The 357,027-nt window shown below is 53.9% G+C and carries 342 protein-coding genes, 1 tRNA gene and 2 pseudogenes (1 of these 345 only partly in view); 135 read left to right on the top strand and 210 right to left on the bottom strand.

The window, feature by feature from the left end; all coding sequences use genetic code 11:
• Together Q3Y66_RS18075 and Q3Y66_RS18080 are read right to left on the bottom strand one after the other, a co-directional pair.
• Positions 1 to 580 carry the 5' end (the start) of a sigma-54-dependent transcriptional regulator gene (locus Q3Y66_RS18075; protein WP_008957183.1) on the bottom strand. The gene continues 983 nt to the left of window position 1, outside the view, so 580 of the gene's 1,563 nt are visible here — the first part of the coding sequence; the start codon lies at positions 578 to 580; its stop codon lies beyond the left edge, outside the window.
• 33 nt (positions 581 to 613) lie between these two features.
• Positions 614 to 1,090, bottom strand: a complete 477-nt coding sequence (locus Q3Y66_RS18080; protein WP_008957182.1) for an Lrp/AsnC family transcriptional regulator — start codon at positions 1,088 to 1,090, stop codon at positions 614 to 616.
• Positions 1,091 to 1,218: 128 nt separating this feature from the next.
• Here Q3Y66_RS18080 and hppD point away from each other — a divergent pair, with 128 nt between their 5' ends.
• Both hppD and Q3Y66_RS18090 read left to right on the top strand, forming a co-directional pair.
• The gene (gene hppD, locus Q3Y66_RS18085; protein ID WP_008957181.1) at positions 1,219 to 2,325 is read left to right on the top strand and encodes a 4-hydroxyphenylpyruvate dioxygenase; all 1,107 of its coding nucleotides are present in this window, start codon (positions 1,219 to 1,221) and stop codon (positions 2,323 to 2,325) included.
• Positions 2,326 to 2,373: 48 nt separating this feature from the next.
• A complete protein-coding gene (locus Q3Y66_RS18090) occupies positions 2,374 to 2,751 on the top strand; it encodes a Rieske 2Fe-2S domain-containing protein (RefSeq protein ID WP_008957180.1) in 378 nt (125 codons plus the stop codon).
• A gap of 272 nt (positions 2,752 to 3,023) precedes the next feature.
• Here the strand turns inward: Q3Y66_RS18090 and Q3Y66_RS18095 are convergent, their stop codons facing one another.
• The gene (locus Q3Y66_RS18095; RefSeq protein ID WP_008957179.1) at positions 3,024 to 4,082 is read right to left on the bottom strand and encodes a TRAP transporter substrate-binding protein; all 1,059 of its coding nucleotides are present in this window, start codon (positions 4,080 to 4,082) and stop codon (positions 3,024 to 3,026) included.
• Between the two features lie 88 nt (positions 4,083 to 4,170).
• Positions 4,171 to 6,510, bottom strand: a complete 2,340-nt coding sequence (locus Q3Y66_RS18100) for a cytochrome P450/oxidoreductase (RefSeq protein ID WP_008957178.1) — start codon at positions 6,508 to 6,510, stop codon at positions 4,171 to 4,173.
• A 144-nt stretch (positions 6,511 to 6,654) separates the two neighbouring features.
• Between Q3Y66_RS18100 and Q3Y66_RS18105 the strand changes: the two genes are divergently transcribed.
• Complete coding sequence (locus tag Q3Y66_RS18105; RefSeq protein WP_008957177.1) at positions 6,655 to 7,332, top strand: IclR family transcriptional regulator; 678 nt, start codon at positions 6,655 to 6,657, stop codon at positions 7,330 to 7,332.
• A 441-nt stretch (positions 7,333 to 7,773) separates the two neighbouring features.
• Positions 7,774 to 8,688 carry a transcriptional regulator FeaR gene (gene feaR / locus Q3Y66_RS18110; protein ID WP_035586499.1) on the top strand — a complete coding sequence of 305 codons (915 nt, stop codon included), beginning with the start codon at positions 7,774 to 7,776 and terminating at the stop codon, positions 8,686 to 8,688.
• Positions 8,689 to 8,746: 58 nt separating this feature from the next.
• On the opposite strand, the gene Q3Y66_RS18115 is transcribed toward feaR, so the two are convergent.
• The 3 genes from Q3Y66_RS18115 to Q3Y66_RS18125 form a co-directional block, all read right to left on the bottom strand.
• Positions 8,747 to 10,156, bottom strand: coding sequence for an aldehyde dehydrogenase family protein (locus Q3Y66_RS18115; protein WP_008957175.1), 1,410 nt, complete (start codon positions 10,154 to 10,156; stop codon positions 8,747 to 8,749).
• Positions 10,157 to 10,261: 105 nt separating this feature from the next.
• Positions 10,262 to 11,617, bottom strand: coding sequence for a hypothetical protein (locus tag Q3Y66_RS18120; protein ID WP_008957174.1), 1,356 nt, complete (start codon positions 11,615 to 11,617; stop codon positions 10,262 to 10,264).
• A 69-nt stretch (positions 11,618 to 11,686) separates the two neighbouring features.
• Positions 11,687 to 13,963 (bottom strand): stalk domain-containing protein, encoded by a 2,277-nt coding sequence (locus tag Q3Y66_RS18125; RefSeq protein ID WP_008957173.1) that lies wholly within the window; start codon positions 13,961 to 13,963, stop codon positions 11,687 to 11,689.
• A gap of 570 nt (positions 13,964 to 14,533) precedes the next feature.
• On the opposite strand from Q3Y66_RS18125, the gene Q3Y66_RS18130 reads away from it, so the two are divergent.
• Complete coding sequence (locus Q3Y66_RS18130) at positions 14,534 to 15,808, top strand: O-acetylhomoserine aminocarboxypropyltransferase/cysteine synthase family protein (RefSeq protein WP_008957172.1); 1,275 nt, start codon at positions 14,534 to 14,536, stop codon at positions 15,806 to 15,808.
• Positions 15,809 to 15,912: 104 nt separating this feature from the next.
• On the opposite strand, the gene Q3Y66_RS18135 is transcribed toward Q3Y66_RS18130, so the two are convergent.
• Complete coding sequence (locus tag Q3Y66_RS18135) at positions 15,913 to 16,977, bottom strand: GlxA family transcriptional regulator (RefSeq protein WP_008957171.1); 1,065 nt, start codon at positions 16,975 to 16,977, stop codon at positions 15,913 to 15,915.
• Positions 16,978 to 17,016: 39 nt separating this feature from the next.
• Here Q3Y66_RS18135 and Q3Y66_RS18140 point away from each other — a divergent pair, with 39 nt between their 5' ends.
• From Q3Y66_RS18140 to Q3Y66_RS18180, 9 genes are all read left to right on the top strand, one after another.
• A complete protein-coding gene (locus tag Q3Y66_RS18140; RefSeq protein ID WP_008957170.1) occupies positions 17,017 to 18,135 on the top strand; it encodes a TauD/TfdA family dioxygenase in 1,119 nt (372 codons plus the stop codon).
• Entirely contained in the window at positions 18,132 to 18,719 is a 588-nt protein-coding gene (locus tag Q3Y66_RS18145; protein ID WP_008957169.1) for an HD domain-containing protein, read from the top strand. Before Q3Y66_RS18140 ends, Q3Y66_RS18145 begins: the two co-directional genes overlap by 4 nt.
• Entirely contained in the window at positions 18,716 to 20,314 is a 1,599-nt protein-coding gene (locus tag Q3Y66_RS18150; protein ID WP_008957168.1) for a 5-guanidino-2-oxopentanoate decarboxylase, read from the top strand. Before Q3Y66_RS18145 ends, Q3Y66_RS18150 begins: the two co-directional genes overlap by 4 nt.
• Before the next feature lie 43 nt (positions 20,315 to 20,357).
• A complete protein-coding gene (locus Q3Y66_RS18155; protein WP_008957167.1) occupies positions 20,358 to 21,296 on the top strand; it encodes an ABC transporter substrate-binding protein in 939 nt (312 codons plus the stop codon).
• On the top strand, positions 21,293 to 22,027 hold the full coding sequence (locus Q3Y66_RS18160; protein ID WP_008957166.1) for a class II aldolase/adducin family protein: 735 nt from the start codon (positions 21,293 to 21,295) through the stop codon (positions 22,025 to 22,027). Before Q3Y66_RS18155 ends, Q3Y66_RS18160 begins: the two co-directional genes overlap by 4 nt.
• Positions 22,028 to 22,121: 94 nt before the next feature.
• Positions 22,122 to 23,582, top strand: a complete 1,461-nt coding sequence (locus tag Q3Y66_RS18165) for an aldehyde dehydrogenase family protein (RefSeq protein WP_008957165.1) — start codon at positions 22,122 to 22,124, stop codon at positions 23,580 to 23,582.
• A 269-nt stretch (positions 23,583 to 23,851) separates the two neighbouring features.
• Positions 23,852 to 24,820 (top strand): GlxA family transcriptional regulator, encoded by a 969-nt coding sequence (locus Q3Y66_RS18170; RefSeq protein ID WP_035586492.1) that lies wholly within the window; start codon positions 23,852 to 23,854, stop codon positions 24,818 to 24,820.
• 79 nt (positions 24,821 to 24,899) lie between these two features.
• Positions 24,900 to 26,132: a TauD/TfdA family dioxygenase gene (locus Q3Y66_RS18175; protein ID WP_008957163.1), complete on the top strand. Its 1,233-nt coding sequence runs from the start codon at positions 24,900 to 24,902 to the stop codon at positions 26,130 to 26,132.
• A 486-nt stretch (positions 26,133 to 26,618) separates the two neighbouring features.
• Positions 26,619 to 27,995: an NCS2 family permease gene (locus Q3Y66_RS18180; RefSeq protein ID WP_008957161.1), complete on the top strand. Its 1,377-nt coding sequence runs from the start codon at positions 26,619 to 26,621 to the stop codon at positions 27,993 to 27,995.
• A 718-nt stretch (positions 27,996 to 28,713) separates the two neighbouring features.
• On the opposite strand, the gene Q3Y66_RS18185 is transcribed toward Q3Y66_RS18180, so the two are convergent.
• Both Q3Y66_RS18185 and Q3Y66_RS18190 read right to left on the bottom strand, forming a co-directional pair.
• Positions 28,714 to 30,024, bottom strand: a complete 1,311-nt coding sequence (locus tag Q3Y66_RS18185; protein WP_008957159.1) for an FAD-binding oxidoreductase — start codon at positions 30,022 to 30,024, stop codon at positions 28,714 to 28,716.
• A 48-nt stretch (positions 30,025 to 30,072) separates the two neighbouring features.
• The gene (locus Q3Y66_RS18190) at positions 30,073 to 30,690 is read right to left on the bottom strand and encodes a cupin domain-containing protein (protein WP_139041525.1); all 618 of its coding nucleotides are present in this window, start codon (positions 30,688 to 30,690) and stop codon (positions 30,073 to 30,075) included.
• 220 nt (positions 30,691 to 30,910) lie between these two features.
• Between Q3Y66_RS18190 and Q3Y66_RS18195 the strand changes: the two genes are divergently transcribed.
• The 6 genes from Q3Y66_RS18195 to Q3Y66_RS18220 all read left to right on the top strand — a co-directional run bounded on the left by Q3Y66_RS18195 (position 30,911) and on the right by Q3Y66_RS18220 (position 38,779).
• Positions 30,911 to 32,569, top strand: a complete 1,659-nt coding sequence (locus Q3Y66_RS18195; protein WP_008957157.1) for an ABC transporter ATP-binding protein — start codon at positions 30,911 to 30,913, stop codon at positions 32,567 to 32,569.
• A gap of 32 nt (positions 32,570 to 32,601) precedes the next feature.
• Complete coding sequence (locus Q3Y66_RS18200; RefSeq protein WP_008957156.1) at positions 32,602 to 34,254, top strand: peptide ABC transporter substrate-binding protein; 1,653 nt, start codon at positions 32,602 to 32,604, stop codon at positions 34,252 to 34,254.
• A 75-nt stretch (positions 34,255 to 34,329) separates the two neighbouring features.
• Positions 34,330 to 35,280, top strand: a complete 951-nt coding sequence (locus Q3Y66_RS18205; RefSeq protein ID WP_008957155.1) for an ABC transporter permease — start codon at positions 34,330 to 34,332, stop codon at positions 35,278 to 35,280.
• A 28-nt stretch (positions 35,281 to 35,308) separates the two neighbouring features.
• Positions 35,309 to 36,187, top strand: a complete 879-nt coding sequence (locus Q3Y66_RS18210) for an ABC transporter permease (protein WP_008957154.1) — start codon at positions 35,309 to 35,311, stop codon at positions 36,185 to 36,187.
• 27 nt (positions 36,188 to 36,214) lie between these two features.
• On the top strand, positions 36,215 to 37,144 hold the full coding sequence (locus Q3Y66_RS18215) for a glyoxylate/hydroxypyruvate reductase A (RefSeq protein ID WP_008957152.1): 930 nt from the start codon (positions 36,215 to 36,217) through the stop codon (positions 37,142 to 37,144).
• A gap of 207 nt (positions 37,145 to 37,351) precedes the next feature.
• Positions 37,352 to 38,779 carry an FAD-binding oxidoreductase gene (locus tag Q3Y66_RS18220; protein ID WP_008957151.1) on the top strand — a complete coding sequence of 476 codons (1,428 nt, stop codon included), beginning with the start codon at positions 37,352 to 37,354 and terminating at the stop codon, positions 38,777 to 38,779.
• Between the two features lie 121 nt (positions 38,780 to 38,900).
• On the opposite strand, the gene Q3Y66_RS18225 is transcribed toward Q3Y66_RS18220, so the two are convergent.
• From Q3Y66_RS18225 to Q3Y66_RS18250, 6 genes are all read right to left on the bottom strand, one after another.
• Positions 38,901 to 40,334, bottom strand: a complete 1,434-nt coding sequence (locus Q3Y66_RS18225; RefSeq protein ID WP_008957150.1) for an NAD-dependent succinate-semialdehyde dehydrogenase — start codon at positions 40,332 to 40,334, stop codon at positions 38,901 to 38,903.
• Between the two features lie 220 nt (positions 40,335 to 40,554).
• The gene (locus Q3Y66_RS18230; protein ID WP_008957149.1) at positions 40,555 to 41,280 is read right to left on the bottom strand and encodes an ABC transporter ATP-binding protein; all 726 of its coding nucleotides are present in this window, start codon (positions 41,278 to 41,280) and stop codon (positions 40,555 to 40,557) included.
• Positions 41,280 to 41,996: an ABC transporter ATP-binding protein gene (locus tag Q3Y66_RS18235; RefSeq protein WP_008957148.1), complete on the bottom strand. Its 717-nt coding sequence runs from the start codon at positions 41,994 to 41,996 to the stop codon at positions 41,280 to 41,282. Before Q3Y66_RS18235 ends, Q3Y66_RS18230 begins: the two co-directional genes overlap by 1 nt.
• Complete coding sequence (locus Q3Y66_RS18240; protein ID WP_008957147.1) at positions 41,974 to 42,927, bottom strand: branched-chain amino acid ABC transporter permease; 954 nt, start codon at positions 42,925 to 42,927, stop codon at positions 41,974 to 41,976. The genes Q3Y66_RS18235 and Q3Y66_RS18240 overlap by 23 nt, the downstream gene beginning before the upstream one ends.
• The gene (locus Q3Y66_RS18245) at positions 42,924 to 43,811 is read right to left on the bottom strand and encodes a branched-chain amino acid ABC transporter permease (RefSeq protein ID WP_139041524.1); all 888 of its coding nucleotides are present in this window, start codon (positions 43,809 to 43,811) and stop codon (positions 42,924 to 42,926) included. The genes Q3Y66_RS18240 and Q3Y66_RS18245 overlap by 4 nt, the downstream gene beginning before the upstream one ends.
• 33 nt (positions 43,812 to 43,844) lie before the next feature.
• Positions 43,845 to 45,029, bottom strand: coding sequence for an ABC transporter substrate-binding protein (locus tag Q3Y66_RS18250; protein WP_008957145.1), 1,185 nt, complete (start codon positions 45,027 to 45,029; stop codon positions 43,845 to 43,847).
• A 186-nt stretch (positions 45,030 to 45,215) separates the two neighbouring features.
• Between Q3Y66_RS18250 and Q3Y66_RS18255 the strand changes: the two genes are divergently transcribed.
• A complete protein-coding gene (locus Q3Y66_RS18255) occupies positions 45,216 to 46,631 on the top strand; it encodes an amidase (RefSeq protein WP_008957144.1) in 1,416 nt (471 codons plus the stop codon).
• A 114-nt stretch (positions 46,632 to 46,745) separates the two neighbouring features.
• Here the strand turns inward: Q3Y66_RS18255 and otnC are convergent, their stop codons facing one another.
• The 6 genes from otnC to Q3Y66_RS18285 form a co-directional block, all read right to left on the bottom strand.
• On the bottom strand, positions 46,746 to 47,393 hold the full coding sequence (gene otnC, locus Q3Y66_RS18260) for a 3-oxo-tetronate 4-phosphate decarboxylase (protein ID WP_008957143.1): 648 nt from the start codon (positions 47,391 to 47,393) through the stop codon (positions 46,746 to 46,748).
• A 4-nt stretch (positions 47,394 to 47,397) separates the two neighbouring features.
• Complete coding sequence (gene otnK, locus Q3Y66_RS18265; RefSeq protein WP_008957142.1) at positions 47,398 to 48,696, bottom strand: 3-oxo-tetronate kinase; 1,299 nt, start codon at positions 48,694 to 48,696, stop codon at positions 47,398 to 47,400.
• A 19-nt stretch (positions 48,697 to 48,715) separates the two neighbouring features.
• Positions 48,716 to 50,206: a tripartite tricarboxylate transporter permease gene (locus Q3Y66_RS18270; protein ID WP_008957141.1), complete on the bottom strand. Its 1,491-nt coding sequence runs from the start codon at positions 50,204 to 50,206 to the stop codon at positions 48,716 to 48,718.
• Between the two features lie 14 nt (positions 50,207 to 50,220).
• Positions 50,221 to 50,706: a tripartite tricarboxylate transporter TctB family protein gene (locus Q3Y66_RS18275; RefSeq protein WP_008957140.1), complete on the bottom strand. Its 486-nt coding sequence runs from the start codon at positions 50,704 to 50,706 to the stop codon at positions 50,221 to 50,223.
• 109 nt (positions 50,707 to 50,815) lie between these two features.
• Positions 50,816 to 51,784: a tripartite tricarboxylate transporter substrate binding protein gene (locus Q3Y66_RS18280; RefSeq protein WP_008957139.1), complete on the bottom strand. Its 969-nt coding sequence runs from the start codon at positions 51,782 to 51,784 to the stop codon at positions 50,816 to 50,818.
• Between the two features lie 103 nt (positions 51,785 to 51,887).
• Entirely contained in the window at positions 51,888 to 53,189 is a 1,302-nt protein-coding gene (locus Q3Y66_RS18285) for a flagellar biosynthesis protein FlgA (RefSeq protein ID WP_238528477.1), read from the bottom strand.
• A gap of 377 nt (positions 53,190 to 53,566) precedes the next feature.
• Between Q3Y66_RS18285 and Q3Y66_RS18290 the strand changes: the two genes are divergently transcribed.
• Complete coding sequence (locus Q3Y66_RS18290; RefSeq protein WP_008957137.1) at positions 53,567 to 54,265, top strand: GntR family transcriptional regulator; 699 nt, start codon at positions 53,567 to 53,569, stop codon at positions 54,263 to 54,265.
• Positions 54,266 to 54,639: 374 nt separating this feature from the next.
• On the opposite strand, the gene Q3Y66_RS18295 is transcribed toward Q3Y66_RS18290, so the two are convergent.
• Positions 54,640 to 54,840 carry a hypothetical protein gene (locus tag Q3Y66_RS18295; protein ID WP_008957136.1) on the bottom strand — a complete coding sequence of 67 codons (201 nt, stop codon included), beginning with the start codon at positions 54,838 to 54,840 and terminating at the stop codon, positions 54,640 to 54,642.
• A 278-nt stretch (positions 54,841 to 55,118) separates the two neighbouring features.
• Between Q3Y66_RS18295 and Q3Y66_RS18300 the strand changes: the two genes are divergently transcribed.
• Positions 55,119 to 56,133, top strand: a protein-coding gene (locus tag Q3Y66_RS18300; RefSeq protein ID WP_303319487.1) for an IS630 family transposase whose coding sequence is annotated in 2 segments (ribosomal slippage) — positions 55,119 to 55,514 and positions 55,516 to 56,133 — 1,014 coding nt in all. Because the reading frame shifts where the segments join, the coding sequence is not laid out codon by codon here.
• Between the two features lie 52 nt (positions 56,134 to 56,185).
• On the opposite strand, the gene Q3Y66_RS18305 is transcribed toward Q3Y66_RS18300, so the two are convergent.
• The 9 genes from Q3Y66_RS18305 to Q3Y66_RS18345 are packed head-to-tail and all read right to left on the bottom strand — an operon-like array spanning position 56,186 to position 65,701.
• Positions 56,186 to 57,409 (bottom strand): M20/M25/M40 family metallo-hydrolase, encoded by a 1,224-nt coding sequence (locus tag Q3Y66_RS18305; RefSeq protein WP_008956826.1) that lies wholly within the window; start codon positions 57,407 to 57,409, stop codon positions 56,186 to 56,188.
• 11 nt (positions 57,410 to 57,420) lie between these two features.
• Positions 57,421 to 58,863 carry an amidohydrolase family protein gene (locus Q3Y66_RS18310; protein ID WP_008956827.1) on the bottom strand — a complete coding sequence of 481 codons (1,443 nt, stop codon included), beginning with the start codon at positions 58,861 to 58,863 and terminating at the stop codon, positions 57,421 to 57,423.
• 60 nt (positions 58,864 to 58,923) lie between these two features.
• Complete coding sequence (locus tag Q3Y66_RS18315) at positions 58,924 to 59,940, bottom strand: ABC transporter substrate-binding protein (RefSeq protein WP_008956828.1); 1,017 nt, start codon at positions 59,938 to 59,940, stop codon at positions 58,924 to 58,926.
• Positions 59,941 to 59,962: 22 nt separating this feature from the next.
• Positions 59,963 to 60,742, bottom strand: coding sequence for an ABC transporter permease (locus Q3Y66_RS18320; protein WP_008956829.1), 780 nt, complete (start codon positions 60,740 to 60,742; stop codon positions 59,963 to 59,965).
• A 10-nt stretch (positions 60,743 to 60,752) separates the two neighbouring features.
• Positions 60,753 to 61,616 (bottom strand): ABC transporter ATP-binding protein, encoded by an 864-nt coding sequence (locus Q3Y66_RS18325; RefSeq protein WP_008956830.1) that lies wholly within the window; start codon positions 61,614 to 61,616, stop codon positions 60,753 to 60,755.
• Positions 61,613 to 63,061 carry an allantoinase AllB gene (allB, locus tag Q3Y66_RS18330; RefSeq protein WP_008956831.1) on the bottom strand — a complete coding sequence of 483 codons (1,449 nt, stop codon included), beginning with the start codon at positions 63,059 to 63,061 and terminating at the stop codon, positions 61,613 to 61,615. Before allB ends, Q3Y66_RS18325 begins: the two co-directional genes overlap by 4 nt.
• Positions 63,062 to 63,071: 10 nt before the next feature.
• Positions 63,072 to 63,866: an SDR family NAD(P)-dependent oxidoreductase gene (locus tag Q3Y66_RS18335; protein ID WP_008956832.1), complete on the bottom strand. Its 795-nt coding sequence runs from the start codon at positions 63,864 to 63,866 to the stop codon at positions 63,072 to 63,074.
• A 10-nt stretch (positions 63,867 to 63,876) separates the two neighbouring features.
• The gene (locus Q3Y66_RS18340; RefSeq protein ID WP_008956833.1) at positions 63,877 to 64,926 is read right to left on the bottom strand and encodes an ABC transporter substrate-binding protein; all 1,050 of its coding nucleotides are present in this window, start codon (positions 64,924 to 64,926) and stop codon (positions 63,877 to 63,879) included.
• Between the two features lie 40 nt (positions 64,927 to 64,966).
• Complete coding sequence (locus tag Q3Y66_RS18345) at positions 64,967 to 65,701, bottom strand: cysteine hydrolase family protein (protein ID WP_008956834.1); 735 nt, start codon at positions 65,699 to 65,701, stop codon at positions 64,967 to 64,969.
• Positions 65,702 to 65,808: 107 nt separating this feature from the next.
• Between Q3Y66_RS18345 and Q3Y66_RS18350 the strand changes: the two genes are divergently transcribed.
• On the top strand, positions 65,809 to 66,717 hold the full coding sequence (locus Q3Y66_RS18350; protein WP_008956835.1) for a LysR family transcriptional regulator: 909 nt from the start codon (positions 65,809 to 65,811) through the stop codon (positions 66,715 to 66,717).
• A gap of 3 nt (positions 66,718 to 66,720) precedes the next feature.
• Here Q3Y66_RS18350 and Q3Y66_RS18355 read toward each other — a convergent pair whose 3' ends face one another.
• Positions 66,721 to 67,305, bottom strand: coding sequence for a TIGR00730 family Rossman fold protein (locus Q3Y66_RS18355; protein WP_008956836.1), 585 nt, complete (start codon positions 67,303 to 67,305; stop codon positions 66,721 to 66,723).
• Positions 67,306 to 67,460: 155 nt separating this feature from the next.
• Positions 67,461 to 67,814 (bottom strand): histone-like nucleoid-structuring protein, MvaT/MvaU family, encoded by a 354-nt coding sequence (locus tag Q3Y66_RS18360; protein WP_303319510.1) that lies wholly within the window; start codon positions 67,812 to 67,814, stop codon positions 67,461 to 67,463.
• Positions 67,815 to 67,848: 34 nt separating this feature from the next.
• Here Q3Y66_RS18360 and Q3Y66_RS18365 point away from each other — a divergent pair, with 34 nt between their 5' ends.
• Entirely contained in the window at positions 67,849 to 68,868 is a 1,020-nt protein-coding gene (locus Q3Y66_RS18365; RefSeq protein ID WP_008956838.1) for an IS30 family transposase, read from the top strand.
• A gap of 448 nt (positions 68,869 to 69,316) precedes the next feature.
• Here the strand turns inward: Q3Y66_RS18365 and Q3Y66_RS18370 are convergent, their stop codons facing one another.
• The 3 genes from Q3Y66_RS18370 to Q3Y66_RS18380 form a co-directional block, all read right to left on the bottom strand.
• Positions 69,317 to 69,748 carry a TSUP family transporter gene (locus Q3Y66_RS18370; RefSeq protein WP_368411729.1) on the bottom strand — a complete coding sequence of 144 codons (432 nt, stop codon included), beginning with the start codon at positions 69,746 to 69,748 and terminating at the stop codon, positions 69,317 to 69,319.
• Positions 69,749 to 69,782: 34 nt separating this feature from the next.
• Complete coding sequence (locus tag Q3Y66_RS18375) at positions 69,783 to 70,802, bottom strand: IS30 family transposase (protein WP_008956838.1); 1,020 nt, start codon at positions 70,800 to 70,802, stop codon at positions 69,783 to 69,785.
• Positions 70,803 to 71,034: 232 nt separating this feature from the next.
• Positions 71,035 to 72,051, bottom strand: coding sequence for an IS30 family transposase (locus Q3Y66_RS18380; RefSeq protein ID WP_303319511.1), 1,017 nt, complete (start codon positions 72,049 to 72,051; stop codon positions 71,035 to 71,037).
• 211 nt (positions 72,052 to 72,262) lie between these two features.
• On the opposite strand from Q3Y66_RS18380, the gene Q3Y66_RS18385 reads away from it, so the two are divergent.
• Positions 72,263 to 72,838, top strand: coding sequence for a hypothetical protein (locus Q3Y66_RS18385; protein ID WP_008956272.1), 576 nt, complete (start codon positions 72,263 to 72,265; stop codon positions 72,836 to 72,838).
• A 441-nt stretch (positions 72,839 to 73,279) separates the two neighbouring features.
• Entirely contained in the window at positions 73,280 to 73,681 is a 402-nt protein-coding gene (locus tag Q3Y66_RS18390; RefSeq protein ID WP_139041501.1) for a hypothetical protein, read from the top strand.
• A gap of 245 nt (positions 73,682 to 73,926) precedes the next feature.
• Here Q3Y66_RS18390 and Q3Y66_RS18395 read toward each other — a convergent pair.
• A protein-coding gene (locus tag Q3Y66_RS18395; protein ID WP_085942798.1) for an IS630 family transposase occupies positions 73,927 to 74,941 on the bottom strand; the annotation gives its coding sequence in 2 pieces (ribosomal slippage) (positions 73,927 to 74,544 and positions 74,546 to 74,941; 1,014 coding nt in all).
• 264 nt (positions 74,942 to 75,205) lie between these two features.
• A protein-coding gene (locus tag Q3Y66_RS18400; RefSeq protein WP_085942797.1) for an IS3 family transposase occupies positions 75,206 to 76,293 on the bottom strand; the annotation gives its coding sequence in 2 pieces (ribosomal slippage) (positions 75,206 to 76,038 and positions 76,038 to 76,293; 1,089 coding nt in all).
• Here Q3Y66_RS18400 and Q3Y66_RS18405 point away from each other — a divergent pair.
• The gene (locus Q3Y66_RS18405) at positions 76,294 to 76,812 is read left to right on the top strand and encodes a hypothetical protein (protein ID WP_303319512.1); all 519 of its coding nucleotides are present in this window, start codon (positions 76,294 to 76,296) and stop codon (positions 76,810 to 76,812) included.
• 166 nt (positions 76,813 to 76,978) lie between these two features.
• Complete coding sequence (locus Q3Y66_RS18410; RefSeq protein WP_008956158.1) at positions 76,979 to 78,685, top strand: class I SAM-dependent methyltransferase; 1,707 nt, start codon at positions 76,979 to 76,981, stop codon at positions 78,683 to 78,685.
• Between the two features lie 157 nt (positions 78,686 to 78,842).
• Here Q3Y66_RS18410 and Q3Y66_RS18415 read toward each other — a convergent pair.
• Positions 78,843 to 78,919: transfer RNA gene (locus Q3Y66_RS18415), tRNA-Arg, on the bottom strand.
• 144 nt (positions 78,920 to 79,063) lie between these two features.
• Here Q3Y66_RS18415 and Q3Y66_RS18420 point away from each other — a divergent pair.
• Together Q3Y66_RS18420 and Q3Y66_RS18425 are read left to right on the top strand one after the other, a co-directional pair.
• The gene (locus Q3Y66_RS18420) at positions 79,064 to 80,059 is read left to right on the top strand and encodes a TRAP transporter substrate-binding protein (protein WP_008956157.1); all 996 of its coding nucleotides are present in this window, start codon (positions 79,064 to 79,066) and stop codon (positions 80,057 to 80,059) included.
• Positions 80,060 to 80,165: 106 nt separating this feature from the next.
• Positions 80,166 to 81,131: a LysR family transcriptional regulator gene (locus tag Q3Y66_RS18425; RefSeq protein WP_008956156.1), complete on the top strand. Its 966-nt coding sequence runs from the start codon at positions 80,166 to 80,168 to the stop codon at positions 81,129 to 81,131.
• Positions 81,132 to 81,145: 14 nt separating this feature from the next.
• Here the strand turns inward: Q3Y66_RS18425 and Q3Y66_RS18430 are convergent, their stop codons facing one another.
• Positions 81,146 to 82,537, bottom strand: a complete 1,392-nt coding sequence (locus tag Q3Y66_RS18430) for an FAD-binding oxidoreductase (RefSeq protein ID WP_008956155.1) — start codon at positions 82,535 to 82,537, stop codon at positions 81,146 to 81,148.
• Positions 82,538 to 82,805: 268 nt separating this feature from the next.
• On the opposite strand from Q3Y66_RS18430, the gene Q3Y66_RS18435 reads away from it, so the two are divergent.
• From Q3Y66_RS18435 to Q3Y66_RS18450, 4 genes are all read left to right on the top strand, one after another.
• On the top strand, positions 82,806 to 83,843 hold the full coding sequence (locus Q3Y66_RS18435) for a TRAP transporter substrate-binding protein (RefSeq protein ID WP_008956154.1): 1,038 nt from the start codon (positions 82,806 to 82,808) through the stop codon (positions 83,841 to 83,843).
• Between the two features lie 30 nt (positions 83,844 to 83,873).
• On the top strand, positions 83,874 to 84,368 hold the full coding sequence (locus Q3Y66_RS18440; protein WP_085942796.1) for a TRAP transporter small permease: 495 nt from the start codon (positions 83,874 to 83,876) through the stop codon (positions 84,366 to 84,368).
• Positions 84,365 to 85,627: a TRAP transporter large permease gene (locus tag Q3Y66_RS18445; protein ID WP_008956152.1), complete on the top strand. Its 1,263-nt coding sequence runs from the start codon at positions 84,365 to 84,367 to the stop codon at positions 85,625 to 85,627. Before Q3Y66_RS18440 ends, Q3Y66_RS18445 begins: the two co-directional genes overlap by 4 nt.
• 481 nt (positions 85,628 to 86,108) lie before the next feature.
• Entirely contained in the window at positions 86,109 to 87,035 is a 927-nt protein-coding gene (locus Q3Y66_RS18450; RefSeq protein WP_008956151.1) for a YihY/virulence factor BrkB family protein, read from the top strand.
• A gap of 84 nt (positions 87,036 to 87,119) precedes the next feature.
• Here the strand turns inward: Q3Y66_RS18450 and Q3Y66_RS18455 are convergent, their stop codons facing one another.
• A complete protein-coding gene (locus Q3Y66_RS18455; protein ID WP_161598798.1) occupies positions 87,120 to 87,827 on the bottom strand; it encodes a GntR family transcriptional regulator in 708 nt (235 codons plus the stop codon).
• 336 nt (positions 87,828 to 88,163) lie between these two features.
• Here Q3Y66_RS18455 and Q3Y66_RS18460 point away from each other — a divergent pair, with 336 nt between their 5' ends.
• The 3 genes from Q3Y66_RS18460 (at position 88,164) to Q3Y66_RS18470 (ending at position 91,951) form a co-directional block, all read left to right on the top strand.
• Positions 88,164 to 88,928 (top strand): SDR family oxidoreductase, encoded by a 765-nt coding sequence (locus Q3Y66_RS18460; RefSeq protein WP_008956149.1) that lies wholly within the window; start codon positions 88,164 to 88,166, stop codon positions 88,926 to 88,928.
• Positions 88,929 to 89,011: 83 nt separating this feature from the next.
• On the top strand, positions 89,012 to 90,004 hold the full coding sequence (locus Q3Y66_RS18465) for a TRAP transporter substrate-binding protein (protein ID WP_008956148.1): 993 nt from the start codon (positions 89,012 to 89,014) through the stop codon (positions 90,002 to 90,004).
• A gap of 81 nt (positions 90,005 to 90,085) precedes the next feature.
• Positions 90,086 to 91,951, top strand: a complete 1,866-nt coding sequence (locus Q3Y66_RS18470) for a TRAP transporter large permease subunit (protein ID WP_008956147.1) — start codon at positions 90,086 to 90,088, stop codon at positions 91,949 to 91,951.
• Positions 91,952 to 92,011: 60 nt separating this feature from the next.
• Here the strand turns inward: Q3Y66_RS18470 and ureG are convergent, their stop codons facing one another.
• From ureG to Q3Y66_RS18505, 7 genes are all read right to left on the bottom strand, one after another.
• Complete coding sequence (gene ureG, locus Q3Y66_RS18475) at positions 92,012 to 92,668, bottom strand: urease accessory protein UreG (RefSeq protein ID WP_008956146.1); 657 nt, start codon at positions 92,666 to 92,668, stop codon at positions 92,012 to 92,014.
• Between the two features lie 29 nt (positions 92,669 to 92,697).
• Positions 92,698 to 93,441 carry an urease accessory protein UreF gene (locus Q3Y66_RS18480; RefSeq protein WP_008956145.1) on the bottom strand — a complete coding sequence of 248 codons (744 nt, stop codon included), beginning with the start codon at positions 93,439 to 93,441 and terminating at the stop codon, positions 92,698 to 92,700.
• On the bottom strand, positions 93,431 to 93,964 hold the full coding sequence (ureE, locus tag Q3Y66_RS18485) for an urease accessory protein UreE (protein WP_008956144.1): 534 nt from the start codon (positions 93,962 to 93,964) through the stop codon (positions 93,431 to 93,433). The genes Q3Y66_RS18480 and ureE overlap by 11 nt, the downstream gene beginning before the upstream one ends.
• A gap of 174 nt (positions 93,965 to 94,138) precedes the next feature.
• The gene (ureC, locus tag Q3Y66_RS18490) at positions 94,139 to 95,854 is read right to left on the bottom strand and encodes an urease subunit alpha (RefSeq protein WP_008956143.1); all 1,716 of its coding nucleotides are present in this window, start codon (positions 95,852 to 95,854) and stop codon (positions 94,139 to 94,141) included.
• Positions 95,851 to 96,219, bottom strand: coding sequence for an urease subunit beta (locus Q3Y66_RS18495; protein WP_008956142.1), 369 nt, complete (start codon positions 96,217 to 96,219; stop codon positions 95,851 to 95,853). Before Q3Y66_RS18495 ends, ureC begins: the two co-directional genes overlap by 4 nt.
• 25 nt (positions 96,220 to 96,244) lie before the next feature.
• A complete protein-coding gene (locus Q3Y66_RS18500) occupies positions 96,245 to 96,547 on the bottom strand; it encodes an urease subunit gamma (protein ID WP_008956141.1) in 303 nt (100 codons plus the stop codon).
• A 27-nt stretch (positions 96,548 to 96,574) separates the two neighbouring features.
• Positions 96,575 to 97,459 (bottom strand): urease accessory protein UreD, encoded by an 885-nt coding sequence (locus Q3Y66_RS18505; protein WP_008956140.1) that lies wholly within the window; start codon positions 97,457 to 97,459, stop codon positions 96,575 to 96,577.
• Positions 97,460 to 97,766: 307 nt separating this feature from the next.
• Between Q3Y66_RS18505 and Q3Y66_RS18510 the strand changes: the two genes are divergently transcribed.
• Positions 97,767 to 97,994, top strand: coding sequence for a DUF1272 domain-containing protein (locus Q3Y66_RS18510; RefSeq protein WP_008956139.1), 228 nt, complete (start codon positions 97,767 to 97,769; stop codon positions 97,992 to 97,994).
• A gap of 13 nt (positions 97,995 to 98,007) precedes the next feature.
• Positions 98,008 to 98,346, top strand: a complete 339-nt coding sequence (locus tag Q3Y66_RS18515; RefSeq protein ID WP_008956138.1) for a hypothetical protein — start codon at positions 98,008 to 98,010, stop codon at positions 98,344 to 98,346.
• A gap of 77 nt (positions 98,347 to 98,423) precedes the next feature.
• Here the strand turns inward: Q3Y66_RS18515 and urtE are convergent, their stop codons facing one another.
• The 10 genes from urtE to Q3Y66_RS18565 form a co-directional block, all read right to left on the bottom strand.
• Positions 98,424 to 99,131, bottom strand: a complete 708-nt coding sequence (urtE, locus tag Q3Y66_RS18520; protein ID WP_008956137.1) for an urea ABC transporter ATP-binding subunit UrtE — start codon at positions 99,129 to 99,131, stop codon at positions 98,424 to 98,426.
• Positions 99,131 to 99,967, bottom strand: coding sequence for an urea ABC transporter ATP-binding protein UrtD (urtD, locus tag Q3Y66_RS18525; protein ID WP_008956136.1), 837 nt, complete (start codon positions 99,965 to 99,967; stop codon positions 99,131 to 99,133). Before urtD ends, urtE begins: the two co-directional genes overlap by 1 nt.
• Positions 99,964 to 101,133, bottom strand: coding sequence for an urea ABC transporter permease subunit UrtC (gene urtC / locus Q3Y66_RS18530; RefSeq protein WP_008956135.1), 1,170 nt, complete (start codon positions 101,131 to 101,133; stop codon positions 99,964 to 99,966). Before urtC ends, urtD begins: the two co-directional genes overlap by 4 nt.
• Positions 101,134 to 101,136: 3 nt before the next feature.
• The gene (urtB, locus tag Q3Y66_RS18535) at positions 101,137 to 102,756 is read right to left on the bottom strand and encodes an urea ABC transporter permease subunit UrtB (protein ID WP_008956134.1); all 1,620 of its coding nucleotides are present in this window, start codon (positions 102,754 to 102,756) and stop codon (positions 101,137 to 101,139) included.
• 92 nt (positions 102,757 to 102,848) lie between these two features.
• Positions 102,849 to 104,210: an urea ABC transporter substrate-binding protein gene (gene urtA, locus Q3Y66_RS18540; RefSeq protein ID WP_008956133.1), complete on the bottom strand. Its 1,362-nt coding sequence runs from the start codon at positions 104,208 to 104,210 to the stop codon at positions 102,849 to 102,851.
• Positions 104,211 to 104,625: 415 nt separating this feature from the next.
• A complete protein-coding gene (locus Q3Y66_RS18545; RefSeq protein WP_008956132.1) occupies positions 104,626 to 106,128 on the bottom strand; it encodes a tripartite tricarboxylate transporter permease in 1,503 nt (500 codons plus the stop codon).
• 54 nt (positions 106,129 to 106,182) lie between these two features.
• Entirely contained in the window at positions 106,183 to 106,665 is a 483-nt protein-coding gene (locus Q3Y66_RS18550; RefSeq protein WP_008956131.1) for a tripartite tricarboxylate transporter TctB family protein, read from the bottom strand.
• 104 nt (positions 106,666 to 106,769) lie between these two features.
• The gene (locus Q3Y66_RS18555; protein WP_008956130.1) at positions 106,770 to 107,768 is read right to left on the bottom strand and encodes a tripartite tricarboxylate transporter substrate binding protein; all 999 of its coding nucleotides are present in this window, start codon (positions 107,766 to 107,768) and stop codon (positions 106,770 to 106,772) included.
• A 153-nt stretch (positions 107,769 to 107,921) separates the two neighbouring features.
• A complete protein-coding gene (locus Q3Y66_RS18560) occupies positions 107,922 to 108,665 on the bottom strand; it encodes a response regulator (RefSeq protein WP_008956129.1) in 744 nt (247 codons plus the stop codon).
• A gap of 52 nt (positions 108,666 to 108,717) precedes the next feature.
• Positions 108,718 to 110,394: a sensor histidine kinase gene (locus tag Q3Y66_RS18565; RefSeq protein WP_035586051.1), complete on the bottom strand. Its 1,677-nt coding sequence runs from the start codon at positions 110,392 to 110,394 to the stop codon at positions 108,718 to 108,720.
• A gap of 135 nt (positions 110,395 to 110,529) precedes the next feature.
• On the opposite strand from Q3Y66_RS18565, the gene Q3Y66_RS18570 reads away from it, so the two are divergent.
• Both Q3Y66_RS18570 and Q3Y66_RS18575 read left to right on the top strand, forming a co-directional pair.
• Positions 110,530 to 111,276: a YdiY family protein gene (locus tag Q3Y66_RS18570; protein WP_035586064.1), complete on the top strand. Its 747-nt coding sequence runs from the start codon at positions 110,530 to 110,532 to the stop codon at positions 111,274 to 111,276.
• Positions 111,277 to 111,578: 302 nt separating this feature from the next.
• Complete coding sequence (locus Q3Y66_RS18575) at positions 111,579 to 113,132, top strand: BCCT family transporter (RefSeq protein ID WP_008956126.1); 1,554 nt, start codon at positions 111,579 to 111,581, stop codon at positions 113,130 to 113,132.
• Positions 113,133 to 113,157: 25 nt separating this feature from the next.
• Here the strand turns inward: Q3Y66_RS18575 and Q3Y66_RS18580 are convergent, their stop codons facing one another.
• A complete protein-coding gene (locus Q3Y66_RS18580) occupies positions 113,158 to 113,979 on the bottom strand; it encodes a flagellin (protein ID WP_008956125.1) in 822 nt (273 codons plus the stop codon).
• Positions 113,980 to 114,054: 75 nt separating this feature from the next.
• On the bottom strand, positions 114,055 to 114,501 hold the full coding sequence (gene folK / locus Q3Y66_RS18585; RefSeq protein WP_008956124.1) for a 2-amino-4-hydroxy-6-hydroxymethyldihydropteridine diphosphokinase: 447 nt from the start codon (positions 114,499 to 114,501) through the stop codon (positions 114,055 to 114,057).
• Positions 114,502 to 114,673: 172 nt separating this feature from the next.
• On the opposite strand from folK, the gene Q3Y66_RS18590 reads away from it, so the two are divergent.
• A complete protein-coding gene (locus tag Q3Y66_RS18590) occupies positions 114,674 to 115,420 on the top strand; it encodes an SDR family NAD(P)-dependent oxidoreductase (protein ID WP_008956123.1) in 747 nt (248 codons plus the stop codon).
• A gap of 122 nt (positions 115,421 to 115,542) precedes the next feature.
• On the opposite strand, the gene ybiO is transcribed toward Q3Y66_RS18590, so the two are convergent.
• The 5 genes from ybiO to Q3Y66_RS18615 all read right to left on the bottom strand — a co-directional run bounded on the left by ybiO (position 115,543) and on the right by Q3Y66_RS18615 (position 121,341).
• Entirely contained in the window at positions 115,543 to 117,942 is a 2,400-nt protein-coding gene (ybiO, locus tag Q3Y66_RS18595) for a mechanosensitive channel protein (RefSeq protein ID WP_008956122.1), read from the bottom strand.
• A gap of 119 nt (positions 117,943 to 118,061) precedes the next feature.
• Positions 118,062 to 118,493, bottom strand: a complete 432-nt coding sequence (locus Q3Y66_RS18600; protein WP_008956121.1) for a YqaA family protein — start codon at positions 118,491 to 118,493, stop codon at positions 118,062 to 118,064.
• A gap of 16 nt (positions 118,494 to 118,509) precedes the next feature.
• Positions 118,510 to 119,331, bottom strand: a complete 822-nt coding sequence (locus Q3Y66_RS18605) for an IclR family transcriptional regulator C-terminal domain-containing protein (RefSeq protein WP_008956120.1) — start codon at positions 119,329 to 119,331, stop codon at positions 118,510 to 118,512.
• Between the two features lie 147 nt (positions 119,332 to 119,478).
• On the bottom strand, positions 119,479 to 120,300 hold the full coding sequence (locus Q3Y66_RS18610) for an enoyl-CoA hydratase (RefSeq protein WP_008956119.1): 822 nt from the start codon (positions 120,298 to 120,300) through the stop codon (positions 119,479 to 119,481).
• Between the two features lie 87 nt (positions 120,301 to 120,387).
• Positions 120,388 to 121,341 carry a rhodanese-related sulfurtransferase gene (locus Q3Y66_RS18615; protein ID WP_008956118.1) on the bottom strand — a complete coding sequence of 318 codons (954 nt, stop codon included), beginning with the start codon at positions 121,339 to 121,341 and terminating at the stop codon, positions 120,388 to 120,390.
• A 186-nt stretch (positions 121,342 to 121,527) separates the two neighbouring features.
• On the opposite strand from Q3Y66_RS18615, the gene Q3Y66_RS18620 reads away from it, so the two are divergent.
• On the top strand, positions 121,528 to 122,217 hold the full coding sequence (locus Q3Y66_RS18620) for a pirin family protein (RefSeq protein ID WP_008956117.1): 690 nt from the start codon (positions 121,528 to 121,530) through the stop codon (positions 122,215 to 122,217).
• 87 nt (positions 122,218 to 122,304) lie between these two features.
• On the opposite strand, the gene serA is transcribed toward Q3Y66_RS18620, so the two are convergent.
• Complete coding sequence (gene serA, locus Q3Y66_RS18625; protein ID WP_008956116.1) at positions 122,305 to 123,549, bottom strand: phosphoglycerate dehydrogenase; 1,245 nt, start codon at positions 123,547 to 123,549, stop codon at positions 122,305 to 122,307.
• 250 nt (positions 123,550 to 123,799) lie between these two features.
• Here serA and Q3Y66_RS18630 point away from each other — a divergent pair, with 250 nt between their 5' ends.
• From Q3Y66_RS18630 to Q3Y66_RS18650, 5 genes are all read left to right on the top strand, one after another.
• Positions 123,800 to 124,090, top strand: a complete 291-nt coding sequence (locus Q3Y66_RS18630; protein ID WP_008956115.1) for an exodeoxyribonuclease VII small subunit — start codon at positions 123,800 to 123,802, stop codon at positions 124,088 to 124,090.
• On the top strand, positions 124,084 to 124,977 hold the full coding sequence (locus tag Q3Y66_RS18635; RefSeq protein ID WP_008956114.1) for a farnesyl diphosphate synthase: 894 nt from the start codon (positions 124,084 to 124,086) through the stop codon (positions 124,975 to 124,977). Before Q3Y66_RS18630 ends, Q3Y66_RS18635 begins: the two co-directional genes overlap by 7 nt.
• A 61-nt stretch (positions 124,978 to 125,038) precedes the next feature.
• A complete protein-coding gene (gene dxs, locus Q3Y66_RS18640) occupies positions 125,039 to 126,964 on the top strand; it encodes a 1-deoxy-D-xylulose-5-phosphate synthase (RefSeq protein WP_035586050.1) in 1,926 nt (641 codons plus the stop codon).
• Positions 126,965 to 127,022: 58 nt separating this feature from the next.
• Positions 127,023 to 127,787 (top strand): co-chaperone DjlA, encoded by a 765-nt coding sequence (djlA, locus tag Q3Y66_RS18645; RefSeq protein ID WP_008956112.1) that lies wholly within the window; start codon positions 127,023 to 127,025, stop codon positions 127,785 to 127,787.
• Between the two features lie 83 nt (positions 127,788 to 127,870).
• A complete protein-coding gene (locus Q3Y66_RS18650) occupies positions 127,871 to 128,494 on the top strand; it encodes a glutathione S-transferase family protein (RefSeq protein ID WP_008956111.1) in 624 nt (207 codons plus the stop codon).
• On the opposite strand, the gene Q3Y66_RS18655 is transcribed toward Q3Y66_RS18650, so the two are convergent.
• From Q3Y66_RS18655 to ribA, 4 genes are all read right to left on the bottom strand, one after another.
• A complete protein-coding gene (locus Q3Y66_RS18655) occupies positions 128,491 to 129,180 on the bottom strand; it encodes a hemolysin III family protein (protein WP_238528421.1) in 690 nt (229 codons plus the stop codon). The two genes, Q3Y66_RS18650 and Q3Y66_RS18655, sit on opposite strands and share 4 nt — an antisense overlap.
• 199 nt (positions 129,181 to 129,379) lie before the next feature.
• Positions 129,380 to 129,904 carry a hypothetical protein gene (locus Q3Y66_RS18660; RefSeq protein ID WP_008956109.1) on the bottom strand — a complete coding sequence of 175 codons (525 nt, stop codon included), beginning with the start codon at positions 129,902 to 129,904 and terminating at the stop codon, positions 129,380 to 129,382.
• 22 nt (positions 129,905 to 129,926) lie between these two features.
• Positions 129,927 to 131,096, bottom strand: coding sequence for a zinc-dependent alcohol dehydrogenase (locus Q3Y66_RS18665; RefSeq protein WP_303319513.1), 1,170 nt, complete (start codon positions 131,094 to 131,096; stop codon positions 129,927 to 129,929).
• A gap of 141 nt (positions 131,097 to 131,237) precedes the next feature.
• The gene (gene ribA, locus Q3Y66_RS18670; RefSeq protein WP_008957523.1) at positions 131,238 to 131,873 is read right to left on the bottom strand and encodes a GTP cyclohydrolase II; all 636 of its coding nucleotides are present in this window, start codon (positions 131,871 to 131,873) and stop codon (positions 131,238 to 131,240) included.
• 274 nt (positions 131,874 to 132,147) lie between these two features.
• On the opposite strand from ribA, the gene hemE reads away from it, so the two are divergent.
• The 8 genes from hemE to Q3Y66_RS18710 all read left to right on the top strand — a co-directional run bounded on the left by hemE (position 132,148) and on the right by Q3Y66_RS18710 (position 140,627).
• Entirely contained in the window at positions 132,148 to 133,260 is a 1,113-nt protein-coding gene (hemE, locus tag Q3Y66_RS18675) for a uroporphyrinogen decarboxylase (RefSeq protein ID WP_008957524.1), read from the top strand.
• On the top strand, positions 133,260 to 134,126 hold the full coding sequence (gene speE / locus Q3Y66_RS18680; protein WP_008957525.1) for a polyamine aminopropyltransferase: 867 nt from the start codon (positions 133,260 to 133,262) through the stop codon (positions 134,124 to 134,126). Before hemE ends, speE begins: the two co-directional genes overlap by 1 nt.
• Positions 134,127 to 134,370: 244 nt before the next feature.
• On the top strand, positions 134,371 to 135,396 hold the full coding sequence (locus tag Q3Y66_RS18685; RefSeq protein ID WP_008957526.1) for an amino acid ABC transporter substrate-binding protein: 1,026 nt from the start codon (positions 134,371 to 134,373) through the stop codon (positions 135,394 to 135,396).
• A 101-nt stretch (positions 135,397 to 135,497) separates the two neighbouring features.
• Positions 135,498 to 136,688 carry an amino acid ABC transporter permease gene (locus Q3Y66_RS18690; protein ID WP_008957527.1) on the top strand — a complete coding sequence of 397 codons (1,191 nt, stop codon included), beginning with the start codon at positions 135,498 to 135,500 and terminating at the stop codon, positions 136,686 to 136,688.
• 15 nt (positions 136,689 to 136,703) lie between these two features.
• Positions 136,704 to 137,804 (top strand): amino acid ABC transporter permease, encoded by a 1,101-nt coding sequence (locus tag Q3Y66_RS18695; RefSeq protein WP_008957528.1) that lies wholly within the window; start codon positions 136,704 to 136,706, stop codon positions 137,802 to 137,804.
• A 53-nt stretch (positions 137,805 to 137,857) separates the two neighbouring features.
• Positions 137,858 to 138,622, top strand: coding sequence for an amino acid ABC transporter ATP-binding protein (locus Q3Y66_RS18700; RefSeq protein WP_274377706.1), 765 nt, complete (start codon positions 137,858 to 137,860; stop codon positions 138,620 to 138,622).
• 263 nt (positions 138,623 to 138,885) lie between these two features.
• A complete protein-coding gene (locus Q3Y66_RS18705; protein ID WP_303319501.1) occupies positions 138,886 to 139,935 on the top strand; it encodes an IS110 family transposase in 1,050 nt (349 codons plus the stop codon).
• Positions 139,936 to 140,228: 293 nt separating this feature from the next.
• Positions 140,229 to 140,627, top strand: a complete 399-nt coding sequence (locus Q3Y66_RS18710) for a RidA family protein (RefSeq protein ID WP_035586200.1) — start codon at positions 140,229 to 140,231, stop codon at positions 140,625 to 140,627.
• Here the strand turns inward: Q3Y66_RS18710 and Q3Y66_RS18715 are convergent.
• Complete coding sequence (locus Q3Y66_RS18715; protein ID WP_035586199.1) at positions 140,624 to 141,217, bottom strand: histidine phosphatase family protein; 594 nt, start codon at positions 141,215 to 141,217, stop codon at positions 140,624 to 140,626. The genes Q3Y66_RS18710 and Q3Y66_RS18715 overlap by 4 nt on opposite strands.
• 174 nt (positions 141,218 to 141,391) lie before the next feature.
• On the opposite strand from Q3Y66_RS18715, the gene phnD reads away from it, so the two are divergent.
• The 6 genes from phnD (at position 141,392) to Q3Y66_RS18745 (ending at position 147,327) form a co-directional block, all read left to right on the top strand.
• Entirely contained in the window at positions 141,392 to 142,384 is a 993-nt protein-coding gene (gene phnD, locus Q3Y66_RS18720; protein ID WP_008956569.1) for a phosphate/phosphite/phosphonate ABC transporter substrate-binding protein, read from the top strand.
• A 56-nt stretch (positions 142,385 to 142,440) separates the two neighbouring features.
• Complete coding sequence (phnC, locus tag Q3Y66_RS18725) at positions 142,441 to 143,238, top strand: phosphonate ABC transporter ATP-binding protein (protein WP_008956568.1); 798 nt, start codon at positions 142,441 to 142,443, stop codon at positions 143,236 to 143,238.
• On the top strand, positions 143,225 to 144,037 hold the full coding sequence (gene phnE / locus Q3Y66_RS18730) for a phosphonate ABC transporter, permease protein PhnE (protein WP_008956567.1): 813 nt from the start codon (positions 143,225 to 143,227) through the stop codon (positions 144,035 to 144,037). Before phnC ends, phnE (Q3Y66_RS18730) begins: the two co-directional genes overlap by 14 nt.
• Positions 144,031 to 144,840: a phosphonate ABC transporter, permease protein PhnE gene (gene phnE / locus Q3Y66_RS18735; protein WP_008956566.1), complete on the top strand. Its 810-nt coding sequence runs from the start codon at positions 144,031 to 144,033 to the stop codon at positions 144,838 to 144,840. Before phnE (Q3Y66_RS18730) ends, phnE (Q3Y66_RS18735) begins: the two co-directional genes overlap by 7 nt.
• Before the next feature lie 77 nt (positions 144,841 to 144,917).
• Complete coding sequence (locus Q3Y66_RS18740) at positions 144,918 to 145,349, top strand: host attachment protein (RefSeq protein ID WP_008956565.1); 432 nt, start codon at positions 144,918 to 144,920, stop codon at positions 145,347 to 145,349.
• A gap of 121 nt (positions 145,350 to 145,470) precedes the next feature.
• Positions 145,471 to 147,327: a methyl-accepting chemotaxis protein gene (locus tag Q3Y66_RS18745; RefSeq protein WP_008956564.1), complete on the top strand. Its 1,857-nt coding sequence runs from the start codon at positions 145,471 to 145,473 to the stop codon at positions 147,325 to 147,327.
• A 26-nt stretch (positions 147,328 to 147,353) separates the two neighbouring features.
• Here Q3Y66_RS18745 and Q3Y66_RS18750 read toward each other — a convergent pair whose 3' ends face one another.
• A complete protein-coding gene (locus tag Q3Y66_RS18750) occupies positions 147,354 to 148,280 on the bottom strand; it encodes a LysR family transcriptional regulator (protein WP_008956563.1) in 927 nt (308 codons plus the stop codon).
• A 179-nt stretch (positions 148,281 to 148,459) separates the two neighbouring features.
• Here Q3Y66_RS18750 and Q3Y66_RS18755 point away from each other — a divergent pair, with 179 nt between their 5' ends.
• Positions 148,460 to 149,236 carry a ferredoxin--NADP reductase gene (locus Q3Y66_RS18755; RefSeq protein ID WP_008956562.1) on the top strand — a complete coding sequence of 259 codons (777 nt, stop codon included), beginning with the start codon at positions 148,460 to 148,462 and terminating at the stop codon, positions 149,234 to 149,236.
• A gap of 82 nt (positions 149,237 to 149,318) precedes the next feature.
• Here the strand turns inward: Q3Y66_RS18755 and glnK are convergent, their stop codons facing one another.
• The 3 genes from glnK to Q3Y66_RS18770 all read right to left on the bottom strand — a co-directional run bounded on the left by glnK (position 149,319) and on the right by Q3Y66_RS18770 (position 151,508).
• Entirely contained in the window at positions 149,319 to 149,657 is a 339-nt protein-coding gene (glnK, locus tag Q3Y66_RS18760) for a P-II family nitrogen regulator (protein WP_007112362.1), read from the bottom strand.
• Positions 149,658 to 149,848: 191 nt separating this feature from the next.
• Positions 149,849 to 151,096, bottom strand: coding sequence for an ammonium transporter (locus Q3Y66_RS18765; protein WP_008956561.1), 1,248 nt, complete (start codon positions 151,094 to 151,096; stop codon positions 149,849 to 149,851).
• A 73-nt stretch (positions 151,097 to 151,169) separates the two neighbouring features.
• A complete protein-coding gene (locus tag Q3Y66_RS18770) occupies positions 151,170 to 151,508 on the bottom strand; it encodes a P-II family nitrogen regulator (RefSeq protein WP_007112359.1) in 339 nt (112 codons plus the stop codon).
• A gap of 358 nt (positions 151,509 to 151,866) precedes the next feature.
• Here Q3Y66_RS18770 and Q3Y66_RS18775 point away from each other — a divergent pair, with 358 nt between their 5' ends.
• The 4 genes and pseudogenes from Q3Y66_RS18775 (at position 151,867) to Q3Y66_RS18790 (ending at position 156,520) form a co-directional block, all read left to right on the top strand.
• A complete protein-coding gene (locus tag Q3Y66_RS18775) occupies positions 151,867 to 152,214 on the top strand; it encodes an accessory factor UbiK family protein (RefSeq protein ID WP_008956560.1) in 348 nt (115 codons plus the stop codon).
• Positions 152,215 to 152,786: 572 nt separating this feature from the next.
• Entirely contained in the window at positions 152,787 to 153,686 is a 900-nt protein-coding gene (locus Q3Y66_RS18780) for an ABC transporter substrate-binding protein (RefSeq protein WP_035586196.1), read from the top strand.
• Between the two features lie 114 nt (positions 153,687 to 153,800).
• Positions 153,801 to 154,760, top strand: a pseudogene (locus Q3Y66_RS18785) (YifB family Mg chelatase-like AAA ATPase); the annotation flags it as partial.
• Positions 154,761 to 154,816: 56 nt separating this feature from the next.
• Positions 154,817 to 156,520: a recombinase family protein gene (locus Q3Y66_RS18790; RefSeq protein ID WP_008956557.1), complete on the top strand. Its 1,704-nt coding sequence runs from the start codon at positions 154,817 to 154,819 to the stop codon at positions 156,518 to 156,520.
• 32 nt (positions 156,521 to 156,552) lie between these two features.
• Here the strand turns inward: Q3Y66_RS18790 and Q3Y66_RS18795 are convergent, their stop codons facing one another.
• The gene (locus tag Q3Y66_RS18795) at positions 156,553 to 157,122 is read right to left on the bottom strand and encodes a hypothetical protein (RefSeq protein WP_008956556.1); all 570 of its coding nucleotides are present in this window, start codon (positions 157,120 to 157,122) and stop codon (positions 156,553 to 156,555) included.
• A gap of 353 nt (positions 157,123 to 157,475) precedes the next feature.
• Between Q3Y66_RS18795 and mobC the strand changes: the two genes are divergently transcribed.
• On the top strand, positions 157,476 to 157,835 hold the full coding sequence (gene mobC / locus Q3Y66_RS18800; RefSeq protein WP_008956555.1) for a plasmid mobilization relaxosome protein MobC: 360 nt from the start codon (positions 157,476 to 157,478) through the stop codon (positions 157,833 to 157,835).
• Positions 157,816 to 159,225, top strand: a complete 1,410-nt coding sequence (locus tag Q3Y66_RS18805) for a relaxase/mobilization nuclease domain-containing protein (RefSeq protein WP_008956554.1) — start codon at positions 157,816 to 157,818, stop codon at positions 159,223 to 159,225. Before mobC ends, Q3Y66_RS18805 begins: the two co-directional genes overlap by 20 nt.
• A gap of 29 nt (positions 159,226 to 159,254) precedes the next feature.
• Here Q3Y66_RS18805 and Q3Y66_RS18810 read toward each other — a convergent pair whose 3' ends face one another.
• Both Q3Y66_RS18810 and Q3Y66_RS18815 read right to left on the bottom strand, forming a co-directional pair.
• Positions 159,255 to 159,605: a hypothetical protein gene (locus Q3Y66_RS18810; RefSeq protein ID WP_008956553.1), complete on the bottom strand. Its 351-nt coding sequence runs from the start codon at positions 159,603 to 159,605 to the stop codon at positions 159,255 to 159,257.
• Positions 159,605 to 160,024, bottom strand: coding sequence for a hypothetical protein (locus Q3Y66_RS18815; protein ID WP_008956552.1), 420 nt, complete (start codon positions 160,022 to 160,024; stop codon positions 159,605 to 159,607). The genes Q3Y66_RS18810 and Q3Y66_RS18815 overlap by 1 nt, the downstream gene beginning before the upstream one ends.
• Positions 160,025 to 160,231: 207 nt before the next feature.
• On the opposite strand from Q3Y66_RS18815, the gene Q3Y66_RS18820 reads away from it, so the two are divergent.
• Positions 160,232 to 160,549 carry a hypothetical protein gene (locus tag Q3Y66_RS18820; RefSeq protein WP_008956551.1) on the top strand — a complete coding sequence of 106 codons (318 nt, stop codon included), beginning with the start codon at positions 160,232 to 160,234 and terminating at the stop codon, positions 160,547 to 160,549.
• 43 nt (positions 160,550 to 160,592) lie between these two features.
• On the opposite strand, the gene Q3Y66_RS18825 is transcribed toward Q3Y66_RS18820, so the two are convergent.
• Together Q3Y66_RS18825 and Q3Y66_RS18830 are read right to left on the bottom strand one after the other, a co-directional pair.
• A complete protein-coding gene (locus Q3Y66_RS18825) occupies positions 160,593 to 160,886 on the bottom strand; it encodes a hypothetical protein (protein WP_008956550.1) in 294 nt (97 codons plus the stop codon).
• Positions 160,887 to 160,901: 15 nt separating this feature from the next.
• Positions 160,902 to 161,474 (bottom strand): hypothetical protein, encoded by a 573-nt coding sequence (locus Q3Y66_RS18830; protein WP_008956549.1) that lies wholly within the window; start codon positions 161,472 to 161,474, stop codon positions 160,902 to 160,904.
• A gap of 905 nt (positions 161,475 to 162,379) precedes the next feature.
• Between Q3Y66_RS18830 and Q3Y66_RS18835 the strand changes: the two are divergent.
• Positions 162,380 to 162,940, top strand: a pseudogene (locus tag Q3Y66_RS18835) (ATP-binding protein); the annotation flags it as partial.
• A gap of 12 nt (positions 162,941 to 162,952) precedes the next feature.
• On the opposite strand, the gene Q3Y66_RS18840 reads toward Q3Y66_RS18835, so the two are convergent.
• Complete coding sequence (locus Q3Y66_RS18840; RefSeq protein WP_008956547.1) at positions 162,953 to 163,933, bottom strand: alpha/beta hydrolase; 981 nt, start codon at positions 163,931 to 163,933, stop codon at positions 162,953 to 162,955.
• A gap of 232 nt (positions 163,934 to 164,165) precedes the next feature.
• Between Q3Y66_RS18840 and Q3Y66_RS18845 the strand changes: the two genes are divergently transcribed.
• Together Q3Y66_RS18845 and Q3Y66_RS18850 are read left to right on the top strand one after the other, a co-directional pair.
• Positions 164,166 to 166,340 (top strand): malate synthase G, encoded by a 2,175-nt coding sequence (locus Q3Y66_RS18845; RefSeq protein WP_008956546.1) that lies wholly within the window; start codon positions 164,166 to 164,168, stop codon positions 166,338 to 166,340.
• Positions 166,341 to 166,409: 69 nt separating this feature from the next.
• Entirely contained in the window at positions 166,410 to 166,826 is a 417-nt protein-coding gene (locus tag Q3Y66_RS18850) for a PaaI family thioesterase (RefSeq protein WP_008956545.1), read from the top strand.
• 11 nt (positions 166,827 to 166,837) lie between these two features.
• Here Q3Y66_RS18850 and Q3Y66_RS18855 read toward each other — a convergent pair whose 3' ends face one another.
• From Q3Y66_RS18855 to Q3Y66_RS18870, 4 genes are all read right to left on the bottom strand, one after another.
• Positions 166,838 to 167,284 (bottom strand): DUF411 domain-containing protein, encoded by a 447-nt coding sequence (locus Q3Y66_RS18855; protein WP_008956544.1) that lies wholly within the window; start codon positions 167,282 to 167,284, stop codon positions 166,838 to 166,840.
• A 101-nt stretch (positions 167,285 to 167,385) separates the two neighbouring features.
• Positions 167,386 to 169,575, bottom strand: a complete 2,190-nt coding sequence (gene paoC / locus Q3Y66_RS18860; protein WP_008956543.1) for an aldehyde oxidoreductase molybdenum-binding subunit PaoC — start codon at positions 169,573 to 169,575, stop codon at positions 167,386 to 167,388.
• 3 nt (positions 169,576 to 169,578) lie between these two features.
• Positions 169,579 to 170,529, bottom strand: coding sequence for a xanthine dehydrogenase family protein subunit M (locus Q3Y66_RS18865; RefSeq protein WP_008956542.1), 951 nt, complete (start codon positions 170,527 to 170,529; stop codon positions 169,579 to 169,581).
• A complete protein-coding gene (locus Q3Y66_RS18870) occupies positions 170,526 to 171,086 on the bottom strand; it encodes a 2Fe-2S iron-sulfur cluster-binding protein (protein WP_008956541.1) in 561 nt (186 codons plus the stop codon). Before Q3Y66_RS18870 ends, Q3Y66_RS18865 begins: the two co-directional genes overlap by 4 nt.
• Before the next feature lie 206 nt (positions 171,087 to 171,292).
• On the opposite strand from Q3Y66_RS18870, the gene Q3Y66_RS18875 reads away from it, so the two are divergent.
• Together Q3Y66_RS18875 and Q3Y66_RS18880 are read left to right on the top strand one after the other, a co-directional pair.
• On the top strand, positions 171,293 to 172,282 hold the full coding sequence (locus tag Q3Y66_RS18875) for an XdhC family protein (RefSeq protein WP_035586212.1): 990 nt from the start codon (positions 171,293 to 171,295) through the stop codon (positions 172,280 to 172,282).
• A complete protein-coding gene (locus tag Q3Y66_RS18880; protein ID WP_008956539.1) occupies positions 172,272 to 172,889 on the top strand; it encodes an NTP transferase domain-containing protein in 618 nt (205 codons plus the stop codon). Before Q3Y66_RS18875 ends, Q3Y66_RS18880 begins: the two co-directional genes overlap by 11 nt.
• Here Q3Y66_RS18880 and Q3Y66_RS18885 read toward each other — a convergent pair.
• On the bottom strand, positions 172,870 to 173,985 hold the full coding sequence (locus tag Q3Y66_RS18885; protein WP_008956538.1) for a metallophosphoesterase: 1,116 nt from the start codon (positions 173,983 to 173,985) through the stop codon (positions 172,870 to 172,872). The two genes, Q3Y66_RS18880 and Q3Y66_RS18885, sit on opposite strands and share 20 nt — an antisense overlap.
• Before the next feature lie 66 nt (positions 173,986 to 174,051).
• Complete coding sequence (locus Q3Y66_RS18890; RefSeq protein WP_008956537.1) at positions 174,052 to 174,432, bottom strand: DUF423 domain-containing protein; 381 nt, start codon at positions 174,430 to 174,432, stop codon at positions 174,052 to 174,054.
• A 138-nt stretch (positions 174,433 to 174,570) separates the two neighbouring features.
• Between Q3Y66_RS18890 and thiS the strand changes: the two genes are divergently transcribed.
• Genes thiS through trmB form a run of 3 tightly spaced genes read left to right on the top strand, consistent with a single transcriptional unit; the run spans position 174,571 to position 176,368 of the window.
• Positions 174,571 to 174,777: a sulfur carrier protein ThiS gene (gene thiS, locus Q3Y66_RS18895; RefSeq protein WP_008956536.1), complete on the top strand. Its 207-nt coding sequence runs from the start codon at positions 174,571 to 174,573 to the stop codon at positions 174,775 to 174,777.
• A gap of 10 nt (positions 174,778 to 174,787) precedes the next feature.
• Complete coding sequence (locus tag Q3Y66_RS18900) at positions 174,788 to 175,582, top strand: thiazole synthase (protein WP_008956535.1); 795 nt, start codon at positions 174,788 to 174,790, stop codon at positions 175,580 to 175,582.
• Between the two features lie 15 nt (positions 175,583 to 175,597).
• Entirely contained in the window at positions 175,598 to 176,368 is a 771-nt protein-coding gene (trmB, locus tag Q3Y66_RS18905) for a tRNA (guanosine(46)-N7)-methyltransferase TrmB (protein WP_008956534.1), read from the top strand.
• Positions 176,369 to 176,372: 4 nt separating this feature from the next.
• On the opposite strand, the gene thpD is transcribed toward trmB, so the two are convergent.
• A complete protein-coding gene (gene thpD / locus Q3Y66_RS18910) occupies positions 176,373 to 177,284 on the bottom strand; it encodes an ectoine hydroxylase (RefSeq protein ID WP_008956533.1) in 912 nt (303 codons plus the stop codon).
• A 360-nt stretch (positions 177,285 to 177,644) separates the two neighbouring features.
• Positions 177,645 to 178,559, bottom strand: coding sequence for an AEC family transporter (locus tag Q3Y66_RS18915; RefSeq protein WP_008956532.1), 915 nt, complete (start codon positions 178,557 to 178,559; stop codon positions 177,645 to 177,647).
• Between the two features lie 104 nt (positions 178,560 to 178,663).
• On the opposite strand from Q3Y66_RS18915, the gene Q3Y66_RS18920 reads away from it, so the two are divergent.
• Together Q3Y66_RS18920 and Q3Y66_RS18925 are read left to right on the top strand one after the other, a co-directional pair.
• Positions 178,664 to 179,167 carry a hypothetical protein gene (locus Q3Y66_RS18920; protein WP_035586210.1) on the top strand — a complete coding sequence of 168 codons (504 nt, stop codon included), beginning with the start codon at positions 178,664 to 178,666 and terminating at the stop codon, positions 179,165 to 179,167.
• Positions 179,168 to 179,172: 5 nt separating this feature from the next.
• Positions 179,173 to 179,766: an SCO family protein gene (locus Q3Y66_RS18925; protein ID WP_008956530.1), complete on the top strand. Its 594-nt coding sequence runs from the start codon at positions 179,173 to 179,175 to the stop codon at positions 179,764 to 179,766.
• Between the two features lie 6 nt (positions 179,767 to 179,772).
• Here the strand turns inward: Q3Y66_RS18925 and Q3Y66_RS18930 are convergent, their stop codons facing one another.
• The 7 genes from Q3Y66_RS18930 to Q3Y66_RS18960 form a co-directional block, all read right to left on the bottom strand.
• Entirely contained in the window at positions 179,773 to 180,864 is a 1,092-nt protein-coding gene (locus Q3Y66_RS18930; protein WP_008956529.1) for a PHB depolymerase family esterase, read from the bottom strand.
• 3 nt (positions 180,865 to 180,867) lie between these two features.
• Entirely contained in the window at positions 180,868 to 181,548 is a 681-nt protein-coding gene (locus Q3Y66_RS18935) for an FKBP-type peptidyl-prolyl cis-trans isomerase (RefSeq protein ID WP_008956528.1), read from the bottom strand.
• A gap of 140 nt (positions 181,549 to 181,688) precedes the next feature.
• Positions 181,689 to 182,132: a universal stress protein gene (locus Q3Y66_RS18940; RefSeq protein WP_008956527.1), complete on the bottom strand. Its 444-nt coding sequence runs from the start codon at positions 182,130 to 182,132 to the stop codon at positions 181,689 to 181,691.
• A 21-nt stretch (positions 182,133 to 182,153) separates the two neighbouring features.
• Positions 182,154 to 183,437: a TRAP transporter large permease gene (locus Q3Y66_RS18945; protein WP_008956526.1), complete on the bottom strand. Its 1,284-nt coding sequence runs from the start codon at positions 183,435 to 183,437 to the stop codon at positions 182,154 to 182,156.
• A gap of 30 nt (positions 183,438 to 183,467) precedes the next feature.
• Positions 183,468 to 184,046 (bottom strand): TRAP transporter small permease, encoded by a 579-nt coding sequence (locus Q3Y66_RS18950; RefSeq protein ID WP_008956525.1) that lies wholly within the window; start codon positions 184,044 to 184,046, stop codon positions 183,468 to 183,470.
• Between the two features lie 297 nt (positions 184,047 to 184,343).
• Positions 184,344 to 185,390, bottom strand: coding sequence for a TRAP transporter substrate-binding protein DctP (gene dctP / locus Q3Y66_RS18955; protein WP_008956524.1), 1,047 nt, complete (start codon positions 185,388 to 185,390; stop codon positions 184,344 to 184,346).
• Between the two features lie 184 nt (positions 185,391 to 185,574).
• Positions 185,575 to 186,162, bottom strand: coding sequence for a TIGR02444 family protein (locus Q3Y66_RS18960; protein ID WP_008956523.1), 588 nt, complete (start codon positions 186,160 to 186,162; stop codon positions 185,575 to 185,577).
• 29 nt (positions 186,163 to 186,191) lie between these two features.
• Between Q3Y66_RS18960 and Q3Y66_RS18965 the strand changes: the two genes are divergently transcribed.
• Positions 186,192 to 188,168 (top strand): ATP-binding cassette domain-containing protein, encoded by a 1,977-nt coding sequence (locus Q3Y66_RS18965; RefSeq protein ID WP_008956522.1) that lies wholly within the window; start codon positions 186,192 to 186,194, stop codon positions 188,166 to 188,168.
• A gap of 26 nt (positions 188,169 to 188,194) precedes the next feature.
• On the opposite strand, the gene dtd is transcribed toward Q3Y66_RS18965, so the two are convergent.
• The 9 genes from dtd to Q3Y66_RS19010 form a co-directional block, all read right to left on the bottom strand.
• The gene (gene dtd / locus Q3Y66_RS18970; RefSeq protein ID WP_008956521.1) at positions 188,195 to 188,632 is read right to left on the bottom strand and encodes a D-aminoacyl-tRNA deacylase; all 438 of its coding nucleotides are present in this window, start codon (positions 188,630 to 188,632) and stop codon (positions 188,195 to 188,197) included.
• 88 nt (positions 188,633 to 188,720) lie between these two features.
• On the bottom strand, positions 188,721 to 189,566 hold the full coding sequence (locus tag Q3Y66_RS18975) for a universal stress protein (RefSeq protein ID WP_008956520.1): 846 nt from the start codon (positions 189,564 to 189,566) through the stop codon (positions 188,721 to 188,723).
• Positions 189,567 to 189,681: 115 nt separating this feature from the next.
• The gene (gene thiD, locus Q3Y66_RS18980; protein WP_008956519.1) at positions 189,682 to 190,512 is read right to left on the bottom strand and encodes a bifunctional hydroxymethylpyrimidine kinase/phosphomethylpyrimidine kinase; all 831 of its coding nucleotides are present in this window, start codon (positions 190,510 to 190,512) and stop codon (positions 189,682 to 189,684) included.
• 141 nt (positions 190,513 to 190,653) lie between these two features.
• Positions 190,654 to 191,766 (bottom strand): TRAP transporter substrate-binding protein, encoded by a 1,113-nt coding sequence (locus Q3Y66_RS18985; RefSeq protein ID WP_008956518.1) that lies wholly within the window; start codon positions 191,764 to 191,766, stop codon positions 190,654 to 190,656.
• 201 nt (positions 191,767 to 191,967) lie between these two features.
• A complete protein-coding gene (locus Q3Y66_RS18990) occupies positions 191,968 to 193,371 on the bottom strand; it encodes a TRAP transporter large permease subunit (RefSeq protein ID WP_008956517.1) in 1,404 nt (467 codons plus the stop codon).
• Positions 193,371 to 193,931 carry a TRAP transporter small permease subunit gene (locus Q3Y66_RS18995; protein ID WP_008956516.1) on the bottom strand — a complete coding sequence of 187 codons (561 nt, stop codon included), beginning with the start codon at positions 193,929 to 193,931 and terminating at the stop codon, positions 193,371 to 193,373. Before Q3Y66_RS18995 ends, Q3Y66_RS18990 begins: the two co-directional genes overlap by 1 nt.
• Positions 193,932 to 194,049: 118 nt before the next feature.
• A complete protein-coding gene (locus Q3Y66_RS19000; protein ID WP_050805277.1) occupies positions 194,050 to 194,886 on the bottom strand; it encodes an endonuclease/exonuclease/phosphatase family protein in 837 nt (278 codons plus the stop codon).
• A 2-nt stretch (positions 194,887 to 194,888) separates the two neighbouring features.
• Positions 194,889 to 195,521, bottom strand: a complete 633-nt coding sequence (locus Q3Y66_RS19005) for a thiol:disulfide interchange protein DsbA/DsbL (protein WP_050805278.1) — start codon at positions 195,519 to 195,521, stop codon at positions 194,889 to 194,891.
• A 140-nt stretch (positions 195,522 to 195,661) separates the two neighbouring features.
• Complete coding sequence (locus Q3Y66_RS19010) at positions 195,662 to 196,291, bottom strand: cytochrome c (protein ID WP_008956513.1); 630 nt, start codon at positions 196,289 to 196,291, stop codon at positions 195,662 to 195,664.
• A gap of 405 nt (positions 196,292 to 196,696) precedes the next feature.
• Between Q3Y66_RS19010 and yihA the strand changes: the two genes are divergently transcribed.
• Positions 196,697 to 197,335: a ribosome biogenesis GTP-binding protein YihA/YsxC gene (gene yihA, locus Q3Y66_RS19015; protein WP_008956511.1), complete on the top strand. Its 639-nt coding sequence runs from the start codon at positions 196,697 to 196,699 to the stop codon at positions 197,333 to 197,335.
• Here yihA and Q3Y66_RS19020 read toward each other — a convergent pair.
• The 8 genes from Q3Y66_RS19020 to Q3Y66_RS19055 all read right to left on the bottom strand — a co-directional run bounded on the left by Q3Y66_RS19020 (position 197,308) and on the right by Q3Y66_RS19055 (position 206,290).
• Entirely contained in the window at positions 197,308 to 198,081 is a 774-nt protein-coding gene (locus Q3Y66_RS19020) for an HAD family hydrolase (RefSeq protein ID WP_008956510.1), read from the bottom strand. The two genes, yihA and Q3Y66_RS19020, sit on opposite strands and share 28 nt — an antisense overlap.
• A gap of 14 nt (positions 198,082 to 198,095) precedes the next feature.
• A complete protein-coding gene (locus tag Q3Y66_RS19025; protein ID WP_008956509.1) occupies positions 198,096 to 199,037 on the bottom strand; it encodes a tyrosine recombinase XerC in 942 nt (313 codons plus the stop codon).
• Positions 199,030 to 199,740 (bottom strand): DUF484 family protein, encoded by a 711-nt coding sequence (locus tag Q3Y66_RS19030; RefSeq protein WP_008956508.1) that lies wholly within the window; start codon positions 199,738 to 199,740, stop codon positions 199,030 to 199,032. The genes Q3Y66_RS19025 and Q3Y66_RS19030 overlap by 8 nt, the downstream gene beginning before the upstream one ends.
• Before the next feature lie 16 nt (positions 199,741 to 199,756).
• On the bottom strand, positions 199,757 to 200,590 hold the full coding sequence (gene dapF, locus Q3Y66_RS19035; protein ID WP_008956507.1) for a diaminopimelate epimerase: 834 nt from the start codon (positions 200,588 to 200,590) through the stop codon (positions 199,757 to 199,759).
• A complete protein-coding gene (lysA, locus tag Q3Y66_RS19040; RefSeq protein WP_008956506.1) occupies positions 200,590 to 201,861 on the bottom strand; it encodes a diaminopimelate decarboxylase in 1,272 nt (423 codons plus the stop codon). Before lysA ends, dapF begins: the two co-directional genes overlap by 1 nt.
• Before the next feature lie 32 nt (positions 201,862 to 201,893).
• Positions 201,894 to 202,025 (bottom strand): lipoprotein, encoded by a 132-nt coding sequence (locus tag Q3Y66_RS19045; protein ID WP_008956505.1) that lies wholly within the window; start codon positions 202,023 to 202,025, stop codon positions 201,894 to 201,896.
• Positions 202,022 to 203,425 carry an argininosuccinate lyase gene (argH, locus tag Q3Y66_RS19050; protein ID WP_008956504.1) on the bottom strand — a complete coding sequence of 468 codons (1,404 nt, stop codon included), beginning with the start codon at positions 203,423 to 203,425 and terminating at the stop codon, positions 202,022 to 202,024. The genes Q3Y66_RS19045 and argH overlap by 4 nt, the downstream gene beginning before the upstream one ends.
• An 81-nt stretch (positions 203,426 to 203,506) precedes the next feature.
• Positions 203,507 to 206,290 (bottom strand): GGDEF domain-containing phosphodiesterase, encoded by a 2,784-nt coding sequence (locus tag Q3Y66_RS19055; protein ID WP_008956503.1) that lies wholly within the window; start codon positions 206,288 to 206,290, stop codon positions 203,507 to 203,509.
• A 135-nt stretch (positions 206,291 to 206,425) separates the two neighbouring features.
• Here Q3Y66_RS19055 and hemC point away from each other — a divergent pair, with 135 nt between their 5' ends.
• From hemC to Q3Y66_RS19075, 4 genes are all read left to right on the top strand, one after another.
• Positions 206,426 to 207,370, top strand: a complete 945-nt coding sequence (hemC, locus tag Q3Y66_RS19060) for a hydroxymethylbilane synthase (protein WP_008956502.1) — start codon at positions 206,426 to 206,428, stop codon at positions 207,368 to 207,370.
• Positions 207,367 to 208,146: a uroporphyrinogen-III synthase gene (locus Q3Y66_RS19065; protein WP_008956501.1), complete on the top strand. Its 780-nt coding sequence runs from the start codon at positions 207,367 to 207,369 to the stop codon at positions 208,144 to 208,146. The genes hemC and Q3Y66_RS19065 overlap by 4 nt, the downstream gene beginning before the upstream one ends.
• A 289-nt stretch (positions 208,147 to 208,435) precedes the next feature.
• Positions 208,436 to 209,725, top strand: a complete 1,290-nt coding sequence (locus Q3Y66_RS19070) for a uroporphyrinogen-III C-methyltransferase (RefSeq protein WP_303319514.1) — start codon at positions 208,436 to 208,438, stop codon at positions 209,723 to 209,725.
• Positions 209,722 to 210,999, top strand: coding sequence for a heme biosynthesis HemY N-terminal domain-containing protein (locus Q3Y66_RS19075; protein WP_008956498.1), 1,278 nt, complete (start codon positions 209,722 to 209,724; stop codon positions 210,997 to 210,999). The genes Q3Y66_RS19070 and Q3Y66_RS19075 overlap by 4 nt, the downstream gene beginning before the upstream one ends.
• A gap of 80 nt (positions 211,000 to 211,079) precedes the next feature.
• On the opposite strand, the gene mscL is transcribed toward Q3Y66_RS19075, so the two are convergent.
• Both mscL and pobA read right to left on the bottom strand, forming a co-directional pair.
• A complete protein-coding gene (gene mscL, locus Q3Y66_RS19080; protein ID WP_008956497.1) occupies positions 211,080 to 211,595 on the bottom strand; it encodes a large-conductance mechanosensitive channel protein MscL in 516 nt (171 codons plus the stop codon).
• A 155-nt stretch (positions 211,596 to 211,750) separates the two neighbouring features.
• Positions 211,751 to 212,935 carry a 4-hydroxybenzoate 3-monooxygenase gene (pobA, locus tag Q3Y66_RS19085; RefSeq protein WP_008956496.1) on the bottom strand — a complete coding sequence of 395 codons (1,185 nt, stop codon included), beginning with the start codon at positions 212,933 to 212,935 and terminating at the stop codon, positions 211,751 to 211,753.
• 146 nt (positions 212,936 to 213,081) lie between these two features.
• On the opposite strand from pobA, the gene Q3Y66_RS19090 reads away from it, so the two are divergent.
• Positions 213,082 to 214,008, top strand: a complete 927-nt coding sequence (locus Q3Y66_RS19090; protein ID WP_008956495.1) for a helix-turn-helix domain-containing protein — start codon at positions 213,082 to 213,084, stop codon at positions 214,006 to 214,008.
• Here Q3Y66_RS19090 and Q3Y66_RS19095 read toward each other — a convergent pair.
• The 11 genes from Q3Y66_RS19095 to Q3Y66_RS19145 all read right to left on the bottom strand — a co-directional run bounded on the left by Q3Y66_RS19095 (position 214,001) and on the right by Q3Y66_RS19145 (position 225,650).
• A complete protein-coding gene (locus tag Q3Y66_RS19095; RefSeq protein ID WP_008956494.1) occupies positions 214,001 to 215,452 on the bottom strand; it encodes an aldehyde dehydrogenase in 1,452 nt (483 codons plus the stop codon). The genes Q3Y66_RS19090 and Q3Y66_RS19095 overlap by 8 nt on opposite strands.
• 27 nt (positions 215,453 to 215,479) lie before the next feature.
• The gene (locus Q3Y66_RS19100) at positions 215,480 to 216,769 is read right to left on the bottom strand and encodes a TRAP transporter large permease (protein WP_008956493.1); all 1,290 of its coding nucleotides are present in this window, start codon (positions 216,767 to 216,769) and stop codon (positions 215,480 to 215,482) included.
• A complete protein-coding gene (locus Q3Y66_RS19105) occupies positions 216,759 to 217,304 on the bottom strand; it encodes a TRAP transporter small permease (protein WP_008956492.1) in 546 nt (181 codons plus the stop codon). The genes Q3Y66_RS19100 and Q3Y66_RS19105 overlap by 11 nt, the downstream gene beginning before the upstream one ends.
• Before the next feature lie 6 nt (positions 217,305 to 217,310).
• Positions 217,311 to 218,342: a TRAP transporter substrate-binding protein gene (locus tag Q3Y66_RS19110; protein ID WP_008956491.1), complete on the bottom strand. Its 1,032-nt coding sequence runs from the start codon at positions 218,340 to 218,342 to the stop codon at positions 217,311 to 217,313.
• A gap of 323 nt (positions 218,343 to 218,665) precedes the next feature.
• Complete coding sequence (gene pcaG / locus Q3Y66_RS19115) at positions 218,666 to 219,298, bottom strand: protocatechuate 3,4-dioxygenase subunit alpha (RefSeq protein WP_008956490.1); 633 nt, start codon at positions 219,296 to 219,298, stop codon at positions 218,666 to 218,668.
• A 30-nt stretch (positions 219,299 to 219,328) separates the two neighbouring features.
• Entirely contained in the window at positions 219,329 to 220,060 is a 732-nt protein-coding gene (gene pcaH / locus Q3Y66_RS19120) for a protocatechuate 3,4-dioxygenase subunit beta (RefSeq protein ID WP_008956489.1), read from the bottom strand.
• 33 nt (positions 220,061 to 220,093) lie between these two features.
• On the bottom strand, positions 220,094 to 221,275 hold the full coding sequence (locus Q3Y66_RS19125; protein ID WP_008956488.1) for an alpha/beta fold hydrolase: 1,182 nt from the start codon (positions 221,273 to 221,275) through the stop codon (positions 220,094 to 220,096).
• Between the two features lie 11 nt (positions 221,276 to 221,286).
• On the bottom strand, positions 221,287 to 222,489 hold the full coding sequence (pcaF, locus tag Q3Y66_RS19130; RefSeq protein ID WP_035586204.1) for a 3-oxoadipyl-CoA thiolase: 1,203 nt from the start codon (positions 222,487 to 222,489) through the stop codon (positions 221,287 to 221,289).
• A gap of 26 nt (positions 222,490 to 222,515) precedes the next feature.
• Positions 222,516 to 223,289 (bottom strand): CoA-transferase subunit beta, encoded by a 774-nt coding sequence (locus Q3Y66_RS19135; protein ID WP_008956486.1) that lies wholly within the window; start codon positions 223,287 to 223,289, stop codon positions 222,516 to 222,518.
• Positions 223,289 to 224,122: a CoA transferase subunit A gene (locus Q3Y66_RS19140; protein WP_008956485.1), complete on the bottom strand. Its 834-nt coding sequence runs from the start codon at positions 224,120 to 224,122 to the stop codon at positions 223,289 to 223,291. The genes Q3Y66_RS19135 and Q3Y66_RS19140 overlap by 1 nt, the downstream gene beginning before the upstream one ends.
• A 199-nt stretch (positions 224,123 to 224,321) precedes the next feature.
• Positions 224,322 to 225,650 (bottom strand): adenylosuccinate lyase family protein, encoded by a 1,329-nt coding sequence (locus Q3Y66_RS19145; RefSeq protein ID WP_008956484.1) that lies wholly within the window; start codon positions 225,648 to 225,650, stop codon positions 224,322 to 224,324.
• 139 nt (positions 225,651 to 225,789) lie between these two features.
• Between Q3Y66_RS19145 and Q3Y66_RS19150 the strand changes: the two genes are divergently transcribed.
• Together Q3Y66_RS19150 and Q3Y66_RS19155 are read left to right on the top strand one after the other, a co-directional pair.
• Positions 225,790 to 226,740, top strand: a complete 951-nt coding sequence (locus Q3Y66_RS19150) for an AEC family transporter (protein ID WP_008956483.1) — start codon at positions 225,790 to 225,792, stop codon at positions 226,738 to 226,740.
• Positions 226,741 to 226,773: 33 nt separating this feature from the next.
• Complete coding sequence (locus Q3Y66_RS19155; RefSeq protein WP_008956482.1) at positions 226,774 to 227,502, top strand: SDR family NAD(P)-dependent oxidoreductase; 729 nt, start codon at positions 226,774 to 226,776, stop codon at positions 227,500 to 227,502.
• Positions 227,503 to 227,515: 13 nt separating this feature from the next.
• Here the strand turns inward: Q3Y66_RS19155 and Q3Y66_RS19160 are convergent, their stop codons facing one another.
• The 4 genes from Q3Y66_RS19160 to Q3Y66_RS19175 form a co-directional block, all read right to left on the bottom strand.
• The gene (locus Q3Y66_RS19160; RefSeq protein WP_008956481.1) at positions 227,516 to 228,742 is read right to left on the bottom strand and encodes a CaiB/BaiF CoA-transferase family protein; all 1,227 of its coding nucleotides are present in this window, start codon (positions 228,740 to 228,742) and stop codon (positions 227,516 to 227,518) included.
• A 19-nt stretch (positions 228,743 to 228,761) separates the two neighbouring features.
• On the bottom strand, positions 228,762 to 230,267 hold the full coding sequence (locus Q3Y66_RS19165) for a tripartite tricarboxylate transporter permease (protein ID WP_008956480.1): 1,506 nt from the start codon (positions 230,265 to 230,267) through the stop codon (positions 228,762 to 228,764).
• Positions 230,268 to 230,294: 27 nt separating this feature from the next.
• Positions 230,295 to 230,795, bottom strand: a complete 501-nt coding sequence (locus Q3Y66_RS19170) for a tripartite tricarboxylate transporter TctB family protein (protein WP_008956479.1) — start codon at positions 230,793 to 230,795, stop codon at positions 230,295 to 230,297.
• Positions 230,796 to 230,916: 121 nt separating this feature from the next.
• Entirely contained in the window at positions 230,917 to 231,903 is a 987-nt protein-coding gene (locus Q3Y66_RS19175) for a tripartite tricarboxylate transporter substrate binding protein (RefSeq protein ID WP_008956478.1), read from the bottom strand.
• Positions 231,904 to 232,160: 257 nt separating this feature from the next.
• Here Q3Y66_RS19175 and Q3Y66_RS19180 point away from each other — a divergent pair, with 257 nt between their 5' ends.
• Positions 232,161 to 232,940, top strand: a complete 780-nt coding sequence (locus tag Q3Y66_RS19180) for an IclR family transcriptional regulator C-terminal domain-containing protein (protein ID WP_008956477.1) — start codon at positions 232,161 to 232,163, stop codon at positions 232,938 to 232,940.
• On the opposite strand, the gene aroQ is transcribed toward Q3Y66_RS19180, so the two are convergent.
• Together aroQ and Q3Y66_RS19190 are read right to left on the bottom strand one after the other, a co-directional pair.
• The gene (gene aroQ / locus Q3Y66_RS19185; protein ID WP_008956476.1) at positions 232,933 to 233,370 is read right to left on the bottom strand and encodes a type II 3-dehydroquinate dehydratase; all 438 of its coding nucleotides are present in this window, start codon (positions 233,368 to 233,370) and stop codon (positions 232,933 to 232,935) included. The two genes, Q3Y66_RS19180 and aroQ, sit on opposite strands and share 8 nt — an antisense overlap.
• An 85-nt stretch (positions 233,371 to 233,455) precedes the next feature.
• Positions 233,456 to 234,817 (bottom strand): VOC family protein, encoded by a 1,362-nt coding sequence (locus tag Q3Y66_RS19190; protein WP_008956475.1) that lies wholly within the window; start codon positions 234,815 to 234,817, stop codon positions 233,456 to 233,458.
• Positions 234,818 to 235,006: 189 nt separating this feature from the next.
• Here Q3Y66_RS19190 and Q3Y66_RS19195 point away from each other — a divergent pair, with 189 nt between their 5' ends.
• A complete protein-coding gene (locus Q3Y66_RS19195) occupies positions 235,007 to 235,861 on the top strand; it encodes a DUF72 domain-containing protein (protein ID WP_008956474.1) in 855 nt (284 codons plus the stop codon).
• 155 nt (positions 235,862 to 236,016) lie between these two features.
• Positions 236,017 to 237,360 (top strand): sodium-dependent transporter, encoded by a 1,344-nt coding sequence (locus Q3Y66_RS19200; protein WP_008956473.1) that lies wholly within the window; start codon positions 236,017 to 236,019, stop codon positions 237,358 to 237,360.
• 33 nt (positions 237,361 to 237,393) lie between these two features.
• Here the strand turns inward: Q3Y66_RS19200 and Q3Y66_RS19205 are convergent, their stop codons facing one another.
• On the bottom strand, positions 237,394 to 237,609 hold the full coding sequence (locus tag Q3Y66_RS19205) for a PA3496 family putative envelope integrity protein (protein WP_008956472.1): 216 nt from the start codon (positions 237,607 to 237,609) through the stop codon (positions 237,394 to 237,396).
• A 253-nt stretch (positions 237,610 to 237,862) separates the two neighbouring features.
• Here Q3Y66_RS19205 and hexR point away from each other — a divergent pair, with 253 nt between their 5' ends.
• The 4 genes from hexR to Q3Y66_RS19225 all read left to right on the top strand — a co-directional run bounded on the left by hexR (position 237,863) and on the right by Q3Y66_RS19225 (position 242,729).
• Positions 237,863 to 238,717, top strand: a complete 855-nt coding sequence (hexR, locus tag Q3Y66_RS19210) for a transcriptional regulator HexR (protein ID WP_008956471.1) — start codon at positions 237,863 to 237,865, stop codon at positions 238,715 to 238,717.
• 77 nt (positions 238,718 to 238,794) lie between these two features.
• On the top strand, positions 238,795 to 240,993 hold the full coding sequence (gene uvrD / locus Q3Y66_RS19215) for a DNA helicase II (RefSeq protein ID WP_008956470.1): 2,199 nt from the start codon (positions 238,795 to 238,797) through the stop codon (positions 240,991 to 240,993).
• Positions 240,994 to 241,048: 55 nt separating this feature from the next.
• Positions 241,049 to 241,528: a phosphate-starvation-inducible PsiE family protein gene (locus Q3Y66_RS19220; RefSeq protein WP_008956469.1), complete on the top strand. Its 480-nt coding sequence runs from the start codon at positions 241,049 to 241,051 to the stop codon at positions 241,526 to 241,528.
• A gap of 106 nt (positions 241,529 to 241,634) precedes the next feature.
• Positions 241,635 to 242,729 (top strand): TRAP transporter substrate-binding protein, encoded by a 1,095-nt coding sequence (locus Q3Y66_RS19225; RefSeq protein WP_008956468.1) that lies wholly within the window; start codon positions 241,635 to 241,637, stop codon positions 242,727 to 242,729.
• Between the two features lie 95 nt (positions 242,730 to 242,824).
• On the opposite strand, the gene Q3Y66_RS19230 is transcribed toward Q3Y66_RS19225, so the two are convergent.
• Positions 242,825 to 243,241: an acyl-CoA thioesterase gene (locus Q3Y66_RS19230; RefSeq protein WP_008956467.1), complete on the bottom strand. Its 417-nt coding sequence runs from the start codon at positions 243,239 to 243,241 to the stop codon at positions 242,825 to 242,827.
• A gap of 184 nt (positions 243,242 to 243,425) precedes the next feature.
• Here Q3Y66_RS19230 and Q3Y66_RS19235 point away from each other — a divergent pair, with 184 nt between their 5' ends.
• The 7 genes from Q3Y66_RS19235 to Q3Y66_RS19265 all read left to right on the top strand — a co-directional run bounded on the left by Q3Y66_RS19235 (position 243,426) and on the right by Q3Y66_RS19265 (position 249,991).
• Complete coding sequence (locus Q3Y66_RS19235; protein WP_008956466.1) at positions 243,426 to 244,322, top strand: PstS family phosphate ABC transporter substrate-binding protein; 897 nt, start codon at positions 243,426 to 243,428, stop codon at positions 244,320 to 244,322.
• Positions 244,323 to 244,483: 161 nt separating this feature from the next.
• Positions 244,484 to 245,602: an ABC transporter permease subunit gene (locus Q3Y66_RS19240; RefSeq protein WP_008956465.1), complete on the top strand. Its 1,119-nt coding sequence runs from the start codon at positions 244,484 to 244,486 to the stop codon at positions 245,600 to 245,602.
• Positions 245,599 to 247,023, top strand: coding sequence for a phosphate ABC transporter permease PstA (pstA, locus tag Q3Y66_RS19245; RefSeq protein ID WP_008956464.1), 1,425 nt, complete (start codon positions 245,599 to 245,601; stop codon positions 247,021 to 247,023). Before Q3Y66_RS19240 ends, pstA begins: the two co-directional genes overlap by 4 nt.
• Positions 247,017 to 247,832 (top strand): phosphate ABC transporter ATP-binding protein PstB, encoded by an 816-nt coding sequence (pstB, locus tag Q3Y66_RS19250; RefSeq protein WP_008956463.1) that lies wholly within the window; start codon positions 247,017 to 247,019, stop codon positions 247,830 to 247,832. The genes pstA and pstB overlap by 7 nt, the downstream gene beginning before the upstream one ends.
• A 31-nt stretch (positions 247,833 to 247,863) precedes the next feature.
• Positions 247,864 to 248,589 (top strand): phosphate signaling complex protein PhoU, encoded by a 726-nt coding sequence (phoU, locus tag Q3Y66_RS19255; RefSeq protein WP_008956462.1) that lies wholly within the window; start codon positions 247,864 to 247,866, stop codon positions 248,587 to 248,589.
• Positions 248,590 to 248,669: 80 nt separating this feature from the next.
• Positions 248,670 to 249,413, top strand: a complete 744-nt coding sequence (gene cysZ, locus Q3Y66_RS19260) for a sulfate transporter CysZ (protein ID WP_008956461.1) — start codon at positions 248,670 to 248,672, stop codon at positions 249,411 to 249,413.
• Positions 249,414 to 249,499: 86 nt separating this feature from the next.
• Positions 249,500 to 249,991, top strand: coding sequence for a copper chaperone PCu(A)C (locus Q3Y66_RS19265; protein ID WP_008956460.1), 492 nt, complete (start codon positions 249,500 to 249,502; stop codon positions 249,989 to 249,991).
• 81 nt (positions 249,992 to 250,072) lie between these two features.
• Here Q3Y66_RS19265 and Q3Y66_RS19270 read toward each other — a convergent pair whose 3' ends face one another.
• The 8 genes from Q3Y66_RS19270 to Q3Y66_RS19305 all read right to left on the bottom strand — a co-directional run bounded on the left by Q3Y66_RS19270 (position 250,073) and on the right by Q3Y66_RS19305 (position 257,446).
• The gene (locus Q3Y66_RS19270) at positions 250,073 to 250,402 is read right to left on the bottom strand and encodes a hypothetical protein (protein ID WP_008956459.1); all 330 of its coding nucleotides are present in this window, start codon (positions 250,400 to 250,402) and stop codon (positions 250,073 to 250,075) included.
• Between the two features lie 679 nt (positions 250,403 to 251,081).
• Entirely contained in the window at positions 251,082 to 251,384 is a 303-nt protein-coding gene (locus tag Q3Y66_RS19275) for a hypothetical protein (RefSeq protein WP_008956458.1), read from the bottom strand.
• A 408-nt stretch (positions 251,385 to 251,792) separates the two neighbouring features.
• The gene (locus tag Q3Y66_RS19280; RefSeq protein WP_303319483.1) at positions 251,793 to 252,812 is read right to left on the bottom strand and encodes an IS30 family transposase; all 1,020 of its coding nucleotides are present in this window, start codon (positions 252,810 to 252,812) and stop codon (positions 251,793 to 251,795) included.
• 370 nt (positions 252,813 to 253,182) lie between these two features.
• Entirely contained in the window at positions 253,183 to 253,497 is a 315-nt protein-coding gene (locus Q3Y66_RS19285) for a hypothetical protein (RefSeq protein WP_035586473.1), read from the bottom strand.
• A gap of 310 nt (positions 253,498 to 253,807) precedes the next feature.
• Positions 253,808 to 255,094 (bottom strand): phosphate regulon sensor histidine kinase PhoR, encoded by a 1,287-nt coding sequence (gene phoR, locus Q3Y66_RS19290; RefSeq protein ID WP_008957134.1) that lies wholly within the window; start codon positions 255,092 to 255,094, stop codon positions 253,808 to 253,810.
• A gap of 2 nt (positions 255,095 to 255,096) precedes the next feature.
• Positions 255,097 to 255,786, bottom strand: a complete 690-nt coding sequence (gene phoB / locus Q3Y66_RS19295; RefSeq protein WP_008957133.1) for a phosphate regulon transcriptional regulator PhoB — start codon at positions 255,784 to 255,786, stop codon at positions 255,097 to 255,099.
• A 107-nt stretch (positions 255,787 to 255,893) separates the two neighbouring features.
• Positions 255,894 to 256,787 (bottom strand): 4-hydroxybenzoate octaprenyltransferase, encoded by an 894-nt coding sequence (gene ubiA, locus Q3Y66_RS19300; protein WP_035586470.1) that lies wholly within the window; start codon positions 256,785 to 256,787, stop codon positions 255,894 to 255,896.
• A gap of 35 nt (positions 256,788 to 256,822) precedes the next feature.
• Positions 256,823 to 257,446, bottom strand: coding sequence for a chorismate lyase (locus Q3Y66_RS19305; RefSeq protein ID WP_008957131.1), 624 nt, complete (start codon positions 257,444 to 257,446; stop codon positions 256,823 to 256,825).
• A gap of 38 nt (positions 257,447 to 257,484) precedes the next feature.
• Here Q3Y66_RS19305 and Q3Y66_RS19310 point away from each other — a divergent pair, with 38 nt between their 5' ends.
• The 4 genes from Q3Y66_RS19310 (at position 257,485) to Q3Y66_RS19325 (ending at position 260,439) form a co-directional block, all read left to right on the top strand.
• Entirely contained in the window at positions 257,485 to 258,705 is a 1,221-nt protein-coding gene (locus Q3Y66_RS19310) for an NAD(P)/FAD-dependent oxidoreductase (protein ID WP_008957130.1), read from the top strand.
• Between the two features lie 126 nt (positions 258,706 to 258,831).
• A complete protein-coding gene (locus Q3Y66_RS19315; protein WP_007112276.1) occupies positions 258,832 to 259,104 on the top strand; it encodes an HU family DNA-binding protein in 273 nt (90 codons plus the stop codon).
• Positions 259,104 to 259,460, top strand: a complete 357-nt coding sequence (locus Q3Y66_RS19320; RefSeq protein WP_008957129.1) for a hypothetical protein — start codon at positions 259,104 to 259,106, stop codon at positions 259,458 to 259,460. The genes Q3Y66_RS19315 and Q3Y66_RS19320 overlap by 1 nt, the downstream gene beginning before the upstream one ends.
• Before the next feature lie 64 nt (positions 259,461 to 259,524).
• Positions 259,525 to 260,439: a LysR family transcriptional regulator gene (locus Q3Y66_RS19325; protein ID WP_035586467.1), complete on the top strand. Its 915-nt coding sequence runs from the start codon at positions 259,525 to 259,527 to the stop codon at positions 260,437 to 260,439.
• Here Q3Y66_RS19325 and epsC read toward each other — a convergent pair.
• From epsC to Q3Y66_RS19360, 7 genes are all read right to left on the bottom strand, one after another.
• Positions 260,436 to 261,200: a serine O-acetyltransferase EpsC gene (gene epsC, locus Q3Y66_RS19330; RefSeq protein ID WP_008957127.1), complete on the bottom strand. Its 765-nt coding sequence runs from the start codon at positions 261,198 to 261,200 to the stop codon at positions 260,436 to 260,438. The two genes, Q3Y66_RS19325 and epsC, sit on opposite strands and share 4 nt — an antisense overlap.
• Positions 261,201 to 261,208: 8 nt before the next feature.
• On the bottom strand, positions 261,209 to 262,084 hold the full coding sequence (locus Q3Y66_RS19335; RefSeq protein ID WP_008957126.1) for a VOC family protein: 876 nt from the start codon (positions 262,082 to 262,084) through the stop codon (positions 261,209 to 261,211).
• A gap of 75 nt (positions 262,085 to 262,159) precedes the next feature.
• On the bottom strand, positions 262,160 to 263,725 hold the full coding sequence (locus tag Q3Y66_RS19340) for an aldehyde dehydrogenase family protein (protein WP_008957125.1): 1,566 nt from the start codon (positions 263,723 to 263,725) through the stop codon (positions 262,160 to 262,162).
• On the bottom strand, positions 263,722 to 264,648 hold the full coding sequence (locus Q3Y66_RS19345; protein WP_008957124.1) for an NAD(P)-dependent oxidoreductase: 927 nt from the start codon (positions 264,646 to 264,648) through the stop codon (positions 263,722 to 263,724). Before Q3Y66_RS19345 ends, Q3Y66_RS19340 begins: the two co-directional genes overlap by 4 nt.
• Before the next feature lie 118 nt (positions 264,649 to 264,766).
• Complete coding sequence (locus tag Q3Y66_RS19350; protein WP_008957123.1) at positions 264,767 to 265,924, bottom strand: M20 aminoacylase family protein; 1,158 nt, start codon at positions 265,922 to 265,924, stop codon at positions 264,767 to 264,769.
• A 10-nt stretch (positions 265,925 to 265,934) separates the two neighbouring features.
• Positions 265,935 to 266,429, bottom strand: a complete 495-nt coding sequence (locus Q3Y66_RS19355; protein ID WP_008957122.1) for a hypothetical protein — start codon at positions 266,427 to 266,429, stop codon at positions 265,935 to 265,937.
• Positions 266,416 to 267,234 (bottom strand): DUF3100 domain-containing protein, encoded by an 819-nt coding sequence (locus tag Q3Y66_RS19360; RefSeq protein ID WP_008957121.1) that lies wholly within the window; start codon positions 267,232 to 267,234, stop codon positions 266,416 to 266,418. The genes Q3Y66_RS19355 and Q3Y66_RS19360 overlap by 14 nt, the downstream gene beginning before the upstream one ends.
• Before the next feature lie 170 nt (positions 267,235 to 267,404).
• Here Q3Y66_RS19360 and yccS point away from each other — a divergent pair, with 170 nt between their 5' ends.
• A complete protein-coding gene (yccS, locus tag Q3Y66_RS19365; RefSeq protein WP_008957120.1) occupies positions 267,405 to 269,609 on the top strand; it encodes a YccS family putative transporter in 2,205 nt (734 codons plus the stop codon).
• On the opposite strand, the gene recG is transcribed toward yccS, so the two are convergent.
• Together recG and Q3Y66_RS19375 are read right to left on the bottom strand one after the other, a co-directional pair.
• Positions 269,606 to 271,684 carry an ATP-dependent DNA helicase RecG gene (recG, locus tag Q3Y66_RS19370; protein WP_008957119.1) on the bottom strand — a complete coding sequence of 693 codons (2,079 nt, stop codon included), beginning with the start codon at positions 271,682 to 271,684 and terminating at the stop codon, positions 269,606 to 269,608. The genes yccS and recG overlap by 4 nt on opposite strands.
• The gene (locus Q3Y66_RS19375) at positions 271,681 to 272,610 is read right to left on the bottom strand and encodes a hydrogen peroxide-inducible genes activator (RefSeq protein ID WP_008957118.1); all 930 of its coding nucleotides are present in this window, start codon (positions 272,608 to 272,610) and stop codon (positions 271,681 to 271,683) included. Before Q3Y66_RS19375 ends, recG begins: the two co-directional genes overlap by 4 nt.
• Before the next feature lie 250 nt (positions 272,611 to 272,860).
• Between Q3Y66_RS19375 and Q3Y66_RS19380 the strand changes: the two genes are divergently transcribed.
• On the top strand, positions 272,861 to 273,742 hold the full coding sequence (locus tag Q3Y66_RS19380) for an SDR family oxidoreductase (protein ID WP_008957117.1): 882 nt from the start codon (positions 272,861 to 272,863) through the stop codon (positions 273,740 to 273,742).
• Between the two features lie 9 nt (positions 273,743 to 273,751).
• Here Q3Y66_RS19380 and Q3Y66_RS19385 read toward each other — a convergent pair whose 3' ends face one another.
• The 4 genes from Q3Y66_RS19385 to gmk all read right to left on the bottom strand — a co-directional run bounded on the left by Q3Y66_RS19385 (position 273,752) and on the right by gmk (position 277,422).
• A complete protein-coding gene (locus tag Q3Y66_RS19385) occupies positions 273,752 to 274,141 on the bottom strand; it encodes a RidA family protein (RefSeq protein ID WP_008957116.1) in 390 nt (129 codons plus the stop codon).
• A gap of 108 nt (positions 274,142 to 274,249) precedes the next feature.
• The gene (locus Q3Y66_RS19390) at positions 274,250 to 276,382 is read right to left on the bottom strand and encodes a bifunctional (p)ppGpp synthetase/guanosine-3',5'-bis(diphosphate) 3'-pyrophosphohydrolase (protein ID WP_008957115.1); all 2,133 of its coding nucleotides are present in this window, start codon (positions 276,380 to 276,382) and stop codon (positions 274,250 to 274,252) included.
• Positions 276,383 to 276,412: 30 nt separating this feature from the next.
• A complete protein-coding gene (gene rpoZ / locus Q3Y66_RS19395; RefSeq protein ID WP_007112267.1) occupies positions 276,413 to 276,670 on the bottom strand; it encodes a DNA-directed RNA polymerase subunit omega in 258 nt (85 codons plus the stop codon).
• Between the two features lie 119 nt (positions 276,671 to 276,789).
• Positions 276,790 to 277,422 (bottom strand): guanylate kinase, encoded by a 633-nt coding sequence (gmk, locus tag Q3Y66_RS19400; RefSeq protein WP_008957114.1) that lies wholly within the window; start codon positions 277,420 to 277,422, stop codon positions 276,790 to 276,792.
• 149 nt (positions 277,423 to 277,571) lie between these two features.
• Here gmk and Q3Y66_RS19405 point away from each other — a divergent pair, with 149 nt between their 5' ends.
• The gene (locus Q3Y66_RS19405) at positions 277,572 to 278,267 is read left to right on the top strand and encodes an extensin family protein (RefSeq protein ID WP_008957113.1); all 696 of its coding nucleotides are present in this window, start codon (positions 277,572 to 277,574) and stop codon (positions 278,265 to 278,267) included.
• 15 nt (positions 278,268 to 278,282) lie between these two features.
• On the opposite strand, the gene Q3Y66_RS19410 is transcribed toward Q3Y66_RS19405, so the two are convergent.
• The gene (locus tag Q3Y66_RS19410; RefSeq protein ID WP_008957112.1) at positions 278,283 to 278,534 is read right to left on the bottom strand and encodes a hypothetical protein; all 252 of its coding nucleotides are present in this window, start codon (positions 278,532 to 278,534) and stop codon (positions 278,283 to 278,285) included.
• Between the two features lie 113 nt (positions 278,535 to 278,647).
• Positions 278,648 to 279,859, bottom strand: a complete 1,212-nt coding sequence (locus Q3Y66_RS19415) for an MFS transporter (protein WP_008957111.1) — start codon at positions 279,857 to 279,859, stop codon at positions 278,648 to 278,650.
• Positions 279,860 to 280,043: 184 nt separating this feature from the next.
• Here Q3Y66_RS19415 and Q3Y66_RS19420 point away from each other — a divergent pair, with 184 nt between their 5' ends.
• Complete coding sequence (locus tag Q3Y66_RS19420) at positions 280,044 to 280,655, top strand: DNA-3-methyladenine glycosylase (RefSeq protein WP_035586460.1); 612 nt, start codon at positions 280,044 to 280,046, stop codon at positions 280,653 to 280,655.
• Between the two features lie 3 nt (positions 280,656 to 280,658).
• On the opposite strand, the gene Q3Y66_RS19425 is transcribed toward Q3Y66_RS19420, so the two are convergent.
• The 3 genes from Q3Y66_RS19425 to Q3Y66_RS19435 form a co-directional block, all read right to left on the bottom strand.
• On the bottom strand, positions 280,659 to 281,534 hold the full coding sequence (locus Q3Y66_RS19425; protein WP_008957109.1) for a pirin family protein: 876 nt from the start codon (positions 281,532 to 281,534) through the stop codon (positions 280,659 to 280,661).
• A 113-nt stretch (positions 281,535 to 281,647) separates the two neighbouring features.
• Positions 281,648 to 282,691, bottom strand: a complete 1,044-nt coding sequence (locus tag Q3Y66_RS19430; protein WP_008957108.1) for a zinc-dependent alcohol dehydrogenase family protein — start codon at positions 282,689 to 282,691, stop codon at positions 281,648 to 281,650.
• Between the two features lie 72 nt (positions 282,692 to 282,763).
• Entirely contained in the window at positions 282,764 to 283,327 is a 564-nt protein-coding gene (locus tag Q3Y66_RS19435; RefSeq protein WP_008957107.1) for a histidine phosphatase family protein, read from the bottom strand.
• A gap of 353 nt (positions 283,328 to 283,680) precedes the next feature.
• Between Q3Y66_RS19435 and Q3Y66_RS19440 the strand changes: the two genes are divergently transcribed.
• Positions 283,681 to 283,986, top strand: a complete 306-nt coding sequence (locus Q3Y66_RS19440) for a helix-turn-helix transcriptional regulator (RefSeq protein ID WP_008957106.1) — start codon at positions 283,681 to 283,683, stop codon at positions 283,984 to 283,986.
• Positions 283,983 to 285,233 (top strand): type II toxin-antitoxin system HipA family toxin, encoded by a 1,251-nt coding sequence (locus Q3Y66_RS19445; RefSeq protein ID WP_008957105.1) that lies wholly within the window; start codon positions 283,983 to 283,985, stop codon positions 285,231 to 285,233. Before Q3Y66_RS19440 ends, Q3Y66_RS19445 begins: the two co-directional genes overlap by 4 nt.
• A 212-nt stretch (positions 285,234 to 285,445) precedes the next feature.
• Here the strand turns inward: Q3Y66_RS19445 and Q3Y66_RS19450 are convergent, their stop codons facing one another.
• The 11 genes from Q3Y66_RS19450 to Q3Y66_RS19500 all read right to left on the bottom strand — a co-directional run bounded on the left by Q3Y66_RS19450 (position 285,446) and on the right by Q3Y66_RS19500 (position 298,564).
• Positions 285,446 to 286,303: a hypothetical protein gene (locus tag Q3Y66_RS19450; RefSeq protein ID WP_008956419.1), complete on the bottom strand. Its 858-nt coding sequence runs from the start codon at positions 286,301 to 286,303 to the stop codon at positions 285,446 to 285,448.
• Positions 286,300 to 287,448, bottom strand: coding sequence for an AAA family ATPase (locus Q3Y66_RS19455; protein ID WP_303319515.1), 1,149 nt, complete (start codon positions 287,446 to 287,448; stop codon positions 286,300 to 286,302). Before Q3Y66_RS19455 ends, Q3Y66_RS19450 begins: the two co-directional genes overlap by 4 nt.
• Positions 287,449 to 287,530: 82 nt before the next feature.
• Positions 287,531 to 288,547 (bottom strand): IS30 family transposase, encoded by a 1,017-nt coding sequence (locus Q3Y66_RS19460; RefSeq protein ID WP_008958868.1) that lies wholly within the window; start codon positions 288,545 to 288,547, stop codon positions 287,531 to 287,533.
• 24 nt (positions 288,548 to 288,571) lie between these two features.
• On the bottom strand, positions 288,572 to 289,030 hold the full coding sequence (locus Q3Y66_RS19465; RefSeq protein ID WP_303319516.1) for a hypothetical protein: 459 nt from the start codon (positions 289,028 to 289,030) through the stop codon (positions 288,572 to 288,574).
• Positions 289,031 to 289,044: 14 nt separating this feature from the next.
• Positions 289,045 to 289,929, bottom strand: a complete 885-nt coding sequence (locus tag Q3Y66_RS19470) for a restriction endonuclease subunit S (RefSeq protein ID WP_303319517.1) — start codon at positions 289,927 to 289,929, stop codon at positions 289,045 to 289,047.
• Entirely contained in the window at positions 289,922 to 290,935 is a 1,014-nt protein-coding gene (locus Q3Y66_RS19475) for an IS630 family transposase (RefSeq protein ID WP_303319479.1), read from the bottom strand. Before Q3Y66_RS19475 ends, Q3Y66_RS19470 begins: the two co-directional genes overlap by 8 nt.
• 48 nt (positions 290,936 to 290,983) lie before the next feature.
• Entirely contained in the window at positions 290,984 to 292,108 is a 1,125-nt protein-coding gene (locus Q3Y66_RS19480) for a restriction endonuclease subunit S (RefSeq protein WP_303319518.1), read from the bottom strand.
• On the bottom strand, positions 292,108 to 293,154 hold the full coding sequence (locus tag Q3Y66_RS19485) for a YhcG family protein (RefSeq protein WP_008959044.1): 1,047 nt from the start codon (positions 293,152 to 293,154) through the stop codon (positions 292,108 to 292,110). Before Q3Y66_RS19485 ends, Q3Y66_RS19480 begins: the two co-directional genes overlap by 1 nt.
• Positions 293,151 to 294,932, bottom strand: a complete 1,782-nt coding sequence (locus tag Q3Y66_RS19490) for a type I restriction-modification system subunit M (protein WP_008959045.1) — start codon at positions 294,930 to 294,932, stop codon at positions 293,151 to 293,153. The genes Q3Y66_RS19485 and Q3Y66_RS19490 overlap by 4 nt, the downstream gene beginning before the upstream one ends.
• Positions 294,933 to 294,953: 21 nt before the next feature.
• Complete coding sequence (gene hsdR, locus Q3Y66_RS19495; RefSeq protein ID WP_008959046.1) at positions 294,954 to 297,398, bottom strand: EcoAI/FtnUII family type I restriction enzme subunit R; 2,445 nt, start codon at positions 297,396 to 297,398, stop codon at positions 294,954 to 294,956.
• A gap of 287 nt (positions 297,399 to 297,685) precedes the next feature.
• Positions 297,686 to 298,564, bottom strand: a complete 879-nt coding sequence (locus tag Q3Y66_RS19500; RefSeq protein WP_008959047.1) for a YicC/YloC family endoribonuclease — start codon at positions 298,562 to 298,564, stop codon at positions 297,686 to 297,688.
• Between the two features lie 132 nt (positions 298,565 to 298,696).
• Here Q3Y66_RS19500 and rph point away from each other — a divergent pair, with 132 nt between their 5' ends.
• A complete protein-coding gene (gene rph / locus Q3Y66_RS19505) occupies positions 298,697 to 299,446 on the top strand; it encodes a ribonuclease PH (protein WP_035587210.1) in 750 nt (249 codons plus the stop codon).
• Positions 299,447 to 299,554: 108 nt separating this feature from the next.
• Here the strand turns inward: rph and Q3Y66_RS19510 are convergent, their stop codons facing one another.
• Entirely contained in the window at positions 299,555 to 300,322 is a 768-nt protein-coding gene (locus tag Q3Y66_RS19510) for an exodeoxyribonuclease III (protein WP_008959049.1), read from the bottom strand.
• 141 nt (positions 300,323 to 300,463) lie between these two features.
• On the opposite strand from Q3Y66_RS19510, the gene pyrE reads away from it, so the two are divergent.
• Positions 300,464 to 301,129 carry an orotate phosphoribosyltransferase gene (gene pyrE, locus Q3Y66_RS19515; RefSeq protein ID WP_008959050.1) on the top strand — a complete coding sequence of 222 codons (666 nt, stop codon included), beginning with the start codon at positions 300,464 to 300,466 and terminating at the stop codon, positions 301,127 to 301,129.
• Here pyrE and Q3Y66_RS19520 read toward each other — a convergent pair whose 3' ends face one another.
• A complete protein-coding gene (locus Q3Y66_RS19520) occupies positions 301,130 to 301,600 on the bottom strand; it encodes a tRNA (cytidine(34)-2'-O)-methyltransferase (RefSeq protein ID WP_008959051.1) in 471 nt (156 codons plus the stop codon).
• Positions 301,601 to 301,699: 99 nt separating this feature from the next.
• Between Q3Y66_RS19520 and rep the strand changes: the two genes are divergently transcribed.
• Positions 301,700 to 303,769, top strand: coding sequence for a DNA helicase Rep (rep, locus tag Q3Y66_RS19525; RefSeq protein WP_008959052.1), 2,070 nt, complete (start codon positions 301,700 to 301,702; stop codon positions 303,767 to 303,769).
• A gap of 107 nt (positions 303,770 to 303,876) precedes the next feature.
• On the opposite strand, the gene Q3Y66_RS19530 is transcribed toward rep, so the two are convergent.
• Both Q3Y66_RS19530 and Q3Y66_RS19535 read right to left on the bottom strand, forming a co-directional pair.
• Positions 303,877 to 304,743: a cytochrome c5 family protein gene (locus tag Q3Y66_RS19530; protein WP_008959053.1), complete on the bottom strand. Its 867-nt coding sequence runs from the start codon at positions 304,741 to 304,743 to the stop codon at positions 303,877 to 303,879.
• A gap of 184 nt (positions 304,744 to 304,927) precedes the next feature.
• Complete coding sequence (locus Q3Y66_RS19535; protein ID WP_008959054.1) at positions 304,928 to 305,863, bottom strand: GNAT family N-acetyltransferase; 936 nt, start codon at positions 305,861 to 305,863, stop codon at positions 304,928 to 304,930.
• A gap of 114 nt (positions 305,864 to 305,977) precedes the next feature.
• On the opposite strand from Q3Y66_RS19535, the gene Q3Y66_RS19540 reads away from it, so the two are divergent.
• The 8 genes from Q3Y66_RS19540 (at position 305,978) to Q3Y66_RS19575 (ending at position 313,042) form a co-directional block, all read left to right on the top strand.
• On the top strand, positions 305,978 to 306,619 hold the full coding sequence (locus Q3Y66_RS19540; protein WP_008959055.1) for a thermostable hemolysin: 642 nt from the start codon (positions 305,978 to 305,980) through the stop codon (positions 306,617 to 306,619).
• Entirely contained in the window at positions 306,603 to 308,063 is a 1,461-nt protein-coding gene (locus tag Q3Y66_RS19545; RefSeq protein ID WP_008959056.1) for an AMP-binding protein, read from the top strand. The genes Q3Y66_RS19540 and Q3Y66_RS19545 overlap by 17 nt, the downstream gene beginning before the upstream one ends.
• Positions 308,060 to 308,752, top strand: a complete 693-nt coding sequence (locus Q3Y66_RS19550; RefSeq protein WP_008959057.1) for a TenA family transcriptional regulator — start codon at positions 308,060 to 308,062, stop codon at positions 308,750 to 308,752. Before Q3Y66_RS19545 ends, Q3Y66_RS19550 begins: the two co-directional genes overlap by 4 nt.
• Positions 308,739 to 309,581 carry an SDR family oxidoreductase gene (locus Q3Y66_RS19555; RefSeq protein ID WP_008959058.1) on the top strand — a complete coding sequence of 281 codons (843 nt, stop codon included), beginning with the start codon at positions 308,739 to 308,741 and terminating at the stop codon, positions 309,579 to 309,581. The genes Q3Y66_RS19550 and Q3Y66_RS19555 overlap by 14 nt, the downstream gene beginning before the upstream one ends.
• Positions 309,578 to 310,243, top strand: coding sequence for a hypothetical protein (locus Q3Y66_RS19560; RefSeq protein ID WP_008959059.1), 666 nt, complete (start codon positions 309,578 to 309,580; stop codon positions 310,241 to 310,243). The genes Q3Y66_RS19555 and Q3Y66_RS19560 overlap by 4 nt, the downstream gene beginning before the upstream one ends.
• Positions 310,244 to 310,254: 11 nt before the next feature.
• Positions 310,255 to 310,929 carry a response regulator transcription factor gene (locus tag Q3Y66_RS19565; RefSeq protein ID WP_008959060.1) on the top strand — a complete coding sequence of 225 codons (675 nt, stop codon included), beginning with the start codon at positions 310,255 to 310,257 and terminating at the stop codon, positions 310,927 to 310,929.
• On the top strand, positions 310,926 to 312,311 hold the full coding sequence (locus tag Q3Y66_RS19570; protein WP_008959061.1) for an ATP-binding protein: 1,386 nt from the start codon (positions 310,926 to 310,928) through the stop codon (positions 312,309 to 312,311). Before Q3Y66_RS19565 ends, Q3Y66_RS19570 begins: the two co-directional genes overlap by 4 nt.
• Positions 312,312 to 312,442: 131 nt before the next feature.
• Positions 312,443 to 313,042 (top strand): CBS domain-containing protein, encoded by a 600-nt coding sequence (locus tag Q3Y66_RS19575; protein ID WP_008959062.1) that lies wholly within the window; start codon positions 312,443 to 312,445, stop codon positions 313,040 to 313,042.
• Between the two features lie 109 nt (positions 313,043 to 313,151).
• Here Q3Y66_RS19575 and nhaD read toward each other — a convergent pair whose 3' ends face one another.
• From nhaD to Q3Y66_RS19600, 5 genes are all read right to left on the bottom strand, one after another.
• Complete coding sequence (gene nhaD, locus Q3Y66_RS19580) at positions 313,152 to 314,618, bottom strand: sodium:proton antiporter NhaD (RefSeq protein ID WP_008959063.1); 1,467 nt, start codon at positions 314,616 to 314,618, stop codon at positions 313,152 to 313,154.
• Between the two features lie 157 nt (positions 314,619 to 314,775).
• Complete coding sequence (gene glmS / locus Q3Y66_RS19585; RefSeq protein WP_008959064.1) at positions 314,776 to 316,617, bottom strand: glutamine--fructose-6-phosphate transaminase (isomerizing); 1,842 nt, start codon at positions 316,615 to 316,617, stop codon at positions 314,776 to 314,778.
• A 180-nt stretch (positions 316,618 to 316,797) separates the two neighbouring features.
• Positions 316,798 to 318,168: a bifunctional UDP-N-acetylglucosamine diphosphorylase/glucosamine-1-phosphate N-acetyltransferase GlmU gene (gene glmU, locus Q3Y66_RS19590; protein ID WP_008959065.1), complete on the bottom strand. Its 1,371-nt coding sequence runs from the start codon at positions 318,166 to 318,168 to the stop codon at positions 316,798 to 316,800.
• A gap of 1 nt (position 318,169) precedes the next feature.
• Entirely contained in the window at positions 318,170 to 319,330 is a 1,161-nt protein-coding gene (locus tag Q3Y66_RS19595) for an FAD:protein FMN transferase (protein ID WP_083832270.1), read from the bottom strand.
• A gap of 83 nt (positions 319,331 to 319,413) precedes the next feature.
• The gene (locus tag Q3Y66_RS19600; RefSeq protein ID WP_008959067.1) at positions 319,414 to 320,214 is read right to left on the bottom strand and encodes an undecaprenyl-diphosphate phosphatase; all 801 of its coding nucleotides are present in this window, start codon (positions 320,212 to 320,214) and stop codon (positions 319,414 to 319,416) included.
• Positions 320,215 to 320,431: 217 nt separating this feature from the next.
• Here Q3Y66_RS19600 and Q3Y66_RS19605 point away from each other — a divergent pair, with 217 nt between their 5' ends.
• Positions 320,432 to 321,625, top strand: coding sequence for a cation diffusion facilitator family transporter (locus tag Q3Y66_RS19605; RefSeq protein ID WP_008959068.1), 1,194 nt, complete (start codon positions 320,432 to 320,434; stop codon positions 321,623 to 321,625).
• 38 nt (positions 321,626 to 321,663) lie between these two features.
• Here Q3Y66_RS19605 and mgtE read toward each other — a convergent pair whose 3' ends face one another.
• The 19 genes from mgtE to argC form a co-directional block, all read right to left on the bottom strand.
• A complete protein-coding gene (mgtE, locus tag Q3Y66_RS19610; protein ID WP_008959069.1) occupies positions 321,664 to 323,040 on the bottom strand; it encodes a magnesium transporter in 1,377 nt (458 codons plus the stop codon).
• 174 nt (positions 323,041 to 323,214) lie between these two features.
• Positions 323,215 to 323,643, bottom strand: coding sequence for a F0F1 ATP synthase subunit epsilon (locus Q3Y66_RS19615; RefSeq protein WP_008959070.1), 429 nt, complete (start codon positions 323,641 to 323,643; stop codon positions 323,215 to 323,217).
• Between the two features lie 24 nt (positions 323,644 to 323,667).
• Complete coding sequence (atpD, locus tag Q3Y66_RS19620; protein WP_008959071.1) at positions 323,668 to 325,047, bottom strand: F0F1 ATP synthase subunit beta; 1,380 nt, start codon at positions 325,045 to 325,047, stop codon at positions 323,668 to 323,670.
• Between the two features lie 74 nt (positions 325,048 to 325,121).
• Positions 325,122 to 326,009, bottom strand: coding sequence for a F0F1 ATP synthase subunit gamma (gene atpG / locus Q3Y66_RS19625; protein ID WP_008959072.1), 888 nt, complete (start codon positions 326,007 to 326,009; stop codon positions 325,122 to 325,124).
• Positions 326,010 to 326,077: 68 nt separating this feature from the next.
• Positions 326,078 to 327,622: a F0F1 ATP synthase subunit alpha gene (atpA, locus tag Q3Y66_RS19630; protein WP_008959073.1), complete on the bottom strand. Its 1,545-nt coding sequence runs from the start codon at positions 327,620 to 327,622 to the stop codon at positions 326,078 to 326,080.
• 16 nt (positions 327,623 to 327,638) lie between these two features.
• Positions 327,639 to 328,175, bottom strand: coding sequence for a F0F1 ATP synthase subunit delta (locus Q3Y66_RS19635; protein WP_008959074.1), 537 nt, complete (start codon positions 328,173 to 328,175; stop codon positions 327,639 to 327,641).
• An 11-nt stretch (positions 328,176 to 328,186) separates the two neighbouring features.
• Complete coding sequence (locus Q3Y66_RS19640) at positions 328,187 to 328,657, bottom strand: F0F1 ATP synthase subunit B (protein ID WP_008959075.1); 471 nt, start codon at positions 328,655 to 328,657, stop codon at positions 328,187 to 328,189.
• Between the two features lie 76 nt (positions 328,658 to 328,733).
• On the bottom strand, positions 328,734 to 328,961 hold the full coding sequence (gene atpE / locus Q3Y66_RS19645; RefSeq protein WP_008959076.1) for a F0F1 ATP synthase subunit C: 228 nt from the start codon (positions 328,959 to 328,961) through the stop codon (positions 328,734 to 328,736).
• A 75-nt stretch (positions 328,962 to 329,036) separates the two neighbouring features.
• Entirely contained in the window at positions 329,037 to 329,864 is an 828-nt protein-coding gene (gene atpB, locus Q3Y66_RS19650; RefSeq protein WP_008959077.1) for a F0F1 ATP synthase subunit A, read from the bottom strand.
• Positions 329,865 to 329,896: 32 nt separating this feature from the next.
• Entirely contained in the window at positions 329,897 to 330,331 is a 435-nt protein-coding gene (locus Q3Y66_RS19655) for an ATP synthase subunit I (RefSeq protein ID WP_008959078.1), read from the bottom strand.
• 175 nt (positions 330,332 to 330,506) lie between these two features.
• Positions 330,507 to 331,436, bottom strand: coding sequence for a ParB/RepB/Spo0J family partition protein (locus Q3Y66_RS19660; protein ID WP_008959079.1), 930 nt, complete (start codon positions 331,434 to 331,436; stop codon positions 330,507 to 330,509).
• Positions 331,437 to 331,497: 61 nt separating this feature from the next.
• The gene (locus tag Q3Y66_RS19665) at positions 331,498 to 332,265 is read right to left on the bottom strand and encodes a ParA family protein (RefSeq protein WP_008959080.1); all 768 of its coding nucleotides are present in this window, start codon (positions 332,263 to 332,265) and stop codon (positions 331,498 to 331,500) included.
• A gap of 35 nt (positions 332,266 to 332,300) precedes the next feature.
• Positions 332,301 to 332,960 (bottom strand): 16S rRNA (guanine(527)-N(7))-methyltransferase RsmG, encoded by a 660-nt coding sequence (gene rsmG / locus Q3Y66_RS19670; protein ID WP_008959081.1) that lies wholly within the window; start codon positions 332,958 to 332,960, stop codon positions 332,301 to 332,303.
• On the bottom strand, positions 332,957 to 334,861 hold the full coding sequence (mnmG, locus tag Q3Y66_RS19675) for a tRNA uridine-5-carboxymethylaminomethyl(34) synthesis enzyme MnmG (protein WP_008959082.1): 1,905 nt from the start codon (positions 334,859 to 334,861) through the stop codon (positions 332,957 to 332,959). The genes rsmG and mnmG overlap by 4 nt, the downstream gene beginning before the upstream one ends.
• 591 nt (positions 334,862 to 335,452) lie before the next feature.
• Positions 335,453 to 336,211: an amino acid ABC transporter ATP-binding protein gene (locus Q3Y66_RS19680; RefSeq protein WP_008959083.1), complete on the bottom strand. Its 759-nt coding sequence runs from the start codon at positions 336,209 to 336,211 to the stop codon at positions 335,453 to 335,455.
• A gap of 23 nt (positions 336,212 to 336,234) precedes the next feature.
• Positions 336,235 to 336,906: an amino acid ABC transporter permease gene (locus Q3Y66_RS19685; protein ID WP_007112208.1), complete on the bottom strand. Its 672-nt coding sequence runs from the start codon at positions 336,904 to 336,906 to the stop codon at positions 336,235 to 336,237.
• A gap of 118 nt (positions 336,907 to 337,024) precedes the next feature.
• A complete protein-coding gene (locus Q3Y66_RS19690) occupies positions 337,025 to 337,801 on the bottom strand; it encodes a transporter substrate-binding domain-containing protein (protein WP_008959084.1) in 777 nt (258 codons plus the stop codon).
• 147 nt (positions 337,802 to 337,948) lie between these two features.
• A complete protein-coding gene (erpA, locus tag Q3Y66_RS19695) occupies positions 337,949 to 338,302 on the bottom strand; it encodes an iron-sulfur cluster insertion protein ErpA (protein ID WP_008959085.1) in 354 nt (117 codons plus the stop codon).
• A gap of 126 nt (positions 338,303 to 338,428) precedes the next feature.
• Positions 338,429 to 339,463: an N-acetyl-gamma-glutamyl-phosphate reductase gene (gene argC, locus Q3Y66_RS19700; protein ID WP_008959086.1), complete on the bottom strand. Its 1,035-nt coding sequence runs from the start codon at positions 339,461 to 339,463 to the stop codon at positions 338,429 to 338,431.
• 194 nt (positions 339,464 to 339,657) lie between these two features.
• Between argC and Q3Y66_RS19705 the strand changes: the two genes are divergently transcribed.
• The 5 genes from Q3Y66_RS19705 to Q3Y66_RS19725 all read left to right on the top strand — a co-directional run bounded on the left by Q3Y66_RS19705 (position 339,658) and on the right by Q3Y66_RS19725 (position 344,502).
• Positions 339,658 to 341,484 (top strand): chloride channel protein, encoded by a 1,827-nt coding sequence (locus Q3Y66_RS19705; RefSeq protein WP_008959087.1) that lies wholly within the window; start codon positions 339,658 to 339,660, stop codon positions 341,482 to 341,484.
• An 18-nt stretch (positions 341,485 to 341,502) separates the two neighbouring features.
• Positions 341,503 to 341,934: a protoporphyrinogen oxidase HemJ gene (gene hemJ, locus Q3Y66_RS19710; RefSeq protein WP_008959088.1), complete on the top strand. Its 432-nt coding sequence runs from the start codon at positions 341,503 to 341,505 to the stop codon at positions 341,932 to 341,934.
• Positions 341,934 to 342,743, top strand: a complete 810-nt coding sequence (locus Q3Y66_RS19715; protein ID WP_008959089.1) for a hydroxymethylpyrimidine/phosphomethylpyrimidine kinase — start codon at positions 341,934 to 341,936, stop codon at positions 342,741 to 342,743. Before hemJ ends, Q3Y66_RS19715 begins: the two co-directional genes overlap by 1 nt.
• Before the next feature lie 36 nt (positions 342,744 to 342,779).
• The gene (gene hemL / locus Q3Y66_RS19720) at positions 342,780 to 344,060 is read left to right on the top strand and encodes a glutamate-1-semialdehyde 2,1-aminomutase (protein WP_008959090.1); all 1,281 of its coding nucleotides are present in this window, start codon (positions 342,780 to 342,782) and stop codon (positions 344,058 to 344,060) included.
• A gap of 172 nt (positions 344,061 to 344,232) precedes the next feature.
• Positions 344,233 to 344,502, top strand: a complete 270-nt coding sequence (locus Q3Y66_RS19725) for a hypothetical protein (RefSeq protein WP_008959091.1) — start codon at positions 344,233 to 344,235, stop codon at positions 344,500 to 344,502.
• A gap of 54 nt (positions 344,503 to 344,556) precedes the next feature.
• Here the strand turns inward: Q3Y66_RS19725 and Q3Y66_RS19730 are convergent, their stop codons facing one another.
• The 6 genes from Q3Y66_RS19730 to Q3Y66_RS19755 form a co-directional block, all read right to left on the bottom strand.
• On the bottom strand, positions 344,557 to 345,462 hold the full coding sequence (locus Q3Y66_RS19730) for a hypothetical protein (RefSeq protein ID WP_008959092.1): 906 nt from the start codon (positions 345,460 to 345,462) through the stop codon (positions 344,557 to 344,559).
• Positions 345,463 to 345,514: 52 nt separating this feature from the next.
• A complete protein-coding gene (locus tag Q3Y66_RS19735) occupies positions 345,515 to 346,015 on the bottom strand; it encodes a hypothetical protein (protein ID WP_008959093.1) in 501 nt (166 codons plus the stop codon).
• 291 nt (positions 346,016 to 346,306) lie between these two features.
• Positions 346,307 to 347,137 carry a CsgG/HfaB family protein gene (locus tag Q3Y66_RS19740; protein WP_008959094.1) on the bottom strand — a complete coding sequence of 277 codons (831 nt, stop codon included), beginning with the start codon at positions 347,135 to 347,137 and terminating at the stop codon, positions 346,307 to 346,309.
• Positions 347,138 to 347,221: 84 nt separating this feature from the next.
• Complete coding sequence (locus Q3Y66_RS19745; RefSeq protein WP_008959095.1) at positions 347,222 to 347,653, bottom strand: curli assembly protein CsgF; 432 nt, start codon at positions 347,651 to 347,653, stop codon at positions 347,222 to 347,224.
• Positions 347,653 to 348,117, bottom strand: a complete 465-nt coding sequence (locus Q3Y66_RS19750; RefSeq protein ID WP_008959096.1) for a CsgE family curli-type amyloid fiber assembly protein — start codon at positions 348,115 to 348,117, stop codon at positions 347,653 to 347,655. The genes Q3Y66_RS19745 and Q3Y66_RS19750 overlap by 1 nt, the downstream gene beginning before the upstream one ends.
• Before the next feature lie 76 nt (positions 348,118 to 348,193).
• Positions 348,194 to 348,892 (bottom strand): LuxR C-terminal-related transcriptional regulator, encoded by a 699-nt coding sequence (locus Q3Y66_RS19755; protein WP_008959097.1) that lies wholly within the window; start codon positions 348,890 to 348,892, stop codon positions 348,194 to 348,196.
• A 283-nt stretch (positions 348,893 to 349,175) separates the two neighbouring features.
• Here Q3Y66_RS19755 and rdgB point away from each other — a divergent pair, with 283 nt between their 5' ends.
• The 4 genes from rdgB to Q3Y66_RS19775 all read left to right on the top strand — a co-directional run bounded on the left by rdgB (position 349,176) and on the right by Q3Y66_RS19775 (position 352,617).
• Positions 349,176 to 349,784, top strand: a complete 609-nt coding sequence (gene rdgB / locus Q3Y66_RS19760; RefSeq protein WP_008959098.1) for an RdgB/HAM1 family non-canonical purine NTP pyrophosphatase — start codon at positions 349,176 to 349,178, stop codon at positions 349,782 to 349,784.
• The gene (gene hemW, locus Q3Y66_RS19765) at positions 349,777 to 350,961 is read left to right on the top strand and encodes a radical SAM family heme chaperone HemW (protein ID WP_008959099.1); all 1,185 of its coding nucleotides are present in this window, start codon (positions 349,777 to 349,779) and stop codon (positions 350,959 to 350,961) included. The genes rdgB and hemW overlap by 8 nt, the downstream gene beginning before the upstream one ends.
• 47 nt (positions 350,962 to 351,008) lie before the next feature.
• Complete coding sequence (locus Q3Y66_RS19770; RefSeq protein WP_008959100.1) at positions 351,009 to 351,683, top strand: OmpA family protein; 675 nt, start codon at positions 351,009 to 351,011, stop codon at positions 351,681 to 351,683.
• Positions 351,684 to 351,771: 88 nt separating this feature from the next.
• On the top strand, positions 351,772 to 352,617 hold the full coding sequence (locus tag Q3Y66_RS19775; protein WP_008959101.1) for a 23S rRNA (adenine(2030)-N(6))-methyltransferase RlmJ: 846 nt from the start codon (positions 351,772 to 351,774) through the stop codon (positions 352,615 to 352,617).
• 30 nt (positions 352,618 to 352,647) lie between these two features.
• Here the strand turns inward: Q3Y66_RS19775 and mnmE are convergent, their stop codons facing one another.
• From mnmE to rpmH, 4 genes are all read right to left on the bottom strand, one after another.
• Complete coding sequence (gene mnmE / locus Q3Y66_RS19780; RefSeq protein WP_008959102.1) at positions 352,648 to 354,018, bottom strand: tRNA uridine-5-carboxymethylaminomethyl(34) synthesis GTPase MnmE; 1,371 nt, start codon at positions 354,016 to 354,018, stop codon at positions 352,648 to 352,650.
• A gap of 103 nt (positions 354,019 to 354,121) precedes the next feature.
• Complete coding sequence (gene yidC / locus Q3Y66_RS19785) at positions 354,122 to 355,831, bottom strand: membrane protein insertase YidC (protein WP_008959103.1); 1,710 nt, start codon at positions 355,829 to 355,831, stop codon at positions 354,122 to 354,124.
• Between the two features lie 121 nt (positions 355,832 to 355,952).
• The gene (gene rnpA, locus Q3Y66_RS19790; RefSeq protein WP_083832271.1) at positions 355,953 to 356,345 is read right to left on the bottom strand and encodes a ribonuclease P protein component; all 393 of its coding nucleotides are present in this window, start codon (positions 356,343 to 356,345) and stop codon (positions 355,953 to 355,955) included.
• A 13-nt stretch (positions 356,346 to 356,358) separates the two neighbouring features.
• Complete coding sequence (gene rpmH / locus Q3Y66_RS19795) at positions 356,359 to 356,493, bottom strand: 50S ribosomal protein L34 (protein WP_008959105.1); 135 nt, start codon at positions 356,491 to 356,493, stop codon at positions 356,359 to 356,361.
• Positions 356,494 to 357,027 lie beyond the last annotated feature (534 nt).

The raw sequence follows: 357,027 nt of genomic DNA on the forward strand, positions 1-357,027 counted from the left end.
AAATACGTGCCCCGATACGGTCAGCACGGTGTAATGTCACAACCGCCCCCGCTAGTGAATCCACCTTAGTGTCTTCGGTATGCAGTGGCGCGATATCAGCCAGATAGGTATTCCCTTTCAGCTTGATCCGCAGCCCATTGATGCGTGAGTTGTTGCGGCGAATCAAATCGGGCAGATCTACCTCTGCAAGGTATCGATCCAGCGAGAGCCCTGGTACTTCTTGAATACGCACACCCAATACCTGAACAGCGATACGGTTGGCCGCCACAATTCGTCCCTGCATATCTATCGACATCACTGGGTCAGAAAGCGAGGATAGCAGCGCACCCAATTCCAAATGACGCCGTTCGCTGGGCATCAAGCTAGCGCGCTTAACACCAAACACACCGGGGATGGCTTCCAATACCGGCTTTAGCGTCAGTAACTGTGCATTGAGTAATTTTGGAACATGTAAATAGATGGTATTGCCCTGATCACCCCCGACTTCTCCCCGCGCAACATTAATTCGGTAGTCAGCGAACTGGGCCACTATATCGCGAAGAATGCCGACTCGATTCTGACAGTAAAATTTAAGACGCATAGAACCCTCACGGCACAAAGCAAACGCAATTACTTAGCCACCTTTCACCGGCAGCCCCCGCTCCTCTTTCATACTGCGCAGTATAATTTCAGAGCGAACCTGGGTGACATTAGGATGAGGCAATAAATGATGATGAATAAAGTCCGAAAACTCAGTTAGATCCTTGGCGATAACGTGCAATACATAGTCTGCGTCCCCTGAGACTGAATATGCCTCACGCACCATGGCGTGCTTCGTCAGTAACGTCACAAAATCATCATCCATGCTTTCACCATGAGCTTTCAGATTAACTCTGGTGATGGCACGTAACCCAAAGCCCAGGCTAGCGGCATCAAGCCGAGCCGAATACCCCTTAATCACACCTTCGGTTTCTAACCGCGCTTTGCGTCGGGAGCACTGAGAGGGAGACAGGCTGACACGCTCCCCCAATTCTGAATTAGTGAGGGCTGAGTTCTTTTGCAACTCTGATAAAATTGCAAGATCGTAACGATCCAAGGAGATCCCGTGCATATAACGCTCCATTTGCACACAAGCTGTGTACCATTTGGCTGCATCTTAGGTTAGTTTGCAACCTAATTGCACCGTCTCTTCCCTATACTGAGTTGGTCGACCAACAAGACAATAAAGGAGAGACAGCGATGGGACCTTTTCCTCATGACGCACCTAAAGAAACCATAAGCGATACAAACCCAGCAGGTACAGATGGCTTTGAATTTGTTGAATTTGCGCACCCTGAACCTGAAAAACTAGATAGCCTATTTAGGCAAATGGGTTTCGTCCCCGTTGCAAAACATCGTGACAAATCAATCACCGTTTATCGTCAAGGCGACATCAACTACCTTCTTAACAGTGAACCTAACTCCCATGCGTCAGCGTTTATCGAGGAACACGGCCCCTGTGCACCGGCAATGGCTTGGCGAGTCGTTGATGCTCAGCATGCCCTAAAACGCGCCGTCGACTTGGGGGCTGAAGAGTTCACAGGAAATAAATCAATCGATGCGCCTGCTGTTGTTGGCATTGGTGGCTCGCTGCTTTACTTTATTGATACTTACGGTGAAAAAGGCAGCTGTTACTCAAACGAATTTGAGTGGTTCGATGAGGTAGATCCTAATCCTAAGGGGTTTGGTTTTTACTATCTTGATCACCTGACTCATAACGTTATTCGCGGCAATATGGATACATGGTATAAGTTTTACCACGACACCTTTAACTTCTGCGAAATACGCTACTTTGATATCACCGGTAAAATGACAGGCCTTACCAGCCGTGCATTGACTTCTCCCGATGGTAAAATTCGCATACCCATTAACGAAAGTGCCGACGATCACAGTCAGATTGAAGAGTACTTGCGCGAATATAACGGCGAAGGCATTCAGCATATCGCCATTGCCACAAACGACATCTACTCCGGCACTGACTTAATTGCTGATGCAGGGCTCGAATTTATGCCTGGCCCGCCGAGCATTTATTATGAAAAGTCGTTGGAGCGCGTAAAAGATCACCAGGAGCCTCTCGAGAAACTGCAAAACCGTGGCATTTTGATTGATGGCGAAGGTGTCGTGGGCGGTGGTGAGACCAGAATTTTGCTACAAATATTCTCAAAAACGGTAATAGGCCCCATCTTCTTCGAGTTTATTCAGCGTAAAGGCGATGATGGTTTTGGAGAAGGCAATTTTAAAGCACTTTTCGAGTCCATCGAAGAGGATCAAATAAACCGTGGCGTATTGCAAAGCACCACTGAATAGTATAAGGCCGCCGAATAACAATATTAGCGATGTTGAAAAGGAAACACTGTGTACGACGCTTGGCGTAACTATGTAAATGCCCCCCAAGAGGGGGCTATTGTTTGTCCTTCTAACGTTATACAAGAAGGCAACGCACACTGCATGGAAGTTATTAGTAACGGTGGTACTTTCCCTATCGTTGCAACGCGCATAAATGGTACTATTTATTGCTACGTTAATGCCTGCCCCCACCAATATTTACCTTTAAATTACCGGTCAAATGTTATCATTTCATCAGATGGGCATCATTTGCTATGCAGTGCGCATGGGGCAGCGTTTGACATTAAAACAGGCAACTGTTTAACAGCTGCCTTTGAAAAACTTGACGCAATACCAGTGCTTGAAGACCAAGAAGGAAGCGTATGCATCGGTTATAGTAAATCTTGAACGTATTGATGAATACGTTCTATTTTTTATTATAGTTAGCTATAAATCTGATAACCGTGACGGTCCTAACAAAAAATAATCACAACTATACGCTTACATCATAAGCGAACTCATCGAGTTCGCTTATGAGCAAAATAGCGACTCAGAAAAGATAAGCCCACCAAGAGACTATTGCTGCCTAGCCCCTACTCCGATACTTTTTAACAGTATCATTTCCTTTAAACTAGGCAGCGTGGATGTAATTCGAACTCGTACCTTTAAAAACAAGTTGTTCAGGCGTCAGGATCAAGCACCTCGTCGGCGCTCAGCCCCTCCTCGTCGCCCACTTCTTCAAGTTGTTCGAGGAAAAAGGCACGGGCGGACTCGCCATCAATACCCTGCTCGCTGGCCACGGTCTCCCACTGCCCAGGCAAGTCCGCTGCCATCTGCTGGAAGCGCTCCATTTCCTCTTCGGGCAGATCGATGAAGGTGTTACCCTGCTGCTCAGCGAACTCAATGCCACGCTCATCTACCACATCCATCATATAGCCGAACAAGCGGGAAAGACGCTCACCCGAGACTTCCTCGATTGCCGCACGATCCTCTTCGGATAACGAGGCCCAGGTATCAGGGTTGATCACCAAGGAGAAACTGCCACGGTAGAAGCCGCCGGGCATTTGGACGGTGTAAGGCAGTACCTCGGCTAGACGAAAGCTCTTAAGACCCTCAAGCGTCAGCATGGCACCGTCGATGACCCCCTGCGTGGCGGCTTCATAAGTGCCGCCCGGGGGCAGTGCCACGCCGGTGAGCTCAAGCGAATTGGAGATGTCGGCCATGATCCCACCGCCGATGCGCACACGCTTGCCATCAAGGTCATCAAGGCTATCAATTGATTCGTTCAGGTAGAGAGCTCCAGGACCATGCACCCCAACCCCAATCACCTCGACGCCGCGGTGCTCGCCGGCCTCGGCCAAGTACTCGTTATGGGTGCGCCAGTAGGCAACCGAGGCTGCCTCGGAAGAAAAGTCCTCGAAGGTGGGCAACTCCGGTAGCTTAGTCAGCTCGAAGCGCCCCGGCATTAGGCCATGAAATAGCCAAGTAACATCAGCCACCCCGTCGGCTACTAGTTCCATCTGGGCGTCGGGCGGGCCCATGTCATGGATTACATTAATAGTGACGCGGCCCTCGGTAGCCTCTTCCACCCAACTTCCCCAGGTCGGCCAAACGATGGTATTGACGCCATGGTTGGGACCTGCCCAAGTGCTAACCTGCAATTCAGTGTCCGCCGCAACGCCTTGAAAAGCGCTAAAGGATAGCGCAGTGAGTGTCGTTAGTGTTGCCAGTTTCTTCATTGTTAGAATCCTCTATATTGTTGTTGACATCGTTGTTGTTCATATCAAGGTTGGTGTACGTTTTAAAGCGTCTTGTTTGTCATTGATATTAGAGGGAGAGTACCAGGCGCTTACCCTTCGCACGCGAGCAGCAAACCATCATACGATTATTAGCATCGCGCTCGACAAGACTGAGCACCAAGTCACGGTGATCAATGTGCCCCTCTGCCACCGCCACCTCGCAGGTACCGCATAGGCCTTCACAGCAATCACTAGGCACATCCACGCCAGCAGCCGTCAGCGCCTCAAGCAAAGTTTGATCATTGCCGACCTGTACTGTCAGGTCGGAATCCGCCAGTACTGCTTCAAAGCCATGCTCGTTCTCTGGATCAAGAATACTGGGGCGGGCGGAGAAATGCTCAATATGCAGCGTCCCCTCGGGCCAATTCACCGCTAACGCCTCAAGCACCTCAAGCATGCGTTCCGGGCCGCAGGAATAGACCTGCTCACCTGCGGATAGGCCGCTCAGGACGACCGGTAGATCAAGGCGACAGCCCTCGTCACCCGCATGGACGGTCAGTGCAGCTGCATGATCGCGCTCGACCCGCTCAAGAAAGCCCATAGTCCGCCGCCCGGCACCGCAATAATGCAGCGCGTAAGGTTTCCCGAGCGCCTTGAGATGATCGGCCATGGCCAGGATCGGCGTAATACCGATACCGCCGGCAATTAGGGTATAGCGCGTTGCAGTTTCGTCTAAATGAAAATGGTTTTTGGGGCCAGCAATATGCAGGACATCACCGGGCTTGACCGTATCGTGGAAGTGTAACGAGCCACCGCGTCCCTCAGGCTCGCGCAGGATGGCGATGGATAGGCGGCTAGGATCATCGCGTGTACCGCACAGTGAGTAGCAACGGCGCCAATCGCCCGATACAAGCTCAATATGCGAGCCGGGAGACCAGTCGGGCAGCTCACGCCCATGAGGGTCGGCCAGGTCGATACGAATTACCGCCTCAGCTTCACGCTTCACCCCAGTGACCACCACCCGACGCAGGATGTCATCCTTAATAGGCGCTCCAATATGGAAATGCGTGGGATTTTCCAGCACCGAGCGGGTTCGCCGTTCAGGGTTCTGCGCAGGCTCCCACTCTACCCATAGCGACGTGGGGCCACGGAAGGAGGTGTTGGGCAAATACTCGAATGCCTGTTCCTCGACTAGGTGTATATGCGGCAGACGACGAATAAACTCATCGAGGATAACCCGCATTTCCAGCCGGGCGATGTTCTTGCCCATACATTGGTGGGCGCCATAGCCGAAAGTGAGATGCTCCGCCGCATTATGGCGGTAGATATCGAACTCATCAGGATTCTCGAAATGGCGCGGATCCCGATTAGCCGATGCTTGCACGATCAGTAGTTTACCGCCCTTGGGAATTTTCTCCCCGCCCACTTCGGTGTCAACAGTAGCCAGTCGACGCCAAGCAACGACCGAACCGGCGGCGCGCAAGCACTCTTCAATCGCACTGGGAATTAATGCGGGGTTCTCGCAAATATCGTTCCATGAGTCGCGATTCGATAGCAAGGTACGGAAAGCATTGGTAGTGGCGAAGGCAGTGGTCTCGTGTGCCGCCACCAGGATTGCCATCATCATCGAGCGCAGATAACTCTCCGGTACGATGTCGGGACTCACTTCATGCATACGGATCGAATCGTACATCCAACCTTCACCAGTGGGATCGGCACGCATACGATCAAGGATACCTTGTGCCGTCTTCCAGAACTGGCCCACATCCTCGGCAATCTGCAACTGCTGTTCCGGGGATGGACGGCCCCAGGTGTTAAGGGTGTGAGCGACTGAGAACTTGCGAAGCTCCTGGGCATCTTCATTGGGTACGCCAAGGAAGCGCAGCGCAACAGTCATGGGAATTTCCCGAAACATTTCGCCTACTAGATCGGCACGCCCCTTGTCGATGAATCGGTTCATATAGTCACGTACCAACTCACGTACCCAAACTTCGTGTTTTTCAAGATTCTCAGGTAAGAAGGCATCCATCAGTAGACGGCGGCGCTCCATGTGATCCGGCTCATCCTCGTTAACCATGGTGCGGCGCATTGCGAAACCGTAGCTATCAAGGATTTTTGTCGCCGCTGGTGGGGCAGGAGTGAGCTTTTCCAACGCAATGGAGGGCGAGAAAGTATGGTTGTCGCGGAAGACCGCCTTCACGTCATCAAAACGACTCACGACCCAATAGCCAAGCTTGGGGCTGTAGAACACTGGCTCCTCTTCGCGGGACCAGCGCAGCGCCTCAGCAGGGTCAAGCTGATAAGGGGCATCGAAGGGATCGAAATCGGCTGCGCCTGGGGAAACCGGACAACCGGTAGGTGAGACGGCTGCCTGATGAAAGGGACATCCACTTGCCCCAGGCGGGAGGTATTCCGTCGTTGACGTCATGTTGGGCTCCACGGAGTGCTTTTATTTACTTTTATCGCACACATTGCTTATAATAACGAACAAACGGAAAGGTAATCTGGTTTTACCAGCACGTCAAGGACTCCCCTTATCTACCTCCCTCGCAACCAGAAGGCCACACTACTGATGTCCACGACCCTCCAGACTCTAGATCGCGGCCTTCGCGTCCTTGAGGTTGTTTCGGAGCATACCGACGGCATCACCATTGCCGAACTCTCTCTTCAGCTAGAAGTGCATCGCGCTATTGCCTATCGCATCGTCACCACCCTAGAGGCTCATGGTCTGATAGCACGAACAACCGAAGGACTCATTCGTTTAGGCGCTGGGATGACATTACTCGCCTCTCGCTTCGAGCCTCAGTTACTCAGCGTAGCCCAGCCACTTCTTCGAGAGCTGGCTGGCGCGACAAGAGCGACGGCCTTCGTATCGGTCGCTCAGGCTGGAGAGTGTGTGGTGATCATGGTGGAAGAACCTAACGAGGGGATGTTGCGGGTCGGCTATCGAGTAGGCAGCCGCCATCCACTAAACCTGGGGGCGGCGGGCATCGCTATCCTCTCTGGACGCCTTCCTAGTCAGAATGATGATAAAGCCGTGCAGAAGGCAAGAGAGGACGGCTACAGCCTAACCCATGGCCAACTGCAGCGCGGTGCCGTTGGCGTGGCCAGCCCTATCTTATCCACCTCGTTTCGATCCTCTATCGAGGCTTGTGTGGGCGTAGTGGCCATGGAAGATCTAGATAAAGAGGCCGCGATCGCGGAAGTAAAAGCGTATGCCCAACAAATCGCCGAGCTGATCAATCAATAAGCCCTCGCTAAACCCACTGCTTACCAAATCTCAGACTATTTATGCGCGTATTGTATTTTTATGCCACATGCTAAGGGATGGGACTCAAAAAAGACGTCTATTATGAGTCCCGTCTCTATCAGATAGTGTTGTAAATGCCTCCCAGCTCATAGCCTTAAAACCTACTGCGTAGCTCTCAGACAGTCGCCGATGTAATGAACTCAGGAGCGGCAAAACCGAGTTCTTTTCTAATCCCCCACGCTCTCATCATGAATTCTGATAAACCTAGTAATTATGGAGATAAAAATTCGACTCATTAAAACAAAAAAAGACTATTATTTATGTATCAAAAATGAGACAAGATCTTTCATTTGCGAGTTCAAAATGATCTTGACATGCATCCGTAAGCTATCTAATTTCGCTGCTAAGCCATCTTAAAAACACAATTTCAATAGGCCAGCTATGCATAGACATACTCGCTCATCGGGGGTATTTGATCGCTGGATCAGTGACGTTAACCAAATTTGCGGCCCTTTTTCAGCAAGACCTCTGGGAAAAGAGTTTTCTGGAAATATCCATAAAATGGGAGGCGGTGCCCTGGAAATGTCTCAGGTCACGATCTGTAGTGCTCAGCTTTATCGTGGTTTGGATGAGATACGCCGCTGTGTTACACCTGAGATTTTTTGTATTTTTCAGGTGCAAGGGAAATCCCGCGTTGAGCAGGCAGGAAACAGCTCTATACTCCTAGCAGGTGATATCGCTCTAGTGGACTCAGCACTTCCATTCTCCTTTACCTATGATCGGGAATCCCAGCAAATATCGCTAATCCTGCCTCGCCCACTCGTCGAGCGCACTCTGAATCTTTCAGGCATTGAACTAGGTGTCCGCATTCCGTCCCACAGTCATATTGCCAGTTTTGCCAACCATTTGATCGCCGAGGCTGCCCATTATAACAACCTGGATACCGAAGAAAGCTCCGCTATTATTGATTCACTGATTATGTTGTTAAAGCCTTCTGTCATCCGCAGCGTAGGTCAGCATAACCCTAATGAGAGAATTTTCTTGCAAGCAGCTTCTTTTATCAGGGAAAACATTGGAGACCCAGCGTTAAGCCCTAAACTAGTAGCCAGTGCGACGGGAGCGTCAGTACGCAGCCTCTACCGGGCATTCGGCCTCCGTTCTATGACCGTTTCCGAGTACATTAAAACCCAACGACTGGAGATGTGTGCTGATTACCTCAAAACTTCGAGAAGCAAGCTGAACCTGACCGAGGCAGGATACCGTTTCGGTTTTGCCAGCCCCAGTGCGTTCTCAACGGCCTTCAAACAACACTTCGGCATTACCCCAACCAGTTATTGCCAGCACCACGTTTATTGAAACAGGTCTGCTAGGCATTGCACCTGGCAGACCCTTGAGTGATTAGCTTACCGAGGCCTCATTTTTTAATGCTAATAACCCGAGGCTGAGTTACGGCCTTCAACCCTTCCATACCGAACTCAACACCATATCCAGAAGCCTTGTTACCGCCGAATGGCACCATGGGATGAATCGCACCATGCTGGTTAACCCAGACAGTTCCAGCTTCCAGCTTCGAAGCAACCGACTCTGCCTGCTCTAGGCTGTCGGCCCAGACGGAGGCACCAAGGGCAGCCGGCAGATGGTTGGCAGAAGCGATGGCTTCGTCCAGACTTCCGTAACGAATGATGGGCAGGGCGGGACCGAATTGCTCCTCATCTACCAGCCTCTGGCCATCGCGGGCATTGCCCACCAGCGTCAGTGGTAGAAAGTAACCAGTCTCCGGAATATCGCCAAATTCCATGACATCGCAGCCATTGGCACGCGCGTCGGCTACTAATTCTTTCACTTTATTGTACTGCATCGTGTTCTGCAGAGGCCCGATCAAGTTGCTCTCGTCCATACCGTCGCCAATGGACACTTGGCTAGCAAAGTCGCTAAGCGCAGCAACCACTGAGTCATAGTCTTTCTCATGAACGTACAGGCGCTTGATACAGGCGCACGTTTGCCCTGCATTGAGGAAGGCACCCCAGAAAAGCCCTTCTGATATGGCACTGGCGTCCGTGCCTGGCATGATGATCGCGGCATCATTGCCGCCGAGCTCAAGAGTAATAGGGGCGAGGTTTCTTGAGGACGCCTCAATAATACGCCGCCCTGTCGACTCGCTACCGGTGAACATGATCTTATTAATATCAGGATGGCTCGTCAGTGCAGCACCAATACGACCATCTCCAGAAACGGTATTGAGTACGCCGGGAGGCAGTACTTGGTTAATCAGCCGAACCATCTCCAACGTTGCAATAGGTGTGTATTCAGAGGGTTTGAGCACCACTGTATTGCCCATACGAATGGCTGGAATAATCTGCCAGATAGCGATCATCAGTGGCCAGTTCCAGGGCGCTATAGCGGCCACAACGCCCAGGGGACGGCGGTAAAGCACATCCTTACGCTCATCGTCCTCATATACCACTTCAGGCAGCAACTCCAGGGCAGTCGGGGCTTGAGTCCAGCCTACGCAGGCTTGCATTTCGAAGCGAGAACCGAGACCAGACAGAGGCTTACCCTGTTCCTGGGTAATCAGCCCCGACAAATATTCCGAGTTATCCTCCAGCACCTGGGCAACCCTCGCTACGACCTCCCGGCGCTCCTCGTCACTGACACTGGCCCAGGCATTCTGGGCCAGCCGAGCAGCGTCTACGGCGAGATTTACGTCGCGTTCACTATTAAGGGGCGCAAGCCCCAGGGAAACACCTGTGGCGGGGTTAAATATCTCCTGATGATCGGCTGCTTCAGCCTGTTTACCGCTCACCGTGTTGTGATAGGTCTGCATAATATTACTCTTCTGAAGATATGTTCGAGCTGTGAGCCAGATAACCGTCTGAGCACTCCACGACACAAGCCAGAGAGCTTAGGTCATGGGCTTAGCGGCGTTGATTCAAAACGGCATAATCGCAATTATCTGAGCATAGGTACTGGTGTCATTACTGCCGATCTGGCTACCACCTTCAGCGGCACTTTTGTCCGGGTTATAAAACCCGACCACCGGGCTGATAATCAGATGTGGAGTTGCCACCCATTCGGCATAAAGATTTACTTCCTGAGCGTTCAGGCTTCCACTACCGCCCGCTGTGTCGCTGAAGTCGAAGAGGAGCGCGCCAACACTGAGGGTCTCCGATGGCGTTGCCTTAAGGCCAAGATGATGCACATCCGTACCGGAGTTGAAAGGCCCCGCATAGTTGGCCGCAACTTCACCCTGAAACCAGGTGCCATAGCCACGATTGAAGCCAAAAAACAGTGGGTCGAAGCCTTGATCAAAGCTTGAGAACCTGTAGTTGATACTGGGTGACCAAGGAACGTCGCTGAAGGTCCACCCTGCTTCGGCGTACCATGCATTAGCGTCATTTCCGGAACTGTCCCCCGGTTTCTGGGTAACAAATTCCGCGGACAGGAAAAAGTCCTCCACACCAGCATTGCCCTGATAGCGGAAGCTTGTCGTTTGCTGCCCATCCCGTGAGCTGTAACCGGTGAGGGGTGCAAAGGTATCGTCTACATCAAGACCCTCCATATACGTCAGACCAAAGGTGCCCTTCTGGCTAACGTACTCGGCATTGACCCCTGCCAGCTCCATCTCTGCCTGGGCCCGATTGTCGGACGACAGCCAGAACAGATCTGCACGCAGCCCATCGGAGCCGCCAATACGCGCAATGGCAGTTTGATCAAAGGCCTTGCGCGCTGCGAGCCAGTACGCACCACCCCGATCAAAGTCCAGGCCAGGAGCACTAAGTGCATCGCCAAAATTTAGTGCATCGTCATTGATGAGGAAGCCATCACCGATGGTGAACGGTTGCCGCCCTATGGAAATATCGAGACCATCATCACCAAGCACCGGAATCAGCCTGCCTGAACGCCAACCGACATAGGCATCTTCCAGTTCAGTTTCGCGCTCATTGCCTGAGGTGACCCCCCCCGCGTCGCCATCACCCCAAGTTCCTGACGTCACCAGGTTGACGGCACCGTACAATCCGCTGCCCGCGCCCATAGCTTGGCTTCCAGAAAGCCCATACTTGATATAACCCTCTTGCCACTTGGCATCGCCAGCTTCGGACTTGGCACCCAGGCTGTAACTCTCCTCACTGTAAAAAACGCCTAAAACAGCCTCGATATCGACATTAAGTTCAGTGCTGTCTTTTTCATAAACGTTGAAAGCCAGAGAAGGCGTGGAGAATGCCGCTATCGCCGTAACGGCACTGACTAGCCCCGCCATACGCTGAATAAAGGATTTTGTTCTCATTAGTATCACTTCCTAGAGATCCGATTGGTGACCAGGCATTTCTGCCTGGCCAGGCTTTACCTAGTTCGATCAGTTCTCCGGGGTTTCCGGCTCGGGTAGGTTCAATGTGGGTGTCTGGTCGAAGAAGTTCCATGGCTTGAGCATGGAGTGAACGTACTCCGTCGGCATAATTGGCCACTCCTCGGCGCGGGCCACATGTGTAGCACCAGTTGTCATCCACAACACGGTATCGACGTTCTCAATGGTTTGATCATCTTCGACAAAGGCTTTTAGGCCAGTATCCGTTTCGGAGCGGTTTGGATACTTTCCTTCCGGGAAGCGCTCATCAGGGTCGTATTGGGTAACCCAGATCTGCTTATCCATGAAGTTGACGCGCTTGAAAAGCCAATCATCTTCACTGAACAACGCCCCTTTGGCGATCGGGTGTGTTCCGCCAGCGAACGGTATTACCTGGTAGCCTACCGGATAGCCCATGCGATTCTCTTCATTCGGGTTGGTCATCAGACGAATGGTAGAAGGATCGAATTTCTGCACAGACTCAAGTTCTGTGGGAACGACACGCTCTTTGGTAACCATGACACTTTTTCGGGGGCCGCCAGCGGTGTTCTCTTCGACGACCGGGTCAATTTCCGTGAGGCTGTTCTGCTCGCCATCAACGTCTAGATCCAGGCGGAAGTTATAAATATGCTGGTGTGTTGTGCCTACGATATTGTGGTCAATCAGTGTGCCGTAGCGGGTATCTTCTTCAGCAGTCTCGTCGTGCATAGTGCGTGTCCTCACAGCCTTGACCGCTTCAATGCCAGAGGCTCCGACTGTCAGCTGTATATTGCCGTTGGCCATAAAAATCCAGTCGAACATATAATCGTAGTTGCCAATGGTGCTGACCCAACGAACAACCAGTTCCCGGCGCTCACGGCTTTCGTTACCAGGGCTGCTGCCTAGCATTTCGGTGTGCTTGAATTCCGGACCTGCATAGCGCTCAAATACTGCGATGGCATTAGGAATAGTAAAGGGATCGCCATTGTTATCCGCCAGAGTAGCTGGCAGCAGTGTTGCGTTGGCGGGAACATCGGTACCGAGAACCAGCGGCGAGGTAAGATTACCCATCCCATATTCACCGGAGTCGAGATAGGCTTTGAAGTACCAGCCTACATCAGGATCACCGTAAGGCACGATCATGCCGCCCAATGAACCTTCGTACATGACCTTTCGTTTTTCACCCTGGTCATTATAGGTAAGAGTCGAGATGACGGGGCCAACACGAGAATCCAGTTTGAGGTGGAAGTCCCAGTTCTGCCAGTGGATCATGTTGTCCGACATGGACACATTTTTGCCTTCCGGCTCCATCGTCACCAGCGGTTTGACGTCAGCCATATTATTCTGGTCGCGTCCGTCATAAGGGCGTGGAGTCATAGGTATGGGCACAACGCCTTCGTCCTCGATCTTCAAGATGCTGCTGTCTTCCAGGTCAACGACCGCGACGAGGTTTTCGATCGGGTGTGCCCAGTAATTGCCATCGCCGACATCAAGATAGGACACCACCTTCAACAGCCTAGATTCTTGTTCCAGACCATCTTCTCCATCAAAGTAACCAACCGTAAGCGGGGTACCAACTACCTTGTCAGTATCGTCGATTCCGCGTTTCCTCAACGCCTCTTTGTAGGCTTCGCTTTCGGCAATGATTTCCTGGACAGCCATAAAGTCATCGAAGGTGATCATGCCGTGAGCGCCCTCGATATGTTCCCATCGAAGTATGTCGCCGGAGGCAAGATCCAGGGTGCCTTCGATCACTTTTCTGCCGTCCAGAACGGTGAATTCGGCATGGCGTTCAAAATCATGGGAGCCACCAAATGACCACTCCCAAACACTGCTCTTGTCTGGGTCCGCCAACCTAATTTCGGTAAAACGCATATTGTCCTTGTAATGCGTTGATGCCTTGACTGCATCTGCGGCCTGGCTAATCTCCTCGGCTGTTAGTGAGTCGAGGGGATGATTCCGACCTTCCGTACGTAGGGTCTGCGGCACATGGTCCTTGAAAAGATCGTGCACAAAGCTGCGCTCTACCATGACTTCACCGTCATGCAGTTTTGGTGGAGCAGAAAGTTCAACGGATTCTCCGTTGTAAAACGCCTGAGTTCCACCAAGGGGCACCCGTATTTCGGCCTCCCCAGAGATGATTAACAGTTCACTGTTATCATCATTGAGTTCATAGGTTGCTCCTGAAGAACTGAGCGCCTGATCTATTGGCAGATAATCTGCTGAACCACCATGAGCCATGGTGGTAGGGCTCGCTAGTAGAAGGGATGATGCAAGCGATAGGGCGAGTAAAGTCTTCTTGTTGTCCATGATCACTCCTGACAATGGTTCCAATGTTAGATGAAGGTTCGGTACTGTTACGATACCGATAGCCGAGCGGCTGCCATGTTAGAGAGCGCCTCCAACCAAGTTTTGATAAGAATAGAAATATCAGTTTAGAAGCCCATGGACTTTTGATTTGGTGCCAGTCCTTTGTGGAAACGTGCCATGCAGAGGAAAAGCGATATATTTCGATTACAAATGGGAACTAAACCGGAAGATTAAGGAAAGCTTAAAAAGAAATTTATTGAATACTACGCTGTAAATTACGCCATCTCATGCCACTACGGACATAGCGTCAAGCTGCTACTAGTCGCCTAAAAAACTGCCGATATGTGCAGTCATATCTAAACGCTGCCCTGAATACAGTTCGTTAGAACACAATTGCACATTTGCCTTATGTCCAACGAGAGCGGTTTTAAGTTGGGAAAGGGATCCTAAATACTCAATGATTGCAAAATTAGTATTTATTACGAGGAGTGACTCCGACTAAACGACGTTGGCCCACGCACCTAGACTTCTCTAAGATCAGAGTTACTTTTTTCTTTAAGAGCCGCCCTTATGAAACCTGAAACTATCGCCCTTCACCATGGCTACGTGCCGGATTCACAGAATGCCGTTGCGGTGCCGATTCATCAGACCACCTCGTTCTCATTTGACAGTGCGCAGCACGCAGCGGACCTGTTTGATTTGAAAGTGGAGGGAAATATCTATTCCCGCATTATGAACCCTACCTGTGCCGTTCTGGAGCAGCGAGTGGCTGCGCTGGAAGGCGGCATTGCAGGCCTAGCGGTAGCATCGGGGATGGCCGCAATCACCTATGCTATTCAAACCATCGCCGAAGCGGGCGATAACATCGTGTCGATTAGCGAGCTGTATGGCGGTACCTACAACCTGTTTGCTCACACGTTGCCGCGTCAGGGTATTCAGGTGCGGTTTGCCGATAAAGATGATATTGCGGGCATCGAAGCGCTGATTGATGAACGCACTAAAGCAGTGTTTTGCGAAAGTATCGGCAACCCCTCAGGTGGCGTCGTCGATCTGCGTGCGCTTGCCGATGCAGCCCATCGTCACGGAGTGCCGGTGATAGTGGATAACACCACCGCCACGCCATTTTTATGTCGACCAATTGAGCATGGAGCGGATATTGTCGTCCATTCGGCGACCAAGTATATCGGCGGCCACGGCACCACGGTGGGTGGAGTCATTGTGGATTCAGGAAAATTCCCCTGGGCTGAACATGCCAGCCGGTTCTCGCTGCTGAACGAGCCGGATGTCTCCTATCATGGCGTTAGCTATACCCGCGATGTGGGCGATGCAGCATTTATTACCCGAGCCCGGGTAGTACCGTTACGCAATATGGGGGCGGCATTATCTGCTCAGGCGGCCTGGAACCTTCTGCAGGGGCTGGAAACGTTGTCACTGAGGATAGAGCGTATTTGCGCTAACGCGCTGGCGGTGGCGAAGCACCTAGAAAGCCATCCCCAGGTGGCGTGGGTGCACTATGCAGGATTGGAGAGCCACCCAGACCACGCACTCGCGCACCGCTATATGCACGGTCATGCCTCGGGCATTCTTAGCTTTGGTATTGTGGGCGGCCAAGCTGCTGGAGAGCGCTTTTATGATGCGCTATCGCTCATTCTGCGGCTGGTGAATATCGGCGATGCCAAGAGTTGTTCCTCTATTCCGGCATCTACCACGCACCGCCAGCTAAATGACCAAGAGCTAAAAACAGCGGGCGTTACCCCCGATATGGTGCGCCTGTCGATTGGCATCGAGCATATTGACGACCTGCTGGCGGATATCGATCAGGCGCTAACCTCTTCCCAAGACTAGCGGTGCGTTTTAGGTGCCTGACTATGACTAAGCCACCCTAGCAGCTCACCCTTCCGCATGCCTCAGAGATAGAGCGTCTCTAGTTACAGATTTCGTCCAGCACCTTAGCGCTTATTGGCAGTAGCGCTGGGCGCTTCACCGAAGCGTTTCCGGTAGGCGCGGGTAAAATGCGCTGGCTGGCTAAAGCCTGTGGCCAAGGCTGCTTCGGTCACAAGGCTGCGGCTATCGGTAAGTAGTTGACGAGCACGATCCAGTCTCATTCCTAGGTAACACTGCTGAGGGGTTTCGTCAAAATGGCGCTGGAATAACCGTGTCAGCTGCCGCTGAGACTGTCCCACCAGGCGACACACCTCTGGGATAGGTAGCGCCTGTACCAGATTGGCCTCCATCACCGCCAATGTCTGCGTCACGCTGCGCGGCAGTTCTCCGAAGTGTTGGCGTGGGGTATCGCCGCCGTCATCGCGAGGCCTTGCGTGAATCAATTGCCGCCCCACGGCATCAGCCAGAGCGGGTCCATAAGCATGCTCTATCCACGCCAGCATCATGTCGATGCTCCCCGACCCACCGGAGCCAGTCAGACGCATAGCGTCGAACTCGTAGTGGGTTAGGCTAATTTCTAACGTCGGAAACTCACGACGAAAGGCTGGCACGCTCTCCCAATGCAGGGCCACACGATGGCCGGCCAGCACCCCCGCACGCGCCAATATGAAGGGCGCCGTATCCAGCCCACCCAGCCAGCCACCGTGAGCGGCAATACGTCTCAGCACGGCACGATCCTGAGAACTCACCGTCGCCTCCGCTTCGTAAGAAGAAACCACCATCAGGCGTGACGCATCCTCCAGCGACGACAGAGTTCCGTCCACGTCAATGCGCACCCCGTTACTGGCCACCACAGCATCGCCATACGCGGAGAGCAACCGCCAAGCAAAGAGGTGACGGCCGAAGCGATTGGCCACACGCAGCGGCTCAAGTAGACAGAAAAGGGTCAGCATGGAGAAGCGCGGCACCAGCCACACGTTGAGGGTGTGTTCTGCCTGTTCCGGTGTTAGAAGGGGCGGCGAATCTGGGCGCGGATATGGCCATGGGGCGTTGGTGGCGTCATTCATGGCTAATATAGTCAAGCATGCGGCCAATACTATCAAGTCAGGGCTAATTGAGGCGGTTACCATAGAATTAGTTTCCCTAACACAACCTATGGAGGCGCCGCTATGACACAGGTCATTACTCAGGCCAATTGCCAACGCCTAGTTCTCGATCACCAGGGCCAGAGGTACGAATACACCGCCCTATGGCTACGCGAACGCAGTCCCGATGACGAAACCAGAGACCCCTATACCGGTCAACGCCTAATTGAGGCCGCTGAGCTACCACTCGATCTAGCCATCGAGACTGCCGGGGTCGCTGACGGACAACTGAATTTGAGTTTCAGTGACGGACATCACACTACTTTTGAGCTTGCGATTCTGTTCGACGAGCAGGCCAGCGACTTACCCCGTCAACTCTGGGATGCCACGGGGGCGCCTCACCCAAAAGCGGACTTCGCCACCGCCCTTGAAGACGACTCAGCGCTATTAGAGATGTTAGAAGCGCTGCATCGCAACGGGTTCGTGATCGTCTCCGGAGTACCCGCCGACACGGACGGCATGCAACCGCTTATCGACCGCATTGGGCCGCTACGGCGCACCAACTGGGGCGGCATCGCCGACGTTAAATCGGTGGCCAACGCCTATGACCTAACCATGACCCAGCGTGGTCTAGAGCCGCATACGGACAACCCCTACCGGGACCCTATTCCAGGCTACATATGGCTACACTGCCTGGCCAACGCCGCCGAGGGCGGCGACAGCACTTTAGCCGATGGCTTTATGGCGGCCCACCTGCTTCGCCAGCGCGACCCAAGCGCCTACGAATGCCTCACTAGGGTGACGCCTAGCTTTCGCTATTGCGACGCCGATACTTATTTGGAAAGCGAGGGGCCGCTGATCGAGCTGGACAGCCGAGGCGACCCCGTTCGGGTGCGTTATTCCAACCGTACCGAAGGCATACCTGCGCTGCCCGTAGAAGAACTGGAAGCTTACTATGCCGCCCGCAAGGCCTTCTATCAGCTGATCACTGGCGAAGAACTGACCCTGCACCTCAAACTCGACCAGGGCCAGATGCTGATCATAGATAACTATCGACTGTTGCACGGACGCAGTGCCTTCCAGCTTGCTGGCGGCGTGCGCCATATGCGCCAAGGCTACGTTGATCGCGATAGTACCATCAGCCGCCGCCGCGTATTGCGTCACCACTTCGCCACTCCCCAGGCCCAAGGAGAACCTGCATGAATCAAGCTCGATTTCGCTACTTCGGCGAGGCCCAGCGGGACGACTGGGTGCTGATTGATGCCCGCTTCCGTGACTATGTCGCCGATACCCCGCGCCGGGTGCTCGCCCACTTACACAATTTGGCCGGCGACCACCACGGCTATCCGGTGGATCGCTATGAACACAGCCTACAGACCGCCACTCGGGCGCTGCGTGATGGTGCCGATGAGGAGATGGTGGTCTGCGCGCTACTCCATGATATCGGCGACGACCTGACCCCAGCTAACCACGCAGAGATTGCCGCGGCTATCCTTGAGCCCTTCGTCGATCCACTCAACGTCTGGATGATTCGCAACCATGAACTTTTTCAGGGCTATCACTACCAGCATTTCTTCGGACAAGATCCACACGCTCGTGAGCAGTATCGCGACCACCCGGCCTATGAGCGCACCGTGCGTTTCTGCGACCACTGGGATCAGGCCAGCTTTGACCCGGATTATGACACCCTGCCCCTGGAGTACTTCGTCCCCATGGTAGAGAGAGTTCTGGGACGAACGCCTCGCGGCGGCCTCCCCACGCCGCTGCCCGAGGAGTCGCTACGATGAGTCAGACCTGCGCCCAGTCGCTGCTGCGACTCTTGGATGCCTACGACGTAGATACCGTCTTCGGTATCCCCGGAGTACATACGATTGAGCTCTACCGCGCCTTGGGCGAGAGCCCAATCCGCCACGTCACCCCACGCCACGAGCAGGGCGCTGGCTTTATGGCCGACGGCTATGCCCGAGCCAGCGGCCGCCCTGCAGCCTGCTTTATCATCACCGGTCCCGGTATGACCAACATCGCCACCGCCATGGGCCAGGCCCTGGCTGACTCGGTGCCGATGCTGGTGATCTCCAGCGTCAACCGCCGCGAGACCCTGGGGCGCGGCCAGGGGCGTCTTCACGAGCTGCCCAACCAGCAGCAAACTTTGGCCGGTGTCAGCGTCTTTAGCCACACCCTGCACGATCCAGCAGCACTGCCAGAACTCTTGGCACGCGCCTTTGCGATTTTTCGCGGCGCTCGGCCAGGGCCAGTGCACATCGAGATTCCCATCGATCTATTCGTCGCCCCGGTTGCTGAGCAATTGCCGCGTCCGACCGAGGTGTTTCCCCCAGCTCCGGCACCCGCCGCCATTGCCCGCGCCGCCGAGTGGTTAAGCCAAGCGGAGCGCCCACTGTTGCTGTTAGGCGGCGGTTGCGTGGCTGCCCCCGAGGCCGCCCGTGCCTTGGTGGAGCGTCTGCAGGCCCCTGCCCTGACCACCATCAACGCTAAGGGCGTACTGGGACTCGATCATCCGCTCGACCTAGGCGCTACCATGAGCCTGCCCGCCGCACGCCGCCTAGCGGCCGACGCCGACGTCATCTTGGCGCTGGGCACCGAGCTGGGCGAGACCGACTACGATCTAGTCTTCGACGAGGGCTTTCAACTAGAGGGACGGTTAATCCGGGTGGATATCGACCCTCAGCAGTTGGGACGCAACCAGGGGGCTGATTTAGCCATGGTTGCCGACGCTGGCGAGACGATGAACGCGCTGTTGCAGTCGCTACCAAACAGCCATGGCCCTAACGGCCGCGCCGCCGAAGTGCGTCAAGCGCTCGCGCTCAATGAAGATCCCGAGCTAGCACCCTATATACCGCTCTTTGCCACCTTAAGGGCCGCGCTGCCCGAGGCGATTGTGGTAGGCGACTCCACCGGGCCGGTTTATGCCGGTAACTTCCTGGCTTCTTTGCCCGAGCCCCGTCGTTGGTTTAACTCTGCCACTGGCTACGGCACCTTGGGTTATGGCCTGCCCGCCGCCCTCGGGGCTGCCCTAGCCTGCCCTGAACGCCCAGTGGTTGCCTTGGTGGGCGACGGTGGTCTGCAGTTTGTACTCGGCGAGTTGGGCACCGCTCGCGATCTCCCTTATCCGGTAGCGGTGGTGATCTGGAACAACCAGGGCTACGACGAAATTCGCCGCTATATGGCCATGCACGAGGTACCCCAGTTGGGCGTCGATTTGACGGCGCCAGACTTTGCCCACCTGGCCAGTGCCTATACCTGCCGCTACCGGGCGGTGGCCGATTCAGCGTCTCTCTACAAAGCGCTCGCTCTTCTAGGCGACGAAGACTCACCGCTACTAATTGAAGTGGATGCTGCAGCCTGGATGAGCGCTTTGCAATAGCAATAAATAATAGATCGATTAATAGACACATAAGGATCCTGACATGCGTAAAACACCTTTTATAACCACTCTCACCCTCATCGGCATGCTGCCCATCACCACCCAGGCCGCACAGGACGCCAGCGAAGAGCTGCGCTTAGTAGTCCCCCCCTGGCCGGGTGTCACCGTCAAATCAGAAATATTCTCCCAATTAGTGAAACCGCTGGGGTACCAAGTTGAGGCGCTGGAAGTGAGCTCCACGGTGGGCTACCAGACCCTACAGAGCGACGAGGCCGATGCCTTCCTGGCCGGATGGATGCCAGCCCAACAGGAAAGCTACGACGCCACCATGGCGGCCGGTGCCATAATCGATCTGGGCAACAATGTGGTAGGGGCCCGCATGGGTTTCGCGGTACCTGGCTACGTCCATGAAGCAGGTTTGACCAGCGCCGCACAGCTGGCCGATCCTGAGATTGCCGAGCGTTTTGAGCGCCGCATCTACAGCATCGAGAGCGGCTCCACGGTTACCGATATGCTCGAGAGCGCCATCGAGGCAGACACCTATGGTCTGGGCGACTGGGAAGGGATGCCCTCTTCCACGCCAGGCATGCTCAGCGAGGTGGCAGCCGCCGTGGACGAAGGCCGCTGGATTATGTTTTACGGCTGGACGCCCCATTGGATGATCCCCGAGTACGACGTGCACATCCTGGATGATCCAGCGGGTGTTTATGGTGATAATAATGGTCGCAGCGACGTTAAAACCATCGTCGCTAAACGTTACGCCGAGGCCAACCCCAACCTCACCCTCTTGCTCGATCAGTTCACCTTCTCCGCCGACGAGCAGAGCGAATTCATCAGCGCCTTTAGCCTAGAGGAGCGCGATCTTGAGGCGGTTGCAAGAGAGTGGCTTGAAAACAACCCAGATAAAATAGCTAGTTTCCTGGAGGGCGTAACCACCCGAGACGGCAAGGATGCTCGTGCTGCCGTAGAGGCCAGCCTATGAGCACTGCCGCTTCAGAGGAGCGTGAGATTCGCCTGGACCTAGCTGCTGCTTATCGGCTGATCGCCCTGGACGGTATGGATGACGGTATCGATACGCATATCTCTGCGCGCCTGCCCGGCGAGCGCTTTTTGCTCAACGCTTACGGCTTGCGTTTCGCCGAGGTGCGCGCCGACAGTCTGGTGACGGTAGACGCCGACGGCAAGGTACTCGACGACCCTACCGGGCTGGGCATCAACCCGGCCGGCTTCACCATACACAGCGCTCTCCATACCGCCCGACCCGACGTTAACTGCGTCCTGCACACCCATACCGTGGCAGGCGTCGCCATCTCCTGCCTTGAGGAAGGCCTTTTGCCACTCAACCAGTGGGCCCTGGAGTTCCACGACCGGCTGGCCTACCACGACTTCGAGGGTATTGCGCTAGCGCTTGATGAGCGCCAGCGCCTAGCTGACGACCTAGGCAATCACTCGGCCATGATCCTGCGTCAACACGGTTTGCTGACCTGCGGCCCAAGCGTTGGCAAAGCCTTCCTGCGCATGCGCAACCTGGAGCGCAGTTGCCAGGCGCAGTTGGCGGCCCAGGCCACCGGCCAGCCGCTGCGCCTAGTATCGCCGACCATGGCTGAACACGTCGCGCAGCAATACGAAAACTGGGCAGCAAGCTCCGCGGGGAGTGACCGCGCTTGGCTGGCCGAACGACGCCGACTGGATGGCGCTGGCGACGTTCTTTAACCAAAGGGGAGCATTGAACTATTTACGAGTTAATAAACGCACCGTTGGCGACGGGAGCGGCTCCCTCCCCCTCGGCTAAACAGGATAAGACGACATGCATGCTTCCGCACACATACTCAACGAACAGTTCATCGACAACGCCTGGGTGCCGAGCCGGAACAAAACGTGTCACCCGGTACTTGACCCTTATCACGGAACACGCATCGCCGAGGTGACCTGCGGCGACCCGGCGGATGTCGATGCCGCCGTGACCGTGGCCCGCCGCGCCATGCCCGGTTGGCGAGCCACCCCAGAGGCCCGCCGTGGCGAATATCTGGAGGCCATTGCGAACGGGATTGAGACCCGCCGTCGGGCCCTAGCGGAACTCTCCAGTCGTAACAACGGCAAACCCCAGGCTGAAGCCTACCAAGACCTGGACGACGCTATTGCCTGTTACCGCTACTATGCCGAGGCCGCCGTGACACTGGGGCAACGCCAGGGAACGGTTGAAGACGCCGACCAGCCTGACATGGAGGCGCGCCGGTACTGGGACCCCATCGGTGTGGTGGGCCTAATCACCCCCTGGAACTTCCCGCTGGTCAGCAGCGCATGGAAACTGGCGCCAGCGCTAGCCGCTGGTTGCACTGTGGTGTTCAAGCCCTCCGAGGTCACGCCGCTACCCGAGCAAGTACTGGCGGAAATTGTGATGGAGGCAGGCCTGCCACCAGGGGTATTCAACCTACTGCAAGGTGACGGCGAGGGTATTGGGGCCCCAATGAGTCGCCACCCTGGCATCGACAAGCTCTCCTTCACCGGCAGCAATGCAGTGGGCGAAACGGTGATGCGCGCCGCGGCCCAAGGCGTAAGACCAGTCTCACTGGAGCTGGGCGGCAAATCGCCGATCCTGGTCACTGAGGATGCCGATATCGAGCTTGCCCGTGACTTGATCATGGCCGGCATCTGCTATAACGCTGGCCAGATGTGTTCAGCCACTAGTCGGCTACTGGTGCATGAGCGCCTGGCGGACAAGCTATATGCGGCCATCGACGCCGCCATGTCAGAACTGCACCTAGGCGATCCCCTCGCGACGGAGACCGACATGGGTCCACTGGTCAGCGCCCTCCAGCAGGGCCGGGTACAGCACTACTTAGCTCTGGCTAAAGAGGAGGGGCTACACAGCGAGACACCCACGCTCGCCCTGCCCGAACATGGTTTCTTTGTGGCGCCGCTTCTCTACCGAGAGGTACCTACTAGCAGCCGCCTGTGGCAGGAAGAGATTTTTGGTCCGGTGCTTTGTGCACGCCGCGTCGCCAACGATGCGGAAGCCATTGCCCTGGCCAACGACAGCGACTTCGGCCTCGCCGCCACGGTGGTGGCCGGCAATCCGGACCGCGCGGTGGCCATCGGCCGGCATCTGGAGGTGGGCAATGTCTGGTGCAACAGCGAACAAGTAGCGCCGCCGCAGGGGAGTTGGGGCGGTATGAAGCGTAGCGGCATAGGTCGCGAACTGGGCGATTCGGGCCTGGACGCTTACCTTGAACTCAAGCGTATTACACGCCCCTTGAAGACTTGTTAGTCGGGCCTAGCCACAACATTGAGCTTCTCTATCATGCGCGTCGTACCATCGGAGTGGCGCAGGCGCCACGCGCGAACTGCACTACGGCGCACATGCTCAGACTGCATCGTCACCAATACCAAGTGCCTTTGCCATCCATGGCCTCTCCAAACATCCATAGGGGCATCACGCTGATCGCGCAGCGAATTCATCGTGATGCCTAAACGAAGCGACGTGTTTGGACTCAATGCTTTAATAGCACGTCAGCTCCATGTATTCTCTTCCCAACTATGAGACTCCAACCCCCTGACACTCTCCCCGAGCGCATTGGATTTCTTCTCCTGCCGCGCTTTGCCATGGTGGCTTTCTTCTCTGCTATTGAGCCGCTACGTATTGCCAATCGCATCGACGGACGTCCCCTATTTGAGTGGGATTTGATTAGCCGCGACGGCGAACCGGTTGTGGCCTCAAACGGCATGACATTGATTGCTAGCGGCTCTCTTCACACAGCCTCTCAAGTCCCTAGTCTGGCGGTCTGTGCAAGTTTTGATCCCGTGCGTGCCATTGATGACGAACTGACTGATTGGTTACGTGCGCGCAATTACGAAGGTTGTGTGCTGGGCGGCATAGATACCGGCTGCTACGCACTCGCCGCCGCTGGCCTTCTCGATGATAAAACGGTGACCCTTCACTGGGAGTGCCTATCTGACTTCTGTGCACGCTTTCCTCGAGTTGATGCCGTGGAGTCTGTTTACGAGGTTACTGACGAGGGCTTTTCCTGTGCCGGTGGCAGTGCCGCCATCGATATGAGCCTTGACCTGATCCGGCGCCGGCATGGTGACGCGCTCGCCAAACAAGTGCGCGATCAGCTCATCCACGAGCAGGGGCGTCGTCCAGCCAGCCGGCAGCGCGATCCAGCGATTCCCCAAGATCCAATGCTTCAACGAGCCATCACCTTGATGGATGACAATCTGGAGTCACCGTTAAGCATCCGTTCACTTGCCAACGAACTAGGTATTACGTGGAGACGCCTCGACCGTCTCTTCGCTCGTCATTTAGCGATATCGCCTCAGCAGACGTACTTGGCTCGGCGCCTAGATCATGCTTGCTGGCTGCTGAGTGAAACGCCACATAGCATCATGAACATCAGCCTGGCCTGTGGCTTTGCCTCCCCGTCGAGCTTCAGTCGCGCCTTTCGCCTCCATTACGGCTCCACACCCAGCCAATTGCGCCAGCAAGCAGCGTCGAATCGTGCATAGTTAGTGTCGAATCCTGCCGCGTATTACACGTCCCTGACAGGCATTCTAAGCGATATAACCACTCGCCTAGGAGACCAAAATGTCCCAAACACTTCCTCTCACACCTGACTACGATGTTTGGCCTATTGAGGCCAACCTCACAAAAGTATTAATTACGCCGCGCATTCTGACAGTATGCTGGAGTGATGGACGTGAGAGTCGCTACCACAGCATCTGGTTGCGTGAGAACGCTGTTGATGAGACGACCGTCAATCCGGCGACTCGCGAGCGCATACTCGATCTTTCTACCTTACCCAGTTGGCCTGAGATTGCCGGTGCCGAAATCGATGAAGTCGGTGCACTGTGCGTAGACTTTGCTCCTGAAGGACGGCGCTTGCGCTTCCACCCCGGTTGGCTTCGAGCCCACGACTACGACAATACTGACGATCCAGAAGTACCGCTAGTCCCGGTAAAGACGTGGAAGAGAGACACAGAAGACGGCCCAGACAGCTTGGACGCCACAGGACTCCTCGACACCGAAGCGGGCAGTGAGAAAGAAGAGTCTATTCTCGCTCCTGCTCTTTCAAGCATCCTGGGCAAGGGGTTAGTACGCTTGCGCAACCTACCTACCGAGCCCGACTCACTCGAAGCGATAGCCCGGCGCATCGGTCCAGTAAGGCCCACCAACTTTGGCACGCTATTCAACGTCAAAGCCAAACCGAACCCAGACTCCAACGCTTATACGTCCATCGCTCTGCCCCCCCACGTCGACCTGCCGACCCGTGAGTACCAGCCGGGTATGCAAATGCTGCACTGCTTAGAAAACAGCGTCGAAGGCGGTGAGGCCGTAATGCTCGACGGCTTCGCTGTGGCCGATGCGCTCCGCGAGCGTCACCCTCAGATCTTTACCACGCTGACACGAGTGCGCTGGTGCTTTGCTAATACCGCCAAGACCACCGATTACGTTTGGTACTCGCCGATAATTCGCATTGATGAGCGCGGTGAGCTGTGTGAGGTACGCATAGCTGACTTCTTACGTGGACCGTTACAAACCGACTTCGAGGACGTAGAACCAGCCTATGAAGCACTAATGGTTCTACAGAAAATGCTGCACGATCCCAAATTCGCCATCCGCTTCACCTACAACCCAGGCGACTTAGTAATATTTGACAACCGACGGTTGCTCCATGCCCGCGACGCTTTTGAGGGCACAAGTGGTCACCGTTGGCTGCAAGGCTGCTACATGGAGCGTGACGAGATCCGCTCCCGCTACCGCATGATTAAGCGTGCCTACCAACAGCGTAAAGATTCCGCCGAGGCAGCATTAGCTTGAATAGTAATAATGGCCTCATTAGCAGCTTTGAAGCCGTGCAGACAATACTGGAAGATGTAAGCTGACCCGGAGCACATTCGTGTACCCAACGTTATGCCCTTAAAAAGCCGATCATCATTGAGAAATGGTTAGTTTAAATGTGAGTACAGGGCATGGCGAACACCCTTTAGGTACACGCCAAAAGGCATGCACTGGCTAGAGGAAATAAGGTCACAGGAGGGATGTTTTCACCGAACTAACACCTCCAAACCGAGAGCATCGCCAATATTGAATTCATATTGCAGCTCATACATTAGAAAAAATTCATTGGGTTTGATAGCCCGATGCCAGCCGCTCCCCAAGGTAAACGAGTGCATTGAAGCCATTTTCCTGCCTTGACCGACTCTAGCTACGTCCATAGACTTGACCGAATGGTCAGCAAATAATCAAAGACCGTTTATATCCAATAACGACACCTCCAGCCATTACAATAACAAGGTATCGGGTATGCAAGAGACAACAGCTTACTCATCCGAGAAGCTCAATCCGGATGTTGACGATGCGGAGCGCCATCTGCCGTTTCTGGATCGATTTTTTAACGTATCTAAACGCGGCTCTTCAATAAAAACCGAGGTTCTCGCTGGCCTTGCCACCTTTCTTGCTGGCATGTATATCATCGTGGTCAACCCAGCCGTACTCAGCGATGCTGGCATTCCCTTCACGGCCGCGCTCTCAGCGACCGTTCTAATCAGTTTCATGGGCAGTCTGGCCATGGCGTTTTACGCCCGCAACCCCATTATGGTGGCGCCAGGCATGGGCATGAACGCGCTGTTTACCTATACCTTAGTGCTGGGTGCTGGGATCAGTTGGGAAGTGGCGCTTGGTTGCGTATTCTGGTCCGGGGTAATCTTTGCGGTGCTGGCGCTGTTCAATGTACGCAAGGCCGTCATCGAGGCGATCCCATTATCGCTGCGCTATGCAATTACCTGCGGTATCGGGCTGTTCATCACCTTCATTGGGCTGCAAAACGCAGGTTTCATTGTGGGAAGCGATGCCACCGTGGTGTCGCTTGGCACCATGGACGCCCATCTGGCTACGTTCTTTCTGGGGCTGATTGCCACGGCGGTGTTCGTGATCATGCGTTTTAACGGTGCACTGGTCATGGGCATTGCGCTGACCACACTGGCTGCCGCGCCCATGGGGCGGCTGTGGGGCGACGAAGTCATGGTGGCCTGGACAGGCCTTGCCGCCTGGCCGGATTTCAGCGCGGTGATGATGGTGGACATCATGGGTGCGCTGAAAGTCGCCTACCTACCGTTCATCTTCGTGATGCTGTTCACCAACTTCTTTGACGCCATGTCGTGCTTTATGGCGTTAGCCGAAACCGCCGACCTCAAGGATAAAGAGGGCAATCCACGCAACCTCAAGCGCTCCATGACAGTGGATGCCTTTTCGTCGATGATTGCCGCTCCACTTGGCACCAGTGCCGCACAGACGTTCATTGAGTCCGGGGCGGGCGTGGCCCAAGGCGGGCGCACTGGGTTAGTGGCACTGGTGATTGCGCTGCTGTTCCTGCCGTTCTTATTTCTCTCGCCGCTACTTTCGCTAGTGCCAGGCATTGCCACCGCACCGGCTCTGGTTATGGTGGGGTTATTCATGATGGCTCCAATACGCAAGATCGAATGGGAGCATTTTGATCAGGCGTTCCCCGCCTTTCTGGCAATCATCCTGATGCCGCTGACTTACTCAATCACACTGGGCATTGCTTTTGGCTTTATCAGCTTCGTGTTGATCAAAGTACTCACCGGGCGCTTTAGTGAGATCAAGCCGGCTATGTGGATAACCGCCGCGCTATCGGTAGTCATGCTATTCACAGCGCAATGAGCGATCTGCCGTCTGCACTGAGCCAGGCGGCATTTCAACCTGTAGGAAATTGATCCCAAAGGCTTTTTTCATCTCAGCCTAAAAGTCGACGTAACGCCTAGAGCAGAAAGCCTAGCGACATAATCTTTCGAAGAGAGATAGCTATAGAAGTGAGTCTTGGCAACAAGGCGAATGATGTCGGAAACAATTTTTATAACCTACTGGAAAGTTGGGGCCTCGAAGGCAATACCATCCATGACAAGGTCCTCGATCATGTTAGCGAACATCTGGCAAAGCGTGTCGTGATCGATTAGCTCAGCCAATTGCGCTACCTATCGGTCGGCACGTTTCAGTTTCGCAAGCAGGCTCTGTCGTTATTACGGACACTGACCAAGGGAGTGGCAACGGTAATCATTATCTCCGAAGAAAGCGCGGACGAAGATGACTAGGCTTTACCCTTTCTGAGCGGTGGAGTGATCAGCCTAGAGAACACGGAGTTTGGTCGCTTATGCCGGATCACTAAGCTACGTGACTCGGGCTTTAAAGAAGACCAGCACTTTCATCAACTTAATAAGCAGGGCATAACGCTTTTCCCCGCCTGAGGCAAACAATCATTCTCGTATTCAATACTCACCCTCAGCTCAGGCCTCCCCGAGCTCGACGCGCTCACCCATGGAGGCATTGAGCGCGGCACGGTGACCTTACTGTCCGGGCCCACTGGGGTGGGCAACCCTTCTTATTACCGTCCAGCGCGAAGCAGCTTTAAGCGATCCTGCATCTTGTACATGGCCATGAACAAGGGCATGAACCATGGCTTCCCATGGTAAAACGGCACCGCTGTTGGCGCCCGAAAATCGAACGCCGATGGCGACTCGTTTGTATTACCTAGCAGTTTCTGCGCTGCCTTATGACCGATCCATGGCGCCCAGACAACGCCCGATCCGCAGAAGCCCGTAGCATAAACTATGCCATTGCGCTCAAAGATCCGTGGGATCATATCCCGATGCATGCCAACGTTGCCGTACCAGGTGTGCGTAACCGCTGTCTCATTCAGTTCGGGGAATATCGATATGAGGTTGTCCCGCAGATGCGCGACAGGTTTTGTGGGCTCATCCAAAGTTGTGCCATCTCGTCCGCCGAATAGGATCCGCTTTCCATCTGGCGAGGGGCGGAAGTAAAAGCCAAGGGTGCGCGTGTCACTCATCATCATCTGTCGCGGCATGAGCTTTGCCATCAGATCGGCTGGCAGCTCCTCGGTAGCGATGATGCGGCTACGCACGGGCACGATACGCCTGCGCAGCCATGGATCTACCTTATCGGTATAGCCGTTAGTACAGATCATCACCTGTCGTGCAGTGACTTGTCCTCGCGCCGTTTTGACGATGAACTTGTCATTATCTGGTGTAATATGTTCCACGGCCGTGTCGGAGTGAATAGTTACCCCTGCCGCCTGCGCCACGCGCAACAATTCAGCAATGAATTTCGCAGGGTGCAACCCACCGATGTCCATTCGGACCGTTCCACCCCGGAAAAAATCAGTGCCTATGTAGTCGCGCTGTTCCCCATGGGGAACAGCGTAGGCTTCGATTCCAAGCGTGCGGTGCAACTTTTCCGCGCCCCGAGCAGCGTTTTCGTAATCCTTTGCGCCCATCGAACCGCTGAACCGTCCGACAGGCTTAAAATCACAGTCAATGCCTTCCTCGGCAATCATGCTGTAAAGGTGCTCACGAGCCTGTTTGCCTTCTGCTTCAATCGCGGTCGCGCGGTCATCGCCAAATTTCCGCACTAGCGTTGCATGGTCGAGCCGAATGTTGCCGCTGGTAATGCCGCCATTGCGCGATGACGCTCCTTCGCCGGGATGCTGGCGGTCGAATATTGCTACAGTCCGGCCCGCACGGGCCAGTGTCATACCTGCACTAAGCCCCGCATAGCCTGCGCCGATAATTGCCACGTCGACCGCCTTTTCCAAAGGTTTCTCTGGTAGGGATTGGACTGGGGCGGCTTCCCACCAATAGGGAGTCGTCTTGAGTGGGACGTGATCAGAAAACATTGAGAACACCTTTTTAATAGCACAGGATACTTAGCGATATTTACTGAGTCAGAGGTGTCGGTCAAACTGCACGGCGCCGATGACCCAAAGGATCCGCGCAGTCCGGTTGCTATCATTTCGGAAACCGTGCGGCTGTGCGCTGTTGAATACGAAGCTGTCACCCTCTTCAAGGCGCGCCTCGCGATTATCAACAGTCAGCATCAATTCCCCTTCGAGGACAAGGCCCCCTTTCTCGGCAGGATAGCTGAGCGCAGTGTTGCCTGACGATCCGCCAGGCTCTATCGTCAGAATCATGATTTGCAGGTTGTGGTTACCCCCTGATGTCAACAATTCTTTTTGTAACGATCCAATGTCGATACGCGGCCGCTTTGCTGCACGACGCAGGAAAGGGGGGGCATCCTCGCCTCCACCTTCTTCAGCGGCATCCCCTGAATCGTCACCAAACATCACCTGCATCGGAATGTTCAGTGCACGCCGGATTGCTGTCAGAACCCTCATTGAAGGGTTGGCGATGTCGCGTTCAATCTGGCTGATCGTTCCGACCGATACGCCCGATTTTTCCGACAGTTCCCTTAGTGAGATGCCTTGTTCATGACGCAACTGTCTGAACGTTTCTCCAATCGAGCCGGGCGCGTCATTTGGAGCATGTGTTTCTTGATCTGACATAAGCGCCTTATGCGATGTCTTAGCAGGCAAAAAAATTAGCCTACTGTTCAGTTTAATAATGAAAAAATTCTGATTATTTAAGAATAGACTCATAGCGCTGAAAAATCTTGCCATATTGAAGCTGTTTTTCAGTATATTATTTAAAAGTGTTCATTTTTGAATTTAATGCTGCTAGCTTAAGTTTACATGCTGAACTCGTGCCTATGGAGGTAACATACAGGTGACTCCACGCTCTGAAAGCGAAATTCCAGTCGAGGAAGTAATACTGTCAGTTCGGAACCTGACCGTTGATCTGCCGTATGGAATGGAGCGCAAATACGCAGTCAAAGATGTCTCGTTCGATCTGCCGCGCGGAAAGATCCTCTGCGTTATCGGTGAATCGGGGTCCGGAAAATCTGTTACTGCTAACACGCTCATGGGGCTGTTACCACCGGCAATTCGTGTGTCTTCGGGCCAAATCACTTTTCAGGGCGAGGATTTGCTGAAGGCTAGCCAGAAAGATCTGCGTAAGTTGAGGGGGCGGGTGGTATCAATGATCTTCCAAGATCCTCTCTCGGCGCTGAACCCGCTGATGACCATCGGCGACCAAGTAGTAGAAGTAATGGCGTCACATGGGGAGGGTACGCCTAAATCACGCGCTGCCCGTGCGCTTGAGCTTATTGAAGAAGTTGGCCTGCCTGAGCCGCACGAGATGATACATCAATACCCCTTCCGGCTTTCGGGCGGCCAGCGCCAACGTGTAATGATCGCCATGGCTTTGGCCCTGGAGCCTGCGATCTTGATCGCAGACGAACCTACCACCGCGCTTGATGTGACAACGCAGGCACAGATTCTGAACCTGATTCGCGACATCCAGAGCCGCAAGGGCATGAGTGTGATGTTCATTACCCATGACTTTGGGGTAGTTGCCGAGATTGCTGACGAAGTGATCGTGATGGAAAAAGGGTTGATCGTCGAACATGCTAGTGCTGAAGAGATATTCAGCGCCCCGAAACATCCCTACACGAAACGCCTGATCGCAGCCGTCCCCGGCCTAAAGAAAAATGACAGTAATGTCGCACAGAAACTTCCTGAGACCGACCAGGATAACATCGTGCTGACGGTCGAGGATTTGAGCAAAACCTACCGGAGTGGTGGCGGCTGGTTCAGCAAGGAGCGCACCGTTGCCGCAGTGCAAAATGCAAGCTTCGTGCTACGTCGAGGACAAACCTTAGGTGTGGTTGGTGAAAGCGGGTCGGGCAAGACCTCCCTTGGCCGTCTTTTGATCAAATTAATGGCAAGCGACAGTGGCAGGATGATTTATTGCGGTGCCGACATCGCCCCTATGAAGGAAAGCGAATTTCGGCCGCTGCGTCCCAAGATCCAGATGATATTCCAGGATCCGTTTGCCTCACTCAATCCACGTTCGACCATTGGTCACATCCTGACAGTTGGTCCTATTGCGCAAGGAATGAACCGCACTGAAGCACGCAATAAGGCGCTTCGCATTCTTGAACAAGTCGAGCTTGATGCGGGGGCGTATGGACGCTATCCGCACGAATTTTCCGGCGGGCAGCGACAGCGTATCGGGATCGCCCGCGCCCTGATGTTTGACCCTGACCTGCTGGTCGCAGACGAGGCGGTATCGGCGCTTGATGTATCGATCCAGGCTCAGATTCTTGAATTGCTCGATCAAATACAAAAAAAGACCCAGGTGGCGATGTTCTTCATCACCCATGATCTGCGCGTCGCCAGCCAGATTTGTGATGAAATTCTAGTGATGCATAAGGGCAAGATAGTGGAAGCTGGCCCGCCGTCACAGATTTTTCACGCCCCTCAAAACGCCTACACCCGCGAACTCGTGGCCGCCATACCCGGTGCAGAACGCAGCTCACAATAATACCAATTGAAATCGATCTGGAGAAAATCAAAATGAATTTCACGAATCCCAGCCGACGCGATGCACTTAAGATGATGGGCCTGGTGGGCACCGCTGGTGTCTTTATGCCCAATCTACTGGTCAGCCCTGCGTTTGCCAGCCCACCCAGTGCGCCAACCGGTCAGATCGTGGTGGGTGTTAGCCAAGAGCCTACTGTTTTCAACCCTCTGATGCCCCGCATCGAAGTGGATGACGGCGTTCAGCTATCTTTGTTCGATGCGCTTGTGCGCATCACCCCCGATGGTGAATTCATTCCTGCGCTGGCAGCCGAAGTGCCGACCATCGAGAATGGCGGACTGTCCGAAGACGGCCTGAATTGGCGCTTCAAGCTGAGAGACGACGTTAAATGGCATGATGGCGAGCCGTTCACTGCTGAGGATGTCAAATTTACGCTAGAACTGATCCTCGACCCGAACTTCCGCAGCTGGCGCACCACGGGCCATGATCTTATCCGCGACATTGAAGTGATCTCCCCGACCGAAATCAAGTGGCGGATGGAAGAGCCTTTTGCTCCTTACATGTCCATCCTTGTCGAGACGATGATGGTCCCTAAGCATATTCTCGAGCCGCTGGAAGACCGCAACAATGCGCCTTTCAACCAAGCTCCAGTAGGTACCGGTGCCTTCAAGTGGGGTAGTCGTAGGGCGGGCGACCATCTCGAATTGGTGGCGAACGAGGATTACTTTGCTGACGGTCCTTATGTTGAACGACTGATTTTCAAATACATCCCAGATTTGACCGTTCTCTACACTCAATTCAAAAGCGGTGACATCGACATCATCAGCAATCAGTACATTTCTCCTGACAACTACGCTGAGGCAAAGTCATTGGCAGGTAGAGTGGTTGAGGTTGTGCCTACATCAACCGTGGAATCGGTGTTTTTAAACATGAAAAAGCCGCAATTCCAGGACCCGGCCGTGCGCGAGGCAATCTATGCCGCGATTGACAAGCAGACGATCATTGAAGCGCTTTATTACGGACTGGCGACACCGACGGAAAGCTATCTTCCCCAGCAGTCCTACTACTATACCCCCGACCTTCCAAAACACGAGTACAACACTGAGCGGGCAAACACGCTTCTTGACGATGCTGGCTGGATGCCCGGTGAAGATGGCATACGAGAAAAAGATGGCGTGAGACTATCGTTCAGCAATTCGACCACTTCGGGAAACCATCTTCGCGAACAGACACAGCAGTTCATTCAGCAGTCGCTCGGCCAGATTGGCATAGAAATGTCAATCGAAAACCTGCCGCCCGCAGTCATGTGGGGTGAATATTGGACAATGTCGGAATTCGATTCAGTCATCGTCGGCGTCGTTTTTACGACTGGCGCTGATGCTGATGTGACGGTGCGTTTCTCCTCTGACGCCATTCCAGCTCAAGGTGGGCGCGGGGCGAACACGGCTCAGTATACAAACCCTGAGGTCGATGAACTTTTGAAAGAGGCTGGAGAAATATTTGATCAGGAACGGCGCAAAGAGATTTACCGCGAGGTCCAGCAAGTGATCCGCGAAGATCTGCCACTGCTGCCCATGTTCCAATATGCGACTGTCCGTGGGCACAAGGAAGGTATCGAAGGTATTGAACCCAATATCAACACCCGTATTGATACTTGGAACACTGCCCAATACTACTGGAACAAATAAGAAACCTGCCGGGGGCGTAGCATAACTCCCGGCCTGACCTCGCACAGACTGCGGGCGCGATGGATAGGAAGAAAGATGGCTGGATACCTACTAAGACGCCTTGGACAAAGCATCGTGTTGCTAATCATCGTATCGATGATCGGCTTTGGCGTATTACACCTCACACCCGGTGGACCGTTATCACAATTCGCGCTGACGCCTGGTATGACGCAAGAAACCATGAACAGAATAGCGGAGCAGATGGGACTGAATCGGCCTTTGCCGATTCAGTATCTCGACTGGGCCTGGCGAATGCTTCAGGGGGATTGGGGCATCTCATATCGTGATCAAGAACCGGTTCTCAAGGTGATCAGCAGACATATGTTTGCGACTTTCTTGCTCATGATCAGCTCTACGGTGATCGCAATCGCGCTGGGTACCTGGATCGGGATCAGGGGTGCTACGCATCGATATTCGGCCTTCGATTATACCGCCACCGTCGGTGCGATGATTGCTCTTTCAATACCCACTTTCTGGTTTGGCCTCGTCGGCATCTATATCTTTTCACTGGAACTTGGATGGTTGCCCGCTGGCAATATGTACACGATTGGCAACGAATCTGTTCTGGACTATCTCCATCACCTCGTTCTTCCCAGCATCGTCCTTGCTCTAGTCAACATTGCAATTTGGAGCCGCTACATGCGTACCGCGACGCTGGACGTAATCAATCAGGATTTCGTCAAGACTGCACGCGCCAAGGGTGTAAGTGAGCGGCGTATATTGATGAAGCATGTGGTGGGCAACGCGCTGTTACCGATGGTCACTCTCGCGGGGATGCAACTACCTAATCTGCTGAGCGGGGCGCTGATCACAGAAACAGTTTTCACTTGGCCTGGCATGGGGCGTCTATTTCTCGATAGCCTCAGTTACAACGACTACCCCGTTGTGATGGGATTGTTGATGTTCTCGGCGATCATTGTGCTACTGGGAAATTTGATCGCCGATATTGTTGCCGCCGCCATCGATCCCCGCATCCGCTTGGCCTGACGAGCGATACGCTGAAGGAAACGACGATATGACAGCCGTCTCGATTTCACAGAATTCCCACCATTGGTGGAACAGCCGTGGCATGAAACGGTTTGCCCGCCACCGATTGGCAATGATCGGCGTTGTGATGCTGCTGATGCTGACCGTAGCCTGCATCTTTGGTCCATATCTGTTGCCTTATGACAATTTGTTCATCGACCTGCCTGCCCGCTTTGCCGCGCCGCTGACAGGCGATCACTACCTTGGCACCGACCCGCTTGGAAGAGATATTGCAGCCCGGTTGCTAATGGCGGGGCGGATTTCGTTGCTGGTTGGATTCTTTGCGATGGTGTTATCGACATTGATCGGGACTGTGATCGGTGTCGTCGCAGGTTACTATGGTGGCACGGTCAATTCGGTTCTTATGCGTTTTGTAGATGCTTTTTTGGCATTTCCTTCGATCTTTCTGTTGCTGGCACTAGCAGCTTTCATCAATCCTAGCCCCGTAATGATCACCGTCATTATCGCCGTTACAAGCTGGATGGAAATAGCCCGCATCGTCGAAGCCGAGGTGAAATCCCTGCGTGAACGTGATTTTGTCCTAGCGGGGAGAATGCTGGGTCTGAGCAACATGCATATCATGTTTCGTGAATTGTTGCCTAATCTGGTCGGCCCGATCATTGTCGCCGCAACCCTGACCGTCGCACGGGCTATCCTGCTGGAAGCTTATATCAGCTTTCTTGGCTACGGAATCCAGCCCCCGTTGCCCAGTTGGGGCAATATGCTGAACGGCGCGCAGCAATACCTAGCCACAGCCCCTTGGCTAGCGATTATTCCTGGCATTGCCATCACCATGGCAGTGACCAGCTTCAATTTCATTGGTGACGGTTTGCGTGACGCGTTGGACGCGCGCACTGATCCCGCCTGAGATACGATTGTTCATGAGGGAGTTCGTATGACGTTTCTTGCCAACATGGATCGCAGGCGTGGAGAGATTCTGCGGGATCTTTTCGAAGACCTGGTTCCAGATATTGAAGTGGTTCTTGCTGGCGAAGATTTCGATCAGACCGCCGTACGCTATATGTTAACTTGGAGTGTGCCCGAAGATATTAAGATTGGCTGGCCAGCTCTCGAAGTGATCTTCTCGCTGGGTGCGGGTGCGGATCAATTTAATATGATGGAGCTTCCTGACAGCGTGCCGGTGGTTCGTCTAGTCGCTGATGATCACGCTGCCATGATGCGGGAATACATTACCATGGCAGTGCTAGCGCTACACCGTGACCTGCCCGGCTATATCGACCAACAAAAATATCAAGTCTGGCAACAAGTATCGGTGCCACCGCCTGCAGCGGACAGGCGCGTTGGGGTCATGGGATTAGGGCATCTTGGTCGCAGTGCTCTTGATGCGCTAGCGCCTTTCGGCTTTACACTGTCGGGGTGGGCGCGTAGCCCACATGATATTGCCAAAGTCACTACTTTCCATGGGGAAAACGGCCTTGGTCCGTTTCTGGCGCAAGCGGACATTTTGATTTGCCTATTGCCCTTGACCGATTCGACCAAAGATATCCTGAATGCAAGCTTGTTTGATCAGTTGCCGCCTTCCGCTGCACTTGTTCATGCCGGCCGTGGCCAGCAACTGGACCACGACGCGTTGATTACGGCACTTAATTCCGGCAAGTTGCGCAGCGCTGTAATCGACGTAACCGACCCAGAACCGTTACCTAAGGAACATCCCTTCTGGAACGATCCGCGCATTATTCTAACGCCGCACATTGCATGCATTACGAGGATAGAAGCATGTATCCCTGTCGTGTGTGAAAATATCCAGCGGCACCGTCGCGGCGAAACGTTGGACTATGTGGTCAATCCGGCTCTTGGATATTGAAATCCTCCGTCCACTAAATCGAAAATTTTAGTGACGGATTCCCACTACTGGACGGCCATGTCCTATAAACCATGACTGTCGATTTTAAAGCTGCGAAATATCTACCGATCCCGAATGCATTTTGATGTGTAACACCATCACACAGTAGCGTCGCGCTAAGCGCGACTGACATTCATGACTTCGATACTATCCTCCACTGGAGCATACATGTCTGACGCTTTGAACCGACAAACGATCACTGAGGAGTTACTCAACACGCTGGTTTGCCAACTCGGGGCAGACTACGTACTGACCGAGGAATCCGACATGCTTCCTTACGTCCAAGAACAGCGCAGACTGTATCCGGGGTGTGCGTTAGCTGTGGTGATGCCGGCCTGTACCGCCGAGGTTGCATTCATTGTCGAGCAGTGCCGCGAGCATAACGTTCCGCTGGTACCACAAGGCGGGAATACAGGCCTAGTCGGAGGCGGCGTACCGCAGCAGAGTATCGTCGTTGCCTTGGGGCGCATGAATCGCATTCGTGATATCGATCCTACTAATGCCACCATCACCGTGGAGGCGGGCTGCATCCTGCAGGTAGTACAAGACGCCGCACAGGACGCCGGACGCCTATTTCCCTTGTCGCTTGCCGCAGAGGGATCATGTCAGATTGGTGGCAATCTGGCCACGAATGCCGGCGGTATCAATGTACTGCGATATGGTAATGCTCGTGATCTGGTGCTCGGATTGGAGGTGGTTTTAGCCGACGGTAGTGTCATGAACAGTTTGACGGCGTTACGCAAGGACAACACCGGATACGACCTTAAGCATCTCTTCATCGGCTCTGAGGGCACGCTGGGCATCATCACGGCTGCCGTTCTCAAGCTTTTCCCCCTGCCCCGGGGTAAAGCCACCACCCTGGTCGGCTGTGATTCTCCGCACCAGGTGCTAGCACTGTACGAACATATGCGGGACCGGCTCAGCGATACCCTGACAGCTTTCGAATTCCTGCCACGCTTTGCGATGGACGTCGTGCTTTCTCACATTCATGGTGCACGTGACCCTTTCAGCCTGAGCTACGCGTCATACGCGCTGATCGAACTGACGACACCGAATGCCGACCTTGATCTGAATGCACGACTGGAAGTGGCCTTGGCAGACGCCTTCGAGAATGACGTAGTCCGCGATGCCGTTATCGCGACTAGCAGCACGCAATCCAAAGCGTTATGGCGGCTGCGTGAAGGTGTCGCGGAAGCACAAACAGCTGAAGGGGCATCGATCAAGCACGACATCTCCGTTCCAGTGTCGAGCATCGCAGATTTCATCGAGGCCGCGAGTGCTGCCTGTCTAACGATCCTTCCTGCATCCCGCATTTGCGCCTTCGGCCATGTCGGTGACGGCAATCTCCACTTCAACATCAGCCAACCTGTAGACATGAATGCTGCTACATTCATGGACCTGACGCCCCGGTTTAATCGTGCCGTTCACGACTTGGTCGCTGACATGAACGGCTCTATTTCGGCAGAACATGGTATCGGACTCGCCAAGCGGACCGAGTTGCGCCGCTACAAGGACCCCGTCGCCCTGGCCATGATGGAAAGCATCAAGGCGACACTGGATCCTCAGGGGCTATTCAATCCCGGCAAGCTGCTGTGAGCGAAAAAAGAAGAACCAAGCCTCTTTCAGCAGTGGTCGGCCACCAAGCTCCAAAGTTATCCCGCAAGCAGTAAATAAAATACCCGCTCGACCCACTTTTGAGAATGCACGGTCAAGTTGTTCACGCCCCTGCTTGTGAGATGAATCGCGTATCAAGATACGCGTCGATCGCCTCGCTGCCGCCTTCAGTACCATAACCCGAGTCTTTCACCCCACCAAATGGAGTTTCAGGCAGGCCGAAGCCTATGTGGTTGATCGTCAACATACCGCTTTCGATATCACGTCCCAGTGCCATCGCGGTTGCGTTGGAGCGCGTATAGGCGTAAGCGGCAAGCCCATAGGGCAATCTGTTAGCTTCCATAACTGCCTGTTCATACGTCGAGAAAGGTACCATCAATGCCAGTGGACCAAAGGGCTCTTCGCTCATTGCATTGGCATCCATTGGAACCTCGGAAAGGACAGTGGGCTCGAAGAAAAAGCCTTTTTGGCCAAGACGCTTGCCGCCGAGACGGACCTTCGCACCTTTCTCTATCGCGTCGTTAACGAACCGTTCGAGCGACTCAAGTCCTCGTTGATGGGCCATCGGCCCCATAGTCGTTTTTTCATTGAGGCCATTGCCAACTTTGATTTCGCTAGCAGCGGCAACGAACTTATCAATAAATCTCTCGTAGATGCTTTCTTGGATGAGAAAGCGTGTCGGCGCGATGCATACTTGGCCAGCATTGCGGAACTTGGCGCCAGCAAGCTGCTTAGCGGCAGCATCAAGATCGGCATCTTCAAAGACGATTACCGGTGCGTGACCGCCAAGCTCCATCGTTGCCTTTTTCATATGCTGGCCTGCTAACGCCGCAAGATGTTTGCCAACTGCGGTTGAGCCAGTGAAAGAGATTTTACGAATGGAGGGATGTGAAATTAGATACTCAGAAATCTCAGAAGGTATGCCGAAAACAAGGTTGACGACGCCTGCCGGCACACCAGCATCAGCATAGGCACGGATCAGCTCGGCGGGGGCCGCAGGAGTATCTTCCGGCGCCTTGATGATAATGGAGCAGCCCGCCGCCAGCGCTGCAGATAACTTACGAACGACTTGGTTGATCGGGAAATTCCAAGGTGTAAAAGCAGCCACCGGGCCAACTGGTATTTTTACTGCCAACTGCTGAACATTAGCCTGCCGCGAAGGAATGACTTGCCCATAGGTACGTCGCGCTTCTTCAGCGAACCAGTCGATGGTATCGGCGGCACCCAGCGTCTCCATACGCGCCTGTGCCAGCGGCTTGCCCTGCTCGGTTGTCATGATCATAGCAATCTTGTCAACACGCTCGCGTAAGAGTTCCGCGGCTCGGCGCATCACTTTGCTACGTTCAAATGGAGGAGTTGCCTTCCAGGTATTAAAGCCGTGCTCTGCTGCGTTGATCGCCAAATCGAGATCAACCTTCTCGGCGTGAGCGATATGACCAATGATCTCTTCTGTCGCCGGGTTAATTACTGGGATCGTCTTGCCGGCTATCGCACTACACCACTCGCCATTGATAAAAAGTTGTACATCTGAGTACATGATTACCTCTAATGTGTTCGTAGTTAGTGCCGGTAGTGTTACAAGCAAACATACCTGTAAGGCATCTTACCTATATCAAGAAATTTCTGGGATGGAAAGTGTAGTGGCCCAATATAACTACCCTCAGGCCTGCACCTCTTTGGGAATCGATGAAAATGCTCTCAGACGCTGGGCTCATCAGCTTGTATATGTGCTTCTGGGAGTCACTCCAACGTGTTAATCATAGCCCTAGATAGGCCTTCTTAATTTTTTCATTGTCCTGTAGTTCGCTAGACGGTCCATCCAGAACTTGATAACCATTTTCCAGTACGTAAGCGCGATCGCTCACCTGTAGTACCTGTTTAACATTCTGCTCGACCAACAAAATGGGCATGCCGGTATCGGCTACTCGGCGTATTGCCGCCATCACATCCTTTACTAATAAGGGCGACAATCCCAGGCTTGGTTCATCCAGCAGTAGCATCTTGGGGCCAAGCATGAGCGCCCGAGCAATCGCCACCATCTGCTGCTGCCCCCCCGAAAGTTGCGCAGCCTTTTCACGCGCGTACTTTTTAAGATCCGGGAACAGTCTATGAACTTTTTCTAGGTTTTCGTCGCGACGCTCGCGTGCAGAGGGTAATGAGGCGCCCAGCAACAGATTATCGTGTACCGTCATATTGCCGAACAGTTGACGCCCCATCGGTACATGCGCGAGTCCCAATCTCGCCATTTCATAGGGCTTACGCCCAGAGACTTCTTGCCCATCAAAATGAATGGCTCCTTTCCAGGGCTTGATCATCCCTGAAAGTGCTCGAAGGATCGTCGACTTACCGCTGCCATTACCCCCGATCAATCCCACCAGTTCACCCGCGCTGACCGTCAGGGAGGCATCGAAGACGACCTTTAATGAACCGTACCCAAGATCAACATTTTCGACACTTAGTACAGTAGCCGCTTGATCTGTCATCAATCCTCTCCCAGATAGGCGGTAATGACGCGTGGATCTTTGATCACCTCGTTTGGTAAACCCTCGGTAATTACACTGCCGTTTGCCATAACAATCACATGATCCGATAAGGCAATGATGGCCTCCATGATGTGCTCGACCATCACGATGGTCAGGTTCTGGTCAGTCAATTGACGCACAAAACCGATCATGTCTTTAAGTGCGGGTGGATTGAGGCCGGCCATCATCTCATCAAGGAACAAAACACTGGGTTGGACGGCCAGCGCTTTGGCGAGCTCAAGGCGTCGACGTCTGGCCAAGTTCAGATCCAATGCGGGTTGGTCATATCGATCGGCTAGGCCCACTTTTTCCAAAACGTCCATGGCCAATCGTTCGGCCTTCTTGCGTTTGGGCTCCTTAAGGAAGGCCGCGACCAGGACATTCTCAAGCAATGTTAGTTCTTCAAAGGGTCTTTCCGTCTGAAACGTACGCCCAATACCAACACGTGTGCGCATATACGGAGGAAGTCGGGTGATCTCTTTCCCGTATAAGTAAATGCGGCCTGCCTGGGGGGTAACGAAGCCCGTTAGGGCATTAAATAAAGTGGTCTTGCCTGCTCCGTTCGGCCCGATCAAACCAAGGATCTTGCCTTGTTCGACATCCAGCGAAACATCATTTACCGCGACGACACCACCGAACTTTACGGTGATGCCATCAGCTCTGAGCGCGCTTGGCATAAATCCTCCTAATCAAATAACGCGCTGGCTCGCCAACAATGCCACGAGGCATAAAGATAACCACAACCATAATCATCAAACCGTAAATCAGCATATTGGCCTCTGCGAACGTCGTCCGGAATATCTCACCCGAACCCACCACCAGCAGCGCGCCTACACAAGGCCCCCAAATGGTTCCTCGACCACCGATAATTGCCGTTAAGGCGATCTGTACTGACAACAGCAGGTAAAAGATAATGTGAGGTTCGATGAATGAGAGAAAAATCGCATAGATACCTCCTCCCAGTGCCGTTAATGCACCCGAGAGCATGAACGCTTTCAGCTTGACGGTGGTGGGATTTATGCCCGACGCCATGGCGGAATCTTCATCTTCTCGCACTGCGCGAAGCTGGTAGCCAAACTTGCTGCGCGATATAAGCATCACTACCAAGACGGTTATCGCCGCGAATGCCAGCGCCAGATAGTAGTTGACCTGGCGAGAGAAGAGATCCAGGCCGAAGGGCTCCGGCAATGTCATAATAAAGACCCCCGTCGCGCCGCCGGTCAACCAGCCTTCATTAATGGCGATCAGTCGAAAGATCTCAGCAATGGCGATGGTGGATAGTGTGAAGTAAGGCCCCTTGAGCTTGAAGGTTAAGCGTCCCCACAGGTAGGCCACCAGAGAGGCAGCGAACAGTGCCATCAGAACTGCCCACCAGGGAGCAATTTCATGATGGGATGTCCCCACTGCAACGAAGTAGGCGCCAAGTCCTACGAAGCTAGCATGGCCTAAGCTCACCTGGCCGGCCCAACCTCCCAGAATGTCCCAGGCGGTAGCCCAGCCAGCGTATAACAGTAAGGTAATGGCCACCGATAGATAGCCCGGGAACATCTGTGGATAAAAAATACCCATCAGCACCAGTCCGGCAAAAATGATGTAATGCTTTTTCATACGCGCTTCACCGTCTTACCGAACAGGCCCTCGGGGCGTAGTAACAGTATCAACAAGAACACCAGCAGCCCGTAGGCATCTCGGTAGTCCGATGTAAGATAGGATGCCCCCATCACCTCAACTACCCCCAGCAATAGCCCACCGGCGATAGCAGCCCCAATATTACCCAGCCCCCCTAACACGGTGACCACAAAGGCCTTGAGCGTGAAGATGGCACCTGAGAATGTCGGTGTGGCAAACAGCAGTGGAATCAGCACGACACCTGCGGTTACCGCCAGGGCCATACCAATACCGAAAACCACGGCTTCGATCCAACGGGTATTGATACCCACAAGTTCGGCACCCAATCGATTGTCAGCAGTGGCACGAATGGCACGGCCCAGTTCCGTATGGTTGAGTACCGTATAAAGTCCGGCAATCACCACCATCGTTGCCAGGCCCGCGAGCAGCAGGATCATTGAGAAGCTGACCTCCCCCAGAGAAACCGTACTGGAGGCATACGACACATTGACGGACTTGGGCTCGGCGCCAAAGGTCAGTAACAGTATATTGCCAATAACCAAGGCTAGCCCCAGGGTGACCAGGAGTGAACTTTCTGGCGGTGCTTCCATTAAGCGGGAGAGTACTAATCGCTGTAGTAATGCCCCGGTCATAAACCCAAGGGGCATGGCAACAAGTAGAGACAGGTAAGGGTCCCAGCCCAGTAGGGAGTTGAGCAACACGGCGCAATACATGCCCAGAATAACGAAGTCCCCGTGGGCGAAGTTGATTATCTTCATTACCCCGAACACCAGCGTTAGCCCTACCCCAATCAGCGCATAGACCCCACCGATCAATACCCCATTAGACAAGTTCTGCAAAAAGGATACATAGTCAAACATCATGATCTCTCTAGTTGTGCCATGCAGACGTCCCGATTATCGCTCGTCCCATACCGGTGTTGGGTACCGAACTTCTTCAGCAGCCAGGTCGGCTGGGAATACGGTGACGTGCTCACCGTCCTGAATCTGCAATACAAGGCTGCGAATCGGATTCTGTCCTTGAAAGCCGTCGAAGCTTTCAAACACAACATGAGTGACCGGTGTATCCAGGTCGGTTTCGGCTAGCGCATCTCTAACGTCACTACGCTCAAGGGAGTCGGCACGTTCAAGCGCATCGGCCGCCACGCGAAGTGCCAGATAACCCTCTGCTTCGTAGAAGGTAGGCTCTTCGCCCGTCTTGGTCTTAAGGCGTTCATAGAGATCTTCCACGCCCTCGTACTGAACGTCCTTGCTCCAACTCACCACAGTGGCCACATACTCGGCAAGATCACCCACCTGATCGACGAAACTAGGCAAGGCGGCACCGGTATCGATCGCCACAGCCTTGGGATTGAGGTTTACCTCACGCATCTGACGCGCAATAGCGACCCCATCTTCAGCGTAGGCAACCACATAGAGCAGGTCGGGCTCCTCGGAGCGGAAACGGTTGAGGATGGGTCGAAAATCAGAGGTGCCTTGATCGTAAGATTGGTCTCCCACGATTTCATAGCCCCGTTCTTCGGCTAAACGTGCGCCCTCTTCGGCCAAAGACTCCGGCCAAGCCCCATTGCCATACAGCATGGCGACGGTTTCCAAGCTATCGTCTTGTTCACGTAGGAAATCGAAATAGTCGAAATAGCTTTCGGCCACAATCGTTGAGTTGTGCTTGGCACGAAATACCCAGGGCGAGCCAGGTTTGGTGATGCTGTTGTCTGCGCTGCCGAGCACAATGAGCGGAATCTCTTGGCGGGTCATTAGCTGTGCCATCGGCCCAGTAATGCTTGATGCATAGGAGCCCATAATCAAAGGAACATCCTGTCGATTAAGTGACTCGATCGCTGCCAACGCACTGGTAGCTTCAGAGCGGTCATCTTGCACGACCAGCGCTAGAGGTTCTCCCCTCACCCCACCGCCTTCGTTGATTTCCTCCAACGCGACTTCCATTCCTGCCTGATAGCGTTCACCAAAGGCGGCGAAGGGACCCGACAAGCTGTTAATGACACCAACTTCGATATCAGCTAATACGGCGGGGGCCGCCAGAAGCCAGGGGGCCACGGAAGCGGCAGCGATCAACTTCTTCATTATTTTGTCTCCATCAAGATCTATAAAAACCACTTATGTCGATTTTTTAGTGGCATTTCGATTATTTGCGACTAATTATGTATAGACCAAGCTTGCTAACGGCTGCAAGACAAATCAATAAACGGTACGCACCCTTACACTGTCATGTACCGCTCTGGTCGCTCATTTATTAATTAAGGAGTTTTCATGACTATTCCTTCGGATCCAGTAGCGTCACTCGGAATCGCTGGCTTTGCCGCCGCGCTGCGCAGAAATGAAATTACTTCGGAGCAAGCGGTGAGCGCGTATTTAGCCCGTATCGACATATTGGATCCGTTACTCTGTGCCTATGAAACAGTGGATGCCCGCCGTGCTCTAGCCACGGCACGCGCCATGGATACGCTGTTGGCCAATGGAGTCGACTTGGGGCCGCTGATGGGGCTGCCGGTCTCGGTTAAGGATCTGTTCGTTATCGATGGGATGACCCCGCATGCTGGCTCCAATCTGCCTATTCAGGACAAGCTGGGCACGCAAGAAGGGACCTTCATCCGTGCGTTGAAGTCGTCGGGTTGCGTCATTCTGGGAACCACCCGGATGGTCGAGTTTGCGCTCGGAATAACGGGACACTCCGTCTCTCGTGGTACGCCCTGGAATCCGTGGGATGACCAGCAACATCGGCTGCCTGGGGGGTCAAGCTCAGGCGCTGGGGTTGCGCTCGCATCGGGTTTATGTGGCTTATCTATCGGTAGCGATACAGGAGGATCCGTCAGGGTGCCGGCAGCAATGTGCGGCTTATTCGGCTTAAAAACCACGGTAGGCCTGTGGCCCACTGACGGTGCCTTTCCCCTTGAGCCCAATACCGACTCCATCGGCTTACTCACTCGGACCGCTCAGGACGCTGCTATTGCCTTCGATGCGTTGAATGCCAGAATCAATCCGTCATCTCAAACCCATCATGCTTCGATAACCCCTGGTCAGCTTACGTTGGGCGTGCCAGTCAATTACTTCCTTGATGGCGTCGATGCGGAAATGAAAAACGCATTTGAACATGCCCTTTCAGGGTTTGAAGCAAGTGGGGTAAAGCAGGTTTCCGTACACGTACCTGATGTGGATGGACGTGAGCGTTACTTCCCTGTTGCCATGCCTGCGCACTTACTTGCATGGCTGGGAGAAGAGTTCTTTCTGGACCATAATGCGCTTGTCGATCCCATTATTCGTGCACGTATTGATAAGGGCATTGGTATCAAGGCCCATCACTACCTAACACTGGCAGAAGAGCGGCACTGTCATATTGAGGCGGCTAAATCTTTGTTTGATCGCGTCGATGTAATTGTTAGCCCTACCACTCAGGCGCAACCGCAGAAGCTTAGTGAACTAGAGGATCCTGACATGGCGATGCAGGCGGCGATGGGTATGACACGCAATACCCAGCCCGCCAATTATTTTGATTGGTGCGCCGTTACCCTACCAATGGGAACAAATTCGGATGGCTTGCCACTGGGCTTGCAATTAAACGGCCTAGGAAATTCTGATTCGAGGCTATTAGCCATTGCCGTCGCCCTAGAGGCTCTTCTTGATCCAATCTCACTACCCAAACCTTTTCATGGCCATTCGCTGCGTTGAGTAAGTTAGTACTACCAGCTCTTTGCTGGTGTTAGTGTCAGAGGAAAACCATGCGTTATCAGCTCACGAACTAATAGAGGAAATAGCCTGCTACGTGAGCCGGCTATGATTTGGTTAGTCTTTGGGAAAACGCTCTTCAAGTTCCGCTATCTGCTCGGGCGATAGGATGCGAGGGTTCTGGCCCTGCAATAATAGAAACAGCTTGGCTGTTTCCTCTAACTCCTCGGTGGCGTAAACCGCGGCCTCTAAATTTTTGCCAGCGACCACTGGGCCATGGTTGGCCAATAATACAGCACTATGCTGACCGGCCAGCCCCTTCACAGCATCCCCCAGGCTCGGGTCGCCGGGTATATGGTAGGGCACTAAAGGTAACTTCCCGACCCGCATCACGTAGTAAGCGGTCAATGGCGGAATGCAATCGCAGGGGTCGATGCCGGGTAGGCAGGATACAGCCACAGAATGGGTCGAGTGGAGATGGACGATCGCCTCGGACTGGGGGCGTTCCGAGTACATTGCCATATGCAGAAAGCTCTCTTTCGTAGGCTTGTCCCCTCCTTTCCAATGCCCATCCCGGTCAATTCGCGAAATACACCCCGGATCCAGGCGGCCCAGGCAGGCATTAGTGGGCGTCATCAGCCATCCACCGTCATCAGTACACACACTGATGTTGCCACTGGAGCCCATAGTCAGGCCGCGATCGAACAGAGATTTACCCAGGGTGGCGATCTGTTCGCGAAGGCGATTCTCGTCGTGAAGACTCATGGCGTTATTTTCCTTTGGCCCGTGTCTCTAGAACCTCGAAGGCGCGTGAAAAAAAGTCTTCACTGCCAAAGTTGCCCGACTTCAGTGCCAGGGACAGCGGCGCGTCCTTCCCTTTCAAAGGCGCCTGGGTCCAGGGCACGCCAGGGTCGATCTGATCGCCAATGCGAAGCTGGCGTATGCCCAAGGCCGAGACCACGGCACCCGATGTCTCGCCACCTGCGACAACCAACTGCCCTACCCCTTCTGAAACCAGTGCCCGGGCTAACTCACCCAATGCCTTTTCAACCAGCTCACCGGCCTGCTCGACCCCCAACTCCGCCTGGGCAGCCTTGACTCGACCAGCATCGGCGGAAGCGTAGACCAATACCGGCCCACCGTCAGTGAGGTGCCCACGGGCGAAGGCAAGTGCGTTCTCCAGGTGAGCGGGATCCTTTGCCAGCAGCAGCGGGTCGAGTGCCATCCCTGGATAACGCTCAAGGAAATTGGATACCTGGCCCAGCGTCGCCTTGGAGCAGCTGCCGGAAAGCACCAGGGCACTGCCGGAAGCCGGCGCTAGGCGCCCCGGGTCGCTGACCTCGGTCAGCCACCCCTTGCGCCGGTAATGCTCAGGCAGGGCCTGGCCAAGACCGGAGCCACCTGTGACTAGCGGATAATCGACCACGGCCTCGGCAAGCACGTCCAGATTGTTTTCGTCCAGGGTGTCGCAAATTACGTGACGAATACCATCGGCAGATAATTTATCGAGGTGTACACGAGTCGATGCTGCGCCGCTGGATAATACTGGATAAGCAGCGAGACCGACTTCATGCGGAGTCTGGCGCCCCAAAACGCGTACCAAGCTGGCGTCTGTCATCGGCGTGAGGGGATGATGTTGCATGCCACTCTCGTTGAGCAATCGATCCCCTACGAACAGGTGGCCCTGATAGACGGTGCGCCCGTTGACCGGAAACGCCGGTACCATCACCGTCTGCGATGCCCCCAGTTGTTTCATTAGTGCGTCGGCAACTGGCCCGATATTGCCCGCATCAGTAGAGTCGAATGTGGAGCAATACTTGAAGAATACCTGCCGGGCGTTGTGCTCCGTGAGCCATACCAACGCGGCAAGCGAATCCGACACTGCTTGAGCGGCCGGAATAGAGCGTGACTTAAGCGCTATTACCACAGCATCGACATTGTCGAGGGTGAAGTCAGAACTCGGTACGCCGATGGTCTGCACGCAACGCATACCAGCACGCACCAAGTTGTTGGCAAGGTCCGTAGCACCGGTGAAGTCATCGGCGATGGCTCCCAGGACAAGCGTCATGGAATTCTCCCTTTGCAGATTAAGTATTCGCTGCCTTCAGCTTTGCCCGCTTGCGCAAGGGCACGACAATGGCGGCGGTGAGCAGCAGAATCGAAATAACAATCAATGTTGCGCTGATGGGCCGCTCGAAAAAGATCGTAAAATCGCCTCGAGACATGGAGAGAGACCGGCGTAGCTCACTTTCGGCAATAGGCCCGAGAACAAGACCTAGAATAATCGAAACCAGAGGGAACTTGAGCTTTTCCAGCAGGAAGCCGAGAACGCCAAACCCTAACATCAGCCAGACATCAAACATCGAGTTACGGACTGAGTAAGTGCCGATGATGCAGCACATGACGATGATAGAACCCAAAGCCGAGTACGGAATGTTCAACAGTCTCGTGAACAAAGCAATGAATGGCTTTGAGAACAGCAAGATCATGAAATTGACGATGAACAGCCCGGCAAACACGGCATAGACCAGATCGCTACTGTTCACCATGAACATTGGGCCAGGCTGCAAGCCGTGCATAATGAACGCACCGAGGATGATAGCGGTCGTTCCACTTCCGGGGATGCCGAGGGCGAATAGAGGAACCAAGGCACCCATCGCAGCGGCATTGTTAGCCGCTTCGGGTGCAGCAATACCCTCCGGCGCCCCTTTGCCAAATTGCTCAGGCGTCTTTGACCAACGAACGGCTTCGCTATAGCTAACCATGGCAGCCGTGCTGGCCCCGATGCCGGGCAGGATTCCAATGATGACACCAATTAGCGAGGAGCGCGATAACGTGACGCCAATTTTACGTAAGATAGCCATATCGAATATCTTGATGGAAACCTTCTTAATTGGCTGATGGATCTCCTCACCCAAGGTACGCTTCATGACTTCCGAGATGGCAAATAACCCCACAATAACGGGAATCAACCCCACCCCTTCAGCAAGCTCTAGACTGCCAAACGTGTAGCGACTGGTTCCTGTCAGCGGATCGAAACCAATGGTGGCGATAAACAGGCCGAGGCATGCCCCAATGAGGCCAAAGATCAAGCGTCCCCCCAAGGAAGCCACCACGGTGAGGCCCAGGACGGCCAAGGCAAAGTATTCGGGAGAAGAGAACTTGAGTGCGAACGACGCGAGCACCGGCGTGAATATGATCAAGGCAATGGTTCCCACCAAGCCACCGATGGAAGAGCTCAAGACCCCGATGCCCAACGCTTTCCCGGCTTGCCCCTGCTGGGTCATGGGATAGCCATCGAATGCCGTCATGACGGCTTCCGGTGTTCCCGGCGCACGGTAAAGGATAGCGGTTATAAGGCCTGAAAAAACGCTAGAACCATAAATGGCAGTCAACAGCATGAAAGCTGCGGTGGGATCCAGACCATAGGTGACTGGAAGCAGGATCACCACCAGGACTACCCCACTTATGCCAGGCAAGGCACCGCCTATAAAACCGATAAAGACAGCTGAGGTCAACAACAGGAAATTCATGGGCTGGAAAACCACTGCCAACCCGTTCAGAAAACTGTCGAGCATATTTAACTCCTAGATCAGGGCAGAGGAATTCCCAAAAGGTACGAGAAGACGCCTTGGATAAGTACGACAGCAACAATCACCGTCGCGAGGATCGCGACCCAATGACGGGCGCCCATTAATAAGGTGCCGAAAAAGGTGAAAATGATGGTAGCGAAAAGAAAACCAATGGCTTGCATCAGAATGGTGTAAAGCACGGCGACAAGCATCAGCAACCAGTGTCGGTTAGCTGCTATGGTCTGAGTTACTTTCCCTGTCTTGATATTGGCTTCGTTAGGTGAGCTCTCTTCTTCCTCGCCAGTATTTTTACGACCGTCTCGCCAAGTTGCCAGTAACAGAAAACCACCAAGTCCTAGCAGGGCGGTTAGCAGACTTAAAGGCCATAGACGTGGACCGATGAATGTCGAAACCTCTTCTGCACTAGGGAGTTGGAGAGTGGGTATGAATGCCACGATAGCAAGCAGTATTATCGCGGCAGAAAAAGTCATTACCTTGGCTTGCATGGTCGGGCCCGATGAAAAAGTGTCAATCAAATGACACGGAAATGGGTTTTAATAGATCAGGTTGGCCTATCCTGGCCAACCTGATTCACAAGTAAATGTTATTTAGCCCTCAGTTCTCTTCAAGAAGACGCTTATAGGATTCTAAATTTTGCTCCAACTGCTGGCGATATTCTTCACTGCCAAGCCATCCTTCACGATAATGAAGGTTTACGCGCTCTTCATATTCCTGATAAGCATCGGAGTCATAGACCTCTTTCAAAGAGGATTCTATTTTAGCCAAGATAGCTTCTGGCGTATCCGCGTTGACGAAGACGCCACGCTCATTGCCATCAATCAGTTCCCAGCCATGTTCAACCGTGGTTGGAATATCGGGGAAATTTTCCAGGCGCTCTTCGGCGAAAACCAGTATAGGCATCATATCGCCTGATTCCATGTAGCTTAGCGTCGAGCTAATTTCACCGAACATGCCATCAATGTTTCCCCCCATCACGTTAGCTGAAACACTGCCTTCTTCATCGTACGGAATAAAATTGATATCCAGTCCAGAGGCATCTCGAAATGACAAGAATGCCATGCGGTCAGGGCTTGCTGCGTGGGTCCCGCCGATGATGACCTCCCCCGGGTTCTCCTCGGCATATTCCTGGAAAGCCTCGAAGTCAGGGTATTTTTCGGGATCGACAATTAAGGTCATCACATCGGACTGCATCCGAGCGACCGGCGTGAGTTCGTCCAGTCCCGTGGGGTTCTGCCCAGCAGCTAGAGAAGTCACCAAGGTCGAGGAGGCGAAATCCAAGGTATGACCATCAGGCTCACTATTGGCAGTGCGCTGATGCGCGATAGCACCCGATGCTGAGGGTAGATTCACGACAGTGATACGGGTATCCAATAGCTCTTCCAGCATTGGCTTCACGGTGCGAGTAAAGTTATCGGTACCGCCCCCTGCTCCGGCTGCTACGAGGAACTGAATTGGCTTGGTAGGGTAATCCTCAGCATTTTCACTTGCGATGGTTACCGAGGCGTAGCCTACAATTGCCAGACCGAGAGAACTTGCCGCTAAGAGTGAATGTTTAACTAACATGGCATTCTCCAAAATGTTTTGTTATTTAGGGCGTCACTGTATTGGTTAGTGAACGAACAATGAACTAAGCATTTATTGTGTGATGAGTCTCCTTTTTAGGTTTCTACAGGGATGGCGCCGCTTCCTCGAAGAACATGGCATCTTGTTCAAGACGAAGCCGAAGCATATGCGAATCTGGTAAAGAAACATCAGCGAGAGTAATCGGCTGACCCGCTGCGACTGGGCGTACAATCTTAGCCTCAGGGAGCAGATAAAATGGTACAGGGGCAGACGCCGATAGCGGAGCCGCGCTATGCACTTCAGGCCGTAAACCTTCGATGTGCCGATGATGACCTTTCATCTCAAGATTTTGACCGCTAGCGAATTCTTGAGTGGCGCGAGCAATAAGATCGACATGGGGCTTAACCGCTGATCCGCCACCAGAAGGGAGCCCCTTCAGGACAGCATCCAACATGGAAATAGGCGCTTCCAGCCCCAGTAGATGGCGCGGAAGGTATACCATCGCACTGTTGCCACTGCGGCTAAGCACATGACCCTTACCACGCAGTAATTCCCAGGTTTCCTGGTCTTCACAGCGCACGACGACGAAAACACCGCCAGCAAAGCTGACCTCGTCGGGTCGACGTAGGCAATTGAATACCTCCAGGCGGCCACTGCCTCCTAATACCCCCCCAAACTCCTGATGATCGAGTAGAGTCGGAACCTCACCAGTCCGTAGCACTAAGGCATGGAAATCCGGTCGATCGGGGATAAGACCGGTGGCATTAGCTACATTGGTCATTTCGCAGAGATCCGGCACCGAAATTTGTGGGATCTCTTTAAGCGCCTCACTACGGGCCGATACGATTTCGATTTCCTGGTTTTCTGTGAGTGTCCAGAGGTTTTCAAAATCGGGAGCCGAATAGCGCTGACCGTTACACCAGACTGCGCCCTCTTGCTCCTCCCAAATGAAGTCATATTCACTGCTCTTCCCTGCAGCGACGACCTCGAAGCCTAGTGTCTGTGCCCACGTGACAAGCCCAATCAGCAAACTAGGTTGATCACCGTCTAGAGGGGTGAAAAGTCGTCCTTGTCGTTCGGCCAAGCGGGTCAAATAAGGTCCTACAACCGACTCAGTCTCCTTTGTCGCGATACCGACGTGCTTACCGGCCAGGATAGCGAGTTCGGCGTGCCGGGCACCCACACTTGGTATACCAGTTGATTCCACTAAAATGTCGAAAGGTAAGTGAGTAACGAGTTCAAGACTCCCTGAAGCAATGAAGCATCCTTTTTCCCAGGCTTCAGTTACCTGTGCCTCGTCATGGCATACCATTATTTTTTCGTCTGACACACCGGAAAGCTGTAGGGCACGAGCAGCTATCTCAGCATTTACGTCTACGGCGATACGCACGGATAGGCATTTCATCTGCCCGGCTTGACGCAAGATTCCACGCCCAAAGTCTCCTGCTCCGGCAATGCATGCCTCAACAACTCTCTCTGAATCAAAATGTTGCAAATAATTCATGACGTAAAACTGCCTCTCGGTTCTGGCTCGGTAAGGCCATAGCTACGATGCGTTAAATGCGTGCTTACGAAGCAAGACTGTTGTCATGCAATGTAGTGGTATACCATTTGAGAGGTCAATAATATCGCTCTCCTACTTTAGTCTTTAATACGCACTCGCCTCACTTAACGCACTGTTTTAAAATACATTGTTTTTTAGTTAAAACAAAAATAACGTTTGAAAGCATACTTTTGGTATGCCATTATTTTGGCCAATACTCGGATTATTGTGACTAACTAATGGAAGATATAGAGACTAAGAGCCGGGCTGGACTGGTAGAAAAAGTGGCGGACTACTTGCGCGAACATATTGTCATGGATCACTTCCAACCAGGACAGCGTTTGCCTGAGCGGACTCTGGCAGACCAGCTAAAGGTTTCACGAACGCCTATGCGGGAAGCATTAAAAACGCTGGCTGCAGAAGGATTAGTTGTCATCTCCCCCCATCGAGGGGCGGTAGTGGCTGATGTCAGCCCAGCAGATATTCAGGAAAAAGCATATGTCCTTAGCGTTCTTGAACAGGCTGCCGCCGAACTAGCCTGTATTAAGGCTACCGATGACGACATCGCTGAGCTGCAGGCTCTGCACTTTGAGATGAAAGCCGCTTTTCTGCGCCGTGATCGACAGAACTACTTTCGGCTCAATCAGGAAATTCATAATCGGATCGTATCTCTTTCGGGAAACGCCTCACTCGTAGAGATTCATGGCAACCTTAGTCGCCAGTTGTACCGAGTACGTTATCTCTCCAATCAGAAGAATGACAAATGGTCGGTTGCTATGGCAGAGCACGAAGCCATCATGGAGGCTATGGAAGCCAGAGACGCAGAGCGTATCGGCCGTGAATTGCGGAATCATCTTGGCAAAACATGGGTGAAGTACGCACATGAGGAGAATTTACAGGAAAACAATCAGGTTGGGATTGGCTCGACCCTCTCTTAAGCCAGATAGTGGTGACTTAACTTTTCTATGATAACTAATTGCCATCCCGCTAAATCTTAAGCTTTTGGGTGCCTTCAAGGGCCCTGTTAGATTAGAGCCAACGGCCTGATGCTTGCCGTGTTTAAAAATAGACACTGTCTGAATGAAGGTCACGCATCCCCTCCCTCCGCTTAAGTAGCGCTCAGCTTTAGAGCCCGATGCTACGACGATGGTGCTAGGCAAGAATAACGTATTTTAGGGATAGATATCATCGCCCTCACAAAGTTGTTTCTGTGGGTGCGTTTTTAATTCTGATGGTTTATCAATTAAAATTGTGAACACTGTATTCTTTGCGGCACTGACGTAATGGTTGATTTACACTCTTTTGTCAGCCTTTAGACGTTTGCCTGAAAGTCTCTATAACACATTGAATGGGCGCTTTCTGCGCTTTCCAGGATCGGAGGACAACCGCTGCCGCGCTTCACCAGGGTATTTTGGTAGTATTGATGTGCTGCTTCGAACCACTCATCTGTTAACTCTGGCGCTTCGTCAGCATCAATCCAGGTACTGTTCGTATCGCTGCCTTTCAAGTTCATTGGCGTACCTCTTAATGAATAATGTGGCGATTCTTGCGCGTTGTTTCCACACAATCACAGGCATCTTTCATCTACAATTTCCTTTACTCCAAATAATACAGGGGAATCCCATTACCGTAATGACCTTCCCCTAGATTAGCACCATTGACTCAATAAAATACAAACCAGAGTGCTGAGGATATAGAACGTATGTCTGCGTTATTGCTCCCCTATAAGTACCAAAACACATATTTTCCGCTATGCTTATAAACCTGACCCGTTGATCCAGGACGATGCGCATGACATTCCGCTTTGTGCCTTCCCTATCCGACACAGACCTTCAGACATTGATGGCAACCTATACCTATGGCGTGAAACCCGCCTTGCGTCGTCGGGCTCATGCCATCGTGCTGAGTCACCAAGGTCATACCATCGATCAGATCTGCAAGATTCTGTCCGTTACCCGCGAAACGGTTTCGCTCTGGTTCGATGCTTGGGAGGCACAGGGCCTCGATGGGCTCCGGGACAAGCCTCGCGCCGGGCGACCCGCCATCTATAGTGATGCGGAGCGGGAGCGGTTACTTGAACTCGTACAAGAGCAACCTCATCAGCTGAAGGCCGTCCAGGCACGACTCCAGCAGGAAACCGGAAAAGGTGCCTGTACCATGACGCTCAAGCGAGCATTAAAAAAATCTGGGGTATAGCTTTAAGCGCACCCGGCGATCCCTGAAAAGCCAGCGTAACGAGACTGACTTCCGCCATACACAAGGCCTGCTGGCTGAGCTTCAGCGTTGGGAGGATCGGGGCGAGACGGAACTGTACTATTTCGATGAGTCAGGCTTTGCCCTGTCCTCCGTCTTGCCTTACGCCTGGAGCCCTATCGGCCATCCTCAGGAAATGCCGGGCTACTCGCATAGTCAGCGCCTGAACGTACTGGGCTTCTTGAGTCGTCAGGGCTCGCTGATTTACCACTCGACCATGACGACCATCACCACCGAGGTGGTCATTGAGGCTTTTGACCGCCTGATTGCCCAGAAGTCGCCGGACGCTTTTGCCATCGTGGTGCTGGATAATGCCAGTGTCCATCGCTCAAAGGCTTTCCGACATAAGGAGTTGGAATGGATGTCGCACCGTGTGTACCTCGTCTATCTATCTGCTTATTCGCCGGAGCTAAATCTCATCGAGATTCTTTGGCGCAAGGTCAAGTATGAGTGGCTGCCGTTGACGGCTTATGAAAGCTTCTCGTCCTTGAAAGACTATGTCCATAAGGTGTTGTCAGGCTACGGCAACGAATACCGGATTACTTTTGTATAAGCACTTAGCTAAGGCTATAGTTGGGTATAACTGACCATCCGACAACACTACTTCAACGTACTTGTTTAGAAAACAGTACTCTTATACTACTTGCAACGACTAGCGCCGCATCAGTAATAAGATGAACTGGAACTCGCTCATCAGCACGGTGGCCATTTGCTTCAAGTGGATCACTTGGACCGGCTCCATACATAATGGTGGGTATTCCTGCTTCGCTGTAATGGCGTGCATCGGTATAAAGCGGCATAGCGCCTTTCCCCACCGTTTCCCCAAGTACTTTTTGCGCCTCAGCGGCAAAAATGTCGGCTAATTCTTCTGAAATGGGCGTCGAAGTAAAAGGAGCAGCCAGCAGGCGCTGGGCAACACGCACGTTTATACCCTCTTGAAGTTTAATTGATGCGATAAGATGACGTAGCTCCCGTTCGACTTCTTCGGGGGACTCCTCTGGAATAATTCGCCGATCAATGCTGAACGACACCCGATCAGGAACAACATTGGTATTGATTCCACCTTCGATAGTACCTATGACCAAAGAAGGAGAGCTGACTCCCGAATAGTTGGATACTACTCCATCAAGAGATTCTCGATAGCGATAAAGAGCGTTCAAAATATGCAGGCTCGCCTCAAGAGCATCAACGCCGGTGCGATGCCAAGCCGCATGCGCAGAACGCCCATCCACCGTTACATCTAAGTGTAAACACCCATTGTGGGCAGTAATGACTTGATAAGAAAATGCAGCGCAGATTGCATAATCCGGTTGAGTAATCCCTTCAGACAACAGCCAAGCGGGACCCGTAAAACCGCCAGTTTCTTCATCATACGTAATATGCAGCTCGACGCATCCTGCATCTAAAGACTTTGTTTCAATCAATGCTTTAAGCGCGTAGGCATAAGTGACGAAATCACTTTTCGATACGGCGGCGCCACGGCCATAGAGCCACCCTTGCTCAACCTCCCCTCCATAAGGATCTTTGCTCCACCCTCCCCCTGGTGGCACCGCATCCCCATGAGCATTCAGTACTACAGTAGGCCCAGGGCCAAAGCGGTGCCTAACCACCAAATTCATCACCCGCTGTAAGCCATGCTGTTGGCATACCTCGTTAGGTACACGATGCTGTTCCACCTCGAAACCCATTAGCCCCAGGAGCTCAGTGGCACATAACGCATGGGCTAACCCATCTCCGGGGGGGTTATCGGAAGGCACCTGCACCAAGCGCTGCAACATTACCACTTGGTCGTTAGCACGCTGGTCCAACCATACTTTTAGCTCGTCCATTTATTAGTTCCTTAACAGCATCCCAATCGTTCGCGATAGTAAGCAGCTACTTGTTGCTCGATAGCAGGCCATGCATTTTGCAGATCAGATCGCTGGCTTAATGCACTTCGATACATAGTGCGTAGCTCGGTATGAACTTCCTCTAGATCCATTGTCACCAGCTTGCCTTGCTCAACAATTGATCGTCCCCCTACGACAAGGCTATCAAGATGACGACGTGTCGCTCGGGCAAATAGAAGATCTTCACTGCTCACCTCAAATAAATCGTCAGCATTCAGCTTCGTAAGATCCAGAGACACCCAGTCCGCATCATCTCCTTGCTCTACCAATGCACTTTCACGCCCCAGGGAGAGTCGGCCTGCCGAAGTGGCCGCCTTAAGCATACGAGCGCGTATAGCGTCATCGGCAAAGCCTGGCTGTGCGTGAAGAAGCGTATTGAGCCGGACTTCACGAAGCGCATCGTCATCCTCATCCAGCGCACAACCATCAATGCCCATCGCTACCTTACAGCCTGCTTCCCACATAGCCGCCACAGGCGCTAGGCCGGAACGCAAATGCAGGTTCGAGCTGGTATTAATAGCAATGGTGGCACCTGAAGCAGCGATTAAATCGAGCTCGTCCGGGCGTGCCCAAACGCAATGGGCTAGCGTTAAACGGGGAGATAGAAGACCTATTTCATTTAAGTAGTGAACAATGCCATTAGGAAACTGTTTATCAGCCCACTCTCGCTGGTAGCGTGTTTCAAGTAAATGCATATGCACCCGACGGCCGGTTCGCGCTGAGGCTTCAGCGACCTCGCGGAGCAGCGCATCAGAGCACCACTGTACCCCGGTGGGACCAAATTGAATGTTCACATCCAAGCCTTCCACAGCACTTACTATCCCCTCCACCTGCTGCACCTGTTCCTTGGGCGTCAACGAAGGTAAGCTGAAGTAGCGCTCCACTACTCTGCGTTCCGTCGTGCCAAGCTGGCCTGTCACGTTGGTATGGTCGCTATACACAAGTGGGTTTTGATCGCGCAGTCCGACAGCAAACGTTAAACGGATACCCACGGCTTTCGCAGCTTCAGCAATTTTTCGAACTTCATCTTCCAACGCATCCAAACCTTGTGGTCGAGTACAGTGCATCATGACTGAGGCACAGCCGCCTTCTGCTGCGCGTCCAAAGGCAGCGCAAGCTGCTAGGTACGGGTCAACAGAGGGCATTACCGCTAAGCGGAGTAGCCAAGTTTCAAGCGGTTTTCCCGATGCACCAAAAGAGGTCGTGGATAAAGGGCGTCCATGGTCGTGGGCATTTGCAAGGGCCGGTATTATTAAGCGTTTAGGAATTGGGTCAGTTGCAGATGCTAGTGGGTTTATTTTGCTGATCACACCATCGCTGACTTCAACTGCACAAGGGCCTTCTAATTGAAAAGAGCTGCCGCGAATCGCGGCAGCGAATTGATAGTGACTCATACAACTTTCTCTTATATACGGCAGCTGATTTCGCCGAGGTTAACGTTGGAAGATCAGAGGCTATAGTGACCTTTCATCCAAAGGCGGCAAAAACTCAGCAGTGTAAACATCGGCAACATCAGGCGTACTAGAGAGTTCATAGAGTTCTACAATAGTGTCAATTGAACGAGCAAGCCGTTCCTCATCGACCGCACCAATACCCAACTGCTTAGACTCATCAGAAATAATTACATTATCAAGGGCGAACTGAAGCCGTTGCGCTTCAGCTTCGCCGTCAAGAAACCCTTCCTCTGCTAAAAGGGCCTCTATCCCAAGTTGGGGCTCATCTATCACATCTTGAACGGCACGGTTGATTGCACTAACTAAACCTGCAACTGCCTCAGGCTGCTCCTCTATCAGAGATCGCGAAACCATCACGCCATTTGAGTAAACCTCAACCCCATAATCTCCATAAGGAAACCAGCGGTAGTCTGTCTCGGGATCATGACCTTGCGCTACCAAATTCATATAGCTAGTAACATTGAAGACTAACGAGCCATCAACATCGCCACCGTTAAGTAACTGTTCCTGAAGATTAGGAGCCACGTTAGTAATCTCAACTTCATCAAGATTAATACCAGCTGCTTCAGCGAATACCGGAAACAGTCGTGTCGAAGCACTTCCTGCTGGAGCTCCTAGCGTAGAACCTTCAATATCTTCAACACTTTGGATAGGCCCATCCGCCTTGGTTAGGAGTGCGAAAGGCGGCTGATTATAAATTTGATATACCATTACTGGTGTACGTTCAGGGCGCTCAGCGGCGTTCTGGATGATAGCGTTCATATCACCAAATCCAGCATCATAAGCGCCGGACATAATCCGACTAACAGTAGCGGCTGATCCTTCCCCTTGGTCGATTCGAACATCCAACCCCGCCTCCTCAAAATAGCCGCGCTCCTGTGCCACGTAATACCAGGCATGTACCCCTTGAATACTCCAGTCTAAGGTAAAATTAATGCGTAATAGGTCGGCATGAGCGGTTAATGGAGTAAACGCACAAGCCAGTAATAAACCGTTAACTGATTTAGTAATTTTCATAAGAAGTTCCTCAGGGTATTGATCAAGCAGCAGCCAGATCGGATTTGCGCATCGCCCAGCCGGTCACTCTGCGCTCGATAATGGAGAAAATCAGGTAAAGCGTCACGCCAAGGATGGCGAGCAGGAAAAGGCCAGCAAATACGAGGGGTACATCAAAGCTGGAAGTAGCAATCATCATGACGTTACCAATGCCTCGGTTGGAGGCGATGGTTTCAGCTAATACCGTCCCGACAAAAGCAAGGGTGATAGCCACTTTGAGAGAGGCAAAGAAATAAGGCATGGCTCTTGGAATGCCCACGTTCCAGAGGATTTCACGCTTTTTGGCGCCTAGCGATTTGAGCACATCCTCAAGCTCAGGTTCGGTAGTGGCTAGCCCTGTGGCCACGTTAACCACTACGGGAAAAATGCAGATCACAAAGGAAGTCAGAACGGCGGGAACGGTACCACTGCCGAACCAAAGTACGAAGATCGGTACAACAGCCACCTTGGGAATTGACGAAAAGCCGACTAGCAGCGGGTATGCCGTATCATAAGCCACCTTAGATGAGCCGACGATGGCACCCAGAAACATGCCGACTGTTACGCCCATGACAAACCCGGTAAGCGTCGTACTTAACGTCTGAATGACATGGGGCAATAACTGTGGAAACCGGGCAATGAGTGTATCCATCACTATGGTAGGTCTTGGCAAGACAATCTCAGGAATGCCAAACAGTATGCAAATGATTTCCCAAGCTACGAAAAATCCCAATATTAGCGCGGCAGCCGCAAGCTTCTGACGCATTTTATCTACGAATTCCATTGGAATCCTCCTAGGCAGCATCTGGCCGGGTATGAGTAATCAGTTCACGCAGCTGTTGCGTCAACTTGACGAACTCTTGCTCGTAGGTCATGGGGATAGTACGTGGCCGCGGCAGCGAAACACGCTGGTCGTCAATAATTTGACCGGGTCGAGGACTCATCACACAGATACGCGTGCCAAGGTAAGCCGCTTCACGCAGATCGTGAGTGACCAGCAGCACCGTTGGCTGGCTTTCCAGCCAGAGGTTTTGAAGAATTCCCCATAACTCTTCGCGGGTGAATTGGTCTAATGCACCAAAGGGCTCATCAAGCAGTAATAACTCGGGATCGTGAATCAAGGCTCTGCAGAGCGAAGCCCGCTGCAACATACCCCCAGAGAGTTGCCAGGTTTTCTTATCACCAAAGCCTTTTAAGCCAACCTTTTCCAGCAAAGCATCCGCGCGATCTTTGAACTCGCCTTTACGCTCTTTACGGTATCGAGATCGAAAAGGAGGCACTATTTTAAGGGGCAGCATGACATTGTCGCGCACGCTGAGCCAAGGCAGCATGGTCGGGTTCTGAAAGGCCATGCCTACCTCGATACGCTTGGCCCCAAGCTCGCGTCCGCCAACATGCACATGGCCCGACGAAGGCGCAAGCAGGTTGCTGACCAGCTTTAAAATGGTCGATTTACCACAGCCAGAAGGCCCCACCAAGGCTACAAACTCGCCCTTTTCGACTTTCAGATTAGTGGGCGCCAGTGCCTGGATGGCTTTTTTACCGCGCCCATAGACCACCTCGGCCCCTTCTAGTTTAATAGCTTCGAAATTTGAGCCTTCTTTTTGCTGAGCTAGCGGACTAGATAACTGACCGGCTTCTACGGAATTGGTTATCATGACGTAACCTCCTCCTTATGAACGGATGTCTTGGCAATTTCGGCTGCCAGGGTTTTGTCGCTATTGACGAGTTTGGCTGTCGGCATCTGCTGCACACGCTTCACCGACAGGCCGCTGCCTTTCGCTTCGCTTTGCAGTGTGCGGTCACGCATTGCAAACCTTCCGCGTACCAGGGTATGCACCGGCAACCCCTTTACAGGCCAACCGTGGAAAGGGGTAGCACGCGCCCGATGGGAATGAAGAGTTTCCTGATCAATAACCTCCTGGCGCTCCAGATCAACAAGAGCAATATCGGCATCTGCGCCGACCGTTAGCGATCCCTTTCGTGGGTAGAGCCCCCATGCTTTAGCGGGTGCCACCGCACTGATCCGGACGTACTCCTGCAGGGTGATCTTCCCTTCGCTAACGGCGGTTAACATCAGCGGCATCTGGGTTTCAACACCCGGGAAACCACAATCCGCTTCCCAGATCACCTCATTATGCTGCTCGTTTGGGGTGTGGGGCGCATGATCGGTAGCAATCATATCCAAAGTGCCATCACGGACGGCTTCCCAGAGCGCATCGCTATCTGCGGACTCACGAATAGGCGGATTGACGCGCATCAAGCTGCCTAGCGTGGCGTAATCGCGTGTGTCCATCATCAGGTAGTGAGGACATGTTTCGCTGGTAATATCGACACCGCGCTGCTTGGCTTCGCGCATGGGCCGTAATTCCGCTGCTGATGAAACATGCAGCACGTGAATACGGGCGCCGGTCCACTCGGCAAGAATGGCTGCTCGGGATACCGCTTCTACTGCCACAACATCTGGACGCGCCGCTACATGAGCTAATGCATCGTTACGTCCAGCCGCCCGCAATCTCTCGTAACGCCATGCCATGATTGAGGCAGTTTCAGCATGTAGAGAAGTACGCAACCCGTAAGGGGCTACTCGCTCGAAGGCTTCCAACATTGCACCGGTTGAGGGTGAGGGGAGATTTCCAAATGTATTGCCCATGAAGCACTTAAAACCAATAACACCACACTCTGCCAGTGCTTCTAACTGATCGACGTTATCCTCCGCCATCAAACCATAGATGCCAAAATCGACATACGCCTGCTGTTCAGCGAGCGTCAGCTTGTCGGCAAAAGCCTCCGGTGTAGCGGTTGGCGGGTTCGTATTAGGCATCTCAAAGACAGTGGTAACGCCCCCCATGGCAGCCGCCGCCGTGCCACTTTCCCAAGTCTCCTTGTGGGTATAACCCGGTTCACGAAAGTGGACATGCACATCAATGGCGCCTGGTAAAAGGTGCAACCCCGTAGCATCGAGCACTTCCTTGGCAGGAGGCATGCTGCTTTCTTCACCAACGGCGATGATCTTTCCGTCGCGGATGGCAATGGCGGCTTTATGAGTTGTTTCATGGCTAACTATGTGGCCATTGATAATAACGAGATCTGCTTGAGTCATAAGTTTCTCCTCAAAGAGCGGCCCAGCCGCCATCTACAGGCAGGTCAGCACCGGTAATCTGTCGTGAGCGGTCGCTGGCCATAAACAGGCAGGCGTCGGCAATATCCTGAGCGGTGGAAATACGCTGGAGGGCATAGTCTTCAGCATGTCGCTGAGCGGCCTCTTCCTCGCTGATACCTAGCCTTGCCGCCATATCGGGGCATACCTTAGTGCGAAAGCGCTGACCATCGACCATCCCAGGGGCAACGATGTTGATGTTAATGTTGTAGGGGCCCGCTTCGAGCGCCATGCTTTTAGTAATACCTCTAAGTCCCCATTTGGATGCGGAATACGCCATGCGCCCCGCTTTCCCGCGCATACCAAATGTGCCGCCAACGTTGACGATTTTGCCGCTACGACGCGCCATCATCCCTGGCATTACGGCACGCATAGTGTTGAAACAGCCTGACATGTTGAGACGAACAATCTCTTCAAACTCTTCAAAGGTGGTATCAGCACCCGACTTACCTACTGGTCCCGAGCCACCCGCTACATTGACGAGCACATCAGGCACGTCGCCAAAGGTTTCTCGGATACGGGCAACGGCCTGTTCGCACTGATCCGATTTTGTTATGTCACAAGCCACCAGCACGACATCAATGCCCTGATCACGTAGCTCCTTTTCAAGGACTGACACCGCCTCTATGTCTCTGGCTAACAGCGCCAGTCTGGCTCCCTCGACAGCAAATGCGCGGGTGATCGCATCCCCCATGCCCTTTGATGGTCCTGTGATAGCTATGATTTTTTTGTTTAGCATCAAATCCATGACTTTTTCCTTATTCGTAGAGGGAGTAAATGCGTTCTTCTTCAGGCGGAAGGAAATCAGTGTTGAAGACCGTTTCCAGTTCAGGGGTATGCTCCAAACCATAGGCCGAGACGACGATGTCTATAGCCTCTCGCATGCGGTTCTGGTCAATGTTTCCAAGCCCGACTTCAGCCAGTTCTGGGTGATTCATCTCATCTTCGATGGTGGCCGCTAGGCGTGCAGTCTCGACTTCCCGATTGATCAACGGCTCCTGGGCCATAACGGCATCCATCCCTATTTCTGGGTCGGCCAACACATCGGCCACGGCGCGGTTAATCGCCCGGACTAAGCCCCGTACAGCGTCAGGGTTTTCGTCAACAAGCTGACGCGAAACAATCAGCGCATTGGAGTAGAGGTCCATCCCATAGTCGCCATAACGGATAAAACGCAGGCGCTCATCAGGATCGATGCCAGCCAGCATGGCGTTAAATCGAACCGTATTAACAAACCCAAAAACCGCATCTACTTGTCCACGGTTGAGCATTTGCTCACGCAGGCGAGGTTCGATGTTCATCACTTCGATGCTGTCAGTATCAATGTCGGTTATAGAGGCAAAGGCAGGAAACAGGCGCAGGGCTCCGTCGTTGGCGGGTCCAGCGATGGTTTTACCCTCTAGGTCGGCGGGTTCATGAATATCGCTATCGGTGGTCACGGCGATGGTGAACGGCGGACGCGTATAAATCATATAGACGCCAACCGGGGCATCATTGGGATGATTTGATGCGTAATTGATTAGAGCATTGATGTCACCAAAACCAACATCGTAAGTCCCAGAAGCGACACTACCGACAGCAGCACCCGAGCCAGAACCTTGATCAATAGTTAGATCCAAACCCTCCTCGGCAAAATAACCCCGCTCTTGAGCTAAGAAAAACCATGCTTGCGGCCCCTGGTAGGACCAGTTCAAAACCATCCGTAAGGGAGTATCCGCATAGACCGGGGATATTAAGCCGACCACTACTAGCACCAACAAGGTACGCCGTAAGCGTGAAACGTTCAGTAAATTGGCAAGGAAATTCATAGAGGACCTCCAAAAAACATGAGTTAAAAGACCAAGAGGGCTAATCGACTAGCGAGCAGCCCACAGCAGTGAATCCGTATAACTGTCGAATCAACGTGAGTGCCGCCTGCTTTGAAGCTTCAGGCGATGGTGTCGCTACAGCGTCTTCCATAAGCACAACGTTGTAGCCAAGAAAGGAGGCATCCTGGAGCGTTGCCATGACACATCGCTCGGTATTGATGCCGGCAAAAAGAAGAGTGGAAACGTCTAAACGACGAAGAATTGCATCCAGCTCGGTATGCCAAAATCCACTAAAGCGGCTTTTATGAACTACGATGTCTTCCACAGCAGGCTTCAGTTCATCAATAGCCTCAGCTCCCCACTCATCACTTACCAAAATGCGATGACCGGCTGCAGCCTTATCCCCATACCCTTTACGTTTACCAAAGCGTGTACCAAACATTAATTGGCTGTGGCTGAGTTCCAGAGTGTCGCCCCTGACGCCCCAGTGCAGATGAATCACCGGCACCTCTCGTTCGCGGGCACTACTTATTAACGCTGCAACGTCGCCAATAATATCCCTTGCATAAGCAATATTTGTTCCACTCGTGGCGAACCAGCCATCGGAGTGACAAAAGTCGTTCTGCATATCCACCACTACCAGCGCGCTCCTTGCCAGGTCGATAGCGACATTGGAAGGCTTTGCCGTAAGCGTTAGTGGCAAAGGGGATCGCTTCTCCCTGATCAGGGAGACCACAGAATGGGAATTGGTAAACGGAATGGATTGGGGAGTCATAAGCAGCCTCCTAATGGACTGCCTTCAGACTAGCTCTGCCTGAGCGGTGATATCTATTGCTAAAAAATTCAGATAGTGTTCTAAAAAACTCAACGCTAGGAGAAAACATGAAGCATCTTCGTCTCTTTGAGTACATCGATGCCGTCGTCAGAGCTGGATCAATCCGACGTGCTTCAGAAACTCTTTTCATCACGCCATCGGCATTGGATCGACGTATTCAGCAAACAGAAGAAGAGCTAGGCACTCAAATCTTCGAGCGCCATGCAAAAGGAATGCGGCTAACGGCAGCAGGGGAGATTTTTCTAGACTATGTACGGCGTCACATGGCCGACTTGGATCGAGTGCGATCAGAAATAGAGGGGCTTAAAGGGCTGCGCAATGGACACGTATCCCTTGTGGCTAGCCAGGCGCTGGCACTGAAATTTCTACCTGAACAGATCAGACGCTTTCGCGAGCGTCATCCAGGTGTTTCATTCTCGGTACGCATTGCTGACCGTGGCGAGGCATTGAAAGCACTAATGGCTTTTGAGGCAGAACTTGCGGTTGTGGTCTTTCCTAAAATGAACTCGGACGTACTGCAACTTATTATGATCGCCCAGCCAGTGGTAGCCTTGATGTCGAACCTCCATCCATTGGCTGAGCAAAAAACCGTAAGGCTAAGTGAGTGTTTAAACTACCCACTGGTACTACCCGACGCATCATTAGGTGTAGGAGAATTATTACACCCCATTCTGGTTCGTCGCACCAATAAAGCGCAAATCAGTGCCGAGACAAACTCCTTCGAACTTATGAGAGGGCTGCTACAGGACAATCGCAGTGTCGGCTTTCAGGTCGCCATTGGAGCTCCTGACAGCTTACAAGAAGGTACTATTACCTCCCGCCCCATTGATGCACGAGATGTACCTACTGCACCGTTAATCTGCGCCCAGTTAAGGGGGCGAACACTGCCCGTTGCCGCAGCACGCTTCGCCGACCAACTAACACAACAATTGGATGATATGGAGATCTCTCTCTGATCTTCATACGATGGGTAGCCACTTGGGCACGTCTGTTGGCTGGTACTGCTGTAAACCCTTCAACAGTAGTTGGGGATCACTCTCAACCACAATCGAATGGCGATGCTCTGGTGGCAGAAATCGTTCTGTAATCATGTGGTCGATAAACACCATGAAGGGGTCGTAAAAACCATTTACGTTGAACAGTCCTAGCGGCTTTTGAATTTCTCCTAATTGATTCAGCGTCCAAACCTCCATGAACTCTTCAAGCGTTCCAATACCGCCAGGTAAGGCAATGAACGCGTCCGCTAACTCATCCATACGGCCTTTACGCTCGCGCATGGTTGCAACCACTTCATGTGCTTGAAGACCTGCATGAAGATGCCCCTTATCGTACAAGCGCTGCGTAATAATTCCGTGGGCGTCACCTTTACCTTCAAGTAAAGCATCAGCAAGAGCACCCATAAGCCCTTTATGTGTACCGCCATAGATCAACTTAATATTATTATCGGCGAAACTGGCACCCAGTTGAGCAGCTCCATCTGCATAAAGTTCATTGCCACCTGAGTTGGAACCACAAAACACAGCAATAGCAGAAAGATTATTCATACATGCTCCACGTAATAATTCTTCCGAAAATCAGGGATAATCATAAGGTTAAATGACTGGGCACTAATCTACCAGCCTCCCGTTGAGCGAGCCCAGAGAGCAACAAAGATAGAGCTTTACTTTGGCGACCGTTATCATAAATAACCTGACTTCTTTTATGCAATTTCTTCCACTACCCAACCAACAACTTCTTCATTACCAAATTTAGCCTTCCACTCTTTAATGACTTTATGGTTGCCTCCGCGAGTTTCAACAACCTGACCTGTATGTGGATTTTTATAAACTTTTAAAGGACGCTTTTGACGTCCGTCTGTAGTACTAGCATTAGCAACTTTACCTGAAGTGGAACGATATGAGGCATCTAGCATTTCGCATACGTCGCGAGCTAGCTTTCCGTGCTCAGTCATGAGTGCTTGTAATTTTTCTTTAAATTCAATCTCTTTCTTCAGCTCACTGTTATTTCCAAGCTTATTCAGCTCTTCTTGAAGCTGGGCGGTCTCAATGACCAAGTGCAACACCTCACCTATCAGGTAGGGTATTGCCATGACTTACAGTTATCGCCATCTTTCTGCTGAAGACCGAGCCGCCATCATGCTGATGCGGGTTAACTACTCGATTCGTGCTATCGCCCGTCAGTTAGGACGTGCACCTAGTACTATTTCACGAGAATTGGTACGCCATACCGTCAGGCCTGACAGGGCGTATGACGCCAGCCTCGCTGGACACCGAGCCCGACTGACCCGCCTTCGGCCTCGCCGTTGCCCAAAGCTGCCTCTCGATGGTGAGCTTTTCGAGCTGGTGGTTTACTTGCTGCGCAAGTACTGGTCACCAGAGCAAATTGCCCGCACACTGAAGCGTATGTTTCCTGATAACACTGACCGCCACGTCTCGCACGAAGCCATCTACAATGCGCTCTACCTCATGCCGCGCGGCTCGCTCAAGAAGGAGCTGATCGCCTGTTTGCGACAAGGTAACGGTAAACGTCGCTCTCGCCGCCGTGGCAAGGATAGGCGACAACAGATTCCAGACTTGGTCAGCATTCATCTGCGGCCTCCTGAAATCGAAGACCGCCTGATGCCTGGTCATTGGGAGGGTGACCTCATCATCGGTGCCAACAACCGCTCTGCCGTCGGTACGTTGGTAGAGAGAACGACGCGTTTAGTGATCCTGGCGAAAGTGGATGGCACCACCGCCACAGCAGCAGCTGTTGGCTTCAGCGACAAGCTCAATGAGGTGCCGCGCTCCCTGCGCTTGTCAATGACCTATGACCAAGGCAAAGAGATGGTAAAGCATGCCGAGATCACTCAGAAGACGGGGACAGCGATCTACTTTGCAGACCCGCATAGCCCATGGCAGCGGGGTTCCAATGAGAACACCAACGGGCTGTTGAGACAGTACCTACCGAAGAGCACGGACCTGTCGGTCTACAGCCAAGAAGAACTCGACGAGATCGCCGACTCACTCAATACACGACCACGCAAGACACTGGACTGGCGCACGCCGTTAGAAGTCTACGCCGAGGTGCTCAAGAAATCCGTTAACGGGCCGAGCACCCTTCAATAGTGTTGCACTTGGAACTTGAGGCCGCCCTGCTTTAACATCTGTTCTTTCTTGATGTAATCACTTAAAACCGATGCCATGCTTTTTTCTCCATGATTTGGACTCAATGAATTCAGTCACCTCCTTATAATATACGCAACCTAATTAGAAGTGAACCTGCATCTAACAGCGAAGCTTATAATCGAAGAATAATTTACTTCTTCCGCTTTATCTCGACTCACTTCAAATGTTGGCATAACGAATTAAAACGTTCTGATCTGCCTTACTGGCCGTAGTGATTCCAAGAAGGCTACATAAAGAAAACGTCAACTGATTTTGGATTTTCACCTAGCCTCATCCGTAATCAGCCGTTAAAAAAGTGATCGTTTTGCTTATCGTCGGCATTTGGGATATTCCTTTCAAATCTCTCATATTTGTATTATTTATACTTTAAATCCTGAAATTTGGCAGGTTAACTAATAAAACTCTCTATCAATATTTGAATGGCAATAATCAGTAAAAGCAGCATCACAATTTTATCAAACCAATGCCGCGACATTTTTTGGCCGATTTCTCCACCATAAGGCATCGCAAGCGAAATCACAGAGTATGCTGCAAAGCTTGCCATAATAAGAGGCCAAGTGACAATGTCTAAAGAAATTAACATTGGCAGCTGGACAACCGTTATAGCGGTAAAAAATGTTGAAATAGAGCCAATAAATGTAGTTCTTTCTAGACGCATAAAGTTGAGAAATGCCACAGAAACCGGGCCTGACATTCCTACTGCCCCTTGTAAGAGACCACCACACAGGCCGACTGGAATAACAAGTTTTTTAGCCAAGTCATATTGCAGATACGACTCTTGTTTAAATAATCGAAGCAATAGATACAGAAAAATGGTGATTGAAACTGGGCGGCCTCAAGTTCCAAGTGCAACACTATTGAAGGGTGCTCGGCCCGTTAACGGATTTCTTGAGCACCTCGGCGTAGACTTCTAACGGCGTGCGCCAGTCCAGTGTCTTGCGTGGTCGTGTATTGAGTGAGTCGGCGATCTCGTCGAGTTCTTCTTGGCTGTAGACCGACAGGTCCGTGCTCTTCGGTAGGTACTGTCTCAACAGCCCGTTGGTGTTCTCATTGGAACCCCGCTGCCATGGGCTATGCGGGTCTGCAAAGTAGATCGCTGTCCCCGTCTTCTGAGTGATCTCGGCATGCTTTACCATCTCTTTGCCTTGGTCATAGGTCATTGACAAGCGCAGGGAGCGCGGCACCTCATTGAGCTTGTCGCTGAAGCCAACAGCTGCTGCTGTGGCGGTGGTGCCATCCACTTTCGCCAGGATCACTAAACGCGTCGTTCTCTCTACCAACGTACCGACGGCAGAGCGGTTGTTGGCACCGATGATGAGGTCACCCTCCCAATGACCAGGCATCAGGCGGTCTTCGATTTCAGGAGGCCGCAGATGAATGCTGACCAAGTCTGGAATCTGTTGTCGCCTATCCTTGCCACGGCGGCGAGAGCGACGTTTACCGTTACCTTGTCGCAAACAGGCGATCAGCTCCTTCTTGAGCGAGCCGCGCGGCATGAGGTAGAGCGCATTGTAGATGGCTTCGTGCGAGACGTGGCGGTCAGTGTTATCAGGAAACATACGCTTCAGTGTGCGGGCAATTTGCTCTGGTGACCAGTACTTGCGCAGCAAGTAAACCACCAGCTCGAAAAGCTCACCATCGAGAGGCAGCTTTGGGCAACGGCGAGGCCGAAGGCGGGTCAGTCGGGCTCGGTGTCCAGCGAGGCTGGCGTCATACGCCCTGTCAGGCCTGACGGTATGGCGTACCAATTCTCGTGAAATAGTACTAGGTGCACGTCCTAACTGACGGGCGATAGCACGAATCGAGTAGTTAACCCGCATCAGCATGATGGCGGCTCGGTCTTCAGCAGAAAGATGGCGATAACTGTAAGTCATGGCAATACCCTACCTGATAGGTGAGGTGTTGCACTTGGTCATTGAGACCGCCCTACCTATCGCTATCGGATCAATCCCTGGATGAAAATCGCTTCGGTGATCTTCGGCAATGACGAGCGCCTCAATAATAACTGCGGGAATTATTTCGCTGTTTTCCACTATAGCCAAGCAGCGATTTAGATCCTCGCGCATCTTTTTCGTCGGTGGATGCAGTCTCTGAGTGCAACGCTACTTAATGAATGGCTGGTGGGCTTTCTTGGTGTTTCGCCAATATTTCGCCCAGCACTTCAACTGGGCACCTGAAGTCAAAGCGCTTTCGAGGCCGCATATTCAGCTGTAATGCAATGGCATCAAGTTCCTCTTGGGTGTGGTGCGACAGATCCGTCCCTTTCGGTAAATACTGCCGTATCAAGCCATTGATGTTTTCATTGCTACCGCGTTGCCATGGGCTGTGAGGGTCACAAAAGTAGATTGCAACACCCGTTGCTTGGGTAATCTGTGCATGCTTAGCCATTTCTCGGCCTTGGTCATACGTCATGCTCTTGCGTGCGGCTAGTGGCATTCGGTTGAGTGCTGCGCTAAATCCCTCAACAGCTGAGGTCGCTGTGGCGTCATGTAATTTGGCGAGGATGACGTAGCCACTGCTGAGTTCAACTAACGTGCCGACGGCAGAGGCATTGTTCTTACCTTTGATTAAATCGCCCTCCCAGTGGCCTGGCATTTCGCGCTTCTCTATCTCCGGTGGACGAAGGTGAATGCTCACCATGTCGAGTATTTGGCCACGGCGATCGACCTGACCACGGCGAGGCTTACGGGTCGATTTGCCTTGGCGCAGGCAGTGAATCAACTCTTTCTTAAGCTGGCCCACAGGCAAGGCGTAAATGGCGTTGTAGACCGTCTCACGGCAGACGTAAGCATCTTCAAAACTGGGCGTCATCATGCGTTTGAGCTTGCCTGCTATTTGTTCTGGAGACAAGCGGTTGCGAAACATATGAATGACCAGCTCAAAGCGTTCACTCCCCAACAGCAGCTTACGTTTTGGGCGACAAACCATGCGTCGAGCGCAGCGGTGCGTCTGCGCACTATGAGCACAGTAGGCACCTGACTGAGTTTGGTTGCGCCGTACTTCACGGCTGAGGGTAGACGGAGAACGCCTCAACATGTGAGCAATCTGGCGGAGACTCATGCCTTGCCTGAGGCTTACCTGTATGGTGGCACGTTCTTCGATGCTGAGTTCTGAATAGGACATAAATCCAACACCTTACTAAAATTCTTAGGTGTTGCACTCAGTTTCTGCGGCCAAGCAGGTATAGAGGAAAGTTTTGCTCTATCATACGGCAAATTCGAAATCAGAATAAAATTACACTTTGTCAGGTGCGCTTGTCGTACTTACGAATCTTTTATAAGTCTGATTATGGCCTTAGGGCAATTTCATGAACCTTTAAACTGAAGATAAAAATATGACATATGGATACCGGCTGAATGTTGAGCAGCTCATGCTTAGAAGAGCAAACAATAATTTTGATGAGGCTAAGAAGAAGATGGTTGAGGTTCCTGATTCTGTTCCAGAGTCTGGAAAGCCTTATTCATTTAAAGGCCCAGGGTTTGAAGATGATGAAACCATAGCACTCTGTATTGAAGCGGTTCTTGGCTGGGCAATTTCATTTGAGGCATTTGTAAATTTGGTGTGGAATACTCACCCAATAACTAAAGAAGAGGATGAGAAAAGCTATGGAAGCACAATAGCCAAGCTAAAAAAATTGTACAAAATCTCTCAATTGCCTTATGGAGATTTAAGTTGGAGAGCTGGCATTCAGGATCTTTTTGATATGCGAAACTATCTTGTTCACTATAAGGATCCGGTAGTTTATATAGGATTTAGTTTTGCAGCTAAGTTCCAGCACGATTTCTCAGAAAAAAGCATGCAGAGTATTCAGCAAGACGTTCTCTGTGCGTTAAAAGAAATTGGAGGTCTGTTTGGTGTTGAAGCTGGATTTATTGATGGTAATTATGATCACTTGGTGTATAGATATTAATTCAGTATGGGAGCATGGCTACGCAGGCCAAGATCGGCGATAGCGGGCGAACAGCCTAGTGAGCGACTGCGATTTGGGTCTAGCTGAAAATTTCAGTTAACGGTTTCGCTGTGGCTTTATTACCTGTTATTTTAGTTGTCTGAATGTCCGCTTCTGGCCGAATTAAGAATGTTAGTTTAAGGCGATGAACTATTTGAGGAAGATGGCAATCCGAAGCCGACATCTCGACAGTTGTTGAGCATGCTTTTATTGGTTATATGCAATATTCACAAAGTTGATGTTATGCTGTTAATTTTTTTATTAATGTACAGAGTTGAATAGAACTAGAGCATAACTGACGTGTAGCATAATATTATTAAAAATAAATTTAATTTAAACTGAAGCATCAAGCGTACTAAATAATGAAACGGTTAGATGTTTATTTTCGAGGATGCAGTAAATATGATTGAAGATGACGAAGATTTTAAGACTTTTAAAGAAACGCTCTACGAGGAAATACGCGGTCGCGTCTTGTCTGATTTTCTTGCCGATAGAGCTAGCAACCTAAGCGAAGAAATAGAAGAGGATATACGGCCCGCAATTCGCGAAAATGTCTTTATAGAAGAAAGAGAAAACGTATTAAAATCTGAAAAAATGGTAAATTTTGTATTGGAGCGATTTTTTGATAATCCTTCAATTTATCCTGCTATTGATATTGCTAAGGTTGCCTATCATGACCACATGATTAATTTTTTAATGAATGATGATGAATACTTAATGGAGTTGCATGAAGAGATTAAAAAGGAACTGTTGCACAAGCAGTACAAAGATGAGGTCAGAAAATATTTGCTGCCAGCAGTGTAAAGAAGATTTATTAAAGTAAATACGAGGCGATGAAAATGATATGGAAATATTACGAGAGCAGGTGAAAGAAGAAATAAAGAAAGAGTTAATCGCTTACATGAAAAATGAATTCTAAAAAGGCTGTCCAGAAGAAGCCACTTGGCGGCGGCACTGACTTTCGTCGTTACATAAGGTTTATCTGCATGACCGCTACTGGCCGTATTAAGACAGCCAAGTCCAGGCAACCATAGGATTATGGTAAGTACCTATACAAAAGAAATCCGACATTCCCTGCCGTAGCCTGACAGCACCTCATGCACATGTTGTCTCAGGGATTGAAAGCTTTCGTAAGCGGCTAGTGACAACCACTCATACTTCACCTTGCGCCAGAGAATCTCGATTAGGTTCAATTCTGGCGAATAGGAGGAAAGGTAGATCACGTAAACCCGCTGGTTCTGCCACTCCAGTCGCTTGCGCTGAAATAGGGCCGAGCGATGAACACTGGCATTGTCCACCACCACGATGGCAAAGGTATCCGGCGACTTTTGGGAAATAAAACGATCAAAGGCTTCGATAACGACCTCGGTGGTGACTGTCTCAGTTGTCGAATGGTAAATCAGCTTGCCTTGTCGACTCAGAAAGCCCAGCACATTTAGACGCTGACTGTGTGAGTAAGCGGGGATCCTTCGAGGATGTCCGACGGGGCTCCAGGCGTAAGGCAAGGCAGACGCCTGGGAAAAGCCAGACTCATCGAAGTAGTACAGTTCAGCGTCGTCTCTCTCTTCCCAGCGCTGAAGCTCTGCCAGCAGGCCTTGAGTATTACGAAAGTCTTTCTCGTCACGCCGATCTTTCAGAGATCGCCGAGCCCGTTTGAAGCTATACCCCAGTTTTTTTTAATGCTCGCTTGATCGTCATGGTGCTCGAACACTTTCCCGTTTCTTGCTGTAGTCGTACCTGGACCGCTTTCAGCTGGTGAGGTTGTTCTTCTGCAAGCGCCCGTAACCGTTCCCGCTCCTCATCACTGTAGATAGAAGGACGGCCGGCACGAGGCTTATCATTGAGCCCTTCGAGCCCCTTTGCTTCCCAAGCATCAAACCAGAGCGAGACCGCCTCTCGTGTGACCGACAGGATCTTGCAAATCTGGTTAATGGTGTGTCCTTGATGGCTCAGCACAATGGCATGGGCACGGCGACGCAAGGCTGGCTTTTTACCATGTGTGTAGGTAGCGATTAGCGCCTGAAGGTCAGTGTCGGGCAGAGGTAGTACAAAACGAAACTTCATGCTCATCGTCCTGATTTAATAGTCAGAGTTATAAGCATAGCGGAAAACTTATGTTCGGCTACTTATGAGTTATTTAAAACAGTTCGTTGATTCAATGAAGTTTCTGGAAAAATTTGATAAAAACCAAAAGAAACAAGGTTTGAACTATGAGGATGTTTCTCGCGGAATTGAGAGAAATCTTTTAGATAAAGAGCTACAGAATTTTTTGGATAAGAACCTCGGGGTAATCCCCCCATTTATAACCGAAGCGATAAGTAGAGTTGGTTAGGCCGCCATGGCCACCTTCTGTTTCGGTGTTATCCCACCCAATGCCATGTTCGGTCGCTCGTGGTTGTACGTCCAGAGCCAGCGTGTGGCAAAATCCTGTACTTCAGCGATCGAGTCGAAAAGATAATGGCTCAACCAATCATAACGGACTGTTCGGTTGTAGCGTTCAACATAAGCATTCTGCTGCGGATTCCCCGGCTGGATATATCGAAGTTCAATGCCTTCCTGCCTTGCCCAGGTAACGAGCTTACCGCTGATGTATTCCGGGCCGTTGTCACAGCGAATGGCTTTTGGCTTGCCGCGCCATTCGATCAACTGCGTGAGAGAGCGTATTACGCGCTCTGCCGGCAGCGAGAAGTCTGCATCGATGATCAGACCTTCCCGGTTGTAGTCATCGAGCACGTTGAACAATCGATACGTTCGGCCGTCTGCCAACTGGTCGTGCATGAAGTCCATAGACCAACAGCCGTTCAGAACCTGCGGTACCGACAAGGGTTCCGGCTTTTTCCGCACCAGTCGCTTCTTGGGCTTGATCCGCAGGTTAAGCTCCAGCTCCCGGTAAATCCGGTAGATGCGCTTATGGTTCCAGCCGAAGCCCTTCACGTTGCGCAGATACAGGTAACACAGCCCAAACCCCCAGTTACGCTGGTTATGGGTTAAACGCACCAGCCAGTCGGCAATCACCGCGTTCTCATGGCTCAGCTTTGCCCGGTAGCGATAACAGGTCTCACTGATACCAAAGGCCACACAGGCCAGCCGTACACTGCAGCGATCGGCATCAACTGCATTTTTTGCCATCTCTCGGCGTTGAGATGGCTTTACCACTTTCCCTCAAGGGCCTCCTGGCGAAGCTCGGATTTCAAGCGCTCTTCGGCGTACATCTTCTTGAGTCGACGGTTTTCGTCTTCCAGGTCCTTGAGGCGCTTCATCATGGACGCGTCCATACCGCCATACTTCGAACGCCATTTATAAAACGTGGCACTGCTCATACCGTGCTCGCGGCAAAGTTCAGGAACCGGCACGCCAGATTCGGCTTGCTTCAGAATCGCCATGATCTGGCTGTCGGTAAAACGTGATTTTCGCATGTGGAATCTCCTGTCTGTTCAGAGTACAAAATTCCACTTATCACCGCGATTATTTTTCGGGGGGATTACCTCGGCACTGCTGCAAATGGCTTTATACGTAACTCTCCTAGGAATCTTGCGAACCTCTGTCATAGTGCTTCACAACAGTTTTATGAAAACTGGATGTCGCAGAAAATAGGTGACATAGCCCCAGTTGCAATCACCGTTGGGAACGTGAAATATAAAGATCGAGAAATTTATCAGGTATCAAGATCTTCTGTGAAAAGGATAATGGCGAAAGGGTTTTGTCCAGATGACAGCCTTGATGTACATGTTTGGCTAACGTTCTCAAATATGACTGTATTAGACTTAACGATTATACCTACGTTGCTATCAAAGGGACTGGCTAGCACAAGTGATTTCAATGATCTTAGATATGTAATCTGGGAAGAAGGGGGTGACTCAGACTTCGAGTATATTCCTGTTCTTCAACACAATAATTTTATGTATGCGGTAGATAAGGTAGCAGGTCATGCATAACACAGCATTTCTGCGGACAAACCGCTGAATGTGGCGTTATATCAGTGTCGTCTTAAAGTCAGCTCTTGGCCGATAGCTGAATTGCCCAGCATCTCACTCACCACCAGAGGTGCACAAAACTGGTAAGGTTAAGTGCATTTCCGTGACTGCTTACCAAGGATTTGGCATGGCGAATTCCCAACCATTCATTACGTCAATGCGTTTCTACGACGACCACGCTGATCGATTGTTTGACCAGTACCAGTCCCTGAGTTTTGAAAATGCTCATGGTGAATGGCTGCATCAACTTCCTGAGCAGGCTGGTTTAGCACTAGACGTTGGTGCTGGAAGCGGGCGCGATGCTAAAGCACTTGCAGAGCGCGGTTGGCAGGTAATGGCGGTAGAGCCCGCAGAAAAGCTGAGATCGCTAGGGCAAAGCCATACGCACGAACGGGATGTCAGTTGGATTGACGATACCTTACCTGCCTTGAATTGCGTCCGTCAGCTATCACAGCGCTTTCAACTGATACTGGTATCAGCGGTGTGGATGCATTTGCACCCTAATGAACAGCAGCGTGCTTTGCGGGTGCTTAGCTCACTGCTAGCGCCGGGCGGGCTTTTGGTAATTACCTGCCGTGAAGGCCCGGATAGTAATGAGCGTCAGTTTTTTTCCGTCAATATGGGCATGTTGGATAACTGGGCTCGTGATCTGGCGTTACTCCCCGTGCAGGCAAGTCAGAGCGACGACCAACTTGGGCGCCAGGGTGTTGCTTGGCATCTACGTGTGTTCAGGCTACCTGATGATGGCACTGGGGCACTGCCTTCCCTTCGGCATATTATCGTTAATGACGACAAGGCATCTTCTTACAAGCTCGGTTTGCTACGCACGCTGACACGCCTTGCCGATAGCGCACCTGGCATAGTGATTTCACGAACAGAAGAATGGGTGACAGTACCTCTGGGAGCAGTAGGTCTCTTCTGGATAAAACTGTATCGTCCCTTATTGATAGAGCGTGATTTGCGCCAATCTCCCGGCGAGAAGGGGTATGGTTTCGCTAAGGATGATTTCTATCGCTTAAAGCAACTATCGCCACATGATCTGCGCATTGGCTCAGCCTTTTATGATCCTCAATGTGCTGCCACCGTCATGCGAGCAATCCGCGATGCCTGCCAAACAGTTCTAAAGATGCCTGCTCACTTCACCACCTGGCCCGGCAGCCAGCGGCCTGTGTTTGATGGAAGTTATCAAGGGCTACGCATACGCGAACAGGCCGTTCGACTTGATAGCGCCACGCTGGCTTCTTTCGGAACATTTCGTATTCCTACCTCACTATGGGACTCTATGAGCCGCTACGCCTGCTGGATCGAGCCCGCCATTGTTCATGAGTGGGCTCAGTTAATGCAGCGGTATGACACCACCTACGATATCGGCACATTGCATCTCGCCTTGCAGTGGCAAGAAAGTCGCCGTGACACACAGCAGGCGCGTCAACTGGTCACTCAACGTTTACTTGAACCGGCTCCACTGTCTTGCGTCTGGTCACAAAATGATCTGCACAGGCAAAATTACGCTATCGACCACTGCTTTCCCTGGTCACGCTGGAACAACAATGATCTATGGAATTTGCTGCCAGCGACAGCAAAAGCCAATCAATCCAAATCGGATCGACTGCCTGCAGCTCAAGTGATGCAAAAGGCTAAACAGGACATTATGCACTGGTGGCAATATCTCGATGCCAGTACAGTCTGTCAGCAATTTCGTGATGAAGCTGCCGTAGCACTGCCGCTTGCCACGCCAATGTCTTCTCTGGATGGAATTTTTAACAGCGCATTACTACAACGCCAACGATTGAAGGCGAATCAGCAACTTGCGGAATGGATGGGAGTGCACTGATAAGCCTGTGCCACACCTTGTGTCAGGTAAGAGCTAAAGGTCTTTAGCTTGATGACAGTTATTAGATCAAATGTTGACGAGCTTGGCACACTGATGACACAGATTTGACACACGCAAAACAAAAGGGCCTACGCGTTAACGTAAGCCCTTGAAATTATGGCGCGCCCGGCAGGATTTGAACCTGCGACCCTCGGCTTCGGAGGCCGATACTCTATCCAACTGAGCTACGGGCGCTTGTGGGTGCGTATCGTAACTGTGCAGGGGCGCTGTGTCCAGCCGTATGGCGCTTGAGTACCTTTAGTCAATTGACCGTTTTCCCTGGTGTGGTGCATGCTTTGGGAGCACTTCTGCACCTTAGTCCATTGGGAACACAATAATATGAAAACATTTGCACGTAGCACGCTGGCACTGGGCATCTCACTGGCGCTGGTAAGCGCCGCGAACGCCGCTGATTTCGCTGATATGGATCCCGTTACCCTGCGCCTGGCCCACGTAGTCAATGAGCAGGATGGTTTCCATATCGCCGCCACCAAATTTGAAGAGCTGGTAGAAGAGCGCACCGACGGCAAGGTAGATATCGAGATCTACCCCAACGCCACCTTGGGTGACGAACGCACGCTGCTGGAAGGCATGCAGATCGGCACCGTGGATATGGGCGTGATCACCAACGGCCCGGTGGCCAACTTTGTCGAAGAGATGGCGGTATTCGAACTGCCTTTCCTGTTCCCCTCCCCGGAAGCCGCTTACGAAGTGCTCGATGGCTCGATTGGCCAGGAGCTGCTCGATAAGCTTTCTGAGGTGAACCTGAAAGGCATGGCCTACGCCGAGCGCGGTTTCCGCAACCTGACCAACAGCGAGCGTGCCGTAAACTCGCCGGAAGATCTGGACGGCCTGCGTATCCGCGTGATGGAAAACCCGGTCTACACCGACACCTTCCGCGAGCTGGGCGCCAACGCAATTCCCATGGCGTGGACTGAAGCGCTTACCGCTATGCAGCAAGGCACCATCGACGGTCAGGAGAACCCGGTGAACGTGATTCACTCGTTCAACCTGGATGAAACACAGAACTACATGACCCTCTCCCGTCACACCTATGCGCCGGCGATTTTTGTGATGGGTATGCCCGCCTGGAACCAACTGCCTGAAAACGCCCAAGAGGTACTGCTAGCGGCGGCACAGGAAGCAGCGGAGCATGAGCGCCAGGTGAATGCAGAGATGGAAAGCGAACAGTTGCAGGCCCTGCGCGATGCGGGCATGGAGATCAACGACGATCCCGATATGGAAGCCTTCCAAGCCGCCGTCGCGCCGGTGTATGAGAAGTACGGCGAACAGTTCGGTGATTACCTGCCGCGCATCCAGGAAGCGCTCAAGTAATTTGCTTCCCATCAAGGCAGCCCGACATTAGATACAGTGCTTTTACAGCAGTGGCTGAGGGCTGTTCCCGCGCCGGAACGGCCCTTCCAACCAAGAGACACGCCTGATGGCTGACACCACCCATACGAAGCTGGCGAACAGGCTCAATAAGATCAATCTCAATTTACTATTGGTTTTTCACACGCTGTATTGGAAAAGGAGTTTGACGCTCACCGCACAAGCGCTCTGCCTGACGCAACCGGCCGTCAGCCACTCGCTGAAAAAGCTCCGCCTGTTAATGGACGACCCGCTTTTCACCAAGACGTTGGACGGCATGCAACCGACCCCGCTTGCCCGGCAGATGGATGCCGCCGTAGCCAAAGGGCTGTTCTACCTTGATCAGGCAGTCCACAGCAATAACGAGTTTTCGCCTGCCACATCAAAGCGGGAGTTTCGTGTCAGTTTGGTGGACTATGTCAGCCAACAGCTGCAACCCAAGCTTATCCAGCACTGTTTGGAACACGCGCCCGATTTGTGTTTCAACATGCTCTCCACGCGCATCGCAAGTGCAGAGGGCGCCCAGCAAGTCCTTCAAGAGCACGATATCGACCTGGCGGTGGTGCAGTTCGAAACCTTGCCGCTCACCTCTCATCATGAGTACTTGTTTGACGATGTGATTGGCTGTGTGGGTGATGCGACCTTTCATGGCGAGAGCAGCGCCATTACCCTTGAGGCTTTTTTAAACTCCCCCCAGGTCGCTTTGTCGCATCGTGAAGACAGCCCGCTGTTAATTAATGAAAAACTGCGGGAGCTGGGGTTAGAGCGGAAAATCGTCGCCAAGACGCCCTACATCAATCCGCTGCAGGAAATATTGTCATCCACAGCACTGCTTTGCGTGGTGACAGAGAGCGCCGCCAGGGTCATTTGCCGCAACAATAGCTTGAAGTTCTACGCTCTGCCCTTGGACGTCCCAGCGTTCAAAGTCTGCCTGTGCTGGGATGAAAGGAAGGATCACGATCCTGGCATACACTGGTTGCGGCAGTTAACTAGGGAGCTGATGACACCGGCCCCCACCGCCCTGGGCGCCCCTTAATCAAACCGCCATACTCACTCCACCGCCACGACTTTGCCTCGATTCAACAACAGCTTGGGATCCAGTGCGACTTTCATGCGCTTCATTAAAGCGATCTCCTCGCTGGAGCGGGAAATACTGAGGTAGTCGCGTTTTTCGAGACCAATGCCGTGCTCGGCAGAGATCGAGCCGCCGTACTCTTTCAGGGGCGAGTAAACCAACTGCTCAACTTGGCGGCGGCTTTGCGAGCTGTCGTCGCGCACCGTGATCATGATGTGCAGGTTGCCATCGCCAAGATGGCCGAACACGATCATTTTTCCTGTTTGCGGAAACTGCGCCTTGAGGTTTTGCTCCAGGGTATCGACGTACGCGTCCATATGCGGAATCGGCAGGCTGATATCATAGGAGAACATCGGCTTCAGCTCGTGCACCAGCACTTCGATATCCTCTCGGATCGCCCAGATACCCTGGCGCTGAGCACCGGAACTGGCCAGCACGGCATCGGTGATCAAGCCGTCTTCCATCGCCTTTTGCAGAATCTCTGAGAAATGCGCCGCATCCTGGGCGTCATCTAGCCCCAGGGTTTCGATGATCGCGTAGAAAGGCGAGTCGTCGGCCAACGGGGGCGCGTGCTTGCCGCTCTCGGTGGTCACCAGTTTGTAGTGGCTATTCCATAATGCCTCGAAGGCGCTCAGGCTATTGGCGAGCTGTTGGGAGACCCTGCGTAACAGCTGGGTCAAGGCATCGAAGGAGGGCACCGCGACCAGGGCGGTTTGTTCGCTGGGCATATGCGGCTGCAGCCGGAGCACCGCACGGGTGACGATACCCAGCGTGCCTTCGCTACCGATAAATAGCTGTTTGAGGTCGTAGCCAGCGTTATTCTTGAGCATTTTGTTCAGCGAGCTGACCACGGTGCCGTCGCTGAGTACGGCTTCCAGCCCCAGCACTTGCTGGCGCATCATGCCGTAGCGAATGACCCGTATGCCGCCTGCATTGGTGGCGATATTGCCGCCAATGGTGCACGAGCCCCGGGCGCCAAGGTCGAGCGGAAACTGCATATCGATCTCCGCCGCGGCTTCCTGCACACGCTGGAGCGTCACCCCTGCCTGAACCTGAATCGTAGAGCCGACCAGGTCAACCTCTTCGATCTGGTTCATCAGTTCCAGGGAAACCACCAACTCCTCGGGGCTGGCTTCCCCACCGTGCACAATGCCGGTCATGCCGCCATGGGTCACTACCAACTGGTCGGCCTGGTAGCATAAGGCCATCACCCGGCTGAGCTGCTCGGTATTGCGGGGCCTGACAATGGCCTTGGCACGACAGGGCGCCCCGGTAAACCAGTCGACGCTACGCTGGGAGACATCTTCACCGAGCAGCACGCCCTCTGGGCCGACTACCGCTACTAGGTCGTTAAGCAACTTATCCATTGGTTATTCCTGTTTTAGCTGGCGTTGCCATGGTTAGTAAGACTTAACCACCGACTAAGCCTTACAATTGCCTTCCAAGGCATTTAATCAATCGTAATGCTTGCAGGCTAGCGCTAACCATTACCACTCTCAAGCCCCAGATCTATAAAGATTTTTTGGATTATTATCGCGAATAGTGGAATGAAAATAAGTAATTTGCCCTGTTAGTTCGATGTGATATAGATGAAGCCCAATAAGATAATAAGAACAGCCACCACTAGGAGATAATGTGAATCACAACGCCCGCTTCATCCCATCTGTTGCATCCTGTAATACAAGCAAATTCAAACAGTTAAACTTGTCATTGCTATGCGCTGGCCTGCTTGGTTTACCGCTTATGGCCCACGCCGAGGAAATAACGCCTACCAACCTGCGCTTAGCGACCGTGGTAAATACAGAAGATACTTACCATATCGCCGCTGAGCGCTTTCAGCAGTTAGTCAGCGAACAGACCGACGGCGCGGTCTCTGTCGAGATCTTCCCCAACGCTTCTCTGGGAGACGAGCGCACCATTCTGGAAGGCATGCAGATCGGCACTGTCGATATGGGCGTGATCACCAACGGGCCCGTGGCCAACTTCGTTGATGAGTTCTCGGTGTTTGAACTGCCGTTCCTCTTTCCAAGCGCCGAATCCGCCTACGCCGTGCTGGATGGCGAGATCGGCCAGGAGATATTGGCCAAGTTAGAGAGTGTGAACCTGAAAGGGCTGGCCTTTGCAGAGCGCGGCTTTCGCAATATCACCAATAGTCAGCACGCGATTAATGCGCCCCAGGATCTCGACGGCCTGACACTGCGCGTCATCGAGAACGAGGTCTATGTGGATACGTTCCGGGAACTCGGCGCCAATGCCGTGCCCATGGCGTGGACAGAAGCGCTGACCGCCCTGCAACAAGGCACGATTGATGGTCAGGAAAACCCGGTTAACGCCATCCATGCCTTTAACCTGGCGGAAACCCAGGACTACCTCACCATGACGCGGCATATCTATGCGCCAGCGATCTTCATTATGAGCTTACCCGCCTGGAACGGCCTTCAAGAGGAGGTTCAGGAGATCGTACTCGATGCCGCCAGCGAAGCTTCTAGCTATGCCAGAGAACAAAATGCCATCATGGAAGCCGAGCAGTTAGCCGAACTGGCTGAGGCAGGCATGGAAATTAATGAGTCGCCCGATATCGCCGCCTTCCAGGAAGCCGTTGCGCCAGTGTATGAGAAGTACGGTGACCAGTTCGGCGACTACCTGCAACGCATCCAGGAGGAAGTGAAGTAAGTGCCCACTCACACGCATCCATTGGTAACGCTGCTACAGCGTTCTGAACGCTTTCTGGACGCCATTCTACAGCCCGTGGTCTTTGCGGGCATGGCGGCGCTGATTGGGGTGATTACCCTGCAGATCGTTTCGCGGGTGCTGTTCACCGCTGTCGGCTGGACGGAAGAGGTCGCCCGCTTTCTGCTGGTGTGGATCACCTTCTTAGCGGGCACTCTGGCATTCCAGCGCGGGCGGCACATCGCCGTCACCTTTGTGGTCGATGCCCTGCCCGGCCGCCTGCGCCAGCTAGCCCGGCTTGCCGCCCTGCTGATTGTTTTGGCGTTTATGATCGCGCTGATTGTGATCGGCTACCGCTATATGCAGGTACAAAGCTTTCAGAAATCCGCCTCGCTGCGGCTGTCGATGACCTATGTTTACGCGGTAATGCCAATCTGTGCGGCGATTATGGCCTGGTATGCGCTGGTCGATATCATCGAGCTGCTGATTAACGGCGAAACCTCCCAACCCCAGGAGGAGTCGCTATGACGCTGCTGCTGTTTGGGCTGTTCTTCCTGTTTATGCTGTTGGGCGTGCCGATTGCCTTTGCCATTGGCGCCAGCACGCTCTATGCGCTCTATCAATCCGGCGTGCCACTGATGGTGGTCACCCAGCAGATGTTCCAGGGCATCAACTCCTTCGCCCTGGTCGCGATCCCGATGTTTATCCTCGCTGGGGATTTAATGGCCCAGGGTAAGGTGAGCGAGAAGCTGGTCAGCTTTGCGGATTCGTTAGTCGGCTTTATGCGTGGCGGGCTTTCCGTGGTCTCCGTGATGGCGGGCATGTTCTTTGCGGCGATCTCCGGCTCAGGTGCGGCCACTACCGCAGCGGTGGGTTCCAGCCTGGTGCCGGAACTCAAGCGCAAAGGCTACGACCCGGCCTCGGCGGCTAGCTTGATCGCCGCCAGCGGCACCATTGGGGTGGTGATCCCGCCCTCGGTGCCAATGATCATCTACGCGGTCATCGCCCAGCAATCCGTTTCCAAGCTTTTCCTGAACGGCTTTTTGCCAGGGCTGGCGATGGGACTGGGGTTGATGGCCATTGCGATTGCCCAGGCCTACAAGCGCCAATATCCCAAGGGCACACCGCTGTCGCTGGCCACCATCTGGCATACCTTTAAAGATGCCAGCTGGGGATTGATGACGCCGGTGATTATCCTCGGTGGTATCTTCTCCGGGATATTCACCCCGTCGGAAGCGGCGGTCGTGGCGGTGAACTACGCCATGCTGGTGTCACTGTTTGTGTACCGTGACCTTAACCTGCCGCAGATTTACAAGCTGCTGATTCGTTCGGCGATGACCACTGCGGTGATCATGCTGGTGATTGCCATGTCGGCGGTGCTGAGCTGGACGCTCTCCAGTTGGCAGGTGCCGGGGGCGATTGCCCAGGCCGTACTGTCGCTGTCAACCAACCCTTACGTGATTATGCTGCTGATCGTGGGGATTATTCTGCTCACCGGGGTGTTTATTGAGACCGCCAGTGCGCTGATTATCCTCACCCCAGTGCTGCTACCGCTGGTGCTGCAACTGGGGATTGATCCGATTCACTTTGGCTTGATTATCGTGGTGGGGCTCTCCATCGGCATGATTACCCCGCCGGTGGCGATCAACCTCTATGTGGCCTCCTCGATCACCCAGCTACCGCTGGAGCGGATTACCCGCGCCATCATTCCTTACCTGCTGGGGCTGATCGGGGTGCTGCTGTTAGTGGTTTACGTGCCGATTATGTTTGGCTGGTCTGGCAATTAACCACACTGTCTAAGCATCGCTCGAACGACTGGCCAGAATCCTAACTTCTTGTGCCACCACGGCAAAGCCACGGCCATGCAGAAGGGTTTAGCGTATAGACTAAGTATATGTCGACTTAAAGTGTGTCAACTTTAACCACTTTTTGGTTGTTTTTGCTTTATAGGCAGCTATTTAGCTAAATAACTAACGATACATAACCTAGGTTAAGGTAAAAACACACTAATCCATTCATGGTGGGGGAGTGGTGGCCAGGGATGGCCCGTTTTAGCAAGACGCTAACACATGTTCTTCGGTTGCCTTGATCTTTCTACCGCCTGATCAGGGCGACCTTTTTATTGCTAATGTCTTTTTTTCCCTTCTCTTAATAACCTCGTTATCGACTCTCGATCTGACATTTCCTGACGTCCTTGTGATTTGCGCTTGTTACTTGCTATCGCCAGCAGCGTATCATGGCGCTAGTACACAAGGAGTATGGCAAGCCATGATTCGTAATTCCTCTCTGTTTAACGCGGCCTTGCTCCTGCTTCCTCAGTTGGCTCATTTTTCCTGGCGCGTACTTCGTAATTTTCTGAAAAACCACGGCGTTCTGCTGGCAGGCGGGGTGGGCTACAATATTTTGCTCTCCATCGTGCCGTTATTTGCTGTACTGGTGGTGCTGTTAACTCAAGTCGTTGATCAGCAGCATCTTCTCAATGTGCTCGCTATCCAGGCCCGGCATATGGCTCCCGCCCACGCCGAGGTATTGCTTGAGGCCGTGCGCAGCCTGCTCGATTCGCGCGATGTCATCGGCATTCTGAGCTTTCCTGTTCTATTACTGTTCAGCTCCTTTGCCTTTCGCATGCTGGAAGACGCCTTGGCGATCATTTTTCATGCACCGGAGAGCCCGCACATCAAGCGCCGTGTCTGGGTGTCAGTGATGCTGCCTTATGCCTTTATGGTGGTACTGGGGGCAGGCTTGATGGCGCTGACGCTCGTGGTCACCCTGGCCAGTTCACTCAATACGCTGGTCTTTTTAATATTCGAGCGCGAGCTGCCGTTGGCGAGCTTTTCAGAACCCGTGCTGAACCTAGCCAGTTTCATTGGGGTTTTCCTGCTCTTTAGCGCTATTTATAAAGTGCTGCCGGTGGTGCGTATCGCCTTACGCCGTGCGGTAGTGGGTGGTTTTGTGGCAGCGCTACTCTGGGAAGGCGTACGGCTGTTACTGGTCTACTATTTTGCCAATCTATCGTTCGTAAACGCCGTTTACGGCTCGCTGGCAACACTGGTGATCGTGCTAATTAGCTTGGAAGTAGGCGCCATTATTTTACTGCTGGGCGCCCAGGTGATCGCCGAATTGGAACGCAACTCGCGCCTTGGCCTAGCCTGGCATCTCGACCCTAGCCGCCAGCCTATTACGCGGGTTGAATGAGCAACCTGGGGCGGCTGACGCTCCCTGCGCGTACTGGCGTTATGGTAAAAAGACAGCCAAACGACGTGGCAAAAAGCCCTCAAATCAAAAGGGCTTAATATTAATATCAAGATAAGAAGGGGCAAGGTCCCGCTCAAGCGGCACGAACATCTCTTCCATAAAATCCATCAGCAAATGCGTCGCTTTTAATGCATTAGGAGTGTCACGCTCAATGATCGCATCGAGCATATTGATGTGCATCTGGATATTTTCCTGCACGGTGCGCTCACTCCCCAGGTGGCTCTGATAAAGATACCCCAACCGCCGAAACGTCGTGTGAAGTGGCCGCAATGTCCGTTCCACAAAGGGTTCGTCGGCAGCCTCCAACAGTAATTGATCCATCCGCTTATCGAGCTCATTGAAGGGGCGAATATCACTGCCTGACTTTAATTCTCGAAGCATGCGGGCTAGTTGGTTCAACTGACTTCTTACCAAACCACTGGCGTTATCAATGGCCAGTTCAACGACAAAACTCTCAATATCGCGCCGAATTCTTAACAACCGGCGTTCGCGATGCAAGTCAATGGGCGTAATCTTTACCCCGCGCCCAGCGCGTACTTCCAAAAGGGTGTCGTCCGAAAGCTTGCGAATCGCTTCAAGCACTGGGGTGCGGCCCAGCGACACCCGCTCCTGCAAGTCGGCCATTGTCATGGTCTCACCGGGCTTGAGCTCCATGTGAGCGATTAATGACTCAATTCTCTCGTAAGCCTGTTCTCCTTGGGACATCCCGTAAGACGATGTTTTAGTGACCATTATTTTGTAATCCCAATAAATTAGTGCCTTATTAGACATAAGTATCATGGTATATCAAGGTATATACCAATATATTTATATATCAGAACACATGTGATGGATACGTCAATAACGCTTAAGTAGCGCATCACTTGATTGTTTATTTAATGTTTCCTTAAAAAATAAGTTTTCAATAAAGGTGGAAGCAGAGTCTTGTGACTAACATATCTTTAACGCTGTTTACTTGTAGCTTTCGCCGCAACGTTAATAGCCTTCAAAAAAACGCTTAATTCACTCTAGAAAGTAGCTAAACCCTAAAATTCTTTTCACACAACAATGATACAAGAGGTGAGAAAGATGACCTTGTTCGATCTAACAGGCCGCACGGCACTTATTACCGGTTCATCGGGTGGTCTGGGGCTCGCAATGGCCCGCGGATTGGCTCAGTCGGGCGCTCAAATCATTATTCATGGTCGTAATCGCGACAAACTCGAAGCAGCGCGTGATGCCCTTTCAGAGGAAGGCCATAGCGTATTGACCACATCGTTCGATATTACCGACGAAGCTGCCATTGAGCAGGCGCTTGCAGCGCTTGATGCCGATGGCGTCACTATCGACATCCTGGTCAATAACGCTGGCATGCAGCTTCGTCGCCCGTTGGTCGAGCTCGAACGCGACCAGTGGGACACCGTAATCAACACGAACCTGACCAGTACCTTCCTGCTGGGTCGCAACGTTGCCCGTCAAATGATTGCGCGCGGCAAGGGCGGCAAAATCATCAATATCGGCTCACTGATGAGCTCAGTGGCACGTCCAACCGTGGGCGCTTATACGGCGTCCAAGGGCGGCGTGCGTTTGTTGACTCAATCCATGGCTGCGGAGTGGGCTGAACATAACATTCAGACCAATGCCATCGGCCCAGGTTACATGATCACGGAAATGACCCAGCCACTGGTCGATGATCCGAAATTCAATGACTGGATCGTTGGCCGCACCCCTTCCAAGCGCTGGGGTGTTCCCGAGGATCTCGTCGGCACGGTGGTCTACTTGGCATCCTCGGCGTCGAGCTACGTAAATGGCCAGATCATTTACGTCGACGGCGGCATGCTGGCCGTTCTTTAACGGCAATTTAAAACCCGAGAAAGACAACCACACCGGTATGACCGGATGAACGACCTATATAACAACATACAAGGACTAGGCTCATGCAACTCAAACACGCTTTAACCACAACACCCGCTGTGCTGACGGCATTGGCGCTCGCCATCAGCAGCACGTCCGTTCTAGCAGCAGATTACAATGCCAAGCTCTCGCTAGATGTGCCGGAAGGCAATACCAAGTATGTAGCGGCGCAGCAGTTTGCCGATCTGGTGCGTGAACGCACAGACAATAATGTCGATATCCAGCTGTTCGCCAACAGCGTGCTGGGCGGAGAAAGCGAATCTGCCGAAGGCATCCGATTGGGCTCGGTACAGATGGGCATCATCACCAGCTCTGTACTGACCTCTTGGATTCCCGAGGTTCAAGTGCTCGATCTGCCTTATTTGATCGATGGCGAGGAGCAGGCGACAGCACTCAGCGAACCATTGACCGAAGAACTCTCAGCCAACTTTGAAGAACAGGGATTCCATCTGCTTGGCTTCTCCGTCAATGGTATCCGTCAGTTGATGAGCAGTTTCCCGATTGATTCGATTGACGATATCCAGGGCAAGAAGATGCGCGTCATCCAGAGCCCGTTGCACGTCGACGCCTGGAAAGCAGCTGGCGCCAACCCAACGCCAGTTCCCGCACCTGAAATCTATAACTCCATGCAGACGGGGGTTATCGACTTCTTTGATAACACTGCGACTAACTATCTGACCAACCGCTTCTATGAAGTGGCTCCGTACTATGTGAAAACCGATCACATCTTCGCCATGGGTACCTGGGTAGTGTCACAGAACTGGTGGGAGCGTCTGCCTGACGACTACCAGGAGGTGATCACTGAGGCGGCACTGGAGGTTCAGGCAGAGCTACCCGCAATGCGTAAGAGTGACGACCAGGCGGCACTGGATGAAACCGTTGCCGACGGTGCAACGATCATCGAAATCGAAGACAAAGGGCCATGGCAAGAAGCTATGAAGCCAATCCGCGACGAATATGTTGAAAAAATCCCGAATGGCGAAGCACTTGTTTCGCTGATCGAAAACGCGGAATAACAACCCTGTCGGCCCCACCGCTACGGTGGGGCCGAGTGTTTGTTGCGTCTTCACTGGCGCCGCCCTTCTGGAGCGTATCGGATGTCTGCCTACCGTTTTTCCCTTGCAACCTCATCATTGGGCATCGGCCGCGCCGCCACCGGGCTGGAAAGCCTGGTGCGTTTCCTCGTCTTTGGTATTTTGCTGGCCATGACCCTGGCGGTGCTCGCCGGTGTCGTTTCTCGCTATGTTTTCAATGACTCCTTTTCGTGGACCGAAGAGTTCGCGATATGGTGCTTTACTTGGTTAATCTTTCTCGGCGCGGCATTAGGGGTACGCCAACAGCGCCATGTTGCTGGTGACTTCCTGCCTAAGGATCTGCCAGCCTGGCTCGCCGGTGTACTGGGCTTCACCCAGAATCTTATCCTTTCGCTGACACTGATCATGATGTTGTTCGGTGGCTACCAACTAGCCGACATGGTGGGTGGCACCAGCGCCAGCTTACAGTGGCCCACGGCTATCAAGTACGCCGTCATTCCAATTTCCGGTGTCATCGCGCTGGTCTTCTTGCTCGCTCGCGACGCTGACAGTACAGGTATCCTGGTCCGCAACTTGGCGGCGATAGTCATCGCTGGCTTGATCTATGCAGGGCTGGATCAAGGCCTATTGGGGCCCTTACAGGGCGTCTCACCGAGCCTGATCATGCTGGTGGTTTTCTTTCTGGCACTCGGGGTTGGTGTACCGGTATCGTTTTCGTTGATGTTCGGGGTGTTTATGGCCAGTTCGGCCTCGTTTATTCTGCCAGCGCCAGCGGTGGTTCAGAACATGGTCACCGGCTCGACTAAGTTCATCCTGCTAGCGATTCCCTTCTTTCTATCTACCGGTTACCTACTTAACCTGGGTGGGCTTTCGACTCGCTTAATTGATTTCGCCACAAGCTTGGTAGGCCACCTGCGCGGTGGCTTGGCCCACGTCAACATCCTCAACAGCCTGATGGTTGGTGGTATCTCAGGCTCTTCGAGTGCCGATGCGGCCAGCAGCACCAAAATCCTGGTGCCTGAGATGGTCAAACGTGGCTACTCACCAGCGTTCTCATGCGCGGTCACCGCCTCATCGGCTATTTTGCCCAACGTGGTACCTCCTGCCATCGCTATGCTGGTCTATGCCTCGGTCGCCAACGTTTCTATCGCCCGCCTGTTCATGGCCGGTATCGTGCCTGCACTGATGGCCGCCGGTGCGTTGATGCTGGTCGCTTATTGGATCTCCGTGCGACGTCAGTACCAGACAGCTACCGCCCGTGCGCCAATGGCGACGATCTGGCATACCTTCGTGCGGGCGCTACCGGTGTTGGTTATCACCGTCGGTGTCCTTGGCGGCATCCGCTTTGGGGTGATTACCGCCACCGAGGCGGGTGTTGTGGCGCTGCTCTGGACGTTCGTGCTTGGCAAACTGGTATTCAAAGCGTACGACTGGAAGCAGTTTTACCGCTCCTTCGTTGAGTGCGGGACGGACGCCGCGCTGGTCGGTTTTTTGATCGCAGCCTCGGTACCGTTCGCATGGATATTGATTGCTGAGCAGGTACCCCAGGAAATAGTCGGCTGGGCAGGCACGGCGGCTGACAGTCAGTTCGGGTTGTTCATCATCCTTTTAGTGGTACTTGCCGTGGCCGGCATGTTTCTCGACCTGACACCAGCGATGCTGATCATCGCTCCCCTGTTTTTACCGATGATGACCAATGCTGGCGTCGACCCGGTGCAATTGGGGATTGTGATGATTATTACCTTACAGCTAGGGGGGATATCGCCACCCGTGGGGCTGTTGGTATTTATCACATCGCAGATCGCCAAGGTATCGCCTTCCGCCGTGTTCCGTGCGGCGGTACCTTTCATCGCTGCGACCATGGTGATCGTCCTGCTACTGTGCATGTTCCCCGCACTCACCATTGGCCTGTGGAACCTGTTGGAATAATAAGTCGCTAAACAGCAAAGGCCGCCAAACATTTGGCGGCCTTTGTGCATCGCGGACTTACTAAATTGCCCCTGTACTCGCTGAAGCCAATGTATCAGCCTGCGGGCGCCGCTCATCCAGCATCCCTTTATCGAGAATAAAGCGGATAATCTCCTCTAGCCCTACCCCGTCATAAAGATTGGTAAACACGAAGGGGCGTTCGCCGCGCATTTTCTTCGAGTCGCGTTCCATCACTTCTAATGAAGCGTGAACATACTCGGCGATATCGATTTTATTAATGATCAGCAGGTCTGACTTGGTGATACCCGGCCCACCTTTGCGGGGGATTTTATCGCCTGCGGAAACGTCGATGACGTAAAGCGTCAGGTCGGAAAGCTCGGGGCTGAAGGTGGCCGAAAGGTTGTCACCGCCCGACTCGACCATCACCAGTTCCAGCTTCGGGTGGCGCGCCTGGAGCTCATCAATGGCCGCCAGGTTCATCGAGGCATCTTCGCGAATGGCCGTATGCGGACAGCCGCCGGTTTCCACGCCCAGGATACGATCCGCTGGGAGGGCATCGTGCTTGAGCAGGAAGTCGGCGTCTTCGCGGGTATAGATATCGTTGGTGACCACGGCGATATCGTAGTAGTCACGCAGCGCTAAACAGAGTTGCTTGAGCAGCGCGGTTTTACCGGAGCCTACCGGGCCACCCACACCAACGCGTAAACAGTGAGTCATCATTCTCTCCTCGTTAACTTCTAAGCTTTTTAGCTTCTAAATAGGCGCGAATATTGCGTTTCGTGCAGGGCGCTGGCCAGTGCCAGGCCGGGCAGCACCGGGCCTAGCTCGTCATCTTCCAGCGTTAGCGCCTGATTGACGGCATCCACTAGCGCTGGGCGCAACTGCTCAATCACGCGCTGGGCGGCGGTGTGGCCCAGCGGAAGCGCTTTACAGGCCACTGCCAGTTGGTTCTCTAGCCACGCCCAGGCAAATCCCAGAAGGGTTTGGCGCACGGACACGCCACGCAAGTGAGCCGTGTAGGCAAACAGCGTCACATAGCCTGCCTGATGCGGGAGCAAAGGCGTTAGTAAGTCCTCACTTGGCAGCTGTTGGTCTCGGGGCAATAAATCCAAACTGCCCAGCAGGCGCTTAAGCGAGGCGCCCAGGCGGCTGTCTTCAGCGGCCAGCTCGGCGGTTTCCCGGGTGGCAGCCAGCCACTCATCCCACGCTGCTATGGTTGCGCGACCCGCTTCGCTATCAGCTTGGCCAAAGGCCTGATGCAATCGCGCCAGCACGGGAAGCTCGCAGCGGGTTAAGCCATCTTCCAGCACGCCGCTTAACCACTCAGCAAGACTCGCTTCATCACGTACCCAGTCCAGCTCAAAGGCGCTTTCCAGGCCTTGAGAAAACGCGAAGGCACCAATCGGCAGCGCGGGGCTTACCAGCTGCATCAGCCCCAGCAGCGCCAGTTCGTCGCTTTGGCTTTCTAGTGCGGTAAGCTCAGTGTGCATGGTGGTGCTCATGCGGGTGGTCATGGTCGTGTGAATGCCCGTGCGAATGGCCATGACCGTGGGAATGCGAATGCCCGCCGCCCACTTGGTTATAAGCGCCCGGTTCAGGGTCGAACGTGGCGTTGTGGTGCTCTAGTTCGGCACCCAGTAGCTCGGCGAGTTCTTCCAGCACGTGATCCGGCGGGAAGCGCACCCAGCCGCCTTTTTCATCTTCACCCAGCGCCAGCTGTACGTGGCGATTGCCCAGATGATAAGCGAGCCGCGCCAGCGGTAAGCCAGTACTCACTCGCGCGGTAACCACCGGCTCTACGGCGGCGCATACGCGTACTATCTCACCACTTTCGGCTTTCAGGCCTTCGCCGCTTCGCAGCACCGGGCCGCGATCCAGAAATAGGCCCAGCTCGCGGCCGCTATCGCTTTGGGCTTTTAAGCGCCCACGAATACGTAGCTCAAAGGGCAGCGTGAGTGTGTCGCTCGCCGCGCTCTCCTCTATTGGTCCTAAGCGCTCTATGAGTTTAAGCATTGGTATCGTCCTGTTCAGAACCTGCAGTTAAGCACCCAGCAGCCGAGCCGGGGGTAGGTCGTAGTGAGGGTCTTTTGCCATGGATGGCAAAAGTAGCGTACAGGGATGTATTTACAGCGCCCTCACGTAGAGCTACCCCCGGCACTGCACTTACTGGCGGCCACAGCGCGCTATTCAAAATAAATGATAACGCTGAGCCAGCGGCAGTTCGGTGGCGGGCTCGCAGGTTAAAATTTCACCGTCGCAGCGCACTTCGTAGGTTTGCGGATCTACCGTCAGCTCCGGGCAGGCATCGTTCAGCTTCATATCCTTTTTGCGCACTTGGCGCACGTTTTTACACGCCGCTAGTTCGCTATTAAGCCCGAGAGTCTCTTTAATGCCTGCATCCAGCGCGGCCTGGCTGACAAAACTGAGCCGGGTTTGGCTCGCTGCGCGGCCAAAGGCGCCAAACATATAGCGGTAGTGAACCGGCTGCGGCGTGGGAATCGAAGCATTGGGATCGCCCATGGGCGCCGCTGCAATCATGCCGCCTTTGATCATCATCGCCGGTTTCACGCCAAAGAAGGCCGGTTTCCACAGCACCAGATCCGCCAGTTTACCGACTTCGATGGAGCCCACTTCGTGAGCGATGCCGTGAGTGATCGCCGGATTGATGGTGTACTTGGCGATATAGCGCTTGGCGCGCAGATTGTCAGCGCCCATCGCTTCATCTTCCGGCAGCAGGCCGCGCTGCACCTTCATTTTATGCGCCGTTTGCCAGGTGCGGCAGACCACTTCACCGACTCGCCCCATGGCCTGGGAATCCGAGGCGATCATCGAAATCACGCCTAAGTCGTGCAGGATATCCTCGGCGGCGATGGTTTCGCGGCGAATGCGTGAGTCGGCGAAGGCCACATCTTCGGGGATATTGGGGTCGAGGTGGTGACACACCATCAGCATATCGAGGTGTTCGTCGATGGTGTTGACCGTGTAGGGCCGCGTCGGGTTAGTGGACGACGGCAGCACATAGGCTTTCGAGCAGGCAGTCAGGATATCTGGGGCGTGACCGCCACCCGCGCCTTCGGTGTGGTAGGTGTGGATGCAGCGCTCTTTAAACGCGGCCAGGGTGTCTTCCACAAAGCCTGATTCGTTCAGCGTGTCGGTGTGAATCGCCACCTGCACATCGTAGGCATCGGCCACGTTGAGGCAGTTATTGATCGAAGCGGGCGTGGTCCCCCAATCTTCGTGCAGCTTGAGCCCCATGGCGCCCGCTTTGAGCTGGAGCTCCAGGGATTCGGGCAGGCTGGCGTTGCCCTTGCCCAGAAAGCCGATATTCATCGGCATATCGTCCACCGCCTGGAGCATTTTGCCGATATGCCAGGGACCTGGCGTGCAGGTGGTGGCGTTGGTGCCAGTCGCTGGGCCAGTGCCGCCGCCGAGCATGGTGGTCACGCCGCTCATCAGCGCTTCTTCGATCTGCTGGGGGCAGATAAAGTGGATGTGGGAATCGATGCCGCCTGCAGTCAGTATCTTCCCTTCGCCGGAAATGATTTCGGTGCCGGGGCCAATGACGATCTCCACATCGGGCTGTACGTCTGGGTTGCCCGCCTTGCCAATCGCGGCGATACGGCCGTTCTGAATACCGACATCGGCTTTGACGATGCCCCACCAATCCAGAATCAGCGCGTTGGTGATGACGGTATCCATGACCGTGTCGTCAGCGCGCTGGCTTTGGCCCATGCCGTCGCGGATGACTTTACCACCGCCGAACTTCACTTCATCGCCGTAGTGGGTGGCGTCTTTCTCGACTTCGATCCACAGCTCGGTATCGCCCAGACGAACGCGGTCGCCCACCGTGGGGCCGTACATATCGGCGTAGGCTTGCCGACTGATCTTGTTGGTCGGCTTCATGACTGACCTCCAGCTTCGCCTGGTTTCTGTGCTTTTCGCGCGGCATCGGGCGCGGTAGAGAGTAGCGCGCCCATGACATCGCCACGGAAGCCGTAAATTTCACGCTTACCGACAAATGGAATCAGCGTGACTTCACGGGTTTGGCCGGGCTCAAAGCGAATAGCGGTGCCAGCGGCTACGTCCAGGCGAAAGCCACGGGTTTTAGTACGATCAAACACCAGCGCGGGATTGGCTTCCGCAAAGTGGTAGTGGGAGCCAATCTGAATGGGGCGGTCGCCGGTATTGGCCACTTCGACACTAATCCGCTCGCGGCCCACGCACAGTTCGATGTCACCCTCTTTTAACTTGTACTCACCGGGAATCATCAGGCGCTCTCCTGGTTGCTGAAAACTAGTTGATAGGTGTGTGGACAGTAACCAGCTTGGTGCCGTCGGGGAAAGTGGCCTCCACCTGCACTTCGTCGACCATCTCGGCGACGCCGTCCATCACATCCTCACGGCTGAGTATCTCGCGGCCATAGCTCATTAAATCGGCCACGCTGCGGCCATCCCGGGCGCCTTCCATAATTTCAAAGCTGATCAGCGCTACCGCTTCGGGGTAATTAAGCTTTAAACCACGTGCTTTGCGGCGCTCCGCCAGTTGGGCGGCTGAGAACAGCAGCAGCTTGTCTTTATCTCTCGGGGTTAATTCCATGGGGCGTTTCTCCAGCAATCTATTCGATTAGGTTAACCAAATACGCGGTGTGTGGGCGTCTCGCTCAATCCACAGGGGGCGCAAAAGTTGCCAAGCCTGCTCGCATAATGCCCAGGCTTCATTACGCGAGTTACCCAAGTAGCGTAATAGCAGCACGCCATGACGAACGGTCACCGCCCAACGTGCGTTATCCGGTAGCGCTTCACGCAACGCTTCAATCGCCGCAGGTGCATCTTCAATGCCTACCGCCCAGAGCGTGGCCTGCACCGTGGCGCCACCCTGCCCCCAGCGCCCAGCAAAGCGTGGGTGTAGTGGGTCTAACGGTTGGCGCTCTAACCACAGCGGCTTGCCGTCCAGGGTTAAACGGAAGTGTTGCTCAATGCGGCCTGAAACGTAAGGTAAATCGCTAGCGGGGCGGCCTAGCGCCATCACTTCCCAGCCCAGGCAGCGGGCGCTGCCATGCAGCTCGATATGGGTGCGCTGCTCGCCTTTCGAGCCATCGAAGGCGATGGTCTCCTGGGGCAGCCACTCCAAAGTGGCGCCATCTTCAACGCTTAACCGGGTGTGCTGGGCCCAAGCCACGCCCTGGCTGTCGGCTTTATAGAGTTTATTGGCGGCAGGCGTTGTGAGTAGCGCATGGGCACCACGCTCGACATGAGCGCTAATGGTAAGCGCGTCGCCGCTCACCAGCCCGCCCGGTGGGTGAAGCACGTACACATGGCACGCCTCACTCCGGCCTTCTGGGTAGAAGGGCCGTTGCACCCGCAGCGGGCCTTGGTGGCGCGCCTGTACCATGCGGGTAACGCCGTCGCGATGAGCAAAACGTAAGTCCAACGAAGCCGCCCAGTGGCGGCCTTGATCAAAGCGGTGGCCAGAGGCAAGGGGAGATTTTGCGATATCGCATAGCATCATAATTAGCTATCGCTTCCTTTCAGTAAGCCGTTAGCTAAGCAGTGCAATTAATGCGCCAAAATGGTGAAAAACTATTTTCAATTTCTAAAACAATGAGTTAAACAATGCCTCTCTACACCTAAAACTTTCAATGCACCACAAAAGATCAAAAAAATTACAAGTTGCACCAAACAAGAACGCGCAGTCGCTGCTTATCCTGCCAACTAGGCTGCATCAGCAAGTAAATATATCGATTAAAAGGGAGCTAACACGGCTAGACAACCGCTTAGCATGGCGCTTATATAAGCTTTTATTCAGGAGCCTAATCATGCTTCAACTTCGCCCTAACTGTGAATGCTGCGATAAGGATTTACCCCCTGATGCAGCGGCGGTCATTTGCTCCTTTGAATGCACATTTTGCCCTGAGTGCGCCAACGGCGTGCTGGCTGGGTCATGCCCCAATTGTGGCGGCCATTTTTCGCCGCGACCCGTTAGGCCCAGCCACTTGCTGGATAAGTACCCTGCTTCATCAGAGCGCATTGTAAAGGCCCCTTAAAAGAGCATAACGAATGAAACGATCTGCTGTTCTTTCCGCCGGACTTCTACTCAGCCTAGTGAGCAGCCACGGTGCCGCGCAGTCATTGCCAAAAGGCGCAATCCAGGCAGGCTCACTCTCTAATCAGCAGCTCATACAGGATGCTATGCCCGCCGTGGCAGCAAAAGTGGCAACCCTTGGCTGTAGCGCTCCCGAGTCATTCCAGCCTTACGTGATCTCTATGCCGCAGGGGAGTGAAGGGTCCAGGTATTGGAGTGAGGTGTGGGTTGTTGAGGGGTGCGGTTCTGAATTCCCTGTGGAAATTCGTTTTAGTGAGGCGGGCCTTGGGGCCGCCAATTACGTGATTGAGTAAACTTTCTTGGCCGCGTTAAGCGACGGCACCCTGGCCGCCGCTAAACGTGGTATTGGGCACAAACCCACGACCGTGCCCTATACCGTCAGATGCTGCTTGATCAGCTCATTGGAAAGTTCACTGATCTCGCCTTTGGCTACCGGGCGGCCGCGATCCATGATCACAAAGCAGTCGGCGTACTTGCGGGCAAAAGGTAGTTTTTGCTCCACCAGTAGCACCGTGAGACCATCCTCGTTGATCAACTGACGAATCACCTGGCCGATCTGGGCGACGATATTGGGCTGAATGCCCTCCCCCGGTTCGTCCAGAATCAGCAGTTTGGGTTCGATGACCAGCGCACGGCCAATGGCCAACTGCTGCTGTTGACCACCGGATAGATCACCGCCACGGCGGTTTTTCATCTCCTTGAGCACGGGGAACAGCTCGTAGACCCGCTCGGGAATCTTTTTCAGCCCGTCGCTGCGGGCGGCAAGGCCGGTGCGCAAATTCTCCTCTACAGTCAGCAGCGGAAATATCTGCCGTCCTTGGGGCACATAGCCAATCCCCAACCGTGAGCGCGCTTCAATGGCTTTTTTAGTCAGCTCGATCTCGTCTGCCTCGGCGGTGTAGCGCAGCTCGCCACTTTTGACGGCCACCTCGCCCATCACGGCTTTCAGCAGTGTCGTTTTACCCACGCCGTTTCGGCCCATCACACAGGTGCACTGGCCTGTGGGCACGTCCAAATCCAGATCCCACAGGGTGTGGCTTTCGCCGTAGAACTGGTTGAGCTTTTCAATGGCTAGCATCAGGCGGCCTCCTCGTCATCGGCACCCAGGTAGACCTCGATTACTTTGGGGTCGTTGGAGACTTGATCCATGGTGCCTTCCGCCAGCACGCTGCCTTGGTGCAGCACGGTCACCTGGCGGGCAATCGAACGCACAAAGCCCATATCGTGTTCCACCACCACCACGGACTGCTTGCCAGCCAACCCGGTGAGCAGTTCGGCGGTGCGCTCCATCTCCTGCTCGGTCATACCCGCTACCGGCTCATCCACCAGCAGCAGGCGCGGGCGCTGCATCAGTAGCATGCCGATTTCCAGCCACTGCTTTTGGCCGTGGGAAAGAATGCCTGCGGGCTGATGGCGCAGTGCCGTCAGGCCGATGGTTTCCAGCACTTCGTCGATGCGGTCTTTGATCTCGCCGGTCATGCGGGCGGTCAGGGTGGGAAAGATCCGCTTGTCGGCGGCCATAGCCAGCTCCAGGTTTTCAAATACCGACAGCGCTTCGAATACCGTCGGCTTTTGAAACTTGCGGCCAATGCCCAGGCTGGCGATATCGGGCTCGTTCATGTGCAGCAAATTATGACGGCTACCGAACCACACACTGCCGCTATTGGGCCGGGTTTTGCCGGTGATGATATCCATCATGGTAGTTTTGCCCGCCCCGTTAGGGCCGATAATGCAACGCAGCTCACCGTCGTTAATGGTCAGGTTGAGGTTATTGATGGCTTTAAAACCATCGAAGCTCACGGTCACATCTTCCATATAAAGAATCGGCCCGTGGCGAACGTCCACCGGTGAGGCCTGAGGCGCCATAAAATCGAACACCCGGTCACGCTGGGAAAGCGATTGCAGCAAACTCATGCGGAGGCCTCCTTGGATGTCTGTTGGTGGTCAGGGTTAGCCGAATCGTCGCGCTTACGGCGCTTGAGGTAGCGAAACAGTCCCGCCACACCCTTGGGCAGAAACACCGTGACCAGTACGAACATCGCGCCCAGGGCAAACAGCCAGGCATCGGGCATTACGCCGGTAAAGATGGTTTTGGCGTAGTTGACCAGAATGGCACCAATCACTGCGCCATACAGCGTGGCGCGACCACCCAGCGCTACCCAGAGCACAATCTCAATGGAGAAAATCGGCGAGAATTCGCTGGGGTTGATAATCCCCACTTGCGGCACGTAAAGCGCCCCCGCCAAGCCCGCCAGCATCGCCGAGACCACAAACACAAACAGCTGAAAGCGCTCGACCCGATAACCAAGAAAGCGCGTGCGCGCTTCGGCGTCGCGGGTGGCCACACTCACCCGGCCCAGCTTGCTGGTCACAATCGCACGGCAGAGAATAAAGCCCAGCGCCAGCGCCACCCCGGTGGCTAGGAACAGCCCTAAGCGTGTGGCGTCGCTGCGTAGATCGAAGCCGACGATTTCGCGGAAATCGGTCAGGCCGTTATTGCCGCCAAAGCCCATCTCGTTGCGGAAGAAGGCTAGCATCAAGGCAAAGGTCAGCGCCTGGGTAATGATCGACAGATACACCCCGGTGACCCGTGAGCGGAATGCCAAAAAGCCAAACACCAGTGCCAATAGACCGGGCGCCAGCAGCACCATGGCGAAGGCAAACCAGGCCATATCGAAGCCGTGCCAGAACCACGGCAGGCTGTCCCAGTTCAGGAACACCATAAAGTCCGGCAGTACCGGGTGGCCGTAGGTGCCGCGATCGCCAATCTGGCGCATCAAATACATGCCCATGGCGTAACCGCCGATGGCAAAGAAGGCGCCATGCCCCAGGCTTAAAATGCCCAGGTAGCCCCACACCAAGTCCACCGCCACGGCAAGCAACGCGTAACTCAGGTACTTGCCAAACAGGTTGACCGTGTAAGCGCCCACATGCAGCGGGTTCTCCGGTGGCACCGCTACGTGCAAGATCGTTACCAGCGCCAGCGCGGCCAGTAGCACGCCGAGAAAAATCTGGGTGGAGCGCTCGCTGAATGGGCGTGTTAGCCAAAAATTCGTCGATGATTCGGTCGTTAATGACATCGTTTAGCCCTCCGCAGCCCGGCCCTTCTGCGGGAAGAGTCCACGCGGGCGTTTTTGAATGAATAAGATGATAAAGACCAACACGATAATTTTGGCCAACACCGCGCCAGCCCAGGGTTCCAGCACCTGATTGATGACCCCCAGCGATAGGCCAGCCACCAGCGTGCCCCATAGATTGCCCACACCGCCGAACACCACCACCATGAAGGAGTCGATGATGTAGTTTTGCCCCAGGTTAGGGCCGACGTTGGTGAGCTGGGAGAGCGCGACCCCGGCAAGCCCGGCCACGCCGGAGCCCAACGCAAAGGTCATAATATCCACACGGGTGGCGCGAATGCCCATAGAGCGGGCCATGGCGCGGTTCTGGGTAACAGCACGCACCTCAAGCCCTAGCCGGGTGCGGCGCATGATCAGCATCAGGCCTGCAAACACCACCAGCGCAAAACCGAGCACGTACATGCGGTTAAGCGTTAATGACAATGCATCGTTCACCACTAGCGAACCGCTCATCCACTCGGGGGTGATGACGGTACGGTTAAGCGGTGAAATCACCGTACGTACCAGCTGCTGCAAAATCAGGCTGATACCGAAGGTCGCCAGCAGGGTTTCCAGCGGGCGGCCCTTGAGGAACTGAATCACGCCGCGCTCGATCGCCACGCCTGCCAAGGCGGCGACCATAAAGCCTGCGGGTATCGATAGAATCAACGCCAAGCCCGGCTGGCCGGGCAGCAGTTGCTGCATCGCCCAGGTGGTGTAGGCGCCCAGCATCATCAGCTCGCCGTGGGCCATGTTGATCACGCCCATGACGCCAAAGGTAATTGCCAGACCAATGGCGGCCAGCACCAGCACCGAGCCAAGACTCAAGCCGAAATAGAGCGTTTCCAGACCGCGATTGATCTTGAGCTGCTGCTCAATACCCGCCAGGGAAGCGGCAGCGGCATTGGCGACGACGGGATCATCGCTATTGGCTGCCCGGCTCAACGCCACGCGAGAGCGGGGGTGAAGACTGCCGTCCAGCGCTTCGACCCCAGCCATTTCACCCGCTTCAGCGCGGTAGATCGCCACGGCCTGAGTTAGCCGGTAGCGCACCTGCTCGTCCTCTTCCTGTTCGATCAAGTCGTCGAGGGTGGGCACCAGCTCACCATCTACTTCACCTAACAGGCGCTCGGCCGAGGTACGGCGGCGCTCCACATTAGGCGAGTAGAGGTCAACGACCGCGATGGCACTGCGCAGTTGATTGCGCAGGTTGTTGTTGATGCCGATACGCTCCAGATCACGACGGGACATCTCGCCCAGCGCTTCACCGGTCAAGACATCGGCCACTGGCCAGTCACGGCCCCGGTTCTCGAGCACCAGCACGAACCGGCCATCTTCGGTACGCTGCAAGCGACCATCCAGCAAGGCCTGCAGCCAATCACGGGCGCGCTCGTCGTCGCTTTGCAAAATAGCGGTAATGGCTTCGCCTTTGGCGGTGTAGGACTCAACGTCCAGTGCTTCTAAAAGCTCAAGTGCAGCACTGTCGTTGTCAGCGCTGCTGGCGGCGTCTGTTGATTGTGCCTGCGCGGTAAGGGTGACACCCAACAGCAGGAAGCAGAGCAACGCCAAGGAAAGGAAACGCCTCATGGGGTTCTTCCTTTGGTTATCTAAGAGGGAAAGATAGCGTGCTCCTTGCCGCGCCAACTATTAAAATCACGGCGCGGCAAGGGGGTTATGTTTTACTCAGCGAGTGCCGCTTCGGCTTCTTCTGCTGCGGTGCTGCCGCCGCACGAGCCGTTAACGACGTTGAAGTTGCCGCATTCCATCGGCTTGCGCCAATCGGCAATCAGGTCACGCGAGCCAGGCAGGTAGTCAGACCAGGCGTCGCCCGCCACGGTAGACGGTGTCTGCCAAACGATATCGAACTGGCCGTTGTCCTGAATTTCACCGATCAACACCGGCTTGGTGATGTGGTGGTTGGGCATCATCGCCGCATAGCCGCCGGAAAGGTTAGGCACGGTGACACCAATAATGGCGTCTTTAACCGTGTCGACGTCTGTCGTGCCCGCTTTGCGAACCGCTTCGGCCCACATGTTGAAGCCAATGTAGTGCGCTTCCATTGGGTCGTTGGTCACGGCCATATCGTCGCCGGTGTACTCAATCCAGGCATCGATAAAGTCGTAGTTGTCATCGTTATCGACGCTCATGAAGTAGTTCCATGCCGCCAGGTGGCCCACCAGCGGGCCGGTATCAATACCGGTAAGCTCCTGCTCACCCACGGAGAAGGCGATGACCGGAATATCCGCAGCGTCGATACCCTGATTGGAGAGCTCGGTATAGAACGGCACGTTGGCGTCGCCGTTCACTGTCGAGATCACCGCGGTCGGTTTACCCTCTTCACCGAAACGGCGAATTTCGGCCACGATGTTCTGCCAATCGGAGTGACCGAAGGGCGTGTAGTTGACCATGATGTCCTCATCCGCGATGCCGTGTTCATCCTTGAGGAAGGCTTCAAGGATACGGTTGGTGGTACGCGGATAAACATAGTCGGTACCCACCAGCGCAAAGCGCTCAATACCCACTTCGTTGATAAGGTATTCAACCGCAGGAATCGCCTGCTGGTTAGGCGCCGCGCCGGTGTAGAAGACGTTTTCAGAGGACTCTTCGCCTTCATACTGCACCGGGTAGAACAGCAGCCCGTTGAGTTCCTCTACGACGGGCAGTACGGATTTACGCGAAACCGACGTCCAGTTGCCGAAAATCACGTCCACTTCTTCCTGGTCTAGTAGCTCCCGGGCACGTTCGGCAAACAGCGGCCAGTTGGACGCAGGGTCAACCACCACGGCTTCTAACTGACGGCCCAGCAAACCACCGGCTTCGTTCTGCTGCTCAATAAGCATTTCGACGGTGTCTTTGAGTACGGTCTCACTAATCGCCATGGTGCCGGAGAGTGAATGCAGGATACCGACTTTGATCGGGTCATCGTCTTGGGCGATGGCCTGGGTGCTGGCCCCCATGATGGCAGCGGTGAGTAAGGCGGTCGCGAAACGACCACTTGAAAGGAATCGGTGCGGGTGTGTCGAGCGTTTGAGAGTGTTCATTGTTAATCTCCTTGCACCCCTTATGATTGGGGCTTGATGGTTGGCTTCGCACTTGGGGTTGTTGTGTTAGCTCCCCCAATACGTCCACTAGCCATTAACACCTGCAAGGGATGCGCCAGATTGGCACAAAGTTATCTTATAGCTATCTAATCAGCTACTTAATAATCATCAGAAAATCTCGACGCTCACCAAACGCACCAAAATAAAGCGCAGAAAAGCAGCTAAAGCACTCTTCCAATGCACCAATAAGATTCAGCGCACCAATTAAGTACTCGAGCTTTTAAAATACACAACAGCAACCCATTGATTACTTATCAGTTACAGAACCACTCTTTGTTACCCGTTAAAAACGGAAATAAAAAAGGAGCCTTGGCATTACCAAGGCTCCTCGCTATTCACCCTTTAAGCAGTGGCGTTAAACAGCCACGTCGGGTGGAACTTTCTTACGGCGTTTTTTCAGCAACGGCAGACCAAGCGACAGCAGGGCGACTACCAGCAAACCAAGGGAGATGGGCTTGTCGATAAAGGTCATCCAGTCGCCACCAGAGATCTGCAGCGCGCGACGCAAGGACTCTTCCATAATGTTGCCCAAAATCAGCGCTAGAATCAGCGGCGCCGCGGGGAAACCAAACAGCCGCATCCCCAGGCCCACCAAGCCAAAACCAAGCAGCAGCAATAGATCAAAAATGCTGAAGCTCATACCGTAAACGCCGATCATGCAGAAGATCAAAATCAACGACAGCAGCAATGGGCGGGGCATATCGAGAATTTTGGCGATGTAGGGAATCAGCGGCAGGTTAAGTGCCAGCAGGAAGATATTGCCGATATACATACTGGCAACCACGCCCCAAAACACGTCCGGACGCTCTGCAAGCATCATCGGACCGGGGTTAACGCCCATGACAAGCAATGCGCCTAACAGGACAGCGGTAGTGCCCGAACCCGGCACCCCCAGGGTTAACAGTGGCACAAAGGAGCCCGTACAGGCAGCGTTGTTGGCTGCTTCTGGCGCGGCCACGCCTTTGATATTGCCGGTACCAAAGGTGTCACCATCTTTGGCAATGCGTTTTTCCATGCTGTACCCAAGGAACGAACCGATGGTCGCACCCGCGCCTGGCAGTACGCCGGTGAAGAAACCCAATACCGAACTGCGACCAATCGGGCCAGCGATCTCTTTCACTTCGCTTCGGGTCAATTTCAGTGAGCCAATCTCATTGCGGGGCGCCTCTTTGCCACCGCCACCACGCAGCAGCATGTAAAAGACCTCGGCAAGGGCGAAAATACCCAGCGCCACGACCAGGAAGTCGATGCCATCAAGCAACTGCACTGAACCGAAGGTAAAGCGCTCAGTACCGGTCTGCATGTCGATACCGATAATTGAAATAATCACCCCCACTACGGCGGCAATTAGTCCTTTCACCAGGGACTTATCCGACAGCGAAACAACAGCGGTTAAGCCCAGTACCATTAAGGCGAAATACTCGGAAGGACCGAAGCTCACAGCTACTTTCGACAGCAGCGGGGCGATCAGCATTAAGAAAATAACGGAAACGGTACCACCGATAAACGAAGCGTAGGCGGCAATCGCCAGCGCTTTACCCGCCTGACCTTTTTTAGCCATCGGGTAGCCGTCAAAGGAGGTCGCCACGGTTCCTGCCACGCCAGGAGCGTTGAGCAGAATCGAGGACGTAGAGCCACCAAAGATAGCGCCGTAGTAAACCCCTGCCATCAGGATCAAGCCCGACGAGGGCTCCATGGCAAAGGTGATGGGAATCATCAGGGCAAGTGCACTGATAGGCCCCAGGCCCGGCAGCATGCCGATAATGGTGCCAGCAAACACGCCGGCAAACACATAAGCGATATTGATCGGCTCAAGCGCGATGCCAAAGCCGTACATCAGATTATTGAAGGCTTCCATGGGAATTGCTCTCTCAAGATATGCAAGCGGAAAGACCTGCTAATACGGCTTTGTTTAAAAAGGCAGCACGCCAGTGGGCAGGTAAACATCCATCACCCGCGTCATAGTCAAGTAGAGCGCCAGCACCACCCCGAGTGACGTGGCGAGGTTAACCCCATGTCGGCGATAGCCGTAGTAGGCCGTCAGTCCAACGCATAGCAGCGTTGAGGCGAGCACAAAGCCCAACGGCACCAGCAAAAACGCATAGGCGGCAATCGCCAGCGAGGTCACGATGACTCGCGCCCATGGTGTCAACAGCATGGGACCTTGGGTGGCTTCTTGATCTATCTCATCGGCCCCGGCAATCGGAGTGGGTTTCTCAAAAAACAGAAACACCGATAGGATCAGCAGCGAAAAGCCCAATACTTTAGGAAACAGGTCAGAGTCGACCGGGCGCGGCAGCGGAAAGGTGGGAATTTGCCACGCCATCGCGATATAGCCAGCGGCCAATACCGCAAATACCAGTGCTAACCACTGATTGGTATTTAAACGAGTCATAGGAGTCTCTCCGAAGGAGCCAACGCGCCTTACGTAGCTAACGTATATCATTAACTACGTAAGCCCCCAGCCGCACCTGGGCGGCTGGGGGGACAGGCGTGGCGTTACTGACGCAGTAGGCCAAGCTCGCTCAGCACATCGCTGAACTGCTCTTGCTGCTGATCTAGGAAGGCGCTGAACTCTTCGCTGTCCTGATAGGCATCGATCCAGCCCAACTGGTCACTTGCTTCGCGCCATGCTTCGGTTTCCAGCATTTCGGCGAACAGGTCTTCGTAGTAGGTCACGGCTTCTTCAGGCATATCAGGAGCGCCCATCACACCGCGCCAGATATCGAAGGTGTAGTCGAAGCCCTGCTCTTGATAGGTGGGCACTTCACTCAAACCGGCGCCCAACCGCTCTTCAGACGAGACGCCCAACGCACGCAGCTGGCTGCCTTCACCCAGCTGGCCTACTGCTTCACCCGCGCCACCAACGACGGCTTCGATATGGCCGCCCATCAGGTTGGTCATGGCATCGCCACCACCGGAGAACGGAATGTAATTGACTGCAGAAGCTTCCATACCCGCCGCAGAGGCAAGGCCTGCAATGGCGATATGATCCATAGAGCCCGGTGCACTACCGCCGCCAACGCTTAAGCTGGGGTCTGCTTTCAGCGCATCAAGCAGGTCTTCTAGGTTTTGATACTCGGAGTCTGCCGCGACCAAGATGATTGAGTAGTCGGTGTTAATCCGCGCGACCGGGGTAAAGTCGGTGTGGTCATAACGTGAGGCACCCGCCAGCGGCACTAAAATCATCGGCGGGCTGGTGGCGAACAGCTTGTGCGGGTTGCCACTATCGCGGGCAACTTGGGCCCAGGCTACGGCACCGCCGCCGCCAGGTACGTTGATCGCAGCAAAGCTTTCATCGGCCAGCTCTTCCTGCTGAATCACCCGTGACATGGTGCGAACCAGGGTATCCCAACCACCACCTGGGTTAGCCGGGGCAACGAATTCGATCGAGCGTTCGGGCGTCCACTCTTGCGCCTGGGCAACAGTACTCATGCCAGCAAAAGCAGCGAGGGGTAGCGCAAATACCGATAAACGCTTGAGGGTAAGCGACGTCATGATGGCGTTCTCCACGTGTCAGTGTTGTTGTGTGGGGCGTCTTATTGTGAGACTGCACGCCGCGAACGTTAGAAGACCGTCACCCTGGCCGACAAGCTTGTGCGCATAAAAAACAAAAAGTTCTTTATGCGCATTTTGTTCACAACCACTTACTTATAACGACTCAAGCCACTCGTGTGCTGCTTCTAACAGCCGATAGCGACGCTCGGGCCGGCCTACGTCGCCATACCCCAGTTCGGCACTCACGGCCTGCTCGGCAACCAGAAACTCCAAGTAGCGGCGGGCGGTTGAACGACTCGCACCCATGGTGCGCGCCATCTGCATGGCGGTGAGGGAGTCTGGGGCGTCAGCCAAAGCATCAATCACCCGGCGCAGCGTGAGGCGGTCAATGCCTTTGGGTAGGGCTTGAGAAAGAGTTTGGTTTTTAGATCGCGCCGATTCACCCGGCTGTAAGCGCGCCAGCACGTGATCCAGCTCGTCTTGGTTCATCTCGGCACGGTTGGCCAACGCCTCACGCTCGCGTCGAAAGCGCGTGAGCATTTGGGTCATCCGCGCGGCCTCAATAGGCTTGATAAGATAGTCGAACACCCCACCGCGTAGCGCTTCGCTGATGGTTTCCACTTCCCGGGCGGCAGTGACCATAACAATATCCACATGCACATAGTCGCGGCGAATCGCCCACAGCAGCTCTAATCCCTCAACGTCCGGAAGGTAAGCATCCAATAAAATCAATTGGATGTTGGCAGCATGCTCCGCCATGATCGCTTTAGCTTCACTGCCATTGCGTGCCATACCCACTACATAAAAACCGTCGCTCTGCTCAATAAAGGCCCTGTGGATATCGGCAATGCGAAAATCGTCTTCAACGACCAAAATGCCGTACTGCCCATCAGACATTACCTTCCCCCTAGCCGTGGTGGTCACTGTTTTTAAATTGTTGTTGAGACGGTTATTGATATGGCTGCGCGCATAGCGAACGGTCGAGCACGGCAATAAAACAGGCGCCTCCCAGCTCACTCTCTTCTAGCGTCACCGCGCCACCATGTTGGCGACAGAGCCTCGCTACCAGCGCCAGGCCTATGCCCTGGTGCTTGCCGGTTTTGGTAGAGAATCCCTCCTGGAAAATCGACTCAGCAAACTGGGCAGGTACCCCTGGTCCATTATCTTCCACTTCAATCAGTAGCTGTTCGCCCAAATCAGTAAAAAATAACCGCACTTTGGGCTCTTCACTCTGCCCATTCAGCGCGGCGTGACAGGCGTTGTCCAGTAAGTTCCCCACCACGCTCATCATCACCTCTTGACCGGTAGGCGTTAGCGGACAGGAGAGCGAGCTTTGCTCGTCAATTTCCAGCGCTACGCCAAGCTCCCGCGCGCGGGTGAGTTTACCCAGTAGCGTACCGCTAAGCACGGCGTCAGCCACATTGCGTATTAAAAAGCTCATTTGCGCCTGGGCACGCTCGGTTTCCTGATGGATCAGCGACAAGGCTTCCTCGGTACGCTGTAACTGCAGTAATCCGGAGATGGTGTAGAGCTTGTTGGAAAACTCGTGAGCCTGGGCACGCAGCATATCCACGTCACGGCTGGCCTGGGTTAGCGCCTGAGAGAGATCGACTATCTCCCGACGGCTACGGAAGGTGGCCACCGCCCCTTCGATCTCACCCTCGTGCAGAATCGGCACCCGGTTGACCACCACCGGATGGTCGCCCAACCACATCTCCTGGTCGAACTCCTGCTCGCCGCGCCGGAGCACTTCCAATAACCGTGAGTTGGGCACAATTTCACGGATAGGTTGCCCCAACAGCACATGCTCGTCATCTAAGTTGAGAAAGCGCCGTGCTTGCTGGTTGACCAGCGTGATATGTCCTTCACGGTTAACCGCTAAAATGCCCTCGTGAATCGACTGCAAAATGGCCTCTTTTTCCATCGCCAGCCGGGCAATCTCATAAGGCTCCAAGCCTAGAATGACCTTTTTGAGGTGCTGCGACAGCCAATAGGCACCAGCGAAGCCCAGGCAGATCATCAGCGCCACTAGTACCCAGCCAAAGCTGTTGTAGCGCGCCACGTCCATCTCAACGCGATCCATCATGAAACCAACGGATACCAGGCCAATGATATTACCTTCTTCATCCCAGATCGGCGCTTTGCCACGCATGGCGGTGCCCAGTGACCCGGTCGCCTCAGAGACATAGAACTGGCCATGGATCAGCGCCTGATCGTTATCCCCTCCCACCATGGGTTGGCCAATTCTTTCTGGTACGGGGTGGGAGTAACGGATGCTCTGGGCGTTGCCTACCACGACATAGCGCGCCCCTGTTTCATGGCGTACTCGCTCTGCCAGCGGCTGGATAATATAAGCGGGATCAGGGATCTCGAAAGCGTTGATGATTTGGGGCATCGACGCCACTGTTTTGGCCACTGCCAGCGCGCGCTCGCCCATCTGCTGGCTAATAATTTCCGCCTTGCGGAGATTGAGATACGTGCCCTGTGCCAGTAGCATGCCCGCCAACAGCAGCCCGACCAGCAGCATTACCTGCAGTCGAAAGCTGCGTTTGTACCAACTGCGCCTTGCGCGGGTACGGCGCCAGCGCTGCAGGTCGGCCAATGTTCGGGGGCGTGAAACGCTCATAAAGAGACTCGGAATGCGTGAACGCACCATTATGGCACGCACCAGCAAACGACGTTAATTGCCAACACTCGTGTCATCGTTCGCTGATATAATACTTCGCTGCTAAAACCAAGGAGGGATGTAGTGGCTATTGTTGTGAGAATCGTTCGATGGATACTCTTGCTGGCCTGCTGGCCCCTGTGGTTAACCGCGGCTTATGCCAACCCGTTCTACGCCCCACCGCCTCCTCTGGATGATGCACCCGTGTTTAGCGGCGATGCAGAGCTGGGCTTTACCCACCTTTCGGGCAATACCAATAGCCAAACTCTAATTGGTAAAACGCGGCTGACATGGCTGACCGGCAAATTCACCTACTCCTTGCGTGGTGAAGTGCGCAATGTGAGTAAGGATAACGAAACCAGCGCCGAACAGTACCTGATCGCGGGACGCGAACGCTATGAGCTAGATGGCCCCCACTACCTGTTTGGGTTTGCCCGCTGGGAGAAGGATCGCTTTGCCGGTTACGACCAGCAGTTGTCAGCGATTGGCGGTTATGGGCGCCAGATTCTTGAGAATGACACCCATACGTTGTCGCTGGAAGCGGGCCCTGGCTATCGTCACGATCGACTGCGCGATTACGACGATGAGCGCTTGATGGTGACCTACACCGCGCTGGATTACCGCTGGGAATTTTCTGACTACGCCGATATCGAGCAGGAAATGTCCCTTGAGTATACCGACCAGAACACGACGTCCCGCTCGCTAACGGCGCTCACCGCTAGGCTAAATTCAAAGCTGTCGCTGCGCCTATCCCACGAAATCAAGCACAACTCGCAGCCGCCCGACGACACCAGCGAACGCACGGACAGTACCACTAGCGCGTCGCTGCTTTATCGCTGGTGAGCTTGGCGCTGCATGCCACCGCGCCAACAGTGTGCATTTGCACTCTTAAAACGCACCAAGATAAAACATATTAGACGTTGGTCTATATTGGCGGTATACTATGCACAGTTTCCTGTCCTCGCGCCATTCATTGAATGGCGCTTTTTTTTACCTAAAACTTCACTTGGCAAACCGCTACTTCCATTAAGGCCTGCTGTTATTAATGACTCATTTCATTCATAGAAGCGCGGCGTTAAACAACCTAAAACATTGATTTTATAGGCTTTTCAAACCTACCCCTTGCTCCCCATAAGGTATTTAACATGAACCAACCCAGCCCCAACGCTGAGGGTTCCCAGCGTTTTTCACTTGGCGATCCCATTGTGCTGATCTTGAGTATCGGCTTTATTGTCGCTTTTCTGGCGCTGTCGTTTTACGACGTAGCGCTGGTGGCGGATAGCATCAGCGCAGGCTTCGCGTGGACGGCGTTAGTGTTAGGTAGCTACTTCCAGCTACTACTTCTGATGACGTTCTTTATTGCCATCGGTTTAGCCATGACGCCGGCTGCAAAAGCGAAAATCGGCAATTTAGACGCACCAGAAATGAGCACGTTTAAATGGCTCTCGATCATTTTGTGCACCCTGTTGGCGGGGGGTGGCGTATTTTTTGCCGCCGGTGAGCCGGTTTATCACTTTGTAGTGACGCCTCCCGCCTTTGATAGCGAAGCAGGTACCGCTGAGGCCGTTTCTGGTGCGCTAGGCCAATCCTTTATGCACTGGGGTTTTATGGCCTGGGCGGTGCTGGGGTCATTAACCGCAGTGGTTCTCGCGCATGCGCACTACGTAAAGGGCCAACCGCTGCAACCACGTACGCTACTCTATCCAATATTCGGTGAACGCTTAATGCGTGGTCCACTGGGCGGTTTAGTCGACGCCTGCTGTGTGATTGCGTTGGTGGCGGGCACGGTGGGGCCCATTGGCTTTCTGGCCACTCAGGTTAGTTTTGGTCTTCATGAGCTGTTTGGCCTGCCGGAAGGCTATACCGGCCAACTGATTATTCTGGGCATACTTGCCAGCATCTACGTGCTCTCCTCCATGAGCGGCGTACACAAAGGCATTCAAATACTCAGCCGGTTTAACGTGTTGCTGGCGTTAGGTATTGGGGCAGTGATTATTGTCTTTGGCCCAACGCTGTTCCTGGTCAATAGCTACGTTTCCGGTATGGGCGCTTATGTCAGCGAATTCTTTACCATGGCGACCATGACCGCTGAGACGGCACCAGCGTGGTGGATGCAGTGGTGGACGGTGTTTTTCTTTGCCTGGTTTATCGGCTATGCACCGGTGATGGCCATTTTTGTGGCGCGTATTTCACGCGGCCGCAGCATTCGTGAAATGATTGTGGCGGTGGCGATTCTCGCCCCTATCGCCACTACCGTTTGGTTTACCCTGCTCGGCGGCTCGGGTATCTATTACCAGCTCACTGGCGTGATTGATTTAACCGAAGCACTTAATAACTTTCAGTTTGATGTCGCGACGCTGACCGTCGCCCAGGCTCTGCCCGGCGGCACCTGGATGGCACTGGCAATTTTAGTGCTGACGACGATTTTCGTAGCCACCACCGGCGACTCAATGAGCTATGCCATTGCCGTGGTCGGTGCGGGTCATGACAACCCCAGCCCAGTAATGAGAGCCTTCTGGGGCATCGCTATGGCGCTCATGGCGGCGGTACTGCTCTATATGGGTGCCGGTCAGATTGGCGCGTTGCAGCAGTTTATCGTCATCACCGCCATTCCGGTGTCGTTGATGCTGCTGCCATCGCTCTGGAATGGCCCTCAGGCGGCCTACGCCATGGCCCGCGAACAGGGCATTATTGAATAGGTAAGCCGCTCGGGCCCTGACTGCCTTATAACCCTTCCAGTAGGCGCAGAATCATCTGCGGCTGCTGGTTGGCCTGGGCCAACATAGCGATACCTGCTTGCTGAAGGACCTGTGCGCGAATAAGGTTTGAGACTTCCTGAGCGTAATCGGCATCCTGAATACGCGACCGGGCGGCGGAGGTATTAACGATACTGTTATTGAGGCCGTCAATAACGCTCTCGAAGCGATTCTGAACGGCGCCCATATAGCTGCGTTGGCGATCTAACCGCTTAATTGCCTCATCTACCCTATCAATCGGTTTATCTGTACCGCTGGCATCGTCTAGCACGCTTAAGCCATCCAGCCCCAACCCCTGCAAGTTCATACCTTCAAAACGCACCGCAATGCTATCGCCAGCGTTCGCGCCAACCTGAATATTTAACGATTTGGTCTCGTTAAGCAGCCCAATACCGTTGAAATTACTCTGCCCGGCAACACGGTCGATCTCCTCCAAGCGTTGATCAATCTCGGCTTGGATAGAGACAAGGTCATCAGAGGAGTTGGTGCCGTTAGCCGCTTGCACGCTGAGTTCGCGAATGCGCTGCAGGTTATCGTTAATCTGATTGAGCGAGCCTTCCGCCGTTTGCACCATGGAGATGCCGTCATTGGTGTTGCGGATCGCCTGGGTCATGCCTTTGATTTGTGCCGTCATGCGGTTGGCAATCGCCTGCCCCGCAGGGTCATCTTTAGCACTATTGATACGTAGCCCGGATGAGAGGCGCTGCATAGCGGTCTGCATGGCTTGCTGACTGCCGCGCAGGTTATTTTGCACGGTAAGCGGCATCAGGTTGGTGTTAAGGCTGAGCAACGCACGCCTCCGGAGGAAGTTAGCCGACCCAGACGCTGGGAGGCTATAACGTTACTATCGGCCTAGCCATAAAAATCATGAGCGTTTTACTGCCTCAAGAGTGCGGCCGCTGCTAGCGAGCACTTCGTCGACCGGCACTTTCACATAGTCATGCTGGTAGTAACCCTCATCCACAACTTCACCATCCCACGCCACCATATCGAGATCCATCGTGCGCGGCCCTGACTTAATCGCGCCGCGGACTCGACCCAACCGGTCTTCCACTTCCTTGAGGTAGGCACGAAACGCTGCTTGCTCAAGTGAAGTGCTGACTAATAGTGCGGCATTTAAGAAATCAGGCTGCTGCTGATAACCTACCGGTGTTGTGCGTATCGCTTTTGAGCGCGCAAGGAGCTTGCATTCCTGGCTAAGAATCGTCAGCGCCTGATCAAAATAGTGCTCAGGGTCGATATTGGACCCCAGGGAGATCAAACATTCATGAAGAGAGACAGCCTGTTCGCTAGGCAATGTCGTGGGGGGCATGGCGACATCCTATGTTAGTGGCGTTTTCTAGGAAACATGGAACTACCCTATTGTGAGCCAGCTATATAAATACCTCCAGGCCCCGCCATGTTCAAGCTCTGTATAAGTTATTGACAAACGCTGCACTCACGCAGAGAGTTTTGCATATCCATAAAACGATAGGGAACGCTTTATGCACCAACAAGCTGCTTTGGTCACCGGCGGTGCCACTCGTTTGGGCCGATTCTTTTCTGAAGCATTGGCCGATGCGGGGTATGACATTGCACTGCACGTTAATCGCTCCCGCGAGGAGGCTGAAGAGGTCGCTACCGGAATTCGCGCCAAAGGACGAGAGTGTGAAATATTTCATTGCGATTTTTTAAACGACGACCTAAACGTCTTACTGCAGTCGGCAAAGCAGCGCTTCCCAGGGCTTAATTTGCTGCTGAATAGCGCTTCCGCCTATGAGCCTGCACCGATTGCCGGGACGGATCTTGCGATGCTGGAAGCTCAGTTCCGAGTCAATATGTTTACCCCGCTACTGCTGACGCGCCACTTTGCCGAGGTGGTTCAAGAGGGCCAGGTGATCAATATCATTGATAACAAAGTGGCCTATCATCAATACCCGTATGCGGCGTATTTACTGTCGAAAAAGAGCTTAGCGGAGATGACTCGCATGGCGGCGCTTGAGTTCGCCCCGCGTATTCGCATTAATGGCCTTGCCCCTGGCGTGGTGCTGCCTGCCTCCCAGCGCACCAGCGACTATGTGCAGTGGCGTATTGAAGGCATTCCGCTTAAGCGACAGGGTGATCCTGCCCATCTTGTACAGGCTTTGCACTACTTATTGAATAACCCTTTTGTAGCTGGGCAGATTCTGTTTGTCGATGGCGGTGAGTCCATCAATATTGAGGGGCGTCACTCGGAAAACTATACATTATAAGTATGCATTATAAGCCGATGCTTTTTTAAGAAGCGGCAGCCGCTAACAACGGGCGTCGTTAGAACGCAGCGAGGCCGCCCTAAGGCGGCCTCGCTTATGCTTACGGTGTTGTCAATCACACCCTACCTTTCATCGACGTCATCGTGGTCAGGCTTGAGGTGATCAGGTTCGTGGGTTTGCTGAACGCTCTCCTGGCTATCGTTCTGGCTATCACTCTGAACAATGGGCTTCTCTTCCACATCCTTCTCTTTAGCGGTTGACTCCAAGACCCGCACATTGGCAGGTGGTGTCTTCCCATTTTTGGTCTCACCAAAGTAGAGCGTGGTGTGTGGGAAGGGAATTTCAATACCCGCCTCATCAAAGCGCAATTTCACCAAGCGATTATAAGCGCGGCCAACACCCCACTGGTCGCCCGGCGTGGTTTTGATCACCACACGAATGTTCACGGAGCTATCCGCCAGGGCCACCACGCCAGCCACCGTTAGGTCAGCGAGCAGCTTATTCCCGTGCTCTTCGCTGGCTTTTAGATCTTCAAAGGCCAATTGGAGCTGCTCAATAGCTTCGTCGATGCTCTCGTTATAGCCAATACCGTATTCGCCCACATGGTTGCCGTACTCACGCATGTAGTTAGATACGGTATCTACGCTTGAGAACGGCACAATGTGATAAGTGCCAGACAGGTCGCGGATGCCGACCGAGCGAATGCTGAGCCGTTCGGCGGTACCTGTCACGCCACCTACCGTGACGACATCGCCAGTGTTCATGGCATTTTCTACCTGAATAAACACCCCGGTAATAACGTCTTGCACTAGCTTCTGCGCGCCAAAACCAATCGCCAAACCGAGTACACCAGCACCGGCGATCAGCGGGCCGATATTGATGCCGATTTCCGACAGCACAATCATGCCGGTAATCGTCACCATGGCGATGGCCAGCGCATTACGGAACAGACTAAGCAGCGTTTTCGCCCGCGCGGAAGGTTCACCATAGCCGGTTTCCGGGTTGAGTTTATGCTCAATCAGGCTCGCCAGCCCCAGCCAAACCGCTAGCGCGACAATCAAAATCACCGCGACACCGACCAGTTTGCCGACCAGATTGGCACCGCGTTCAGAGGCATACCAAGCGGCTAGATCAAACGCGCCCCAGGCGTTCAACACCATCATGATGACCACGATCAGAATGACGGTACGCAGCACACGCAACGCATTGGGAACGTAGCTATTCAGGCGCTTTTCAAGCAACGGCAGTTTGCGCCGTAGGTCGTCTGACAGCGTGATACGGCGGCCAATGGTCTGGGTAAGGAAGGACGACACCAGCAGTCCGACCACGATGGCGGCCAAGGACTTCAGGGTGGCAAACATTACAAATGGCAGCGCATCGCCGGGCCGCGTCAACGTCAGTACAAACACGATTAAGAAGTACAGCAGCGCGAACAGGTGCCAAGTACGAGCAAATAGCTGCAGGGAAACACGGCTGGCGGTTAAGGTTGATTTTACCGCCATATCATTCAGGTTATTGCGTAGGCGGATGCGGTTCTTAAGCACCACTGCCACGGCATAAATAAACGCCAACAACATGATCAGCGTGCCGACTGCTTGGCCTAACGAGGCCGCCACATAGAAATTAATCAACGGCACCACGACCATCAGGCCGTAACCTACCATGCCAATCAAACGCGCCAACCAGCGGTTCCAATAGGACGCTTCCTGGGTCGAAATAGGCAGTAGGCGCAGCCCTTCATAGCGTGAAGAGAACAGCATCCGCACCCCGGCTTTGAGCAACTCGATGACCAGGAAGGCATTTAAGAATAGGGAGGCGCGGGTAGATAGCTCACCCGCTTCACCAATCGCAAAGGTAGCTAATAGATTGCCGCCTACGTAGGAAACGCTTACCAGCAGTACATCTATCACCGCCGCAATGGCCACACAGGTAATCAAGCGCAACACGGGTGTTAAGTTACTGCCATTCAGCGACCAGCCACTGATTTTAGTAAACAGCGGCTTCGCCAAGCGCCTGAAAATCATAAACATCGCAAAGGTCGCGACAATCACCAGGCCCAGATTAATCGCCGCACTGGTGAACGCGGCCATGTCAAAGACACTATCGGCTTCTTGACCAGCGAACAGCCCGCCTACAATGCCAACCACTTGCTCAAACTGCCCGCCCACGTCGCTAACCACACGACTGGTGAGTTCGGCTAGCTGGCGCGGCAACGAGACATCCTCCGGCGCTATCTCACTGCCTTGAGCGGCAGCTTCTGGCGAAAGCTCGGTGGCAATCCCTTCGGGCAGCGCCGAGGCTTGATTGCGCAACATCTCAATCAACTCTTGTCGCGACTGCTCATCTTCCAATAAATTGGCCAGCGCCTCGTAAGATGTCGGTACCGAGGCTTCTGATGATGCCGTGCCTTCGGCGCTGGCCGATTCACTCGGCGTGCTCTGTGCCATTGCTGGCGTGACCAATATGGCAATCATTGCCAACAGCCAGACACCTAGCCAGGGTAGTAAACGAAGTGGCTTCACACCTTAACCTCCTTTTGGGTGAGTGTTCTTTTCAATCTAACGGCTGCTTACACTCTACACTGCCTGTGCAGCTTGTTAAAAAGTTGTACAGGGTAACATGCCTTAATTAATAAGACGTTTCACTGGCACAGCGGCGCTAGCCAGTAGTGCGCGAGCAGTAATACCACAGCGTAGCGGGCGCCCTTAGCGATCACAATCCACGCCAGCGCCCGCCACCAGGGCAGCCGAAACACGCCGGCCAACACGGTAAGAGGGTCGCCAATAATCGGCGCCCATGAAACCAGTAGGCTTAGCTCACCAAAGCGGTGATACCAACCCTCTGCACGCACCAAGCTACGTGGCGAGGCAGGAAACCAGCGGCGATCTTGAAACTGGCGGGCATAGCGGCCTAGCGCCACGTTGATCATGCTGCCCAGGGTATTGCCGGTAGTGGCGACTAGCCACAGCGCCAGCGGTGGTTCGCCCATACACCACAGCCGCGCCAGCCACACTTCCGACCCACCCGGTAACAGCGTCGCGCTGACTAAGGCGACAAAAAACAGGCTCAGCATCAATTAGCGAATCTCGTTAACGTGGCACCTGGCCGCCCAACTGCTGGGTGATTTCATCGGCCGTTTGTCGAACCAGTGCACCCAGCGTTAGCAGCCGCGCTTCAGGGATGCGCGCCATGGGACCTGAAACGGAAATCGCCGCCAGCGGGGTACTGTGTTCGTCAAAGACGCAGGCGGCCACACAGTGCAGGCCGATCGCGTGCTCCTCACGGTCACAGGCAAAACCCTGAGCACGAATTTGCTGGGTTTCCTCTTGCAGGGTCTCGGGCTGATAAAGCGTATTAGCGGTCACTCTTGCCAGCTCGCGGCCATCCAGCAATTGAGCGCGCTCATCATTAGGCATCCACGCCAGCAACGCCTTGCCGACTCCGGAGGCATGCAGCGGTGCGCGGGAGCCAAGACGGGTGATCATGCGCATCATCTGGGGCGACTCATGCTGGGCGAGAAACACTGCCGTTTCCCCATCGCGGATACCCAGGTTGGCGGTTTCGCCGGTTTCGGCCGTTAGGCGGCGCAAAAATGGCCGGCTGGTGGCCACGACGTCGCGCGCTTCAAGAAAGCTATTGCCGATGCGGAAGGTTTTGACATCGATTCGCCACAGGCCCTGCTCGTTCTCCTGGGTGACAAACCCCTGGCTTTGCAGTGCTTGTAATAAGCGGTGGGTGGTCGATGGCGCTAATTCGGCCATTTCCGCCACTTCCGAAAGGGCGAGCCCAAGGGGGCTCGCCGCAAGATACTCCAGCAGCGTTAAGCCGCGTACCAGCGACTGGCTGTGCCCGCCGCTGGCTTTGGCGGTATTCGCCGGACGACCGACCGTCCTGCGCTTGGCTTCACTCACCTGGCTATCTCCTAAAAGGCGCTCCTACCTGAAAACGCCTTTGCTGACGGCGCCTTCCCTGAAAACATAAAGGGCGTCAGGATAACGTGCCAACACAGCCGTTGTCGCGTTTACGGAAACGAATTCCATTCATTCAATGGCGTTATCTTAGCGATGTCGCCATTGCGGTGGCCGTTTAGCCATAAACGCATCAATACCCTCTCCGACATCCTCGGCTAACATGTTGCAGGCCATGGTTTCGCCGGCAAAGGCATAGGCTTCATCAAGCGGCATGGCGAGCTGACGGGCAAACATGGCTTTTCCCGTTCGCACCGCCACGGCGCTTTTCGCGCAGATACTGGCGGTCAGTTCTTCCGTTGTCTCATCCAGCGCATCATCCTCTGCCACGCGGTTAATCAAGCCCCACTCGGCCGCCTGCTCGGCGCTAATAAACTCACCCGTCAGCAGCATTTCCATGGCGCGCTTGCGGGCAACGTTACGCGACAGCGCCACCGCAGGGGTGGAGCAAAACAGCCCAACGTTGATTCCGGAAACCGCAAAGCGAGCGCTGCGCGACGCCACCGCCAGATCACAGCTCGCGACTAATTGGCAGCCCGCGGCCGTGGCGATACCCTGGACTTTAGCAATGACCGGTACGGGGAGGCTCACAATGGCCTGCATCACTTCGCCACAGTGGGCAAAGAGCGTTTGGTAGTAGGCTTTATCGGGGTTAGCGCGCATTTGCTTAAGATCGTGGCCAGCACAGAAGGCTTTGCCTTCGGCGGCAAGCACCACACAGCGCACGCTGCTATCGTCGGCAATATCAGCTAATGCATCATGGAGGGCTTGCAACATAGCTTCCGAAAGCGCGTTAAAGCGCTCTGGCTCGTTCATCGTCAGCGTTGTGATGCCCTGCTGGTCAAGGCGTTGCAGGATGGTGGCAGGTGAAGATAGCTCTTCAGAAAAGGATCCGTCAGAGGTGATGGGCATGGTGAACTCCTGAATTTGAGTAACACAGTGCCCATCAGTCTAGCGCACAAGCTTTGCGTGCAATGCTTGTGCGCTAGACCATTTTTATCAGGATTTTTTCATTAAGCGGGTATCACGGCCTAACGGGTGCGGTTCGCCGCGCTGTTTGGCTAGATCAATTTGGCGCTGGCGCTCACGCGCAGCGTTGCGGGTTTTCTCCGGCAGCGAGTCGATGCAGTGGGGGCAGCTAATGCCCGGCTCATACGCAGATGACTGCATATCCTCGGCGGAGATCGGCATCCGGCAGGCGTGGCACTGCTCAAACTCACCTTTGCTCAAGTCGTGGCGAACCGTCACACGATTATCGAACACGAAGCACTCACCGCGCCAAAGCGACTGCTCTTCCGGGACTTTTTCCAGGTAGTTCAGCACGCCACCTTTTAGGTGATAGACCTCTTCAAAGCCCTCTTTGAGCATAAAGCTGGAGGCTTTTTCGCAGCGAATACCGCCGGTGCAGAACATCGCCACTTTCTTATGCTTTTCCGGGTCGTAGTGCTCGCGCACGTACTCGGGAAACTCGCGGAAAGTGGTGGTCTTAGGGTCTATCGCCCGCTCAAAGCTACCTATCGCCACTTCGTAATCATTGCGGGTATCGATCACCAGCACTTCCGGGTCGGCGATGATGTCATTCCAGTTTTCCGGCTCGACGTAGGTGCCAACGGTGTCGTTGGGGTCGATGTCCGGCACGCCGAGGGTAACAATCTCTTTTTTGAGTTTGACCTTGGTGCGGTAGAACGGCGTTTCGTCGCAATAGGACTCTTTATGATCAATATCGGCCAGACGCGGGTCGGCGGTCAGCCAGGTAAGCAGGCCGTCAATGCCTTCGCGACTGCCCGCCACCGTGCCGTTGATGCCCTCTTTCGCGAGCAGCAGGGTGCCTTTCACGCCGTTATCGAGCATGGTTTGGTGAAGCGGTTCGCGCAGCGCTTCGAAGTCGTTCAGGGTGACAAATTTATACAGCGCCGCGACCACAATGGGCGGCGTTTGGGTAGGTACTGACATGTGAAGCTCCAGGTAGTCATCCTCGTAAAGGACGGACCGGGTTTATTAAGACGCGCATATTCTAGCGCAACCTGGCGCTGAAAACGTCGATTTATTCGACAGAAACGTACTGAAAGCTTCACCCCACGCGGCGTCAACGAGGCGTATATTGTCTCTATTCCACATCACATAACTTCGGAGTACAGCATGATTATTCGTCGTTCAAACGAACGCGGCTACGCCGACCACAGCTGGCTACGCTCATTCCACACCTTTTCATTTGCCAACTACGTTGACCGCAACCATATGGGCTTTCGCGCACTGCGCGTGATCAATGAAGACCGCGTCGCGGGCGGCCACGGCTTTGGTGCCCATCCTCACCGGGATATGGAGATTATCTCCTACGTGCTGGAAGGTGAGATGGAGCATAAAGACAACATGGGCAATGGCGAGGTGATGCGCCCAGGCGATGTGCAGCGTATGTCCGCAGGTACCGGGGTGCTGCATAGCGAGTTCAATCACTCCAAGACAAACGAGCTGCACTTCCTGCAGATTTGGATTGAACCCAAGCAGCTCGGCATTAAACCCAGCTACGAGCAGAAAGCGTTTCCTACCGCCGAGCGCCAAGGCCAGTGGCGGTTAGTAGCTTCTGAAGAGGGCCGTGAAGGTTCCGTGAGCATTAATCAGGACATGAACCTGTACGCGGGCCTGTTTAACGCGGGCGAACAGCCAACCGCGCCGCCTTCGCGCCACGCTTGGCTGCATGTAGTGAACGGTGAAATGGAGGTGAACGGTGAAACGTTAAACGCAGGCGATGCCGCAGCGTTTACGCCAGAAGAGACGATTAGCCTCACCGGCAAAGAAGCAGGCGAAGTGCTGTTGTTTGATTTGGCTTGATCACCACGTCGACTAAACTGCACCAACCAAAACGGCGCCTCTTGCGAGGCGCCGTTTTTTTACAGCCAACTTACTTAACTAAAGGCTTTAGCTATTTTGTGACGAGTAGAGCGCACGAATTTTCAGCGTGTGATCGACCTCACGCAACGCTTCCAGCGCCTGGGGGCCGTAAGCTTTATCGACATCGATCACCACGTAACCAACTTTCTCGTTGGTCTGTAGGTACTGACCCGAGATATTGATGCCATTTTCAGACAGTACGCGGTTGATCTGCGACAGTACGCCCGGCACGTTGTCGTGAATGTGCAGTAAACGGTGCTTGTCTGGGTGAGCGGGCAGCGCCACTTCGGGGAAGTTGACGGAAGTCACGGTAGTACCGTTATCGGAGTAAGTGATCAGTTTTTCCGACACTTCGATACCGATGTTCTCCTGAGCCTCTAGGGTAGAACCACCGATATGCGGGGTCAGGATCACGTTTTCCAGGCCGCGTAACGGGCTCTCAAACTCTTCTTCGTTGCCTTTCGGCTCTACCGGGAAGACGTCAACCGCCGCACCGTTGAGGTTGCCCGCTTTAAGCGCTTCGGCAAGCGGTTCGATTTCAACGACGCTACCGCGGGAAGCGTTAATAAAGATCGCGCCGGGCTTCATGGCGGCAATCTCTTTGGCGCCGATCATCCAGCGGGTAGAGGCAAGATCAGGCACGTGCAGGCTGATGACATCGGCACGACCCAGCAGCTCTTCAAGGCTGCCTACTTGGCTGGCGTTACCCATCCCCAACTTAGTGATCACATCGTAGTAAATTACGTTGAAACCCAATGACTCCGCCAGCACGGAAAGCTGCGCACCGATGCTGCCGTAGCCCACGATACCTAACGTTTTACCGCGTGCTTCGTGGGAATTCTTGGCTGATTTCAACCAACCGCCCTGGTGGGCACGGGCGTTTTTCTCAGGAATACCGCGCAGCAGCATAATCGCTTCCGCCAACACCAGCTCGGCCACCGAACGGGTATTGGAGTACGGCGCATTGAACACCGCGATACCACGAGTAAGCGCAGCGGTTAAATCGACCTGATTGGTGCCGATACAGAAACAGCCAACGCCGACCAGCTTCTCTGCTGCCTCGAACACGCGCTCAGTCAGCTGTGTGCGGGAACGGATGCCGATGAAGTGAACGTCGCGAATCTTTTCGATCAGCGCTTCTTCATCAAGCGATGTGGGCAGATGCTCGATATTTTCATAACCGGCGTTGTGAAAATTGTCCACCGCACTTTGGTGGACGCCCTCGAGTAGCAGGATCTTGATCTTGCTCTTGTCCAGGGACGTTTTGGCCATGGCTGAATCAACCTCTATGGTCGGCGGCATGCGCCGTGTATCGGTTCACGGGAGGCGCATATCGTAGCACAGACAGCCCCATTCACGCCGGGTCAAGATGATGAAAAGTGTGCGTACTGACAATGAATGAACCGCAAGTCGTTACCATAAGCGTAGGCTGAAAGGCAGACGCCACCCCCAGGCGTCGGTGTATACTGTGGGCCTATTTCAGCTTATTTTAAAAAACATACCGGTTTGCAGGCACACCCCAATGAGCGACACGACATCACCTCCGCAGGATTTTGCCGCGACGGTTGAGCAACTCGAAACCATCGTTGAACGTCTTGAGTCAGGCGAGCTCTCATTGGAGGATGCGCTGACCGCGTTTGAACAGGGCGTGCGGCTAACCCGCGATGCCCAGCAGCGGCTGGATAGCGCCGAACTTAAAGTGCGTGCACTGAGTGAAGACAGCGAAGGCCGCTTGAATGTGGCGCCTTTTGCTGGCCCCGACGACCCCAAGGAAGCGGCCGACGAAGAGAGCAAGGAGACGCCCCCATGGTAGCCACCCAGCCGAGCCAGCTTGCCACCCTGCGCCACCGCAGCAATAGCCGCGTAGACGCCACCCTGGCGGCTCTGTTTGATAGCCGCCCGGCGGTAGCGCCACGGCTTGAGGCGGCCATGCGCCACGGCTTGCTAGCGGGAGGCAAGCGCCTGCGCCCACTGCTGGTGTACATGGCCGGTTATGCACTTGGGGCAGACGACGAGGCGCTGGATGCTCCCGCCGCGGCGATCGAGTTAATCCATGCCTACTCGCTGATCCACGATGATTTACCCGCGATGGATGACGACGACCTGCGCCGCGGCCAGCCCACCGTGCATAAAGCCTTTGATGAAGCGAGCGCGATTCTGGCTGGCGATGCCTTGCAGGCGCTAGCCTTTGAAGTGCTGGCCGGTACCGCTCATCCTCGGCTGGGCAGTTTAGTCCATACGCTTGCCTCAGCCGCTGGCCGCGACGGCATGGTGGCAGGGCAGGCACTGGATTTAGACGCCGTTGGTGGTCACCCGGATGTCGATGCTCTTGCCCACATGCACGCCCATAAAACCGGCGCGCTGATTGTTGCCGCTGTGCGCCTCGGCGGCTTAGTAGCCGTTGCCGACGATGACCCCCGTTTAACCGCGCTTATTCGCTACGCCCGCGCCATTGGTCTAGCCTTTCAGATTCACGATGACATTCTGGATGTAACCGGCGACACCTTGACCCTAGGCAAAACGTCAGGCGCCGATGCCGCCCGAGCCAAGCCCACCTACCCCAGTCTGCTGGGATTAGAGGGCGCTCAACGTAAAGCGCACAGCCTGATTGACGAGGCTATTGCCGCGCTCGCCCCTCTGGGCGAACGTGCTGCACCGCTGGCCGACTTAGCCCACTATATGATTGAGCGTGACTACTAAACGATGTCCTTGAATACGATGTTCTTGAATACAATACCCATGAAAACATGCCTATGAAAACATGCCCATGAAGCTGTTCGACGAGATTCCCCGTGAGCGGCCCGCAACGCCGCTGCTCGACTCCTTTGATCACCCCACTGCCCTGCGGGCCATGAATGACCAACAGCTCGCCCAACTGGCTGATGAGCTGCGTGCTTACCTGTTATATAGCGTGGGCGTGTCGGGTGGTCACTTTGGCGCCGGGCTCGGCGTGGTCGAGTTAAGCGTTGCCTTACACCACGCCTTCCATACGCCCGATGATCGCTTAGTCTGGGATGTTGGTCACCAGGCTTATCCGCATAAAATACTTACTGGCCGTCGTGAGACGATGTTGAGTATTCGTCAGCACGGCGGTTTGGCGGCGTTTCCGCGCCGCGCCGAGTCCGAGTACGACACCTTTGGCGTTGGCCACTCCAGCACGTCGATTTCGGCGGCGTTGGGTATGGCGCTGGCGGCCAAGGCACAGGGAAAGAAGCGGCGCGTGTGTGCAATCATTGGCGACGGCGCGCTAACCGCCGGCATGGCCTTTGAAGCCCTGGCCCACGCAGGCCACGTAGACGCCAACCTGCTGGTGGTGCTTAACGACAACGAAATGTCGATTTCCGAAAACGTCGGCGGCATGGCGACCTATCTTGCCCGCGTGCTCTCCAGCAAGCCCTATCTCAAAATACGCGAAGAGGGCAAAAAAGTGCTTTCTCACCTGCCCGGCGCGCTTGAGCTTGCCCGGCGCACCGAAGAGCATATGAAAGGCATGGTCAGCCCCGCCACGCTGTTTGAAGAGATGGGTTTTAACTACGTTGGCCCCATTGATGGCCACGACCTCAACGCGCTAACCGATACGCTGGAAAACCTGCGCGACCTCGACGGCCCGCAGTTCCTGCATATCAAAACGGTAAAAGGTAAAGGCTTCTTGCCTGCAGAGGCCGACCAGATTGGCTATCACGCCATTACCAAGCTGGAAAAGCCCAGCGCTGCTGCCAGTAACGGCGCCGCCAAAAAACCCATTATTAAACAAGCCGCAGCCAAGAAAAAATACTGCAATGTGTTCGGTGATTGGCTCTGTGATATGGCTGCGGCTGATTCGCGCTTGATGGGCATTACCCCCGCGATGCGCGAGGGCTCCGACCTGATTCGCTTCTCTAAAGAGTACCCGCAACGCTATTTCGATGTCGCGATTGCCGAGCAGCACGCCGTCACGCTCGCAGCAGGTATGGCCTGCGAAGGCATGAAACCAGTGGTGGCGATTTACTCTACCTTTCTACAACGCGGCTACGATCAGTTAATTCATGATGTGGCGGTGCAGAACCTGGATGTCACCTTTGCCATTGACCGTGCAGGCTTAGTGGGCGAAGACGGCCCCACGCACCACGGCAGCATGGATCTCTCGTTCCTGCGCTGTGTGCCCGGCATGGTGATTCTGGCCCCGGCGGATGAAGCCGAATGCCGCGCCATGCTCAGTGCGGCTTACCATCATCCTGGCCCCGCTGCGGTGCGCTACCCACGCGGCACCGGCCCCGGCGTGGAGATTCCCGCCCACCTTGAGCCACTAACGATTGGCAAAGCCGAGGTACGCCGAAACACCTCAAGCGACGGTGTTCGCATTGCGCTGTTGGCGTTTGGCAGCATGAATAGCGCTGCCGCTGAAGTCGCCGAACGGCTCAATGCCACCCATATCAACATGCGCAGCATTAAGCCACTTGATCGAGATGCGGTGCTACACGCCGCCGACGAGCATGAACTGCTGGTAACACTGGAAGAGAACGTCATTGCGGGTGGCGCAGGCAGCGCTGTCAATGAATTGCTCCACGCCGAAGGCGTTCAGGTGGAAGTGCTCAATCTCGGCCTGCCGGATGCCTTTGTCGAGCACGGCACGCCCGCGCAACTGCTTGCCGATTGCCAGTTGGATATTGAAGGCATTGAGCGCGCTATTCGTGTCCGGCTGCCCTAAAACTTATTGCTACTCGGTTGCCATAAGGCATTACCTTTAAACTACTTTTGAGATTTTTATGCTACTGCTTATTGTTATTTTCGGCCTGATCGGCCTTGCGTTCGGTGGCCCGGTGGGGCTACTGATTGGTGGCGGCTTGGGCTGGTGGTTGGGCCGACGCATCAGTCGTCGTTTGAATATCGCCCGAATGCGTATTCAGGAAGGTTTTCTTGAATCGATCTTCTCGGTTATGGGCTGCCTGTGCCAAGCCGACGGTAAAGTAACCGATGGCGAGCTGGATGTAGCCGAGAAACTGTTTGATCAGATGCATCTGCAGGGTGAGCAGCGCGCCAAGGCCCGCGCCGCCTTTGAGCGTGGCCGCGCCGATGACTTCAACTTAGACGCCGAATTGGCCAACGTTAACCGCCTCACCCAGCGTCAGCCGGTGTTGCGCCAAGTGTTTATCCAAGTCCAGCTTTCGGCCATCGCCGCGGACGGTGTGCTCCACCCCGCTGAACACGAGATGATTTTGCGCGTTGCCCGTGGCGTAGGCTGCAGCGATGCTGAAGTACAGCAGATTGAGGCAATGCTCCACGGCGCTGCCGCTAACTCCCAAGGCGCCAGCGAAGAAGCTCTAAAAGATGCCTATCGCGTACTGGGGGTTTCTGACGATGCCAGCGATGCCGAGATCAAGAAAGCTTATCGCCGCCTAATGAGCCAAAACCACCCGGATAAACTGGCCGGTAAAGGCCTGCCCGAAAGCATGCGCGACATCGCCCAAGCGCGTACCAGCGAAATCGGCAATGCCTACGAGCGAATCCGTACGGCGAGGGGCAGCGCTTAAAGGCGATCTTAAAACACGATAATCGACAGGTTCGCTAACGCCCGCTAGATTGAAGGATCGATTATTGTCGCCAGGAGTTCGCCATGATCACGCTATACAGCTTCCCCCAGTCCCGCTCGCTAAGAGCGGCATGGACACTCGAAGAGCTAGGCCTTGAGTACCAGTGCCAGCACGTGGCCTTGGATAAAGGCGAGGGCCAAACGGCCGAGCATTTGGCACGTCACCCGGACGGCAAGGTACCGGTCATTGAAGATGGCGATGTACACCTGTTTGAGTCGGCGCCTATTTGCCGCTATCTGGCCGAGACCTATGGCGATGGCACGCTGCTGCCCAGCGACCCCGCGGCCCGCGCCCAAGTTGATCAATGGCTCAGTTTTATCGTGACGGAAATTGAGCAGCCGCTGTGGAATCAGGCCAAGCATAAGTTTGCCTTGCCCGCTGATAAACGCGTTCCTGCTATTTTGCCGGTTTGTGCCTGGGAATTTCAGCGTGCGCTCAGCGCTCTGGAACGGCGTTATAACGGCCAGGAAAACTTAGTGGGCAATACGTTTACGCTCGCGGATCTTTTCCTGACCCACACCCTTTCCTGGGCGGTCAGCATGAAGCACCGCCTGCCCGAGCCGCTACTAGCTTACCGCGAGCGGCATATCAAGCGCCCCGCCATGGCTAAAGCCGTCGCGCGTGAGAAAGCCGCCGCTGAGGGTTAAGCAGGCGTACCGTGGGGAAGAACCGCGCTATAGATAGCAAAGTAGTGGCAGACACTTCCCGCTATTACAAACAGATGCCAAATAGCGTGGTTATAGGGGATCGCACGCACGGCGTAGAAGATAACGCCCAACGTGTAGGTGATTCCTCCCGCGGCCAGCAGAGTAATACCGGTTGACGATAAATTAGCCGCCATTTCCTCTGCTGCGAGTAAAATCATCCAGCCCATCAGTAAATAAATTATGACGCGCAATACTGCAAAGCGATGCGGCCAACATAGTTTGCAGGCAATGCCCGCTAACGCCAGCGACCATACGGCAGTAAATAGCATCCACCCAGTGGGGCCGCGCATGTTCACCAATAAAAAAGGCGTGTAAGTACCCGCGATCAGGAGATAAATTGCGCAGTGGTCAAGCAGTTGAAAACGCAGCTTCCAACGCCGATGCGGAATGCCGTGATAAAGGGTCGAAGCGGTATACAGCAGTACCAGCGTAGTGCCGTACAGGCTAAGGCTAACCACCTTCCATGGGTCCACGTGCGCCGCTAGGCTCGCCACTACGAGCAAGACCACCATACCTACCAAGCTAAGCGCAGCACCAATCCCGTGGGTAATGCTGTGCAGCCACTCTTCAATAACGCTGAATTCGCCCAGCGGGTCGTCGATATCGGTATTTTTCAAACGTGGCACCTCTAAACGCCCTTATTAACTTATAGCTCAGCCATGTAAAAAATAGCGAGTAGCTGACTATAAAGAGAGTGCTAGCGGCCATTTGTTCCTTCTTTTAAGCAAATCGAAACAAAGCAACTAAAACCGAGCCCGAAAACTAAAGCCGGGCTCGGTATTGATTGGAGAAGAAATCCTGCCAATGCACGCGATGGGAATCTTTTTAAAGCGTTGGCGAGGGTAAAGCATCCTTCATATCGGCAGGCACTTGAAAACCTAGCGCAGCACCGCGCGCACTTGCTAACCCTTGGGGGAAGCCGCTTCGGTAGCGGTAATCAGGAGTAGCGCCCCCTTGATAGGCATGGCGCTGGCTCAACGCCTTGGCACAGGCATAATCAATGGCAGTGAGAATACCCACCGCGGTTAACGCCAGGTAAACGTTCTGCTTCTTGGGATTATGCTCATCCTTCAGCGCAAAGGAGAGGGCCGCAAGATCTAACACATCGCCGCCAACCCGGCTCCATATAGCTGGTGTAGGATTATCTGAAAGCGCGCCGATACCACTCATTACGCCTCTTGCCCCGCAGGCGCGCAGGCTGTTTTCGCTGCCTTGCATACCGAGTTCACGGGTAATCCTGTCTGGCGCTAGCAGTTGATAAAGCCCGACACCCAGGCTTAGCCAACCGAGCCCTCGCGCCAGCTTATCCGCTGAGCTTTGCGACTGGGCCATGTCTGTGTGCTTATGCATACCTACCTCCATGTCGGTGTATTCAAGGCTGGAGAATTACCTTGACGCAACCATCCTGTTTATCGCGGAAGGTCTTATACATTTCGGGCCCTTGCTCTAGGCCAACGGAGTGAGTAATAACAAATGAGGGGTCAATCTGGCCCTCTTCAATACGCCGCAGCAGATCATCGGTCCAGCGATTCACATGTGTCTGGCCGGTACGCACCGTCAGCCCTTTATTCATTAACGCACCAATGGGGAGTTTATCCACCAAGCCCCCATAGACGCCGGGAATGGAAAGCACTCCCGCAGGGCGACAGACATAGATCATTTCGCGTAATACGTGGGCTCGGTCGGATTCCAACAACATGGCTTGTTTAACGCGATCGTACATGGAGTCCAGTGAACGGGTAGCGTGTGCCTCCAGGCCCACCGCATCAATACACTTTTCTGGCCCCTTACCGTTGGTCAGGTCTTGCAGGCGACTCAGCACGCTCTCTTTATCAAAATTAATGGTGATAGCGCCGCCCGCTTCTGCCATGGCGAGCCGCTCGGGGACATTATCGATCACCACCACTTGCTTTGCGCCCAGCAGCACAGCGCTGCGAACACAAAACTGGCCTACCGGCCCAGCGCCCCAAACAACCACCGTATCGGTAGGCTGAATGTCACACTGCACCGCCGCCTGCCAACCGGTGGGGAAAATGTCGCCTAGGAAGAGTACTTGTTCGTCAGTGAGGGTACTGGGCACTTTAATATGGGTGGTATCAGCAAATGGTACCCGGACAAATTCAGCTTGGCCGCCTGCGTACCCGCCAGTGAGATGGGAATAGCCAAATAATCCCGCACCACCATGCCCAAACGCCTTATCGGCCAATGCTTTATTGCGATTAGAGCGCTCACAGACTGAATAATTGCCACGCTGGCACTGCTCGCATTCACCACAAAAGATAGTGAAGGGAATTACGACACGATCACCTACCTTTAAATTCTTTACTTCACTGCCTACCTCCATCACTTCGCCCATAAACTCATGGCCAAGCACGTCTCCCGACTCCATAGCCGGTATGAAGTGATCGTAAAGGTGGAGATCAGAGCCGCAAATAGCACAGCTACTTACATTAACGATAGCGTCGCGTGGGTGCTCAATTTCTGGATCCGGTACCGTGTCATAGCGAACGTCGTTTTTACCATGCCAGCAAAGTGCTTTCATCGTCGCTTCTCCTTAACCTTTATACCCCTGGGTTAGCATCCTGCTATGTATCAACATAGCTCAGTTGCCGGGCAAAAAAGCTTAAAAAAAAGCAAGTTTCCGAGTCCGATTAAGCATCACGCGTTGCTAGTTTGTTGTTAGTTACCCTTTACGCTCAATATCCACATCGCTGGCCTGGGTAAAGTCATCCAGGGCCATCATATGGCCGAGCTTGCCCGCTTTAGTGGCAAGGTACTGCTCGTTATGGGGGTTCAGGCCGGTGGTGATCGGTAAGCGCTCCACCACGTTCACTCCGTCGCGGGTGAGGGCATCCACTTTGCGCGGGTTATTGGTCATCAACCTTAGTGAGGTGATACCTAAATGGTTGAGCATCGGCACGCACAGGTCGTAGCGGCGCATATCAGCACCAAAGCCGAGCTGCTCGTTCGCTTCGACAGTATCTGCCCCTTGATCCTGTAAGTGATAAGCGCGAATTTTGTTTAACAGGCCTATGCCACGGCCCTCTTGGCGCAGATAAAACAGCACGCCCCGCCCTTCTTCCGCGATACGTTTGAGCGCTTCCTGCAGCTGGTAGCCGCAGTCGCAGCGCATGGAAAAGAGCGCATCGCCGGTCAAACATTCAGAATGTACCCGCCCCAGTACCGGTACGTCGCCAGTCACATCACCCAGCGTTAAGGCGATATGATCCTTGCCAGTGGCCTCATCTTCGAAGCCATGCATCGTAAAGGTTGCCCAGGGGGTGGGCAGTTGGGAAGCGGCAATAAAGCGAATGGTCACAGGTTACCTCGCTGATTGACCAAACCAGTTAACCACACCAGTGTTGGCAAAATGGGCAAGTATTCTAACAGGAAGCGGCGCCCGCCTCACGATGGCAACGCAGCTAAAGTTGGCTAATTAGAGGAGAAAAATTGATCGGGTGCGACGATTTTTGCCACCGGTTACGCCGCCCTAGCGCCTATCTTCAAGTACAATTGCTCACATACGATTTCAAATACGACCCCAAGCACTGCTTCAAGTACGATGCGGGCAAATTTCTTAAGAGCAAGTATTTATGACCACCACACCGTTACAAAATGACCGTTTCCTTCGCGCATTAGCGCGCCAGCCCGTTGACCGCACACCTGTATGGATGATGCGCCAAGCGGGCCGCTACCTGCCGGAATACCGCGCCAGCCGTGCTGATGCGGGCAGCTTTATGGATCTGTGCCGTAATCATGACCTGGCCTGCGAAGTCACTATGCAGCCTTTAGAGCGCTATCCGCTGGACGCCGCCATTCTGTTTTCGGACATTTTAACCATTCCGGATGCGATGGGCCTGGGGCTCTATTTTGAAACCGGCGAAGGTCCTAAATTTCGCAAAACCGTGCGCACCCAGGAAGAAGTCGCTGCACTGAGCGTGCCCGATGCCGAGCGCGACTTGGATTACGTGATGCGTGCGGTGTCGACCATTCGTCGCGAGTTGAACGGCCGCATGCCGCTGATCGGCTTCTCCGGCAGCCCCTGGACGCTGGCGACCTATATGGTTGAAGGTGGCTCAAGCAAAGACTTCCGTCACCTGAAAACCATGCTTTACGATACGCCAGATACCATGCACCAGCTGCTGGATACGCTGGCGCATGCGGTAACCGACTACCTGAATGCCCAGATTCGTGCTGGCGCCCAGGCGGTGCAGATTTTTGATACCTGGGGCGGCGCGCTATCCACGCCTGCGTACCTGGAGTTTTCGCTGCGCTATATGGAGCAGATCGTTTCAGGATTGATCCGCGAACACGACGGTCGCCGCGTGCCGGTGATTCTGTTCACCAAAAACGGCGGGCAGTGGCTTGAGCATATCGCCTGCGCCGGTGCCGATGCCCTGGGGATCGACTGGTCTACTGAGCTTTCCGATGCCCGCGCCCGCGTTGGCCATAAGGTCGCACTGCAGGGCAACCTGGACCCTAACGTACTGTTTGCCCGCCCCTCGGCTATCCGCGCTGAAGTGGCCCGTGTGCTCGAAAGCTACGGCCACGGCCCTGGCCACGTCTTTAACCTGGGCCACGGTATCAGCCAGTTTACTAACCCGGATAACGTCACCGCCTTCATGGAGGCGCTGCACGAACTTAGCCCGCAATACCATCGGGATATCCCCACCCAATCCAACACACCGCATTCAGGAGCCAATTGATGAGCGAATTACGCGACGACCAGTGGTTTACCGAAGTCTTTGATAGCCACGGCAGCGCCTTCTCGCTGAAGATCTCTGAAAAGCTGCTGGATGTGCAGAGCCAATACCAGCACCTAGAGGTCTACGCCACCGAGACTTACGGCAACCTCATGGTGCTGGATGGCTGTGTGATGCTGACCGATCGCGATAACTTCCTCTATCACGAGATGATCGCGCATCCGGCCCTGTTTACCCACCAAGACCCTAAACGGGTGGTGATTATCGGCGGTGGCGACTGCGGCACGTTAAAAGAGGTACTGCGCCATTCAGGCGTTGAGAAAGTTACCCAGATTGATATCGATGAAGAAGTAACGAAAGCCTCTGAGCGCTTCTTCCCATCGTTAGTAGCATCAAATAATGATCCTCGCGCCGAGCTGTTGTTCGCTGATGGCGTGAAGTGGGTAGACGATGCACCTGATGAGAGCATCGATGTATTGATTATCGACTCAACCGACCCGGTCGGCCCTGCGGAAGGGCTGTTTAAAACCGACTTTCTCAAGCGCTGCCACCGTATTTTGAAAAGCGGCGGCGTGATGGTGCAACAGAGCGAGTCACCGCTTTACCACACGGGTTCGATCATTCGTGAGCTACGCCACGATATGCTTGAAGCGGGTTTTAACAGCGTCGCCACGCTGCCCTTCCCGCAGCCGGTGTACCCATCAGGCTGGTGGAGCGTAACACTGGCGGGTAAAGCCATTGATGTGAATGCGTTCCGCGAGCAGGCAGCCGCCAGCCACGAGCTGCCGCTTGAGTACTACAGCGTTGATGCCCATCGCGGCGCGCTCGCCCTTCCTCCGTTTATGCGCAAGGCATTCGCGGCCGAATAACCCCCCCGTTCATCGCGTACTTTCTGTCACCGCTCACCTCAGCTTGCCCTATAAAGGTGCAAAGCGAGGTGGGTGGTAACATTTTTTGCACCTAGACGTTCGTCTCGAATCCATTAAATAGCGTTGAAAAGCGCTGAATTCACGCCTGTACCCTTGTTGGCATCTTCCTTGCTAGGTTTAGTGACATGCTACGGCATGCATAACTATTTTAATGATGGTTTTTAATCACTTCGAGGGAAACTAAATGTTCAATAAAAAACACCTAGCGCTTCTGGCGTCCGCTGGTTCACTGAGCCTAGCGGGAATGGCGACTGCTCAAGCCGACACCTTAGAAGATACTATTGAGCGTGGCGCCGTTCAGTGTGGTGTGAGCGATGGTTTGCCGGGCTTCTCCGCCCCGGATGACGACGGTAATTGGCAAGGTCTGGACGTTGATGTATGCCGTGCAGTCGCCGCAGCGGTTCTCGGCGATTCAGAAGCCGTTAACTACATTTCTCTAAATGCCGTTGAGCGCTTCACCGCCCTGCAGTCTGGTGAAGTCGATGTACTGTCACGTAACACCACCTGGACCACCACGCGCGACACGACTCTGGGCCTAAACTTCACCGGCGTTACTTTCTATGATGGCCAGGGCTTCATGGTTTCACGCGATCTGGGTATTACCAGTGCCGATGAGCTAAACGGCGCCTCTATCTGCATCCAGTCGGGTACGACTACCGAGCTGAACCTGGCGGACTACTTCCGTGCTAACGACATGGAATTCAACCCCATCGTATTTGATACCTCTGAGCAAACCGTGGGTGGCTATCAAGCCGGCCGCTGTGACGTTCTGACCTCTGATACTTCTCAGCTTGCAGCGCTGCGTATCCAGCTAGACGATCCTTCTGCCTCGATGATCCTGTCTGACGTCATCTCCAAAGAGCCGCTAGGTCCTGTGGTTCGTCAGGGTGACGATCTTTGGTTCAACATCGTGAAATGGTCACTGTTTGCGATGATCAATGCTGAAGAGTACGGCGTCACCAGTGAAAACGCTGAAGAGATGCTTAACTCTGAAGATCCCAACATCGCTCGTTTGCTGGGCCAAGACGGCAACTACGGTGAAGGCATGAACCTTGAAGCTGACTGGGCTTACAACATCATCAGCCAAGTGGGTAACTACGCTGAAAGCTTTGACCGCAACGTGGGCATGGGCTCTCCGCTTGAAATCGAGCGTGGTGTTAACGCTCTGTGGACAGACGGCGGCTTCCAGTACGCTCCCCCGATTCGCTAAGCGTCTCGCTTGACCCCGGCCCGCCGCTCTCTTTGCAGGTATCTGTTTAAAGGGCATGGCGGGCCATCTGATTGACCTTCCGTGTAGCGGAGACGCCATCCATGTCTGTTAGACCCAACGTTCGCCCCGTCGGCCACAAGCCGCCGTTTTGGCGAGACCGCGCTAAGCGCGCACTTATTTTTCAAATCATTTTAGTCGCCGTTGTGGCGGCTTTCCTGATCTATATTATCGGCAATACCCAAGCCAACCTGAATGCCCGCGGCATCACCACAGGCTTTAGCTTTTTGGGCAACACAGCCGGCTTTGGTATTGGTCAAACCTTAATCGAGTACTCTTCCCAGAGCACCTACGGCCGCACCTTCGTAATCGGCTTGCTCAACACGCTGCTGGTCGGTGGGCTTGGGGTGTTAGCTGCGTCGATTATTGGTTTTATCGTCGGTATTGCGCGGCTTTCGCCCAATTGGCTGATTGCCAAGTTAGCCAACGCCTATATCGAAACCTTTCGTAATATCCCGTTGCTGCTGCAAATTTTCTTCTGGTACTTCGCGGTACTACGGACCTTACCCAGCGCTAGAGAGAGCATGGCGTTTGGCGAAGCCATTTTCCTGAACGTGCGCGGGTTGTACTTACCCCAACCGCTTTTTGAATCAGGCTTTGGATTGATCCCTGCTACTTTCGTTGTGGCGATCATTGCCAGCATTGCGCTAGTCATGTGGAACAAGCGCCGCCACGAAGCCACCGGTAAGCGCCTGCCGGTTTTCTGGATGTCGTTGGTGATTATCTTTGGCCTACCACTGCTGGTACTGGTGGCGACCGGCGTTCCGGTCACTTGGGAAATGCCGGTACTGCGTGGTTTTAACTTCGGTGGTGGTATTACTATCATTCCCGAATTTTTGGCCCTGTGGCTGGCGCTTTCCATTTATACCGCATCGTTTATTGCCGAAATTGTGCGCTCGGGCATTCAGGCCATTCCTCACGGCCAAACAGAAGCGGCCCAGGCACTTAGCTTGCCGCGCAAATTAGTCTTGCGCTTAGTGGTGATCCCCCAAGCGCTGCGCGTCATTATTCCGCCGCTCACCAGCCAATATCTCAACCTGATTAAAAACTCGTCCCTGGCCACCGCCATCGGCTACCCCGACCTGGTGTCGGTTTTTGCCGGCACCACGCTCAATCAGACCGGTCAAGCAATCGAAGTCATTGCCATGACCATGGCGGTTTATCTAATCATCAGCTTGCTGGTGTCCATGTTCATGAACTGGTTCAACGCTCGCGTTGCGCTGGTCGAACGCTAGGCCGGAGGCGACCCCATGATTCACAATAAAGAAACCATACCTCAGCAGCCGGCTCCGAAAGGCACGATTGGTCCGCTTGCTTGGCTACGTGGCAATCTGTTCAACGGCCCGATTAATAGCATTTTTACGCTGTTGGGCTTGTACGTGCTGTATCTACTGGTGGTGCCAACGGTTCAATGGGCGTTCATTGATGCCGATTGGATAGGCGATAGCCGTGAAGACTGCTCCCGGGTGGGTGCTTGCTGGGTATTCGTCAACGCGCGTTTCTCCCAGTTTATGTACGGTCTCTACCCAAGCGAGGAGTATTGGCGCGCCAACATCGTGTTTGCCATGTTCGCGGGCATTATTGCCTGGATGGTGATCCCTCGCCTGCCGTTTAAGCGCTGGATGGCGTTGTTTGCGCTGCTGATTTTCCCGGTGATCTCATACGTGTTGCTACACGGCGGCTACTTTGATTTACCGCGTGTTTCTACCCACCGCTGGGGCGGCTTGATGCTCACCCTGCTGCTAGCCACAGTGGGTATGGTAGGGGCACTGCCAATTGGTATTGTGCTGGCGCTCGGGCGACGTTCCAATATGCCCATCGTCAAAACCTTCTGCGTGATTTTCATTGAGTTCTGGCGCGGTGTGCCACTGATCACCATTCTGTTCATGGCCTCGGTGATGCTGCCGCTGTTCCTCCCTTCAGAGCTCAGCGTGGATCGCCTTGTGCGAGCGCTGATCGGCCTTACGCTGTTCCAAAGCGCCTATATGGCGGAGGTCATTCGCGGTGGTCTTCAGGCGATTCCTAAAGGCCAGGACGAAGCCGCCGCGGCACTGGGGATGACGTATTGGAAGCGCATGGGGCTCATCGTGATGCCTCAAGCACTGAAAATGATGATTCCCGGTATCGTCAATACGTTTATCTCACTGTTTAAAGACACCACCCTGGTGATGATCATCGGGCTGTTTGACCTGTTGGGCATTGTGCAAGCGGCGCTTTCCGATTCGCGCTGGCTGGGCTTCTCCATCGAGGGGTATGTATTCGCCGCGTTCGTGTTCTGGATATTCTGCTTCAGCATGTCGCGCTACAGCCAGTACCTGGAACGCAAGCTAAATACTGGTCATAAGCAATAGGCTTATCCAAACGCTTAATGCCGCTTTCTTTCGATTTTGAGTAGGATTTCAACATGACACAAGCAGCCACTAACAACGCGTCTGACCTGATGGTTGAGATGCGCAACGTCAACAAGTGGTACGGCGATTTTCACGTACTGCGTGATATCTACCTTGAAGTAAAGCGCGGCGAGCGCATTGTGGTGTGTGGCCCTTCAGGCTCCGGCAAATCAACGCTGATTCGCTGCATCAACCACCTTGAAGAGCACCAAAAGGGTGAAATTGTGGTGGGCGGTATACCACTCACCCAAGACGTAAAGCGTATTGAGCAGATTCGCCGCAGCGTCGGCATGGTGTTTCAGCACTTCAATCTGTTCCCGCATTTGTCAGTACTGGAAAACTGCTGTATCGCACCAATGTGGGTTCAAAAGAAGCCCCGTAAAGAGGCCGAAGCGCTGGCCATGGAGTATCTTGAAAGGGTGCGCATTGCAGAGCAGGCCACCAAGTACCCCGGGCAGCTTTCGGGCGGCCAGCAGCAGCGTGTGGCGATTGCGCGCTCGCTGTGCATGCACCCCGACGTGATGCTGTTTGACGAGCCCACCTCCGCCCTAGACCCCGAGATGATCAAAGAGGTGCTGGACGTTATGGTGGAATTGGCGGAAGAGGGCATGACGATGATTTGTGTCACCCACGAAATGGGCTTCGCCAAAAAGGTCGCTGACCGAGTGATCTTTATGGATCAGGGTCAAATCATTGAAGAAAACGCGCCTGAGCCCTTCTTCAATAACCCGCAGTCTGAGCGCACCCAGCTGTTCCTGAGCCAGATTCTGGGGCATTAATCCACAGCCCAATCGACAAAGTGGCTGTTGACAAGTACGTCATCATGGGCCTCATTTGAGGCCCATGATGGTTTGAAACATTAAAAAACAGCAAACCACCCACTTGTCATCGCGAGCGTAGCGCAGCGATCTTGAGGTTATCCTGCCACTACCAACAACATTGCTTCTTCGCTTCGCTCCTCAATGAAAGGGACTCCTCCCCTCTCGAAGCTTCAGCGAGCTACATTGATAGTTGAACCACATCAATGCGGAGGGGAAGAGCCATGAACAAGCATACGACGATAGGTATTGATCTGGCAAAGCGTGTTTTTCAAGTGTGTGTTGTCGACACCCGCTCCTCGCGTGTTCAGGTCAACAAAGAGCTTAAACGGCATCAGGTCTTGGATTTTATGCGCCGCCAACCGGCCTGTCGGGTATTTATGGAAGCGTGCGGTGGATCGCATTATTGGGCGCGACAACTGCAGGCCCTCGGCCATACCGTTGCCCTCATTTCGCCCCAGTTTGTGACGCCTTTTCGCAAAGGGCACAAGACAGATGCCAATGACGCCCTCGCTATTGTAGAAGCCGGATGTCGTCCGGACATGCGCTTTGTACCACTCAAAAGCGTAGAGCAGCAGGATATTCAGAGCCTGCACCGCATTCGGGAGAGGTACATCCATCAGCGCACCCAGTTGATCAATCAGGTTCATGGGTTATTGCAGGAATATGGAGTGATCAGCGGTCGGGGACAGAAAGCGTTAAAGCAACGTGTCTGGCTCGCCCTGGAAGATGCCGATAACGAGCTTTCGATGCTGATGCGTGACTTGATTGCCGAGCAAATGGCGGAGCTGGATCGACTCAACGAGCGTATTCAGTCACTGGATAAGCGCGTGGAGCAGATGAGCCGTGCGGTGATGCCTTGTCGCCAACTGTTGGCGATTGAGGGAGTGGGACCGGTGGTCGCCACCCAGCTCTATAGCGCCCTCGGTAACGGCAACGCCTTCAAGAAAGGTCGCCAAGCGTCAGCCTATCTGGGGTTGACGCCGACACAACACAGCAGTGGTGGCATCGCGAAGATCAAGGGCATTGGCCGAACGGGGCAAATCTCGCTGAAAGCCGCCCTGATACGCGGCGCACACTCGGCCATCAACACCGTGGGTGACAAGCAGGATGCCAAAAGCCGTTGGCTACGCGCGCTGGTCGCACGCGTGGGCAAGAACAAAGCGGCTGTCGCGTTAGCGAACAAGACAGTACGAACCGCCTGGGCGGTTCTGCACAGCGGACAGTCCTATTGTAGAGAGTTTAACGACGGTTCAGCGCTGATGGTGAGCTAAGCGGTAGCACCATCAGCGGCTAAGCGCCGAGAGGCGGCTACCTTGTTGCCGGGCAACGATCGATGAAAAACAGGTCAGACCGACCTTCTCGCAACCTGATCATTGCGATGGCTGAAAAAGCCTACGCCTCGTTGAGGAGAGAAGGTGCGCGACGTTCATCAGGGTCAGGGGATAGCGTCCCCATCAAGAGACCGACTATACGCACGCATCGGCTTATGTTTTTCCATCATCGTCGTTTGCAACCGGGGAGGAGTCCCTATACGCAATGACATCATTCCAAAAAGGATAAGCACATGATTGAAAAGCTGTTTATTGACCGCGCGCCACAGCCTATCGCGCCGTTTTCCCATGCCTGCCGCGTCGGCGATCTGGTGTTTATCACGGGGCAAATGCCGACAGTGCCGGAAACCAACGAAATGCTGCTGGGCACTTTCACCGAGCAGACACACCGGGTGATGCAGAACCTGGCGATTGTGCTGGAAGAAGTCGGCAGTGCTTTTGAGTATGTGGTGCAGTCCCGGGTGTTTATTACCAATATGGGCCACTTTGACGAGGTCAATAAGGTCTACGCCAGCTACTTCCCTCAGCCGCTGCCTACCCGCACTTGCATTGGCGTGACCGGCCTGGCGGGCGGCGCCGATGTGGAAGTCGATATGATCGCCTGGATTCCGCCTGCTGCCGAGAGTGCCTAATGTCCTATTTGGGTAATGCTCGCGGGCAGTAACGCAACTTGTTCACGATGCTGGGTAAGGGGTTTATTAGCCAGCGCCGTAAGCAGGATTTGCAGCGGGTCGCCGTGGCTTACCAACAGGATGATTTCACCTGTGTATTGCTGTTCTAGCCCTTCCATCACGGCGCTCATGCGCGCCGCTACTGAGCTAACGGCTTCCACCTGATGATGAGCGTGATCGGCATTAAGGCTGTCCAGTGCCCATACGTCAGGATAATGCGCATCAGTCTGCCCATCGAATTCGCCAAAATAACGCTCCCGCAAGCGCTTATCTACTGCCATCTCAAGCTTAAAAGCGCTCGCCACCTGGGCAGCCGTTTGTGTCGTCCTTAAAAAATCTGAATGTACCACTTTGGTGGGCACAGGCCACCCCCACTCAGCCACCGCCTGGGCTAGCTGACGCTCGCCGATCGCCGAGAGACCAAACTCGTTAATACCGCGCTCAGGGCTGCTGATAATTAGCCCCTGTTGGTTTGCTTGGCTGTGGCCGTGGCGCATTAATAAATAGCGATTGCGCCAATGGTCGGAGGGAGACTGTAAAGTATTTGACATAAGTTTGTCACAAACCCTAGATTGAAGGTGTCTGCTTTCGAAAATAACCATCCTTCGCGCGGAATGTCCACTTACGAACCATTTTTCGTTTTCATAAGTAGCAAATCGCAGTGAAGAGAACACAGCATTAACCATAGCAAGCACACAACAATAACCGTACAAACGAGGCACACCATGGCAACTTCGCTCTTCCGCAAGCGCCCGCTTGCAATGCTTACCGCCGCATCACTCCTTCCGCTCGCCCTGTTAACAACACCTGCTTTCGCTGAGTGTGAGCGGGGTGATTTGGCTGCCATTTATTGCGACGAAGATGGCGATATGGTTGCTGATCGTCCGTCTGACGAGTCTGAGTGGGTTAATCCCGATACGCTGATCTTTGCCTATACCCCGGTAGAAGATCCGGCCATTTATTCAGATATCTGGCAGCCCTTTATCGATCACTTGGCGGAAGTCACCGAGCGCGATGTGCGCTTCTTCGCGGTGCAGTCCAACGCGGCGCAGGTAGAAGCCATGCGCAGCGGGCGGCTGCATATTGCTGGATTCTCTACCGGCCCCACACCGTTTGCGGTGAATTTGGCCGGTGCTGTGCCATTTGCATTGATGGGCTCTGATAGCGGCCAATTTGGTTATACCCTGCAGCTATTTACCCACGTCGATTCCGACATTCACGAGGTAGAAGACCTCAAAGGTAAGCGTGTCGCCCACACCTCGCCCACCTCCAACTCGGGGAACTTGGCCCCTCGCGCCCTGCTGCCTGAACTCGGCATTACGCCCGATGAAGATTACGAGGTGGTCTACTCGGGTAGCCACGATCAATCCATGCTAGGTGTTGTGGCCCAAGACTATGACGCCGCTCCTGTGGCCTCTGAAGTCGTCGAGCGGATGGCCGCCCGCGGCCTTTACGATGAAGAGGACGTGCGGCTGATTTTTGAGTCCGACCGCTTCCCCACCACGTCTTACAACTACGCCCATAACCTGCACCCAGATCTGGTCAAAAAAATCGAAGAAGCCTTTTTCAGCTTTGATTTTGTCGGCACCGAGCTAGGAGAGGAGTTTGAAGGCGTCGAGAAATTTATTCCCATCAACTACCAGGATAACTGGAAAGTAATCCGCACCATTCAGGCGGCTAATGATGTGAGTTATACGCCAGAAAATCTGGAAGAGTAAACGTAACGCACCGCCACCGGCGGTGCGGTTATTTTCTCGACGATGGAAGCGGACACATGCTGGAAATTACCAATCTGGTCAAACGTTATGGTCACGATGAAGCCGTGCTGAAAGGGCTTGACCTCAAGGTAGAGGGAAACAGTGTTGTTTCTATCGTAGGCGCCTCGGGTGCAGGTAAAAGCACCATGCTGCGATGTATTAATCGCCTGGTCGAGCCCACCTCTGGCTCAATCAAACTCAACGGCAATGAGCTGGTGAACCTGAAAGGCGCTGAGCTGCGCCGTGCTCGCCGCAAAATCGGCATGGTGTTCCAGGGCTTTAATCTGCTGGATCGTTTGACCGTGATGGAGAACGTGCTGGCCGGGCGGTTGGGTTACGTCAATCTCTATCAAGCGATATCGCGCCGCTATCCCCAGGCAGATATTGAACGTGCGTTTGTGTTGATGGAGCGGGTGGGAATCGCTCATTACGCCAACAAGCGTGCTGATGAGCTATCCGGTGGCGAGCGCCAGCGGGTAGGCGTGGTTCGCGCACTGATGCAGGAACCAGAGGTTCTGCTGGCGGATGAACCGACTGCCTCGCTGGATCCACGTACCTCCGAGCAAATTATGGTACTGCTGCAGAGTCTGGCCAGCGAGCTGTCGCTACCGGTGCTCATTAATATCCACAACGTGGCACAGGCCAAAACCTATACCGAGCGCATTGTGGGTCTACGCCACGGCAAGATGATCTTTGATGGGTTGCCTGCCGACTTCAACAAAGATGCGCTAGACGCCATTTACGGCGGCATTGAAGCACCGGACGATGCGATAACCGAGAATCCAGCGGAGGAGCGCGCCCATGGCTCCGCCTGAAGCTGCGTCTGGTTCACCGCGAACCTGGAAAAAGCCGCCGTTTATCGCCAATCCACTACTGCGCTACGGGCTGATCATTGTTGCAGTGGTCTATTTGGTGTGGGCGTTCGGCTCGCTGCCGTTCAACTGGGCGCGCATCTCGGAAGGGTTGCCCCGCGCCGCGCGTATTTTTAGTGGCGGCTTCCCGCCCAATTTAGAGCGCTACGAGCTACTGCTGAAAGGTTTCAAAGAGAGCTTTCAAATCGCCATTTTGGCCACATTGATGGGGGTTTTGCTCTCTATTCCCTTTGCCGTGATGGCGGCGCGCAATATCGCTCCAATGCCGATTTACATCATTGGCCGGGCAGTGATTATTGTCTCACGCAGCTTCCACCCGGTGATCGTGGCGATTCTGTTCGTCGCTGCTGTCGGCTTTGGTCCGCTGGCGGGTATCCTTACCCTCACGCTCTATTCGATTGGTTTTGTCGGCAAGCTGCTTGCCGAGGAGATCGAAGAGATTGACTGGGGCCAGGTAGAAGCGATGAAAGCCGCTGGCGCGGGTTATGTCGCTATTCTGTTTTATGCGGTTTTCCCGCAAATACTGCCACGCCAAGTCGGGCTTTCCATGTACCAGCTGGACAGCAACCTGCGCGCCTCTGCGGTGGTTGGAATCGTGGGGGCAGGCGGCATTGGCGGCACCCTCATGAACGCCTTTGGGCGCTACGATTACGATTTCGCCTTTGCGATTTTGCTCGTTATTATCGCGGTCATTTTGCTCAGCGAAGGTGTCAGCGGTTGGGTAAGGAAAAAAATATGGTAGATCACGCACAGCAGCTTGCCGACCGTGTTTGGCAACGTTACGACCGCAAGCAACGCCTTATTCGCTACGCCGTGCTCTTAGCCACCTTGATAGTAGTGGTCTGGGCGGTGCGCGATATTGATATTTTCTGGCCCTGGGTATGGGATGCACCCAACCAAATTTCTGCGCTTGGGGGGCGCATGTGGCCACCCAGTGCAGCGGGATTTAAGGGCATCATCGCGGCGCTCATTGAGACCGTGCATATCGCCACCCTGGCGACCTTCTTAACCATCTTCTTGGCCTTACCGGTGGCCTATATTGCGGCCCAAAACACTACGCCAAACCGTACCTGCCTGTGGCTGGGGCGTTTTATTCTCGTCTCCAGCCGTTCGGTAAACACCATTATCTGGGCGCTGCTATTCGTGGCGATTTTTGGTCCTGGCGTGCTAGCAGGGATCCTCGCCATCGTATTTCGCTCCATTGGCTTTATCGGCAAGTTGATGGGCGAGGCAATCGAGGAAATCGACCGACGCCCCGTAGAGGCGATGGAAGCCACCGGCGCCTCCAAGGCCAAAGTGGTTGCCTATGCGATTGTGCCTCAGGTCATGCCAGCCTTTTTTGCCATTGTGATCCTGCGCTGGGATATCAATATCCGCGAATCGACAGTGCTTGGCTTAGTGGGTGCGGGCGGTATTGGGGTGATCCTGCAAGGTGCGATTGACACCTTTGCCTGGCCAACCGTGGCGACCATTTTGATTGCCATTATTGTGCTGGTGCTGATTGGCGAAGCCATCACCAGTTTGCTGCGCGGCAAAGTCCTGTAGGTGGCCTAAGCGTTTGACCTAGCGCCAAACGCTTGCCATGTTTAAAGGATCATCAACGACAAGGAGTATGCACAGCGATGACAACTTATATCGTGGTAGCCGACGCCGCTCGCGCGCGTATTTTTACCCGTGATTCGCTTAATCTTGCCGAAAAGGAAAGCCTGGTACATGCAGCAGGAAGACTTCATGAAGGCGATTTAATCACTGATCGCCGCGGCGCCGATGTGCATGAGTCGACATCCTCTACGTCACGCTCTTCTGGAGAAGAAAACGTTGCTTCACAGCACGAGAATGAACTGTTTGCTAAAGAGGTCGCTCAACACCTCTATAGTGCGCGGGTTAAGAACAGCCTGGAGAAGTTAATCATGGTTGCACCCCCTAAATTTTTAGGCCTGTTGCGTGACAAGCTTGATGGCCCGACCCAGAAACTGGTCATTCACTCCCTTTCGAAAGACCTAAGCAAAGCCTCGCTAGCAGAAATTCAAACTGCCGTGAGCGACTTACGTTAGACGTATTAACTTTACAATCTCCTTACTAACCTAAAGTAGTGGTCGCTCTCGCCGATACTAAGAAGTTCTATCAACAGTGCCTCCCTGGGTACTGACATGCACTTCGACGTCGAGAGCGATCATGTTTTCTACCCTCCGAGCACGCATTCTACTAGCTGCGCTAGTAGTGATTACTCTTGCCCTAATGATTAACGGCATAGCCAGTTATACCACGGTAAAACACCATAATAATCAACAAATAACCCGTAATCTTAGTGCCGTGGTTAAAGGTAATACGCAAGCTATCAACGAGTGGTTTAGCGCACGCTATACAATGCTGTCCAGTATGGAAGATGCGGTTAATAGTGATGACCCGCTTGCCGCGCTGCGCCAATTAGAGTCCTCAGGCAATTTCATGAGTACCTACATTGCCCACCCCTCTACGTCAGCCGCTATTTTTTCCGATGGCTGGGAGCCCCCTAGTGATTACGATCCTCGCCAGCGTCCCTGGTACCAAGACGCGGTAAGTGCAGGAGAAACCATTATTACTACCCCCTATGTAGATGCCCAAAGCGGTGGCCTTATCGTTACGTTTGCGCGCCCGTATTATCAAAACGGGGAGCTAGCAGCTGTGGTTGGGGCCGATATTGCCATCACTGATGTCATAGAGATTGTTAGCGGCATTGCACCGACAGACGCTAGCTTTGGTTTTCTTACTACGAATGACGGCACGCTCGTCGCTCACCCTGATGCTAACTTAACACTAGAGCCTGTATCAGCAATTAGCGCACAGCTTACCCCTGCGATGCTCGACCAACTGTCCCGTGCCTCCACACCCATTGCCCTTACACTACAAGATAGCGACAAATTACTTTTAGGCAGTCCGGTAGGTGGCAGTAGCGGTTGGCAATTAGTGGTGGCGTTAGATGAAGCCGAAGCCACAACGGGCCTTCGGGCAATTGCGACAACATCCATTGTTACGCTAATCATCGTTGCTGGCGTCACGATAATTACATTTGGTCTGCTGTTAACTTTCCTACTGCGTCGTTTGCTTAGCGTGCGCAATGCATTGATGAGCATAGCCAGCGGCAGCGGCGATTTAACTCAGCGCTTATCAGAAGATGGTCGCGACGAGGTGGCACAAATTGCCAGCGCCTTTAACCAGTTTGTCGCTAAAATGGATGGTGTCATGCTCACCATTCGCGACAGCAGCCAATCGGTACAAACCGCGGCCAGTGAAATTGCCCTTGGCGGCCAGGATTTATCGCGGCGCACCGACAATGCGGCCTCAAGCCTTCAGCAGAGCTCTGCTTCCATTGAAGAAATCACCAGCACTATCGAACATACCGCTTCCTCGGCACAACATGCTAACCAACTGTCGTTAGACGCATCTGAAGTAGCGAACCGCGGTGGTGACGTAGTGGGCCAGGTTGTTTCTACCATGGACGAGATTTCAGCTTCATCGACGCGAATCAGCGAGATTGTTACGTTGATGGATGGCATCGCCTTCCAGACCAACCTACTGGCATTGAATGCCTCTGTAGAGGCTGCACGCGCTGGTGAGCATGGCCGTGGGTTTGCAGTGGTAGCCGATGAAGTACGTAAACTGGCTCAGCGCAGCAGTGATGCCTCCAGTGAGATCAAAACGCTCATTGATACTTCTCACCAAACTGTTACCAACGGTACTCAGTTGGTTAAAAACGCGGGCTCTACCATGCAAGAGATTGTCGTTAGCATCACTCGTGTAACCGATGTATTGAGCGAAATTACCGCCGCTACGCGTGAGCAAAGTGATGGCATCAACCAAGTCAATATTGCCGTGTCCGAACTTGATCGAATGACGCAACAGAATGCCGCCATGGTGGAAGAATCCACCACTGCAGCTGAGCAGCTAAAAGATCAGTCACTACGCTTGGCAGATGCAGTGGGTGGATTCAAACTCTCAGAATCAGCATCTGCTCCGTTATCATTAAGCAACGCCAGGGCCTATGCCACCTAATCTCAAGAGCAAAGTGAGCGGGGATTTTACGGAATCGGCGGCAGCGCAATATCGTCGCTGCGTTTAGCCCCGGCAGTCATTTCACGGCATAGCCGCAAGAACTCGCGCACACCGGTGGTGAGGTACTTGTGGCGGTGCCAGATAAAGGTGAATTGACGCTTTAGATCCAACTCCGGCGTGGGCAGCGGCACCAAGCTGCCGCGCCGGAAGGCATCGCGCAGGGCTAGACGTGAGACACAGCCAATGCCCAGCCCTGATTCCACGGCGCGCTTGATGCCTTCGGTGTGTTCCAGCTCCAACAAGGTGTTAAACCGACTGCGGCGGTGTCGCGCAGCGTGCTCCAGCGTCATACGGGTGCCGGAGCCCTCTTCGCGCATAATCCAGTCCTCACGCAGTAGCTGTTCAAGCTCAAGATGCTCACGGCCTGCCAGTGGGTGACGCGGCGAGCAGAACACGCATAGCTCGTCTTCGACCCACGGCTGGCTAATGATCATCTCATCGTCGCACTGCCCCTCAATCAGTCCTAAATCCAACGAATGCTGGCGAACCCCTTCGATAATATGGCGCGTATTGCGCACTGCCAGGCGTACACGGCTGCCAGGGTGGCGCTGCATAAAATCGCTGATAAGCAGCGTGGCTAGATAGTTGCCAATGGTTAGCGTGGCGCCTACCTCCAGCGACCCAACCCCCTGCTGGCCGCGCAGGAGTTCTTCTATCTCTTCCCCCCGATCGAGCAGCGCCACCGCTTTGGGCAACAGTTGAAAGCCCAGTGCGTTGAGCTTTAAGCGCTTGCCGATGCGATCGAGCAGCTGGCAATCGAACTGCCGCTCCAGCTCGGCAAGCGCGGTACTGGTCGCTGACTGAGACATGGAGAGCGCCCGCGCCGCATGGGAGACGCTCTCATGCTGAGCGACCGCTACAAAGACTTCCAACTGCCGCAAGGTGTAGTGCATAGCGTCTGACCTGTATTTGATCTATATCTATTTTTCAGATAAGTGTTATCAATATAATTCGCTTAACAGATATACCACCCTTTGCTTAGACTTGTTGGCAACTTATTAAATCATTTTTATTCTTTTTAAGAATATGATCGATGCGGTGTAACGCCAGCATCGACTAATGGAGAACCGGCATGAGTAAGTTTGCTCTGGAAGAAGTGCTTAGCGTTCATCACTGGAACGATACCCTGTTCAGCTTTCGCACCACACGCGAGCGCAGCCTGCGTTTCAAAACCGGTCAGTTTGTGATGATTGGTCTGGAAGTGAATGGCAAGCCGCTAATGCGCGCTTACTCGATTGCCAGCCCCAACTATGAAGACCACCTTGAGTTCTTCAGCATCAAAGTGCCCGACGGCCCGCTGACCTCACGCCTACAGCACTTGAAAGTGGGCGATCAGATCATGGTCAGCCGCAAGCCAACCGGCACGCTGGTCACCGATGATCTACTGCCCGGTCGTAACCTCTACATGCTTTCGACTGGTACTGGTCTGGCGCCGTTCATGAGCTTGATCCAAGACCCAGACGTTTACGAACGCTACGAGAAAATCGTGCTGGTACACGGTGTCCGCGAGGTCTCTGAACTGGCTTACGCCGACTTCATCACCAAAGAGCTGCCTGCGCACGAGTATCTGGGTGAAGATATCACTGAAAAGCTGGTCTACTACCCCACCGTTACCCGTGAAGAGTTCCACACCATGGGCCGCCTGACCGACCATATCCGTACCGGTAAGCTGTTCGAAGATACCGGATTGCCGCCCATCGATCCGCGTCAGGATCGTGCCATGATCTGCGGTAGCCCCGCCATGCTAGACGATACCAGCGCACTGCTTGATGAGCTGGGTCTAAATATCTCGCCGCGCATGGGCGAGCCGGGCGACTACGTGATTGAACGCGCTTTCGTCGAAAAGTAAGTTAACCACTAGCCATTAAAAACCCCCGCTACTCGGTTTGAGGATATAAACCGGCTAGCGGGGGTTTTGTATGCTGGCGTCTTTAAACGGCGTCTTTACCGGTTTCACCGGTACGGATACGTATCACCTGCTCTAACGGCATAACAAAGATTTTACCGTCGCCGATTTTACCCGTGTTAGCGACTTGGGTGATGGCATCAATCACCTGCTCGGCCATATCGTCGTCCACGGCGACTTCCAGCTTCACCTTGGGCAGGAAGTCCACCACATACTCAGCGCCACGATACAGCTCGGTGTGCCCTTTCTGGCGCCCAAAGCCCTTCACTTCTGTCACCGTAATACCCTGCACGCCGATATCGGAGAGCGATTCGCGCACATCATCGAGCTTGAACGGCTTGATAATAGCTGTGATCAATTTCATTACCATATCCTCTAACTGGGTGGCCGTAATGGGGTCGGGTTGCACGGCTGCTGGTAAGGCAACCGATAACCGCTAACCACCAGCATACACCGCTATCGGCAGAGAATAAAAAAGCCTCCCACTTTAGGGGAGGCTATAAGGAGCACACCAGCTCACTAGGTCAGCATTAAATTATTTCTTAATACCGCTGTTTATTTCTTAATACCAAACTCTGGGTAGGCTTCGAGACCGCACTCAGCGATATCAACGCCTTCATACTCTTCTTCTTCGCTAACCCGGATACCCATGATGGCTTTCAGGATCACCCATACCACCAGGCTTGCCAGGAAAACCCAGCCGAAGATACCGGCGATACCGATAATCTGGGCACCAAAAGACGCACCGTCGTTATTCAGCGGCACCGCCAACACACCCCAGATACCGACAACACCGTGAACCGAGATCGCGCCGACCGGATCATCCAGTTTCACTTTATCAAGGGTGACGATGGCAGCGACCACAATGATGCCGCCAATCGCGCCGATAATAGTGGCGCCCAGTGCGGTCGGAGAGAGCGGATCAGCGGTGATTGCCACCAGGCCCGCCAGCGCACCGTTCAGTGCCATGGTCAAGTCCGCTTTACGGAACCACAGTTTGGCCAGAATCAGTGCCGCAATCACACCACCTGCCGCAGCAGCATTGGTATTAACAAACACTTGCGCCACGTTATTCGCAGAATCGACGGCCGCCAGCTTGAGCTCGGAACCACCGTTAAAGCCGAACCAGCCCATCCACAGAATGAAGGTACCCAGCGTTGCCAGCGGCATGTTGGCACCGGGAATCGCGTGGATAGAACCATCTTTGCCATATTTGCCTTTACGCGGCCCGAGCACGATGACACCAGCGAGGGCTGCAGCTGCACCGGCAAGGTGCACAATGCCTGAGCCTGCATAGTCAGAGTAGCCAACTTCAGACAACCAGCCGCCACCCCACGTCCAGTAGCCAGACACCGGATAGATAAACGCGGTCATTACCACTGCAAAGGCCAGGAATGCCCACAGCTTCATACGCTCGGCCACGGCACCCGACACAATCGACATGGCGGTGGCGACAAAGACTACCTGGAAGAAGAAGTCAGAACGCATGGAGTAGTAGGGGGCGTCATCGCCGCCTGCGGTCACCGCATCAACGCTGTTTTCAGCGCCAATCAGGAAACCCAGGTTAGGTAGGAAGCCGCCAGCGCTGCTGGAGTACATGATGTAGTAGCCCACCAACAGGTACATGGTGCAGGCAATCGCAAACAGCGCGATATTTTTGGTCAGAATTTCAGCGGTATTTTTGGAGCGTACCAGGCCCGCTTCCAACATGGAGAAGCCTGCGGCCATCCACATCACCAGCACGCCGCAAATTAGAAAGTAGAACGTATCGAGCGCGTAGCTCAAATCAGCTAACTCATTCATGAGGTGTTCCCCGTTATTCTATGAGAAGTTATACGCAAAAGACGGCTCTGCAGCCCTGTTCGCGTGGCGTCCGTTATACGGCGTCAGCGCCGCGCTCACCGGTGCGGATACGAATCACGTCTTCCAGTGGCGTAACAAACACCTTGCCGTCACCGATTTTTCCGCTGTTGGCTGCGCTGCAGATGGCATCCAGCACGCTTTCTAAACGTGCATCGTCAACGGCCACTTCCACTTTTACCTTGGGCAGAAAATCGACAACGTATTCGGCGCCACGGTACAGCTCGGTATGCCCTTTCTGACGGCCAAACCCTTTAACTTCAGTAACGGTGATGCCCTGAACCCCGTTGTCGGCTAGTGCCTCACGAACATCGTCGAGCTTGAATGGCTTGATGATAGCGGTGATGAGTTTCATCCCGGATCTCCCCTGCTGGATAAGTCCTGCTAGATTGGTAGCGGCACAGCCGCCAGAATAAGCACCTGAACCGTTAATGCGCATACCGTGCCAGCTGACTTTTTTTACTTATAAGTCAGCTAATTAGACAACAAGGAAAGTCTTTCAAAGCGCTTAATCTCGTCAAATCCATCGTCACACCACGGCTATTGCACCAAAAAAAGGCGTAAGCAAATGTTGCCTGCTCCATTTCGATGCAAGCCACCCGCTGAGCAGTTAATCCATTCGACGCATGCGAATTCGTCAACTGTTGCGTATCCTTACGGGTAAGCCGTTTTTATATATGTTCATTTAGTGAGTTATTAAGGAGAGAGCAGCTATGGCGCCTCAAGACCGCATCAGCCGACTGGCCCAGCAGATTGGCGACCGTTTACAGAACGCCTCTCAGGCACCGGAAGATATACAAAAAGGCGTACAGCAAGTCGTGCGTGGCGCCTTCGACCGCCTAGAGCTTGTTTCCAGGGAAGATTTCGATATTTTGATGGACGTACTGCAGCGCACGCGTTCGCGGGTAGAGGCGTTAGAGCGCCAAGTGGCTAACCTTGAAGCAGCCGTTGAAGCCTCCACAGCGCCAACCACCACGCCAGTAGAAGCAGAAGTACCACCAGTGCCTACCCCAGAGCCAGACAGTGACAGCAATGAAGACGAAAAACCGACCAAACGGTAAACCCATTTACTGCTCAGTCATTTAGTTAACGGTTATCGGCAATAGCGTGACATCACCTATTGCCGACGTCTGCCGTCATGATGGTCGCCTTGCTCTATCATGTCCTCTCAGCCCTCCCTATCTCCATAAATACGAATCAATATCATTGACATTTTATCTGTCAATATTATCTTCCTGGGCTAGCAGTTATCTTCAAGCGCCATTAGTTCTTTGATAGTGGAACCCTTGAGAAAGGCGACCTGGTACAAACAAGTCGCGTGCAAGCACCAAGATAGGTCAAACCGGTGCCGACATCGCTGTGGGGTGGCCGTTGCCAGCGCAGACTTTTTCATTTTGAAGAGTCGTCTTGCCTACTGATGCGCCAATTTGATGCATATCATTGAAAACGATAGCGCATGACCTATGAAAACACTCGCGACTCACCCGCCTGTAAACCAAACACAGCAGACCCTGACGTCGCAGTCGCTGGAACAATTGGGATTGCGCCTCGGCATCACCTGCACCTATGTTTGCAAACAATAAATATTATCGTTTAAATACAGCACTTATTTTTCGGATGGCCTCTCATCACCATGCGCCACACCACCGCGCTCTCAAGACTCACACGCTGCGGGCTGTTCGCCGTTTGTCTAATGGCCTTTTCGACTGCCCAGGCTCAGTGGGCAACGGTTGACTGGACGATAGCCGAAACCTTGCTGGCGATTGACGCGCCTGTCAGTAGCGTCGCCCAGCAGAGTGACTACCACCAGTGGGTGGGTGAGCCTCGCATACCCGAGAGTGCCACCGATATGGGGCTACGTACCCAGCCCAACTTTGAGCTGCTGGCACAAGTGCCACCAGAACAGACGCTTATTTCACCCATGTTTGCGGGTTTGACGCCACGCCTGGAGCGAATCGCGCCGGTCACTTCGTTCGCGCTCTACTCCCCCGGCACCGACACCTGGGAAGAGATGCAAACCCTCACTCGCCAGCTAGGCGAGTTAACCGAGCACCAGCCCCAAGCAGAAGAGCTAATTAACGACACCCAAGCCTTGATGGCTAGCCTGCGCAAATCACGCCCCCTCTCACAGTCAGAAATCGCGCCGCTGCTCATGATTCAGTTTATGGATGCCCGCCACGTGCGAGTGTTTGGGGACAACAGCTTGTACAACGCCGTGCTGGAGCAGCTCGACCTCCCCAATGCCTGGGATCAAACCACCAATGCCTGGGGATTTGCGCTGGTAGGGGTTGAGGCGTTGGCGCGTTACCCCGAGGCAACGCTGGTGATCATCGACCCGTTGCCTGCCGGAGTTGAAGAGCAGCTTTCCAAAAGCGGTCTGTGGCAGCATCTTCCCAGCGTCAAAAACGACAGGATAGTTCGCCTGCCGCCGGTATGGAGCTTCGGCGCGCTTCCCTCCGCCCAGCGGTTTGCTCGCGAACTGACTACGGCGCTAGATGCATCGGCTGTGGTGAACGCCCCCTCTACTGATTAGCAAGCCATGAGGCTACCAAAGCGTTCTTAATTACGTTAGTTTAAATACTTAAGATAATGTAGGTTTCGCCAAGCATTAGCTTAAGTCCGTACGAAAAATCAGCGAGGGAATGCAATGACGCTAGCCATTGTCGCCACGCGCGCAGGCGTAGGTTTGGACGCACCCGCGGTGCATGTTGAAGTGCATCTGGCTAATGGCTTACCGGGCCTGACGTTAGTGGGCTTACCCGAAACCGCCGTCAAAGAGAGCCGTGAACGGGTGCGCAGTGCATTGGTCAATGCGGGCTTTGATTTCCCTAATACGCGACGCATCACGTTAAACCTCGCCCCCGCTGATCTTCCCAAAGAGGGTGGCCGCTTTGATCTACCTATTGCATTAGGCATTTTGGCCGCCTCTGGGCAAATTCCGGTGGAAGCATTGGAAGGCATGGAGTGTGCCGGCGAGTTGGCCCTAGATGGCAAACTGCGCGCAGTACCGGGAATCCTACCCTTTGCCCTGGCTACGCGACGGGCGAAAAAAGCGCTGATTATTCCCCGCGACTGCGCCGATGAAGCGGCCTTGGCGGGCGATCTGCCGGTGCTGCCTGCCGACACCCTCTGGCAGGTCGTGGCGCACTTGCTCGATCAAGAGAAGATTTCCCCGCACAAACTCAGCGCCTCGGTGAAAACCACCGCCCCGGTGGATGACCTCGCCGATGTGCGCGGCCAACAGCAAGCGCGGCGTGCGCTCGAAGTCGCCGCGGCCGGTGGTCATAATCTTCTATTCGCAGGCCCGCCAGGCACCGGCAAAACCATGCTGGCCAGTCGCCTACCCGGTATTCTGCCGCCGCTTTCAGAAGAGGATGCACTGGAAGTCGCTGCCGTACGCTCGGTCTGCGGCCTGCCACTGGAAGCTGACTGGGGCAAAAGGCCATTTCGCCAACCCCATCACAGTGCCAGCGCCGCGGCGCTGGTCGGCGGTGGCTCGAAACCCAAACCCGGTGAAATATCACTCGCTCATCATGGTGTGCTGTTTTTGGATGAGCTGCCCGAGTTCTCCCGCCATGTGTTAGAAGTTCTTCGGCAGCCGCTAGAGAATGGGTGATATGATTACCAAACTTTTTCTAGCTCATTGGCTTAGGAACCCAGCCCATGCCTACAGCTTATGCTTACGTTCGGTACTCATCCGCCATTCAGGCCGATGGAGACAGCATTGAACGACAGACAACACCGCTAGCCCTATTCACAAAGCGTTTCGGCGTAGAAATTGCCCAGACCTTCATTGATGAAGGGGTTTCCAGTTTCAAAGGCGACAACATCAAGCGTGGCCGATTCCGCGACATACTTGAAATGATTGAGAGCGGAGAAATTAGGCCAGGCAGTTATCTTGTGATCGAGAGCATTGACCGGATTTCTCGCCAGCAGATGGACGAGACAGCGACACAGCTTTACGAAATTCTCAAGAAGGGAATCAACATATATACCACCGCAGATGAGCGGTTATATTCGATTAAGGATAAGAAAAAAGACTTAGAAAATTACATGATGATTGGCTTGATCGCGAAACGATCCAATGACGAAAGCGAAATGAAAAGCCGTCGTCGCAAATCGGCTTGGCGTCGGGCAAAACGAGCGGTCAAAGAAGACAACAAGATTTTCAATACCCCGAACAATACCCCCTATGGTTTGCGGGTTGTAGACGGTAAGTTTGAAATCGTGGAGGAAGAAGCGAAGGAGATCCGCGACATATTCGACCGCCTGAAATACCAAGGGGTATTAACCACAATCCGCGAAGTTAATAAGTATTCTAAGCGAAAATGGGCCAATCGAACCGTCCATATGATGCTAGAAAGCAAATATGTCATCGGGGTTTATCGCTCCCAGCGCCGTGAAAATGGGAAGAAGGTTTTCGAGGAAAACATCGAGGGCTATTACCCTGAAATAATCAGTGCTAAGGACTACTACGAAGCCGTAGGAGCCATGAAAAAGCGGGCTAGTAAAACCCATTATGGGAACGAAAGCACTGGAAGCCTGAACATATTCAAGCACTGCATAAAATGCGACAAATGCGGTCAATCAATGAGGTTTTATCGCGGTAAAAACTCACAAGGCAAGCAGTTTGCCTATGTTGCTTGTGAAACAAAAAAAGAGTTTGGAAGCCAGAAATGCAAAGAACAGGTGTTCCGTTTTGATTATGCCGTTGGCACATTGCTGAAATACCTACGTGGAATGTATTACCAACATCTTGAAGGTTTGGATTATGCACCGAGCCTTGGCAATACCGACCATTTACCCTCTGATGAAAACACGAGGATACTTGAACAGAATTTACCCACTCAGACACCCCCTGAAAGCTTGCAGAAGGCCGATGGGCTGTTTCTTGATATGATGAGAAGGGTAGAGACTGAAAACGTCTCAGAGGTGGAAAATAAACAGCGTGAGCTAGCACAGGCTAAATCAAAGCTTGCTAATCTTATCGAGTCGGTTGAAGCCTTCGGCGGAAAAATCCCCACACACATTATGAAGTCGCTGGGCGAGACTGAGGAAAATGTTGAAGTTCTTGAAAAAGAGCTGAACACAATGGAGGCAACCAAGGCTGAAAGCCTGGATATTATCCATTTTGATGAGTTCCTTGAATTACTACACAGCGAACGGGGCAGGCAACGAATTAACCGCTTTTTCAAAGATGGTGACTATAAGTTCCATTTTAGATATGACAAAGGCTTTAGAACTGTTTACATGGCAATTAAGCGCAATAATGAAATTGTTGGCAGGAACGGCGAAAGCTTCACACTGCATCACCCGCTTTTGAGAGATTTTGGGATCAAAAATTATAATGATTTAGGGGTTAAATAACGATAACGCCAGCTTAATTGCTGGCGTTTTATTTAGTTGGCGGTTTCATATCCATTAGCTACGCACCAGTCGTAGTTTTCAGTTTTTTCGCTTATCACTTTTTCTTTTTCAAGATATAAGGCGTAAGCCTGGTAAGTGCTACCTTGTTCCTTTACCCCACCATCAATATGAAATCTTGCTCTATATTTAGCTCCTACTTCTAAATAATTGCTTATAACTTTCCCTGACAATCTCTCTTCTGTCATTACTCCTGTGGCTGAGTGATCAATTGAATCAATCACTCTACTTATATCACTACCGACAAAGATTTTAAAAATGCCGTTATCGTATGCATAACCAGCTATAATATCCTGAAAGTCTCCATTATAATGCCTTATTTGATCAAGCTCCCAATTTCTTATTTCATCTTTTTGAACCGAACACATTTCTATATTCGCTTTATTTTCTTCATAAAATTGTTTTTCACTTTTTGTCATAGCAAACGTTGGACTTGCATTAACCCCTTGAAGCGGTTGCCGATAAGCAAACTTCCCTTCCGCGAGTGCCAATGATGATGAAGCCACTATCCCTATTGCTAGAACTGTTTTTAAAAATACTTTCATAAAAGCCTCCATTTATTTTTATATACAGTATATCACAAGTTGGCTTAACCAACTTAAATAAGCAATGATAAAACTGGTTTTTACGAATTAAAATAGCTCCAACACAAAGAGCCTTTTAATCTATCCCGCATTCAATAACTAAACCAAAACCGGCTTAAAAATATAAGTATGTTATAATGTTTGAAGTTTGGTTTTATTACCTAAGCTAGCATACACAGGGGGCACTCGCTCCGCTCCTTTCCCTGTGATACTAGCAAAGGGGCTCCGCCCCCTTGACCCCCGAAAACCAAACCCCAAAAACCACCCCAAACCCGGCGGAAAATGGAGAATAAATTTTATTTCAGGAGGCTTAAATGAAGTCAGCAAAAAGAACAAAAATCGTAAAATCTCGTTTCAATGAAACTGAAATCGAGTTATTGAGAGCTAATGCAAACGGCGACCCGTTAGGTGCATTTTTGAGAAATGTCGGACTGGGCAACACAATCAAAGAAGTTTTTAAAATAAAAAAAATGTATGTTCCGATTGACCCAGATTTAAGTTATGAGCTTCACAAGCTAGGGCAAAACTTAAACCAGATTGCACGAAAGGTAAACCAAGATTCAAAATCTGGAAAGTCGCCTGAGCTATTCCAAATTTTATCAGGAATATCAAGAGTAGAAAAAACACTAAACGAGATTAAGGAGGCTCACACTTATGATCGTAAAGTTTTTTAAATACGGAAAAAATACCAATAATCCGGTAAAAGCCACAAAACAGGCGGTTGGTTATCTTTTTAGCGAACTGGACGCAAGCAAAACACCGCGTTCTGTCAAACCTGTAACTATCAGGGGAAACCCAGAGAGCTTTTCCGATATTGTTGCTTATGGAAACCATGCAGGGCGCTACACAAGCGGAGTATTGAGTTTTGCAGAAAGCGACCTTGATGCAGAAGCACAAGAGAAAATAATTGATGACTTTGAAAAGACATTATTACCTGGGCTTGAACCTGACCAGTATTCCAGCTTATGGGTAAGGCATAGAGACAAAGGAAGGCTAGAACTTCATTTTATGTTTTCTGGTGAGGAACTACACACGAGTAAGCGTTTAAATGCTTACTATCACAGAGCAGATGTTACCAGAATTGATGCTTGGAAAGATGCTATCAATGTCGAATACGGTTTACATGACCCAAATGCACCAAACAATAGAAACCCCATCATATACCCCGGCTACCTACCTAAAAGCCGTAAAGAGCTTGTGCAGAAGTTAGCCGAACATATGGACCATATGATGGAGCAACAGCAGATAGCCCCCACCAGAGAGGGAATTTTACACGAATTAAAATCATTAAACCTGGAGGTATCCCGTGAAACAAACAAATCAATCTCAATCAAAGACCCCGCAGGAGGGCAAAACATCAGACTCAAAGGCTCATTATGGGAACGAGATTTTAAACCGGATAGACACACGAAAGAAGCTGTTAGACAGAGAAGCCAAGAATATGACAGCAGGAGTGAGGAAAGAGCTAGAATCGCTAGAGAGCGAGTTAACGAACTTTGTGAACGGCGTGAAAGGCTTAACAGGAAGAAATATGCGAAGCCTGAACCTGTGGCGCGTATACGCCCCGATAACAGCCCTTCTAGTCGTATTGACGCTAGGAATAGTCTTGGGAGCCGGGGCGATGCATTACCTAGGAAACAAAGCAATCGTGACCACACACTCCGACCACCGGAACCTAGTCCAGTGCCAGCAGTTTCAGGAGATAAACAACCAAAAGTATTGCCAACTATAACAAAGGAGAAAGAAAGCGATGCAGACACAAATAGAAAAAGAAATAATGCAGTTTATGAAGAGTTTCTCGAAAGAATACGAAGAAAAAGAAGAAGCCTTAAACGTATCCTTGGAGGAATTTTCCAAACTGCTAGATCGAGTCTTAGAAAATCAAAAGAATATGGAGAAAAACTACAGCACGATAACCGAATCTTACGAGATAATCTTGAAAAACTTCGAGAGTTTGGACGAGAGAGTGAAAATCATCGAAAAGACTCACAAAGAATTGCTAACAAGCTAAAACGCGCCAATTCAAAATATTACCCAAGAATGGACTACCACCCAAAATGGTAGATAAAGCGCCAGCCTTTTCGCTGGCGTTTCTAGTATCCTGCTATCTGCTGACCTTCAATGATGAAGGGCAATCTCTTAATTGTGTCTAGGCTTTGAGGATTTTCATGTCCTGGCCCCATAAAATGCCACATAAAGGCTTTTCCATTTTTGACTTTACTAATTATCCGCTTAAAGCCCTTTTGGCTATGGAGCGGGAATATCCAATGCTCATACCTTATAAACTCACCTTCTTGGCCTCTTACAGTGCATACACTTCGCTCAATTCCATCAACTACGTGGTAGAGGGTTTTGCCATTGAGATTTTTTATTTTAACTACCCAAAGCTTGGTGAATTTTGTTGTTCTGTGAAAATTATCAATTGTCGGCTCTATCTGATTCATTAAAGCGTTCTTCTTATATTATTCAAAGGTTGCTCACATTCCCCTTTCCACATCCCATCTAAATCCCAGGCATAACTTTCTTCTTCCCACCACGTATTAGCATCATCGAGCAAGTTTCCAGAACGCTGTCTTTCAAGTCCTGAATACTCATTAAGCTTGACTAACAAGGCTAAGCTATCATCGGCCATTCCAGTTTTGTGTCCAGTTATTGCACATATATATAGCATTGCAATTTCATTGCCTTCCTTAAAGTCTTCAGTTAAGTAAAGCCCAGAGTTGGCGTCTATTTCTGAAGTGGAAACAGGCTCAGGTTCAGGCTCTGAAGGTTGCTGGGTCAAAGCATATAAGAAAAGCAATAAACCTATGAAAGAAAAAAATGCAACAAAGTTTAGAACCCTAGATATAATTTTCTTAAGCACCTCTAACCCTCCTTGTCCCTTTTGTAAAAGATGACCACACACCCCCTAGGCTGTCAATAAGCCCTCCTGTGGCCTTATCGAGCTTCTAGCAGCTAAACACATATCATACCTATTTAATCCCCTCCATAGAGCCTTTTAGGCCGTTTCTCGCTTGCCATACGAACCCTACTTCGGTAGAAAAGGCACACACGCACCGCGAGAACCAACATGAAAGACATCATCAAGAACATCGAACGGCTATCCCTTCGAGTCATCCACATCGAGCCACAAGCCGTTTACATCAAAGACGAGCTAACGGGCGAGCATACCCTACCCTGCGACGTTCAGGCGTTCAAAGAAGCGCCAGAAGCCCTTGAAAGTTCTGGTTTAGATGAATGGGCGATGGAAGCCCTTGAAGTGCTTAGAAAGGCCGAGGATGCGGATTTTGACCCCGTTCAGGAGCCTACCACCAGAGACGAAATGTATTTTTTAGAAATAAAAATGTATGCAAAAGAGCAGATAGCGGAACAGCTTGAGGATTGGTAGCAAATATATAGGCCAGTTAGTTGCTGGCCTTGTATTTTACTGATTATTTTATTACTTTTAATGTTTCCTTATCTTTAAGATAGGAAAGTTGATTCTCGAAATGCTCTCTAAAATAAGCTTTTACATCTCTTTCGTCGATACCGTCATTGTCGATATGTTCGTTTAGAATATCCAATGGTTTTTCAATGTCTTTGTACAGGTGTATTTCTGCTATAGGTTTAAAACGACTATAAGTAGTTAAGTATACAAAAAAACCTTTTTCATCTTTGCTTAATTCGTATGCTATTATCTTTCTTAAAACTTGTAATTTCTCTACTGTTGAATATGTTTTTTCCATAGTTTCTCCTTTTTTTTAAGCTATATCTTTCATTGCCTCTTGGTAATCTTTCGACTTCGCAAACGGCGGAGATTTAAAGCTTTCCACGAGTTCATGAATAACGTTGTTGTGGGTTTCCCCATCACCGCGCCACTCTAAAAATGGCGAAATTCTCACATTCACCATTCTTTTGTTTTCAATATGATAGCTGATGACACCTATCTTTTTTAACTTCCTAAATGACCTTTTCACACTAGCAGACGGCAATATCAACTTATCTGCTATGGTGGTTTGGCTTTCATTTAATCTAACTAGATTGCCATACCCCATTCGCTGACGAAGGTAAAAATATATCTTCATATCAACAGAGTTAAGAAGCATTTCTTTAAGTTTTTTTATCTGCTCTTTAACTTTGTCGATTTTTTTGACATCAATAAGTTTGAGCGAACTTTCTAACTCTTTAATTCTCTTTCTTATTGGAACTTCATAGCTTTCCATACCACCTCCAAAGCTGTCTTTTTCTGCAAGATTTGATATGCAAAATTGATAAAAACCATTATCACTTTTTGGTTTTTTATTATTATCTTGTTGTGCATTATTCTTTTTCATGTTATATTATACTCCGTTAATGAAGTTTCCTAATCTGTTTTATTATTCTGATAAGAGCACCTGCGCCACAGGTGCTTTATTTTTTATTAGGATACCATAATATTTATAGTTTATCTATTTGTTATGTTCCTTTAACTTTCCCCTTAACCAGTTTAACAGTTAAAAAACTCACTAAAGCCCTTATATTTTTTTATCTGAATGGCTATTGGGGATATATTTATACCAATTAGGGATGCGCTGAACCCAAGGTTAATAAATATTTTAGCGTATCTGTAAGTTATTGATTTTATTAGAAAACAGAGATATATTTACCCCAGTTGGTGATATATTTGCCCCAACTCATTTTCCATATTTTAAGCAAAAGAACTAAATAAATGACATAGCAATTTTTTTTCCTTTTCTTATATCTTTAAAAGGAAACGTATTTTCTGATGTTGAAAACAACCCTTAAAGCTCGCTTCGCTCCCTTATTTTATTGTTTTTAATTACTCCCGCCCTTCGGTTGGGGCTATTGAGAAAGGAGGTATTAGTTTCTTTTGCGTAAGCCTTCTGGCTTTTACGAATTAAAATGGGTGTGCATATTTTTAAAGAACGATTCTCATTTCCTTTACCTGCATCAGTGGTTTCATAAGTCCGCCAATATGAGAAATTGCTAAATCTGAGCAAAACGGCGACGAAATAACCATATTATATAATTCCTGTCAAGCATTTATTTCAAAAATATCAGTTTACTTTCTGTAAGCCTTTATAAGGCTTTTTGAGTGCCTATGGCTACGTTGGCCTAGGGTACTGGGGGTAAACGTCCAAAAATGCGGTTTTTTTAGCTTCTAGCTGGTATGTCGTAGGTACTCATACACCTTCGCATAGTGTATTGTCGTTTTTCTTATTTTGTTTGGTAAACAGACCAGCCCTTCGAAACTGGAGAGATCCATTTAGCCCGCGCCAGTCATGAACGTCGGTATCCAGCTCGGTTTCAATTGGTAGCCGCAATGAATCCATGCCCCTGCGGCCACTTGGGCGATCCACGCCAACGCTGCCAGTGTACCGCCAGCCAAATTCAGCGTTATCAAGCGCGGCTTTCCGGGCCGCTGCTGGACCGCATCGACCTCCAAGTGGAAGTCCCCGCGCTGCCGCCCGAGCAGCTCACCGCGCAAACCCAAGGCGAATCATCGGCAGCCGTGCGTGAGCGGGTGATGGCCGCCCGAGAACGTCAAATGGCCCGCGGCGCGCTAAACAGCCAGTTAAGCGGTAAAGCGCTGGAAGCCGCCTGCGCACTTAACGATAAAGAGCGCGCCTGGCTGGCGGGTGTGCTCGAAAAGCTCAAGCTCTCCGCCCGTGCCTACCACCGCGTACTGCGCGTAGCACTGACCCTAGCCGACCTGCAGGGCGCGCCCAAACCCACCCAACCGCACTTTATTGAAGCGATTGGCTACCGGCAGTTGGATCGGATGCTGAAGGGAGCGTAGCAAAAAGCGGCACTAGACCTTATTCTCGCTAAGCTGGTCTACAAACCCATCCAGCGCTTCAAACAGCACCTCCCGGATGGGATCAGCTTCATTTACCAGATGATGGCGCGCTTCCGGGTGGCGATGAATTTCGGCATTGGGAAACTTCTTCGCCAGAATCGCTAAATTCCACTCCCAATCAACGGTCACATCCTGCTCGCCCTGCAAAATCAACGTAGGTAACTGGCTTGGCTGCTGCGCTAGCAACCGGGGCATCCAGCGGCGCATGGCGCTTACCCAGGCAACGCTCAAGCGCTCGGGCTGCAGCGGGTCACCCTCGCGTAGAAATTCGGTGAACTGTTCGTCGGTAGAGTTGGGCCGATATTTACGCGGCAGCTCTTTTACAAAGGGGCTGGCAATCAAGTGCAGCCAGCTTGTTTGGCTCCATCCCCAAGGCCGCACCAGCGGCGCCAGCAGCACCAAGCCTGACCAACCCGAATCCTCTCGGCGGGTGAGCGCATCGGTAGCTAGAATAGCCCCGCCGGTGCTCTGCCCCACCCCCAGCCACGGGGCAGGCGCCATTCCCTGGCTCTTGAGGATGGTCTGCAGGTGGGTCAGGCAGTGCTGGTAGTCATCGAAATCCTCTATTTCCGCGCGCGCACCACTGGAAAGGCCATGGCCCGGAAGGTCCCACAGCACCACCCGCCAGCCCTTGGCCAGCAAACGCTTGAGCAGATGGCGATACAGGCCCATATGGTCAAAATAACCGTGCACCACGAAAGCGGTGCCCACCGGCTGCGGCGGGCTCCACACTTGGCACCACAGCGCAAAGCGTCCAGTATCAATAAAGCCTGCGTGTACTTCACTGGTATCCAATAGCAGGACTTCCAGACCATAGTGCTGAAAGTAGCCCTGCATGGCGTCGGTCAATATTTCCCCTGGCAGCAGACGGCTAAGGGCGGTCTCGCCCGAGGCATGGCGAAACAAGCCTTCCAGATGTTGGAAATCACGCATCGTTGTTTCTCCATATCGCCCTTTTACGTTGGCCTAGACGCGGCAGGCGAGTCGCGCTATCAACCTCTAATTGCTAGTCATTTGGTCGCGCATTTTACCGCTTTAGGGTCTACGCTGTTTACATGCCCGAGCAAATGTGGAATTATTTTCCATAAATAAATTTTACTCTGCCTGTGGCAAACCATGTTCTAAAGAACAGAGTGCCCACGGGCATCCTCACAGGAGATACCCCATGAGTGAGCGTATCACGCGCCACCGTTTACAGGTGGCAGCCGATTTAGATCGTTTTATTAATGAGCAGGCGCTACCGGGAACAGGCGTTGACGAAAATGCCTTTTGGGCCGGTGTGGATGCTCTGTTTCACGATTTGACCCCTAAAAACCGTCAATTGCTGGAAGAGCGCGACACGCTACAAGAGAAGCTTGACGTGTGGCACCGGGAAAACCCCGGCCCGGTTACCGATATGCCTGCGTACCGCAGCTTCCTGAAAGAGACCGGCTACTTGGTGGAAGCCCCCGCTAACGTCAAAGCGACAACGACGAATGTTGATCGTGAAGTAGCTGTTCAAGCAGGCCCGCAGCTGGTAGTGCCGGTAAGCAATGCGCGCTATGCGCTGAACGCTGCCAATGCACGCTGGGGCAGCCTTTATGATGCTCTGTACGGCACCGACGCGATTTCAGAAGACGACGGCGCCGAGAAAGGCACCAGTTTCAACCCGAAACGCGGCGCCAAGGTGATTGCCTACGCCCGCGGCGTGCTGGATCGCGCGGCACCGTTGGCCACTGGTTCACACCGTGACGCGGTGAAATACGCTATCCGTGATGAGCATTTGGTCGTCACCCTGGAAGGTGGCCGTGAAACAGGCTTGAAGGACTCCGGCAAGCTGATCGGTTTCACTGGCGAAGCAGCCAAACCCGACGCGATTCTGCTGGGTAACAATGGTCTGCATCTGGAAATCCAGATCGACGCCAGCGATTCCATCGGCAAAACTGACCCGGCTGGCGTGAAGGATGTTGTCGTCGAAGCTGCCCTGACCACGATCATGGATTGTGAAGACTCCGTTGCTGCGGTGGATTCAGAAGACAAAGTCGGCGTTTACAGCAACTGGCTCGGCCTGATGAAGGGCGACCTGGAAGAGAAGATCGAGAAAGGTGACAAGACGTTTACGCGTAAGCTGAACGCCGACCGCACCTGGCAAACCAGCGATGGCGGCAGTGTAACGCTACCCGGTCGTTCGCTGATGTTCGTGCGTAATGTGGGTCACTTGATGACCACACCAGCGATTCTGGATGAAAATGGCAACGAGCTGCCGGAAGGTATCCTGGATGCCGTGGTGACCTCGCTACTCGCGCTGCACGACCTGAAAAAGGATGATAGCCAGCCGCGTAACTCACGCACCGGCTCTGTTTATATCGTGAAGCCGAAGATGCACGGCCCTAAAGAAGTCGCCTTTGCCAATGAACTGTTTGGCCGCGTTGAAGACCTTCTGGGCATGGATCGTGACACCCTGAAAATGGGCATCATGGACGAGGAACGCCGTACTACCGTCAACCTCAAAGCTTGTATTGCCGAAGCCGCTTCCCGCGTCGCGTTCATCAATACCGGCTTCCTGGACCGCACCGGCGACGAAATGCATACCGCCATGGAAGCAGGCCCCATGGTACGCAAGGGCGATATGAAAGGCGCCAAATGGATAGCGGCCTACGAGAAGAGCAACGTGCAAGTCGGTCTTGCCTGTGGCCTACGCGGTCGTGCGCAAATCGGTAAAGGCATGTGGGCCATGCCGGACCTGATGCACAACATGCTGGAGCAGAAAATCGGCCACCCGAAAGCGGGCGCCAACACCGCCTGGGTACCTTCTCCCACGGCTGCCGCGCTGCACGCGCTGCACTATCACCAAGTTAACGTCACCGACGTTCAGCGCGAGCTGGAAGCCCTGGGCGAGCCCGACTACCTGGATGATCTACTCACTGTGCCGGTTGCTGAAAATGCTAACTGGTCGGATGAAGAGAAGCAGCAGGAGCTGGATAACAACTGCCAGGGTATTCTGGGCTACGTCGTACGCTGGGTAGAGCACGGCGTGGGCTGTTCGAAAGTACCGGACATCCACAACGTTGGCCTGATGGAAGATCGCGCAACGCTACGCATCTCCAGCCAGCACATCGCTAACTGGCTGCACCACGGCATTGTCGATGCACCACGCGTGGAAGAGACCCTCAAGCGCATGGCGAAAGTGGTCGATGAGCAGAACGCAGGCGACCCAACTTATACGGCCATGAGCGCCGACTTCGAAGGCTCTACCGCTTTCAAAGCCGCCTCTGACCTGATCTTCAAAGGTCGCGTACAGCCTTCCGGCTACACCGAGCCGCTACTCCACGAGTGGCGTCAGGTGCATAAGGCGAAGTAAACGCATTTTATGGTGTAATCAGCCTCGAGGCGCATGCCTCGGGGCTTTTTTATATAAAGGATAACAACAATGACCGTGATGACTGCCGAGCAAATTGAGCATTTCTTGGATGAGGTATTCCCCCAGCGGATGGGGAAAATTGAATGCGTGGGTGAGATGAGCGCCACCATGCGCCTAAAGATTGGCCACGAACATCTACGCCCTGGCCCGCGGGTTTCCGGGCCCACGATGATGGGGTTTGCAGATGTCGCTATGTACATCGCTATCTTGGCGCAAATCGGCCCAGAGGCGATGGCCGTGACCAGCGACTTAAACTGCCACTTCCTCCGCGCGGCTTCCGGTGATCACGACATTATCGCCCACGCCAAGCTAATCAAACTCGGCCGCCGCCTGGCCGTAGGCGAAGTACAAATCTACTCAGCCAGCGATGACGTACGCCCCGTGGTGCATGTCACCGCCAGCTATGCGCTACCTGAAAAGTCTTAAGCGGCCGTTCTTCAAGGCGCCAGTGTCATGAACGGCTCATCCTGCTGGTCGCTAAACGCGTAGACGTTATAGGGCTCGTCCTGAGGACCAGGCATACCCGGCGTACCAATGGGCATACCGGCCAAACCAATACCATCGACGTCAGGCTGCTCTTCAAACAGCTTTGTAACCGCTTCCATCGGCACATGCCCTTCAATCCAATACTCGCCCATCTCGATGGTATGGCACGATCCCAAGCCATAAGGCACGCCCGCCTGTTGCTTGATATCACCCAACTCCACGTCATCAATAATCGTCACTTCTACGCCGAGCTCTTCAAGATGACGTGCGTAACCGTCACAGCAGCCGCACTCAGGATTTTTGTAGAGTGTGGCCTCGTCAGGCAGTGCCGCATGCGCCGAGGTCGCCCCGAGAACTAGAGCGCTAGATAGGAATATTGAGGTGGTTAAGCGGCTCATAAATACCCTCCTGATTAAGAGCGAATAAAGAAACGTTGGTAAGCGACGCAACATCCAATTGAAAGCTTACAACCTATGTGTCGCCCCAAGGTCAAGCTAGCTCAACGCTCAGTGCTAGGGAGTTGATCGATCATGCGATCCAGCGTCATCGGGTACTCACGGATCCGGACACCGGTGGCATTGTAGATCGCGTTGCCAATCGCAGCCGCTACGCCGCAAATACCCAGCTCACCCACTCCTTTTGCTTTTAGAGGCGATGAAGCAGCATCGGTGGTATCTAAAAAGATGACCTCCTGCTCGGGAATATCCGCATGTACCGCCACTTCGTAGCCTGCCAGGTCGTGATTGACGAAGAAGCCGCGCCCGGTATCCACGCTCATGCCCTCGGTCAAGGCAGCGCCTACGCCCATGGTCATGCCGCCAATTACCTGGCTGCGCGCCGTGATGGGATTGAGGATGCGCCCTGCATCGCACACGGCCAGCATACGCCGCACGCGAGTTTCCCCGGTGTAGGCATTCACGGCCACCTCGACAAAGTGCGCACCGAAGGTGCCGATCTCCAGCTCATCCTTGAAGTCGCCAAAGTTGATCGAATCCTCAGCCACTATCTCTTCGCCATCGGCTATGTCGGCCAGCGCCAGATCTGTCTGTCCGGCGACCACGCGGCCCTTTTCAAAGCGCGCCTCGTCAACGTTTAGGCGCTTGGCGATCTGCTCCTGAAGCGCCACACAGGCAGCATATACGCCAGCGGTGGCGCTAGTCGCACCAAACTGCCCGCCTGAGCCGGAGGAGGTTGGATAGGCGCTATTGCCAAGGCGCACTTCTACGTCCTGCATCTCCATGCCCATGGTTTCTGCCGCGGTTTGGGACAGGATGGTGTAGGAGCCGGTACCGATATCGGTCATATCGGTTTCCACAATCAAGCGACCGTTCTGCAAGCGTACCCGCGCGCCCGAAGTCATGGTGGGCGCGCCGCGATAGGCACCAGCCATGCCGTGGCCAATCAGCCACTGGCCTTCGCGCCGACCGCCCGGTTGAAGGTTACGCTCAGCCCAGCCGAAGGTATCGGCGCCCTTACGCAGGCACTCCACAAAGTGGCGATCGCTGAAGGGTTTCGATGGCTCCTCGGGATTGACCTGGGTGTCGTTGAGAATCCTGAACGCCACGGGGTCCATGCCGAGCTTCTCCGCCATCTCGTCCATGGCGATCTCCAGCACCGCCAGCCCCGAGGCTTCGCCAGGGGCACGCATATCCGCCGATTCGGGTAGGCCCATATCGATAGGATGGTGCGCCACGCGACGATTTTCGCCCGCGTAGAAGCAGCGGGTCTGGTTGATCGCGTCTTCACCGCTGCCGCCGGGCAGCGTATGGGAAATGGCAGCATGGTCGAAAGCGGTAATCTTGCCATCTGATCCGGCCGCGATGCGCAGACGCTGAATGGTGCCGGACCGATGCGTGGCGTTGTTGAAGATCATCGGGCGCGGCAAGGCGACTTTGACTGGCCGCCCGGTCTCGCGCGAGCCAAGCGCCGCCAGCACCGCATCGGCGCGTAGCCACAGCTTGCCGCCAAAGCCGCCGCCCACGTAAGGGCTTTCCAGGCGGATTCTTTCAGCATCAATATCAAAGGTGGTGGCGAGCGCCTGGCGCGTCCACTCGATCATCTGATTCGATGTCCATACCGTCATCTGACCGCCATCCGACCAGTCCACGATAGAAGCGTGGGGCTCCATCATGGCGTGGCTTTGCGAGGCGGTACGATAGGTTTCATCCAACGTGACCGGCGCGGCATCAAACGCCGCATCCACATCGCCGACGTTTGCCACCGGCTCGCCGGTGCTCTGAAGGCGCGTCCAGGCATCTTCAAGATCAAACACGCCCTTCGCCTCTTCGTAGCGCACCTCGATCAATGACGCCGCACCACGCGCCTGCTCCAAGGTATCGGCGACCACCACCGCGATGGCCTGGTGGTAGTGCTCAACGGTGGCGCCGCCGAACAGGTGGGCCACGTTGCTGTCGGCACGCGCCAGCGGCTCAAGCTCCAGTGTGGTAATAACGGCCGCCACGCCGGGGGCAGCGCGGGCAGCCGAGGCGTCCATATGAGTGATTTTGCCTCGGGCAATCGTTGCGCACACGGGGTAACCCACCAGCTGGTTGGCTGCCACGTCATGCCGCTCGTAGGCGTAGGGCGCGCGGCCGGTTACCTTGAGCAGACCGTCGATCCGCGCGTGGGGCTTGCCGATAACGCGAGCATGATCGAAAAGGTTATCTTCCGTTGATTGATTAAAATCCATGGGTCACTCCTGAGCCAGCAGCGCGGCGAGCGTTCGTTCTGCTAGGGTAAGCTTGTAGGCGTTCTCTTGCGTTGGGCGGGCCCCGTCCAGTAAGCGGGCCATGACAGCGGATGCGCCCTGCGGTAACGCCGCGTCGGCGTCATCACGGCGCCAGGGCTTGGGTGCCACACCGCCCAGGGCAACGCGCCCCGTTCCATCGGGGGCTTGAATTAGCGCAACGGACACCAGCGCAAAGGCGTAAGAGGCCCGGTCGCGCACTTTATAGTAGGCGTGGCGGCCTTCGACAGGGGGCGGCAGCAGCACGGCGGTGATCATCTCGCCTGCTTGCAGCGCTGTCTCCACCTCCGGCGTATCGCCAGGCAGTTGATAGAACTCATCCAGCGTCAGGCGGCGTGTTTCACCGGTTGACGTCACTGTTTCCACTTCGGCATCCAACACGCGCAGGGCAACGGCCATATCAGAGGGGTGCGTGGCAATACACGCATCGGACGTGCCGATAATGCCCAACTGACGCGTGGTGGCGCCTTCGCTCAACGCTGCGCAGCCCGCCCCAGGCGAGCGCTTGTTGCAGGGCATGCCAGTGTCATAAAAGTAGCCACAGCGCGTGCGCTGAAGCAGGTTGCCGCCGGTGGTCGCCTTGTTACGCAGCTGGCCGGAGGCACCCGACACCAGCGCCCGACTCAATACCGCGTAGTCCTTACGAATCCGGGTATCCGCCGAGAGCGCGGCGTTGCTAACCAGCGCGCCAATGCGCAGCCCGCCCTCATCCGTCGGTGTAATATCGTCAAGACCCGTGCCCCCTAAGTCGATCAGGTGCTTGGGAATTTCGATCTCATGCTTCATCAAATCCAGCAGGTTAGTACCGCCCGCGATAAACTTGGCGCCCGGCACTTCCGCCGCACGGGCTGCCGCCTGGGCCGGGTCGCTGACGCGTTCATAGGAAAAGGCTTTCATGAGCGCGCCTCCGCAACCTGGTTGATGGCCTTGAGAATGTTGGCGTAGGCGCCGCAGCGGCAAAGATTGCCTGACATCCGCTCGCGAATTTCCGCATCGCTGATCTCAATAGGCGCATTCAAATCTTTGGTAACATGGCTTGGCAGCCCCGCTTGAATCTCTTCAAGCACCGCCTTGGCCGAGCAGATTTGCCCCGGCGTGCAGTAGCCGCACTGAAAAGCGTCATGATCGACAAAGGCTTGCTGCATGGGATCAAGATGATCGACCTCAGCCGCCCCTTCGATGGTCGAAATATCATCATCTTCATGCATGACCGCAAGGGACAAGCAGGCGTTGATGCGTTCGCCGTTCACAGACACCGTGCAGGCGCCACACTGGCCGTGGTCACAGCCTTTCTTGGTGCCCGTAAGCTTTAGATGTTCACGCAGGGCATCCAGCAGCGTTGTGCGGTTATCCAGAGTTAACGTATGCCGTTCGCCATTGACGGTTAGTGAAAAGGTGCTGCTATCGGGGTTCACGGTCTTGGGGTGTCTTTCGACGTTATTAGAGGGGTTCATTGCTCTATGCCTTCCTTGCGCGTTGCTTTCACTTATTTAGTGCCATAAAGCCTTTAGCATAGACACGATTACGCCAGGCAGCCCAACTCTGTGTCCAACCTTGTAAAACAAAACCTCTATCTGCGTCAGGTGCGCTACGCTATGACACGTCTATCCACGCAAGACAGGCAATGGATGCCGCTTGCTCACTATTGGAAACGTTTGCAATGCAACATTTGGACTTGCAGGTTATAGATCAAGCGCTGATCTGGTCCCAGGAGGGTGAAACGGTCTGGCTGTGCACCGTGCTCGCCACGTTTGGCTCATCGCCCCGCGCCCCCGGCGCCTGGATGGCGGTGACCAGGGATGGCAGACACCTGGGGTCGCTCTCCGGCGGCTGTGTGGAGGATGACTTCATCAAGCGCCTGGCCGAGAGGCAGTTTGAAACGCCGGCAGTCGTTATTCGCTACGGCGATGCAGACGACGCTCAGGGCGGGCATATCGCGCTGCCCTGTGGCGGCATTCTTGAGGTGCTGGTGGAGCGCCTGCCTGCCACGCCGGATATAAGGGAGCACCTTGGCACGCTGAAGGCGGCGTTGGAAGGCCACCGCCAGTTGATGCGCCATGTCGATATTCACGCGGGCACCCGCCACTTTACCGAGGACGCCACACTGGGGCCGCGCGTTGTCTGGCCCAGTGAAGTGGGCGCGCCGCTCCGGCTAAAAATGCGACTCGCGCCCGCACGGCGGTTGATCATTGCCGGCATTTCGCCCGTTTCCAACGCCTGCGCTTCGTTTGCCGCTACATTAGGGTTTGAAGTGATTGTCTGCGACCCCGACGAAGCCGCCTGCCAGGCGTTTGATGTTCCAGGGGTAACAGTCATAGCGCAACTGCCTTCCCAGTACATTGCCGCCAACGGCTGCCACGGCGCCACGGCCATTGTGGCGCTCACCCATGATCCACGTATAGATGACCTGGCGATGATGGAAGCGGTGCGCACACCTGCGTTTTATATCGGCGTGATGGGCTCAAAGCGCACCTCTAACGCGCGCGCCGAGCGGCTGATTCGCTCAGGAGGGCTGACCGAAGAGCAAGTCGAGCGATTGCATATGCCGATTGGTCTAGCGCTAGGCAGCATGACCCCGGCGGAAATTGCCCTCGCTATCATGGCGGATATCATCCGGGTCCAATACGGAAAAGCTACCAATGAGCTCTAGCAATGTCGTCGCCCTGGTGATGGCGGCTGGCTACTCGCGCCGATTTGGTGAGGATGACAAGCGCTGCGCGACCTTAACCGACGGACGCTCGCTGTTGGCAGCCTCTGTCGCGAATGCCGAGCAAGCCTTTCCTATACTGCGCGTGGCAATCCGTGAAGAGGATGATGCGACCCTGCTAGGCCTTGCTGAAAGCACGCCTCTGGTGCGACTTCATCAGGCACATCTTGGGTTAGGGGCAAGCATCGCCGAGGCGGTGGCCGAGCTTAGCCACGACGCCCGCCTGAAGAGCGTCGAAGCAGTCGCGATTTTATTGGGCGATATGCCCTGGATTCAGCAGGAGACGCTGCTGTCGTTACAGCGGCAAGCCACTCGCGACACCATCGTGCGGCCCTGCCATGAAGGTAAGCCGGGGCATCCGGTTATATTTGGGCGTACGCTTTGGCCCGCGCTTGAAGCGCTAAGCGGCCATACGGGGGCCAAAGAGATTATTCGCAACAACGCCGCGTACTACCGTGAGTATCACGTGCAGGATGCGGGCACGATGATGGATATCGACTTGCCCGCTCACTTAGCGTCATCAAACCACGCTACCCCTGGCGGAGCGTAATGCGGGTTAGCTCTGAGGGCTTGCCGAGGCGTAAAGCAAACCCTGGCCATAAGCCTGTACCGTTATTGACGTAAAGCGTCATGTCTTGAATATTATAAACGCCTGAAACGAAACCATTGTTAGCGCTGGCAACCAGTCGATCGAAGCCTAGTATCATCCCACCATGAGTATGTCCGGAGAGCTGCAGATCTACACCGGCTGCAGCCGCAGCCACCGCATTGCGGGGCTGATGATCCAGCATAATAATCGGCGAGTCGCTCGGTGCCCCTGCTATCGCCTCCTCGACATTCGGCGCAGCAAAAGCATGCCTGGCGGCCGTAAAATCCGTCACTCCCGCAAGGACTAAGTTCGCCCCCTCGTTGTCGATCACAACATGTTGATTTGCCAATACCTGCATGCCGAGCGACTGGTAATACGCCATCCACTGCGGGTAACCAAAATAGTACTCATGATTACCCGGAATGGTATAGACGCCGTCGGGCGCTGCAAGCGCTTGTAAAGGCGCCACATCTGCGCGACGCACATCAAGGTCGCCATCGATCAAATCGCCGGTGATGACGATTAAATTTGGCTCCAGCGCATTGGCCTGCGACACCACCGCTTCAACCCACGGGGCTTCAAACAGTCGGCTAATATGCAGATCGGTTAACTGCACAATTTCGTAGCCTTCAAACTGAGAGGGCAACCCTTGAATGGTAACCTCGATATCCTTCACCAGCGGCACCCGCGCCGCTTGGCTGACGGCGAAAGCAGCCACGCCTAACGCCAACGCTCCCATGCTGTAACGCAGTGAAGAGGGGATGCCGACACGCCTTCTTTTTACTGCCATCAGCATCAGCGCTACCGCATCAACCACTAGCTGAAACACTGCTAGAAACAGCATCGTGCCGAAAATCCAATTGACGATCAGTACGATGGCTCTTGGCACCTCGGGAGAGAACATGGAGCCAAACGCCATCAAGGTAAGCCAATGATGCTGAGCTACCAGTAACAGCGCAACGCTGAGGAGACCTTTAAACCAGAGCGGCCATTTGAGTGGCACTAAATAGCGAAGAATAACAATCAGGCAGGGTATGGCGACGACAAAATGAAACATAGAGATGCTCATGAAAAGGAAGAAGCGCGGCGCATAGCCACGCGAATATTTGGCCTACAAAGGTGCTTACTGCTTGGCCATCAGTGCGACGACCGCAAGCGCCAGCCACCCGGCCATTAATAAAACGCCGCCAATAGGCGTCACAATGCCGAGGCTTAGCCCAGCCAAGGCCATTAAGTAGAGCGAGCCTGAAAAACACACAACCCCCAGTGCCCACAGCGCCAGCACCCAGCGCTGGCCCGCCAATGGTTGTACCCGGCGCCACACCACCACTATCATCATGGCAAGCGTGTGCCACGCTTGGTAGCGCACACCGGTTTCCACAGCGCTCACCATTGCTTCGGTAGTACGCGCCGCTAATCCGTGCGCCGCATAGGCACCCAGCATCACCATCATTGCGCCCGACAGCGCCGCTATACACCACCACCCTTTATCTGCTCGTTGCACGTTACTCTCCTACTTCACTTACCTGCTTCAATTGTCTGCTTCATTTTCGCGCGCGGATTGCCCTACGGCGTACCTTGAGCGGCTCGAAACCGCTACAATAGAAAACGCATTGCCACGACGAATGAGACGCGACCCTTTATGTCTATCCAGATACGTCTAAACGGTGAACCCCATACGCTTTCGACCGGCCTTACCGCCGCCGACCTAGTTGAACAACTGGGTCTGAGCGGCCGTCGCATCGCCGTCGAAATTAACGAAGAGATCGTCCCCCGCAGCCAACACGCCGATACCCGCTTGGCCGATGGCGACCATGTGGAAGTTGTCCACGCGATTGGCGGCGGCTAGAGGAAATACTATGACCCAACTAACCGATACTCCGCTCACTATCGCCGGACGCGACTTTCACTCGCGCCTGCTGGTCGGCACAGGCAAGTATAAAGACTTTACCGAAACCGGTGCCGCCATTGCCCAGAGCGGTGCTGAGATCGTGACGTTTGCCGTACGCCGCACCAACTTGGGCCAGGACGCCGAGGCGCCCAATCTGCTAGATGTTATCTCGCCCGAGCGCTACACCCTGCTGCCCAATACCGCTGGTTGCTACAACGCGAAAGATGCCGTGCGCACCTGCCGTTTGGCCCGCGAGCTGCTTGATGGCCACAATCTGGTCAAACTGGAAGTGCTCGGCGATGACCACACGCTCTACCCCAACGTGGTAGAGACCCTGAAAGCCGCTGAAACGCTGCTCGCCGACGGTTTCGACGTGATGGTTTACACCAGCGATGACCCCATTGTGGCACGCGAACTGGAAGCCATGGGCTGCTGCGCCATCATGCCACTGGGCTCACTGATTGGCTCTGGCCACGGCATTCAAAACCCGCACAACGTGCGCTTGATTGTTGAGCAGAGCAACGTCCCGGTGCTGGTCGATGCGGGCATTGGCACGGCGTCGGATGCCGCCATGGCGATGGAGCTCGGCTGTGACGGCGTACTGTTGAACAGTGCCATTGCCCATGCTCGCGACCCGCTGCGCATGGCCAACGCCATGAAACTAGCCGTGGAAGCCGGCCGCGACGCGTTTTTAGCCGGCCGCATGGCGCGTCGTCAATCCGCCGATCCATCTTCACCTTTTGCTGGCCGTATTAACGGTTAATTGATTCGAGACCCCATGACTGAACCTAATCCCCCAGCGCACCAAATCAGCGTCGACGTCGACAGCAGTGCCACCACCGCCCCTGAAAGCCAGGATGCACCACTGCACCGCCGCGGCATTAAAAGCTACGTCATCCGCGCGGGCCGCATGACCCAGGCCCAAAACCGGGGCCTGGAAGATGTTTGGCCGCGCTTTGGCCTGACCATCGCCGACGGACGCCAAGACTTGGACGTCCTGTTTGGGCGCCAAGCGCCGCGCGTGGTCGAAATTGGTTTTGGCATGGGCAACTCATTGATCGAGCAGGCGGAAACCCACCCGGATACCGACTTTATCGGCATTGAGGTTCACGCCCCTGGTGTGGGTAAGCTACTGGATGAAGTCGACAAACGGGGTCTGACCAATTTACGCGTTTACCGCGAAGATGCCCTGGCCGTGCTTGAGCAGTGCCTTCCCGAAGGCTCGCTAACCACGCTGCAGCTGTTCTTCCCCGACCCATGGCCGAAAAAGAAGCACCACAAACGGCGCATCGTGCAGCCAGCCTTTGTTGAGCTGATTCGCACTCGTCTGATGCCCGGCGGCACCTTTCACTTAGCTACGGACTGGGAAGCCTACGCGGAGTGGATGGTGGAAGTGATGGAAGCGGCCCCCGGTTATGCCAATACCGCTAGCACAGAGACCGCCCCATACGTGCAGCGCCCGGCCTTCCGCCCGCTCACCAAGTTTGAAGCCCGCGGCGAAAAACTCGGCCACGGCGTGTGGGATTTGATTTATCAGCGAGAGGGGTAACGCCTTACTCTTTAAGCGGTTCAATCGGCTCCCAATCTGAACGATTGGCCAGAAACTCAGGCCTGGGCCGATTACCGCAGTAAGGGTCATGAAGGGTGTTTTCAACGCTGTTGTAAACAAAGAACAGATTACTTCTCGGCCAGCAGGACATATTCGTGTTGGAGCCGTGCATGGTATTGCTTTCGAAAATCACCAGGGATCCGGCGGGCCCCTTGGGCGCTTCAATATCGTTCTCCAACATTAATTCGCGCAGGCTGCTGGCTGGCGGCACTCCCACCTCTTGGCTTTTGAGTGACTCTTTGTAGTTATTCTCCGGCGTTCGCCCTACACAGGGAACAAAGTAGCGGTGCGAACCAGGAATCAACATCAGTGGCCCATTAAACTCACCGTTATCGGTGAGCACGATGGAACAGCTCAGCGCGCGCATGCGCGGCATGCCATCTTCGCTATGCCATGTCTCAAAGTCTGAGTGCCAATCAAACCCTTTGCCTTTGAACCCAGGCTTATAATTGATTCGTGACTGATGGATATAGACATCGCTGCCCAGCAATTGCTTGACGATCGCCAACAGCTTGGGGTCCTGGGTCAGGCGTTGGAAACGCTTGGACACTTCATGAATACCGAACACGGTGCGTATCTCTTCACGCCCTGGTTCAAGAATCGTGCCTTCTGAAAGCTTAAGATCGGCATCATCTTCGTACTCACGCAGCTCTTTAAGAAACACCTGCATATCATCGGCGTCAAAAAAACCTTCAAAGGAGAGAAACCCCTTTTTCTCGTACTCCGCAATTTGCGACCTACTCAGCGGCCCATCAGCAAGCTGGGATTCATCGCCATATACCACGGGATCGATGCGTTCAAACATTCCCAACTTTCGCTCCAAGCGAGTAGGGAAAAGATCTTGGGTATCGTTCATGGACATCTCCTCCATTAGCATACGGTTAACAAGCGTTTTTAGGCACTACGTATAAAACGTAGACGCCAAAACGCACCTCAGCAATGCCCTTTGGAGGTCGCCGAAAAGACAACATCAGTAATGAGGAGATTAGCAGGGTGTAGAAAAAAGAAAGCCGCTCCATGGGAGCGGCAAAAAAGACCGTGACTAGCAATGAGAGGGAGAAACCATGACAGTTAACTGGCGATAATGTTTACCGAGTAGCTGTCTTGGCTGCCAAGCGTCTCATCAAACGCTGACAATCACACTATAATCATTCTCATTTACCTCGTCAATACAAATACGAATATTTTTTATTTACCTTTCGAGTCTGCCTATCCATCAGCTTACCAATCGCAGCCAAAACGGTAGCGTCGCCATGGCCAATAGGGTTTGTCCGGTGATAATGGCCGCCATCAGTTCAGCATCGCCGCCCAGTTGGCGGGCTAAAATATAGGCAGACGTAGCGGTGGGCAGCGCTGCAAACAGGAGCGCCACGTCACGACTGACCGGATCTAGTTGCAGCACCCAGGTTAATACCAAGACAAACGCGGGCATCAGCAGCAGCTTAACGCTATTGGTAGCCAGCACGCCGCGGTCAATCCGCAGCAACGCCGCCGGGCGCAGCGCTACCCCCACCGCTACCAGCCCCAGTGGCAACGCCGCACGCCCCAATAGCTCGACCGTGTCCTGACTCCAACCAGGTAAACCGACACCGGAAAGGTTCAGGCCAATACCAATAAGGCAAGCAAGGATTAGCGGATTTTTAATCAGCGCCATTGCGCTTTTACCCACGCTAGCGCCGCCCAGAGTGCCAGCGGCCACAAAGCTAGCCACACACATCACGTTAACTACCGGTACCATTAGTGCCACCGCGACGGCTGCAGTGGTCGCTCCTAAGCTGCCGTGTAGCGCGGCGGCACCAGCAACGCCCACATAAGTATTAAAGCGTACCGCCCCTTGAAACACCGAGGTAAACGCAGCGGGTGTAAGGCGTAACCAGCCCCGTAAACGCCAAAGCAGTATGCCAAACAACGACATTGCGCCCAGCAATACCAGTGCTAGGCGGCCTACCGGAACTTGGCTCACATCGGCAGTCGCCAACGTTCCCACCAGCATGGCGGGGAACAGTACAAAATAGATAAGCCGCTCCATCTGCGGCCAGAAAGTATCGCTAGGCCAACGCCAATAGCCGAGCATGGCGCCCAGTAAAATCAATAAAAACAGGGGGCCTAAAGCGCCAGTGATACTCTCCATTTGCGTTCCTTTTGCCTGCGACATCCCAGCACAGCGATATCGGCTCGATTACTGTTACCATGGCGAAACACCCGCCTCACGGCTTGCGTAGCGATTATTCTGCCATGAAGATGATATCAAAACCTGCACACCCGGCAGGCTTTCCTGCTTTAAGGGTACTGATACTGGTCACTGGTTTAGCGCTGGCTGCCTGTGCTTGGTATGCCTTTGCCCATTGGTTGCACCGCGATAGCGATGTGACCTGGTTTCCGCCTGCGGCAAGCTGCAACTTGCATACAGCGCCTTGTTCCGCCACGTTGGGCGATAAAGGCCGCATCACCCTCCATGTTCAAGCGAGCGGGCGGATTGATGCATTAGAGGTATTACCACTGGAAGTTGAGGTTGACGGCGTTACGGCCACTCAGGTTGACGTTGATTTTGTTGGCCGTGATATGGACTTAGGGCTGCACCGTTTTGCCCTCAGTGCAGGTGCGCCCGGCCATTTTCAAGGACAAGGCCAAGTGGGGATTTGCACCCAAACCATTATGCCCTGGCGAGCGCGTGTCATACTGGACACTGCAGAAGGTAAAGTGGGTAGTTGGTTCGATTTTGACGTTATTCGGAGTTAACGCACATGGCACGTAAACCGTTATGGCTGGGCGCTGGTGTAGCCGCTGTATTAATTGTGGTCAGTGGCATCGGCCTCTATCACTACGCTTTTGCCCCCAAGGATGGCGAACCTGTAGGTGGCCCTGTGGAAATGCCTTCGACCCAGGGGGATTTTTCGCTGACCCAGCTGGATGACGATCAGCTAGCCATTTTATCGTTTGGTTACACGTTCTGCCCCGACATATGCCCGATGACCCAGTCGGTCAAACGCCAAGCCTTGGCTCAACTCTCTGAGGAACAGCGCGAGCGGGTGGTGCCGGTGATGATTACCGTTGACCCCGAACGCGACACCATAGAGCGCATGCAGGAGTACATGGGCTTTTTCGGCGAGGAGTTCATTGGTGCGGTAGGTAGTCAGGAGCAGCTTGAAGATGTTGCGTCGCGCTATGGAGTGATATGGCGAAAAGTCGAAGCGCCGGATTCGGCAATGGCATACACCATCGATCACAGCGCCTCGCTTTTTTTAGTCAATCGCGAAGGCGAGATATTGCAGCGAGTGCTCTATTCGCCAACTCCCCATGGGTTAGTCTCGGCATTAGAGAGCGAACTGGGCAGTTAGTCGACTTTACTCTGGCGAGGCGTTTTCGGGAGCAGTTTGCAAGCGATCCAACATCGCCATCAGCGCACCAATCTGGGTGCCGCTACGGGTATCGTGCTGAGGGCTTAACTGCCAAGTGCTTTCGGCAAATCCCCACCAGTCCCAGCAGCCTTGCGGATTCGCCATACTGCTTTCCGCCTGGGGATAAAGCACAATTTGCTGATGCGCTGACGCCCAGGCGTTTAACCCGGTGTAACGTACAAACGTTTCACCAATCGCCTCTGCGTTCATTTGGCAGCCATGCAGCGCCAACGTTACCGGGCAGTTACCCGCTTCACAGCCTTGCGGTATAAACACATAGCCTGTGTCGGCTAGGCCTTTTACCGCAAATTCCGACTGATCAAACGCGGCTAACTCGCCACCCAGTTTGCCGCTCGCCTCAGAGGCTTCACGTTCGGGATAAAGCCAGTTCAACATATCACCAGCGATATCTTCATCGCAGGCTAATACATAACTACCGCCCCCTTGGCGACAATCGCCCCACTCTTGGGGGCCGGGCGACACATCATCGGGTAAGCGTACCGGCCAGCCATGCCCGGCATTTTCGCTACGCGCAACGCGCAGTTGATCTGGCGAGGCAAGCCATTGCGTCCACTGCTCGGCAAGGAGATCGCCCAGCAGCGGTTCAACGACGTCATCTTCTTCGCCGTGCCAAAAGTAGGCCCGCAGCTGGCTAAGGCGCTCTGTGCTTCCGACCTGTTCAAGCGCTATATAGCGATCATAGCGGCTCGCCAGCTCGTCTAATGATGGCGCGCCGCGGCGTGTCATCATGCACTGGTTAAGCGCCAAACTCAGCGAGCCTTGTGCACAACTCCAAGGCCCCGCCGCCAGTACGCCCAGGCCACTAAACCGTTCTGGCCAAGCGACCGCTAGCTGGGTTGCCATATAGCCGCCTGACGATACCCCCACCACGCTTGCCTGCTCGCTAACGGCACCCAGGGCGGGTAATGCCTCGGGCTCAACCTCCGGCTCGGCCTGTGCCAACAACGGGATACCAAGGCTCAGGTAGACCAGAGCGTATGCAAGTGGGCGAAGCATGGAAGGGGCGGCTGAAGTCATTGCTTATTCGACGCCTAACAATTCAACGCGGAAGGTCAGCACTTCATTGGGTCCAATCGGCCCTTGACCATTTTCGCCGTAAGCAATATCAGCGGGAATATATAGCATCCAGCTATCGCCAACGCTCATCATCTGCAGCGCTTCCTGCCAACCTTCGATCACTTGGTTGGTTTGGAAACTGACTGATTCACCGCGCTCAAAGGAGCTATCGAATACAGTGCCGTCTAACAGCATGCCTTCGTAGTTCACTTCAACAGTGTCTTCAGGGCCAGGTGTCTCGCCATCGCCCGACTCAAGCACTTCATACTGAAGGCCAGAATCCGTCACGGTTACTTCTTCACGTTCAGCGTTTTCGGCCAGGAAAGCTTCGCCTTCTTCGAGATTCGTTTGCGCCATCTCTTCAGCTTCGGCTTCACGTGCTTGCATTGATTGCTCTTGGAAGGCCATCAATGCTTCGGTCATCTCTTCTTCACTAAGCGCTAAGTCATTACCTTCAAAAACGTCACTCATGCCGTCATGAAACGCATCTAAGTCGAGGTCTTCGATATCGGCCTGCATGCTTTCGCCCAAGGTGACACCCAGGCTGTAAGCCAAACGCTGTTCATCGGTTTCAGGCGCTGCCGCTGCAAAAGGGGCGACCAAAAGCAAACCTGTCAGAGCCGTTGTAGAGATCAGTAGTTTCATGAAAGATCCTTTTATCTTTTATATAGCGGCGCCGAACGCCTATCTGTGTCACTTAAAGATTAACACCCACCGCCCCAAGCTGCATCTTTGGGGCGGTGGGTGTTAATAAGACCATAAAGCAAGCAAGAGGTTTAACGGATTTAGACGACCAACGTAGGACAGTGAGCGGCGCCAGCAACCCGCTGAGAGACACTGCCCAGCAGCGGATTCTTTTCGCCGTTGGTGCCCTGGGCGCCAATCACGATCAGATCGCACTCTCGCTTACGGGCGAAACGCACGATAATACGCGAGGGGCGCCCACCTTTTACAAAGGCACGCACGCGGGAGTCATCAGCGCCCAGCTCAATAGCATGCGCCTTCGCATGTACGGCAATCTCGGTGGCGTACTCTTTTAACGCATCGTCAGGAATATCCAACTGATTGGGCCGCACCATGGAAAGCGAGGCTTCCAGCAGGCTGTGGTGTTTAAACACGCACAGCAGATAAAGCTCGGCGCCCGTTAGCATCTGCAAGCCTACCGCCTTCTCCAGCGCCCTTAAGGCGCCTTTTGAGCCATCCACCGGGACTAAAATGCGATTAAACATTCGTGTACTCCTTGTGGCTGTTTAGCGGAAGGCAACATCGCGCAGGAACAGCGCAATTTGCGGGAACATGATCAATAAGGCGGCCGCTAAAATCAGCATGAAAATAAACGGCGGTGTGCCTTTTATGACATCCCAGTAAGGGCGTTTGAAAATCGCAATCGCAGTAAAGATATCGCACCCAAAGGGCGGTGTTGCCGACCCTATCGCCACCTGCAGCGTAATCAAAATACCCACCAGGACAGGGTCGAGTCCGGTGGCTTCAATCGCCGGTGTAAAGATCGGCGTTAGCACCAGGATGACGACGATGGGGTCAACGAACATACAGGCGACGAAAAAGGCGATACAAATGGCAATCAACACGCCCGTGGGGCCTGCTTCATTGATCCCCACTGCCTCCAGAATCATTTGCGGGATCTGGGCAAAAGAGATAATCCACGAGAAGCCATTACCCACTGCCACCAAAATAAACACCACAGCGGTGATTAAACCGGTGGATTTGGCAATGGCGTAAATGTCGTTCATTTTGAGCGAGCGGAAGATCACAAACTCAAGCAAGATGGCATACAGCACACAGGCGGCGGCGGCTTCGGTCGGGCTAAAGATACCGCCATAGATACCACCAACAATAATCACCGGAAAGCCGAGCGGCCATAACGCTTGTTGTACTGCTTTTGCGCGCTCTTTCCAGCTCGATTTTGGTTCTGTGGGTACGTCTTTAACAATGGCGTAGATAATGCAGTAAGCCGAGAACATACATAGGATCATCAAGCCTGGACCAATACCGGCGATAAATAGCTCACCGATAGAAGTACCCGAGATAACCCCGTAGATAATCATGCCGATACTAGGCGGAATCAGAAAAGCAATATCGCTGGCATTAATGATCAGCGCCAGCGTAAACGAGTCTGAGTAGCCCGCTTTAAGCATTTTCGGGCGCAATGGTGAACCAACGGCCACCACGGTCGCTTGCGTTGACCCGGACACGGCACCAAACAGTGTGCAAGAGGCCGCCGTGCTCACCGCTAAGCCACCTTTAATATGGCCGATAAACGACATCACCATATCAATTAAGCGATTAGCGGACTGCCCGCGAGTCATAATATCGGCAGCAAGAATAAACATTGGCACAGCAATGAGTGAGGCTGGGCGTATACCCGCCATCATCTGCTGGATCAGTGTATCCATCTGGCCGAAGCCGTTAAACATCATGAAGAAGCCAATTATCGCAGCGGTAATCAGCGGAATCATCATTGGAAAGCCCAGCAGCAGCAGGGCAATCATGGTAGTAACCATTATTGTCGTCATAGCTGTTCCCCTAGAGTGCAGTGCTCTGCATCAGACTTCAGTTTCCGTGTCTTTATAACCATCCACCACGCCCGTCGAGAGATACACATCGTGGGAAGTAAAGTTTTTAACAGCGGTCAATAAATATTGAATTCCGGTGACCAAAAAGCCCAGCGGTACCCATAGGTAAATGATCCATACCGGTAAACCCAGGGAGGGAAGCACGCGCCCTTTGCTATACAGGTCAACAATATAAATAATTGAATAATAAAGAAGGAAAAACATCACCAGCGATGTGAATAGTGCAATACCAATCATCAGTACTTTGCGTCCACCCACCGGCAATGCATCATAAATAGCCGACATACGAATATGGCGGCCATGTCGGGCGGCATAGCCAATCCCGGCAAAGGTGATCATGATGATCAAAATTCGGTTTAATTCACCGGAAAACATAATGCTGTTGCCAAACACGAAACGGGCAACCACGTTGGTGACCGTATTCAGCGCCATTAGCAAAACGCCCATCGCCAGGATCACGGCTTCCATTTTGCTAATTGCAGTGTCGATCACACCTAAAATCCCCGGCAAACCGGAGCGATAACTCTTTTCCATCTCTTCATCGGTCATGGCCGGACTCCTTTCTAACGGCTTTAACGGCATCAGTTCAGTGCCGTTAGCACAATTAACACAGCGTTATTCCAGACCTACCTATTGCAAACCTACCCGCTTTATTCAGCAAAGAATCGCTACTAGCGTAACGGTATGCCGCCGCTGGTGATTCAACGCTAGATATACGTAACCCAGCGTAAGAGTGCTAAGTTCCAAGCCGAATAACCCATAGCTTACCGCGGCAGCATAAAAAAGGGGCAGCCTTAGCTGCCCCTCGGGTAAATCATCCAACATGCAAATGCGGCTTAAGGATGATTACTCGTTGCTTACGGCTTCCAAATCGGCTTTGAACTGCTCAAGCAATTCTTCGCCTTTGTCGCCGGTCATTTCCAAGAAGGCTTCTTCAACCTGTGGAGCACGATCACGGAAGGCTTGAATCTGCTCTTCATCCAGACGCGTTACGGTCACTTCATCAGACGCTTCCTGAATCTTCGCTAACGACTCTTCAGCCAAGCCTTGGATATGCTCGATGGTGTGGTCATAAGCAGCTTGTGAAGCTTCATCAACCAGTGTCTGGTCTTCTTCAGACAGGCCTTCATAGAAGTCTTGGTTAGCCATCATCGCGGTGGTGAACCAGCCATGACCAGTGAAGGTCAGGTGCGGAGACACCTCATACAAACCACCGGATTCGATCCAGAAAATCGGGTTCTCTTGACCATCGATGATGCCGGTCTGTAGGCCACCATAGACTTCACCCCAGGGTAGCGGCGTGGGCGTCGCACCAAAGGCGTCGTAGGTTTCCGATAGCAGCGGGTTGGTCATGGTACGGATTTTCTTATTATCCATATCTTCCGGCGAGCTGATCGGCTCGTCGGTCGTTATGACCATTTCGCCTTCCGGATACATCTTCAGTAGCTCAAGGCCTTGTTCGGCATAAAGCTCTGGGAACATCTCGTTGATTGCTTCGCTTTCTTCGAAGAACGTCAGTACGGTCTCTTCGTCGGTCGGCAGCAGGTAAGGAATGAAGAAAATTTGCGCTTCAGGAATCAATGCACCGGTAAAGCCGGGTGACTGGTTCACAAACTGCAGAATACCGTTCTGAGTCTGCTCCATAATATCGTCAGACTCGCCCAGCTCACCAAAGCGGTAAACCTGAACCGTGTGATCGGAGTTCTCTTCGATATGCTCTTTAAAAGCATAGGCAAAGACATCCTGTACGTCGCCTTCGTACTCTTCATGAGCATAACGCCAGTTATCCGCTTGCGCGACAGCCGTCATACCCATCAACAGTGCACCCACGCTTGCCGTTGTCACTAATTTGGTGGTTACAGAACGATTAAATACGGGTTTGCTTGCCTTCATACGGTGTTCCCCTTGCAGTGGTAAGCGCGCTATACAAGTGCGCAAGAACCTAGATAATCCACGCGTATCTCAACACGACACTGTTATCCGCTATTCAGCGTTCACTAACAGACAATGGCGCTGCTCTTATTGTGTGCTAGCCAGCGAATAACGCTAGGTATTTTAAAATCAGCTTAAATTCAGGCTAGCGCGCTCCTTGATGAGGGTCAAGCTGGCAAGTAAGCGTTTGTAGCGCCTCGCACAGTACCGAGGTGGCATTTAAGCTACTCTCCGATTGGATGTTAGCTTTACTAAAAAGCAGCTGATTTCGCAGCCATTTAGCCGAATCTTGCGGCATTTCGACGATATTCATTACACGCGGCTCATCAGCATGCGCTTCTAAAACCCACGCTTGCCAACGTTGAAGGTTCTCACGCTCGGCCATTAGTTCCGCCTGCTTAATGGTTTCCCGCAGCGCTGCCACAGAGTCACTAGACGCTGCCGGGGCTTTTAAATCACGGCGTAAACCACGCAAAACTTCCGTGACACTGCTCTGCCATTGACGACGCTGCTCGCGCTGGCGAGCGACCGCGCGGGGGATCGCTTCTAAACCATATGAGTAGAGCCAGCAATGGAATAGTAGCTCGCAAACATCCAGCTCAGCCTCCTCCTGGAGCGTCAGACAAGCAGTCTCAACACCAGGCTTGGCGTAAAGCGCCAGCGCAAATTCCCATAACGGTGCCTGCTGTAGGCGCTGCAATCGGGTAGAATCAAGCGCAATAGAATTTTGCATCGTATGACCCACTTTTTTCGGGAGAAAGCATGATCGCACTGCGCCAAGTCGCCCTGCAACGCGGCACGCAAACGCTACTCGACAATGCAGACGTTACCCTTAATAACGGGGTGAAGGCCGGTATTATCGGGGCAAACGGCGCCGGCAAATCGAGCCTGTTTAAACTGCTGCTGGGCGAGATTGCTCCTGACCAGGGCGATGTCGAAATGAGCGGTGGCCAGCGCATTGCGCATATGGCTCAGGAAGTCGATGCCCTTGACCGCCCTATTATTGAGTATGTACTTGATGGCGACTTGGCGCTGCGCCAGGCAGAAGCCGACTTATTGGCTGCCCGTGAAGCCGGTGAGGCCCACCGGGAAGCCGAACTGCACGGCTTGATTGAAACCCTGGACGGCTACCGCGCGGAGTCGCGCGCAGCACAGCTACTGGTGGGGCTAGGCTTCCTTCAGACCGATCTCACCCGCCCACTCTCGGCGTTTTCCGGCGGCTGGCGGATGCGGGTCAACCTCGCCCGTACGCTGTTTATGCCTTCTGACCTTCTGCTGCTGGATGAGCCCACCAACCACCTGGATCTGGACGCCCTGCTGTGGCTGGAGCAGTGGCTGACCCGCTACCCTGGCACGCTGCTGCTGATTTCCCACGACCGCGACTTTCTGGATGCCGTGTGCGATCACATCGTGCACATGCATCACCAAACGCTGGAGCTTTACCGCGGCAATTACTCCCAGTTTGAGCGCACCCGCGCCGAAAAGCTCGCCTTGCAGCAAGCCGAAGCCGCCAAGCAGCAGGCCCGCCGTGAAGAGATAGAGCGCTTTATCGCCCGCTTTAAAGCCCAGGCGACCAAGGCGAAGCAGGCACAAAGCCGGGTCAAGATGCTGGAGCGGATGGAAGATATCGCTGTAGCCCATGTGGATTCTCCCTTCCACTTCACCTTGCCTGCTGCCGATAAAACATCGCGCCCGCTACTGGTGCTTGATCAGGCGCAGCTAGGCTATCGCGGTAAAAAGGGCGACGGAAGCGACGACAACATCCAGTTGGACAAGGTGAACGTTACCCTGCTGCCCGGCAGCCGCATTGGCCTGTTAGGCCCCAACGGGGCGGGTAAATCGACGCTAATTAAGTCGCTCACCGGCGAACTTGAGTTACTTAACGGCAAGCGCGTGCCTGGCGAGCATTTGGCGATTGGCTACTTTGCTCAGCATCAGCTTGAGAGCCTGGATGTTTCATCGACGCCCTTTGTTCATGTCCAGCGCCTTTCGCCCACCGCCAGCGATCAGGATATCCGTAACTTCCTGGGCGGTTTTGGGTTTAAGGGCGACGACGCCTTCGGCAAAGTCGCCAACTACTCAGGCGGCGAGAAAGCCCGCTTGGCGCTGGCGCTCGTTGCTTGGCAAAAACCCAACCTGCTGCTGCTCGATGAGCCGACCAACCACCTGGATCTAGAAATGCGCGAAGCGCTGACTCAGGCGCTGGCAAGCTTTGAAGGCACGGTGATTCTGGTGTCTCACGACCGGCACTTGCTGCGCGCCACGGTCGATGAGTTTTGGCGGGTAGCGGATCACCGCGTTGAGCCTTTCGACGGCGATTTAGAAGATTACCGCGTTTGGCTTAAAGCGCGCCTGGAGGAGAGCCGCCGGGATTCCCGCGGCGAAAAAACCGAGCGCCAGAACCAGCAACCCAGTGGCGACAGCCGTGAAGCGCGCAAGGCATCACGTAAAGCGGCGGCCGAGCTGCGTGAGAAGCTACGCCCGCTGAAAAAACAGCGCGATCAGGCAGAAAAAGCCATGGAAAAGACCCAGCAGGAACTTGATAAGTTAGAACAAGTGCTGGCAGACCCAGCGCTCTACACCGACAGCGCCCGCAAACCCGAGCTGACCAAGACGCTTAGTCAGCAAGCTGATATCAAAGCGCGACTGAATGAAGCAGAACAACAATGGCTTAGCGCAGAAGAGGCGCTGGAAGCAATGGAAGCCGAGCTGCTCGCCAGCGAAGAGACGGCTAGCTAGCGGAAAGCTAGCAATCAAAAGCCGGTCTAGCTTCCCAGCAAAAACGTTACAGGGCCATCGTTGATTAGCGCCACCTGCATATCGGCGCCAAACTCACCGGTGGCAACACGCGGCCAGGCAGTGCCCGCCTGGGCAACCAGCAAGTTAAACAGCGCTTCACCCTGGGCGGGTGGAGCGGCGCTTGAGAAGCTGGGTCGTAGTCCTTTGCAGGTATCCGCCGCCAGGGTGAATTGGGAGACGAGCAGCAAGCCGCCATTTACCTGCTGCAAGTTCTGGTTCATTTTACCGTCGGCGTCGCTGAATACCCGGTAGTGGAGCAGTTTATGCAGCATCTTTTCCACACTGGCCGCATCATCGTGCTTCTCCACGCCTACCAGCGCCAGCAGCCCGTGATCGATACTACCGACAATTTCGCCTTCCACTTCTACGCTGGCGCGCTTTACGCGCTGAATTAGTGCCTTCACAACGCCACTCCTCGGCTAACAAACGGTTATTGTAACTACCGTTTGTTAATTTTTCCCCAGCAGTACATTGAGAACGCTTTTACTTCGATTACCAAGCGCGGCAGAGCATCAAATCGCAGTGCGGCTCACACAGCAGCATCTCGGTGAGCTGGCTAGTGTGATGGGGTTGCCCACGGCTGCCGATCATGACGAGATCGGTTGAATGACGTTTCATATAGGCCTGAAGCACATCACAGGGTGCGCCCTGCTCTAGCACCAGCTCAACGTCGGGCACCCCCTCTAGCTCGCGCATTAGGCTATCGACCTCATTGGTCAACTGTTCGCGCAAGCGCTGCACTTCATGCTCACGCCAATGGGCATAGTACGCTTGCGAACCCAGCTCACGCTCGCCGGGAAGCGACCAAGCGTGCAGCAGCGTCAACGAAGCATCAGGGAAGCGAATCAGCGCCTCTTGCAAGGTATGCCGCGCGGTGAGCGAAAAGTCGATAGGCACCAAAATATGCTGCCAGGGCTGGGTGGGTTGATAAGAGGCCACCACCACCGGGCAAGGAGCGCTGCGCAGCACACGCATCAATGTTGTACCCATCAACAGGTCTTTTTGCCCGCGCTTGCGATGCATGCCCAGCACAATCAGCTCGGCGTTGCGCTCATGGGCTTCACGTACAATCTCAACGTGGGGCGACCCCGTCACGGTTTGGATGAGCGTTTTCGGCGCCTCCAAAGCGTAGTCTTCACGTAGATCGGTCAACGTGGTGGTAATGTCCTCCACTACCGCGCTCTCTACATCAAGCAAGACACGCCGCGGTAAGTAAGGGTCCAACACGTGCAGCACGTCTAGCTGACCCCCGTAGGCGTAGGCTAAACGCAGCGCCCGGGCAAAGGCGGCGCGATTATCAGCAGAAAGATCGGTAGCAAACAGAAGTGTACGAGGCATGGCGAAACGCTCCTCAGCCGATTGACTCAGCCTTATAAGCCGTTAAGCAGACACTCCTCAGCATGGTGTGCAATACCCATTCACGCAAGCTGCCTATTACGCTGATGGCAGCGCCTCACCACCAGGCGTGAAAATGGTGCACCGGACCGCGCCCTTTACCCACATTTAAGCGCACACTCGCTTCCAGTGCTGCATGAAGCCAACGCTTGGCATCTCCGATCGCCGCCACCGGGGCATCAGGGCCTGACTGCTCTGGCAGTTTCGCCAGACAGGCGGCAATCGCCGAGGAGAGCGCGCAGCCTGTCCCGTGCAAATTGTTGGTGTCGATCCGCGAGGCGGGCAACCATTCATGGCCGTTGGGGGTTGCCAGCAGATCAGGACAGGTCGCTCCGCGCAAATGGCCGCCTTTTAATACCACATAAGGCGCCCCCAGCTGGGTCAGTCCCGGCAACATCGCTTCCATATCATCCAAGCTGGTAGGCGATGGCGAATCGAGCAGTACCGCGGCTTCCGGCAAGTTGGGGGTGATAACATCGGCAAGCGGCACCAAGATGTCACGCACGGCACGAATACCGGCGTCATCGACCAGTATGTCACCGCTCTTGGCGACCATCACAGGGTCGAGCACGATCCAGCGCGGTCGGCGCTGGCGCAGCACGTCGGCGATTACCTCAGCAACCTCGCGGCTGGCCACCATGCCAATTTTGACCGCGTCCAGCGATACATCATCTAGCAGGTGCTCAAGCTGCTCGCGAATGGCCTGGGGAGAGACCGGATACACCGAGGCGACGCCACAGGTATTCTGAGCAATCACCGCGGTGATCACATTAGTGCCATACACGCCGAGGGCCGAAAAAGTCTTCAAATCGCCCTGTAAACCAGCTCCGCCGGACGGGTCGGAACCAGCGATGGTGAGCACATTGCGCAGACGGGAATGGGTAGACATGAGGCTCCTTTACGACAAAATCGTCACTGTCTGCCTAGGATACCCAAGCTATGCGCTTTGTGCTGCTTAAAACCTACGCTCCAGACACACAACAGCCGCCCGAAGGCGGCTGTTGTGTTCGTGTGCGTTAAGCACGGTAGTCTATTGCGCGGTGTCGCCTTCCGGGTTACGTGCGTTGTAGTACGCCTGCTCGGAGATAGCGTGGTAATCCTCGACCTTTTCCTGGAATGCTTGATAAGAGTCATAGATACGCGTGGCTAATTCGCTCGATTCCGCCAGCTCGGCGACAACATCAGCCGAATGCTCGCGGGCTTGAGCAAGCACGTCGTCAGGAATACGGCGCAGTTCAACCTCGTGCTCGTTCACCAGGGTTTCCAACGCATCGTTGTTACGTGCGGTGTACTCATCCAGTACGCTTTGGTTGATATCGCTAATAGCGGTACGCAGGATCGCCTGCAAATCCGCTGGCAGCTCAGCGAAAGCGTCTTCGTTAACGATCGCCTCGAACATGACCGTCGGCTCGTGCCAACCTGGGTAGTAGTAATAGTCAGCAGCCTGATGCAGGCCAAACGCCAAGTCGTTATAGGGGCCAATCCACTCGGTAGCGTCAATCGCGCCCGACTGCAGCGAGGTAAAGATCTCGCCGCCCGGCATGTTCACAATCGCTACACCCATACGGCTCATTACTTCGCCACCCAGGCCAGGCATACGCATTTTCAGGCCGTCTAGATCATCAACCGAGTTGATCTCTTTATTATACCAGCCACCCATCTGCACGCCGGAGGCACCGGCGACCATGACGTCAACGCCAAAATCGTCGTAAAGCTCGTTCCACAACTCCATACCGCCGCCATAGCTTAACCAGGCATTCATTTCCTGGGCGTTCATGCCAAACGGCACGGCAGCAAAGAACTGAGCAGCGGGGGCTTTGCCTTTCCAGTAGTAGGAAGCGGAGTGGCCAAGTTCAGCAGTGCCGTCGGAAACGGCGTCAAACACTTCAAACCCCGGCACCAGCTGGCCAGCACCGAAGACTTCGATGGTCAGGCGGCCATCCGACATTTCATCCACCAGCTCCGATAGGCGCTCGGGGCCTTGGCCAACACCAGGGAAATTCTTCGGCCAGGAGGTGACCATTTTCCAACGGAACTCGTCCTCTTGCGCCTGGGCGTGGTTATCGAAGCTAGAGACCACCAGCAAACTGGCGGAGAGAGCGGTCGTCATGGCGATGGCGACTGGGAGTGTTTTGGCTTTCATACTATAACCCTCTTACTTTCTATTATTACTATTATGAGTAGGGAATACCCCGCCTAGCGTAGAACGCTAGGCGGTTTGCTACAGACCATTATTTGCTATAGGACACTAATGGCTCGTTGCTGCTTTATAGTTAGGTTGCCACATATATTCGTTGATAGCTGCGTTGATCACAGTGATGCTTTTCAACTTACCTCTTGTTGACTAGAACTGCGAGGGAAGCCAGGTTGCCAACTGCGGGAAGAAGCTAAGCATGAGCAACATACCCAACTGCATCAGAATAAACGGGATAACGCCACGGTAAATAGCCGACGTGGACACAGACGGCGGCGCAACACCGCGCAAGTAAAACAGGGCGAAACCAAACGGCGGCGTTAAGAACGATGTCTGCAGATTAATGGCAATCATGATGCCCAGCCAAATCGGATCAAGGCCCATGGCAAGCAAGATCGGCCCGACAATGGGCACCACCACAAAGGTGATTTCGATAAAGTCGAGAATAAAGCCGAGCAGGAATATAACCAGCATGACTATAATCGTGGCGCCCACCACGCCGCCGGGCATCGCCTCGAACAGCTCGGTCACCATGTGCTCGCCGCCGTAGGCACGGAAGACCAGAGAAAACAGCGCCGCACCGATCAGGATCAGAAACACCATGGTGGTGACGTGAGTGGTCGAGCGCAGCACGTCTTTCAGGGTCGCCCAGTCGAGCTGACGGTAAGCCAGTGCTAGCACCAGGGCGCCAAAGGCACCTACCGCGGAGGCTTCAGTCGGTGTGGCAAAGCCGCTTAGGATCGACCCCAGCACCGCCACAATCAGCACAACGGGCGGCACCAAGCCTTTGAGCAGCAGCATGCCAATCCCTGAGGTATGGCCAAGCTCGGCCATTAACTCTTCACGGTCAGCAGCGGGTGCCATGTGCGGTCGCAACCACGCCACCAGCGCCACATAAATCATATACATCACGACTAGCAGCAACCCAGGCACCAACGCGCCCATAAACAGGTCGCCCACAGAGACCGTTTTAGGGCTGAAAATCCCCATATCCAGCTGTGCTTGCTGGTACGCCGATGACAACACATCACCCAGCAGCACCAGGGCGATGGAAGGCGGAATGATTTGTCCCAACGTGCCGGTGGCACAGATAGTGCCGGTCGCAAGCGACGTGCTGTAGCCACGCTTTAGCATGGTGGGTAGCGACATCAGCCCCATGGTGACCACTGTGGCCCCAACAATCCCGGTAGAGGCAGCCATCAACATGCCCACCAGCGTCACCGAAATACCCAACCCACCGCGCATGGCACCAAATAGCAGGGCCATGGCATCCAGCAACGTTTCCGCCACTTTGGATTTTTCCAGCAAGACGCCCATCAACACAAATAGCGGCACCGCCAACAGCGTTTGGTTGGTCATAATGCCGTAGAGCCGGTTGGGCAAGGCGGCGAGATAGCCGCTATCAAAATTGGCGTCGATACCAATGGCTTCCAGACCCAGCCCCATACCGGCAAACAGCAGCGCCGTACCCGCCAGCGAAAGCGCTACGGGAAAGCCGAACATCAACACAATGCAGATGACGGCAAATAAAATAATCGGCATGAATTCCAGCATCAAACACGCTCCTCAAGATGGTTGCCGCCAGCAGCAGCCGGCACTATCCGTCCGGCCATCACATAGCTATTACGCACGATCTCAACCACGCCTTGCACGATCATCAGCACGGCAAACAGTGGAATTAAGGTTTTCAGTGCATAAACAGCCGGAATGCCACCGTAGTCGGAGGAGGTTTCTAGAATACGCCAGGAGTTGGCAACGTAGCCCAGGCTGGAAGCGATGATAAAGATCATCACGGGAATCAATAGCGTAATAATACCCACGACATTGATTAACGCCTGGCGGCGCGGGGTCATGCCTCGATAGAAGATATCCACCCGCACGTGGCCGTCGTGGCGAAAGGTGTAAGCAGCAGCCAGCATAAAGACGCTAGCGTGCATATACATCACTAGCTCTTGCATAAAGATGCTGTTCACGCTGAAGGCATAGCGAAGCAGTACAATCGCGAACTGAATCAACATCATAATGATGATCAGCCACGCAAGGGTACGGCCGAACCACTCTGAAGCGCGGTCCAGCGCACCAATAAAGGCAGGTAGTTGTGTTGTGTCCGACATGGAAGTGTCTCGCGTAAAACGACTAAGAGGAGTCAGCGCCCCAGACAATAGCGCATATACGCGGACAATGCAGCGCTCACAGGCGACAAAGGCAAGCTTGTTAGCCTAAACACTTAGGCTAAACGCTTGAGCGAATAGCCGCTAAACAAGCCTCTGGCAGCGGAAGATTGACTGCTATCGGCAGGTGATCAGAGAACAGATGATCCAATACGTGCACTTCCGCGGCCTCTAGCGATTGCGACAACAGAATATGGTCCAGCGCATGGCGCGGTTGCCAGGAAGGATAACTGAAAAGGGGTTTAACCGGGTGCAGGGGCAGCGACAAACTAAAGCGCTCGTGAGCGTGTAGTTGATCAGGCGTACAGTTGAGATCGCCCATCACCACTACGTGGCGCAGCGGCTGAATAATATCGCTTAGATAGTTGAGCTGGCGCACACGACCGCGGTGGCTAAGCGCCAAGTGAGCAACAAAAATATGCAAGGCATCCGGGCCTTCGCCAAAGCGGGCATGAATAGCGCCTCGGCCAGGCATTGCGCCTGGCAAACGGTGCTCGACGATCTGACTAGGTACCAAGCGCGACAGTAACCCATTGCTGTGCTGGGCAATACGCCCCAAGTTGCGGTTTAACTGCTGAACATGGTGCGGAAATCCCGCTTTGGTAGCGAGATACTCCACTTGGTTAACGCGGCTGGAGCGAAAGCTACCGCCATCAACTTCTTGTAGCCCAACTATGTCGAACTTACTCAGCACTTCGCCCATCATGTCCAGCCGCTGCTGACGACGCGGATGCGGCAATAAGTGCTGCCAGCTGCGCGTGAGATAGTGATGATACGCTGACGTCTGGATACCCACCTGCAGGTTAAACGTTAACAGCCGCAGATGGCCCTCTTCCAACAGCACCGGACGATGGCTACTGGGAACTGCCTCATCACGCTCTCTCGCTTCACGCAACACGGTTATTCTGCGCGCTCTGCACGCACCTGCTCGACCAGCGCATCAGCGATTTTCGGCATATTTTCCAGGCTACCGGCTGAACTCGGCGAAACAACGTAGCGGCCGTCAATCACCAGCGCGGGCACACCCATCAACTTCATCTCACGCATACGGTTGTTAGCTTCATTGACATCGCTACGAACACTAAAGTCGGTCAGCGCTTTTTTGGCCTCTTCTTCGCTGACACCATAGTTAGCGAAGAAAGCGGCAATCTCATCGGACTCAGTGAGCGACTGATTTTCCTGATGGATAGCATTAAAGAAATCGGCGTGTAGCTCCTCTTCAATACCCAGCGACTCAGCCGCGTAGAAAGCGGTAGCGTGGGTATTCCAGTCGCCGCCCATGGTAGCAGGCATATGTTCTACGCTAACGTCGTCTTCCAGCGTCTCGTACCACTCATTAACCGGTGTTTGTAGGCGGTAACAGTGCGGGCAGCCAAACCAGAACACTTCAGTAACTGCAATTTGCCCGTCTTCAGCATGGGTTTCTACCGGGGACTCAAGCACTTCATAGTGCTGGCCTTCAACGACATCCTGGGCACTCACTAGCGCAGAAAAACCTAGACCGGCCATCGTAACCATTAGCGTTTTAAACATTGTCGTTTTAAACATCGTATAAATTTCTCCATGGGTAAGCGAGGACTAAGACCGTGGTTATATTAGCGGGTTCCCTCATTTCAAGCACATCGGCAAATGAGGAAACCAAACGGCACAAGGAGGTAGAAAATTTTGCAGCCTTAATTCAGCCCTAATACGTAGTTCGCCACTGCTTCCATATCCCTGTCACTCATTTTGGAAGCAATATCGCCCATAATATTATTGGGGTCATTGGTGCGATCGCCGGACGCAAATGCCTGCAGCGTAGAAACCGTATATTGAGCATGCTGCCCGGAAAGGCCAGGATAAACGGCACTGCCGATGCCGACCCCGGTCGGCGTGTGACAGGCTGAACAGGCGGGAATACCCTTGGCCATATCGCCAGCACGGTAAATCTCTTCGCCGCGCGCCAATAATTCAGCGTCTTCGTCGTTGGTTTGACCCAAGTTAGCGTCTTGTTCCGCAAAATAAGCCGCGGCATCCCAAGCGTCTTGGTCAGAGTAGTCATCCACGATGCCCGCCATTTGAGGCACCACACGGTCACCGTCGCGAATATCCATAATCTGTTTTGCCAGATAGGACATTTGCTGACCCGCGAGGTTAGGGAAAGCACCCGAGGGGCTAATACCCTGCTGCCCATGACAGGCGGCGCAGGTTTGGGACATTTCTTGGCCAGCAGACGCGTCTGCATCGGCTTGATAGTCCGTTTGAGCGTGGGCAGCGCCAACGGCGCCCATGGTAATTGCCAGGCTTGCCAGTAACTTTCTCATTGCTCTTCCACTATGCCGTTTTATGTTTGACTGGTACGCACCCTGGGCGCTTCCCAGGCTCCACAAATTACCAGGGTTAGCTCCGCCAAAACGAACAACGTATCGCGTTGGTCGCTGCCGGCTAGAGGGCGATGGTACACTAGCGCCCCAGGTCGCAGATATAAACCGCTTGCATTATAACGAATCACCCCAGCGGCGGGAATGCAAGTCCTGGTCTGCTTTAGGGGTAATTCGTCGCAGTCCTGCTCTCATTTCTCTATTATGCGTCGCTACCAAGCGCTCTACTTTACGCGCTGAAGAAGCCATAATGGGTTGATAGTGCGTTGATGATAGCGCATTGATGAGCACATTGATGATAGTGCGTTGAGTAGGCCGCTTTTATGTTCGTTTTTCAGGATTAAGTCCATGACTACCCCCCACGATAGCCCAGTCCCTCGGCTGAACTACCCGACGGCAAGCTTTATTATCAGCGCGCCTACCTTGGCTTTGTGCCCAGATGATACCGGCGCTGAAGTAGCCTTTGCCGGGCGCTCTAACGCGGGCAAATCAAGTGCTATCAACGCCTTAACACAACAAAATGCGTTGGCGCGCACGTCGCGTACACCGGGGCGCACTCAGTTGATTAACTTCTTCAGTGTCATGAACGATGAGTCGCTGCGTTTGGTTGACCTGCCCGGCTACGGCTACGCCAAGGTTCCAGAATCGGTCAAGCTAGAGTGGCAAAAGCACTTAGCAGAATACCTACGAAACCGCTTTAGTCTACGCGGCTTAGTACTGCTAATGGACGTGCGCCACCCGCTCACTGAGTTCGATCAGATGATGCTTAATTATGCCGACCAGCGCGAAATGCCGGTGCATATTCTGCTGACGAAAGCGGACAAGCTTAAAAAAGGGCCCGCCAGCGCTTCGTTGCAGAAAGTACGTTCGCGCTTGAAGGAGTGGGAAGACTTGGTCTCTGTACAGCTCTTCTCTTCGCTCAAGCGTGACGGCGTCGATACACTATCCCAGAAACTCAATCAGTGGCTGTACACACCGCCGGAATGATGCGTTTCTAAGCTCGCCTTTTCTAACATCTCAAGCACGCGGGGCAGCTCTTTTACATGGGCAATACGGTGTACCCGCGGAGGAAGTGGTTGATCTTCCAGCGCGGAAATCCACACGGCATGCATACCCAGCTGCTGGGCGGGTAATACATCTTCCTGCCATGAATCGCCTACGTGCATGGCGTGTTCGGGGGCCACTTTTAAACGCGCAAGCGCCGTCAGAAACGGCGTGGGATCAGGTTTAGGCGCTAACAACTCGCCTGCTGCGATGGCCACCGAAAAATAGGCGGCCAGCGGCTGACGCGCCAAATGAATATTGCCATTCGTGATGGCTGCTAGCTGATAACGCTCGGTTAACACCGCCAGTAAACCGGCCGCCTCTGGGTGTGGCGTGACTTGCACGCGCAGGCGATGGAACTCATTCATCGCCGCTGCCGCCCACAACAAAGCGGCACTGCGGGTCAGGCCTTCCGCTTCTAACTGCGCTTCCAGGGCGCGCATACGCAGCCAAGTAAAGTCACCGCGCCGTTCGGGCACCTGTTTGGCTAACTGTTGACGACGCTGAAGGTAATCCTCCCGGCCGCCTTCTTGAGTCAATGTTAGGGCTGGCTCCTGGCGTGCCGCTCGCCAAGCCTCTAGCGCCTCCAATAGCCAGCGGTAGTGCCCCTCTTCGGTACGCGCCATCACGCCATGGTTGTCCCACAGCGTGTCGTCTAAATCGAAGGTAATGGCCTTCAATTTTGTCATGGTTTGCTCCTGGGCTATTTGTTTCTGTTTTCGCCGTTTCTGGGGCTGGGGCTTCTTTTAGCGCGGGGGTGCGCTGCATCGTAACTTGTCGCCAGGTGCTGCCAGTCAAGCCGGGTATAAATTTGCGTGGTCGACAGGTTAGCGTGGCCCAACAGCTCCTGCACCGCGCGCAGATCCTGGCTCGACTCAAGGAGGTGGCTAGCAAAAGAGTGGCGCAAACGGTGAGGGTGCAAATGTTCGGGCAAGCCACGGGCTAACGACAGCTGCGCTAAGCGTTTCTGAATGGCCCGATGGCCTAGCCGCGTGCCACGCTGCCCCACAAACAGCGCCAATTCATCCACCGGTGCGAGCGCGGAGCGACAGCCCAGCCACTCCGCCAGTGCCTGCTGGGCGCGCCGCCCGACGGGCACTTGGCGCGGTTTACCGCCTTTGCCGATCACCCTTACCCGGCTGTTTTGCAAATCGCCAAGTTCAAGGGCCGCAAGCTCTGCCAGACGCAGGCCGCTGGAGTAAAACAGCTCAAGGATGGCCTGATCCCGCACGCCCAGCGGCGAGCCGTCGTGAGGGGTATCGAGAAAGCGCGCCAGGGCGTCAACATCCACCGGACGAGGCAAATGGCTCGGCTGTTTGGGCGTACGCAATAACCCCACCGGGTTATCGGCCAGTACGCCTTGTTTAACCAAATAATCAGCAAATTTGGAAAGTGCCGCCCGTCGCCGGGCAAGGCTTCTTGGCGCTAAGCCCCGGCTGCGCTCCGACCCTAAAAATGCCCGCAGCAGCGCGGTATCTAATGCCGCGGGGTCCGTCACCTCGCGGCGCTCGGTAAAGGCACACAGCGCGGCCAGATCATGCCGATAGGCCTCCACCGTTGCAGGACTTGCATGGGATGACAATGCGGCTAAAAAGCCGTCAATGTGCTTGGCAATCGACACTTCACCCAAGGGAGCCTCAACCATGATCACCCAGGCGCACCAGTAGCCGTGCGACGATATCGCCCAAATATTCGGTGAAGAGTGTGTCCATGCTGGCCCGATAGGCATCCGGGCTGGGGCTTGCCAGCAATAGATAACCGAGCGGGTCGCCTGCGGATAGGCGGGAAATGGCACAGGAGCCCGCTTTACGCGGCGCTTTAACGTGAGGCAGCAGGCACTTCCAATCGCTAACGCTAAGCTTAACGCAGCGACTGGTGCGGCCATCCAACAGCGCTGCCAGCCGAGCGCTGGCGTGTTGATCCAACACATGGCGCGGAGGCTGAGGCGGTGTTGGCTCACTGTCGCTTAATGTGGCCGGGCACCATAGCGCCATGGCAGGCGTTTCAAAGCGCTCGCTGAGTTGGGTAGCCAACGCTTGCGCCAGCGCATCGCGGTCTTGCGCTTCCACCAGCGCAATCAGCGTTTCGCGCAACCGACGGTATTGGGACTCGTTATGGCGAGCGGTTTCCAGCAAGTGCTCCAAGCGGCCTTCCGCGTTTTCAGCGCGCTTGCGTAGATCAAAGACCAAGCGTTCCAGCAGCGATACCGCCCCGTCGATATGCGGGTGGGGCACCTGCAATTGCTGCAGAAGCCCTTCGCGACCGACGAAAAAATCGGGATGACGCGCCAGCCAGAACGCCACTTGATCAGGATCGAGCGTTTTGCGGGGTTCGGGGGCTTGTGACATCGCCGTTCTCCTCGAATTAATTAAGGGCTACGCGGCCATCGAAGACGCGTGTAGCCGGTCCCACCATCGTTAGCGCCCCTTCAGGATCAGGCCACTCAATGCTGAGTTCTCCACCGGGCAAATGAACCTTCACGGGACTTTTCAGCAGCCCCTGACGGATACCGCTGGCAACGGCGGCGCAAGCACCGGTACCGCAAGCCAGCGTTTCGCCACTGCCGCGCTCATACACGCGCAGACGGATTTCGCTGGGCGAGACGACCTGCATAAAGCCCACGTTAACACGCTTGGGAAAACGAGGATGCGCCTCCACCAACGGCCCCAGGCGCTCGACCGGCGCAGTGTCCACATTGTCGACCTGAATCACCGCATGAGGATTACCCATGGAAACCACACCGATCTGCAGTGTTTCATCGCCCACTGCCAGCTGGTGCAGGGGTTGATCCCCAGAGGCATCGAACGGCAGCGCCAAAGGACTAAACCGCGGGCGACCCATATCCACTCGCACCATGCCATCGAGCTGCACGGTCAGCACCAACGGGCCTCCGGCGGTTTCTACGTGGATTTCATGCTTATGAGTTAGCCGCTGATCGCGAACGAAACGGGCAAAGCAGCGCGCCCCGTTGCCACAGTTTTCCACTTCACTGCCGTCGGCATTATAAATGCGGTAGCGAAAATCCATTTCCGGATCACGGGGCGGCTCGACGACCAACAACTGGTCAAAGCCAATGCCGAAACGCCGGTCAGCCAGCGCGCGGACCTGGGCTTCGTCCAGCCGGGCGCGCTGAGTGACCAGGTCCACCATGACAAAGTCATTGCCCAGGCCATGCATTTTGGTGAAGTGTAAAAGCATCAGCGCTCCCCTTCTGGCAGCAGCGCTTCACCCGCCCACAGGCTGGCAACGGTTTCCCGCGCGCGCACAACATGGCAGCTATCGCCATCGACCATCAACTCGGCGGCACGAGGGCGACTGTTGTAGTTCGACGCCATGACAAAGCCGTAGGCCCCCGCCGAGCGCACCGCCAGAAGATCTCCTTCGGCAATTGCCAGCTCGCGCTCTTTGCCCAGGAAATCACCGGTTTCGCACACGGGGCCGACTACGTCATAAAGGGCGCTTTCGCGCGTTTGGCGAGTATCCACCGGGACAATCGCCTGCCACGCCTGATACAGCGCCGGGCGAATCAAGTCGTTCATGGCGGCATCGACAATGGCGAAGTTTTTGGTTTCGCCGGGCTTGAGAAACTCTACCCGAGTGAGCATGACACCGGCATTGGCGGCGATGGAACGGCCGGGCTCAAACAACAGTGTCAGCGCTTCACCACCTTCCCAGCGCGATAACCGTGCCAACAACTGGCTGGCGTAATCAAACGGCTGGGGCGGTTTTTCATCGCGGTAAGGCACACCCAAACCGCCGCCTAAATCGAGATGTTCGATTTCGATGCCCCGCTCGCGCAGGCGCTCCATGAGCATCAGCAAGCGATCAAGGGCGTCCAAAAAGGGTGCCGTTTCAGTGAGCTGTGAACCAATGTGACAATCGAGCCCCTTCACCTTCAGATTAGGCAGGCTCGCGGCTAGTTCGTAAACATCCAACGCTTCATCCACCGGGATACCGAACTTATTGTCCTTCAAACCGGTGGAGATATACGGATGGGTGCCCGCGTCCACATCCGGGTTCACTCGTAGCGAGACCGGCGCGGTTTTTCCCAGCTCACCGGCAACGCGGTTCAAGCGCTCAAGCTCCGGACGCGACTCAACATTAAAGCATTTAATGCCGACCTCGAGCGCACGGGCCATTTCGTGAGCCTGCTTGGCCACGCCGGAAAACACCACGTTGGCCGGGTCACCACCGGCTTTAAGCACGCGCTCAAGCTCGCCGATGGAGACAATATCAAACCCCGCGCCCAGCTTGGCCAGAAGGCCTAGCACCGCCAGGTTGGAATTCGCCTTCACCGCGTAACAAATCAGGTGCGGGTGGCCGCCCAGCGCTTCAGTGTAAGCGCGAAAGTGACGCTCAAACGTCGCTTTTGAGTAGACGTAGCAGGGCGTGCCGTGCTCGTCGGCAATCCGTGATAGCGGCACGTCTTCGGCATACAGCACGCCATCGCGGTAATTAAAATGATCCATAGTGCTTTCCCCTTCTCCTGGCCTGCAACGGTCTATTCAGACGCCTGACTAGACTGCTCATCAGCAGGTGCATCGTCCGGCAAATACAGCGGCCCTTTTTGCCCACAGCCTGCCAACCCGGTTAACAGCAGTGTGGTAAGGGTCAAGATTGCCAACGTTTTCATGCGCCCGCCTTGAGTGCGCTGAGTGCCTCACGCGCTCGCTGGGCGGCAGCCCGCACTTGGTTTGGCGCGGTGCCGCCAATGTGGTTACGGGCAGCTACCGAACCTTCCAGGGTAAGTACCTCGAACACATCCTGCTCGATGGTAGCGGAGAACTGCTTGAGCTCATCAAGGCTCATTTCAGACAGATCTTTTTCAGTTTTTAGGCCATAGGCTACTGACTGACCAACAATTTCATGAGCATCGCGGAAGGCCACGCCTTTGCGCACCAGGTAGTCAGCCAAATCCGTCGCGGTGGAGAAGCCGCGCCGCGCCGCTTCATACATGCTGACTTTTTTGGGTTCAATCGCGGGCACCATGTCGGCGAAGGCTTTTAAGCAGTCGCGCACGGTATCCACCGCATCGAACAGCGGCTCTTTATCTTCCTGGTTGTCTTTGTTGTAAGCCAACGGCTGCGACTTCATCAGCGTAAGTAGCGACATCAGGTGACCATATACCCGGCCCGTCTTGCCCCGCACCAGCTCGGGCACGTCAGGGTTCTTCTTCTGCGGCATGATCGAAGAGCCGGTGCAGAAACGGTCAGGTAGATCGATAAAGTTGAACTGGGCGCTGGTCCACAGCACCAGTTCCTCACTCATGCGCGACAGGTGCATCAGTAGAATGCTGGCAAAGCTGGTAAATTCAATCGCAAAGTCGCGGTCTGAAACGGCATCCAGAGAATTTTCTGACGGGCGGTCAAAGCCTAGTAGCTCTGCGGTCACGTGGCGGTCAATTGGATAAGTAGTGCCAGCCAATGCGGCCGCGCCCAGCGGCATCACATTGACGCGCTTGCGACAGTCCAGCAGGCGCTCATGGTCACGCGCCAGCATCTCTTGCCAGGCTAAAATATGGTGCCCAAAGGTAACCGGCTGGGCGGTTTGCAAGTGGGTAAAGCCGGGCATGATGGTCTCGGCTTCACGATCAGCCAACTCGATCATGCCTTCGCGCAGGCGCTTTAGCTCCACTTCGATCACATCGATCTCGTCGCGCATAAACAGGCGAATATCGGTGGCGACCTGGTCGTTACGCGAACGCCCGGTGTGGAGTTTTTTGCCGGTAATGCCGATCTTTTCGGTCAGCCGCGCCTCGATATTCATGTGCACGTCTTCCAACGGCACCGACCAGTTAAACTCGCCGCGCTCGATTTCGCCCTGAATCTCGTTTAGGCCGTTAATGATGGCGTCGCGTTCATCATCGGTGAGTACGCCTACACGGGCTAACATGGTGGCGTGGGCAATAGAGCCCTGAATATCCTGGCGCGCCAGGCGCTGGTCGAAAGTCACAGACGCGGTGAAACGTGCGACAAAGGCATCGGTGGGCTCGCTAAAGCGACCGCCCCAAGACTGATTCGTAGCTTGGCTCATCGAAGGTATATCCTGCTGACAAAGCGTAAAAGTCGTTATGGAAAGTGGGAGTCGTTGCGGAAAGTGTACCAGAGTCGCCGGTCAGCGAGCAGCAAACACAGGGGGGGATGCCAAAAATGCGCAGAGGGCATCTAAGGGCATAGGACGAGCGAAGTAGTAGCCTTGAAAGTAGTGGCAGTGGCACTGCTCAAGGTAGGTAAACTGCTCCAGTGTCTCTACCCCTTCCACTAGCACTCCTAGCCCCATTTTTCCCGCCATGGCGACAATACCATCAATAATGGCCGCATCGTTGCGATCGGTAATAACATCGCGCACAAACGAACGGTCAATTTTGATTTTATTAATTGGCAGACGCTTAAGGTAGCTCAAGCTAGAGAAGCCGGTGCCAAAATCGTCTAAGGCAATATGAACGCCCAGCGCAGACAAATCCTCTAATGCCTGAATTGCTTGTTCGGCGCTGTCCATTAAAACCCCCTCGGTAATTTCAAGCTCTAGCAGGACTGGCGCTAAGCTACTCTGGGCCAACACCTGTTCAATAGAGGCCAGAAAACCGGGGCGTTGAAACTGCATCGGGGAGATATTGACCGCCATGGTGATCGGGCCAACGCCCATGGCATTTAGCTGCTGGGCATCTCGGCAAGCGGTCGCTAGCACCCAATTGCTGATCGGCATGATCTGCCCGGTATCTTCTGCCAAGCTGATGAAATCAGACGGCGGAACATTACCGCGCTCTGGGTGTTGCCAGCGGATTAATGCTTCTACGCCTACCACGCGGCCACTCGGGGCATGGATTTGTGGCTGGTAATAAAGCGTAAACTGTTGTTGCTCAATGGCTTGCTGAAGCGCGCTGCGTAAACTAACCCGCTCACTCACCTTGCGATTTAAGTCTTCGGTATACCAGTGGTAGGTGTTGCGTCCACGTCGCTTGGCCTTGTACATGGCCAAATCTGCTTGTTGGATAAGTTGGCGAGGGTTTTTCATATTGCCATCGTTGATAGCAATGCCGATGCTGGCGGTAATACGCAGCTCGCTGCCGCGATACCAGTAGGGCGGCGAAAGCCTCTGCAGCACGCGCTCCACCACCTGTATCACGTCTTTTTCATGGGCTAAGTCGGGCAGTAAAACAACAAACTCGTCGCTGCCAAAGCGCGCCACGGTGTCCCAAGGACGTAGTTCATCTTCAAGGCGCTTGGCAACCTCGACTAAGATAAAGTCGCCCACCTCATGGCCGAGCGTATCGTTAATGGGTTTGAAATCATCCAGATCGATAAACAGAACAGCGATAAAGCGCTGATAGCGGCGTGCTAACACGCACCCCTCTTCCAAGCGCTGACCCAGCATTACTCGATTAGGCAGCCCGGTAAGCGCATCGTGATTGGCGTTATAGGTAAGCTGGGCCTGATATTCGCGCTGTTCAGATACATCGTTTTGAACACCCAGATAGTGAGTCACGTCTCCTGTTTCGTCGCGCACTGGCGAAATATACAAGTCGTTCCAAAAAATCGAACCATCACGCCGATAGTTACGGATCACTACGTGCACTTCGTGTTGTTCAGTAACACCTTCCCGCAGCAGTTTGACGGTAGCGGGGTCGGTATCTTCGCCCTGCAAAAACCGGCAATTACGCCCCAGCGCCTCACTGCGCGAATAGCCGGTTATGCGCTCAAAGGCGGCATTGACGTAGACCATGGGGAGAGCGCTGCTTTGGGCATCGACAATAATCACCCCATTGGTGCTTGATTCCACACTACGCTCTAGCAGCTTCAGCTGATGCTCACTCGCTTTGCGCTCGCTAATGTCGCGAAAATAGACGGTAAGCCCTTCAGCTGAAGGGTAAACATGCACTTCCAGCCATAACTCTAACCGCGGATTGAAAGCTTCAAAATGTACCGCCGTTTGTTGGCTAGCCGCACGTTGATATTCGTCGTCAAAGTAGCTGCCTTTTGCATCAGGAAAGCTCTGCCAAATATGCTGGCCCAGCAGCTCGCCTTCGCGGCGCTTTAAAATACGCTCCGCCTCACTATTAACGTAGGTAAAGCGCCAATCCGTATCTAAAGTGAAGAAACCATCGGTGATACTGTCAAGCGTGATGGTGAGTCGTTGCGCAAGCTGGGTTAGATTTTCACGCAGCTGTTTTTGCTCAGTAATATCTTGCGTCGAGCCCTCCACCTGACTAATTTCCCCCCGCTCATCGCGCACGGCCTTACCAATAACACGCACCCAGATATGCTTACCTTGGTAAGTAATCACCTCTAGCTCTTCGTCAAAACTTACTCCCTGTTGGCAGCAGGCGGTAAAGACTTCCAAAATACGCGGCTGAGAGGCGGGCGCATAAAACCCTATTGCCTGTTCAACGGTCGGTTGGAAACCGGGAGCCATACCATGCAGGCGGGAAACTTCAACCGACCAGTTAGGCAGCCCTACGGCCATGTCCATGTACCAACCGCCTATCAGCGCCGTTTCACCGGCTATTTTAAATAGCCGCTGGTTGCTTAATAACTGTGCTTCTGCCAACTTACGCTGTGTAATGACCCGGGCAATAATATAAATAACATCACCACCGGCAGTTGGGGTGATTTCAATCCAATGGACCTCCCCAGACACGGAGATGGCGCGGACTTCAAAGGGGGCAACAATTCCCCTGTGCTGCATACGCACCAGCGCCGCTTCAATCACCGGATAATCCTGTGGATCTACCACCACTCCGCAGCGGCGCCCGATCAACGCACCGGCTGAATACCCCAACAGCGACTCAAAAGCCGGATTAACCTCAAGCAGTGTGCCCTGAAAGTCGATACAGCAGAACAGATCCTGCGAGAGCAGAAAGAACTGATCCAACTGACCTTTAGTAAGCACTGAGGGCATACGATTTCCTAGGCAATGAAAAGACACGTTGCGAGAGCATAATTGGCTCCGTTATTTTTACTGTGACGCTCGGTGCTTTATGATGAGGTTTATCATAGTTTGACTCGCCGTGTCTGCGGTATTAGGGAGAATAACGTGCTATCTATCACCAAACTGCGCATTGCCACGCGTAAAAGCCAACTGGCTATGTGGCAGGCTGAGTACGTTCGCGACCGCTTAATGGCGGAGCACAGTGGCTTGGAAGTCGAGCTTGTAGCACTTTCAACCAAGGGCGATAAAATTCTTGATACGCCGCTTTCAAAGATTGGCGGCAAGGGTTTGTTCGTCAAAGAACTGGAAGACGCTATGCTGGACGGTCGCGCCGATATTGCCGTTCACTCCATGAAGGATGTGCCGATGCACTTTCCTGAAGGACTGGGCTTGTCGGTCATTCTAGAGGGCGCCGACCCAACTGATGCATTTGTATCCAACCACTACTCTAGCATTGATGAGCTTCCAGAAGGGGCGCGTATTGGTACAGCCAGCCTACGCCGTGGCCTGCAAATGCGAGAAGCCCGCCCTGACCTGCAAATTCTTAATCTACGCGGCAATGTGCAAACGCGGTTGGCCAAGCTAGATGCGGGCGAATTCGACGCCATCATTCTGGCAACCTCGGGCCTTAAACGCTTGGGTTTGGATGAGCGCATTGCTCAGGCGCTTCCACCGGAAGTGTGCTTGCCCGCCTGCGGCCAAGGCGCGTTAGGTATCGAATGCCGTCTGCATGACCCCGAACTCGTCGCGTTACTGGCGCCGCTGGATGACGCCGATACTGCCACGCGCGTGCGTGCAGAGCGGGCCATGAACACGCGCTTAGAAGGCGGTTGCCAAGTGCCTATTGCGGGCCATGCGGTGCTGGACCTGGATAATGAAACCTTGTGGCTGCGCGGCCTGGTCGGCAACCCTGAGGGTACAGAAGTGCTACGCGCCGAAGGGCGAGGCTCGATGCATGAACCTGAAGCGCTGGGTATTCGCATTGCCGAAGAGCTGCTCGACCAAGGCGCTGGCGATATTTTGGCAGAGGTTTACGGCCGCGAAATATGAGCCAACCGGTACTGATCTGCCGCCCAGGGGAACGCGGCGAAGCGTTAGCGGCGGCGTTGCGCAACCAGGGCGAAAGCGTTGAATCACTCAATGTGATGCAGCTTGAAGCACTGCCAGAAGACACCGCCATGCGGCAAATTTGGCTGGATATTGATCAGTACCGTAAGATAATTGTCATCAGCCCTTTTGCTGCCACCTGCTTAAGTGAGGCGCTGGATCGCTTCTGGCCGCAGCTACCGGTGGGAATTGACTACTATAGTGTTGGCAGCGCCACCGCGAGTACGCTTTACGATCAATTGGGAATCCGCGTCCATGTGCATTCACCCACCGCGGGCGAAGATACCAGCGAAGCGCTGCTGGCGCTTGCATCGCTGCAGCAATTAGCGCATCAGCGTGTTCTACTGGTGGCCGGTGAAGGCGGCCGGCCCCTGCTCGCTGAAACGCTTGCCGAGCGGGGTGCAAAGGTGACGCGCCTTGCCGTGTATCGGCGCACCTTTCATGCTCTAGCACCTGCTCAGCAGGCGCGCCTTTTTTCAGGTAATTATCGGGCGTTGATCGTCACCAGCAGCGAACTGCTGGAACATCTGGCAAAATGGTGTAATCAGGCGGCCTTGAACCAACCGCTAATCGTTTCCAGTCGCCGTTTGGCTACACTGGCTGGCATACTGGGGTTTTGTAACCTCAAGGTGGCGTCCGGAGCAACGCCAGCTGCGTTGATAGCGGCGTTGGAGACCTGCGACCCACAGGGTGCCGATGTCGATCAAGGAACTTACTAAGGGCTAGCGACAGATGAGCAAACAAGTAAACGATCAGGACGATGTACAACCTACGTCCGCCGATGCCTCCCAAGGCGTCCCTACGACGACTAACAAAGCAGCTTCCACTACCGACGCCACTGAGCCTAGCACGCAGTCTCCCCCGTCTAGCTCAGCAACACCGTCTACTAATAGTGGGGCTAAAAATAGTCGTTCACGGCGGCGTGGAAAAGGATCCCAGAATACGGGCTCAACTGCTACTAGCTCTTCAGATAGCACCTCAAACAGCGCCTCAGAAAAGAACCCTGCCGTGACCGGCACTTCACAGGCGGGGGCAAAACCGGCGGATGCAACGCCGACGACGACTTCCAGCGCGGCTAAAGGCAGCAGCACAGCTTCTCCGAGCGCGGCTGCACCAAGCCCTTCAAGCACCACTGCTAACGCTTCTTCAGGTTCCACTGCTGCAAAACCTGCTACCGGCAAGGCTGGCAGCGCGGGCAATGGCAGTGGAAATAGTGGTGGTGGAAACAGTGGTAGTGGAAATAGTAGCGGTGGGAATAGCGGTAAAAAGGGCAGCGGTCTCGCCATCGCCCTGGTACTTATCTTAGCCATTGCCTTAGCGCTCGTTGCTTGGCAAGGCTGGCAGCGTCTGGAAAGCCAGCAACAACGCCTCGACGAACTGGCGCAACAGGCTGAAGGTAGCGCTTCGCAACAGGCAGTCAGCGACCTTGAGTCGCGTTTAGACAGCGGTGAAGCGGAGCGCAATGAAGCAACTCAAAGCACCATGGAAGAGCTGCGCAGTGAGTTTGACAGCTACCGTAGTGATGTCGACGAGACGCTGGGCCAAGTGCTTGACCAGCTCTCACAAGAGCAGGACACCGACGAGCGGGAATGGCTGCATGCCGAAGCCGCTTATCTACTACGCCTAGCCAACCAACGCCTGCAGCTAGAAGGCGACGTTGATGGCGCCGCCGCGCTACTGCGCACTGCCGATGCACGCTTGGTCGATGCGGATAACCCCGCGCTGACCCCCGTTCGCGAAGCGATTGCCAATGAGCTAGCCGCGCTTGACGCCGTGCCCCAGGTTGACCGTACAGGGCTCTACCTAGCACTGAATGCGCAGCAGGAGCGCATTTCTGAACTGCGTCTCTCGCAAGAAATTGAAGAGCAGGCGGTAACGTCGAGTATCGAGCAGCCGCCTACCGGCACGTTCCAGCGCCAGCTAGCGCGTTTCGGTGAAGAGCTCAAAGACTTGGTGGTGGTTCGCCATCACGACGAAGCCCTGGAAGCACTGATTACCCCGGAGCAAGAGTCTTACCTGCGCCAAAGCCTGCGCTTAGTACTGGAGCAGACTCAGCTAGCCCTGCTCAATGAAGAAAAAGAGCTTTATGATGCGAGTATCGATAAAGCGCTACAGCTGCTAAACGACTACTACGACACCACTCGCGAAGAGACGCAAAGCGTTATTACTCGTCTAGAGGAGCTACAGCAAGCCGAGGTTAAACCGGAGCTGCCGGATATCAGCGCTTCTCAGCAGGAACTGGCACGCTTTATCGAGAACCGCTATGAGACGCGTGGCCAAAGCGGAGGTGATGCATGAGAAAGCTTGTCCTCCTTATTGTCGCGGGCCTTGCCGTCGGCGCTCTGTTTGGGCACCTGATGATGTCGGTGCCCGGCTATTGGCTCATCCGGGTAGGTGACTCCTCCATCCAAACCTCGTTTTGGTTTGGCTTGGTGCTGCTCTTCGCTGCGTTTATTGTGCTGCACTTTGTCCTGCGTTTACTCAGCGGCATTATTCGCCCCATGGGGCACTTTCGCAGCTGGAACAGCCGTGCCCGGAACCGCCGCGCCATGCAGCGCACCGTGCGTGGCTTAGTAGCGCTGACGGAAGGTCGTTGGAAAAAGGCGGAAAAAACCCTTATGAATGCCGCCGACGACTCCAGCACACCGTTGGTGAACTATCTCTCGGCAGCGCTGGCCGCTCATTACCAGGGCCACCACGCGAAATCCCAGGAGCACCTGAATCAAGCGCAGTTAACCACCGAAGGTGCTGATACGGCGGTGGGCTTGATGCAGGCGCAAATGATGATTGAACGTCAGCAGCCGGAAGAAGCGCTGGCGATTCTTAATCGTCTAGATAAGAAGCTCTCCAACCACCCGCAGGTGCTCAAGCTGCTCAAGCAGGTGCATTTGAGCGTCAACGATTGGGAAGGCCTTCGGCGCCTGATTCCACGCCTAGCGGCGCAGAAGCTAATTACTCAGCAAGAGCGCGAGCAGTTGGAGTTTAAGGCCTATCGCGAGCTCATCGTGTTTGAAGCCCAAAACCCAACCAACATTGAGCGCGTGCGCAGCCTTTGGGCAGATATGCCCGACTACCTACGCGGCAATACCGAGCTGATCGTGCTCTACACCGAAGCGCTGATTCAAGCCAACGAAGAACCCATTGCCGAACGCTTACTCAACCACTCACTGGATAATCATTGGGACGCGCGTTTAGTAAAACGCTACGGTCTGCTGAATGTAAACGCAGGGCGTCAGTTAGCTAAAGCGGAGAAGTGGCTGCAAGAACGCCCCAATGACCCCGAGCTACTGCTCGCCTGTGGTCGTCTCTCGTTGCGCACTGGCCAGTGGCAAAAGGCGCTTGAGTACTTCGAGGCCAGCCAACGTCAACGCCCCAATGGCGAAGTCTGTGCTGAGCTTGCGCGCCTTTATGCAAGCCTTGGTGAGCATAATAAGAGCCAGCTCTACTACCGCCATAGCGTTGAGATGCTGGCTAAATCGCTGCCATCGCTGCCGCAACCTAGCGATGCTAGCGACAGCAAAAGTCCGGCTAATAAACACACAGACAGCAAAACGCTTAAGAAAAGAGCGTAACAACGCGGTTCGAAAAAACAAAAGGGGGCCGTTCATAATGAACGGCCCCCTTTTGCGTTGGGTTACTCTTCCACTATCACTTACTTTGCAGGTGGGGCGGCAGACGGCGTATCAACCATTGTTTCAACTGCCTCTGGCTTAGACAGCGTTGCCGTGCAGTGGCCGCACCGCGTGGCTTTAATCGGCACCACCATCAAACAGTAAGGGCAAGGCTGCTCGGTAGGGCTTGCGGGTGCCACAGCCTCTTCGCGCTTTAACCGATTGATAGTACGCACCAATAGAAAAACGACAAAGGCGACGATCGTAAAACTCACCACCGCATTGATAAACAGCCCAAGGTTTAGCGTTACCGCCCCTGCTGCCTGTGCATCCGCCAACGTTGCATAAGGGCCACCCACCGCCCCTTGGCGTAGCACTACAAACAGATTGGAAAAATCCACACCGCCCACCAACAAGCCAATCAGCGGGTTCATCACATCCGCCACCAGGCTCTGCACAATCAGCGTAAACGCCCCGCCGATGATGATGCCCACCGCCATATCGACCACATTGCCTTTTACCGCAAACTCTCGAAATTCCTGGAAAAATTTTGTCATTTTGTCGACGTCCTAGCGTTTCGTTTTAACCAACACTCAGTACTACTTCTTTCAATTAAGAGCATGGGCAACAGCGTGCTAGGCGGCAAGTAAGAAACACAAAAAGCCCAAGCGTCAGCCTGGGCAAGAAGTATAAATGGACAAGGGGGTAGAGACTATTCAAGCGACTCGTAAGGCAGGCCCACGTAATTTTCCGCAATCGTAGTCAACCCGGCGGTCGAGCTGGTGACGTAATCCAATTCGGCCAGCTGCATACGGCTGTTGAAATCCTCTTCATCAGAGAAATTGTGCAGCATGGAGGTCATCCACCAGGAGAAGCGCTCAGCTTTCCAGATGCGTTTCAGACATGTTTGCGAGTAACGCTCAATCAAATCCGTACGCCCTTCTCGGTAAACCTTCACCATCAGGCGATAGAGCGTATTCACATCGCTAGCCGCCAGATTAAGCCCTTTGGCGCCGGTGGGGGGCACAATATGCGCCGCATCGCCGACCAGAAATAACCTTCCGTACTGCATTGGTTCGACGACATAGCTACGCAGCGGCGCGATGCTCTTCTCGATCGACGGTCCGGTAACGAGCTTTTCGGCCACTTCATCGGGCAGGCGGCGCTTAAGCTCTTCCCAAAAGCGTTCGTCAGACCAGTTCTCCACTTTTTCATCTGACGGCACCTGGAGGTAATAGCGGCTGCGGGTGGCAGAGCGCATGCTGCAAAGACTAAAGCCGCGCTCGTGACGCGCATAAATTAACTCATCAGACACCGGTGGCGTATCCGAGAGCACGCCGAGCCAACCAAACGGATACACCTTTTCAAACTCTTTGATGCGGTGTTGAGGAATCGCCTGGCGGGAGACGCCATGATAGCCATCGCAACCGGCGATATAGTCGCAATCGAGCCTGACCGTTTCGCCTTTGTGCTCAAAGGTGAGATAGGGGCTGTCACTCTCCAGCTCGTGGGGCTGCACGTTTTCTGCTTCATAAAGCGTTGTTGCACCAGCGAATTCGCGCGCCTCCATTAGATCCCGTGTTACCTCGGTTTGGCCGTACACCATCACTTTACTGCCGCCGGTTAGCTCGTCCAGGGCGACTCGCACACGGCGGTTGTCGAACACAAGCTCAAAGCCGTCATGGGGTAATCCTTCTTTATCCATACGCTGGTCAACACCCGCCTCGCGCAGCAAGTCCACCATGCCCTGCTCCAGCACACCGGCGCGGATACGGCTTAATACATACTCACCGCTACGCCGCTCAACAATCACGTTATTGATGCCTTGGCGATGGAGTAGCTGGCCCAGCAAGAGGCCAGAAGGGCCTGCGCCAATAATCGCGACCTGGGTCTTCATAAGGAGTGCCTCTTCATTATCATTGTCCAAAACTTATAAGTTGTATTTTTCAATGAAACACGCCGCATAATAAGGCATGATTTAGATCAATTATTGGACATTTAGCGCTTTATCACCCCACCTTAGTCGTAAAGGAGATGCAGTAGATGGCCACCTCATCGGCAACCTCCGTTCCGGTATTTAAACTCTATGGCGAGACCCAGCACTGGCCGACACCCGACTTGCTTCACTGCGAATCGATTCCCGAGCGCAGCCGGCTACATGACTGGCTTATTCGCCCGCATCGTCACGCCGACCTGGTGCATATTCTCTTTATTAGCCAAGGAAGCGTTGAGTTAGCGCTGGAGGGAACGAGCCATCACTTACAGGGTATCGTCGCGATTATTGTGCCCGCGATGGCGATTCACGGCTTCCGCTTCTCGCCTGATGTACAAGGGCACATTATTACCCTGGCCAAACCGCTGGCAGACCACTTACATAGCCTCATGGGTGAGAGCAGCGCGCTTAAAAAAGCCGACTTTTATCACCTACCCCTTTCGAGCCAAAGGGGGGGAAACCAGCCAGCGCGCATTGCCACGCTGGTGTCGCAGATCGACCAGGAGTACCGCCAGCCTGCCCCAGGGAGAGACAGGCTGCTCGAAGCACTTATTCAAGCCTTAGTGGTCGAACTATCGCGCCTAAGTGCTGCTGATACTCCCGCGAAACGTTATGGCCCGCGCCAGCGCGACACGGGGCGGCAACATTTAGAGCATTATCAGGCACTGGTCGAAGCACACTACCGTCAGCAGCCCAGTATTGAAGCGTTAGCCGAGCAGGTAGGAGTGAGTAGCGCACACTTGAATATGCTGTGCCGCCAAATCGCCGGTCGCAGCGCCCTGCAGCTGTTGCATGAGCGCCTACTGCTAGAAGCCAAGCGTCAGCTTACCTATACCAATATGACCATAGGCCAAGTCTCTGACAGCTTAGGCTTCTCTGAACCCGCCTACTTCACGCGCTTTTTTAAGCGCAATACAGCGTTTTCGCCACGTGAGTTTCGGCTGCGTCAAACGGCGGTTAACCACATCGCTAAATAGGATAATGCCGTGGCCCCAGCTGCATCGTCATCCAGCGTAGTTCGGTGAATTCTTCGATGCCTGCTTTACCGCCAAAGCGTCCGTAGCCGCTGGATTTGACGCCGCCGAAGGGCATTTGCGGTTCATCGTGTACCGTGGGAGCGTTGATATGGCAGATACCCGTTTGTAAGCGGCCTGCCACCTTCATGGCGCGTGCGCTATCGCGGCTGAACACCGCCGATGAGAGACCGTACTCGCTATCGTTGGCGATGCGCACTGCCTCTTCTTCACCATTAACGCGAATCACCGCCACAACCGGGCCAAACGACTCTTCGCTATACAGCCGCATAGCACTGGTCACGCCATCAATGACCGTGGCCTGCATCACCACGCCTTCGGCTTTGCCACCCGCGGCTAAGCGGGCGCCTTGAGTCACTGCGTCATCGATGAGGCTATTTAGTTTTTCACCTGACTGTGTATTGATTAACGTGCCGAGCGCGTTGCTTTCATCACGCGGGTCGCCTGCTTTTAGCGCCTGAGCCCGCGCGGCAAATTTTTCTACAAAAGTATCCGCCACTTGTTTATCGACAATCACCCGCTCGGTGGACATGCAGATCTGGCCTTGGTTAAAGAACGCGCCAAAAATCGCTGCGTCCACGGCCGCGTCTATATCCGCATCATTCAATACCAAAAAAGGCGCCTTACCACCCAATTCAAGTAGCACAGGCTTTAAATGTTTGGCCGCTTGCTCGGCAATGATTTTGCCTACACCGGTGGAGCCAGTGAAGTTAATCCGGCGTACCGCAGGGTGAGCAATCAGCGCGCTTACGACATCAGCGGCGTTATCCGGTGCGTTGGTAATCACATTGACGACACCATCGCCAAACCCTGCTTCCTGTAGCACTTCACCAATCAAATGGTGCGTCGCTGGGCACTGCTCGGAAGCTTTCAAGATAACGCTATTGCCGCAGGCCAAAGGCGTAGCGATGGCTCGCGTACCTAGAATAATCGGCGCATTCCAGGGTGCGATGCCCACCACGACGCCACAAGGTACACGCACGCCCATCGCCATACTGTCAGGTACGTTCGAGGGGATGATATCGCCCTGGATTTGCGTCGTTAACGCCGCGGCTTCACGCAATACATCGGCCGCCACTTTAACGTTAAACCCTGCCCAGCCTAGCGTGGCACCGGTCTCTTCCACCATTCGATCGATGAAATCACCCTGACGTGCTTCCATTAGCTCAGCTGCTTTAAGCAGTTTGGCGCGCCGCTCCCCTGGGCCCGTTTTTGACCATGCTTCAAACGCCCTGCCTGCGGCGTCCGCTGCCGTGTTCGCATCACCGACACTTGCCGCCGCAGCGGTGGTGACCACTTCACCGCTTAAAGGATTCGCGCGGGTAAAGGTGGCCGTTTGCTCAGCAGCGGTTGATTGGCCCGCCGACAATAGCTGAGTGGTGAACATGGCCTTAACTCCTTGTAGTAAAAAAGCCTACAGCAGAAACATCGTACTCAAGATGGGGAAAGCGATGAGCAACGCTAGGCGTAGTAAGTCAGAGACCACGAACGGCGCGACGCCTTTAAAAATCTCACCTAGCCCAACATGCGGCGCCATCGCTTTAATCACAAACACGTTCATCCCCACCGGTGGCGTCATCAGCCCCAGCTCTACCGTCAGTACGGTCAAAATACCGAACCAGACTGGATCGATGCCCATCGCCTGAATGATCGGATACACCACAGGAACGGTGATCACCAGCATCGCGATGGAGTCCATAAACATACCCAGCACAAAGTAGAGCGCCAGGATGCACAGCACGACGACGAGTGGCGTGAGATCCATGCCGTAGAGCACGTCGGTAATAGAGAACGAAATGCGCGAGACTGAGATGAAATAACCCAGCGTTTCCGCCCCCACCAGCATAAAGAACACCACGGCAGAGAGCGCCAAGGTCTCTTGGACGCTGGCCCATAGCTGCGCACCGCGCATTCCTTTTACCAGGGCGTAAAGCAGCGTGGCGAACGCCCCGACACTAGCCCCTTCTGTTGGCGTAAAGGCACCAAAATAGATGCCTAAAATCATCACCAGGAAAACGCCAAAAAAGGGCACCAAGCCGGTGAGAGAGAGCAGTTTTTCTTTCCAAGCCGTAGGCTCACCGGCCACCGCAAGTGAGGGGCGCAACCACATCACCACGGTAACGGTAAGGGAGTACATCACTAGCCCCAAGAGGCCAGGGATCAGACCCGCCATGAACATATCGCCCACGGACTGCTCAGTAAGGATGGCGTAGATAAGCAGTGCAATACTGGGCGGAATCATAATACCCAGCGTGCCGCCCGCAGCAAGCGCCCCGGTGGCCAAGCCACGGTTGTAGCCATAGCGCTCCATCTCCGGCAACGCTACCCGGGTCATGGTACTGGCTGTTGCCAATGAGGAACCGGAAATCGCCGAGAAGATACCGCATGAGCCCACCGCTGCAATCGCTAGGCCTCCCTTCCAGCCACCGCAAATGACCCGCGTTGAATCAAACAGTTTACCGGCCATGCCCGAATGGGCTGCCAGCACGCCCATTAAGATAAACATGGGTACGGCACTAAAGCTGTAGTTAGAGAGCACTTCTACCGGCACTGTTTTTAACTGCGCAACGGCTGCGTCCCAACTAATGATTTGCGCAAAGCCCACCACGCCCACGATCAGCATCGTGAGGGCAACGGGCACACGCAGAATCATCAATACCAATAAAAGCCCTAGCCCGATGGCGCCAATCGCTTCACTCCCCATGAGCCGCCTCCTCACCTGTGGCATAGATCATGCCCAGCAGCGCATGCATAAAACTTCGCAACCCCAGCAGTAAGCTGAGCACCGCTGCCAATTGGAAAATAGGGCCCATGGGCAAGCGCAGATCTTGAGTGACTTCTCCGTACTGCGTGGCGGCAGCAGCAGAGTCCAGTAATCCCATAAACAGGATCAGCCCCAGCGCCGTAAAGCCAAGCAAAAAAAGACCTTGGATACGATTTTTTATCGCCTGGGGTAAGCGGTGCGAGAAAGCTTCCACCACCACTTGGCTTTTCTCGACATTAGCGGCCATCGCCGCCAATAGCGCGAACAGCATCAAATAGCTAACCAACTCAACGCTGCCGGAAACACGCAACGCAATGGCGCCTTCCGTTAGCCGGGAAAGATAGCGAGTACTGACATCGGCAATGGTCACCGCCAAAAGCCCAATCAGTGCGACACCCGCCACCAAGCGACACACAAGGGCCAGCCAATGGCTGGCCCGATAGAGGAGTTGTTGAAAAGAGGGAGTAGACTGCATGAAAACTTATCCCTCTTGGGTACCACAAGACTCGCTAGCGGCCAGTGCAGCCTCATACACCTCGCGGGCTTGGCTCAAACCGCGCTCTTCCAACTGCGTTAGGTAGTTTTCGATACCGGTTTCGAGCGGCTCTTGCCAGTCAGGATGTTGAAGCGGGTTTTCGATTTCACGAATGGTGTGGCCCGCATCAACCGCTTCCTGCTTTCCTTCCACATCTAGACGATCAAACACTTCACCGGCCTTTTCAGCCCATTTCATGCCGGAGTTATCATCAATAACGGCTTGCTGCTCGGGGGTCAGACCGTCATAGGCACGCTGGTTCATGGTAGCGACAAAGATCAGCGTGTAGAACGGCACTTCGGTGTGGTAACTGACGAGCTCATTAACACGAAAACCTTTCAGGCCTTCCCAAGGGAAGCTCAGGCCATCAATAACGCCGCGCTGCATGGAGGTATAAATATCAGGCGCAGGCATGCCCACCGGGCTTGCGCCCATATTTTCAAGCATTTCACCCGCGACGGCAGTGGGGCGACGAATACGCAATCCTTCCAGGTCCGCAGGCGTTTGCACATCGGTATCGATGGTATGAATGCCGCCAGGTCCAGTGGTAAACATAAACAGCGGACGGGTATCTTCGTATTCGCTATCTAAGTGGCCGTCGTCGTAGAGCGTTTGAAGCACACACGCCCCTTGCGTTGCCGTTGAAGCCACCCCTGGCAGTTCAACAATTTGTGATAGCGGGAAACGGCCAGCGGTATAGCCCTGGGCGGTGGCGCCGATATCGGCAATCCCGTTGGCGGCGGCCTCATAGATGGAGTCCGGCTTGGCTAACGTGCCTGCCGGGAACATCTGAATCGTCAAATCGCCATTAGACTCTTCAGCAATGGTATCCGTCCATGCTTGCAAAACATCTTGGTTAACGCCTGAAGGACCAGGCCAAAAATGTGCCATACGTAGCGTGGTTTCTGCCTGCACCGAACTGACGGTAAGGCCAGCAATCGCTGCCGCCAAAACACACCGGGATAAGGTCATTTTCATAGGAGGCCTCCAGGACTTTTTTGGATTATTGTAAGTTCGTATAGCGAATAGTAGTTCGCTTTAAGCTACTACATTAGTTCACTATGAAGCGTAGAGCTAATCGACATTCGTCTATGTTTAAGCACCTGAAAGCACCTTTAATAGACGTCTTACCGCGTTCAGCTAGTGTTGATGTTCTATAGCACTTCTAGAAAGGCACAATGGTAGTAGAAAGTTAGATTTTTCCAAGATTTCGTCACGACCATGGTCGAAGCTGAATAAAAAAAGCGCTGCTCCAAAGAGCAACGCTTTTCCTTAATTTATATAGCTTGCCAATGCTATGGCTAGAAATCAAAAAACACCGTTTCGCCTTCGCCCTGCAGGCGGATATCTAGTCTGTAACGCACCTTGCCATCGACCTCTTCGCGCTTGGCGATCAGGGTCTGGCGGCGTGCTGGTGACTCAATGCGTGTTAGCACCGGGCACTGAGCGTTCGCCTCAGCTTCGTCATCGAAGTAGAGCCGTGTTTGCAGGTGAATATTCACCCCGCGGGCAAACAGCGTCAGGTTAATGTGCGGGGCCATTAGTTGGCCGCTGGGGTGCTTCACCGCGCCGGGTTTGATGGTAGTTAGCGACCATTCGCTACCGTGATCGAAGGTGGTGGCGGTACGGCCAAAGCTATTAAATGGCTTGCTCAGGTCGTAATCGGCCTGGTAGTCGCCGTTAGCATCGGCTTGCCACGCTTCCACGAAAGCATCGCGAACTAGGTCGCCGTTGCCGTCGATGACAATGCCGACCACTTCGATATGCTCACCCTCGGCGTCGGGTTTAGCCATCTCATTCCAGATCTCTTCATCCCGCACGGGGTTACCGGCAGCGGCGAGGGCAAGGCCAATATGCACGTAGGGGCCAGCGGTTTGCGAGGCGGTTTCCCGTAGCATCAATTCGCTGGTTGGCTGACTATTAGGCTGATTCATAATGTATTACCTGCCCTTATTGGTTTTCAGCTATTGATTTTCAAAGTAGGTCTGCAGCTCACCGCGTACGACCACATCAAAGCGATAGGCCAGACAGTCCATCGGCTTGCTGTGAGCCATATCGAGCCGCCCAATCATCGTCTCAACCGCAAGTGGGTCTTTCAGGGTATGCACGATGGGACACAGGGGAATCAGCGGATCGCCCTCAAAATACATTTGAGTGATCAGTCGGGTAGAGATCGAAGGGCCAGTCACCGATACGTGGATATGCGCGGGTCGCCAGCTGTTCATATCATTGGGCCACGGGTAAGGGCCGGGCTTGATGGTGCGGAAACGGTACATACCCTGCTCATCGGTCAAGCAGCGACCTACACCGCCGAAGTTGGGATCCAGTGGTGCCAGATACTTATCGTTCTTATGCCGATAGCGGCCGCCTGCATTGGCCTGCCACATCTCTACCAGGGTGTGCGGTATAGGCTTGCCGAACTGATCGACCACCCGGCCAAACATGATAATTCGCTCACCCTGGGGGAGCCTGCCCTGGTTTGAATCCTGGCGGAAGTTCAGCAGCAGGTCATTATCGTGGGGCCCCATGCGCAGGTGGCTAAAATCGGGGCCGGTCAGTTCGGATGCGGTCGGTTGCTGCATGCTTACCAGCGCCTGCTGGGGCGAACGCGCCACCGAGGTTTTATAGCCCGGCGCGTAGGCAGGCGGATGCCAGTTGCGGTCGCGTGCCACAAAGCGTTTATTGTCGTGGGTCATCGCCCGTTACCTCTTATCAATTATTTTGATTTGCTACTCGCCCCAACCCAGCTCCTTGGCAAGAGCAAAGGCGTGATTCGCCGCTGGAACGCCGCCGTAAATCGCCACGTGCATCAATACTTGACGCAGCTCGGCTTCCGTTAGGCCAATCCGTTTAGCGGTTTTTAGGTGCAGCGTTAGCTCTTCACGGCCAAGCGCGGCGAGAATCCCGGTGGTGATCATGCTGCGCTCGCGGCGGGTTAGGTCGTCGTTACTCCACAGCTCGCCCCAGGCCAGGCGAGTAATCATCTGCTGGAAGGGGGCGTCCAGGCTGTTGGAATTGGCGGTGGAGCGCTCAACGTGCTCGCTACCCAGTACCTGCTTGCGGGTCTCCAGGCCGGTAGCGTAGGCCACGCCGTGGTTGGCCACATCGCCCAGATCCGTTGCCAGCACGACGAGTAGCTTTTGTGCAAATAGCGCCGGGGCTTCTACCGCAGGCACATGGCCGACGCCGTCAAAAATCTCCAGCGGTGCGTCATCTAGCTCTGCCGCCAGGGCTTCCAGCGTCGCGGGCGGCGTAGCCATATCTTCACTGCCGCCAAATAGCTGCACCCTGAACTTATGAGGGACGCTCTTACCTGAGAGCTTTCCGGTGAACGTATCGCGACCAAGCATTTCGCACAGTTGTGCGTAGGACTCATCGTCACCACGGCCCATCTGGGTGCACCAGCCCGCTTTCAGCGCCGGGCTTGCCTCAAAGGCCGCCGGGGCAAACCAGCGCGGCACTATCTCTTCAGACATCGCCGCCAAGCCTTCCAGACGCACGCGACCTGCGCGGGTGTTCCAGAGATCCGGATTACCAATCACCGCACCGGTGTTGGTCAGCGTAGCGGAGAGCAGGCGATCACCATGCTCGGCAATCAACTGCTGGCCGACGACACCGCCAATGGACGTACCGGCAAAGTGAAAGCGCTCAGCGCCCGCCAGTTCTGCCAATACCAGAGCCTCAGCGGCTAAATCAGCGGGAGTGATTTGTACACCGCTGACCGCCTGACTAGCACCGTGGCCGGGAAGATCCCAGGTAAGCACTCGGTAGCGGGGCAGCAGCGCGGGAATCACGTCATCCCATACTGCCTGGCTCATACCCAAAGGGTGCGCCAGCACGACCAGCGGGTTCACTTCTGCGCCGAGCAGCCGATAGGCCACGCTGCGGCCGTTGATGCTATGAAATGCCATGACGGTCTCCGTTAAACACGTTCAATCAACGTAGCGATACCCTGACCCACACCTACACACATGGTGCACAGCGCATAACGCTTGCCGCTGTTTTGCAGCTCATGGGCGGCGGTCAACAACAGGCGGGCTCCGGACATGCCCAGCGGGTGGCCCAGCGCGATCGCGCCACCGTTGGGGTTAACCCGTGGGTCGTCGTCTTTAAGACCCAGGTCGCGCATACAGGCTAACGCCTGGGCGGCGAACGCTTCGTTAAACTCAAACACATCGATCTCATCCATCGAGATGCCGGTGCGCTTGAGTAGCTTCTGCACTGCCGGTACCGGGCCATAGCCCATAATGCGCGGCTCAACGCCTGCCGTGGCCATGCCGATGATTTTCGCCATCGGCTTAAGACCATGCTGTTTGACCGCTGCTTCGCTGGCCACCAGCATCGCCGCCGCACCGTCGTTAACGCCCGACGCATTGCCTGCGGTAACGCTGCCGCCTTCACGGAAAGGTGTGGGCAAACCTGCCAGCTTTTCCAAGGTGGTTTCCCGCAGATGCTCGTCCTTGTCAAAGAACAGCGGCTCCTGCTTGCGGCGCGGGATCTCAATGGCGGTGATCTCCTGGGCAAAGCGCCCCGCTTTTTGAGCGGCAGCAGCTTTCTGCTGGGAGCGCAGGGCAAAGGCATCCTGGTCTTCGCGAGAGATATTGAACTGCTCGGCGACGTTCTCTGCGGTCTCCGGCATGGAATCGACCCCAAACGCTTTCTTCATCAATGGGTTGATCAAGCGCCAGCCAATAGTGGTGTCTTCGAGCTTTTGATTGCGGCCGAAGGCGCTATCGGCCTTGCCCATGACGTAAGGCGCGCGGGACATGGACTCCACGCCGCCTGCCAGCGCCAGCTCCATCTCACCCGCTTTAATGGCGCGAAACGCGGTGCCCACCGCGTCCATACCCGAGCCGCACAGGCGGTTCATGGTCGTGCCGGGCACTGAGGTAGGAATGCCCGCCAGCAGCGAGGACATACGCGCCACGTTACGGTTATCTTCCCCGGCCTGGTTGGCGCAGCCCATAAAGACTTCTTCAATGGCAGTAGGGTCGAGATCCGGCGCTTCTGCCAGTACGGCTTTAAAAATTGTCGCGGCGAAATCATCTGGGCGTACGCTGGCCAGGGTGCCACCAAAGCGTCCCACGGCGGTGCGGCGGGGATGACATAGAAAGACGTCTTGCATCACAACATCGCTCATAAATAGCTCCTTTATGCGTCCGCGTGGGCCCGCTCAGTGCGCGCTTTGAGCTCACGCAAAATCGTCAGCTCGTTTTCGCTGGGCTCTGGGGTACTCTCAAGCTGTTCGGCAAAGCGAATTTCCCAGCCGGTTGCGTCAATGACGTCTTCACGGGTTACGCCGGGATGTAGCGATACGACGACAAGCTCTTTGGTCTCCGGGTCGGGTTTCATCACGCATAGGTCGGTGATCACCCGGGTGGGGCCTTTGCCGATATTAGGTACGTTGTCGCGCCCTTTGCCGTCGCGGCCAAAGCCTAGCGTGGTGACAAAGTCGACATCTTTCACAAAGGCACGCTTCGAGTGCTTCAAAGTGATAAACACTTCACCGGCGTTGGTGGCAATTTCCGGCGCACCGCCGCCGCCCGGCAGACGAACCTTGGGCGCTTTGTAATCGCCGATCAGCGTGGTGTTAAGGTTAGCAAAACGGTCGATTTGCGCAGTGCCTAAAAAGCCCACATCGACTTTGCCGCCCTGCAGCCAGTAGCGGAACATCTCTGGCACCGCCACGGTGGTGAGCGCTGATTCGCACAGCTCACCGTCACCGATGGACAACGGCAGAATATCCGGCTTGGTCTGCAACGTGCCGGACTCGTAAATCAGCACTACATCAGGGGCGTGGGTCAGACGCGCCAAATTCGCGGCTTCAGAGGGCAGCCCGATGCCTACAAAACAGGTCATGCCGTTTTCCAGCGCCCGTGCGGCGGTCACCGACATCATTTCAGAAGAGGTATATTCGAGACTCATTAGCTGTTCTCCCCTGCATGATTTTGGACAGCGTTAAAGACGTTGTCGACGAGCCACTGGGTAAAGGTGTCGCGATCGCGGGCGATGGCATCCCACTCTTTATAGAAGCGGTTGCTGCGGCCGTAATAGCCGTGGGTGTACGAGGGCAGCGCGCCTTTCTCAGCTACCGCAATGGCGCTGATGGCCCAGCTGGGAATCACACAGGCATTCGGGTGGGCGTTGAGGTCATCGACGATCTCTTCCACCGTCACGATGCTGTTCTTGGCAGCCAAGACTGCCTCTTTCTGTACGCCCACGATACCTTCTACCAGCACGTTGCCCTGGCGATCCGCCCGCTGGGCGTGGATGATCGAAACGTCCGGGCGCACCGAAGGCACAGCGGCCAGGCGTTCACCGGTAAACGGGCACTCGATGAATTTGATTTGATCGTTGACGCTGGGCAGTTCGCTACCGATGTAGCCGCGAAAAACCGCCAGCGGTAGACCGGCGGCACCCGCTTCAAAGGCACAGGCCATGGCGGCGTGGCTGTGCTCAAGAATCTCGATCTTGCGCGGCCAGCCTTTCTCAACCGCGTCACGCAGTCGATGCAGCGAGCCCACGCCGGGGTTACCACCCCAGGAGAAGATCACCTTTTTAGCGCAGCCAGCGCCAATCATCTGATCGTAGATGATATCGGGGGTCATGCGGATCAGGGTCAGGTCGCGCTTTTTCTGGCGGATCACTTCGTGACCAGCGGCAAACGGAATCAGGTGGGTAAAACCTTCCATGGCCACGGTGGCGCCGTCTTGGACGTAGCGCGCTACCGCGTCATGCAAGCTGAGAAACTCGGCCATGATGGGTGCCTCTTAGCGGGTCATTGGTGTACTGGTTAGTGAACTGCAGCAGATTGTTCGTTGAGCGAACATAGATCCTCTATACGAACAATCTACTGCTGAACATTAATTGGGTCAAACCCAACCGCGCCCGCCTAACGACCTGCCGAACCCATCACTCATTTCACGGCCGCACTTAACGCTTTGTTTTTAAATACGCTTATTGGGATTCTAGCCATTTTGTAGTGCGCATGACCTGGGCTGCGCTGCTACCAAGGTATAAAGCGGGGTCGCAGGCATTACGCAGCGCATCGGGGTCTACGATCCCTTTCACATCAGGATGCTCGGCAAGCACCTCTGAAGAGGGACGTGCTGTCTGGCGTGAGGTTTCTGCCGCTTCCGCGCTGACCTCTTTGGCTTTCTCCACGCCTAGCGTCGGTGCCAGCAAACGTGCGACTGGCTCGGCCATAATGCCGCCACCGGTGGCCGCCAGGTTGCGCCACATGTTGTCGGGGTACACCTCGAGTCCCTCCAGCAGCACGGCCACTTGCTCTAGCGCACCTTCTACCAGCAGAGCGCTCTCCATCAACGGCGCCCACTCCGCATGCCACTCGCCCAAGCCACGCTCAAGGGGCTGAGCGGCAGCATTGATCAACACGCTGGTATGGCCATGCACTTGCCGCGCCGCGCCGCGGATCAGCGCGCTGCGTACCGGGTTACGCTTATGGGGCATGGATGACGACTCCCCCATCCCTGGCGCGGAGGGTTCTGCTACTTCACCTACTTCGGTTTGGGTAAGCAGCGAGACATCCAGGGCGATTTTTTCAGCGGCCCCGGCAACGGCATCAAACGCCGTGCCGAGGGCATGGATCGGGTAGCGGTCGGTATGCCAGGGCAGTACCGGCACCGCCAAGCCTAACCGCTCGGCCAATGCATCCATCCACTCAAGCCCGAGGTTATCCCAACCCGAGTGCACGCCCACCGCACCACCAAACTGAACGGGTAGCTCAATAGCGCTTAAACGGCGGCGCGTTTGCTCCAGACCAATTGCCCAGTGAGCCACCTTGACCCCAAAGGTGATTGGCAGCGCCTGCTGCATTAAGGTGCGTCCCACCATGGGCGTGTCGATATGAGCATCCATCAGCGCTATCGACGCCGAACGGCAGCGCAGCAGTAAGTCATCCAGCGCCGCTAAGCGCGGTTTAAGCAGCAGCATCAGCGCGGAGTCGACCACATCCTGGCTCGTCGCCCCCTGGTGCCAGTAGCGCTTGAGGTCATCGGCGAGCAGCGCACGGCTCTGTTTTACGAAGGGGATAGCCACATTGCCACCGCTGGCGATACCCTCCTCTATGTCGGCGATATTGAAGGTGGCGCTTTGCATTAGCGCGCGCATTTGCTGGCTAACGCCATTCGGCATGGCACCGCTGGCTTCTTGCACTTCTGCTAATGCCAACTCAAAGGCCAGCATGGCATTCACCATGGCCTCGTCGTCACCCTCAGCTAATGCGTGCTGACTCATAAACGGATGCTTTAAAAACGCAGCGGGCATAAATAAACCTCGTTAATGGAAGCAACGGCGGTACCACACTGAACAAACGTACAATTGTTCGTGATTCGAACGCCATGCTAAATTGGTCTGATATTCGGGGCTATGTTTACTTTTCCATCACCGACAAGACAGAGACTCTATGCTCGCTATTCTTGCCATTACTACCCCTATTTTTCTATTGATCAGCACGGGTTATATCGCTAGGTGGAGCGGGCTTATACAACGTGAACAGATGCAAGGTGTTAGCGTTTTTGTGCTGTACTTCGCACTGCCTGCGCTGGTTATCAGAGCGTTAACCCAGCACCCTTTAGAGGAAATACTGCAAATCAACTATTTGGTGGCCTATGGATTGGGCACAGTAGTGGTATTTGGGGGCGGGCTGCTGCTCACCCTGAAGTATCAGCGTCAACCTCTCAATGCCAGCGCTATGCAGGCGCTGGGTATGGCAGCGGCCAACAGTGGCTTTGTTGGCTACCCCGTCGCCGTTATGGTGATTGGCTCACCTGCTGCGGTGCTTTTGGCGCTGAACATGGTCATTGAAACGCTGATTATTATTCCCGCTGCACTCATCTTGGCTGAAATGGCTTCTCAGCAAGGGGTCAGCGTATGGAAAACCGTTAAGCAGACCGCCCTGAGCCTGGCCAAAAATCCTGTTCTTATGGGCTTACTGATCGGTATTTTTTTAGCCGTCACAGGACTACAAATTCCTGTTCCGCTGTTTAAAGCCATTGATATGCTGGCCAATGCCGCAGGTCCGGCGGCTCTCTTTGTCATCGGCGGCGCGCTGTTTGGCCTGCAGGTTAAAGGTATGACCAAAGACGTGGGGCAAATTGTGATCGGTAAACTGATCATTCACCCACTCGTCATCTTAATCGCATTTTTGATTATCCCCGGCATTGATCCTCTCTACATGGTGGGTGCCGTGCTCTTCGCCGCCGCACCGATGATTAGTATTTACCCGCTACTGGGGCAGCGCTATGGCTTAGGCGGTGTAAGTGCTGCCACGATGCTGGTGGCAACAGTGGCCTCCTTCTTCACGCTTAGCCTGATCATCTGGTTAATGACCATGTCAGGGCTAATGGCGTTTTAAAAAACAGTTTTATCGCGAACAAGGATAACAACAATGAGCCAACCGACTTCTCAACTTCACTGCGCCGTCGTGACCGGCGGGGCAAGAAATATCGGCCAAGCTATTGCCCTGCGTCTTCAGCAGGATGGCTATCACGTTATTGTGGTGGATATCGTCGAGCCCGAAGCGCCGACCCTGCAAGCCGATGCTTATCAGGTCGATCTGGCTGATGCAGACGCTACTCGCCGTGTCATGGCAGAAATCGCCGAGCGTTATACGGTGACTCGGTTGGTCAATAACGTCGGTATCGTTGCGCCTGCGCTGATTGAAGAGGCAAAGCTTGAGGACTTCGACAAATTAATGCATCTGAACGTACGTTCGGCATTGATCTGCACCCAGGCGCTGCTACCTGCGATGAAGGCAAACGGCATGGGCCGCATCGTGCTGAATACTAGCCGTGTGGTGCTGGGCAAAGAGGCGCGCTCAATCTATAGCGCCACCAAAGGCGCGCTGCAATCCATGGCCCGCACCTGGGCGCTGGAGCTGGCTGAACACGGCATCACGGTCAACTGCGTTGCCCCTGGGCCTATCGCCACCAGCGCCTTCTGGCAGAACAACCCGCCCGACTCCGAGCGCGCTCGCCGCATCATCGATAATATCCCGCTACAGCGCATGGGTCAGCCTGAAGACGTGGCCCAAGCCATCAGTTTCTTCTGTGACGAACGCAGCGGCTTCATCACCGGCCAAACCCTTTTCGTGTGCGGCGGTGTAACGGTCGGTTAGGCAAACCAATGGCTTATTTCACTACGCCCTTTTGGCGTAAGGCGCTAATTTCCTCAGCGCCTTTGTGCAATAAGCGCTCCAACACGCTATCGGTATCTTCACCCAGTCGCGGCGGTGGCTTGTGATACTCCAAGGGTGTTCTGGAGTATTTGATCGGATTGGCCACCCCGGGCACTGTACCGGTGTCGGTTTCCAGCTCAATCTGCATATTCCGCGCTTGAACCTGAGGGTCAGCAAAGACCTGGGCAATATTCTGGATCGGCCCGCAGGGCACACTAATGGCACCCAGCATCTCTATCCATTCATGGCTGGTACGACGCTGAGTAATCTGCACCATAAGCGGAATCAACTCGAGTCGATGTTTGACCCGCTCGGGGTTGGTGCTAAAACGGGGATCAACGGCTAGCTCGGGCCGCCCCACTGCCTCACAGAAACGCTTGAACTGGCCATCGTTGCCAATGGCAATAATAACCTTTTCGCCGTCCGCGGTAGGGAATGGCTGATAAGGCACCAGGTTGGGGTGATACTCACCGGTGCGGGTTGGCGGGGTGCCGCTGCAGAAGTAATTAAGCGCCTGATTAGCCAACCAACTGACCTGAACATCCAGCAGCGCCATATCAATATATTGCCCCAGGCCGGTAGCGTGCCGGTGATGCAACGCGCCGAGGATGGCAATGGTGGCATTCATGCCCGTGGTCAGGTCGGAGACGGCCATACCCACCCGCTGTGGCCCGGCTCCGGGTTCACCGTCTGCCGCGCCGGTAATACTCATTAACCCAGCCTGCGCTTGGATCAAGTAGTCATAGCCCGCCATGGAGGCCATTGGCCCCGTCTGCCCGAACCCGGTAATTGAGCAGTAAATCAAACTCGGATTAATCGCCTCTAATGTGGCGTAGTCGAGCCCCTTGCATGCTAGGCCGCCACTCTTAAAGTTCTCTACCAGAATATCGCTTTCAGCGGCTAGCTCACGCACCAGCGCCTGGCCTTCCGGCTGACCAATATCCACGGTCACCGAATGCTTGCCGCGATTAGCGGAAAGGTAGTAGGCCGACTCGCGAGTATCGTTGCCCTCTTTATCTTTTAACCAGGGAGGCCCCCAATGGCGCGTATCGTCACCAAGCAGCGGATGCTCAATTTTAATCACTTCGGCGCCCATATCGGCCAGTATCTGCGTACACCAGGGGCCAGCCATTACACGGCTTAAATCCAGTACCCGCAGCCCTGTCAGTGGTCCCGCCATTGCACTTCTCCGAAGAACATCAAACTTCTTGTGATTTGGCGGCAGCATTGCGCGCTTCACGGCGCGCGGAAATAAAGCGGTAGAGTGCCAGGGAAATGGAGCCCACCGTCAATGCAATGAAAACCCAGGTAATGGGACCGCGCACGAAGATCGACAGATCGTTATGTCCGATCAATAAAGAGCGGCGCAGATTATCTTCGAACATTGGCCCGAGGATAAACCCGATCAAAAAGGGCGCAGCCGGTATCGCGGCGCGATTGAAGATATAGCCCATGACGCCAAAGGCCATCATCACCCATATGTCAAAGGTGTCGTTATTAACGGCGTAAGCGCCATAAACGCAGAACATCAATACGATGGGAAAGAGGACAGATTTAGGGATATCAGCAATCAAAGAGAAGTACTTGATGGCCACATTACCCACCAACAGCAATACGACAGAGCTGAACATAATGCCCATAAACAGGGCGTAGATCAGGGATAGATTCTCTTGGAACATAAGGGGGCCAGGCGTAAGCCCATGAACCATAAAGGCACCAAGGATAATGGCCGTGATGACATCCCCTGGAATACCTAGAGATAGCAGAGGAATCATCGTCGCCCCGGCGACGCCATTATTACCAGCCTCGGCGGCGGCAACACCCTCTACCTCGCCTTTACCAAAGTTAGCCTTATTGGGCGACCGCCTACGTGCATCGCTATAGGAAATAAAAGCAGCCGCAGTAGCGCCAGTACCTGGGATTGCCCCAATAATCACGCCAATCAAACTGCCCCGCACAATGGTGGTCATGCAGCGCTTCAGCTCAGAAAAAGCAAGACCGGCACCGCTCGCCTTAGCCTTAATATGAGGAAGCGCTTTTTTGCGGTAGAACTCTATAATCTCGGGGATGGCAAACAGACCAATCAACAGCGGGATAAAGGAGATGCTGTCCATCAAGTTGTAATTGCCAAAGGTAAACCGTTGAGAACCGAAGACTTCATCCAGCCCTACCAGGGAAAGCAGAATACCCAATAGCGCTGCCATCAAGCCCTTGATCATAGAGCCGCTGGCCAAAGAAATAATGATGGTAAGCGAAAAGCAGATCAGCCAGAAAAACTCTGGCGCGCCAAAGTTCAGGGCAATTTTTGCCAAATAGGCAGCAAAAAAGATCAGGGCAATATTAGAGATGAAGTCGGCAATGACCGACGAATAAAGTGCTGTCTTAAGTGCCTTCTTCGCATGCCCCTGTTGCGCCATGGGGTAGCCGTCCAACAAGGTACAGGCGGAGGCAGGTGATCCGGGGGTTCTTATCAAAATGGCCGTAATTGAACCACCGTACATTCCCCCTTTATAGATACCTACCAGCAGCAAAATAGCGGCGACAGGCTGCATGGAGAAGGTAAAGGGCAATGCCAGTGCCACCGCCATCGTGGCGGTCAAGCCAGGAATCGACCCCACCACCACGCCGATGACGACCCCCACAGCGATAGCGATGAAGTTATCTAAACTAAAGAATAACTCTATGACTTCCGAAAAATTTTCCATAGATCACCCAGCAGAATAAGTAGCCAATCAGAAGCCGATTGGCGATATCGGAAGCGGCACATTCATGACTTCTACAAATATGAATGTCACAACGATAGGAAATACAAATGCCATGCTATAGACCCACCACGTGCGAACAGGGTGCGCCACAAACAGCACCAGCGTCGCGAGAATGCCGGTAAACACCGCTCCCATCGATTCAAACAAAGCGACATATATCAACAGGGCGCCCACCATCAATACAAAGCGCCGCGTCGAACCCTTCTCAATATTTCGTTCATCCTCCTCACTGCTTCTGTCTAACAGGAAGCCTTGCAGGATGAGCAGGATAGAAAACAGCAGTATCAACCAGCCAACAATTTCTGGCAGCCAACGAGGCGACATCATGGGGTTTTGCATGATGGGCGGTTCATTGATGTAGTTAGGCACCAGATAAAAGACCAGCGCAATGGAAAAGCAAAGCAGAATAACGCCCGCCAATACGTCAGCCGGGTCTTTCACGCTGCGCTTATAATCCGAGGTAGTCATCACTGCCTTCTCCAAAGAACCAAGTAATATAGAGCTAAGAGATATAGAGCTAAAAGACTTTGAAACAAGAGAGGCGAGGACGCTTGCCCTCGCCTCTCCGTTAGATCAAAGGCTGCCTTGCTTACTGGCTAATACCCGCCTGCTCAGCTACGTTTTCCCAACGCTCCAAGTCTTCAACAATGAACTGCTTGAACTCTTCACCCGACACTTGACCCGGCTCAGCACCCAGTTGGTCCGCGAAGTCCACAAACTCTTCGCGCTCCATCACCTTGGCCAGTGCATCTTGCATGACGCTTTGAGCTTCTTCCGGGAAGGAGTTGTGTGCTATCAGACCGAACCAGGCAGTCGTGATGAACTGGTCAAGGTTGTATTCACCGATTTCTGACAGTGTCGGGACATCGGGCAGATACTCGGAGCGTTCGGCAGAAGTGACTGCAAGCGCCCGTAGATCACCGGAACGTATATGCGAAAGCACCGTCGGCATATTCTCGAACGCCACATCAACATCGCCACCCAGCAACGCCGGAAGCGCCGCACCACTGCCAGCAAAAGGCACTGCCGTCAGGTTGGTTTCGGTCAGTGTTTTGAACAGTTCGCCCGACATATGAATGGAGCTACCCACGCCACTGTGACTGAAGGTCATGCTTTCTTCTTTAGCCGCTTCTACGAACTCAATAACGCTTTCATAAGGGCTGTCTGCAGGGACCACCATGACGTTAGGTATGTCGACCATGTTTTGCAGGAAAACGAAATCTTCGACCGGATCGTAGCTAAGATCTGGATAGATGGCAGCACCAATGGTGTGCCCTGGCGAGGCCATCAAAATGGTGTGTTCAGCATCGCGGCCACCGCGAGCGAGACGCCCGGTTCCGACCGTAGAACCTGCGCCGGGGCGATTTTCTACAATGACATTAGTGTCGAGTTCTTGCTGAAGAAGATCGGCAACGCGACGCGACAGTACATCGGTAGTGCCGCCAGGAGCGTAAGGCACTACCAAGCGTACATCATTTGTCGGCCACTCATCAGCGCTGACAGAGGTAACGGTAAGGCCGAGCGCCAGAGCGCTTCCACAAGCAGCCAGATATGCAGAGCCAAGGAGTTTTTTCATTTTTCTTCCTATGCGTTGTTTAGCCATTATTATGCTTAATTATTGTTCGCAATACGTACATGTATTCGTAATCTGATCGGTGAGGTTACTTTGTTGCCAGTCTATTAAAAAACACAACTTTAGTAGCAGGGAGTATCAAAAAGCGTTTTAGGGGCCGCAGCATGCCGTCGGAAAGGCTTTAATAACGCACAAGTTCGCAATGCGAACATTTTTGCGCTAATCTTTTCTATCAAACGTTAAGGTAAGGGATGATAACAATGCAGGAAGAGATGTTGAGTGAAGATAGCCGTGATTTTGTAACAGCATTAGCCAGCGGCTTAGAGGTAATACAGGCATTCGATCACGAACACCCGCGTATGACATTGAGCGAGGTCGCAACGCGGACGGGAATGAATAGAGCAAAAGCTAGGCGTTTCTTACTCACCCTACATGCACTGGGCTTCGTGCGTAAGCAACAGCGTTACTTTGAATTAGCACCTCGCGTCCTTCAGCTCGGCTATGCATTTTTATCGGCTAATAATTACAGAGACGTTATTCAACACTATTTAGAAGATATTACCGCTGAAACGGGGGAGTCATCGTCACTTGGCGTGTTAGATGGTAATGATGTTATCTATGTCGCCCGCTCGGCAGCCAAACATCGCTTAATGGCGATCACACTTTCAGTGGGCACCCGACTGCCAGCAGCTCATACTTCTATGGGGCGCATACTTCTTGCTCAGCTCAACGATACGGCTCTTGATCATTTTCTATCGTCGATTTCTTTAGAGCCCTACACCGATAAAACGGTAACTGATGTTAAAGAATTACGCAGACAAATAGTTAACGCACGGCAACAAGGCTATGCGATTTCTGATCAAGAGCTAGACTCTGGGTTACGCTCTATCGCTGTTCCAGTTTTTGATGCCAAGCAGCACTTAATGGGCGCAATCAATATTAGTACCAACGCGGCTCGGGTCGACCTCGACACGTTGATTAATATTTACTTACCGGTGCTCCAAGATAAAGTCGCGCAAATACGTTCGCATATTAATTAACCATTACCGCGTCTAACGCCGCACGATAACCTTGCACACCTAAGCCAGCAATCACACCATCAGCACGCAGTGAAACGTAGGAGTGGTGCCGAAAGGCTTCACGTTTGTGCACATTCGACAAATGCACCTCAATCACTTTGCCATCAAAAGCATTGAGTGCATCAAGAATCGCCACTGAGGTATGCGTATAAGCAGCAGGATTGATAATAATTGCTTGGGTGCCATCAAGACGCGCGACGTGAATGGCGTCGATTAACTCTCCTTCGTGGTTGCTCTGAAGGCATTGTATATCCCAGTCGGCCATCACCGCTCTCTCCCGCAGAATGTTATTCACATCCTCTAATGTCTCGTAGCCGTATATCTCCGGCTGGCGAGTACCCAGCAAATTTAGATTGGGCCCATGTAATACCAATACCTTGCCTTGACTCATGACTTCTCCACTCTTTGCCTTGCCATCTAAATTGGCGAGTTAGCTCATCTGAACAACTGCATTAGTCGATCAGCTGTTCTATCACTTAACCCGCCAATTGCGCTAGCGCCTGTTCAAGCGATGCCTGCTGGCGCTGGGCATACAGCTCAATCTCATCAGTTACTTTAGCCCCTAAAGCCTGCTCAAACTGCTGCTGACTTGCACTACTGGTGTAATTTTCATGGCTGCTTCCACCCAAGTTGGACTGGAAAATTCCGGCCGCGCTAACAGGTAAGAAGTCTTCATAAATCATGGGTGCTATCGTGAGAGCGCCTTGTTCGATCAGGCTTTCCACCTGCTCTAACGTCACTGATCCTGCTACAGATGCACCCTGGGCCGCCTGATAATGAAAAAACGCTAGCCCGTCACGATGTAGCGTAGCGTAATCATCAGGGAAGGCCTTAAACACTTCGGCTAGATGCGCCTGATGGGCGTCGTTATCCGCAGCCGTCGGTGCATTTTCTCGGGCAGCCGCTAGCAGGCGATCATAGAGCGCACGCCCCTTATGGGTTAAGGCGATACCGCGCTGCTCGATTTCACCAAAGCGAGCGGTGTGCTTGCCCTCGGCGGCATCAGCGAAAGCGATGGTCTCCTCTAACGCTTTAAAGCTGGTTTGACGCAGCAGTATCGGGCAATTACGACGAGGAGGTCCTTCGATAGTCGCTTTAGGGTCAATGCCGACACTGGGCATGCGCCGCTGCACTTCGTCAATGTCTAACGTGCGCGGCGTTAGGTGATTAATGTGCGGGCCGCGGAAACAGACCACGTCGGCGATCAGGCGATGCTCATTATGCAAACGGTCATAAGTAGCCAAATCGACCGTGGCGTTGTCATGCCAACGGAACGTTTCCAGCGCTTCCTGAACGAACTGCTCGGCATCGGCGGCGCTAAGCCCACCCTGCTGCTCGAAGCGTTCAATGAGCGTTTTCACATTAGCAGTAAAAATATCCCGTGAGCTTAAAATGGCGCTTGCCTGTTCGCGGAGTTCGGCCTTTTCGATGAGTTCCAGGCGCAGCAGCGAGGTAAAGACGCGAAAGGGATTCCGTTTGAGCGCACGATCGGCGACCGGACGAAATGCCGTGGAGTGCACCGGCACGCCCGCCGCCGCCAGGTCGTAATAGCCCACCGGCTCCATTCCCATTACTGCGAACATTCGCCGTAGCATGGCAAGCTCGTTAGCGCTGCCCACGCGAATCGCGCCGTGGCGTTCAACATTGATGCGGGCCAGCTCGTCGCCCTCCTGCAGCGCACCGTTAAGTTCTGGATTAGCAGCTAGCATCTCTCGATTAACAGCCTCGACCAGCGACAACAAGGTGCCGTATTGCGGCACTTCCTGCTGATACATCGCTGACATTGCGCTGGAAAATTGGTCGCGGATTTCATCACTGCTAACGTACGCTGAACTCATGGAATTGTCCTATTTATAAACGGCTATATCTGCCCATAGAAGGCTATATCTACATAGTAGCGCTATCGGTGCCTTAACAATTTCACTTTTTCCGCACCTTGCTACACCTAAAAGCCCCCTCACCTTAACGAGTAGGTATTTTAAACTGTTACATTAGCGCTTGATCTTATGAACCTAGGCACGCCATCAATGACGCTTCCGCTTTATTTAGGTTTGCCCATGTGGGCCAATCAAGACTGGCTCGGCAGCCTTTATCCGCGCCATGCCAAAACCGAGCTATTAAGCGATTATGCCGCGGTGTTTTCGAGCGTTGAAGGTAACACTACGTTTTATAGCGGTATTCCAAAACCGGAAACCGTGGCCGCTTGGGCACGCCAGGCGCCACCCCACTTTCGTTTTTGTTTTAAATTACCGGCAACCGTCACTCACGATCAACGGCTTACCCATTTAGAAGACGCATGGGCATTTTTAGCCGCCCTTGAACCGCTGCACGATCGCTTTGGACCCACCATGGTTCAACTACCGCGCGATTTTGGCCCTCAAGAACTCCCTCAGCTGGAAGCGTTACTCGCCGATTGGCCTGCTCATTTGCCTTGCGCGGTAGAAGTACGCCATCCTGATTTTTTCCACAAAGGGGCCGCTGAAATCGCCCTTAACCGCCTGTTGATAACTTATTCGGCCAACCGCGTGATGCTCGACGTCCGTCCGCTCTTCTCAACCCCGCCAAATGACCATATGGGCCTGGCTCATGCCCAGCAAGAAAAGCCAAAACTCCCACTACACGTGCTTTCCACGGCAAATTATCCGGTGATTCGCTTTATTGGCCATATTGACAAAACAATAAATAGTGACTACTTCACCGCTTGGAAGGCTCGTCTAAAGCTGTGGATAAATCAGGGGAAAACCCCTTTCTTATTTGTGCATACTGCAGATAACCGTGAGTCTCCTCACATGGCTCGGCTACTTTATAACGCCCTCGGAGAGGAGACGCCCTTACCCTCGCTTGAGCCCTTTGCAGGTGAAAAGCAAAGCCAACTCTTTTAGACCACCTTTTTAGGTGAGCTAACTGGCATGCTTGCGGTTGATCAGATAAATTGCGCTTACTTTTGGAAAAGGACGTCAGCAATGACTCCATTTTCCGATAACTAGCGTGCTCAACACGTAGTGACTTACACAACAATCGACTTAATGGGTGATGTATGGCGAAGCTTGCGCATGCGCAGTGGTCATCGCGAATGACCTTTGTGCTGGCCGCCGCTGGTTCAGCGGTGGGTCTAGGGAATATATGGAAATTTCCGTATATGGTGGGTGAAAGCGGCGGCGCTGCTTTCGTCTTTGTGTATTTACTTTGTATCGCGCTGATTGGCTTGCCTATTCTCGTCTCCGAGTGGCTACTGGGGCGGCGTGGACAGAAGAACCCTGCCAGCACGATGTCAGAACTGGCCCGCACCGCAAACAAGCCAAAAGCATGGGCCATTGTCGGCATTAGCGGCATTGTTGGGGCCTTTTTGATTTTGTCGTTTTACAGCGTGATTGGTGGCTGGTCGCTCTACTACACCGTTAACTCAGTGAGCGGTGCCTTTAGCGGTCAAGACGCCGACGGGATTGGCGCCCTGTTTAATGGCATGCTGAGTAACCCAAGCTTACTGCTGTTGGGCCATTCGATCTTTATGCTACTGGTGATTGGCATTGTCGCCCGCGGTGTTACCAAAGGGCTTGAAGGCGCTGTACGCATTCTAATGCCAGTACTCGCGCTGCTGCTCGTTGTGCTGATCGGTTACGGCATGTCGACCGGCCACTTTGGTGAAGCGTTGACGTACATGTTCAACCCGGACTGGAGCAAGCTCAGCGCAGAAACCGTGCTGGCCGCCTTAGGTCACGCCTTCTTCACCCTCTCACTGGGTATGGGCATCATGATGGCTTACGGCTCTTACTTGGGCAAAGAGATCAACCTGCTACAAACCGCCCGCACGGTCATCATCATGGACACCGTCATTGCCCTAGGCGCCGGTTTAGCCATTTTCCCGATTGTGTTTGCCAACAACCTGGATCTTGCCTCAGGCCCTGGGCTGATTTTCGTCACTCTGCCGCTAGCATTTGGCAATATGGATGGTGGCTTGATCCTAGGCTTGATGTTCTTCTTGCTGCTTACGTTTGCGGCGCTGACTTCGGCGATTTCACTGCTTGAGCCCGTAGTTGAGTTTATTGAAGAGCGCACGCCGCTCAGACGTGTCATGGCAACTGTTGTGGCCGGCGTGGGGGCTTGGTTGCTCGGCATTGCGGCTCTGCTATCGTTCAACGTATGGAGCGAACCGCTCATGTTTGGACTGGGCGTGTTCGATCTGCTGGATACGCTGACCAGCAAAATAATGCTGCCGCTAACCGGACTAGGCGCGATTCTCTTCGCCGCTTGGTGCCTGGATCGCAAAAGTGTCGAAGCCGAGCTTGAACTTTCAGCGACCGGTAAAAGCGTATGGAACATCATCGCGCGCTATGTAGCGCCCGCTGGCGTTATTGCGGTGTTCGTGACAGGGCTTATTTAAGGTAAGCCGTCACTTCCCTGCTGTTTGCTAACCTCAGTGCAATTCGCTCTCTTGCCGATCTTCATCGGGCAAGGGGGCGATGTCCCGCGATAGCTTCTGAAATTCTCGATGCAATTCAATCCCACGACGCGCTCTTAGGCTACGCTGGGCAGCGCTGCGCTGACGCTGGGCATGTTCATCTACTTGCATACTCATAAAGATGTCGAGCAGTTCGCTTTTAACCGAGGTGATGCGTTCGACGTTTCTCATAATCGACGTTCCTCCAGGTGAATATGCCTTCGTCCACCTGCATCCGTGACGACTGTTTGATGCAGTGCGGCACTTCACTTCTTACTATAACCTACTTGACAAAATGATGAACATTCTTAAAAAAAGTGCCTAACGGCATTTTAACGCTAACCTTAAACAACGCTTTTCATGCCCATTTGCGCTATCAGTCAGGCATACTGTGGCAAATGCTAGAAGTAAGCCAAGTGTGTGCTGAAGAGCCAAGGAGCTGAACGTGAGTCGCGCCCTGTTCGATGAAATGAGACGCCGCATGGAGCACTTTCGACGCTCCGAGCAAAAAGTGGCACGGTTTGTACTGCGCAACCCCGAAGAGGTTATCCACATGCGTATTGTGGATTTGGCCACTGAAGCCACCGTCAGCGAACCGACCGTGGTGCGCTTTTGCCGTGCGCTGGGGTGTAACGGCTTTCAGGACTTCAAGCTACAGCTAGCACAAATGCTGGCCAGCGGCAGTCAGTTTGCACAGTTTTCCATGAACGATAGCGACTCGGTCGCTGAGTTTTCCCATAGCATCTTTGACTCGACCGTGGGCACGCTGCTCTCTGTGCGTGACCGGCTAGATAACGACGCCCTGGGCCGAGCGGTTAATGCGCTAGCGATGGCTAATCGCGTGGAGTTCTATGGCTTTGGCGCCTCAGGCGCGGTCGCCTTTGACGCCCAGCACAAGTTTTTCCGGCTGCAAATTTCCACCTCAGCCTACGCCGACCCCCATATGCAGAATATGTCGGCAGTGACCTTGAACGATGGCGATGTGGTGGTGGCAATTTCACAAACCGGCCGTACCAAAGCGCTAGTCGCCAGCGTACGCCTAGCTCGCGAAGCGGGCGCGACAGTGATTGGCTTGTGCCCCAGCGGTTCACCGCTGGCCGATGAGGTCAGCCTGCCGCTGTATATTGATGTCCACGAAGACACCGAAATCTACACGCCGCTTAGCTCACGCATTGCCCATCTGGTGCTGATTGATGTGCTCGCCGTCGGGGTCGCTAAAACCCGCGGCCCAAAACTCGCCGAACAGCTCAAAGCGGTTAAAAAGAGCCTTAATACGCTGCGCTTTCCGGAAGATCCTTAATCGTTAACCTGTATACACAGCCAGTTTGCTGGCTGTGCTAGACTAGCCGCCTATTTTTTGATCCGGCAGCGGCTACTATGGACGACGTCACGGCGATTCTCGATCAGCTCAACTCCGCCCAGCGCGAAGCAGTGAGCGCCCCCCAAGGTAACCTGTTGGTGCTCGCGGGCGCAGGCTCCGGCAAAACCCGCGTGCTGGTTCATCGCATCGCCTGGCTGATGCAGGCCGAAGGGTTGTCTCCCTACGCGCTGCTGGCGGTCACCTTTACCAATAAAGCCGCCAAAGAGATGCGTACGCGGCTTGAGACGCTGCTGAGCCTCTCGCTGCGCCACGTCTGGGTGGGCACCTTTCACTCCATTGCCCACCGCCTGCTGCGCACCCACTGGCAGGACGCTCGGCTGCCGCAGCACTTCCAGATTATCGATTCCGACGATCAGCTACGCCTAGTCAAACGGCTGCTGAAAGATTACTCGATCGACGCCGAACGCTATCCGCCGCGCCAGGTGCAGGGGTTTATTTCCGGCTGCAAAGAAGAAGGGCTGCGCCCGCATCAGGTCAACGTCGATGGCGATGCCTACATGGGGCAAATGGTCGAGCTCTACGAGCGTTACCAGCTCACCTGTGAGCGCGGCGGCCTGGTCGATTTCGGTGAACTGCTGCTGCGAAGCCTGGAGTTACTGCGCGATAACCCAGCACTGTTAAAACACTACCAGGAGCGCTTTGGCCACGTACTGGTTGATGAGTTTCAAGATACCAATACCCTGCAATACGCCTGGCTAAAACTGCTCACCGGCATGAAGACACCGATGACCGCCGTCGGTGATGACGATCAGTCGATCTACGGCTGGCGCGGCGCCAAAGTGGAAAATATCAGCCGCTTTGAGCAGGAGTTTCCGCAAACCCATACCGTGCGCCTAGAGCAGAACTATCGTTCCACCAGCGCGATTCTGGAAGCCGCCAATACGCTGATCAGCCACAACAGCGAGCGGATGGGTAAAAACCTGTGGACTGATGGCATCGAAGGCGAGCCGATCTCGATCTACGCCGGGTTTAACGACCTGGAAGAAGCGCGTTATATCGTTGATACCATCAAAGAGAAGGTCGACGAAGGCTTTAACCGCCGAGATATCGCGATTCTCTACCGCTCCAATGCCCAGTCGCGGCTGCTGGAAGAGACCCTGATTCGCCAAGGCATGCCCTACCGTATTTACGGTGGCCACCGTTTTTATGAACGCTTAGAAATCAAAAATGCCTTGGCTTACCTTCGCCTGATGCTCAACCGCGATGACGATGCCTCCCTTGAGCGGGTCATTAACGTCCCCACTCGTGGCATCGGCACGCGCACGGTCGAGATTGTCCGCTTGCGTGCCCGTGAACAAGGTATTCAGCTGTGGCAGGCACTCCACGATGCGATTAACGACGGTACCTTGAAAGGTCGCGCTGCCAATGCCGTGCAAACCTTCGCCAACCTGATCGAGCAGCTCGATAACGACGCCTCCGGCATGGCACTGCACGAGATTATCGATCACGTTACCGTTCATACGGGGTTAATCGAGCATCACAAAAGTGAACGCGGCGAGAAAGGCCAGGCCCGCGTCGAAAACTTGGAAGAGCTGGTCACTGCTGCCCGCGCCTTTACCCAAGGCGATGTCTTTGAAGCCCCTGAAGCGGGCGAAGGCATGGCCGCACTGGAAGCATTTCTCTCTGAAGCCGCCCTTAACGCTGGCGACCATGAAGCTGAAGAGTTCGAAGACAGTGTGCAGTTAATGACGTTGCACTCCGCCAAAGGCCTGGAGTTTCCCGTGGTGTTCATTGCCGGGGTCGAGGAGGGACTTTTCCCGCACAAGATGTCCCTGGAAGAGCCGGGCAGGCTCGAAGAGGAGCGCCGGCTGTGTTACGTCGGCGTCACTCGCGCCATGCAGAAGCTCTACCTGACCCACGCAGAAACACGCCGCCTGCACGGCAAAGAAGTGTTTCCACGCCCCTCACGCTTCTTACGCGAGCTACCTCCACACCTGCTGGAAGAAGTCCGCCTGCGCGGGCATATTTCACGCCCAGTGACCGCGTCGCGCACTTCCTTTGCCCAGCAAAGCGTTGAGAGCAGCGGCGACCTTCCCAGCCTGCACGTCGGCCAGGGGGTTGAGCATCCAGTGTTCGGTGAAGGCATTATTCTCAACGCGGAAGGCGAAGGTGCCCGCGCCCGTGTACAGGTCAGCTTTGAAGGCGAAGGGGTAAAATGGCTGGTACTTGGCTTTGCTAAGCTGACGCCGCTATAGCGATCTGTTCACTTACGTCCCATTGAATGCGCCCAGGCGCCATGTAGAGGTCATTATGAAACAGCGCTTAAAACGCCTATTTCCAGAAGTGAGTAACGGCTGGCAGGCACTCAGCGGCTACCAGCGTTTTGAACGCTTAGTATCGATGGTACTGACCCTCGCCATCGGCGGCGCTGTGCTGGTCGCCATGTATTATCTGGTCATTCATGTGGTACAGCTGCTGTTTATTCAAAGCCGCGACCCCTTTGACTACCGCGTGTTTCAAGCCTTGTTCGACATGATTCTTACCGTCTTGATTGCCATGGAGTTCAACAACTCCATTATCCGCACAATGACCAGCGGGAAAGGCTTCATTCACGTTGAAATCGTCGTGCTGATTGCCATTATGGCGCTGGTGCGCAAGTTTATGGTGCTGGATATGGAAGTCATCGACCCTTGGCAAATTGGTGCGCTATCGGTCGCGGTCTTGGCGTTAGGCGGTTGCTATTGGCTGGTGCGCCATGGCAACAGTATGAAAGACGCAGCGGATGATTGATCAGAAGGCTTGCGAGCTAAATTCGCTATAAAGCATACTAACCAGCGGACACGGCGCGCACAGCGCCCTATAACAACAGTATGATTACTTTTGGAGTTTTGCTCACATGCAACGCCGTAACTTTCTTAAAACCGTTGGCCTAGGTGCCGCCGGTGTCGCTGCTGCCCCCTTTGTAACCACCTCTAGCGCCCGCGCTCAAGAGACCTATACCTGGGACATGGTCACCTCGTGGCCGAAAAACTTTCCCGCCCTGGGTACAGGTGCAAATGATTTTGCCCGCCGGGTCGAGCAGCTTTCCAACGGCCGCATGCAGATTCGTGTACATGGCGCAGGTGAGTTGGTACCTGCACTTGAAGTATTCGACGCCGTGGCGGCGGGAACCGCTGAGATGGGTCACTCTGCGTCGTATTACTGGCGCGGCAAAGTGGCCGCCTCGCAGTTTTTCACCGCTGTACCGTTCGGCATGAATACCACCGAAATGAACGCTTGGCTGTACCATGGTGGCGGCCAAGAACTGTGGGATGAAATCTATGCCAATCACAACCTGAAACCCTTTGCTGTCGGTAACACTGGCACGCAGATGGCGGGCTGGTTCAAGAAAGAGATCAACTCGCTAGACGATATGCAGGGGCTGAAATTACGCCTGCCAGGCCTCGCGGGTGAAGCGATGAACGGCATCGGTGTCAGCACCGTCAACATGCCGGGATCCGAGATTTTCACCTCGCTACAAACCGGCGCTTTGGATGCCGCTGACTGGGTGGGGCCGTATAACGATTTGGCGTTCGGTCTCCACCAGGTCGCTGATTACTACTACACGTCGGCGTGGAACGAGCCCTCAGCGGTACTGGAAGGCACGATCAACCTGGATGCCTGGAACGCGCTGCCGGAAGACCTGCAGGACGTCATTCGCGAAGCCGCACGTGCATCTAACCTAGCGATGATCAGCGAATTCGCCTTCCGCAATGCCCAGGCACTAGAAGCATTGGTCGATGAGCATGGCGTTCAGCTGCGCACCTTCCCTGAAGACGTGATGGCAGCGCTTTACACCTCCTCCCAGGATGCCATCCAGCGCCAAATCGAGGACGATGAAGAGTCCCGCCGCGTGTATGAATCTTACTCGGCGTTTCAGAAACTACTGCGTCCGTTTAGCGACGTGGGTGAATACGCCTATCTCAAGAACCGCGACAACGTAGGTGCCTGATTATCCAGTCAGGTAAGCAGCAAGTACGGCAAAGGGCGCACTGAGCGCCCTTTTGCTATTTAAGGGGGGAACATTGAAGGGGTTGATAAGAAGGGCTATTCGCTGTGTACCGCTCGGATCCGTCCGTTATCGTCTAATGCGACCATTACAAAACGCGCCTCTGTCACCTTTTGACGCTCTTCAATCCGTTGCCCATGGGGCGGGCGTACCCATACTTCCACATCAATTTTGATTGAGCTATGACCGATCTCTTGTACCTGGGTGTAGACACTGACCATTGAGCCGACGCGCACCGGGCTTAAAAAATCCATGGCTTCAATCGCCACGGTGGCCGTTCGCCCACCCGCTTCGCGGCAGGCTGCAAGCTCCGCTGCCTGGTCCATTTGATTGACTAGCCAACCACCGGGTATATCACCATAAAGATTGGTATCTTGGCGGGAAGCCAGTAATTTTAAAGTAAGCTGCCCTTGAGGGGCCGGTACGTCATCCAAATCGGTTTCCAGAAGAGTCATGGGTTCGTCGCTTAGTCAGTTTATTGTTGTAAACGTTGCAGTAAGGCACATTGCCAAGAGGCGTTGCTGCGTCGCAACACAAGTGAATGGATTCAGTTAACCATAAGAGGACGCTTGTTTGAATACTCTTTCATCTCATAGAAGCTACCTTTTATCGCTACGGCACACCTTAGGTTGCTGGGTGATGATGGCTCTGCTGCTGGTGACGCCACCTACTTGGGGGCAATCACTGCCGATAACCGGCACGTTAGGTGCCGTCGGTTCTGACACCATGGCTGGGCTCATGCTGCGCTGGGGCGAAACACTGACTTCCCGCTACCCAGAGGTAAAGCTGCAATTTCAAGCCAGCGGCTCGGCCAGCGCGCCAACCGCGCTAATGGCAGGTACCACCCGGCTGGGGCCGATGTCGCGGCCGATGAGCACCGAAGAGCAGGATAACTTTATTGAGCGCTACGGCTACCCGCCGCTAGAGTTAAAAGTTGCCCGTGACGCGCTGATTGTGGTCGTCCATCGCCATAACCCGCTGCGCGCGCTCACCCGCCAGCAGGTCGATGCCATCTTCTCGACCTCACGCGCCTGCGGTGCCGAGGCGCCGATACGACGCTGGGATCAGCTCTCGGCAACGCGTGACTGGTCATTTGGCAGTATTGCGTTACATGGTCGCAACCTTGCCTCCGGCACTCACGGGCTATTTCAAGAACGGGCGCTGTGCGGCGGCCTCTTTCGCAACGATATTAGCGAACACCCCGGCTCATCGGCCGTCGTCGCTGCAGTGGGCGAGTCTGCCAATGCAATGGGATACGCCGGGTTTAACCACCTAACGCCGGCCGTGCGCGCATTAAGCCTTTATGACGATGACGGCATCGCTATACCGCCCGATGAAGCAGCGATACAGAGCGGTGATTATCCGCTGTCGCGCTACCTCTACCTCTACGTGAACCTGCCGCCCGGGGCATCCTTACCGCCCGCCGAGCAGGCACTACTGACGCTGATCATGTCCGATGAGGGCCAGCAAATTGCACGCGCATCCGGTTTTGTCCCCTTAACCCCAAGCGTCCTTGACGCGCAGCAAAGGTGGTAAGCCGCTGTCATCTAATTGACACATAATCGTCTTAGAGTAGGGAATCATTCTATGCACCGTTTTCACTATAAGCTCTCTTCACGACCCACTCTTTCAATACATGCTGGTCAGTACTGTGATCACCCCGGTTTTGCCATGCCTAGTTTTGTCATGATAGCGACATGACCCCACCTCGGTTAACCTCTTCTCGGCAGCCATTGCGCTTGCTTCAGGATCGTGTGGCCACCGGGTTAATCACCGCTGGTGGTGTCGGCGTGCTGCTGGCGATTCTCGCTATCGGCATCTTTCTGATATGGGAAACTTTGCCGCTACTGGCGATGGAAGATACCTTGGCCCTGGCCAAGCTCTCTCCGCTGGCGTGGGGCACCCTTAAAGCCGCGTTAGCTGCACTGCTGTTCGCGATTCCCGTCGCCTTAGGGGCGGCGATCTACTCTGCGCTGTTTATTTCAGCGCGCTTGCGTGCGCGTATCAAGCCCGCGCTCGAAATGATGGAGGCCATTCCCGGCGTGGTGGTGGGCTTTATTGCCGGGCTCATTTTGGCACCGTGGGTAGAGCGACACCTAGCCAGCGCTTTGGTACTGATAATCTGGCTACCGCTCAGTGCCGGGCTAGCGGGCTTGCTCTGGCAACTGGCCAAAGCCCGCCTGCAGCGCCGTTTGCCGCTCTCCTGGGCAGGCCTCTGGCTAATACCGTGGCTTGCTCTGATGGTGGCAATAGCGCTATGGCTTGCGCCGTGGATGGAGCAGCTGTGGCTGGGCGGGGATCTGCGTCAGTTGCTCGACCAGCGCTTTGGGATGGATTACGCCACCCGCAATGCCCTGATTGTCGGTCTGGCGATGGGGTTTGCCGTTATCCCCAGCATCTACTCATTGGCAGAAGATGCCCTTGCCGATGTGCCTTCGACCCTGATAGAGGGCGCCCAGGCGCTGGGTGCCAGCCGTTGGCAGGCGCTGTGGAAGGTGGCGCTGGCGGCGGCGGGACCAGGTATTTTCTCGGCGGTGATGATCGGCGCGGGCCGGGCAGTGGGCGAAACCATGATTGTACTGATGGCCAGTGGCAACACCGCTCTGTTTAGCGCCAGCCCTTTCGAAGGTATGCGCTCCATGGCAGCGGCTATTGCCATCGAGCTTCCTGAAGCGTCACCCGGCGGCCAGACCTATCATCTGCTGATTTTTGCCGCGCTGGTGCTGTTTATCTTCACGTTCCTGGTTAACACCCTAGCCGAGGTTGTCCGCCAGCGCCTGCGCCGCCGTTATCGCCAGATGGGAGGCACTTCATGAAAGCTGGCACGGTCAACACTGCCTCTCGCCGCCCTCGTTTTAACTGGCTGAATGACTTATGGCCTTGGCTATGCGCGGCCAGCGTAGCGCTCTCCTTGCTGATGCTGGGTGCTCTACTGGCGCTATTGTTAGTGCGTGGGCTTGGACACTTCTGGCCCGCGACGCTTGAAGAGGTCACTCTGAATTCGGGTGATACCTTTGCTGGCCATGCCGTGCGCGAGGTCGAGCTCCCCCAGCAAGCGGGAGATGAACGGCTTTACTTTACCGGCAATCAGGACATAGAGGGCGCCCGCTGGCGCTGGGTGGCGATTGAGGAGATTGCCGAACGCGCGCAGCCAGATGACTTGATTCGCCTGGAGCGAAGCCCCTGGGGAGATTTTATTGGCCGCTTGGTGGCCATTGAGCAAGACGACCAGCGCTGGGAGGGCGACGCTGCCTGGCAACGGTTAACGACTTTATTGGCGCTCCCCGCCAGCCAACGCCAAGAGAGCCAGCTACTGCTGACCACCGTGGATGGCCAAATCTTACGCCAGCCGTTGGCCAGTATCGTCAGCGCTCAAGCCCCAAATGCGATGAGCTGGTGGCAGAAAGCCCATGTCTGGGGCGATGGGGTATGGCGGTTTCTCAGCGAAGGGCCCCGAGCAGCCAATACCGACGGTGGCGTGTGGCCGGCGATATTTGGCACCGTGCTAATGGTGATTTTAATGTCCGTCATGGTCACGCCATTTGGCGTGCTGGCCGCTATTTATCTTAATGAAATTGCTCACCAGGGGCGGCTGACGCGCCTGGTGCGCATCGGCGTGCGCAATCTAGCGGGGGTGCCGTCCATCGTGTATGGCGTTTTCGGCTTGGGAGTGTTCGTTTACGGCATTGGCGGCTCGCTGGATGAGTGGTTTTTCAGCGATACATTGCCTTCGCCCACGTTTGGCACTGGCGGCCTGCTGTGGGCCTCGTTAACCCTCGCCCTACTAACCCTACCCGTCGTCATTGTGGCAACCGAAGAGGGGCTCGCGCGGATTCCTGAGGCCCAGCGCGAAGGCGCCGTGGCGCTCGGGGCTACTCGCCTTGAGATGCTTACCCGCATCGTACTGCCCATGGCGGCACCGGCCATGCTGACAGGCGTTATTTTAGCGATCGCCCGCGCGGCAGGCGAAGTGGCGCCACTGATGCTCGTCGGCGTTGCCAAACTAGCGCCACAAATGCCGATTGACGGTGAGTTTCCTTACCTACATTTAGAGCGCAAGTTCATGCACCTTGGCTATCATTTATTTGATACCGCCTTTCACGGCGAAGATGTACAAGCTGCGATCCCGCTGGTTTACGCCACGGCGCTACTTTTAGTGTTGATTGTGCTAGTGCTTAATCTAACTGCCATATTTCTGCGACATTATCTTAGGCGTCAACGGGGAAACGAATGCTAGCGCCTTTACATTCAGCCAATACCGCTCAGGTACCAGTGGCGCACTTTTCGTCCGAGCACAGCTGCCTGAGCATCGATCACTTAAGCCTCGCCTATGCGGGGAAAGAGGCGTTGCGCGACTTAACCCTCAGTGTTCCGCGACATCGTGTGACGGCCTTCATTGGCCCGTCGGGATGCGGTAAGTCAACGCTGTTACGGGCAATTAATCGGCTGCATGATCTCAATGAGACAGTGACCCATAGCGGCAAAATCACGCTGGAAGGGCAGGACATTCACGACCCGCAAACGAACGTGACCGAGCTGCGGCGGCGAGTAGGGATGGTGTTTCAAACCCCCAACCCCTTCCCTATGTCGATCTATGAAAACGTGGCCTTTGGCCTGCGGTTGCAGCAGCGCCTTCCCAAGCGCAAAAGGGACGATATTATTGAGTGGGCATTAACCTCCGCCGCGCTATGGGATGAAGTGAAAGACCGCCTGCACCGCTCCGCCTGGCAGCTTTCCGGTGGACAGCAGCAGCGACTAGTCATCGCCCGCACCTTAGCAGTACAGCCCGATGTGCTGCTGCTTGATGAACCCGCGTCAGCGCTAGACCCGATTTCAACGCTCAAAATTGAGGAGTTGATCCGTAACCTAAAGTCGGAGCTAACGCTGGTACTGGTCACCCACAATATGCAACAAGCGGCGCGCGTATCGGACTACACCGCCTTTTTGCATCAAGGTGAGCTGGTTGAGTACGGACCTACCGATCAGGTCTTCACCAACCCCCGTTTGCAACACACCGAAAACTACATCACCGGCCGCATTACCTAGGCCTTAGCGACTGAAACGTCAGGAGTGCTCCATGGATATTACTAGCGACTCTCACAGCCAGCATATCTCTCGCCAGTTCAACCAGGAGCTGGAAGAGCTAAAAACCCATCTGATGGCCATGGGCGGTCTGGTAGAGAAGCAAGTGCAGGATGCCGTCTTTGCGCTTCTGGAAGGCGACACCCGCCTAGCCGAACAAGTGCGCGACAATGATCGTCAGGTCAACGATCTGCAGCTGCAAATCGACGACGAATGCACCCGGGTACTGGCGCGGCGTCAGCCTGCAGCTTCCGACCTACGCCTGGTGCTCGCCGTTATCCGCGCCACCTCTGATCTTGAGCGAATCGGCGATGAGGCCAGCAAAATCGCCCGTAACGCCCTGCTGCTGAGTGAAAGTACCAGCACCATTCGTGGCTTGGTGGAAGTGCGCCACATCAGCGAGCATGTGCGCAAAATGCTGCGCGATGCGCTCACCGCCTTTGCCCGCTTTGACACCGACCTTGCGATGCAGGTAGTGCGTGAAGACGAGCTGGTTGACGATGAGTACAGCAGCGCAATGCGTTCACTAATGACGTTTATGATGGAAGACTCGCGCTCGATTACCTCGGTACTCAGCATCATGTGGGTATTGCGCGCTCTGGAGCGTGTGGGCGACCACGCTGACAACCTTGCTGAGTACGTGGTTTATCTTGTCAAAGGCCTGGATATCCGCCACAGCGACCCCGACAACCTTGACCCGCAAGTGCTAAAAAAGTCTTGACCTGAAAGGGGTTTCCTCCTGCAATACGTCCAGGCTGTTATGCGGCCTGGACGTTTGAATCATAAGGAGTCTCCCCCACCATGCTGGATGCTGTCACTGCGCTTAGCCGAGGTACACGATGTGTGTATCAGCCGGGTATGCGCCGCTATATTTTTCTGCCTATTTTAGTCAACCTGATTGTTTACGTCAGCATGTTCAGCTTCGTGCTCAACCGCTTCGGTGGTTGGCTAGATCATTGGATGAACATGGTGCCAATCTGGCTTGATTGGCTCTCCTGGCTTATCTGGCCTCTTTTCGTGATTAGCCTGTTAGTAGTGGTGTTTTTTACCTTCACGCTGGTGACCAGCCTGATCGCCGCGCCTTTTTACGGTTTTTTGGCCGCTAAAGTCGAAACCCAATTGACTGGCCGTGAACCGATTGATGACCGCAACCTTACTAAAACAGCCATTGATGCCATTGGCCGCGAATTTGTTAAGCTCGCCTATATTTTGCCCCGTGCCGCCGGTCTGTTTGTGCTTAGCTGGATTCCAGGGCTGAACTTAGTATCCCCCCTGCTGTGGGCGCTATTCTCCGCCTGGATCATGGCCATTACTTATCTAGACTACCCAATGGATAACAATAAGGTGACGTTTGCCGATATGCGCCAACGGCTCTCGAAACGCTGGTGGCAAAGCTTAAGCTTTGGGGGCTTAGTCACGCTCATCACCTGGATTCCGCTGGCCAATCTCTTTCTGATTCCCGGCGCCGTAGCGGGTGCCGTACTGCTCTGGGATGATCACTACAGAGACGTGCATGGAGATGCCCGTGGCATCGCGCCGCAGTAGCGCTTATTACCTATGCTCGGCTACTTTGCTACTTTTACGTTCTAAATCGCTCTCCTGCATTCAATCAACAATAAAGGAATAAACGTATGTTCAAACCCATCGCCTGGCTGGGTGTATGTTTAGTCAGCACTCTCTCTATGGTGGCGTCAGTAGCGATAGCTCACGACGTACAAACAGACACGATGCGTATCGCACACCCCTTTGCCATACCGACCCCTCCGGGTGCGGCCAATGGGGCCGCCTATTTGGATATCACCGCCTTTTCAGACCCGGTTGCCTTGATTGGCGCAAGTAGCCCTGCAAGCAAAACAGTGGAGCTTCACGATATGCGAATGGACGGCGACATGATGCGGATGCGTCATGTGGGCGAGCTTCTTATTGAGGCTGGGAAAACATACACCATGCGTCCTGGTGGTGGCTTTCACTTAATGCTGATTGGGTTAAGCGAACCATTGACAGAAGGTGACCGATTTCCCATCACACTCACCTTTGCTGAACAAGGTGATGTGGACATTGAGGTCTGGGTACAAAGCGCCCAGGAAGGTAGTGAAGCCGCGGATGGGCATCACCATCACTGAAAGCTATTTTGTGCTCAAGATAAACTACAAAGCCCCGCTTAAGCGGGGCTTTGTATGTTAGCCGCTACATTCGAATACTCATTACCAGTCAGTGCTATCACCCTCTTCCCGAGTCAAGTCTTCCGGGCTGATATTGGCCCCACGGGGGTTGCTCCCGTTGCTCTCAGGTGCATCCGATGCCCTGCTAGAGGGAGAAAAATCAAGGCTATCACCATCATCACGCGTTAAGTCACGGGTAGCAGGTTGCCGGGTATTGCCAGAAGACGTACGTGGTTTATCGATCACATCCTGCCCAGCTGAGCGATCTTTGTTCAGTTCAATGGATGAGTGCGCCATTGCCAATGGGCTAGCGATTAAGCCAAAGGAAATACCTGCAACTGCTGCTTTTTTACCCATTTCTTTCAACAACATGACGTTCTCCTGATTATCACCAAATACCACTCATGATTCATAAGAGCGGCTATTACTTCTTTACTGTTACAAGTGCTTGTTAGGCCTTGTATGAAAACTGCCCACGTTCGACGAACTATTCGTACAAGCCCTCTACTTGTTGCTACCAAAGCACGCATCGTACCAAAACAATAAGTTAAAATATTAATTTATAAAAAACCAATAGCTTGAAAAAAAGCACACAATTAAAACTCTCGCAATCTATTTTTGTCAAAAATACTTGTGCAATAATTGCGTATGTGACTTCTGTTACAGAAGCAACTGAAGCACACAGCACAACAAGTTACGAAAATTTGTTCACTGTAACGGCATTCATACTGTGTGAAGCAGCAGGGAGAGACAATATCTACCACAACAGCACGTAGTATCTTGAAGCGGATAACCGAAAACAAATTTCGATATACCAGAAAAGCTAGACCCCGCATAAGCGGGGTCTAAGGACACAATATCTGGACAATAACTAACGCTAGCTTCCTTTCCTTTTGCGGGACTCCAGCCTTGGAATTTAACCCTGACCAGCGTTTTGATTGTCGTTTGATTCATTCCTTGAATCGACCTATATCCCTATCGGTGTGACACGCTTCTGCGTGGTTAACTCACACCTCAATCGTAATACATTCCGCTTAATTGCAAACTTTTGTTACCAAGCGTTTCCATCGCCTACGTCATGCGTCAAATCTTTAGCGGTATATTCTGCTTGAACACTAGTACGCTGGGACTCTGCCTTAATAACATTAGGGCGATCACCTACGTCGTACATCAAATCAGATGGGGTAAAATCTGCTTGTTCATGTGTGTGCTGTGATTGAGCCTGAATTGGTTCATCATTAACAGACAGATCTTGATTAGCTTTGATGGAAAAATTTGCGAATGCAACTGGGCTCGCCAGCAAACCGAATGCAAGTCCTACAACAGCTGATTTTTTAACAAGGACGTTAAACATAGTTAATTACTCCAAATGACTGCTTAATACCGCTGAAGTGAAGAAAGAAGGGCCTGCTGGCTTGCTTCTCTCTGCGGTGACCTCACTGCCCTGATAAAGCACATACAGTGCCAACTTCTACTAAATTTAATAAAATTAAACAAAAACAATTACTTATTTATTATTGTTTGCGCACAATATTAAGCCACTAAAAACAAAACCGCGCAAAATACATGTGCACAAATGACACATGCGCAAAATTGTCTGTGCCTTTATGGCACACTTATCCTCAAACGCTAATGTTAGAAATTACTTTTAAAGCTAACCTCATCGCGCCGGTCTACGTTATCGAGTAATAGACTACTCATGGATGAAAGGGTCGAGAATAGCTCTCGATATGCACGGTGGATGCAGTCTCTGAGTGCAACGCTACTTAATGAATGGCTGGTGGGCTTTCTTGGTGTTCGCCAATATTTCGCCCAGCACTTCAACTGGGCACCTGAAGTCAAAGCGCTTTCGAGGCCGCATATTCAGCTGTAATGCAATGGCATCAAGTTCCTCTTGGGTGTGGTGCGACAGATCCGTCCCTTTCGGTAAATACTGCCGTATCAAGCCATTGATGTTTTCATTGCTACCGCGTTGCCATGGGCTGTGAGGGTCACAAAAGTAGATTGCAACACCCGTTGCTTGGGTAATCTGTGCATGCTTCGCCATTTCTCGGCCTTGGTCATACGTCATGCTCTTGCGTGCGGCTAGTGGCATTCGGTTGAGTGCTGCGCTAAATCCCTCAACAGCTGAGGTCGCTGTGGCGTCATGTAATTTGGCGAGGATGACGTAGCCACTGCTGAGTTCAACTAACGTGCCGACGGCAGAGGCATTGTTCTTACCTTTGATTAAATCGCCCTCCCAGTGGCCTGGCATTTCGCGCTTCTCTATCTCCGGTGGACGAAGGTGAATGCTCACCATGTCGGGTATTTGGCCACGGCGATCGACCTGACCACGGCGAGGCTTACGGGTCGATTTGCCTTGGCGCAGGCAGTGAATCAACTCTTTCTTAAGCTGGCCCACAGGCAAGGCGTAAATGGCGTTGTAGACCGTCTCACGGCAGACGTAAGCATCTTCAAAACTGGGCGTCATCATGCGTTTGAGCTTGCCTGCTATTTGTTCTGGAGACAAGCGGTTGCGAAGCATATGAATGACCAGCTCAAAGCGTTCACTCCCCAACAGCAGCTTACGTTTTGGGCGACAAACCATGCGTCGAGCGCAGCGGTGCGTCTGCGCACTATGAGCACAGTAGGCACCTGACTGAGTTTGGTTGCGCCGTACTTCACGGCTGAGGGTAGACGGAGAACGCCTCAACATGTGAGCAATCTGGCGGAGCCTCATGCCTTGCCTGAGGCTTACCTGTATGGTGGCACGTTCTTCGATGCTGAGTTCTGAATAGGACATAAATCCAACACCTTACTAAAATTCTTAGGTGTTGCACTCAGTTTCTGCGGCCAAGCACTCAAAAAGGTAGGTAGGTAGGTAGGTAGGTAGGTAGGTAGGTAAAAATAGCGAAATGCCCACAAAAAGCAGGCAGAAAAAAATTAGACCCCGACTGGCGAGGCCCGATATCAGAATAGACTATAGGTAATAACTAACGTTAGCTTCCACTCCTTGTGCGGGACTCCAACCTTGGAATTAACCCTGACTAACGTTTGATTTCCTAGTGATTCATCCTTGAACCTGAAAAGCATCCTTGCCTTTGTAACATCCTGTCAATCACCCTTTCATCCGTTGAAAGGACATTCTTTGATATCTAAATGATAATTAACAATTAGCTACCGCTGTTTTCTTCTACAAGCTCATCGTCGTCATACTCAGCATCATCTGAGTGACCGCTTGACTGAGGATCCATGTCGCTGGCTTCATCACCTTCGTCATGGGTTAAATCATTAGTCATGTCTTTGGTATTATGACCGTCTGAACTATCAGTACCTTGGGGATCCATTGGTTGCTCTTCAGCTGTAATTCCCTGATTTTCATCAATAGCTGAATTTTCATCTGTTTGAGCAAATGCTAACGGGCTTGCCATCAAACCAAAAGATACACCTAAAATGCCAGCTTTCTTGAGTAAATCCTTGGACATCATATTCCACCTCCGATCGCTGTTTATTACCGCTTGGTTAAGAAAGAAGGGCTTATTATAAAAGCCAGCATTTCCTGCGGTCGTCTTCCTTATCTTTAACAATGCAGCGGGCATGCCAAATGCCAAAAAACAGGATAAAGCAATTAAAAATCAATGTATTAATTAAAACAAGCCAAGCTGTAGCGTTCTGTTAAAATAGAAATACCAAGCTTAAAAGCTGTGTAAAAATGGCACATGAGTAAACTCTTACCAACCTTACATGCCAATATTACACACCTTTACAGGTATGGTGCGAGAGGTCGCTTACGGAGCCCTATACAAGACGTGAAGCGGGAAATGAGCAGCGAAAAAGCGCCCCTTTACCCGGGTGGGATTCAATCTGTAATTGCGCATCGTGGCGTAATAGTACGTGCTTAACGATCGCCAAGCCTAAGCCCGTGCCGCCAGTTGCGGTGCTACGGCCTTTATCGACACGGTAAAAACGTTCGGTTAGTCGGGGAATATGGACGGGATCGATGCCTTCACCATTGTCTTCCACATCAATACAGCCGCCGCCAGTCGCGCTAGCTTTCCAGCGTAAGGTGATGTGGCTACCTGCTGGCGTATAGCGAACGGCATTGAAGGCGAGGTTAGAGATGGCGCTACGAATCTCCTGTTCACTACCCAGCAGGCGTGCATCGCTTTCAAGCGCGACAGTAATGGTATGACGCTGATTCGACAGCGCCAGCGCATCATCACAGATGCTTTGTAGCAAAGGCCCTAGCGACAGCGGATGGTGATCTTTCCCCCCCTGGTCGATTTCTAACCGAGAGAGCAGCAATAGATCATTGACCAGGTTTTGCATTCGCTGCGTCTGTTCCTGCATCTGGTTGATGCTTTTGCCCAAACGCGGAGGCAACTGGTCAGCAATATCGCTGTAGGTTTCCAGATAGCCGGAAAGGACGGTTAGCGGCGTGCGCAGCTCGTGAGAGACGTTGGCAACAAAGTCGCGCCGCATCTGTTCCAGGCGATGCAAGCGCGTGATATCCCGGGCCATTACCAGCCGTTCATCGTCACCGTACAGGGTAATTTGATACTGCAGGATTCGACGCTCGTCAATCGGCGATGTCAGCGTTAGCGGCTCGCCATACTCCCGCGCATTGAAGTAGCGGATGAAACTTGGCTCGCGCAGTAGGTTGGTAATGTGCTGACCACGATCATGGGCAGTTTGTAGCCCTAGCATGTTCGTTGCAGCGCTGTTCCACCACTCTAGATCACCGTGGCGGTCGAGCATGACCACACTGTCACGCATCGCTTCAGACGACTCTTGAATACGGGCCAAGGTAGCACGCAGCCGACTTTGCGTTATACGCTGGCTTTTCTGATAGCGGTATAAACGATCAAACAATTCACCCCACATACCGTGAGCGGCAGGCGGCTCATCGTGAGGATGTAGGGTTAGCCATAAATAAAGTTCGCGTAGCTGCCGCAAGTGATAAAACAGACATACTGCAAGCCCTGCCGCAAGCCCTAGCCCTGCTGAGCCCAATAACCAGCCTAAACAAGTACCCAGTGTGGCCAGCCACGCTAGACGCCACAGTTCACGGCTCCATAGGCGCACATTTACACCCGTGCAGAGAAACGGTATCCGGTACCCCGAACCGTTTGAATCAGGTTTTGATGCACATCGCCCAGCGCTTTTCGTAAGCGTCGAATATGCACATCGACCGTACGCTCTTCGACATACACATTACCACCCCATACTTGGTCAAGCAGTTGGCTACGTGTGTAAGCGCGCTCTTGATGGGTCATAAAAAACTGCAGCAGACGATACTCGGTCGGACCCATTTCCAACGCTTTACCGTGAGCGCTTACCCGGTGGCTTACCGGATCAAGCAACAGGCCATTAATCTCAATCGGGTCCTCAACGCCACGCGGTGTCGCACGACGCAGCACCGCTTTCAGCCGTGCCACCAATTCGCGTGGAGAAAAAGGCTTGGTGATGTAATCATCGGCACCGGCTTCAAGCCCTTGGATCTTATTATCCTCTTCGCCTTTAGCGGTCAGCATAATAATCGGGATCTCGGCGGTAGCTTCTTCGCGCTTCAAACGCCTAGCCAGCTCAATACCGCTGGTGCCAGGCATCATCCAGTCAAGCAGCAATAAATCAGGTTGGTGGTCAACCACCATGGCATGAGCATCCTGGGCGTTATCTGCTTCGAGCACACGGTAGTCAGCCATTTCCAGCGCTACCGCGATCATCTCGCGAATCGACGATTCATCATCGACAATCAGAACGGTTTTGGCGGTCATACCAGAGCCTCACGGTGTGCAAAAAAGCCAGTTCAAAGAAAAACAGTTCAATGACATGTCAGTGACGATAACACCATGACTTGATGACAGTTACATGACAATGGCAGTTACTGACCCGCCGCAGGCCACCAACTTAGCGCAATACCAGTAAAAATCAGCAGCCCCGACCAGTGATTATTCAGAAACGCCTGGAAACAGGGATCCCGCTCCTGATAACGAATTAAGCGCTGCTGATGCAGGAAAGTTGCCGCCATTGCAGCGAGCCCTAGCCAAAAGAACCCACCTAACCCGACCCGCCAGCCTACCCATGCCAGCAACCCCAGGGTGGCTACCTGGAGTAGGCCGATTATCAGGCGATCCGCGTCGCCAAACAGCACGGCTGTCGATTTAATGCCAATTTTTAAATCATCGTCGCGATCGACCATGGCGTATTGCGTGTCGTATGCCACCGTCCATAGCACGTTTGCACAGAAAAGCAGCCATGCTTCCAACGGCACATGGCCCAGCACGGCGCCAAAGGCCATTGGAATTGCCCATGAGAATGCCGCCCCCAGCACCACCTGGGGAAAATGGGTATAACGCTTCATGAACGGGTAAATAACTGCCAGAAATACCCCGCCCAGCGAGAGCAGCACCGTAAACCAATTAGTCAGTAGCACCAGAATAAACGCTGCGGCCACCAAACCAATAAACAGCAATTGAGCCTCGGTTTCGCTGATTCGACCTGTGGCGAGCGGGCGATGCTTAGTGCGTTTCACATGGCCATCGAAATGGCGATCTGCATAATCGTTCACCACGCAGCCAGCCGCGCGCATGACGTAAACACCGGCCACAAAAATCAGCAGCACATCACGGCCGGGTACCCCTTCAGCGGCAATCCACAGCGCCCAAAGCGTCGGCCACATCAACAGCCAAGTGCCAATGGGTCGATCCAAACGCATCAGCTGTATAAAATCTGCCACGCGAGCCCATCCCTTCGGCCGCAACAGTGAACGATCCATGCTTACCTCACGAAAAATAAGATGCAGGCGCTAGCCTAGCGCGATGGCAGATCAAGGTCATCCGCCATCGCACGCAAAAAATACTCCTGCACCAATAACGACAGCCCACCGTGATTACCGCCGTGATAAAACACTGAACGTCGGCCCCAGGTACAGTCACTTTCGATACCGTTCATACGAGCAAATAAGGAGGATTGGGTAGTGGCCTCAAGCGGCCCGCGAATTAAACCTGGCTGACGAAATAACCAACTGCCTAGCGAGCGCTCACCTAACCCTTCCAAACGCTGGCCCTTTAACTGAGTAAGCGGGGCGACGGAGCGCGCCACCACCCACGGCGTTTCATCCAAGCACAGCGCGACTTCACGCAGCCATGCATAGCGTTTGGGAGCAATGCCCAACGCCCGTGCCTCATCCGCTCGCGGCCAGCCTACGCCCTGGCGTAGCAGTCGAACGCGAAACTGCTTTTCACCTCCTGCGGCTATTAAGCGGGCGGTTAATGAGTCGGTTGAGGCAACCCACTGCCACCAGGAAGTACTCATGGCAGGTCGCGCCGCATCAACGGGCCGCCAGCGCGAAAAGTGAGGAGTTTGCCGAAAAGCTGCAGGCGTCACCAAGTTCTCCAGGGCAATAAACGGGTCGGCTAGTGTAACATGCAGCACTAACAGGCTTTTGTTTCAGCGACTTTTTTGGTGTCTGCATGCCCACCTCACAACCAGAGCTCTCTTCATCCCACGCTGCGCTGGTCATTATTGGCACGGGAATGGCCGGGATTGGCTTAGCCCGGGCACTGCGCCGTCTCGGTGACCAGCGGTCAATCACGTTGATTAGTGCTGACAGCGGTGACGATTACAGCAAACCGTTACTCTCCACCGGCTTCGCTAAAGGCCTAGCGCCCAACAAACTGGCCCAGCGAAACGCTGCCGAGCTGGGCGATGAGTTAAACGCCCGCATCATTACCCACACCCCCGTGGCGGCACTGGATGTGGATAACCGGACACTGCTTCTCGACGCTGGACAAGCGCCCAACTATGAAAAACTAAGCTCTTCAAAACTAAGCTACGAAACACTGGTATTAGCCACCGGCGCTGCCCCCAGGATGCCGTTCAGCATCGACCCCAGCGTAGCCCCACGCTGCTTCACCATTAATGACCTAGACGACTACCGACGCTTTCATCAGGCGTTAGGCCAAGGCTCAGCAAGGGTGGCGATTGTTGGCGCCGGGCTGGTCGGCTGTGAATTTGCTAATGACCTGCACGCCGGAGGTCATCACGTCAGTGTCATAGCGCCTGAAGCTACGCTACTGCCCCGCCTGCTGCCCACGCCACTGGGCAACGCCCTGGGCGATGCCTTCAATGAGGCAGGCATCCGACTCTGCTTAGGCCGCACGATAGATTCACTAACACTCAGCAGCGGTGATGACATCGTATTACGGTTGGATAACGGCGAGGCTATCAGCGCCGATCTCGTACTAATGGCAACTGGCCTAACACCGCGTACGGCGCTTGCCGAAGCCGCGGGTCTTAACGTATCGCCGAGCGGCATACAAGTTGACCGCCAACTGCGTACTTCACACCCCGATATTTACGCCCTGGGCGATGTCGCCTGCGTCGATGGCGTTAACGCCATGTACGTGCAGCCGCTGCAAGCGAGCGCCAAGGCATTGGCGGCAACGCTTGCGGGCACTCCCACGTCGGTCAGCTTTGGCGCTTGGCCAATAGTCGTTAAAACACCCCTGCTGCCAGTGGTAGCCTACCCGCCAACCACCCCACCTGAACGCTGGCGAATTGAAGGCGAAGGTGGCGATATCAGTGCGTTAGCCGAAAATAAAGACGGACGTTTGATTGGTTTTGCGTTGACAGGGGGCTGCGTGAGAAGGAAAGTGGAGCTTTCCAGAGCAGCACCTACGCTGCTAGGCTGATTTTCGTCGCGTTCACGACTAGGCTAGAGAAGCTACCTAGTGCTAATGACGCGCCCAACAACCTGCATTTGCTTTACGCTCGATTCTTTAACAAAAGTTCGATTGTTTACTAAAGGGAGATTTCTTATGCGCAAACCTGAACTCGCTGCTGCCATCGCTGAAAGTGCCGACCTGTCAAAAGACAAAGCAGGCCAAGTACTGAACGTTATTTTGGATGAAATCACTAACAGCGTTGCTAAGGGCGAAGATGTCGCTCTGATCGGCTTTGGTACCTTTACGGTACGTGAGCGCGCAGCACGTACTGGTAAAAATCCACAAACCGGTGCCCCACTACAAATTCCGGCCAGCAAAAATGTTGCCTTTAAGCCAGGCAAAGGACTTAAGGACGCCGTTTCCTAATGAAGCTCAAGCTGACGCTGTGGCTACTGGGCATATTGCTCAAACGTGCCCTGCGCCGCAAGCCGCGCTTTCGTGAACAGTTAGAACGCATGCGCGGCCTGGACTGGGGAATTGCCACGGAAGATCTAAGCATAGCCCGCCACTACCGGATGACGCCGAAAGGTATCAGCACCGGTAAAGGGCTGCCCGTCGACTTAGACCTTGAACTGCGTTTCCGAGACCAAGCCACCGCGTTAAAAGTGCTCAAAAAGCCAACTCAGCAGGCCTTTCTTGACGGCATGATGAGTGGCAACGTGCGTTTAGTGGGCGACTCCGCCGATATGAACAAGCTGCAGAAGCTGCTCAAATATTTGTAGCCCAGTATTTGCAGTATTGAGCGATCAGCAAAGGGTAAACCAGGCAGAGGTATAACAGCTATCGATGGACATACCTCATCAACGCTTAGTGTACTTCCGCGTTACCCTGGAGTCTGGTTCAGTGCGCCGTGCTGCGGCGCGTCTGGACATTGCTCCCTCGGCAGTCAGCAGGCAAATTTCGCTGCTGGAAGAAGCCTTGGGAGCCACCCTCATGGAGCGTCAGCGCGGCGGCATTTCACCGACCCCGGTCGGTGAAATGCTGCTTGAATACTGCGAGCGTCGCGGCGCACTGGACGAAGGCTTTATCGCGTCACTTGAAGCCTACCAGCGCATGGAAACCGGCAAGATATCGCTCACCGTCGGTGAAGGATTTGTCAGTGACCTAGTAGCGTCGCCGCTGCACGAATTTACCCAACGCTATGCGGGCATTCAGCTCGACATCCATACCGCAGGCACCTCGGGCATTATTGACGCCATTGTCGGCGATCACAGTCATATCGGCTTGATGTTCCATGAGCGTACCCATCCCCAGCTGCGTTTCTGGTCATCCAGTCCTCAGCCACTGATGGCTATTCTGCCGCCGGATCACCCATTGACCAGCCAGATGTCACCTCTCACGCTGACTCAGCTTAGCGCCCAGCCGATGGCCATGTGGGACACCACCCATGGGGTGCGTCAAATGGTCGACCAAGCATTTCAGCAGTCTCGTATAGTCCCGCGCATGGCAATGAATACAAATTCCATGGTGGTATTAGCACAGTATGTGCGCAGCGGCATGGGCATTACCCTACTGCCCTCCTTTGCCGTCGCACACGATTTAGAAGCTGGCACGCTAGTGGCGCGTCAGGTAGATAATCCGCTTTTTCAGCGCTCCCAGGCCCACATGGTCACGCGCGTAGGCCGCCAACAGCCCAAGGCTAGCATTCTGCTGCTACGCCACCTGCAGCGCTGGATGCAAGCGTTTCGCGATGTGAATTAGCGCGCGGTCGCAGGCAGTCCCACCACCGTCGCTCCAGCGGTTACGCTTTTTGTGACAATGGCGCCAGCACCGATTCGCGAGCCCTCACCAACTTCAATATTGCCAAGCACAACGGCGTTTGCACCCAAAAAAGCATTCCGCCGAATTTTGGGGTGACGATCACCATCAAGCTTACCCGTTCCGCCTAATGTGACGCCCTGAAAAAGGGTGACACCATCTTCGACGACGGCGGTTTCGCCAATAACAATACCCACACCATGGTCAATAAAGATGCCTTTACCAATGCGAGCAGCAGGATGTATATCTACGCTGAATGTACAACTACAGCAAAACTGGAGGTAGCTCGCCATACTCTTCCTAGCGGTTGTCCACCAAACATGACTGACGCGATGACACTGCAGTGCTCGATAACCAGAAAAAAAGAGCAGTGGTGTAAAAGGTTCTGGGATGGCGGCGTCTTCCTGTAGTAACACCCGCAAATCATCCAGGGCGGACTCAACGATCAGCGGGTTTTCCGCCAGCACAGCACGTATCTCTGCCAGTGCCGAGGCATGCGATATATGGGGAGATGACAGCGTCTCAGCGATAACAACGGCAAGTGCCGAAGCAAAATCGCTATGATCAAGCAAAGCATGTCGGTAAAAATCCGCTAATAGTGGCTGCGTGCGGGAAGCTTCAAGGGCGGCTGCCTGAATCTCCCGCCAGAGCGCGTCAGGGTCATTAAAGGCGTGGCCGCCTACATCTGAGGTCGCGGTCATCATTAACGTTCTCACACCGTGATTTGAGAAAAACGCAGCACTGTTCCGCCTAACACTTCAGGCGGTATATCGGCCTCATGGGCGCCCAATGGTGAAAAAGGTAGCGAGCGCTCCTGCCAGTGATTAATCGCCGCGGCAATATCCTCACAGGCCAGTGTTAACGCCACCGCTCTGGCGGGCACTGACGGGAGCCCTGCCAACATTTCAAAGCGCTCGCCTATTGCCCAGTCGCTTAATAAGTGGCAAACCCCTTTATCGGTGTGGATTTTAAAGCCTCCTGTTTGCGTTTGAATCGCTTCATCGCCATGGATACGACGAAACTGCTCCAAGTCTCGAGCAGGGCTATCTGACACATACCAAATATCGGTAATAGACGTCGCCGTATTAGCGTGCCGCTCAAGGGTGGGGTCTGTGCGAAACAGCTCAGGACGCAATTGCTGGCACAAGAATTGGGTAAGGAAAGGCTGCTGAGGGTCATGGAGGATATTTAACGCTACGCCCACTTCTACATCACCACTGGCAAGATGCGCCAGTCGGCGAAACTCAATAGGCGAATGGCCTTCAAAACCACGTACAGTCAACAGCGCATGATCCGTCGACATTGCTTCACTTTCTAATGCCAGCATGGCGATCCCCTCGCCAATGGCTAAGCGATCTTCCACCACTTTGGCAAATTGAAAGCCGTTGCTATCCCGATAATCTGTTAGCTCTGGATGTGCAATGCCAATCAGTTCAATAAAATTATTGTGTAAAAACAGCAGGTGATTATCGGTACCCCAGGGGTGGCTGTGGCGCGGATTGAGGGTAAAACCCAATGCGGCCGCGCGCTCGGCGGCCACATCTAAATCGGCGACCGCGACTAAGGGGTGATCAATGCCAAAGCTCATTGCAGTAACTCCTCACGCTGCTGGAGCGAAGCGCCCCAGCAAGTTAGAACAATATCCTCAGGTCCCATGGAACAATCAACCAACGCCGCTACCATAACCAAATGCCACACTGGCTTCCGGTGCCGTTTCCACCCAGACGCTTTGCGGCACCGTGTATTCACGCAGGCCGTCCAAACCGCTTGAGCGACCGAAGCCACTATCGCCAAAGCCACCAAACGGCGACATCACGCTGATCGCCTTGTAGCTATTGATCCATACCGTGCCAGCACGCAATTGCCCCGCCACACGATGCGCTCGCGCCACATCCTGACTCCAAACGGCGCCAGCCAAACCAAAGCGAGTTTCGTTGGCGAGCTGAATGGCTTCGGCTTCGCCGTCAAAGGCCATGGCGATCAACACCGGGCCGAAAACCTCTTGCTGAGCGATCTCCATATCCGGCGTGACATCGACCAACACGGTAGGGGCGATAAAATAGCCATGAGCCTCATCTGGCAGTCCTTCGGGACGCTTGCCACCCGTTAACACTCTCGCGCCTGCCGCTTCGGCGGCCTCAATCATCCGGGTGACCTGCTCAAATTGACGGCGATTCTGCAAAGGCCCCATGCGCGTCGCTTCATCGCTGGGAAGGCCGACCGCAATCTGTTCCGCGGCCCGGGCCAAACGGCTGGTAACCTGCTCAAACACCGAACGCTCAATCAACAGCCGTGAGCCCGCCACACAGCTCTGACCTGCTGCAGCAAAAATGGCCGCCTGGGCTCCCGCGACGGCTTCATCGAGCTTGGCATCCGCAAAGACGATATTGGCAGATTTACCCCCTAGTTCTAACACGCTGGGCACCAATCGGCGTGCGCCGGCTTCAGCAATCATGCGGCCACTCTGGGGAGAGCCCACGAATACCAGCTTGCTGATAGTGGGGTGGTCGGTCAGCGCTGCGCCGGTCGACTTGCCCAGCCCATTGACGATATTTATTAACCCTTTAGGAAGCCCCTGACCGAACTTTCCAGAGCATTCGAGCAGTTTGGCAATTACCACCGATGAGAAGGGCGTCAGTTCGGAAGGCTTCAGTACTACACCATTGCCCGCTGCTATGGCCGGGGCCAGTTGCCAGGCGCAGGTGAACATTGGAGCGTTCCAGGGGGTAATTTGCCCCACCACGCCATAGGGGACATGGCGCACATAGTTAAGGTGCGAGGTCGGCACTGGAATCACTTCGCCGTGCTGCTTGTCGCACCAGCCCGCGTAGTATTCAAACATCTCGCGCACCTTGCCTACTTCAGCCCGGCAGTCACGAATCGGCTTACCGGCAACGACGCTCTCCAACTGCGCCAGCGCTTCTTCATGGCCCTCTAGCCCACGCAGCGCCGCATTCATGCGCCGTCCACGTTCGCTGGCGGTAAGCGCCATCCATTCACGCTGCCCACGCGTAGCCGCTTGAGTAGCACGCTTAATTAACGTCGTGCCCGCATCACGATAGGTCACCAGGGCTTCGCCGGTGGCCGGGTTGATCAGGGTGATTTCCTCACCCTCCCCTGCGACTAATGCGCCATCAATCCAGTTACTTAGCGGCGTGGTAGCGGCTAAACCGAAACCTTTAAGCAGTTCAGCCAGATGGTCGCAGGCATGTTGGCTAAGTGAGTTCATTGGTTACCCTCCGCTTGGCTGCCACACGCTAATATCGGCGTGGTGATATGGTTAAAGTCATCGCTATCGGTGGGCTGCTCGGGGTTCGCGTGCCAGGCATCGACAACGGCTTGCAGCAGCGGTAACGGCAGGCCCAATTGCTCAGCGGCATCCCGCGCCAAACGCAGATCCTTACGCATCAAGCCGGTGGTAAAGCCAGAATCGAAGCGCTCGCTCAGCACCCACTCGGGGAAGTTGACTTCGCTGACCGCGCTGCGTCCAGAGCCACTATTGAGGCCCGCTAAGCAGGCGGCAGGATCCACACCGGCTTTGGCTGCCATAGCTACGGCTTCGGCGGTGGTTAACAAGTGCGCGGCACACAGATAGTTATTGGCAAGTTTCACCACATGACCGCTGCCAGGGCCGCCCACATGGGTGCGCTTGGCTGACATCGCCTCCAACATCGGCAATACCCGTTCAATGGTGCTTTCATCGCCTCCTAACAGCATTCCCAGCTTGCCGCTGGCAGCACCTTTAGGCCCACCGCTAACTGGAGCGTCCAACCACAGTAGGCCCGCTGCGGTTACTTTTTCGGCCAGTTCACGAGTCACGGCGGGGTCGCTGGTCGAGGTATCGACAATCACACTGCCTTTAGACGCCAGCGTGAGTAAGCCTGGGGATTGCTCGATTACCTCACGGACATGGGCGGAGGTGGGCAGCGAAAGCAGATACACATCGCTTGCGGGCAGCGCATCGGGCGCCACAACGGTTAGTCCCTGAGCAGCAAGGCGAGATCGCGCTTGCTCAAATACATCGCTACCCGTTACTTCAAATCCTGCTGCTTTGAGGGTGAGCGCCATATTGCCACCCATCTGCCCAAGACCAATCACCACGATCGATAACGCTGTTGTTGAAGACATAGGTGAAGACATAGGTGAAGACATCGTAAATGCTCCTTGAACGCCCTAATACTTGAAAGACGCTATGTTCGGCGTAGACGCTCCCCTACCCAGTGGGCATCAGAGAGCGCATAACGCTTTTCGTTGAGAAAAAGGGGGCGACTTAGACGAGCAGCGCCCTTACCAGCTCCACCCAGTAGCGCGTCCCTAGCGGCAGCAGCGCATCGTTGAAGTCATAACGCGGGTTGTGCAGCGAAGCGGAATCTACACCGTTGCCCATCCAGATATAGGCGCCTGGTCGCTCGGCTAGCAGAAACGAAAAATCTTCAGAGGCCATGCTGGGCGGCGGGTTGCGCTTTACTTTGTCGCTGCCGAGCAAGCTTTCCAGCACCGTCGCGCAGTGCTGGGCATGTTCCGGGGTATTGATAGTAGCCGGGTAGCAGCGCTGGTAATCCAGTTCAACGGCTAAGCCGTGAAACTCTGCCAAACTGCCAATCGCTTGTTTAAAGCGTGCTTCCAAATGCTCTTTAAGCGTCATATCAAAGCAGCGCAGCGTACCGCGCAGCTCGACCTGCTCCGGAATCACATTGAAGGTATCCCCGGCGTGAATGCTGGTAATACTCAGCACCGCCGATTTATCAGGCGGCGTTTCACGGCTCACCAACCCCTGTAACTGACTGATCAGTTGGCAGCTTGCCAGCACCGTATCGATGCCCAAGTGTGGCATCGCGGCGTGGCATCCCTTGCCAATCAGTTTTAGGGTAAAAATATCGAAAGCCGCCATCACATCGGTGTCATGCACCGCTGCCTCACCTACCGGCAGGCCCGGCCAATTATGCAGACCGTATACGGCATCCATGGGAAAGCGCTCAAACAGGCCCTCTTCGACCATGACGCGTCCACCACCAGCGCTCTCTTCAGCGGGCTGAAAGATAAACACCACCCGGCCTTTGAAATCCGGCTGCTGCTTTAACGCCCAGGCGGCGCCCAGCAGCATGGACGTATGACCATCGTGGCCACAGGCGTGCATTTTGCCGGACGTTTGCGAGGCGTAGGCAAGCCCCGTCTCTTCGAGGATATCCAGGGCGTCAATATCGGCCCGTAGGCCGATGGTTTTGCCTTCCCCCTGTTGACCATCCAGAGCGGCGACCACACCCGTTCCAGCAATCCCGGTAGTTACCTCAAAGCCCCACTCAGTCAGCAGCGCTGCAATACGCGCACTGGTACGGTGCTCCTCAAACGCGGTTTCCGGGTGCTGGTGGAAATCGTGGCGCCACGCTTTTAATGTTTCGCTATCCGGCAAGTTTACTGAGGCAGTCATCGTCCTATCCTTAAAGCATTATGTGAGCGACAACGGCAGAGCCGATAAAGGTGCCGGTGAATACCAGTAAGGCCACGATCACTAGCTTCCAGCCGGTCTGCCTGAACATGGCAAACTCACGTCCGGTCAGCGCCAGCCCTGCATAGGCCAATACCGGCGTGACCACTGCCAGGAAATCCACCTCGGCCAGCCGTGCGATGATCCACCCATTACCCGGGAAGAATGGCAGCGTCGCGATAATACTGATCAGCGATACCCAGGCCACACTGGGCAGGTAAAAGGGGCATATGCGCCCGATGACCAAGCCGATAATGACCATGACATACAGAATCAACATGCCGGGCAGTGCGTCTAATAAAGGCGAACCGTTGACGATATTGCTAAACCATGCCGCCACACACACGGCTGCCAGTACCAACGCGGTTTTGCCTAGCTGGTTTTCGGGACGTAGCTCTTTTAACGCCTCAGCATCGAACTGACCGATCGGGCTCTCATGAGTTTTCATGGCTAACCTCCTGGCGAGAGCCTTTTAAGCGCTTGTACATCCACTCGGTGATCGGTAGCGCGATAAATAGCGATATATACAGACCGGTGGCGTAGGTAAGCAGGTTGCTTGCCCCGGCAAAGGCGAGTAGTTCGTCTTTGGATGCTGGTACCGCTTCAGCTAATGCGGCCGAACACGCCGCCACCATACTGCCACTGCCCACCCCGCAGGCCATGGCCAGAGCACGAATATCGAGAATATCCAGCGAGGCGATATACCCCGCCATTAAGGCGAAATAGAGCGTACCGAACATGGTGCCCACCACGTACACGCCCATGATACCGATGCCTTCAGGGCTTCTGAGGCCGTAGCGATCTGAAATAATGGCAATATTGGGCTCACGGGCGATAGAGTAAGTGGCACCGATCGCTTCACGCCCCATTTTGAGGACTAATACTGCAAAGGGTAGCGCTATCAGCATGGTGCCCAGATTGCCTAACTCTTGGAGAATCAGCGCAGGGCCTGCAGCGATGATCTGCTCGATCGCTGGGCCAATGGTAGAACCGAATTTGGCGATAAACGGCAGGATGGCGATGAGAATAATCGGGCCAGCCGCATTGCTGACCGGCTTGGGAATGACCTTGCCCATTGCCGAGAAAAGGTGGGGATTGAAAATCACGCCAATGATAAAGGCGTAAAGCAGAGGTAATAACAGTAGTGTTCCCGGGCCGAGCGGAATGCGCACAATGCCTATCCACTCGGCAAACATCGACGTCACGATCACCGTCAGGTGCAGACGCCAGTCCAGCAGTAGCTTGAGATCCATTGGAGTGTTCCTGTTTTTTTTAGTGTCGCTCCGAGTATCGAAAGGTTACCGTTTCAATCATAGGGCTTTAGTGCGCTATTTTTTAGAACACTCAAACGTTGAGTGCTGAGTAGCGACATCTAACGCCTACGCATTTATACTAAAGTCTAACGCCCCTTATAAGAGCCTCTATGCCCATTTTTTTGCCGCTGCGGCGCCTTTGGGCGCTGGATAAATTCGCTTACAGCCTGCGCGTTTTTATAGCGTTCAGCGGGGCATTGCTATTTAGCGGTTTAATGGGCGATGTGGCGCTAGTTATTCCATTGTTTCTGGGCATTATCGCCTGCGCGCTGTCTGAAACTGACGACAGCTGGCAAGGCCGTTTTCAAGCCCTGCTGGTCACGCTGGTGTGTTTTACGTCGGCGTCTTTTATCGTGCAGTGGCTGTTTCCCTGGCCGTGGCTGTTTGTGGTTGGCCTGGGCGTTTCGACGTTTATCCTCATTATGCTCGGCGCCATTGGGCAGCGTTACGCCACCATTGCCTCCGGCACGCTAATCCTGTCGATTTACTCGATGATCAATATTGAGCAGCACGGCGGGGTAGATGAAGACGTGGCCGCACGCCAACTGCTGCTGTTGGCAGGGGCCGTCTGGTACGGATTAATTTCAATCGTGTGGTGCGCGCTATTTTCGCGCCAGCCGGTTAAGCAGAGTATGGCGCGGGTGTACAAAGCGCTGGGCGAGTTTTTAATTCTGAAATCGGCGCTGTTTGAGCCGGTACGCGGTGTAGACGTGGAAGCCCGCCGGGTAGCGCTAGCGCGCCAAAATGGCAAAGTCGTCGATGCCCTTAATCAAGCCAAAGAGATGATTTTTAGGCGGCTCGAAGGCCAGCGCGGTGACCGCAAGCTCAACCGCTACCTGCGTATTTACTTTATTGCCCAGGATATTCACGAAAGGGCTAGCTCCACCCACTACCCCTACAGCGCGCTCAGCAAGGCTTTTTTCCACCACGATGTGCTGTTTCGCTGCCAGCGGCTGCTGGATCAGCAGGGGCGTTCCTGCCGTCAACTGGCGAAATCGCTGCTGCTCAACCGGCCGTTTGACCATCAGCAGAGTGAAGAGGCGCTGGCCGATTTACACGCTTCCATAGAGAACTTACGCGACCGAGGTAAGCCCGAGTGGCGCCCGCTGCTTTATCCATTAAGTGCGCTAGCAGAGAACTTGGCCACGTTGGAAAACCAGCTCGCCAGTGCCCATAACCCGGGTGTCAGCGATGATCGTCGCGATAGCTCACTGTATGACCGCTCGCCCTCCAGCGTATTGGAAGCGTGGAAGCGGGTGCGCCTAAACTTTACTCTCGGCTCCCCCACTTTTCGCCATGCAGTGCGGCTCTCCATTGCCCTCACGACCGGCTATGGGCTGATGCAGTGGATCGACCCCGAGCAGGGCTTTTGGATTCTGCTGACCACGCTTTTTGTTTGCCGGCCCAACTTTGCCACCACACGACGTTTTTTGTCCCAACGGATAATGGGCACGGTACTTGGCTTGGTAGTGGGCTGGGCGTCGATCAGCCTCTTTCCGCACCCGCTGGTACAGAGCATGATCGCCGTGGCCGCTGGGGTGTCGTTCTTCGCCAACCGCGAAAAACACTACGTGGTCGCCACCGCCTCCATCACGCTACTGGTACTGTGCAGCTTTAACCAGGTGGGCGACGGCTATGACCTAATCTTACCCAGGTTATTCGATACCCTGATTGGCTCGCTAATCGCGGGCTTAGCGGTGTTTTTTATTTTGCCCGACTGGCAGGGGCGCAGGCTTTACCGCGAGGCCGCCAATGCGCTGAATAACCACCGCCGCTACCTGGAAGAGATTATCCATCAGTACGAGGAAGGTAAGCAGGATGACTTGGCCTATCGCCTAGCCCGGCGCAATGCTCATAACGCAGACGCGGCACTCTCCACGCTACTCACCAATATGCTCCACGAGCCAGGGCACTACCGTAAACTGGACGCAGACAATGGCCTGCGCTTTCTGGTGCTCTCCAACACTCTGCTTAGCCACCTTTCAGCACTAGGCGCCCACCGCCATCAGTTGGCAGATGATGAAGACGACGCCACTTTGGTACCGGTAGCAAAACGCATTGGAGAGCTGTTGGGCCAGATCGCAGAACAGCTGAATAAACGCCAGCCGATAGAGGCGCTAACGGATCAAACCGCCGAACTGTTAGCCCAATTAGAAGGGCAGAATACCGCTATTACGGATGAAAAAGCCGTCGCCCTTTATCGCCCTATTCAGAGCCAGCTCCGTCTTATTACAGAGCAGCTCGCCCCGCTAGGCGAGGCGGCAAATCGATTAGTGGGAAGCGAAGCGCCCACCGCCAGCAGTACAGCGGCTTAAACCTGCCCATAGCGCCCTGCGGCTTCGCCTAACCAACGGCGTACCAGCACGGCGGTAATCTCAGGATTGCCCTGTAGCGTTTGGGCCATGGTGCTCACTCGTTCCAGAAGGTCGGCATCGCGTTCCAGGTCGGCAATTTTCATCTGTGCCAAGCCGGTTTGGCGGGTGCCGAGTACTTCGCCGGGGCCGCGGATTTCCAGGTCTTTCTCGGCGATGCGGAAGCCGTCAGTAGTTTCGCGCATCACTGCCAAGCGCTGGCGGGAGCTTTTCGACAGCGGCGGATGATAGAGCAGCACACAGAAGCTTTCCGTGCTGCCGCGGCCTACCCGGCCGCGCAGCTGGTGAAGCTGCGAAAGCCCCAGACGCTCGGGGTTTTCGATAATCATCAGGCTGGCATTGGGCACATCCACTCCCACCTCAATAACCGTGGTAGCCACCAGCAGATCCAGCTCCCCCGCTTTGAAGGCAGTCATCACCTCGGCTTTCTCGCTTGATTTCATCCGTCCATGCACCAAGCCCACCGCCAACTCAGGCAGCGCCTCCGTTAGCTCATCACGGGTAACTTCGGCGGCCTGACACTGCAGCACGTCGGACTCATCAATCAGCGTGCACACCCAATAGGCCTGACGGCCTTCGCTACAGGCCAATCGAATACGCTCAACCACTTCGGGGCGACGCTCATCGGGCACCACCACGGTTTTCACCGGGGTACGGCCGGGAGGTAGCTCGTCGATCACCGAAACATCGAGATCTGCATAGGCACTCATGGCTAAGGTGCGGGGAATCGGTGTGGCGGTCATGATCAGCTGGTGTGGAGTAAGGCCGCCCGCTTCGCCTTTCTCGCGCAACGCCAGGCGCTGGTGCACGCCAAAGCGGTGCTGCTCGTCAATAATCGCCAGCCCCAAACACTCAAAGTGCACGTCGTCCTGAAACAGTGCATGAGTGCCCACCACCATACGCGCACGGCCATCGGCAATCGCCGCTTTGGCATCCAGCCGCGCCTTGCCTTTGAGCTTGCCCGCCAGCCACGCTACTTCGATGCCCAGCGGCTCAAACCAGGCTTGAAACGAGCGGTAGTGCTGTTCGGCGAGGATTTCAGTCGGCGCCATAATCGCCGCCTGACAATTGCCCGCCAGGGCGCTCAGCGCGGCCATGGCGGCGACCACGGTTTTACCCGAGCCGACATCGCCCTGAATCAGCCGTAGCATTGGCGCTGGGCGACTTAAATCGTGGCTGATCTCTTCCAGCACGCGGCGCTGAGCACCGGTCAGCGCAAACGGTAATTGGGCCAGAAAGCGCGCCTGTAGGCTGCGCCCGGAGGGCAGCGTCGGCGCGCCATCCGCCTGAATGCGCAGGCGCACCTCGCGTAGGCTTAATTGGTGAGCAAGCAGCTCTTCCAGCGCTAAACGCCGCGTGGCCGGGTGCTGGCCGCTGGTGAGTTGCTCGATGTTCACATCGGGCGGTGGCTGATGTAGCAGGTGCAGGCTGGCGTGCAAGCCCGGCAGTTGAAAGCGCTGAAGCAGCGTATCGGGAATGACATCGGGCAAGGCCTCGGGGGCACTGTCGAGAAGCCCAAGCGCCTGTTGAGCCAGAGCGCGCAGCCGCGGTTGGTTCAAGCCTTCCGTGGTGGGGTAAATGGGTGTGAAATACTCATCGACCGGCGTTTCACTGCCACCACTGAGGCGGTATTCGGGGTGATATATCTCTAAACCGGTTGCCCCGGCCCGCGCTTCACCAAAGGCGCGTACCGTCGCACCAGGGCGTAGCTGTTGCTGCTGGGCAGGCGAAAAGTGAAAAAAGCGCAGGCTCAGAATACCGCTGGCATCACGCAGGCGTACCAACAGGCTGCGGCGGCGACCTTTAACCACATCGCAGGCGGTCACTTCGCCTTCGATCACCGCCTCCTGCCCTGCCCGCAGCAGGCCAATCGGCGTCAGCCGCGTACGGTCCTGATAGCGCAGCGGCAGGTGAAACAGTAGATCGCTGACCCGCTCAATCCCCAGCCGGCCAAGCTTCAGCGCTAACGCTTCGCCCACGCCTTTCAGCGCGGTGATGGGCGCGGAGAGATCGCTCATGGGGTGCTTTTCACGGCCTGAGTAGGCTGCTGGCAGTGGCTGATCGCCTGAATCAACGCCTCAATGGCTTTAGGGCGTGGAAAGCTCGCTCGCCAGGCAATCGCCACGGTGCGCGACGGTGCTGGCGCCACAAACGGCCGACTGACCAGTAGGGCGTTTTCATACTGATTAGTGCCCAACGCCGACTGCGGTAGAACGGTAATCCCCAGCCGGGAAGCGACCATATGGCGAATGGTTTCCAGCGAGCCCCCTTCCGCAATCAGCGTGTTGTTAGGACTGTTGAGCTTTTGGGTAATCGCCGGGCAGGCTTCCAGAATCTGATCGCGGAAGCAGTGACCTTCACCGAGCAATAGCAGGCGCTCTTCGAGTAAATCCTCTTTATTGATCGCTTCGCGCGACACCCAAGGGTGATTGGCGGGCATCAATACCTCAAAGTCTTCCTCGTAGATGGCCTTTGTCACTACATCGGTTTCTGTAAACGGCAGTGCCACAATGATGACATCCAGCTCACCGCTTCTGAGTTTGGCGCGCAGCGTGCCAGTCATGCCTTCTTCAATATACAGCGGCATCTGCGGGGCCGCATTTGCCAGCGCAGGGACCAGATGAGGAAACAGGTAGGGCCCGATCGTATAAATCGCGCCAATGCGCAGCGGGTTGGCCAACTGGTCTTTGCCGCTACTGGCCAGCTCGAAAATCAGCGTGCTCTGTTCCAGCACACGCTGCGCCTGAGCAACGATCTTTTCACCCAGCGGGGTAACTTGTACGGTGGACTTAGAGCGCTCAAATAGCGGCGTTTCAAGCTCCTCCTCCAGCTTTTTCACCGCCACGGAGAGTGTGGGCTGTGAAACGTGGCAGCGTTCTGCCGCGCGTCCAAAATGGCGCTCCTGGGCGAGGGTTACGATGTAGCGAAGTTCTGTTAAAGTCATAGCGGTGCCAGTGGCATCCTCTCGTAGCAGCTTGTGACTAGGGTATGTACGAAAACAGTGTTTGTACGAAAATAGTGTTGTACGAAAATAGTGTTGTACGAAAAACCTAGCATCATAGCAGTCAGCGGGATGGTAAAGGACAAGCAAGCTCTGCCGACGGTTTTCTCACCCGACAATGACACAGTTCAATGTCAACGTTGGTAGAGACTTTGCATCTAATAGGGAATATTAATCAAGAGGAGTGAGCACGGTGAAGCTAACCGTACTGATTATCGGCTGTGGCGATATTGGGATCAACCTTGGGCGCGAGTTGCTTGAGGAAGGGCACCAAGTGATTGGGATGCGGCGCAACGTCGAGGCCTTAAAAGGCACCGGCATTAAACCGCTGAAGCTGGATTTAAACGACCTCGAAGATGCCGATGCCAAAATTCTTCCTCACGCCGACTATGTGGTTTATACCGTCAGCGCTGACCGTTTCGAAGAGAGTGCCTATCAAACCGCCTACCCAGAAGGGTTAAAGCGCGTTCTGAGTGTGATGGAGCAGCACAAAGCGCCGCCGCGTCGGGTATTCTTCGTCTCTTCGACCAGCGTACATGGCCAGCAGGAAGGCGAAGTCGTTAACGAAGAGAGCCCCGCCGATTCGACCAGCTTCTCTGGCACGCTAATGTGCGAAGCCGAGCAGGCACTCATCAACCATTCACTGCCCGGCACGGTCGTTCGCTTTTCCGGCATTTACGGCCCAGGACGCGATCGTCTCATTCATCAGGTAGCTGAAGGACGCGTGGCGGCGATCACCCCCGTGGTTTACTCCAACCGCATTCACCGTGACGACTGTACCGGCATTATCGCCCACCTGATTCGCTATCAGGAGAGCGGTGAAACGCTAGCCGATATCTACCTGGGCAGCGACTGCGAGCCGGTCACCATGCATAACGTGATGATATGGCTTGCCAAGCAGTTGAAAGTAGAAGCAACCGAGACCATGCAGTCCCCTTTGCGCCGCCGTACCAGCAAGCGTTGCGATAACCAGCGCATCTTGAACACTGGTTATCAGTTCCGCTTCCCCAGCTACCGCGAAGGTTATGCACAGGTGCTCAAAGAGGGCGGCTTCCTAGAGCTGAACAAGGTCTAACGGATTAGGTTAATCGCCAATCACCATCACCGCTTCCGCTTCCACCTGGCTGCTTTTGGGCAGCGCTTTCACGCCAACAGCGGCGCGGGCGGGGAAAGGCGCGGTGAAGAACTCTTCCATGACTTGGTTAACAATCGCAAAGTTATCCAAGTCGACCAGATACAGATTCAGCTTCACGATATCGCTCAACGAGCCCGCCGCTTCTTCACACACTGCTTGTAGATTGGTGAAGACCTGGCGTGCCTGAGCTTCAAAATCCTCAGACACAATCGCCATGGTCGCGGGATCGAGCGGGATTTGGCCAGAGAGATAAACCGTGTTACCCGCTTTAATAGCCTGGGAGTAAGGGCCAATAGCAGCGGGGGCTTTGCTGGTGTTGATAACAGCCTTATTGCTCATGCGATGTCTCGCTCCTTCAGTGGGTAATAAGTAGTTCGAATTAGGCCCTACCGACTCAGCCAATAGTGAACACTACCGATATACCATCAGCATGTCGTTATAGGCGTATTAGTTGGCGAGTCGGGTAATTTTGCTAACGTTGGGTAGATTTCGGATGCGTTTAATAATGCTTGCCAGATGCACACGTCCTTTTACCGACAGCGTCAAATTGACGGTGGATAGGCGGGCATCGCGCTCTTCAATGCCGATACGCTCGATATTGGCATCGGCGTCGGTGACCAGCCCGGCCAGTTCTGCGACCAGCCCTCGGCGGCTCTCAATTTCGATACGCAGTGCGACCGGGAAGTCCTCATCGATCGTATCCGACCATTCCAGCGCGAAGAGCTTATCGGGGTCGTTTTTATCCGCAACGTTTTTACATTCGGCGCGGTGAACGACCAAGCCTTTGCCGGTAGAAAGGTGGCCCACCACAGGGTCGCCCGGTAGCGGGTGGCAGCAGCGCGCAAAGTTAGTCACCATGCCTTCACTACCGCTGATCACCACGGCTTTGCTGCCTTCAATTCCCGCGGGATGCTCATAAGTATCATCACCGTGGGCGGCATCCACTAGGCGCCGTGCCACCACGTGAGTCATACGATTGCCTAGCCCCAGCGATTCCAATAGAGACTCTTCTGAAGAGACATCCAACTCTTTAAAGGCACGTTTAATGGCGCTTTCATCCAGCTCTTCCAGGCTGGTATCAAACGGCGCCAGGGCTTTATTGAGCAAGCGCCGACCCAGCATGACGGCTTCGGTCTGTTGCTGGTATTTCAGCGCATGGCGGATAGCCGAGCGCGCCTTGGCGGTGGTCACAAAGTTAAGCCAGGCAAGGTTCGGGCGCGCACCAGGGGCGGTAATAATTTCCAACGTCTGGCCGCTCTCTAAGCGTGTCGATAGCGGTGCCAAGTGACGGTCAATCCGGCAAGCAATACAGTTATTGCCAATATCTGTGTGTACGGTATAGGCGAAGTCGATCACGGTCGCGCCTTGCGGCAGCTCCATGATGTCGCCTTTGGGGGTAAACACGTAGATATCATCGGGGAACAGGTCGTTTTTAACGTGCTCGATAAACTCTAGCGAATCACCTGCGTGGCGCTGCATCTCCAGCAATCCTTTCACCCAGGCACGAGCACGAGCGTGGCTGCCTTCGGCAATCGGGTGCGACGTTTGCCCTGCCTTGTAAAGCCAGTGAGCGGCAATACCGTTATTGGCCATCGCTTCCATCTCACGGGTACGTATCTGTACCTCAATAGGCATACCGCGAGAACCAAACAAGGTGGTATGCAGGCTCTGGTAGCCGTTCGCTTTGGGAATCGCAATATAGTCTTTAAAGCGCCCCGGTACCGGCTTATAGAGGTTATGCACCACGCCTAAAATTCGGTAACAGCTGGCCACATCTTCGGTAATGATGCGAAATCCAAACACATCCATAATTTCGGCGAAGGGCTTACGCTGGTCGCGCATCTTCTTGTAGATCGACAGTAGATGTTTTTGCCGCCCAATCACTGTGCCGTTCAGGCCATCTTCATCCAGGCTTTTTTGCAGCGATGACTGGATTTCACGCATCGCGCTGCGCCGATGCCCACGCGCTTTAGCCACCGCACGCTTGATGCGCTCGGCGCGCATCGGGTGAATCGCTTGAAAAGAGAGATCCTCAAGCTCAACACGAATAGTGTTGATGCCCAGCCGCCCGGCAATGCGGGCATAAATTTCCAGTGTTTCACGGGCAATGCGGCGCTTTTTATCAGGGCGCAAGGCGCCCAGGGTGCGCATGTTATGCAGCCGGTCGGCCAGCTTAACGATGATGACGCGGATATCCCGCGACATCGCCAGCACCATCTTCTGGAAATTTTCCGCTTGGGCAACCGCTTTGTCTTCAAAGGTGATCTGGGTAAGTTTGGATACCCCATCGACCAGTTCTGCTACCGGTTTGCCAAACTGAGCCTCCAGGGCCTTTTTGGAAACGCCGGTATCTTCGATAACGTCATGCAGCATGGCGGCCATCAGGCTTTGATGGTCCATGTGCATATTGGCAAGAATATTCGCTACCGCCAGCGGGTGGGTAACGTAAGGCTCGCCGGAACGCCGCCGCTGGCCGTCGTGGGCCTGCTCAGCATAATAAAAGGCACGTTTGACCTGCTGGATTTCATCCGGGGGTAAATAGCCGCCGAGTCGATCGGCCAGGTCATCAATGGTGAACATCTACCGCGCCTCTATCGGTTCGTTGCAACGTTAGTCGTCGATATGAGTAGGCGCCATGGCTGGGCGCGGACGCACAGCGGCTTCAACTGGCTCGTCCAGTACCGTGTGATCAACCAGGCCTGCGGCAATTTCACGCAGCGCCATGACCGTGGGCTTGTCATTTTCCCATGGCAGCAGCGCATCGCGGGAGCCACGCGCCAGCTGGCGAGCGCGCTGGGTGGAAATCATCACCAGCTTGAAACGGTTTTCAACATTTTCAAGACAATCTTCAACGGTTACGCGAGCCATGGGAGCCTTCCTGTTATGACGGAACCGGGCCGACACCGTAGAGAACGGCGCCGACCCAGTGAAAAAAATGGTGCGACAAAAATAGTGCAACGCAATAGAAAGTAGTAGAACCTGATAGATTACTCGACCGTAGGCGCCTGTGACAAGAGCGCAGCTAACAGTGGCGCATGGCGCTCACACATTACCGGGCGGCTTAAACGTCGGCTGATGACTAATGATTGTAACTCTTGCAGCGCCGTGGTGAAGTCATCATTCACTACCAAGTAATCATATTCGTGGTAATGGGACATTTCGCTTATTGCATCGCGCATACGCCGGGCAATCACGGCATGCTCATCGGTGCCGCGGCTAGCCAGGCGCCGCTCTAACTCTTCGCGTGAAGGGGGAAGTATAAAAATCGACACCGCATCAGGCATTTGCTCACGCACTTGCTGGGCGCCCTGCCAGTCGATCTCCAGAATAACGTCCTGCCCAGCTGCCAGTAATACCTCGACCGCCTTCCGCGAAGTACCGTAGTAATTATCAAAGACGTTGGCATACTCAAAAAACTCGCCGCGCGCGATCATCGCTTCAAACTCAGCCACGTCGGTAAAATGATAGTTCACACCATTCACTTCACCCTCGCGCTTGGCACGTGTGGTATGCGAGACCGACACCTGAATCCCATCCAGGCTTTCAATTAGCTCGCGCACCAAGCTAGTCTTGCCAGCACCCGACGGAGCAGAAACGATAAAAAGCGTACCTTGGGACATGAAGCGCGTTCCCCTCAGTTGGCAAAATAAGTAGCGAAAATAAGTAGCAAAGAACAGTAAAGCGACTGCAGCAGAGCAGTAAGGCTGCGCAGTATCGCACACCCATCGCTGCGACTGTAGCGTTGGCAGCGACATACAGGGAGGTAAGCATGCGCAGTACGCTATTTATTTTAGGCCTGATTGCACTGGGTGTAGCCCTGCAAAAAGGCATTATTGAGATTCCCCGCCACTGGGCGCCCTGGGCTCCGCTACATATCGACGACCCCATCACGCCGGTCACTCAACTAAAGCTAAGCCGCTTGGCCGATGACCGTGCCGGCTGTTTAGCGGCGTTAGATACGGTGCCCGAAGGCAAGCTGCGCTACACGCCGCTGGCCGATTACACCCCCACAGCAAGCTGCCCGCTTTCCAATATCGTGCGCATGCAGTCAAGCGATGTCGCGTTTAACCGAAGCTTCGTGGCGTCCTGCCCCATGGCGCTGGCGTGGGTGATGTATGAACGCCACGCGTTACAGCCTGCCGCCGAGGAAATTATGGGCAGCCGGGTGAGTCAGGTTAACCATGTGGGTAGCTTTGCTTGTCGTAACGTTTATGGCCGTGAAACGGGCAGGCGCAGCGAACACGCCACCGCCGAAGCGCTGGATGTGGTGGGGTTTCAGTTTGAGAGTGGCCAGCACATTTCGCTGATCAACCACTGGGATGATGAAGGTGCAACGGGGGAGTTTTTACGCGCCGCACGAGACGGTGCCTGCGAAACCTTCGGCAACGTATTAGGGCCTGACTACAACGCCGCGCATGCCGATCACTTTCACATGGGCATGCGCGGATTTAGACTGTGTCGCTAAGAGATCAACCATTACTTATTCAAGGTTGATGTCATCTTCATCCGTGGCTGCACCGGTAGCGGCGCCAATACCACCGCCAATGACAGCCCCTTGCGTCATGCTACCGCCTGTAGCTGCCGCCGCACCAGCCCCCACGGCCGCGCCTACGCCAGCACCACTAGCAGCCCGCTCGCCGGTAGAGGTACCGCAGCCTGCCAAGCCGATAGTCAACGCTACCACTGCGCCTAGAGTCACTATGCGTGTCGTTTTAAATACCTGAGTATGCATACTCATCTCCTTATGGGTTGCTGCTTTTACACCTTAGAGAGGATTCGCCGTCTTTGCCATATTAATTATCACTGTTCGATAACTATGCAAAGTTTATGCATAATTAGCCAACGCTAGACACGCTGGGCCACGGCGCCATAGGTGCGTTGTTCCAGCCAGCGCCCACACGCAAAAATGACCAACCCGCAGAACGCTAATCCAGCACCGACTAAGCCGGTGCTTGACCAGCTAAAACCAGCGCTGATCGCCAACCCCGCCAGCCACGCACCTAAAGCATTAGCGCCATTAAAGGCCGCGTGGTTTAACGAGGCCGCCATGGTTTGGGCATCTTCAGCCACATCCATTAAGCGGGTTTGCAACGAAGGTGCCAGCGCCATGCTGGTACCCACCAGGCCAACAAACAGTAGTCCCGTCCAAACATTATTCGCCGCGAAGTAAAACAACCCCTGAACCACCCCACACCACAGCAGAATGATCGGGATCGCACGCATCAGGTTTTTATCTGCCATACGCCCGCCGATTAAATTACCGGCAATGGAGCCCAAGCCAAAAATGACCAGCACCAACGGCCCCAGCGCTTCACTCATGCCCGCCTGCTGGGTTAACGTCGGCATCACATAGCTAAAGATGGCAAACATACCGCCGCAGCCAATGCAGGCGAGAGCTAACGCGACTAATACACGCTGTTTTAATAATGCGGAGAGTTCACGCAGTGGGCTCGCAAACGTATCAACTGGCTGAATCGGCACATAAAGTCTGATCAACAGCGCCGTTAGCAGCGCAATGCCACCAACGCCTACAAACGCGATCTGCCAGCCAAACAGATTTCCTGTCCACGTGCCCAGCGGCGCCCCAATCAAAATCGCCACCGTTAAGCCCATCATCACCCGCGAGATAGCCCGCGCCCGCTGATCGACCGGCACCGCCCCCGCCGCCACCAGCGCTGCAATGCCAAAATAGGCCCCATGCGGTAGGCCTGCGAGAAAGCGCAGGCCGACGAATGACCAAAAACCCGGCGCCATGGCACTGGCGATATTGCCCACGGCAAATACCAGCATCAGTACAATCAACAGAAGCCGCCTGGGCGCCCGTGCAGCCAGCGCCGAAATCAGCGGCGCGCCGACCACCACACCCAGTGCGTAGCTACTGATTGCATAGCCCACCTGGGGCACGGTCACGGCTAAATCGCCCGCCACGCGGTTCATCAAGCCCATAATGACGAACTCGCTGGTGCCGATTCCAAAGCCACCCAGCGCCAACACAAATTCGGCCAAGCGCGGATTACGCGCCAGCCCTTGAGACGACGATGCTGTCGAGTCCTGCATGCTTATCTCCTTGGGATACCGCTTTGTTGGTATCTCGATTAGCGTTAAATGATCGCAGGATTAGACGAAAGTAGAAATACACAACCTTCAAAAAGTTAGCTCGCGAAGAAGATAAGCGCCGAGGTTTCCCCCTTCTACGCTCGCTTTGCTAGTGTGAGGCTTTTACTAGACGCGTGAGGCAATGATGACGCCCGAAACCATTGAACAAGCCATGCAAGCGTTAGCTCAGGCCGACCCAGATATTGCCCGCGCCTACCCATTGGTCGGGCCTCCTGGCCCACGCCAGCGCGACCAAGGCTTTGCGACGTTTTTCAGTACGATCATCAGCCAACAGCTATCCACCGAAGCAGCCCGCGCCATCATGGGCCGCGTCAATACACTGCTGCCCGAGCTGCACGCCAAGGCAGTGATGGACGTGGAGGGCCAAGCACTACGTGATGCGGGGCTCTCCTGGCGTAAGATCGAGTACGCCAAAGGGCTGGCTGAAGCGGAACTTGCAGGCACTTTTAGCGCCGATGGGCTTGAGCACCTGAGTGATGAGGAAGTGATTGCTGCGATTACCGAACTACGCGGTTTTGGCCGCTGGAGTGCCGAGATCTACCTGATGTTCTCGCTCAAACGCCCGGATGTCTTCCCCGCCGATGATCTTGCCCTGCGGGTAGCGCTTGGCCGCCTAAAAGGCATGGACGACAAGCCCACGCCCAAACAGGCGCGCCAGCTAGTCGAACACTGGGCGCCCTGGCGAAGCGTGGGTTCGCTGTTTCTATGGCACTACTATCGCGGCGAGCCGCTTTAAACCCTAAGCATCCAGGCCGCCAAATTTACCGTTCTGGTAATCGTCGACCGCCTGGACAATCTCTTCGCGGGTATTCATCACGAAGGGGCCGTGGGAGTAGACGGGCTCATCAATCACCTCGCCATGGCCAAACAGCAGTCGCGCATCGCTGCTGGCTTCGATAACAACGCTATCGCCATCGCGGTCTACTTCGATCAGATGGTGAGGCTGCACCGGCTCACCGCCCACCTCAACGTCCCCATCCACCACGTAGAGAAACACTTGCCGCCCAGGTGCTACGGGCAATTGTTCCTGACTACCTGAAGGCAGCCTTAGCGTCGACATAAACACCTCGGTCAGCGAGTCGATAGGGCCGACGCTGCCCTGCCACTCTCCGGCGATCAAGTTCAGCTCACCGCCACCCGGCAACGCGATAGCGGGGATGTCCACCTGTTGCAACCCCACATAACGCGGCTCTGACATTTTCAAGCGTGACGGCAGGTTGATCCATAGCTGCAGAATTTCCAGCGGTCCTCCCTCGCGCAAAAACTCGGGCGGCGAAATTTCCGCATGCACAATCCCACTGCCCGCGGTCATCCACTGCACACCGCCCGCATTGATCACGCTTTGATGCTTGGCGCTATCGGCATGGGCCAGCGAGCCTTCCAAAATAAAGGTGACCGTTTCAAACCCACGATGCGGGTGCGGGCCGAACGGCAGACCACGGTTATTGGCCGGATACGTCTGCGGGCCGTGATGGTTTAGAAACAGAAACGGATCGAGCTGTTCAAGCTGTGGCCCCGGCAGCGGCCGCCGAGTAACCAGATCACCAATATCGTCACGCTGGGCCGAATGCTGGGCGATAACGCGACGCGCTGACTGAGGTGTGTCTAATGGCATAAGTGACTCCTTATCAATATGAACCAGCGTAAAACCTCAACGCGCCGATGAGGAGCGAATAATTTGCCCCGTTTCATTGAAGGAAATTGTTATTAAACGTCTCAGCGTTTTCCTCAAAACTCGGTCACCACCGTTACACCAGCCGCCCCTTCGAACTTATCCATGTTCATCAGCGCATCAATCGACTGCTCAAGATTGATTCGTTTGCCGATTAGTTTTTCAGGCGCCAGCTTTCCCGACTCGATCATCGCCAGCATGGCGCCATAGCGATGCGCCTGCATGCCATGGCTACCCAGTATCTCAAGTTCATTGGCGATCACCTTGCTCATGGGAATAGCGGGCGTGCTGTTCTCGGCCAACATTAACCCGACCTGAATATGCTTACCACGTTTACGCAGGTTGCTGATGGAGTTAAAGCAGGTCGTCGGGTGCCCTAGCGCATCCAGAGACACGTGAGCGCCTCCCCGGGTTATTTCCGTAACCGCTTCGACCACATTGGGTACCTTAGCGGCATTCACGGTGGCAGTAGCGCCCAATTGGCGGGCAAGAGTAAGCGCCTCTTCCGAAATATCGACGGCGACAACGTTAGCGCCAATCGCATTGGCAATCATCACCGCCGATAGACCTACACCACCACAGCCGTGGACAGCCACCCACTGGCCTGCCGATGTTTGGCCCTGATCCACCACTGCCCGAAACGAAGTGACGAAACGGCAACCCAAGCTAGCCGCCGTTGCAAAGTCGAGCGTCTCTGGCAGCGCGACCAAATTAACGTCGGCGTAGTGAATAGCCACGTACTCGGCAAAGGAGCCCCAATGCGTGAAACCGGGCTGAAACTGGCTATCGCAAACCTGATGGTTGCCCGAGTGGCACTCAGGGCAAGTGCCGCAACCGCCAACGAAGGGCACCGTGACACGGTCACCAATACGCCACTTTTTGACGTCTTTACCGACGGCTTCGACCACACCGGAAAGCTCATGCCCCGGCACATGGGGAAGTTGAATATCGGTGTCATGCCCCACCCAGCCATGCCAGTCGCTGCGGCAAACGCCGGTCGCCATGACTTCCACCACAACACCGTGCGGCTCAGGGGTAGGATCAGGCAGTTGCTGGATCTGGGGTGGGGCGGAAAATTGCTCAAAAACAACGGCTTTCATTCAGGTCTCCTACACTTATCGCTTTTGTACTTTATAACGGCTCCTGCGGTTAAGACGCGAATTTATTGGCTATTAATGCTTAAATCGCCCCACGACCTGAAACGAATCACCCGTTGGACGCACCACGATCATCTCACCTGAGCCCACACCGCCGCCCACCAGCGCCGTGATGTTCACCTGATGAGTGACCAACAACAAATTGCCCGACCCCTGCCAGGCAGCGATCTGCTCTTGAGCCGTTTGGGTGATGGACGCCTGATCTCCGCGCCCACGAAAGAACGAATCCAGCCAGGGGGTAGATGTTATAGGTCCCAGCGCCATCAGCTCAGCGGTATCCAGCGCCCGGCACCAGCGCGATGAATACACTGCCGTAATGGGAATATCCCGCGCACGAAATTCACGACCCGCGGCTTGCGCATGGGCGCGACCCTGGGCAGAGAGATTGCGCTGGGTATCACATCGGGAAATATCAAAACCCGGCGGATCACCAATGCCAGGGGCCAGGGAGTGGCGCATGAGAATCACCAAGCCGCCTTCTTGGAGAGCTTGCCATGTTATGTCGTTTGCTTGAGCAATGGGGAGCGCACCCAGTACAGTGAGCAGTAAGGTTAAGGCGAGGTGGCGTAGAGTGGGCATGGGGTGGATTCTCTATCAGTGGCGGGTAATTAGCAGCCCTGTAAGCTTTATACTCTGTCTGTATGTACCACTTCTATCAAACCTCTCCAATTCGAGACACAGTGTCTCCCGAATTAAGCTGATCGCACTATCGCACCCTACTGCGGGTAAAAATACCCAATTCCGAGACTGGTATTGCAAGAAGCTCTTAACCAAAGCTGTATCGCCTCTAACTAGGACTATATTCCCATAATCATGTAAAAGATGGGAACATAGTCCTTTTTTTGGTGCGACGATTTGAAAATTTTTAAAGTTGAACTATATTCCCATCATATTTTTAAAAATGGGAATATAGTCCCTTTATTGGTAACCGTATGGCAAAGCGAAACTTACACAGCGTGCTGTTTCCAAAGCAGCGCAAAATTCTCACTCATTTTGGTGAGGATTTGTTGCTAGCAATGAAGCGACGAGGGTTGACCAAAAAAATGCTCTGCGAGCGAACTGGGTTTGATCATAAAACCGTGAACAAAGTATTTGCTGGCGATCCTGGTGTGGCGATTGGCACCTATTTGAAAATCATGGCTGTGTTGGGCATGGAAAGTAACTTCTCTGAAGTGGCCGCACATGACGAGCTAGGCATCAAACTGCAAAACATCAAACTTCTGGAAGGTTCAAAATGAGCCGTGAGTTGGTAGAGGTTTATGCAGATTGGCATCCCATTGAGCAACCATTATTAATTGGTCAGTTGGCTTATAGTGACTCAAGTCGTGGCGGCGTATTTAGCTTTGCCTATGACAGAGCTTTTTTAAAATCACCCTACTGTTTGCAAATTGACCCCTTGCTGACTCTGCATGCCGGTGAGTTTCACAATGACGAAGCAGATAAAAACTTTCGTGCATTTTTAGATTCATCGCCAGATCGCTGGGGACGTATTCTGATGCAGCGCAGGGCGGCTATCGAAAATCGCAAAGGTATTCGGCCGAGTAATCGATTAACGGAGCTCGATTATTTGCTTGGGGTACATGATTCCTACCGCATGGGCGGAATTCGCTTTAAAAGACCAGACTCACCTCATTTTCTGGATAACAATACCGAATTTGCGGCGCCACCCATGGCAGCGCTGCGCGAGTTAGAGCATGCTGCCATCCAAATTGAAAAAGACGATAACATCGATAGTGATGAATACTACCGGTGGTTGAAAATGTTGATTTCTCCCGGCTCTTCTTTGGGCGGTGCAAGCCCAAAAGCCTGTGTTACTGACGAGCAGAATCACCTTTGGATAGCTAAATTTCCAAATTTAAATGACACCTACGATGTCGGTGCGTGGGAGATGGTGTGTTATGAGCTCGCTTTAACGGCCGGTATTGAGATGTTTCCTAGCGAGATCCGAAAATTCTCGACTCAGCACCATACCTTCTTGACCAAGCGCTTTGATCGGGTGAATGACAAACGGCTACATTTTTCATCCGCAATGACGCAGCTCCAGTACTATGATGGTGAGCATTCGCACGGTGCTAGTTATCTTGAAATCGCAGAATTTCTCTCTAATCAGGGGGCACAAACAAAAGCTGATCTTGCCCAATTATGGCGACGGATAGTGTTTAACATTGCCGTATCGAATACAGATGATCACTTGCGTAATCACGGTTTTCTGTTAACTAACAATGGCTGGAAGCTATCACCTGCTTACGATTTAAACCCCATTGTTGGAAAGCTAGGCCTTCACCTGAATATTACCGATACTGACAACGCGCTTGACTACCAGCTTGCCTTTGAAGTGCAAGATTTCTTCAGGCTAACTCAAACCGAGGCAATGCAAATTTACGATGAGGTTTTAAATGCAGTGAAACAGTGGCAATTGATTGCACAGCGATTAGGGATCAGCCGAGCAGAGCAAACCATGAAGCAAGAAGCCTTTAATGTGTGATAGACGCCGTGAGCAAAAGCTCTGACATCGCGATCTTGACCGATCATCACTCTACCTAACAGCTGTCAAGATTTGCGAACTGGTTAGCGAAGGCACATCGGATACGGATAATCGCACCTGGGTTCCAGCAAGCTTTGTGCTCGATGCGTTCGTTTTCAACAGTGGTTGATGCAGCAGCTAATTGAGTTTGCTAAGGGCTTTAGTCATAGCCCTTACCCTACCAGCATGGATAGTTGAGGGTCGCTGCGCATTAGCACGCACCAACGAGCAACCGAAGACAACTCTGCTGTTGGGCTGGTCATTTCACGAATGCCATAACGCACCGCTTTTAGTTTCTCTTTAGCGGCCGGGTTATTTCCTGTGGCGCAGCGTGTTTTAGCCCTTTGGAAATCTTCTATTAGGCCATCGACTTTCTGCCATACCTTACGACGCTCTTCTGCCAGTGTTACATGTTCGTTAAGTTTGAGCCGCTTCACAGTTTGTTCTACCCGCTGCTGTTCCCACGCTGATGTACCGGGGGCTGGCACAACTTTACCTTCTTCGTCAAAGGCAATGAGTGAAACATCATAGTCATCGATGGGGTCAATCAAATAACGTGCTTCGGATTCTTCGCAGGGTGCCGAGTAAGTTGAAATCAAAGATCCTTGCTGCAAAGGGAACCAGCCCCCTTTTTTACGATTGCCCACATTGCCGCATGCACGAAAATTCATGTAATCAAAAGCCAACCACCAATAACCGTCACGGTTGGTGCCATCCAAGGCTTTGGCTTCCTTCTTTGGTCGAAAGTGTTCAACATCGTAATGCGAATACAGCTCGCGGACTTCAGAGAACCAGCACTTACGGCCAGAAAGGGCTAATAACCATTCTTTCAGCGCTCCCCAGTGGGCGCGGTTTTCGTCAATCAATGCATTACGTTCATTATACTTGCCAGCCGCTTCTAGTGCGGCCATGTCATTAACGAGCTGATTGGATTTGGCCAACCAAGCTTCCCATTGCGCTTGTGTCCAGGGCACCCAGTTGGGAATGTCCGTATCAGTCGGCTTTTTGTGCTCAAGATCGATAAAAATCATTCGCCGTCCTCCTCACGCAGAATTTCACTGATGATTTCACCGGCGATGCGATCTTGTTCGGCTTGCTCCTCTGGCGTTAACACCGGTTTTCGGAATTTGCGATGCTGCGCCATTTTACGCACGAAAAGTGCGTAGTCTGGGTCACGGAAATCAGCAGTAGAAAAACCAAGATCGGCCAGCTCGGCAGAAAGCCGTGATAACTCGGCATCGTCATCAGCAGTACGTGGCGATTTTACAAACAGTTCATTACGACGAAACAGGCGGCGTTCGGTTTCGATGTCCAGTGTGGAAGATAAACCAAACAACTCACTTTTCAGCAGGCCGGTAACACCCATTCCCTGTGGATGCACGTCAGGAGATTCAACAATGGAGCAATCACCGTGTTTTCGCAAAATATGCACCTGTTCGCGTTTCAGGCTTCCTACCATCATGGGGTCGTGCGTGGTGATCAGGATTTGCGATTCGCCTTGTACCAAAGAATCTTTTTCTGAGCTTAGAACGCCTTCAATATCGTCGAAGTAGCGTAGCTTCCAGATAGGATTTAAGTGGGTGTCAGGCTCGTCTAATAAGAACAAACAGTGGTCTTCACGAGTGATGCGCATCAGGCCGAGTACGGTGAGCATTTGCAGCTCACCTTCGGATAGCTGCTTGAATTCGACGTCCCCTCCGTGCCCCTTTGACTTCTTAACAGTAATGCGAACTTCTTCCAATAAATCGCCAATATAGGCTGCCTCTGCATAGCGGAAGAAGCGCTCGGGAGTGCCTACTTCTTCGCCCAGTTTTTTAAGGCTTTGATTATTGGGAACAAACAAGTACAGCAGCTCTTGCTTCTCTGGCCGTCGGCGAAAATCTACTGCTATCTGCTTTGTTTCTTGAACCGGCGCCCAAGCAACTTGCCAAAGTTTTTCGAGAAATCCATTTACGACTGTCCCGCGTCGATACCAAAAGCGTGAGTCTCCAAGTTCGATATCACTCTCGTCCAAATTCTTGGCAGAATATGGCTTTTTAAGCACAAATAAAGCGGACTCTATTGCCTCGATGTTTAAGTTACCCAATAACTTCTTGAATACGGGATCTTCAGATAACAAACACGCTAGCAATACCAATTGGCTATGCCCACCTCGGCAGTAAAAGAGCCTGCGCATTAAGTCGTCATCATCCTGCCGAAGCAATTGCTTGTAGCGTTCTTGATGAGTGGGTGGATGCAGTCTCTGAGTGCAACGCTACTTAATGAATGGCTGGTGGGCTTTCTTGGTGTTTCGCCAATATTTCGCCCAGCACTTCAACTGGGCACCTGAAGTCAAAGCGCTTTCGAGGCCGCATATTCAGCTGTAATGCAATGGCATCAAGTTCCTCTTGGGTGTGGTGCGACAGATCCGTCCCTTTCGGTAAATACTGCCGTATCAAGCCATTGATGTTTTCATTGCTACCGCGTTGCCATGGGCTGTGAGGGTCACAAAAGTAGATTGCAACACCCGTTGCTTGGGTAATCTGTGCATGCTTAGCCATTTCTCGGCCTTGGTCATACGTCATGCTCTTGCGTGCGGCTAGTGGCATTCGGTTGAGTGCTGCGCTAAATCCCTCAACAGCTGAGGTCGCTGTGGCGTCATGTAATTTGGCGAGGATGACGTAGCCACTGCTGAGTTCAACTAACGTGCCGACGGCAGAGGCATTGTTCTTACCTTTGATTAAATCGCCCTCCCAGTGGCCTGGCATTTCGCGCTTCTCTATCTCCGGTGGACGAAGGTGAATGCTCACCATGTCGGGTATTTGGCCACGGCGATCGACCTGACCACGGCGAGGCTTACGGGTCGATTTGCCTTGGCGCAGGCAGTGAATCAACTCTTTCTTAAGCTGGCCCACAGGCAAGGCGTAAATGGCGTTGTAGACCGTCTCACGGCAGACGTAAGCATCTTCAAAACTGGGCGTCATCATGCGTTTGAGCTTGCCTGCTATTTGTTCTGGAGACAAGCGGTTGCGAAGCATATGAATGACCAGCTCAAAGCGTTCACTCCCCAACAGCAGCTTACGTTTTGGGCGACAAACCATGCGTCGAGCGCAGCGGTGCGTCTGCGCACTATGAGCACAGTAGGCACCTGACTGAGTTTGGTTGCGCCGTACTTCACGGCTGAGGGTAGACGGAGAACGCCTCAACATGTGAGCAATCTGGCGGAGACTCATGCCTTGCCTGAGGCTTACCTGTATGGTGGCACGTTCTTCGATGCTGAGTTCTGAATAGGACATAAATCCAACACCTTACTAAAATTCTTAGGTGTTGCACTCAGTTTCTGCGGCCAAGGTGCGAAATAATGACTCTATACGTTCATTCTTTCCTGAGTAATAGGCGAAAACATGTGAGGGTAAATAGACTCTCGCATGCTTTACCAGAAATCCTTGCGATTCGCTTTTGCCATCGACCCACACATAGGGACGTTTTTGTTTGGCGGTATCCGCTTCAATACGCACGATATGGCCACGAATTTCATATTCCAGGGTGTAGTCAAAAGCCGCCTCCTGGTCGAGATCCACATCGCGAAACAAGGTGATCAACGCCTCGATCAGATTGGATTTGCCGGTGCCGTTCTGGCCGATCAAGGCATGGCTGCGAATACGTTTGGCAAGCTCGCTCGTGGCAATACCCGCGACCTGCTCCAGCTCGGTGGCAAAGGTCATCTTAAGATGGCGCAGGTTTCTGAAATGCGGAATGACTAAAGTGCGAAGCTGCATAGGATGTCCTTATTCTACTTTTCCAACATTTCAGCGGGTGTAGGCTCCATTAGCCAGCCGTGGGCCACTTCGGTTTTTAGCTGTGCGTAAAAAGCATCAATCTCACCGCCAAAGCGCTGCCATAAATCTTTGGCACTCATTTCACCATTATGACGGACTAGAATCGTGGCCAACGGTGCCTGAGCTTTGACATCGGGTGGCGTGCCCAAACGCACAAGGGACACTAGTTCAGTTTTCGGGGCTTTCATGGGTTCCTCTTCTTGTTCGATGGCGATGCCGGTGAGGGTGGAAACGGTTGCCTCAACTAGTAGTTTTCCAATACCCAGAGACTTAGAACGCGACTCCACCGTTCTGCCGCATAAATAATTGATCTCACTCATCCTACGAAGTATTCGTTCGATTTCCTCTTTTGGCGGGACAGGAATCAACACCGATTCGAGAATTTGAAGATTGATATTCTTTTGAGCAGTTGACGGGGCAAATGCCAATAGCTTCTCACGCGCGGTCTTCATAAAAATAAGAAAATATTCAACTTTATCTTGTAGCTCTTTAGCGGGTACGAAACCAACAACACTGTCTGGAAAACATGCTTCAAAGCCGAGAATGGCCGAGTCTGCAATATTCGCTGCAATGGTTATACAAAGAGTACCTTCTGGCCATAATTTACTCTGAGCCAGTCCAACCTCGCTGTACTTAGAATGATACTCACTGATTAAATTACCAGACCGCGAAACTTCGCCAGTTTGCACTAGAGGATAAATACCGGGTGAAAATAATTTGGGGTCGTTTCTAGGCCGGTGCTTTGATTTTCCACGGCCAAATACACCGAGCTCTGGAAACCTTGCCCAAGCCCAGCCTTTTGGTAAATCAAATGGTGTGTCTGCTAAGTGGTTATGCAAAAGTTATTGAGTAATCAGTGCCGTAACCATTACATACTTTTTTGACCGCTTCACAAAGCTTATCGAACGAACTGTAGGCTGTTAACGGTAGCCACCGGTATTTGATTTCGCGCCAAAGGATTTCGATCAGATTCAGCTCCGGCGAATATGGCGACAAGTAGACCAGGTGAATGCGATGTGCCATCCAATCAATAAGTTTGCGCTGGAACGCCTTGGAACGGTGCATCCTGGCATTATCCAGTATCACGACGGCGAATGCGTCAGGGTCTTTATGTGCCGCAAACTGATCAAAGGCTTCTATAACGGTTTCAGTGGTCACTGAGTCGGTGGTCATATGGTGAAAAAACTCACCTTTTCTGGTGAGAAAGCCCAGTACATTCAGCCGTTTGCTGTGTGGGTAGGCCGTGACTTCCCAGGGCTTGGCTATCGGGCTCCATGCATAAGGAAGTGACGATGATTGCGAGAAACCGGCTTCATCAAAGAAATAGAGATCGCACTCACCATCATCTTCCCACTCCTTCAATACATTGATTATCTCTTGCGTATGGCGGAAATCCGCTTCGTCACGATGTGCCCTCAATGAGCGGCGTATCCGCTTACAGCTATAGCCTTTTTTTAACGCGCGCCGCAACGTGTCCTGGCTGACGACGTTACCTGTCTGCTCCTGAAACTTGGCATGGAGGACAGGCAATTGATGGGGATACTCTTCAACCAGTTGTTCTAACACAGCAAGATCGCTCTCGCTGAGAAGGTGCGGGCGTCCTTCGCGAGGCTTGTCTTGAAGACCTTCAATACCGTCTGCTTCCCATTGGGATAACCAAGTCGATACCGTATCGCGCTTAACCCCAATAATATCGCGAATCTGGTTAATCGTATGGCCCTTGTGGTTGAGCAGAATGGCGTGGGCCCGACGACGTAGTGCTCTCTTTTCGCCGTACTGGTAGGCTTCATTTAAGATACGTTGCTGGTCAGGTGTTAAAGAAACGAAACGTAAGCGCCGAGACATGGTTCTGTATTTTACTCTGATGGATCTTTGTTCTTTATACGCGATAATTTATGCAGAATCACTTATATCAATTTCTGGTAATGGTTTTTTACGTCTTATTTCGCCTTTTTTGACCAATTTTTTATGCTCTTCCACATATCGACTAAGTATTTCGGTTGCTGGTTCGTCAGAGTCTTTTTGTTCTGTCAAAAGACCTCGAACAGCCAATTCCATAGCCAATTTGCGAACATCCTCCACATCCTCCGGCGCAGAAAACAGCTGCCCGAAATTGGCTTCCAGACGCTGCCAGTTTTCTTGCAGCTCATGGGGGTTTTGGCTGGCGGCGACGGCTTGCAAAGTGGCGTGACGCAACTGGTTTTGCAGGATGCGGCGTTGTTGTTGCTGCGCTTCCAACTGATCACATAAGGCCATCAGTTCATCGACTTTGGCGACGATGCGAGATTGCTCTTCGAGGGGAGGAAGGGGAATAGGAAGCGCTCTAACGGTTGACGTGTTTAATTCGACTTGCTGTGTTGTACCAGATACAAGCGAATCTGAATGGGAGGGGTCAATGCGTAACTGTACCCATGGTGAAGCGACCACACACCAAAAATAACGTGGGGAGCAATTCGCAAGTCGGATGACCGTGACGTGCGAATCTGCGACTGCTGACTTTTCTTCTGCAGCTGAATAGATCGCTACGCGGCCAGCTGTACCTGTTCCGGTTGAGTTCCAAAGCAAATCACCATCGCACAGGTAGCGTTCTTTGCCGTATTTTTCTAAAGAATCATCTGCCACATGGCGAGCAGGTGTTAAATCAAAGCCATTCCATTGAATGCATTTTTGCGAAACGACGTAAGTAGAGCTTTTATCTACGTATTTTGGCCCCTTACCTCGCTGAATATACACACAAAGCTTTTCTAAACGCTCCCATTCCCAGTGTTCAGGAGTCATGAAGGGGATCTTGGATAATGGCGGGTGCATTCTAGTCGAGCGGAGTTTAAGCGTTTCCTCATATTCTTTACGGAGACTATTAGCGGCTTTGATAATCTCTAGTACAGGTTGAAAGGTTTCAGCTCTTTCCACAAGTCGCCCCGAGATAGCTAGTTGCAATACTAACTCTCGAAGTTTAACTATCCCGTTCGATGCATTGGCGATATACCCAAATTCTGCCAAAAATTGCTGTGCATCCATCAGCTATTCTCCCCACGGTTTTCGAGGCGAGCCCGTGAGCTTTCAATGGCCTGATGCAATTTGGCTTGTAGTACTTCTTTGGGGGGTAAAGCAGTCAAATATTCAGCGACATGGATGCCGCTGGCATCCAGCTCTAATAGTTCGATCTGCTCCTGCTTTTTACCGCTGCACAGAATAATACCCAGCGGCGCAGCTTCGCCCGCTTCCTGTTCATGCTTGGCAAGCCAACGCAGATACAACTCCATTTGGCCTTTGTGCTCGGCTTTAAAGTCACCCAGTTTCAGATCAATGGCAACGAGGCGTTTCAGTCGGCGGTTGTAGAACAGCAGGTCGATGTAAAAATCATCGTTGTCGATCTGGATGCGTTTTTGCCGTGCGACAAAGCTAAAGCCAGCTCCTAGCTCCAACAGAAATTGCTCCAGATCGCGCAGAATAGCGTCTTCCAGATCTTTTTCCAGGTAGCGGTCATTCAGGCCCAAAAAATCGAGAACGTAAGGGTCTTTGAGTACTAGGTTGTGGCTCAGCGAGCCTGTTTGGCGCAGGTTGGCTAATTCTTGCGTTAGCAACATTTCAGGTTGTTTAGACAGGGCGGTTCGCTCAAACAGCAAGGTGTTTTTTCTTTCCCGCAATTGGCGCACACTCCATCTCTCCTGCGCGCACATCTGACTATAAAAGTCGCGCTGAAGCGTATCTTTTAGGTAAATCAGCTCTAAAAAATGACTCCATGACAATTGTCTCGACAGTGTCGAGACAATCTGCCCATCGGGGTAAGCCTCGGCAAAGCGCAGCATGTGGCGCAGGTTTTTGGCAGAGAAACCGCGGCCGTACTCCTGTTCTAATTGTCTCGACAGTGTAGAGACTATTTGCTCGCCATAGGCAGCACGCTCACCCTGAAGCACTTCATGGTGAATACGCTGGCCAATTTGCCAGTAGAGGATCGTTAGTGCGCTGTTGACGGTTGTGGCCAGTTGCTGGCGACCCTGCTCAATCAGCGTGCGGATATCACCAAGCAGTTGTTGGTCGGTCGGTAAAGCTGGCTTGCTCATGCGTCTTCTGCCTCTGGGCTAAAGTGGTGAGCAAGGGCTGCCGCCAGTTCGCTTTTGAGCTGGTTTTCGGTTTCTTCAATTTCACCCAAGAGCTGTTTGTATTTGACCAATAGCTCGTCAGGGTCGTGGCTTTCTTCTTCGGGGCCATTCGGATTTTTAATATCCAAATTAAAGATGGGCCAATAAATACGGTCGCCTGCGGACTGCGCGTCGCGGGCTTTTAAGCGCAGCGTTTCACTTTCGCTGCGTAAGCTTTCCATTTCATCGTCCACGCTTTGGCGTTGTGTTTTATCGTTGTTTCCTTTAATAGAGCCACGCAAGTCACGAATGCGGTTTTCCAATGCGCTGGCTTGGTTATTAAGCTGCTCAGCATTATCCCAATGCGGTTTGGCGGCAGCTTCGGCCTGTTCGCGCTTAGTTTTAAAATCGACCTTCCAGGCGAATTCGTTTTCCTCACGACTGGCAAAGTCATCGCTTTCATCGCCCCACCAGTCTTGCTCGGGTTTAAATTCTTCAAGGCGTATGGGTTTGGTTTTGCTATAGCTTTTATAGCCCGGCGGATAGGGGTGTTCGTAAAACCAAATGGTGTCGGTGTGGAAATGCTCGCTGCCATCGTCTACCCGCGTACCTTTGGTAAAAAACAGCAAGTTGGTTTTGATAGTAGTGTAGGGAGCAAACACGCCTTTGGGCAGGCGGATAATGGTGTGCAGCTTACATTCTTGCAACAGCAGCTTTTTTAGTGTGCCTTTAATGCCATCACCAAACAAAAAACCATCGGGCAGAACCACGGCGGCGCGACCCTTTTCTTTTAGAAGCTTTTTGATAATCAACGCCATAAACATATCGGCGGTTTCACGAGTTTTTAAATCGGCCGGGTAGTCGCTGCCGACGCCGTCGTCTTCATAGCCGCCGAAGGGCGGATTGGTGATGATGCAGTCCACCTTGTCGTTGGCACTCCACTCGTTCCAACCAATGCCGAGGGTATTTTTGTGTTCAATCTGGCTGGGCACATCAATGCCGTGCAATAGCATGTTGGTGGTGCAGAGCAGGTGCGGCAGTTGCTTTTTCTCGATGCCACTAATCAACTGTTCAATGGCGCGCTTGTCTTCGGCGCTCGACTTCGAGGTAATCTGGTTGCGTAAATGGTCAATGGCGGCGGTTAAGAAGCCGCCAGTGCCGCAGGCTGGATCCATCACGGAGTCACGCTTGTCTAATCGCGGGTTAACGCGATCAGCCATAAAAGCGGTGATAGCACGTGGTGTATAAAATTCACCAGCGTTACCTGCGCCGCGCAGATCGTTTAGCAGTTGCTCATACACATCACCAATCTGCGAGCGAGTCGTGAAGTCGTGAAAGTTTATGGCTTCTTCAAGCTTTTCGATCACTGCCAGCAACTGGGTACCAGACTTCATGTAGTTGTTGGCGTCTTGAAAGACGCTGCGAATGACCTTGTGTTGTGGGCTGGCGTTGGCGTCCAGCACTATTGGTGCCTTGAATAATTGATTGTTAACAAAGCTGACGATGTCCGACGGGGCCATTTTATGGGATTTTTTACCTTGGCCGTCATCATTCATTTTGGCCCAATTGCGCCAGCGAAACTCTTCCGGCAGTGGTGATTGATAGCTGGCGTTGTCGTCTTCCCACTCTTCCTCGCGCTGGTCAAATACTTTTAAAAAGAGCATCCAAGTGAGCTGGCCCAAGCGCTGTGCGTCGCCATCGACGCCATCGTCTTTGCGCATGATGTCTTGAATGGATTTGATAGTGCTGCTGAGATTCATTAGGTTATCCAGTACTCGTAATTAAGCGCTTTGATCGTCGTAAAGCGCTTTTTCTAATTCGTGAATGGCTTGGGTGTACTGCTCGACGCCACCAAAAATGCCGCGACGGATTTGAGTTTTACTGCCGAATTGGTCGAAAGGGGGCAGCTCCAATACTTTGGCATCTTCAATATCTTGCACGCCGTGGTCAGCAAATTTTTCCAGCAGGGCTTCGAGCACGATGCGGGCTTGTTCGCCGTATTTACCGAATACATCGCGTTTTTTGACCTTGTTAGCACGTTCGCGCCGGGTGAGAGGCTTCTGGTTAAAAGCGACATGAGCCACCAGATCAAAGGCATCCAACTCACTACCGTTAGGAACGGCTTGCTGCAATATTTCCAGCGGTATCCCGTGTTCGGCAAGTTCTTCCAGCACCGCTTGCTTACGCTCGGCCCCCTTCCAACGGCGCAAAAAGTCGGTGAGGTTGCCAAATTCAGCCTGCAGGGCTTTTTGAATATCGGCTTTGAGTAGGACTCGGTAGTCGTCAGTAATCAGTTTGCCGTCGGCGTCCAGATACTGTTCGAGTATCACAGCGACCCGAACGTTGACATCCCCGATCACGTATTTGGTGCGGCCTTCTCCCTCTCCAGTATTGCGGCCATCATCAAACCCGCCGGTTGTGCCGGTATCGTAAGGTGGAGGCTCCACTTCACCAATACCAGAGGTGCCTGTGATATCGGGTGGCAGATCTTCCGGCGGTATTTCGTCAGGGGGGATTACCGGGTCATCAAGCTTGGGTTCATAAATAACGACGGGGTCTCCATCAAAATCCGGATCAGCAAACAGTCGTGTGGCACCCTTGAAGTCCATGATAGTGAAGTAGAGCTTTTGGTAATCCTCGCGCAGGCGAGTGCCACGACCAATCATTTGTTTAAACTCGGTCATGGAATTGATGTTTTGATCGAGCACAATCAGCTTGCATGTTTTGGCATCTACCCCGGTAGTAAGCAACTTAGATGTGGTGGCAATGACCGGATAGGGCTCGTCGTTATCAATAAAGTAGGAAAGCTGGGCTTTGCCTTCGTTATCGTCACCGGTAATGCGCATCACATAGCGGCGATTACTAGCGGCTGCTGGAATCAGTTTTACCAGTGCTTGGCGCATGCGCTCGGCGTGGTCTTGATCGTCACAAAAGACGATCGTTTTGGCCATGGGGTCGGTGGCTTTCAAATACTCCCAGACTCTTCTAGCCACCAGTTCGGTGCGTTTTTCCAACACTAAGTTGCGATCAAAATCTTTGGTGTTGAACTGGCGCTGTTCCACCAATTGGCCGAGTTTATCGATCTTGCCTTTTTCGGGTGTGTAGCCCACGGCATCCACATCCGTGGCTATACGGATCACTTTGTAAGGGGCGAGAAAGCCATCTTCGATGCCCTGTTTGAGCGAGTAGGTGTAAATAGGGTCGCCAAAGTAGGTGGTGTTGCTGATGTCTTTGGTTTCTTTCGGCGTGGCGGTTAAACCCAGATGGGTGGCGCTGCCGAAATACTCTAATATATCACGCCAAGCAGAATCATCCGCTGCGCTGCCACGGTGGCACTCATCAATCACGACCAGATCAAAAAAGTTTGAGGGAAACTGGCGATAGATTTGTTTCCACTCTTCACGGCCAGTCACCGCCTGATAAAGAGCAAGGTAGATTTCGTAGTTCTTTTTAGCTTCTCGATTAGTGACCTTGTGCATGACTTCGCCAAAGGGGGCAAAGTCTTGTTGCATGGTTTGATCCACCAGAATATTGCGGTCGGCCAAAAACAAAATGCGTTTTTTGGCTTTGGCTTTCCATAACCGCCAGATGATTTGGAAGGCAGTGTAGGTTTTTCCGGTGCCCGTCGCCATAACGAGCAGAATACGCTCTTGGCCTTTGGCAATCGCTTCGATGGCGCGATTAATGGCGACACGCTGGTAATAACGGGGCTCTTTGCCACTACCATCGCTATGAAAGGGTTCCTCGACCAGTTTCACCGCTTCCGGCTCTACCAAGCCTTTCCATTGCTGATACAGAGGCCACAAATTTGCCAGGGGTGGCAAATCATTAATTGAGATCTCTCGTTCGATAGGCTGAGTAATGCCGGTTCGATCATGAAGCAGAAAACCTGCTCCGTTGCTGCTGATAGCAAAAGGGGCATCTAGCATTTCGGCATAGGTCAGCGCCTGCTGCATGCCGTGGCCGACTGAAAATTTTGATTGTTTGGCTTCAATAACGGCAATGGGCACGCCGGGGCTGGCGTAAAGCACATAATCAGCACGCTTGGGGCCGCCCTTCGCATTGGGATTTTTCACCCGCGCAGCCAGCTTTCCCCGCACCATAACGCGACCATCGGTAAGGTTCACTTCTTCCCGAAACTGATTCTGTTGCCAACCCGCCTGCAGAATGGCTGGCGTGATGAACTTGGTGCAGATGTCTCGCTCGCTGAGCTGGTGTTTATCCATTGAGGTGCATCCCTTTATTTGTGCTTATGGTCATCGTCATCTGCCACACCGCCGCGCATCCGCTCATCTACCTCTGATAAAGACAATAAATGTACGTTTTTCCATTGTGCTAGAATTTGCCATTTTTGAATTACTTCCTCCACAACAATGTGGAGTGGCCATTAGCTAATTGAGTAAACAGCGGCATTGGTTGATATATGAGCCAGAGTGCTTGCACATTGTCGCATTGACTTAGATCGGGGTAGAAGGTGAATTGCCATTACCCGTTCAGCCAGACCAATACTTCATCACTCAATATTCTGAATCTGTTCCCGCATCTGCTCGATCAATACCTTCAGCTCTACCGCACAGCGGGTGGTTTCAGCGACCACGGATTTTGACGAAAGCGTGTTGGCTTCGCGGTTGAGCTCCTGCATCAGGAAATCCAGGCGGCGGCCTTTGGGGCCTTTCTGGGCGAGCTGGTGGCTCACTTCTTCGATATGCGCCGTTAAGCGGTCTAGCTCTTCATCTACATCGGCTTTTTGGGCTACGAGCACCAGCTCGGCTTCCAGGCGTTGGGGGTCGAGTTCTGTTTTGGCGACTTCCAGGCGTTCCAACAGCTGGGCGCGTTGGCGCTCCAGAATCTGCGGCAGCAGGCTGCGCACGGTAGCAACCTGCTCGCTTACTGCCGCCAAGCGGATGGTGATCATCTCGGCGAGCTTGTCGCCTTCACGGGCGCGGGCATCAATCAGCTCATTCAGTGCTTGGTCAAACAGTGTTTTGGCGGCGGCTTTGATGGCGTCTTGGTCGAGGTGCTGGGTTTCCATCACACCGGGCTGGTTGAGCAGCGCGAGCGTGGTAGGCGGCACGGCGCTGGGCACTTGCTGCTGAATGGCCGCTAGTGCATCGGCAATTTCTTTCAGGCGCTGGGCGTTCACCGCAGGGGCTTGAGCGGTGTCGGCACTCTCAAACCGCACGCTGCACTCGACTTTGCCACGCGCCAAGCGAGTGCGCAGCGCTTCGCGCAGTACCGGCTCTAAATCACGCAGGCTTTCGTGCAGGCGGAAGTGGGGCTCTAAGTAGCGCTGGTTCACCGAGCGAATTTCCACCTGCAGGGTGCCGAAAGGAGCAGCCTGCTCGGTGCGGGCGAAGGCGGTCATGCTGTGTACGCGGCTGGAAGTGGCCATGTTTGATCCTGATAGTGAGCAACGGTGTATAAAGCATTGCCAACAGTCTACCCGATAGGCCAATCAGCGCACTCTCAGACGTGTACAATGGAGGGCTTTTACTAGTTACGCGTTTATTGAGAGGTACTATTTGTGAGCAGCGCTAAGCGTCCTGATGTTGTGCGTCCCAGCGGTCGCGAAGCCGACCAGCTCCGTGATATTCGCCTGACCCGCGATTACACCCGTCATGCGGAAGGCTCTGTGCTGGTGGAGTTTGGCGATACCAAAGTGCTGTGTAATGCCAGCGTAGAAGCCGGCGTACCGCGCTGGCTGCGCGGCAAGAATCAGGGCTGGGTCACCGCTGAGTACGGCATGCTGCCCCGCGCCACTCACACCCGTAGTGGCCGTGAAGCGACCCGCGGCAAGCAAGGCGGCCGCACGCTGGAAATTCAGCGCTTGATTGGCCGCAGCCTGCGTGCCGCGGTCAATTTAAAGAAGCTGGGTGAGTTCACCATTACCGTGGATTGCGATGTGATCCAGGCCGATGGCGGTACCCGCACCGCAGCAATTACCGGTGGCTGCGTGGCGCTGATCGATGCGATCCGTTATCTACAGCGCGAGAAAAAGATCAAAGCCGACCCTTTCAAGCAGTTGGTAAGTGCTATTTCTGTGGGCATTTATAAAGGCGTGCCAGTACTGGATCTGGATTACCCGGAAGACAGCAAAGCCGATACCGATCTAAACGTGGTGATGACCGAAACCGGCGAGTTAATCGAAGTGCAGGGCACCGCCGAAGCAGGTGCATTCAACCGCGCCGAGCTAAACGGCATGCTTGATTTGGCCGAGAAGGCAGGCGATGCGCTGCGCGACCATCAGCGTGAAGCGCTGGGTATTCGTGGCTAAAAATTAACGCCCGCCACAACGCAACAAGCCGACCCAAAGGTCGGCTTGTTGCTTATTACCACTTATTACCTACTGACTGCGACGCGGGAAAAGTTCGTTGCCTAGCGCTTAGAGCGCTAGGTCGTACTCAATGATCAGCGGTGCGAACTCGGAGAAGGTCGCATCGTAATCAATCCACGCGTCGACCACGTGGCGACGGAAGTTGGGGCCGACTAATTGATAGTCGATCCGCCAGCCTTCCTGGCGTTCACGGGGCACGTCTTGGTCAAGCTTCGGCCACCAGGTGTACTCGCCTGCATCGCGGTTAATTTCGCGGAAGGTGTCGATAAACCCGGTGGGGCCCAGCACCTGATCCATCCAGGCGCGCTCTTCCGGGCGGAAGCCTGAGGTCAGTTGATTGTCCGACCAGTTAGCCAAGTCGACGGTTTTGTGGGCAACATGCCAAGTGCCGCAGAGGATGTATTCGCGACGTTTGCGAGACATCTTCGTCAGGTACTCCTGGTACTGCTCCATAAACGCCTGTTTGGCTTTTTGGTCACTTCCATCAGGCATCAGGAAAGAGACAATACTGAAGCGTTCATAATCCGCCTGCAGAAAACGTCCTTCATGATCACACTGAGGAAACCCTAGGCCATACATAATCGCCTTGGGGATTTTGCGGCAATAGAGTGCCACACCGGAGAAACCATCCTCTTCGGCATCCAGGAAGTAGCCTTCATAGCCTTCCGGATACAGAATGTGGTCACCCAGTTCAAAACTTTTTGCCTTGATGTTCTGCACGCAGACTACGTCGACATCCTGCTGAGCCAGCCAGTCCAGGAAGCCACGATCGACGGCATCACGAATACCATTGACATTGATGCTGGCAATTTTCATAAATCGTCCCTTTTGCGTCGCTGCTGTATGATACCCGACGTTTAGACGTTTGGGTAAAGGCAGCGACTAAAACTTGCCATTTACCCTACTTTTATTGTTGCTTTCGTGCCGATTTAAACCTACCGCCTAGTGAGGAACGCCGTGGCTACCACTCTACAACCCTACCAGCGCGATTTCATTGCCTTTGCCATTGAGCAAGGCGTGCTTAAGTTTGGCGAGTTTACGCTTAAATCTGGCCGTGTCAGTCCTTACTTTTTCAACGCCGGGCTTTTTCAGACCGGGCGCGCGTTGGCCAAGCTGGGGCGTTTTTACGCTCAGGCGATTGTCGATAGTGGCATCAATGCCGATGTGCTGTTTGGCCCAGCGTACAAGGGCATTCCGCTGGCAGCGGTCACAGCGGCGGCCCTGGCCGACCATCATGATATTGATATGCCCTACGCCTTCAACCGCAAAGAGGCCAAAACCCACGGTGAAGGCGGTAACATCGTGGGCGCTCCGCTTTCCGGCGATATTTTAATTATTGATGACGTGATTACCGCGGGCACCGCGATTCGCGAAGTGATGACGTTGATTGAGCAGAGCGATGCCCACGCCGCAGGAGTGATCATTGCGCTTGATCGTCAGGAACGCGGCCAGGGCGAACAGAGTGCGATTCAGGAAGTACAGGCTCAATACGGTATGCCGGTGGTCAGCATCGTTACTCTTGAGCAAGTGCTCACTTACTTGGAAGAGCACGCTGGAGGCGAAATGCTCGCCTACGCCGAAGCGATCAGGGCCTATCGTGACCGCTATGGGATTACGCGCTGATTAGACCGGTAGCGCGCCAGTGAAACCTTGCTGGCGCCACGCTTCGTAGCTCACAATAGCCACGGCGTTGGAGAGGTTCAGGCTACGGTTGTTGGGCTGCATAGGCAGGCGCAGTTTGTGCTCAGCGGTTAGCGCTTCGTGTACCTGGGCCGAAAGCCCAGCGGTTTCAGAACCAAATAGCAGCACATCGCCCGGGGCAAAGTCGGCATCGCTGTAGGTGCGCGTGCCTTTGGTGGTGATCGCCCAGATACGCCGCCCCTGCATGGCCTGCTGAAAGGCGTTAAAATCCGCATGGCGAGTGACGTTGTCGAGATCACGGTAATCCAGCCCGGCGCGACGCAGCTTTTTCTCTTCCAGGTCGAAGCCAAGCGGCTCAATCAGATGTAACCGGCAGCCATTGTTGGCAACTAGGCGCATGATATTGCCCGTATTGGGTGCCATGCGCGGTTCAAAAAGCGCTACTTCAAACATCTCCACCTGCCTGTTTATTATGCCTTCGCCAAGCGGCTGATTGTACTTGAAACCGTACTTGAAACCGACTAGCAACTCTCGTAGAGGATGACCGACGCCATGACGCCTGCCACGCCCAAGAGCATTCTAAGTCGCATTAAAGGGCTCAACCCGCGCCAGCAGGAAGCCGTGCGCTACATCGATGGCCCCTGTTTGGTGTTGGCGGGCGCAGGGTCCGGTAAAACCAGCGTTATCACCACTAAAATTGCCTATTTGGTGCAAGAGTGCGGGATGAGTGCGCGCAAAATCGCGGCGGTGACCTTCACCAATAAAGCCGCTCGGGAGATGAAAGAGCGCGTCGGCCAGATGCTCCACGGCAAAGAGGGCCATGGGCTCACGGTCTCCACCTTTCACACCCTGGGGCTGAATATTATCCGCGGCGAGCTTAAAACCCTCGGCTACAAGCCCGGTTTTTCGTTGTTTGACCCGGAAGATGCCAAGGCGCTGCTACGCGATTTGATGAACAAAGATGCCCAGGTGGATGCCGAGCAGATCAACGCCGTGCAGAGCAAAATTTCCACCTGGAAGAATGACTTGGTACTGCCCAGCGATGCCCTCTCGTTTGCTGCCGACGACGATGAGCACTTTGCCGCCCGGGTGTATGAAGCCTATGTACGCCACCTGAAAGCTTACAACGCGGTGGATTTTGACGACCTGATTCTGCTGCCGGTGGTACTACTGCAACGTGATCCTGAAGCGCTGGAGCGCTGGCGGCGCAAAATCCACTACATGTTGGTGGATGAGTATCAGGACACCAACGTCTCCCAGTACCTGCTGGTGAAACTGCTCATGGCCGAGCGCTCCACCTTTACCGTGGTGGGTGACGATGATCAGTCGATTTACGCCTGGCGCGGTGCACGGCCTGAAAACTTGATTACCCTGGGTGAGGATTTCCCGCGCCTGAAAGTCATCAAGCTGGAGCAGAACTACCGCTCTACCGCCACGATACTGCGCGCCGCCAATACGCTGATCGCCAATAACCCCCACGTTTATGAGAAGACGCTGTGGTCGGATATGGGCGACGGTGCGCCCATTCGGGTGATCGTGAATCGCCACGAGGAGGCGGAGTCTGAGCGGGTCGCTAGCGAAATGCTCACCCGGCGCATTAAAGAAAAAGCCGAGTGGCGGGACTTTGCGGTGCTTTATCGAGGCAATTTCCAGGCCCGTTTGTTGGAGCTTAAGCTCCAGCACTACCAAATTCCTTACAAGCTCTCCGGTGGTACGTCGTTTTTCTCGCGCAACGAGATTAAAGACACCATGGCTTACCTGCGCCTGCTGATTAACCCCGCGGACGATAATGCCTTTTTGCGCATTGTGAACGTACCACGCCGCGAAGTGGGCCCAGGCACGGTAGAGAAACTCGCCAACTACGCGACTGAGCGCTCGATATCGCTGTTTGCCGCCTGTCATGAGCTTGGGCTGGAGCAAGTACTGCCAACCCGAGCTACAGAGCGCTTAAGCCGCTTTACCCACTTTATTGATGGTGTGCGTAAACGCATGGATCAAGGCGACGCCATTGCCGCCATTCGCGACATGCTGCGAGATATGGATTACGAGGCGTGGCTGTACCAAAACGCCAGCGCGCCCACCGTGGCCGAGCGCCGCATGGCCAACGTCTGGATTTTGATCGACCAGCTTGAGAAGTCGCTTAACCGGGACCCGGAAGAGAGTACCGACTCCACTGATACCGAAACCGACGGCGTTCAAGCGGCTATTTCACGCTTGGTACTGCGGGATATTCTGGAGCAGCAGGCAGAAGAGGATGATTCGGATAGAGTGCAACTGCTCACCATGCACGCCTCCAAAGGTCTTGAGTTTCCGCATGTCTATTTGATGGGGCTAGAGGAAGATCTGCTGCCCCACCGCAACGCCATTGAAGTAGGCACCGTGGAGGAAGAGCGGCGCTTGGCCTATGTGGGTATTACCCGGGCGCGACGTACGCTGACGTTGACGCTTGCCCGCCAGAGAAAAGCCTACGGCGAGCTGATGGACTGCCAACCGAGCCGCTTTTTAGAAGAGCTGCCCGCCGAGGACCTGGAGTGGGAAGGCCGAGCGGATAAAGAAGACCCAGAGAAAAAACAGGCTCGTGGCAAAGATGCCATTGCCGGGCTGCGCTCGCTGCTGGGGTGATTGATAAGATAGGCAGATAAAAATAACCCACAGGGCGGTGACTAAAACGCCCTGTGGATAAATTTACCAAGCTGAATAAAGCTGCTGTTTGTCGTTACTGCTTAACGTTACTGGGCTTCCGCCATTAAGTAATCGACAACGGCCATCACTTCTTCATCAGATAGGTTGGGATTGCCGCCTTTGGCTGGCATAGCGCCAATGCCGTTAATGGCGCTGGCATAAAGCTCATCAGCCCCTTTCTCTAAACGCGCCGCCCAAGCTTCGGAGTCGCCTTTGGTGGGAGCACCCGCAACGCCATTATCGTGGCATGCCACACAGCCAGAGCTTGCGTAGAGGGCTTCACCGTCTAAGTCGCTACCGCCACTGGCTTCTTCAGAGGCTGCCGCGTCTTCTTCACTCGCTGCGTCGTCGTTAGCAGCCATTTCTTCTTCAGCGGCAGCACCCTCGCCTTCAGCAGCGGCAGTCTCTTCAGCCGCTCCCTCGTCTGTTGCCGCCTCTTCAGAAGCAGCATCATCGCCACCACCTAATTCTGGCACTTCCATCACCGGTTCAACCATATAGGCAACCGCTGCTTCGACTTCTTCGTCGGAGAGGCTAGCGTTGCCGCCTTTCGCTGGCATGGCACCAATACCGTTAATCGCGTGATCTAACAGCGTGGCGAAACCTTGTTCGGTACGTTCAGCCCAAGCCTCTTCATCACCGCGGATAGGTGCACCCGCAGCGCCGGATTCGTGGCAGGCGCTACACACGTTGCCGTAAATACCTTCACCGTCGATATCACCGCCACTGCTGGCGCTATCGCCTGCAGGTGCGGCTGCCGTTCCACAGTCTTGGCCTTGCAAACAGAGTTGACCCACCGGCGCTAAACGCTCGGCAATCGCATCACGTGCGGCATCATCTTGGGCATAAACACTGGATGTGCCCGCCATGAAGCCGAGGGCCACCAGCCCGCTCATGATCAGCTTAGCTTTCACTCTCACCACCTCTTGAGTATTGTCATCAAACGTTTGTTCTTAACCCCTGTGCGCGGCAGCGCCACAATCGACGATGCACCGACGAGACGCCAAGACGTGCGTATGGGGCTAGTATAACGGCAACGCAAAGCGCAAGAAAATGCTACTAAGCGCGCCTATGCCACCAACGACTGCTATTTAGGCCTTATTGAGGTGCTTCACTCCTTCCGCCACCCCCTTTCCACGCTAATAAACGCTGCTGTGCATAATGCACAAAACCAGCCTCCTGATAGAGCCGTTTGGCCGGTAGGTTGACGCCATCCACCGCCAGCATCACCTCTTGCACACCCGCCTGCTGGGCAAGCTCAAGGGCGCTATTCAATAGCGCGCGGCCCAAGCCAATCCCACGCCATTCAGGCGCTAGCCCCATCAATATAAGCTCCCAACGGCCTAACGACGGGCGTGGCGCCAGCAGCAAAACACCAGCCACGGCATCTTGATAATTGACGGTGTACCAGTGCTGTGGCGCCTGGGGATCCTGTTGATGGAACCCGGTCAACAACTCTTGCACCGAGAGTACTTCGCGCAAGGGGCGACTATCCAGCGAATCGTGCCCCACGGCGGCCAACAGGGCCAGCTGTTGCGTTTGCGAAAACTCGTCAAATGGCTGCAGTGACAATGGCCTTGCTTCCTTCATTACTAAACGGCGGTGACTGCTACCGGTTAAATGCGCCAGGTTGGCCAAGCGCTGCATGCCGTGCTCTAGCAACAGCGCTTCTGTTTCAGCGGCCTGGGGTGAAAGCGTCAGATGGCAGAGGCGAATAGGCTGATTGTTTACCCACCTATAGGCGGCATGTAACAGCGCATAGGCATGTGCGCCTTCGGCCTTGGGTAACCACAGCTGGGCCATGTTCATCGGCAAGGGCTGCACCCAGATAGCGCCCGTTAACCGTCCCGCGTCAAGGCTTATCCATAACCCGCCCCACTGTTCGTCTGGCAGATCGTACATTGCCTTTACCGCCCCGCTCAGGGCGGTTTGCTGCTCAGGATCATGAGCGGCCGCCAACTGCAGCAGCGCCTCGCGACGTAGCGAGGGAGGACACTGCACGGTCTCAAGGGACGTTACCTGCGCGGAGGTCATCAATGCGTTACCTCTCCATTGCTCGGTCAACACAGAGATAAATATTTATCCCTGCTTAAGTTTTCGTTAAGTAAACCCGCCCAGAGTGTCGGAACACACGATGGAGATCACCCGATGACTCGCCTACGTTCGCTCCCCACTGCGCTGGCAACACTGGATTGGCACGAAGCCCTCAATTGGCAGGAAAAAGCGATGCTTCAGCAACTGATTCAACAACGCTTCGCCCAGCAACACAGTGCTTATATCCAGCATTTTCTGCCTCGCCTGTTTGGGCTGTGGCAGGCGGGGCAACCGCAAGCGGCGGTAGGGCTGCGCCTTGCCAGCAGCGGGCCACTCTTTCTGGAGCGCTACCTGGATGGCAAGGCCGAACAGGTTATTAACCATGGGTTTCAGCAGTCACTTGCCCGTCGAGATATTGCCGAAATTGGCAATCTGGCCAGCCTGCGCCCTGGCTTACAGCGGCAGCTGTTTATCTACCTCGCTCATCAACTGGCGGCGGAAGGCATCGCTTGGCTGCTATTTACGGCCACGCCTGAAGTTGCCAACGGCCTGCGCCGCCTAGGGCTTGAACCACAACCGATTACCCCTGCCGACCCTAATCGACTAGGCGAAGAGTCGCATCTCTGGGGGCGCTATTACCAGCATCGCCCCTGGGTGATGGCCGGTGATCTTCGCAGCGCCATGCACACGCTCCAGGCTCAGTCAGCCTTCACAGAAACAGATAGTGAAGAGGTACTGCATGCACGCCTTGCCTAATGCGCTAATGGCGCGGCTTGCCCACCATGCCCAGCAAACCCCACAGCGTACCGCACTTAGCGATGGTGAACAGATTTTGTCGTATGCAGATGTCATTCACCACGTCGCCCAACGACGCCAGCGCTTACGCGATGTTAACGCACGACGTGTTGCGCTAGCGCTGGATAACGGGCTGGAGTGGGCGCTATGGGATTTAGCCCTGATGGCCGAAGCGTGTGTGGCCGTGCCTATTCCCGGTTTTTTCAGCGAACAGCAGCGCCGCCACGTGGTTCAGCAAGCGGGCCTGGATAGCTGGGTTGGGCATGGCGGGGAGCCCCACGGTTTTCAAGCCACCCACGACGCATCCATTGCCCAGCGCCGGGTTGATCATTTCCCTGCGTTACACACAGGCACCACGCGCATCACCTTTACCTCGGGTACCAGCGGCACCCCCAAGGGCGTGTGTTTGGATAATGCGGCGCTGCTGACCGTTACCGAAAGCCTGGCGGAGGTAGTGGCACCGCTCGCGATAAGTCGCCATCTCGCCATGCTGCCCCTCTCCACGCTTCTCGAAAATATCGGTGGGCTTTATTTACCGCTATGGCTGGGTGCCTGCAGCATTTTACCGGGGATGGCCACGTTAGGTTGGCAGGGAGCCAGCGGTTTTAATGCTCAGCTCGCCCTTGATGCCATTGAGCGCTATCAACCCAACAGCATGATTTTGGTGCCTCAACTGCTTCAAGCGTTGGTCAGCGAGTCCACAACGGCGCCCGACAGCCTGCGCTTTGTGGCGGTGGGCGGCGCGCAGGTTGCCAACACACTGCTCTCTCAGGCCCGGCGTGGCGGATGGCCGGTCTATGAAGGCTATGGTTTATCCGAAGGCACCTCGGTGGTCTGTCTTAATCGCCCAGGCGAACCAAGCTGCGGCGTTGGCCGCCCACTGCGCCACGCCCAGATTCGCATTGATCGCGAAGGCCAGCTGCATATTCGCGGCGCCTTGATGCTGGGTTATGTCGGTGAAGCGCCTTGCGGCGACTGGTACGCCACGGGGGATACCGGCCAGTGGCAAGACGGCACCATCGCGCTCAATGGCCGCCAGCGGGACGTCTTTATTACCGCCTATGGCCGTAACGTCAACCCGCAATGGGTAGAGGGCGAGCTCTGCACGCAGCCTGCCATTGCCCAAGCCATGGTGTATGGCGAGGCCCTGCCCGCTAACCGCGCGCTGATCGTGCCCGCGACGCCCCATATGACCAATGCCCAAATACACGCTGCCCTCAAATCAGTCAATCGCACGCTACCCGATTACGCCCAAGTGCATGAGTGGCAGCGCGCCGCCCCCTTTACGCCCCACAACCAACAACTCACGGCCAACGGCCGCCTACGCCGCGACACCCTGCTAGCCGCCTATGGCCACTGGCTAAGGGCCGTCGTGACCGACACACCCAAAGGAGTAACACCATGACCGCTTACCAACAGCTGCAAGACGCTACCCAAGACGCTCGTCACTGGTTGCTGACGACCCCCATCGTGACCCGCGCTCTGGCGGGCAATGTTTCCCTAGAGGAGTATCTCGCCTTTTTAGGTCAGGCGTATCATCACGTTCGTTTCACCGTGCCGCTAATGATGGCCTGCGGCGCACGTCTGCCCGACCGGCTCGATTGGTTACGCACAGCACTGGTGGAGTACATCGAAGAGGAGCACGGTCATGAAAAATGGATTCTGGACGATATCCGCGCCGCGGGCGGGGATGCAGATGCCGCCGCTGCCGCCCTGCCAGACCCCGCCACTCGGTTAATGGTGGCCTGGATCCGTGACGCCGTAGAGCACGGTAACCCGGTGGCGTTTTTCGGCATGGTGCAGGTGCTGGAAGGTACCAGTACCGCGCTTGCCACCCAGGCCGCCGAACGCTTACAGGTTAGCCTTTCGCTTCCCAACAATGCCGTGCGCTACCTCACCTCCCACGGCAGCCTGGATATTGGTCACTTGGCCTTTTTTGAAGAGCAGATCAATCAGCTAGGTGCCGACGATCTGGCCGTGGTGATTGATAGCGCCAATATGTTCTACCGCCTGTACGGGGCGATGTTTAGAGGCATCGAAGCCCGCTGTCAGGGTGGTCGCGCGGTGGAGGAACTTAGTCATGCGCTTGCCTAGCCTGCGTTGGCCTAGAAAAAACAGGCTGCCCGGCGGATGGCCGGGCCAGCGGATTTTAATCACCGGCGCCAGCGGCGGTATTGGTATGGCCATGGCCGAAGCGCTGGCGCAGCGGGGCGCGCACCTACTGGTAAGTGGTCGCCAACAAGACGCGCTGGCTTCGTTAATCGACCGTTTTCCCAATCACATCACCGCCGTTAGCGCTGATCTAACCAACGCGAGTGATCGCAGCCGCTTAGTCAGCGCTGCGCAAGAGGCAGGCTGCAATATGTTGATTAATGCCGCTGGCAGTAATCAGCAGGGATTTTTTGATACTGCCAGTGACAGTGATATCGAACAGCTGGTGGCGATTAATCTGACCGCCACCCTGCAACTGACCCGCGCGCTGCTTCCCCAGCTAATGGCTGGCCCCCGAGCGACGATTATCACCATTGGTTCGACGCTCGGGCGGCTGGGCTACCCAGGCCAAGTCACTTACTGCGCCACCAAATTCGCCCTGCGCGGTTTTAGCCAAGCGCTGCGCCGGGAGCTGGCCGATACCCGTGTGCGGGTGATGTATATCGCCCCACGAGCCACCCGCACCGCGATGAACTCGCCACAAACCGAGGCACTCAATGAGGCGCTGGGCAATACCATCGACTCTCCTGACGCCGTTGCCCTGGCCATTATCAATGCCGTGGAACAGCAGCGTGAGGAACTACAAATTGGCCTGCCAGAACGCTTCTTTACCCGCTTGAATATGCTATGGCCAGGCGCTGTTGACCGGGCCCTGTTACGCCAACTGCCCGTCATTCGCCGGTTCGTTGCCACCAAGGAGTCTTCCTTATGATCATGCTAGCTTTCAAAACGCTGCGTACCACGCTACTGGCTAGCGCCATTGGCTTGATAAGTTTTCAGGGGTTTGCCAGCGAGGTCGACAGCGCGGCTGTCGCCGCATCGCTTACCGAACTACAGCAGCGTTGGGCGGAAATTAACTATACGCTGCCGCCGGGTGAACAGGCGGCAGCCTTCAGCCGCTTGGGCGACCAGGCTGAACAGCTCGTCAAACGCTACCCGGACGCCGCCGAACTGCATATCTGGGCCGGCATTATCCGCTCGACAGAAGCAGGTGCCAGTGGTGGGCTGGGCGCGCTGGGGCTGGTAAAACAGGCTAAAAAGGAGCTTGAAACCGCGCTGGAACTGAACCCGCTGGCGCTGGATGGTTCGGCCTATACCAGCCTGGGTGCGCTCTATTATCAGGTTCCCGGCTGGCCACTCGGCTTTGGCGATGAACAAAAAGCCGAATGGCATTTGCAAAGAGCCCTTGCGATTAACCCCGAAGGGATCGACAGTCTCTATTTCTGGGGCGACTATTTACATGAACAGGGTCGCGATGCAGAAGCGCGTCAGGCATTGGAAAATGCACTAGTAGCGCCACCCCGGGCGGGGCGTGAATTGGCGGATAATGGCCGCCGTGACGACATTCGCCAGTTAATGTCAGAACTCGAATAATAAGGATCCCTATGCGCATTTTGCTGGTAGAAGACGACCCAAGCTTAGCCTCGGGTATCCGCTTAGCGTTAAAGCCCGAGCACTACACGGTGGATCACCTGAGCGACGGCACTACCGCGCTGAATGCGCTAACAGAGGGAGAACCCTTTGATGCGGTGATTCTTGACCTGGGGCTGCCGCGCATGGATGGCATGGCGGTATTAAACGCTGTCAGGCGCCACGGCAGTCAGGTGCCCATTTTAGTACTGACGGCCCGCGACGCGGTGGATGACCGCATCGCGGGGCTGGATGCTGGCGCCGATGATTATTTAACCAAACCGTTTGAAGTGGCTGAGCTTAAAGCCCGATTACGCGCCTTGCTGCGCCGCAGCCAAGGCCAGATCAGCAGCATATTGAGCTGTCGTGGTATCCGCCTGGACCCGCACACCTTTAACGTCAGCTATCAAGACCAAGATGTGAGCTTGTCGCGGCGCGAGTTGACGCTACTGCAAGAGTTTATGAGCCACCCGGGCCGGGTGTTTACCCGCGATACCTTGACCCGCTTGGTCTACGGCTGGGACGAGGATGTCGAGAGCAATGCCATTGAAGTCCATATCCACCATTTACGACGCAAGCTATTCACCGACGTCATCCGCACGGTGCGCGGCATTGGCTATGTGATGGATAAGCCAAAGGATGACGTATGACGTCTATTCGCCAACGCACCCTAGGACTGGCGCTACTGGTATTTGGCCTAAGCATGCTGGTAATCGGCTTTGTCAGCTACCGTTATGCCGCCCATGAAATAGAAGAACTTTACGATGCCAGCCTGGCGCAGAATGCACGCTTGCTGGAAGGGTTGTTACAGGCACCACTGCCGGATGCTGACCGCAATGTGCTACTAAACAGTCTGGAAAGCGCCTTGCAGCGCGCTCGTCAGTCCGACAAGCGCTTTGCGGGCCACCGTTACGAAAGCAAACTGGCCTTTCAGTTGTGGGAAAACGAGCAACTGCTGCTGCGCTCTGCCACGGCCCCTGAAGCCCCCCTTGCCCAACAGCCTATCGGCTACTCGACGCTGACCGTGGACGAGCACGATTGGCGAGTATATGTGCTTGAAGTGCCGGACTCATCAAATCGTGTGGTAGTGAGCGAGCGCGAAGACGTTCGCGGGGAACTGATCAGGGCGGTAGCGCTCCGAACGCTGTTGCCCGACCTGATCGGCCTGCCACTCCTCTCCGCGCTGCTATGGTGGTCAATTGGCTGGGGACTGGCACCGTTATCCCGCATGGCCGAGCAGATTCGCAGTCGTGATCCGCACAATTTGCAGCCCTTGACGCTTAGCCCCTTGCCCCACGAGTTGGACACCATCGCCGGCGCGCTTAACCGGCTGTTAGAGCGCATCCGCATCATGCGCGTACGCGAAAAGCGCTTCATTGCCGATGCCGCCCATGAGTTACGCACCCCCTTAGCAGTGCTTGACCTACACGCCCAGAACGCACTGACAGCCGATAATCTTGAAGATCGCCAGGAGGCGCTCAGCCACCTGCGCGGCGGCGTTGCCCGGGCCACGCGCTTGGTTACCCAGTTGTTAACGCTGGCGCGCCTGGACCCTGAAGAAGAGTCACAACCTGAGTACCGCGCCACCAACCTACTCAGTGAAGTGCGGGAAACCCTGGCCAAGCTTTCGCCGCTGGCCGCTGAACGCCAACAGCAACTGCTGCTAAACGCCGATGAGCAGGGGGAGTGGTCCATCACAGAAGAGCCCGGCGCGATTGAAACCTTGGTACAAAATCTGGTCGGTAATGCCATTCAGCACTCGCCCAACCAGAGCGCCATCAGCATCACGCTGGCGACGACGCCACACGGCTTTCAGCTCATGGTGGATGATCAGGGACCCGGCATCCCGGTCAATGAACGCAAAAAAGTGGTCGAGCGCTTTCAGCGCGCAGGCCCCAGCGCGGGTTCGGGGTTAGGGCTTTCCATCGTTGAGCGTTTGGTCACTCGCCATGGCGGCACTCTTCAACTTGATGATGCGCCCAGCGGGGGGCTACGCGTACGTATTGTTCTACAACGTACAGAAAAGCAATAAATTTTTCTTTGCTTCCTAAGCTGAGTTTTATGGATCTCTTAAGGTTGTGATAAGAATTGCATGCAACTGTGGAGGCACACTGCGAGCCAGATACCCACGGCTCGCTCTTTTCTCCAAATGGAGGTCCCCCGATGAACCAAGTAACCTTTTCACCTAAGCCATTAGTTCAACTAGGCTCAACCCCTCTTTTGGCGATGCCTGCCCCACGGCGGCTGTTGCCCACCAGTCCTGCCATGACGGTGCTTACCGACTTTTCCCAGGTAATGCCGCAGTCGGTTGAAGCCGATACGCCTATCGACGAGGCACACCTTAAGATGCGGCATGGCGGTGTACGGCTGTTGTTCGTCATGGATAAACAGGCGCACTGTATCGGCGTTATTACGTCGAAAGAAGTGATCGGTACCCGGCGCATCAACCTGGCCATGCAGCAGCGTAACCTGACCCGTGCAGAAGTCACCGCTGAAATGATCATGACGCCATGGCACAAGCTGAGCGCTATGCCTGTCGCGCAACTGGCATCGCTGACCATCGAAGACCTAGTACTATCAATGGAAGCCGTTACCGACCAGCATCTGCTGATCACCGAGCAAAATGATAATCACGAACTTAGAATTCGCGGCATTATCTCAGCAAGCGATATACAGACGGCGGTAGGCAAAGAGATCAATCCGGTGCCGATGGCGAAAAGCTTTGCCGACATCTGCCATGTCGTAACCGGTCACGATCTATAACGCTTCAGCAGGGCTAGGCCTTTAGGTTAAATAGAAACGCCCTTCACCGATTTCTCGGTGAAGGGCGTTCGCATTTGAGGAGCGCTTTCTGTCTAGAGCTTCTTTTTGTCTAGAACATTGAGGCGTTAATCCACAAGTGGGTAACGATGCTAGCGGCATAGCCTAATAAAATGGCTGGCATCCAGCGAAGGTGAACGGCAAAGGTATAGATCCCCCGCGCCTGACCCATCAGGGCGACGCCCGCAGCGGAACCCATCGAAAGCAAGCTGCCGCCCACGCCTGCCGTCAATGTCACCAACAGCCAGTTGCCTTCCGACATATCGGGAGCCATGGAAAGTACCGCAAACATGACCGGGATGTTATCTACAACAGCCGAGATCAGGCCCAACACCACGTTAGCCCACACCGGGTTCCAGTTGCCGTAAAGTGTTTCGGAAAGCAGGCTGAGATAGCCCATAAAACCAAGCCCGCCGACACACATCACTACCCCGTAGAAGAACAGCAGCGTATCCCATTCTGAGCGCGCAATACGGCTGAAAATATCAAATGGCACCACGCTACCCAGCTGTTCGAGCTTTTTCCAATCGCCTCGGCGCGAATAGCGTTCACGTTTGCGTTCCAGCGAACGCGGTAGGCTGCGGCGCAGGTAGTAACCAAAGAACTGCAGCAAGCCTAGGCCAAACATCATGCCCATGGCAGGCGGTAGATAAAGGATCGAGTGGCACAGTACGGAAATAGCCACCGTAATCAAAAACAGCACGATAATCCGCCGCGCGCCGCGCTTGAGCCAGACATTCTCTTGTAATGCGGCCGGCTGACGATTCGCGATAAAGAAATTCATGATCACCGCAGGCACCATGAAATTGACCACAGCCGGCACCAACAATGCGAAGAAGCCTTCAAACGGTACTTGGCCCGCCTGCCACACCATCAACGTGGTGATATCGCCAAACGGGCTAAAGGCACCGCCTGCGTTAGACGCCACCACCACGTTAACGCAGCAAAGGCCGATAAATTTCTTATCACCTTCAGCCACTTTGAGTACCACGGCACACATCAACATGGCGGTGGTCATATTGTTGGCGATCGCCGAAATACCAAACGCCATGACGCCGGTAATCCAGAATAGGCTGCGATAACTGAAGCCTTTGCGCACCAGCCAAGAGCGCAGCGCATCGAATACACGGCGCTCTTCCATGGCGTTGATATAGGTCATCGCGACCAGCAGGAACAGTAGCAGCTCGGCGTATTCAAGCAGCGTTTCACGGAAGGCGGTTTGCGCCTCTTCCGGCATGCCCGCTTGCACATAAACCCAGGCGACGAGCGCCCAGATAAGGCCTGCAGCGACCAAGACAGGCTTAGACTTACGCATGTGCAGTAACTCTTCAGTCATCACCAATGCATAGGCGAGCACGAAGATCACGACAGAAGAAATACCGGTTAGCGTGAGGGTAAGATCAAGTGGCCCGGCGGCGGCATAAGAGAGCGAAGGAAAGATAAAAAGCGAGCAGGCGAGCAACAGCCAAGCGACTCGGCTAGCGTAATGCCGAGTTGCGAGGACGTTTGGTGGTTTCATGGCAATATTATCCAATCAGGAGGGAGAAAGACCGCCACGATCATAAGCACCCTAACGACATGCTGCAACGCAACGGTTGCGCATAAGATGCGGCGTATTGCCGCATCTTGTAAAGCGTTTTTGTTAGCTTAATGCTAAATATCATTTAGCGTATTAATTACTCTACCGTCACGCTTTTAGCTAGGTTACGCGGCTGGTCAACATCCGTGCCTTTAAGCACGGCTACGTGGTAACTCAGCAGTTGTAGCGGCAGGGTATAGAGGAGTGGTGCCAGCGCTTCATGCACGTGAGGAAGCGTTATAACGCGAATATCTTCCTGGGCATCCATACCCACGCTTTCATCGGCAAAGACGAACAGTTGGCCGCCGCGGGCGCGGACTTCCTGAAGGTTGGATTTTAGCTTTTCCAGCAGGTCGTCGTTGGGGGCAACCGAGATCACCGGCATTTCACTGTCCACCAACGCCAGCGGGCCGTGCTTTAACTCCCCGGCAGGATACGCTTCGGCATGAATGTACGAGATTTCTTTAAGTTTAAGCGCGCCTTCCAGGGCAATCGGGTAGTGGGCACCGCGCCCAAGGAAGAGCGCATGATTTTTTTCCGCAAATGCCTGGGAAAGCATTTCGATCTGGCTGTCCAGCCCCAGCACCCGATGACACACCTCGGGCAACGTGCGCAGCGCGGCAATGATATCGGGATATTCAGCTTGGCCTTTTGCCTTACTAATGGAAAGCGTTAGCAGCATTAGCGCCACAAGCTGGGTAGTAAAGGCCTTGGTGGAAGCGACGCCTATTTCAGGGCCGGCACGGGTCATTAAGGTGATATCAGATTCACGTACCAGCGAACTACCGGGCACGTTACAAATCGCCAATGTGCCCACATAGTTGAGCGTTTTGGCAAAGCGCAGCGCGGCCAGCGTATCCGCCGTTTCACCCGACTGGGAAAGCGTGACAAACAGCGTACCTTCGGGTACGACGGGGTGGCGGTAACGGTACTCAGAGGCCACTTCAACCTGAACCGGCACACCGGCGTAACGCTCTAGCCAGTAACGCGCCACCAGCCCGGCGTGGTAGCTGGTGCCGCAGGCGATGATATGCACCTGACGGGTACGTTGGAAAAGCGCTTGGGCATCGGGGCCAAAGCTCTCCACCAGCACGCTTTTGGCGCTCAGCCGCCCTTCCAATGCCGCTTCGATCACCTTCGGCTGCTCAAAAATTTCCTTAAGCATAAAGTGTCGGTATTCGCCTTTGCTGGCAGCACCGTCACCGTGCTCAAAAGTCTGTATAGGACGCTCAACGCGGTTACCATGACGATCCACAATGTGAATAACGCCCTGCTCGCGTAGCTCAACCAGGTCGCCTTCTTCAAGATAAATAAAGCGATCCGTCACTGGCAGCAGTGCCAGCGGGTCAGAGGCTAAAAAGGCTTCATTAATGCCCACACCCACCACCAGTGGGCTGCCCTGGCGGGCACCGACCACCACACCTGGTTCTTTAGCGCTCATCACACCCAAGGCATACGCACCACCTAAGCCGTTAACGATCTGTTGCGTCGCGTCAAACAGGGTGAGCCCATCGTTCAGCTTTTCGGCAAGTAAGTGGGCAATCACTTCGGTATCGGTTTCTGAGTTAAACGCGTAGCCGTTGCGCTGCAAGTTATCTTTTATATTCTCGTAGTTTTCAATAATCCCGTTATGCACCACCGCCACTTGGTTTTCATCAATGTGAGAGCCGCTATGATGCGGGTGGGCATTGGCTTCAGAGGGTTTGCCGTGGGTTGCCCAGCGAGTATGCGCTATGCCTGAAAACCCGGGTAGTGCGTCAGCATCCAATTGCGCAGCTAGCGCCGCCACTTTTCCGAGCGCCCGGCGGCGGGTCAGTACGCCATCGCTAAACACCGTCATACCGGCCGAATCATAGCCGCGATACTCCAGGCGTTTTAGTCCTTCTAATAGAATTTCTTGGACGTTGCGCTGGGCAACGGCGGCAACAATGCCACACATAATCACTCTCCTAGGTTATTAACCAAAGCACTTTTCGCTCGCCGACTTTTCGTATAAACCCTACTCAACCAATCCGCAGAACGGTAAAACGACGGCCATTGATTATGAATACGGCTTTTTAATGATTATTAGCACTATTTTAAAACCAATTTAATAGCCATTTTAAGAACTAATAATGAATTATGGCTCTGTACGCTTGCTGGGACGCAGCCAGTCAATTTTTTCTAACTGGCGACTACGCGTGACGGCTAAGGCGTAATCGGTCACGTCTTTAGCAATCGTCGACCCTGCCCCTATGGTAGCGCCTTTGCCTACCGAAACAGGCGCGACCAAGGCTGTGTTCGAGCCAATAAAGGCATTATCACCAATCTCTGTGTGGTGTTTGTTAGCACCGTCGTAGTTGCAGGTAATAGTGCCCGCACCAACGTTCACATCCCGGCCTAAGCGTGCGTCACCTACATAGCTTAGGTGATTAATCTTACTACTCTCACCGACATCGGCATTTTTGGTTTCAACAAAATTGCCCACCTTGGCTTTTACCGCCAACCGCGTCCCTGGACGTAGCCGCGCAAAGGGGCCGATCTGGTTCAGGCCCGCTGCCACGGTGCCCTCTATCACACTATGGGTGTCTACCATGCTTTCAGCACCAATGGTGCTATTTTTAATCACACAGTAAGGGCCAATACGCACGCCTTCACCAAGCTCAACGTCGCCTTCAAAAACGCAGCCCACATCAATGAAGACATCATGACCGCAGGTTAAACGCCCGCGCACATCCAAGCGTGCGGGGTCGGCAAGCGCCACGCCCTCTGCCATCAGCTTATCGGCAAGCTGCTGCTGATAAGCACGTTCCAGGCGGGCCATTTGTGCGCGATTATTAACCCCTTCCACTTCAACCGCAGTGGCTGGCTGGGTCGTGCATACCTTGATGCCTTCATCGGCGGCCATGGCGATCACATCGGTCAGGTAGTACTCACCCTGGGCATTCTCGGCGGAAAGCTGCGGTAACCAGCGTTTTAACTGAGCGCTGGTCATAGCCATAATACCGGTATTGCATTCGGTGATCTCAAGCTGGGCACTGTTGGCATCTTTTTGCTCAACGATCGCCACCGCCTCACCCGCCTCGTTGCGCACAATCCGACCATAGCCCGTTGGGTCATCCAGCGTCACCGTCAACAGCCCGATGTGCTGTTCATCCACTTGGGCCAACAGCTCCCTCAGTGAATCACGCTGTAACAGGGGGACATCGCCATAGAGGATAAGCACCTTGCCGCTACCGAGCTGCTCAAGCGCTTGGGCCACCGCGTGACCGGTGCCTTTCTGTTCGGCCTGCACCGCAAACTGCACCGCAGTGTCGGCCAGCGCCTTGCGCAGCTGTTCTGCACCATGACCGATGACAACATGGGTACGATCAGGCTGCAGCCCTGAGGCTGTCTCCAGTACATGCTGAACCATTGGCTTACCTGCCAAGGTATGCAGTACTTTAGGGGTTTGAGAACGCATACGCGTACCTTTACCCGCGGCGAGAATGACGATATCTAGTTCATGCATGTTATTCACCTGTTACGGGTTGGTTGGTGGGCGCCGGAGTAGGGAGTTGTTCAATACCCAGCTCATCAACCAGTGATTCACCGAAATAGTTAACAAATTCAGGCGTAGCGATGCTGCGCCACTGCTCCCCCTCGCGAACGAGCAGAAGTACTTTGAGATTATTCTCAATGGCCATTTGCATAGCGTCTTGCTCGCCGACGACTAATAGTGCCGTCGCCCAAGCATCCGCCCAAGCGTTAGAGGGGTGGAAGACTGACACCGACGCTAATTGGTGAGTGACGGGTCGGCCTGTGCGCGGGTCAATGGTATGGGAGAAGCGCTCACCCTCTACTTCAAAATAGTTGCGATAGTCACCCGAAGTAGCGACTGACATGCTTTCTAACGGAATAATATGCTGTGCACGTTGCTGGCCATCTTCGGGGACTTCAATGCCAATTCGCCACGGCGTCTGTTCGTCTTCATCGCGTACGCCACGGGCGATCAGGTCGCCACCTAAATTGACTAAGTAGTGCTCAATACCCTGTTGATCCAAGTACGTGGCCACCCGGTCCGTGGCATGGCCTTTGGCCACACCGGAAAGATCGACAAACACATCGCGAGTACGCCTTGCCTGCATATTTTGACTATCGAGCTCTACGGCATCAAAACCCACTCGGGCAAGCTGCTCGGCCAGCAACGCATCAGCAGGTACCTCTTCAGGCCGGGACCCGGGGCCGAAGCTCCATAAATTAACTAGGTCACCCACCGTAATATCAAAGGCACCTTGGCTAGCTTCAGCCACCGACTGGCTGATGGCCAATACTTCAATCAGTTCGTTGGAGAGGGGTTGCCACTCGTCTACAGGAGCCTCGTTAAAGGCGATCAGTTCGGAATCGTCACGGTAGGTGGACATCGCCTGATCAACGCTCTCCAGCTCTGCTTTGAAACCCTCTTCCAGTTCAAGCGACTCACCCTGAGTGAGCGGATCCATAATGGTGACTTGATAAAAGGTGCCAAAAATATTGCCGTCAAAACGGACGGGGGATTCCAGCGGACGATCACTCTCGGAACAGCCAGGCAATATCAGCAGAGCACCCAGCAATACGCCTAACACTATTAATTTCCTTCCCCACCTTTCTACCAACTCATTTTTGCCAGACTTTTTCTTTTCAGACCTGTTCATAGCAGCCTTGCCCTGGAAATAAAACTCTAAAAATTAAGCTATTAAAATCAAGCTATTAAAATCATTTTTTTGAAAAAAAGCTGTTAAAAATAAAAGAACCACAGCAGCCAAGCGCCAAACAATACGCGATAAATAACAAACGGCTGCATCCCCAATTTTTTGATGATGACTAGGAAGTAGTGGATACACAGGTACGCGCTGACCCCGGACAGGAACGTACCCACTAGCATCGCTAACCAATCAATCGACTCCGATGCGTTAAAAAGGCCTAATGCTTCCAAGCCACCGGCCAACACAATCACCGGAATCGACAGCAAAAAAGAGAAACGTGAGGCGCCTTCCCGGCTCATTCCCACCATTAAAGCCGCCGTAATAGTAATGCCCGAGCGCGAAGTGCCCGGAATTAGCGCCAGCGCCTGGGCACCGCCAATAATCAGTACATCCTTCAAACACAATTGATATTCGCTGCGCGTTCCCCCTTTTCGCCAATCGGCATACCCCAACAATAGACCGAAACCAATTAAACTGAAGCCAATTATCAGCGTAGAGCGCATATAGTGAGAAATAACATCGTGCAGTACTAAACCAATAATACCCACGGGGATCGTGGCTAATGTCACCCAAAAGGCGAGCCGTGCATCATCGTTCACGCCTTTACCGCGCATAGCAGCTAGGCTGCTGGTCATCATCTGCCAAATTTCGTGGCGAAAATAAAGTATTACCGCGGAGAGGCTGCCCAAATGCAGCGCCACATCAAAGGCTAAACCTTGATCTTCCCATTCTGTCAGCACAGGCACCAAAATCAGGTGAGCAGAGCTTGAAACGGGTAAAAATTCAGAAATCCCCTGCACAACCGCTAACACCACCACCTGGAGCCAATCCATAAATAATCCTGTGTAGAGTCACAATTTGATGGTTTTCAATGGGGCTTAAGGATACACATCCACCAATTCTTTGTCCGCCATTGCCTTGCTGATATTAACCGCTACAGCCACTGAAAAAGTGCTGTTTCACCATCCAAAGGCAGTGGACGCTATAGAGGATATAAGGAGTGCGCTACAATGGGCATCTATTGAATGCGTGCTTCCTTGCAAGGTACCCATGACTCAGACCGTTGAAACGCCAGTGGTTCACGATCAAGCGCGACTTAGCCAAGAAGCCAAGCGTGTCACCTACATCGGTGCATGGCTGGACGCCCTGTTGAGTGTCGTTAAAGTCACCATTGGTTTTATGGTCGGCTCAGCGGCGTTGATCGCCGACGGCATTCACTCCCTATCAGATTTAGTCACCGATGGTTTTGTCCTGGCAGCCATTCATTACGGCCGCCAGGAGCCCGATAAAGACCACCACTACGGCCACGGCCGAATCGAAACCCTGACTACCCTATTGCTGGGAAGTGTGCTGATCTTCGTGGCTGGCGGTATTGCCTGGTCGAGCCTGGATCGCCTGTTTAGCGGTACTGCCGTTAACGCGCCTGGTATGCTGGCGATTGTCATCACGGTGATTGCGCTGCTCAGTAAGGAGTGGATTTTTCGCTACACCATGCGGGTGGCCAAGCGGGTAAAGTCAAAATTGCTCGAAGCCAATGCCTGGCACTCGCGCAGCGATGCCTTATCCACCGCCGTGGTGCTGGTAGCCCTGGTAGGCGCTCAGTTTGGTTTGGGCTGGCTGGATGCCGTCGCTGCTATCATCGTGGGCTTATTGGTCGGTAAGGTAGGCCTGGACTTGCTGTGGGAGTCGGCCCGCGAGCTGGTCGATACCGCGCTGCCGGTAGATGTTCAGGATCAGATGCACGATGTGGCTTGCAGCGTTCCGGGTGTGGATAGCGTTCATGATCTGCGCACCCGCCAGTCGGCGGGCTGGGTCATGGTTGATCTACACGTGGTGGTAGGACCCAAAATCACCGTCTCCGAAGCCCATGAGATCGGTAACGAAGTGAGCCGCCGCCTGCGCCACGAATTCCCTGCTTTAACCGATGTGATCTTCCACGTTGACCCCGAAGACGACGCCGGTGCGGGCGATCCCAGCCGCCTTCCCGGCCTTCCGCTGCGACCTGAAGTAGAGGCCGCGCTAGATGCCCGCTGGTATAAGCACCCAGTCTGGCGAACGCTAAACGAGCTGCAGTTGCACTACCTGGACGATAAGGTCTCGGTATCGCTGATTATTGCTGATGCAGTGCATCAACCGCCTCAGTGCCTCGCTAGCCAGTTGAAGGCACTGGCCAGCGATATCGAGTGGCTGGGTCACGTCGAAGTGCTGTTTATCACCCGCGCCGCAAGTAGCTCTATGCGCTAACCTCTAGATCCTTACACTGTGCTTATGTGAGCAGTTTTTTAAGAGAGTAGCAAAGTGGCGATGCTGAAGTAGATCACTACCCCCGAAGCATCAATAAGCGTGGTCACTAGCGGTGCTGAGGCCGTGGCAGGGTCAACCTTAAAGCGCTCTAGCACGAACGGCAGGCACATCCCCAGCAGGCTGCCGAACAGAACAATGGTGACCATGCTGAGCGCGACCACCATCGCTAGAGCTTCACCGCCGCGCATGATGCCTATTGGTGTCACCGCAATGGCCATGGTGATACCTAACGCCCCTGCAACAAGAAGTTCTCGGCCGAGTAATTTTCCCCAATCTTTAACGCCTACATCGCCAGTTGCCATACCACGTACCATCAACGTAGCCGCTTGAGCACCCGCATTACCGCCACTCCCGATCAACAGCGGTAAAAAGAATACCAGCGCTACCTGGGCGGCAATAGTCTCTTCAAAATAGGCAATCCCGGCACCCGAAAACAGGTTGGCAAAAACCAGCAATACCAGCCAAAACACCCGCTTACGGTAAAGGCTCCAAAGCTTTACACGGCTAACGCCGTCCTCCAGTTGGCCGATCGACATGCCTTTGTGGAAATCTTCGGTGGCCTCGGATTCGGCGACATCCATGGCGTCATCGTGGGTCACAATGCCGACCATACGATCATCGGCATCAATCACCGGCAGCGCTAACAGGTCGTACTTCGCCACAATACGCGCGACGTCTTCCTGAGCGTTATCGACCCGCGTGCTGATAACATCTTTGATCATGATGTCATCGACGATGGCACCAGGACGCGCCACCATCAGTTGGCGTAATGACATGGTACCAATCAGCTCACCGTCACTATCCAGGATATAGAGCTGATAGACCGTCTCTGCATCGGGCGCGGTCTGGCGTACCCGCATCATCGCTTGCGACACCGTCATGCCACTGGCTATGGACACATAGTCAGAGGTCATGATGGCGCCTGCGGTGCCCTCTTCGTAGCTGGCAAGCCGCTTTAGGTCTTCCCGCTCGCGGTGAGCCATGCGACGCAGCAATGCTTCACGCCGGTCTTCACTGAGTAGATTAAACAGGTCGGCACGTTCGTCCGAGCCCATCTCTTCGAGCAGCTTGAGTACCTGGCTATCGTCCAGCTCCCCGACTACCTCAAGCTGGCTCTCACCGGGCAGATAGCCCAGCACATTGGCTGCCCGTTCGGCAGAGAGGATATCCAGCAGAGCGAGCGCCGCAGGTAGCTCTTCGTCATCCTCGATCATCTCTTCGAGCACTTCACCGATATCCGCTGAGCGGGTTTCGGCCAAACGCAAAGAGAGCACCGATTTACTAGGCACTTCCTTGGCCAACTCGTCGAGTAGTTCGGCTTTTAATTGCTGTAGGCTTTCATCGTTAAGCGCCATGGCTCTCCCCTTCACACTGACAAACGTCGTGCTGCCGACTTAATCCATTACAAAATCCATTACCTAACTCATCATACTTACTTATATTACTATCCTTACTACCCAACAAAAAAACGCCCCTTAAACCCTGATAACGGGCTTAAGGGGCGCTGTACCACGCCAAACGCGTGGGTATTAGCCTTTACCCGCCTTTTTACGCAGCTGCTGAATCGTTCGCAGCTGAGCAACGGCTTCGGCAAGTTCAGCGGCCGCTCGAGTATAATCAAGCTCCGATGACTTATCGTTAAAGGCTTTCAGCGCTTGCTGACGCGCTTCTTCGGCAGCAGCCTCATTGAGGTCGCTGGCCCGTGATGCGGCATCAGCCAGTATCGTTACCACATCCGGCTGGACTTCCATGAAGCCGCCAGTGACGTAGAAGTTCTCTTCTGCGCCACCATCATAGATCACGCGAACCGGACCCGGCTGAAGCTCAGTCAGCAGCGGAGCGTGACCTGGCAAAACGCCCAGATCACCCATCACCCCGGAAGCAATCACCTGCTCAACGGTACCTGAGAAGATGGATGCTTCAGCGCTGACGATATTGCAAGTAAAGCTATTCGCCATAGCGAATCCCCCTCATGGACGGGATTACTTCTTCATCTGGTTGGCTTTCTCGACGGCTTCGTCGATTGAACCGACCATGTAGAAGGCCTGTTCCGGCAATTCGTCGTATTCACCAGCCAAAATACCCTGGAAGCCACTGATGGTGTCTTTCAGCGACACATACTTGCCTGGTGAACCAGTGAACACCTCAGCTACGAAGAACGGCTGCGACAAGAAGCGCTGGATTTTACGCGCCCGAGATACGGCTAGCTTGTCTTCATCAGACAGCTCATCCATACCCAGAATGGCGATGATATCCTTAAGCTCTTTATAGCGCTGAAGAACGTTCTGCACACCGCGAGCGGTCGCATAGTGCTCTTCACCGACAACCAACGGATCCAGCTGACGTGAGGTGGAGTCGAGCGGATCGATCGCCGGGTAGATACCCAGTTCGGCGATAGAACGCGCCAGTACCACGGTCGCATCCAGGTGGGAGAAGGTGGTCGCCGGCGACGGATCGGTCAAGTCATCCGCGGGCACGTATACGGCCTGTACGGAAGTGATTGAACCGGTTTTCGTCGAGGTAATACGCTCCTGCAGAACGCCCATCTCTTCAGCCAGCGTCGGCTGATACCCTACCGCTGACGGCATACGGCCAAGCAGTGCCGATACTTCGGTACCTGCCAGGGTGTAGCGGTAGATGTTATCGACGAACAGTAGAACATCGCGGCCTTCATCACGGAATTTCTCAGCGATGGTCAGGCCCGTCAGCGCCACGCGCAGACGGTTACCCGGCGGCTCGTTCATCTGACCGTAAACCAGCGATACCTTATCGATAACGTTGGATTCCGTCATTTCGTGATAGAAGTCATTACCCTCACGCGTACGCTCACCCACACCGGCAAATACAGAGTAGCCGCTGTGCTCGGTAGCGATGTTGCGGATAAGCTCCATCATGTTAACGGTTTTACCGACACCGGCACCGCCGAACAGACCAACTTTACCACCCTTCGCAAACGGGCAGACCAAGTCGATCACCTTGATGCCGGTTTCCAGCAGCTCGTTAGAGGCTGCCTGGTCGGCATAGCCCGGTGCTTTACGGTGAATCGGCATACGCTCTTGCTCGCCGATCGGTCCTGCTTCGTCGATCGGCTCGCCGAGTACGTTCATAATACGGCCCAGTGTTTCCTTACCTACCGGTACGGAAATAGCAGCACCTGTGCTGGTCGTTGCCATGCCACGCTTCAAGCCCTCAGTGGAGCCCATGGCGATGGTGCGCACCACGCCGTCGCCCAGCTGCTGCTGGACTTCGAGGATGGTCTCAACATCGGAGACCTTCAGCGCGTCGTAGACCTTGGGCACAGAGTCCCGCGGAAACTCTACGTCAATCACCGCGCCGATGATTTGTACGATACGTCCGCTCATCTTGGTTCCTCTCTAAAACCTGCAAATGAAACCTGTCTGCCGGGAGCCGCTTAAAAGAGTCGGCTCCCTAGGCGTTATACGGCAGCAGCGCCGCCGACGATCTCAGAAATTTCCTGGGTAATGGCAGCCTGACGGGCCTTGTTATAAACCATCTCCAGATCGTCGATCAGGCCGCCTGCGTTGTCGGTGGCACTTTTCATAGCGATCATTCGAGCGGCTTGTTCACAAGCGCCATTTTCCACTACCGCCTGATACACCTGCGATTCGATGAAACGAACCAACAGGCTATCGAGCAACGCCTTGGCATCCGGTTCATACAGGTAGTCCCAGCTTCCGGGACGGGCGTTTTCGTCGTCTTGCTCAGCGTCTGCGCCCATATCGGGCGACAGGGGAAGAAGCTGACGAACCACTGGCTTTTGCGTCATGGTATTCACAAACTCGTTGTGCACCACGTACAGCCGGTCGAGACGTCCTTCGTCGTACGCTTCGAGCATGACCTTAATACTGCCAATCAAGCCTTCTACCGTCGGGGCTTCACCTAATCCACTTTTCGCTGCCACCAAATTACCGCCGTAATTGCGGAAAAAGGTGCTCGCCTTGGCGCCAAGGGCACAAAAATCCTGCTCGACACCTTGCTGTTTCCAGCTAACGGCTTCTTTCAGTAAGGCTTTGAAAAGATTGTGGTTCAAGCCACCGCACAGACCGCGGTCAGTGGATACCACAATGTAGCCAACACGCTTAACCTCGCTACGCTCGACCATATAGTCGTGCTTGTACTCAGGGTTCGCGTTGGCTAAGTGGCCAACCACATTACGGATCTGCTTAGCGTAAGGCTGACTAGCTCTCATCAGATCTTGCGCTTTACGCATTTTCGATGCAGCCACCATTTCCATGGCGCTGGTGATCTTCTGCGTATTTTTAATGCTCCCGATTTGGGTGCGTATCTCTTTTGCAGCTGCCATAGCGATCTACCCTTCGTTCGTGGCTCTCAGAAAGCATGCAAACCCGCCCATTACAGGCGGGCCAGACATTACCAGCTCTGAGTCGCCTTGAACTTCTCGAGACCCGACTTCAAGCCGTCTTGAATCTCACCGTTGTAGTCGCCGCTCTGGTTGATCTTGTCGAGTAGATCACCATGTTCAGACTTCATGTAGTCGTGCAGGGCACGCTCAAAGTCCAACACTTTGTTGACTTCGACATCGTCCAGATAACCTTCGTTGGCGGCGTACAGCGAAAGCGCCATTTCAGCCACTGACATCGGCGAGTACTGGTTCTGCTTCATCAACTCGGTAACACGCTGACCGTGTTCGAGCTGCTTACGCGTGGCTTCATCAAGGTCAGACGCGAACTGCGAGAAGGCCGCCAATTCACGGTACTGAGCCAGTGCCAGACGTACGCTGCCGCCGAGCTTTTTGATGATTTTGGTCTGCGCCGAACCACCGACACGAGAAACCGAGAGACCTGCGTTAATCGCCGGACGAATACCGGAGTTAAACAGGTTGGTTTCCAGGAAGATCTGACCATCGGTGATCGAGATGACGTTGGTCGGAACGAACGCAGAAACGTCGCCACCCTGGGTTTCGATGATTGGCAGCGCGGTTAAGGAACCGGTCTTACCTTTCACTTCACCGTTGGTGAACTTCTCAACGTAGTCGACGTTAACCCGCGCAGCACGCTCAAGTAGACGTGAGTGGAGATAGAAAACGTCACCAGGATAAGCTTCACGGCCCGGCGGACGACGCAGCAGCAGCGATACCTGACGGTACGCAACGGCCTGCTTGGAAAGGTCGTCATACACGATGAGTGAGTTTTCACCGCGGTCGCGGAAGTACTCGCCCATGGTGCAACCAGAGTAAGGTGCCAGGAACTGCATCGGCGCCGGGTCGGCGGCACCAGCGGCAACGACGATGGTGTGTTCCATCGCGCCGTGCTCTTCGAGCTTACGTACCACGTTAGCAATGGTCGACTGCTTCTGACCAATCGCCACGTAGACACAGGTCACGCCTTTGCCTTTCTGGTTGATGATCGCATCAATGGCAATGGCGGACTTACCAATCTGGCGGTCACCGATGATCAGCTCACGCTGACCACGACCGATCGGCACCATGGCGTCAATGGATTTGAGACCGGTTTGGATCGGCTCATCAACAGACTGACGGGTAATAACACCCGGTGCCACTTTCTCGACGGCGTCGGTCATGGTGGTGTTGATGTCGCCTTTACCATCGATGGGGTTACCCAGCGCATCGACAACACGACCAATCAGCTCGGGACCTACCGGCACTTCGAGAATACGACCAGTACACTTGGCGGTCATGCCCTCTTCGAGCTGTAGGTAGTCACCCAGTACCACGGCACCTACGGAGTCGCGCTCCAGGTTCAGTACCATGCCAAAGATGCTGTTGGGGAATTCGATCATTTCACCAAACATCGCGTCTTCGAGGCCGTGAATTTTCACGATACCGTCGGAAACAGTGACGATGGTGCCCTGATTATGGGCTTCAGATGCGACGTCAAGCTTTTCAATTCGCTGCTTGATGATGTCGCTGATCTCGGAAGGATTCAGTTGCTGCATGCCATGTCCCTCAGACTCAAGCGGTTAGCGCTTCGGAAAGGCGGTTCAATCGACCACGGACCGACCCGTCAATAACGGTGTCGCCAGCACGTAGGATGACACCGCCAATTAGCGACTTGTCCACTTGAGTAGTAATAGAGATTTCGCGATTCAGACGTTTTTTAAGCGCGTTCGCTAGCTTCGTTTCTTGCTCGCTATCTAGCTGATAAGCAGAAGTGACGTTCACTTCAACCCGCTGCTCGTGTTCGGCGCGCAGGTGCTCAAACTGTTCAGCAATCGATGCCAGCACCATCAGGCGGCCTTGGTCAGCCAAGACAGTCAAAAATCGCTGTAAAGCTTTATCCTGTTGTTCAGGAATCAGCTCGACAAGCAGCGACACTTTTTGGCCGCTATCTAGTTTTGGACTGCTTAACCGATGGCGAACGTTAACGTCTGCTACCGCAAAGCTTAAAAAACTCAGCGCTTGTGACCAGCTATCAAGCGCCTCATGATCACGCGCGTATTCAAACGCTGCCTTAGCGTAAGGACGAGCGACGGTCAGTAATTCCGCCATGGTTCACCTCCTTACAGTTCAGCAGCAAGCTCATCAAGTAACTTGCGATGGGCTTGTTCGTCGACCGACGCTTCAAGAACACGCTCGGCACCCATAACGGCGAGATAAGAGACCTGGGCACGAAGTTCATCCTTAGCGCGATTCACTTCTTGCTCAATCTCGGAACGTGCACTCGCTACTAGGCGTTCGCCTTCGGCGCGGGCCTGTTCGCGGGCTTCTTCAACTATCTGGGCAGAGCGCTTATTGGCCTGCTCAAGAATTTGCGAAGCTTGCTCCTTGCTTTCACGCAGCATCTGCTCAGCGCGCTCTTGAGCAAGCTCAAGGTCACGGTTAGCACGGCTAGCTGCGTCCAAGCCATCAGCAATTTTCTTTTGACGCTCATGAAGCGCGTTGCTGATCGGAGGCCACACATACTTTATGCAAAACCAGACAAAGATCGCGAAGGCGATCGTTTGCCCGATTAGCGTCATGTTGATATTCACAGGAATGTACCTCTGACAAGTTCGTGGCGACCGGAGTGAAACAAAACCGAGCGTATAACGCTCGGCTCAGCAGTCATTAACCGGCAACAACGAAGATCAGGTACATTGCGATACCAACACCGATCATCGGAACAGCATCCAACAGACCTGCCATTAGGAAGGTTTTGGTTTGCAGTTGGTCACCCAATTCAGGCTGACGCGCTGTAGCTTCCAACAGCTTGCCACCCAAGATGGCGAAGCCAATGCCGGTACCTAGCGCGCCAAGACCGATCATGATGGAAGCGGCAATGTAGATAAGTTCCATGGTAATGCTCCTAGTTTTTCAAGTTAAAGTCTAAGGTTGAGGGTTAAGGGTGTTGTCTTACAAACAGTGCTTACTTCAGTGATGTTCGTGCGCTGCGCTTAGGTAAACGACGGACAGCACGGTAAAGATAAATGCTTGTAACGTAACGATTAAAATATGGAAAATGGCCCAAGGCACATCCAGCACCCAGATTGCCCAGAAAGGCAACATCGCGATCAGGATAAAGATGACTTCGCCGGCGAACATGTTACCAAATAGACGCATTGCCAAACTGAATGGCTTGACCAGCAACGCGACGATTTCCAATACAAGGTTGAAGGGAATCAATGCCCAATGATTGAAAGGCGTGAAAGACAACTCTTTGGCAAAACCGCCCACACCTTTAACCTTAAAGCTGTAGTAGAGAATCAGGCAGAAAACGCCCAGCGCCATACCCAGGGTGGCATTGACGTCCGTAGTAGGGACGATCTTCATGTAATCCACGCCAAGCTTGGCAAATAAGACCGGGAAGAAATCCACCGGAATTATTTTTAGCGAGTTCATCAGGAATATCCACACGAACAGCGTTAATGCCAATGGGGCAATAATCGGGTTACGTCCTTTGAACGTTCCTTGGATCATGTTCTCGATAAATTCAAACACCATTTCAACCGCATTTTGCAGCCCTGATGGCACCCCAGTAGTGGCCATTTTGCCAGCTTTGCGAAAAATCCAGATAAACAGCAGACCCATGGCGATGGACCAGCCCATGGTGTCTAAGTGAATCGCCCAGAAGCCCATTTCACTTGCTTCTTCTGCAGAGTGCGCCAGCGACCAGCCATTATCGGGGTGGTTACCAAATGTCAGATTCTGCAAGTGGTGCTGGATATAGTAAGTCGTTGAGACTTCGTTTCCTGCGGCCATGGATGTATCACCTCAATCAGTTGTGCAATTTTCTAGGCATTAGCGTTTTTTGGCATTAACCAAGGCGTAAGCCAATGCGTTAGAACAACCGCAACATAAGCGTAAAAAAAGAAAGCAGGGTTTGAGGGGGGCACTGCCACAAATACTGCGACAAACAGTGCCACCGTCAAACCAAACTTGCCTGCTTCGGCACGAAACAAGCGCATCGCTGCCTGTGATGGCCGGGGCGAATGCAAAACACCCATTCGCTTAATAAAAAAAGCGTGAGGCAATAAGGCTACTAACGCCCCTTTCAAAACCGATGATATGCCTCCTACATCGGTATTTAGGTAGGCCATCAGCATACCTAAAAAAGTAATTATCATTTGCGCGATCGTGAGTCGAACGATGTAGGCTCTTCGCCGCTGGGTTTCGTATCGCTGCATAGCTTTCTGAATCAATACCCAGTCGCTGAATAAAATCGTCATACATCGACAAACGTATTCCTAGACAAACACAGACAACCTGCACAAATCTTGCGCGATTATAGGGAAGCGCTATCACACCTTCAACCGAAGTCGCACCGATTTTGCCCGCTAAGAGGTCGATTTGCGACCAAAGAGGTAAAACGTGGTCACTTCTTACGCGATATTGAATAGCCTGCTATTTAATATGATTTAAGATGCCGTCCAACTCTTCAAGGCTCGTATAGCGTATCGTTAATTTACCTTTGCCTTTTTGACCATGGTCAATAGAGACGGGAGCACCGAGCAGCTCACCAAGATGTGTTTCCAGTTTTGCCACATCGGGCTGTTTGTTTGGACGGCTAGGCGTTTTGATGGGCGCTTGGCTGGTCTGCACTTTTTTCACCAGCGCTTCGGTTGCCCGAACGGTCATGTCGTTATTGACCACTTCATGGGCCACTTGCCGCTGCTGGGCGCTATTTAACGTTAGCAACGCCCGCGCATGGCCCATATCCAAATCACCACGTTCGAGCAGGGTTTGTACTTCGGGGTCTAGCGCCAGCAGGCGCAACAGATTAGCCACCTGAGTGCGCGATTTCCCCACCGCGTCGGCTATCTGCTGCTGAGTAAGCTCGAACTCTTCACCAAGACGCTTGAGTGCCATGGCTTCTTCAATAGCGTTAAGATTTTCACGCTGGATGTTTTCGATTAACGCCAGTGCCAAGGCGACTTCATCGCTGACATCGCGAATAACGGCCGGAATAACGTCCAGCTCAGCCAGCTGTGCGGCACGCCAGCGGCGCTCACCGGCAATAATTTCGTAGCGGTCGACACCGATCGGGCGCACCACGATAGGCTGCATGACGCCCTGGGCACGAATGGAATCTGCCAGTTCTTCTAGCGCTTCGGGCTGAATATCGCGGCGCGGCTGATATTTACCCCGCGTTAGTTGCCCTAACGGCAGGCGTTCAAGGCGATCTTCGGTAACGTCTTCAGCCGCGGCGCTACGCGCTGCGTCAGTAAGCTCCAAAGGCGTACCGCTACCGGCAAGTTCCAAGCTGTCACGGCGACGGGCACCGGCACCAATCAGGGCATCCAGGCCACGTCCCAGCGCGGGTTTACGCGTCATTCGCTTTCCCTCATTTTTTCAGCGCCCCTTTTTTGAATTGAAGAGTTGAAGTGAAGAGTGGTTACAGTGAAAGACGACGAATCATCTCTTTGGCTAGTACGCGGTAGGCCTGGCTACCCCGGGAGAACCGGGCATATTGCGTCACGGGCAGCCCGTGGCTTGGCGCTTCGGCAACTTTTACGTTACGCGGGATGGTCGTTTTCAATAGCATATCGCCAAAATAGTCACGTAGCTGCTTATCCACTTCCCGCGTTAAACTGGTGCGCTTGTCGTACATGGTGCGCAAAATGCCTGCAATCGCTAGGTCAGGATTCACATTTTGCTTAATCTGCTCAACGGTATCGAGCAGTGCCGATAACCCTTCTAACGCATAGAACTCACACTGTAGTGGGATCAATACGCTGTCAGAAGCCGTTAACGCATTCACGGTAAGCATGTTCAACGAGGGTGGGCAGTCAATAAGCACCACATCGTACTCACTGGAGACCGAGGCAAGCGCGGTGGTTAAGCAGCTTTCACTTTTCTCGCGGTCTAATAGCTCGACTTCAGCGGCGGTGAGATCACCGTTCCCCGGCAGTACGTCATACTTGACCGCCAGCTTTTTAACAATCGTTTCAGCAGCCGTTGCTTCGCCCAACAGTACATCAAGCACGCTTTTATCGAGCTCATATTTATCGATGCCGCTGCCCATGCTGGCATGGCCTTGGGGGTCAAGATCCACCAACAGCACACGACGGTCGAGCGCAGCGAGACTGGCCGCCAGGTTAACGGCTGAGGTGGTCTTGCCCACGCCGCCTTTTTGGTTGGTCAGGGCAATGATCTGGCTCACTTACTCAACTCCTTCCTGGGGGGCAGAATCAACATTCAGCTTTCAACATTTAAAATCAGCAGCTGCCGCTGGGCCGCTTCAAAGGGTACTTCCAGCTGATAACGCTTGTGTAAACGAATACCGGGGGGCAGATCGCGCAGTTCATCGTCCGCCCCCGGGCCTTTCATGGCTAGCCACTGGCCATCGGCGCTGGGTAGCTGGCGAGTCAAGGTGACAAAATCCACCAAGCTGGCAAACGCCCGGGAAATCACCTGATCAAAAGTAGCGGCTTGAAACTGTTCTACCCTCGCCTGGACAGGCGTCACGTTTTTAAGACCAAGCTCCATTACCGCTTGACGCTGAAAACGGACTTTTTTGCCATTACTGTCCAACAGCGTTACATCAAGCTCGGGCGCTAAAATGGCCAACACTATACCGGGCAGACCTGGGCCAGCGCCAACATCCAGCAGCCGCGGCCCTTGCACATAGGGCAGAACAACGGCGCTATCGAGCACATGACGCGACACCATGTCGTCCACATCGCGCACCGCTGTGAGGTTATAAGCCCGGTTCCACTTGTGCAACAGTGCCAATAAGCCTAGCAGTTGCTCGCGCTGATGATCGTCAACGCTGATAGCCAACTGGCTAAGCCCTTGATCGAGACGTGGCGCAACGCTTGCAGGCAGAGTTTTCAACAGTGGGTTCAACGAACTCATCCGTTAACTACCTCTGCCGCGGCGACTAACCGGCGCTTTTTCAGATGCACCAACAAAATAGACACAGCCGCCGGGGTGACGCCCGAGATACGCGCCGCATGAGCAAGCGTTTCTGGCCGTGCTTCAGCCAGCTTTTGGCGAACTTCGTTGGACAGTCCCTCTACTTTCAAATAATCCAACTCGGCAGGTAGCGGCGTCGCTTCATGGCGTTTGAGCTTGTCGATCTCATGCTGCTGACGATCGATATAGCCTTGATACTTGGCTTGAATTTGCACCTGTTCGGCCACCGCTGGATCGGTTACCAGGGTGCCTTCGATACCGGGTAGATTGGCCAAATCGCTATAGTTCAGTTCTGGGCGCTTGAGCAGGTCGCTCAGGCGATATTCGTGCGTAAGTGGCGCCCCGGTTTTTTCCGCCACCTGTTCTGCCGCAGGGCTCCCCGGCTGAATCCAAAGTGTATTCAGACGTGCGCTCTCTTGCTCAATGGCTTCGCGTTTTTGGCTAAACGCGGTCCAGCGTGTGTCGTCAACAAGGCCCAATTTTCGCCCCGTTTCAGTTAAGCGTAGATCTGCGTTGTCTTCACGCAGCAGCAAGCGGTATTCCGCACGGGAAGTGAACATGCGGTACGGCTCTTTGGTACCCATGGTGATCAGGTCGTCGACCAGTACGCCGAGATAGGCTTCATCGCGGCGAGGATACCAGGCGTCCAGCTCTTGAGCACGGCGTGCGGCATTCAAACCCGCTAGCAAACCTTGAGCACCGGCTTCTTCGTAACCAGTAGTGCCGTTGATCTGACCAGCGAAAAACAGGTTGTGGATAAATTTTGTTTCCAGCGAGTGTTTTAAGTCTCGCGGATCAAAAAAGTCGTATTCGATGGCATAGCCAGGCCGGGTGATATGGGCATTTTCCAGGCCTTTGATCGAACGCACGACTTGAATCTGCACGTCAAACGGCAGCGAGGTCGAGATACCGTTGGGGTAAAGCTCGTGGGTATCCAGGCCTTCGGGTTCAATGAACACTTGGTGGCTGGATTTATCGGCAAAGCGATGAACCTTGTCTTCGATCGACGGGCAGTAACGGGGTCCAATTCCTTCGATCACACCGGAATACATCGGCGAGCGATCAAGATTCGCCAGAATCAGATCGTGGGTTTGCTGATTGGTGTGAGCAATGTGGCAACTCACCTGCCGAGGGTGCATTTCCCGTGACCCCATGTAGGACATGACCGGTGTAGGGCTGTCACCGGGTTGTTCTTCCAACTGGGAAAAATCCACGGTTTTGGCATTAATACGTGGCGGTGTGCCGGTTTTCAGCCGATCGACGCGAAATGGCAGCGCACGCAGCCGTTCGGCCAGTGCGTTGGAAGGCGGATCACCTGCTCGACCACCCTTGCTTTGATCCAAGCCAATGTGAATCACACCACCCAAAAATGTGCCGGTACACAGCACGACGCTTTCAGCATGGAAGCGAATACCGGTTTCCGTGACAACGCCACGCACGGTGTCGTTATCCACAATGAGATCACCAGCGGCTTGCTGGAAGATGGTCAAGTTGGGCTGGTTTTCCAACATACCGCGGATAGCAGATTTATAGCGGATGCGGTCAGCCTGGGCACGAGTTGCCCGAACGGCAGGCCCTTTGCGGGCATTGAGCACGCGAAACTGGATGCCACCTAAATCCGTGGCAAGCCCCATGGCGCCGCCCAGCGCATCGATTTCCTTAACCAAATGGCTTTTGCCGATGCCGCCAATCGCGGGGTTACACGACATTTGGCCCAGGGTTTCGATGTTGTGGGTGAGCAGCAGGGTCTGACAGCCCATACGAGCAGAGGCCAATGCGGCTTCAGTTCCCGCATGGCCACCGCCGATGACAATCACGTCAAAGCGGTCGGGATAATTCAAGAGGCACCTCGTCTTGCGCCTTTCGGCACGGATGATGTGGCCAGTGCAGTTCTCAGACATGGCCACCTTAGATCAATGAGCCGGCAAGTATAAACCCCCTGTGGGTAACCGTCAGGTTTTTCCACACCCCAAATCACCAACCCTCCGTTATTAATAACAACATAAATATAAAATAAGAGAAGTTCTGTAAATGTTGTAATTACTAGTGTGGACAATTTCTGTGTATAAGCGACTTATCCTTAATATTTTCATGTGCTTATATTGTTGACTTCTACATGTTTGAAGGCGGGAGTGCCTGGGTAGAAGGGGGGTTAAGCCTGTGGATGGAATAGCGCTTTATCCACAGAGTCAATTAAGCACGGCTTATCCACCGGCCAGTACCTGGGTTGTTACCGCACCTGTGAACAACCTCCGCTTGATGTGGAGCTAACGCTAAGCGACGTACATGGTAGGCCTTACGGAGATAAAACCGATCAATGTAAAAAAAGTTTATCCACAGGCAAAAAAATGGCCTGTCGTGTCGACAGGCCAGTAAAAAAGCGTAATTCAGAGCAAATTAGCGGTTATTTTAACGCGTAAAAAGGGCTCAATTTAATGTTTGAGTACGCGAGCAAGGAAGGATTGAGTACGTTCGTGTTGAGGAGAATCGAACAGTTTTTCAGGGTGGCCCTGCTCGGTAATCTCGCCTTTATGGATAAAAATCACCCGGTCGGCGACCTCGCGGGCAAAGCCCATTTCATGGGTGACAATCACCATGGTCATGCCCTCTTTGGCCAGCTCGCGCATGGCATCCAGCACTTCACCTATCATTTCCGGGTCAAGCGCCGATGTGGGCTCGTCAAACAGCATCAGGCGGGGTTCCATCGCCAGGGCGCGGGCGAGTGCGACACGCTGCTGTTGGCCGCCTGAGAGCTGGCTGGGGTACTTGTCGGCCTGATCAGCGATACCTACCCGGTCAAGCAAGCGTTTGGCGTTGCTGACTGCGTCGTCACGGCTTAAACCACGCACTTTCATCGGCGCCAGAGTGACATTATCGATCACGCTGAGATGGGGAAAGAGATTGAATTGCTGAAACACCATACCCACTTCGGTACGGATGGTTTGCAGCGCTTTAGTGCTCTTGCCGTGTGGTAATAGTTCGTTGCTGTCGACCACCAGACTGCCGGACTGAAACTCTTCCAAGCCGTTAATACAGCGAATTAGTGTGGATTTGCCTGAGCCACTGGCACCGATAATCACCACCACTTCACCAGGCACAATCGTCAGATCAATATCGTTGAGTACGTGCAGACTGCCAAAGTGTTTATTGAGCTGCTGCATACGCACAATTGGTTGCGTTGTGTTGCTCATTGTCTCGCTCATTGCGCGTGTCCTTATTGTCCGGCCAGGCCTCTGCGCTCGAGTTGACGCAGGATGATGGAGAGGGTCCAGGTGATTGCCAAGTACATCAGGGCGACCATGAAGTAGACCTCAAGCGCCGTAAAGGTGGTGGCGATATAGATCTGCCCCTGACGCACTAGCTCACCGACGCCTATCACTGAAAACAGTGAGGTGTCTTTGATGCTGATGATGCCCTGGTTACCGAGGGGAGGAATCATGCGCCGAAACGCCTGGGGCCAGATAACGTAGCGAAATGCTTGAGTGCGGGAGAGCCCTAGGGAGAGTGATGCTTCACCCTGGCCGCGTTCAATTGATTGCACACCGCCGCGCACAATTTCTGAAATGTAAGCACCGGAATTAACCGCGATCGCAGCAATACCGGCGACCAACGCGTTAATTGGGCTACCTAATAGTTGCGGCAAGCCGTAAAAAATAAACAGTACTTGTACCAGGATAGGCGTGCCGCGAAATACTTCGACGTAAACGATGGCTGGCCAGCGTAGCCAACGCAGGCGGCTAATACGTAATAGGCCAAAGAATATGCCGATAAAGAATCCGATGGCGAGACCGCCAAACGAGATAAGCAGCGTCCAGGGAATACCCGGCAGCAGATAAGGGATAGACCCAAACGCTGCCGACCAATCAAACTGAAAATTGACGTCCACGCGTAGACTCCTGAAACAAAAAAGCAGATGACAAAAAACACATGAGAAACGCAGCAGGGCCGGGGGTTGTGGCCACCCGGCCCTGTAACAGCGTTACGCTAATAGAGAGCTTTTATACTCACTCTTCGCTAGGCGCTTCACCAAACCACTTGGTGTAGATCTCATCGTAGGTGCCATCTTCGCGCATGGCGGCCAGCGCTTCGTTAGTCGGCTCTACCCACTCACTGCCTTTGTGGAACACGATGCCGTACTGCTGACCTTCATACAGAGGGCCAACAACCTTGGTACGGCCTTCACCGCGAGTTTGCGAGAAGTAAGAGACGTTAGGGGCATCATAGAGCACGGCGTCGACGTTGCGGCCTAGCAGCGCCATGTACATGTCGGCAGTACCTGGGAAGGGGGTGATTTCAGCATCTTCGCCGAGTTCTTGCTGAAGGTAGTCATAACTGGTGGAACCAATTTTGGTACCGACGGCGAGGTCTTGGAGGTCTTCTAGTGTCTCGACGCTGTCGTTATCGGCGCGGACAATGATGCGTAAACCTGAATCGTAGTAGGGGTCGGAGAAGTCAACGACTTCAGAGCGCTCGTCAGTGATGGTGGTACCGGCGATGGCTATCTCTTGACTACCCGTTTGCACGGCGGGAATGATGCCGGAGAATTCCATGGTCGTCAGGTTGACTTCAAAGCCTGCACGTTCGGCGACTTCGTTGATGATATCCATGTCGAAGCCGACCATTTCGCCGGTCTCTTGATCCATCATTTCAAACGGCACAAAGCTTGGGTCAGTGGCCACGTTCACCGATGGCATTTGGGCCATGGCGGCAGTGGCGCTGCCCAATCCCAGTGCGAGAGCGAGTGTGGTTTTGGTTAGGCTGAGTGGTAGTGCAACTTTCATAAGTTTCCCCGTGCTTTATGTGGCTAGTAGCGGGTTTCCGAGCAATGTATGGCGCTCGAATACCCTTTTAGCCGTTATTGACCTATCAACCTTGGCGAGAAACCGTCAGGGCGTCAAGTCACGGGGAGCGTCTTGGGCCAACGCTGTTTAGACCATAAAGGAAGCGCCGCAGCCGCAGGTGGTGGTGGCATTGGGATTTTGAACGCGAAAACGCGCGCCCGCTAAGCCTTCTTCGTAGTCGACCGTGGAGCCCACCAGATACTGGTAAGAGAGGGGGTCGACGACCAGCGCGGCCTCACCGAACTCAATCACAGTATCATCGTCGGCGACATTGTCAGCAAAGTCGAAGCCGTATTGAAAACCCGAACAGCCGCCGCCGGTCACGTAGACCCGCAGTTTGAGTGATGGGTTATTTTCTTCTGCAATCAGTGCGTTAATACGTTTGCGTGCACTATCAGAGAGCAGTAATGGAGTAGGAACAAAGGCTTCTGCACCGCTCATGGGTACCTCCCGCGAGCTTAAAGAACGAATAAATCGGCATTGGGGGGTGATTATGGGTAATTCCCAGCAAATTGGTCAACTATTGCTGGGAATGAGTTGTCTCTGCCTGCTGGTTTTGTGTGGTGTTTAAGGCATTACTGCTGGTGCGGTAAGCCCAGTGTTCTCGTCAAAGCCGAACATCAGGTTGAGGTTTTGTATCGCTTGGCCCGAGGCGCCTTTGACCAAATTATCGATCACCGATAGCACCACGACCGTATTGCCATTGCCGGGGCGATGGACGGCCAAGCGACAAGTATTGATGCCTTTGACACTACGCGTTTCAGGATGACTCCCTGCAGGCATCACATCGACAAACGGCTCATCGGCATAACGGCGTTCAAACAGCGCCTGTAAGTCGCCCGGCTCGCCGGTTAGCTGGCCGTAAAGCGTGGCGTGAATACCGCGGATCATGGGCGTTAAATGGGGCACAAAGGTTAATCCCACTGCGGCTTGCTGTATGTCCCGAAGCCCCTGGCTAATTTCCGGTAGATGACGATGGCCGGAAGCGCCGTAGGCTTTCATCGACTCGCTGGCTTCAGCGAGCAGTGACCCTACTTTTGCGCCACGGCCTGCCCCGGTAACACCGGATTTACAGTCAGCAATCAGTTGGCTTGGGTCGATCAGACCTGCTTCCAACAGCGGTAGATAGCCTAATTGAACGGCCGTGGGGTAGCAGCCGGGCACGGCAATTAAGCGTGCATTTTTGATTTTTTCCCGATGCATTTCCGGTAGGCCGTATACCGCCTCTTGCAACAATTCCGGCGCGCCGTGGGCCTGGTCGTACCAGCGGCTCCACTCGTCGGCATCGCGCAGCCGGAAATCGGCCGACAGATCAATTACCCGAGTGCCATTTTTGAGCAGCTCACCCGCTAGGGCGTGGGCAACGCCGTGGGGTGTGGCAAAAAAGACCGCATCCATGGCACCCAGCTGTTTAGCATCCGGCTCGCTAAACGCTAGCGTGTCGTAGTGGCCGCGCAGGTTAGGGTACATATCGCACACCTTGACGCCCGTTTCCGAGCGCGAAGTAATCGCGGCTACCTCGACGTGGGGATGCTGGGCAAGTAGCCGAAGTAATTCAACGCCGGTATAACCGGTACCGCCAACAATGCCGACCTTAATCACAAATCACTCCTTGCGGGCTACGCAGAACGTTTTCCAGAATAGTTTTTTAGGACAGTTTGCACAGCAACCTATGACAAAACGCTATGTGTTATCAGCCTATGCGGATTGCTGCGGGCTGTCGAAGTGTATCGGGCTATGATACACAAGAGGATTAAGAGATAAGAACACTAAGACCAAAAACAAGGCAGATTGCTGTGGCGCGTTTTTCCCGATCGGATTTTACGTTAGAAAGTTTTCGTCGTCAGTTGGCCAACGTCGACGCCTTGCCGCAACTCTGCTTGCTGGGCCTTGTCTCGGGGATTATTACCGGCGCGGTGATGGTGGCGTTTCGGCTGCTGTTGGAAGCAGGGGCCACGTTCTATATGGCGGAGGGCGACCCAGAGGCGTTTGAAAATATGACGCCCTGGTTACGTGCGCTGCTACCCATGCTGGCGGTGACGTTAGTGGGCGTGCTGTTGTATCGGCAAAAACCGGCAGCGCGCAAACTGGGCGTGGGTCATGTGATTGAGCGACTCACCTATCACCAAGGGCGTTTTCCGCTGCGTAACTGGTTGAATCAGTGGTGGGTCGGGGTGGTGGTGGTGTTAGGTGGCCTCTCTGCAGGTCGTGAGGGGCCGGCGATTCACTTGGGCGCGGCGGCAGCCAGTGGTCTGGGCCAGCAAATGCGCTTACCTAATAATAGCCTGAGGGTACTCGTGGCTTGCGGAACCGCAGCCGCCATTTCCGCTTCCTTTAATACGCCGATTGCCGGGGTGATCTTCGCCATGGAAGTGGTGATGATGGAGTATACCTTGATGAGCTTTATGCCCGTCATCCTGGCCTCCACCATGGGTGCGCTGGTGGCGCAGTTGGCTTACGGTAATGAACCAGCGTTTCGCATTCCCGAAGTGGCCCTGGGGTCGTTGATCAATCTTCCGTGGATCGTGCTGACGGGGCTGGTGATTGGCTTGCTGGCCGGTCTGTTTATCCATATTTCCCGCAGTCAGCGGATTATGGACTGGCCGCTTTGGGTACGTCTTGGGCTGGTCGGAGTGGCGACTGGCGCCGTTGCCTGGTGGTTCCCCCAAGTGCAGGGCATCGGTTATGACAGCGTGGCGGCAGCGCTCAATAATCAGTTGGAAATTAAAGTACTGCTGGCGCTGATGATTGCCAAACTACTGCTAACGGCGCTGACCGTTGCTGGCGGTGTACCCATCGGCATTATTGGCCCGGTGCTGGTGGTGGGAGCGGCTACAGGCGCGCTGTTTGGTATGCTGGGGGGCTGGATGTGGCCAGACAAAGCCGCTGACCCGGGGATTTACGCCATGCTAGGTATGGCGGCAATGATGGGGGCCGTTCTGCAAGCGCCCCTGGCTGCGCTGATGGCGCTTTTGGAGTTAACCCATACGCCGAGTATCATGCTCCCTGGAATGTTGGCGGTGGTGGTTGCGTGTTTGACGTCACGGCAGTTAACTGGCTGTGAAGGGTTCTTTATCAGCACGGTGCGTTATGGGCTGCATCCACTTCAGCAGCCGTTGATGCAAGCGCTCTCACGGGTTTCGGTGCCAGCGGTGATGGAGCGGCAACTGGTGCGTACCGACCGGATGATTACCCCTGATCAGGCACGCCACCTGCTGGAAACAAACCCGGTGTGGTTGGTGATTGAGCGCTCCAGCGAGGAAAAACCGGTGCTGGCGCTCAAAGCCGCTGAACTGGCGCGGTGGTTACTTGAACACGATGAAGCGCTGCAGGGTAAAGAACCGCCCGAGGATGAATTGATTGATCTGCTGGAAATTCCTGGGCAGCGTTTGGAGCTTGCGCCGATTGGCTTGCAAGCAACGCTTTCCGAAGCATTCTTGAAGCTGCAGGATAACGCGCTGGGGGCACTCTATGTGGTACACGGTTACCGCCCTAAACAGCAGCGTATTTCAGGTATTATCACCCGTGGCGCCATTGAGCGTTATTATCACTATACAGATCCCCGTGGCGCTGACACTCGCGGCAATGATCTACGCGAGAATGAGCCACGCGAAAAGGATTGACCATTTTAAGGAGCGGCAATGTACCTATGGGTGAAGGCTATTCACTTGATGGCAGTGGTGACGTGGTTCGCTGCACTGTTTTATTTACCCCGCTTGTATGTGTATCACGCCACCGCGCGGGATAACGGTGATGACCAGGCAATGGCGTATTTCAAAACCATGGAACGCAAGCTTTACCGTGGAATCATGACGCCATCGATGATTGCGGTACTGCTGTTTGGTGGCTGGATGCTCTATTTAGTGCCCGAATGGTTTAGTCAGGGTTGGATGCACGTCAAACTAGCGCTGGTGGTCTTGCTCATTGGCTATCATCACGTTTGTTTGATTTATTTAAAGCAGTTCGCCCAGGATCGTTGCACAAAAGGCCATGTGTTTTTCCGCTGGTTTAACGAAGCGCCGGTGATTGCGCTAGTGGGGATTATTCTGCTCGCCGTTGTGAAGCCCTTTTGATGCGCCAACCACTTCCGCCCGTCGTATTGGTATTAGCGGGACACGACCCCACCGGCGGCGCAGGGTTAGTGGCTGATAGCGAAGCCATTGCCGCCTGTGGTGGCTGGGCGGTAACGATCCCTACTGCGCTGACGGTTCAAAATTGCCACAATGTGACGCGTGTGATCCCCGTTGATCCTACCGCGATGCGCCAAATGGCCGAGGTGCTTGGCGAGATGCAAGTGGCGGCGATTAAAATTGGTTTGCTCGCCGATGAAGCTACCTTGCGGGCAGCGGAACAAATTATCCGCCGCTTTCCAGGCATTCCTGTGGTGGCGGACCCGGTATTTAAGGCCGGTGGTGGAACTGAGTTATCCACACCCCGTTTACGTCGGCTGTTCATCGATCGCTTGCTACCGCTTGTGGATATCTTAACGCCCAATCGTGCTGAGCTTTGTCAACTGACACCAGACATCGTCACCCCTTTTGATGATACGGCACGTGCGGTGGCGTTGATGTCACAGGGCTGCCAAGCAATTCTAGTGACGGCCACTGACGATCCGCTGCCCGGTAATGATCAGCAAGTCGTGCACACTCTGCACTCACCCGATACCACTCGCCAGTGGCAGTGGCCACGTTTGCCTGAACTGTTTCATGGCTCTGGCTGTACGCTAGCCTCAGCCATTGCGGCTCGTCTTGCTGTTGGTGAGCGCTTACCAACAGCGTGTGAACAGGCGCAGCACTTTACCTGGCAGAGCCTGTCACAAGGCTTTCAGCCGCCGAGTGGCCAGTGTTTGCCCAGCCGTTTTTCACGGCCTGTTCGTTTTTAATCCTATCTTCTATCTGCCATTGACCGAGAGGATGCCATGACCACATCAGCTGAATTGTTTGATCTTGCCAGTCGCCATATTCCGGGCGGCGTAAACTCTCCCGTCCGGGCATTTAAAGGGCTACACCGCCCGCCGGTCTTTATGGAGCGTGCCCAGGGCGCGTTTCTATTCGATGTCGAAGGCAATCGGTACGTGGATTATGTAGGTTCCTGGGGACCAATGATTACCGGGCACGCTGATCAAGATGTACTGGCAGCCGTGCGGGCGCGATTAGATAACGGCCTGTCATTCGGTACGCCTACCGCGGTTGAAACCACCATGGCAGATTTGATCTGCGAGATGATTCCTTCCATGGATATGGTGCGCATGACCAGTTCGGGCACCGAAGCCACCATGTCGGCGATCCGCCTGGCGCGCGGCACCACCGGCCGCGATAAGATCGTAAAGTTTGAAGGGAACTACCATGGCCACTCTGATTCGCTGTTGGTAAAAGCCGGTTCTGGGGCACTTACCCACGGTGAGCCTAGCTCGCCGGGCGTGCCCGCGTCGCTGGCTGAACACACCATTACTCTCTCGTTTAACGACCCTGAAGGGGTAGAAGCGTGTTTTAACGAGATTGGCGATCAAATTGCCTGCATTATCGTCGAGCCCGTTGCTGGCAATATGAATTGCATTCCCCCCCAGCCAGGGTTCTTGGAAACACTGCGCCGGGTATGTAACGAACACGGTAGCGTACTGATCTTTGACGAAGTGATGACCGGCTTTCGTGTGGCATTGGGCGGTGCTCAAGCGCACTACGGTATCGTGCCTGATCTAACCTGCTTGGGAAAAATTGTTGGCGGTGGCATGCCGGTGGGCGCGTTTGGCGGCAAGCGTGAAATTATGCAGAACATTTCACCGCTTGGGCCGGTATATCAAGCGGGTACATTGTCGGGTAATCCCCTGGCCATGGCAGCAGGTGTGGCTCTGCTTACCAAGCTACAGGTACCAGGTTTTCACGACGCATTAACTCAGCGGGTTAATACACTGTGTTCAGGCCTGCAGGAGCGTGCCAACGCTGCACGAGTGCCGATGATGACCCAGTCAGCGGGTGGCATGTTTGGGCTCTTTTTCACCTCGCAAAGCCGGGTAGATAATTTTGCCCAAGCCACGGCTTGTAACCCAGACGCCTTCCGCCGCTTCTTCGGTGCAATGCTTGATCATGGCGTTTATCTGGCGCCTTCTGCCTATGAAGCAGGCTTTATGTCCAGTGCCCATACCCCAGAAGATATTCAGTTCACTCTGGACGCGGCAGAAAAAGCCTTTGCGGTAATGTAACGGCACGTAACTAAAAGCCCGCTATACTTCAAGAGCCGCTCATTTTGAGCGGCTCTTCGGTTAAGTGAGACATATAATCATGATACCAATAACGGCTTGGCGACACGTGATTTGCGTAGTGGGATTGGCTGCTTGCTTCCCTCTCGCTGCACAGACGCCTCAGGAGCAGGACATGACCCAGATTCACATCACTATGAGCGGTTCGCCGGGTGCCGAGTTTTCCGCCCACTGGCGGATTACCCACGAAGGCGAAACCACTGAGCACGTTGAAGAGCACGGAACGGTACCCGCCGAGTACACATTTACCGGTACGGAACTTGAAGGCACGGTAAAACTGCTAAGCGATGACGAGCGATTAGAAGTGGATATTCAAAAAGGCAGCAACCGGTCGCGTTCATCGACTCAGGGGGCGGGGGGGACATTGACAGTGTCAATTCGCTAACAAAAAAACCGCCCCTGAAAGGGGCGGTTAATCATAGTTCAAATAATCTATGTTTTAACGGCCTTGAGTTACTGTGTTTGTGTTGCCATAGCCAACTGTGTGAATATTTGAGTTATGGCTGTAACCAGTTTGAGTAACGTTATGTGTATTATTGGCACCAAAAGTTTTGATATAAGAATCATTACCAAAACCTGACTGCTCTACGTTACTAGTGTTGTTATATCCAATGGTAATAATCGTACTATCTAGATAATTACCATCTTGGATCACACTATCACTATTGTTACTACCAGACTGCTCTATCCACGACTCATTGTCGCCACCGGTTTGTTCAACGTTAGCAAGGTTGTTGTAGCCACCAAAAAGGCCAGATTGTTGGATGCCAGATTGGTTATTCGAACCAGATTGATCTACATTTGCTTCGTTACCATATCCACTTTGATCAACCCACGAGTCATTAATGTACCCTTCTTGATCGACGCTAGCAGTATTGTAAGAACCTTGTTGTTCAATCACAGAGTCGTTAAACTTGCCATCTTGAACCACAACGGCTTCGTTACCATTCCCCCAGCTTTGTTTAACATAAGAATCGTTCATCTTACCGTCTTGGGTAACGTTGGCATCATTATCACTACTTGTTTGGTAGATACCCGAAACGTTATAAGCCCCTAGCTGGTCAACAATGGCTTCGTTACCATTAGCAGTTTGTTCGATATTGGAGTTGTTTCGGCCAGGCGCATAAGTTGAATAACCAACAACGTCATCTTGAGTGACAGTAGCACTATTGCCGTTCCCTTCTTGGAGAATTCGGGATTTTTGTGTTCCCCACTGGGTAACATCGTTAGTGTTATCGCTACCGTATTGGTAAATAGAGGAGTCACTACCAACTGACTGAGCAAAAGCAGCAGTGCTCATAGCGAAGGCAACGGCGGCAGCGATAGTGGTGATTTGAGTTTTCATGGTATTTCCCCTTGATACTTGCTTTAGTTATTACTGAGTCAACGGTTGTTGCTCAGTAGGTTTCGACGGTGACCGGACGTGCATTGCTTGAAAATGCTTGTTGCTCAACACTAATGACACGGTAGCCACTCCCCGATTGTGAAATCTGTACGTCACTGCGGTTGCCAAGTTGGCGCACATAAGAATTTAGTTCTCTTGATGCGCTTCCTGACTGAGTAATATCCGCTTTATGATTTCTACCTATTTGAGAGATATTACTTACGTTATTACCGCCTGTTTGAGTTACCGTCGCCGTGTTGTAATTTCCTAATTGATAAATGCTAGAAAAGTTTCCGGCTTGGTAACTAGCTGATTGCGAAACATGGGTGCGGTTATTGTTACCAATCTGCGCAATAATACTGTAGTTGCCTTGATGTTGTTGGGCGGCAGCTTGCTTAGCGAACTGCTCAATACGGTTATTGTCTGCATTGATTGTCAAAGAAACTGAAAGGGTTGCTGTCAACAGTGCAACCATTAGGGCATATCGTTTGGTTGCGGTAATATTCAGTTTCATGGCACTTCCCTCTGAAACAGTTTGTATCAATTTGTATTTCTTGTGTTGAGTTTGGACCATTTTGAAATTTACGCTATCAAACCTTTTATTATTCTAATGATGTATTTATTAATAATTTAACAATTAAAAAGTATTATTTTTCTAATCATATTAATAGTCAAAAAAAAACGGCTATGCGTACCGCATAGCCGTTAATTATTTTTAGTTTTCGTATCTGATTTTTATATTAGGTTGTAATTGAAATTTTGTTATAGAAGTCGCTTATGCTATCTAAATATAGTTTTAAATTGATTAAAGCAAAGGGATTGGTGCATCTAGGTAATCTGACAAAATAGTGTCTTGAAAATTAACACCATTAGAGAGATTCCAAAGATTGTTCTCTACGCCACGGGCCACCAAATGTATAACTGCTGACTCAATGGCTGACATCACGGCAAGTTGTACTGGTTCATTGGTGGTAAGACCTACTTCAGCCTCTAACAAACGTCTAAAATCGATAAACCGATAAACACCCGCCCGCATCTCTTTAGAGTAAATCGTTTTAGTCGTGGTGACGTTAGCTAGCACCTCGCCGGTTGATATTTCAACCGCGCGTAGATTAACTGTTACTTGGTCCACCTGGTATTGTCCTGAAGCGCCAATACCAAAGTACTCAGCCCCAGCCCCACCGGTTCGCACATTGGACTCGTAGGCAATAATGCCACCTTCAAGCATCACCGAGGCAGCACGAAGTGATGGCAATGTATCAGGCTGACCAAAGCGCTCGAACTCGGCACGAATTATGCGCCTCTCGGTAAGTAAGTTCTGTAAACCAACACGCTCAAGCGGTATAAACCAGCCGGAATCCGCTAATGCACCGGTGAGCATTGCCGCAGCGCCCTGCGTTACGGCGGTCGAAAAAGTACTGGCCGGTGCAGGACGATACTGGCCCGTTTGATCCCGAAAGTCATAGACTGAGACAAAAATTTGCCCAGCTGGCGGCGGTAGCGAAACTAAATCTTGATAGGTTGCACCGCGGGGCGTGAGCGTTGCTTGCGCACCTTCCAGGTTTTCAGATGTAGCGACCATTCCAGCACAACCGCTGAGCAAACTTATCATAAGTAACGAAGCGATAATTTTCATGATGTTCCCCTAATGACACGCAACTGTAAGTAGGCTGATTGGCAGCCTTGTTAATTTTTCTTAGATTTAGAAATAGCTAATACATCAAGGATTGAACAACAAGCCACCTACGCTAATGTTGGTAACATCACCGGTGGCTTTATCGATTACTTCTACTATGAGCTGCCCCCCTTCATTGCGAACCACGACGCTAAAGTCCCCGCTGTCAAACGACCCTGTACCATCGTCTGCTCCGCCTACATCATTGATTAAATCTGATATAAATCGGCTCTCAAGGCTTTGGATTAGCCGTTCGGTTGGGGAGAGCGGCTCAAAGTCCTCAATGTTCGGGTCTGTGGTGGTGTCTTGCGCCTGGGCTTTACCCAGTAAATAGCTACCCATAAAGGGGTCGCCGCCAAACGAAGGGTTGATTGGTGTATAGATCAGCTCCCCTGCGTTTGCTTGCATGGTCAGCGCACTTACCAAGAGAGTGGTTACCAGAACACCGCCAGCTGTTGGTTTAAGTATTTTTTTCATTAGCGTAGCTCCTCTTTTCCAAGGTCTTTGTCTGAGTTAAGCGCCGAAGCTAGCTGTTGGCGTAGCAGCGCTTCTTCGACGGTTTGTACGGCTTCCCCGGCGGCTCGGTCAGCTTCATTGATCCTTGGGGAGAGCTGTGTACGGAAATACATACGGTTACCTTCCATTACCCATATTTGGCTACCCCAGCGTGCATCTGGTCGCTCGTTGATGGTGATGGTGGCATTGCCGATAATCAGGTTATCCATTGCTCGCTGGCTAAAAGCGCGATAGAAGGTTTTACCGGCCATGGTGATCGTGCGGTCTACCATTACGCCGGTTAGCTCACTTCCGCCGTTGGCGTTTCCTTGCACTTCAGGACCATCAGGGCTAGAAAGCTGATTAATGGCGTCAATCGCTTCTTGTTCGTTGGCAGGTAATGCATTGCCCGTAGGGGCAGGCTCGTTGGCCAGCGCTATAGACATAGTTATCCACACCAGCAGTGGAGAAATGCCTATGGATAAACGGTGTATCGATAACATGCTGAATTACCCTTGCGCGTTAGCGCTGCCGATGGCGCTGCAGGCTTCGCGCGGTTTCAATATTGGGAAGAATCGGGCCCAGGTTTTGATGTATCCAATTGAGCGCTTGAATACGGTTATGTACATTGATTTTGCGAAAGATGTTGTAGAGGTGAGACTTAACGGTGTGTTCACTAACAAACAGCTTTTCGGCAATTTGTTGATTTGAGGAGCCTGCACTAAGCAGAGAGATGATCTCCATTTCACGATTAGTGAGCCCGCAGGCTGGTCGAAAAGCATTACTTTGGTATTTGCGATAAAACAGGATGAGACGGGCCATTAAGTCCCGCGACATCCATAGCTCCCCTTCCAGTAACGCATGTATGCCTTTACAGATAACCTCAAGGCTTTCATTACGATAAAACACGCCTTTTAGCTGAGCGCACGACAACGCTTCCAGCGCGTGATCCATATCGTGAATGTTAAAAGCGGCTAAAGGCGTTTTTGTTAATGCTTCAGGCAACTTGTCTTGCCACTCCGGCAAAGCATCAATGCCGATATGATCGCTATCAATCAAAATCAGCACATTTCCCGATGCAGAAATGGGTAATGCTGACTGGGGTGAGTGGATAGTGATGGGGCAGCCGGTATGTTTATTCAAGTATTCAGCGAACAGCTGAGCTTGGGGACTTTTCTCGGTAACGATGTAGACCGAGCCGGTAGACTTTTCCTGCGACATTGGGGAGCCCTCGTGGAAAGAAAGAGTGAGCAGGTAACCCCTGAAGTGTTGCCTATAAGATAAGTTTCGTAAAGTTTTGTTATTAAATAAGTGGTAAAAATAAATTGAATAACCACCTAAATTTTTAGAATATAGGTTAAATATGTATATTTATCAAAAATTTAAAGGTAAAAATATATTTTTTAACACGTCTTCATTTCAGATACGTTGAGTAACATTTGACTGGCTTTTGATACGTTCAATGAGCGCGTAAACTGATGCTCTACCGTTTGGAGTACGTGTCATGGCAGCTGTTAATACCCTTGTTCTTGCCAGTGGAAATGCAGGAAAGTTAAAGGAATTCAATCAATTACTTTCTCCTTTAGGCTTCGATGTACGGCCTCAGGCTGATTTTGGTGTCATTGAGGTCGAAGAGACGGGGCTGACATTTGTCGAAAATGCGTTGTTAAAGGCACGTGAAGCGAGCTTAGTCAGCGGGTTACCCGCCTTGGCGGACGATTCAGGGCTGGAAGTGGACGCGCTGAACGGCGCACCAGGTATCTACTCGGCCCGATATGGTGGCGAGCCCAAAAGTGATGAGAAAAATAATGAAACGCTGTTAGCAGCACTCAGTGACTGCGCAGAAGGACAGCGTAGTGGCCGATACTGGTGCGTACTTGTTTATTTACGTCACCCGAAAGACCCAGTGCCGGTGATTGTGCAACGCAGTTGGGAAGGCGAAATTCTCGCCCATCCACGGGGGAAAGAGGGGTTCGGCTATGACCCGCTTTTCTGGTTACCAGACCAGGGTATGAGCGTTGCCGAGTTGCCGAGTGAAAGTAAAAATCGCCTTAGTCACCGTGGGCGCGCGCTACAAGGCTTAGTGGAGTTACTGCAGGTGGCGCATGGTTGATACGTTGCCGCCGCTATCTCTTTATATCCACACACCCTGGTGTGTACGCAAATGCCCGTATTGTGATTTCAACTCCCATGAGCCGGGTACACACGGTTTTACGCCTCGCGATTTGCCTGAAGCCGCTTACCTTGACGCGTTGTTACAAGACCTGGATAGCGATCTAGCCTTGGCGGCTGGGCGAAAAATTCAGACAATCTTTATCGGCGGTGGGACACCCAGCCTGCTGTCGCCTTGGTTTTATGAGCGTTTACTGAGCGAGATTGAAGCCCGTTTGCCGTTTGCTGATGACATTGAGATTACCTTGGAGGCAAATCCCGGCACCACGGAACAGGCGCGATTTATCGGTTACCGAAAGGCAGGTATTAATCGTTTATCGCTAGGTATTCAAAGTTTTCAGCCCGATCAACTGCATGCATTGGGGCGAATTCATAGCGGTGATGAAGCGGTCACTGCGGTCACGCAGGCGCGCCAAGCGGGTTTTACAAATATTAACGTTGATCTGATGCATGGCTTGCCTGGTCAGACACCTCAACTGGCGATGGATGATATTGCCCAAGCGCTGTCGTTAGCGCCGGAGCATCTCTCCTGGTACCAGCTTACCCTCGAGCCGAATACGGCCTTTCACTCCCATCCACCGACGTTGCCTGAGGAAGAAGCACTCTGGGATATCCAGGACAGCGGTCATCAACTTTTAGAGCAGGCCGGGTTTAAGCGCTACGAAATTTCGGCCTATGCCACCGATGGTTATCGGAGTCTGCATAACCTTAACTATTGGCAGTTTGGCGACTACCTTGGGATTGGCGCCGGGGCCCATGGCAAGCTAAGCCATATTGATCCAAACGGTGAATGGCGTATTGAGCGGCGTTGGAAAACCCGCCAGCCGGATGCTTATTTAAAGCGCATGGATGACTTGCGTGGCTTTATAGCGGGTAAGCAGGTTATATCAGCGGACGAGCTACCGTTGGAGTTTGCCATGAATGCTCTACGACTCACTGACGGGGTGTCGCTAGAGACATGGAACGCCAATACCGGGCTCTCTTCTGATATGTTACTTACGCGTTTACAAACCGCCGAGAAAAAAGGACTTTTGATGCAAATGCCTGAAAAACTGCGTGCTTCGCCTCAAGGTCTATTATTCTTGAACGAGTTGCTGGCTTTAATTAGTGAAGATTGACCAGTAATGAATAAAAAGATGTCCCGAACATAAACAAGGAGTGAGTGATGCGTATTTCTCGACTACTGACACCGCTGGCAGCCGCTATTTTATTAGCGGGTTGCGCCACATCGGATCCTTACGGTGGCCAAACGCAGCGCTCTAGCACCGCGATGGGCTCTGGTATTGGTGCTGCTGTGGGTGCTGCTGCCGGTGCGCTGTCTGGCGACGGTAGTACTAGCCGCCGTGACCGTGCACTGATTGGTGCGGCCGTCGGTGCGGCAGCCGGTGCTGGCATTGGTGTCTACATGGATCGCCAAGAGCAGCAACTGCGTGAAAACTTGCAAGGATCGCGCATTGAGATTGATCGCCGTGGCGATGATATCGTGCTCAATATGCCCAGTGGCGTTACCTTTGGCTTTGATTCTGCTGATCTGACCAGCGAAGCGCGTAGTTCTCTCAATGAAGTTGCTAGCGTTCTCACCGAGTACCAAGACACTCGCGTTAACATTGCAGGCCATACCGATAGCACTGGTGAGGCCAGTTACAACCAGCAGCTGTCTGAACGTCGCGCTCAAGCCGTGGGTGGTTACTTATCTCAAAACGGGGTTTCGTCTACGCGTCTTAATACCTCTGGCTATGGTGCTACCCAGCCTGTGGCCAGTAATGACAATGAGCAGGGACGTGCCCAGAACCGTCGCGTTGAAATTACTTTAACCCCTACCGGTGATGGTCAAGGTTGATACGTTCTTGACTTAACCTGACTGTTGCCAGCAAAAGCCCGCTATGCTCACATAGCGGGCTTTTTTATTCACTTGCTGATGAGTCTCTATGCTGTCCTACCAACATGCCTACCATGCCGGTAATTTTGCGGATGTGCATAAACATCTGACACTTTACGCGGTGATTGATTATTTATTACGTAAAAAAACGGCTATTACATATATAGATACTCATGCGGGACGAGGGCTCTATCCCCTTAATGCGCAAGAGACGCAACGCTTGCAAGAGTATCGCGAAGGCATAGGGCCGCTGTGGCAAGCCCGCAATGAGCTAAACGATCCGTTGTTGAACGCGTGGCAAGCAGCGGTAGCCACTGCTCAAGGTTCCTCAGCAACCCTGACGCACTACCCAGGCTCTCCCTGGTGGCTGAGTCATTCGTTGCGTGAGCAGGATCAACTGCGGCTGTTTGAGCTGCACCCTGGCGAGCACGAGCAACTTTCTACCCAGGGTTTACCAGCTAATGCCCAGCGTGTGTTTGGCGATGGGCTGGCGGGGCTTGAGGCCATGTTGCCCGCAATAACGCCACGGCTATGCGTGCTCATCGACCCCAGTTATGAGCGTAAAGTGGAATATCAGGAAGTGGCCGATACCGTCGCTTATACACTGGAGAAAGCGCGCCATGCAGTGGTATTGATCTGGTATCCGCTGCTACCGGCTGGTCACCATCACTCGCTATTAGATGCTTTAAAAGAGAGCGGTCAGCGCAAAATATGGCGCAGCGAATTGTTGCTGCGTGAACCCGATGAGCAGGTTCACGGTATGTTTGGCAGCGGTATGTTGGTGATTAATCCACCCTGGGGTTTGGATGAGCGACTAGCCGCAGCAATGGCGGAAATTACCCCGTTACTAGGTTCTTCTAGTCGCTATCAGGCGGATTGGTGGGTGGGAGAGTAGTGTTGGTAATGAGAGTAAAGAGTAGCTCTCTTACTTACCGATACAAAAACTGCCGAAAATCTCGCCCAATAAATCATCGGCGCTGAATTCACCGGTGATTTCGCCCAACGCTTGTTGAGTGTCGCGCAGATCTTCCGCTAGCAGCTCGCCTGCGCCGTAGCCATCAAGCTGAGCGCGGCCCGTAGTGAGCGCCGCCATAGCACGGTCCAGGGCGTCCAGGTGCCGCCGACGAGCGGAAAAACGACCCTCGGTAGTGGCGGCAAAGCCCATTATGTCCTTAAGGTGCGCTTTCAAGTTATCCACACCCTCACCCGTTTTAGCGGATAAACGTACGGTGGGGGGCGTTGTGGATAAATCTAATCCAGGCGGTTCCGCACTGGTATCAATCTTATTGCGCACTAACGTCAAGCGCTGCTGATCGGGCAGGCGAGCGACAAACTCGGGCCAGATGGCCATGGGGTCGGTCGAGGCGGTCGTGCTGGCATCCACCAGCAGCAGTACGCGATCGGCTTTCTCTATCTCGGCCCAGGCGCGAGCGACACCGATCTTCTCAACGGCATCAGGTGTATCGCGCAGTCCGGCGGTGTCGATGATGTGCAGCGGCATACCGTCGATATGAATATGTTCGCGCAGCACATCCCGGGTCGTGCCGGCAATATCCGTCACAATGGCGGTATCTTGTTCGGTCAGCGCATTCAGCAGGCTCGACTTACCCGCATTGGGCCGCCCGGCAATGACCACGCTCATTCCTTCACGCATCAGAGCGCCTTGGCCTGCTGCCTGGCGTACGTCGCTCAGTGCTTGCTGGACGCTGCTTAAGTGCTGGGCAACATGGCCATCGGCAAGAAAGTCGATCTCCTCTTCAGGGAAATCAATCGCCGCTTCAACGTAAACACGTAGCTCAATTAGTCGTTGCACCAACGCTGACACGCGCTTCGAGAACTCACCCTGTAGCGAGCGCACGGCATTTTCGGCCGCTGAGCGGGAAGTGGCATCAATCAAATCGGCGATAGCCTCTGCCTGGGCCAGATCGAGCTTGTCGTTGAGAAAAGCCCGTTCGGAAAACTCGCCAGGGCGCGCTAGACGTGCCCCGAGAGCCACACAGCGCTCCAACAGCATATCCATAATAATGGGGCCGCCGTGGCCCTGTAATTCCAGTACGTCCTCACCGGTAAACGAGTGGGGCCCGTTGAAGAGCAGGGCGATGCCTTCATCAATAATGCTTTCAGCGCCCTGGAAGGGGCCGTAGTGGGCGTAACGAGGTGAGGGGCAGTGACCGAGCATGGCCTCGGCGATAGCGCGGCAGGCAGGCCCTGAGACGCGAATGATACCAACACCACCGCGTCCAGGAGGGGTAGCCAATGCGGTAATCGTATCCTGAGTATAAAGTCGTTCAACCATGGCGAGTCTCTTTAATGGATGCGTACAGTGTGAGTTTGTCATCTTTAAAACGCCAGACCCCCGCACTGGGCGGGGGTCTGAAGGCTTCAACTACCACGGCAGGCTATTTGGTCTTCATGCCTTTGCCGATGGTCGGGTCATTCTCGATTTTGCGCGTAATATAGTACTGCTGTGCCACCGAAATGATGTTGTTGACCACCCAGTAGATGACCAGACCCGCCGGGAACCACAGGAAGAAGAAGGTAAAGATGATGGGTAGCATCTTCATGATCTTCGCCTGCATCGGATCCGGAGGCGTCGGGTTCAACATTTGCTGAACAAACATCGAAATACCCATCAGGATCGGCAGAATGAAGTACGGATCTTTCACCGATAAATCCTGGATCCAGAAGATAAACGGTGCGTGTCGCAGTTCGACCGATTCCAGCAACATCCAGTAAAGCGCGATGAAGACCGGCATCTGAATCACAATAGGTAGACAGCCCCCCAGCGGATTGATCTTCTCCTTCTGGTAGAACTTCATCATCTCTTGCGACATCTTCTGACGATCGTCGCCATACATCTCTTTCAGGCGCTGCATTTCAGGGCCGAGCTTACGCATCCGGCCCATGGATTTGTACGCTTTGGCGGAAAGCGGGAACAGTACGGTCTTAACCAGTACCGTTAGCAATACAATCGACCAGCCCCAGTTACCGACGATGTCGTGGATCTTATCCAGCAACCAGAAGAGGGGGTTGGCGATAAACCATAGCCAGCCGTAATCCACGGTTAAGCGAAGGTTAGGTGCCACCTGCTCTAGGTAGTCCTGAATCTTCGGCCCCATATAAAGGGTAGCACCTAACGTGGCTTCGCCTTCTGCGGCAATGCTGCTAGTGGGGCCAGCAAAGGCTACGACGTTTCGATTACTTGAGTCGGTGGTAACGTAGTAGAGGTTTTGCTGATCCTGCTGAGGCGCCCATGCCGAGACAAAGTAGTGCTGAATGATCGCAATCCAGCCGCCCTGTGCTTCGCGGTTTTCAAAGTTACTGGCTTGAATATCCTCGAAGTCGATCTTTTCGTAGCGTGCATCCGGCGTTGAGTAGGCGGCCCCCAGATAGGAGTTCATACCCATTGAAACGCCGCTTGATGGATCCGGGCTATTATCGCGTGCTAACTGGCCAATAAAGCGCGCACTGACCGGTGCGTCGGTGTTATTGGCTAGGTAGTAATTGACGTTGACCGCATAGCTGCCGCGCTCAAACGTAAGGCGCTTAATAACCTCGACGCCGTTAACGTCGGCGGTTAGGTCGATGCTCAGCTCTTCATCGTTATCGCCTAACCGATAGTCGGTATTTTCAGGCGTGAACGCGATGCGGCTTGCCTGGCCATCAAGCTGAAGACCTGAACGAGCCACGTAGCTGCGGCTGCTGTTATCCGACAACAGCACGTAGTTCCGCTCAGAGTTGAGGGAAAGTTTGTGCTGCGGTAACGCGGCATAAACAATATCACCACCGTGTGGATCAATGCGTACATCAAGAACATCGGTCGTTACGGCAATGAAATCACGGCTAGACGTTTCGCTTTCAGTATCGCCAGGAATACCTTCACCAACCGCATTTGGCTGTGATGTAGTACTCGGAACGGCTAAGCCGCCCTCGCCATCGTCAACATTGCTGGATGGTACTGAATTGCTAGATGGTGCTGAATTACTGCGTTGAGTCGTTTCAGGCACTGAATCGTAATTCGGCTGCCCGTAATCCTGATTCCACTGGACGACTAGCAAGTACGCCAGTACGGCTAGTGGAATCAGTAATAAAAGTCGTTTTACGTCCATGAGGGTTCTGCCCGCTGGGTGGTGAACATGCTAATGGCGCAGTGTCATTTACTCGACCCTTGACACACGAAAGCCTGCCAGGCGGCAGGCCGAGGTCGAGCGGCGAGGTGTGCACCAAAGGTCACGTGTCACGCTCTGGCATTGGTGCTGCGATCACCGCCTGTGCGTCACGCTGAAGTCGCTTCCACATGCCGTGTAACTGGCGATGCAAGGTGTCGTTGTCGATATCCTGAACGCCGCGTCGGGCAAGCACCACGATATCCACTGAGGGTAAGTGATCTTGACGAAGACGGACAGATTCTCGAACGAGACGCTTGAAACGGTTGCGATCTACGGCGCGTTTGACATTTTTTTTGCTGACTACCAGTCCAAGGCGGGGGTATCCCCGAGTACTCAAGCGAACTAACGCCATCATACCTTTGCCATGCACTTTCAGGTCGGCTTGCTCAAACACGTGACTGAAATCCCCAGCATTTAGTAACCGTAACTGCCGGGGAAAGCCTTTCTGCGGCACACGCAATCCGAGATCAGGCGCTCAGACGCTTGCGGCCCTTGGCACGGCGACGTGCGAGGACGGCGCGACCGTTTTTGGTTGCCATACGAGCACGGAAGCCATGCGCGCGCTTGCGCTTGAGAACGCTAGGTTGAAAAGTGCGTTTCATAACTCGTTATTCCCACGTGGTTTAGGACGGAAAGTGAATTCCAAAAAGCCCGGTCCAGTGAGGAACTAGCCGGGGAGATTCAATTCAAGACCGGAAATTGTAGAGACTTCCTTTGCTGGGTGCAATTTTTCCTTGCATAAAAAGCGTTGTGGCGTCATTGCGGCCATGCTGGCAGTGAGAGTTATAGCAATCTATGTTCTGGCTATTATTACTAATAGGTAGTTCTAAACCTGTTGTTATTAATAGTGGGGATACTATTTGTGGATAAGTGGTTTTAATTATTATTTATCAATTGCCTATAAACATAAAAAATCTGTGTGTAAGTTCCGTATAAACAGTCTACAAGGTGTTAAGTAGATGTGTTTAACCCAAACGTAAGTCGCTTATTTGTTAATTATCCCCGTTCCTCCACACGGTTTTCCCATAGGCTCACTGCAAGTTGTCCACAGGACGATATTCAGGCTTAAACCCGTGTGGATAACCGAAGCTTTGGGCGCTACAATGGTCGGCCGTTTTCAACCGATGGTGAGATGA

Source organism: Halomonas sp. HAL1 (assembly GCF_030544485.1).
Taxonomy (GTDB): Bacteria; Pseudomonadota; Gammaproteobacteria; order Pseudomonadales; family Halomonadaceae; genus Vreelandella; species Vreelandella arctica.

Coding starts and splice junctions, on each gene's coding strand:
- Q3Y66_RS18080 (WP_008957182.1), bottom strand. CDS start 1,090: ATGCACGGGATCTCCTTGGATCGTTACGATCTTGCAATTTTATCAGAG.
- hppD (WP_008957181.1), top strand. CDS start 1,219: ATGGGACCTTTTCCTCATGACGCACCTAAAGAAACCATAAGCGATACA.
- Q3Y66_RS18095 (WP_008957179.1), bottom strand. CDS start 4,082: ATGAAGAAACTGGCAACACTAACGACACTCACTGCGCTATCCTTTAGC.
- Q3Y66_RS18100 (WP_008957178.1), bottom strand. CDS start 6,510: ATGACGTCAACGACGGAATACCTCCCGCCTGGGGCAAGTGGATGTCCC.
- Q3Y66_RS18105 (WP_008957177.1), top strand. CDS start 6,655: ATGTCCACGACCCTCCAGACTCTAGATCGCGGCCTTCGCGTCCTTGAG.
- feaR (WP_035586499.1), top strand. CDS start 7,774: ATGCATAGACATACTCGCTCATCGGGGGTATTTGATCGCTGGATCAGT.
- Q3Y66_RS18115 (WP_008957175.1), bottom strand. CDS start 10,156: ATGCAGACCTATCACAACACGGTGAGCGGTAAACAGGCTGAAGCAGCC.
- Q3Y66_RS18120 (WP_008957174.1), bottom strand. CDS start 11,617: ATGAGAACAAAATCCTTTATTCAGCGTATGGCGGGGCTAGTCAGTGCC.
- Q3Y66_RS18125 (WP_008957173.1), bottom strand. CDS start 13,963: ATGGACAACAAGAAGACTTTACTCGCCCTATCGCTTGCATCATCCCTT.
- Q3Y66_RS18130 (WP_008957172.1), top strand. CDS start 14,534: ATGAAACCTGAAACTATCGCCCTTCACCATGGCTACGTGCCGGATTCA.
- Q3Y66_RS18135 (WP_008957171.1), bottom strand. CDS start 16,977: ATGGTAACCGCCTCAATTAGCCCTGACTTGATAGTATTGGCCGCATGC.
- Q3Y66_RS18140 (WP_008957170.1), top strand. CDS start 17,017: ATGACACAGGTCATTACTCAGGCCAATTGCCAACGCCTAGTTCTCGAT.
- Q3Y66_RS18145 (WP_008957169.1), top strand. CDS start 18,132: ATGAATCAAGCTCGATTTCGCTACTTCGGCGAGGCCCAGCGGGACGAC.
- Q3Y66_RS18150 (WP_008957168.1), top strand. CDS start 18,716: ATGAGTCAGACCTGCGCCCAGTCGCTGCTGCGACTCTTGGATGCCTAC.
- Q3Y66_RS18155 (WP_008957167.1), top strand. CDS start 20,358: ATGCGTAAAACACCTTTTATAACCACTCTCACCCTCATCGGCATGCTG.
- Q3Y66_RS18160 (WP_008957166.1), top strand. CDS start 21,293: ATGAGCACTGCCGCTTCAGAGGAGCGTGAGATTCGCCTGGACCTAGCT.
- Q3Y66_RS18165 (WP_008957165.1), top strand. CDS start 22,122: ATGCATGCTTCCGCACACATACTCAACGAACAGTTCATCGACAACGCC.
- Q3Y66_RS18170 (WP_035586492.1), top strand. CDS start 23,852: ATGAGACTCCAACCCCCTGACACTCTCCCCGAGCGCATTGGATTTCTT.
- Q3Y66_RS18175 (WP_008957163.1), top strand. CDS start 24,900: ATGTCCCAAACACTTCCTCTCACACCTGACTACGATGTTTGGCCTATT.
- Q3Y66_RS18180 (WP_008957161.1), top strand. CDS start 26,619: ATGCAAGAGACAACAGCTTACTCATCCGAGAAGCTCAATCCGGATGTT.
- Q3Y66_RS18185 (WP_008957159.1), bottom strand. CDS start 30,024: ATGTTTTCTGATCACGTCCCACTCAAGACGACTCCCTATTGGTGGGAA.
- Q3Y66_RS18190 (WP_139041525.1), bottom strand. CDS start 30,690: ATGTCAGATCAAGAAACACATGCTCCAAATGACGCGCCCGGCTCGATT.
- Q3Y66_RS18200 (WP_008957156.1), top strand. CDS start 32,602: ATGAATTTCACGAATCCCAGCCGACGCGATGCACTTAAGATGATGGGC.
- Q3Y66_RS18205 (WP_008957155.1), top strand. CDS start 34,330: ATGGCTGGATACCTACTAAGACGCCTTGGACAAAGCATCGTGTTGCTA.
- Q3Y66_RS18210 (WP_008957154.1), top strand. CDS start 35,309: ATGACAGCCGTCTCGATTTCACAGAATTCCCACCATTGGTGGAACAGC.
- Q3Y66_RS18215 (WP_008957152.1), top strand. CDS start 36,215: ATGACGTTTCTTGCCAACATGGATCGCAGGCGTGGAGAGATTCTGCGG.
- Q3Y66_RS18220 (WP_008957151.1), top strand. CDS start 37,352: ATGTCTGACGCTTTGAACCGACAAACGATCACTGAGGAGTTACTCAAC.
- Q3Y66_RS18225 (WP_008957150.1), bottom strand. CDS start 40,334: ATGTACTCAGATGTACAACTTTTTATCAATGGCGAGTGGTGTAGTGCG.
- Q3Y66_RS18230 (WP_008957149.1), bottom strand. CDS start 41,280: ATGACAGATCAAGCGGCTACTGTACTAAGTGTCGAAAATGTTGATCTT.
- Q3Y66_RS18235 (WP_008957148.1), bottom strand. CDS start 41,996: ATGCCAAGCGCGCTCAGAGCTGATGGCATCACCGTAAAGTTCGGTGGT.
- Q3Y66_RS18240 (WP_008957147.1), bottom strand. CDS start 42,927: ATGAAAAAGCATTACATCATTTTTGCCGGACTGGTGCTGATGGGTATT.
- Q3Y66_RS18245 (WP_139041524.1), bottom strand. CDS start 43,811: ATGATGTTTGACTATGTATCCTTTTTGCAGAACTTGTCTAATGGGGTA.
- Q3Y66_RS18250 (WP_008957145.1), bottom strand. CDS start 45,029: ATGAAGAAGTTGATCGCTGCCGCTTCCGTGGCCCCCTGGCTTCTGGCG.
- Q3Y66_RS18255 (WP_008957144.1), top strand. CDS start 45,216: ATGACTATTCCTTCGGATCCAGTAGCGTCACTCGGAATCGCTGGCTTT.
- otnC (WP_008957143.1), bottom strand. CDS start 47,393: ATGAGTCTTCACGACGAGAATCGCCTTCGCGAACAGATCGCCACCCTG.
- otnK (WP_008957142.1), bottom strand. CDS start 48,696: ATGACGCTTGTCCTGGGAGCCATCGCCGATGACTTCACCGGTGCTACG.
- Q3Y66_RS18270 (WP_008957141.1), bottom strand. CDS start 50,206: ATGCTCGACAGTTTTCTGAACGGGTTGGCAGTGGTTTTCCAGCCCATG.
- Q3Y66_RS18275 (WP_008957140.1), bottom strand. CDS start 50,706: ATGCAAGCCAAGGTAATGACTTTTTCTGCCGCGATAATACTGCTTGCT.
- Q3Y66_RS18280 (WP_008957139.1), bottom strand. CDS start 51,784: ATGTTAGTTAAACATTCACTCTTAGCGGCAAGTTCTCTCGGTCTGGCA.
- Q3Y66_RS18285 (WP_238528477.1), bottom strand. CDS start 53,189: ATGAAATGCCTATCCGTGCGTATCGCCGTAGACGTAAATGCTGAGATA.
- Q3Y66_RS18290 (WP_008957137.1), top strand. CDS start 53,567: ATGGAAGATATAGAGACTAAGAGCCGGGCTGGACTGGTAGAAAAAGTG.
- Q3Y66_RS18295 (WP_008957136.1), bottom strand. CDS start 54,840: ATGAACTTGAAAGGCAGCGATACGAACAGTACCTGGATTGATGCTGAC.
- Q3Y66_RS18305 (WP_008956826.1), bottom strand. CDS start 57,409: ATGGACGAGCTAAAAGTATGGTTGGACCAGCGTGCTAACGACCAAGTG.
- Q3Y66_RS18310 (WP_008956827.1), bottom strand. CDS start 58,863: ATGAGTCACTATCAATTCGCTGCCGCGATTCGCGGCAGCTCTTTTCAA.
- Q3Y66_RS18315 (WP_008956828.1), bottom strand. CDS start 59,940: ATGAAAATTACTAAATCAGTTAACGGTTTATTACTGGCTTGTGCGTTT.
- Q3Y66_RS18320 (WP_008956829.1), bottom strand. CDS start 60,742: ATGGAATTCGTAGATAAAATGCGTCAGAAGCTTGCGGCTGCCGCGCTA.
- Q3Y66_RS18325 (WP_008956830.1), bottom strand. CDS start 61,616: ATGATAACCAATTCCGTAGAAGCCGGTCAGTTATCTAGTCCGCTAGCT.
- allB (WP_008956831.1), bottom strand. CDS start 63,061: ATGACTCAAGCAGATCTCGTTATTATCAATGGCCACATAGTTAGCCAT.
- Q3Y66_RS18335 (WP_008956832.1), bottom strand. CDS start 63,866: ATGGATTTGATGCTAAACAAAAAAATCATAGCTATCACAGGACCATCA.
- Q3Y66_RS18340 (WP_008956833.1), bottom strand. CDS start 64,926: ATGAATTTCCTTGCCAATTTACTGAACGTTTCACGCTTACGGCGTACC.
- Q3Y66_RS18345 (WP_008956834.1), bottom strand. CDS start 65,701: ATGACTCCCCAATCCATTCCGTTTACCAATTCCCATTCTGTGGTCTCC.
- Q3Y66_RS18350 (WP_008956835.1), top strand. CDS start 65,809: ATGAAGCATCTTCGTCTCTTTGAGTACATCGATGCCGTCGTCAGAGCT.
- Q3Y66_RS18355 (WP_008956836.1), bottom strand. CDS start 67,305: ATGAATAATCTTTCTGCTATTGCTGTGTTTTGTGGTTCCAACTCAGGT.
- Q3Y66_RS18365 (WP_008956838.1), top strand. CDS start 67,849: ATGACTTACAGTTATCGCCATCTTTCTGCTGAAGACCGAGCCGCCATC.
- Q3Y66_RS18375 (WP_008956838.1), bottom strand. CDS start 70,802: ATGACTTACAGTTATCGCCATCTTTCTGCTGAAGACCGAGCCGCCATC.
- Q3Y66_RS18380 (WP_303319511.1), bottom strand. CDS start 72,051: ATGTCCTATTCAGAACTCAGCATCGAAGAACGTGCCACCATACAGGTA.
- Q3Y66_RS18385 (WP_008956272.1), top strand. CDS start 72,263: ATGACATATGGATACCGGCTGAATGTTGAGCAGCTCATGCTTAGAAGA.
- Q3Y66_RS18390 (WP_139041501.1), top strand. CDS start 73,280: ATGATTGAAGATGACGAAGATTTTAAGACTTTTAAAGAAACGCTCTAC.
- Q3Y66_RS18410 (WP_008956158.1), top strand. CDS start 76,979: ATGGCGAATTCCCAACCATTCATTACGTCAATGCGTTTCTACGACGAC.
- Q3Y66_RS18420 (WP_008956157.1), top strand. CDS start 79,064: ATGAAAACATTTGCACGTAGCACGCTGGCACTGGGCATCTCACTGGCG.
- Q3Y66_RS18425 (WP_008956156.1), top strand. CDS start 80,166: ATGGCTGACACCACCCATACGAAGCTGGCGAACAGGCTCAATAAGATC.
- Q3Y66_RS18430 (WP_008956155.1), bottom strand. CDS start 82,537: ATGGATAAGTTGCTTAACGACCTAGTAGCGGTAGTCGGCCCAGAGGGC.
- Q3Y66_RS18445 (WP_008956152.1), top strand. CDS start 84,365: ATGACGCTGCTGCTGTTTGGGCTGTTCTTCCTGTTTATGCTGTTGGGC.
- Q3Y66_RS18450 (WP_008956151.1), top strand. CDS start 86,109: ATGATTCGTAATTCCTCTCTGTTTAACGCGGCCTTGCTCCTGCTTCCT.
- Q3Y66_RS18455 (WP_161598798.1), bottom strand. CDS start 87,827: ATGGTCACTAAAACATCGTCTTACGGGATGTCCCAAGGAGAACAGGCT.
- Q3Y66_RS18460 (WP_008956149.1), top strand. CDS start 88,164: ATGACCTTGTTCGATCTAACAGGCCGCACGGCACTTATTACCGGTTCA.
- Q3Y66_RS18465 (WP_008956148.1), top strand. CDS start 89,012: ATGCAACTCAAACACGCTTTAACCACAACACCCGCTGTGCTGACGGCA.
- Q3Y66_RS18470 (WP_008956147.1), top strand. CDS start 90,086: ATGTCTGCCTACCGTTTTTCCCTTGCAACCTCATCATTGGGCATCGGC.
- ureG (WP_008956146.1), bottom strand. CDS start 92,668: ATGACTCACTGTTTACGCGTTGGTGTGGGTGGCCCGGTAGGCTCCGGT.
- Q3Y66_RS18480 (WP_008956145.1), bottom strand. CDS start 93,441: ATGCACACTGAGCTTACCGCACTAGAAAGCCAAAGCGACGAACTGGCG.
- ureE (WP_008956144.1), bottom strand. CDS start 93,964: ATGCTTAAACTCATAGAGCGCTTAGGACCAATAGAGGAGAGCGCGGCG.
- ureC (WP_008956143.1), bottom strand. CDS start 95,854: ATGAAGCCGACCAACAAGATCAGTCGGCAAGCCTACGCCGATATGTAC.
- Q3Y66_RS18495 (WP_008956142.1), bottom strand. CDS start 96,219: ATGATTCCCGGTGAGTACAAGTTAAAAGAGGGTGACATCGAACTGTGC.
- Q3Y66_RS18500 (WP_008956141.1), bottom strand. CDS start 96,547: ATGGAATTAACCCCGAGAGATAAAGACAAGCTGCTGCTGTTCTCAGCC.
- Q3Y66_RS18505 (WP_008956140.1), bottom strand. CDS start 97,459: ATGATGCTATGCGATATCGCAAAATCTCCCCTTGCCTCTGGCCACCGC.
- Q3Y66_RS18510 (WP_008956139.1), top strand. CDS start 97,767: ATGCTTCAACTTCGCCCTAACTGTGAATGCTGCGATAAGGATTTACCC.
- Q3Y66_RS18515 (WP_008956138.1), top strand. CDS start 98,008: ATGAAACGATCTGCTGTTCTTTCCGCCGGACTTCTACTCAGCCTAGTG.
- urtE (WP_008956137.1), bottom strand. CDS start 99,131: ATGCTAGCCATTGAAAAGCTCAACCAGTTCTACGGCGAAAGCCACACC.
- urtD (WP_008956136.1), bottom strand. CDS start 99,967: ATGAGTTTGCTGCAATCGCTTTCCCAGCGTGACCGGGTGTTCGATTTT.
- urtC (WP_008956135.1), bottom strand. CDS start 101,133: ATGTCATTAACGACCGAATCATCGACGAATTTTTGGCTAACACGCCCA.
- urtB (WP_008956134.1), bottom strand. CDS start 102,756: ATGAGGCGTTTCCTTTCCTTGGCGTTGCTCTGCTTCCTGCTGTTGGGT.
- urtA (WP_008956133.1), bottom strand. CDS start 104,210: ATGAACACTCTCAAACGCTCGACACACCCGCACCGATTCCTTTCAAGT.
- Q3Y66_RS18545 (WP_008956132.1), bottom strand. CDS start 106,128: ATGGAAGCCTTCAATAATCTGATGTACGGCTTTGGCATCGCGCTTGAG.
- Q3Y66_RS18550 (WP_008956131.1), bottom strand. CDS start 106,665: ATGACTCGTTTAAATACCAATCAGTGGTTAGCACTGGTATTTGCGGTA.
- Q3Y66_RS18555 (WP_008956130.1), bottom strand. CDS start 107,768: ATGACGTCGCTTACCCTCAAGCGTTTATCGGTATTTGCGCTACCCCTC.
- Q3Y66_RS18560 (WP_008956129.1), bottom strand. CDS start 108,665: ATGTCTGATGGGCAGTACGGCATTTTGGTCGTTGAAGACGATTTTCGC.
- Q3Y66_RS18565 (WP_035586051.1), bottom strand. CDS start 110,394: ATGAGCGTTTCACGCCCCCGAACATTGGCCGACCTGCAGCGCTGGCGC.
- Q3Y66_RS18575 (WP_008956126.1), top strand. CDS start 111,579: ATGAACCAACCCAGCCCCAACGCTGAGGGTTCCCAGCGTTTTTCACTT.
- folK (WP_008956124.1), bottom strand. CDS start 114,501: ATGCCCCCCACGACATTGCCTAGCGAACAGGCTGTCTCTCTTCATGAA.
- Q3Y66_RS18590 (WP_008956123.1), top strand. CDS start 114,674: ATGCACCAACAAGCTGCTTTGGTCACCGGCGGTGCCACTCGTTTGGGC.
- Q3Y66_RS18600 (WP_008956121.1), bottom strand. CDS start 118,493: ATGCTGAGCCTGTTTTTTGTCGCCTTAGTCAGCGCGACGCTGTTACCG.
- Q3Y66_RS18610 (WP_008956119.1), bottom strand. CDS start 120,300: ATGCCCATCACCTCTGACGGATCCTTTTCTGAAGAGCTATCTTCACCT.
- Q3Y66_RS18615 (WP_008956118.1), bottom strand. CDS start 121,341: ATGTCAGTACCTACCCAAACGCCGCCCATTGTGGTCGCGGCGCTGTAT.
- Q3Y66_RS18620 (WP_008956117.1), top strand. CDS start 121,528: ATGATTATTCGTCGTTCAAACGAACGCGGCTACGCCGACCACAGCTGG.
- serA (WP_008956116.1), bottom strand. CDS start 123,549: ATGGCCAAAACGTCCCTGGACAAGAGCAAGATCAAGATCCTGCTACTC.
- Q3Y66_RS18630 (WP_008956115.1), top strand. CDS start 123,800: ATGAGCGACACGACATCACCTCCGCAGGATTTTGCCGCGACGGTTGAG.
- Q3Y66_RS18635 (WP_008956114.1), top strand. CDS start 124,084: ATGGTAGCCACCCAGCCGAGCCAGCTTGCCACCCTGCGCCACCGCAGC.
- dxs (WP_035586050.1), top strand. CDS start 125,039: ATGCCCATGAAGCTGTTCGACGAGATTCCCCGTGAGCGGCCCGCAACG.
- djlA (WP_008956112.1), top strand. CDS start 127,023: ATGCTACTGCTTATTGTTATTTTCGGCCTGATCGGCCTTGCGTTCGGT.
- Q3Y66_RS18650 (WP_008956111.1), top strand. CDS start 127,871: ATGATCACGCTATACAGCTTCCCCCAGTCCCGCTCGCTAAGAGCGGCA.
- Q3Y66_RS18660 (WP_008956109.1), bottom strand. CDS start 129,904: ATGCATAAGCACACAGACATGGCCCAGTCGCAAAGCTCAGCGGATAAG.
- Q3Y66_RS18665 (WP_303319513.1), bottom strand. CDS start 131,096: ATGAAAGCACTTTGCTGGCATGGTAAAAACGACGTTCGCTATGACACG.
- hemE (WP_008957524.1), top strand. CDS start 132,148: ATGACCACCACACCGTTACAAAATGACCGTTTCCTTCGCGCATTAGCG.
- speE (WP_008957525.1), top strand. CDS start 133,260: ATGAGCGAATTACGCGACGACCAGTGGTTTACCGAAGTCTTTGATAGC.
- Q3Y66_RS18685 (WP_008957526.1), top strand. CDS start 134,371: ATGTTCAATAAAAAACACCTAGCGCTTCTGGCGTCCGCTGGTTCACTG.
- Q3Y66_RS18690 (WP_008957527.1), top strand. CDS start 135,498: ATGTCTGTTAGACCCAACGTTCGCCCCGTCGGCCACAAGCCGCCGTTT.
- Q3Y66_RS18695 (WP_008957528.1), top strand. CDS start 136,704: ATGATTCACAATAAAGAAACCATACCTCAGCAGCCGGCTCCGAAAGGC.
- Q3Y66_RS18700 (WP_274377706.1), top strand. CDS start 137,858: ATGACACAAGCAGCCACTAACAACGCGTCTGACCTGATGGTTGAGATG.
- Q3Y66_RS18705 (WP_303319501.1), top strand. CDS start 138,886: ATGAACAAGCATACGACGATAGGTATTGATCTGGCAAAGCGTGTTTTT.
- Q3Y66_RS18710 (WP_035586200.1), top strand. CDS start 140,229: ATGATTGAAAAGCTGTTTATTGACCGCGCGCCACAGCCTATCGCGCCG.
- Q3Y66_RS18715 (WP_035586199.1), bottom strand. CDS start 141,217: ATGTCAAATACTTTACAGTCTCCCTCCGACCATTGGCGCAATCGCTAT.
- phnD (WP_008956569.1), top strand. CDS start 141,392: ATGGCAACTTCGCTCTTCCGCAAGCGCCCGCTTGCAATGCTTACCGCC.
- phnC (WP_008956568.1), top strand. CDS start 142,441: ATGCTGGAAATTACCAATCTGGTCAAACGTTATGGTCACGATGAAGCC.
- phnE (WP_008956567.1), top strand. CDS start 143,225: ATGGCTCCGCCTGAAGCTGCGTCTGGTTCACCGCGAACCTGGAAAAAG.
- phnE (WP_008956566.1), top strand. CDS start 144,031: ATGGTAGATCACGCACAGCAGCTTGCCGACCGTGTTTGGCAACGTTAC.
- Q3Y66_RS18740 (WP_008956565.1), top strand. CDS start 144,918: ATGACAACTTATATCGTGGTAGCCGACGCCGCTCGCGCGCGTATTTTT.
- Q3Y66_RS18745 (WP_008956564.1), top strand. CDS start 145,471: ATGTTTTCTACCCTCCGAGCACGCATTCTACTAGCTGCGCTAGTAGTG.
- Q3Y66_RS18750 (WP_008956563.1), bottom strand. CDS start 148,280: ATGCACTACACCTTGCGGCAGTTGGAAGTCTTTGTAGCGGTCGCTCAG.
- Q3Y66_RS18755 (WP_008956562.1), top strand. CDS start 148,460: ATGAGTAAGTTTGCTCTGGAAGAAGTGCTTAGCGTTCATCACTGGAAC.
- glnK (WP_007112362.1), bottom strand. CDS start 149,657: ATGAAATTGATCACAGCTATTATCAAGCCGTTCAAGCTCGATGATGTG.
- Q3Y66_RS18765 (WP_008956561.1), bottom strand. CDS start 151,096: ATGAATGAGTTAGCTGATTTGAGCTACGCGCTCGATACGTTCTACTTT.
- Q3Y66_RS18770 (WP_007112359.1), bottom strand. CDS start 151,508: ATGAAACTCATCACCGCTATCATCAAGCCATTCAAGCTCGACGATGTT.
- Q3Y66_RS18775 (WP_008956560.1), top strand. CDS start 151,867: ATGGCGCCTCAAGACCGCATCAGCCGACTGGCCCAGCAGATTGGCGAC.
- Q3Y66_RS18780 (WP_035586196.1), top strand. CDS start 152,787: ATGCGCCACACCACCGCGCTCTCAAGACTCACACGCTGCGGGCTGTTC.
- Q3Y66_RS18790 (WP_008956557.1), top strand. CDS start 154,817: ATGCCTACAGCTTATGCTTACGTTCGGTACTCATCCGCCATTCAGGCC.
- Q3Y66_RS18795 (WP_008956556.1), bottom strand. CDS start 157,122: ATGAAAGTATTTTTAAAAACAGTTCTAGCAATAGGGATAGTGGCTTCA.
- mobC (WP_008956555.1), top strand. CDS start 157,476: ATGAAGTCAGCAAAAAGAACAAAAATCGTAAAATCTCGTTTCAATGAA.
- Q3Y66_RS18805 (WP_008956554.1), top strand. CDS start 157,816: ATGATCGTAAAGTTTTTTAAATACGGAAAAAATACCAATAATCCGGTA.
- Q3Y66_RS18810 (WP_008956553.1), bottom strand. CDS start 159,605: ATGAATCAGATAGAGCCGACAATTGATAATTTTCACAGAACAACAAAA.
- Q3Y66_RS18820 (WP_008956551.1), top strand. CDS start 160,232: ATGAAAGACATCATCAAGAACATCGAACGGCTATCCCTTCGAGTCATC.
- Q3Y66_RS18825 (WP_008956550.1), bottom strand. CDS start 160,886: ATGGAAAAAACATATTCAACAGTAGAGAAATTACAAGTTTTAAGAAAG.
- Q3Y66_RS18830 (WP_008956549.1), bottom strand. CDS start 161,474: ATGAAAAAGAATAATGCACAACAAGATAATAATAAAAAACCAAAAAGT.
- Q3Y66_RS18840 (WP_008956547.1), bottom strand. CDS start 163,933: ATGCGTGATTTCCAACATCTGGAAGGCTTGTTTCGCCATGCCTCGGGC.
- Q3Y66_RS18845 (WP_008956546.1), top strand. CDS start 164,166: ATGAGTGAGCGTATCACGCGCCACCGTTTACAGGTGGCAGCCGATTTA.
- Q3Y66_RS18850 (WP_008956545.1), top strand. CDS start 166,410: ATGACCGTGATGACTGCCGAGCAAATTGAGCATTTCTTGGATGAGGTA.
- Q3Y66_RS18855 (WP_008956544.1), bottom strand. CDS start 167,284: ATGAGCCGCTTAACCACCTCAATATTCCTATCTAGCGCTCTAGTTCTC.
- paoC (WP_008956543.1), bottom strand. CDS start 169,575: ATGGATTTTAATCAATCAACGGAAGATAACCTTTTCGATCATGCTCGC.
- Q3Y66_RS18865 (WP_008956542.1), bottom strand. CDS start 170,529: ATGAAAGCCTTTTCCTATGAACGCGTCAGCGACCCGGCCCAGGCGGCA.
- Q3Y66_RS18870 (WP_008956541.1), bottom strand. CDS start 171,086: ATGAACCCCTCTAATAACGTCGAAAGACACCCCAAGACCGTGAACCCC.
- Q3Y66_RS18875 (WP_035586212.1), top strand. CDS start 171,293: ATGCAACATTTGGACTTGCAGGTTATAGATCAAGCGCTGATCTGGTCC.
- Q3Y66_RS18880 (WP_008956539.1), top strand. CDS start 172,272: ATGAGCTCTAGCAATGTCGTCGCCCTGGTGATGGCGGCTGGCTACTCG.
- Q3Y66_RS18885 (WP_008956538.1), bottom strand. CDS start 173,985: ATGTTTCATTTTGTCGTCGCCATACCCTGCCTGATTGTTATTCTTCGC.
- thiS (WP_008956536.1), top strand. CDS start 174,571: ATGTCTATCCAGATACGTCTAAACGGTGAACCCCATACGCTTTCGACC.
- Q3Y66_RS18900 (WP_008956535.1), top strand. CDS start 174,788: ATGACCCAACTAACCGATACTCCGCTCACTATCGCCGGACGCGACTTT.
- trmB (WP_008956534.1), top strand. CDS start 175,598: ATGACTGAACCTAATCCCCCAGCGCACCAAATCAGCGTCGACGTCGAC.
- thpD (WP_008956533.1), bottom strand. CDS start 177,284: ATGAACGATACCCAAGATCTTTTCCCTACTCGCTTGGAGCGAAAGTTG.
- Q3Y66_RS18915 (WP_008956532.1), bottom strand. CDS start 178,559: ATGGAGAGTATCACTGGCGCTTTAGGCCCCCTGTTTTTATTGATTTTA.
- Q3Y66_RS18920 (WP_035586210.1), top strand. CDS start 178,664: ATGAAGATGATATCAAAACCTGCACACCCGGCAGGCTTTCCTGCTTTA.
- Q3Y66_RS18925 (WP_008956530.1), top strand. CDS start 179,173: ATGGCACGTAAACCGTTATGGCTGGGCGCTGGTGTAGCCGCTGTATTA.
- Q3Y66_RS18930 (WP_008956529.1), bottom strand. CDS start 180,864: ATGACTTCAGCCGCCCCTTCCATGCTTCGCCCACTTGCATACGCTCTG.
- Q3Y66_RS18935 (WP_008956528.1), bottom strand. CDS start 181,548: ATGAAACTACTGATCTCTACAACGGCTCTGACAGGTTTGCTTTTGGTC.
- Q3Y66_RS18940 (WP_008956527.1), bottom strand. CDS start 182,132: ATGTTTAATCGCATTTTAGTCCCGGTGGATGGCTCAAAAGGCGCCTTA.
- Q3Y66_RS18945 (WP_008956526.1), bottom strand. CDS start 183,437: ATGACGACAATAATGGTTACTACCATGATTGCCCTGCTGCTGCTGGGC.
- Q3Y66_RS18950 (WP_008956525.1), bottom strand. CDS start 184,046: ATGACCGATGAAGAGATGGAAAAGAGTTATCGCTCCGGTTTGCCGGGG.
- dctP (WP_008956524.1), bottom strand. CDS start 185,390: ATGAAGGCAAGCAAACCCGTATTTAATCGTTCTGTAACCACCAAATTA.
- Q3Y66_RS18960 (WP_008956523.1), bottom strand. CDS start 186,162: ATGCAAAATTCTATTGCGCTTGATTCTACCCGATTGCAGCGCCTACAG.
- Q3Y66_RS18965 (WP_008956522.1), top strand. CDS start 186,192: ATGATCGCACTGCGCCAAGTCGCCCTGCAACGCGGCACGCAAACGCTA.
- Q3Y66_RS18975 (WP_008956520.1), bottom strand. CDS start 189,566: ATGCCTCGTACACTTCTGTTTGCTACCGATCTTTCTGCTGATAATCGC.
- thiD (WP_008956519.1), bottom strand. CDS start 190,512: ATGTCTACCCATTCCCGTCTGCGCAATGTGCTCACCATCGCTGGTTCC.
- Q3Y66_RS18985 (WP_008956518.1), bottom strand. CDS start 191,766: ATGAAAGCCAAAACACTCCCAGTCGCCATCGCCATGACGACCGCTCTC.
- Q3Y66_RS18990 (WP_008956517.1), bottom strand. CDS start 193,371: ATGCTGGAATTCATGCCGATTATTTTATTTGCCGTCATCTGCATTGTG.
- Q3Y66_RS18995 (WP_008956516.1), bottom strand. CDS start 193,931: ATGTCGGACACAACACAACTACCTGCCTTTATTGGTGCGCTGGACCGC.
- Q3Y66_RS19005 (WP_050805278.1), bottom strand. CDS start 195,521: ATGTTTAAAACGCTAATGGTTACGATGGCCGGTCTAGGTTTTTCTGCG.
- Q3Y66_RS19010 (WP_008956513.1), bottom strand. CDS start 196,291: ATGAGAAAGTTACTGGCAAGCCTGGCAATTACCATGGGCGCCGTTGGC.
- yihA (WP_008956511.1), top strand. CDS start 196,697: ATGACTACCCCCCACGATAGCCCAGTCCCTCGGCTGAACTACCCGACG.
- Q3Y66_RS19020 (WP_008956510.1), bottom strand. CDS start 198,081: ATGACAAAATTGAAGGCCATTACCTTCGATTTAGACGACACGCTGTGG.
- Q3Y66_RS19025 (WP_008956509.1), bottom strand. CDS start 199,037: ATGGTTGAGGCTCCCTTGGGTGAAGTGTCGATTGCCAAGCACATTGAC.
- Q3Y66_RS19030 (WP_008956508.1), bottom strand. CDS start 199,740: ATGTCACAAGCCCCCGAACCCCGCAAAACGCTCGATCCTGATCAAGTG.
- dapF (WP_008956507.1), bottom strand. CDS start 200,590: ATGCTTTTACACTTCACCAAAATGCATGGCCTGGGCAATGACTTTGTC.
- lysA (WP_008956506.1), bottom strand. CDS start 201,861: ATGGATCATTTTAATTACCGCGATGGCGTGCTGTATGCCGAAGACGTG.
- Q3Y66_RS19045 (WP_008956505.1), bottom strand. CDS start 202,025: ATGAAAACGTTGGCAATCTTGACCCTTACCACACTGCTGTTAACCGGG.
- argH (WP_008956504.1), bottom strand. CDS start 203,425: ATGAGCCAAGCTACGAATCAGTCTTGGGGCGGTCGCTTTAGCGAGCCC.
- Q3Y66_RS19055 (WP_008956503.1), bottom strand. CDS start 206,290: ATGCCCTCAGTGCTTACTAAAGGTCAGTTGGATCAGTTCTTTCTGCTC.
- Q3Y66_RS19065 (WP_008956501.1), top strand. CDS start 207,367: ATGAGCCAACCGGTACTGATCTGCCGCCCAGGGGAACGCGGCGAAGCG.
- Q3Y66_RS19075 (WP_008956498.1), top strand. CDS start 209,722: ATGAGAAAGCTTGTCCTCCTTATTGTCGCGGGCCTTGCCGTCGGCGCT.
- mscL (WP_008956497.1), bottom strand. CDS start 211,595: ATGACAAAATTTTTCCAGGAATTTCGAGAGTTTGCGGTAAAAGGCAAT.
- pobA (WP_008956496.1), bottom strand. CDS start 212,935: ATGAAGACCCAGGTCGCGATTATTGGCGCAGGCCCTTCTGGCCTCTTG.
- Q3Y66_RS19090 (WP_008956495.1), top strand. CDS start 213,082: ATGGCCACCTCATCGGCAACCTCCGTTCCGGTATTTAAACTCTATGGC.
- Q3Y66_RS19095 (WP_008956494.1), bottom strand. CDS start 215,452: ATGTTCACCACTCAGCTATTGTCGGCGGGCCAATCAACCGCTGCTGAG.
- Q3Y66_RS19100 (WP_008956493.1), bottom strand. CDS start 216,769: ATGGGGAGTGAAGCGATTGGCGCCATCGGGCTAGGGCTTTTATTGGTA.
- Q3Y66_RS19105 (WP_008956492.1), bottom strand. CDS start 217,304: ATGCAGTCTACTCCCTCTTTTCAACAACTCCTCTATCGGGCCAGCCAT.
- Q3Y66_RS19110 (WP_008956491.1), bottom strand. CDS start 218,342: ATGAAAATGACCTTATCCCGGTGTGTTTTGGCGGCAGCGATTGCTGGC.
- pcaG (WP_008956490.1), bottom strand. CDS start 219,298: ATGAATCAGCCTAATAGTCAGCCAACCAGCGAATTGATGCTACGGGAA.
- pcaH (WP_008956489.1), bottom strand. CDS start 220,060: ATGACCCACGACAATAAACGCTTTGTGGCACGCGACCGCAACTGGCAT.
- Q3Y66_RS19125 (WP_008956488.1), bottom strand. CDS start 221,275: ATGGCATTTCATAGCATCAACGGCCGCAGCGTGGCCTATCGGCTGCTC.
- pcaF (WP_035586204.1), bottom strand. CDS start 222,489: ATGCAAGACGTCTTTCTATGTCATCCCCGCCGCACCGCCGTGGGACGC.
- Q3Y66_RS19135 (WP_008956486.1), bottom strand. CDS start 223,289: ATGAGTCTCGAATATACCTCTTCTGAAATGATGTCGGTGACCGCCGCA.
- Q3Y66_RS19140 (WP_008956485.1), bottom strand. CDS start 224,122: ATGGCCGAGTTTCTCAGCTTGCATGACGCGGTAGCGCGCTACGTCCAA.
- Q3Y66_RS19145 (WP_008956484.1), bottom strand. CDS start 225,650: ATGCCCGCTGCGTTTTTAAAGCATCCGTTTATGAGTCAGCACGCATTA.
- Q3Y66_RS19150 (WP_008956483.1), top strand. CDS start 225,790: ATGCTCGCTATTCTTGCCATTACTACCCCTATTTTTCTATTGATCAGC.
- Q3Y66_RS19155 (WP_008956482.1), top strand. CDS start 226,774: ATGAGCCAACCGACTTCTCAACTTCACTGCGCCGTCGTGACCGGCGGG.
- Q3Y66_RS19160 (WP_008956481.1), bottom strand. CDS start 228,742: ATGGCGGGACCACTGACAGGGCTGCGGGTACTGGATTTAAGCCGTGTA.
- Q3Y66_RS19165 (WP_008956480.1), bottom strand. CDS start 230,267: ATGGAAAATTTTTCGGAAGTCATAGAGTTATTCTTTAGTTTAGATAAC.
- Q3Y66_RS19170 (WP_008956479.1), bottom strand. CDS start 230,795: ATGACTACCTCGGATTATAAGCGCAGCGTGAAAGACCCGGCTGACGTA.
- Q3Y66_RS19175 (WP_008956478.1), bottom strand. CDS start 231,903: ATGAAAAAACTCCTTGGCTCTGCATATCTGGCTGCTTGTGGAAGCGCT.
- Q3Y66_RS19180 (WP_008956477.1), top strand. CDS start 232,161: ATGCAGGAAGAGATGTTGAGTGAAGATAGCCGTGATTTTGTAACAGCA.
- aroQ (WP_008956476.1), bottom strand. CDS start 233,370: ATGAGTCAAGGCAAGGTATTGGTATTACATGGGCCCAATCTAAATTTG.
- Q3Y66_RS19190 (WP_008956475.1), bottom strand. CDS start 234,817: ATGAGTTCAGCGTACGTTAGCAGTGATGAAATCCGCGACCAATTTTCC.
- Q3Y66_RS19195 (WP_008956474.1), top strand. CDS start 235,007: ATGACGCTTCCGCTTTATTTAGGTTTGCCCATGTGGGCCAATCAAGAC.
- Q3Y66_RS19200 (WP_008956473.1), top strand. CDS start 236,017: ATGGCGAAGCTTGCGCATGCGCAGTGGTCATCGCGAATGACCTTTGTG.
- Q3Y66_RS19205 (WP_008956472.1), bottom strand. CDS start 237,609: ATGAGAAACGTCGAACGCATCACCTCGGTTAAAAGCGAACTGCTCGAC.
- uvrD (WP_008956470.1), top strand. CDS start 238,795: ATGGACGACGTCACGGCGATTCTCGATCAGCTCAACTCCGCCCAGCGC.
- Q3Y66_RS19220 (WP_008956469.1), top strand. CDS start 241,049: ATGAAACAGCGCTTAAAACGCCTATTTCCAGAAGTGAGTAACGGCTGG.
- Q3Y66_RS19225 (WP_008956468.1), top strand. CDS start 241,635: ATGCAACGCCGTAACTTTCTTAAAACCGTTGGCCTAGGTGCCGCCGGT.
- Q3Y66_RS19230 (WP_008956467.1), bottom strand. CDS start 243,241: ATGACTCTTCTGGAAACCGATTTGGATGACGTACCGGCCCCTCAAGGG.
- Q3Y66_RS19235 (WP_008956466.1), top strand. CDS start 243,426: ATGATGGCTCTGCTGCTGGTGACGCCACCTACTTGGGGGCAATCACTG.
- Q3Y66_RS19240 (WP_008956465.1), top strand. CDS start 244,484: ATGACCCCACCTCGGTTAACCTCTTCTCGGCAGCCATTGCGCTTGCTT.
- pstA (WP_008956464.1), top strand. CDS start 245,599: ATGAAAGCTGGCACGGTCAACACTGCCTCTCGCCGCCCTCGTTTTAAC.
- pstB (WP_008956463.1), top strand. CDS start 247,017: ATGCTAGCGCCTTTACATTCAGCCAATACCGCTCAGGTACCAGTGGCG.
- phoU (WP_008956462.1), top strand. CDS start 247,864: ATGGATATTACTAGCGACTCTCACAGCCAGCATATCTCTCGCCAGTTC.
- cysZ (WP_008956461.1), top strand. CDS start 248,670: ATGCTGGATGCTGTCACTGCGCTTAGCCGAGGTACACGATGTGTGTAT.
- Q3Y66_RS19265 (WP_008956460.1), top strand. CDS start 249,500: ATGTTCAAACCCATCGCCTGGCTGGGTGTATGTTTAGTCAGCACTCTC.
- Q3Y66_RS19270 (WP_008956459.1), bottom strand. CDS start 250,402: ATGTTGTTGAAAGAAATGGGTAAAAAAGCAGCAGTTGCAGGTATTTCC.
- Q3Y66_RS19275 (WP_008956458.1), bottom strand. CDS start 251,384: ATGTTTAACGTCCTTGTTAAAAAATCAGCTGTTGTAGGACTTGCATTC.
- Q3Y66_RS19280 (WP_303319483.1), bottom strand. CDS start 252,812: ATGTCCTATTCAGAACTCAGCATCGAAGAACGTGCCACCATACAGGTA.
- Q3Y66_RS19285 (WP_035586473.1), bottom strand. CDS start 253,497: ATGATGTCCAAGGATTTACTCAAGAAAGCTGGCATTTTAGGTGTATCT.
- phoB (WP_008957133.1), bottom strand. CDS start 255,786: ATGACCGCCAAAACCGTTCTGATTGTCGATGATGAATCGTCGATTCGC.
- ubiA (WP_035586470.1), bottom strand. CDS start 256,787: ATGGATCGTTCACTGTTGCGGCCGAAGGGATGGGCTCGCGTGGCAGAT.
- Q3Y66_RS19310 (WP_008957130.1), top strand. CDS start 257,485: ATGCCCACCTCACAACCAGAGCTCTCTTCATCCCACGCTGCGCTGGTC.
- Q3Y66_RS19315 (WP_007112276.1), top strand. CDS start 258,832: ATGCGCAAACCTGAACTCGCTGCTGCCATCGCTGAAAGTGCCGACCTG.
- Q3Y66_RS19320 (WP_008957129.1), top strand. CDS start 259,104: ATGAAGCTCAAGCTGACGCTGTGGCTACTGGGCATATTGCTCAAACGT.
- Q3Y66_RS19325 (WP_035586467.1), top strand. CDS start 259,525: ATGGACATACCTCATCAACGCTTAGTGTACTTCCGCGTTACCCTGGAG.
- epsC (WP_008957127.1), bottom strand. CDS start 261,200: ATGATGACCGCGACCTCAGATGTAGGCGGCCACGCCTTTAATGACCCT.
- Q3Y66_RS19335 (WP_008957126.1), bottom strand. CDS start 262,084: ATGAGCTTTGGCATTGATCACCCCTTAGTCGCGGTCGCCGATTTAGAT.
- Q3Y66_RS19340 (WP_008957125.1), bottom strand. CDS start 263,725: ATGAACTCACTTAGCCAACATGCCTGCGACCATCTGGCTGAACTGCTT.
- Q3Y66_RS19345 (WP_008957124.1), bottom strand. CDS start 264,648: ATGTCTTCACCTATGTCTTCACCTATGTCTTCAACAACAGCGTTATCG.
- Q3Y66_RS19350 (WP_008957123.1), bottom strand. CDS start 265,924: ATGACTGCCTCAGTAAACTTGCCGGATAGCGAAACATTAAAAGCGTGG.
- Q3Y66_RS19355 (WP_008957122.1), bottom strand. CDS start 266,429: ATGAAAACTCATGAGAGCCCGATCGGTCAGTTCGATGCTGAGGCGTTA.
- Q3Y66_RS19360 (WP_008957121.1), bottom strand. CDS start 267,234: ATGGATCTCAAGCTACTGCTGGACTGGCGTCTGCACCTGACGGTGATC.
- yccS (WP_008957120.1), top strand. CDS start 267,405: ATGCCCATTTTTTTGCCGCTGCGGCGCCTTTGGGCGCTGGATAAATTC.
- recG (WP_008957119.1), bottom strand. CDS start 271,684: ATGAGCGATCTCTCCGCGCCCATCACCGCGCTGAAAGGCGTGGGCGAA.
- Q3Y66_RS19375 (WP_008957118.1), bottom strand. CDS start 272,610: ATGACTTTAACAGAACTTCGCTACATCGTAACCCTCGCCCAGGAGCGC.
- Q3Y66_RS19385 (WP_008957116.1), bottom strand. CDS start 274,141: ATGAGCAATAAGGCTGTTATCAACACCAGCAAAGCCCCCGCTGCTATT.
- Q3Y66_RS19390 (WP_008957115.1), bottom strand. CDS start 276,382: ATGTTCACCATTGATGACCTGGCCGATCGACTCGGCGGCTATTTACCC.
- rpoZ (WP_007112267.1), bottom strand. CDS start 276,670: ATGGCTCGCGTAACCGTTGAAGATTGTCTTGAAAATGTTGAAAACCGT.
- gmk (WP_008957114.1), bottom strand. CDS start 277,422: ATGTCCCAAGGTACGCTTTTTATCGTTTCTGCTCCGTCGGGTGCTGGC.
- Q3Y66_RS19405 (WP_008957113.1), top strand. CDS start 277,572: ATGCGCAGTACGCTATTTATTTTAGGCCTGATTGCACTGGGTGTAGCC.
- Q3Y66_RS19410 (WP_008957112.1), bottom strand. CDS start 278,534: ATGCATACTCAGGTATTTAAAACGACACGCATAGTGACTCTAGGCGCA.
- Q3Y66_RS19415 (WP_008957111.1), bottom strand. CDS start 279,859: ATGCAGGACTCGACAGCATCGTCGTCTCAAGGGCTGGCGCGTAATCCG.
- Q3Y66_RS19420 (WP_035586460.1), top strand. CDS start 280,044: ATGACGCCCGAAACCATTGAACAAGCCATGCAAGCGTTAGCTCAGGCC.
- Q3Y66_RS19425 (WP_008957109.1), bottom strand. CDS start 281,534: ATGCCATTAGACACACCTCAGTCAGCGCGTCGCGTTATCGCCCAGCAT.
- Q3Y66_RS19430 (WP_008957108.1), bottom strand. CDS start 282,691: ATGAAAGCCGTTGTTTTTGAGCAATTTTCCGCCCCACCCCAGATCCAG.
- Q3Y66_RS19435 (WP_008957107.1), bottom strand. CDS start 283,327: ATGCCCACTCTACGCCACCTCGCCTTAACCTTACTGCTCACTGTACTG.
- Q3Y66_RS19440 (WP_008957106.1), top strand. CDS start 283,681: ATGGCAAAGCGAAACTTACACAGCGTGCTGTTTCCAAAGCAGCGCAAA.
- Q3Y66_RS19445 (WP_008957105.1), top strand. CDS start 283,983: ATGAGCCGTGAGTTGGTAGAGGTTTATGCAGATTGGCATCCCATTGAG.
- Q3Y66_RS19450 (WP_008956419.1), bottom strand. CDS start 286,303: ATGATTTTTATCGATCTTGAGCACAAAAAGCCGACTGATACGGACATT.
- Q3Y66_RS19455 (WP_303319515.1), bottom strand. CDS start 287,448: ATGCGCAGGCTCTTTTACTGCCGAGGTGGGCATAGCCAATTGGTATTG.
- Q3Y66_RS19460 (WP_008958868.1), bottom strand. CDS start 288,547: ATGTCCTATTCAGAACTCAGCATCGAAGAACGTGCCACCATACAGGTA.
- Q3Y66_RS19465 (WP_303319516.1), bottom strand. CDS start 289,030: ATGCAGCTTCGCACTTTAGTCATTCCGCATTTCAGAAACCTGCGCCAT.
- Q3Y66_RS19475 (WP_303319479.1), bottom strand. CDS start 290,935: ATGTCTCGGCGCTTACGTTTCGTTTCTTTAACACCTGACCAGCAACGT.
- Q3Y66_RS19480 (WP_303319518.1), bottom strand. CDS start 292,108: ATGGATGCACAGCAATTTTTGGCAGAATTTGGGTATATCGCCAATGCA.
- Q3Y66_RS19485 (WP_008959044.1), bottom strand. CDS start 293,154: ATGAGCAAGCCAGCTTTACCGACCGACCAACAACTGCTTGGTGATATC.
- Q3Y66_RS19490 (WP_008959045.1), bottom strand. CDS start 294,932: ATGAATCTCAGCAGCACTATCAAATCCATTCAAGACATCATGCGCAAA.
- hsdR (WP_008959046.1), bottom strand. CDS start 297,398: ATGGATAAACACCAGCTCAGCGAGCGAGACATCTGCACCAAGTTCATC.
- Q3Y66_RS19500 (WP_008959047.1), bottom strand. CDS start 298,564: ATGGCCACTTCCAGCCGCGTACACAGCATGACCGCCTTCGCCCGCACC.
- Q3Y66_RS19510 (WP_008959049.1), bottom strand. CDS start 300,322: ATGAAAATTGCCAGCATCAATGTCAATGGTATTCGTGATGCCGTCGAT.
- Q3Y66_RS19520 (WP_008959051.1), bottom strand. CDS start 301,600: ATGTTTGAAGTAGCGCTTTTTGAACCGCGCATGGCACCCAATACGGGC.
- rep (WP_008959052.1), top strand. CDS start 301,700: ATGACGCCTGCCACGCCCAAGAGCATTCTAAGTCGCATTAAAGGGCTC.
- Q3Y66_RS19535 (WP_008959054.1), bottom strand. CDS start 305,863: ATGACCTCCGCGCAGGTAACGTCCCTTGAGACCGTGCAGTGTCCTCCC.
- Q3Y66_RS19540 (WP_008959055.1), top strand. CDS start 305,978: ATGACTCGCCTACGTTCGCTCCCCACTGCGCTGGCAACACTGGATTGG.
- Q3Y66_RS19545 (WP_008959056.1), top strand. CDS start 306,603: ATGCACGCCTTGCCTAATGCGCTAATGGCGCGGCTTGCCCACCATGCC.
- Q3Y66_RS19550 (WP_008959057.1), top strand. CDS start 308,060: ATGACCGCTTACCAACAGCTGCAAGACGCTACCCAAGACGCTCGTCAC.
- Q3Y66_RS19555 (WP_008959058.1), top strand. CDS start 308,739: ATGCGCTTGCCTAGCCTGCGTTGGCCTAGAAAAAACAGGCTGCCCGGC.
- Q3Y66_RS19560 (WP_008959059.1), top strand. CDS start 309,578: ATGATCATGCTAGCTTTCAAAACGCTGCGTACCACGCTACTGGCTAGC.
- Q3Y66_RS19565 (WP_008959060.1), top strand. CDS start 310,255: ATGCGCATTTTGCTGGTAGAAGACGACCCAAGCTTAGCCTCGGGTATC.
- Q3Y66_RS19570 (WP_008959061.1), top strand. CDS start 310,926: ATGACGTCTATTCGCCAACGCACCCTAGGACTGGCGCTACTGGTATTT.
- Q3Y66_RS19575 (WP_008959062.1), top strand. CDS start 312,443: ATGAACCAAGTAACCTTTTCACCTAAGCCATTAGTTCAACTAGGCTCA.
- nhaD (WP_008959063.1), bottom strand. CDS start 314,618: ATGAAACCACCAAACGTCCTCGCAACTCGGCATTACGCTAGCCGAGTC.
- glmS (WP_008959064.1), bottom strand. CDS start 316,617: ATGTGTGGCATTGTTGCCGCCGTTGCCCAGCGCAACGTCCAAGAAATT.
- glmU (WP_008959065.1), bottom strand. CDS start 318,168: ATGCATGAACTAGATATCGTCATTCTCGCCGCGGGTAAAGGTACGCGT.
- Q3Y66_RS19595 (WP_083832270.1), bottom strand. CDS start 319,330: ATGAACAGGTCTGAAAAGAAAAAGTCTGGCAAAAATGAGTTGGTAGAA.
- Q3Y66_RS19600 (WP_008959067.1), bottom strand. CDS start 320,214: ATGGATTGGCTCCAGGTGGTGGTGTTAGCGGTTGTGCAGGGGATTTCT.
- Q3Y66_RS19605 (WP_008959068.1), top strand. CDS start 320,432: ATGACTCAGACCGTTGAAACGCCAGTGGTTCACGATCAAGCGCGACTT.
- mgtE (WP_008959069.1), bottom strand. CDS start 323,040: ATGGCGCTTAACGATGAAAGCCTACAGCAATTAAAAGCCGAACTACTC.
- Q3Y66_RS19615 (WP_008959070.1), bottom strand. CDS start 323,643: ATGGCGAATAGCTTTACTTGCAATATCGTCAGCGCTGAAGCATCCATC.
- atpD (WP_008959071.1), bottom strand. CDS start 325,047: ATGAGCGGACGTATCGTACAAATCATCGGCGCGGTGATTGACGTAGAG.
- atpG (WP_008959072.1), bottom strand. CDS start 326,009: ATGGCAGCTGCAAAAGAGATACGCACCCAAATCGGGAGCATTAAAAAT.
- atpA (WP_008959073.1), bottom strand. CDS start 327,622: ATGCAGCAACTGAATCCTTCCGAGATCAGCGACATCATCAAGCAGCGA.
- Q3Y66_RS19635 (WP_008959074.1), bottom strand. CDS start 328,175: ATGGCGGAATTACTGACCGTCGCTCGTCCTTACGCTAAGGCAGCGTTT.
- atpE (WP_008959076.1), bottom strand. CDS start 328,961: ATGGAACTTATCTACATTGCCGCTTCCATCATGATCGGTCTTGGCGCG.
- atpB (WP_008959077.1), bottom strand. CDS start 329,864: ATGGCCGCAGGAAACGAAGTCTCAACGACTTACTATATCCAGCACCAC.
- Q3Y66_RS19655 (WP_008959078.1), bottom strand. CDS start 330,331: ATGACGATTTTATTCAGCGACTGGGTATTGATTCAGAAAGCTATGCAG.
- Q3Y66_RS19660 (WP_008959079.1), bottom strand. CDS start 331,436: ATGACGCGTAAACCCGCGCTGGGACGTGGCCTGGATGCCCTGATTGGT.
- rsmG (WP_008959081.1), bottom strand. CDS start 332,960: ATGAGTTCGTTGAACCCACTGTTGAAAACTCTGCCTGCAAGCGTTGCG.
- Q3Y66_RS19680 (WP_008959083.1), bottom strand. CDS start 336,211: ATGAGCAACACAACGCAACCAATTGTGCGTATGCAGCAGCTCAATAAA.
- Q3Y66_RS19690 (WP_008959084.1), bottom strand. CDS start 337,801: ATGAAAGTTGCACTACCACTCAGCCTAACCAAAACCACACTCGCTCTC.
- erpA (WP_008959085.1), bottom strand. CDS start 338,302: ATGAGCGGTGCAGAAGCCTTTGTTCCTACTCCATTACTGCTCTCTGAT.
- hemJ (WP_008959088.1), top strand. CDS start 341,503: ATGTACCTATGGGTGAAGGCTATTCACTTGATGGCAGTGGTGACGTGG.
- Q3Y66_RS19715 (WP_008959089.1), top strand. CDS start 341,934: ATGCGCCAACCACTTCCGCCCGTCGTATTGGTATTAGCGGGACACGAC.
- hemL (WP_008959090.1), top strand. CDS start 342,780: ATGACCACATCAGCTGAATTGTTTGATCTTGCCAGTCGCCATATTCCG.
- Q3Y66_RS19725 (WP_008959091.1), top strand. CDS start 344,233: ATGACCCAGATTCACATCACTATGAGCGGTTCGCCGGGTGCCGAGTTT.
- Q3Y66_RS19730 (WP_008959092.1), bottom strand. CDS start 345,462: ATGAAAACTCAAATCACCACTATCGCTGCCGCCGTTGCCTTCGCTATG.
- Q3Y66_RS19735 (WP_008959093.1), bottom strand. CDS start 346,015: ATGAAACTGAATATTACCGCAACCAAACGATATGCCCTAATGGTTGCA.
- Q3Y66_RS19740 (WP_008959094.1), bottom strand. CDS start 347,137: ATGAAAATTATCGCTTCGTTACTTATGATAAGTTTGCTCAGCGGTTGT.
- Q3Y66_RS19745 (WP_008959095.1), bottom strand. CDS start 347,653: ATGAAAAAAATACTTAAACCAACAGCTGGCGGTGTTCTGGTAACCACT.
- Q3Y66_RS19750 (WP_008959096.1), bottom strand. CDS start 348,117: ATGTCTATAGCGCTGGCCAACGAGCCTGCCCCTACGGGCAATGCATTA.
- Q3Y66_RS19755 (WP_008959097.1), bottom strand. CDS start 348,892: ATGTCGCAGGAAAAGTCTACCGGCTCGGTCTACATCGTTACCGAGAAA.
- rdgB (WP_008959098.1), top strand. CDS start 349,176: ATGGCAGCTGTTAATACCCTTGTTCTTGCCAGTGGAAATGCAGGAAAG.
- hemW (WP_008959099.1), top strand. CDS start 349,777: ATGGTTGATACGTTGCCGCCGCTATCTCTTTATATCCACACACCCTGG.
- Q3Y66_RS19770 (WP_008959100.1), top strand. CDS start 351,009: ATGCGTATTTCTCGACTACTGACACCGCTGGCAGCCGCTATTTTATTA.
- Q3Y66_RS19775 (WP_008959101.1), top strand. CDS start 351,772: ATGCTGTCCTACCAACATGCCTACCATGCCGGTAATTTTGCGGATGTG.
- mnmE (WP_008959102.1), bottom strand. CDS start 354,018: ATGGTTGAACGACTTTATACTCAGGATACGATTACCGCATTGGCTACC.
- yidC (WP_008959103.1), bottom strand. CDS start 355,831: ATGGACGTAAAACGACTTTTATTACTGATTCCACTAGCCGTACTGGCG.
- rpmH (WP_008959105.1), bottom strand. CDS start 356,493: ATGAAACGCACTTTTCAACCTAGCGTTCTCAAGCGCAAGCGCGCGCAT.